Annotated in this window: 416 protein-coding genes, 4 tRNA genes, 1 other RNA gene, 8 pseudogenes and 2 riboswitches (1 of these 431 cut by a window edge); of the genes and pseudogenes, 224 read left to right on the top strand and 205 right to left on the bottom strand. The window is 61.2% G+C overall.

The genetic code is table 11. The features are described 5' to 3' along the window. The 3 genes from KVU_RS07490 to KVU_RS07480 all read left to right on the top strand — a co-directional run. A protein-coding gene (locus tag KVU_RS07490) for a hypothetical protein (RefSeq protein ID WP_013384746.1) crosses the window boundary here: on the top strand, positions 1 to 319 show its 3' portion. 1133 nt of this gene lie to the left of the window's left edge; the window shows 319 of its 1452 coding nt (coding positions 1134–1452); its start codon lies off the left edge, out of view; it ends in the stop codon at positions 317 to 319. A gap of 57 nt (positions 320 to 376) precedes the next feature. Next, positions 377 to 955: a hypothetical protein gene (locus tag KVU_RS07485; RefSeq protein WP_013384745.1), complete on the top strand. Its 579-nt coding sequence runs from the start codon at positions 377 to 379 to the stop codon at positions 953 to 955. 518 nt (positions 956 to 1473) lie between these two features. Next, entirely contained in the window at positions 1474 to 3315 is a 1842-nt protein-coding gene (locus tag KVU_RS07480; protein ID WP_162467589.1) for a DUF927 domain-containing protein, read from the top strand. 372 nt (positions 3316 to 3687) lie between these two features. Here the strand turns inward: KVU_RS07480 and KVU_RS07475 are convergent, their stop codons facing one another. The 8 genes from KVU_RS07475 to KVU_RS07440 all read right to left on the bottom strand — a co-directional run bounded on the left by KVU_RS07475 (position 3688) and on the right by KVU_RS07440 (position 12981). After that, entirely contained in the window at positions 3688 to 5112 is a 1425-nt protein-coding gene (locus tag KVU_RS07475; protein ID WP_013384742.1) for an amidohydrolase family protein, read from the bottom strand. Positions 5113 to 5140: 28 nt separating this feature from the next. Further along, the gene (locus tag KVU_RS07470; protein WP_013384741.1) at positions 5141 to 6019 is read right to left on the bottom strand and encodes an ABC transporter permease; all 879 of its coding nucleotides are present in this window, start codon (positions 6017 to 6019) and stop codon (positions 5141 to 5143) included. Next, positions 6019 to 6963 (bottom strand): ABC transporter permease, encoded by a 945-nt coding sequence (locus KVU_RS07465; RefSeq protein WP_013384740.1) that lies wholly within the window; start codon positions 6961 to 6963, stop codon positions 6019 to 6021. Before KVU_RS07465 ends, KVU_RS07470 begins: the two co-directional genes overlap by 1 nt. 71 nt (positions 6964 to 7034) lie before the next feature. Continuing rightward, entirely contained in the window at positions 7035 to 8525 is a 1491-nt protein-coding gene (locus KVU_RS07460) for an ABC transporter substrate-binding protein (protein WP_013384739.1), read from the bottom strand. 33 nt (positions 8526 to 8558) lie between these two features. After that, a complete protein-coding gene (locus KVU_RS07455) occupies positions 8559 to 9641 on the bottom strand; it encodes an ABC transporter ATP-binding protein (protein WP_013384738.1) in 1083 nt (360 codons plus the stop codon). A 10-nt stretch (positions 9642 to 9651) separates the two neighbouring features. Beyond that, positions 9652 to 10686 (bottom strand): ABC transporter ATP-binding protein, encoded by a 1035-nt coding sequence (locus KVU_RS07450; protein WP_236953067.1) that lies wholly within the window; start codon positions 10684 to 10686, stop codon positions 9652 to 9654. Positions 10687 to 10851: 165 nt separating this feature from the next. Beyond that, a complete protein-coding gene (locus KVU_RS07445; protein ID WP_013384736.1) occupies positions 10852 to 11763 on the bottom strand; it encodes an IclR family transcriptional regulator in 912 nt (303 codons plus the stop codon). A gap of 27 nt (positions 11764 to 11790) precedes the next feature. Continuing rightward, positions 11791 to 12981 carry an MFS transporter gene (locus KVU_RS07440; RefSeq protein ID WP_338033822.1) on the bottom strand — a complete coding sequence of 397 codons (1191 nt, stop codon included), beginning with the start codon at positions 12979 to 12981 and terminating at the stop codon, positions 11791 to 11793. A gap of 1001 nt (positions 12982 to 13982) precedes the next feature. On the opposite strand from KVU_RS07440, the pseudogene KVU_RS07425 reads away from it, so the two are divergent. Continuing rightward, positions 13983 to 14357: pseudogene (locus tag KVU_RS07425) on the top strand (IS5 family transposase); the annotation flags it as partial. A gap of 22 nt (positions 14358 to 14379) precedes the next feature. Here KVU_RS07425 and KVU_RS07420 read toward each other — a convergent pair. The 3 genes from KVU_RS07420 to KVU_RS07410 all read right to left on the bottom strand — a co-directional run bounded on the left by KVU_RS07420 (position 14380) and on the right by KVU_RS07410 (position 17228). After that, entirely contained in the window at positions 14380 to 14925 is a 546-nt protein-coding gene (locus KVU_RS07420; protein ID WP_257720553.1) for a sigma-70 family RNA polymerase sigma factor, read from the bottom strand. A 213-nt stretch (positions 14926 to 15138) separates the two neighbouring features. Beyond that, positions 15139 to 16065, bottom strand: coding sequence for an SDR family NAD(P)-dependent oxidoreductase (locus tag KVU_RS07415; RefSeq protein ID WP_014537842.1), 927 nt, complete (start codon positions 16063 to 16065; stop codon positions 15139 to 15141). A 269-nt stretch (positions 16066 to 16334) separates the two neighbouring features. Beyond that, entirely contained in the window at positions 16335 to 17228 is an 894-nt protein-coding gene (locus KVU_RS07410) for an SDR family oxidoreductase (RefSeq protein ID WP_013384730.1), read from the bottom strand. Between the two features lie 148 nt (positions 17229 to 17376). Between KVU_RS07410 and KVU_RS07405 the strand changes: the two genes are divergently transcribed. The 7 genes from KVU_RS07405 to treZ all read left to right on the top strand — a co-directional run bounded on the left by KVU_RS07405 (position 17377) and on the right by treZ (position 29201). Then, positions 17377 to 19164 carry a glycoside hydrolase family 15 protein gene (locus tag KVU_RS07405; RefSeq protein ID WP_013384729.1) on the top strand — a complete coding sequence of 596 codons (1788 nt, stop codon included), beginning with the start codon at positions 17377 to 17379 and terminating at the stop codon, positions 19162 to 19164. Positions 19165 to 19319: 155 nt separating this feature from the next. Beyond that, positions 19320 to 20516, top strand: coding sequence for a glucose-1-phosphate adenylyltransferase family protein (locus tag KVU_RS07400; protein WP_013384728.1), 1197 nt, complete (start codon positions 19320 to 19322; stop codon positions 20514 to 20516). A 7-nt stretch (positions 20517 to 20523) separates the two neighbouring features. Beyond that, on the top strand, positions 20524 to 22581 hold the full coding sequence (gene glgX / locus KVU_RS07395; RefSeq protein ID WP_013384727.1) for a glycogen debranching protein GlgX: 2058 nt from the start codon (positions 20524 to 20526) through the stop codon (positions 22579 to 22581). Next, a complete protein-coding gene (locus KVU_RS07390; RefSeq protein ID WP_013384726.1) occupies positions 22582 to 23451 on the top strand; it encodes an SMP-30/gluconolactonase/LRE family protein in 870 nt (289 codons plus the stop codon). Positions 23452 to 23551: 100 nt separating this feature from the next. Next, a complete protein-coding gene (glgA, locus tag KVU_RS07385; protein ID WP_013384725.1) occupies positions 23552 to 25033 on the top strand; it encodes a glycogen synthase GlgA in 1482 nt (493 codons plus the stop codon). Then, the gene (gene glgB, locus KVU_RS07380; protein WP_420812004.1) at positions 25017 to 27182 is read left to right on the top strand and encodes a 1,4-alpha-glucan branching protein GlgB; all 2166 of its coding nucleotides are present in this window, start codon (positions 25017 to 25019) and stop codon (positions 27180 to 27182) included. The genes glgA and glgB overlap by 17 nt, the downstream gene beginning before the upstream one ends. Before the next feature lie 189 nt (positions 27183 to 27371). After that, the gene (treZ, locus tag KVU_RS07375; protein ID WP_162467588.1) at positions 27372 to 29201 is read left to right on the top strand and encodes a malto-oligosyltrehalose trehalohydrolase; all 1830 of its coding nucleotides are present in this window, start codon (positions 27372 to 27374) and stop codon (positions 29199 to 29201) included. Between the two features lie 138 nt (positions 29202 to 29339). Here treZ and KVU_RS07370 read toward each other — a convergent pair. From KVU_RS07370 to KVU_RS07360, 3 genes and pseudogenes are all read right to left on the bottom strand, one after another. After that, a pseudogene (locus tag KVU_RS07370) lies at positions 29340 to 30123 on the bottom strand (IS5 family transposase); the annotation flags it as partial. Between the two features lie 61 nt (positions 30124 to 30184). After that, positions 30185 to 31138: a TIGR03885 family FMN-dependent LLM class oxidoreductase gene (locus tag KVU_RS07365; protein WP_013384722.1), complete on the bottom strand. Its 954-nt coding sequence runs from the start codon at positions 31136 to 31138 to the stop codon at positions 30185 to 30187. Further along, the gene (locus KVU_RS07360) at positions 31135 to 31890 is read right to left on the bottom strand and encodes a DUF421 domain-containing protein (RefSeq protein ID WP_013384721.1); all 756 of its coding nucleotides are present in this window, start codon (positions 31888 to 31890) and stop codon (positions 31135 to 31137) included. Before KVU_RS07360 ends, KVU_RS07365 begins: the two co-directional genes overlap by 4 nt. Before the next feature lie 605 nt (positions 31891 to 32495). Between KVU_RS07360 and KVU_RS07355 the strand changes: the two genes are divergently transcribed. Together KVU_RS07355 and KVU_RS07345 are read left to right on the top strand one after the other, a co-directional pair. After that, on the top strand, positions 32496 to 33050 hold the full coding sequence (locus KVU_RS07355; protein ID WP_060486264.1) for a DNA-3-methyladenine glycosylase: 555 nt from the start codon (positions 32496 to 32498) through the stop codon (positions 33048 to 33050). Positions 33051 to 33067: 17 nt separating this feature from the next. After that, positions 33068 to 33631: pseudogene (locus KVU_RS07345) on the top strand (DUF3363 domain-containing protein). Between the two features lie 92 nt (positions 33632 to 33723). Here KVU_RS07345 and KVU_RS07340 read toward each other — a convergent pair. Continuing rightward, a protein-coding gene (locus KVU_RS07340; RefSeq protein ID WP_148225652.1) for an IS5 family transposase occupies positions 33724 to 34481 on the bottom strand; the annotation gives its coding sequence in 2 pieces (ribosomal slippage) (positions 33724 to 34157 and positions 34157 to 34481; 759 coding nt in all). Between the two features lie 1150 nt (positions 34482 to 35631). On the opposite strand from KVU_RS07340, the gene KVU_RS16170 reads away from it, so the two are divergent. From KVU_RS16170 to nikE, 6 genes are all read left to right on the top strand, one after another. Continuing rightward, positions 35632 to 36096 (top strand): helicase, encoded by a 465-nt coding sequence (locus KVU_RS16170; protein ID WP_014537835.1) that lies wholly within the window; start codon positions 35632 to 35634, stop codon positions 36094 to 36096. 256 nt (positions 36097 to 36352) lie between these two features. Next, positions 36353 to 37948, top strand: a complete 1596-nt coding sequence (locus KVU_RS07330; RefSeq protein ID WP_013384717.1) for an ABC transporter substrate-binding protein — start codon at positions 36353 to 36355, stop codon at positions 37946 to 37948. Between the two features lie 45 nt (positions 37949 to 37993). Then, on the top strand, positions 37994 to 38959 hold the full coding sequence (locus tag KVU_RS07325) for an ABC transporter permease (protein WP_014537834.1): 966 nt from the start codon (positions 37994 to 37996) through the stop codon (positions 38957 to 38959). Beyond that, positions 38956 to 39840, top strand: a complete 885-nt coding sequence (locus KVU_RS07320) for an ABC transporter permease (RefSeq protein ID WP_014537833.1) — start codon at positions 38956 to 38958, stop codon at positions 39838 to 39840. Before KVU_RS07325 ends, KVU_RS07320 begins: the two co-directional genes overlap by 4 nt. Positions 39841 to 39843: 3 nt before the next feature. Continuing rightward, positions 39844 to 41385, top strand: coding sequence for a Sapep family Mn(2+)-dependent dipeptidase (locus tag KVU_RS07315; RefSeq protein WP_014537832.1), 1542 nt, complete (start codon positions 39844 to 39846; stop codon positions 41383 to 41385). Further along, positions 41378 to 42934: a nickel ABC transporter ATP-binding protein NikE gene (nikE, locus tag KVU_RS07310; protein ID WP_013384713.1), complete on the top strand. Its 1557-nt coding sequence runs from the start codon at positions 41378 to 41380 to the stop codon at positions 42932 to 42934. The genes KVU_RS07315 and nikE overlap by 8 nt, the downstream gene beginning before the upstream one ends. Here the strand turns inward: nikE and KVU_RS16245 are convergent. The 3 genes from KVU_RS16245 to KVU_RS07295 all read right to left on the bottom strand — a co-directional run bounded on the left by KVU_RS16245 (position 42895) and on the right by KVU_RS07295 (position 45004). Next, on the bottom strand, positions 42895 to 43176 hold the full coding sequence (locus KVU_RS16245) for a hypothetical protein (RefSeq protein WP_236953066.1): 282 nt from the start codon (positions 43174 to 43176) through the stop codon (positions 42895 to 42897). The two genes, nikE and KVU_RS16245, sit on opposite strands and share 40 nt — an antisense overlap. Before the next feature lie 78 nt (positions 43177 to 43254). Beyond that, complete coding sequence (locus tag KVU_RS07300; protein ID WP_236953065.1) at positions 43255 to 43548, bottom strand: hypothetical protein; 294 nt, start codon at positions 43546 to 43548, stop codon at positions 43255 to 43257. A gap of 40 nt (positions 43549 to 43588) precedes the next feature. Further along, a complete protein-coding gene (locus KVU_RS07295; protein ID WP_013384711.1) occupies positions 43589 to 45004 on the bottom strand; it encodes a coniferyl aldehyde dehydrogenase in 1416 nt (471 codons plus the stop codon). Positions 45005 to 45100: 96 nt separating this feature from the next. Here KVU_RS07295 and KVU_RS07290 point away from each other — a divergent pair, with 96 nt between their 5' ends. Further along, on the top strand, positions 45101 to 45703 hold the full coding sequence (locus KVU_RS07290; RefSeq protein WP_236953064.1) for a TetR/AcrR family transcriptional regulator: 603 nt from the start codon (positions 45101 to 45103) through the stop codon (positions 45701 to 45703). Here KVU_RS07290 and KVU_RS07285 read toward each other — a convergent pair whose 3' ends face one another. From KVU_RS07285 to KVU_RS07270, 5 genes and pseudogenes are all read right to left on the bottom strand, one after another. Next, positions 45704 to 46726 (bottom strand): FUSC family protein, encoded by a 1023-nt coding sequence (locus KVU_RS07285; protein WP_236953161.1) that lies wholly within the window; start codon positions 46724 to 46726, stop codon positions 45704 to 45706. A gap of 30 nt (positions 46727 to 46756) precedes the next feature. Continuing rightward, positions 46757 to 47101, bottom strand: a pseudogene (locus KVU_RS16365) (LrgB family protein); the annotation flags it as partial. A 75-nt stretch (positions 47102 to 47176) separates the two neighbouring features. Then, a pseudogene (locus tag KVU_RS07280) lies at positions 47177 to 48303 on the bottom strand (IS3 family transposase). Between the two features lie 300 nt (positions 48304 to 48603). Beyond that, positions 48604 to 49554, bottom strand: a complete 951-nt coding sequence (locus tag KVU_RS07275) for a LysR family transcriptional regulator (protein WP_013384706.1) — start codon at positions 49552 to 49554, stop codon at positions 48604 to 48606. 283 nt (positions 49555 to 49837) lie between these two features. Continuing rightward, on the bottom strand, positions 49838 to 50500 hold the full coding sequence (locus tag KVU_RS07270; protein WP_014537831.1) for an isochorismatase family protein: 663 nt from the start codon (positions 50498 to 50500) through the stop codon (positions 49838 to 49840). A 39-nt stretch (positions 50501 to 50539) separates the two neighbouring features. On the opposite strand from KVU_RS07270, the gene KVU_RS07265 reads away from it, so the two are divergent. Together KVU_RS07265 and KVU_RS07260 are read left to right on the top strand one after the other, a co-directional pair. Continuing rightward, entirely contained in the window at positions 50540 to 51388 is an 849-nt protein-coding gene (locus KVU_RS07265; protein ID WP_236953063.1) for a TetR/AcrR family transcriptional regulator, read from the top strand. Positions 51389 to 51498: 110 nt separating this feature from the next. Beyond that, positions 51499 to 53145 (top strand): GMC oxidoreductase, encoded by a 1647-nt coding sequence (locus tag KVU_RS07260; protein WP_044008054.1) that lies wholly within the window; start codon positions 51499 to 51501, stop codon positions 53143 to 53145. A 35-nt stretch (positions 53146 to 53180) separates the two neighbouring features. On the opposite strand, the gene KVU_RS07255 is transcribed toward KVU_RS07260, so the two are convergent. The 11 genes from KVU_RS07255 to KVU_RS07205 form a co-directional block, all read right to left on the bottom strand. Next, positions 53181 to 53960, bottom strand: a complete 780-nt coding sequence (locus KVU_RS07255) for a sugar phosphate isomerase/epimerase family protein (RefSeq protein ID WP_013384702.1) — start codon at positions 53958 to 53960, stop codon at positions 53181 to 53183. After that, positions 53960 to 55021, bottom strand: coding sequence for an ABC transporter ATP-binding protein (locus KVU_RS07250; RefSeq protein WP_013384701.1), 1062 nt, complete (start codon positions 55019 to 55021; stop codon positions 53960 to 53962). Before KVU_RS07250 ends, KVU_RS07255 begins: the two co-directional genes overlap by 1 nt. A 3-nt stretch (positions 55022 to 55024) precedes the next feature. Continuing rightward, positions 55025 to 55918 carry a carbohydrate ABC transporter permease gene (locus KVU_RS07245; protein WP_013384700.1) on the bottom strand — a complete coding sequence of 298 codons (894 nt, stop codon included), beginning with the start codon at positions 55916 to 55918 and terminating at the stop codon, positions 55025 to 55027. Continuing rightward, the gene (locus tag KVU_RS07240) at positions 55918 to 56808 is read right to left on the bottom strand and encodes a carbohydrate ABC transporter permease (RefSeq protein ID WP_014537830.1); all 891 of its coding nucleotides are present in this window, start codon (positions 56806 to 56808) and stop codon (positions 55918 to 55920) included. Before KVU_RS07240 ends, KVU_RS07245 begins: the two co-directional genes overlap by 1 nt. Before the next feature lie 84 nt (positions 56809 to 56892). Further along, positions 56893 to 57600: an extracellular solute-binding protein gene (locus tag KVU_RS16400; RefSeq protein ID WP_338033843.1), complete on the bottom strand. Its 708-nt coding sequence runs from the start codon at positions 57598 to 57600 to the stop codon at positions 56893 to 56895. 14 nt (positions 57601 to 57614) lie between these two features. Beyond that, positions 57615 to 58115: an extracellular solute-binding protein gene (locus KVU_RS16395; RefSeq protein ID WP_044008053.1), complete on the bottom strand. Its 501-nt coding sequence runs from the start codon at positions 58113 to 58115 to the stop codon at positions 57615 to 57617. 212 nt (positions 58116 to 58327) lie between these two features. Beyond that, a complete protein-coding gene (locus tag KVU_RS07225; RefSeq protein WP_013384696.1) occupies positions 58328 to 58534 on the bottom strand; it encodes a hypothetical protein in 207 nt (68 codons plus the stop codon). Further along, the gene (locus tag KVU_RS07220) at positions 58527 to 59984 is read right to left on the bottom strand and encodes an amidase (protein ID WP_236953062.1); all 1458 of its coding nucleotides are present in this window, start codon (positions 59982 to 59984) and stop codon (positions 58527 to 58529) included. The genes KVU_RS07225 and KVU_RS07220 overlap by 8 nt, the downstream gene beginning before the upstream one ends. After that, positions 59981 to 61429, bottom strand: a complete 1449-nt coding sequence (locus KVU_RS07215; protein WP_013384694.1) for an MFS transporter — start codon at positions 61427 to 61429, stop codon at positions 59981 to 59983. The genes KVU_RS07220 and KVU_RS07215 overlap by 4 nt, the downstream gene beginning before the upstream one ends. 14 nt (positions 61430 to 61443) lie before the next feature. After that, positions 61444 to 62391: a polysaccharide deacetylase family protein gene (locus KVU_RS07210; RefSeq protein ID WP_013384693.1), complete on the bottom strand. Its 948-nt coding sequence runs from the start codon at positions 62389 to 62391 to the stop codon at positions 61444 to 61446. Then, positions 62388 to 63263, bottom strand: coding sequence for a polysaccharide deacetylase family protein (locus KVU_RS07205; RefSeq protein WP_013384692.1), 876 nt, complete (start codon positions 63261 to 63263; stop codon positions 62388 to 62390). The genes KVU_RS07210 and KVU_RS07205 overlap by 4 nt, the downstream gene beginning before the upstream one ends. Positions 63264 to 63500: 237 nt before the next feature. Between KVU_RS07205 and KVU_RS07200 the strand changes: the two genes are divergently transcribed. Further along, positions 63501 to 64598 (top strand): GlxA family transcriptional regulator, encoded by a 1098-nt coding sequence (locus tag KVU_RS07200; RefSeq protein WP_236953061.1) that lies wholly within the window; start codon positions 63501 to 63503, stop codon positions 64596 to 64598. Between the two features lie 122 nt (positions 64599 to 64720). After that, a complete protein-coding gene (locus KVU_RS07195) occupies positions 64721 to 65614 on the top strand; it encodes an MBL fold metallo-hydrolase (RefSeq protein WP_197504066.1) in 894 nt (297 codons plus the stop codon). Positions 65615 to 65771: 157 nt separating this feature from the next. Here KVU_RS07195 and KVU_RS07190 read toward each other — a convergent pair whose 3' ends face one another. Next, entirely contained in the window at positions 65772 to 66650 is an 879-nt protein-coding gene (locus tag KVU_RS07190; protein WP_013384690.1) for a helix-turn-helix domain-containing protein, read from the bottom strand. 166 nt (positions 66651 to 66816) lie between these two features. Here KVU_RS07190 and KVU_RS07185 point away from each other — a divergent pair, with 166 nt between their 5' ends. The 6 genes from KVU_RS07185 (at position 66817) to KVU_RS07160 (ending at position 72851) form a co-directional block, all read left to right on the top strand. Then, on the top strand, positions 66817 to 68040 hold the full coding sequence (locus tag KVU_RS07185) for an amino acid ABC transporter substrate-binding protein (RefSeq protein ID WP_013384689.1): 1224 nt from the start codon (positions 66817 to 66819) through the stop codon (positions 68038 to 68040). Positions 68041 to 68139: 99 nt separating this feature from the next. Next, the gene (locus tag KVU_RS07180) at positions 68140 to 69015 is read left to right on the top strand and encodes a branched-chain amino acid ABC transporter permease (protein ID WP_013384688.1); all 876 of its coding nucleotides are present in this window, start codon (positions 68140 to 68142) and stop codon (positions 69013 to 69015) included. Then, the gene (locus KVU_RS07175; RefSeq protein ID WP_013384687.1) at positions 69012 to 69938 is read left to right on the top strand and encodes a branched-chain amino acid ABC transporter permease; all 927 of its coding nucleotides are present in this window, start codon (positions 69012 to 69014) and stop codon (positions 69936 to 69938) included. Before KVU_RS07180 ends, KVU_RS07175 begins: the two co-directional genes overlap by 4 nt. Further along, the gene (locus tag KVU_RS07170; protein WP_013384686.1) at positions 69935 to 70663 is read left to right on the top strand and encodes an ABC transporter ATP-binding protein; all 729 of its coding nucleotides are present in this window, start codon (positions 69935 to 69937) and stop codon (positions 70661 to 70663) included. The genes KVU_RS07175 and KVU_RS07170 overlap by 4 nt, the downstream gene beginning before the upstream one ends. Beyond that, positions 70656 to 71372: an ABC transporter ATP-binding protein gene (locus tag KVU_RS07165; protein WP_013384685.1), complete on the top strand. Its 717-nt coding sequence runs from the start codon at positions 70656 to 70658 to the stop codon at positions 71370 to 71372. The genes KVU_RS07170 and KVU_RS07165 overlap by 8 nt, the downstream gene beginning before the upstream one ends. Positions 71373 to 71399: 27 nt before the next feature. Further along, complete coding sequence (locus KVU_RS07160) at positions 71400 to 72851, top strand: aldehyde dehydrogenase (RefSeq protein ID WP_013384684.1); 1452 nt, start codon at positions 71400 to 71402, stop codon at positions 72849 to 72851. Positions 72852 to 73847: 996 nt separating this feature from the next. On the opposite strand, the gene cas2 is transcribed toward KVU_RS07160, so the two are convergent. From cas2 to KVU_RS07125, 7 genes are all read right to left on the bottom strand, one after another. Further along, a complete protein-coding gene (cas2, locus tag KVU_RS07155; RefSeq protein WP_013384683.1) occupies positions 73848 to 74138 on the bottom strand; it encodes a CRISPR-associated endonuclease Cas2 in 291 nt (96 codons plus the stop codon). A 4-nt stretch (positions 74139 to 74142) separates the two neighbouring features. Then, on the bottom strand, positions 74143 to 75177 hold the full coding sequence (gene cas1c, locus KVU_RS07150) for a type I-C CRISPR-associated endonuclease Cas1c (protein WP_013384682.1): 1035 nt from the start codon (positions 75175 to 75177) through the stop codon (positions 74143 to 74145). Beyond that, positions 75174 to 75818: a CRISPR-associated protein Cas4 gene (gene cas4, locus KVU_RS07145; protein ID WP_013384681.1), complete on the bottom strand. Its 645-nt coding sequence runs from the start codon at positions 75816 to 75818 to the stop codon at positions 75174 to 75176. Before cas4 ends, cas1c begins: the two co-directional genes overlap by 4 nt. A gap of 2 nt (positions 75819 to 75820) precedes the next feature. Continuing rightward, complete coding sequence (cas7c, locus tag KVU_RS07140) at positions 75821 to 76771, bottom strand: type I-C CRISPR-associated protein Cas7/Csd2 (RefSeq protein WP_013384680.1); 951 nt, start codon at positions 76769 to 76771, stop codon at positions 75821 to 75823. Continuing rightward, on the bottom strand, positions 76768 to 78537 hold the full coding sequence (gene cas8c / locus KVU_RS07135) for a type I-C CRISPR-associated protein Cas8c/Csd1 (protein ID WP_013384679.1): 1770 nt from the start codon (positions 78535 to 78537) through the stop codon (positions 76768 to 76770). Before cas8c ends, cas7c begins: the two co-directional genes overlap by 4 nt. Then, entirely contained in the window at positions 78534 to 79427 is an 894-nt protein-coding gene (cas5c, locus tag KVU_RS07130) for a type I-C CRISPR-associated protein Cas5c (RefSeq protein WP_236953060.1), read from the bottom strand. The genes cas8c and cas5c overlap by 4 nt, the downstream gene beginning before the upstream one ends. Positions 79428 to 79679: 252 nt before the next feature. Next, a complete protein-coding gene (locus KVU_RS07125; protein ID WP_013384677.1) occupies positions 79680 to 81917 on the bottom strand; it encodes a CRISPR-associated helicase/endonuclease Cas3 in 2238 nt (745 codons plus the stop codon). 410 nt (positions 81918 to 82327) lie between these two features. On the opposite strand from KVU_RS07125, the gene KVU_RS07120 reads away from it, so the two are divergent. After that, complete coding sequence (locus tag KVU_RS07120; RefSeq protein WP_013384676.1) at positions 82328 to 84067, top strand: pyrroloquinoline quinone-dependent dehydrogenase; 1740 nt, start codon at positions 82328 to 82330, stop codon at positions 84065 to 84067. Positions 84068 to 84106: 39 nt separating this feature from the next. Here KVU_RS07120 and KVU_RS07115 read toward each other — a convergent pair whose 3' ends face one another. From KVU_RS07115 to KVU_RS07095, 5 genes are all read right to left on the bottom strand, one after another. Then, positions 84107 to 85012: a LysR family transcriptional regulator gene (locus KVU_RS07115; RefSeq protein WP_013384675.1), complete on the bottom strand. Its 906-nt coding sequence runs from the start codon at positions 85010 to 85012 to the stop codon at positions 84107 to 84109. Between the two features lie 71 nt (positions 85013 to 85083). Further along, the gene (locus tag KVU_RS07110) at positions 85084 to 85752 is read right to left on the bottom strand and encodes a 4-carboxy-4-hydroxy-2-oxoadipate aldolase/oxaloacetate decarboxylase (protein WP_013384674.1); all 669 of its coding nucleotides are present in this window, start codon (positions 85750 to 85752) and stop codon (positions 85084 to 85086) included. 20 nt (positions 85753 to 85772) lie between these two features. Beyond that, on the bottom strand, positions 85773 to 87446 hold the full coding sequence (locus KVU_RS07105; protein ID WP_013384673.1) for an ABC transporter permease: 1674 nt from the start codon (positions 87444 to 87446) through the stop codon (positions 85773 to 85775). Next, a complete protein-coding gene (locus tag KVU_RS07100; RefSeq protein ID WP_014537823.1) occupies positions 87443 to 88582 on the bottom strand; it encodes an ABC transporter ATP-binding protein in 1140 nt (379 codons plus the stop codon). The genes KVU_RS07105 and KVU_RS07100 overlap by 4 nt, the downstream gene beginning before the upstream one ends. A gap of 70 nt (positions 88583 to 88652) precedes the next feature. Next, on the bottom strand, positions 88653 to 89684 hold the full coding sequence (locus tag KVU_RS07095) for an ABC transporter substrate-binding protein (protein WP_013384670.1): 1032 nt from the start codon (positions 89682 to 89684) through the stop codon (positions 88653 to 88655). Positions 89685 to 89920: 236 nt separating this feature from the next. On the opposite strand from KVU_RS07095, the gene KVU_RS07090 reads away from it, so the two are divergent. The 6 genes from KVU_RS07090 to KVU_RS07065 all read left to right on the top strand — a co-directional run bounded on the left by KVU_RS07090 (position 89921) and on the right by KVU_RS07065 (position 96007). Continuing rightward, positions 89921 to 91003 carry an ABC transporter ATP-binding protein gene (locus tag KVU_RS07090; RefSeq protein WP_013384669.1) on the top strand — a complete coding sequence of 361 codons (1083 nt, stop codon included), beginning with the start codon at positions 89921 to 89923 and terminating at the stop codon, positions 91001 to 91003. 141 nt (positions 91004 to 91144) lie between these two features. Then, entirely contained in the window at positions 91145 to 92434 is a 1290-nt protein-coding gene (locus KVU_RS07085) for an ABC transporter substrate-binding protein (protein WP_013384668.1), read from the top strand. Further along, a complete protein-coding gene (locus KVU_RS07080) occupies positions 92431 to 93369 on the top strand; it encodes a carbohydrate ABC transporter permease (protein ID WP_013384667.1) in 939 nt (312 codons plus the stop codon). The genes KVU_RS07085 and KVU_RS07080 overlap by 4 nt, the downstream gene beginning before the upstream one ends. Next, positions 93366 to 94271 carry a carbohydrate ABC transporter permease gene (locus tag KVU_RS07075; protein WP_013384666.1) on the top strand — a complete coding sequence of 302 codons (906 nt, stop codon included), beginning with the start codon at positions 93366 to 93368 and terminating at the stop codon, positions 94269 to 94271. The genes KVU_RS07080 and KVU_RS07075 overlap by 4 nt, the downstream gene beginning before the upstream one ends. A gap of 31 nt (positions 94272 to 94302) precedes the next feature. After that, positions 94303 to 95115 carry a sugar phosphate isomerase/epimerase family protein gene (locus tag KVU_RS07070; RefSeq protein WP_013384665.1) on the top strand — a complete coding sequence of 271 codons (813 nt, stop codon included), beginning with the start codon at positions 94303 to 94305 and terminating at the stop codon, positions 95113 to 95115. A gap of 85 nt (positions 95116 to 95200) precedes the next feature. Further along, positions 95201 to 96007 (top strand): sugar phosphate isomerase/epimerase family protein, encoded by an 807-nt coding sequence (locus tag KVU_RS07065; RefSeq protein WP_013384664.1) that lies wholly within the window; start codon positions 95201 to 95203, stop codon positions 96005 to 96007. 41 nt (positions 96008 to 96048) lie between these two features. Here the strand turns inward: KVU_RS07065 and KVU_RS07060 are convergent, their stop codons facing one another. From KVU_RS07060 to KVU_RS07050, 3 genes are all read right to left on the bottom strand, one after another. Beyond that, the gene (locus KVU_RS07060) at positions 96049 to 96975 is read right to left on the bottom strand and encodes a LysR substrate-binding domain-containing protein (RefSeq protein WP_013384663.1); all 927 of its coding nucleotides are present in this window, start codon (positions 96973 to 96975) and stop codon (positions 96049 to 96051) included. An 88-nt stretch (positions 96976 to 97063) separates the two neighbouring features. Beyond that, positions 97064 to 98095, bottom strand: a complete 1032-nt coding sequence (locus KVU_RS07055) for an L-idonate 5-dehydrogenase (protein WP_013384662.1) — start codon at positions 98093 to 98095, stop codon at positions 97064 to 97066. Between the two features lie 7 nt (positions 98096 to 98102). After that, entirely contained in the window at positions 98103 to 99050 is a 948-nt protein-coding gene (locus KVU_RS07050; RefSeq protein ID WP_013384661.1) for a 2-hydroxyacid dehydrogenase, read from the bottom strand. A 94-nt stretch (positions 99051 to 99144) separates the two neighbouring features. On the opposite strand from KVU_RS07050, the gene KVU_RS07045 reads away from it, so the two are divergent. Genes KVU_RS07045 through KVU_RS07035 form a run of 3 tightly spaced genes read left to right on the top strand, consistent with a single transcriptional unit; the run spans position 99145 to position 101454 of the window. Further along, positions 99145 to 99933 (top strand): SDR family oxidoreductase, encoded by a 789-nt coding sequence (locus KVU_RS07045; RefSeq protein ID WP_013384660.1) that lies wholly within the window; start codon positions 99145 to 99147, stop codon positions 99931 to 99933. Further along, entirely contained in the window at positions 99902 to 100444 is a 543-nt protein-coding gene (locus KVU_RS07040) for a gluconokinase (protein ID WP_013384659.1), read from the top strand. The genes KVU_RS07045 and KVU_RS07040 overlap by 32 nt, the downstream gene beginning before the upstream one ends. A 23-nt stretch (positions 100445 to 100467) precedes the next feature. After that, on the top strand, positions 100468 to 101454 hold the full coding sequence (locus KVU_RS07035; RefSeq protein WP_013384658.1) for a LacI family DNA-binding transcriptional regulator: 987 nt from the start codon (positions 100468 to 100470) through the stop codon (positions 101452 to 101454). Here KVU_RS07035 and KVU_RS07030 read toward each other — a convergent pair. Together KVU_RS07030 and KVU_RS07025 are read right to left on the bottom strand one after the other, a co-directional pair. After that, positions 101451 to 102659 carry an aspartate transaminase gene (locus KVU_RS07030; RefSeq protein WP_014537819.1) on the bottom strand — a complete coding sequence of 403 codons (1209 nt, stop codon included), beginning with the start codon at positions 102657 to 102659 and terminating at the stop codon, positions 101451 to 101453. The two genes, KVU_RS07035 and KVU_RS07030, sit on opposite strands and share 4 nt — an antisense overlap. A gap of 9 nt (positions 102660 to 102668) precedes the next feature. Continuing rightward, positions 102669 to 103343 (bottom strand): 4-carboxy-4-hydroxy-2-oxoadipate aldolase/oxaloacetate decarboxylase, encoded by a 675-nt coding sequence (locus KVU_RS07025; RefSeq protein WP_013384656.1) that lies wholly within the window; start codon positions 103341 to 103343, stop codon positions 102669 to 102671. Between the two features lie 191 nt (positions 103344 to 103534). Here KVU_RS07025 and KVU_RS07020 point away from each other — a divergent pair, with 191 nt between their 5' ends. The 9 genes and pseudogenes from KVU_RS07020 to KVU_RS06980 all read left to right on the top strand — a co-directional run bounded on the left by KVU_RS07020 (position 103535) and on the right by KVU_RS06980 (position 111274). Continuing rightward, positions 103535 to 103951, top strand: coding sequence for an acetyl-CoA carboxylase biotin carboxyl carrier protein (locus tag KVU_RS07020; protein WP_013384654.1), 417 nt, complete (start codon positions 103535 to 103537; stop codon positions 103949 to 103951). Then, a complete protein-coding gene (gene accC / locus KVU_RS07015; RefSeq protein ID WP_013384653.1) occupies positions 103948 to 105303 on the top strand; it encodes an acetyl-CoA carboxylase biotin carboxylase subunit in 1356 nt (451 codons plus the stop codon). Before KVU_RS07020 ends, accC (KVU_RS07015) begins: the two co-directional genes overlap by 4 nt. Further along, complete coding sequence (gene pxpB / locus KVU_RS07010; protein WP_013384652.1) at positions 105296 to 105949, top strand: 5-oxoprolinase subunit PxpB; 654 nt, start codon at positions 105296 to 105298, stop codon at positions 105947 to 105949. The genes accC (KVU_RS07015) and pxpB overlap by 8 nt, the downstream gene beginning before the upstream one ends. Next, a complete protein-coding gene (locus KVU_RS07005) occupies positions 105946 to 106908 on the top strand; it encodes a 5-oxoprolinase subunit C family protein (protein ID WP_060486263.1) in 963 nt (320 codons plus the stop codon). The genes pxpB and KVU_RS07005 overlap by 4 nt, the downstream gene beginning before the upstream one ends. Before the next feature lies 1 nt (position 106909). Further along, positions 106910 to 107290 (top strand): biotin/lipoyl attachment domain-containing protein, encoded by a 381-nt coding sequence (locus KVU_RS07000; RefSeq protein WP_013384650.1) that lies wholly within the window; start codon positions 106910 to 106912, stop codon positions 107288 to 107290. Continuing rightward, positions 107287 to 108078: a LamB/YcsF family protein gene (locus KVU_RS06995; protein WP_014537818.1), complete on the top strand. Its 792-nt coding sequence runs from the start codon at positions 107287 to 107289 to the stop codon at positions 108076 to 108078. Before KVU_RS07000 ends, KVU_RS06995 begins: the two co-directional genes overlap by 4 nt. Continuing rightward, the gene (locus tag KVU_RS06990; RefSeq protein WP_014537817.1) at positions 108079 to 108852 is read left to right on the top strand and encodes an SDR family oxidoreductase; all 774 of its coding nucleotides are present in this window, start codon (positions 108079 to 108081) and stop codon (positions 108850 to 108852) included. 57 nt (positions 108853 to 108909) lie between these two features. Next, positions 108910 to 110055 (top strand): annotated as a pseudogene (locus KVU_RS06985) (SulP family inorganic anion transporter); the annotation flags it as partial. Positions 110056 to 110455: 400 nt separating this feature from the next. Continuing rightward, positions 110456 to 111274: a peptidoglycan-binding domain-containing protein gene (locus KVU_RS06980; protein WP_013384645.1), complete on the top strand. Its 819-nt coding sequence runs from the start codon at positions 110456 to 110458 to the stop codon at positions 111272 to 111274. A gap of 66 nt (positions 111275 to 111340) precedes the next feature. On the opposite strand, the gene KVU_RS06975 is transcribed toward KVU_RS06980, so the two are convergent. After that, positions 111341 to 111775, bottom strand: a complete 435-nt coding sequence (locus KVU_RS06975; RefSeq protein WP_236953059.1) for a PRC-barrel domain-containing protein — start codon at positions 111773 to 111775, stop codon at positions 111341 to 111343. Positions 111776 to 111925: 150 nt separating this feature from the next. On the opposite strand from KVU_RS06975, the gene KVU_RS06970 reads away from it, so the two are divergent. The 3 genes from KVU_RS06970 to KVU_RS06960 are packed head-to-tail and all read left to right on the top strand — an operon-like array spanning position 111926 to position 113969. Next, positions 111926 to 112738 carry a helix-turn-helix transcriptional regulator gene (locus KVU_RS06970; RefSeq protein WP_013384643.1) on the top strand — a complete coding sequence of 271 codons (813 nt, stop codon included), beginning with the start codon at positions 111926 to 111928 and terminating at the stop codon, positions 112736 to 112738. Positions 112739 to 112768: 30 nt separating this feature from the next. Further along, positions 112769 to 113497 carry an aspartate/glutamate racemase family protein gene (locus KVU_RS06965; protein ID WP_013384642.1) on the top strand — a complete coding sequence of 243 codons (729 nt, stop codon included), beginning with the start codon at positions 112769 to 112771 and terminating at the stop codon, positions 113495 to 113497. Positions 113498 to 113507: 10 nt separating this feature from the next. Continuing rightward, positions 113508 to 113969 carry an HIT family protein gene (locus KVU_RS06960; RefSeq protein ID WP_013384641.1) on the top strand — a complete coding sequence of 154 codons (462 nt, stop codon included), beginning with the start codon at positions 113508 to 113510 and terminating at the stop codon, positions 113967 to 113969. Here the strand turns inward: KVU_RS06960 and KVU_RS06955 are convergent. Then, on the bottom strand, positions 113927 to 115264 hold the full coding sequence (locus tag KVU_RS06955) for a GH1 family beta-glucosidase (protein WP_013384640.1): 1338 nt from the start codon (positions 115262 to 115264) through the stop codon (positions 113927 to 113929). The two genes, KVU_RS06960 and KVU_RS06955, sit on opposite strands and share 43 nt — an antisense overlap. 17 nt (positions 115265 to 115281) lie before the next feature. Next, on the bottom strand, positions 115282 to 116310 hold the full coding sequence (locus tag KVU_RS06950; RefSeq protein ID WP_193365311.1) for a substrate-binding domain-containing protein: 1029 nt from the start codon (positions 116308 to 116310) through the stop codon (positions 115282 to 115284). A gap of 249 nt (positions 116311 to 116559) precedes the next feature. Between KVU_RS06950 and KVU_RS06945 the strand changes: the two genes are divergently transcribed. The 5 genes from KVU_RS06945 to KVU_RS06925 all read left to right on the top strand — a co-directional run bounded on the left by KVU_RS06945 (position 116560) and on the right by KVU_RS06925 (position 123049). Further along, positions 116560 to 117906: an ABC transporter substrate-binding protein gene (locus tag KVU_RS06945; protein ID WP_013384638.1), complete on the top strand. Its 1347-nt coding sequence runs from the start codon at positions 116560 to 116562 to the stop codon at positions 117904 to 117906. A gap of 69 nt (positions 117907 to 117975) precedes the next feature. Then, the gene (locus KVU_RS06940; protein ID WP_013384637.1) at positions 117976 to 119190 is read left to right on the top strand and encodes a carbohydrate ABC transporter permease; all 1215 of its coding nucleotides are present in this window, start codon (positions 117976 to 117978) and stop codon (positions 119188 to 119190) included. Then, positions 119190 to 120326: a carbohydrate ABC transporter permease gene (locus KVU_RS06935; RefSeq protein ID WP_013384636.1), complete on the top strand. Its 1137-nt coding sequence runs from the start codon at positions 119190 to 119192 to the stop codon at positions 120324 to 120326. The genes KVU_RS06940 and KVU_RS06935 overlap by 1 nt, the downstream gene beginning before the upstream one ends. A gap of 8 nt (positions 120327 to 120334) precedes the next feature. Further along, positions 120335 to 121954, top strand: coding sequence for an alpha-amylase family glycosyl hydrolase (locus KVU_RS06930; RefSeq protein ID WP_013384635.1), 1620 nt, complete (start codon positions 120335 to 120337; stop codon positions 121952 to 121954). 9 nt (positions 121955 to 121963) lie between these two features. Further along, on the top strand, positions 121964 to 123049 hold the full coding sequence (locus KVU_RS06925; protein ID WP_013384634.1) for an ABC transporter ATP-binding protein: 1086 nt from the start codon (positions 121964 to 121966) through the stop codon (positions 123047 to 123049). Between the two features lie 29 nt (positions 123050 to 123078). Here KVU_RS06925 and KVU_RS06920 read toward each other — a convergent pair whose 3' ends face one another. Then, positions 123079 to 125301, bottom strand: a complete 2223-nt coding sequence (locus KVU_RS06920; protein ID WP_013384633.1) for an NADP-dependent isocitrate dehydrogenase — start codon at positions 125299 to 125301, stop codon at positions 123079 to 123081. A gap of 129 nt (positions 125302 to 125430) precedes the next feature. Next, positions 125431 to 126162, bottom strand: a complete 732-nt coding sequence (locus KVU_RS06915) for a FadR/GntR family transcriptional regulator (RefSeq protein ID WP_013384632.1) — start codon at positions 126160 to 126162, stop codon at positions 125431 to 125433. 236 nt (positions 126163 to 126398) lie between these two features. On the opposite strand from KVU_RS06915, the gene KVU_RS06910 reads away from it, so the two are divergent. The 7 genes from KVU_RS06910 (at position 126399) to KVU_RS06880 (ending at position 132487) form a co-directional block, all read left to right on the top strand. Further along, positions 126399 to 127388 (top strand): ABC transporter substrate-binding protein, encoded by a 990-nt coding sequence (locus tag KVU_RS06910; protein ID WP_013384631.1) that lies wholly within the window; start codon positions 126399 to 126401, stop codon positions 127386 to 127388. Between the two features lie 77 nt (positions 127389 to 127465). After that, positions 127466 to 128257: an ABC transporter permease gene (locus KVU_RS06905; protein ID WP_236953058.1), complete on the top strand. Its 792-nt coding sequence runs from the start codon at positions 127466 to 127468 to the stop codon at positions 128255 to 128257. Beyond that, entirely contained in the window at positions 128257 to 129078 is an 822-nt protein-coding gene (locus KVU_RS06900; protein WP_013384629.1) for an ABC transporter ATP-binding protein, read from the top strand. Before KVU_RS06905 ends, KVU_RS06900 begins: the two co-directional genes overlap by 1 nt. Before the next feature lie 4 nt (positions 129079 to 129082). After that, complete coding sequence (locus KVU_RS06895; RefSeq protein WP_013384628.1) at positions 129083 to 129835, top strand: ABC transporter permease; 753 nt, start codon at positions 129083 to 129085, stop codon at positions 129833 to 129835. Continuing rightward, positions 129835 to 130542: a fumarylacetoacetate hydrolase family protein gene (locus tag KVU_RS06890; RefSeq protein WP_013384627.1), complete on the top strand. Its 708-nt coding sequence runs from the start codon at positions 129835 to 129837 to the stop codon at positions 130540 to 130542. Before KVU_RS06895 ends, KVU_RS06890 begins: the two co-directional genes overlap by 1 nt. Before the next feature lie 66 nt (positions 130543 to 130608). Continuing rightward, on the top strand, positions 130609 to 131436 hold the full coding sequence (locus KVU_RS06885; RefSeq protein ID WP_013384626.1) for a sulfite exporter TauE/SafE family protein: 828 nt from the start codon (positions 130609 to 130611) through the stop codon (positions 131434 to 131436). A 76-nt stretch (positions 131437 to 131512) separates the two neighbouring features. Next, positions 131513 to 132487 carry a KpsF/GutQ family sugar-phosphate isomerase gene (locus KVU_RS06880; protein ID WP_013384625.1) on the top strand — a complete coding sequence of 325 codons (975 nt, stop codon included), beginning with the start codon at positions 131513 to 131515 and terminating at the stop codon, positions 132485 to 132487. Here the strand turns inward: KVU_RS06880 and KVU_RS06875 are convergent. The 9 genes from KVU_RS06875 to KVU_RS06835 form a co-directional block, all read right to left on the bottom strand. After that, entirely contained in the window at positions 132484 to 132732 is a 249-nt protein-coding gene (locus tag KVU_RS06875; RefSeq protein WP_013384624.1) for a hypothetical protein, read from the bottom strand. The two genes, KVU_RS06880 and KVU_RS06875, sit on opposite strands and share 4 nt — an antisense overlap. Next, positions 132729 to 133652: a hypothetical protein gene (locus tag KVU_RS06870; RefSeq protein WP_236953057.1), complete on the bottom strand. Its 924-nt coding sequence runs from the start codon at positions 133650 to 133652 to the stop codon at positions 132729 to 132731. The genes KVU_RS06875 and KVU_RS06870 overlap by 4 nt, the downstream gene beginning before the upstream one ends. Positions 133653 to 133817: 165 nt before the next feature. Further along, positions 133818 to 135170 (bottom strand): glycosyltransferase, encoded by a 1353-nt coding sequence (locus KVU_RS06865; RefSeq protein ID WP_013384622.1) that lies wholly within the window; start codon positions 135168 to 135170, stop codon positions 133818 to 133820. After that, positions 135167 to 136492 carry a hypothetical protein gene (locus KVU_RS06860; RefSeq protein ID WP_148225660.1) on the bottom strand — a complete coding sequence of 442 codons (1326 nt, stop codon included), beginning with the start codon at positions 136490 to 136492 and terminating at the stop codon, positions 135167 to 135169. Before KVU_RS06860 ends, KVU_RS06865 begins: the two co-directional genes overlap by 4 nt. A gap of 297 nt (positions 136493 to 136789) precedes the next feature. Further along, the gene (locus KVU_RS06855; protein WP_013384620.1) at positions 136790 to 137341 is read right to left on the bottom strand and encodes a hypothetical protein; all 552 of its coding nucleotides are present in this window, start codon (positions 137339 to 137341) and stop codon (positions 136790 to 136792) included. Beyond that, entirely contained in the window at positions 137341 to 138246 is a 906-nt protein-coding gene (locus KVU_RS06850; protein WP_060486262.1) for a glycosyltransferase family 4 protein, read from the bottom strand. Before KVU_RS06850 ends, KVU_RS06855 begins: the two co-directional genes overlap by 1 nt. A gap of 72 nt (positions 138247 to 138318) precedes the next feature. Beyond that, positions 138319 to 139076, bottom strand: a protein-coding gene (locus KVU_RS06845) for an IS5 family transposase (protein WP_148225652.1) whose coding sequence is annotated in 2 segments (ribosomal slippage) — positions 138319 to 138752 and positions 138752 to 139076 — 759 coding nt in all. Because the reading frame shifts where the segments join, the coding sequence is not laid out codon by codon here. Between the two features lie 46 nt (positions 139077 to 139122). Further along, on the bottom strand, positions 139123 to 140853 hold the full coding sequence (locus KVU_RS06840) for a glycosyltransferase family A protein (protein WP_082416080.1): 1731 nt from the start codon (positions 140851 to 140853) through the stop codon (positions 139123 to 139125). Between the two features lie 17 nt (positions 140854 to 140870). Further along, complete coding sequence (locus tag KVU_RS06835) at positions 140871 to 142241, bottom strand: DUF6212 domain-containing protein (protein WP_013384618.1); 1371 nt, start codon at positions 142239 to 142241, stop codon at positions 140871 to 140873. Between the two features lie 428 nt (positions 142242 to 142669). On the opposite strand from KVU_RS06835, the gene KVU_RS06830 reads away from it, so the two are divergent. Then, positions 142670 to 143920: a glycosyltransferase gene (locus KVU_RS06830; RefSeq protein WP_014537814.1), complete on the top strand. Its 1251-nt coding sequence runs from the start codon at positions 142670 to 142672 to the stop codon at positions 143918 to 143920. On the opposite strand, the gene KVU_RS06825 is transcribed toward KVU_RS06830, so the two are convergent. Next, positions 143889 to 147854: a non-ribosomal peptide synthetase gene (locus tag KVU_RS06825; protein WP_014537813.1), complete on the bottom strand. Its 3966-nt coding sequence runs from the start codon at positions 147852 to 147854 to the stop codon at positions 143889 to 143891. The genes KVU_RS06830 and KVU_RS06825 overlap by 32 nt on opposite strands. A 433-nt stretch (positions 147855 to 148287) precedes the next feature. Between KVU_RS06825 and KVU_RS06820 the strand changes: the two genes are divergently transcribed. The 10 genes from KVU_RS06820 (at position 148288) to KVU_RS06775 (ending at position 157396) form a co-directional block, all read left to right on the top strand. Beyond that, positions 148288 to 148974 (top strand): IspD/TarI family cytidylyltransferase, encoded by a 687-nt coding sequence (locus tag KVU_RS06820; RefSeq protein ID WP_236953056.1) that lies wholly within the window; start codon positions 148288 to 148290, stop codon positions 148972 to 148974. Then, positions 148971 to 149252 carry a hypothetical protein gene (locus KVU_RS06815; protein WP_013384614.1) on the top strand — a complete coding sequence of 94 codons (282 nt, stop codon included), beginning with the start codon at positions 148971 to 148973 and terminating at the stop codon, positions 149250 to 149252. Before KVU_RS06820 ends, KVU_RS06815 begins: the two co-directional genes overlap by 4 nt. Beyond that, positions 149168 to 149689, top strand: a complete 522-nt coding sequence (locus tag KVU_RS06810) for an SDR family NAD(P)-dependent oxidoreductase (protein WP_081447065.1) — start codon at positions 149168 to 149170, stop codon at positions 149687 to 149689. The genes KVU_RS06815 and KVU_RS06810 overlap by 85 nt, the downstream gene beginning before the upstream one ends. A gap of 21 nt (positions 149690 to 149710) precedes the next feature. Beyond that, complete coding sequence (locus tag KVU_RS06805; RefSeq protein WP_013384612.1) at positions 149711 to 150847, top strand: hypothetical protein; 1137 nt, start codon at positions 149711 to 149713, stop codon at positions 150845 to 150847. Continuing rightward, positions 150840 to 152081 (top strand): hypothetical protein, encoded by a 1242-nt coding sequence (locus tag KVU_RS06800; protein WP_013384611.1) that lies wholly within the window; start codon positions 150840 to 150842, stop codon positions 152079 to 152081. The genes KVU_RS06805 and KVU_RS06800 overlap by 8 nt, the downstream gene beginning before the upstream one ends. Continuing rightward, complete coding sequence (locus KVU_RS06795) at positions 152071 to 153147, top strand: CDP-glycerol glycerophosphotransferase family protein (protein WP_014537812.1); 1077 nt, start codon at positions 152071 to 152073, stop codon at positions 153145 to 153147. The genes KVU_RS06800 and KVU_RS06795 overlap by 11 nt, the downstream gene beginning before the upstream one ends. Beyond that, the gene (locus tag KVU_RS06790; protein ID WP_013384609.1) at positions 153144 to 154232 is read left to right on the top strand and encodes a KpsE/RkpR family capsule polysaccharide export protein; all 1089 of its coding nucleotides are present in this window, start codon (positions 153144 to 153146) and stop codon (positions 154230 to 154232) included. The genes KVU_RS06795 and KVU_RS06790 overlap by 4 nt, the downstream gene beginning before the upstream one ends. Beyond that, positions 154229 to 155005 carry an ABC transporter permease gene (locus KVU_RS06785; protein WP_013384608.1) on the top strand — a complete coding sequence of 259 codons (777 nt, stop codon included), beginning with the start codon at positions 154229 to 154231 and terminating at the stop codon, positions 155003 to 155005. Before KVU_RS06790 ends, KVU_RS06785 begins: the two co-directional genes overlap by 4 nt. Beyond that, entirely contained in the window at positions 155002 to 155658 is a 657-nt protein-coding gene (locus KVU_RS06780) for an ABC transporter ATP-binding protein (protein WP_013384607.1), read from the top strand. Before KVU_RS06785 ends, KVU_RS06780 begins: the two co-directional genes overlap by 4 nt. A gap of 235 nt (positions 155659 to 155893) precedes the next feature. Continuing rightward, complete coding sequence (locus KVU_RS06775) at positions 155894 to 157396, top strand: DHA2 family efflux MFS transporter permease subunit (RefSeq protein WP_060486261.1); 1503 nt, start codon at positions 155894 to 155896, stop codon at positions 157394 to 157396. 60 nt (positions 157397 to 157456) lie between these two features. Here the strand turns inward: KVU_RS06775 and KVU_RS06770 are convergent, their stop codons facing one another. Beyond that, positions 157457 to 158821 carry a dicarboxylate/amino acid:cation symporter gene (locus tag KVU_RS06770; protein ID WP_013384606.1) on the bottom strand — a complete coding sequence of 455 codons (1365 nt, stop codon included), beginning with the start codon at positions 158819 to 158821 and terminating at the stop codon, positions 157457 to 157459. Positions 158822 to 159016: 195 nt separating this feature from the next. On the opposite strand from KVU_RS06770, the gene KVU_RS06765 reads away from it, so the two are divergent. From KVU_RS06765 to KVU_RS06735, 7 genes are all read left to right on the top strand, one after another. After that, positions 159017 to 160681, top strand: a complete 1665-nt coding sequence (locus tag KVU_RS06765) for a sensor histidine kinase (protein ID WP_013384605.1) — start codon at positions 159017 to 159019, stop codon at positions 160679 to 160681. Further along, the gene (locus tag KVU_RS06760; protein ID WP_014537810.1) at positions 160678 to 162039 is read left to right on the top strand and encodes a sigma-54-dependent transcriptional regulator; all 1362 of its coding nucleotides are present in this window, start codon (positions 160678 to 160680) and stop codon (positions 162037 to 162039) included. The genes KVU_RS06765 and KVU_RS06760 overlap by 4 nt, the downstream gene beginning before the upstream one ends. A 154-nt stretch (positions 162040 to 162193) precedes the next feature. Next, positions 162194 to 162664 carry an NUDIX hydrolase gene (locus tag KVU_RS06755; protein ID WP_013384603.1) on the top strand — a complete coding sequence of 157 codons (471 nt, stop codon included), beginning with the start codon at positions 162194 to 162196 and terminating at the stop codon, positions 162662 to 162664. A 34-nt stretch (positions 162665 to 162698) separates the two neighbouring features. Then, a complete protein-coding gene (locus KVU_RS06750) occupies positions 162699 to 164195 on the top strand; it encodes an inorganic phosphate transporter (RefSeq protein WP_013384602.1) in 1497 nt (498 codons plus the stop codon). A gap of 202 nt (positions 164196 to 164397) precedes the next feature. Continuing rightward, entirely contained in the window at positions 164398 to 165675 is a 1278-nt protein-coding gene (locus tag KVU_RS06745) for an NtaA/DmoA family FMN-dependent monooxygenase (RefSeq protein ID WP_200908998.1), read from the top strand. A gap of 9 nt (positions 165676 to 165684) precedes the next feature. Continuing rightward, positions 165685 to 167310: an asparaginase domain-containing protein gene (locus tag KVU_RS06740; protein ID WP_014537808.1), complete on the top strand. Its 1626-nt coding sequence runs from the start codon at positions 165685 to 165687 to the stop codon at positions 167308 to 167310. Positions 167311 to 167319: 9 nt separating this feature from the next. Then, a complete protein-coding gene (locus tag KVU_RS06735) occupies positions 167320 to 168489 on the top strand; it encodes an MFS transporter (RefSeq protein ID WP_014537807.1) in 1170 nt (389 codons plus the stop codon). Positions 168490 to 168509: 20 nt separating this feature from the next. Here KVU_RS06735 and KVU_RS06730 read toward each other — a convergent pair whose 3' ends face one another. The 6 genes from KVU_RS06730 to KVU_RS06705 form a co-directional block, all read right to left on the bottom strand. Continuing rightward, complete coding sequence (locus KVU_RS06730; RefSeq protein WP_013384597.1) at positions 168510 to 168803, bottom strand: hypothetical protein; 294 nt, start codon at positions 168801 to 168803, stop codon at positions 168510 to 168512. Further along, the gene (locus tag KVU_RS06725) at positions 168800 to 169888 is read right to left on the bottom strand and encodes an LLM class flavin-dependent oxidoreductase (RefSeq protein WP_013384596.1); all 1089 of its coding nucleotides are present in this window, start codon (positions 169886 to 169888) and stop codon (positions 168800 to 168802) included. The genes KVU_RS06730 and KVU_RS06725 overlap by 4 nt, the downstream gene beginning before the upstream one ends. 15 nt (positions 169889 to 169903) lie before the next feature. Further along, positions 169904 to 170758 (bottom strand): ABC transporter permease, encoded by an 855-nt coding sequence (locus KVU_RS06720; protein WP_013384595.1) that lies wholly within the window; start codon positions 170756 to 170758, stop codon positions 169904 to 169906. A gap of 8 nt (positions 170759 to 170766) precedes the next feature. Further along, entirely contained in the window at positions 170767 to 171552 is a 786-nt protein-coding gene (locus KVU_RS06715) for an ABC transporter ATP-binding protein (RefSeq protein ID WP_013384594.1), read from the bottom strand. An 11-nt stretch (positions 171553 to 171563) separates the two neighbouring features. Continuing rightward, positions 171564 to 172577 (bottom strand): ABC transporter substrate-binding protein, encoded by a 1014-nt coding sequence (locus tag KVU_RS06710; protein ID WP_236953055.1) that lies wholly within the window; start codon positions 172575 to 172577, stop codon positions 171564 to 171566. Between the two features lie 69 nt (positions 172578 to 172646). Then, a complete protein-coding gene (locus KVU_RS06705; RefSeq protein WP_013384592.1) occupies positions 172647 to 173150 on the bottom strand; it encodes a flavin reductase family protein in 504 nt (167 codons plus the stop codon). 268 nt (positions 173151 to 173418) lie between these two features. Here KVU_RS06705 and KVU_RS06700 point away from each other — a divergent pair, with 268 nt between their 5' ends. From KVU_RS06700 to KVU_RS06615, 18 genes are all read left to right on the top strand, one after another. Beyond that, positions 173419 to 174153, top strand: coding sequence for a GntR family transcriptional regulator (locus KVU_RS06700; protein WP_013384591.1), 735 nt, complete (start codon positions 173419 to 173421; stop codon positions 174151 to 174153). A gap of 195 nt (positions 174154 to 174348) precedes the next feature. Continuing rightward, positions 174349 to 175302, top strand: coding sequence for a Bug family tripartite tricarboxylate transporter substrate binding protein (locus tag KVU_RS06695; RefSeq protein ID WP_013384590.1), 954 nt, complete (start codon positions 174349 to 174351; stop codon positions 175300 to 175302). A gap of 77 nt (positions 175303 to 175379) precedes the next feature. Further along, the gene (locus tag KVU_RS06690) at positions 175380 to 175865 is read left to right on the top strand and encodes a tripartite tricarboxylate transporter TctB family protein (RefSeq protein ID WP_014537806.1); all 486 of its coding nucleotides are present in this window, start codon (positions 175380 to 175382) and stop codon (positions 175863 to 175865) included. Positions 175866 to 175868: 3 nt separating this feature from the next. Beyond that, complete coding sequence (locus KVU_RS06685; protein WP_013384588.1) at positions 175869 to 177353, top strand: tripartite tricarboxylate transporter permease; 1485 nt, start codon at positions 175869 to 175871, stop codon at positions 177351 to 177353. Between the two features lie 22 nt (positions 177354 to 177375). After that, positions 177376 to 178896, top strand: coding sequence for an MmgE/PrpD family protein (locus tag KVU_RS06680; RefSeq protein ID WP_014537805.1), 1521 nt, complete (start codon positions 177376 to 177378; stop codon positions 178894 to 178896). Positions 178897 to 178947: 51 nt separating this feature from the next. After that, positions 178948 to 179586: a GntR family transcriptional regulator gene (locus KVU_RS06675; protein ID WP_236953054.1), complete on the top strand. Its 639-nt coding sequence runs from the start codon at positions 178948 to 178950 to the stop codon at positions 179584 to 179586. A gap of 11 nt (positions 179587 to 179597) precedes the next feature. Next, positions 179598 to 180512, top strand: a complete 915-nt coding sequence (gene prpB, locus KVU_RS06670) for a methylisocitrate lyase (RefSeq protein ID WP_014537804.1) — start codon at positions 179598 to 179600, stop codon at positions 180510 to 180512. Positions 180513 to 180680: 168 nt separating this feature from the next. Continuing rightward, positions 180681 to 181385: a GntR family transcriptional regulator gene (locus KVU_RS06665; RefSeq protein ID WP_013384584.1), complete on the top strand. Its 705-nt coding sequence runs from the start codon at positions 180681 to 180683 to the stop codon at positions 181383 to 181385. Next, positions 181372 to 181884 (top strand): cupin domain-containing protein, encoded by a 513-nt coding sequence (locus tag KVU_RS06660; RefSeq protein ID WP_013384583.1) that lies wholly within the window; start codon positions 181372 to 181374, stop codon positions 181882 to 181884. The genes KVU_RS06665 and KVU_RS06660 overlap by 14 nt, the downstream gene beginning before the upstream one ends. A gap of 1 nt (position 181885) precedes the next feature. Then, positions 181886 to 182203 carry an NIPSNAP family protein gene (locus KVU_RS06655; RefSeq protein WP_013384582.1) on the top strand — a complete coding sequence of 106 codons (318 nt, stop codon included), beginning with the start codon at positions 181886 to 181888 and terminating at the stop codon, positions 182201 to 182203. Between the two features lie 9 nt (positions 182204 to 182212). Beyond that, entirely contained in the window at positions 182213 to 183157 is a 945-nt protein-coding gene (locus KVU_RS06650) for a 3-hydroxyacyl-CoA dehydrogenase NAD-binding domain-containing protein (protein ID WP_013384581.1), read from the top strand. After that, positions 183138 to 183686 carry a TRAP transporter small permease gene (locus KVU_RS06645; protein WP_013384580.1) on the top strand — a complete coding sequence of 183 codons (549 nt, stop codon included), beginning with the start codon at positions 183138 to 183140 and terminating at the stop codon, positions 183684 to 183686. Before KVU_RS06650 ends, KVU_RS06645 begins: the two co-directional genes overlap by 20 nt. A gap of 3 nt (positions 183687 to 183689) precedes the next feature. Continuing rightward, positions 183690 to 184949 (top strand): TRAP transporter large permease, encoded by a 1260-nt coding sequence (locus KVU_RS06640; protein WP_013384579.1) that lies wholly within the window; start codon positions 183690 to 183692, stop codon positions 184947 to 184949. A gap of 24 nt (positions 184950 to 184973) precedes the next feature. Continuing rightward, entirely contained in the window at positions 184974 to 185945 is a 972-nt protein-coding gene (locus KVU_RS06635) for a TRAP transporter substrate-binding protein (protein WP_013384578.1), read from the top strand. A 36-nt stretch (positions 185946 to 185981) separates the two neighbouring features. Continuing rightward, positions 185982 to 186797: an alpha/beta fold hydrolase gene (locus KVU_RS06630; protein WP_013384577.1), complete on the top strand. Its 816-nt coding sequence runs from the start codon at positions 185982 to 185984 to the stop codon at positions 186795 to 186797. Further along, positions 186794 to 187546: an SDR family NAD(P)-dependent oxidoreductase gene (locus KVU_RS06625; RefSeq protein ID WP_013384576.1), complete on the top strand. Its 753-nt coding sequence runs from the start codon at positions 186794 to 186796 to the stop codon at positions 187544 to 187546. Before KVU_RS06630 ends, KVU_RS06625 begins: the two co-directional genes overlap by 4 nt. Further along, positions 187543 to 188328, top strand: coding sequence for an aspartate dehydrogenase domain-containing protein (locus KVU_RS06620; protein ID WP_013384575.1), 786 nt, complete (start codon positions 187543 to 187545; stop codon positions 188326 to 188328). Before KVU_RS06625 ends, KVU_RS06620 begins: the two co-directional genes overlap by 4 nt. 175 nt (positions 188329 to 188503) lie before the next feature. Next, entirely contained in the window at positions 188504 to 189445 is a 942-nt protein-coding gene (locus tag KVU_RS06615) for a LysR family transcriptional regulator (RefSeq protein WP_013384574.1), read from the top strand. Here the strand turns inward: KVU_RS06615 and KVU_RS06610 are convergent. The 5 genes from KVU_RS06610 to KVU_RS06590 form a co-directional block, all read right to left on the bottom strand. Next, positions 189442 to 190677 carry a M24 family metallopeptidase gene (locus tag KVU_RS06610; protein WP_013384573.1) on the bottom strand — a complete coding sequence of 412 codons (1236 nt, stop codon included), beginning with the start codon at positions 190675 to 190677 and terminating at the stop codon, positions 189442 to 189444. The genes KVU_RS06615 and KVU_RS06610 overlap by 4 nt on opposite strands. Positions 190678 to 190739: 62 nt before the next feature. Next, positions 190740 to 192329: an ABC transporter substrate-binding protein gene (locus KVU_RS06605; RefSeq protein ID WP_013384572.1), complete on the bottom strand. Its 1590-nt coding sequence runs from the start codon at positions 192327 to 192329 to the stop codon at positions 190740 to 190742. Between the two features lie 34 nt (positions 192330 to 192363). Then, on the bottom strand, positions 192364 to 194010 hold the full coding sequence (locus KVU_RS06600) for a hydantoinase B/oxoprolinase family protein (protein WP_013384571.1): 1647 nt from the start codon (positions 194008 to 194010) through the stop codon (positions 192364 to 192366). Positions 194011 to 194019: 9 nt separating this feature from the next. Further along, positions 194020 to 195666, bottom strand: a complete 1647-nt coding sequence (locus tag KVU_RS06595; protein WP_013384570.1) for a hydantoinase B/oxoprolinase family protein — start codon at positions 195664 to 195666, stop codon at positions 194020 to 194022. Continuing rightward, positions 195663 to 197765: a hydantoinase/oxoprolinase family protein gene (locus KVU_RS06590; RefSeq protein WP_013384569.1), complete on the bottom strand. Its 2103-nt coding sequence runs from the start codon at positions 197763 to 197765 to the stop codon at positions 195663 to 195665. Before KVU_RS06590 ends, KVU_RS06595 begins: the two co-directional genes overlap by 4 nt. A gap of 340 nt (positions 197766 to 198105) precedes the next feature. On the opposite strand from KVU_RS06590, the gene KVU_RS06585 reads away from it, so the two are divergent. The 6 genes from KVU_RS06585 to KVU_RS06560 are packed head-to-tail and all read left to right on the top strand — an operon-like array spanning position 198106 to position 203733. Next, on the top strand, positions 198106 to 198726 hold the full coding sequence (locus KVU_RS06585) for a 2-hydroxychromene-2-carboxylate isomerase (RefSeq protein WP_014537802.1): 621 nt from the start codon (positions 198106 to 198108) through the stop codon (positions 198724 to 198726). Further along, positions 198723 to 199697 (top strand): ABC transporter permease, encoded by a 975-nt coding sequence (locus KVU_RS06580; RefSeq protein ID WP_013384567.1) that lies wholly within the window; start codon positions 198723 to 198725, stop codon positions 199695 to 199697. The genes KVU_RS06585 and KVU_RS06580 overlap by 4 nt, the downstream gene beginning before the upstream one ends. A 10-nt stretch (positions 199698 to 199707) precedes the next feature. Beyond that, positions 199708 to 200583: an ABC transporter permease gene (locus KVU_RS06575; RefSeq protein ID WP_013384566.1), complete on the top strand. Its 876-nt coding sequence runs from the start codon at positions 199708 to 199710 to the stop codon at positions 200581 to 200583. Further along, complete coding sequence (locus KVU_RS06570) at positions 200583 to 201593, top strand: ABC transporter ATP-binding protein (protein ID WP_013384565.1); 1011 nt, start codon at positions 200583 to 200585, stop codon at positions 201591 to 201593. Before KVU_RS06575 ends, KVU_RS06570 begins: the two co-directional genes overlap by 1 nt. Beyond that, complete coding sequence (locus tag KVU_RS06565; RefSeq protein ID WP_013384564.1) at positions 201580 to 202512, top strand: ABC transporter ATP-binding protein; 933 nt, start codon at positions 201580 to 201582, stop codon at positions 202510 to 202512. Before KVU_RS06570 ends, KVU_RS06565 begins: the two co-directional genes overlap by 14 nt. Positions 202513 to 202521: 9 nt before the next feature. Next, entirely contained in the window at positions 202522 to 203733 is a 1212-nt protein-coding gene (locus tag KVU_RS06560; protein WP_013384563.1) for a MalY/PatB family protein, read from the top strand. A 13-nt stretch (positions 203734 to 203746) separates the two neighbouring features. Here the strand turns inward: KVU_RS06560 and pepT are convergent, their stop codons facing one another. Next, positions 203747 to 204985: a peptidase T gene (gene pepT / locus KVU_RS06555; RefSeq protein ID WP_013384562.1), complete on the bottom strand. Its 1239-nt coding sequence runs from the start codon at positions 204983 to 204985 to the stop codon at positions 203747 to 203749. Positions 204986 to 205114: 129 nt separating this feature from the next. On the opposite strand from pepT, the gene glmS reads away from it, so the two are divergent. Further along, positions 205115 to 206926, top strand: a complete 1812-nt coding sequence (gene glmS, locus KVU_RS06550) for a glutamine--fructose-6-phosphate transaminase (isomerizing) (protein WP_013384561.1) — start codon at positions 205115 to 205117, stop codon at positions 206924 to 206926. Here glmS and KVU_RS06545 read toward each other — a convergent pair whose 3' ends face one another. The 7 genes from KVU_RS06545 to KVU_RS06515 are packed head-to-tail and all read right to left on the bottom strand — an operon-like array spanning position 206927 to position 211608. After that, positions 206927 to 207268, bottom strand: a complete 342-nt coding sequence (locus KVU_RS06545) for a DUF8776 family protein (RefSeq protein ID WP_013384560.1) — start codon at positions 207266 to 207268, stop codon at positions 206927 to 206929. After that, a complete protein-coding gene (locus KVU_RS06540; protein WP_013384559.1) occupies positions 207265 to 207654 on the bottom strand; it encodes a response regulator in 390 nt (129 codons plus the stop codon). The genes KVU_RS06545 and KVU_RS06540 overlap by 4 nt, the downstream gene beginning before the upstream one ends. Positions 207655 to 207670: 16 nt before the next feature. Beyond that, positions 207671 to 208495: a CheR family methyltransferase gene (locus tag KVU_RS06535; RefSeq protein ID WP_014537801.1), complete on the bottom strand. Its 825-nt coding sequence runs from the start codon at positions 208493 to 208495 to the stop codon at positions 207671 to 207673. A gap of 15 nt (positions 208496 to 208510) precedes the next feature. Continuing rightward, positions 208511 to 208975 (bottom strand): chemotaxis protein CheW, encoded by a 465-nt coding sequence (locus KVU_RS06530; RefSeq protein WP_014537800.1) that lies wholly within the window; start codon positions 208973 to 208975, stop codon positions 208511 to 208513. Between the two features lie 2 nt (positions 208976 to 208977). Further along, positions 208978 to 210987: a chemotaxis protein CheA gene (locus KVU_RS06525; protein WP_014537799.1), complete on the bottom strand. Its 2010-nt coding sequence runs from the start codon at positions 210985 to 210987 to the stop codon at positions 208978 to 208980. Between the two features lie 4 nt (positions 210988 to 210991). Further along, positions 210992 to 211357 (bottom strand): response regulator, encoded by a 366-nt coding sequence (locus KVU_RS06520; RefSeq protein WP_013384555.1) that lies wholly within the window; start codon positions 211355 to 211357, stop codon positions 210992 to 210994. Beyond that, complete coding sequence (locus tag KVU_RS06515) at positions 211354 to 211608, bottom strand: STAS domain-containing protein (protein WP_013384554.1); 255 nt, start codon at positions 211606 to 211608, stop codon at positions 211354 to 211356. The genes KVU_RS06520 and KVU_RS06515 overlap by 4 nt, the downstream gene beginning before the upstream one ends. Positions 211609 to 211828: 220 nt before the next feature. Between KVU_RS06515 and KVU_RS06510 the strand changes: the two genes are divergently transcribed. From KVU_RS06510 to KVU_RS06500, 3 genes are read left to right on the top strand one after another with little or no spacing between them, the layout of a single operon-like run. Next, positions 211829 to 212665, top strand: a complete 837-nt coding sequence (locus KVU_RS06510; protein WP_236953053.1) for a CheB methylesterase domain-containing protein — start codon at positions 211829 to 211831, stop codon at positions 212663 to 212665. Beyond that, on the top strand, positions 212662 to 213180 hold the full coding sequence (locus KVU_RS06505) for a chemotaxis protein CheD (RefSeq protein WP_013384552.1): 519 nt from the start codon (positions 212662 to 212664) through the stop codon (positions 213178 to 213180). Before KVU_RS06510 ends, KVU_RS06505 begins: the two co-directional genes overlap by 4 nt. Before the next feature lie 20 nt (positions 213181 to 213200). Continuing rightward, positions 213201 to 214706, top strand: coding sequence for a methyl-accepting chemotaxis protein (locus tag KVU_RS06500; RefSeq protein WP_014537798.1), 1506 nt, complete (start codon positions 213201 to 213203; stop codon positions 214704 to 214706). A gap of 36 nt (positions 214707 to 214742) precedes the next feature. On the opposite strand, the gene topA is transcribed toward KVU_RS06500, so the two are convergent. From topA to truA, 5 genes and pseudogenes are all read right to left on the bottom strand, one after another. After that, positions 214743 to 217394, bottom strand: coding sequence for a type I DNA topoisomerase (topA, locus tag KVU_RS06495; protein ID WP_013384550.1), 2652 nt, complete (start codon positions 217392 to 217394; stop codon positions 214743 to 214745). A 95-nt stretch (positions 217395 to 217489) separates the two neighbouring features. Then, positions 217490 to 218565 (bottom strand): annotated as a pseudogene (gene dprA, locus KVU_RS06490) (DNA-processing protein DprA). A 56-nt stretch (positions 218566 to 218621) separates the two neighbouring features. Next, entirely contained in the window at positions 218622 to 222731 is a 4110-nt protein-coding gene (locus KVU_RS06485) for a translocation/assembly module TamB domain-containing protein (protein ID WP_013384548.1), read from the bottom strand. 12 nt (positions 222732 to 222743) lie between these two features. Beyond that, positions 222744 to 224573 (bottom strand): autotransporter assembly complex protein TamA, encoded by a 1830-nt coding sequence (locus tag KVU_RS06480; RefSeq protein ID WP_013384547.1) that lies wholly within the window; start codon positions 224571 to 224573, stop codon positions 222744 to 222746. 108 nt (positions 224574 to 224681) lie between these two features. After that, entirely contained in the window at positions 224682 to 225449 is a 768-nt protein-coding gene (gene truA / locus KVU_RS06475) for a tRNA pseudouridine(38-40) synthase TruA (protein ID WP_013384546.1), read from the bottom strand. Between the two features lie 92 nt (positions 225450 to 225541). On the opposite strand from truA, the gene KVU_RS06470 reads away from it, so the two are divergent. The 3 genes from KVU_RS06470 to ileS all read left to right on the top strand — a co-directional run bounded on the left by KVU_RS06470 (position 225542) and on the right by ileS (position 231008). Further along, a complete protein-coding gene (locus tag KVU_RS06470; protein ID WP_014537795.1) occupies positions 225542 to 226930 on the top strand; it encodes a YcjX family GTP-binding protein in 1389 nt (462 codons plus the stop codon). Beyond that, positions 226927 to 227904 (top strand): YcjF family protein, encoded by a 978-nt coding sequence (locus KVU_RS06465; protein ID WP_013384544.1) that lies wholly within the window; start codon positions 226927 to 226929, stop codon positions 227902 to 227904. Before KVU_RS06470 ends, KVU_RS06465 begins: the two co-directional genes overlap by 4 nt. Before the next feature lie 194 nt (positions 227905 to 228098). Then, positions 228099 to 231008 carry an isoleucine--tRNA ligase gene (gene ileS, locus KVU_RS06460; protein ID WP_014537794.1) on the top strand — a complete coding sequence of 970 codons (2910 nt, stop codon included), beginning with the start codon at positions 228099 to 228101 and terminating at the stop codon, positions 231006 to 231008. Between the two features lie 6 nt (positions 231009 to 231014). On the opposite strand, the gene KVU_RS06455 is transcribed toward ileS, so the two are convergent. Genes KVU_RS06455 through fsa form a run of 3 tightly spaced genes read right to left on the bottom strand, consistent with a single transcriptional unit; the run spans position 231015 to position 233299 of the window. After that, entirely contained in the window at positions 231015 to 231938 is a 924-nt protein-coding gene (locus KVU_RS06455; protein ID WP_013384542.1) for a tyrosine recombinase XerC, read from the bottom strand. Then, positions 231935 to 232645 carry a DUF484 family protein gene (locus KVU_RS06450; RefSeq protein WP_013384541.1) on the bottom strand — a complete coding sequence of 237 codons (711 nt, stop codon included), beginning with the start codon at positions 232643 to 232645 and terminating at the stop codon, positions 231935 to 231937. The genes KVU_RS06455 and KVU_RS06450 overlap by 4 nt, the downstream gene beginning before the upstream one ends. After that, on the bottom strand, positions 232646 to 233299 hold the full coding sequence (gene fsa / locus KVU_RS06445) for a fructose-6-phosphate aldolase (RefSeq protein ID WP_013384540.1): 654 nt from the start codon (positions 233297 to 233299) through the stop codon (positions 232646 to 232648). Positions 233300 to 233402: 103 nt separating this feature from the next. Here fsa and KVU_RS06440 point away from each other — a divergent pair, with 103 nt between their 5' ends. Beyond that, positions 233403 to 234245, top strand: coding sequence for a hydroxypyruvate isomerase family protein (locus KVU_RS06440; protein ID WP_013384539.1), 843 nt, complete (start codon positions 233403 to 233405; stop codon positions 234243 to 234245). Between the two features lie 26 nt (positions 234246 to 234271). On the opposite strand, the gene KVU_RS06435 is transcribed toward KVU_RS06440, so the two are convergent. Next, complete coding sequence (locus tag KVU_RS06435) at positions 234272 to 235549, bottom strand: hemolysin family protein (RefSeq protein WP_014537793.1); 1278 nt, start codon at positions 235547 to 235549, stop codon at positions 234272 to 234274. A 124-nt stretch (positions 235550 to 235673) separates the two neighbouring features. Between KVU_RS06435 and dnaG the strand changes: the two genes are divergently transcribed. From dnaG to nrdR, 4 genes are all read left to right on the top strand, one after another. Beyond that, positions 235674 to 237611 carry a DNA primase gene (gene dnaG / locus KVU_RS06430; RefSeq protein WP_060486260.1) on the top strand — a complete coding sequence of 646 codons (1938 nt, stop codon included), beginning with the start codon at positions 235674 to 235676 and terminating at the stop codon, positions 237609 to 237611. A gap of 216 nt (positions 237612 to 237827) precedes the next feature. Continuing rightward, the gene (gene rpoD, locus KVU_RS06425) at positions 237828 to 239804 is read left to right on the top strand and encodes an RNA polymerase sigma factor RpoD (protein ID WP_013384536.1); all 1977 of its coding nucleotides are present in this window, start codon (positions 237828 to 237830) and stop codon (positions 239802 to 239804) included. Between the two features lie 38 nt (positions 239805 to 239842). Continuing rightward, positions 239843 to 240421 (top strand): exonuclease domain-containing protein, encoded by a 579-nt coding sequence (locus KVU_RS06420; protein WP_236953052.1) that lies wholly within the window; start codon positions 239843 to 239845, stop codon positions 240419 to 240421. 85 nt (positions 240422 to 240506) lie between these two features. Further along, positions 240507 to 240974: a transcriptional regulator NrdR gene (gene nrdR, locus KVU_RS06415; protein ID WP_013384534.1), complete on the top strand. Its 468-nt coding sequence runs from the start codon at positions 240507 to 240509 to the stop codon at positions 240972 to 240974. Here nrdR and KVU_RS06410 read toward each other — a convergent pair. The 3 genes from KVU_RS06410 to KVU_RS06400 all read right to left on the bottom strand — a co-directional run bounded on the left by KVU_RS06410 (position 240971) and on the right by KVU_RS06400 (position 245957). Further along, positions 240971 to 242917, bottom strand: a complete 1947-nt coding sequence (locus KVU_RS06410; RefSeq protein WP_014537791.1) for a capsule polysaccharide biogenesis protein — start codon at positions 242915 to 242917, stop codon at positions 240971 to 240973. The genes nrdR and KVU_RS06410 overlap by 4 nt on opposite strands. After that, the gene (locus KVU_RS06405) at positions 242914 to 244188 is read right to left on the bottom strand and encodes a capsule polysaccharide biogenesis protein (protein WP_014537790.1); all 1275 of its coding nucleotides are present in this window, start codon (positions 244186 to 244188) and stop codon (positions 242914 to 242916) included. Before KVU_RS06405 ends, KVU_RS06410 begins: the two co-directional genes overlap by 4 nt. 137 nt (positions 244189 to 244325) lie before the next feature. Continuing rightward, positions 244326 to 245957, bottom strand: a complete 1632-nt coding sequence (locus tag KVU_RS06400) for an alpha-D-glucose phosphate-specific phosphoglucomutase (protein WP_013384530.1) — start codon at positions 245955 to 245957, stop codon at positions 244326 to 244328. 207 nt (positions 245958 to 246164) lie between these two features. On the opposite strand from KVU_RS06400, the gene KVU_RS06395 reads away from it, so the two are divergent. After that, positions 246165 to 247031: a YihY/virulence factor BrkB family protein gene (locus KVU_RS06395; RefSeq protein WP_013384529.1), complete on the top strand. Its 867-nt coding sequence runs from the start codon at positions 246165 to 246167 to the stop codon at positions 247029 to 247031. 18 nt (positions 247032 to 247049) lie between these two features. Here the strand turns inward: KVU_RS06395 and KVU_RS06390 are convergent, their stop codons facing one another. Together KVU_RS06390 and KVU_RS06385 are read right to left on the bottom strand one after the other, a co-directional pair. After that, positions 247050 to 247391, bottom strand: a complete 342-nt coding sequence (locus tag KVU_RS06390) for a phage holin family protein (protein WP_013384528.1) — start codon at positions 247389 to 247391, stop codon at positions 247050 to 247052. Further along, complete coding sequence (locus KVU_RS06385) at positions 247391 to 247759, bottom strand: ElaB/YgaM/YqjD family protein (protein WP_013384527.1); 369 nt, start codon at positions 247757 to 247759, stop codon at positions 247391 to 247393. Before KVU_RS06385 ends, KVU_RS06390 begins: the two co-directional genes overlap by 1 nt. A 262-nt stretch (positions 247760 to 248021) precedes the next feature. On the opposite strand from KVU_RS06385, the gene KVU_RS06380 reads away from it, so the two are divergent. The 4 genes from KVU_RS06380 (at position 248022) to KVU_RS06365 (ending at position 250843) form a co-directional block, all read left to right on the top strand. Next, complete coding sequence (locus KVU_RS06380; protein WP_013384525.1) at positions 248022 to 248645, top strand: ATP-dependent Clp protease proteolytic subunit; 624 nt, start codon at positions 248022 to 248024, stop codon at positions 248643 to 248645. A gap of 155 nt (positions 248646 to 248800) precedes the next feature. Then, a complete protein-coding gene (gene clpX, locus KVU_RS06375; RefSeq protein ID WP_013384524.1) occupies positions 248801 to 250069 on the top strand; it encodes an ATP-dependent Clp protease ATP-binding subunit ClpX in 1269 nt (422 codons plus the stop codon). 23 nt (positions 250070 to 250092) lie between these two features. Next, positions 250093 to 250485, top strand: coding sequence for an NADH:ubiquinone oxidoreductase subunit NDUFA12 (locus tag KVU_RS06370; RefSeq protein ID WP_013384523.1), 393 nt, complete (start codon positions 250093 to 250095; stop codon positions 250483 to 250485). Continuing rightward, entirely contained in the window at positions 250478 to 250843 is a 366-nt protein-coding gene (locus tag KVU_RS06365) for a DUF2155 domain-containing protein (protein ID WP_013384522.1), read from the top strand. Before KVU_RS06370 ends, KVU_RS06365 begins: the two co-directional genes overlap by 8 nt. On the opposite strand, the gene aat is transcribed toward KVU_RS06365, so the two are convergent. The 6 genes from aat to KVU_RS06335 all read right to left on the bottom strand — a co-directional run bounded on the left by aat (position 250807) and on the right by KVU_RS06335 (position 257471). Continuing rightward, positions 250807 to 251442 carry a leucyl/phenylalanyl-tRNA--protein transferase gene (gene aat, locus KVU_RS06360; RefSeq protein WP_013384521.1) on the bottom strand — a complete coding sequence of 212 codons (636 nt, stop codon included), beginning with the start codon at positions 251440 to 251442 and terminating at the stop codon, positions 250807 to 250809. The genes KVU_RS06365 and aat overlap by 37 nt on opposite strands. Positions 251443 to 251445: 3 nt before the next feature. Continuing rightward, positions 251446 to 252792 carry an acetyl-CoA carboxylase biotin carboxylase subunit gene (accC, locus tag KVU_RS06355; RefSeq protein WP_014537788.1) on the bottom strand — a complete coding sequence of 449 codons (1347 nt, stop codon included), beginning with the start codon at positions 252790 to 252792 and terminating at the stop codon, positions 251446 to 251448. A 9-nt stretch (positions 252793 to 252801) separates the two neighbouring features. Beyond that, on the bottom strand, positions 252802 to 253287 hold the full coding sequence (gene accB, locus KVU_RS06350) for an acetyl-CoA carboxylase biotin carboxyl carrier protein (RefSeq protein WP_013384520.1): 486 nt from the start codon (positions 253285 to 253287) through the stop codon (positions 252802 to 252804). Between the two features lie 87 nt (positions 253288 to 253374). Next, positions 253375 to 255174 (bottom strand): aminopeptidase P family protein, encoded by a 1800-nt coding sequence (locus KVU_RS06345; protein ID WP_014537787.1) that lies wholly within the window; start codon positions 255172 to 255174, stop codon positions 253375 to 253377. Positions 255175 to 255182: 8 nt separating this feature from the next. After that, complete coding sequence (gene cobT, locus KVU_RS06340; RefSeq protein ID WP_013384517.1) at positions 255183 to 257051, bottom strand: cobaltochelatase subunit CobT; 1869 nt, start codon at positions 257049 to 257051, stop codon at positions 255183 to 255185. Between the two features lie 48 nt (positions 257052 to 257099). Continuing rightward, on the bottom strand, positions 257100 to 257471 hold the full coding sequence (locus KVU_RS06335; RefSeq protein ID WP_013384516.1) for a winged helix-turn-helix transcriptional regulator: 372 nt from the start codon (positions 257469 to 257471) through the stop codon (positions 257100 to 257102). A gap of 78 nt (positions 257472 to 257549) precedes the next feature. Here KVU_RS06335 and KVU_RS06330 point away from each other — a divergent pair, with 78 nt between their 5' ends. Then, entirely contained in the window at positions 257550 to 258134 is a 585-nt protein-coding gene (locus tag KVU_RS06330) for an NADPH-dependent FMN reductase (RefSeq protein ID WP_236953051.1), read from the top strand. A 55-nt stretch (positions 258135 to 258189) separates the two neighbouring features. Here the strand turns inward: KVU_RS06330 and cobS are convergent, their stop codons facing one another. Next, a complete protein-coding gene (gene cobS / locus KVU_RS06325; protein ID WP_014537786.1) occupies positions 258190 to 259164 on the bottom strand; it encodes a cobaltochelatase subunit CobS in 975 nt (324 codons plus the stop codon). 96 nt (positions 259165 to 259260) lie between these two features. After that, positions 259261 to 259896 carry a J domain-containing protein gene (locus KVU_RS06320; protein ID WP_013384513.1) on the bottom strand — a complete coding sequence of 212 codons (636 nt, stop codon included), beginning with the start codon at positions 259894 to 259896 and terminating at the stop codon, positions 259261 to 259263. Between the two features lie 92 nt (positions 259897 to 259988). Between KVU_RS06320 and KVU_RS06315 the strand changes: the two genes are divergently transcribed. Next, positions 259989 to 260243 (top strand): BolA family protein, encoded by a 255-nt coding sequence (locus KVU_RS06315; protein ID WP_013384512.1) that lies wholly within the window; start codon positions 259989 to 259991, stop codon positions 260241 to 260243. Here KVU_RS06315 and KVU_RS06310 read toward each other — a convergent pair whose 3' ends face one another. After that, entirely contained in the window at positions 260244 to 260690 is a 447-nt protein-coding gene (locus tag KVU_RS06310) for a cell division protein FtsZ (RefSeq protein ID WP_013384511.1), read from the bottom strand. Between the two features lie 26 nt (positions 260691 to 260716). Beyond that, positions 260717 to 262228, bottom strand: coding sequence for an Asp-tRNA(Asn)/Glu-tRNA(Gln) amidotransferase subunit GatB (gatB, locus tag KVU_RS06305; RefSeq protein ID WP_013384510.1), 1512 nt, complete (start codon positions 262226 to 262228; stop codon positions 260717 to 260719). 182 nt (positions 262229 to 262410) lie between these two features. On the opposite strand from gatB, the gene KVU_RS06300 reads away from it, so the two are divergent. Beyond that, positions 262411 to 263025: a lytic transglycosylase domain-containing protein gene (locus KVU_RS06300; RefSeq protein WP_013384509.1), complete on the top strand. Its 615-nt coding sequence runs from the start codon at positions 262411 to 262413 to the stop codon at positions 263023 to 263025. A gap of 57 nt (positions 263026 to 263082) precedes the next feature. On the opposite strand, the gene pepN is transcribed toward KVU_RS06300, so the two are convergent. Next, positions 263083 to 265647 carry an aminopeptidase N gene (pepN, locus tag KVU_RS06295; RefSeq protein WP_013384508.1) on the bottom strand — a complete coding sequence of 855 codons (2565 nt, stop codon included), beginning with the start codon at positions 265645 to 265647 and terminating at the stop codon, positions 263083 to 263085. A 165-nt stretch (positions 265648 to 265812) separates the two neighbouring features. On the opposite strand from pepN, the gene KVU_RS06290 reads away from it, so the two are divergent. From KVU_RS06290 to KVU_RS06265, 6 genes are all read left to right on the top strand, one after another. Then, complete coding sequence (locus tag KVU_RS06290; protein ID WP_013384507.1) at positions 265813 to 267945, top strand: malate synthase G; 2133 nt, start codon at positions 265813 to 265815, stop codon at positions 267943 to 267945. A gap of 64 nt (positions 267946 to 268009) precedes the next feature. Further along, on the top strand, positions 268010 to 268795 hold the full coding sequence (locus tag KVU_RS06285) for a gamma-glutamyl-gamma-aminobutyrate hydrolase family protein (RefSeq protein ID WP_013384506.1): 786 nt from the start codon (positions 268010 to 268012) through the stop codon (positions 268793 to 268795). Positions 268796 to 269021: 226 nt separating this feature from the next. Further along, complete coding sequence (locus KVU_RS06280) at positions 269022 to 270608, top strand: Re/Si-specific NAD(P)(+) transhydrogenase subunit alpha (protein WP_013384505.1); 1587 nt, start codon at positions 269022 to 269024, stop codon at positions 270606 to 270608. Between the two features lie 15 nt (positions 270609 to 270623). Beyond that, positions 270624 to 272048, top strand: coding sequence for an NAD(P)(+) transhydrogenase (Re/Si-specific) subunit beta (locus KVU_RS06275; protein WP_013384504.1), 1425 nt, complete (start codon positions 270624 to 270626; stop codon positions 272046 to 272048). 320 nt (positions 272049 to 272368) lie between these two features. Continuing rightward, positions 272369 to 273556, top strand: a complete 1188-nt coding sequence (locus KVU_RS06270; protein WP_013384503.1) for a type III PLP-dependent enzyme — start codon at positions 272369 to 272371, stop codon at positions 273554 to 273556. Positions 273557 to 273656: 100 nt separating this feature from the next. Further along, positions 273657 to 275006, top strand: coding sequence for an NAD(P)/FAD-dependent oxidoreductase (locus KVU_RS06265; RefSeq protein ID WP_013384502.1), 1350 nt, complete (start codon positions 273657 to 273659; stop codon positions 275004 to 275006). A gap of 10 nt (positions 275007 to 275016) precedes the next feature. Here KVU_RS06265 and KVU_RS06260 read toward each other — a convergent pair whose 3' ends face one another. The 5 genes from KVU_RS06260 to murD are packed head-to-tail and all read right to left on the bottom strand — an operon-like array spanning position 275017 to position 279791. Beyond that, the gene (locus tag KVU_RS06260; protein ID WP_013384501.1) at positions 275017 to 276069 is read right to left on the bottom strand and encodes a glycosyltransferase family 4 protein; all 1053 of its coding nucleotides are present in this window, start codon (positions 276067 to 276069) and stop codon (positions 275017 to 275019) included. Continuing rightward, positions 276066 to 277019 carry a 3-deoxy-D-manno-octulosonic acid transferase gene (locus tag KVU_RS06255; protein ID WP_014537783.1) on the bottom strand — a complete coding sequence of 318 codons (954 nt, stop codon included), beginning with the start codon at positions 277017 to 277019 and terminating at the stop codon, positions 276066 to 276068. The genes KVU_RS06260 and KVU_RS06255 overlap by 4 nt, the downstream gene beginning before the upstream one ends. A gap of 8 nt (positions 277020 to 277027) precedes the next feature. After that, positions 277028 to 277324 (bottom strand): glycosyltransferase N-terminal domain-containing protein, encoded by a 297-nt coding sequence (locus KVU_RS06250; protein ID WP_014537782.1) that lies wholly within the window; start codon positions 277322 to 277324, stop codon positions 277028 to 277030. Continuing rightward, positions 277324 to 278343, bottom strand: a complete 1020-nt coding sequence (moaA, locus tag KVU_RS06245) for a GTP 3',8-cyclase MoaA (RefSeq protein ID WP_013384499.1) — start codon at positions 278341 to 278343, stop codon at positions 277324 to 277326. The genes KVU_RS06250 and moaA overlap by 1 nt, the downstream gene beginning before the upstream one ends. Positions 278344 to 278390: 47 nt before the next feature. After that, positions 278391 to 279791, bottom strand: a complete 1401-nt coding sequence (murD, locus tag KVU_RS06240; protein WP_013384498.1) for a UDP-N-acetylmuramoyl-L-alanine--D-glutamate ligase — start codon at positions 279789 to 279791, stop codon at positions 278391 to 278393. Positions 279792 to 279961: 170 nt separating this feature from the next. Between murD and KVU_RS06235 the strand changes: the two genes are divergently transcribed. Genes KVU_RS06235 through KVU_RS06220 form a run of 4 tightly spaced genes read left to right on the top strand, consistent with a single transcriptional unit; the run spans position 279962 to position 283872 of the window. Then, positions 279962 to 281386: a circularly permuted type 2 ATP-grasp protein gene (locus KVU_RS06235; RefSeq protein WP_013384497.1), complete on the top strand. Its 1425-nt coding sequence runs from the start codon at positions 279962 to 279964 to the stop codon at positions 281384 to 281386. A 1-nt stretch (position 281387) separates the two neighbouring features. Then, complete coding sequence (locus KVU_RS06230; protein WP_013384496.1) at positions 281388 to 282329, top strand: alpha-E domain-containing protein; 942 nt, start codon at positions 281388 to 281390, stop codon at positions 282327 to 282329. Then, a complete protein-coding gene (locus tag KVU_RS06225) occupies positions 282322 to 283128 on the top strand; it encodes a transglutaminase family protein (protein ID WP_014537781.1) in 807 nt (268 codons plus the stop codon). The genes KVU_RS06230 and KVU_RS06225 overlap by 8 nt, the downstream gene beginning before the upstream one ends. A gap of 9 nt (positions 283129 to 283137) precedes the next feature. Next, a complete protein-coding gene (locus KVU_RS06220; RefSeq protein ID WP_013384494.1) occupies positions 283138 to 283872 on the top strand; it encodes a proteasome-type protease in 735 nt (244 codons plus the stop codon). Between the two features lie 58 nt (positions 283873 to 283930). On the opposite strand, the gene KVU_RS06215 is transcribed toward KVU_RS06220, so the two are convergent. Both KVU_RS06215 and KVU_RS06210 read right to left on the bottom strand, forming a co-directional pair. Further along, a complete protein-coding gene (locus KVU_RS06215) occupies positions 283931 to 284539 on the bottom strand; it encodes an outer membrane protein (RefSeq protein WP_013384493.1) in 609 nt (202 codons plus the stop codon). A gap of 208 nt (positions 284540 to 284747) precedes the next feature. Next, on the bottom strand, positions 284748 to 285767 hold the full coding sequence (locus KVU_RS06210; protein WP_013384492.1) for an LLM class flavin-dependent oxidoreductase: 1020 nt from the start codon (positions 285765 to 285767) through the stop codon (positions 284748 to 284750). A 267-nt stretch (positions 285768 to 286034) separates the two neighbouring features. Between KVU_RS06210 and KVU_RS06205 the strand changes: the two genes are divergently transcribed. Continuing rightward, positions 286035 to 286111, top strand: a tRNA-Asp gene (locus KVU_RS06205). Between the two features lie 28 nt (positions 286112 to 286139). Further along, positions 286140 to 286216, top strand: a tRNA-Asp gene (locus tag KVU_RS06200). A gap of 109 nt (positions 286217 to 286325) precedes the next feature. Here the strand turns inward: KVU_RS06200 and KVU_RS06195 are convergent. After that, entirely contained in the window at positions 286326 to 287273 is a 948-nt protein-coding gene (locus tag KVU_RS06195; RefSeq protein WP_013384491.1) for a glucokinase, read from the bottom strand. Next, positions 287270 to 288379, bottom strand: a complete 1110-nt coding sequence (locus KVU_RS06190; protein WP_013384490.1) for a Ppx/GppA phosphatase family protein — start codon at positions 288377 to 288379, stop codon at positions 287270 to 287272. The genes KVU_RS06195 and KVU_RS06190 overlap by 4 nt, the downstream gene beginning before the upstream one ends. Positions 288380 to 288557: 178 nt before the next feature. Here KVU_RS06190 and KVU_RS06185 point away from each other — a divergent pair, with 178 nt between their 5' ends. Then, positions 288558 to 289307, top strand: coding sequence for an RlmE family RNA methyltransferase (locus KVU_RS06185; protein WP_013384488.1), 750 nt, complete (start codon positions 288558 to 288560; stop codon positions 289305 to 289307). 33 nt (positions 289308 to 289340) lie between these two features. Here KVU_RS06185 and KVU_RS06180 read toward each other — a convergent pair whose 3' ends face one another. The 4 genes from KVU_RS06180 to KVU_RS06165 all read right to left on the bottom strand — a co-directional run bounded on the left by KVU_RS06180 (position 289341) and on the right by KVU_RS06165 (position 294579). Next, positions 289341 to 290981 (bottom strand): ABC transporter ATP-binding protein, encoded by a 1641-nt coding sequence (locus KVU_RS06180; RefSeq protein WP_013384487.1) that lies wholly within the window; start codon positions 290979 to 290981, stop codon positions 289341 to 289343. Continuing rightward, entirely contained in the window at positions 290978 to 291916 is a 939-nt protein-coding gene (locus KVU_RS06175) for an ABC transporter permease (protein WP_013384486.1), read from the bottom strand. Before KVU_RS06175 ends, KVU_RS06180 begins: the two co-directional genes overlap by 4 nt. A gap of 1 nt (position 291917) precedes the next feature. Beyond that, on the bottom strand, positions 291918 to 292901 hold the full coding sequence (locus tag KVU_RS06170; protein ID WP_013384485.1) for an ABC transporter permease: 984 nt from the start codon (positions 292899 to 292901) through the stop codon (positions 291918 to 291920). A 97-nt stretch (positions 292902 to 292998) separates the two neighbouring features. Further along, the gene (locus KVU_RS06165; protein ID WP_013384484.1) at positions 292999 to 294579 is read right to left on the bottom strand and encodes an ABC transporter substrate-binding protein; all 1581 of its coding nucleotides are present in this window, start codon (positions 294577 to 294579) and stop codon (positions 292999 to 293001) included. A 342-nt stretch (positions 294580 to 294921) separates the two neighbouring features. On the opposite strand from KVU_RS06165, the gene KVU_RS06160 reads away from it, so the two are divergent. From KVU_RS06160 to dusA, 3 genes are read left to right on the top strand one after another with little or no spacing between them, the layout of a single operon-like run. Continuing rightward, positions 294922 to 296214, top strand: a complete 1293-nt coding sequence (locus KVU_RS06160; RefSeq protein WP_013384483.1) for an efflux RND transporter periplasmic adaptor subunit — start codon at positions 294922 to 294924, stop codon at positions 296212 to 296214. 2 nt (positions 296215 to 296216) lie between these two features. Continuing rightward, positions 296217 to 299345 carry an efflux RND transporter permease subunit gene (locus KVU_RS06155; protein ID WP_014537777.1) on the top strand — a complete coding sequence of 1043 codons (3129 nt, stop codon included), beginning with the start codon at positions 296217 to 296219 and terminating at the stop codon, positions 299343 to 299345. Then, on the top strand, positions 299338 to 300327 hold the full coding sequence (gene dusA, locus KVU_RS06150) for a tRNA dihydrouridine(20/20a) synthase DusA (protein WP_013384482.1): 990 nt from the start codon (positions 299338 to 299340) through the stop codon (positions 300325 to 300327). Before KVU_RS06155 ends, dusA begins: the two co-directional genes overlap by 8 nt. On the opposite strand, the gene ruvX is transcribed toward dusA, so the two are convergent. After that, the gene (gene ruvX / locus KVU_RS06145) at positions 300316 to 300786 is read right to left on the bottom strand and encodes a Holliday junction resolvase RuvX (RefSeq protein WP_013384481.1); all 471 of its coding nucleotides are present in this window, start codon (positions 300784 to 300786) and stop codon (positions 300316 to 300318) included. The two genes, dusA and ruvX, sit on opposite strands and share 12 nt — an antisense overlap. After that, complete coding sequence (gene ccmI / locus KVU_RS06140) at positions 300783 to 301994, bottom strand: c-type cytochrome biogenesis protein CcmI (RefSeq protein ID WP_014537776.1); 1212 nt, start codon at positions 301992 to 301994, stop codon at positions 300783 to 300785. Before ccmI ends, ruvX begins: the two co-directional genes overlap by 4 nt. A gap of 167 nt (positions 301995 to 302161) precedes the next feature. Here ccmI and KVU_RS06135 point away from each other — a divergent pair, with 167 nt between their 5' ends. Continuing rightward, positions 302162 to 302458, top strand: coding sequence for a hypothetical protein (locus tag KVU_RS06135; RefSeq protein WP_013384479.1), 297 nt, complete (start codon positions 302162 to 302164; stop codon positions 302456 to 302458). A gap of 63 nt (positions 302459 to 302521) precedes the next feature. On the opposite strand, the gene guaA is transcribed toward KVU_RS06135, so the two are convergent. Together guaA and KVU_RS06125 are read right to left on the bottom strand one after the other, a co-directional pair. Further along, positions 302522 to 304084, bottom strand: coding sequence for a glutamine-hydrolyzing GMP synthase (gene guaA, locus KVU_RS06130; protein ID WP_193365340.1), 1563 nt, complete (start codon positions 304082 to 304084; stop codon positions 302522 to 302524). Between the two features lie 3 nt (positions 304085 to 304087). After that, positions 304088 to 304411, bottom strand: coding sequence for a DUF6477 family protein (locus KVU_RS06125; protein WP_013384477.1), 324 nt, complete (start codon positions 304409 to 304411; stop codon positions 304088 to 304090). Between the two features lie 223 nt (positions 304412 to 304634). Here KVU_RS06125 and KVU_RS06120 point away from each other — a divergent pair, with 223 nt between their 5' ends. Next, on the top strand, positions 304635 to 305708 hold the full coding sequence (locus tag KVU_RS06120) for a DUF6456 domain-containing protein (RefSeq protein ID WP_420812003.1): 1074 nt from the start codon (positions 304635 to 304637) through the stop codon (positions 305706 to 305708). On the opposite strand, the gene KVU_RS16120 is transcribed toward KVU_RS06120, so the two are convergent. Both KVU_RS16120 and hpt read right to left on the bottom strand, forming a co-directional pair. Then, positions 305709 to 305885 (bottom strand): hypothetical protein, encoded by a 177-nt coding sequence (locus tag KVU_RS16120; protein ID WP_013384475.1) that lies wholly within the window; start codon positions 305883 to 305885, stop codon positions 305709 to 305711. It lies immediately after the preceding gene. Continuing rightward, positions 305882 to 306445 (bottom strand): hypoxanthine phosphoribosyltransferase, encoded by a 564-nt coding sequence (hpt, locus tag KVU_RS06115; protein ID WP_013384474.1) that lies wholly within the window; start codon positions 306443 to 306445, stop codon positions 305882 to 305884. Before hpt ends, KVU_RS16120 begins: the two co-directional genes overlap by 4 nt. Before the next feature lie 149 nt (positions 306446 to 306594). Between hpt and KVU_RS06110 the strand changes: the two genes are divergently transcribed. Beyond that, positions 306595 to 307050: a type II toxin-antitoxin system RatA family toxin gene (locus KVU_RS06110; protein ID WP_013384473.1), complete on the top strand. Its 456-nt coding sequence runs from the start codon at positions 306595 to 306597 to the stop codon at positions 307048 to 307050. Here KVU_RS06110 and KVU_RS06105 read toward each other — a convergent pair. Then, positions 307047 to 307685 carry a thiamine phosphate synthase gene (locus KVU_RS06105; protein WP_013384472.1) on the bottom strand — a complete coding sequence of 213 codons (639 nt, stop codon included), beginning with the start codon at positions 307683 to 307685 and terminating at the stop codon, positions 307047 to 307049. The two genes, KVU_RS06110 and KVU_RS06105, sit on opposite strands and share 4 nt — an antisense overlap. A gap of 149 nt (positions 307686 to 307834) precedes the next feature. Between KVU_RS06105 and KVU_RS06100 the strand changes: the two genes are divergently transcribed. The 8 genes from KVU_RS06100 (at position 307835) to KVU_RS06065 (ending at position 315231) form a co-directional block, all read left to right on the top strand. Continuing rightward, entirely contained in the window at positions 307835 to 308572 is a 738-nt protein-coding gene (locus tag KVU_RS06100) for an RNA methyltransferase (protein ID WP_013384471.1), read from the top strand. A 14-nt stretch (positions 308573 to 308586) separates the two neighbouring features. Continuing rightward, positions 308587 to 309723 (top strand): heme A synthase, encoded by a 1137-nt coding sequence (gene ctaA / locus KVU_RS06095; protein ID WP_013384470.1) that lies wholly within the window; start codon positions 308587 to 308589, stop codon positions 309721 to 309723. Beyond that, the gene (locus KVU_RS06090) at positions 309723 to 311192 is read left to right on the top strand and encodes a carboxypeptidase M32 (protein ID WP_013384469.1); all 1470 of its coding nucleotides are present in this window, start codon (positions 309723 to 309725) and stop codon (positions 311190 to 311192) included. Before ctaA ends, KVU_RS06090 begins: the two co-directional genes overlap by 1 nt. A 147-nt stretch (positions 311193 to 311339) precedes the next feature. Then, positions 311340 to 311801 carry a 50S ribosomal protein L13 gene (rplM, locus tag KVU_RS06085; RefSeq protein WP_013384468.1) on the top strand — a complete coding sequence of 154 codons (462 nt, stop codon included), beginning with the start codon at positions 311340 to 311342 and terminating at the stop codon, positions 311799 to 311801. A gap of 2 nt (positions 311802 to 311803) precedes the next feature. Further along, positions 311804 to 312292: a 30S ribosomal protein S9 gene (gene rpsI, locus KVU_RS06080; protein ID WP_013384467.1), complete on the top strand. Its 489-nt coding sequence runs from the start codon at positions 311804 to 311806 to the stop codon at positions 312290 to 312292. Positions 312293 to 312461: 169 nt separating this feature from the next. Beyond that, entirely contained in the window at positions 312462 to 313337 is an 876-nt protein-coding gene (locus tag KVU_RS06075) for an ABC transporter permease (protein ID WP_013384466.1), read from the top strand. After that, the gene (locus tag KVU_RS06070; RefSeq protein ID WP_013384465.1) at positions 313334 to 314143 is read left to right on the top strand and encodes an ABC transporter permease; all 810 of its coding nucleotides are present in this window, start codon (positions 313334 to 313336) and stop codon (positions 314141 to 314143) included. Before KVU_RS06075 ends, KVU_RS06070 begins: the two co-directional genes overlap by 4 nt. Then, positions 314140 to 315231: an ABC transporter ATP-binding protein gene (locus KVU_RS06065; RefSeq protein WP_013384464.1), complete on the top strand. Its 1092-nt coding sequence runs from the start codon at positions 314140 to 314142 to the stop codon at positions 315229 to 315231. Before KVU_RS06070 ends, KVU_RS06065 begins: the two co-directional genes overlap by 4 nt. Here the strand turns inward: KVU_RS06065 and KVU_RS06060 are convergent. The 3 genes from KVU_RS06060 to KVU_RS06050 form a co-directional block, all read right to left on the bottom strand. Then, positions 315228 to 315806: a TetR/AcrR family transcriptional regulator gene (locus KVU_RS06060; RefSeq protein WP_013384463.1), complete on the bottom strand. Its 579-nt coding sequence runs from the start codon at positions 315804 to 315806 to the stop codon at positions 315228 to 315230. The genes KVU_RS06065 and KVU_RS06060 overlap by 4 nt on opposite strands. A 12-nt stretch (positions 315807 to 315818) precedes the next feature. Further along, entirely contained in the window at positions 315819 to 316745 is a 927-nt protein-coding gene (locus KVU_RS06055) for a homoserine O-succinyltransferase (protein ID WP_013384462.1), read from the bottom strand. Between the two features lie 103 nt (positions 316746 to 316848). Further along, entirely contained in the window at positions 316849 to 317718 is an 870-nt protein-coding gene (locus KVU_RS06050; protein WP_013384461.1) for a hypothetical protein, read from the bottom strand. Positions 317719 to 317831: 113 nt separating this feature from the next. On the opposite strand from KVU_RS06050, the gene prfA reads away from it, so the two are divergent. The 3 genes from prfA to KVU_RS06035 all read left to right on the top strand — a co-directional run bounded on the left by prfA (position 317832) and on the right by KVU_RS06035 (position 320556). Next, a complete protein-coding gene (gene prfA, locus KVU_RS06045) occupies positions 317832 to 318890 on the top strand; it encodes a peptide chain release factor 1 (RefSeq protein ID WP_013384460.1) in 1059 nt (352 codons plus the stop codon). Next, entirely contained in the window at positions 318887 to 319717 is an 831-nt protein-coding gene (gene prmC, locus KVU_RS06040; RefSeq protein WP_013384459.1) for a peptide chain release factor N(5)-glutamine methyltransferase, read from the top strand. The genes prfA and prmC overlap by 4 nt, the downstream gene beginning before the upstream one ends. A 209-nt stretch (positions 319718 to 319926) precedes the next feature. Further along, the gene (locus KVU_RS06035; protein WP_013384458.1) at positions 319927 to 320556 is read left to right on the top strand and encodes a DUF4167 domain-containing protein; all 630 of its coding nucleotides are present in this window, start codon (positions 319927 to 319929) and stop codon (positions 320554 to 320556) included. Between the two features lie 56 nt (positions 320557 to 320612). Here KVU_RS06035 and rsmA read toward each other — a convergent pair whose 3' ends face one another. Genes rsmA through lptF form a run of 6 tightly spaced genes read right to left on the bottom strand, consistent with a single transcriptional unit; the run spans position 320613 to position 328035 of the window. Beyond that, positions 320613 to 321458, bottom strand: a complete 846-nt coding sequence (gene rsmA, locus KVU_RS06030; protein WP_013384457.1) for a 16S rRNA (adenine(1518)-N(6)/adenine(1519)-N(6))-dimethyltransferase RsmA — start codon at positions 321456 to 321458, stop codon at positions 320613 to 320615. 1 nt (position 321459) lies between these two features. Continuing rightward, complete coding sequence (gene pdxA, locus KVU_RS06025; RefSeq protein WP_013384456.1) at positions 321460 to 322419, bottom strand: 4-hydroxythreonine-4-phosphate dehydrogenase PdxA; 960 nt, start codon at positions 322417 to 322419, stop codon at positions 321460 to 321462. Positions 322420 to 322421: 2 nt separating this feature from the next. After that, on the bottom strand, positions 322422 to 323645 hold the full coding sequence (locus KVU_RS06020; protein ID WP_060486259.1) for a peptidylprolyl isomerase: 1224 nt from the start codon (positions 323643 to 323645) through the stop codon (positions 322422 to 322424). Positions 323646 to 323668: 23 nt separating this feature from the next. After that, the gene (locus KVU_RS06015; RefSeq protein ID WP_013384454.1) at positions 323669 to 325804 is read right to left on the bottom strand and encodes an LPS-assembly protein LptD; all 2136 of its coding nucleotides are present in this window, start codon (positions 325802 to 325804) and stop codon (positions 323669 to 323671) included. Positions 325805 to 325807: 3 nt separating this feature from the next. Further along, positions 325808 to 326899 carry an LPS export ABC transporter permease LptG gene (gene lptG, locus KVU_RS06010; RefSeq protein ID WP_014537773.1) on the bottom strand — a complete coding sequence of 364 codons (1092 nt, stop codon included), beginning with the start codon at positions 326897 to 326899 and terminating at the stop codon, positions 325808 to 325810. Beyond that, complete coding sequence (lptF, locus tag KVU_RS06005) at positions 326896 to 328035, bottom strand: LPS export ABC transporter permease LptF (protein WP_013384452.1); 1140 nt, start codon at positions 328033 to 328035, stop codon at positions 326896 to 326898. Before lptF ends, lptG begins: the two co-directional genes overlap by 4 nt. 137 nt (positions 328036 to 328172) lie before the next feature. Here lptF and KVU_RS06000 point away from each other — a divergent pair, with 137 nt between their 5' ends. Further along, on the top strand, positions 328173 to 329648 hold the full coding sequence (locus KVU_RS06000; protein WP_013384451.1) for a leucyl aminopeptidase: 1476 nt from the start codon (positions 328173 to 328175) through the stop codon (positions 329646 to 329648). Between the two features lies 1 nt (position 329649). Next, entirely contained in the window at positions 329650 to 330108 is a 459-nt protein-coding gene (locus KVU_RS05995; RefSeq protein WP_013384450.1) for a DNA polymerase III subunit chi, read from the top strand. Here the strand turns inward: KVU_RS05995 and KVU_RS05990 are convergent. Continuing rightward, a complete protein-coding gene (locus KVU_RS05990) occupies positions 330105 to 330743 on the bottom strand; it encodes a riboflavin synthase (RefSeq protein ID WP_013384449.1) in 639 nt (212 codons plus the stop codon). The genes KVU_RS05995 and KVU_RS05990 overlap by 4 nt on opposite strands. Before the next feature lie 107 nt (positions 330744 to 330850). Then, positions 330851 to 330999, bottom strand: a riboswitch (FMN riboswitch). Between the two features lie 183 nt (positions 331000 to 331182). Between KVU_RS05990 and KVU_RS16390 the strand changes: the two are divergent. From KVU_RS16390 to KVU_RS05975, 4 genes and pseudogenes are all read left to right on the top strand, one after another. After that, positions 331183 to 331404, top strand: a pseudogene (locus tag KVU_RS16390) (questin oxidase family protein); the annotation flags it as partial. A gap of 4 nt (positions 331405 to 331408) precedes the next feature. Then, on the top strand, positions 331409 to 332206 hold the full coding sequence (locus KVU_RS05985; RefSeq protein WP_254660354.1) for a questin oxidase family protein: 798 nt from the start codon (positions 331409 to 331411) through the stop codon (positions 332204 to 332206). Continuing rightward, the gene (locus KVU_RS05980) at positions 332203 to 333384 is read left to right on the top strand and encodes an amidohydrolase (protein WP_013384447.1); all 1182 of its coding nucleotides are present in this window, start codon (positions 332203 to 332205) and stop codon (positions 333382 to 333384) included. The genes KVU_RS05985 and KVU_RS05980 overlap by 4 nt, the downstream gene beginning before the upstream one ends. Before the next feature lie 99 nt (positions 333385 to 333483). Then, on the top strand, positions 333484 to 334311 hold the full coding sequence (locus tag KVU_RS05975; RefSeq protein WP_013384446.1) for a DeoR/GlpR family DNA-binding transcription regulator: 828 nt from the start codon (positions 333484 to 333486) through the stop codon (positions 334309 to 334311). On the opposite strand, the gene KVU_RS05970 is transcribed toward KVU_RS05975, so the two are convergent. Genes KVU_RS05970 through KVU_RS05960 form a run of 3 tightly spaced genes read right to left on the bottom strand, consistent with a single transcriptional unit; the run spans position 334312 to position 338473 of the window. Beyond that, on the bottom strand, positions 334312 to 335772 hold the full coding sequence (locus KVU_RS05970) for a gamma-glutamyltransferase family protein (protein ID WP_013384445.1): 1461 nt from the start codon (positions 335770 to 335772) through the stop codon (positions 334312 to 334314). It lies immediately after the preceding gene. Beyond that, positions 335772 to 336995, bottom strand: a complete 1224-nt coding sequence (locus KVU_RS05965; protein ID WP_013384444.1) for an amidohydrolase family protein — start codon at positions 336993 to 336995, stop codon at positions 335772 to 335774. The genes KVU_RS05970 and KVU_RS05965 overlap by 1 nt, the downstream gene beginning before the upstream one ends. After that, positions 336995 to 338473, bottom strand: coding sequence for an FGGY-family carbohydrate kinase (locus KVU_RS05960; protein WP_014537771.1), 1479 nt, complete (start codon positions 338471 to 338473; stop codon positions 336995 to 336997). The genes KVU_RS05965 and KVU_RS05960 overlap by 1 nt, the downstream gene beginning before the upstream one ends. Before the next feature lie 140 nt (positions 338474 to 338613). Between KVU_RS05960 and KVU_RS05955 the strand changes: the two genes are divergently transcribed. The 5 genes from KVU_RS05955 (at position 338614) to KVU_RS05935 (ending at position 343248) form a co-directional block, all read left to right on the top strand. After that, positions 338614 to 339414, top strand: a complete 801-nt coding sequence (locus tag KVU_RS05955; RefSeq protein ID WP_013384442.1) for an SDR family NAD(P)-dependent oxidoreductase — start codon at positions 338614 to 338616, stop codon at positions 339412 to 339414. 39 nt (positions 339415 to 339453) lie between these two features. Then, positions 339454 to 340260, top strand: coding sequence for a BtpA/SgcQ family protein (locus tag KVU_RS05950; protein ID WP_013384441.1), 807 nt, complete (start codon positions 339454 to 339456; stop codon positions 340258 to 340260). A gap of 265 nt (positions 340261 to 340525) precedes the next feature. Continuing rightward, positions 340526 to 341599: an ABC transporter substrate-binding protein gene (locus KVU_RS05945; RefSeq protein ID WP_014537770.1), complete on the top strand. Its 1074-nt coding sequence runs from the start codon at positions 340526 to 340528 to the stop codon at positions 341597 to 341599. Between the two features lie 90 nt (positions 341600 to 341689). Then, positions 341690 to 342511: an ABC transporter ATP-binding protein gene (locus KVU_RS05940; protein ID WP_013384438.1), complete on the top strand. Its 822-nt coding sequence runs from the start codon at positions 341690 to 341692 to the stop codon at positions 342509 to 342511. Further along, positions 342508 to 343248: an ABC transporter permease gene (locus KVU_RS05935; protein ID WP_013384437.1), complete on the top strand. Its 741-nt coding sequence runs from the start codon at positions 342508 to 342510 to the stop codon at positions 343246 to 343248. The genes KVU_RS05940 and KVU_RS05935 overlap by 4 nt, the downstream gene beginning before the upstream one ends. A gap of 1 nt (position 343249) precedes the next feature. Here the strand turns inward: KVU_RS05935 and KVU_RS05930 are convergent, their stop codons facing one another. From KVU_RS05930 to KVU_RS05915, 4 genes are all read right to left on the bottom strand, one after another. Continuing rightward, positions 343250 to 343828, bottom strand: a complete 579-nt coding sequence (locus KVU_RS05930) for a retropepsin-like aspartic protease family protein (RefSeq protein WP_013384436.1) — start codon at positions 343826 to 343828, stop codon at positions 343250 to 343252. Continuing rightward, positions 343825 to 344460: a MarC family protein gene (locus KVU_RS05925; RefSeq protein WP_013384435.1), complete on the bottom strand. Its 636-nt coding sequence runs from the start codon at positions 344458 to 344460 to the stop codon at positions 343825 to 343827. The genes KVU_RS05930 and KVU_RS05925 overlap by 4 nt, the downstream gene beginning before the upstream one ends. A gap of 76 nt (positions 344461 to 344536) precedes the next feature. After that, a complete protein-coding gene (locus tag KVU_RS05920; RefSeq protein ID WP_014537769.1) occupies positions 344537 to 346873 on the bottom strand; it encodes a bifunctional diguanylate cyclase/phosphodiesterase in 2337 nt (778 codons plus the stop codon). 238 nt (positions 346874 to 347111) lie between these two features. After that, positions 347112 to 348965 (bottom strand): ABC-F family ATP-binding cassette domain-containing protein, encoded by a 1854-nt coding sequence (locus KVU_RS05915; protein ID WP_193365310.1) that lies wholly within the window; start codon positions 348963 to 348965, stop codon positions 347112 to 347114. A gap of 153 nt (positions 348966 to 349118) precedes the next feature. Here KVU_RS05915 and ndk point away from each other — a divergent pair, with 153 nt between their 5' ends. After that, positions 349119 to 349541: a nucleoside-diphosphate kinase gene (ndk, locus tag KVU_RS05910; RefSeq protein WP_013384432.1), complete on the top strand. Its 423-nt coding sequence runs from the start codon at positions 349119 to 349121 to the stop codon at positions 349539 to 349541. A 53-nt stretch (positions 349542 to 349594) separates the two neighbouring features. Here the strand turns inward: ndk and epmA are convergent, their stop codons facing one another. Then, on the bottom strand, positions 349595 to 350641 hold the full coding sequence (gene epmA, locus KVU_RS05905; RefSeq protein WP_014537768.1) for an EF-P lysine aminoacylase EpmA: 1047 nt from the start codon (positions 350639 to 350641) through the stop codon (positions 349595 to 349597). Between the two features lie 114 nt (positions 350642 to 350755). Here epmA and efp point away from each other — a divergent pair, with 114 nt between their 5' ends. The 9 genes from efp to KVU_RS05860 all read left to right on the top strand — a co-directional run bounded on the left by efp (position 350756) and on the right by KVU_RS05860 (position 359921). After that, on the top strand, positions 350756 to 351322 hold the full coding sequence (efp, locus tag KVU_RS05900; protein WP_013384430.1) for an elongation factor P: 567 nt from the start codon (positions 350756 to 350758) through the stop codon (positions 351320 to 351322). Positions 351323 to 351370: 48 nt separating this feature from the next. Next, the gene (locus KVU_RS05895; protein WP_044008048.1) at positions 351371 to 351994 is read left to right on the top strand and encodes a DNA-3-methyladenine glycosylase family protein; all 624 of its coding nucleotides are present in this window, start codon (positions 351371 to 351373) and stop codon (positions 351992 to 351994) included. Between the two features lie 61 nt (positions 351995 to 352055). Beyond that, on the top strand, positions 352056 to 352724 hold the full coding sequence (locus KVU_RS05890; RefSeq protein WP_013384428.1) for an alpha/beta hydrolase: 669 nt from the start codon (positions 352056 to 352058) through the stop codon (positions 352722 to 352724). A 116-nt stretch (positions 352725 to 352840) separates the two neighbouring features. Continuing rightward, a complete protein-coding gene (locus KVU_RS05885) occupies positions 352841 to 353440 on the top strand; it encodes an HNH endonuclease (protein ID WP_013384427.1) in 600 nt (199 codons plus the stop codon). 151 nt (positions 353441 to 353591) lie between these two features. Next, positions 353592 to 355040: a glucose-6-phosphate dehydrogenase gene (zwf, locus tag KVU_RS05880; RefSeq protein WP_013384426.1), complete on the top strand. Its 1449-nt coding sequence runs from the start codon at positions 353592 to 353594 to the stop codon at positions 355038 to 355040. A gap of 4 nt (positions 355041 to 355044) precedes the next feature. Further along, positions 355045 to 355716 carry a 6-phosphogluconolactonase gene (gene pgl / locus KVU_RS05875; protein WP_013384425.1) on the top strand — a complete coding sequence of 224 codons (672 nt, stop codon included), beginning with the start codon at positions 355045 to 355047 and terminating at the stop codon, positions 355714 to 355716. Beyond that, entirely contained in the window at positions 355713 to 357317 is a 1605-nt protein-coding gene (gene pgi, locus KVU_RS05870; RefSeq protein ID WP_014537766.1) for a glucose-6-phosphate isomerase, read from the top strand. Before pgl ends, pgi begins: the two co-directional genes overlap by 4 nt. Before the next feature lie 7 nt (positions 357318 to 357324). Beyond that, on the top strand, positions 357325 to 358527 hold the full coding sequence (locus KVU_RS05865; protein WP_013384424.1) for a lipase family protein: 1203 nt from the start codon (positions 357325 to 357327) through the stop codon (positions 358525 to 358527). Next, a complete protein-coding gene (locus KVU_RS05860; RefSeq protein WP_013384423.1) occupies positions 358527 to 359921 on the top strand; it encodes a cytochrome P450 in 1395 nt (464 codons plus the stop codon). The genes KVU_RS05865 and KVU_RS05860 overlap by 1 nt, the downstream gene beginning before the upstream one ends. On the opposite strand, the gene KVU_RS05855 is transcribed toward KVU_RS05860, so the two are convergent. Genes KVU_RS05855 through KVU_RS05840 form a run of 4 tightly spaced genes read right to left on the bottom strand, consistent with a single transcriptional unit; the run spans position 359866 to position 362153 of the window. Further along, the gene (locus tag KVU_RS05855) at positions 359866 to 360099 is read right to left on the bottom strand and encodes a ribbon-helix-helix domain-containing protein (protein WP_014537765.1); all 234 of its coding nucleotides are present in this window, start codon (positions 360097 to 360099) and stop codon (positions 359866 to 359868) included. The genes KVU_RS05860 and KVU_RS05855 overlap by 56 nt on opposite strands. Beyond that, positions 360092 to 360271 carry a DUF4169 family protein gene (locus tag KVU_RS05850; protein WP_013384422.1) on the bottom strand — a complete coding sequence of 60 codons (180 nt, stop codon included), beginning with the start codon at positions 360269 to 360271 and terminating at the stop codon, positions 360092 to 360094. The genes KVU_RS05855 and KVU_RS05850 overlap by 8 nt, the downstream gene beginning before the upstream one ends. Further along, complete coding sequence (gene fumC / locus KVU_RS05845; protein ID WP_060486307.1) at positions 360264 to 361658, bottom strand: class II fumarate hydratase; 1395 nt, start codon at positions 361656 to 361658, stop codon at positions 360264 to 360266. The genes KVU_RS05850 and fumC overlap by 8 nt, the downstream gene beginning before the upstream one ends. Positions 361659 to 361682: 24 nt before the next feature. Then, complete coding sequence (locus KVU_RS05840) at positions 361683 to 362153, bottom strand: SspB family protein (RefSeq protein ID WP_236953050.1); 471 nt, start codon at positions 362151 to 362153, stop codon at positions 361683 to 361685. A 96-nt stretch (positions 362154 to 362249) separates the two neighbouring features. On the opposite strand from KVU_RS05840, the gene KVU_RS05835 reads away from it, so the two are divergent. Continuing rightward, positions 362250 to 362660, top strand: a complete 411-nt coding sequence (locus KVU_RS05835) for an SDR family NAD(P)-dependent oxidoreductase (RefSeq protein WP_013384419.1) — start codon at positions 362250 to 362252, stop codon at positions 362658 to 362660. 18 nt (positions 362661 to 362678) lie between these two features. Here the strand turns inward: KVU_RS05835 and ssrA are convergent. Both ssrA and KVU_RS05825 read right to left on the bottom strand, forming a co-directional pair. Then, positions 362679 to 363028: a transfer-messenger RNA gene (gene ssrA / locus KVU_RS05830) on the bottom strand. Between the two features lie 52 nt (positions 363029 to 363080). After that, on the bottom strand, positions 363081 to 364127 hold the full coding sequence (locus KVU_RS05825; protein ID WP_013384418.1) for an ABC transporter substrate-binding protein: 1047 nt from the start codon (positions 364125 to 364127) through the stop codon (positions 363081 to 363083). 294 nt (positions 364128 to 364421) lie between these two features. Between KVU_RS05825 and KVU_RS05820 the strand changes: the two genes are divergently transcribed. The 4 genes from KVU_RS05820 to KVU_RS05805 are packed head-to-tail and all read left to right on the top strand — an operon-like array spanning position 364422 to position 369998. Further along, positions 364422 to 365630, top strand: coding sequence for an SAM-dependent methyltransferase (locus KVU_RS05820; protein ID WP_013384416.1), 1209 nt, complete (start codon positions 364422 to 364424; stop codon positions 365628 to 365630). Continuing rightward, a complete protein-coding gene (locus KVU_RS05815; protein WP_013384415.1) occupies positions 365631 to 366578 on the top strand; it encodes an NUDIX domain-containing protein in 948 nt (315 codons plus the stop codon). Between the two features lie 34 nt (positions 366579 to 366612). Beyond that, positions 366613 to 367641 carry a cysteine synthase A gene (locus KVU_RS05810; RefSeq protein ID WP_013384414.1) on the top strand — a complete coding sequence of 343 codons (1029 nt, stop codon included), beginning with the start codon at positions 366613 to 366615 and terminating at the stop codon, positions 367639 to 367641. After that, positions 367638 to 369998 (top strand): DUF3772 domain-containing protein, encoded by a 2361-nt coding sequence (locus tag KVU_RS05805; protein ID WP_014537762.1) that lies wholly within the window; start codon positions 367638 to 367640, stop codon positions 369996 to 369998. The genes KVU_RS05810 and KVU_RS05805 overlap by 4 nt, the downstream gene beginning before the upstream one ends. Here the strand turns inward: KVU_RS05805 and cysW are convergent. The 11 genes from cysW to gcvT form a co-directional block, all read right to left on the bottom strand. Further along, the gene (gene cysW / locus KVU_RS05800) at positions 369995 to 370801 is read right to left on the bottom strand and encodes a sulfate ABC transporter permease subunit CysW (protein ID WP_013384411.1); all 807 of its coding nucleotides are present in this window, start codon (positions 370799 to 370801) and stop codon (positions 369995 to 369997) included. The genes KVU_RS05805 and cysW overlap by 4 nt on opposite strands. Beyond that, positions 370798 to 371646 (bottom strand): sulfate ABC transporter permease subunit CysT, encoded by an 849-nt coding sequence (gene cysT / locus KVU_RS05795; protein ID WP_013384410.1) that lies wholly within the window; start codon positions 371644 to 371646, stop codon positions 370798 to 370800. Before cysT ends, cysW begins: the two co-directional genes overlap by 4 nt. Next, on the bottom strand, positions 371643 to 372641 hold the full coding sequence (locus tag KVU_RS05790; RefSeq protein ID WP_013384409.1) for a sulfate ABC transporter substrate-binding protein: 999 nt from the start codon (positions 372639 to 372641) through the stop codon (positions 371643 to 371645). Before KVU_RS05790 ends, cysT begins: the two co-directional genes overlap by 4 nt. Beyond that, positions 372638 to 373744 (bottom strand): sulfate/molybdate ABC transporter ATP-binding protein, encoded by a 1107-nt coding sequence (locus KVU_RS05785; RefSeq protein WP_013384408.1) that lies wholly within the window; start codon positions 373742 to 373744, stop codon positions 372638 to 372640. Before KVU_RS05785 ends, KVU_RS05790 begins: the two co-directional genes overlap by 4 nt. Positions 373745 to 373753: 9 nt before the next feature. Beyond that, positions 373754 to 374233, bottom strand: a complete 480-nt coding sequence (locus tag KVU_RS05780) for an Lrp/AsnC family transcriptional regulator (protein ID WP_013384407.1) — start codon at positions 374231 to 374233, stop codon at positions 373754 to 373756. Positions 374234 to 374426: 193 nt separating this feature from the next. Next, on the bottom strand, positions 374427 to 375524 hold the full coding sequence (locus tag KVU_RS05775; RefSeq protein ID WP_013384405.1) for a glycosyltransferase: 1098 nt from the start codon (positions 375522 to 375524) through the stop codon (positions 374427 to 374429). 37 nt (positions 375525 to 375561) lie between these two features. After that, on the bottom strand, positions 375562 to 376377 hold the full coding sequence (locus KVU_RS05770) for a UDP-2,3-diacylglucosamine diphosphatase (protein WP_013384404.1): 816 nt from the start codon (positions 376375 to 376377) through the stop codon (positions 375562 to 375564). A 181-nt stretch (positions 376378 to 376558) separates the two neighbouring features. Beyond that, a complete protein-coding gene (locus KVU_RS05765) occupies positions 376559 to 376756 on the bottom strand; it encodes a hypothetical protein (protein ID WP_013384403.1) in 198 nt (65 codons plus the stop codon). Between the two features lie 173 nt (positions 376757 to 376929). Continuing rightward, positions 376930 to 379758: an aminomethyl-transferring glycine dehydrogenase gene (gene gcvP, locus KVU_RS05760; RefSeq protein ID WP_013384402.1), complete on the bottom strand. Its 2829-nt coding sequence runs from the start codon at positions 379756 to 379758 to the stop codon at positions 376930 to 376932. A 34-nt stretch (positions 379759 to 379792) separates the two neighbouring features. Further along, positions 379793 to 380152 carry a glycine cleavage system protein GcvH gene (gcvH, locus tag KVU_RS05755; RefSeq protein ID WP_013384401.1) on the bottom strand — a complete coding sequence of 120 codons (360 nt, stop codon included), beginning with the start codon at positions 380150 to 380152 and terminating at the stop codon, positions 379793 to 379795. Between the two features lie 12 nt (positions 380153 to 380164). Then, positions 380165 to 381280, bottom strand: coding sequence for a glycine cleavage system aminomethyltransferase GcvT (gene gcvT / locus KVU_RS05750; protein WP_013384400.1), 1116 nt, complete (start codon positions 381278 to 381280; stop codon positions 380165 to 380167). A gap of 148 nt (positions 381281 to 381428) precedes the next feature. Then, a riboswitch (glycine riboswitch) is annotated at positions 381429 to 381530 on the bottom strand. Positions 381531 to 381749: 219 nt separating this feature from the next. Here gcvT and KVU_RS05745 point away from each other — a divergent pair. After that, positions 381750 to 383003, top strand: a complete 1254-nt coding sequence (locus KVU_RS05745; RefSeq protein ID WP_013384399.1) for a D-amino acid dehydrogenase — start codon at positions 381750 to 381752, stop codon at positions 383001 to 383003. Here KVU_RS05745 and KVU_RS05740 read toward each other — a convergent pair. The 6 genes from KVU_RS05740 to KVU_RS05715 all read right to left on the bottom strand — a co-directional run bounded on the left by KVU_RS05740 (position 382994) and on the right by KVU_RS05715 (position 388483). Next, entirely contained in the window at positions 382994 to 383833 is an 840-nt protein-coding gene (locus KVU_RS05740) for a sulfite exporter TauE/SafE family protein (protein WP_013384398.1), read from the bottom strand. The two genes, KVU_RS05745 and KVU_RS05740, sit on opposite strands and share 10 nt — an antisense overlap. A 3-nt stretch (positions 383834 to 383836) precedes the next feature. Then, complete coding sequence (gene nrdF / locus KVU_RS05735; RefSeq protein ID WP_013384397.1) at positions 383837 to 384790, bottom strand: class 1b ribonucleoside-diphosphate reductase subunit beta; 954 nt, start codon at positions 384788 to 384790, stop codon at positions 383837 to 383839. A gap of 9 nt (positions 384791 to 384799) precedes the next feature. After that, the gene (gene nrdE / locus KVU_RS05730) at positions 384800 to 386956 is read right to left on the bottom strand and encodes a class 1b ribonucleoside-diphosphate reductase subunit alpha (RefSeq protein WP_013384396.1); all 2157 of its coding nucleotides are present in this window, start codon (positions 386954 to 386956) and stop codon (positions 384800 to 384802) included. Then, a complete protein-coding gene (gene nrdI, locus KVU_RS05725) occupies positions 386956 to 387345 on the bottom strand; it encodes a class Ib ribonucleoside-diphosphate reductase assembly flavoprotein NrdI (RefSeq protein WP_013384395.1) in 390 nt (129 codons plus the stop codon). The genes nrdE and nrdI overlap by 1 nt, the downstream gene beginning before the upstream one ends. A 98-nt stretch (positions 387346 to 387443) precedes the next feature. Continuing rightward, on the bottom strand, positions 387444 to 387665 hold the full coding sequence (nrdH, locus tag KVU_RS05720) for a glutaredoxin-like protein NrdH (protein ID WP_013384394.1): 222 nt from the start codon (positions 387663 to 387665) through the stop codon (positions 387444 to 387446). Positions 387666 to 388126: 461 nt separating this feature from the next. After that, a complete protein-coding gene (locus KVU_RS05715; RefSeq protein ID WP_013384393.1) occupies positions 388127 to 388483 on the bottom strand; it encodes a DUF983 domain-containing protein in 357 nt (118 codons plus the stop codon). 180 nt (positions 388484 to 388663) lie between these two features. Between KVU_RS05715 and KVU_RS05710 the strand changes: the two genes are divergently transcribed. Then, positions 388664 to 389419, top strand: coding sequence for a cytochrome c biogenesis CcdA family protein (locus KVU_RS05710; protein ID WP_013384391.1), 756 nt, complete (start codon positions 388664 to 388666; stop codon positions 389417 to 389419). A 32-nt stretch (positions 389420 to 389451) separates the two neighbouring features. On the opposite strand, the gene KVU_RS05705 is transcribed toward KVU_RS05710, so the two are convergent. Then, positions 389452 to 389802 carry a RidA family protein gene (locus tag KVU_RS05705; RefSeq protein ID WP_013384390.1) on the bottom strand — a complete coding sequence of 117 codons (351 nt, stop codon included), beginning with the start codon at positions 389800 to 389802 and terminating at the stop codon, positions 389452 to 389454. 213 nt (positions 389803 to 390015) lie between these two features. On the opposite strand from KVU_RS05705, the gene KVU_RS05700 reads away from it, so the two are divergent. Continuing rightward, positions 390016 to 390636, top strand: coding sequence for a hypothetical protein (locus KVU_RS05700; RefSeq protein WP_013384389.1), 621 nt, complete (start codon positions 390016 to 390018; stop codon positions 390634 to 390636). Here the strand turns inward: KVU_RS05700 and KVU_RS05695 are convergent. From KVU_RS05695 to KVU_RS05675, 5 genes are read right to left on the bottom strand one after another with little or no spacing between them, the layout of a single operon-like run. Beyond that, the gene (locus KVU_RS05695; protein ID WP_013384388.1) at positions 390633 to 391892 is read right to left on the bottom strand and encodes a glycerate kinase type-2 family protein; all 1260 of its coding nucleotides are present in this window, start codon (positions 391890 to 391892) and stop codon (positions 390633 to 390635) included. The two genes, KVU_RS05700 and KVU_RS05695, sit on opposite strands and share 4 nt — an antisense overlap. 21 nt (positions 391893 to 391913) lie before the next feature. Next, complete coding sequence (locus KVU_RS05690; RefSeq protein WP_013384387.1) at positions 391914 to 393350, bottom strand: cryptochrome/photolyase family protein; 1437 nt, start codon at positions 393348 to 393350, stop codon at positions 391914 to 391916. Further along, a complete protein-coding gene (locus KVU_RS05685) occupies positions 393347 to 394495 on the bottom strand; it encodes a class I SAM-dependent methyltransferase (RefSeq protein WP_060486258.1) in 1149 nt (382 codons plus the stop codon). Before KVU_RS05685 ends, KVU_RS05690 begins: the two co-directional genes overlap by 4 nt. Then, complete coding sequence (locus tag KVU_RS05680; protein WP_013384384.1) at positions 394492 to 395280, bottom strand: DUF1365 domain-containing protein; 789 nt, start codon at positions 395278 to 395280, stop codon at positions 394492 to 394494. The genes KVU_RS05685 and KVU_RS05680 overlap by 4 nt, the downstream gene beginning before the upstream one ends. Beyond that, positions 395277 to 396569, bottom strand: a complete 1293-nt coding sequence (locus KVU_RS05675) for an NAD(P)/FAD-dependent oxidoreductase (protein WP_013384383.1) — start codon at positions 396567 to 396569, stop codon at positions 395277 to 395279. Before KVU_RS05675 ends, KVU_RS05680 begins: the two co-directional genes overlap by 4 nt. Positions 396570 to 396769: 200 nt before the next feature. Here KVU_RS05675 and KVU_RS05670 point away from each other — a divergent pair, with 200 nt between their 5' ends. The 3 genes from KVU_RS05670 to KVU_RS05660 are packed head-to-tail and all read left to right on the top strand — an operon-like array spanning position 396770 to position 398709. Beyond that, positions 396770 to 397342 carry a sigma-70 family RNA polymerase sigma factor gene (locus tag KVU_RS05670; RefSeq protein ID WP_013384382.1) on the top strand — a complete coding sequence of 191 codons (573 nt, stop codon included), beginning with the start codon at positions 396770 to 396772 and terminating at the stop codon, positions 397340 to 397342. Continuing rightward, a complete protein-coding gene (locus tag KVU_RS05665) occupies positions 397339 to 397980 on the top strand; it encodes a ChrR family anti-sigma-E factor (RefSeq protein WP_013384381.1) in 642 nt (213 codons plus the stop codon). The genes KVU_RS05670 and KVU_RS05665 overlap by 4 nt, the downstream gene beginning before the upstream one ends. A 3-nt stretch (positions 397981 to 397983) precedes the next feature. After that, entirely contained in the window at positions 397984 to 398709 is a 726-nt protein-coding gene (locus KVU_RS05660; protein ID WP_013384380.1) for an SDR family NAD(P)-dependent oxidoreductase, read from the top strand. Here KVU_RS05660 and KVU_RS05655 read toward each other — a convergent pair. Then, positions 398706 to 399110: a DUF2177 family protein gene (locus KVU_RS05655; protein WP_013384379.1), complete on the bottom strand. Its 405-nt coding sequence runs from the start codon at positions 399108 to 399110 to the stop codon at positions 398706 to 398708. The genes KVU_RS05660 and KVU_RS05655 overlap by 4 nt on opposite strands. A 227-nt stretch (positions 399111 to 399337) precedes the next feature. Here KVU_RS05655 and KVU_RS05650 point away from each other — a divergent pair, with 227 nt between their 5' ends. The 5 genes from KVU_RS05650 (at position 399338) to KVU_RS05630 (ending at position 404474) form a co-directional block, all read left to right on the top strand. Further along, a complete protein-coding gene (locus KVU_RS05650; RefSeq protein WP_013384378.1) occupies positions 399338 to 400354 on the top strand; it encodes an ABC transporter substrate-binding protein in 1017 nt (338 codons plus the stop codon). Between the two features lie 68 nt (positions 400355 to 400422). Further along, entirely contained in the window at positions 400423 to 401250 is an 828-nt protein-coding gene (locus tag KVU_RS05645) for an ABC transporter permease (RefSeq protein ID WP_013384377.1), read from the top strand. A 1-nt stretch (position 401251) separates the two neighbouring features. Further along, entirely contained in the window at positions 401252 to 402040 is a 789-nt protein-coding gene (locus KVU_RS05640) for an ABC transporter permease (RefSeq protein ID WP_013384376.1), read from the top strand. Beyond that, on the top strand, positions 402037 to 403110 hold the full coding sequence (locus KVU_RS05635) for an ABC transporter ATP-binding protein (protein WP_013384375.1): 1074 nt from the start codon (positions 402037 to 402039) through the stop codon (positions 403108 to 403110). The genes KVU_RS05640 and KVU_RS05635 overlap by 4 nt, the downstream gene beginning before the upstream one ends. Beyond that, on the top strand, positions 403110 to 404474 hold the full coding sequence (locus KVU_RS05630) for a M20/M25/M40 family metallo-hydrolase (RefSeq protein ID WP_013384374.1): 1365 nt from the start codon (positions 403110 to 403112) through the stop codon (positions 404472 to 404474). Before KVU_RS05635 ends, KVU_RS05630 begins: the two co-directional genes overlap by 1 nt. Here the strand turns inward: KVU_RS05630 and KVU_RS05625 are convergent. After that, entirely contained in the window at positions 404471 to 405646 is a 1176-nt protein-coding gene (locus KVU_RS05625) for an amidohydrolase (protein WP_014537756.1), read from the bottom strand. The two genes, KVU_RS05630 and KVU_RS05625, sit on opposite strands and share 4 nt — an antisense overlap. Before the next feature lie 63 nt (positions 405647 to 405709). Between KVU_RS05625 and KVU_RS05620 the strand changes: the two genes are divergently transcribed. Then, the gene (locus KVU_RS05620; protein ID WP_013384372.1) at positions 405710 to 406354 is read left to right on the top strand and encodes a phosphoribosyltransferase; all 645 of its coding nucleotides are present in this window, start codon (positions 405710 to 405712) and stop codon (positions 406352 to 406354) included. On the opposite strand, the gene KVU_RS05615 is transcribed toward KVU_RS05620, so the two are convergent. Both KVU_RS05615 and KVU_RS05610 read right to left on the bottom strand, forming a co-directional pair. Continuing rightward, positions 406347 to 408110, bottom strand: a complete 1764-nt coding sequence (locus KVU_RS05615; protein WP_013384371.1) for an adenine deaminase — start codon at positions 408108 to 408110, stop codon at positions 406347 to 406349. The genes KVU_RS05620 and KVU_RS05615 overlap by 8 nt on opposite strands. After that, the gene (locus KVU_RS05610) at positions 408107 to 409030 is read right to left on the bottom strand and encodes a nucleoside hydrolase (protein ID WP_065739351.1); all 924 of its coding nucleotides are present in this window, start codon (positions 409028 to 409030) and stop codon (positions 408107 to 408109) included. Before KVU_RS05610 ends, KVU_RS05615 begins: the two co-directional genes overlap by 4 nt. 143 nt (positions 409031 to 409173) lie before the next feature. Here KVU_RS05610 and KVU_RS05605 point away from each other — a divergent pair, with 143 nt between their 5' ends. Beyond that, positions 409174 to 410352 (top strand): NHL repeat-containing protein, encoded by a 1179-nt coding sequence (locus KVU_RS05605; RefSeq protein WP_013384369.1) that lies wholly within the window; start codon positions 409174 to 409176, stop codon positions 410350 to 410352. Between the two features lie 114 nt (positions 410353 to 410466). Here KVU_RS05605 and KVU_RS05600 read toward each other — a convergent pair whose 3' ends face one another. The 4 genes from KVU_RS05600 to KVU_RS05585 all read right to left on the bottom strand — a co-directional run bounded on the left by KVU_RS05600 (position 410467) and on the right by KVU_RS05585 (position 413880). After that, positions 410467 to 411267 carry a MetQ/NlpA family ABC transporter substrate-binding protein gene (locus KVU_RS05600; RefSeq protein WP_014537754.1) on the bottom strand — a complete coding sequence of 267 codons (801 nt, stop codon included), beginning with the start codon at positions 411265 to 411267 and terminating at the stop codon, positions 410467 to 410469. Between the two features lie 22 nt (positions 411268 to 411289). After that, positions 411290 to 411958 carry a methionine ABC transporter permease gene (locus KVU_RS05595; RefSeq protein ID WP_013384367.1) on the bottom strand — a complete coding sequence of 223 codons (669 nt, stop codon included), beginning with the start codon at positions 411956 to 411958 and terminating at the stop codon, positions 411290 to 411292. Then, on the bottom strand, positions 411951 to 412877 hold the full coding sequence (locus KVU_RS05590) for a methionine ABC transporter ATP-binding protein (RefSeq protein ID WP_236953048.1): 927 nt from the start codon (positions 412875 to 412877) through the stop codon (positions 411951 to 411953). Before KVU_RS05590 ends, KVU_RS05595 begins: the two co-directional genes overlap by 8 nt. Before the next feature lie 175 nt (positions 412878 to 413052). Continuing rightward, positions 413053 to 413880, bottom strand: a complete 828-nt coding sequence (locus KVU_RS05585) for a VOC family protein (protein ID WP_013384365.1) — start codon at positions 413878 to 413880, stop codon at positions 413053 to 413055. Positions 413881 to 414274: 394 nt separating this feature from the next. On the opposite strand from KVU_RS05585, the gene KVU_RS05580 reads away from it, so the two are divergent. The 7 genes from KVU_RS05580 to KVU_RS05550 are packed head-to-tail and all read left to right on the top strand — an operon-like array spanning position 414275 to position 421637. Then, positions 414275 to 415918 carry a TIGR04028 family ABC transporter substrate-binding protein gene (locus KVU_RS05580; protein ID WP_013384363.1) on the top strand — a complete coding sequence of 548 codons (1644 nt, stop codon included), beginning with the start codon at positions 414275 to 414277 and terminating at the stop codon, positions 415916 to 415918. A gap of 54 nt (positions 415919 to 415972) precedes the next feature. Then, a complete protein-coding gene (locus tag KVU_RS05575; protein WP_014537753.1) occupies positions 415973 to 416917 on the top strand; it encodes an ABC transporter permease in 945 nt (314 codons plus the stop codon). After that, positions 416914 to 417762 carry an ABC transporter permease gene (locus KVU_RS05570; RefSeq protein WP_014537752.1) on the top strand — a complete coding sequence of 283 codons (849 nt, stop codon included), beginning with the start codon at positions 416914 to 416916 and terminating at the stop codon, positions 417760 to 417762. Before KVU_RS05575 ends, KVU_RS05570 begins: the two co-directional genes overlap by 4 nt. Further along, on the top strand, positions 417759 to 419372 hold the full coding sequence (locus tag KVU_RS05565) for a dipeptide ABC transporter ATP-binding protein (protein ID WP_014537751.1): 1614 nt from the start codon (positions 417759 to 417761) through the stop codon (positions 419370 to 419372). The genes KVU_RS05570 and KVU_RS05565 overlap by 4 nt, the downstream gene beginning before the upstream one ends. Next, on the top strand, positions 419369 to 420397 hold the full coding sequence (locus KVU_RS05560) for a putative FMN-dependent luciferase-like monooxygenase (protein ID WP_013384360.1): 1029 nt from the start codon (positions 419369 to 419371) through the stop codon (positions 420395 to 420397). Before KVU_RS05565 ends, KVU_RS05560 begins: the two co-directional genes overlap by 4 nt. 31 nt (positions 420398 to 420428) lie before the next feature. Further along, entirely contained in the window at positions 420429 to 421025 is a 597-nt protein-coding gene (locus KVU_RS05555) for a CMD domain protein (RefSeq protein WP_013384359.1), read from the top strand. A gap of 15 nt (positions 421026 to 421040) precedes the next feature. Further along, complete coding sequence (locus tag KVU_RS05550) at positions 421041 to 421637, top strand: alkylhydroperoxidase domain protein (protein WP_013384358.1); 597 nt, start codon at positions 421041 to 421043, stop codon at positions 421635 to 421637. A 36-nt stretch (positions 421638 to 421673) separates the two neighbouring features. On the opposite strand, the gene KVU_RS05545 is transcribed toward KVU_RS05550, so the two are convergent. Beyond that, the gene (locus KVU_RS05545; protein ID WP_236953047.1) at positions 421674 to 422570 is read right to left on the bottom strand and encodes a DUF1796 family putative cysteine peptidase; all 897 of its coding nucleotides are present in this window, start codon (positions 422568 to 422570) and stop codon (positions 421674 to 421676) included. Between the two features lie 240 nt (positions 422571 to 422810). Then, the gene (locus KVU_RS05540; RefSeq protein ID WP_013384356.1) at positions 422811 to 423485 is read right to left on the bottom strand and encodes a GntR family transcriptional regulator; all 675 of its coding nucleotides are present in this window, start codon (positions 423483 to 423485) and stop codon (positions 422811 to 422813) included. A 226-nt stretch (positions 423486 to 423711) separates the two neighbouring features. On the opposite strand from KVU_RS05540, the gene KVU_RS05535 reads away from it, so the two are divergent. After that, entirely contained in the window at positions 423712 to 425130 is a 1419-nt protein-coding gene (locus KVU_RS05535; RefSeq protein ID WP_013384355.1) for an MDR family MFS transporter, read from the top strand. A gap of 37 nt (positions 425131 to 425167) precedes the next feature. Here KVU_RS05535 and KVU_RS05530 read toward each other — a convergent pair whose 3' ends face one another. Then, a complete protein-coding gene (locus KVU_RS05530) occupies positions 425168 to 426151 on the bottom strand; it encodes an ABC transporter substrate-binding protein (protein WP_013384354.1) in 984 nt (327 codons plus the stop codon). Positions 426152 to 426274: 123 nt separating this feature from the next. Here KVU_RS05530 and KVU_RS05525 point away from each other — a divergent pair, with 123 nt between their 5' ends. Further along, positions 426275 to 427450: a M20 aminoacylase family protein gene (locus KVU_RS05525; RefSeq protein WP_013384353.1), complete on the top strand. Its 1176-nt coding sequence runs from the start codon at positions 426275 to 426277 to the stop codon at positions 427448 to 427450. 58 nt (positions 427451 to 427508) lie between these two features. Here the strand turns inward: KVU_RS05525 and KVU_RS05520 are convergent, their stop codons facing one another. Further along, positions 427509 to 428276 (bottom strand): ABC transporter permease, encoded by a 768-nt coding sequence (locus tag KVU_RS05520; RefSeq protein ID WP_013384352.1) that lies wholly within the window; start codon positions 428274 to 428276, stop codon positions 427509 to 427511. Further along, positions 428273 to 429106: an ABC transporter ATP-binding protein gene (locus KVU_RS05515; RefSeq protein ID WP_013384351.1), complete on the bottom strand. Its 834-nt coding sequence runs from the start codon at positions 429104 to 429106 to the stop codon at positions 428273 to 428275. The genes KVU_RS05520 and KVU_RS05515 overlap by 4 nt, the downstream gene beginning before the upstream one ends. Before the next feature lie 202 nt (positions 429107 to 429308). Between KVU_RS05515 and KVU_RS05510 the strand changes: the two genes are divergently transcribed. Then, entirely contained in the window at positions 429309 to 430400 is a 1092-nt protein-coding gene (locus KVU_RS05510) for a hypothetical protein (protein ID WP_014537750.1), read from the top strand. A 3-nt stretch (positions 430401 to 430403) separates the two neighbouring features. Here KVU_RS05510 and KVU_RS05505 read toward each other — a convergent pair whose 3' ends face one another. From KVU_RS05505 to KVU_RS05490, 4 genes are all read right to left on the bottom strand, one after another. Next, positions 430404 to 430835: a hypothetical protein gene (locus KVU_RS05505; protein ID WP_013384350.1), complete on the bottom strand. Its 432-nt coding sequence runs from the start codon at positions 430833 to 430835 to the stop codon at positions 430404 to 430406. 144 nt (positions 430836 to 430979) lie between these two features. Continuing rightward, positions 430980 to 431054, bottom strand: a tRNA-Val gene (locus KVU_RS05500). Positions 431055 to 431096: 42 nt separating this feature from the next. Beyond that, positions 431097 to 431636: an HU family DNA-binding protein gene (locus tag KVU_RS05495; RefSeq protein WP_013384348.1), complete on the bottom strand. Its 540-nt coding sequence runs from the start codon at positions 431634 to 431636 to the stop codon at positions 431097 to 431099. Between the two features lie 149 nt (positions 431637 to 431785). Continuing rightward, on the bottom strand, positions 431786 to 433195 hold the full coding sequence (locus KVU_RS05490; protein WP_236953046.1) for a hypothetical protein: 1410 nt from the start codon (positions 433193 to 433195) through the stop codon (positions 431786 to 431788). Positions 433196 to 433434: 239 nt separating this feature from the next. Here KVU_RS05490 and frr point away from each other — a divergent pair, with 239 nt between their 5' ends. From frr to lpxB, 11 genes are all read left to right on the top strand, one after another. Then, a complete protein-coding gene (gene frr, locus KVU_RS05485; RefSeq protein WP_013384346.1) occupies positions 433435 to 433998 on the top strand; it encodes a ribosome recycling factor in 564 nt (187 codons plus the stop codon). 43 nt (positions 433999 to 434041) lie between these two features. Next, positions 434042 to 434797 (top strand): polyprenyl diphosphate synthase, encoded by a 756-nt coding sequence (uppS, locus tag KVU_RS05480; RefSeq protein WP_013384345.1) that lies wholly within the window; start codon positions 434042 to 434044, stop codon positions 434795 to 434797. Positions 434798 to 434817: 20 nt separating this feature from the next. After that, the gene (locus KVU_RS05475; protein WP_013384344.1) at positions 434818 to 435639 is read left to right on the top strand and encodes a phosphatidate cytidylyltransferase; all 822 of its coding nucleotides are present in this window, start codon (positions 434818 to 434820) and stop codon (positions 435637 to 435639) included. Then, positions 435632 to 436792 (top strand): 1-deoxy-D-xylulose-5-phosphate reductoisomerase, encoded by a 1161-nt coding sequence (gene dxr / locus KVU_RS05470; protein WP_014537748.1) that lies wholly within the window; start codon positions 435632 to 435634, stop codon positions 436790 to 436792. The genes KVU_RS05475 and dxr overlap by 8 nt, the downstream gene beginning before the upstream one ends. Positions 436793 to 436795: 3 nt before the next feature. Continuing rightward, positions 436796 to 438124, top strand: coding sequence for an RIP metalloprotease RseP (rseP, locus tag KVU_RS05465; protein ID WP_013384342.1), 1329 nt, complete (start codon positions 436796 to 436798; stop codon positions 438122 to 438124). A gap of 117 nt (positions 438125 to 438241) precedes the next feature. After that, a complete protein-coding gene (gene bamA, locus KVU_RS05460; protein ID WP_014537747.1) occupies positions 438242 to 440548 on the top strand; it encodes an outer membrane protein assembly factor BamA in 2307 nt (768 codons plus the stop codon). Between the two features lie 40 nt (positions 440549 to 440588). After that, complete coding sequence (locus KVU_RS05455) at positions 440589 to 441164, top strand: OmpH/Skp family outer membrane protein (protein WP_014537746.1); 576 nt, start codon at positions 440589 to 440591, stop codon at positions 441162 to 441164. Between the two features lie 66 nt (positions 441165 to 441230). After that, positions 441231 to 441725, top strand: a complete 495-nt coding sequence (gene fabZ, locus KVU_RS05450; RefSeq protein WP_013384339.1) for a 3-hydroxyacyl-ACP dehydratase FabZ — start codon at positions 441231 to 441233, stop codon at positions 441723 to 441725. 1 nt (position 441726) lies between these two features. Then, complete coding sequence (gene lpxA / locus KVU_RS05445; RefSeq protein WP_013384338.1) at positions 441727 to 442512, top strand: acyl-ACP--UDP-N-acetylglucosamine O-acyltransferase; 786 nt, start codon at positions 441727 to 441729, stop codon at positions 442510 to 442512. Then, positions 442509 to 443294, top strand: coding sequence for a UDP-2,3-diacylglucosamine diphosphatase LpxI domain-containing protein (gene lpxI / locus KVU_RS05440; RefSeq protein ID WP_013384337.1), 786 nt, complete (start codon positions 442509 to 442511; stop codon positions 443292 to 443294). Before lpxA ends, lpxI begins: the two co-directional genes overlap by 4 nt. Further along, positions 443294 to 444412, top strand: coding sequence for a lipid-A-disaccharide synthase (gene lpxB / locus KVU_RS05435; RefSeq protein ID WP_013384336.1), 1119 nt, complete (start codon positions 443294 to 443296; stop codon positions 444410 to 444412). Before lpxI ends, lpxB begins: the two co-directional genes overlap by 1 nt. Here lpxB and mnmA read toward each other — a convergent pair. Beyond that, positions 444409 to 445548, bottom strand: a complete 1140-nt coding sequence (gene mnmA, locus KVU_RS05430) for a tRNA 2-thiouridine(34) synthase MnmA (protein ID WP_013384335.1) — start codon at positions 445546 to 445548, stop codon at positions 444409 to 444411. The two genes, lpxB and mnmA, sit on opposite strands and share 4 nt — an antisense overlap. A 153-nt stretch (positions 445549 to 445701) precedes the next feature. Here mnmA and sciP point away from each other — a divergent pair, with 153 nt between their 5' ends. The 5 genes from sciP to KVU_RS16360 all read left to right on the top strand — a co-directional run bounded on the left by sciP (position 445702) and on the right by KVU_RS16360 (position 451424). Further along, the gene (gene sciP / locus KVU_RS05425) at positions 445702 to 445980 is read left to right on the top strand and encodes a CtrA inhibitor SciP (RefSeq protein ID WP_013384334.1); all 279 of its coding nucleotides are present in this window, start codon (positions 445702 to 445704) and stop codon (positions 445978 to 445980) included. Between the two features lie 93 nt (positions 445981 to 446073). After that, complete coding sequence (gene ctrA / locus KVU_RS05420) at positions 446074 to 446790, top strand: response regulator transcription factor CtrA (RefSeq protein WP_013384333.1); 717 nt, start codon at positions 446074 to 446076, stop codon at positions 446788 to 446790. Positions 446791 to 446874: 84 nt separating this feature from the next. Further along, positions 446875 to 449109 carry an NAD-dependent DNA ligase LigA gene (gene ligA / locus KVU_RS05415; RefSeq protein WP_014537743.1) on the top strand — a complete coding sequence of 745 codons (2235 nt, stop codon included), beginning with the start codon at positions 446875 to 446877 and terminating at the stop codon, positions 449107 to 449109. Beyond that, complete coding sequence (gene recG, locus KVU_RS05410) at positions 449102 to 451198, top strand: ATP-dependent DNA helicase RecG (protein ID WP_014537742.1); 2097 nt, start codon at positions 449102 to 449104, stop codon at positions 451196 to 451198. Before ligA ends, recG begins: the two co-directional genes overlap by 8 nt. A 103-nt stretch (positions 451199 to 451301) precedes the next feature. After that, positions 451302 to 451424: a hypothetical protein gene (locus KVU_RS16360; RefSeq protein ID WP_013384332.1), complete on the top strand. Its 123-nt coding sequence runs from the start codon at positions 451302 to 451304 to the stop codon at positions 451422 to 451424. A gap of 102 nt (positions 451425 to 451526) precedes the next feature. On the opposite strand, the gene KVU_RS05405 is transcribed toward KVU_RS16360, so the two are convergent. Continuing rightward, the gene (locus tag KVU_RS05405) at positions 451527 to 451964 is read right to left on the bottom strand and encodes an iron-sulfur cluster assembly scaffold protein (RefSeq protein WP_013384331.1); all 438 of its coding nucleotides are present in this window, start codon (positions 451962 to 451964) and stop codon (positions 451527 to 451529) included. A gap of 49 nt (positions 451965 to 452013) precedes the next feature. Here KVU_RS05405 and hisI point away from each other — a divergent pair, with 49 nt between their 5' ends. Continuing rightward, a complete protein-coding gene (gene hisI, locus KVU_RS05400; RefSeq protein WP_013384330.1) occupies positions 452014 to 452373 on the top strand; it encodes a phosphoribosyl-AMP cyclohydrolase in 360 nt (119 codons plus the stop codon). On the opposite strand, the gene gluQRS is transcribed toward hisI, so the two are convergent. The 5 genes from gluQRS to KVU_RS05375 all read right to left on the bottom strand — a co-directional run bounded on the left by gluQRS (position 452354) and on the right by KVU_RS05375 (position 458664). Further along, positions 452354 to 453205, bottom strand: a complete 852-nt coding sequence (gene gluQRS / locus KVU_RS05395) for a tRNA glutamyl-Q(34) synthetase GluQRS (protein ID WP_060486256.1) — start codon at positions 453203 to 453205, stop codon at positions 452354 to 452356. The two genes, hisI and gluQRS, sit on opposite strands and share 20 nt — an antisense overlap. After that, complete coding sequence (gene trmFO / locus KVU_RS05390) at positions 453187 to 454524, bottom strand: methylenetetrahydrofolate--tRNA-(uracil(54)-C(5))-methyltransferase (FADH(2)-oxidizing) TrmFO (RefSeq protein WP_013384328.1); 1338 nt, start codon at positions 454522 to 454524, stop codon at positions 453187 to 453189. Before trmFO ends, gluQRS begins: the two co-directional genes overlap by 19 nt. 32 nt (positions 454525 to 454556) lie before the next feature. Further along, on the bottom strand, positions 454557 to 455240 hold the full coding sequence (locus KVU_RS05385) for a hypothetical protein (RefSeq protein WP_013384327.1): 684 nt from the start codon (positions 455238 to 455240) through the stop codon (positions 454557 to 454559). 143 nt (positions 455241 to 455383) lie between these two features. After that, positions 455384 to 458119 carry a DNA gyrase subunit A gene (gene gyrA / locus KVU_RS05380; RefSeq protein WP_014537740.1) on the bottom strand — a complete coding sequence of 912 codons (2736 nt, stop codon included), beginning with the start codon at positions 458117 to 458119 and terminating at the stop codon, positions 455384 to 455386. A 77-nt stretch (positions 458120 to 458196) separates the two neighbouring features. Next, positions 458197 to 458664 (bottom strand): disulfide bond formation protein B, encoded by a 468-nt coding sequence (locus KVU_RS05375; RefSeq protein ID WP_013384324.1) that lies wholly within the window; start codon positions 458662 to 458664, stop codon positions 458197 to 458199. 138 nt (positions 458665 to 458802) lie between these two features. On the opposite strand from KVU_RS05375, the gene ypfJ reads away from it, so the two are divergent. Both ypfJ and KVU_RS05365 read left to right on the top strand, forming a co-directional pair. After that, positions 458803 to 459636, top strand: a complete 834-nt coding sequence (gene ypfJ, locus KVU_RS05370) for a KPN_02809 family neutral zinc metallopeptidase (protein ID WP_044008163.1) — start codon at positions 458803 to 458805, stop codon at positions 459634 to 459636. A 41-nt stretch (positions 459637 to 459677) separates the two neighbouring features. Beyond that, a tRNA-Val gene (locus tag KVU_RS05365) sits at positions 459678 to 459753 on the top strand. A 41-nt stretch (positions 459754 to 459794) separates the two neighbouring features. On the opposite strand, the gene KVU_RS16355 is transcribed toward KVU_RS05365, so the two are convergent. Together KVU_RS16355 and KVU_RS05355 are read right to left on the bottom strand one after the other, a co-directional pair. Further along, a complete protein-coding gene (locus KVU_RS16355) occupies positions 459795 to 460046 on the bottom strand; it encodes a tyrosine-type recombinase/integrase (RefSeq protein WP_257720546.1) in 252 nt (83 codons plus the stop codon). Between the two features lie 295 nt (positions 460047 to 460341). Then, a complete protein-coding gene (locus KVU_RS05355) occupies positions 460342 to 461139 on the bottom strand; it encodes a 3-keto-disaccharide hydrolase (RefSeq protein WP_013384321.1) in 798 nt (265 codons plus the stop codon). Positions 461140 to 461373: the final 234 nt, after the last annotated feature.

Genomic DNA, 461373 nt, shown 5'->3' with positions numbered 1-461373 from the left:
TCCCACGAACTGGGTGGCCGGCAGGACAGACGAGCAGTCGTCAGGGTCTGCTGCGCTATCGGCGCGGTATACTCTGGGTGCGGCGCTCGAGTCCGAACCTCGCTATGTCCGCCCGACCGAGCATTGGCGCACGCAAAGCGTCAACCACGAAGTGACGCTCTATGCGGTCGACGGCGCGAATGGGCGCACGCCAGTGATCTTTACGATGGCACTCCCACTTTCTGATCAGCCGTCTGCCAAAGATTCACAGGCCGCTCCAACATCACGGTCCTCCACGACACCGCCGCCTTTCGGCACGATGCCATTTGGAAACCAATGACGTTGCTGAACTACGAGGATCCCACGACGCTACACAGTATATTCGGAAGAAGAACACATGGCTTTTAAACAGAAGACCGCACGCCTGGATCAAGGCTTCGACATTCAGCCACAGGACGATGGATCAACCCGGCTGACGGTGCGGGGCTCGGGCCTCGGGGCCTTGCTGCTGTTGGCGGTGTTCGTATGGATGCTCTTGCTCTCGATGCTCATTGGATCCATGCTCCTGCCCATCATCAATCCGCAGGCGAAAGCTTGGCTGCTGCCATTCATCATCCTGCCTGTAGCGCTTACGCTCGCGTGGCAGCTATTCCGACTGCGATCTTTCGAGATGACGATCGCAAACGAGGGCATCCGGCAGGGATCGACGCTCTATCCGATGAGCGAGATCAGCGAGGTCTTCATCGACAACAGCCGTGGGGGCGACGCGGTCGTATCGGGCGTGGTTGTCGGCGGCGCATTTGCTGTGGCCTCTCAATCCGCCGTGATCGGCGCGAACCGCTGGTGGCGTCGGCGCCTCGCGGCTGTGTCGTATCGCGTCAATCTGCGCCATGGACGCAGGGTGGTGCGTCTGGCATCCGCGCTGGATGAGGACAAGGCGACGGCGCTCTTCAACTATCTGACGCGCCGGCAGTAACGAGGCACCGTGGGGCCAGGGCGCGACATTCCCCCGCGCCAAATATCTGTCGAATTGCTTTGAGTTCCTTATCAAATTCAAGTTGCGATAGAGCCATAAAACAGCCGTCCCATCATGATGTGGGACGGCTTTTCCCGTCAATTCATGTCGATAAACGCGGCACTGTCATATTCCTAAGGATAGGCTAGCTGGATCGGTTGCTGCCCTCTGCCACTGATTGGGATAGCCGGCGCCGTGGTCCGGCACCCCAGCGATGAAAATCGCCTGCGCCCGAAAATAAACCGATATCTCTCTGTGCATCGCGTTGCTTTTGCGCACTTGGACAGTTGGACAGGGGCTTGCCGGTCCAAGTGTCCAGCTGCCCAAGTCCGCGCGGGTCTTTAAGTGGGTTCGAATGTTGTGCGGGGAGGGGCAGTTTTGCTGGGTCGTGCGATTTATGTGGATAACCGAACATAGCTGACGGACTTTTGGCATCAAGCGGGTAAAATCGGCGCATCTCCCTCGAAATGGATCAGCCAATGCCCCACAGCGCACCCGCGTCCGAATTTGTATGTCTTTCCGCAAATGCCAACCGTGATCAGGGTGACTGGCAGCGCTCTGGCGCAAGCTCCTCTGAGGAAGACCTGCGTGTCGATATTACTGGGCTGCCGGAGGGCTATACCTATGATCATGCGCGCCGGGCGATCTGTATTGTTAATCGTCGCGGGGCTGAGCCCTTGTGCGGACCACTGCGGGTCGCGATAAGCTTGCGGAATCCGGCAGGGACAGCACGCGCCGTCGTCATCGAATACTTGGACATCGAGGATCGCCGCCGCACGCTGGTGATCGCGGCGGGCGATCTTGTGAGGTCGGCATCCGATGTCGCTGCGCAGCTGGCCGAGCGGGGGCTGGCAGTCATGGGGACCCCGTCGCAACTGGTGCGCCTGCTGCGGCAATGGATTCCTGCGCGTGACGGCTGGTTGGCGACCGAGGCGGGCTGGATTACCGTGCCAGGTCAACGGGCTTATCAACTGCCAAACGGAAGCATCTTGTGTGCATCCAAACAGCGGATGCCCGTGATCGGTCTGAAAGACGGGGCGCATGCCGAAAACACCGTTTCCGGCAGTCTTGAGGGCTGGCGCAACGGCGTAGCCGCGCTGGCGCGTGGCAATCCGCTCGCGATGTTTACCATCTCGGCCGCGCTCGCAGGTGCGATCCTTGAACCGCTCGGCGTGGAGGGCGGTGGCTACAATGTCCATGGCGGCACGAGCAGCGGCAAAACGACAGTGCTGATGGCCGCGCAAAGTGTATTCGGCCCGCCGGATGACATGATGCAATGGCACGCAACAGAGAGCGCGTTTGAGGCTGCCGCGCGCAGCGCAAAGGACGGGGCGATGATCGTTGATGAAATTCCGACACGAGATCGCGGCGTGACAAAGGCAATCGGGCGGGTGCTTTATATGTTGGCCAACGGCACCGGCAAAAAGCGCAGTAATATGAGGCTCGCGGATGTCCGCCCCGCTGATTGGCGCACGATGCTGCTGACAAGCGCCGAAGCAAGCCTGACCGAGATTCACGCGGCGGCTGGTTTGGATATGCCAGAGGGCCTCACGGTGCGTCTTGCCGACATTCGCGCCAAGTCGTGGGTTTATGGCGGGTTTGCGGAGATACATGGTTATGATAGCCCGGCCTCATTCTCGGATGCCCTGAAATCCATGGCGCGGCGAGATTACGGCCATGCAGGCCCTGCCTTTCTCAAACGACTCATTGCTGCAGAGCATGCAGGCGAGGGCGACAAGTTGCGGCAACTCTATGTGATGATCCTTAGTGATTTACAGCAGAAGATCAGCACGGGTCTTGATCGTCCGCTTGAAGGTCCCGAGACTCGCGTGCTGCGCAGGTTTGCGGCAGTATCGCTTGCGGGGCAAATCGCATCGCGCTGGGGTATAGTCGCGTGGACGCCGCAAGAGATGCGCAATGCCACTGCCGAGATTGCGAATCGTTGGCTGGCGCAGCGTCGCCAGCAGCTTGCCCAGCCAAGCGCCGAAGTGATTGGGCGCATCCGCGATTATCTCTCGCAGCACATGGATCGCTTCGCGGATTTGGGCGCTGGCACCTTCGACGCCGGGGTCCACGACGGTTGGTATGATGCCGAAACGATCGCCCTCTCGACCGAGGTCTTTGCCGAGATCATGCAGCCGATGGCAGCGCGCACAGCGGCGCGGGAACTGTTGGCGAAGGGCGCGCTGATCCCCGGCGGTGAGGCGCAGTCCCTGCAGCAGCGTCGATCGCCTCGGATCGATCCGAACAGAGGCAGGGAATATTGGGTTAGGAAGGCGGCCGTCGGACTAGACGCATGTTCAGGACGACAGGACAACTGATCTACTCCGGTTTTTCCGAAGGATGGTTTGGGTTATCTATTATGACCCGTCTGAATCCACTCATTTCAAGCCGCTAGTGCGAATGCCTGCGCTTGCGGTGTGCTGAATGCTGTCGGATTGCGGGGGGAATTGTGGGCGAACCTCGCTCCCCTAATGAGGAAACGATCATGGGCGGCGTTATCAACGCTCCTCTGAACCATGCCTCCCAGCATGTATGATCACCTTCATCAGCGAAGAAAGTATCATTAAGTCTTTGATTTATTAAAATATAAGGTATTTCGTGGGGTGAGTTAAGTCAGCGCGATTGCGCCGCTGAGCCCACTGGCGGGGCAGGCGGGTGTAATCACGCCGCGCCTTGGGGGCCCGCGTTGATCAGCCGGTAAAACGGTGGGTGATCAACTCGCGGCGACCCGCATTCTCTAGCACCGTCAGCGCGGTGTCGCGCAGCGCTTTGGCGGCGCTGCGGGCGCTGGGGTTCAGCAGTTTGAAATCCCATTTCTGCAGGGTGCCATTGACCCAGATCGCCTCGATATTGGCGGCATCGGCATAGCCGACGACCGCCTCGACCGGATCAAGGCCGGGGGTCAGGTTCGGCGCCAGCGCATCAACCATGACGATATCGGCCTTTTTCCCGAGTTCGAGCGAGCCGATGAAGGCCTCCATCCCCACGGATTTGGCATTGTCGATGGTCGCCCATTTCAGCGCCTCATAGGCACCGGGATTTTTGCGCGGCGGCAGCGGCATACCGCGATAGACGGCATTGGTCGCGGCTTGGCCGGGGCCTTTGGACACAGCATCGCGGGAGATATTGTGGAATAGGCGGTCGATCATCAGTGATTGGCGCATCGCCTCGAGCATCGAACCTGCCATCGCGCTTTCGGAATCGTTCCCGATCGAGGGGCGCCCGCCCAGAGCAATCACGCGCGAGACCAGCGGCGCCTTGGACCCGCCCGAGATTTCGGTCGAGGATGTCGCGGTGATCGTGCAGTCGTTGTCCAGCAGCAAGGCGATCTCGTCATCCTCCATGGAATTGGCATGCACCACATTATGCTTGCCGGTCAGGATGCCTTCCGCTTTCAGCCTGCGATAGCCGCCCTCGACCTTGCCGGGCTTTCCGGACACATGCGCCGACGACCACAGCCCCAGCTCATCCGCCAGCGCGAAATCCTGACGGCAGATCTCGACCGGCGAATAATCGGGGCCAAGGATTCCCAAGGCCAGACCCATCATGCCGCCATCGCTGCTGTGACGGGCGCGCAGGCGGCGCGCCTCGGCGGCGGGATGCGGCACTTGCGAGAAATGCACCTCGCCCTCATGCGGCAGGGTTTTCACCGTCCCGTGGATGAACAGGCTGCGGATACCGGCATCCTGCAGCCCCTCGATGGCGGCATCGGAATGGTCGGGCGTGCGGTTGCCGTGGCACCATTCAAAGACAGAGGTGACGCCACCGTTCAGCAGCGACAGCCCGCCCGCGAATTCCGATAGACGCATCTGATCGGGCGTGAAAACCGGCACGAATTCGGTCTGCATATGCAGGTGATGCTCGACCCCCGTCCAATCCATACCATAGCCGCGCAGGGCGGTTTGCCACATATGGATATGGGCGTTGATCAGGCCGGGGATGATGATTTTATCCGTTGCATCAATAACCTGTGCGTCATGGCCAGCGCCTGCGATGGCAGTCTCGCCAATGGCTTTGATCGTCTCGCCCTCGAAAAGAATGGCAGCATTGGCGAGGATGCGGTCATCCTTGTCCATGGTGACGATGGTGGCGTTGCGGATAAGGGTCTGGGACATGATCTGCTCCTGTGTCAGGCGAGGGCGGTTAGCTGCGCGGGTCAAGCGCATCGCGCAGCCCGTCGCCCAAAAGGTTGAACCCCAGCACGGTCATAAAGATCGCGATACCGGGAAAGGCGGACATCCAGGGCGCTTGCATTAGGAAGTCCTTGGCGGTGTTCAGCATCGATCCCCAAGACGGGGTCGGGGGCTGGATGCCGATGCCGAGAAACGAGAGCGAGGCCTCGGCGATGATAGCGGTGGCGACGGTGATCGTCGCCTGCACCACGATTGGGGCCAGCACATTGGGCATGATATAGCGCAGGATGATCCAGACATGCGGCAGGCCGATGGCGCGGGCGCCTTCAACGAAATCCTCGGTGCGGGCGACCAGCACCTGGCCGCGCGTCAGGCGGATAAAGATCGGCGTTGCGGCGACGCCGATGGCGATCATCGCATTGGTCAGCGACGGGCCCAGAAATGCTGCCAGTGAGATGGCGAGGATCAGCGAGGGGATCGCCAGCAGCGCCTCAGCAAAGCGCGAGATGACCATATCGGCAAAGCCGCCGAAATAGCCTGCGATCAGCCCGATCGGCACGCCAAGGATTACCGCAACCAAGACCGAGACCATCCCCGCCGCCAGCGAGGCACGCGCGCCATAGGCAATACGGGTGAACTGGTCGCGGCCCAGCTGGTCGGTGCCGAAAATATGCGCCCAAGACGGGCCTTGGCGGATCGCGGAATAATTCGGGGCGGCTGGGTCATAGGGCGTCAGCAGCGGCGCGAAAATCGCCAGCAGCACGAACAGCAGCACGACGCCGGCACCGATCAGCGCGCCGCGATTGCGCATGAAACGCTGCGCGCCGCGGCCAAGGCGTAGGCGAGGCAAAGCGGGGGCGGCGGTGGTCGGGGTGAGGGGCTGGCTCATCAGGCGTGCCTCAATTTGGGATTGATCAGAATGTAGAGGATGTCGGCCAGCAAATTCAGCAGGATAAAGCTGACAGCTGTGCACAGGACGACGCCTTGGACAACGGGATAATCGCGGGTGAAGACGCCATCGACGATCAGCTTGCCAAAGCCCGGAATGGTGAAAATCTGCTCGGTCAGCACAGCGCCGGCCATCAATTCGCCAAACAGCAGCGTGACCATGGTCACAATCGGCATCAGCGCATTGCGAAAGGCGTGTTTCAACGTGACGACGGGGCGGCGCAGCCCCTTGGCGCGGGCGGTGCGGATATAATCCGAGCGTAGCGCACCGATCATCGCGGATCGCGTATGGCGCATCAGATAGGCGGTGATCGGGGTGGAGAGCACAAAGGCGGGCATGATGACCGAGCGCAGAAACGCCCCCGGATCGTCGGTGATCGAGACGAAACCCGCCGAGGGCAGCCAGCGCAATTGCACCGAGACGACCATGATCAGGATGATGCCCAGCCAGAAATTCGGGATCGACATGCCTGTCAGGCCCACGGCATTGATTGCGGCATCCGACAGTTTTCCCTGCCGCGCGGCGGCCAGAATGCCCAGCGAAATGCCGGTGATCATGGCGATCATCATCGCCGTCGCCGTCAGTTGCAGCGTGACCGGCAGCTTTTGCACGATCAGATCGGTGACCGGAATGCCGGTGCGCAGCGAATGGCCGAAATCGCCCTGTAGCACGCCCGCCATCCAATAGCCGTATTGCACCAGCACCGGCCGGTCGAGGTGATGCTGCGCACGGATCAGGGCCAGCACTTCGGGGTCGCGCTCCTCGCCCGCGAACATCAGCGCGGGATCACCCGGCAGCAGCTTTTGCAGGCAAAAAATCAAGATCGAGACGAGGATCAGGGTCGGGATCGCCACCAAAAGGCGGCGCAGGATCAGGTTCAGCATTCACGGCTTTCCGGCGATATCCAAGGCGGATGGCTGGTCTTGGCGCTGGATCGCGCGCCAAGACCCTGACTTTATTGCGTAAAGGAGACGTCTTGCAGGCGCACGACGCCATCGGGATGCGGGATGAAGCCGGTCAAAGCCGCATCAAGCCCATAGGAATACCCCTCGGTGTAAAGGAAGACATAGGGCATTTCGGCATTCACCAGCGCCATGGCCTCGCTGTATAGCGCGGTGCGGGCCGCAACATCCGAGGTTTCTTTCGCCGCCGTCCACAGGCGGTCAACCTCGGGGCTGCAAAAGCCGGTGTCGTTCAGCGAGCCGTCGCAATAGATGAAATTGGCGAAATTGCCATCGGGGTCGACACGGCCCGCCCAACCAGCCTGGCCGACCTCGTAATTGCCTTCGGCCAGCGCCGCCTGCATGGCTGAAAACTCGGTCGCGCGCAGCGAGACATCGAAACCGGCCTCGCCTGCCATGGCCTGGATCATCTCCATCAGGCTTTGGGCCAATGTATTGTTTGCGAACAACAGTTCTACTGGCACGCGGTCATAGCCCGCCTCGGTTAGCAAGGCGCGGGCGCGTTCGACATCGCGGCCATCGGCGCGGATCTCGGGGTCATAGGCAAAGTGCATGGGGGCAAAGGGCTGGCGGTTTGGCGTCAGCACGCCGTGGCCCAGCACTTGGTTGATAATGTCGCGATCAATCGCAAGGTCAAAGGCTTGACGGACGCGCAGATCATTGGCCATTGGCGTGTCAGCGTTCAGGTTCACCTCGAGGCCGCGCCAGCCAAGGCTGGGGGCCTCGGCAAGCGCCACATTGCTGTCGCTGCGCATCGAATCCAGATCGGACGGGTCGACCCGTTCGATGATCTGCAGCGCGCCCGAGCGCAGGTTGGCAAGGCGCACGGTGGAATCGGGCACCGGCAGATAGGTCACGCTGTCGAAATGATAACGCTCGGGCTCGTAATAATCGGCAAAGCGGGTCAGGGTGATGCGGTCGTTTTGCACACGGCTGTCAAAGACATAGGGGCCGGCGCAGACAGGGTTTTGCGCAAAATCGCTGCCATTGTTGAAGGCGGTCGGCGATTTCATCATGCCGGGCTGGCCGGTCAGCTGCGACATCAGCGTGCTGTCGGGCGCTTTCAGATGCAGGATGACGGTGAGGTCATCGACCACTTCGACACTTTCGACCGAAGCGAGTTCCGTGCGGCGCAGGCTGTCGGGCAGCGTCAGCGAGCGTTCGAAATTCGCGGCGACTGCGGCGGCATTGAAAGGTGTGCCGTCATGGAAGACCACGCCTTCGCGCAGGTTAAAGGTCAGCGCGGTTTCGCTTTCGTCCAGCGACCAAGCTGTGGCAAGTTCGGGGACATAATTCAGATCGGCATCCACATCGACCAGCGTGTCGCACATGGATTGGAACACGACCTTGCCCACGAAGGTGCGCGAGCGGTCGGGGTCCAGCAGGTCGGGGTCGGACAACAGGCCGATGGAAATGGATTGCGCCTGTGCGGCGCCAGCAATCAGCGCAGCCGTCGAGGCAAAAAGAAAAGTTCTGATGGTCATGGCTCTACTTCGCTTGTCAGGATTACGGGAAAATTAGGGCGTGGTCTGGGCGTCTCGCGCCTGCAGGCTTTGCAAAATCGCCAGTCTTTGCTGCAGCTTGGGGCTATCCTCGGCGGGGGGCAGCGCGATGGGATGAGAGGTCGCGATCTCCTCCCAGAAATGGCAAGCGACCTGACGCCCGCCGTCCATTGCGGGGCTGAGGGAGGGGTCATCCGTGCGGCAGCGCGCCTGCGCAAAGGCGCAGCGGGGATGAAAGCGGCAGCCGGTCGGGATCGCGCCGGCATCGGGCAGGTCATCGGATTCCGCGCTACGCCCGCGCCGCGCCGCAGGGGTCGAGACCGGCACCGCATCCAGCAGGCTGCGGGTATAGGGGTGCAGCGGTTGGCTATAGAGATCCTCGACCGGCGCAATTTCAACGATCCGGCCCAGATACATGACGGCGACGCGGTCGCTCATATGGCGCACCACCACCAGATCATGCGCGACGATGATAAAGGTCAGGCCCATATCCTGCTTAAGCTCTTCAAGCAGGTTGATGATCTGCGCCTGCACCGAGACATCCAGCGCGCTGACAGGCTCGTCGCCGATCACCAGTTCGGGGCTGCCCGCGATAGCACGTGCAATGCCGATGCGTTGGCGCTGGCCGCCGGAAAACTCATGCGGATAGCGGTCGAGGTGATCGGGGCGCAGGCCGACCCGCGCCAGCAATTGGCGCACCCGCACGCGGCGTTCCTGAGCGGTCAGCTCGCCTTTCAGCCAAATCGGCTCGCCAATGATCTGGCCAACGGTCATGCGCGGGTTCAGCGAGGCGAAAGGGTCCTGAAAGATCAACTGCGCCTGCTCGCGAAAGCGGCGCAAAGCCTTGCCGCGCGCCTTGCGGACGTCACGGCCGTTGAACAGTACCTCGCCCTCGGTCGCCTCCAGCAGGCCCAGCACCAGACGCGACAGGGTCGATTTGCCGCAGCCGCTTTCGCCGACGATGGCCAAAGTCTCGCCGCGTTTGACGTCGAAACTGACGCCATCCACAGCGCGCACGTCGCGCTTTGGCGAAAACGGGCCGGGGCGGCTCGTGAAGACCTTGGACAGGTTTGAAACTTCGAGGATATTCTCGGTCATGGCGGGCGCCTTAGGAAGCAGCTAGCTGGAGGGCATAGGATTCAATCGGCGCGTGCCAGCAGCTGACCATGTGGCCGGGGTGGTCGATGGCACGCAGCGGCGGCAGCGTAGCGCAGGTGGCGCTGGCCAGCGGACAGCGCGGCGCGAACCGGCAACCAGCGGTCAGATTGGCCTGCGCGGGGACGGTGCCCTCAATCGTGGCCAGCTTGCCCGCGCGTTTGCCCATCGCAGGCGTCGCGCCGAATAACCCGACCGTATAAGGGTGCTGCGGATCCTCGAATATCTGCTGCACGGGGCCGGTCTCGACCACGCGGCCCGCATACATCACCGCCACGCGGTCGCCGACCTCGGCCACGACACGCAGGTCATGGGTGATCAGCACGACGGCCGTGCCGGTTTCTTGCTGCAACTGTTTCAGCAATTGCAGGATTTGCGACTGGATGGTCACATCCAGCGCGGTGGTCGGCTCGTCCGCGATCAGCAAATGCGGCTTGTTCACCAAAGCCATGGCGATCATGACGCGCTGGCGCTGGCCGCCCGACATCTGGTGCGGATAATAGCCGAACCGCTTTTCCGGCGCGGGGATGCCGACGCGGCGCATAATGGCGACAACTTCGGCGCGCATTGCACTGCCGGTCAGGCCGCGATGGCGGGTCACAGCCTCGCCGATCTGCGCCCCAATCGTATAGGCGGGGTTCAGCGAGGTCATCGGCTCTTGAAAGATCATTGCCACATCGTCGCCGCGCACATCCTCGATCGCGCGCTCGGCCATGGTGAACAGATCATTGCCGTTGAACAGCGCCTGGCCTTTGATCCGCGCCGTATCCGGCAGCAACCCCATCACGGCAAGCGAGGTGATGCTTTTGCCGCAGCCGCTCTCACCGACAAGGCACAGGGTTTCCCCCTTGCTGACCGAGAATGAGACCTCGCTGACGAGATCGGGAAGCTGCGGCCCTGCGAAAGAAATCGACAGGTCACGCACTTCGATCACGGCACTGCTGGGATTTGATGGGCTATAAGTTTTCATATTGCTGATATTTGTCATCCTAAATTTCATATAAATGAAATTCATGGATATCGCTACAGATACATGAAAAATCTATGTCAATTATTTCGGCTTTACCGACCGTTTGCACGGATAATAGCAATATTTGCACATAAAATATGCAAATATTATTATGAATAAGTCAGTAAATTTAATATTGTGAAATTATCTCAGAATCGAAGAGATTTCGCGCGCACAGAGGGCCAGCTCTTGCTGAGTTTCGCGGATACGTTCGCGGCTGCTGCTTTCGCTGGGCTGCAGGGTGCCAATCGCGCCGATGATCGCGCCAGCATTATTGCGCAAAGCGCAGGCAAGGCCAAGCACCCCGGGTTTGAACTCGCGATCCTCGACCGCAAAGCCGTGGCGGCGGATCTGGCGCAGGCTTTCGACCAGATCAATCAGCGAGACAATCGTCGTCGGGGTAAAGGGCGTCAGGCCAAAATCCGCGACGACGCGGGCGATCTCGGGTTCAGGTAGCCAGGCCAATATGGCCTTGCCAAGGGCGGTGCCGTGGCTGGCGGTTGCGATCTCGGTGGCCGAGGCATCCCAGCTGATGCCGCCGTCGAATTGGCGCAGAATGGTCAGGCTGGTGCGATCCATCGTCGCGAGCAAGACGGTGCAGCCAAGGCGTTCCGACATCGCGGCCAGATAACCTTCGGCCTCGCGCGCAAGGTCAAAGCGCGCGCCGCGCCCACTGGCGAGTTTGTGGATCGATGCGCCCAGCGAATAGGATTTGCCCTTACTGCCGCGCGTGACATAGCCGCGCTGCGTCAGCGTGCCCAAAAGGTGGTGGCAGGTCGAGACCTTGAGCCCGGCGGCGGCGGCAATATCCTGCAGACGCATCTCTTGCGGTGCATCGGCCAGAATTTCCAGCAAATCCAGTGCGCGGTCGACGGATTGGATCATCGTCGTATCCCGTGCGGGTTCAGTGGGTTGCGCGTCGGGGGCGGGCGCTATGCGGCCTTGGCTCGGCTCGGAGGCGTCGACACGGGTGCGGTCGCTGGTGATATCCTCGGGCTCCAGACGGCGCGGCGCTGCTGTCGGCACATGACTGGATAAGCGGTTAAACGAGGACACGATGCTCCACCCTATATTTCTTTACTCTCAATCGCATGACTGGCGCGGTGCAGGCAAGCCTTGACCCGCATGGGCCAGTAGGATCGACGTTGCGCCCAATGCGACACCCGCGGTGCAGACCGCCATCCAGCCCCCCAATGGCCACAGCAGCGCGCCAATCAGCGTGCCGACAAAACCGCCCGCAAAGCGGCTGCTCATGTAGATCGTGTTCAGGCGGCTGCCGGCGGCGGGTTCCATCCCCAGGATCTGCGCCATCGAAGCGACGTGACTGGTCTGCATCCCCAGATCCAGCAGCATGATCGCAGGCACCAGCCACAGCAGATGTAGGGGCGCCAGGGTCATGGTTGCAAAGCCCGCTGCCATCAGCGCGCCGCCAAGCGCGACGATGCGATGCGCGGCTATGCGGCGTTGCGGCCGTCCGGTGAACTGCGCCGCGATAACGCCAACCGCACCGATAGGCGCAAACCAACCGGCATAGATCGCAGGTGAATCAAGGCCTTGATCCGCAATCAGGAAAACCAGCCGCGACCAGAACAGGCTAAATGCGGCGAATTGCGCGGCCGCAATCAGCGACAGGCTGCGCAGCTTGGCGTGGCGCTGCACCAGCGGCCCGAGCGAGCGGATCAACGCGGCATAGCTGCCTTGATAGCTGGGCGGCAACGGCGGCAACGTGCGGCGCAGCAGGATCAGCAGTGCGATCATCGTCGCCGCTGCAATGGCATAAAGCCAGCGCCACCCCAGCGTGCCGCCCACAATACCGCCGACAAAGCGCGACAGGATGATCCCCAGCAGCAGGCCGCCTAGGATGCGCCCGACGGCAGCGCCGCGCTGATCGGGCGGTAATATCTGCACCGCGGCGGGTGGCAGGATCTGCGGCACGATCGAGCTGATCCCGATCGCCGCCGCCAGTGGCAGCAGCGCCGCCCCGCTGGTGGTCATGGAAAACGCCAACATCATGGTGGCGGCCAGCAACAGCAGTACGGTCAGCATCCGCCGTTTGTCCATCAGATCGCCCAGCGGCAGAATCAGCAGCAGCCCCAGCGCATAGCCAGCCTGCGTCAGTGCGGCCGCAATGGCGGCGAGGCTTTCGCTGATGCCCAAATCTGCTGCGATGGGCACCTGTAGCGGCTGGATATAGTAGTTATTGGCGACAATCATTCCCGCTGCAACGGCGAGAATTGTCGTCAGATGAGGCGATGTGCAGGCGCGAGAGGGCAAAAGATACTCCGAGATAGTATTCTGTATTGTGATAAGAATATGATTCGAATTTCACAACATTGAATATCGATCTAAGCGTTATGGAAAGCTGTTAGCTTGCGCTTTTCAAAAATCCCCGAAGATTGCCGGTTCGCGGTTTGATCGGCGCAAGTAAATCCTACCGATTGACCTTCTTTGCGTAAGCCACTTCGGTCTAAATCGATAAGCGCCACGCTTGATGCCAAAAGTGTGGGTCTGCGCGCACGCGGCTTACTGATTGCGGTGAACAGGTCGCCACGGCCCCTGATCTTTGTGATGTGCGGCCTGCGAGGCAGTGAAACCATCCCATGGGCGTGGCCATCAGGTTGCTGTCTGCTGATCAAGACGCTGAATGATGTGGAAAGACAAAGCCGTAAACTGCCTCGATGCGGGGTGTATCGGCCGCGTATTGATCTATGCCAAGCCGCGAAACCGTGCCGCAAGCGAATTTGATCGCCCGGCTGTCAGATTGTGCAACATCGCACCGCAATTTCGGCCCGCCGCGCCAAGGCTGGTTACAACGGCCAATCAGCCCGCGCTGTAGCCCAAGGCACGCACTGCGCTTGCCCCAAGTCCGCCGATCCCATTGCGCCGCCGAATCTGTCGGCACCAGTGACGGCGCCCGCAAAGGTCAATGCGGGCGCTGTTGCGCGGGGTTCTGATCACCCGCACGAGATGCAAGGCGCAGGTAAAGGATTATGCGCATCGCGCTGCGTTGGCTGAACATTGGCGCGATAAAAATCAAAGCAGCGGAAAGGCTAACCCTCCCGCTGCTGTACGTCTACTCTGCGGCGGTCAGTTTCTGTGCCGCCTCAAGGTCTTCGCGCAGAACCTCAACATCTTCGATCGAGACAGCTTGTGCGCTATTGCCCCAGCTGAGGTGCGGTAGATGGTGATCACCGCTGCGCCCAAATTAGTCCGCCGGATCAAGATGAACAGACGCATAATGATGCTAAGTCTGATCTGCCTCAGCAATCAACTGGCACAAGGTAGCCGATGCTCAGGGCCGCCCGATCCGCATGTTCGTCATCGCAGGACGCGTCAGCGATTACACCGGTGCAGCTGCCATGCTGCGAAGCCTGCCGCAGGCACAATGGATGCTGGCCGACCAGGGCTATAATGCTGACTGGTTCACATATGCCTTGAAAGGCAAGTGGATAAAGTCATGCATTCCCGGCCGGAAGGGCAGGACGAAATCCGTCAGGCACGATAAACGTCGCTATAAGCGCCGCAACCGTATCGAGATCATGTTCGGCAGGCTCAAAGACTGGCGGCGGGCTGCCACAAGATACAACAGGTGCCCCATTGTCTTCCTCTCGGCCATCGCCCTCGCAGCAACCGTCATCTTCTGGCTTTAAAGTTATTGAGTCTGGAGCCTAATTAAGCTTCGCCCAATTCTAGCTTGAGGGCAGCTCGACCTCTACTGATGCGGCTTTTCAGTGTTCCGATGTTGCAATCTGCAATTCGGCAAGCGTCTTCATACGTTTCACCCTGCACCGTAACAAGCAAGAGAGCCACACGATATTTCGGCCGGATACGAGAAAGTGCAGCAGCCACTTCCTTTGTTCTAATATTCCAATAGCTAAGATTTGAATTGTCTATAGGGGATGGTAAGCGATCTTCGCTCACCGCTGGACTCTCACGGCGCGTTACTCGCCATGCGGAGTAAAACCGATTTCTCATGATAGTGAATAGCCAAGCTTTCAAATTAGTGCCCGGCTGGAACTGGTGGGCTTTAGCTATCGCACGTAGGAGTGTGTCCTGCACCAAATCGTCTGCGTCGTTAGCATTGCGACAAAGTACATTTCCACGCTTTCTCAAGCTGGGAAGCAGTAACAAGATTTGATCCGTGGTTGTGAGAGAATTCCACTCTTCGAGTTCGCCGTAAAAACTGTCGGGTCGTGAGTCGGGATTGCTTAGACGCACTAAGTCGTTTGTGATTATAGTCACAGCTTTCTCCTCGCGTTGACCTTCGACGGGCGGCTATAAGTACAGCCGCCTTAAAGTCTCCTATTTTTTGGGCTTTAGAATCGTGCAGCCAACGCCAATTAAGTTGGCCGAGTGTGCGCTCACTGTGTCACGGGGTGACGAAACTTTTCAGAGAATAAATCGATTATTGCAGATGCAGCGGAAGCGCGCTCATTCCGGTGGGATGTCATGAGGTGCTTCGTCTTCCAGCCTCATACGCTTGCGAATTCCTCCATCGATGCCGCTCCCTTCATCCATTGGCTCATGCAGGCTGCCTGCGGTCGGTGGTGCCGGCCAAGCTTTCTTCACCTCTTTATCGGCAATATTTGCAGTTAGACGCTCTGTCAGATTCGGAAAGAGTTTGTGCGAGATATTGGACGCATGGGCTTTTGGTCCAACTGGCATCTCCTCTTTCGGGTCGATGCAGGCTCTTACGATGGCATCAATCACAATTTGCGGGTCATCCATAGCGGCCATGCGCGGCTCATGGCCGGTGTAATTCGCCGCGTGGATCCACCAAGGTGTGTCTACAGCCCAAGGCATAATGGTCGCAACGCGGATATTGTCCTGATTAATCAGCCGAAGTTCTTCGTTCAATGATCGGCTTAAGCTTAATACAGCTGCTTTAGAGGCCGCGTAGGACGCCTGGTAGGCGAGCGGCACTTCACTGTCGATGGATCCCACGTTGATCAAGGTGCCCCTGCCTGTCGTGAGGAACTCGCTAAGGGCGGCGTGCGCGCCGTAGATCAGCCCCTTGATGTTTACGTCGAGCACGCGGGCGTGATCCTCGACAGGGATGTCCCAGAAAAGTCCCAATGCTCCTACGCCGACGTTGTTTATCCAGACGTCAATGGCACCAAATCGCAATAGCGCCTCTTTTTTAAGGTGCTGAATGTCGTCTGGCTTACTGACGTCCGTTGTCACCGCGAGCGCATTGGGGCCAATCTGCCTGGTCAATTCAGCCAGTAAGTTGGTCCGGCGCGCGGCAAGAACAACGTTAGCGCCCCTCGAGGCAAGCGCTATTGCGGCACCCTTACCAAAGCCGCTAGACGCACCAGTAATAACTATCGTTTTTCCTACTAGCGAACGGTCGTTCATGACTATTTCCTCGTTTGAATGATGTAGAGCGGTAACGAGGTGAAAGTTCTTTTGTTCCGGAAAGGGAAAGTACGCAGGCAGCAGATCGGGGCCCGATTAAAACTTGAACTGCACCGACATCCGACTTGCGCTGCCTACGCCACGATAAGATGAGCAATTCGGACGAACGCTGGTTATCGGGACTTTGTGCGCAGCTAATTGGTCGGATGCCAGGCGAGATATAATCAAATTTACGCCTTTGGGCGCGAATGACGCAGAACTTTTCGGTTTTAAGCGATGCCCGCGCCGCCGGTGACGCCGTAAACCTCCCCGGTGATGTAGCTGCCCTCTTGGCTCGCCAGCAGGACATAGACCGGAGCGATCTCCACAGGCTGACCGGGGCGCTCGAAGGGGGTCTGGGATCCGAACTGCTCTACCTTCTCCTGCGGTTGCCCGCCCGAGGGTTGCAGCACTGTCCAGAACGGACCGGGGGCGACGACATTCGCGCGCACGCCCTTTTTCATTAGCTGTTTTGATAGCGCTTTGGTATAGGCCACGATCCCAGCTTTGGTCGTGGCATAATCAAGCAGGATGTCCGAGGGATCGTAGGCCTGCACCGAGGAGGTGGTAATGACCGACGCGCCGGGCTGTAGGTGCGGTGTCGCCGCCTGCGCGATCCAGTGCATGGCATAAAGGTTGGTTTTCATCGTGCGGTCGAAATCCTCGGACGAGATTTCCTCGACATTTTCGCGGAATTGCTGACGGGCGGCGTTGATTACTAGGATGTCTAGTCCGCCGAGGCCTACCACCGTCCGCTCCACCATCTCGCGGCACCAGCTTTCGGAGGTGAGGTCACCAGGCAGCAGCACGGCCGTGCGGCCCTCGGCGCGGATCAATTCAGCCACTTCGTCAGCGTCGCGTTGCTCGGCTTCGAGGTAGGAGATCGCGACATCCGCCCCCTCGCGTGCATAGGCGATGGCGGCGGCGCGACCAATGCCGGAATCCCCTCCCGTTATCAATGCGCGCCGACCCGTCAGCTTGCCCGAGCCAGTGTAGCTGTGCTCGCCATGGTCGGGGACAGGCTGAATTCTCGCGACTTCCCCGGGGGCAGGTTGTGGCTGCTGCGGAAACGGCGGTTTAGGATATTGGTTGCGCGGGTCCTGAGGGGTAAGGCGGTCTGTCACGGTCAACGTCTCCTTTGCTATCACCAAGTCAATCGCCTTGGGGCGTCGATGTTCCCATTCAACCGCATGGCGGCGCTAATATTTCTTGGAACGGCGGGGATAGCAGAGCGTTCGTCCTCTGCGTAAAGACATTCCGAGGATCATCCCCATGAGTACCACCCTCCGATCTAACCGCCGCGACGAGGCCGGATTCCTGCCACTGGACGGATACGGCGCGATCGGCGAAGGGCGTTCGGTCGCACTGACGGCCGAGGACGGAGGGATCGACTGGTGGTGCGTGCCGAACATGGACAGTCCGCCGTTGTTCGACCGACTACTGATCGGGTCAGACGCTCTACCGGACGGATCTCAGGCCGGCCATTTCAGCATCACGCCGACGCGACCTTTTCGCGCTATACGCAACTATCGGCCCGGCAGTAATGTGCTAGAAACGCGGTTCATCACCGACGATGCCGAAGCCATGCTGACGGAATCGCTAAACAGCGGGCCGGCGGGGCGGCTACCATGGGCGGAGCTTGCGCGGCGCATCGACGTGCTGCGCGGAACGATGGAATTTGCCGTCACACTGCGCTTCGGCCATCGCGCGGGATGCCGCAGCCCCTATATGTCGTGCGCCGGTCCGCATGTGCTGTTCCATGTTGGCGGGGTCCTCGGTGCGTTCCTATATGGCGATGCGCTGGCTATCGCCTCCCACGACGACAACTGCATCTGTGGGACACTTACAATCCCTGAGGGCGGGCAGGAAATTCTGGCCATCGTAGCGGGCGCCGACGAACCTCTGGTTATACCCGACCTGAGGGCTATCAATGCGCGGATCGACGTATCGGACCGCGAATGGCGCGACTGGTCCGCGCTGTTCGATGAGGACCGTTTCGTGATACGGCATGCGCTGGCTTTGAAGCTGCTGCTATATTCGCCCAGCGGGGCCATCGCAGCAGCAGCCACCTCGTCATTGCCCGAACGGATCGGCGGCGAAAAGAATTACGACTACCGTTTGGCATGGGTTCGCGATGCCGGATACGCCATTGCCTCGTTCCTACAGATTGGGGCTGAGGCCGAGGCGAAGGCGGCGTTGACCTGGCTGTTGCGGCAGCTGTGCCTGCACGGCGCACAGGTCTGCTTCCTGCTGGACGGCGGAACAGACGGGCAAATGCGCGAATTCGACCTGCCTGGCTATCGTGGCAGCCGACCTGTCGTGCACGGCAACCGCGCGGCGGACCAGCATCAGCACGGCATTTATGGCGACATCTTCGAAACTGTCGCCGCCTTCACGCGCGCAGGTAACATCATTGATGCGCGCAGCGCCGAGACGCTGTCGCATCTTGCCGATGAATGCGCCGACCGATGGCGGGAGAAGGATGCCGGCATTTGGGAACTGCCCGAGGAGCAGCACTACACCATGTCCAAGATCAGCTGCTGGCAGGCTCTGTCCCGCGCAGTGGAACTGGCCGATACGAGACATCTGCCCACCACCTGCCGCGACCGCTGGGACCGTGAGCGCGCACGTGTCGCCAAATGGATCGACGCGAACTGCTGGGACGAAGCGAAGCGCACTTATATCATGTATCCCGGATCGGAGAGGCTCGACGCCTCGATCGCGTTGGCAGTCCGGTTCGGCTTCGAGAGGCGGGACCGTCTTGCCCTCACTCTCGACGCCATCGACCGCGACCTTGGCACGGGCGGGCTGCATTATAGGTATGGCGGCATGGAGCAGGAAGAGGGCTGCTTTCTCGCCTGCTCGTTCTGGATGGTGGAGGCGCGGGCGCTTTTGGGGCAGACCGAGGCCGCCCGCCATGCCCTTGCTCGGCTGAAGACGATCTGCGGCGAGGGCATCCTGCCCGAGATGATCGACCCATCCGATCACAGCTGGCTCGGCAACCTGCCGCAGGGGCTTAGCCATCTTGCTGCGCTTCAGGCCGCCGTCGCGCTAAATTAAGGAATATCTACCCTGCAGCGGGCTTTGTGATTCATGCCGCGACTATCGCAGTAGGAGAGACCAAGACGCCTCTCTACCCAATTTCCCCGCCCTGAAGAATACCGCTGCCAATGCAGTAGACATAACCAGTGGGTTGTGCATGTGCAGCATAAAAAATGCTCGATGCGTTGGTGTTCACGGAACATTCGCGAGAGCCAATGATTGCACCCTTTGAGTCCATCAGAGGTCCTGAAATGTTCATTCACTTTGAAGAGCCTACGAAAACCTTCTGCATATTGCTGGCAGGAGGGAAGGGCGCTCGCCTTCACGAGCTGACAGAGAATGTGTGCAAGCCCGCGCTTCCGTTTGCGGGCGGCCATTTGATAGACTTTACGCTGGAAAATGCAGTGCGCTCGGGGGTGCGTCAGGTGTTGGTCGCTGGGCAATATCGGGCGAATAACCTGAGCGACTACCTGCAACGGGCCTGGGCGGGCCGTTTCGACCAAGGCCTTGTCTTTCGAAATGGATTTCAGTTTGCCCCAGGTGGATATGCCGGAACGGCGGATGCTGTTAGGGCAAATTTCGAGGCCGTTTTAAACAGCGGGGCGGACACGGTTTTGGTGCTGTCTGCCGATCATGTCTATCGTATGGACTATCGTCAAATGATCGAGGCGCATCGGGCTTCGGGCGCGAAGGTCACAGTAGCAGCTGATCTGGTTGATATCGATAAGGCGTCTTCATTTGGCGTTTTGGATGTCAACGCTGATGGGCGTATTAGGCATTTTCTGGAAAAGCCCAATGACCCGCCTGCGCTGTGTGCTGATCCGACGCGCGCCCTCGTAAGCATGGGCATCTATGTCTTTGATCGGGCTTGGCTGGCACAGGCACTGTGCTGTGATGATCGTCATGACTTCGGGCATGAAATTTTACCCATCGCCGTAGACGAGGGTGTCGCCCATGCCTATCGCCCAGCCGCCTACCACGGGGGCACATTCTATTGGCGTGATGTCGGCACATTGGACAGTTATTTGCAGGCGCAACTTGATTTCATCGCAGGAACATCGCGCCCGTTTTCTGCTGGACATATGGAATGTTTCTCGCCCGCAGTGCGTAGAGCGGCGATGACCGGAAGTGTTTTGCTGCCGGGAGCCACCGTGGAAGAGGGCGCCATGTTGTCACGCGCCATTGTGGCAGCGGGCGTTCGGGTGCCCTCGCAGCTGCGGGTTGGATTTGACCGCGACGAGGATCTCCATTGGTTCAGGACGACCGCCAATGGAACCGCGTTGATCACAGCCGGTATGATTGCCAATTGGCAAGCGGCTCATTCCAGCGGAAAGCCGTTGGAATATGGTGCAAATGTGGTCGGGGTTTAGATTCGAAATGATCGACGAAAAATCCGAACTTGTGTTTGACCTGCAACGCAGCTGGTCCGATCGCCTTGGTGCCGAATGTGACTGTGATGGCACAAATTTCGCACTTTTTTCCGAGAACGCGACACGGGTCGAACTGGTCCTATTCGATGCGGCGGGTGTCAACGAAATCTGGCGCGGCGACCTGCCGCAAATAGAGGGCGGCATCTGGCACGGCTATCTGCCAATGATACGGCCGGGCCAATGCTATGGTTATCGGGTTCACGGACCTTGGGCCCCGGAGGAAGGGCATCGATTCAATCCGGCAAAGCTTGTCCTGGACCCCTATGCCCGCGAGTTAAGAGGGGATTTCGTATGGGATGACGCGCTGTTCGGCCATGATGTCGCCCAGGATGATCTGGTGCGCGATGATCGCGACAACGCGCATTTCATGCCCAAAGCCGTGGTGGTCGATCCCGTGTTCGATTGGGAGGCGGAGAGTAGTCTCCGTCATCCTTGGGACGAGGTTGTCATGTATGAGGCCCATGTCCGCGGTTTGACAATGCAGCATCCGGCAGTGGATGCCGAAGATCGTGGCACATTCGTTGGGTTGTCGAGCGATGCGATTATCGCGCATCTGACCGACCTTGGTGTCACGACCGTCGAGCTACTGCCGGTGCATGGTTTTGTGCAGGACCGACATTTGATCGAGAAGGGCCTGTCCAATTATTGGGGTTACAATACGATCGCCTTCTTCGCGCCCCATCAGGGATATCTGAAGTCCGGCGAAGTGATCGAGGTGAAAACGGCAATTAAAAAGATGCATCGCGCCGGTATCGAGGTGATCCTTGATGTGGTTTACAACCATACCGCTGAGGGCAGTGAAATGGGCCCGACCCTGTCGTTTCGCGGCATCGACAATGCCAGCTATTATATGTTGGCAGAGGATCGCCGCCATTGCTATGACACGACGGGCACAGGCAATGCCCTTAACCTCGCTCACCCGATGGTATTGCGAATGGTGCTGGATTCACTGCGTTACTGGGTCGAGGTGATGCATGTCGATGGCTTTCGATTTGATCTGGCATCGACGCTGGGGCGCGGTCCGCAAGGTTTCGACCAGCGCGGCGCTTTCTTTGCAGCAATCCAGCAAGACCCAATTTTGTCAAAGGTAAAGCTGATTGCAGAGCCATGGGACATCGGCGAGGGCGGCTATCAACTGGGCGGATTTCCGTGGCCGTTTCGCGAATGGAACGACAAGTTTCGTGATGACACGCGCCGTTTTTGGAAAGGCGATGAGGGAATGCTTCCTCGCCTCTCGCAGCGCTTGCTGGGATCGCCCGTGCAGTTTGATCACACACATAGACCTGCGACAAGCGCTGTGAACTTCGTGACGGCGCATGACGGGTTCACGCTTTGGGATGTATTGTCCTATGACGGCCCCCATAACCTGGCCAATGGCGAGGATGGTAGTGACGGTCATTCGACAAATCATTCCGACAATTTCGGCCACGAGGGCCCGACCGAGGATCCGCATATCAACCAAATGCGATTGGCGCGGGCCAAGGCGATGATGGCCACGCTGATTTTGTCGCAAGGTGTGCCCATGCTGCTGGCCGGCGACGAGTTTGGCCATACGCAAGAGGGTAACAACAACGCCTATTGTCAGGACAATCCTACCACTTGGCTGGATTGGGGAGGCAAAAATGAGGCGCTGCACGCGGCGGTGCGGCATCTGCTGGCGTTTCGGCGGACTCATAAGATTGCGACATCTCAGTTTCTGCGTGGCGACAGTGGCACGCAAGTGGTGACATGGCTGCATCCTTGCGGTGAAGACATGCGCGAGGAGGACTGGCAGGACAGGGGACTGAAAGTTTGTGGGCTGCTGTGTGCGCGCGAGAGCGACCGTATCTTGACTGTCGTCAACGCTGGCGGCGAGACAGGTTTCCTCTTGCCAGCGGGCAGCTGGACATGCGTGATCGACACATCTGCTGAGAATGTCTGCTGTCAGATCCCGGCAGAAGGCACGTGGATCATCCCGCCTCAATCTGTCGTGGTTTTTCGCGAATCTGACGCAGGAGCGCAATAAGTGCATGACATTCCAACGCCCATAAGTGCAGATCGCCTGATACTGGGGGAGGGGCCGGGTTATGACGGCGACTCTGATTTGGCTTGGTGGTTTGACATCGCAAGCAAGACACTTTTTCTTTGCGACGGGACGACACAGCGGCAGCAGGCGATCACCCTGCCGCTACAGGCAAGCGCCGCAGCGATCACAAACGATGGCAGGCAGCTTTTGCTGACAGAGCGCGGCATTTTTGATCGCGATCTGTCAAATGGCAGCCTGCATGTTGTTTTGCACGCAGACTGGTCTACAGGAGGATTGCGCTCAAACGATGCACGCGTTCATCCCAGCGGGGCGTGGTGGATCAGCACGATCAGCAAGCGTGGTACAGCCGGGGCGGGCGCCATTTACCACTTTGGCAAAGGCGAATTGCGCAGGCTTTGGGCGGATATGACCACGCCAAATTCCATTTGCTTCTCGCCGGACGGGGCGACTGGCTATTTTGCCGACACCGCCGCAAAGCGCATCCTTAAGGTCGGGCTGGATCCGCTGACGGGCCTGCCAAGCGGTCATCCGCAGCTGATGATCCAATTTGATCAGGACCATCCCGACGGCGCCGTTACCGATCATAATGGTAATTTGTGGGTCGCAATCTGGGGCGGCAGCAGGATCATCTGCTTGGGGCCAGACGGCCTGCATAAAACATCGCTTTATCTGCCGGTGCCAAATGTAACCTGTCCCGCCTGGGTGGGGCCAAAACAAGACCACATGCTGATCACCACCGCCCGTGAAGGCATGACCCCCGCGCAACTGTCCCATTATCCGCAGGCAGGCGCAGTATTCCTAATGAAGCCCGGGACAATGGGCCCGCAAAATCCGCGGGTTATACTGTAAATTATGTGAGTGCGGCCGGAACAAGTTCTGCGCCGCACGGTTTCTTTTTTGACCGGAACATCGGGATCTTATCTGGAACCAATCATGCGCGATAATCGAAATGGATGACTCTTTTTTCGGCGACCGGCCGGGCGCAAGTCATCATAGGGCGCTTTCGATCACGGCTGAATTCGCACCGTTGATCAAAGTCGGTGGTTTGGCAGATGTGGCGGGGACATTGCCCAGCTATCTGGGCAAGCAAGGCTGGGACACGCGCACTCTGATGCCGCTTTATCCGCAGCTTGATGCGCTTGCGGGAAACTGGCCAATCGTGCACCGCGAAGATTTGGTGCTGTGTGGCGCGGCCGTGGTGCGTATGGGCGAGCACGCTGGCAATACATTGCTGCTGCTCGACGCCCCGCAGCTGTTTGGCGAGCTTGCTGCCCCATACGAGGCGATGACGGGCGACTGGGCCGAGGTCGCGCGAAGATTTGCCGCGCTGTCGGAGATGGGCGCATGTCTTGCCGCCGCAGGTCTGCAAGATGGCTGGCGGCCAGATGTTGTTCATGCGCATGATTGGCACGCGGCGCTGGCGACCCATCTGATAAAGCTGCGCAATATTCCAGTTGGCACCGCCCTCACGCTGCACAATGCGTCTTTTCAAGGCATTTTGACCTATGACGACGCGCATCGGATAGGGCTGCCGCAATCGTGGTTGACGAAGGAGGCCGATCACTACGGTCACACCTCGTTTTTGAAAGCAGGCATCCAGACAGCCGACGTTGTGACAACCGTTAGCCCCAATTACGCGCGCGAACTGCTTCAGCCTGAGACCGGAATGGCAATGGATGGCTATCTGCGCGCACGTGGCACCCGCTTTCGCGGCATTTTGAATGGGATCGACGTTGCCGCGCCGCGACGGCGTTCCGTGAATGCGCATCTGGCACACAAAAGGCGGATGCGGGCCGAGCTATGCGCCGAGTTCAATTTGCGCAGTGATGGACCGCTTGCGGTGATCGTCAGCCGACTGACTGCGCAGAAGGGGTTGGATATCGTTGTGGACGTCTGGAGCGCGCTGGATGAATGCGACAGCTCGCTGATCCTTGTCGGCACGGGCGACCCAGCAATAGAGGATGGTTTCAGGTCAATCAGGCGCAAACATCCCAATCGGGTGGGGTTATGTCTGGCCTATTCGTCGGAACTGGCCGCGCGCCTGTTCACAGGCGGGGATTGCATTTTGATCCCCAGCCGGTTCGAGCCATGTGGGCTGACACAGATGTATGCGATGGAGCAGGGCACGATCCCGATCGCCACGGCGGTCGGCGGTTTGGCTGATACAATTATTGACGCCACGCCCGCTGCGCTAAAGGCAAAGGCTGCAACTGGCATCCTTTTGCCGGGAGCCGAGCCACGCCATCTCAGCCGAGCACTGCATCATATGTGCGCGCTCCATGCCCAGCCCGCCGTCTGGCGGCAGATGCAGATAAACGCGATGCGGATGGACTTTTCCTGGGACGAGGCGGCGGCGGATTACGCGGCAGTGTATCGGCAAGCACGGGAATTGTATCCCTCTCGGGGTGGTGGCAGTGACTTTGCGCGCTGAGGGCGGGGGCGTCCCGCGCGACCGCGCCATCGCATTGCAACACGGCAGGGAGGCCGATCCCTTCGCTATTTTGGGGCCGCACCTGACCGCGCATGGGTGGCAAATCAGAGCGTTCATGCCCGATGCGGCGGCGGTATTCCTATGCTGCGATGATGGAAAAACGCCTATGCAGCAGCATCCTGACGCGGCGGGTCTATGGACTGCGACAATGCCGGTTGCGCCAAGCTATCGTTTTGAGGCGCATTTTTTGGATGGTGCAGTCTATGGATGGCAAGACGCTTACCGATACGGCTCACTTTTTCACGACAAATGGTCTCAATCGCCTAATGGTTTGCGTTTATGGCATTCTTTAGGCGCACATTGCGTAGAGGTATCGGGCGTCAAGGGCACATTTTTCGCGGTGTGGGCACCAAACGCAAGGCGCGTCAGCGTCGTGGGGGATTTCAATCACTGGGACGGCCGCCGCGCTCCGATGCGGCTGCAGCATGGCTGCGGTATATGGGAGATATTCCTGCCCGATGTCACTGCAGATGCCCTGTATAAATTCGAGGTGTTGGGTGCGGATGGTATAATGAGACTGAAGGCGGACCCCTATGGCCAACAGGCCGAGCGCGCGCCGGGCAATGCCTCCATCGTGACAATGAAATCCGCGTTTGCCTGGACGGATAAGGATTGGATGACGACACGCGGCAGCCGCCACTCCCCTGATGCGCCCATATCCATCTATGAAATTCATCTTGGATCATGGCGGGGGCAGGGCGGTTATGAGGGACTTTGCGTCAGTCTTTTGGATTACATTGAAGACATGGGCTTTACGCATATCGAGCTGATGCCTGTCCATGAGCATCCTTTCGCAGGGTCGTGGGGATATCAGCCCGTCGGCCTTTATGCGCCGGCGGCACGATATGGCAAACCTGACCAGCTACGCACATTCGTAAACGCTGCGCATAGCCGCGGTATAGGTGTGATCCTCGACTGGGTTCCCGCCCACTTTCCCGAAGATCCACATGGATTGGCCATGTTTGATGGAACAGCCCTCTATGAACATCAGGACTCACGCGAAGGGCGCCACCCCGATTGGGGGACGCTGATCTATAATTTTGGCCGCCGCGAAGTCAAAGATTTTCTAACTTCAAATGCACTCTATTGGCTGGAGGAGTTTCACATCGATGCTCTTCGGGTCGATGCCGTGGCCTCGATGATCTATCGTGATTACTCACGCCCAGCAGGTGAATGGATACCAAATATATATGGCGGCAATCAAAACCTGGAAGCGATCGCGTTTTTGCAGGATTTGAACACGGCAGTTTATCGCGAAGCTCCTGGAATTATGATGATTGCAGAGGAATCGACAAGTTATCCCGGTGTCACACGGCCAGTCGATCAGCAGGGCTTGGGATTTGGTTATAAGTGGAACATGGGCTGGATGAATGACATTCTGCGTTACATGTCACGCGAGTCGATCCATAAGAAATACCATCACCATGAAGCTACATTCAGCACCGTTTATGCCGGCTCGGAGCATTACATCCTGCCTTTCAGCCATGACGAGGTTGTGCATGGCAAAAAGTCGCTTTTGGCGAAGATGCCGGGCGACGCGAACCAGCAATTTGCAAATCTTCGGGCCCTTTACGCCTTTATGTGGGGACATCCCGGCAAGAAGTTATTGTTCATGGGGCAGGAATTCGCGCAAAGCCGCGAATGGAACCATGACGAAAACCTGAATTGGTGGGAGGCAGACCAGCCGCAGGGACGTGCTATGTCGTCTTTTTTGCGCGATCTGAACAGGTTATACCGCAGATATCCGGCCCTTCATGGTAGTGACCGCGACGGATTTACGTGGGTAGATGCGAATGCAGACCAGGACTCTATCTTTGTCTGGTTACGCCACGTGCCTAACGATCCCGCTCCCGTGCTGATTGCGATCAATATGACGCCTGTGGATCGCGAGGTGCAGATCGGTCTGCCACGCGCAGGAAATTGGCGCGAAATCCTCAATTCTGACGCGGCGGTCTATGGTGGGGGTAATCTTGGAAATCTTGGCGGGATTTCAGCCCTGGATATGCCTATGCAGGGGCAGCCCTATGGCGCGACGCTGACTGTGCCGGGGCTTTCGGCGATATGGCTGACGCCCGATGAGCAAAACTAGGGCGATAATTCCATTCGCTTGCAACAAGAGGGTTAAGGCCAACTTTTGCTCGCCACTGTAGTTGGTCGGAGCGTTAAATTAACTGCAAATGCATCGAAAAGGCCGGTGATGTTAAGCATCATCATTAATTTTAAATCGTTAGTTGGAACAGCACAGGACGGGAGGTGACACATTATGCAACGCAGTCGAATGGGCTATCTGGCAACCAGGGGGCGTGTGCATCACATGCCGTTCGGCGCAACGATTAGTCAAAATGGCACGTGGTTCAGATTATGGGCTCCTAAATGCGCGAATGTGCAGCTAGTACTTTCCGAGGCCGAGACAGTTCCCATGCGTACCAATGGCCAAGGCTGGCACGAGATAGAGGTGCCGGGAGTGACGGCCGGGACACTCTATCGGTTCGCGCTGCCTGATCGCAGTTTGATCGCGGATCCCGCGTCGCGCTTTCAGCCCCAAGGTTTGGACGGGCCGAGTGCGGTAATCGACCCGACATTATTTCAGTGGACAGATAAAGCCTGGGTTGGCCGTGATTGGGAGGAAGCCATCCTCTACGAACTCCATATCGGGGCATTTACCGAAAGCGGCACTTGGGCGTCGGCGATTGAAAGGTTGGATCATCTTGCCGATCTGGGCATAACAGCGATTCAGATTATGCCGGTGGCGCAATGTTATGGCCGCTTCAACTGGGGATATGACGGCGCTTCATGGTATGCGCCAATGAACAGCTATGGAAGCCCGGATGATATGCGGGCCTTTGTAGATGCTGCACATGCCCGCAGTATGATGGTCTTGCTGGACGTGGTATATAATCACTTTGGGCCGATTGGAAATGATCTCGAAAAACTCACACCGATTTTCACGGATAGGCATAATACACCTTGGGGGTGCGCGATTAATTTTGATGCTGAAGGATCGTCTTTTGCGCGTTCTTTCGTCATAGACAATGCGCTTTATTGGCTGACAGAGTTCAATCTTGACGGGCTTCGCCTTGATGCGATCCATGAATTGAAAGATGATAGTAATACACATATTCTTGAAATTTTATCTGCGCGCATACGCAGTGCATTTCCTGCTAGAAAAATTCATCTTGTTGTGGAAAACTCGGATAACGGGGCCTCATGGTTGCGGCGCGATAATGAAAGTCAGCCGGTTTTTTATACGGCGCAGTGGAATGACGATCTTCATCACGTTCTGCACACAGCCACCACCGGGGAAGCCGGTGGCTATTATGCGGACTTTCTGGACGATGACGTGGTATTTGACAAACTAGGCCGCGCACTGCGCGAAGGGTTTATCTTTCAAGGCGAATACAAGCTGCATGAGGGACGAAACAGGGGCGAACCGAGCGCGGCTTTGCCGCCGCAGGCCTTTATCAGCTATATGCAAAACCATGATCAAGTCGGAAATCGTATCCAAGGAAGCCGGATCAGTCATTTTACCAGTGCCGCAGCGGTTCATGCCTATATTGCCATTTATTTGCTATCGCCGCAGATCCCGATGATATTTATGGGTGAGGAGTTCGGGGCGACCACAGCCTTTCCATTCTTTTCAGATGTTCCGGATGACATGCGGGAATCCGTAATCGAAGGTCGGATGAGGGACATGCGCGGCAATTCGGAGGATATAGATCCGACTAAACCGGATGTCGAGGAAACCTACGATCCAACCAGTGAAGCCACATTCATGCGTGCCAAAATTGATTGGGTCGAAGCCGAGGAAAATCACGGTCAGCAGATGCTTCGTATCTATCGGACTCTTATAGATTTGCGTCAACGCGAGATTGTGCCACGGTTAAAAGCTATGGCTGGATTTAGCGCCCATGGCAAGCGCATGGGACGCAGCAGCATGTTTACAACCTGGATCATGGGCGATGGCGCGGTGCTGCGTGCCTATATCAACTTATCCCATGTATCCGAGGAGTCGACGGTCCCCCTTATAGGGCGCAAAATTTGGCAAACCGGCTGGGCAGATGGTCAAATGCTGGGGCCATGGAGCGTTTTGTGGACGATAGAGGTCTAGAATGCTTCATTGACAATGCGTCTCTATTCGAGATCATGATCCTGAAAGCAGTCTCTCATCAGGGCCTATAGTAAAACGCTTGTAGACCAAGATCATGGAGAAAGCGACGACTGCGGATATACACCTGTCACTAGGTCGTGTTGACGAATGGAGAAGCCAGAGCCTGGTGCAGGCGATGTCGACGAAGCCGAGAAAAATATCGGCGGTTTTGTCGTAATGGTTCACCAGTCGCGTGCTGTTCTTCAGCTTACTGACGCGACGCTCTACCAAGGTAGGCAGGGTATAGATGGCCATATCGACGGTCTTTCGGACCTTGGAGTTCTTTCGCATCGGTATCATCGGCACTGCATTATGGCTCCCTAAGTCTTCTCGAACTTTAGCAGAGTCATGACCCCTGTCGGCGAGTAATACGGAGGGCTGAGGCAGGTTGTCGGCTATGAATAAACCATACCCCGTGTAGCCTGAATCCTGCCTAGGCGCGATCTCGGTTCTCATCTGGAGGTCAGCGCCGTTGACGCGCATATGGATCTTCGTCGAGAAGCTGCGTCTTGAACGGCCAAGAGCCCCTTTGGAAGTCCCCCTTTTGCGTCGGCCGCATGATGGTGGGCCCTGATCACGGTGCTGTCGATCATCTGGAGCTTGTCGGGTTCGAGCTTCGCATGGTTCAAGGCTCCCTGGATGTCCTTCCAGAGCCCGGCGAGCGTCCAGCGCCGAAACTAGCGACAGACCGCCGACCATTCGCCGAACTCTTCGGGCGGATCTCGTCAGGGCTGCCCAGTCCGAGAGATCCAAAAAATGCCAAAAACAATAAGCCGATGGTCCGCAGGGTTCGGCCGTCCGGGTGTAAAACAGCCCGGTTGAAGCCCTTAAAGAATGCCCAGTCGACATCCAGCACCAGGCTGCGCGTCAAGGTCCATTCCAACGAAGAGATGATCTTGCATCGCAGCAGACAACGAAGGGGAATGCCCTTTTGTCAACACAATCTAGCGCAGTTGGGGCAGCACCGTGGCACCAAAGGTCTCAATGAATTGACGCTGGTTTCGGCCAACACAGTGTAGATGGATATAATCGCCTATTTCCGCCAACGCAGCAATTTGTGCTGCGTGTACCCCAAGATCGGCCGAGATGGAAATATGTGCGCGCAGCGCAGGCTCATCTACGAATGTGGCAAACCTATCGAAATCTTTTGGGCGGCGGATGTCACAATTTATCTCTCCGCCTGCGATGACGGGGGCCCATTGATGCCGTGCCTCGTGAAGTGCCAGAGCCTCTTCGGGTGCCCATGACAAAGCGTGCTGTATATGTATGGGTTTGCCTGCGCCACCTGACTCTCGGAATACCTTGACGACTTCGGACACATCCCTTGGGTCGCCCCCAACGGTAAGTAGGCCGTCCGCCCACTGTGCGACCTGTGCGGCGCTTTCACAACTTATTGCCGCGCCATAGATCGGCACCGGGGTTGTGGGCAGGGTGAAGAGTTGGGCCTCTATGACCGTGACGCGCCCGCGAAACGTGACCTCATTGCCTGTCAGGAGCGCGCGGATGATCGCAGCGCATTCTTTAAGTTTGGCATTTCGTTCGGCCTTTTCTGGCCAATACACGCCGGTGATCGCCTCGTTTATGGCCTCTCCACTTCCTAGGGCAAGCCAGAACCGATCAGGATACATTCGCGCAACTGTTGCAGCCGCCTGTGCAACGCTGGCTGGGTGATGGCGATAGCCGGGCGCGGTGATGAGGCCAAAGGGGATGCTGCTGATCTGCATGGCCGCCGTAATCCAGGACCATGAATAACCCGAATGGCCCTGGTTAGCACTCCAAGGGTGGAAGTGTTCAGAGGTTTTTACGCCGTCAAATCCGGCCTGTTCCGCGGCGACGGCGCATTGTAGCAGTTCTTCCGGTGGAAATTGCTCCTGCGAGGCATGGTAACCAATTTTCATCCCGCTGTCCTGTCGTGGCTTCTCTGATCCAACGGCGTATCGTGGCTATTGTTCCCGGTGCCGGTGCCGGTGCCGGACATGACTTTCGCTGCCCAAAGGGATTGTCCGCAGTCCGCACAAACGCTTCTGGCATCCTGAACACGCACCTCTACACTGCCACAGTTCGCACAACAGCAGTTTGCAAAGGGATGTCGTCGCTTTGACTGCTGTTCGACCGGCGGCACAAGAGGAAGTCCCGCGCGCATCTGGTCGGATTTGAATACCGAAACCTGTCCGGAGGGCTCAAGATAGGCGCGCCGGACCGCGCCAAGATTTTCTACGCCCCTTAACCTTAGAAGTTCCATCAGCTCTGGAGCGCTGATGGTATGGCGGGTCAGGTTGGTTGTCAGTATTTTGCCATCCTTGACGACTTCAAGCGGTTCTCCGTCGATCGCCCTCTTCACGATGTCATAGCGTCTGATGAGCAGATCAATACCCTTGTCGATAAGAACAACAACCAAGATTACCAGGAAGGCATGTAAAATCGGCACGTCCGGAAGAAAGAGCGAGTCGCCGACGGCCGAGCCAAGCGCAATCACAAGGAGGAATTCGACCAGTGAGAGCTGTGAAATGCTGCGCCCGCCGATCCAGCGCAAAAGAAGCATCGTCCATGTCCAGATTATCACAATCCGCAAGACAATTTCGGCGAAATAAAGCGGTGGTGCGTCGCCTAGAAACATACGATGTAAATCAAACGGGATCACATCTTGCATAAACCACCTCGTTTACGGGCGTCCGATCCTAGCAACACATTGATCGCTAGATTTGTTCCATGAAAGCTATTGTTCGATTTTTGGACCGCTAAGCATTCAGATAAATCCACGCTCCGATGCCACTAGCATCATCGGTGATGAACGCGACCTTACCGTGCAGCCTGCCGCTGCCCCTGTAGTGTTCTAGCCATGATCCGGTCGAGGGTCCAGTTTAAGAAACGATCCGGGCGCGGTCTGCTTCTGTTCAAGATACGGAGGAGTAGGGAATTCTGGTTCGGGCTGGTCACTCCTTGATGCAAGAAGAAAACGGGCAGCGTGGCCAATTGCTCCAGACAATGTCCCCCATGCGCCGTCCCGCTTTGGCCTGATTTCAAACGGCGGGCTTGAATTGGAACGCTGGGGTGATCCGCGTCGCGCAGCGACCGTATCTGATGGTCACCGGCCTTGTCTATAACGGCCGGCTGCGTGGGTTTCGTCTGTGCTGGATCAAACTTGGCGGGCGGGGTGACCCTCGAGCCGCGCCGCGCGGCTCTGCGCCATGAGAGCGCTGCCTGCGCGCTTTATCATCGCGATATTGCCCTGCTATACGCCTCTGCTGATTAGTGATGTCTTTGCCCGACTTTCCACCGTTTGACCCCTCTTTGGATATATGCACGCTTGCAAAGCTGTTGCTGGGCGCGACCATGACCGTACGCGGGGTCGTCGGGGGTGTGATCATCGAGACCGAAGCCTATGGTGCAACCGACCCCGCGTCGCATAGCTTTCGCGGGCCAACCCTGCGTAATGGCGCGATGTTCGGGCCAGCGGGGTACGCTTATGTATACCTCTCTTATGGAATCCAAGTCTGTTTGAATGTGGTTGGCCGACCCGGTGAAGCGGTCCTTATCCGCGCCCTGCAGCCGCAATGGGGGCTTGATCACATGCGTGCACGGCGCCCGGCAGGCCCGCTTTGCGCAGGACCGGGGCGACTGACCCAGGCGTTGGATGTCCAGCTCTCAGATAATGGCCGCCCCTTCGATGGCACCGATCTGGCGCTGACATTTGATGACAGATCGAACAAAGACATTCTTTGCGGCCCGCGCATTGGCATCACGCGGGCCAAAGATATGCCGTGGCGTTTTGGATTGGCTGGAGAGCCGGGGCTTAGTCGAAAGTTCTAGTCTCCAGCCCCCTCAGTCTGGAGGCGCTGCGCCGCGCCGGGATCACCGAGCGGATCGACGCGGATCAATGGCGCATCCCTGAAGACTTCGAGAGCCGCGCCGCCGCCTACGATGCCGGCCGAAACCGGCAGACCAGCATCCGCGTCATCTCGACTTTCAATCTGGAAAGCCAGATCGGTTCGGATGGCGCGACCTGACTCGACCGGCGGCTGGTTACACCCGACGCATCGGATCTCGCTCCGGCCGGTTTCGGGCAACAAGTGCGCGAGGCGATGGAGCAGCGCAGGGAGCATCATATCGAACAGGGGGACGCGACGCGACAGCACAACGGACGCGTCTTTTACCGGCGCAGGCTTCTCGCCACGCAGCGAGAGCGCGAAGTCGCCCGCGTCGGCACAGAGATGGCCGAGGACAAGGCGCTGCCATTTCGGGCGGCGGCGGATGGCGAGAAGATCAGCGGCAAGTTCACCGGCACCGTCCAGCTATCGAGCGGCAAGTTCGCGGTGGTCGAACAGAGCCACGAGTTCACCCTTGTCCCTTGGCGGCTGGTTAATGCTTGGGAACCTCGATTAACGTCTTAGCCTTGCTTATTCTATCGGCTATGTCTCTGACTAGAGTAGGGGCTAGAATGAACAATCTTGAAGCGATGGCTAGGCTCAGGACTCGTTCTTGCTCATAGCCAGAACATGACGGTTGCGGCGAGGATGATGGCTGAGAAGAAGGTCTCTGGACACCGGTCGTATCGGGTCGCCACGCGCCGCCAGTCCTTGAGGCGACCGAACATGATCTCGATGCGGTTGCGCCGTTTATAACGCCGCTTGTCGTATTTCACCGCCTTCTTGCGGGACTTCCGGCCTGGGATGCAGACCTTTATCCCCTTGTCTTTCAACGCATCTCTGAACCAATCGGCATCGTAACCCCGATCTCCGAGCAGCCACCCCGCCTTCGGCAGACTGCTTAGCAGTGCCGCCGCGCCAGTATAATCGCTGACCTGCCCAGCCGACATGAAAAACCCGATCGGCCGCCCCTTGGCATCAGCAACGGCATGCAGCTTTGTGTTCATGCCGCCTTTGGTGCGCCCGATCTGGCGCCCGCGCCCCCCTTTTTCACCCCAAGGCTTGATGCGGTGCGGTGTGCCTTCAAATACGTCGCGTCGATCATGATCGTCTCGTGCTCGGCGCGCTCAGTGACCAGCCCGACCAGGATCCGGGCGAAGACTCCGTTGTCGCTCCATCGCTTCCACCGGTTGTAAAGGGTCTTCGCCGGGCCGTATTCTTTCGGCGCATCGCACCACCGCAACCCATTGCGGTTGATAAATATTATGCCACTGAGGACGCGACGATCGTCCACGCGGGGCTTGCCATGGCTCTTGGGAAAGAAAGGCGCAAGGCGCGCCATCTGAGCATCGCTCAGCCAATATAGATTGCTCATCGATCAGGTCTCCTCACAGAGCCTGAATCACGCCAAAACCCCAAAATCAATGGGTCTGGAGCCTAGGCATCCGGATCCGCCGATGTGTCGTCGGACGTGATCCGGAAACACCGCGCCGGACGGCATTATCCGGTTCGGCCCCAACGGCGGCGCAGCACAGGATGCTGGTCACACGGCGCGGTCGAGAGTCGCGGCTTGCGCCGCGGTTGGCCGCGCGCCGGAGACGGGTGGGCCGATGCGGTCGGCGCGCGCGATTCCGCGGCGTCCTTCGCGCTTTCCGGATTGATCCGGGCCGCGGTTTGGGGCGGCGCGGAGATGGCATCCAGATTCCGGTTCAGGCGGCGTCAATGATCTCCTCCCCGATCCGGTCAAGTGTATCCTGCAGAATGGAAAGGCTTTCCGGGCTGTAGATCTCGGACACCACATTCATCAGGTCTGCGTATTACGGGGCAGGGACGAGGGATTCCGGATGCACGTGTTTGAGGTGGGCATGGGCGGCCTTCTCCTGGACGCAGGCCTCATGGCCGGTCGGCATGGCGACGACCCGGAGCAGCTCGACTTCGGCGGATTTAGGTAGGCCCAACTGGTGTTTGTGTCTCTTTACAGGATGCGACGAATATCCGAGTTTGAGATAGTGCCTCTTGGTCTGAAGATGACGGATCTTGAGCAAGTAGATGTAGTTTGGTTTGGCGGTCCAGCTCTGTCCGCAGCCGGCGCAGTCGCACTAGCCCCTCGAGGAGCCCGTTGTTGCGGATAGTCTCGATCCGGTCGAGGTTGTTCGCATAGGACACGCGGCTGTCTCTCGGGGGCTGGCGCAACACGTCGGGTCTGTGTGGCTATGCCGGCGGCCCGGCCATCCTGCGCGCCTCGGCGTCGTACAATGTTGATGGCACGACCCCACCACGACCATAGCCTCTCTGGGGCTGCCGACCGGATTTGCGAGCGACTGGAACATATTTGCGGTTGTCCAGGAGGCCGGGGTGGGCCCGCGTCTGCAACCGCTACGGCATGGCACGGTTGCAGCAGCTGCCCAGACCGCTGACTGCATCCTGATGGGCAATGCGGCCTATCGCATAGGGGCGCTGGAAAACGGGTACACTGGCCAAACGCAGGTGGTATCAAGGTCGAGAGCAACCGTGGTCGCGAATATATGACGATGCGGCTCGAGGAGGATCAAGCGCGGCGGCAGGTCCATACGCCAGAAGACACCGAAACGCAGCTCGCTTCAGTGAATAATGTTATCATCGACCTCGAACGCTATTGCGAGCTGGTTCCGCTTTACAGCATGCCGACGCCCAAACGAAACCTCTACGTGGAGCTGAGGAAAGCAAAGGGAAGCTTCGAGGCGGAATGGGACACTATCGACCGCGATCAGGATATGGCGATCTTCGATTTTGCGTTCGGCAGCGTCCGGACCCGGGAGAAGCTGCGGCATTGTTGCATCGGTTTGACAGGGGTTCTTCCGGATCCCAACGAATTCATGACGGACTTCAGTGTTCCAATGCGCCCATTCAGTCCATGGTATAAGGACGACTTTCGTCTGAGGTTCTGTGGCGCATGGAGACCGGGAGGAGATTGCCTTCCTCGTGTTTCTCTCTTGATAGGACCTGCCTAAGCCCACGATTGTCGCCCGGATCCGCGCGCCATATGCGTCAGCCATTTCTCATGATGTGGGGGTAGGGCAGGGGGATTCTGATGCGTGAAGACGGCTGAAACAACAGGCATATTCTACGGTGGAAGTGGGGCTTTGTTTGCGTGTCGTTTTAAGGAATGCCTAACCTGCGGCGGCGCTAAAATGGACAAATCCCTTTCATTTACTGGCAGTTGAAAACTCCATAGCCTTTCGGGGAACTCACCCTGAAGGTGCCGTAATGAGAATTCGTCAAAGATTTTCGCTGCTTCTGACCGCCGCTTTATTGGCAAGCTCGGCGCTCTCGCCCGCTGCCGCGCAACCCGCCGATACGCTGCGCTATGCGCTGTGGAGCAATCCGAACGGCACGTTCCATCCGACGCTCTATTTCACTAATTATGACCGCGATGTCCTGTTCAACGTCTATAGCCGCCTTTACACGCTGGACGAGGCGCAGAACCCGCTGCCGGATCTGGCCGAAAGCTTTACCTATCAGGATGACGGCCGCAGTCTGATCATTCATTTGCGTGACGGCGTTACATGGCATGACGGCGTGGCCTTTAGCGCCGAAGATGTCGCCTTTACCTTTCAAAGCGCGGCCGCGCCTGATTTTCCGCGCGACTATCTGCCGTTCGTGCAGCATCTGGAAGGGTTCGAGGCCTATAGCACCGGCGTCGTTGCCGATCTGCCGGGCATTACGGTGATCGACCCGCTGACGGTGAAATTCACTTTTGACGCGCCCTATGCCGCAGCCTTTGCGACCTTTGCCGACCGTCCGATTTTGGCGCGCCATATCTGGCAGCCGATCCCCATCGCACAGTGGAATGAGGCGACAAGCGCGCTGCAAAACCCCATCGGGACGGGGCCGTTTCGCTTTGTCCGCTTCGTCTCGGATCAATATGTCGAGCTGGAGCGGAACGATTCCTATTACGGCGCGCCCGCTCAGCTATCGCGGCTGATCTATGTCGTGTCCAACCAGCAAACCTCGCAAACGGCGCTGATCAACGGCGAACTCGACATCGTGCCGCTGTCGTCCTGGAACCCGCGCGATCTGCAGACCTTTACCGATGCGGGGATCACGATTGACGAACAGGTTGGCACCTCGGCGCAATATCTGACACTGGATGCAACGGATACACGCCTATCGGATGTGCGGGTGCGGCAGGCGATCATCCACGCAATCGACCGTCAGGCGCTGGTCGACCAGCTGCTGTTCGGTCATGGGATTACCTTCAACACCAACGCACATCCCGACAGCCCCTATTATCCGGATGATCTGGATCCCTATGCCTATGACCCCGACCGCGCCAAGGCGCTGTTGGCCGAGGCGGGCTGGGTCGATAGTAACGGCGATGGCATCGTTGACAGGGACGGAGAATCCTTTGATTTCGCTCTCAATTTCCCAACGGGAAACCGCACGCGCGAATTGTCGGCCCCGATCATCCAACAATATCTGCGGGCGGTGGGGATCAATGTCGAGCTGGCCTCGGCCGATTTCAACTCGACCCTGTCGATCCTGCAAGATCCCTCTGTCGCCTTTGATGGCGTGTTGATGGGCGGCACATTCCGGCCTGGGATCTATGACAACAACCACTGGTGGGAGCGGTTCCAGAACGATCGACTGGTCGACCTGTCGGATCAGTTCAACGCGACTGTCGATCCCGATGCGCAGGCGCAATTGGTCGGTGACTGGCTGCGCGAGGTGAATGCCCAAGCCATCCGTGTCTGGCTTTACATTCCCAGCATCGGTTTCGCTGTCGGCCCGCGGGTCGAGGGATACCATCCCTATCCCTATGAACCCTTTGCCGGTGTGACCAACTGGCGGGCGCGCGACTGACAAAGCGCGGGGCGGATGACCATCCGCCCCGCCGGGGAATTTTGCATGTTTCATTATATTCTGCGACGGTTGCTGATCGCCGTGCCCGTGATCTTCGGCATTTCGGTCATCGTCTTTGCGCTGGTGCATTTGCAACCGGGCGATCCCTATGTCGCCATGATAGACCCGATGACCTCGCCCGAGGAGAAACAACGCCTGCTGGCCCGTCTGGGCTATTACGACCCGATCTGGGTCAAATATCTGCGCTGGATCGGGCGGGCGGCAGTGGGTGATTTCGGCTATTCAATCCAATATGGCGCGCCGGTGACGCAGGTGATCGCCAGTCGGATCGGGAATACTGCCCTGCTGGCGGGGACGGCTTTGGGGCTGACGCTGCTGGTGTCGGTGCCGGTCGGTGTCTGGGCCGGGCTAAGACGCGACGGACGGGCGGATGTGGCGCTATCGGTCGTGTCCTTTGTCATCGTCTCGATCCCGGCGTTCTTTCTGGCCATGCTGTTGATCAAGATCTTCGCGGCTGATCTGCGGTGGCTGCCAACCGGCGGTGTTGTCACGGTCGGGGCCGGGTATCGCGGCCTTGACCATCTGCGGGACGTCGCGGTGCATCTGATCTTGCCGGCAAGCGTGCTGGCGATCGGAAATGCCGCGATCATGAGCCGCTATCTGCGTGGCGCGGTGGCCGATATCGCCGATCAGGACTTTGTCCGCACGCTGTTTGCCAAGGGGCTGACACGCCGTCAGGTGATATTTCCGCATCTGCTGCGCAACGGGGCAAAGCCGCTGATCACGATGATCAGTCTTGAAATCCCCAGCCTGTTTTCGGCTGCGCTGCTGACCGAAACGATCTTTAACTGGCCCGGCATCGGTCGCCTGAATTTCGAGGCGGTGCAGAATCGTGATTACGCCCTGTTGATGGGGATCATCCTGATGCTGGCGCTGGTGACGGTCGTCGTGAACCTGCTGGCGGATCTGCTTTATGCGCTGGTCGACCCGAGGGTGAGGTTGGGATCATGAAACGGACCCTCTGGACAGATCCCTATTTCATCATCGGCGCCGTGCTGCTGGGCAGCGTCACCTTGCTTGCGATCTTTGCGCCGCTGATTGCGCCCTATGATCCGCTGGCAATCGATATGTTCGCGATCGAGGAGCCGCCGAGTGCCACCCATCTTCTGGGAACCGATGAAGTGGGGCGCGATGTCCTCAGCCGGTTGCTGTTCGGGGCGCGCGTCTCTGTGCTGGTCGGTCTGTCGGCGGTCGCGGTGCAACTGCTGATCGGCGTCACCCTTGGCGCATTGGCGGGCTATTTCGGTGGCATCACGGATGCGATCATCATGCGGCTGACTGAAATCGTCATGTGCTTTCCCTTTTACGCCATGGCGATCACGCTGGCGGCGCTATTCGGCGCGAGTTTGATGAATGTCGTCATCATCATCGGGCTGCTGAACTGGACGGGCCTCGCGCGCTTGGTGCGAGGAGAATTCCTGTCGCTGCGCGAGCGGGAATTCGTGCAGGCCGCAAAGGCTATCGGCGTCAATGATCTGACCATCATCATCCGCCATCTGCTGCGCAATGCCTATGGGCCGGTGATGGTCTATGCGACACTGGCGGTTGCAACGGCGGTGCTGGCGGAATCTGCGCTGAGTTTCCTTGGCCTTGGGGTGCGCCCGCCGCAGGCCAGCTGGGGCAATATCCTGTCGTCTGCACAAAGCCTGCGTGTGCTGACCTATCAATGGTGGCTATGGCTACCCGCCGGCATCGCCATCGTCATACTGGTCATGGGCATCAACTTTCTGGGCGAGGCACTGTCGCGTCATCTGACACCGCGTGCCTCGGCCATTCTGGCGGTGCTGAAACCAGCCCGCCGCGCGCGTCCTTCAATTTCGGCAAAGGAATAACCTATGGAACGTCAATATCCCGCCCATCCCGTGCCCGCCGATCTGGTGCCCGCCGCGCCGACTGCGGCAGAGCTGGCGCTTTTGGCACAGTTGGACGCGTGGTTCGCCGCGCATCGCGATGAATTCATTGCCGATCTGATCGATTGGGTGACATATCCATCGGTCAGCGATGACACGCAGGCCGCGCCGGGCGCGCCTTTCGGCCCCGATGTGGCAGCGGTCTTTGAACGCGTTCTCGCCCGCGCGGCGGAACTGGGTTTCCAAACCGAGACCCACGACGGCTATGCGATTTCCGTGCTGGGCGATCCCCCCTCGGGGGCCGAGGAAATCGGCCTTGCCTCGCATCTGGACGTGGTGCCTGCGGGCGAAAATTGGACCATCGCGCCCTATGAGGCCTTTTATCGCGATGGTTTCGTGCTGGGGCGGGGGGCTTCGGATAACAAGGGGCCGGCGCTGGTGGACCTCTATCTGCTGCGCGCCTTTCGTGACCTGGGGATCAACCTGCAACATCGCCTGCGCGTGATCTATGGCGGGGCCGAGGAGGTTGGCATGGCCGATCTGGAACATTACGCCGCGCATTATCCGGTGCCGCGCCTCAGCATCATTTCGGACGGCGGTTTTCCGGTGAACTTTGCGCAAAAAGGCAATCTGATCGCGACGATTGATTTCGCGGCCGGGCCGCAGCTGCGCGGGCTAAAGGCTGGCGTTGCCGTAAATGCGGTGCCCGCAACGGCAGGATTGGTGCTGGCGGGACTGGACCCTGTAACCGTTCTGGCGGCGACAGACCGCTTGCCTGCGGATCTGCGTAGCCGCCTGAGCGTCACTGCCGCAACGGGCGGCACGCATCTGCTGGTGCGCGGGCAATCGGGTCATGCGGCCTTTCCCGAAAACACGCTGAACGCCATCACGCTGTTGGCCCGCGCCTTGGCCGATAGCGGTCTGCTGGATGATCCGGCGGATCAGGCCGCGGCGGTGTTTTTGGCGCAGGTTCTGGACACGCCCTGGGGGGACGGGACGGGCACGGCCATTGCCGATGACGAGACCGGCCGCCTGACCCAAAACGGCGGCATTATCGCGCCTTACGGCGACGGGCTGCGCCTGCATATCGATATCCGTTATCCTGTGGCGGCGGATCATGAGACGCTGCTATCGGCACTGACGCGCGCCGCATCCGGCGTTGGCGGGCAGGTGCAGACGGTGCGCCACGCCTTTCCGGTCTATATCGAGCGTGAAAGCCCCCTCGTCTCATTGCTGCAATCGACTTTTAACACATTTGCTGAAGTGGATTCGGTGCCGTTTTCGATGGGCGGCGGCACCCATGCGAGGGTGCTGCCCAATTCGATCACCTTTGGGCCGGGTTTCGGGCGTGATCGTGTGCCAGTCGTGAACGGGGTGCGCACCGACAGCCGTCCAGATTTCATCCCGCCCGAGAACGGTTTCCCGCATGGGCCGGATGAATTCGTGTCGATCGACAATCTTTGGCGCGGCTTTCGTATCTATGCCATCACGCTGATCCGTCTGGATAAATGGCTGCAGCATGGCTGATATTCTGCAGATCACCGATCTTTGCGTCGACTTTGGCGCGGCCCGCGCCGTCGATGGCCTGTCCCTTGCATTGGCGCGGGGGCAGGTGACGGCCCTCGTGGGCGAATCCGGTTCGGGCAAGTCGATGACCGCAATGGCGGTGCTGGGCCTGCTGCCCGCGAATGCGCAAGTGACCGGCACAGTCGCGTTCGAGGGGGCGGTGATCCCTGCCGCCGCTGGCCTGGGACAATGGCGCGGGCGCGGCATCAGCACGGTCTTTCAGGACCCTTCGGCAGCCCTTGATCCAGTGTTCAGCATTGGCTTTCAAATTGCCGAGGTTTTGCGCCTGCGCCACCCCGATCAAAACGCCAGGGCCCGCAAAAAAGCTGTCATTGCCCTGCTGGCCGAGGTCGGAATCCCCGATCCCGCGCGGCGCATGCATGACTTTGCGCATCAGTTTTCGGGCGGCCAGCAACAGCGGATCATGATTGCGATGGCCCTTGCAGGCCGGCCGCAGCTGCTGATCGCGGACGAGCCGACAACCGCGCTGGATGTCACCGTGCAGCGCGACATTCTGGAACTGCTGCAACGGCTGGTGCGCGATCGCGATATGACGCTGCTGCTGATCACGCATGACATGGGCGTGGTGGCAGAGATGGCCGACCGCATTCTGGTGATGAAGGATGGCCGGCTGGTCGAGGCCGGGGAGGCGCCCGCGGCGCTGCGGGCACCACAATCCGCCTATACCCGGCACCTGCTGAACGCCGCGACGGCGCATCGCCCGTCGCCCGCGCCTGTTCAGGCGCTGGTCGTGCTGGCCGTGCGCGATCTGGTGCTGGGCTATCAACGCCCGTTTCGCGCGCCCCATAGGATTGTGCGCGGCGTGTCTTTTACCATCCATCGCGGCGAGACGCTGGGCCTGATCGGCGAAAGCGGGTCGGGAAAATCCACCACCGGCCGCAGCCTTGTCGGCCTGGCCAAAGTCATCGCGGGTGCTATCGAGTTCGAGGGCATGGATCTATCGGCACTGCGCGGCCCGTCGTTGCGTGCGGCGCGGGCGCGGATCGGCTTCGTGTTCCAAAGCCCCTCTGGCGCGCTGAACCCGAAATTGACCATCGCCCAGATCATCGCCGAGCCGCTGCGGGCGCATTTGTCGCTTGACCGGGCCGAAATCGACACCCGCGTCGCGGCGCTGATCGCGCAGGTCGAATTGCCCGCAAGCTTTGCAACGCGTCACCCGCATCAACTGTCGGGCGGCCAGAAGCAGCGCGTTGCCATCGCCCGGGCCTTGGCGCTTTCGCCCAGCCTGCTGATTGCGGATGAGCCGACCTCGGCGCTGGATGTGTCGATCCGGGGGGAGATTCTGGACTTGCTCCAGCGCATTCAGCAGGAAACCGGCCTCGCCTGCCTGTTCATCAGCCACGATCTGGAGGTGGTGCGCGGCATGTGCCACCGCGTTGCGATCATGCAAGACGGCGCCATTGTCGAGGCCAATACCAACGCCGCAATCTTTGCCGCACCGCAAGATCCCTATACGCGCAGGCTGCTTGCAAGCCGATATGGGCAGTGAGCAAACCCCGCTGCCTGCTGCCCGGCTTTCAGAAAACCGAGACAGGCGAGCATTGTATAAAGGAAAAGGTCAGGGCCACGCCGACCATGATTGGCCAGATGTGGTCCCGCGATAAAGGCCATTGCGATAGTCGCGCGGAGAATATCCATATATACGTTTGAAAAAACGCAGAAATAGGCCGGATCTGGAAATCCGAAGCTGGCTGAAATCTCGGCGGTCTGCATGGCTGATGTCTCCAGCATCTGGCAGGCCTCGGCATACAGGCGGGTGTGGATGCGGGCGTTGTTTTGGCTATGGCGCCGGTCTGGCGAATGATCTGCTCAATGCGGCTTCAGCAACTGCAGGACATAGGCTCCGCCGTGGATGTAAAGAGTATGCGTCCGCGCGGCGTTCCGGCGCGGTATCAGGTGATTGGTGCTGAAGCCGTCGGGGCCGACCTCCTCGGTAATCGTGCAGAGGCGATGCAGAGCTTCCGTGGGTTTCGGCGCGACGGGGTAACGGCGCGTCAGAAGCTGCTGGCGCGTCTTTTCGACCGGGTCGGTGTGGTCGCGGAACGCAAGGCCGGCGTCCCAGACCGTCAGGCGCATCGGAACGGAGGGTCCGGCAAAATTCATCGGTATCGTCCATTGATCCGGACGGTAATGGCGGGGACCGTCAGCGCAGAATGAACCCGAACACCCTGTCGGCGAAACGGCCGAAGGGAGCGCGAAGCAGGCTGGCGGCGTTCCAGCGGCCCTGGGCATAGATGCCCTTGGCATGGCTCATGGTGCGGAAACCCTCGATGCCATGATACGCGCCCATCCCGCTCGGGCCGACGCCGCCGAAGGGCAGATCCTCCTGCCCATAGTGCATCAACGTGTTGTTGATCCCCACATTGCCCGAGGTGGTGCGGGCGAGGACCTTGCGGCGATCGGAATCGTCGGCGCCGAAGTAATAGAGGGCCAGCGGCCGAGGGCGGGCATTCACATAGGCGATGGCCTCGTCGAGATCCCGATAGGTCACGACCGGCAGCACGGGGCCGAAGATCTCCTCCTGCATGACCTCCATCTCATCGGTAGGGTCGAGGATCAGCGTGGGCGCCAGCGCGTGTGCACGCGGCTCCGCCTGCCGGCCCAGCGGCACGATACGCGCGCCCTTCGCCGCCGCATCCTCGATCAGGCCGTTGAGCCGGGCGAAGTGCCGCTTGTTGATGATCGAGGTATAGTCCGGGCTGGCTATTCCCTGCGGATAAAGCGTCGAGACGGCGCGGTCGAAGGCCGCGCGGAACGGCTCGACCTCGTCAGCATGGACCAAGACGTAATCGGGCGCGACGCAGGTCTGGCCGGCATTGGCGTATTTGCCGAAGGCGATCCCCGAGGCCGTCGCATCATCGGCATGGCCGGGGGCGATGATGACGGGCGACTTGCCGCCAAGCTCCAGCGTGACGGGAACCAGATTCTCCGCAGCGGCGCGCATCACCGCCTTGCCCACTCGTGTGCTGCCGGTGAATAGCAGGTGGTCGAACGGCAGCGCCGTGAAGGCCGCGCCCACTTCGGCATCGCCGGCGACTACGGCAACCTGATCGGGCGGGAAGAGCTTGCCCAGCATCGTCGCGATCAGCGCACTCGTCTGCGGGGTCAGTTCCGACGGCTTTATCATGGCCCGGTTTCCTGCCGCGATCGCCGTCGCAAGCGGCATCAGCGCCAGTCCGACAGGGTAGTTCCAGGGCGACACGATGCCGATGACGCCCAGCGGCTGATATTCGACACGCGCGCTGGCAAAGCGGAAAGTGAGCGCGACATGGCGCCGCTCTGGCCGCATGAAGCGGCGAAGGTTGCGCGATAGGTAGTCGATCCCCTGCACCACGGTCATGATCTCCATCATCGCGGTCTCGTGCCGCGAGCGATGGCCGAAGTCGGCGTTCACTGCGCGTTCGATCTGGTCGCGATGCGCGAGGATCGCCGCACGCAGCCCCTTCAGGTCGGCCTTGCGCGCGGCGAGCGCAGGCGGGCCTTCCTGCAGGAAGGCGGCACGCTGGGCAGCAAGGATATCGTCGAACGGGGATGAAATGGCGGCATCGGAATGGGTCATGACGGCCTCATGTTTCTGTTGTAAACATAATCGTGCTTGACATAGGGCGTAAAGTTTACGATGTCAACATAAATTGACACCGATAACATGAAGCCGATGACCGAGACACCCTCCCGCCCCTATCACCACGGCGATCTAAAACGCGCCCTGCTCGATACCGCGATGCAGATGCTGGCCGAGGCCGGCGGCTGGCAATTCACCTTGCGGGAGGTCGCGCGGCGGGCTGGCGTCAGCCACTCCGCCCCCTACAAGCATTTCTCCGACAAGGGGGAGCTGTTGGCGGGGCTTGCGCTGATCGGTTTCGACCGCCTGCGCGAAGAATTGCAGCGGGCGCAGCAGGCACTGCCCGGCGGCATCGAGGCAGAGTTCGACGCGATGGCAAAGGCCTATCTGGGCTTTGGCCAAGGCAACGCGGCGCTCTATCGGCTTATGTTCGGCCCCGAGGTCACCAGCGCGACCCGGCTGCACACGGACCCCCGCGCGCTTAGTACGTTCGAGATCGTCGTCGAGCTGCTGGAACGCGGCCAATCCGCAGGTATTTTCCGAAAACGACCGGTACAGGGTCAGGCGGCCGCCTGCTGGGCGCAAATGCATGGATTGACCCTGCTGACGCTGGATGGCCTCCTGCTGCCAGAAAAGGTCGGCGCGAATGCCGTTGAAGCTGCGCTTGAGGCCCTGTGCGAGGGGCTGTGCTGCTGATCAGGGCGGCGACTTCACGCACGTCGTTGGCAGCATTTTGTTCAGAATGTCCAACGGTGAGATCAATGGCAGCCATGCCGGGTCTGTGAGGCCGATTGTTGGCGATCCTTTGCGATAAGGCAGAATGTCGTTGCCCGCCTTGCCGCTGGCACGTGCCCCAAGCATCTGCAGGTGGCTTGCGAGGCCGGGAGGCTGCCGGCTTCCCTGGCGCAAGGCCTCATGCAGCGCGTCGCCAAGCAAAAGCGCCGCAGCACAGATACGGATCGCGTCATGTTCGCTCTGATCGGCCGCTGCCGTGACGGGACCGGCGGCCAGACGTCCGCGCAAAGACCAGCGGGCGGCATAACGCGCAGCATCGGCACCATCGCGTAGCAACACCAGGTCTTCCTGCGCCTGCATGATCAGGCCGAGCGCGGTGTCCGCCTTAGTCGGATCGGCGTTCTGCACTGCGCTGGCCGCAGTTTTGAGTGCCGTCCCAATCCGCAGCAGGAGATTGTGCATGGCACCGTCGACCTGGCGCAGTGGATCAGGCGTCAGCAGAATTTGGCTGAACAGAAGACCCACACCAGCGCCGACGAACACGTCTTGCATCCTGTGCCATCCCGCGTTCTCCGGCCCCATCGCCAACACCAGCACTGCCGAGACGCCGGCCTGGATCGGCACCACTGCGGGCAGGCCGAAGGCAGAGGCGATCAGGATTGAGCACAGCACGGCTCCCGACATGCGCAATAGTGCCAGCGCTCCGGCCCCCATCAGGCTGTCTGGGACCAGCAACGCCAGCTCGCCCATCAGAATGCCGATTGCGACACCGAGCATTATACCCACCGCCTGCCGCCCGTGATTGGGCAGGCCAGGAGCAAGGCAGACAATGGCAGTCACGATGGCGAAGACCGGATGGGTATGGCCGAATAGCCCACTGGCAAGCAGCCAAGCCAGCGCGCCGGCGACCGCGGAGGCGAGCGCATCGCGCCCAGCGGCGGCGATGCGATTGAAAGACAGGGACAGACGCGTTGTGTGTTTCATGGTACATCCAAGCAGAAGTGCTACCAGCGGGGCGGCCAGTACATTCAGAAGCCCGAGCAGTACCATGACAAGGCCGACGTAGCCCCCTCGGTCGCGGCAATTGGTACCGGCGCCATGGGTCCCCAGCCGGAACAATGGCTCGCGCGCAAGCGCTATGGCAATGCGGAATCTTGCGAGGATCACGCCGCCCAGCACTGTGTCCACAATTTCTGTGATGACCACGAAGACAGCAGTAAGGTCGGGAAACCCGCCAATCTGGTTGGAGAACCTGTGCGACGCGCGATCTCGCGGATCGGTAGCTTCTCTCGCAGAGCCATCCGGCGAATGACATTCAAAAGTCCCATGTGAATCACTCCTTGTCCCCCCGTCGCTCACCGCGTTGGGGAAGGGTCACATGGTTCAATTCTCAATGGAAATGATCAGCCCCACTTGAGTGCTCCATTTTGAAAGTTAGTGGATGACCAGCCTCTGGCCCATCGCGATGATGGCTTCCGGGGCCGGTGGTCTGTAGCCCAATGCGCTGTGTGGTCGTTTCGTGTTGTAATGCTTCCTCCACTGTTCGATCAGGATCTGTGCCTCGCGGAGGCTGTAGAAGACCTCCCCGTTCAGCATTTCATCGCGGAAACGGGCGTTGAAGCTTTCGCAGTAGCCATTCTCCCAGGGCGATCCGGGTTCAATGTAGGCCGTTTCTGCGCCGACGGCGCTGATCCAGTCCCGAACAGCGAGGGCTATGAACTCCGGGCCATTGTCGGAACGGATGAAGGCTGGCACGCCGCGCAAGATGAACAGGTCTGTCAGCGCATCGATCACGTCTGTCGAGTTCAACTTGCGCCGCACCCTGATCGTCAGGCATTCGCGGCTGAACTCATCAAGGATGTTCAGCGTCCGAAACACCTTGCCGTCATCGGTGCGGCAGTGAACAAAATCATACGACCAAACATGATCCCGGTATTGCGGCCGCAACCGGACGCAGGATCCGTCGTTCAGCCATAGTCGGCCCTTCTTCGGTTGCTTTATCGGCACCTTCAGCCCCTCTCGCCGCCATAGGCGCTCGACCCTCTTGTCGTTCACCTGCCATCCGGCATTCCGCAACAAGGCCGCAATCCGGCGATAGCCGTAGCGGCCATATTGCCTGGCCAACTCAATCATGTCGGCGACCAGGCGATCTTCGTCCGTCCGCCCTCGCGGCAGCTTGCGCTGTGTCGAGCGATGCTGGCGCAGCACTTGGCAGGCCCGACGCTCGGAAACGCCCAGCTCACTGCGGACATGGTCAATGCAGGCCCGGCGGCGAGCGTGGCTTAAAAGTTTCCCCGCGCGGCCTCCGTCAGGATCAGCTTATCCAGCGTCAGGTCAGACACCGCACGCCCGAGCAGTTCATTCTCTTATTGAAGGCGCTTCAGTTCCTTCATCTGACCCACGCCCATCCCACCGTATTGCTTGCGCCAGCGGTAATACGTCTGCTCGACAACGCCGATACGCCTGACCGCGTCAAGACGGGACAAACCTTGCCCCATCAGAACCTCAACCTGCCGCAACTTCGAGACAATCTCTTCCGCCTTCGGCCGCTTGTTTGCCATTCTTGATCCTCCGTTTCCTAAACATAACAGCGGACCAATTCACAGGGGGAGGAGCACTCTGCAAAAGCAGCTGGCGAGTAATCACGCGGATGCGCAAAGCATTTTCGATATGGTGCCAAGGCTGGGGCTGCTTTTGGAAGGGACTTTGATAGGTTGCCACGCTGCTGCAATCGGGGCGGCTTGCCGATGCCGCGGCCACCCCGAGAGATCGGCTGACGTGCGCGCGCAAAAATCGCTACCCTCTGCGCTGCGGGCCCCTCATGCGGATCAGGCCGCATATACAAAAGCGCCGCGCGCGGCTCAAACGGGCAGGCTGACGACGCGGTTTTCCATTTCTTCGCGCAGGATCGCCATAAAGGCTTTCAGCGGCGACGAGAACGGAACGCCGCGCCTGGTCAATGTGCAGGCCCAGACCTCGCGCGTGGGGACAAAGGGCAGGCAGACCACGTTTTGCAGGGCATGCGCCGATGCCGAATAGGGATCGACCATTGCGGTGCCGATGCCGCGTTCCGCAAGGTTGACGGCGGTCGCGCAATAGCGCACCTCCAGCCTTGGGTGATAGTCCGCTTGGCGCTCGGTAAAGGCCGACCGGATCAACTGCCCCAGGTTGCTGTCGCCTGCGAGGCCGATATAGGGCTGCGCGTGCAGATCCTCGGGCGAGATGGCGTGCTTTTCGCTTAGGGGGCTGCTGCGGGGCACCACGGCCACCATGCGCGTGCGGTGGATCGGGGTCACGTTCAGCGCGGTTTCGATATTGCCCTCGAACACGGCCAGCCCCAGATCCATGCGCCCCGATTGCACGGCGTCGCGCAGCTCTGTCATGCGCACGACCTCGTATTCGGTCGCAATCTCACTGTTGGTTTGCAAGATGCGCGCCAGCGCTAGCGGGGCATAGGAATAGCCCAAGGGCGGTGTCGAGATGATGCGTAGCTGCCCGGATGACCCCTTTGACAGGCCCTCGGCGCGGATTTCCAGCGCACGCATGGCGCGAAAAACTTGTCGCACATCGCTATGTAAAATAACGGCGCTATTGGTCGGGCTGAGGCGACGACCAACGCGTTCGAACAAGGTGACATTGAGCGCTTGTTCCAATTGCTTGATGCTTTGGGATACCGCGGGCTGGGTGATCTCGAGACGCTCGGCCACCGCCGCCGTGGTCCAGCCGTCCATCATCGTGGCAAAAATCTCGAGATGCCGCAGTGTGATGTTGGGCGATAGCAAGAGGCGTTGGATCGAGAATGCGTTGTTCATGATCGCCTGAGGCTAATGCTGCGGACAAAGCCGAACAAGAGGTGTCAAAAAGAATGTATATCCGCTGTCGCGTATGGGCTAGCCGTTGCAAAAGAGGAATATAGCCGCTTGAACGTGGCATTCCCCTCGTCAAGGGCGTGTCGCCGGGCCGCATTGAACAGGTCTTTGGCATTGGGCGTGTCGAAGATCGCAGATCCCTGAAACGGCCCTTTTTTACGAGGCTGCGCCAGTGAAACGGGCGCAGCCTATGGATTGCAATGCGCAATCTGAAACGTCAGGCAGGTTACAGGCGCCCGCGCAGCTCGGTCAGCACGGCGTCGATCCCCATGACGTCGCCATATTTCGCGCAGATGTCGTAAAGGCTGGCAAAATGGGGGCTTTCGTGTTTGTCGGCGACGCATTCTTCGACCACGATGGCGCGGTAACTACGCGAGAGCGCCTCGACCGCCGAGGCGCGCACGCAGCCCGAGGTCGATCCACCAGTCAGGATAACCGTGTCCACCTTTTTAAAGGTAAAGAGCGACGGCAACAGCGTCTCGGTAAAGACCGACGCCATATGCTTGCGCAGCTTGATATCACTGTCGGCAATGTTCAGGCGTGGGTCCAGTTCGGCGCGGGGGCTGCCGTCCTTGATATTTTGCAACGAGTCCGGCGTGTCCGTCCGCGTCCCCCATAGGCCAGCATCCTCGGAATGGGGCAAATACGCCACATAGGTCCAAATTACGGGGGCGCCCAGTTGGCGGCAGACATCGGTCAGGGTGTTGATGTGATCCATCTGCTGGGGATGGCCGGTGTAGGCTGTTTTGAAGCTGCCCACATCCGTATAGGCGCGCTGCAGGTCGATATTGACCAATGCAACCCGCTCGCCCAGGCCAAAGGGTTTGCGGGGCGGGTTTTGACGAATGCCCTCGTACATTTGGCGGGCCGTCTTGTCAGAGAGTTCCATGCGAGTCCAATGTATTAAACAACAGTTTCAAACAAATTTATGACTCGCGTCGCCTTTTCTGTCAACGATATCATGTATAGTGTAAACCGACCGTCGAGCAGGAAAAGCCAAAGGCAATCCGGGCGCATAATCACGAATGAGAATGAACGCATGAAAGCTGCCGAACTTCATGATGCCGCGCCGCAGGGCAGCGAAAGCACCCGCGACAGAATTATGGAAGCGACCAAGATTCTGGTTGCGCGCAAAGGGGTTAGGGCGACAACGGTCCGCGATATCTGCCATGCGACAGGGGTGAATATCGCTGCGGTCAACTATTATTTCCGCTCAAAAAGTGACCTGACGCGTCAGGCCTTGCTGGGGATTCTCGAGCCGGTGAATCGTCACCGCGAGACTTTGCTGCGCGCTGCGATCGAAGAATATGGCGCCGCGCCAGTGCCTGTTGAACGCATTATCGCCTGTCTTGCACAGCCGATGATCGACGATATCGATGAGAAAACGGGCAGTAGTCTTTTCCTTCGGGCGTTGCAGCATATGCGGGCCGAGCTTGCGACCGAGGTCAATCAGTTCGTTCACAACTCCTTTGACTCCGTCGCCCAGCTTTTTGTCAATCAGCTGGCGCGCAGCCTGCCCGAGCTTTCACGCTCGGAAGTGGCGTGGCGGTACGAGTTGTTGCGCGGGTCGGTCATCCATATTCTGGCCGACTGCGATCCCTTGGTCGGCAAGCTGCGTTTTCTGGGTGTGGGGCCCGGTTCGGCCATCCAATCGCCCGAGGATCGTGCCTATGCGCTGCAAGCGATTATTGCCTATAGTATCGGCGGCTTGACCGCGCCGCCGGCCTGGCCGAGCAGCAGCGAGTTCATCGTGCTGAAGGTAGCGCCCAATCCTTGATCGTTTTGCGGCGGCGGGTGACAGACTTGTCCGCAATAGGGCGATCACGCTTGCCCTGAATGAAACTTATGTTTCAATCTGCTGTATTGATTGACGGTGGAGCTGAAAAAATGAGTCTTGGGCAATATGATGCAATCGTGGTTGGATCGGGCCCGTCGGGGGCCTTTGCCGCGCGCACATTGACCGCGCAAGGGTTGAATGTCGTCCTGCTCGAGGCCGGGCCGCGTGTGTCGCAGGACGACCTCGATAAGCGCATCCATGTGCGCCAAACGCCGGTGAATATTATGGAACGCGCGATGGCCACATTGCGCGGTCAAGCGCGCCAGGCCAGAACCACATTCTTCAACGGTCGGCTGCGCGATTTCTATGTGAACGACCGCAAAAACCCCTATACGACGCCGTCCGACGCGCCCTTTTTATGGAGCCGCGGCCGACAAATGGGCGGTCGTTCGCATATGTTCGGCCGCGTCCTGCTGCGCTGGTCGGATGACGATTTCAAAAGCGCAAGCCTGCATGATAGCGGCGTCGACTGGCCTTTGTCCTATGCCGATATCGCGCCCTATTATGACGAGGTCGAAGCCGTCATGAACCTTTATGGTCAGACGGATAATATCCCGACGCTGCCTGATGGACGGTATGCGCATAAGGCCCGCCTGACACCCGCCGAGCAGCAGTTCAAAGCCGATGTCGAAGCGCGCTGGCCCGAGCGCAAGGTCGTGCCATGGCGCTATGTTGCCGCTGCCGCCGCGCCCGAGCGTGCCTTTCGCCCCCTGGTCGAGGCCGCAGCCAGCGGGCGGCTGACCATTCGCTATAATACGATCGTGCGGCGCGTGCTGACCAATGCGGCGGGCACACGTGCAACCGGGGTAGAGGTGGTCGACCGTCTGAGCCATCAGCCCGAGACCATCAATGCGCAGGGAGTTTTCCTTTGTGCATCGCCCATCGAGACGATCCGCGTGATGCTGAACTCTAAATCCGCCGCGCATCCGGGCGGGATTGGCAATGGCCATGATCAGGTCGGGCGCTATTTCATGGATCAGCTGCCTATGGTCGCAATGGGCGCTTATCCGAAAGGACGCGGCTCGGTCACGGCAGATGATGCGCCCGAGGATGCGTTCTACCGACCGTCTGGCGGCATTTTTATTCCGCGCTTTGCGGGCGCGGACGGACGTGCGACCAGCGATTACGATTATCAAGGCTCGGTGGGGCGCGGCCCCGCAGGGCCGGACGATCCGGCGCGCATCTCGTTTTTTGGTTTTGGCATCATGCAGCCCGATGCAGACAACCGTGTCACGCTGAACCCGCGTCGCAAAGATGCATGGGGCGTGCCTGCGGCGCATATCCGTTGTAAAATGGGCGAACAGGATCGCCAGACCCTGACGGCGCAAATCGCGACCTTGACGGAAATCATGCAGGCCGCAGGCGTGGATATCGAATTTACGGGCTCGCCGATGGGGCTGAAAGAATACGGCCGGGGTGCCTATCCTAACGAGGATCTCATCAGCCGCACGCTGTTCCGCATGTTCTTTACCAAAGCGATGATCATGGGCGCTGCGATTCACGAAACGGGCGGCGCGCGGATGGGCACGGATGAGGCGAGCTCTGTTGTGAATGCCGACAGTCAGGTCTGGGGTATTCCCAATCTCTATATCGGGGACGCCAGCGTCTTTGCCTCTAGCGGCACCACAGGCACGACATTGACGATCATGGCCCTTGCAGCCCGCGCGGGGCGGCACTTTGCGGGGCAGATGGGCTGATAGAATGAAAAAGGGGGCGAAGACGCCCCCTTTTGTTATTTTGCGATCTCGGTTTGGGCTAGGCGCTGCAGGCTGGCCATGGCGCGTGTCGCAAACCGGCGCCAGTCATTGGGCAGGTCATGTTCGACCACCATCAGACGGCTGCCCGCGGCGCAGGACAAGGGCCAGAGCCTGTCCCAGTCCATCACGCCATGCCCCAGATCGGCAAAGCCCTTTTCGTCCAGACATTCGCCGGCGGGGGCGATATCCTTGACATGCACGGCAGGAATGCGGCCGGCATATTTGTCCAACCATTCTGCCGGGTCCTGCCCCGCAACGGCGATCCAAGCCAGATCAGGCTCGAAGGCCACTTTCTCGCCCAAAAGATGCGTGATGGGAAAGCTGCCGTCGGGCAGGGGTTCCATCTCGAACTCGTGGTTGTGATAGGCAAAGGTCAGACCCCGCGCGGCCATCTCGTCCGAGATCTGTTCAAGGCGCGCGCCGATGGCTTGCCAGCCCTCGCGCGTGGTGGGCCGGTCCTCGGGCTCGATCCACGGCACAACCACAAGCCACATCCCGTATTTCTTGGCGATGCCCGCAACAAGATCGGGGCCATCGTCGAACATGCTCAGTTTGAAATGGCCGCTTTCGGCGGTCATGCCATAGTGCTGCATCAGGGCGATTTGGGCGTCGATCGCGTCGTGGTTTTCGGGCGGTGCAAAGAAGAAGGGCTGCACATCGGTGTAACCCAATGTGCCAAGCAGTGCGAACTGGGCGTCCAAATCGCCCGCGCGCGAGGAGAACAATTGGAACGAATATTGGTTCGAGGGCAGCATTAAAGACGGGCCCCCGTCTCGCCATCGAACAGCGAAATGTCGGCGATGGCGAATGCGGGATAGACGGTATCGCCTTCGGCGACGCGCGCCTCGCCGTCCAGCCGGACCGTCAGATCCGTACCCATGAATGGCACCCAGATCACGGTATCGGCGCCCATCGGCTCGACCACGCTGATTTTGCCCGCCGTGCCGGTCGCAGCAAGGTTCACCTTTTCAGGGCGAACGCCCAAGGTGACTGGCCCGGACTTTGCCGCAGCGGCAAAGGGATAGGCGCTGACATCCAGCAGCTCGCCCGTCGCCGCGCGGAAGGTCGCCCCCTCCAGCGTACCCTCGATAAAGTTCATGCGCGGCGAGCCGAGGAAGCTGGCGACGAATTTATTCGCGGGTGTGTGATAGACTTCGGCAGGGGTGCCAAGTTGCTGAATGACGCCGCCATTCATCACGGCGATACGGTCGGCCAGGGTCATCGCTTCGACCTGATCGTGCGTCACGTAGACGATGGTCGCATTCAGTTGCTTGTGCAGACGCTTGATTTCGATCCGCAGGTCGTTGCGCAGCTGGGCATCCAGGTTTGACAGCGGTTCATCGAACAAGAAGACGCCGACATCGCGCACCAATGCGCGGCCAATGGCGACGCGCTGGCGCTGACCGCCGGAAAGCTGCGCCGGGCGGCGAGCCAGCAAATGGTCCAGCTGCAAGACTTTGGCCGTGCGTGCAATGCGGGCTTCGATCTCGGACTTTGACACCCGCGCCGTTTCCAGCGCGAAGGCCAGATTCTGGCGCACAGTCATTTTTGGATAAAGCGCATAGGATTGGAACACCATGCCGATACCGCGGTCTTTGGGCTCGGCCCAAGTGACGTTCTGGCCGCCAATTTCGATGCTTCCTTCGGCAACATCATTGAAGCCGGCAATCGCATTGAGCAGCGTCGATTTCCCGCAGCCCGACGGGCCAAGCAGGACGACGAACTCGCCCCCTGCGATGTCGAGGTTCAGGTTCGAAAGCACGCGCAGGTTGGCATAGTCGATACAAAGGTTGGAGATGCGGACGGGGGCTTTCATAGGTTATCCTTTCACGGCGCCTGCCGTCACACCGCGCTCGAACCAGCGGCCGGACAGGAAATAGACAATCATGGGAACTGCGGCGGTCAAAATGGTGGCGGCCATGTTCACGTTGTAAAAACGCTCGCCCGTTTCCGAGCCACCGATGTTGTTAAGCTGCACCGTCATCGGTCGGTTTTCGGTACCGCCAAACACAAGGCCGATGATGTAATCGTTCCAGATGCCAGTCAGCTGCAAGATGACGGCAACGATCAGCATGGGACCCGACATCGGCAGCACGATCTTGCGGAAAATGCGCAGGAAGCCAGCGCCGTCGATGCGCGCGGCCGAGATCAGCTCTTGCGGCAGTGTGGCGTAATAGTTGCGGAACAGCATCGTGGTGATCGGCAGGCCAAAGATGATATGCACCAGACAGATCGAGGCAAATGTATTGTAGATCTGCAGCGCGGCCATCGCGCGCACCATCGGATACAGAAAGACCTGATAGGGGATAAACGCGCCCAGCATCAGCAATGTGAACAGCACTGTCATGCCGCGCACTTTCCAAAAGCTGAGGGTATAGCCGAAGAACGCGCCAAACAGCACCGAGACGCTGACCGATACGGCCGAGATGCGCAGGGAATTCCAAAAGCCGGCGGACACGCCCGAACAGTCGATGCCGGTGCAGGTCTCGCTCCACGCGGCCTTCCACGCGGCAAAGGTTATATCCTGCGGCCAAGCCAAGATTTGACCAAGGCGGATTTCCGGCATGGTTTTCAATGATGTGGTCAGCATGACATAGAAGGGCAGCAGGTAGAACAGTGCCATCGCGATCAGCACAGCATAGATGCCGATCCGACCAAGCGTCAGGCGCCGCGGTTTTGGCCCTTGCTGCGGGACGGCAGATACGGTGTTCATCAGTGGCCTCCTTTACGGGCGCGCACATGTTGCAGGTACATCCACGGTGCCAGCGCGGCGAGGACGGCAACCAGCATCGAGACCGAAGCCGCCGAGGCCAGCCCGATATTGTAGCGCGAGAAATAGTAATCCATGGCAAAGCGCGCGGGCACGTCGGATGCGTGGCCCGGTCCGCCATTCGTGGTTGCGACCACAAGGTCATAGGCTTTGACAACCGAAAGCGACAAAAGGAACGCAGATGTACCGATGGCGGGGGTCAGCATCGGCAGCACGACCCGCAGATAGACACGCCAAGCCGGAATGCCGTCAATGCGGCTGGCTTTCCAGATGTCTTGGTCGACACCGCGCAGCGCAGCCAAAATGATAACCATCATCAGCCCGCTGCCTTGCCACACACCGGCCAGCACCACCGCATAGATCGCGGTTTCGGGTCGGACCGTCCAGTCAAAGCGGAAGCTTTCCCACCCCATCGCCTGCACATAGGTCTGCAGGCCAAGGCCGGGGTTCATCAGCCATTGCCAAGCGAGGCCCGCAACGATGAACGACATCGCATGCGGCAGCATATAGATGGTGCGCAACAGGTTCTCGCCGCGCACCTTCTGGTCGATCAAGATGGCCATGACCAATCCGATCAACAGCGATATCCCGACAAATAGGACTCCGAAAACGGCGATGTTATTCAGCGCCGACAGCCAGCGTTCGTTCTGGAAAAGCTCGACATACTGCCGCAGGCCGACAAAGGTGTTCGAGGGCAGGATCTTGCTATTGGTCAGCGAGATCCAGACGCTCCAAAGGGCGGCCCCCATGAAGATTGACAGAACAATGAGCCACAGGATTCCATTGGATATGGCTGCGGGTGAGATCGCGTTGCGCTTTCTAGCGGGCGACATGCGGACTCCATAAAGTAGGGGCAAGAGCGGCCACGAAAAAGGTGCAAGCACGAGAGGCTTGCACCACATAATTTTAGAGAGCGATCAGTTGGGATACTGCGCGTTTGTGCTTTTCAACTGGGCGCGGAACTGCTCGGCGGTCATGCTGGGGGTGTTCCAGAAGCCGGTGATCAGATCGCGCACAGCCAAATTGCGCTCGGGCGAGTTATAGTAGGACGGCCAAGGGGTCGCCCCGCCTTCGGTGCCGACAAAGGCGACAGCTTTGGCCAAACAGCTATTCAGCGCCGAAGTGTCGACATCGGTGCGTACCGGGACCGAGCCTTTTACGCTGTTAAAATTGATCTGTCCCTCGAGCGAGATGGCGGTCGCGGCCAGCAGATCTTGCGCCTGCATCAGTTCGGCATCGCCCGAGGTCGGGAAGACCAATGCGTCCGAACCCATGACCATGACATGCGAGGCAAAGCCGATGTTGCATTCGTAATCGGTACCAGCCACCAGTCCAGCCGAGGTGAAGGCCGCATTCGCCCAGTCACCGTTCAGAATGAAGCCCGCATCGCCGTTGATCACAAGGTTCGCGGTATCTGTCCAGTTACGGCCCGGCATGCCCGGATCGGTATAGCCACGCAGACGGGCATAGGCCTCGGTTGCGGCGACGAATTCGGGGCTGTCGATCGCTGCGCCATCATGGTCGCGGATGAACTGCTGGTAAAGGGGCAGGCCGCCCGAAGCCAGCAGGACCTCGTTGAAGACGAATTCTTCAAAGAAGGCGATCCCGGTCTGGGCGAAGGGGATTTTACCCGCCGCTTTCAGTGCATCCAGCGCCGCGAAAAGCTGTCGAGGTCGGTCGGATACTCGGTGACGCCTGCCTCGGCCAGTGCTTTGTTCGAGGCAAAGACCCAGTTGACGCTTTGTACGTTCAGCGGAATGCCGTAATATTCGTCTTCGTATTTCAGGCCAGCTTGGAACACGGTCGGGATCGTCGCATCAAGGTCAAGGCCCTCGACCTCGATCGGGCGCAAAAGACCTTGTTCTGCCATCGTCAGAATCTCGCCGCCGACCGACAGGCGGAAGGCTGCCGGAGGCGTGCCGCCCACGATACGGTTCACGGCCGTTGCGGTCGCGTTGCTGGGGCCGGCGACAGGCACATCAACCCATGTGCCGCCATTGGCGGCGAACACGTCAGCCAGCGCCTGCACGGCCGCCGCTTCGGTGCCCGTCGTCCACGAATGGACGACGTCGGCCTGCTGTTGCGCAAACGCCGGCGTGGCAAGGACAGTCGTCAGAAGAAGTAGAAAGCGAGCATTCATTTGTTTGTTCCTGTTGGTGGGGATGGCTGCTTGACGCAAAGGTGTTGCAGCCGATCTTCTTGTATTAAACAGTTGTTTTAAACAAAGTTATGGAGGGGAAATTTATACTGTCAACTGGCACGCGCGTGCAGATGCAAAACTTTGGTCGGTAATCGGCACGCGGGGACGGCATTCGTATAAAAACACGGCAGTTTATGTATGCGCGACCCGAATCACAGGTCGTCACGCTTGGCCCATAGCGGCGCATCCGCCTTTTGCCCGCGCGGAACCGCGCGGCCTGCGTGCATTGCCCGCAGCATCGCCGCGCCCATCCCATCGGAAAAAGCGGCGCTGGCGAACGGCACGGGCCGGCTGTGCAATTGTATCAGAAGGGCGGCTTGGTCTGCCGCATCCTTGGGCTTGGTCTGGTCATCAGACATGGGTCGATCCTTTGCCCTCGTTTTGCAGCATGGTCTGCTCTAGCTGATGGGCGGCGCGCAAAAGCAGGTGTTCTTGGTGAAAGCCCGCCGCAAGTTGCACGGCGAGGGGCAGGCCGTCAGGCGCGGCGCCGACCGGCAAAGACAGCGCGGGATGCCCGGTGAGGGAAAACGGGCTGCCCGCCGATGCGGTGGTAAAGGCCCGCACCCGGGCATCGTCGGTAATCTGCGGCGCGGCGAAAGGCGTCATCGGCAGCAGCAACAGATCGACCGTGCCAAACAGCGCGTCGGTTGCGATGACAAGGCGGCGGCGCTCGCGCAGGGCGGCCAGATAGTCGGCCGCGCGCATATACATGCCGGTTTCCAGTTTTTCCCGCAGCGCCGCCCCCATCAGGTCGCGGTGCATCAGATAATCGCTTTCGTGGATCGAAAAGCTTTCCGACCAGTTGATCGGCGTGGCGACCTCGCGGTAACGGCTGGGCGGCAGCGGCATCTTCAGGGGCTGCACAGTGGCGCCGAGCGCCCTCAACATATCGGCGGCCTTGGCCAAGGCTCCCGATATTTCAGGCGAAGACGGCGCGTGATCGTCAAGCGCGCCAATCAGCCCGACCCTCAGGCCGGCGATGGATTGGTTGAGCCCCGCAGCGGTGCGGATGAAATCCGTTGTCAGGCTGACCGGATCAGCGGCATCATGACCCGCGATCGCATCATAGACGATCGCCGCATCTTCTACTGTCCAGGTCATCGGCCCCGGCGTGTCAAAGGACCAGCAGTTCGGCATGATACCCGCGCGGCTGATCCGCCCGAAGGTTGGTTTCAGGCCTACGATGCCGCATCCTGCCGCCGGCAGACGCACCGATCCGCCTGAATCCGTTCCGATCGAGAAAGACGCACTGCCCGCCGCGACCGCTGCGGCCGAGCCAGAGGACGAGCCGCCAGTATAATGGGCGGGGTTCCACGGATTGCGTGCTGGCGGCGTTGGCAGATCGAAACTGACGGCGCTATTGCCGGTGCCATATTCCCAGGTGTTCGCCTTGCCGATCAGGATCGCACCCGCAGCGCGCAGGCGCGCGACAATGGCGCTGTCGGCGGTCACGGGGGGCTGTGGAACGCGGGACGCCGCGGTTGTGGCAAAGCCAAGGGCGTCCATATTGTCCTTGACCGCGAACGGGACACCATCCAGCGGCCCACGCGCGGCCCCTGCCTTGCGGCGCTTATCTGAGGCCTCGGCCGCGGCAAGGGCGGCATCCGCATCATGCCGTAAATAGGCGTGGATATGGCTTTCGGTCTGTTCCAACCGGGTCAATGTCGCCTGGACAAGCGTACGGGCATCCAGCGCGCCCGCTGTCATCGCCCGTGCCGCATCGGCAAGCGATAGGTCTGTCGGGCCCGGTCCCAATTGCTGCGGGTCCGCGCGGCGACGAGGGGCGAAGTCAGACTTAACAATGTTCACGATACTTTGCCTTTTACGGGCGTGGCGCCATGGCTGGCGGCTTTTTGAGGGGGACGGCGGGCGGCTTCCGCTCCGTCGTCTGTGGCGAGACAGAAATAAAAGATCAGCGCAGAGGCTGCGGTGATGGCGCATAGGATCAGCATGGCGCACGAAATTGCCTCATGCTGCACCTCTAGGCCAAGCGCCGTCATCTGCGCGACAGCGACAGCCGCCAGCGAGATCCCAAGGGCCATCGAGAGCTGTTGCCCCACGCCGCCAAATGCCGTTGCCGCACTTTGTCTGTCTTTGGGGATATCGGCGTATAGCAATGTGTTCACGGTGTTGAACTGCAGCGAGCGGGCGACACCATAGGCCAGAACCACCACCAACAGCAGCCACATCGGCGTATTGGGCGTGAACAAGGCCATCACACCGGAAAGCAGCGCGCCCGCAAGGCCGTTCAGTACCAGCGTCCAGCGAAAGCCCAGCCGACCCAGCACGCGCGGCATGATGGGCTTTAGCACCAGCGAGCCTGCCGAGACCGCAAAGACGATGCTGCCGGCTTTCAGTGCGCTCCAGTTGAAGCCCAGTTGCAGCTGCAATTGCAGCAAAAATGGGGTCGCATTCAGCCCGATGCGCGACAGCGATCCCGCCAGAATGCCGGTGCGGAACAACCGCTCTCGCAGCAAAGACAGCTCGAGCGCAGGGCGCGCTATGCGGCGTGCATGAAGAATATAGGCCATCAGGCCAGCCACGCCCAAAACCCATAGCACCGGGGCGAATTGCGGCGGTACGATCGGATGGACGATCTGGTCGATGCTCAGTTGCAGGGCGCCCAAGACCAAGGCGCATAGCAGGAAGCCGGCGGTGTCAAAGGCGCGGCGTGCCTCTTGCTGGCTACGTGGCAGCAAGCGCAGGCAGACAAAGATCCCGATGATCCCGATAGGCAGTGAGATCAAGAAAATCCAGCGCCACGACGCATAGGTGACCAAGGCACCCCCGATCAGCGGCCCCAGCACCGGGCCGATCATGACGGGCATGGACATCCACATGATCGCGGTGCTCAGCTGTGTCTTTGGCACCGCGCGGATCAGCAGCAAGCGCCCCGTGGGGGTCATCAACCCGCCGGCGATGCCCTGGGCGATGCGGGTCGCGATCAGGCTTTGCAGGTTCTGCGCCATCGCCGAACCCAGCGACGCAAGAACAAACCCGCCCATCGCCATCAAAAACACCCGCCGCGCGCCAAAGCGGTCCGCCAGCCAACTGCTGGCGGGAATGGTCGCTGCAACCGCCATCAGATAAACCGAGACGGCCATATTGGCGCGCAGAGGGTCGACACCAAAATCGCGGGCGATCGCGGGCAATGCCGCAACGAGGATGGTCCCGTCAATCGCCTCGATCAAGAACGCGATCGAGATGACAAGCGCGATCGACAGCACTTGCCGCTCATCGTTGGATTTTTCCATGCCGATGCTGCCGTCTATTCGGCCGGGTGGGTCGGCAGCATGGCACCGCGAATATCGGCAATCGTCACGGGCCGGGTTGCGGGGTCTGCCACTAGCGTTTGCAGCAGTTTTTCAAGCGCCGCGATACGATAGGGCTGTCCCATGACCCAAGGCGAGAGGTTGATCGTCAGCAGGCGATGCTGACCTGTCTCGGTTTCGCTTTGCAACTGACGATGCGCGCGCAGAATCTGATCGTTGAAATCGGCCACGGTGTTGCCGCGCTCGATCAAAATGGCGCGATCGGACAGATCATAGGCGCCGGGCAGCGACAGAATTTGGCCGGCGGGCGTTTCGAACGGATAGGGCAGCTCGTCATTGGGCCAATCGGCCATTTCCGTGATGCCCGCCTCGACCAGCAATTGGGCGGTATGATGCGATTGCGACCACGAGGGCGAATGCCACGCCCGGGGCGACAGTTCGAAGGATTTAAAAATATCCAACGTTTCCAAGATCACGGCGCGCTCTGCCGCGATGTCCAACCCGGCGTGATGGATCGTACCTGCATCCAGGCTTGCGGCAGCAATCTCATAACCTTCGGCGATGATGTCGCGCATCAGCATCGGATAGCGCTGTGCGAGGCGGGCGTTCACAAAGGCCGTCGGCGTGATGCCCGCTGCCTTGAACGCATCCATCAGCCGATAGATGCCAATGCGATTTCCGTAATCGCGCTGGGTATAGGTTTGCGTGTCCGGATAGGGGCGGGCTGGCGCACCGATGGGCAGAAAGGGCTTTTTGGCAATATCAAGCGGGAACCACTCGACCGCCAATTGCACCCACAGGCCGATCCGCTGCTGGCCTGGCCAGCGCAGAACGGGCTGTGTCAGGCTGTTGCGCCAGTCGTAAAGGTTGTGATCCATTTTTGCATGTTGGCGCAGCGGATAATCGGTATAGCCGGGCGGAACGGGTTGCAGGTTCGCGCTCATGCGCTCTCCTCCAGACTGGCGAGCCACGTGTTCACGCGGTCGTAATGGTGGGTGTAATAGTAATCAGCAATCTCGCGCGCGGTCGGATACCAGACCTGATCGTGGCTTTTCACGTAATCCAGAAATTCGGTCAGAACCGAGATCCGATGCGGCTGTCCCAACAAAAAGGGATGCGTGGCAAAGCACATGACATTGGGATTGCCTGCGCCTTCGGCATAAAGGCGATCGAACTGCGCCTTTAGACTGTCCAGCATCGCAGTGGGGGATGCATTTTGCCAGTTCACCATCGGCACGTCATTCATTTCGATCGAATAAGGCACCGAGATCAGGCGGCCGTTGCGGACTTTCACCGGCATCGGCTGGTCGTCGTGGAAATAGTCCAACGTATAGCGCACGCCTTCCTCGGCCAGCAGATCCTGCGTCGCAAGGCTGGGCGTGATCGCGGGTGTCAGCCAGCCATCCAAAGTCTGTCCGACACGCGCCAGCGACTCGCGGCTATCGCGGATAACCTGCCGCTGCTGATCCTCGGTCATACCGTAGAAATAGCGTGTGTTGTAAACGCCGTGGCTGAACATCTCCCAGCCCAAATCATTGCATTGCGCGATAATGTCGGGGAAATGTTCAATCACCGCGACCGAAAGCGAAACCGAGCCGCGGATGCCACGGTCGGCCATCACACGGGCCATGCGTTCGAAACCGACCCGATTGCCATAATCGCGCCAGCCGTAATTCAGCACATCAGGCTGCACGCGCGCATAGGGGCTGCGGTTGGGGTTCACGGGCGGATCGAGTTCGTAATGCTCGATATTCGGCGCAACCCAAAACGCCATGCGTGCATTGCCGGGCCAGTGCAGGCGCGGGCGTCCGCGCATCGGGGCGAACCTGTATTGGCCGGTGTCCGAGCGCATCGGAGACGAAGTGTTTGTGGACTGGGGCATGGCAGATCGCGAACTGTTGATTAAAACAAGTGTTTTGTATTCGCCAACCCACGATAGCGACAAGGGTTCAGCGCTTGTTTGGGAAATAAAACGCGTCAGATGTATAAAATTCGGGCAGATTGACGCGTGGCGCTGCAAACCGCGACTCTCGGCTGTGCGTAGGGCGCCCCGATGGCACAGGCTGCCTTGACCGCCGGCTGCGAGGCTGCACAACGGCGGCCATTATTGAACGCCGCCCGGGCTAGATACTCCGCCGCAGCTGCGCCATTAGGAGGGGCTATCGGCATCGTTCGGGGTGAAATTGACATGTCTCAAAATGAGGTTCTTGAAGTCGGGTTGCTGATCTATCCCGGCGTCCAGATGGCATCGGTTCTTGGAATGACCGACCTTTTCGAGATGGCGAACCACGTCAATGGCAAGGATGCGGCAAAAACCATCCGGATCAGCCACTGGAAGACGACGGAGGATGATGGCGCGCCGGCCCGCGTCTTTGACAGCTTCCCCTTGGCTGAAAGTGAGCCTGCGGTGCTGGTCGTTCCACCCGCATTCGGGGTACCGATCACGCCCGAGGTCGCACAAGTCTATGCCCCTTGGCTCAGGCAGCGCCATGGGGGCGGAACGGCTTTGGGTTCGGTCTGCACGGGATCGTTCCTTTTGGCTGAGACGGGTTTGCTTGATGGGCGACGGATAACGACCCACTGGACTGTCGATGCATATCTGCGTGCGCGATTTCCAAAAGTTGCGCTTGATGCCGATCAGGTCATCGTCGAGGACGGCGACATTATGACCGGAGGCGGCGCCATGTCCTGGATCGACCTTGGCCTGCGGATCGTGGATCGGCTACTTGGTCCCGCCATAATGGCCGAGACAGCCAGATCGCTGTTGGTCGATCCCCCGCACCGTGAGCAGCGCTACTCCAGCACTTTTGCGCCGCGCCTGAATCACGGTGACGCTGCCATTTTGAAGGTGCAGCACTGGCTGCAGGCGACTAGCGCAAAGGAAGGCGACGTGGAGCGGCTGGCAAATGTTGCGGGCCTTGAAGGTCGGACCTTTCTGCGGCGGTTTAAGAAGGCCACCGGGCTGACCACCACTGAATATTTCCAGCGTATCCGCGTTGGCAGGGCGCAGGAGTTGTTGCAGGCGGGCAGCCAATCGATCGACCAGATTGCTTGGGACGTGGGCTATAGCGACCCCGGCGCTTTCAGGAAGGTGTTCACCCGCATCATCGGATTGTCGCCCGGCGATTACCGCAAACGCTTGCGCACATGATGGTCCCCGTTGTGGCGAGATCGCCCCGTAGTTTGTCGGTTGCGCCACCTGCCGCGTCGGTTTTTGTCAATTAAGTCATGGCGGGCTTCGAACAGTGAAGCAGCAAAAAGGTTATGACCCACATGGATAGTGACGAACCCACCGCTCTGTCGCGACGACAACTTCTTGCAGCCAGCGGCGGCGCAATTGCAGCCACCTCCTTGACAACGATCTCTCCTCTCATGGCGAATACGACGATGACAAAAAAACCGGTGCAGATCACCCAAGTCCGCAACGCGACGCTGGTGGTCGAATATGCTAACACAAAGTTCCTTATCGACCCGCTCTTCGCGGCACAGGGAGCATTCCCCGGCTTTGCCGGGTCCGCCAGTAGCCAACTCGCCAATCCGCTTGTTCCGCTTCCTATTGCGCAAGAGCAGCTGATTGCCGTGGATGCCGTGATCGTCACCCATCTTCACGAGGATCATTGGGACGCAGCCGCCAGCGCCGCGCTTCCAAAAGACATGCCGCTGTTTGCCCAGAACGAGGAAGACGCGGACAAAATCCGCAATGAAGGTTTCACCGATGTTCGGGTGCTGACCCAGCAGTCGCAATTCAATGGTATTGGTCTTTGCAAAACCGGCGGTCAGCACGGAACAGACGCGACGCTGGACGTCATTCCCCTTGGTGAAGTCTGTGGCGTTGTCTTCAGCCATCCGCAATACGCGACCCTTTATATCGCGGGCGACACGATCTGGAACGACCACGTGCAGACAGCGATCGACAGTCACCAGCCCGACGCTATCGTTCTGAACATCGGCAATGCGGTGTTCATGGGCTATGATCCCATCATCATGGGGTTGGAGGACGCCGTTGCCGTCCACCGCGCCGCGCCCAATGCCATATTGATCGCAAGCCATATGGAGGCGATCAACCATTGCATCCTGAGCCGTCAGACCCTGTACGATTATGCAAAAGCGAATGGCTTTGACACCCGCCTGCTGATCCCTGCGGATGGCGAAACTGTAAGCGTCTAACGCAAGGCCATGGTGTGCCACTGCCGAGGGTGGCCCGCCGGCCGGGTCCAGCGCTGGGCGGTATCGCCACATGAAAAGCGAAGGGTGGTCATTCGCGCAGTTTTGCGGCGGCGCGGCGTGCCTTTCAAATCATGTCGCGCGGTATTTCACGGAAGGTCTATGGCCAGGCTGCCCAGGCCTGGCCAGAGGTCACCTCGCGGTAGAGGCCGTTGCGGTAGTCCCGTGGAGAATATCCAGATATGCGTTTGAAAAAACGCGAGAAATAGGCCGGATCTGGAAATCCGAGGCTGGCTGAAATCTCGGCGATCTGCATGGCCGATGTCTCCAGCATCTGGCAGGCCTCGGCATGTAGGCGGGTGTGGATGATCGCCAGAGGCGGCTGACCTGTGTCGCGCTGCACGGTGCTGGTCAGACGATCAATGCTGACGCCCAGATAGCGGGCATAATCCGATACGCGCCAATGCGCCCGCATATGCTGATCGACCAGCCGCAAAAATTCGCTGAAAATCACGCGCGGGGCGGGGCGTGCCGCAATCGGGCGCAGATCCGATCCGCGCCACAGCAATATGGCAAGGATCGACAGGTGATGCCGGATCATCTCCTGCATACCGGCCTCGCTGCGCTGCAATTCCTCGGCCATCAATGCCATCAGCCCGATCAGCCGCGCCGCCATTTCGCGGCTGATTTTGCGGCCGAACTGGGGGCGCTGTGCAAAGCGGCGCATATCCTCGGCGATATTTCCCGCCAGATCGACCTGTAAAATCGCGCGGTCGCTGATGGCCAGCCACGCGCCCTTGCTGCCCGCATCCAGACTGAGCTGCGCCGGTGCGCCCGCCGGCACCCAGACCAGGCCGGGCGCGGCCAACAGATGGCTCTCGCCCTTGTAGGTGATACTGCCCGTGCCCGCGCTGAGGACAAAGATACGGTTGCGGCGGCCCAGCATACGCCATGCCGCGGTATCGAGTGTGGTCGCAATGACCTGCGCCGCAACCTCTTGCAGCATGTCCAGATGACTATGGGTTGGGCGCAAGGTCATGATCCCTCCAACGTAATTGCCGCAAAAGTACCAGAAACTCCGAAATTTGTATATTATGATCGTGGTTTTGATCGTGTAGCCTGCGGATCGGTGGGGCGCGTTCGAGGAGGGATGCGCCGCGACCGGTGGCTTTACGGGCAAGCCCCGTGGCTGAGGGAGGGATATCATGATCATGTTTTCGCGCAGGCTTGCCCTGCGCTCTTTTGGTGCGACCATCGCCGTCGCTGCGGCGATGACGGGCTTTTCCGCATCGGCGCAACAAACATCCATCAAGATCGGCTATGCGGTTTCGCTGACTGGCGGCAATGCCGGCGGGGCAGGGATCACAACCTTGCCCAATTATCGCCTGTGGGTCAGCGAAGTGAATGCGGCGGGCGGGCTGGAACTGCCCGACGGCACGCGCTTGCCGATTGAGGTGGTCGAATATGACGACCGATCCTCGACCGAGGAAGTGGTCCGCGCGATCGAGCGTCTGGCGACGCAGGACCAAGTGGATTTCATCCTCTCGCCCTGGGGTACGGGGTTCAACCTTGCGGTGGCGCCGCTGCTGGATCGGTTTGGCTATCCGCAACTGGCCTCGGCCTCGGTCACGGATCGTGCCGATGAATTCGCGCAGCGCTGGCCGCGCAGCTTTTGGTTGCTGGGCGGCGGCGCGGATTACGCGGGCGGATTGGCCGATGTGCTGGCGACTGCCACCGCCTCGGGCGTGATGAACGGCGATGTCGCCATTATCTCGGTTGCGGATGGGTTTGGGATCGATCTGATCAATGCCGCGCGGCCCGCTTTTGCGGCCGCCGGTCTGAATATCGTGATGGACCGCACCTATCCGCCCGGCACCACAGATTTCTCGCCGATGCTGAACGAGGCGAAATCCTCGAGCGCGACGGCCTTTGTCGCCTTTTCCTATCCGCCCGACACCTTTGCGCTGACGCAGCAGGCACAGGTCGCGGATTATAATCCGGCGGTGTTCTATCTGGGCGTCGGCGCGCCGTTCCCGACCTATCTGGGCGCAAACGGGGCGAATGCTGAGGGGGTCATGAGCCTTGGCGGTATCGACACGTCGAATGCGGCGATGATGGATTACCGCGCGCGGCACGAGGCCTTTGCCGGCCAGCCGCCCGATTCATGGGCCTCGATGATCACCTATGCCGGCCTCGAGATCTTGCAAGAGGCGATCAAGCGCGCGGGCCTTGATCGCGATGCGGTCTCGGCTGAAATCGCATCCGGCAGCTTCACCACGATCCTGGGCGAGACGCAGCTGCAGAACAATCAACTGCGTGACCTGTGGCTGACAGGTCAATGGCAGGACGGCACCTTCGTCGCCATTGAACCCACCGATCGCCCCGGTGCAAGCGCCGCGATCGTGCCAAAGCAACCCTGGGCCAACTAGGCCCGTCCCCTTCCGGCGCGTCCGGAAGGGGCACCTAATTTTGCGAGTTCGCGACGCTATGAAAATTCTGACAGACCGCGCGTGCGGCCGGGGGGCGATATGCTTTTGACCGCGCTGATTTCGGGCCTTGTGCTGGGGGGAACCTATGCGCTGGTGGCGATGGGGCTGACGCTGCAATACGGCATTTCGCGCATCATGAACCTTGCCTATGGCGAGTTCGTGATCTTCGCTGCCTTTTGCGCTTTCGTGCTGTTCACGGCTTATGGCATCAGCCCGCTGGTCGGTATGTTGCTGGTGCTGCCTGCGGCTTTTGTTGTCGGCTATGTCCTTTATGGCGTGATGATGCAGCCATTGGTCAAACGATCAGGCAAGACCGGTGCGCTGGATGTGGATGCGATCCTTGCGACCTTTGGGCTGATGTTCGTCGTTCAAGGCGTGATGCTGGTGACGTTCGGCGCGAATTACACCAGCTATAGCTATATGAATTTCGGGGTGAATATTCTGGGGGCAAGCATCGCGGCCAATCGGCTTCTGGCCTTTGTGCTGGCTGTTGTGATCGGCGGCGCGCTTTATATGGTACTTGCGCGCACGCGCTGGGGCACAGCGATCCGCGCGGTGGCGGTTGCGCCTGAAGCCGCCCCGCTGGTCGGGATCAATGTGAACCATATGGCGCGCCTTGCCTTTGCGCTGGGGATGGTGCTGGCGGCGGCGGGCGGGATCATGATCTCGATGTACCAAACGTTCAACGCCTCGATGGGGGTGGTTTTCGCGATGAAGGCGCTGATCATCGTCATTATGGGCGGGCAGGGCAACCTGCTTGGCGCGCTGGTCGCGGGGCTGATGCTGGGCCTCGTCGAGACATTCGTTGCGACCTATATCGACCCGGGCCTGACCCTTGCCGCGACCTATGCGATCTTTCTGGCCGTGCTTCTGTGGCGCCCCTCGGGCCTGTTCGGCAAAGGGGGCCGGGCATGAGCGCGCGCACCCTGACCGGCCTTGGACTGGCCGCCCTTGCGCTGGTCATGCTGGCGTGGTTGCCCAGCCAGCTTGATGCCTATGGTGTGGGGCTGCTGCTGGGGATGACAGGCTATGTCACTCTGGCGACCGCCTGGGCGCTGTTTTCGGGGCCGACGCGGTATATCTCGCTGGCCACCGTCGCGTTTTTCGGGATCGGCGCCTATACCGTCGCCGTCCTGTCCGAGGCGATGCCCTATCCGATGGTGCTGATCACCGCCGCACTGGTGGGGGGTGCTGTGGCGCTGGTCGTGGGGCTGGCAACGCTGCGCCTTGCAGGCGTCTATTTCGTGATCTTTTCCTTTGGCCTTGCCGAACTCGTCCGGCAATTGGTCACCTGGTACGAGGTGAATGTCACCGGCACGCTGGGCCGCTATATCTTTTTGCCGATCACAGCGCAGCAGATCTATTGGCAGCTTTTGGCGCTGTGTGCGCTGACCTTTCTGATCGGCTGGCTGATCGCACGCTCGCGCCTCGGTCTTGCGCTGCGGGTAATCGGGGATGATGAGGCGGTGGCGGCGCATACGGGCATCAATATCGCAGGCGCAAAACTGGCGCTGTTTGTCATCTCGGCCACGCTGATCACGCTGGTCGGCGCGATCCAGGCGCCGCGCTGGACCTATGTCGAGCCTGCGATGGTGTTCAATCCGACAACATCTTTCCTGACGGTGATCATGGCGCTGCTAGGTGGGGCGCATCGTCTGTGGGGGCCGATCTTGGGCGCGATCCCGTTGTTTTTGCTGTTCGAATGGCTTAGCGCGAATTTCCCGAACCATTATGCGATCATTCTGGGCCTATTGTTCATCACGATCGTCTTTTTGGTGCCCAAAGGCGTGCTGGCGCTGGTCGAGAGCGCCTTTGCGCGCCGCAGGAGGCTGCAATGACCGTGCTGCTGCAAGTCGATGGATTAAAGAAACAATTCGGCGGTCTGATGGCGGTGAATGATCTGTCCTTTACCGTGGCCGAGGGCGAGATTCTGGCGCTGCTGGGCCCCAATGGTTCGGGCAAGACGACGGTGATGAATCTGATCTCTGGCGCGCTGCCGGCGACGGCGGGTCGTATACAGTTGGACGGGGTGCAAATCTCGGGCCTGCCTGCGCATCGCATTGCGCGGCTGGGGGTGGCGCGGACATTTCAACTGGTGCGCATCCTGCCATCCCTGACGGTGGCCGAAAATGTCATTGCCGCGCTCGCGTTTCGCGCGCAGCCCCTATGGGGCGATGATGCGGCCCGCGCGGCAGAGGCCTTGCTGGCCGAGGTTGGCCTAGCGGGACGGGGCGGCGAATATGCGGCCGATCTGACCTATATCGATCAGAAACGGATGGAGCTGGCCCGTGCCCTTGGCGCCGCGCCAAAGTTGCTGCTGCTCGACGAATGGCTGTCCGGTCTGAACCCGACCGAGCTGCGTGTCGGCATCGCGCTGATCCTGTCGCTAAAGGCGCGGGGGATGACCATCATGCTGGTGGAACATATCATGGAAGCCGTGCGGGCGCTGTGCCCGCGCACGGTGGTGATGAACGCAGGGCGCAAGATCGCCGATGGCCCCACAAACGATGTGCTGGCTGATCCTGCCGTCGTCGCGGCCTATCTGGGGGGTGTTGATGCTTAAGATCGCAAACCTGTCCCTGCGCTATGGCCGTCATTTGGCGCTGCAGTGCGTGAATGTGGCCGTGGCACGGGGCGAGACGGTCGTGATCCTTGGCGCGAACGGGGCGGGGAAATCCTCGGCGCTAAAGGCTGTGGGCGGCATTGTGCGGCCCGATGCAGGCAGCGTGGTCACTTTGGACGATGTGCCGCTGTTGGGCGCGCCTGCGCATCAGATCGTGGATCGCGGCCTTGCGCTGGTGCCCGAGGGGAGGGGCGTGTTCGCGGATCTGACAGTGGCGGAAAACCTGCTGCTGGGGGCCAATCCCAAACGCGCCCGCGCGGGTGAGGGGGCGCGGCGGGATTTCGTCTATACCCTGTTCCCGCGCCTTGCCGAACGGCGCCGCCAAACCGTGCGCACCATGTCGGGCGGCGAGCAGCAGATGGTTGCCATTGGGCGCGCCTTGATGAGCAATCCCGATTATCTGCTGCTGGACGAGCCTAGCCTCGGCCTTGCGCCGATTGTGGTGGCAGAGTTGTTCGCGGCCCTGCGGCGCGTGAAAGAGACCGGCGTTGCCATCTTGCTGGTCGAGCAGAATGTCGCCCTGTCGCTATCGCTGGCGGATCGCGGCTATCTGATGGAGGCAGGCCGCATCGTCGGCGAAGGCACCGCCGATACACTGCGCAACGATCCCGCCGTGCAAAACGCATTTCTAGGCGGCAGCGCGGCCTGATGTATTTTCGATAAAGGAGACGATCCGATGGACCTGCTTGGCCTGCTTATCAATAATGAAACCCTGCCCGCCTCGGGCGGCAAGACCTTTACCCGCAAGAACCCGATCAGCGGAGAGGTCGCAACCGAAGCCGCCGCCGCAACCACCGATGATGCGCAGCGTGCAGCCGATGCTGCTGCGGCGGCCTTTCCCGAATGGTCGCGCTCTAGCCCCAAGACCCGGCGCACCGTGCTGCTGAAGGCGGCTGATATGCTCGAGGCGAACGGCCCGCAGTTTGTCGCCGCGATGGGGGCTGAAATCGGCGCGACGGCGGGGTGGGCGATGTTCAACGTGACCCTTGCCGCCGATATGCTGCGCGAGGCGGCCAGTCTTGTCACGCAGATCAAAGGCGAAATCATCCCCTCGAACCGCCCCGGCAGCACGGCAATGGCGGTGCGGCAGCCTGCGGGTGTTGTTCTGGCGATGGCGCCGTGGAATGCGCCGGTGATTTTGGGCGTGCGCGCGCTGGCGACACCACTCGCCTGCGGCAATACCGTCGTCATGAAAACATCCGAGCTTTGCCCCCGCACGCATCATCTGATCGTCTCTAGCCTGCTGCAGGCGGGCTTGCCTGCGGGGGTGTTGAACGCCGTATCGAACGCGCCCGAGGATGCCGCCGAAATTGTCGAGGCCCTGATCGCCCATCCCGCCGTGCGCCGTGTCAATTTCACCGGATCGACCCGTGTTGGCCGTATTATTGCTGAAAAAGCAGGGCGTTACCTAAAACCCGCGCTGCTAGAGCTGGGCGGCAAAGCGCCGTTTGTCGTGTTGGACGACGCCGATCTGGACGAGGCCGTCGCAGCGGCCGCCTTTGGCGCCTATATGAACCAGGGTCAGATTTGCATGTCGACCGAGCGCATCGTCGTGATGGAGAGCGTCGCCGACGCTTTCGTCGAAAAGCTGGCGGTCAAAGCGCGCACTCTGATCGCGGGCGACCCGCGCGAGGGGAAAACACCGCTGGGGTCAGTCGTCGATGTCAGCGCGGCTCAGCGGATCGAGCAGTTGATCAAGGACGCCACCAGCAAAGGCGCTGTTCTTGCAGCAGGTGGCCGGATTGATGGCACATTGATGGATGCCGCGCTGCTGGATCACGTCTCGCCCGCGATGCGGATCTACGGCGAGGAATCCTTTGGCCCGGTCGTCACCGTCGTGCGTGTCGGCAGTATTGATGAGGCCGTCCGCGTCGCCAATGACACCGAATACGGGCTGTCATCCGCGGTCTTTGGCGGCGATGTGAACCGAGCGCTTGCCGTCGCGCGCCGGATCGAGAGCGGCATTTGCCATGTGAACGGCCCGACCGTCCACGACGAGGCCCAGATGCCCTTTGGCGGTACAAAAGCCTCGGGCTATGGCAGGTTCGGCGGCAATTGGGGCATCCATGAATTTACCGAACTGCGTTGGATCACTGTGCAAGATGGGCATATCCATTACCCGATCTAGCGCAGCAGCCCGCAGGCAAGCAGCCTCGCCGACCCCCCCACAATTCTCGCTGTGCTTTGTGCGGTGAAGTGAAGTGGCAGATAGCCTTTCAAATGAAAGAGTGAAAATCCCCTTCCTTAAGCAGATCTTTCTATCCCCGCTCCCGTGGGGGGAGCGACCGTCCCGCCTGTCGTCTGCGCCGCGCCTGCTGGGGTTTCTATCCACGCTCCCGTGGGGGGAGCGACGTTGCGCGCCCCCGGAGGATCTGGGTCATAGCGTAGTTTCTATCCACGCTCCCGTGGGGGGAGCGACGTCCTGATAGGGTGTCGCTACGCGCCATTGGTCGCTGTTTCTATCCACGCTCCCGTGGGGGAGCGACCGCGCGCTGGATTGGAGGGACGCGAGGACGGCATCGTTTCTATCCACGCTCCCGTGGGGGGAGCGACGTTCCACGCTGCGGTGGAGTTTTACCGGAAGCAGTTTCTATCCACGCTCCCGTGGGGGGAGCGACCAGCCCGCCCTTAGAGGCGGGTTTTTTTATGGGAGTTTCTATCCACGCTCCCGTGGGGGGAGCGACAGGTGTCGCGTTTCGATACCACCATCTACAATGAGTTTCTATCCACGCTCCCGTGGGGGGAGCGACCATCATTCAGATGTGGACGCCCGCACGCCAACTGGTTCTATCCACGCTCCCGTGGGGGGAGCGACGTCATTGTAGATGCTCTCCAAGTCGGAGTGACAGTGTTTCTATCCACGCTCCCGTGGGGGGAGCGACCATCGCGGCTGGCCCACTTCGCGGTTGGATCGGGGTTTCTATCCACGCTCCCGTGGGGGGAGCGACTCCGGTGGGTATATCTTTTTGAAATGGAAAGAAAAAGATTTGGGAGAATGCGAGCGTTGTTGCTTTTTGGAGCATATTCGCTGGCCGGCTGAAGCTGCCGCTATATGTCTCTTTATAAACAGCAGGTTAGGGCGCTGCGAACAGATGGGGGTTGGCCGACACGCTTTGGGTTCGCATCATATGATCAGTGGACCGTTCAGATCCTTCGCGGGCTTGGCGCCGACGTGTTCGATCCGGCGCTCCCAGTTTGTTCCTAGGAAGTAATAGCGCAGACTGTCGGTCTTCGCATCAATAATACTCTCCAGCCTTGCGCGTAGCTTTGTCCATTGTGCGGGGTCTAGTTCAATTTCAAAGACAGAAAACTGGACTCGCTGGCCCCAGTCTTCGCAGGCGCGTGCGACCTGGCGCAGGCGTTTTTTGCCCCCATCGGATAGTGTATTGACGTCATAGGTGACAAGAACCAGCATCGTGCTAACTCCAGAACCATGGCGGATAGGCTTCGATATCGCCGCGCAGATGACGCGCCAGCATCTGGGCCTGAAGATAAGGCACAAGCCCAAACGGAGCCTTTTCATTCAGAAAGGGATGGAGGCGCTCTTCCTTCTTCCGCTCTTGCCAAGCAGTCAGCACCGTTTTGCGCGCCTCGTCCGTCAAGAGCACCGCCCCGTTATCCATTTGCCGAAAATCGCCAGCGCGCAACTGGCGCCGGTTCACCAGCGACAAGGCGAGCCGGTCGGCAAGGGGCGCGCGTAGCTCCTCCATCAGGTCAAGGGCCAATGATGGCCGACCGGGACGATCACGGTGTAAAAAGCCGACCGCAGGGTCAAGGCCAACGGCCTCGCAGGCGGATCGGCAGTCATGGGTTAAAAGAGTGTAAAGGAAAGACAAAAGTGCATTCATCGGATCTAGCGGCGGGCGGCGCGATCGGCCCGTCCAGTGCAGCGTAGCATCGGGACTGCGGATTAAGTGGTTAAATACGCCGAAATAAAGCGTGGCAGCCTCGCCCTCTGCGCCGCGCAACAGATCGATGCTGTCGTCTTTCACCTGCACGCGGCGTAAGATCATCTCGATGCGGTCGCTGGCGCGCTCGAGCGCGTCACGCACCGGAGCGGCCATCTCGTCGCCATAGTCGCGCAGGCCCCGGCGGATCACCGCCCGTTGGTTGGCGAGCTTACCCAATACGATCGAGCGCACCACATCGACGGCATCATCTGCCGTACGATATTGGGCGCGGCGTAACAGCACATTGCCAGACACCGGCCCCTCGATCCGGGCTTGGAACCGGCCAATGCGATCCATCAAAGCGATGGTGATGCCGCGCTCGGCGCAGGTGCCGATCAATGCTGGCGAGACAAAGATCGGACCAAACGTGACGACAGAGGCTACCATATGGAGGGGCACACGGGCTTTTTCGCTGCCCTCGATTTCGGCGACAAGGTTCTCGCCGTCTTTCTTCAGTGCGGCGCCTTCGGTGGTGACATAGACGGTGTTTAAAAGCTTTTTCATTCCGATATGTCCTTTAGCGACCGTGCCAGCATCTGGTCGCGCCAGGCCAGCACCGGGCGCGCATAGGTTTCGGGGCGGCAGGCCTCATGCAAGGAACAGGCACGGCAGCGGCTTTTATGCGCGGTTGGTGCGGGGGTGATGCGGCTTGCGAGTATATCGGCCAAGGATTGCGCCGCGTTTTGGGTCAGAGCGCGCAGCTCTGTATCAAACGGAACCGTAACGCGGCGCTTGGTATGCGCGTAAAACAGCGCGCCCTCGGGCACCGGCTGGCCGGTCATCTCCTCAAGACAGAGGGCCTGCGCACATAGCTGGACCTCATCGGCGCGGTGCAATTTGGGTTTGCCGCGTTTGTATTCGACCGGAAAGGCGACTTCGCCCGCTGGACCTGGGATGAATTCAACGAGATCCGCCGTGCCAATAAGATTTAGCCGCGCGGACGCCAGCGGCAATGACATAACCCGCCTTACACCGCGGGCCCGCCTTGCGCCGCCCTTATCGGCAACAGCGTGCAACACATCGCCTTCGGCCGTAAACCGGTTCGCGACCCAGAGGCGTTCAAGATGGATGAGTGCCGCCTGCCTTAGGCAATACACCGCATGTTGCAGGGCCGAGAGAGGGATTGCATCCTCCTCGGCCCCCATCGTTACAACTCGATAATGTCGACGCCCGCGGGCAGGGCCTCGCGGTCGATCTCGATCAGATAGTCACCGAATTTACGGGCAGGGGGTTGGTTGTCGAGGCGGCTGTCGCCGATGGGGCGGAACTCTCCGGCCAGATTGCGCCCGATGCGAACCCTGTCGAACAGCTCATGCGCGGGGGCATTGCCGAGTGCGTTTTCATGTTTGAATACGATCAGCTTGCGGGTCGCCATTTCGCCCCGCGCGGCCGAGCGATCATGCTCAAAGGCGTTCTTCAGGGCCTCTAGCAGCAGATCAAGATCCGCCTCAGAAAATCCAGTCCGCTCGGCGAATTTGGCCGAAACAAAGCCATGCGCGACATAGAGGCCATACGGCACGATATGTTTGCGCCCCATTGTACGATTTTCGGTGCGCTGATCGCCGTCGGAGCCTTCTTCGGCCTTTTTCTTTTCAGCTTCGTTGGTCGCAGCCATGCGAGTAATTGTGATCTCGGCCGGCAAAATGCGTTCTACCGATGTGGCGAAAGTCATTTGCACCGGTCCCTTGACCTGCCCGCAATTGATGCCCGTCGACATCACCGCGCCAAAGGTGCGCACGTCAAAGAAATTCGCGCACATCCAGTCGCGCAATTCCTTGGCTTCGGCATCGTCTTTGGGGTTTAGCTTTTTGTCAGTCTTGGCTTTTTCATCGCCAGGGCGTTTGGCGATATAGGCGGCCCGATGCTTTTCATTCAGGATCGCACCCTCCTGAACATAGATATGATGGCCGTCCTTGCCCTCATGCGCCAGCTCTACATAGTTGCGGATCTTGCGTTTTAGGCTGACATCCGAAACGAGGCCATGCCCGGTCTCTGGGTCCAGGCGGGGCTGATTTCCCGCATCAGGGTCGCCGTTGGGGTTGCCGTTGGTTACATCGAAGATCAGCACGAAATCATGGCGGCGGGATAGCGTAGTCATGCGGTGGTCTCCGGTTGGGTCTCAGTCACTGAGTCAGTTTTGGTATCGCGTTTGCGGAAAAAATCACTGCGCTGGTGATAATAGCCAAGGCCGAACAGGCCCTGTTCCGGCGCATTGAGAAAGGCCGGGATCGGGTCTTTGTCTGGCGACATCTGATCCATGATCGACATGATCAGCTGGTCAAGGTTGACCGCGCGGCCAGCATTGATTTTGCGCAATTTGGTAAAGTGGTTCTGTGCGCCGCTATCAAGGGTGGCAAACACCTTTTGCGGTGAGGCCGAGGCCGCGCCATAGAATTTGTCCTTGATCGTGGCGTTGACATTGCGGCCAAGCGCCTCGCGTTGGACTTCTTCATAGGCGGCAAAGAGGCGGCCAAGCAGATAGCCCTTGCTGTCACTAAACGTAGGATTAAGCGCCACCGGGGCCTCCTTATTGAAATTTCGGACCAGGACGGATTTTAAAACTGCCGCCCGCAGCGCATTGACCTCGCCGTCTGACCTGATCCGCATCAGCGCTGTTGCAAGCAATGTCATCGGATAGGGCGTTCGGGTTAAGATGGCGCGCGTCCATTCGCCGGCCAGATTGGGCGGGATATTCTCGCGCTTGTTCAATACCGCAAGTTCGACCAGATAGCGCCACAGAGGGGGCCAGCCATCGCGCGGTGGCGGTTCGATCTTTGTATCTTCAAGATAGGCCTGATAATTGCGGGTCAGTTGCGCAAAATCGTTCTCCCAATAGAAACGCACAGAAAGGCGCGCGGCATTAGGGGCAAGGCTTAGAACATGAAAGCGCACCCCTTGGGTCAATTGGGGTTCGACCTCGTCCAACCGTTCGCCGCGCCGAATTCGCTCTAGCTTGGCGGCGATCTTTTTGGTTTCTATACTATCGTCATCATGTGCGGCCTCGGGCGTGTCGAACATGCCTGCGAACAGCGATTCCGCCATTTCAGAAATCAAACCAGACGCGTCCGCCCAAAAGACGGTCGAGGCATCGCCAATCTGCAGACGATGCCCACTGTCTTTTTCAAGGAAGCGGTTCAATGCGGTCGTATACTGAAAGGTTGCGACCTCGGACACGGGGGCGTTGTCGCCTTGTTCGTGGCCGTAGGACGTAAACGCGTCGAGGTTGAATGACACCAAACTCGCGCCAGCGGTTTGCGCACCCCAGACGCCTTTGATCGAGGGGTGCAAACGCGCGATGGGGGCGGGGTCGCCACTGACCAGGCAAATCTGCGGATCTGACGCACCTTCTGTGCCAAGCCGCTGCCAGATCTCTTTCGCGCCAGAACGTTCGTGAATGTAGCGTTCGCGGTACTCGCTGGCGAGGGCAAAGACGATATTCTGATCGCGCATATCCTCTGGCCAGACCGGTGCAGTAAATCTGTCGGCGGTCCAAGCGTCAAGGAAACGCAGCAGTGCCAGCAGGCCCTCGTCCTGTGTCCCGGCCAGCCATTGCACATGCATTTCGCGAAACTTGGCATGCTCATCGGCCGTGCGTTTGCCTTCGCCTGCGGTTACGCCCAGAACATAGGCCGTTTTGTCCCAAAGGAAATTCGGTGCGATCCCCGCGGTGCGTTTTACCGCTTGCGGCACCAAAAGCATGGCGGGGCTACGCTTTTTATCGTCCTGACGCTTGTCTATGACATCGTGAACAGACCCATCTGCGTTCAGTACGATGCAAAAACCGATTTTCTCGGAGGAGAAGCCATACGGAGGCGCATCTGGCAGCCGTTCATAGGCGCGCGATAGCGATGAAAGCACGCTCATCGTTTGATATCCGGGCTGCCGGGGGCGGGTATTTCGACAATGCCATCGCGCAAGGTGGCGCGAAAGAACATCGAGGGACGCCCAGGCGCCATATGATCGATATCCCATAACATGAAACCCAGATCACGCGGTGTGCCAAAGCCAAGATCGCTCGTTTCCGCTTCTGGCGCACGAGAGGGGCGTGGAGCGCCATTGGTTTGGCCGGCATGCAACATTGCGCCCCAGCTATGGCCATCAGGGGACGGTATGACGGCGTCCGGTGGGACCAGTGCAAAATGCGCGACGAATTCGCGTGTGCCAAGGCTGGGCTGATTAAAGCATTGCCCCTTGGCCGCGCGGCGATTGAAAATATCGAGATGCTTGCCGACCGTATCATCTGGCCCGGCCTTTGCAGTCAGATCAAAATGCGCCTCGATCACATAGGCAGGCGCCACTAGGACATTTGACGCACGCTGTTGGCGATCTTGGTCCACCAGAATCTGTAAATCAGCCAGATCACCCCGGTTCATCGCAGCTCTTATTTTCCCCGCAGGGGCCTTATGCCCAACTTCATTGCGGCGAATGGATTGAAACCGGATAGGCTCTAGCACATGGATGCGATCCACAATCCAGCGAATAGCAGGTTTCCAATGAATAGCCTCTAGAATCCCGCGTGCGGCAGAAGGCGTAATCACATCATATGAGGCACGTTCGACCTTTAACTCGGGACGCGTAAAAAGTCCATGCGTGCCCCAAATATGCAGTCGAATGCCATAAGTCATTATTTTTCCTTTAAATAAGGTCAACTTATCTAGGAAATCGATTCTGGCAAGCGGTATTTGGCAAAAGTGATGATGGCGCCCGCAATAAATAGCGAACGCCATGCCAGTGGTGATGGTATAGTGTGCCACTCTATATTTCTATCCGAGCCCCGAATATGCGAGAGCGACAAGCCGTCAGCCTTTCATTGCTAGGTAATCTGGTTGATGATTTTGAAGGCAAAGATCAGGATCTCTGCAACAAGATCTGTGAGGCGTGTGGGTAATCTTGGGTGTGTTAGGTATCTCCTCTTGACTTCACTCGTACGCACAAGGCGGATGCGTTTTTGGAGCTGTGAATGAATTCTTAATAGAACGTTAAACTATTAAAAATTACACCAAGCCCTACCAGATGCTGTCTGCAATATAGTCAGCTCCTTCCCACCAAAGCCCGCTGTCCCTGCGATACAGGCTGGCGTCTGTCAGCACAAAGAATTGCGCGCCGCGCAGATGCTGTGCCGCAAAATCGCCCTTGCCGTTCGTGCGTAATGCCTCGCGCGATTTTTCCGGGATCTGCACTGTGTAATGTTGTAATGCACGCGCCAACGTGCCCGATGATACAGCCTCAACCTCCAGTCGGTCGATTTCCCGCTGTGCGATTGCGTCGCCGGGAATGATTACCGGCACCATGGTTGTGTCGATCATCCGATAGGCCTCGGCAATGGTGCGGAACGCAAAATCGGTGCCGCCGCGACCGACCCGCAGCTTGCCGATAATATCCGCGGCATCCAGCAGCTTTGGTCCCGCTTGCCAGTAAACATGTTCGAACCAGTCGCGCATTGCGGCAGGGTTCAGCAGGTCGTCAAAACGGCGGGCGGTGCTGCGCATGGCGTCGGCCAATGTCTTGATTGCGGCAGGCATGGGGCGATCTGACGCCGAGAAGACCGTCAAGATACTGCCCGCTAGCGGTCTGCGCCCTTCGCGGTTCACGCGTCCGGCCGCCTGAACGCAACTATCCAGCCCAGCTTCGGCGCGCCAGCCGACAGGGAAATCCAAATCCACGCCTGCCTCGATCAGGCTCGTGGCAATCAGGCGACAGGGTTGATTGGACTTCAGTTTTTCGCGAATCTCTGCGATCAGGGCCCGGCGGTCCGACGGGTATTGGCGCGTCGTCAAATGAACGAGCCCCTTGATATCCGCCTGTTCGGCGGCTTTGAAAAGCTCCAGCGCATGGGCGCGGCTGTTTACGATCACAAATCCCTGTTCTGTCCCAGCGAGGGCATCGATCAAATCCTGATCCGACATTTCACCGCCTTGTCGGATATGCGCGCGCCGCAATTGTTGCGCCAATAGTTCAGGTTGCGGTGCCAGTTCGCGATCGTCCAGCGCGAGGCCGCCTTCTTTCAACTGTCTGCTGTCAAACGCAGGTTGCGTTGCTGTGCACAGCACAACAGTGCAGCCATAATGCGTGCAAAGCGACTCGATCATGCGCAGGGTGGGTAACAACAAATGGCGCGGCAGGCATTGCGCCTCGTCCAGAATAATCACCGCGCCCGCGATATTATGCAGCTTGCGCGCACGCGAGGGACGCGCACTGAACAGGCTTTCAAACAGTTGTACATTCGTGGTGACAACGATGGGCGCCGCCCAATCCTCCATTGCAAGCTGTAATTTTTCGCGTTGGCCGGCGTCTCGTTCGTTGGCATCTATTGCGGCGTGGTGTTCCAATACGACATCGCCGAACAGATCCCGAAACGTGCCTGCTGTCTGCTCGGTCACCGAGGAGTAGGGGATGGCATAGATGATCCGTCGATGCCCATGCGCCATGGCGTGATCAAGCGCAAACCCCATGGACGCCAGCGTTTTTCCCCCACCTGTTGGAACGCTAAGCGTGAAAAGGCCGGGGCGCTGCGAGGCTTGGGCCCGGACATGGTGCAAAATATGGCGGCGGATTGGATTTACATCCCCCGTATCTGGCAAGCGGTTCATGTGGTTGTCGAACCGCTCGCGCAGATCGGGTAAAAGATCGGGCAGGCTCGGCCAATCACGCGGCCGATCATAGGCGTCAATCTTGGCGTAATAGGATTCAGTGTCGCGAAAGTCCGCATCGACCAAACATGAGAAGACCATTCTTGTCGCAAGCGATAGATTGAAGGCAGGATTAGGCCCGGCACATTTGGCGAACAGCTCGTGCGATATAGGGGCAAAATCTGGCGGCTCTTGCGCGATGAGATTTTGCGGAATGGGATTGGTTGTGCGGTTGAATGTTTCGATCCGCGCGGTCATACACGAATTCTGATCATTTAGCTTGTCCGGCAGGCCCGCGTGATGACCTAGGATCGTATAGGCGATCGCCTCGGCGGTCGGTTGATCTTTAGGCGCGGCTTGTTTTAAAGCAAGCCATCCGCCTGCCGTAGAATGGTCAACGCGGATATCTCGCCCCTGCAATACCTGATCAAATGCGGGATCATTCTTTCCGAAATCATGTAATGCGCCAGCAAGGGATGCAGCGAGCGGTAATCCGATCTTTACGCCGCGTGCGTTGGCAAGCGCGGAAACAGCGTCGTGATGATCTGACAACAACTGCCAATCGCTGCGGTCCGCATGTTTGCCCGAATGCGCATAAATTCTATTCTCGCTCACTATGATGATCCTTTATAATTAGAACTGCCAATTCTACGCCAGCTTTCATGACAGTGATGAGCTTGCCAAAATCGATTTGCGAATGGGAAGGCAGATTATGAGGCTTTATAAGGGGGTAATGGCTATTATATATGGCACGGCCGTCATTGCTATGGCGGATAAGTCGTATAATCCGCGCGCTATCACGAAATTCTTTATTCTCTAACCAAAAGGCGAAGTCGGTTGTCGGATTTTCGCATGATTGCGGCATAGACAAGACAAAGCCGTCCAGCAGCGCCCGCGGTGTCGTGGATCTTTGCAGATCATCCCTTGCCTTCGGCGGCAAAGTGTCGCAGCTTCATATTGTCCCAGCCAACGCTGTGCCGCGACTGCGGCCCGTTAGCGCGGTGAAACCCCATTGGAGGACAGTCATGAACCCCACAACGCTGCTTCGCACCAGCGCGGCCGTGCTATTGCTTACCGCGCCCGCCGCATTCGCGCAGGTAACCCCGATTACCGATGAACTGCTGGCGAACCCGCCCGCTGGTGAATGGATTAACTACGGCCGCAACCAAGAAAACTATCGCCACTCGCCCCTGACCCAGATCACTGCCGACAACGTTGGTCAGTTGCAACTGGTCTGGGCCCGCGGGATGGAGGCGGGGGCCGTACAGGTCACGCCGATGATCCATGATGGCGTGATGTATCTGGCAAACCCCGGTGATGTGATCCAGGCGCTGGATGCGCAAACAGGCGATCTGATCTGGGAACACCGCCGCCAACTGCCCGCCGTCGCCACGCTAAACGCCCAAGGCGACCGCAAGCGCGGCGTCGCCCTTTACGGCACGAGCCTCTATTTCAGCTCATGGGACAACCATCTGATCGCGCTGGATATGGAGACGGGCCAGGTCGTATTCGATGTCGAACGTGGATCGGGCGAAGACGGCTTGACCAGTAACACCACGGGGCCGATTGTCGCCAATGGCGTCATCGTCGCGGGTTCCACCTGCCAATATTCGCCCTATGGATGCTTTATCTCGGGGCACGATTCCGCGACGGGTGAGGAGCTGTGGCGCAACCACTTTATCCCGCAGCCGGGCGAAGAGGGTGACGAGACTTGGGGCAATGATTTCGAGGCGCGCTGGATGACCGGCGTCTGGGGTCAGATCACCTATGATCCCGTGACGAACCTTGTGTTCTATGGCTCGACCGGCGTGGGCCCAGCGTCCGAAACCCAGCGCGGCACGCCGGGCGGCACGCTGTATGGCACCAACACCCGCTTTGCGGTGCGTCCCGACACGGGCGAGATTGTCTGGCGTCACCAGACCCTGCCGCGCGACAACTGGGACCAAGAATGCACGTTCGAGATGATGGTCGCCAACGTCGATGTGCAACCCTCGGCCGAGATGGAGGGTCTGCGCGCCATCAACCCCAATGCGGCGACGGGCGAGCGCCGTGTGCTGACGGGTGCGCCTTGCAAGACCGGCACGATGTGGTCGTTTGATGCGGCCTCGGGCGAATTCCTGTGGGCGCGTGATACCAACTACACCAATATGATCGCCTCGATCGACGAGACCGGCCTTGTGACGGTGAACGAGGATGCGGTGCTGAAAGAGCTGGACGTTGAATATGACGTCTGCCCGACCTTCCTGGGTGGGCGCGACTGGTCGTCAGCCGCACTGAACCCGGACACCGGCATTTACTTCTTGCCGCTGAACAATGCCTGCTACGATATTATGGCCGTTGATCAAGAGTTTAGCGCGCTCGACGTCTATAACACCAGCGCGACCGCAAAACTCGCGCCGGGCTTTGAAAATATGGGCCGCATCGACGCGATTGATATCAGCACCGGGCGCACCTTGTGGTCGGCGGAGCGCCCTGCGGCGAACTACTCGCCCGTTTTGTCGACGGCAGGCGGTGTGGTGTTCAACGGCGGGACCGACCGCTATTTCCGTGCCCTCAGCCAGGAAACCGGCGAGACTTTGTGGCAGGCCCGTCTTGCGACGGTCGCGACGGGGCAGGCGATCAGCTACGAGTTGGACGGCGTGCAATATATCGCCATCGGTGCGGGCGGTCTGACCTATGGCACGCAATTGAACGCGCCGCTGGCCGAGGCAATCGATTCGACCTCGGTCGGTAATGCGATCTATGTCTTTGCACTGCCGCAGTAAAAACGAATACCAATGGCCGTGCCACGCGCGCGGCCATTTCTAGGTTCGGGCATGCCGCAAGCGGCTATAGCTGTTATCCTCGGCCACTTGGCGTAAGACGACGAAAAACGCTTCGGCCAGATTGGCGGGCACATGCTCGCCCCGGCGCAGATAGACATTCCGGGTGATTTCCGGATCGTCGATCAGACAGGCCGACAGGCTGTGGTCCAGACATTCATTGCGGATGGAATTCCACGACATGATCGATCCGGCAACGCCCGCCTTTACGGCGCTTTTGATCGTATCCTGCCCGTCAATTTCCATCACCGGGCCCAGCACCACATGCGCCGCCTTTGCAGCCTTATCCAGTTGATGCCGCAGCAGATTGGCCGCAGATGGCAGGATCAGCGGCAGGGCGGCGACATCGCGAAAACTCATGCGGTCCGCCACCGCCACATGCGAGACATAAAGCAGCGCTTCGCTGCCCAGCAACTGGGTCTGCGCGGGGGCGGTATCCTCGAGCACGACGGCCAGATCGATATTCTGCTGCCGGATCGCATCAAGGGATTCGTCATGGCGCATTTCCACAATGCGCAGCGCGATATCTGGAAGGGCCAACTGCGTGGCCTGAATAATCGCAGGCGCCAGACTTGCCCCCCACGAGGGCAACAGACCCAGTCGAACCGGCGCGCGGGTCGTCACGGGCGAGAGATGACGCAGTTCCGCCTCGGCCTCTGACAGGTTTTCCAAAATCCGGCGCGCATGACGCAGCAGCGCCTCGCCGGCAGGGGTCAGCGTCACGCCGCGGGCATGGCGCTGGAACAATTGCAGCGCGTAATGTTCCTCGATCTGGGCGATATGGCCGCTGAGAGCGGGTTGGGCGATGTTCAACTGTCGCGCGGCGGCCGCCATCGAGCCGCATTCGGCGATGACCTTGAAATAGCGCAGCCTGCGAATGTCGAGCACGGCAAATTCCTCTGGCCGCGAGGGGAAGGCGGCCAGAGGACGATAGCGAAGCTGGGCGGTAAGCGAAAGGGTCAGTCCTCCCAGACGCAACCCTTGGCGCGCATCATGTCATAGCGATCCTCGATCTCCATCCGGCCCGACAGATGCATTTCGATCAGTTTCGCCTCGGATGCCTCGCGCGCCTCGCAGGCTTTGGCCAGCGCAAAGGGCTCTTGGCGTACAACCACGACACCGTCGTCATCGGCGACGATGATATCGCCGGGGGTGATCAATTGGTTGCCCACCATCACCGGCATATTCACTGTGCCCAGCGTGTCTTTCGACGTGCCTTTGACGCAAAGCCCTAGCGAGAAGACCGGGAAATCGCCGGCCCGCAGGCCGCGCCCGTCGCGCACACCGGCGTCGATGATCAGCCCCGCGATCCCCTTGCCACGGCAGGCCGCCGCCAGCACATCACCAAAGCCGCCCTGTTCAGGGTTGTTGCCCGCACTCAGCACCAGAACATCGCCGGGTTTGGCCAGATTGATCGCTTCGAAAATCATCAGATTATCGCCGATATGGCATTGCGCGGTGATTGCGGAGCCGCAGATCTGCCAGCCGTGGCGCAGCGGTTTGATCCGGCTATCAAGCGCGCCCAGCTTGCCTTGGGCTTCATGCACGGTGGCGGGGGAATAGGGGCGGATCGCGTCGATTGCCTCGGGCGAGGGGCGGGTAAAGCTGCGGCGCACATGGGCCATCATATCTCTCCTGTAAAATGGGTTCAGCGCTTGGCGATCAGACGCCCAAGGCCGAACATGGCTGCGATGACAAAGATGTTGATGAGGCAAAGCATCATCGAAAAGGCGGCAAGGACGCCAAAGGTGCCAGCCTCCCAAATCGAGAGGATGGCAAAGCCGACGACGGGGTTGGTGATGCCCGCCAGCAGCGCTGCGGCGGACAGATCGCCCATCATATGGACGAAGACGATGGCCCAGCCGCCGATGAAACCGGGCATGGCCAGCGGCAGGATCACGCGGCGCACCATGCGGCCTTCGCTGGCGCCGTTGATGCGGGCGGCCTCGCGCAGGTCGCGGCCGATCTGGGTGATCGCGGATGTCGCCGCAATCGAGCCGGGCGAGATATACATGACCACAAAAGCAAGGATCAGGATCATCGCCGTGCCCGACAGGTAAAACGGCGCACCTGCAAAGGCGATCAAGAAGCCGACGCCAAGGATCAGGTTCGGGATCGCGGCGGATGATTTGATCGCCGTATCCAGCCCTTTGCCGAACAGGTTCTTTCGCTCGGCGGTATAGATTGCGATGACCACGGCGATGCCCATGGCGATCAGCGCGCCGATGCTGGAATAAAACAGGCTGTTACGGATCGAACTGACCGCCATGCCGTTGACGAACAACGCTTGGTTAAAGTTGTTCAGGCTGAAGATCGCGGGGTTGATGCGCGGGCTCCAGAACGGTTGCAGGGCGACCACGGCCAGTGCCGCCAGCGGCAGGATCGAGGTGCAGGCCAGATAGATCAGTGTCAGCGTGCGCGCAGGCCATTTCCAGCGCCCCATTTCCAGCTTGCCGCCGCCGGTGGCGCGGCCGCCAACGGTTGCGAACTGGCCCTTGCCGGCCCAGCGGCCCTGAACCCACCACAGAACGCCGACGAGGATCAGGATGATCACGCCGATCATCTGCGCCTCGGGCATACGGGGCGGGAATTCGCGGTTCAGCAGATAGACGATGCGGGTGGTCAGTACATCGATCTTGGCGGTGGTGCCGATGACGGCGGGGATTGAATAAATGCCGATGCTGGTGATGGTCAGCAGCAGCGCCGACGAGACCAGCGCCGGTTTGACCGAAGGCAGCGAGACCTTCCAAAAGGTGCGCCAAATACCCGCGCCGTTAATACGCGATGCTTCCTCTAGCGCGGGGTCCATGTTGCGGAAGGCGGCTGCGGCGATCAGATAGACATAGGGCACGCCGTTGATCGTATAGATAAAGATCATCCCGGCCCAGGAATAGATATTGACCTGAAAGCTCATCCAATCCGGCAAGGTGGCCAGCCAGCCGTTCAAAAAGCCAACGCGGGGGGCGGCGATGAAGACCCAGCCGATCGACATGGCGACATTGGGGATCAGCAGCGGGATGATCGGCATCAGCCCACCGACCGCGCCCATTCCGGCATCGGTGCGCTGGTTGATCCAGGCAAGGCTGCCGCCGATGGCTACAGCGAAAGCTGTGCTGATACCGACGACAATTGCCGTGTTCAGAAACACTTGGCCGAACCACGGCTGCATCACCACCGACAGGCCCTGTTGCAGGTTGCCGCCCAGCACAGTGTTCCACAGCATCCGCACCAGCGGATAAGCGATCAGCACCACCACCAGCGCCGCGCAAAAGAACGCGACGACGGAATAGGCGCTGATCTTTGGTTTTTGCAGTGCGTTCATGCCGCACCTGTCGGGACAAGACGCAGATCAGCGGGCAGGGCACAAAGCCAGGCCGTGCCCATGCGTGCAAGCTGGCTTGTCGCCTCATGCGCGCCGGTCCAGACGGTGACGGCGCTGCCATCACCCGCACGGCACACAACCTCGGTATGCGCGCCCGAGAACATCACCGCCTCGACCATCACGGGGATCGCATTGGTATCGCCGGTGGGGCGCTCGGCCGTCAGGGTCAGTTTTTCGGGGCGGGCGACAACGGTCAGCGCGGTGCCAACGGCATGGCTTGCGCCGCCGCCATGGACGCGAATGGGGCCAAGCGGGGTTTCGACACAGACATCCGTGCCGGTGCAGGTCACCGTGCCGCGCCACATATTCGCGACACCGATAAAGCGCGCGACATATTCGTTCGTCGGGCGGTCATAGACATCCCACGGGGCGCCGATGGCGGAAATCTTGCCGTTATCCAGTACCGCAACGCGCTGGCCCAGCTCCATCGCTTCGGCCTGATCGTGGGTGACATAAAGGCCCGAGAATTGCAGGCGGCGCTGCATGGATTGCAGTTCGAACCGCAACTGCGCGCGCACCTGCGCATCGACGTTCGACAGCGGCTCGTCAAACAACACCACAGAGGAATTCGTCACCAGCGCCCGCGCCAGCGCAACACGCTGCTGCTGGCCGCCGCTGATGCGGCCTGGGAATTGGCGTTCCAGCCCGCCGACCCCGACCATCGACAGGGCCTTTGACACGCGCTCGTTAATTTCGGGCGTTGCAACCTTTTGCGATTGCAGCGGAAAGGCGACGTTCTGGGCGACGGTCATATGCGGCCACAGCGCATAGGATTGGAAAACCATCGCCAGCGCGCGGCGGTCTGGCGGCTCGTAGATCCCCTTGCGCGAGGAAAAGACGACTTTGCCATCGACGATAATCTCGCCGCTATCTGGCCGTTCCAGCCCCGCGACGCAGCGCAGCAGCGTGGTCTTGCCACAGCCCGACGGCCCCAGCAGCACGACCAGCTCGTTTTGGGCGACGATCAGGTCGATATGGTCAACGGGCGTAATCACCGTGCCATTTTCGCGGCGATAACTTTTAACCAGATCCACCACCTCGATACGCGGCGGGGTAGGTGCGCAATGCGATGTCATAAAAACTCCTGCAAGTCGCCGTTGGCGCGCACAGATGGTGCGCGCCCAGGCCTTTGCTAACGATAGGGGATTACGGCGCCAGATTGACCAGTTGATAGGTCGAGGCGGCCAGATCTGCCGGGATAATATCCATGCCGACCATATGATCCGCAGGCAGCGTATTCACACAATCCGCCGAAGTGACGGGCATAGTGGGAATACCGCCCAAACGGCATTGCAGCGCCTGGCCTTCTTCGCTGAGCAGCCAGTCGATGAACAGCAGCGCGGCATTAGGGTTGCTTGCACCAACGGGGACGGCGGTCCCTTGGGCCGGGGCGTGGTTCAGACCCTCGGGCAGGGTGAGGCCGATGGGCGCGCCCTGACCGCGCAGCGCGGCGGAATGGACGGGCACCGACGGCACCATCAACTCGAACGCGCCTGCGGCAACCTGCTGTGCGCCCGACGAGGCGGTGTTCACGATCTGCGGGTTATTCGCCATCAGCCCGCTAAACCAATCCTCGCCATAAGCATTGCGCAGGCCGATCAGGAAGGACAGCTGATTGGTCGAGCCGCGCGGGTCCACGATGACGATCTGATCCTTCCAGCGCGGATCGGCAAGGCCTTCCCAACTGGCCAGATGCTGCGCGATGTCATCTTGCGAGACCGTGGTGTTATTATAGGTCACCAGTTGAATATCCGTCTGATAAACCGCGTAATTCGGATTTTCAGGCGTGATCAGCGGTGTCATTTCCCCCAGCGCTGGCACGTTTTCAGGCCCCAGCGGAATGAACAGATCAGGCCGTTCCTGCATCAGCACGGTCGAGGCCGTGGTCAGCAAATCGGCCTGCGTGATCCCTGCATCATGCTCGGACACGAAACGCGCAAAGACCTGAACCGAGGGCAGGCGGATGTAATCGACGTCGATCGCGGGGTATTTCGCCTCGAACGCGGCGAGCTTGGCCTCCATCTCGGCGTCTTGGTTCGAGGAATAGATGATCAGCCGGCCTTCGGCTGCGGCCGCGGCCTCTAGATCCGCGCGGGCATCCGCGAATGCGATGCTGGTGGTGCCGGCCAAAATGGCTGCGACGCATAGAGTACGGGTGATGGTTTTGTGCGCTTTCATGCTGCTCCTCCCAAAGCTGCGAATGTGCTGTGGGACGACTGTGTCAAAGCTGGTGGCAAGCCACAAATGCCAAAGTCCTAGAGGTGGTATAACTTTAGTGTATACCTCACTCTGGGTCATAGGCTTTGCGTATGGCATCACAATCATAAGCGCGTTGCCGAGTGCGCCCCGGTGTCTCTACACTTTGTGAAAATCGCTGGTGCGACATGCGCCGCGCATAAAAGGCGGCAGGGAACATGGCCAATCTGACATTACAATCCGTGCATAAATCCTATGGCAACCATCCGGTGATCAACGGGGTCGACCTGCAGGTCAAGCATGGCGAATTCGTTGTTTTCGTCGGCCCGTCGGGTTGCGGAAAGTCGACGCTGCTGCGGATGATCGCGGGGCTGGAGAGCATCACTGCGGGCGAGCTGCGAATCGGGGACGAGATCTGCAACGATGTCCATCCGGGCGATCGCGGCATTGCGATGGTGTTCCAGTCCTATGCGCTTTATCCGCATATGAGCGTTTACGACAATATCGGCTTCAATATGAAGGTGAACCGCACGCCCAAAGATGTGCGGGATCAGAAAATCCGCAATGCGGCCCGCATCTTGCAAATCGAACATCTGCTGACCCGCCGCCCCGCGCAGCTATCAGGCGGCCAGCGCCAGCGTGTTGCCATCGGTCGTGCCATCGTGCGCGAGCCCGAGGTCTTCTTGTTTGACGAGCCGCTGTCGAACCTTGATGCCGCCCTGCGCGTCGATATGCGGATGGAGCTGTCGAGCCTGCACCGCGAACTGGGCGCAACGATGATTTATGTCACGCATGATCAGGTCGAGGCGATGACTTTGGCCGATAAGATCGTCGTGATGGATAGCGGCACGGTGCAGCAGGTTGGCGCACCAATTGCCCTGTACCGTCGCCCGGCGAACCGGTTTGTCGCGGGCTTTATCGGCAGCCCCAAGATGAACTTTTTCGATGTGCAGATTGATGCGGTTGCGGTGGATAGCCTGACCGTATCGGGTGTGGATATCGTCCCTGTGCGCGTGCCGGCCAATACGGCAGGGCTGCAGGTCGGCGATCAGGTCACGCTTGGCATCCGGCCGCAGGATATGTCCATCGGTCAGGCGGGCGGTGTCGGTGGCACTGTTGCATTGGTTGAACGCTTGGGCAGTGAAACCATCGTCAGCGCGCATCTGTCGGCGGGCGGCAAGATGCTGGTCGCACTGGATGGCGATGCCAGTTTCCAGATCGGCCAGCGCGCCACATTCGATTTCGATCCCGCGCTGGTCGCAGTGTTTGATGCGGACGGTCAATCGCGCTTTGTCGACTAGCCGTTCCATAACGGGATGCTATCGCGCCAGATCAAACCCGTCTTTCCAATGATGATGCCAGTGCGCGCATCATGATGTTACGGGCCGCCCAACCCGCCGTGAGAGCGGGAGGGCGCCGCGCCCGTCCAACCGGAGGTGAAAATGAAATATACGACGACAATGCCGCGCGCGATTGCGCCATTGACCCTAATCGCCGCGCTGCTGTGCGGCAGCGCTGCCGTTGCTCAAGACCGACTAGAAGTCTGGTCGCGCAGCGGCCCGCAAGCCGCCGCGACCTATCAGGCCGTATTCGACGCCTTTACGGCCAAAACGGGCATTCAGGTCGAATATCTGGCGACAGTGGAATTTGAGACGCAGCTGCGTGCGCGTGCAGCCTCGCGCGATTTGCCGGATGTGCTGATCTATGACCAATCCTCGATGGCGGGCTATGCCAATGAGGGGATGATCCTGCCGGTTGACCGCGCGGCTTTGGTCGGCGCCGATGACCTCAGCGACGCATCATGGGATTCGGTGCGGATGGCGAATGGCGATTACTACGGTGTGCCCTTTAGCCAACATGCGCAGGTGACCTTTGTGCGCCGCGACTGGCGCGAGGCGCTGGGTTTCGATGTGCCGACCACGCATGAAGAGCTGATCGCCCTCGCCACGGCTTTTGCGACCGGTGATCCCGATGGCAATGGCGTCAATGGCGATACCTATGGCATGGCCGTACCGGGCACCACAGATCGCGGCTTTTTCGCGTGGTGGCTGTCGTCTTATATGATGCAGCGCGGTGGATCGTTTGTTGAGGGAGCCGAGGGGAAATACACCGTCACCGTCAATAGCGTTGAGAGCGTGGCTGCGGTGGAATGGATCCAAAGCCTGTTTTGCGGCACGCCCTCCCTCGTGCAGCCCGGTGCCTTGACCAATGCCAGCGCAACGCCGTTTTTTGCCGAAGGCCACGCCGGCATCTATCAAACCGGCCCCTATGCGATCGCGAATTTCGACAACGCGCCTGGTGCCGACAAATACGAGATCATCATCGCCCCCGCTGGCCCCGGCGGTGCAAGCACGCTGACCGAACGTACCAGCATTTATCTGGGCGCGACATCAACCATGCCCGATGCGCAAAAGGCACTTGCCGAATTTCTGATAAGCCCCGAGGGGCAGGAAATTGGCATGACCGCCCCCGGCCAGCCAGTTGTGCGCCTGCCGGTGAATACGACGCTGGATGGCGCCGCAATTTACGGTGATGATCGCTGGCGTGTGGTCGAGGCACAATTGGCCGATAGCCAACTGATGCCCTCGGACATCGACTTTACCGCCGCGCGCCTCGAGATTGCCGAAGGCTTTCAGGCGATGTTCGCGCAATGCGCCCCCGTTGGCCCCGCGCTGGACAATCTTGCGCTGGCCATCTCGGATGCGCTGGCCGATCAGGACGCGCTGCAATGAGTGATCTGACGGGCGCGACGCGCCAATCGCCCGCCCCGTCCACCCCCGCCCGCGCGCGTCGCGGGCGGCCCCAGTCGCAGTGGTGGACGGTCTGGGTCTTCCTGATGCCAGCACTGCTGCTGTTCCTGTATTTCAAATTCATCCCGATGTTCGCAGGCATCGAGATGAGCTTTCAGCAAGTGCGCCCCTTCCTTGGCAACCTATGGGTCGGCTGGGACAATTACGCCCGCGTCGTGACCGATCCCCGCTTTCACAGTGCGATCTCAAACACGATACTGCTGGGGGTCGGCCAATCGGTCGGCGCCGTGCTGGGCGGTTTGCTGCTCGCGCTGCTGCTGGAAGGGCCAAGCCGCGTGCTTTGGTTCATCCGCACCGCCGCCTTCTTGCCCGTCGTCACCGCCACAGCCGTTGTGGGCGAGATCTGGCGCATCATCTTTTTCCCCGCGCCCAACGGTTTCCTGAACAGCGTCATCGGCCTGTTTGGCATGGGGCCGCTGCGATATCTAGAGGACCCGGCCATTGCGATCTATTCGGTGATGGCGGTCGGTATCTGGCAGAATGCGCCCTATTATATGGTGATTTTCCTTGCGGGCCTCGCGGGGGTTGACCGCTCGCTGTACGAGGCGGCGGCGATTGACGGGGCAAAGCTGCGGCACCGCCTGCTGTACGTCACGCTGCCCGCGCTGCGCCCCGCGATGATGATCGTGATGGTGCTGGCTGCGGTGCGCTGTCTGCGCGTTTTTACGGATGTCTGGGTGCTGACCGGCGGCGGCCCCGCTGGCGCGACCGAGGTCTGGATGACCCGCATCTATTCCCTTGGGTTCGAGCGCAACCAGATCGGCCTTGCCGCTGCTGCCTCGATCCTGCTGCTGATCACCAGCGTCGTCCTGACCATGCTGGCGGTCTACCTGACCCGTGCAAGGCGCGTGAAATGACGATGATTTCTGAAACCAAACGCCCACGCCGCGGCAAGATCGACGGTACATTCGACACGGCCATCGGCTGGCAAAGTGGCACGGCGCAAAGCTTTTTGGCGCGTGCCTTGCCCGCCGCGCTGATCCTGTTCGTCTTTGCCGGCCCGATCATGACGATCATCGCCGGGGCTTTCGATCTGAACCCCGATCCCACCCGCCTGACGCTATGGCCGACCAACCCCAGCCTTGCCAATTTCGAAGTGGCGACCAATCGCGGCATTTGGGGCTATTTCTTTAATTCACTGCTGATCGCGGGTCTTGGCCTTGTGCTGCAGATCGTCGTTGCGGTGACGGCGGGCTATGCGCTGGCGCGCCGCAAATTTGTCGGGCAGACTGTGGTCCTTGGCATTTTCCTCGCCACGATGATGCTGCCCGAAGAGGTCGTCGCCGTGCCGCTGGCCGTTGTGCTGGGTGACCTGCCGCTGGTCGGAGTGAACCTGCGCGGCACGATCTTTGCGATCATCCTGCCGGTTGCCGCATCCGCGTTTTCGATCCTCGTGATGGCCGCCTTTATGCGCGATATCCCCGAAGAGATTATCGAGGCCGCCAAGATCGACGGCGCCAGCGAGATGCGCATTTTGGTGCAAATCATTCTGCCGATGTGCACCCCCGCGCTGGGCGTGGTCGCGATCTTTGGCTTTAACGGTATCTGGGACCAATATCTGCTGCCGATCATCGCCGCGAACCGCACCGCCGATTATACGATCACGGTCGTGCTTTCCAGCCTGCGCGCCGATGTGCAGGTGGGGCAGGGCGTATTGCTGGCGGGGGCCTTCCTTGCGCTGGTGCCCAGCCTGATCGTCTACCTGCTGCTGCAAAACTCGCTGATCCGGGGCATCACCTCGGGCGCGGTCAAGGGCTAGCGCCTGAAACTTTCAATTCAAAGGTTACGACATGATCCTTTCTTCTGTCACTGACGAGGTCTTGCCCGACCGCTCTCACGGTGCCTTCCCCCGCATTTTTGAAACAGCCGCCGCACAGGGCGTGACCAATTTCGAAATCCGCATGGTCGAGGCCAAGCGCTTTCCCATCGTCGAAAGTGAGGCGTGGGAGCGGCTTAAACATTACGGCAAAGAATATGGCATCACCTATTCGTCCGTCTCGCCCGGGCTGTTCAAAACCACTCTGAACAGCGATCTGATGCTGGCCCATGCCGGTTACCTGGCCTCTGCCAGCATGGATGTGGCCGAACGCATCGATATCAATACATTGGTCACTTTTGGCGTGCTGCGCGACCCCAGTGATGATGCAAGCAGCTTCGATCGCGTCGTCGCGCTGCTGCGCAACACGGCCGAGCTTGCCGCCGCGCGCGGCTTTACCGTGCAACTGGAAAATCTGCCGGGCACATGGGCCGATACCGCCGACAACTGCCTTGCCCTGCTGCAGGCGGTCGATCATCCCGCCTTTGGCTATATCTGGGATGTCGGCAATCTTTACGAGGCCGAACCCGTCCATTTCCGCGCAGGCTATGACAAGCTAAAGCCCTATATCCGCAACGTCCATCTGAAGGACGGCAGCTTTGTCCACGGCAAGATGGAATGGCAGCATTTCGGCACGGGCGCGACGGATATCAAAGGCCAGATCGAGGTGCTGAAAGCCGATGGCTATACCGGCACCCTGACCGTCGAGCCCAAATGCGAGCCGCAGATGGACGAAGATTTCCCGACCTCCATGCGCTACCTGCGCGGGCTTTTGGGCCTGACCTAACCCTTTTCACCCTTTCCCAACCGCCAGACGGGCTGCGCAGGCGCGCAGGCCCGCTGGTCTTTTGCATCCAAGTCATGAGGAACCCATGCAAGTCACTGCCGTCACGAACGAAGTCTACCCCGATGCGACGCCTGCGGGCCTCGATAAGATTTTCACCCGCGCGACCGAGGCTGGCGTTTCGCTGTTCGAGCTGCGCATCGTCGAGGGCAAGCGTTTCCCGTATTTCGACGCCGACGCCTATGAACGTCTGATCGCCAAGTCGAAAGCCTATGGTATCACCTATTCGGCCGCATCCCCCGGCCTGTTCAAGGCACCCCTGCGCGGCGAGATCATGGAGCTGCACCGCAACCACCTGCTGTCCATGAGCATGGATCTGGCCGATGCGATGGGCATCAACGCCCTGATCCTGTTTGGCCCCAGCCGTCGCCCCGATGACAGCGAGGGTGATTTCAACCAGATCGTCGATCTGATTGGTGCGGCTGTTGATACCGCCGCCGCGCGCGGCTTTAGCGTGCAGTTGGAAAACCTGCCGGGGTCGTGGGCCGACACCAGCGACAATTGCCTTGCGCTGCTGGATGCTGTCGGTCGCAGCAGCTTTGGCTATGTCTGGGATACCGGCAATCTTTATGAGGCCGAGCAGCAGCATTTCCGTGCAGGCTATGACAAGCTAAAGCCCTATATCCGCAATGTTCATCTGAAAGACGGCCGCATCATCGACGGCAAGATGGTCTGGCAGCGCTACGGCGAGGGCGTGACCGATGTCAAAGGTCAGGTCGAGGCACTGCGCGCCGACGGCTACACCGGGACGCTGGTGATGGAGGCCGCTTGCCAGCCGCACCATCTGGATGATTTCCCGACCTCGGTGAAATACCTGCAATCGGTTCTGGCATAAGATTTTGGCATAAGATTTAGGGCCCTGCGAAAGCGGGGCCCTTATTCGTCTACGATATTCTGGGCGATTTGGCGCAGGCGGTCGCGGACGGCGGCGGCAGGCTCGGACAGGGGCAGTTGGCCCGACACGCAAATCGCCATGTTCACCTTCATATTCGGCTTGCGGATGCGCAAGATGCGCGCATCGGGCAGGCGGCGGCGGATGGCATGGGCGGCAGAGATCGGTAGGATCGTGCTGCCCAGCCCCTCGGACACAGCGCCCGCGAGCAGCGAGATCGACTCGGTTTCGGCCACGACCTGCACCGTCAGACCCGCGCGCGCCAGCGTCGTATCAAGCACCTGCCGCACGGTATGAATGCGCCGGGGCAGCACCATCGGCAGGGTGATCGCATCTGCAAGCCGCACCTCTTTCGCAGGATCGAGGCCGCCCTCGCCCGAGGGGGTGAAGCTCTGATCATGGGTGACCAGATACAGCTCTTCGGTGCGGACAGTCTCGAACGACAGGCTGGGCAGGCCACCGGGGTCAAAAATCAGCGCAAGGTCGGTCTTGCCCGTCATCACCTGTTCACTGATGACGCCGCCGACATTTTCGTTCACATGCAGCATGATACCGGGAAAATCCCGTTTCACCTCGGCCATCAGTTGCACCGCGATTGTCGGCCCAAGGCTGAGGGGGGCGAAGGTCACCGAGACAAATCCGGTCAGCGCCTCAGACGTGCGACTGATGTCAAGCTCGGCGCGCTCCATCTGTTTGATGATCTGCTGGCAATGGGCATAAAGGATGCGGCCGGCCTCGGTCGGGACAACGCCCCGTTTTGATCGCAAAAGCAACGGCTTGCCAAAATGCGCCTCGAGCGCGGCAATCTGCTGGCTGAGGGCGGGCTGCGCGATACGCAGGATCGTGGCGGCGCGGGTGATGCTGCCGATATCGACGATGCGGGCAAAGGCATAAAGCCGTTTGATATCCATGATCCCCCCTTTGGTCATGGCTGTTATAGGCGGTATTGGGGTATCGGGGCCAGTTGGCATTTGGGGCGGTCAGCGCCGCCCCAATGCGTCAGGCAAAGGCGATCTGCGTCTTGATCGCTTGGCTACGGTCGGCGGCCAGGCGAAACGCAGCCTCGGCCTGATCCAGTGGCAAGGTGGCGGTGATCAGCGGCTTGACGTCGATCAACCCCTTGCGCATCAGATCGACGCCGATGGCGAACTCGCTGTGAAAGCGGAACGAGCCGCGCAGGTCGAGTTCCTTGGACGTCAGCATCACCATCGGCAGCGCCATATCGCCGCCCAGACCCAGTTGCATAATGATCCCGCGCGGGCGCATCGTCGCAATCGCTGGAATGACGGCGGCGGCGACGCCGGTGCATTCGTATAGCACGTCGAACGTGCCCTTGCCCGCGGCAAAACCCGTCAGGCCATCAGGGTCGGTCGCCGTATTGACCGTCACATCCGCGCCCACACGGCGCGCCATTTGCAGCGTGAAATCCGAGATATCGACGGCAACAATCTCGGCCGCGCCTGCGCGTCGGGCGGCCAGGATCGAGAGGAGGCCAATCGGGCCGCAGCCTGTCACCAGCACGCGTTTGCCGACCAGATCACCCGCGCGCCGTGTGGCATGCAGGCAGACCGCGAGCGGTTCGGCCATCGCAGCCTCGCCTGCGCTCAAGCCCTCGGCCCGCGCACATTGACTGGCATCGGCGACCAGCACTTGGCGGAACGCGCCCTGAATATGCGGGAATGGCATGGCCGAGCCGTAAAAGCGCATATTCAGACAATGATTCGGCAGCCCTTCATAACAATAGGCACAGGACCCGCAGGGGCGCGAGGGCGAGACCGCCACCAGATCGCCCACCGCAAGGCCGGCGACACCCGCGCCCAGTTCGGTGATATGGCCGGAAACCTCATGCCCCAGCACCATCGGCTCGCGCAGGCGCACCGCGCCGAAACCGCCGTGGTTGTAATAATGCAGATCCGATCCACAGATCCCGCCTGCGGCAAGGGCGATTTTCACCTGGCCCGCGCCGACGGCCTCGTCGGGGCGATCTTCAACGCGCAGGTCATGCGCGGCATGGATGACAATGGCTTTCATCATTCCCTCACACAACCGGGGTCAGCAGGGGACTGCCCGCAAAATGCGCGGTCAGATTGTCGCGCAGCAGTTGGCCCATGGCCTTGCGTGTTTCGATCGTGCCCGAGGCGTGATGCGGTTGCAGCAGGACATTGGGCAGATCGCGAAAGCGCGGATCGAAATTCGGCTCGCCCTCGAACACATCCAGCGCGGCGGAACCCAGACGGCCATCCGCCAGCGCGGCGATCAGCGCCTCCTCGTCGATATTGGAGGCGCGCGAGATGTTGATCAGCATCCCCTCGGGGCCAAGGGCCTCGATCACGTCGCGACCGACGATATGGCGCGTCGCGGCGGATGCGGCCAGTGTGACGAACAGGAAATCGACATCGCGAGCTAGCGTCACGGCATCTTCGACGAAGGTCCAATCGGGCGCATAGGATTTCGGGGCGATATCGGAATAGGAAATCTGCATGTCGAAACCGGCAAGGCGACGGGCCACTTCGAACCCGATGCGTCCAAGCCCGAGGACACCTGCGCGACGCCCGAAAACGCGGCGCTTCAGCGGATACAGCCCCTCGGCCGCCCATTTTCCGCTGCGCGCCCAAGTCTCGGCGCCGATAATGCCGCGCGACTGGGCCAGCATCATCGCAACGCCCAGATCCGCAACATCACCCGTCAGAACGTCGGGCGTATTGGTCACCTGAATGCCGCGCTCGCGGCAGGCGGCCAGATCAACCGCATCATAGCCAACGCCGTAAACCGAGATCAGCTCAAGGTTCGGGCAGGCCTCGATCAGCGCACGGCTCGCACCCAGCTCGCCGCGCGTCGCGATCGCGCGGATGCGGTCGCCAACGTTGGCCAGCATAGCGGCGCGATCATCGGCCTCGAACAGGCGGTGAACGGTAAAGGCGGCGTCAAGCGGCTCCTGATCCCATGCGGGATAGGGGCCAAGTTGCAGGATTTCAGGCTTTGTCATGGTCGTGATCCAAGAATCAGTGAAAATCGGCTTGACTGTATTTGTTATCGATAACAAAATTTGACGCAATCAGTATTTCATCACGGGGTGGCCCATGTCGGTCAGCAATTATCTAGAGGGGCTGTTCGGCCTGAACGGTCGGCGGGCGCTGGTGACGGGATCGTCACAGGGGATCGGTTTCGCACTGGCGGGCGGCCTTGCGCGGGCAGGGGCGCGCGTTGTGCTGAATGGGCGCGATCCGGCAAAGCTGGCGGATGCGGCGCAGCGCCTGCAGGGCAGCTTTCCGGGGGCGGATATCGAAACGTTGGCCTTTGATGCCACCGATCATGCCGCCGTGCGCGCCGCCGTCGATGGGTTCGAGGCCGCGCACGGCCCCATCGATATTCTGGTGAACAACGCCGGCATGCAGTACCGCAGCCCGCTCGAGGACTTTCCGGCCGACCGATTCGAGGCGTTGTTGCAAACCAATATCGCCTCGGTTTTCAACGTCGGGCAGGCGGTCGGGCGGCATATGATTGCGCGCGGAGAGGGGAAGATCGTGAATATCTGCTCGGTGCAGACCGCGCTCGCCCGGCCTGGTATTGCGCCCTATACGGCGACAAAGGGTGCGGTTGGCAATCTGACCAAAGGTATGGCGACCGATTGGGCGCGCCACGGACTGCAATGTAATGCCATCGCGCCCGGCTATTTCGACACGCCGCTGAACGCCGCGCTGGTGCAGGACGAGCTGTTCAGCCAGTGGCTGCAAAAGCGCACCCCCGCCGGACGTTGGGGTCTGGTTGAAGAATTGATCGGGGCCTGTATTTTCCTGTCATCCAATGCGTCATCTTTTGTGAATGGACATGTGCTCTATGTCGACGGCGGTATCACTGCATCTCTCTGACCCGCCGCGCATTGTGCTGATGGGCGTATCGGGTTGTGGAAAATCATCGGTTGGTGCGGCTTTGTCCGCGCTGACAGGCGTGCCCTATCAGGATGCGGATGACCTGCATCCCAGTGCGAATGTGGAAAAGATGCGCGCGGGGATTGCGCTGACGGATGACGACCGCTGGCCATGGCTGACAACCTGCGCCGAGGCGCTGGCCGGCAGCGCGGGCGGGCTCATTCTGGGCTGCTCTGCGCTGAAACGCATCTATCGCGATCATCTGCGCGGCGCGGCGGGTCGGGATCTGGCCTTTGTCCATCTGATTGGCACGCGCGAGGTGATCCTCGAGCGGATGCGCGCGCGCGTGAACCATTATATGCCGGTCAGCCTGCTGGACAGCCAGTTCGCCACGCTTGAGCCACCGGGCGAAGATGAAAACGCGATGGCGGTGTCGATTGACGTGCCGCCCGCGCAGATCGCCGCGCAGATCCGCAGCGCCTATGCGTGGCAGGGTCTGCAGGCCTCATGAAAAGCGCAAAGCGCCCTGTTCGCATGGCCGATATTGCCCGCGCGGCAGGGGTTTCGGTGATGATGGTCTCGCGCGCCTATCGTGATGGCGGTTCGGTCTCTGAGGAGAAACGTGCCCATATCCTGCGCATCGCCGAGGAAATGGGCTATGTCTTTGACGCGACTGCCGCCAACCTGCGCCTGAACCGCACGGGGTTTGTGGCGGTGACCGTGCCGTCGATCAACAACGCGAATTTTGCCGATACCGTGCGCGCGCTGGGCGACGCGCTGGCGCGCGAGGGGCTGCAAATCCTGCTGGCCAATACCGAATACGACCCTGATGCCGAGGCGCGCCTGCTGGACCAACTTTTGCGCCGCAAGCCCGAAGCATTGGTCGTCACCGGCGGCGATCATGGCGAACAGGCCCGCAAATTGTTGCAGCGCGCCGGCGTGCCGGTGGTCGAGATTTGGGATCTGCCCGCCGCCCCCATTGGCCATGCGGTCGGCTTTTCCAACAGCGATGCGATGGTGGATCTGGTCGGGCATTTTGCCCGCGCAGGCTATCGGCGTCTTGCGTTTATCGGGGGTGAGACGCCGTTCGACAGTCGTGGCCGTGATCGTCGCGCGGGGTTTATAAGGGGCGTTGCGCAACACGGGCTAGGCCCGCCGCGACTGGTCGATGCAGGCGAGGTGCCGGTTTCGATGTCGGCGGGGGCGGGGGCGCTGGCGCAGTTGTTGGCGCAATATCCCGATACGGATGCGGTGCTGTGCGTCTCTGATCTGGTGGCCTTTGGTGCCATGACCGAGGCGCAGCGGCGCGGCCTGCGCATCCCGCAGGATCTGGCCTTTGGCGGCTTTGGTAATTTCGAGATTGGCCGCGTCAGCCTGCCGCAGATCACCACGGTCGAGGTCTCGGCCGCGCAGATCGGGGCCCGCGCGGCGCGATTGGTATTGGATCTGCTGGCCGATCCGGCACGGGCGCCCGCGCGGATCGACATGCAGCCCTATGTGATTGCGCGCGGCTCGTCCTAGGTCAGTGCGGCGCAAGCGCGCGCGATGCGGTCACAGGCATCTGTGATCACCGCCATCGACGTTGCGGTCGAGATGCGGAAATAGGGCGACAGGCCATAGGCGGCCCCATGGATGCCCGCGACCCCTTCGCTTTCCAGCAGATAAATCACGAAATCGAGGTCATTCTCTATCACCTTGCCCGATGGCGTCACCTTGCCGATCAGACCTGCGCAATTGGGATAGAGGTAAAAGGCGCCGTCCGGCTTGATGCATGACAGGCCGGGGATCGCATTCAGCCTTGCATAGGCGTAATCGCAGCGCGCCCGGTACTGCACAACGGTTTCGTCGACGCTGTCTTGCGGGCCGGTCAGTGCCGCCGCCGCGGCTGCCTGACTGATGGACGAAGGGCAAGATGACATTTGCGATTGCAGCTTGTTGATCGCGCCGATCAGCGGGGCGGGGCCGACCGCATAGCCGATGCGCCAGCCCGTCATCGCATAGGATTTCGACACGCCGTTCACGATCATCGCGCGGTCTGCAAGTTCCGGCACAACTGTCAAAATGCTGGCCGCCGGAAAATCCGCATACCAGATCCGGTCATAAATCTCGTCCGATAGCACCAGCACATGCGGGTGGCGCAGCAGCACTTCGCCCAAAGCCCGCAATTCGTCGGGGGTATAGGCCACGCCGGTGGGGTTCGACGGGCTGTTCAGCACCAGCCAACGCGTGGCAGGTGTGATCGCAGCCTCGAGTGCGGCGGGGGTCAGTTTGAAACGATTGGCCTCGGCGCAGGGGACAATTACCGGCGTGCCGCCATTGGCGATGACCATATCGGGATAGCTGACCCAATAGGGTGCTGGGATGATGACCTCGTCCCCTGCCTCGACGGTGGCCATAAAGGCAAGGAACAGGATCTGCTTGCCGCCGCCGCCGACCGCGATGCGGTTATCGGCCGCGTCGATTTTTAGCCGCGAGCGGTAATCATGGCGGATCGCGCCGCGCAGGGCGGGGGTGCCGTTCACCGGCGTATATTTCGTATCGCCCGCGTGGATGGCGGCGATGGCGACATCCTTGATCGCTGCGGGGGTATCGAAATCGGGCTCGCCCACGGTCAGGTCGACAATGTCGCGTCCCTCGGCCTTCAGGTCGCGGGCGCGCTGGGCGGCGGCGGTGCTGGGCGAGATTTTGATATCCGTGACGCGGCGGGCAAGTTTAATGGCGGTCATGACTGTATCCTACAAATCGGTGGTGAGGCCCTTGGCCCGCAAAACGGCGTCGAGATTGCTGACATCGATCACGCTGCGGCCCGATTGATAGGCGGCGATATAGCCGGCCTCGGCAGCCTCGCGGGCGGCGGATTTCTGGGCGGCATCTGCGGCATCCTCGCGCCGGACAACGACCACGCCATCTGCGTCGCCCTTGACCACATCACCGGGGCGCACCAACTGCCCGCCAATGATGATATCGCCGTTGATCTGGGACAGGGTCTCTTTCACCGTGCCCTTGATGCAGACCGATAGGGAAAAAACGGGCAGGCCCAGCTTGATCAGCTCGAGCGTGTCGCGCACGCCGGTATCGGTGATGACGCCCGCGATCCCCTTGGCAAGACAGGCATTGCCCAGCACATCGCCAAAGCTGCCAGCCTCGGCATATTCGCCGGCCGAGACGACGATCACATCGCCCGGTTGGGCATAGTGGATCGCCAGTTGCAGCATGATATTGTCGCGCGGCGCGCTGACCACGGTAAAGGCCGGGCCGCAGACGGACATATTGCGGTCGATCGGTTTGATCTTGCTGGAAACCGCGCCAAGGCGGCCCTGCGCCTCGTGGATCGTGGCGGCGCCAAAGCGCGCCAGCGCCGCAACATCGGCCGGATCGGCACGGGTGATTTTGGTGATGATATGCGGCATGGCGGGTCCCTTGGGCTGCAGCGTTTCGCCCACAGATTAGGCCCCGCGCTGCGCCGCCAGATAGTCGCGACTGCATCTGATGTGATCGGCTTTCGCGATGGATGAAGGCGGCGGGTCATCTGAAACCGATCTGACATCATCATCCGCAGCAGGTGCTACGCCGACCCTGAACGAACAGGGACGCGCCGCCGATGGCAAAGAACAGGCTGGATGAAATTACCGCCATGATGGAATGGTCTGCCGGGCAGGGCCTGGCAGCGGTGACCTATGCGCAGGGTGATTTTCGGATGAAAATCAGTCGCGGGGCGCCGGTGGCTATAACAGCCACATCACCCGTGAACACAGCGCAGCGCGCAGCCGCCGCAAAACCTGCCGCGGGTGTTGCCGCGCCACTTGCGGGTATCTGCCACCTGTCCCCTGCGCCCGGCGCGCCGCCATTTGTCGCTCCCGGTGATCGCGTCGTGCCCGGACAGACGCTGTGCTTGCTCGAGGCGATGAAGGTGATGACCGCCGTCGTGGCCGAATACGCGGGGCAGGTGTCACGCATAGCGGTGACCGACGGCGCTGCCGTCACTGCTGGGGATCTGCTGATCGAGGTGACGCCATGACCACGGTACTGATCGCCAATCGCGGCGAAATTGCGCTGCGCATCTTGCGCGCAACCAAACGCCTTGGCCTGCGCAGCGTTTGTGTTTTCTCGGATGCGGATCGCGGCGCGCCCTATCTGGCGCTGGCCGATCAAGCGATCTGTATCGGCCCTGCGCCTGCCGCCAAAAGCTATCTGAACATTCCGGCACTGTTGCAGGCGGCACAGATCACTGGCGCGACGATGATCCATCCCGGCTATGGTTTTCTGGCCGAGCGCGCGGATTTCGCACAGGCTGTTGCCGAGGCTGGGCTGATATTGGTCGGCCCGCCTGCGGATGTCATGCGCATGATGGGCGACAAGGTTCTGGCGAAACGGGCCATGCTGGCTGCGGGTGTTCCATGTGTGCCCGGCCCTAGCAGCGTGCTGCCCGATGACCCCGAACAGATTGCCCAGCTTGCGGATGATATCGGCTATCCCGTGATCCTAAAGGCCGCAGGCGGTGGCGGCGGGCGCGGTATGCGCATCGTCCGCACGCCTGCCGATCTGCCCGAAGCGTTCATGCTGACCCGGCAAGAGGCGCAGCGCTTTTTCGGCAACCCCGATATTTATATGGAAAAGTTTCTACAGCGGCCACGCCATGTCGAAATCCAGGTGATCGCGGATCATTTCGGCAATGCGCTGTGGCTGGGCGAGCGCGATTGCTCGATGCAGCGGCGCCATCAGAAGGTGATCGAGGAGGCGCCTGCGCCGCATATTGATCGCGATCTGATCGCCGCGATCGGTGCCCGCTGCGCAAAGGCCTGCCAAGATATCGGCTATACCGGCGCGGGCACGTTCGAATTCCTGTATGAAGACGGCGCATTCTATTTCATCGAGATGAACACCCGCATTCAGGTCGAGCATCCGGTGACGGAACTGATTACCGGGCTGGATATCGTCGCACTACAAATCGATGTGGCGCGCGGCCTGCCGCTACCTGTGCAGCAAAGCGATCTGGTCAGCGCGGGCCATGCAATCGAATGCCGGATCAACGCCGAAGACCCCGCGACCTTTGCCCCCAGTCCCGGCCAGATTACATATCTGCACTTGCCCGGCGGCCCCGGAATCCGTGTCGACACGCATCTGGTCAGCGGTGCTGAGGTGCCTGCGCATTACGATTCGATGATCGCAAAGGTCATCGCCCATGGCGCGACGCGGGACGAGGCGCTGGCCCGCCTGCGTGCGGCCCTGGGCGAGATGCAGGTGCAGGGTGTCGCGACCAACCTGCCGTTGCAACGCGCGCTGCTGTCCGAGACCGACTTTGCAGCGGGTGGGGTCTCGATCCATCACCTCGAACATTGGCTGTCCACGCGGGAGAATGCGCATGTCTGACACCCGCATCACGCTGATCGGCAGCCGCGCCATCTTGTTCGAAGCGGATTGCCCCTTTGATCTGAACCATCAGCAGCGATTCTGGGCCATCGCGGCCGAGGCCGCCACTTGGCCCGGCGTGGTCGAGGCGGTGCCGGGTATGACCAATGTCACGCTGCTGCTGGACAAGACGCCAGCGGGGCTTGCGGCGTTGCAGCGCCCGTTGGACCAGCTTTGGGCCAGCGGTGTCAGGCGCGAGGTCGAAGGGCGGCTGCTTGACGTCGACATCACCTATGGCGGCAAGGGTGGCCCGCATTTGGCCGAGGTTGCCGCACTGACTGGTCTGTCCATTGACGCGGTGATCCGCCGTCACACTGCGCCCGATTACACCGTCTTCGCCGTCGGAAGCCACGCGGGTTATTGCTATCTGGGCGGGCTCGACCCGCGCCTTGAAACCCCGCGCCGCAAAGTGCCGCTGACACGTTTGCCGGGCGGATCGCTGTCCATGGCGGGGCTGCAAACCGGGATATCCGCCTCGGCGGGTCCTAGCGGCTGGAACACGGTCGGCAGCGCTGATGTCGCTTTTTTTGACCCCACGCGTGATCCGGCGGCACTGCTGCAGCCGGGTGACCGCATTCGATTTGGCGTTCGCGAGGTGCTGGCATGATCGAGGTTTTGTTCACCCCGCCGCTGACCAGCGTGCAGGATTTGGGGCGCGACGGCTTTTGGTATCAGGGGCTTGGCCGCGCGGGGGCAATGGATACCTTGGCCCACCGCGTTGCAAACCTGCTGCTGGGCAATGACGAGAATGCGGCGACGATTGAATGTGCGCTGACGCCTGCGAAACTGCGTTTCACGACGCGCCAGCCCTTTGCCTTGGTGGGCGCAGCTTGCGGGGCGCAATTGGACGGCGTGCCTTTGCCGCGCTGCTATGCGGGCTGGGCAGAGGCGGGCGCGGTGTTACAGCTTGGTCCGATGCAGGGCGGGGCGCATGTCTATCTGGCGCTGGCCGGCGGCGTTGATGTGCCGCAGGTCATGGGATCGCGCAGCACGCAATTGCGCGAAGGTTTTGGCGGCTTTCAGGGGCGGGCGCTGGCTGCTGGCGATCAGATCGGGGCGATCGGTGGCGCAGTTGCGCTGCCGCCGCAGGGCCTGTCGCTGGCGCTGCCGCCCTTGGGCGATGTCATCACGCTGCGCGCCCTGCCATCGAGTGAACACGATAGTTTCGAGGCCAGCTCTCTTGAGGCGTTTTGGTCTGGCGCATGGCAGGTCACCCGCGAGCGCAACCGTCAGGGCTTTCGGCTAGAGGGGCAGGCACTGACGCGACATGCAACGGGCGAGCTACGCTCGCACGGGATTGTGCCGGGGATCGTGCAGGTGCCGGGCGGCGGGCAACCCATTGTCCAGCTTGCCGATTCCGCCACGATGGGCGGCTATCCGAAAATCGCCGCTGTGATTGCGGCAGATCTGTGGCGGATCGCGCAAGCGGCCCCCGGAACGGCGTTGCGCTTTGAAAAGGTTGATCTGGCCGAGGCCGCCGCTGCCGATGCTGCGCTTTGCGAACAGATCGCCACCATCCGCCGCCAGATCATCGCCGCCACAACCCTCTATCAAAGCTGGAGTTGATATGTTCACTGCCGCACAACGGGACACCCTGCTGGACGTCATGCGCCGCACGGGCACGACTGCGATCTATTTGCGTGATGGTGATAAACGCCTGTCGCTGACGCTGGGCGGCGAAGCGCCGGCCATACACCGCCCCTCGCAAACACAAGCAGCGGTCAGCCCGGCCATTGGCCGCGTTCTGCCGCGCGGTCTGGATGACGGTTTGGCGGCGCTGCAAGTCGGCGACGCAGTGAACAAGGGCGAGGTGCTGGTCTATGTCGCGCAAGGCCTGATCCGTCACCCCGTCACGGCCCCCGTCACCGGCACGCTTGCCACATTGACCGAGGCTGCGATCGTCGGCTTTGGCGACACCATCGCGACACTGACGGAGCAGGGCGCATGATCGATATCAATGCCGATATGGGCGAGGGATTTGGCGCGTACCAGATCGCGGATGATGCGGCGCTGATGCGCTATGTCACCTCGGCCAATGTCGCCTGCGGCTATCACGCGGGCGATCCGATGATTATGGATCGCACCATCCGGCTGGCCCGCGAGCACGGCGTTGATCTGGGCGCGCATGTCAGCTTTCCCGACCTGATGGGTTTTGGCCGTCGCAAGATTGATATGCCCGCAGCAGAGATCGAGGCGCATGTCCTTTATCAGCTTGGCGCATTGGATGGGCTGGCGCGGCGGGCTGGGCACCGGATCACGCATATGAACCCCCATGGCGCGCTGGGAAATCTGGCCAGCAGCGATGCGGTGATTGCCACCGCTGTCGCCCGTGCCACGCTGGATTTTGACCCCGAGATCGCCGCGCTGGTGCTGCCCGGCAGCGCGCTCGAGCAGGCGATGACCGCGCTGGGCGGCCGCACAATCCGGCTGTTCTTGGCGGATCGCGCCTATCTGGCGAATGGTCAGCTTGCGCCGCGCGGGCAGGCAGGTGCGGTGCTGCATGATCCGGCCGAGGTCACCGCCCGCGTCCTTGATGTGCTGAAAACCCAGCGCCTGAAAACGCTGGACGGCGCCGAGATCGCGATGCCGGTCAGCGCTGTTTTGATCCATTCCGATACCGCCACCGCCGTCACGCTGGCTGGCGCGCTGCGCCAAGCGATCACGGCGGCTGGACTGACCCTAACCCCTCTCTCGCGGCAGGTGCGCCTGCCGGACAATGCTGAAAAGGACAATTAAATGGCATTCTCTGATTATAAAACCGCATTGGTCACGGGCGCGTCGGGCGGGATGGGATGGGCGATTGCCAGCCGTCTGGCGCAAAAGGGCCTCAAGGTGCATGCCTTTGCCCGCAGCGCGGAAAAGCTGGCACAACTGCAGCAAGAATGCGGCGTGGTCCCTCATGTTGTTGACGTGACCGACACCGATGCCGTCACGCGCGCTGTTTCGGATATTGAGATTGACGTGCTGGTGAACAATGCCGGCGTCTCGCGCCCCGGCAGCCTTCTGACCTCCGACGCCTTTGATATTGATGAACAGATTGATGTGAACCTGCGCGCGGGTCTGCATCTGGCACGATTGATCCTGCCGGGGATGATGGCCCGCGACCGGGGGCATATTGTCAATATCACCTCGATGGCCGGGCATTACGAGTTTGGTGGCCATATCGCCTATCACGCGACAAAGGCGGCGATGCACACCGTTTCACGTCAACTGCGCGTCGATGCCTTTGGTCGCCGCGTACGTGTGACCGAGATCAGCCCCGGTCGTACCGAAACCGATATTTTTGCCCATGTCGAAAAGATCGATCCCGCCGAGGCCAAGCGTAAGTATTTCGAAGGGTTCGAAATGCCGCAAACCTCGGATATCGCGGATGCGGTCGAATATGCGGTCGGCGCGCCGCAATATGTCAACATCGGCCTGATCGAGCTGTTGCCCACCTTGCAAGTGCCCGGTGGTTTGCGTACGGCCAAGCGCGTTGGCGATGAAGTCATTCTAACCAGCAACAAATAAGATGGCGCGGGGCTGCGCCATCGCAGCCCTTACCCCCAGCCGATCAAGGCGAGTTATATGCAAATGCTTCAGGCCTACCGCGCGCAGTGGTTCGGCAATATCCGCGCTGATGTGCTATCGGGCCTTGTGGTCGCGCTTGCACTGATCCCCGAGGCGATCGCCTTTTCCATCATCGCCGGGGTCGATCCCAAAGTCGGGCTTTATGCCAGTTTCTCGATCGCGGTGATCTCGGCCTTTGTGGGCGGGCGGCCTGCGATGATTTCGGCGGCAACCGCGGCGACGGCGGTGCTGATGGGCGCTTTGGTACGCGAACATGGTCTGCAATACCTGTTGGCGGCAACGGTGCTGGCGGGGTTGATCCAGATTGCGATGGGCGCGGCACGTTTAGGATTTGTCATGCGCTATGTCACGCCGCCGGTGATGACGGGTTTCGTGAACGCATTGGCAATCCTTATATTTTTGGCGCAATTGCCCGAGCTTGACCCCAGCAAAGTGACGCCGCTGACCTATGTGCTGGTCGCTGTTGCGCTGGGGATCATCTATCTTTTCCCGCGCCTCACGCGCGCCGTCCCCTCGCCGCTTGTGACGATCGTGGTGCTGACGGCGCTGTCCATTTTCTTTGGCTGGGACGTGCGCACTGTGGGGGATATGGGCGCGCTTCCCGATAGCCTGCCGCAGTTTTTGATCCCTGATGTGCCGCTGAACCTGCAAACGCTGTGGATCATCTTGCCTTATTCATCGGCCATTGCAGTCGTCGGCCTGCTGGAAAGCCTGATGACGCAGAACCTGATTGACGAGATCACGCAGACCAAAACCAGCCGGAACCAAGAATGTATCGGCCAAGGCATCGCCAATGCCGCCACCGGATTTATCGGTGGTATGGCCGGATGCGCGATGATTGGGCAGTCGATGATCAATGTTAAATCGGGCGGGCGCGGGCGGCTGTCGACCTTTGTCGCGGGCGCGGTGCTGCTGGTTCTGGTCGTATTTCTGGGCGATTGGGTTGCGCGCATTCCGATGCCGGCCCTGGTGGCCGTGATGATCATGGTCTCGGTCGGGACGTTTTCATGGGGATCACTGCGCGATCTGCCGCGCGGGCCGCGTGCTGCAGCCGTGGTCATGCTGGCGACGGTCATTGCCGTGGTCTGGACGCATAACCTTGCCATCGGTGTCGCGCTGGGCGTGTTGCTGTCGGCGCTGTTTGCGATGGGCCAGCATCGACCCGTCCGGTGATCGGGCGGCTGACAGCCATGCTTTCACGCAACCTCTCGAAATAACAGGAGTTGCTGCGAGGGGCTGAGGGCAGGTTGCAACCTGTTCACGGCGCGGCTCTCACTGCTGCGAGCCTCTACAGTCAAAACTTATCCACAGGCGCGCTGGCTGAACTCAGCCGATCCTGCGCGGGGTGGAAACCAAAGCCGCTTTCATGCGTTATCTCGTCATCGGTAACTGTTATAGGCGCCATGATGCGCGAATGCGTTGAAATTAAAACGCCTTGTCGATCACTCCTTGAACACCCGCACCCGGTTGCGCTGGCCCTGTGCCAGCCCATCGCGGTGGGCGGGCGCATCTGGGGGTTTACCTTTTACGAGAGGACGATGTGATGAAACATAGCTACCTTGCACTCGCTTTGTGCTCCGGCCTGGCGCTGACTGCGCCCGCTCAGGCACAGGACGTTGGAAACATCATTCAGGGCGTCGCCCAGGGCCTGATCAACCAAGAGCTGGAGCGTGCCGCCTATCAACAGGCGCAGCGCACCAATACGCTGGCCGGTTGGCAGGCGTTCTTGCAGGCCTATCCCAATGGCGCGAACCGCAGCAACGCGCAGCGCGCGCTCGAGCGGTTGGGCGGCAACGTTCAGGTGCCTGCGCCGAACCCAACCCCTGTGAACCCGACGCCGGTGACGCCGACCCCCGTGACGCCTACCGCCAACAGCGGTGTCGCAGCCGAGCAGGCTTTGGGCCTGAGCCGCGATCAGCGCCGCACCATCCAGGCGCAATTGACCGCAGCGGGTTATAACGCTGGCACGCCCGACGGGCTGTGGGGCACAACGACCCGCGATGCGATCCGTCGCTGGCAGCGCGCCAATAACGTCGAGGTCACGGGTTACGTCAACGCCCGCCAAGTGCAGCAAATCGCGGCTCAAGGCGGCAATGTCACGCCGACCCCCACGCCGAACCCCAATGTCGCCACGGATCAGCAGGAAGAACAGCTTCTGGGCCTGACCCTGGCCGAGCGGCGCGAGATCCAGACCCGTCTGACGGCGCTGGGTTATAACACGCGCGGCGCAGATGGCGTCTTTGGCCAGAACACGCGCAATGCAATTGCCGGGTTCCAGCGCGATAATAGCGCCAGCATCACCGGCTATATCACCGCCGATCAATTGCGCGCCCTGCGCAGCCAAACGCCTTCGGTGCGCTGAGGGGGAATAGGAAAGGGGCCGACCCGTCGCCGGGTCGGCCCCTTTTTTGTTGTGTTGCTACAGGCCTTAGCCTGGCACCGCGCCAAGCGTTGCGGGATTGCCCGCTTCATAGAACGGCTGCGTGCGCAGATATTCTTCGTTCGCCGTCAGAACGAGGCGGACCTCATCGGCTGAACGGAAAAGGACAAAGGCCTCAAGTGGTACGGCGACATAGCGGGCGTCATCGCCCAAGACGCTTTCCACATCCAGCACCACATGGGTCAGCGTGCCGGTGGGGGCATTTTGGGCGGGATCATTGCCGGCGATGATGTCGGTGACCTCGCCAATGACGGCGCCGGCGGCGCTATAGACGACCGTGCCCATCAGCTCGGCTTGGGTGGCCGGGGATTCCGCGGCGGTAAAGCCCTCGGGTGCGACGATAGTTGTGGCGTCCTGTGCGGCAGCCATTTGGGTCGAAGCCAGTAGTGCCGCTGCGACGGCAGCAAGAAGTTGCGGTTTCATCATACTTCTCCTTCATTGGTTTCCTATGACGAACCAACGCAGCAAACGGATTATCGTTGCATCGCGGATTTGCAGGGGGCGGAAATCCGCCAGATTGCGGCCAAGGCTGCCGCGCGATACTGTGCGGCGAGGGTTCAGGGGCGATTGCGAATGTCGGGCGTTTCAATGCGCTATTGTGCGGGCCTTGGCGGGTTTGATGCGCTGGAAAGCCGCGTTGCCCGCTTTGGGTACAGCCCGCATCGCCATGCCGAGGTTGTTATCGCTGCCTATGGCGCGGGCCATAAACGCGCGAGCTGCGGGCGCGACAGCTTTGACATTCGGCCGGGTGATCTGCTGGTGGTTGGCCCCGAAACCCTGCACAGCGGCGAGACCGGCGCGGGGCCCGGCTGGCATTACCTGTCGATTTACTTGCGCCCCGATCAGATTGCGGCGGCAACCGGCCTTGCTGTTCCAGAGGTCGAGACGCGCGTTGCGGGGCATCGCCTGCATCAGGGGATACATGCGCAGGATTGGCTGCGCGCCGCGACCTCTCATTCCTTGGCGCTAAGCGAATTGCTGGTGGCGCTATTTGCCGCCCCCGGTGATCCACCGCCTATGCGCCATGCCTCAGCGGGTCTTTTGCGGGTGCGTGATCGGCTGGCCGATGATCCGGCATCCGCGCCGACTTTGACCGATCTTGCCGCGCTGGCTGATATGTCGCCTGCGCATCTGTCGCGGCAGTTTCGTGCGATCTGGGGGCTGTCGCCGTTCCAATTCCTGACGGCCAATCGCACCCGTCTTGCGCATCAACATATCGCGGCAGGCGCGCCGCTGGCAGATGTCGCCCATACGGTGGGTTTTGCCGATCAAAGTCACCTGAACCGCTGGTTCAAGCGTATCTATGGCGTGACACCCGGCGCTTTTGCCGCCAGCCGTGCGGGTGCCGTCATTTCCGTTCAAGACCCGCGATCCGCGCGCGCATAAATCTGCGGCATAACTTGCCGGAGAGAATAGATGACACCCCGCCCTTTGCCACAAAAGACCATCGGCCTTTTGGGAGGCTCCTCGAACATCGCGACGATGGAGTATTACCGTTTTTTGAACGACGGCGTGAATGCCCGTCTTGGCGGTTGGGAGATTGCCGAGACGCTGATCGTTGGTATGAATTTCGGCAATATCGAGGCGATGGTGCGCGCCGATGATTGGGATGGCCTGTCCACCTATATGCGCACCAAGGCGCAGGCTTTGGTCGCGGGCGGTGCGGATGTGATCTTGTGCGTGTCGAACACGTTGCACAGGCCGCTAGCGGCGATTGCCCCTGATCTGCCGGTGCCGATCCTGCATATCGGCGACCCCACGGGGCAGGCGATCAAAGATGCAGGGCTGCAGCGCGTCGCGCTGTTTGGCACCCAGCCGATCATGCGGCTGGATTATATGAAACACCACTGGCGCGATAATTTTGGCCTAGAGATCGTGACCCCGACGCCGGACGAGCAGCACGAGATCGACCGCATCATCTTTGACGAGCTGGTCAAGGGCGACATCCGCGACGCCTCGCGCCAGCGCTATGTCGCGATCGCCAACCGCTTGCGCGCCGATGAGGGGGCCCAAGGGCTGATCCTCGGATGTACCGAGATTTTTCTGCTCTTGGACCAGCCCGATATTCCCGATTTCCCCATGTTCAATACCGCCCGCCTGCATTGCGACGCGGCGGTGGATCTGGCACTGCGCGATTTAAAGTAAGGCGGAAAATATGAACCTGATCGAAGAACGTGTCGCAGCGGCGCGTCTGGGGCAAAATCCCTATGTCATGACGCGCCTGCCATCGGGCTGGGTGGTGATCGGTGATGTGCAACCTTTGCCCGGCTATTGCCTGCTGCTGTCCGATCCTGTGGTGCCCAGTTTGAATGATTTGCCGCCGCCCGCGCGTGCGCAATTCATGCAAGATATGGCGCTGATCGGCGATGCGCTGCTGGCCGTCACGGAGTGCTTTCGCGTGAATTATGAGATCTGGGGCAATGCCGAGCCGGCACTGCACGCCCATATCATGCCCCGCTATCTGCACGAGCCGGACGGCAAGCGGCAGCGTCCCGCCTGCATGGGCTATTCATGGGCGGATGCGCCAAAATCCATCGACCCCGCGCAGATGCAGATTGTGCAAAGGCTGCGTGACTATTTGGCGGTCTCTGGGGCAAGCATCGCGGCCAGCGCGTGATATGACGCCTTTGGCGTGCGCTTTTGGCTGGGGTAATCGACATGCACCAGCCCAAAGCGTTTCTCATATCCCGCTGCCCATTCGTAATTATCCAGCAGCGACCAGTAAAAGAACCCTTTGACATTCGCCCCTTCAGCCATCGCGTCACGGGTGGCGGCAAGGTGGGCGAATAGGAAATCTGTGCGGGCAGGATCATCGACCGCGCCCGCGATCATCTGGTCAGCGGCGGCCATACCGTTTTCGGTGACATACATCGGCAGATTGCCGACATAATCGCGATGCAGACGCGTCAGGAAATATGTCAGCCCCTCGGGGTAGATTTCCCAGCCCATATCGGTCTTTTCCAGCGGGCCGGTGACTGTTGCGGTCGCGGGCCAGGCGTGATCCGACGCGTGGCGGTGCAGGGTGCGGGTATAATAATTCACCCCCAGCCAATCCAGGGGCTGACCGATGATCGCCATGTCGGACTGCCAGCCGTCGGGCAGATAGGGGGCAAGACCCGCCAGCGCCAGATCGGGATAGCTCTGACGGGTGATCCCCTCGATAAACCAGCGGTTATAGATCGCGTCTTGGCGTGCGGCGGCGGCGCGATCTGCGGCGCTATCCGTTGCGGGCGTCGCATGTTCAAAGTTCAGCACGATGCCAAGCGGCGCGCGGGTGTCCATCTCGCGCAGGCGCTGGACCGCCAGACCATGCGCCAGCAGGATGTGGTGCATGGCGCGCGCGGCTGCGCGGATATCGCGCAGGCCGGGGGCGTGGATGCCCAGAAAATGCGACAGCCACGCGACGCACCAGGGCTCGTTGATCGTGGCGATACTGGCGACGCGGTCGCCGATTCTATCTGTGATGACCGCCGCATAATCGGCAAAGCGCAGCGCGGTATCGCGATTGGCCCAGCCGCCCTTATCCGCCAGCGCCGACGGCAGATCCCAATGATACAGGGTCTGATAGGGCGCAAGGCCGCGCGCCAACATACCGTCCACCAGCCGGTCATAGAAATCCAATCCCTCGGGGTTCACGGTGACGCCATCGGGCATGACACGCGGCCAAGAGGTGGAAAAACGATAGGCCTTCAGCCCCGCCGCTTGCACCAGATCCAAATCCTCGGGCCAGCGATGATAGTGATCGCAGGCCACCGCCCCATCTTCGGCACGGATGACATTGCCGGGGGTGGCGGCAAACGTGTCCCAATGGCTGGGGCCTGCGCCGCCTGCGGCCGTGCCCTCGATCTGATAGGCGGCGGTCGCCGCGCCAAAGACGAAATCTGCGGGAAAGTCCTGAAGCGTGATGGGCATGGCAAAGCTCCTATTGCTTAGCGCGGAATGGGGCAGGTGGATTGGCCGATGATCAACTCCGCCTCGAGCAGGCGGCTGGGCGGCGGTGCGTCACGCGGCCCTGCGATCATCTGCAGCAGCATGGCAGCGGCCACACGGCCTGCCTCGCGCACGGATGAGCGTGTGGCGGTAAAGATCGGCACATCATCGCCGTTTTTCAGATAGGACAGGTCGTCATCATGCACGATGACCGAAATATCGCGCCCCATTTTCAATCCCTTCTCTTCGATCGCGCGGCGGATGCCGTAACCGAGGATGATGGAAGAGGCGATAAAAGCCGTGGGCGGCGTGGCGAGCGAAAGCATCGTTTTTGCCGCCGCATAACCAATGCCTTCGGTCATCTCTCCCGCAAAGAACAGATCTGGGTCCAGCGCAAGGCCGCGGGCCAGCAGCGCCTCGGTCACGCCGCGGCGGCGGCGCATGGCAAAGTCCATTTGCTCGATCCCATTGATCAGGCCGATGCGGCGATGGCCGAAATCCAGCAGGAAATTCGTGGCGCGCGCAAAGGCGCGGCGGTTGTTCACATCGACCCATGCATAGGGGGTGGTGATATCCGAGGCGCGGCCATGCACGACAAAGGGCATGTTCAGCTCTTGCAGCAGCGGTATGCGCGCATCGTTCAAATGCGGCCCGTGTACGATGACGCCGTCCACGCTGCCCTTGGATTTCAAGGTGCGATAGCTGGCGGCCTCGTCCACTCCATCGACGATTGACAGGATCATGTCGTGGTCGTGGCGGCTATAGACCTCGCCCGCGCCCGAGATGAAATCCGCGAAAACCGGGTTCATGATCTGGTGCCCGGAGGACAGCGGAATGACGTGGCCCACAGCCTTGGCCCGCCCTGTCGCCAAGCGTGATGCACGCGCATCTGGGTGATAATTCAGGCGCTTCGCCTCGGCGATGACATGATCGCGCGTGGCTTTTCGCACCTCGGGATAGCCGCCAAGGGCGCGCGACACAGTGGTCGGCGACAGGCCTAAAAGAGCTGAAAATTCTTTCAAAGTCATGGTGGCGCGATTCAAAGCGGTTTCAATTTTTATCAATCTAGCCGTAGTTTTTCCAGTGTCAAAGCGAAACCTGACTTGGGTAATGGGTGCTGACATAACTGAAAGGCATTGAAATCTGCGCTTTGCATTTGACTCAGGGTAAATGATCGGCGAACGTAACGTCAGCCAAAGCGCTTTGACTTGACCGCTTGATTAAAGATCAAACGCAGATGCCGCCCCCGGAGAGGGCGATATGGGAGGAGACCTATAATGCTGAAGAAACTGCTGTCGGGCGCGGGGGTTATGGCCCTTGTCGCAGGTGGTGCGCAGGCGCAGAACCTGCTGTTTCCCGTGGGCGAAGGCGATTTCAACTGGGAGAGTTATTCCGCCTTTGACGAGGCGGTGAATCTGGACGGGCAGGGGCTGACGATTTTTGGCCCATGGCGCGGCGAGGATCAGGTGCTGTTTGAAAGCATTCTGGCCTATTTCACCGCCGCCTCGGGGGTGAATGTCAGCTATTCCTCGTCGGAAAACTATGAACAGCAGATCGTGATTGATACGCAGGCGGGCAGTCCGCCCGATGTCGCGATCCTGCCGCAGCCCGGCCTGATTGCCGAGCTTGTCCGCCAAGGTCATGTGCTGCCGCTGGGCGACGAGGTGCAAAGCTGGCTGGGCGAGAATTACGCCGCCGGTGAAAGCTGGGTCAGCCTTGGCACCTATGACGGGCCCGATGGCACCCCCGGCCTTTATGCCTTTCCCTATAAGATCGACGTGAAATCGTTGGTCTGGTATGTGCCTGAGAACTTTGAAGATGCCGGCTACGAGGTTCCCACCTCGATGGAGGATCTCAAGGCGCTGACCGAACAGATCGTTGCCGATGGTGGCACGCCCTGGTGTATTGGTCTGGGGTCGGGCGGTGCGACGGGTTGGCCCGCCACCGACTGGGTCGAGGATCTGATGCTGCGCGTCGCGCCGCCTGAAACCTATGACGCCTGGGTCAGCCACGAGATCCCCTTCAACGATCCCGCCGTGATCGAGGCGATCGAAGAATTCGGCTGGTTCGCCAAGAATGATGCCTTTGTCGCGGGCGGGTCTGCCTCGGTCGCCTCGACCGATTTCCGCGATAGCCCGAACGGTCTCTTTACCTCGCCGCCGCAATGCTATCTGCACCATCAGGCCAGCTTTATCCCCTCGTTTTTCCCCGAAGGTACTGAACTCGGCGTCGATGCGGACTTTTTCTATATGCCTGCCTATGCCGAACGCGACCTTGGCACCCCCGTGCTGGGCGCAGGCACGCTGGTCATGCTGACACAGGAAACCGAGGCGGGGCGCGCCTTTATCGAATTCCTGCAAACCCCCATCGCGCATGAGCTGTGGATGGCGCAGTCCAGCTTCCTGACGCCGCTGAAAACGGTGAATATCGACACCTATGCCAATACCGCGCTGCGCCAACAGGGACAGATCCTGCTGGATGCGACCACCTTCCGCTTTGACGCCTCGGATCTGATGCCGGGCGCGGTGGGCGCGGGCAGCTTTTGGACGGGGATGGTCGATTTCGTGGGCGGACGTTCCGCCGCCGATGTCGCGGCCGCGATTGACGCAAGCTGGCCGCAGTAACCGGCCCGCATAACGGTCTAGGGGGCGGGGCCTTGTCCCCCGCCCTCGCGTCTTGACGCGGAGGGGAAGATGAATCCGGCATTGAACGCCGTTATCGTGATTGTGGCAGGCGTGGGCGTCTGCGTCAGCTATTTCTGGCTGGCCAATCTGGTGCTGGACAAGGTGATCTTTCCGGCGCGCGGGGCACATGCAGGCCGCAATATCACGCGCGCAAATCGCGTCCGCCCTTGGCTCTTCCTGTTTCCGGCGCTGTTCTTTGTCGGCGTCTATCTGGCCTATCCGGTATTCGCGACGCTGTGGTTGTCGCTGAACGACCGCGCAGGAAATTTTGTCGGCCTGCGAAACTATAACCGCATGTTTTCCGAGCCGAAATTTGGTGAATCCCTGCGCAATAACATGCTGTGGTTGATTGTGGTGCCCGCCGCCGCCACCGCGTTTGGCCTGCTGGCGGCGCAGCTGACCGACCGCATCCGTTGGGGCAGTATCGCAAAGTCGATCATCTTCATGCCGATGGCGATTTCCTTTGTCGGGGCCTCGGTCATCTGGAAGCTGATCTATGACGCCCGCGACGCCAGCCTGCCGCAGATCGGTTTGCTGAATGCGGTTTGGATGCAGTTCGATGGTGGCATTGGATCGGTGCTGATGCTGCAGGCCCTGCCGGTGATCGTGCTGGTGACGATGGCGCTGGCGCTGGGATTTGGTACTTGGCTGCTGATGCGAGGGTTGCGCGGCGCGCGGGTCCCGCAGGTGATTTTGCGGCTTGTGCTAGCGGTGATCGCACTGGTGCTGGCGGGGGTGGCCCTGCGTTGGGCCTGGGGTGCGGTCGTGGTTTCGCTGCCCTATGGCCGCCCGCAGCAATGGCTGCAATTGCCGTTTTGGAACAACTTTTTCCTGATGGCGGTGCTGGTCTGGATTCAGACCGGCTTTGCCATGGTGATCCTGTCCGCCGCCCTGCGCGGTGTGCCCGAAGATACGATCGAGGCCGCCGTGCTGGATGGCGCCAACCCGTTCCAGATCTTTTTCAAGATCAAGGCCCCGCAGATTATCGGCACGATTGTCGTTGTCTGGACGACGATCACCATTCTGGTGCTGAAAGTGTTCGATATCGTGCTGGCGATGACCAATGGCCAATGGGAGACGCAGGTCTTGGCCAATTACATGTATGACAAATTCTTCCGCGCTTTTGACACCGGCATGGGATCGGCGGCGGCGATGATCATCATGGCGCTGGTGACCCCCATTCTGGTCTGGAACGTCTGGAACGCCCGCAAGGAAATGCGCTGATGGATGGTATTGTCGGCAGCAAGCCCGCGCTGCGCTGGGTCACGCATATCACGGTCGCGCTGCTGGTGATCCTGTGGATCATTCCGACAGCGGGGTTGATGGTCTCTAGCTTTCGCACGGGTGATCAGATTACCTCATCGGGCTGGTGGCAGGCCTTTTCCACGCAAGAGGCCCAACAGCCCGCCATCCGCATCACCGGGGACGAGGTGCAAGAGGGGGACGCCTTCGTCATTGAGGGGCGTCTGTTCGCCAATGCCGCAACGATCAGCGCTTGGGGCACCTCATCGCGTGAGCCCGAGGCTTACGCGCCCGGCGCGACCGCAGATATCGGGGATGGCGTCACCCTGACGCTGGCCGAGGATGGCGCGTTTCGACTGACCGCGCCCAATAGCACGGCCGACATGCGCCTGCCGCGCGTGTTTACCAGCGCGGCGACAGCGCCCGAATTCACGCTGGATAACTATCGAACCGTGCTGTTTTCGCCTCTTGCGGGCCAGTCCATCGGGCAGGCGTTTTTGAATACGCTGACCGTGTCGATCCCTGCGACGGTGATCCCCATTCTGGTCGCGGCCTTTGCCGCCTATGCGTTGGCATGGATGCAATTTCCGGGGCGGGCGATGCTGGTGGCGGTGATCGTCGGACTGCTGGTGGTGCCACTGCAACTGGCCCTGATCCCGCTGCTGCAACTGCATAACGCCATCGGCATCGGCAAGGGCTATTGGGGGATTTGGCTGGCGCATACGGGCTTTGGCCTGCCGCTGGCGGTTTACCTTTTGCGCAATTACATGGTCAGCCTGCCGCGCGACATTATCGAAAACGCCCGCGTCGATGGCGCGAGCGAGTTTCAGATCTTTGTTAAAATCGTGTTGCCCCTGTCATTTCCGGCCCTTGCCAGCTTTGCCATTTTCCAGTTCCTTTGGACATGGAATGACCTGCTGGTGGCGCTGGTTTTCCTTGGCACCGGCAATGATCAGCAAGTTTTGACCGGTAATCTGGTCAATTTGATGGGCTCACGCGGGGGTGACTGGGAAATCCTGTCCGCATCGGCTTTCGTATCAATTGCAGTCCCGTTGCTGGTGTTCTTTTCGATGCAACGCTTCCTTGTCCGCGGGCTGCTGGCCGGTTCCGTTAAATAGAGAGAGATATGACCCTTTCCAAAAATTCCGATTGGTGGCGCGGCGCGGTGATCTATCAGATCTATCCGCGTAGTTTTCAGGATACGAATGGCGACGGGATCGGTGATTTGCCGGGGATTACCCAGCGCCTCGACCATATTGCGGCGCTGGGCGCCGATGCGATCTGGGTCAGCCCGTTCTTTACCTCGCCGATGAAGGATTTCGGCTATGACGTGTCGGATTATTGCGGCGTCGATCCGATGTTCGGCACGCTGCAGGATTTCGACGCCATGGTCGAGCGTGCCCATGCTTTGGGCCTGTGCGTAATGATCGACCTTGTGCTGTCGCATACTTCGGACCAGCATCCGTGGTTCAAGGAAAGCCGCCGCGATCGCCACAACCCAAAGGCCGACTGGTATGTCTGGGCCAATCCGCGCCCCGATGGCACGCCGCCCACCAACTGGCTGTCGATCTTTGGCGGCAGTGCCTGGCATTGGGATAGTCGGCGCGAGCAGTATTACCTGCACAACTTCCTGACCAGCCAGCCCGATCTGAACTTCCACAATTCGGATGTGCAGCAGGCGCTGCTGGATGCAACGACATTCTGGCTGGAACGCGGTGTCGACGGCTTTCGCCTTGATACGATCAACTTCTATTTCCACGACCAGAACCTGCGCGACAATCCTCCGCTGCCCCCGCGCGAGCGCAATGATCTGACCGCGCCAAAGGTGAACCCCTATAACCACCAGATGCATCTGTTCGATAAAAGCCGGCCAGAAAATCTGGCCTTCTTGCGCGCCTTCCGGGCCGTGCTGGAACCCTATGGTGCCGCCGCCGTGGGCGAGGTGGGCGATAGCGAGCGGGGCCTGCAGATCATGGCGGCCTATACATCGGGCGGGGATAAGGTGCAGATGTGCTATCCGTTCGAATTGCTGCAACCCAACCGGATCAGCGCCTATGATCTGCAAAGCGCCTTTGCGCTGCTGGCCAGCGAAGCACCCGACGCCTGGCCCTGCTGGAGCTATTCGAACCATGATGTGATCCGCCATATCACGCGCTGGGGCCTGAACGAGCGGGGCGTGCGCACCTATCTGATGCTGATCCTGTCGCTGCGCGGATCGGTCTGCCTTTATCAGGGCGAGGAGTTGGGCCTGCCCGAAGCCGAGCTGCAGTTCGAGGATCTGCAAGATCCCTATGGCATTGAATTCTGGCCTGAATTCAAGGGTCGCGATGGCAGTCGCACCCCGATGGTGTGGGACGGTGGCAATGGTCTTGGCGGCTTTACCAGCAGTGCCAAAAGCTGGCTGCCGGTGACTGCGCCGCATCTGGCGCTGGCGGTTGGCAACCAAAGCGGACAATCGGAAAGCCTGCTGGAATATTACCGCGCCGCGCTGCATTTCCGGCGGGATCACAAGGTGTTGGCACATGGCGCGATGAGCCCGCTCAGCGCCGCAGGTGATGTCGCAAGTTTCGCCCGCGTCGGCGATGAGGTGCTGTTTTGCGCCTTTAACCTTGGCCCGAACGAGGCAGTTTTGGACCTGCCCGAGGGGCCTTGGCATAATGTGGCGGATACTCTGGGAGGGGTGGCGCCACAATCGGGTCGGTTGACATTGGAGGCTTGGGGCTTTGCGCTGTTGCGCAGGGGGTGAGGGGTAGGAATGGCTGATCTGAAACTGACCGGGGTCGAAAAGGCCTATGGCAAGGTCAAGGTCTTGCAGGACATCAATCTGGACATCAAAACTGGCGAACTCATCGTGTTCGTCGGCCCGTCCGGCTGCGGGAAATCGACCCTGTTGCGGATGATTGCGGGGCTGGAGGGGATATCGGGCGGCGAGCTGTTGATCGATGGGCAGCGCATGAATGACGTGCCGCCCGCACAGCGCGGCATTGCGATGGTGTTCCAATCCTATGCGCTTTACCCGCATATGTCTGTGCGCGAAAACATGGCCTTTGCCCTGAAGATCGCGCACAAGCCGCAGGCCGAGATTGACGCGGCCATCGCCAATGCCGCCCGTATTTTGCAGCTCGAGCCCTATCTGGATCGTCTGCCAAAGGCGCTGTCGGGCGGCCAGCGGCAGCGGGTGGCGATCGGGCGATCCATCGTGCGCGATCCAAAGGTCTATCTGTTTGACGAGCCGCTCTCGAACCTAGATGCCGCCCTGCGGGTTGCGACGCGGATCGAGATCGCGCAGTTGAAAGAACATATGCCGGACTCGACCATGATCTATGTCACCCATGATCAGGTCGAGGCGATGACACTGGCCACGCGCATTGTCGTGCTGGCCGGCGGCGGCATCGCACAGGTCGGTGCGCCGCTGGACCTGTATGAACGCCCCGAGAATGAGTTCGTTGCGACTTTTATCGGCTCGCCCGCGATGAATCTGTCGCCCGGCGAGGTGGTGCAGACCGGGTCTGAGACAAAGGTAAAGCTGGAAAATGGCGGCATCGCCTATTCCAATGTGCCCACGCGCGACGCGGACATGGGCCTGCGGGTGAATATCGGTGTCCGCCCCGAGGATCTGACCCATGCCGCAGGCCCCGCGATTTTCAGTGGCACAGTCGAGATAACCGAGGCGTTGGGCGAGGTGACCTTGCTGTATCTGGCCCGTGATGCGGGCGGTGCGCAGGTGATTGCAAAGCTGCCCGGCATTCATGCGGAATTGCGCGGGCAGGGGGTCTCGCTGTCAGCCGATCCCGCAAAAGTGCATCTTTTTGCGGGCGGAAAATCCCTGTTGCACCGATAAAAAAAGCCCCGCATATGCGGGGCTTTTTCTTATTCCAGAATGGTGTTCAGCGTCTTCGAGGGCCGCATCACCGCATCGGTTTTCACCGGATCGGCGTGGTAATAGCCGCCTAGATCCACCGGCTTGCCGCGGTCTGCGCGCAGCTCTTGCACGATCTCTTCCTCGCCATCGATCAGCGCGCGGGCGATGGGGCGGAATTCTTCGGCCAGCGCGGCATCCGAGTTCTGTTTCGCCAAAGCATCGGCCCAATACATCGCGAAATAATAATGGCTGTCGCGGTTATCCGCCTCGCCGGGTTTGCGGCCGGGCGAGCGATCATAGTCCAGAATGCCCTGCGTCGCGGCATCGACGGCATTCCCGAGGACGCGCGCTTTTTCATTGCCGGTGGTTTCGGCCAGATATTTCAGGCTTTCGCCCAGTGCGCAGAACTCGCCCAGACTATCCCAGCGCAGGTGGTTTTCCTCGATCAACTGCTGCACGAGTTTGGGGGCCGAGCCGCCCGCGCCGGTTTCGAACATGCCGCCGCCCTGCATCAGCTTGACGATCGACAGCATCTTGGCCGATGTGCCCAGCTCCAAGATCGGGAACAGGTCGGTCAGATAGTCGCGCAGCACGTTGCCGGTGACGGCGATGCTGTCCTTGCCTTCGCGGATCGTCTCGAACGAGAGGCGGGTCGCAGCGCGCGGATCAAGGATCAGGAATTTCTTCTCGACGCCTTTTTCCTTCAGGATCGGGCGGACATAGGCCAGCAACTCGCGGTCATGGGCGCGGTTTTCGTCCAGCCAGAAAATCGCTTGGCAGCCTTCGATGCGCTGGCGGTCGATGGCCAGTTGCACCCAATCCAGAATCGGCGCTTTGCGGGTTGAGCACAGGCGCCAGATATCGCCCGCCTCGACCTGATGCGTATGCAGCACATCGCCGTTTTGCGCGATGACGCGCACGGTGCCATCCACCGGAATTTCAAAGGTGGTGGGGTGCGAGCCGTATTCTTCGGCCTTTTGCGCCATCAGGCCGATGTTCTGCACCGTGCCCGCCGTGCGCGGGTCCAGCGCGCCGGTCTCTTTGAAATATTTCACGCTTTCATCATAGACAGGCGCGTAAGAGCGGTCGGGCACAAGGCAATTGGTATCCGCCTCGGCCCCGTCCGGCCCCCAACCCTTGCCGCCCGCGCGCAGCAGCGCGGGCAGGCTGGCGTCGATGATCACGTCCGAGGGCACATGCAGGTTGGTGATGCCCTTGTCGGAATTCACCATATACATCGGCGGGCGCTGGGCGATGACAGCATCGATCGCCGCCTGAATTTCCGGGCCGTTTTCCATTTGGGCGACACGCGCGAGCACCGTGCCAAGTCCGGCATTCGCATCCGCACCCGCTGCCGCCAGTTCCTCACCATATTTTTCGAACACCGGCTTCAGCCAGGCCTTGACCGCATGGCCAAAGATGATCGGGTCCGAGACCTTCATCATCGTAGCTTTCAGGTGGATCGAGAATAAAGTGCCCTCGGCTTTGGTCTGCGCAATTTCGGCGTCAAGGAAAGCATCCAGCGCCTTTGCCGACATAAAGGTGGCATCGACAACCGTGCCTTCGGGCAGCTTCACGCCGTCCTTCAGCACGGTGACGGCGCCCGCCTTGTCGGTCAGTTCGATGCGCACCGCGCCTGCCTGCGCCGCGCTCAGCGTGACCGAGGTTTCATTAGCAAAGAAATCGCCGTGATCCATCGACGAGACGCGGGTCTTGCTGTCTTTCGACCACTTTCCCATCGAATGGGGGTGGGACATGGCGTAATTCTTGACGGCCTTTGCAGCACGGCGGTCCGAGTTGCCCTCGCGCAGGACAGGGTTCACGGCCGAGCCCTTGATCGCGTCATAGCGGGCGCGGATCTCGGCTTCTGCGGGCGTCGCGGGGGCGGTGGGGTAGTCGGGCAGATCATAGCCCTGCGCCTGCAATTCCTTCAGCGCGGCGACCAGTTGCGGCACCGAGGCCGAGATATTGGGCAGTTTGATCACATTGGCATCGGCGGTCTTTACCCAATGGCCAAGACCGGCCAGATCGTCGCTTTGACGCTGCGCAGGGGTCAGGCGTTCGGGAAAGGCGGAAATGATACGGCCAGCCAGCGAAATATCACGCGTTTCCACCGCAATACCTGCGGCTTTTGCGAACCGGCGAATGATCGGCAGCAGCGAGGCCGAAGCAAGGTCAGGCGCTTCATCCACCTTGGTATACACGATAGCGGGCATGTCCTTGTCGGCCATAGCGAGTGTTCCTTCACGTTGCGCGTTGTCGGTAGACCATTGCATACCGAAGCTAAGTCCTTTGTGCGCGAGCGCGCCGCATTTCGCAACGGTGCACGCACGCAATGGCCCGAAATTTTCGCCTTACCGTCAGAGTTTCGTCGATGCCGGCGGCGGGTCAAGCAGCTTTTGCTGCACCGCGCGCAGGTGCTGATACATCGCCTGCGCGGCACCGTCCAAGTCGCGCTGCATGATCGCGGCAACGATACGGTCATGTTCGCCAAAAGAATGGTGCGTGGCAGGCGGCTTTTGATCGCCCTGCCGCAGCATCCCCCAGACAACGGCGCGACGCACGGCGTTCAGCGCGTCGAACATTGCCAGCAGCAGGCGGTTGCCGGTCGCCTCGGCAATCACACGGTGCAACTCGTTATCGGCGGTCTCGTATTGGCGCCAGGTCTGCGCGGTATGGGTGCGGGCGATGCAAGCTTCCATCGCAGCAATATGGTCAGAGGTGGCGTTCAGCGCGGCCTCGCGCGCCAACATCGGCTCGATCAGCAGGCGCGCGCGCATCACCTCGGCGGGGTTGGTGGCGCGGTCGATGTCCGACAGGCTCAGGACATCAATGCGGCGTGCGCCGATGAATGTACCCTTGCCGACATGGCGCCATAGCTGGCCCTCGCTTTCCAATGTCGCCAAGGCCTTGCGCAACTCGCCGCGCGACAGGCCGAGGATGTCGCACATTTCTCGCTCGGGCGGCAGGCGGGTGCCGGGGGGCAGGTCGGCGCGTGTCAGCCATGCCCGCAATTGCACAAGGGGTGCCTGCTGCGATGGTGTGGTCGCCAAAGCGGCGTTTTCGGGTTGCGCAGTGATCGAACCATGCACGATCTGAAACCTTAACCAATAATAAGATTGGTTTTCAGTTAGATCATCTGGATTTCCTTGTCAATAAGGCTGTTTCTTTGCTCTAGGCAGTAAGAATGTCGCATATTGGTTCATCAATTATACGTTGACGCATAACCAATCAGGTGATTTGGTTGGGATCAATCACGATGCGAGAGGAGGAATCGCATTATGGTTTCCAGATTTCACTGTCCAATCGCTTTGGGAGGAGCAGGACGATGATGCAAGGTTTCACGATGATGCGACGGCATGTGCTGGCCGTTGCAATGGGCGGTGCGCTTGCCGGGATGCTGGCGATGCCAGCGCAGGCGCAACAGGCGATCCGGGTGGCGATGGGGGATATTGCCTCGGTCGAGACGCTGGGGCTGCTGATCGCGATGGAGCGCGCGAAAGAACGCGGCGTGCCGATGGAGCTGACGTTCTTTAACTCGGAAGATGTGGCGACGCAGGCTGTCGTTGGCGGTCAGGCCGATATCGGGGTCGGCGCACCCTATGCCTTTATCCAGAACTCGCGCGCGCCGCTGCGGATGTTCTATCGCATGAGCACGCTGCTGTTCTTTCCGGTGGTAAACACCGACCACTATACGACCTGGGCCGATCTGGACGGGCAGGAAGTCACCGTCCATTCGCGTGGCTCGGGCACCGAGGCGCTGATGCGTCTGATGGAAAGCCAGCACGGTATCACCTATTCGGCGATCAGCTATGTGCCGGGGGCCGAGGTGCGCACCGGTGCCATGCTGCAAGGCACGATCAACGCCTCGATCGTCGACTCGTCCGGTTTTCGTCTGCTCGAAGAGCAGGGCGGCGGCAAATTTGCACGTCTGCCGCTGGACGGCGTGAATGCGACCGACGAGGCCCTCTATGGCAACGAGCGTTTCCTGAACGAGCGCGAAGCCGATGTCGCGATCTTTGTTGAGGAGCTGCTGCGCACCTGGACCGATATCAACGAGAACCCTGAAATGGTGGCGGAATTGCGCACGCAATATGACCTGCTGCCCGATCTGCCCGCCGCAGGTGTTGACGACATCACGCCTTACTATGTCAGCGCGGCTGAAAACGGCGTCATGCCGCTGGGTGGCGGCACAACTGATGATGTGGCCGATGATCTCGCCTTCCTTGCAGCCGCAGGCCAGGTGCAGCCCGTCGAGGGCGATGTCGATACCACGATGTTCTGGGATTTCGACATTCTGACCGCGGCCAGAGACTGATGTAACCGGGAAGGCTACGGCCTTCCCGCGCCACAGGTTCAATAGGGAACACGCCTATGTCATCCATGGATATTGCCATGTCTTCAGGCACGCCGCGCCCCAATATCCTGTCACGGATTTGGAACGCCAGCCTGTCGTGGAAGCTGCTGTCGGTGGCCATCTTTGCCCTGATCTGGGAAATGGCCGCGCGCAGCGGATTTAACTTTGCCTTTCCGACCTTCACCGCGACCATGGCGGCGATGGCGCAGATGATCGGTGACGGATCGATGGGCCGCGCCTTTTTGCGCACGATGGAGCCGCTGGTCATCGGCCTTGCGATCTCGCTGTCGGTCGGGATTTCCGCCGGCATCGCCATGGGGCTGAAGAAAAGCTTTGAATGGTTCACCCTGCCGATGTTCATCGTCATGCAGGCGGCACCCATGGCGGCGCTGATCCCGCTGGTCACTTTCGTCTATGGCATTGGCCTTGCGTCGAAAGTCGTTGCGGTGGTGATGCTGTCGATGCCCGTCATCGCGATGAACAGCTATAAGGCGGTGCGCAACGTCTCGCCCTCGCTGGTGGCGATGTGCCATTCCTTCACCGGCTCGCGCTGGCAGCAGATCACGCGGATCATCCTGCCGGCCGCAAGCCCCATGATGTTCGCGGGCCTGCGCTTGGGCGTCGCCGAGGGGTTCTCCGGCGCGGTTCTGGCCGAGCTGCTGATTACGCCAACCGGGATCGGTGATCTGATCACCTACCACCGCTCGGTCGCGAATTTCGCCCATATGTACGCCACGATCCTTGCCATTGTTCTTTTCGCCATCATCGCTGTCAGCTCGCTGCAATGGGTTGAGGCGAAATTGTTCCGCCCCGAAAGGAGGGGAAACTGATGCAACATTCCATTCCCACATCGACCGCACCCGCCAAGGCCCGTGCACCCATCGCCATCGTCAACGATCCGATCGTTGAAGTGCGCGGTGTGACAAAGAAATACGGCACCTCGATCACGGCGCTGCAAAACATCGATATCAGCTTTGAACGTGGCCATCTGACCAGCTTGCTTGGCCCATCGGGCTGCGGCAAGACCACGCTGCTGAAGATCGTTGCGGGGCTGCTGGAGCCGACGGCGGGCGAGATCCGCGTGAACGGCAAGCCCGTCACCGGACCCGGGCGCGAGCGCGCCTTTGTCTTTCAGGACTTTGCCCTGATGCCCTGGGCCAGCGTTATTGATAACGCCGCCTTTGGCCTGAAAATGCAAGGCACCGGCAAGGCCGAGCGCGAGGAACGGGCCCGCCACTATATCAACGAGGTCGGCCTGTCGGGGTTTGAAAAGAAATACCCGCACGAGCTGTCGGGCGGGATGCGCCAGCGTGTGGGCCTTGCCCGCGCCTTGGCGGTGAATGCCGATATTCTGCTGATGGACGAGCCATTCTCGGCCGTGGATGAACAGACCCGCCGCAAGTTTCAAGAAGATCTGATGCGTCTGCGCGAGGTTGAAAACAAAACCTTCCTGTTCGTGACCCATTCGATCGAAGAGGCGGTCTATGTCTCGGATCGCATCGTCATGCTGTCGCCGCGTCCGGGCCGGATTTCCGAGATTATCGACCCCGCCATTCCCGAGGGCATTACCGCCGACGAGCTGCGCCGCGATGAGGCCTATCTGGATACCGTCGAGCGGATCTGGACCGGCATCAAGAAATACGTGGAGTAGGGTGATGGAGATCAAAGGATTTCAGATCCCCAAAATGGCATCGCTGCTGATTTGGGTGATCTTGTGGGAAATCGTCGGGCGGTTGGGGCTGGTCATGCTGTTTCCGCCCTTTACCGAAGTTCTGGCCGCGATGGGCGAGGTCGTCACCTCGCGCAGCTTTGGCGAGGCGATCCGCATCACCGCTGTCTCGTATTTTGCGGGCATCGGCCTTGCGCTGTTGATCGGTATTCCGCTGGGCTTTTTGATGGGGCTGGTGCCGACGGCGGATAAGATGCTGAACATGTGGGTGAACACCTTTTTGTCGGCGCCCCTCTCGGCGCTGGTGCCGGTGATCATGATCCTGTTCGGCCTTGGCACACCGACTGTTATCGTCACGGTGTTCATGTTCGCGGTCTGGATCATCGTCCTCGATACCCGCGCGGGGGTCATGCATATCACGCCATCGCTGATGGAAATGTCGAAAAGCTTTCAGGCGAACCGGTATGAGCGGACAAAGATGATGGTTCTGTCCGCGTTGCCCGAAATTCTGGCAGGCGTGCGTCTGGGCATGATCCGCGGCGTCAAAGGCGTTGTGATCGGGCAGCTTCTGGTGTCGATCATCGGGGTGGGGGCGCTGTTCTCGCTGTATCAACAAAACTTCCTGATGGCCCATTTCTGGGCGCTGGTGGTGATCATGTTTACCTGCGCGCTGCTGCTGGCTGAAATCGTCGCGCGCCTTGAAAAACGCGTCCAATATTACGCAGGAGTAAGAAACTAATGCCTGATAACCTTCATAAAACAGCGGATTATGTCATCGCTCCGCAACCACAGGCCACGCTTCCCATTGCAGGCAGTGACAAGGTCTTTCCGATCAATCGCGTATTCTGCATTGGCCGCAACTATGCCGCCCATGCCGTGGAAATGGGCCATGACCCCGACCGCGAGCCGCCATTCTTTTTCTTTAAAACCGCCAGCAATATCACATCGGATGGCACCTTCCCCTATCCCGAACGGACCGAGGATGTGCACCACGAGGTCGAGCTGGTCGTCGCCCTGTCCAAAGGCGGCAGCAATATCGCGGTGGAGGATGCGCTGGATCACGTCTGGGGTTACGGCATCGGCCTTGATATGACCCGCCGCGATCTGCAGGGCGAGGCGAAAAAGATGGGTCGCCCGTGGGAAGTCGGTAAAAGCTTCGAAGCCTCGGGTCCCTGCGGCCCGCTGGTGCCCGCCAGCGAGATCGGCCATCCGACCAGCGGCGCGATCTGGCTGGATGTGAACGGTCAGCGTCGCCAGACGGGTGATTTGAACCAATTGCTGTGGAAGATCCCCGAAATGATCGCCGAGCTGTCGCATTATTTCGATCTGAAAGCGGGCGATATCATTATGACCGGCACACCTTCGGGCGTGGGCGCCGTGGTCAAGGGCGATGTGATGACCGCCCATGTCGATGGGTTCAAACCCCTGACGGTGCGGGTGGTTTAAGCCGCGCCAGAGCTTGCCAAAGGCCCGCCGTTGGCGGGCCTTTTTCGATGTAAACCGGAGAATATCATGCTTCCCGAACTTTCGACCCTGCTGCCGTTGATTGCGATCTTGATCGCGGTTGGTGCTTTTGCTGGGGTCATCGCTGGCCTCTTGGGCGTCGGCGGCGGCATCGTGCTGGTGCCTGCGTTTTTCTATGTCTTTACGGCGCTGGGCTATGACGGGCCGCAGATCATGCAGGTCTGCCTTGCGACATCGCTGGCGACGATCATCTTCACCTCGATCCGTTCGGTGATGGCGCATCATAAAAAGGGCGCGGTGGATTGGGATGTGCTGAAAACCTGGGCGCCGGGGATCGTTGTGGGCGCGGTGATCGGTGTGCTGGTTGCAGCGCAACTGCGATCGGTGGCGCTGCAGGCGATTTTTGGCGTGCTGGGCATGGTGATTGGCCTTTACATGGCCTTTGGCCGTCCGGATTGGCGCATTCGCGATGAAATGCCAAAGGGGCCGGTGCGGGCGGCATTGTCATCTGTCATTGGGTTTTTGTCTGTGCTGATGGGGATTGGCGGCGGATCGTTCGGGGTTCCCGTGATGACCCTCTATGGCGTGCCAATCCACCGCGCTGTGGCGACCGCCTCGGGCTTTGGCCTGACGATCGCACTGCCCTCGGTGATCGGGTTTTTGTTGGTGCCGATTGATGCGGCGTCGCGCCCGCCGCTGACGGTCGGCGCGGTGAACCTGCCGGCGTTCATCGTCGTGATCGGTGTGACCATGTTGACGACAGGCTATGGTGTGCGCCTTGCCCATGCGATGAATCCAAAGCCGCTGAAACGGGTTTTTGCGATCTTTTTGATCCTGGTCGCGGCCAATATGTTGCGTAAAGCGCTGGGCTGGTAAGCGGGGCTACGGTTGACAATCCGCCCCGGCCGCTGGCCTATGCAAAGATCGTATGCAGCAGACAAGGGGCGGGCAAATGACAGCAGATGGCAAGATGAACGCATCCTATATTGCGACCGGCCAGCATGTCCTGCGTCTGGAGGGCGAGGCCCTGCTGACCCTTGCCGAGGCTATGCCGGATGATTTCAGCGCAGCCGTCGATCTTATCCTGGGCCTCAAGGGGCGGGTGATCGTATCGGGCATGGGCAAGTCTGGCCATGTGGGGCGCAAGATTGCGGCAACGCTGGCCTCGACCGGCACGCCCGCCTTTTTCGTGCACCCGGCCGAGGCCAGCCACGGCGATCTGGGCATGGTGACGGCACAAGACCTGTGTATCATGATCTCGAACTCGGGCGAGACCAGCGAGCTGTCGGATCTGATCGCCCATTGCGTGCGCTTTGGCGTGCCGATCATCGGCATCTCGAAACAGCCCGATAGCACGCTGATGCGCGCGGCAACACTGCGGCTGACCTTTCCCGATCTGCCCGAGGCCTGCTCCATCGGCCTCGCGCCCACGACCTCGACCACGCTGTCATTAGGTCTTGGTGATGCGCTGGCCATTTCGCTGATGGAGGCGCGCGCCTTTCAGCCCGAGAATTTCCGCACCTACCATCCCGGCGGCAAGCTGGGCGCGCGTCTGGCCACCGCGGCTCAACTGATGCACGCGGGCGACGAGGTGCCGCTGGTGCGCGAGGACACCCCGATGGCCGAGGTGATCTTGTCGATGACCTCGCACGGCTTTGGCGTGGCGGGCGTGGTGGATGCACAGGGCGCGCTATGCGGTGTCATCTCGGACGGGGATTTGCGTCGCCACATGAGCACGCTGATGGCACAGCGCGCCATTGATGTGGCGACGAAGAACCCGATCGCCATTGGCGCCGACAAGCTGGCCGTCGATATTCTGGCCACGATGAACCAGTATAAGATCAGCGCGATTTTCGTGATCGACAGCGCTCAGGCGCCCATCGGGATTGTGCACCTGCATGACTGCTTGCGTGCGGGGGTCGCCTAAAGCGTGTTCGCCGCCGGCCAGTCTGGCAGGGAAACGGCTTGCACGCCCGCGGGCACTGTCATTCCCGGATGGGCCGGAATGACCCAATTCCCAGCTGCATCCTGCAACGGTTCCGCCCAAGCCGTCGTGGGGTTGGGCAGGGTTTCACCGTCGCGCAATGCGGTCGGGGCCGCTGCGATATAGGCGGCATAGGCCGCCAAATTTGCCGCGTCGATGGCCGCGCGGGGGCCGATCCAATAGGTCATTGCAGCCTCGGGGCAGTGTTGCGGTAGGGGTGGTTGGGGTGTAGCAGCGTCTCTAAACCGTGGCGCCAATGCACATAGCCCTCGATTGTCCAGCGCAGCGTATCGCTAGGGACCTCGCCCAGCATGAGCGCCGCGGCGATATAGCCAAACCAGCTGCGATCCGTGAACCCATTGAGGCCGCGCCCCAGGCTCCAGATCACGGATGATCCCGCCAGATCGAAAGAGACCGATCCCATCGGCATGGGCAGCGGAAAGTTAGCCAGATCATCCTTGCCATTGACGCGACAGGCTGAAACGGCTGTGCTTGGCTGAAAGCCTGACGCGCCGGGTTGCACCGAAACGCGGCCACCCGAGCTTGCGATCCCGTTGCTGATGATCTGCGAATATTGTGCGCTGCCGCTGGTTTGCACGCCATCTCCATATTGCAGCAGCATCACGACCCAGACCGGCGAAAAGGCTTCGCTGGGGCGTAGGTCAAAATCGCCCAGCGCTTGGTCGAATTGCATCGCGGGCACTGTGCCGACCGTCGCGACGATAGGCTGTTTCGCGGCCACAGACTGATCCATCGACCGCTGGCCAAATCCATCGGCAATAGACACGACCCGGCCACTCGCGACGGTTGCGGCCGATGCCAACCACAAGCCGCCATTTGCTTTTTGTCCGGCTGTCAGGCCATTCACAGGTGTCCACATCTGGATCACGTTGCTATCGCCGCAGCGGATTGCTGCGCCTTCATGCGCGGCGGTCATCGTCCAGTTGGTGCCGGTCGCCCCGGCGATCGCCGCGCCGTCAGCGGTCCATTGGCCGCCGGGGGCATAGCTGTAAACGGAACCCGCATAGCCACTGCCAGACTGGATTTCCAACGCCGGTACGGGGTTTGCGGTGATGGCGGCAACACCCAGGGAAAGCGCGAGCTTCATGCCATCCCCCGCATAGGCCACATCTGTAATCCAGAGCGGGTTTGGATTGGCATCGCGGTCTCCTTTACGCCTGACACTGTCACCGGCAGGGGTAAAAGAGGGAGGTTACCAAAGCGAAAGGCCCGCGCACGTTGCACGGGCCTGTTGCAAAGCGGCTGGCCGCGTTTACTTGCGCCCGCGCCGACGGGACTGAACACGCTTTACGGTCGGAGTGGTTGTTGCACTGATTGCCGCGATCAGTTCGGCTTCAGGCTCTGGCCCTGGCGCGGTCATCGGCGGCGCGGTGATATTGCTTTGCAGCGACAGCATCCCCATCCATTCGGCATGAAAGCCAGCCATGTCCAGCGGCGGGCTGATCTTTTCCTTATAGCTTTGCAGCACATCTGCATTGCCCTGCACACGCATGATCGCGGCGGCCAGCGATGTGGCATCCCCGACCCGGAAATGCACGCCCCAACCTGCGGTCTTTTCGGCCATGCCGCCAATGTCCGATGCGATCATCGGGGTACAGGCGGCGCGGGCCTCTTGGATCACGACGGGCGAGTTTTCCCACCAGACCGACGGAATAATGATCCAGCCGTATTCCTTCATAATGTTCACGCAATCCTGCGGGCGATAGCGGCCGCGGAACCGCACGGATTCGGGGATTTCAAACTCGGGCCACATGCGCATGAAGCCGGCTTTGTCGACGCCGTGGATCTCGATCACGATGGGCGCGTCGGACAGGTCCTCTTGCTCCTCGATCAGGGCGGCGGCGCGGATCAGGATATCCAGACCCTTGGTCGGGGTCGCCTGACCAAAAAAGGCAAAGCGGCGGGACTTCAGCTCCAGCTCGGCTGTGGTTTCGGGGACATGCGTGTCGATATGGTCAAGGCCGTTCTCGATCACCGCAATACGACCGGGCGCGATGCCCCAATCCTCGAACCGAAGGCGCAGGAATTCGCTGGGCGACAACAAGGTGTCGAACAGGTCGAGCATTTCCAGCATCCGCGTCTTGCGCAGCACGAAATCGACCGGCGCACGTTCAACACAGGCGGCGCAGGCCACTTCGCTGGAGGCATAGCACAACTCGCCCGAGCGTTTCACCATCTGGCCGTGATTGGCGCAGATCGCGGTCAATTCGTGCAAGGTGCAGATGAAATGCGCATGGGGCAGCGCCTTGCGCAGACGGCGGATCGTGCCTGCGCCGATGTTCCAGAAATGGTGGAAGTGATAGATATCGCCTTTCAGCGACAGCAGAAAATCAAAGATCCAGTCTTCATCGGTGATGCGGCTTTGCTCCATCACAAACGAATCCATACCCATGCCGCGCAGGCAAAAGTCGGTCGGGCCAAAGCTGATGATCTGCTGACCCGCGCCAAAGAATTTTGCGCTATCCTCGGGGCCGATGGTCGAGCCGACGAAGTAAACCTCTTCGCCTTGTTCCTGCATATGCTCGTATTGGCGATAGGCGGCAACCTCGCCGCCGCCATAACGCAGGTTCGGGTGCGAGTGCGAGACGATGACAGTGCGGGTCATGAGGGGAGGCTTTCGGTCAAGAGCTTGCGGCTTTCGGCGTCGTATTCGTGCCAGTCACGGCCATCGATCAGCGCCTGTGTGAAGGGGCCGGATTTGCCCATGAAATAGCGGTAGACATCGACGCGCTGCACGTCGAGCATCCCCAATTCCATCAGCATTTCGGTTAGCAGGCGGATGCGCGATTCCTCGGTCAGGAAGACATGCGGAATGGCGTCGCGCTGTGCAAAAAAGGCGGCGCCTTCCATCATGACGGCAAAGGGCAGGCCATCGCGCGCGAACCGCGCAGCGTCATCAGGGCGGCTGCCCAACACGCTGCCGATCGGGTCATGCAGCAATACAATGCCGCCTGCGGCATCCGCGGCAAATAGCGGTGCAATATCGAATTGGAAAATTGACGAGCTGCGCGCAAAGACCACGCGGCCCGGCATCTCGCGCGGCGTCGCCAGCGCCAGATCCACGTCAACCAATCGCACGGCACCGTCATATTCATGGCCAATGGCGGTGATTGCGCTTTGCATAATGGGGGTCAGGCTTTGGCGCAGCAGATGCAGGGCAAAGCCGTTCGGGTGCAGGCGGGCGATGCGGCGCAATACATCGCGCAGATCGGTGTCGATCAAATCATGGTCGAGCACGACCAGCGTCTCGCCCTGGGCAGGGGCGGCTGCGACGGGCTCAAAGGCGCCGATATCCAGATAGGCGGGCAGGGTGCCGCGGCGCAGGCGCACGCGACGGGCGGTATCCTCCAGCGCCAACATGCTCATGACGATCTGACCGGCCAGCGTGGCGGCAGATGCGGGTTCGGTATTCACGATCACACCCGAGGCGCTCGGCTCGCCGGGGATCAGGAACATCAATTGTGTGCTGCCTGTCGGCGCTTGGCTGAACCGCCAAGCGCCGACATAGCCATCGCGCCCGGTGAACGTATAACGGTCACCATAGGCTGCAAGATCGGCGCGCGCCGTGCTGTTCATTTGCAGATCAACCGGCGCGACCATACCATCTGCAAAAGCCAGCGCGACCAAAGGTTCGGCTGTGGCCGCAGCGGGCAGATACCAGCCTGTCAGCATGCCTTGTCCAGCCGTGCTGACCAGACAGCGGTCAGTCGCCAGCACATAGCTAGCTGTTTCTTTGGCGAGCGGTTGTGCGTTGCGCAACCTTGCATAGATAGCGGCGCCCAAAGCGGGGTCCAGCACTGTGATCTGCGATTGCGCAAGCAATCGCAGAACTGCAAAAAACACTTCGTTTACACCAATTTCGACCAGCCGCGACAGGTCTTCGCCCAGGCGGCTGCGGTAAAGTTCAATTGAATCATCGGGTTCCACAAGCCGGAATCTAGCCCGATCCGGATCAATTCCCGGAGCCAGTTCCGACAGGTCAAAAAGCGCAACAAGTCCCATCGGGTCGTTGCTGCGCAAATCGCGCCGAATATGCCGTGTAATAATTTTAGGCTTCAAAACTTCGTTGTCGACGTGAAGTGAAATCAGCGGTGTGGCCTGTAATGTCCAACCGGTGACCGCTACGATGCGTGCATCATCCGTAAAACAAAAATCGATGTTGGTGTGCATCGAAAATAACCTATCGTAGCAGATCAACGCCTGAACGGCGCCGTTATTTCAAATTTAGATCAAAGTGACTGCAAGGCGGTCGATGATCATACGCGAAGCGGGTTGGCGGACGTGTACGATGACACGGTGCGCGGTTGCATCTTCCGACAGGTCCGCAGCGGACAGACGGCAGATTGCGATAGTGTCGGTGATACGAACTTCACGGTGGCCAACGTCGTTTGTCGTACCGTCGGTCAGGAATTCGCGGATAAAGACGTCGGCTACAACGGGTTGCTTGGCGTCAATGCCCAACTCGACATAATATTCCGACGGGATAGCGCGATTTTGCATCTTGGCTTCCAGCGTCATCCAGCCCGCGTTCGAGCAGCGCAGCTCAAGCGCATCACCGGTTTCACTGGCCGACAGTTCGGCTTGACCGCCGGGCGGCAGACAGGTGCCCAGCACTTGACCAATGTCGTTATAGCCTTGCGCCAGCTTCAGCTTGGGGCGGTCTTCCAGTTGTGCACGGGCTTCGCCGAGCAGTTCGATGCGCGATTCTTGCAAAGCAGCAAGCATGTTGGCCGCAGAGACAAAGCTGTGCTTTGCCGCGTCATAGATGGTGGTCATTATATGCTCCTAACTGGATTGCCCAGGTGTTGGTGTGACTCATGCGCTTGGGCGCGCGTCCGAGGACTAAGCCACTTTAGCAACGGTAATATGGCTGCGGCCCAATCACGATGCATGTCGGCTGCTTGTTGTGAAATTTGGGTCAGTTGATCGCGGTTTTTATCGAGTTTGATTATTTGTTCGACAAAACCGACCTCGCAGCCGATCTCATTTATTAACAGACCGTTAACGCCATCAGTTATCGCCTCGCTGACCGCGCCCACATCGGTTGCAAGCACCACAACACCGCATCTTTGGGCCTCGAGAATCGATAGCGGCAGCCCCTCGTACAGCGACGGCAGAATCATGATGTCGGCTTGCGCGAACAGGTCCGTCAGCGCGTCGCGCCCGCGCACGGCGCCCAGCATTTTGGTTTGAGCCGGGAAGGCAAACCCGCTGCTGCTTGCATCGATAACCGAGCTGCCGGCGATGCTTATCTGGATATCCGGGACTTGCTGGGCCAGCATATGGAAAATATCCGCCAACCGGTGCACGCCCTTTTGTGGATCGAGGCGGCCGAGGAACAGCACGTTCAGCGGACGATCCGCTGCCGCGGTTTGGCGGCCATTCATCACACGGGCGCTGGCCTCTGGCGCCAGCGGATAGCCCGGCGCGTTGCTGACGGTCAGCAGTTTTTCTTCAGGAACCCCTTGTCCATGCATCCAGACGCGCAAGCTGTCAGAGCAGGTCAGGATCAAATCATATGCGAATTCATAGGCCATGGCCAAATGCGGCGGGCCATAGGCGCGGCCATAGGTGCTGCGCTCCATCAAATGCTCATGATCGATCATGATGACGCCCTTGCGGCGCAGCAGATTTGCGACCTTATGCAGCGCACCCGAATGCGCATTGATCACCACATCCATCGAGGACAAGAGCCCGATCAGATCGGCCTTTTCGTGCCAATTGCCCCAGCTAGGCTCAGGACTCGTTCTTGCTCATAGCCAGAACATGACGGTTGCGGCGAGGATGATGGCTGAGAAGAAGGTCTCTGGACACCGGTCGTATCGGGTCGCCACGCGCCGCCAGTCCTTGAGGCGACCGAACATGATCTCGATGCGGTTGCGCCGTTTATAACGCCGCTTGTCGTATTTCACCGCCTTCTTGCGGGACTTCCGGCCTGGGATGCAGACCTTTATCCCCTTGTCTTTCAACGCATCTCTGAACCAATCGGCATCGTAACCCCGATCTCCGAGCAGCCACCCCGCCTTCGGCAGACTGCTTAGCAGTGCCGCCGCGCCAGTATAATCGCTGACCTGCCCAGCCGACATGAAAAACCCGATCGGCCGCCCCTTGGCATCAGCAACGGCATGCAGCTTTGTGTTCATGCCGCCTTTGGTGCGCCCGATCTGGCGCCCGCGCCCCCCTTTTTCACCCCAAGGCTTGATGCGGTGCGGTGTGCCTTCAAATACGTCGCGTCGATCATGATCGTCTCGTGCTCGGCGCGCTCAGTGACCAGCCCGACCAGGATCCGGGCGAAGACTCCGTTGTCGCTCCATCGCTTCCACCGGTTGTAAAGGGTCTTCGCCGGGCCGTATTCTTTCGGCGCATCGCACCACCGCAACCCATTGCGGTTGATAAATATTATGCCACTGAGGACGCGACGATCGTCCACGCGGGGCTTGCCATGGCTCTTGGGAAAGAAAGGCGCAAGGCGCGCCATCTGAGCATCGCTCAGCCAATATAGATTGCTCATCGATCAGGTCTCCTCACAGAGCCTGAATCACGCCAAAACCCCAAAATCAATGGGTCTGGAGCCTAGGTTCGGCGGTGCCGACGAATTCCTGACCTGTCCAATCGATGGCGCTGGAATCCGCCATCCAGTTGATCGTGCTGAACGATTTCAGCGTCCAGTCATCAGGATGGATCGGGCGGTCACTGATCACAAACAAATGGCAGCGATAGCCATTTTCCGCAAATTCGCGCGCGATCGACGCCACGACTTTTTCCACGCCGCCAAAGTCAAAAATTGGCAAGACAAAGCCGACATCCTGCGTTCCGGCCTGCTTCAACAGCGGGAAGACGACACCGCCATCCGCGGCGCGGCGCGGAATATGGACCGAGCGCGACTTATCCACTGCGCCGCCCACCTGCCGCCATTCCCATTGCATGTCGACGGCCGGTAAATAGCGGCTGCGGCTGAGGCGCAGCATAAAGCGACGCATCAGCTCTTGCGCGCTTTCGGCGACAAGGTTCAGCGGCACCATCTTTTCCAGATCAACCGACCAACCAGCGGCGTTGAACGGCGATGGCAGGTGATCAAGACGCAGCAGGTCACCGGTTTCGCTTTCATCCAGCAGGCGGCGCAGTGTGATCAGATCCAGCGCGACGCCATCGGCCAGCCGGTCATCATTGTGCGCATTGGTGGCAATGCGATGCCCGGCGTCCGAGCTCTCGAGGTAAAACAGATCGAAATCAGTGCCGGCCTCGCCGCGTGCACGGCGACGTTCGGTATTCCAGAAAAAGCTGTGCAGCATGGATGCTGCGCGCAACCGGGCCGAGACGCCATCGCGCAGAAAGACCACATAGGGCGGCGCGTGATTGGCATAAGGATCGGCAAGATGGGCCATGATCATCCGCTCAAGCTCGTCGAGCGTGATCTCTTGCGCCTGCATGGGGTCGGTTTGCAGATAGGCAATACCGGTCGAGCCCTCGATCACCGCAAAGCGCGGAAAAAGCTGCGATTCTAGCGCCAGCATCTTTGGCACGTTGAACAGCCACTGATGTTTGTTCACGATGTGCTGGCGCAGCGCCGCATCGGCATCATGGGATTCGCTGAGCATGCTGACAGGGCGTTTGCGGTACAGCTGCAGGGGCTGCGCAACAGAATGCCCTCTAAAACCCTTTTGCGCCGCGCTTAACCAAAAGTCCCAATCTTCATAGCCCTGGCGCATACCCTCGTCGAACCGCACGCCGGCGTCCAGGATGCGGCGGCGGACAAGGCTGCCCGCTTCGCACAGGTTCACCTGCGCATGAAACAGCAGATTATAATCGCGCTCGGTAATGTAATGGCCCTGTTGGCCAAAGAAATCGAAATCCGGGTAGAACCAGTCGGCACGCGGATGGTTGGCCAGCATTGCCTGCATGGTCGCGCCGGCGTCAGGGGCCAGCATATTATCCGCATCAAGCAAGAAGATCGCGTCCAGATCTGGATCGCAAGCAAGCGCATGTTCAATACCACGGTTGCGCGCTGCGCTAAGACCGCCGTTGATGTAATGACCAACCCGGATTTTATCGCCCAAAATCAACTGCCAAGCACCAAGGCTTTGCAATGTTTCCAGATAGCTGCAACCGTCATTCACCACGATCAGACGGTTGATCGTGCCCGCGTCGATTTCTTTTGCAATGGAATTGATCGCATCATCGACCAGAACCGGATGGCCTTTGATCGGCAGGACGACGTTGATCACAAACGGAGCCGTTTCGGCGCGCGCGCGTTTTGCGGGCTTTGTGCTGCGTGATATGGCGTTCATCTGACCAGACCCCTCTGTTAGCCCAAGCTGTCGCCGGTGGCAAAGCGGAAGCCGCGGAAAAAGCCCCAGCTCATATCATTGGGTACATCGCCCGCGATCGAGACGGCCAATAACAAATCGAATGTCTCGCCCAAAGGTTCGAGCGGCAGGCAATGGGCCTGGCCCCAGCTATGTGCAGGCATTCCTGTAACCCATGGGCCAAGACGTCTGTGCCACAGCCCGTCATTATCCACCGCGCCTGCGGGGGCGACGCCGATCGCAAAGTTTAGGCTGGGAGAGCGCGGATGCCCGACATTAATCAACGCCGATATATGTGTCAGGTTTGGAAATGGGATATCGCGCACGATTGCGCAGACCGCCCCTTGGCGCGACGGATGCACCATAATGACCTGTTCGCGCGACCAATAAGCAGTGGTGACGTGATCTTTCGCCGAGGTTGGCACCGAGATGAGGCTGGGGTGGGGCAGGGCGCTTGATGCGATGAAGGTTGCATCACGCGTCGTCAGGCTGGCGCGACCACTGAGCAGCGGCGCCGGGGTTGGCAAGCGTACGCCGCCCAAAGCATGCCAGACTTGAACGGCCAGCGTATGCTCATGCGGTTGCGCCGCACTGCTTGTTGCGCGAAAACGCACATCTGCGACCGGCTGTGCAAGTCCGACCTCTAACGGGTTCTCTCCGCGCCAGGTCAGAACCAATGTACAGTCGCGGCCCACGCCTTCAATCAATTCGGGCAGGACAAAGCGCAGCCAGCCGGTCTCGATGCCCATTTCGGGGCGCTGGACTTCGGCCAGATGGGTCAGGCCCGATGCATCCGTGATGGAGACCGACAGCGCCTCGATCACGGGCATGACCGTTTGCGGGAACCACAGGTCGATTGACGACAGGCTGACGGCATTTACCGGCAGGCGCTGCGTCAATGTCTCTGCTGGCATCAGGACAGCCATTGCCCCGGTCGGCTGCCACGCGAGCGCCTTGAAAAACTGCGGATTGCCGAGGTCGTAGAGCAGGCGTTCCAATTCGCGCAGGCGGATGTTCAGCTGCATCGTCTCATTGCGCAGCTGTGCCGAGGCGCGACGCGACTCGCCCAGTTGACGGCGCAGCGCTGTAAGCTCTTCTTGCATCACATGCATCAATTGGCGCGCGCCGGAAATCGGATCGGCGGGGTCCATCTCGATCACGGGGATACGGTCGAAAGAACTGCCGGCCAGCGCCTTTTTCAACGCGCCGCTATCGCCTGCCAGCGAGACCGCACCGACATAGGAATGGTTGAGGGGATAGGCAGAGGACGTCGGGGTTGCGTCAGCTTCGAACGGCTCTAGCAGCTCGCCCTCGGGTAGCAGGTTGCGCACGATGTCATAGACGCGACCATCCACTAGAAAACTACGCAAGCGCTCAACTCCCTTTAATCAATGCGGGCACCGTACTGGCTGACGCTGCCCTCAGCGCTGCCGATGTCCAACTAAACGATCAATATTGCGACCAGATGAAATAAGGTTGCCGTGTCGCGAAATCAGGGCTGCGACATCAAGCGGAAGCTGAGAGTCTTTTGCCTGAAAGTCAATCGCAGAAGCCTGCGGCATGCCTGCTTTATTGGCGATCTGTTGCCTGTGATCCCTGCGGCAACTTAATTTTTGGGCAGAGACTTGCCAGTTGCTTGCGGGATCGGCGGCAAATTACCTGCGCATGGTCAAAACATGTCGCAGGCCACGTATTTTCGCAATTATTAATTTTAATGCCGCATTAATCCGCCATTACAGGCTTGTTTCAAGGCATTGATATGTTAGCCGTTAACTATTGATACGCATGCGGAGCGCCCATGACCATTGTCATTATGACCGTTGGAACCGAGGGCGATGTCCGCCCCCATATCGCATTGGCGCAGGCGATGGTTAAGGCGGGGCTGGATGTGCGGCTTGCCGCGGATCGAGGCTTTTCTGCCGCTGTTGCTGCAGCCGGAATCGCCTTTGCGCCACTGACGGCGGATTTTGCGGGCATGATGCGCCGTAACCCGCAGGCTTTGGGGCGGGGCAAAAGCACCGCCGCCGCCCGCGTCGTCATTCGCGAGACGCGCGAGATGGCCCGCCACTGGCCCGCCGAGGCTGCCGCCGCCGCACAGGGTGCAAGCCTGCTGATCGGGTCGGGGAATATCTCGTTGGTCGCGGCCAGCCTTGCCGAAAAATACGATATTCCCTTTGTCCAGACCCAGTTGCAGCCGCTGGATTCCAGCCGCGCCTTGCCGCCGGTCTGGCTGCCGCCGCGCCGCCTGCCGGGGGCGGTGAACCTCGCCCTGCATCGCCTGCTGCGACAAACGGCGTGGCTTTTGACGCGCGGTATTGCCAATGACATGCGCCGCACACTGCAACTGCCGCCCTATCCGGTGAAAGGGCCTTGGCACAATGCCAAGGCGACGGGCGGCAAGGTGCTGTTCGGCTTTAGCCCTCATGTGGTGCCGCGCCAGCCCGAATGGGCGCCGCGTATCGCCATGCCCGGCTATTTCGTCCTGCCCCCCGCCGCAGATTTTACCCCGCCCGATGGGCTTGCCGACTTTTTGGCGGCGGGCGAGCGGCCGGTTTATATTGGCTTTGGCAGCATGCATACCGCCGCTGCGCCGGAACTGGCGGCGATCATTAAGCAAGCGGTGCGACTGATCGGACGGCGCGCGGTGGTCGGCAGCGGCTGGGCGCAGCTGGGTGATTATCTGGGGGATGACCCGCATATTTTCTGTGTCGGCAGCATCTCGCATGAATGGTTGTTTCCGCGCGTCGCAGCGGCGGTGCATCACTGCGGTGCGGGCACAGCAGCGGCTGCGGTACGTGCGGGTATTCCGACGGTGCCGGTGCCCTTCGTGGGCGATCAGTATTTCTGGGGCTGGCAATTAGGGCAGGCGGGTGTTGCAACGCCTGCGCTGGATCTGCGCAACCTGAACGCCCCCGCGCTGGCCGAGGCGATCTCGGACGCGCTGTCGCCGCAGATGCGCGATGCCGCCGCCGCGCTGGGGGAAAAGGTCCGCGCCGAAAACGGCGCGGAGGCTGCGATCACCCAGCTACGGGCGTGGGATCTGCTGTAAGCGCCTGTTCCTGCGCCACTATGCCTTGTGCGATAGTCGGGGCAACTGCGGCACGCAGCATCTCCATATGGCTGGCAGGCAGATCGCGCAGGGTCAGCTTGCCCCCGACATGGGGCTGCCACAGCGCAGGCTCGGCCCGCGAGGGGGCACTGCCGCGTTTGGCCGCGCGATAGAACAGCACATCCGCTTTGACATGGCCCGGCACCCAGCCCCGCATCAATTGCAGGTTGCGGCTGGCGACGGGTTTTAACAGGTCGATCAGCAAGGCGATATCCTCGGGACTGACGGGCAGGTCGGGGTCGTCGGCGACAAATCCCTGCACCAGCACATCCGCCATCATATCCAGCGAGGCAGGGGTGCCTGCGGGAAAGTCGATGCCCATCAGCGGGATCGCCTGTTCCATCAGCCAATTGTCGTCCTGCGCCTCGGCCAATGGGATCGGATAGCTGTCCAGCAAGGTCAGCGAGGCGACCTGATCGCCCGCCGCCTCGAGTGCGCTGGCAATCGCATGGGCGACCAGCCCGCCCATCGACCAGCCGACCAGCGTATAGGGCCCTTGGGGCTGGATGGCGCGGATACGTGCCAGATAGCGCTGCACCAGCCCCTGCATATCCAAAGGCGGCATGCCGTTTTGCATCAGGCCCGCGTCTTGCAAGCCGTAAACAGGGCGATCTGCGGGCAGATGCGGCACCAGTGTCGCGAAACCGACGGAGAGGCCCAGCACCGGGTGCAGACAAAAGACCGGACGCCCCTTGCCGGTGGCGCGCAGCGGCAGGGCGATCTCTTGCAGCATCGCCAGCGCGTCACCCTTGCCCTCCATCAGCGGCGCAAGGCTGGCGATGGTTGGCGCACCGAAAAAGGCAGGGATCGGCAGGCGGAAGCCGCGCTCGGACAAGATGAACGAGACCTGCACCGCCGCAAGGCTGTCACCGCCAAGGTCAAAGAAACTCGACTGCGTGCCGAAATTGCGATGACCCAGAACCTCGGCCCAGGCGTCGAATAGCGCGTGTTCCTCGGGCGTGGTGGGTATAGTCTGTTGGGCGGGTGCGGCGATGACCTCGGGCTCGGGCAGGGCGGCGCGGTTGAGCTTGCCCGCCGCGGTCACCGGCAGAGTATCGAGTATCATATAGCGTGTCGGCACCAATTGCTGCGGCAGCAGCCCCGCGACCGCGGCGCGGATGGCGCCCGGATCAGGCGTCAGAATGCTGTCTTCGGCCGGGATCAGATAGGCGGCTAGCAAGGTGCCCTGATCGGCCGGCCATAGTTTGACCGCCGCCTGCGCGACACCCGGAACTTGCAGTAGAGCGCCTTCGATTTCGGATAGCTCGGCGCGGACGCCGCGGATTTTGATCTGCCCGTCGTTGCGGCCCAAAATGGTGATCCGCCCGTCCGCATCGCGCCGCGCGCGGTCGCCGGTCAAATAGATCCGCGCGCCAGCGGCGGCGGTAAAGTGATCGGGCAGGAAGACCGTTTCTGTCAGATCCGGCCGCCCCAGATAACCCGTCGCAACACCCGCGCCGCCGATGGCCAACTGCCCCGGCATCCCCGGCGCAACCGCATTCAGCGCGCTATCAAGGATGTAGAACTGCGTATTCGCCAGTGGTAGACCCGCAGGGATGCTTGTGGCCTCGCAATCTGCGGCGGTCACGGCGTGGATGCTGGACCAGATCGTTGTCTCGGTCGGGCCATAGACGTTGATCAGCGCCCGGGCGTGGCTTAGCAAACGCCCGGCGAGGGGCGGTGATAGCGGCTCGCCGCCGCATAGCAGTCGCAGGCCCGCCAAGGCATCGCCCTGACCCGCCCCAAGGAACATCTGCCAAAAGGTCGGCGTCGCCTGCATCATGGTAATGCTGTGATCGGTGATCAGTTGCGCCAGTGCGCCCGGGTCGCTTTGTGCACCGCGCGGCGCCAACACCAGATGTCCACCCGCCAGCACCGGCAACAGCAGCTCAAGGATCGAGATATCAAAGGTCACCGATGTCGCCGACAGCCAGCGCTCGTCCGGGCCAAAGTCCAGCGTCTCCATCATGCTGCGCAGCAGGTTATCAAGGCTTGACCATGGCACCACGACGCCCTTCGGGCGTCCGGTGGTGCCGGATGTATAAATGACATAGGCGCTTTGCGGTGGCACTTGCGGCGCGCGCGGCTGCAGATAGGGCAGGCCGATGGCCTCGCCGCTGCGGTCAAGCCCCAGCACCGGCAGGCCCGCAGGCAGGCCATGCGGCATACGGTCATCAGTCAGCACCAGCGCAGGGGCGGCGTCTTGCAAAATTGCGGCATTACGGTCGCGCGGCCCATCTGCATCCAGCGACAGCCATGTCGCGCCCGTGACAGCCACGGCCAGCATCGCAATCAACTGGCGGCGATCACGCGGCAACATCAGCGCCACCACATCGCCCGGACATACGCCCGCCATCGCCAGCGCGCTTGCCAGCGCATTCACCTGCTGCGCCAGCGCGGCACGGCTCACCGGCCCGTGCAGATCGGTCAGCGCCAGATGCGATGGGCTGAGGCGCGCGTGACGCATCATCACTGTATGCAGCCGCTCCAGCGGACGCTCTTGCGCGGTGGCGTGCCGGTCGACTTGCAGCGCAGCAACCTCGATGGGGCGGAGCAGAGGCAGGTCGCGCATTGCTGCATCGGGCTGTGTGATCGCGGCGCGCGTGAGGGCAAAGATACGATCCAGATGCGCCTCGAGCGCCTGCTGGCTGTAAAGCGCGGGATTGGCGTAAAGGCCAAAATCCAGTCCTTGCCCGTCCTGACGGTCAAAAACAAAGATCGTCAGATCTTCCATGATCCCATTGCTGATGTTGCGGTTGCGCGCGCCATAGGGGCCAAAGCGCAGATCGTAATCAAAGGGTTCGATATTGATCGCCATGCGTGACAGGTGATCTTGGGTCTGGGTGTAACCCAGGGCGCGGCGCAGGTCTTCGTAACGGAAGCTTTGATGCTTCAGCGCGCCGCGCATCACCCGCCGCACCTGCGCCAGCATATCGGTAAAGGGCATATCCTGCGCCATGGCAAAGCGCAGCACGACCGCATTCGCCGCCATGCCCGGCACTTGCCGCATCGCGCGATCCAGCCGCCCCATCACCGGCATCCCGACGCAAAGGTCGTTCTGGTCCGTCATACGATAAATATAGCTGCCCAAAGCCGCAGTCAGGAATTGCGGCAGGCTCGCCCCATGCACCTTTGCAACCTCGGCCATTTCTGCGGTCAGATCGGCGGGGAAACAGCGGTTCGCGGCGACGAAGCCCTGCCGGGCCAATTGCATATCGCGAACGCGCGCAGTTTTGGTCGACAGCGTGACGGGCTGCGGCGGCGCGGCCAACTGATCGCGCCAATAGGCCAGATCCATCTCGCGCCGCTTGCTGGTTTTATAGGCGGCCTCAGCCATGATCAGCGTGTCAAGCGGCAGGAAGGGCGAGGGGCCCGCGTCGCGCCCCTCTAGCATCGCCGTGTAAATCGCAGCAACGCGCGCGACCAGCATCCCGCCCGATGCGCCGTCCAGCACGATGTGATGCGCGCAGTGGAACCAGACGAACCGATCATCCGCCAGTTTCAACAGCGCCGCCTGCCACAGCACATCATTCGCCAGATCACTGGGCGCGACCAGCCGCGTCATCATCCAGTCCTGCGCGGCGATGTCAGGCGCGGCGGCAGCGCTGACATCGACAAAGGGGATCTGGCCCGGATAGCTGGGCAGGATGCGCTGCACCGGCCCCTCGGGCGTCGTGCGAATCGTCAGACGGGTGGTTTCGGCCTCGGCGGTCACCTGCAAAATCGCGGCGCGAAAAACAGCCAGATCCACCGGGCCCGCGATCTCAATCGCTTCGGCGATGTTGAACGTGCCGCCTTCGGCGCGCAGCAACTCGCCCATCCATACCCCACGCTGGGCCGTTGTCAGTGGTAGATTTCTATCCGTGCTGGTCATGATGCGCTCTCCGACGTTCTGACGAAATCACAAAGTTAGAAACATTTGCCCATCGGGCCGCCCGCTGAGGTTGCCCGTTTCTTCATCGTTCGCGTTAACTTTTGCTCAACTTATGATTGAGGCAAATCCACTGATTCACAAGGCATAACTTGGGATAAAAAGTTAATTATGATGGCAATGATTGAAATTTGGGCAGGACGTTTTGCCGGGGTTTGTAAACAAGGTGTTAATTTTTATGTCGCGATAGGTTTTGTATTTCCCGTCACATTCCCGACATATTCCGCGCCTATTTCGATCATTGGTCCAATACGTCCTGTGCGGATTAGTATTTGAGAAACCAATAGAGCTTACCTCTCGATCCACGGTCGGATTGGGGGTGCCCGCTTTGACCGTGTCGACGATCAGACATTTGGACAAAGGGGGGCGTGCAGACGTGCGGTCACAGCGATTCACATTCCTATTGTTATCGGGCGGGGTCGGTACGCGGGCCTCGGCCGGGCTGCCAAAGCAGTTCCGCGCGATCTTGGGGCGACCGATGATCAGCTATGCGGTCGCGATCGCCGCTGCGCATCCGCAGATTGCACAGATCATCACCAACGCCCCCGCTGGGTTCGAAGAGATGACCCGCGATATGATCGCCCCCCACGCGGGCAATGTGCCGTTTCAGATCCTGCGATCTGGCGCGACACGCCAGCACAGCGTCGCCCTGCTGCTTGAGGCGGCCGGGACCGAGGTTGTGATCCTGCACGAGGCCGCGCGTCCCTGTATCGACGGCGCGATGATCGATCAGTTGCTGGATCACAGCGCGGAAAACGTCGGGCTTTACGGCCCCATTCCCTTTTCGATGTGCCGTATCGGCGCAGATGGCTATGTCACCGCCCCCGTGCCACGAGACGAGGTCTTCGACATCCAGTTGCCGCAAAAGTTCAACCGAGCCGATCTGCAGCGATGCCACCAGATGGCGCGGCGCGACGGGCTGGTTTTCACCGAAGATTCGCAGCTTTGCCATCACTACGGGGCCCGCGTTCAGGCGCTGCCGGGGGCGCATAAAAATATCAAGGTCACCTATCCAGAAGATTTCGGCATTGCCGGACAATTGTTGAAGGGATTCCACGCATGAAAGCGATTGTAGTTACCGGGGGCACGCGCGGTATTGGGTTCGAGATTGCCCGTCTTTTCGCGACGCGCCCCATGAATGCCGAGGCGGTGGTACTGACCGGCACTGATCCTGCGCGGCTGGCGGATGCTGCCGCTGCAATTCAGGCCGAGATTTTGGATCAGCGCATCAGCAATGTCAGCCGCGTTATCCCGTACTGTCGGATCTGTCGCGGGCGCAGGCCTATGATGCTTTCTTTGACACGCTGGCGGCGCTGGATGTCGAGGTCGAGATGCTGGTGAATAATGCGGGCTTTACCGCGCCGGGCCCGATCGAGACCGTAACGGATGATGATTTCGCCCGCACTTTGCAGGTTAACCTGATCTCGCCCGTCTTGCTGGTGCGCGAGGCGATGCGGCGCGGCCATGGCTTGCGGATCGTGGTGAATATCGCCTCAACCGCCGGGATGAACGGGCGCGCGAATTGGATTACCTATTCCGCCTCCAAAGCGGGGATGATCGCTGCCTCTGAGGCCATGCGCGAAGAGCTTGCATGCAAAGGGATCGACGTTGTCCTGCTGTCGCCCGGCCGCTGTGCCACCGATCTGCGTCGTACCTTGGCCCCGGACGAGGATCCCAGCACGATCATGCAGCCGGCCGAGGTTGCAAGCGCGCTGCATTTCCTGTGCTCGAATGCGGGGGCAGTGCTGCGCAAACAGAATTTGGTCCTGCGGCGCTAGGGTTTCGGTGGGACGCTAGGGATGGATCGCAGCTATACATCAGCCGTGTTGGTCGACAGCCCGATTGCGACCGCAGTGGCGCAGGTGTTGCCATTCTATCGGGCAGGCACATTCTGCGCTGCGCAATCCCCCCTGTTTTTGCGGCGGCAATGGGGACAGTATCTGTCGCCCCTGCGCGCGCGCGTCGCGCAGGATTGCGGCTTGCAGGTCATCGCGCGCGGCCAGGCGCTGACGTTACCGCTGCGGCGCGGCGGCGTTGCCTATTATCCCTTCAACAGTCAGGGCAATTTGAACGCCGTGAACAATCGTCAGTATCGCCATGTGCTGATCCTGCACGGGGAATCGAACAAGGCGGCGTCGGTGCGGCCGGCAGCGCGGATCTATGATTTCGTTTGTATCGCTGGACCACTTGCCCGCGCGCGCTATCGTGACGCGGGTATCTTTACCGATGCCGATCTGCGCGGTGGCCGCCTGATCGAGGTTGGCGATCTGTTTGTGCAGGATTTGTATGGCTATCGGCCGGGGCAGGCGGGTGACTATCTGCTGTATACGCCGACCTGGGAAGGCTATGGCAGTCGCCGCAATGACCATTCCTCGCTGATCGGCGGGTTTGGCCGTGCGGTTGTGCAGCAGATTATGTCCGGCGGCGCCCATCGCGGGGTGATCATCCGCCCACATCCCTATACGGGCACGCTGTCACGCGCGCATCTGATCGCGCTGCGGCGTGATGTGATGGCGCTGGCGCGGGATTTTCCTACGTTTATTGATCTGCGCGATGCCAATCCGCTGCTGCGGCTGGCGATGACCGGCCTGCGCCACTTTAACGCCCAAGGCACAGCTCCTATTTCGCTTGCCCTGTGCGATGTCAGCGGCATGGAGGCCGCCTTGCTAAAGGCCCGGATTCCGCACCGCATTTTGCTGCGCCAATTCAGCCCGCCTGCCGCTTTGGCGCAGGTCTATCGTGTCAAATCCATCGCGGTCACGGGCGCACCAGCGCCCGATCACGCCGCCCTGCAAGAGGCCGACGCCGCCCATCGCGCCCTTGTTTTCGGCCATGCCGACCCCGCCATGGCCGCACAGCCGCCCGCTATCCGCCGCGCCTTTGTCGAGGAAATGATTATGCACAGCCGCTTTTGGGAAGGGGGGCGTGATGACTGAGCTTTTGGCGATGATCTATGCGGGCTGTATCGCCGCAATCAGCCTGCGCTGGTTCCCATTCGGCCCGCCGCACCCAAGACGCTATGCACTCGCGGCCCTTACCGCAGTAATCGCAACCTTGCCTCTTTATGCCCTGGGCGGCGCGCTGCTGTTTGGGGCGAGCGCGCTGACGCTTTGTGCGTTTTACCTGGCGGCGCTGTCGCCACGACTTTGGCAATCAAAGCCGGGTGCCATCGCGCGCAACAGGATCTATTATTTGCGAATTGCCGCCCTTGCAGCATTGCCATTCTTGTTTGCCATTGGTCCGATTTGGGGCGCCTCAGCATGGTTCGGCGCGCTGCTGCTATTGACCTTGGCGATTGCAATCCGCCCAAAATCCGTACGGACGGCCCCGCCGCCCCCTGACTACGCATCGCTTGTTCAGGCGGCGCAGGGCACAGCAATCTATTTTGCTGGCAGCAAGCTAAAGCCGTCTGTCATGCAGACACGCCAAGCCCTTTTGGCGCAGGGTATTGATCCCATTATCATTTTTCGAAACCTTGCTTGCTATCGAGCCTATAAAGGGGGCGGCGCGCGCTATTACATGCGCCGCCTTGTGCAGCTTGATCCGTTTTTTGCCGCCGGGCTGGCACGGATATTCTATCCATCCGAGGATAGTTTGAACACGCATGCATTGCGCCAGAACGGCGTCACCCATCTGCGTATGCTCGCCTTTGCCGATACTTTGCGCCCGGCGCTGCCAAAGCTGATGCGCAGCTATAGCGGGATCTATAGTTTCTTTCCGCCGCCGCCGATGATCTGCACCGCGGCCACGTTGGAAAACCTCAGCGTGACGCTGCTGCCAGGCGGTCCGTTCACGCTGATGGGCGAGACAGGCGTGACTGCCCGCTTACCCGCGCCAAAAGCCACGCGTGCCATTGCGGTGGTGATCACCGCCGACGCTGGCCCGTTCATGGCGCTTTTCACTGCGGCCGAAGCGCTGCTTCATACCTTGGGCGCGCACCGGCCCGATAGGGTTGCCCTTTATATCGGCACTGGCTTTGCGCCGGGCCAAAGGGAATTGCTGCATGCTCTAGCGTTACGCATTTTGCCGGATCTGCGAATTGAGACGGCTTTTGGCATCATCAACGGGGATTTTCGCGCGATTCATCCGCTTGGCATGACCGCAACCCGCATGGCCGAGATCAGCCAAAGCCCACTCGCGTTATCACAGGCTGTTTCTGATGCTGCTTAAACATTTTCAAAAGACCGTCGCGCCGCCGGATCTGCGGCCCTATCCGCTCGCATTTCATTTCTCTGGCCCGGATTACCATGACACCGGCCATGTCGATATGTGGGCGCCCTACCTCCATCGCGCGCAGGTGCCTTGGTTTGTCATTTGCCGCGAGGAAAATCACTATGCCAGCCTGAATGCGCGCGGCATTACGGCGATTTTTGCGCCGAAGGAGGCAGATTTGCGACGCCTGGTGCCCTCGCACCTGCGTGCAGTGCTGTATGCCAATAATGGTCACCGCAACCGCGATATGATCACCGCTTTTCCCGATGCGACACATGTGCAGATGCTGCACGGCGATTCAGACAAGCCGCCCTCCTATTCCCTGTTAACCAAAAGCTTTGATCAGGTCTGGGTGGCGGGTCAGATTGCGATTGCGCGCTATGCGGCCCATGGCGTGATGATCCCGCTGGATCGATTTCGCATTATCGGCCGGCCGCAGGCGGAAAACCTGCTGCGTGGTCCGCGTAGGCGCGCGCGCGAAGCCCTGACGATTGGCTACATGCCGACCTGGCTCGGCTATTCACAAACGACGCGGTTTTCGTCGTTGGAGCTTGCGCCCCATATCATTGCCGCGCTGGGCCAGATCACGCCGCGCCCGCATATTCTGTTCAAAGCGCACCCCCTCAGCACGCAGAGCACCACCATGCACCCCATTGTGAAAGCGATCGCGGCTGCCGGCGGCGATATGATCGCACCGCACACCCCGGCTGCCGATATTTACAACCGCGCCGATGTCCTGCTGACAGATCTGTCCTCGACCATGGCCGATTATCTTTACACCGGTCGACCGCAGATTGTGACAGTGCCACAGGGCGTTGATATCGCTGACTTTCCCTCGGCGCGCGCGGCCTATCACCTCAAGGGGGCAGCAGATATCGCTGCGATTATGGCGCAGATTTCGACCGATGATCCCTTGCAGACTGCGCGCATTGCCCTGCGCGAACAATTGTATGGGGCGGGATTGGACGGGCCGCCAGATGCGCCCTTTATCGCGGCGGTGCGGGCTTTGGTTGGCGCGCCATGATGCGGTTGTGGTCGTTTCTGGGGCTGGTTGCGCTGCCTGCGCTGCTATCGGCGCTTTATTTCGGGGCCATCGCCTCGGATCGCTATGCGGCGAATGCAAGTTTTGTTGTGCGCAGTATCGAAGGCGGCGGTGGCGGCGCGGATATGCTCTCGTCCCTGACCGGCATGACCAGCGCGGGCTCGACCCGTTCGGATTCTTACGTTCTGGGACGGTTTTTACACGCGCCCGATATGCTGCGCCGCATTGATGCGGCTCTTGGCTTCGATCGCCTGTTTGCAGATCCGGCGATCGACGCGCTGCAACGCCTTGATCCCGCTGCCGCATTCGAGGATCGCCTGCGCTATTGGCGCAGACATGCGACCAGCCGGTTCGACGCGACCACATCAATCTTTGAATTCGAGGTCGAGGCCTATTCAGCCCAAGACGCCGTCGATATCGCCAATCTGGTGCTTGATGCCTCGGTCGAGGTGATCAATCGCCTGTCCGAAGAGGCGCGCAGCGCGGCCCTGCAACAAGCGACGCAGGAATTGCAGCGGGCTGAGGATCAGTTGCGCGCCGCCCGCGCGGCGCTGACCACCTTTCGCACCGCGCGCAATATTGGCGATCCGACAATCAATCTGACCCTGCAAGAACAGCGCATTTCGACGATTTCTGGCCAGATATCGAGCCTGAGGGCTGATGTCGCAAGCCTAGAGCGTAGCGCACCGCAATCCCCCGCACTGGGCGTGCGGCGCAACCAATTGGCGGGCTTGACGGATGAGCGCGACCGCTTACGCGCCGAAATTGCGGGGGCAGATGGGGCAGGGGCTTTGGCCGCGGCAGTGTTGTCGGACTACGAAGACCTGCAAATGAGCCAAGAGTTCGCCCAACAATATTACGCCTCCGCGCTGACATCCTACGAGTCTGCGCGCGCCAATGCGGATCGGCAACAACGCTATCTGGCGGTTTTCGCCGATCCCTATCCCGAAGAAATCGCGAAATACCCGTATCGCATCCTGACGCCTGCGCTGATTTTCCTTGGTCTTTCATTCGCTTGGCTGGTCGGGTTGCTTTTGACGCAGTTGATTTGGGATCACCGCCGATGACGCGCGCCGCTGCAATACAGGTGCAGGCCCATGTGCTGAACGCGCTGCTGGTGCGCGAGGCGCGGATCGGATTTGGCGGCACATGGTGGGGCTATTTGTGGGTTGTATTGCAGCCCGCCGTTGTGCTGACCGCGCTTGTGTTGATCTTTAACCTGCTGGGGCGGCATGCGCCGTTTGGGCCGTCGCTTGCGCTGTTTTTTGGCACGGGTGTGTTGATGGTCGAATTCTATAGCCGCATGTCCGCCAGTTTGACCGGCGCGCTGACCGCGAATGCCCATCTGGCGCCGTTTGCCGTGGTCAAACCGATGGATAGTGTGATGGCGCGCTGGCTGCTTGTCAGCACGGTGCATGGTGTGATCGCCATCGCCTTTTTCAGCGGCGCAATCTGGCTGAGCGGCGCCGCGCCGCCCGCCGATCTGGCGCAGATGGTGGCCGCCTATGGGATACTTGCGGCCTTTTGTCTGTTTGCGGGGCTGTGGCATGCGCTGATTTTCAGCGCATGGCGCGGTTGGCGCTTTGTCGAGCGGATGCTGGCGCGCCCGGTCTTTTTTATCTCGGGCGTATTCTACATCCCATCGCTGCTGCCCGAGGTTTTGCGCAATATCCTCTGGTTCAACCCGCTGCTGCATCTGGTCGAGATGATGCGCAGTGGCCTTTATGGTAACTATCACAGCACGATGATCAGCCTGCAATATCTGGGACTTTTGACGCTTGGCCTTGGGGCGACGGGACTTTTGGTCGAACGTATCAGCCGGGGCAAGCGTGGGCGATGATCGCGTTTCAAAAGGTCAGCCGGTGGTACGGGCCGCCGCAGGACACGGCGTTTATCTTGCAAAACACAGATGCTGTTTTCGAAACGGGCCAGCATTATGTGATCATGGCGACGGCTGGCAGCGGAAAGTCGGCGCTGCTGCGGTTGATTTCGGGTGCGGATCAGCCCAACAGCGGTCGAGTGCAGCGGGACGAGGCTGTTTCATGGCCGCTTGCGATGGCAACGATCTTTACACCGCGCCTGACGGCCCGCCAAAATCTGGGGTTTATTGCACGTTTACATGGGCTTGCGACGGATCACCTAGTTGGCAAGATCGAGGAATTTGCCACCCTCGGTCGCGCGCTGGATCGCCCGGTGGGCAGTTTCACAACGACACAGCGCCTTGCCCTGGCATTTGGCGCGTCATTCGCGGTGCCCTTTCACACGCATCTGATTGACGAGACCTATATGACGCGCAACCGCGTGCTTGGCCCAAAGGTGCAAAACGGGCTTGAAAATCTGTTTGCCAGCCGACGCGTGATCGCCGCCTCGCCCGATGCGAAATTCGCGCGCCGCTATTTCCAACGCGGTTTTCTGCTGCACCAGCGCGGCTTGCACCTCTATACAAATATCGACGCGCTGATCGCTGCATTCGAGGCCGCACGCCTGACATAAACGCGTGACCTTGCTGTGCGATATATGCCGCTCCTGCAGATTGATCGGTGCATAACTATATGTAAAAATGCATAAATCAGACGGTGCGAAACACGATGTGATCACTTTCATCGCGTCTGTTTCGCAATGCGCGCTAATGACGCAACGTCTTGAAACCATATTGACTTATTCGTGGCCTGCTGGTCTATACCCCCGTTCCGCATTGCGGTCAGACCTCCAAAATTCGAGTGCTCCCATGTCAGCCCCAGATTCTCTGGCTGGATCGCAAGATCCGGCACACGTCCCCAATGCCTTCGCGGCCGCGCCTTTGTCGCCCGAAGATAAGGCACGCAATAATATCGTGATCATTCTGCTGCTGGTTGCGACATTCGTCGTCTTCCTCAATGAAACGATCATGAGCGTCGCGCTGCCCAGCCTGATGGCTGATCTGAATATTTCCGCCAGCGCTGCGCAGTGGTTGACCTCGGCCTTCCTGCTGACCATGGCCATCGTCATCCCGACGACCGGCTTTATCATGCAGCGCCTGACGACCCGCGCCGTGTTCATCGCCGCGATGACCTGTTTCTGCATCGGCACGCTGGTTTGTGCGACCGCGCCGAACTTTCCGATCCTATTGGTCGGTCGTGTAGTGCAGGCGGTCGGCACGGCGATCATGATGCCGCTGATGATGACGACGGTGATGACCGTTGTGCCGCCAGAAAACCGTGGCCGCGTCATGGGCAATATCTCGATCGTGATCTCGGTCGCGCCGGCGCTTGGCCCGACGATTTCGGGCATTATCCTTGAATTGCTGAACTGGCGCTGGATGTTCTGGCTGGTGCTGCCGATTGGCCTTGGCGCGCTGGCGCTGGGCTATGCGCTGATGCGCAACATCGGCGAGACCCGCAAGGCGCCGCTGGATATCCTGTCGGTCATCCTGTCCGCGATCGGTTTTGGCGGTCTGGTTTACGGTCTGTCGTCGATTGGCGAGGGTGCCGCCCACGGCGTCGAGCCCGCGCTGCCGCTGTGGCTGTCGCCCAGCATCGGTGCCATCGCGCTGGTGCTGTTCGTCGCCCGCCAGTTCCAACTGCAACGCGAAGAGCGCGCGCTGCTGGATCTGCGCACCTTGGCGCATCCGGCCTATGCGGTCGCGGTTGTTGTGCTGGCGTTGACCATGCTGGGTCTGTTCGGTGCGGTCATTCTGCTGCCGATCCTGATGCAAAGCGTCATGGGCATGACCACGCTGCAATCGGGTCTGATGTTGCTGCCGGGCGGCCTGCTGATGGCGATCATGGCCCCCATCGTTGGCCGGATCTATGACAAGCAAGGCCCGCGTATTCTGGTGGTGCCCGGTTCGATCCTGACGACGGCAGCACTGTTCGTGATGACGCTGGCGGGCAGCTCGATCGTGATCTTGCTGGGCGCGCATCTGGTCCTCAGCGTGGGCCTCGCAATGCTGTTCACGCCGCTGTTCTCGTCGGGCCTTGGCGCATTGCCGCAGCGTCTTTACAGCCATGGTGCGGCGCTGGTCAGTGCGCTGCAACAGGTTGCCGGCGCGGCAGGGATCGCGGTTCTGATCTCGGTCATGACGTTGCGCGGCAGTGCACTGGCGGCGGGCGGCGCAAGCGCGCATGATGCGATCATGGGCGGTGTCCATAGCGCACTGCAACTGGCGGCGGCGCTGTCGGTGCTGGCGATCATCGGGGCGTTCTTTGTGAAAGGCACCCCCGGCGGCAGCGCTGGTCACGGCCACCACTAAGCAAAAGAAAACCCCGGGCAGAACACTCTGCCCGGGGTTTTTTCTTGTCCAAACGCCAGATCAGTCGGCGTTCTTTTCGCCAAGGTTCAGACCGGCGGGGGCGTTGATCTCGGTCACCGGGGTGGCTTTCGCGCCAAATTCGTGACCGCCCAGAACCGCATGCAGACGCTGGGTATCCAGCTGACCCTCCCAACGGCTAACAACAACGGTCGCGACCGCATTGCCGATAAAGTTGGTGATCGAGCGGCATTCCGACATGAAACGGTCAACGCCCAGGATGATCGCCATGCCCGCAATCGGAACCGAGGGCACGATCGACAGCGTTGCGGCCAGCGTGATAAAGCCCGCGCCGGTAACGCCCGCCGCACCCTTTGACGACAGCATCGCCACCAGCAGCAGCATGATCTGATCGCCCAGCGACAGGTCGATATTCGTCGCCTGCGCGATGAACAGCGCCGCCAGCGTCATGTAGATGTTGGTGCCGTCAAGGTTGAACGAATAGCCGGTCGGCACGACAAGGCCGACAACAGGGCGCGCGCAGCCCGCCTTTTCCATCTTTTCCATCAGCGAGGGCAGGGCGGATTCGGACGATGACGTGCCCAGCACCAGCAGGATCTCGGCCTTCAGATACGAGATCAGGCGGAAGATCGAAAAGCCGTTCACGGCGCAAACCGTGCCCAGAATGACGATCACAAAGACGGCGGCGGTCAGGTAGAACGTGCCAACCAGCGCGGCAAGATTGACGACCGTGCCGATGCCATAGGCGCCGATGGTAAAGGCAAAGGCACCAAAGGCACCCACGGGCGCGGCCTTCATCAGAATATCGACAATACGGAAGACGACCTGACCTGCGGCCTCTAGCAAGGTGACGACGGGTTTCGCGCGCTCGCCCACCAGAATGATGCCGACGCCGAACAAGATGGCGACGAACAGCACCTGGATGATGTTGCCCTGTGTGAATGCACCGACCATCGTATTGGGAATGATGTCCAGCAAAAATCCGGTCAACGTGCTGTCATGCGCCTGACTGGCGTAATTCGCCACGCTGCTGCCATCCAGCGTCGCGGGATCGATGTTCATGCCTGCGCCGGGGCGCACCACATTGGCAACGATCAGCCCGACGATCAGCGCAAGGGTCGAGAAGACAAGGAAATAGCCAAAGGCTTTGCCTGCAACCGAACCGACGCCGCGCAGGTCGCGCATACCGGCAAGGCCGGTAACGATGGTAATAAAGATCACCGGCGCGATGATCATCTTTACAAGTTTAATGAACCCGTCGCCCAAGGGCTTGAGCGAGGCGCCGAAGGTGGGCCAGAGATGCCCGATCAGCGCGCCCAGAACGATGGCGACGATGACTTGGAAATAAAGGTGGCGGTAAAACGGACGAGGGCCATGCCCCGCCGTGGAAGCGGTATCGCTTAGCATCTGTTCTCCTCCAACATGTGCCCGGCTAACTGTGCGGGGCAGAATAATCCGGTGGGCGGGGGGAACAAATTTTCGCCACATTTGGCTAAGTCGCTGATTAATAGGTAATCTATCTGCTGCGGCTATGTTAAAATGTGTGGTTTTACACACATGTCATTTCATGTAGTGTGGAAACCGATACACGCAGGGCGGATCATGGCAGCGCAACGGCTTTCTCATTTCTCACCGCGCGCCCTGGCCGTCGGCGCGGCGCTGGTGGTGTTTGGGGTGGCGCTATGCGCGATCGCCTATGCGCTGGAATATCGCAGCGCGATAGCGCGGCTGGACAACCGGGCCGAGGCGACTGCGCTGTCGCGGGTGCAGGCCCTCGAGAGCGTTCTGGCGACACAGCGCGCCGTGGCGGCTGTGCTCTCTGACGATGCGATGGTGGTTGGCGCGCTAGAGGCTCCGCTGCCGGCCCTGACCGATGGTGTCTCGCAAAAGCTGGACCGCTTGCGGGCCGAGACGCGCAGCACCGTGATCTATTTGCTGGATCGCAGCGGCACGGCGATTGCGGCCTCGAACTGGGATCAGCCCGATAGCTTTGTGGGCGAGCGCTATGATTTTCGCACCTATTACAGTCAGGCGATGACGGGTGGCACTGCGCTGGAATTCGCACTGGGCACGGTCAGCAATCGCCCCGGCCTCTATCTATCGCATGATGTCCAGCAGGGCGGCGCGGTCATTGGCGTGGTCGTCGTCAAAATGGAATTTGGCGCAATCGAGGCTGCTTGGGCGCGTACCGAAGATCAGACCGAGGTCCGTGATGCGGCGGGCATTGTGCTGATTGCGGGCGATACTTCGCAGCGCTTTTTGCCCAGTGGCCCGGACGGGTCGGGCGTTACGGTGATCCAACCTGTCGCGGACACGCCGGGCTGGACGCTGCGCCTGACGACGCCCGCGGGTGATGCGGTGATCGCGGGCCTGATCGCTGCAGCGGCGGCCCTTTTGGTGCAGCTTGTCGCCTTGGCAGTCTATCTGCGCGCGCGCCGTCTGCGCGATCAGCGGCACGAGGCGCAGGCAACGGCCGCCCGTTACAGCGCTGATTTGCAACGCGAAGTTGATATCCGCACCCGCGCCCTCACGAATGAGATGGCCGAGCGTCGTGCCGCTGAGGCGCGTCTTGCACGGATGCAGGCGGATCTTGTGCAGGCCAATAAGCTTGCAACCCTTGGACAAGTGACGGCGGGCCTCGCGCATGAGGTGAACCAGCCGCTGGCAACCATTCGTCTGCTGGCCGAAAGCGGTGCGGCGCTGATCGATGCCGCCCCCGGCGAGGCACGCCAGAATATGGACAGCGTTGTCCATACCGTCGATCGCATCAGCCAGATTATGACGCATCTGCGGGGCTTTGCACGCAAGGCGACGGGATTGCAGGGGCCGGTCGTGCTGCGCGATGCGATTGACGCATCGATCCAGCTGACGGCCTCGCGCAGGCGGGGCGAGGGGCCGCGCATCATCATCGCCGGTGACAGCGGTCTGGCCGTCAGGGCCGAGGCGGTGCGTTTGGAACAGATCCTGATCAACCTGATCCAGAACGCGCAGGATGCGATGGTCGGACATGCCAATCCACAGATCGAAATTGGGATCACAGCGGGCGGCACCGAAGTCACGGTCACCATTGCCGATAATGGTCCGGGCGTCACGCCCGATGTGGCCGCGCAATTGTTCACGCCCTTTGCCTCGACCAAGACGGACGGGCTGGGGCTGGGGTTGGTCATTGCGCGCGATATTGCGCGTGACCTGGGCGGGGCGCTGACCCTCGACCCCGCGATTGCCGGCCAAGGGGCCTGCTTCCGTCTCAGGCTTCGCCGCGCATGACCGACCTTTCGCTGATCCGCCTTGTCGATGACGACCCGGCCCTGCGCACCGCGCTGTCGCAAGCGCTGCGCATCGCAGGCTTTACCGTCGAGGCCTTTGACGGGGCCGAGGCTGCGCTGGCGGGCCTTGATGACAGCTATCCGGGTGTGGTGCTGTCGGATGTACGGATGCCCGGCACCGATGGTCTGGAATTGCACCGCCGCTTGCATGCGATGGACCCTGAACTGCCGGTGATCTTGCTGACGGGACATGGCGATGTCGCAATGGCGGTCGCCGCGATCCGTGCTGGCGCATGGGATTTCCTGACCAAGCCTGTCGGGACCGATGCTTTGGTGGCGGCGTTGCGGCGGGCGCTGCTGGCGCGCGGCCTCGTGCTCGAGAACCGCTATCTGCGCCATCTGCCGCGCGCCGTGGCCGAGCCGGGGGTCCTGCTGGGCACCAGCGCCGCCATCACCCAATTGCGCGAGGCGGCGCAGCGTCTGGGCGAGGCCAGCGCCGATGTCTTGATCACCGGCCCCAGCGGCGCGGGCAAAAAGGCGATGGCGCGCGCGATCCATGCGGCGGGGCCGCGGCGGGGGCGAGCCTTTGTCCATGTCGCCTGCGATAGTCTGGACGAGGCGCGGTTTGATCTAGAGTTTTTGGGTGCCGAGGCGGGGCATGCCGGAACGCCGCGCCATGCCCGCACCATTGGCCGGTTCGAACAGGCGCATCGCGGCATCTTGCTGCTGCATAATGTCGATCTGCTGCCCCTTAGCCTACAGGCGCGCATCGCCCATGTGATCGAGGCCCGCAGCTTTTATGCGCTGGGCGCGACGGTGGCACGGCCGCTTGATCTGCAAATTCTGGCGATCACCCGCGCCGATCTGGCCGCTGCGATGGCCGAGGGACGCTTTCGCGCCGATCTTTACTATCGCCTCTCGGGTGTTAGCCTCAGCATGCCACCTTTGGCCGAGCGGCGCGATGATATCCCCGCGCTGTTTCGCCATTTCCTAATTGCGGCCTGTGGGCGTCTTGGGGTCTCTGTTCCGGCCCTGACCCCGGCGGTGCAGGCGCGATTGTCGGCCCATAACTGGCCCGGCAACGCGCGCGAGCTAGAGCAGTTCGCAGCCGCGCAGGCGCTTGGACTGCCCGCCTTGCCCGCAGGTCTGATGGATGCCGCCGCCGATATGAACCTGCCTGCGCTTGTCGCGCAATATGAGGCCGGTATCTTACGTGCCGTGTTGCAGGCGACCGCTGGGAATGCGACCCTTGCGATGACGCGGCTGGGCCTTGCGCGCAAGACCTTCTACGACAAGCTGAACCGCCACGGCATCCGCCCGGATCAATTTCGCGCCGATAGTTCTGAAACGGGCAGCTAGCGGCATTTTGACGCCGAAAATCGTATAATTCTTGCCATCCTTGCAAACGTGTGCAGAAAAATCGCGCCTTGCCCTTGGCATTGCTGCCAAAAACTGGCTTGGACAACCACCGGCCCATGTGGCCCGCAACGCAAGGGGTTCGAAAGGGGATGCCATGTTCAAAATGATCTGGAGCGAATTCATCGCCCCCATGTTGCGCCGCCCGGCGCGCTATCAGGTCGCCGCCCTGTGCTGGCGCAAGGCAGGGGACGGGTTCGAAGTGCTGCTGGTCACCTCGCTGACATCGCACCGCTGGATCGTGCCCAAGGGCTGGCCAAAGAACGGACGCGACAGCGCGGCCGTGGCGTTGGAGGAGGCATGGGAAGAAGCGGGCATTGCCCCGACTGCGACCCCTGCCAAGCGGATCGGCCAATATCACTATATCAAACGGATGCGCGGCAATGTCCCTGTGCGAACCGAAGTTGACGTTTTCGCCATCGAAGTGCGCACCTTGCTGGATCAATACCCCGAGGTTGGTCGCCGCGAGCGGCGCTGGGTCGCGCCCGCCGTTGCGGCGCAGATGGTGGATGAGCCAGAGCTAAAGGCGCTGCTGCGCGCCAGCCCCTCGTTGGTCGGCCTTGGCTGATCGCTGACCAATAGATTGAATTAAAGAGTATCACTTGACCGACCGTTCCAGTCTGAACCAAGCCGAGGGCCCGACCCATGAATGGGCGGCCCTCGACCGCGATCTGAACCGTATCTCGCGCGTCGAGGACGCCACCTTTTACATCGCGCGCCCGATGGTTGGGTTTGGCCTTGCCATTGTTTTCGTGGCATTGGCGGCGCTATGGGCGGCGATTATCGTCGGGGGTGCGCCGGGCGGCGTGATGATTATCGTCGCCTCGGTCTTTGCGGCCTATCTGGCGCTGAATATCGGCGCGAATGATGTGGCCAATAATATGGGGCCAGCGGTGGGCGCGAATGCCCTGTCGATGACCGGCGCGCTGGTCATCGCCGCCGTGTGCGAGACGGCGGGCGCGCTGATCGCAGGCGCGGATGTTGTCGGCACTATCGCCAATGGCATCGTTGCGCCCAGCAGCTTTGCCAATAGCGATATTTTCGTCATTGCCATGATCTCGGCCCTGCTGTCCTCGGCGGTCTGGATCAATCTGGCGACGTTTCTGGGCGCGCCGGTTTCTACCACCCATGCGATTGTTGGCGGCGTTGTTGGGGCCGGGATCGCAGCGGCGGGTTTTGGTGCGGTGGATTGGGGCGGCATCGGTCGCATCGCCGCAAGCTGGGTCGTATCGCCCGTCCTCGGCGGAGTAATGGCGGCGGCCAGCCTTGCGCTGGTGCATCGGCTGGTGATCGACCGGGCCGATAAGATCGCTGCGGCGCGGGTCTGGGTGCCGGTGCTGATCGGCATCATGGCTTGGGCCTTTGGCGCCTATCTGGCGGTCAAGGGGCTCAAGCAGATCGTGCATGTCTCGATGGCCGGTGCGCTGTTGATCGGCGCGGCGCTGGGCGTTATCAGCTATCTGGCGTCGCGGCCCTATATTGCGCGCAAATCCATCGGCCTCGAGAACCGTAACAAATCGCTGAAAGTGCTGTTCCAACTGCCACTGGTCGTGTCAGCCGCGCTGATGAGCTTTGCGCATGGGGCCAATGACGTCTCGAATGCGATTGGGCCGCTGGCGGCGATTGTGCAGACGCTGGGGCTGAATGGCGCGGATGTCGGATCGATCCCGCTGTGGGTCATGGTCATCGGCGCGCTGGGCATCTCGCTGGGGCTGCTGCTGTTTGGGCCGAAACTGATCAGCATGGTGGGCGATCAGATCACCAAACTGAACGCGATGCGGGCCTATTGCGTGGCGCTGTCGGCCGCGGTGACGGTGATTGCGGCTTCGTGGCTGGGGCTGCCGGTCAGCTCGACCCATATCGCGATTGGCGGCATTTTCGGCGTCGGATTCTACCGCGAATGGGGCGAAGCGCGCCGCATGAGCCGCGGATTGGAAACCGAAGCCGCGCCTGCCATCGCTAATGAGGAACGCCGCCGTCGCCGCCTTGTGCGTCGCTCGCACTTCCTGACGATTGTGGCGGCTTGGATCATCACAGTGCCCGCGACGGCGCTGCTGTCGGCGCTTGGTTTCCTCGCGCTGCGCCTGCTGATGGGCTAATAGCGTAAAATTCAGGCGGATCGCTTTGGGCGCGCAGGGTTTCACCCCGCGCGCCTTTTTCATGCTTGACCGTATCTGATTTGGCAAAGTGATATCACACTATGTGATGCCATATTGCGCGGCCGCCCGCGACGGAGCCCAGATGCGAAAAATACACCTTGGATATGACCTGTCTTGGACGCACCTAGAAGGGCGCTGGCGGATGCCGGGATCGTGGTCACATGCAACCTTTCCCGATATGCGCATCTACCGCGAAATTGCGCAGATCGCCGAACGCGGCCTGTTGGATTTCCTGTTCTTTGGCGACGGGAACGGCATTCCATCGACCTATCAGGGCAAACGGGACGGGGCGGTGAAATGGGGCCTTGGCTGGCCGCGTCTGGACATGTCGCCCTATATCGCGGCGATGTCGCAACTGACGCAGCATATCGGCTTTGGCCTGACCTATTCCTCGACCTTCATGCATCCGTTCTATACGGCGCGCCTGCTGAATTCGCTCGATCACGTCACGGGCGGACGGCTTGCGTTCAATGTCATCGCCTCGTCCCGCCGCGCCGATGCCGCCAATTACGGCTTTGACGAGCTGATGGAACATGCCCGCCGCTATGAGCGGATGGAAGAATTCATGGATGTCTGCTTCAAGCTGTGGGCCTCGGTCGAGCCGGATGCGATGATCTGGGACCGCACCACGGGGCAGGTGGCCGATCCGCATAAAGTCCATGCGATCAATCACAAGGGCGAATTTTTCTCGGTCGCGGGGCCGCTCGCCTCGCCGCCCTCGCCGCAGGGGCGGCCGGTGATCGTGCAGGCGGGTGTCTCGCCGCGCGGGGTCGAGGCGGCGGCAAAGTTCACCGACATGATCTTTGCCAGCTCCCCAGGGTTGGAAAAGCAGGTCGCCCATCGCAAGCGGATCGACGATGCGCTGGTGCTGCAAGGCCGCGATCCGGCGGGCATCGGCATCATCTGGGATGTGGTCCTGATCGTGGGCGAGACCGAGGCCGAGGCCAAGCACCGCCACAAGCTGCTCGCGAACGCCCTGCCGCCCGAGGCGCTGCCCGTTTACCTCTCGCACCATTCCGGTTTCGACATGTCGAAACTGCCCGCCCAGTTCACCGTCAATGAAATCAACGCCGAGATCGTGAAATCCAACGCCTCGCCCGTGGGTTTCCTGAACATGGCGCAGATGTTCGACCCTGATCAGCAGATCTCGCGCGCTGAGTTCTTCGACGCGATGGCGGATCATGCGACGGGGGCCGATCACGCGGTGGTGGGCGATGCGACACAGATCGCAGATTATCTGGAAGAGACATTCGTCGCGACCGGCGAGCGTGGCGGTTTCATGATCGCGCATCCCACAGGCGTGCCGCGCGATCTGCTGAATGTCATCGACTTTCTTGTGCCCGAATTGCAGCGTCGGGGGCGGTATCGGACCGCGTATCGCGGCAAAACCCTGCGCGAAAACCTCAGCGACGACGAATAGGATCACGCCATGCAAAAGATGCGTATCGCCCATGTGGCAGGCCCGAATGCTACGATCACCAATGCGCCCCCGCTGGTCACATCGAACAAGGCGCGCGCCAAGGCGGGCCTGCCGCTGCTGACGGATGACGCGGGCGCGCCCTCGCGCTTTGACCCCTTACGCGCGCAGCGTCTTGCCGCACCGGTCGAGGTCTTTATCGCCGCCTATTCCGCCCATCCTATGGAGGAGGACGCCGCCGATCTGTACGCGCCGCCCGACGGCTATCTGGACGAGGCTGGTCATTTCGCGCCCGTGGCCGATGGGGCCCATACCAAACCTGTCTACCGCGTGACGCTTGATCCCGCCGACGGGCTTTACCCGTTGCCCTATATGGGTCTGCAGGCGGATGGCTCGGCCTGGGACAGCGATGGCACCTCGCCCTTCGCCCCGCGCGAGAAATCCCGCCAGCCGTTCTTTCCCGATGGCCAGCGCCTGATCGAGGAGATCGACCGGCTGGGCGTCGATTCCACCGGCATTGGCAACAATGTCTCGAACCATGCCGAAATCAGCTATTTCCGCGTGCTGCCCTCGGCTGGTTACACCAAACAGGGCGAGGTTTCTGGCAAGGATTTCTTTCCCTACCGCCCCGCGCATCTGAATTTCTCGCCGCCGCGCAGTTCGCTTGCCACCGCCACGAATGATGTGCAACGGATCATGGATAGCGCGGATGTCGATGCGATGATCTGGACCCAAGGCTCGCCCCGGATCGAGGAGACCAGCTATTGGTTCTCGCTGTTGATCGACACCGTGAAGCCGATCTGCGCCAATGCCTCGCAGCGCTATACGGGCCAGATCAGCAATGACGGGCCAAAGAATGTCGCGGATAGTGTCGAATGGCTGACTTCGGGCGTCTGGGCGGACGAGCAGGGCCGCAATATGCTGGGCGCTGTCATGGCGCAGGATCAGCGCGTCTATGCGGCGCGCGAGGTGGTCAAGGTCGATGCCCGCCCCGGCGGCTATGATGCGGCGGGTGGTCACGGCGGCATCCTTGGCGGGGCGGGCGGCGTTGCAGGTTCCGTACTGCGCTATATCCCTGCGATGAAACACACGTGGAAGTCTGATCTGCGCCTGTCGCAATTGCCAACGCATGTGCCAGGCCATGCCGGCCCCGTGCAGATCAAGGATGCGGAGGGTTGGCTGCTGCCGGATGCGATTCCAAAGGTCGCGATCACCAAGGACAGCAGCTATTCCGAGGAAGGGTTCGATAGTGACCCCGATCAAGAGGTCGATGTCATTGCCCTGATCGAGAAACTGCCCGGCTTTGCGCCTCTGTGCGGTCTGGTGTCCGAGGGGCTGAACCCCTATGGCAAGCCTGCATCCAGCGCCCGTAACGCGATTCTGCGCCGCGCGGCATTTAGCGGCTTTCCGGTGGTGAATGTCGGGCGCGGTAATACCGAAGGCTTTGCGCTGGCGGGTGGGCCGTTCATCGCGGGATCGAACCTGACGGCGGTCAAGGCGCGCATTCTTCTTATGGCGTGTATCTTGAAATTCGGTATGTTGCCCAAAGCTGCCAACCCCAAAGCGCCCACCCCGGCCGAGGTTGCAGCGGTGATGGCCGCGCTGAAACCCTTCCAGCAGGTCTTTGATACGCATTGAGAGACGGCTTTGACTGACACGACCTCTGCGCGGGATGACGTCTCGCGCAATATCTATATTGTTATGGCGGCTGGCCTTGCGGGCAGCGCTAATATCCGATCGCTCGACAGCGTGCTGCCGCAGATTTCTGGTGAAATGGGCGTCAGTCTGGGGCAGGCGGCCTATTTGGGCGCGGGTTATGCGCTGGCCTATGGCCTGTGCCAATTGCCGTTCGGGATGCTGGGCGACCGGATGAACCGGTTGTTTCTGGTCAAGGTTCTGACCTGCCTGTCGGTCGCGCTGCTGATCGTCACCGCCTTTGCCCCCAATTACCCCGCGCTGCTGGGCCTGCGGATTCTGGCGGGGGCGGCAAGCTCTGCCATTATCCCGCTGTCGATTTCCTATATCGGCGACAATGTCCCGTTCGAGCGGCGCCAGATGGTGCTGGCGATGAATATGACGGCGATCACCACCGGCATGGTGCTGGGGCAGGCCTTTGGCGGCATCGTGGCGGATGTCACCGGCTGGCGCGGTATCCCGATTTTTATCGCGCTGCTGTATTTGCCTGCGGTGGTTGGGTTCTGGGGCCAAAAGCGCAGCGGCGGTGCGGCGAAACCCAGCCCATTGCCCCTTGGCACCGCCCTTGGGCGGATCGCGAAAACGCCATTCTCGCGCGCCGTGCTGGGCGCAGTGTTTGTAGAGGGCGCGCTGATCATGGCGATGACCGCATTCTGCGCGATCATGCTGACGCTGCGTTTTAACATGCCGCTCAGCCTTGTCGGGCTGTCGATGGCGCTGGTCGCCTTTGGCGGTGTGATGAACCTGCCGGTGCTGAAATACTGGCCCGCCGGTTGGGGGATGCGCGCGCATTTCATGGCCTCGGGCCTATGCGCCGCGCTGGGCTATGGGTTGGTGGGGCTGTCGCCGTATCTGCCGCTGACGCTGGTGGGCCTGTTCCTGGCTGGCCTTGGCAGCACCGCGATGCATAACAATCTGCAGACCTTCGGCTCGCAGCTTTTGCCCGAGGCGCGCGGCACCGGCTTTTCCACCTTTGCGACGACGTTTTTCCTCGCACAATCGGCGGGAAGCCTTGTGCAGGCTTTTGTGCTGGATCACGTCGGCATCATGTGGGTGTTTCTGTGGCCATTGCCATTGATCATCGCGCTGTCACTGTGGTTTCCGCGCCTGATGCGCAAATAGAAAAGGCCCCTGCGGGGGCCTTATTCTTTGGTGAAAACCTCGCGGCTAAAACCCGCGATCAGCTTTCCCATCTCCTCGCGCTGCACCGCGAAATCGGGGCTGAGGGCGCGGGCCGCCATATCGGCATCGAATGCCGCGCGATCGGGGTACTGGCACAGCCAGCGCACCACAGGCCCGGTGCCATCCACCAGCAGATAGACATCCCCGCGCGGCAGACCCATCGCCGCGCGGACATCGCAGCCGCGTTTGCGATGGGCAAGGACGGCCTCTGCCATGCCATCGTGCGGGGTATAGCTGGTGATCTCGAGGATCATTTCGCCAGCGTATCCGACAGGCGCACGCCCTGATCCAGCAGCAGACGGCGCAGCTCGGGCACGCTCTCCGTGCCAAAGATTTTCAGATCCTCTACAAAGTCGATAAAGGTGAACTGGATCGCATCAAGGCCCGATGTCGTGATCATGCTGGCCAGCTTTGCCGCCACGGTTTTCGGCGTGCCGGTGACGGGTGTGCCGTTGCCGAACCCGATCACACGGGGGTCACGCAGGTAATCGGTGCGCACCTTATAGCTGCCGCGATTGTCCCGCTCGAACGAGGCGATCAGGTTATCCAGCGCCTCGTGGTCGCGCTCGGCGATCAGCGTGTCGAGTTTTGCGGCCGCTTCCTCATCGGTCTTGCCGAAAATCAGCATCAGGTTCGTCGCGGCTTTCAGCGGCGTGTCGCGCCCCGCGCTGGCCTCGCGCAGGCGCTGCATCACATTCGGCTCGCCGCCCACGAATTGATAGTCGGAATGTTTGACGCCAAAGGCCAGACCTTCGCCCGACAGACCCGCCGAGACGATCTGGATCGCGGGGCGCTGCACGGGTTTGGGGTCGCTGACGCAATTGGCGACCTGAAAGAAACGTCCCTCGAACGTGGTGCGGTCCTGCGACCACAGCAGCTTGATCAGCGAGATCCATTCATCGGCATATTGATAGCGATAGTCGGTATAGCCCTCGGGGACGACGCCCAACTGCTCGACTTCTTCCAGCGTATTGCCGGTCACGATATTGATGCCGAACCGGCCGCCCGAAATCCCGTCAATCGTCGCCAGAATTTTCGCCGCTACAGCGGGTTTATACAGCAGCGGATTGATCGTCGCGAAAATTTTGATCCGGCTGGTTGCCGCGGCCAGCGCAGGCGCCATCGAGATCGGCTCGATCGTTTCTTTCCAAAAATCGGTCGCGCCGCCAAAGCCCATCCATTTTCCCATGGAAAACAGATAGTCGAGGCCAAGATCCTCGGCCGTCTGCGCGATCTCTCGGTGCAGGGCGAAGCTGGGTTGATATTGCGGCGCGGCCTTTGACATCAAAAAGCCGTTGCTGCCCACGGGCATGAAAACCCCAAGTTCAACATGGCGCATCACAGAAGTCCTTTCTTAACGCTCGCGCGTCATCGCGCTTTCGTGCCAGCGGCGCAGAAGCAGTTTCGAGATGAATGAAGTCAGAATGAAGATCGCAACCCCGGTCAGCGTGATCAGCAGCAGGGCTGCAAACAGGCGGGGGATGTTCAGGCGGCGCCCGGCCTCGAGGATGCGAAACGCGAGGCCCGCTTTCGATCCGGCGGCGCCGGCCGTGAACTCAGCAACGACCGATCCGATCAGCGCAAGTCCGCCCGCGATATTCAGGCCGGCGACAAAATACGGCAGCGCGGTTGGGATTTTCAGCAGGCGTAGCTGCTGCGATTTTGACGCGCCATAAAGTTCAAACAGATCGACAAGGTTATGATCCGCGCTTTTCAGCCCCTGCACGGTATTCGACAGGATCGGAAAGAAGGCGACCAGAAAGGCACAGATCAGCAGCACCGCCTCGGTCGAGGGGGCATAGACGATCAACAGCGGCGCAATGGCGACAATCGGTGTGACCTGCAACACGACGGCATAGGGATAAAGCGCGATTTCCGCCCAGCGCGATTGCGCGAACAGCAGCGCCGTCAGCGCGCCGCCGACAATCGCCAGCAGCAGCGCGGAAAAGGTGATCAGCAGCGTGATTTGCAGCGCATCCCACAGGATCGGCCAGTCGGTGACAAAGGTGGTGACCACATCCCACGGGCGCGGCAGGATATAGGGCGGGATATTATTCACCCGCACGGTCGTATCCCATGCGATCAAAAAGACGATCAGTGTTGCCAGCGGCACCAGCACTTCCATCACGCCGCGCATCCGCAGCAGCATCATGATCGCCGCGCCAAGGCTGGGGGTTTCCACCGGAGCGGTTTCGCTTTTATCAGTCATGGCTGGCCTCAATGTGCGGCAATGGCCTGCGCGTCCATCGTCTCATGCAAAGCATGCGAGAGGTCGCGGGCGACGGCGGTAAAGACGGGATCTGTGCGCAAATCGGGGCTGCGCGGATGGGGCAGCGGCACCGGCGCGTCTGCGATGACGCGGCCGGGGCGAGGCGCCATGACCACGACGCGCGACGACATATAGGTCGCCTCGAACACGGAATGGGTGACGAACATCACGGTCCAGCCATGGGTTTCCCACAGCCGCAGGATGTCGTCGTTCAACTTTTGACGGGTGATTTCGTCCAGCGCGGCAAATGGCTCGTCCATCAGCAGCAGCTTTGGCCGCGTGACCAGGGCGCGCGCGATGGACACGCGCATCTTCATCCCGCCCGACAATTCGCGCGGATAGGCGGTGCGGAATTTCGACAGGCCCACCATATCCAGCGCCTCGTCGATACGCGGCTGGGCCAGCTTTTTCGACATGCCCTCAAGGCGCAGCGGCAGCCAGACATTGTCGGTCACACTGGCCCAAGGCATCAGCGTTGGTTCCTGAAAGACAAAGCTGACGGGGTGGCTCTCGCCCTTTTGCTTGACGGGCTTGACGATCTGGCCGGAGCTGGGTTGCCCCAGCCCCGCGACCAGCCGCAGCGCGGTGGATTTGCCGCAACCCGATGGCCCCAGCAGGCTGACAAATTCGCCCGCCTGAATATCCAACGACATGCCCGTCAGCGCGAGCGTGCCATTCCCGTAACGCTTTTCCACATTGCGCAGCGATACCAGCGGGGCCATCGGATCAGTCATATCAACCCTCGTTATTGTGCAGCGGCGTCGGGAAACAGATCGGCACCGACGTTCTTGCAGACGAAATCGGTGGTGAAGGACGAAGCGTAATCGACATCCGCCGTCATCACGCCCGCCGCGACCATTTCGTTGAAAAACGTCTCGATCCGGCCGCCGTCCATACAGCCAAGGCCGCCCGCGATCGCCGCGTCCCACATGACCATATCAAGGGCCAGCATTTGCTGGCGCGAGAATGCGATCTGCTCGTCTGTCATCTCGGGGTTATCTTGCTGGATCAGCGCGTTACCGGCGCTGGGATCGCCGTACATGTAGTTGTACCAGCCGATGATCGAGGCATCGACGAAACGCTGCACCAGATCGGGATCGCTGTCGATCAGCGGTTGCAGGGCGACGATCTCATCGGCGTAGCCACCAAAGCCGTAATCGGCCAGCAGAAAGACAGCGGGCGCCCAGCCGGTGCGGTTCTGGATGTCGAACGGCTCGGACGTGACATAGGATTGCATGCCCGAATCCGGATCGGCGATGAAAACGGCGGGGTTATAGGTATAGGGCGCGTATTGCGCGTCGCTGAACCCTTCGTATTTACCCTTCATCCATTGGAAGAAAGTGTCAAAGCCGCTGCCCCCCAGATACAGGGTCGGCAGGCCGGCCAGATCGCCAAGATCGTCAAATCCCTTGTCCGGATGCGCCAGCAGTGCCTGCGGGTCCTTTTGCATAAAGGCCGCGACCGAGACGACCGGAATGCCGCGCGCCACCGCGTCAAGGTTCGACAGGGTCGAGCTTTGCATGAACTGGATTTGCCCTGCGGCCAGGCGCTGCATCATCGGGGTTTGCGGCCCGCCCATGACGATATCAACATCCAGACCAAAGGATTCGTAAGTGCCATCGGCCAGCGCCTGATAAAAACCGCCTTGCTCGGCCTGCGCCAGCCAGCCGGTGCCAAAACTGACAGAGGTCAGCTCTTGCGCATGGGCGGCGCCTGCGCAGGTCGTGGCCAACAGCGCGCCACGCAATAAAGTCGTCATCTTCATTCTGCTTGTTCCCTTGTTGGACCGTTTTTGCCGTCATTCTGACCGGACAGCTTGCGGATGGGTTTAGGCGAGGGGGGTGAACCCGCCTGCGCCGCCTTGGAAATAAACAAGTGGCTCCGCGCCTTGGGCGGCGGCGCGGGTGGCGATCACCGCACCGATGATCAGGCTATGGGTGGCCGCGTCGATGACCTGCGCGATCTTGCAATCCAGCGCGGCAATCGCCTCCATCTGCACTGGCGCACCTGTCACCAACTGCCCCCAGCCCGCGCCAGCAAAGCGCAGATGCCGCTGATCCGGGCTAGAGAACAGCCCCACCAGATCGGCCTGTTCCCGCGCCAGAAAACTGACGGCAAAAAGGCCAGAGGCCAGCAGCGGCCCATGCATCGACGCGCTTTTATTGACGCAGATCAGCAGTTGCGGCGGCGCGGCCGACAGGGAATTGACCGCCGTCGCGGCCATGCCATGGGGCGCGCCATCAACCCCGCGCGTCGTGACCAGCGAGACGCCACTGGCCAGCCCGCGCATCGCGCCGCGAAAATCAACAGGAGGGTTGGTCATGTCATTCATCGAACATCCGAGGCCTTGCGAATCGTGGTCACTGCCCAAGGGTCAATCCGCTGTGCGATTGCCCTTTGCGTCATTTTGTGATTTCAAATTGAGATCACGATATTAAATTTCACTTGCAGCCCCGCCTCAGTCTGATTTCGGCTAATAAATGTGCGAAAAATGAGGGGGCGGCACAGAATTTGGCCCCGACTTGCTGCGGTGGGCTGTTATAAGACCAGACCAATGGGGGCGGCAGCGGGGCAGCGCTGTTCAGTGATAGCGAGGATGCATGAGCAACGACGACAATCAGGACACCGGCGCAAAGAAATCACAGACCATGCAGGCGGTGGTGCTGAACCGGTTGCGTGACGGGTTGATCGAAGGCGCGCTGATCCCGGGGCAAGTCATCAGCATCCGCAAATTCGCCGCGATGTTCGGCACCAGCCCGATGCCGGTGCGCGATGCGCTGTCGCAATTGGTGGCGGCGAATGCGCTGCAGGAACTGCCCAACCGTTCGGTCTGTGTGCCGGTGCTGTCGCGCGAGCGGATCGAAGAGCTGTTCGCCGTCCGTGCCATGCTGGAATGTCGCGCCGCCCGTCAGGCCTGCGCGCGTGCGACACCTGAACTGGTCGCCACCTTGCGCGAGTTGCACAGCCATGTCGATGGCATCGCGATGAAACAATCCGCGACCAAACATGCCGTGCTGCGCCGCAACCGCAAGTTCCACTTCACGCTGTATGCGGGCGCGCAAAGCGAGATCCTGATGCCGCTGATTGAATCCCTGTGGCTGCAATGCGGCCCGACGCTGTTCATGACACTCGAGACCGCGAATGCGACGCGTGCCCATGATGCGCATCTGCAAATCATTAACGGCATGGCTGCGCGCGACCCCGATATGGTCGCATCCGCGCTAGAGCGCGAGATCCGCGAGACGGGCGAGACGCTTCTGGCAGGCTATGACGACCTTATGTCCTTTGGCCCGTTGTCTTTTGCGATGAAGGCCGAAGATCCGTTGCGCCTGTAAAACACTCCGATTTTGCGAAAGCCTCAATCAAATCCTGCTGTTAGGACGCGGGATGCTGTGTTGCGTCGAAAAATTGCAATTCTGTCGACACAATTTCGATTGACGGCACATATGGGAATGTAATTCACTCACATCATGTCATTCTGCCGACAGAGTTGGGAGGCTCTGGGTAGCGTGGCTTTGGGGAGGAAAACCATGTTCATCAAGAAAGTCATCGCGCTTGGCGCGACAACGGTTATGCTTGCCTCTGCGGCAAGTGCAGATGTTTCGGTGATGATCCCGGCGGGGCCGGGGGGCGGCTGGGATGGCACGGGGCGTCAGGCCTTTAACGCCATGAATGCCGCTGGCATCTATACCGAGGGCGTGAATTTTACCAATACCGGCGGCGCAGGCGGCACAATCGGCCTCGCTGCGTTCCAAAACAGCGAGGCGGGCAAGGCGGATGCGCTGGCAGTCTTTGGCGCGATCACCGTAGGGTCGATCATGCTGAACAGCTCGCCCATTGATCTGTCGACCTATACGCCCATCGCGCGGCTGACGGCGGAATATCTGGTGATCGCGGTCGATGCGAATTCGCCGATCCAGACGCTGGACGAGTTGGTCGCGGCGATGCGTGAAAACACGGGTGCAACGCCGGTCGGCGGCGGATCGGCGGGCGGTGTGGACCATATAGCGTTGGCGCTGCTGGCGCAGGCGGCCGAGGTGCCGGTGGCTGATCTGAACTATATCCCGCAGACCTCGGGCGCGGAAACCGTGACGGCGATTGTGAACGGCACGCTGCAAGCGGGGATTTCGGGCATTTCCGAATTCGCTCCGTTCCAAGAACAGGGCCGTATCCGCATCCTTGGCATCACATCGAATGAACGCCACGCCAGCCTGCCGGATGTTCCGACCTTTGCCGAGGCGGGCTATGCGGTCGAGATTGCCAACTGGCGCGGTATTCTGGGCGCGCCCGGCATGCCCGCTGACAATGCCGCCGAATGGGTCGCGCGGTTCGACCAACTGTCCGAGACGCCGGAATGGGCGCAAGTGCTGGAGACCCAAGGCTGGGATTCCTTCTATCTGTCGGGCCCCGCATTCGGTGAATTCATCGGTGCCGAGAACGAGCGGATTGGCGAGATCCTGAAGGGCGCTGGTCTGATCCAGTAACGTCACGGCTCTGCAGCGGTGGTGCGTGATCGCCCGCCGCTGCCCCATCTCCACGCGACATCCCGAAAGGGGACATTATGCTACGCTATCACGCAGCACGCCCTTACTGGCTTGCGGCAGGGGTTATCGGCTTGGGCGCTGTCTGCATCTGGGGCGCGACCTATCTGCCGGGGGCAAGCCGTTATGCCGGCATCGGGCCGGGGGCTTTCGCGACCATCGTCGGCACCGTTCTGGTTTTCCTCGGCGGTATCCTCGCCGTTCAGATCGCGCGCGGCGCAACGTTCGAGGCGCAATCGACCGAGAATGCGCAGGGCGATACGCCCGTGAATTATAAAGCGCTGGGCCTGGCGCTGCTGGCCGCTGCTGTGCCGATTCTGACGATCAAGGCGCTGGGCCTGCCGCTGACGGCAATGATCAGCTTTACGCTGGTCTCGCGCGCTTTTGGGTCAAAAATCCTGCTATGGGATCTGCTGACCGGGGCAATTCTGGGCAGCCTCTCGTGGGTTTTGTTCAACGCACTTGGCCTGCAACTGGGCGGCTTCCTGCCCGTCGCGGGGGTATAAAATATGGATAGCCTTCAACAACTTATCTATGGCTTTGGTGTTGCGCTGCAACCGATGAACCTGATGTGGGCGCTGATCGGATCGATCCTGGGCACGGCGATTGGCGTGCTGCCGGGGATCGGCCCAGCGCTGACCATCGCGCTGTTGCTGCCCGTCACCATTTCCATCGCGCCGACGGCGGCGTTCATCATGTTCGCGGGCGTGCTTTACGGGGCGATGTATGGTGGATCGACCACCTCGATCTTGATCAATACGCCGGGCGAAGCGGGGTCGATGATGACCGCGCTGGAGGGGAACAAGATGGCGCGTGACGGGCGCGGCGCATCGGCGCTGGCCACTGCCGCCATCGGGTCGTTCGTTGCGGGCACGATTGCGACGATCGCGCTGACGTTCGTCGCGCCTTCGGTCGCGGAACTTGCGTTCATCTTGCGGCCTGCGGATTATTTCGCGCTGATGGTAGTGTCGTTCTGTTCCGTCGCGGTGGTGCTGGGCGCATCGCGCGTACGGGGGTTCATCTCGCTGTTCATCGGCCTTGCGCTGGGCGTTGTGGGCATCGACCAAATGACGGGTCAGCCCCGCCTGACCTTTGGCGTCGCCGAAATGCTGGACGGGATCGAGCTGACCGTCGTGCTGGTCGCGCTGTTTGCGGTGGGCGAGATCCTTTTCGTCGCCTCGCGCTATGACAAAACCCGCGAGCGGCCGATGAAAGTCGGTGGCAAATGGTTCACGCGCGAGGATTTTTCCCGCTCGTGGAAGCCTTGGCTGCGCGGCACGGTAATCGGCTTTCCCATCGGCACGCTGCCTGCGGGGGGCTCTGAAATCCCGACCATGCTAAGTTACACGCTGGAACGAAAGCTGGCGAAAAAGCCCGAGGAATTCGGCCATGGCGCGATCGAGGGTGTCGCCGGCCCCGAGGCTGCGAATAACGCCGCTGCCGCCGGTATCCTTGTGCCGCTGCTGACGTTGGGCCTGCCGACCTCGGCCACTGCTGCGATCTTATTGGCGGCGTTCCAGAACTATGGGCTGCAACCGGGGCCGAACCTGTTCAATTCGAACCCGGAATTGGTCTGGGGGCTGATCGCATCGCTTTATATCGGCAATGCCATGCTGCTGGTGCTGAACCTGCCGCTGGTTGGGATCTGGGTCAAACTGCTGTCGATCCCAAAGCCGCAGCTTTACGCTGGCATCCTAATCTTTGCGCTAATCGGGATTTGGGGCGTCTCGGGATCGGTCGTCGATCTGATGCTGATGGTTGCGATTGGTCTGATGGGCTATGTCATGCGCGTCTATGATTTTCCCATCGCGCCGGTGCTGATCGGCCTGATCTTGGGGCCGATGGCCGAAAACCAGCTGCGCGTCGCGCTGGCCTCGCGCCAAGGCAATCCGATGGTGCTGCTGGAAACCCCGACCTCCGTTGTTCTGCTGCTGGTAGCATTGGCAACCTTCCTTGTGCCGCTGGTGCTGCGTCGCCTGCGTGCATCCGCCTAATCCTTTGATGAGAGTATTGAAAATGAAGACCTATGAGGTGAGGGTGCATCCCTCTGCCGCGCAGCTTCCCCGCGACGAGCAACTGGCTTGGCATATCGCAAGTTTCGCCGCCAACCCCGGCGCGCTGGACGCGGATGTGCTAGAGATGATCGCCTGTCGGATCGTGGATAATGCCTCGGTCGCGCTGGCGGCGATCAACCGCCGGCCCGTGGCCTCGGCGCGGGCGATGGCGCTGGGCCATCCACGCAAAGGCGGCGCGACGCTGTACGGCCTGCCCAGCACGCAAAGGTTCGATGCGGAATGGGCCGCTTGGGCGAATGCAACGGCAGTGCGAGAGCTGGATTATCACGACACATTCCTTGCCGCCGAATATTCGCATCCTGCAGATGCGATCTCGCCCCTGATCGCGGTGGCGCAACAGATGGGTGTCACGGGTGCTGACCTCGCACGCGGGATCGCCGTGCATTACGAGGTTCACGTCGCGCTGGTCAAAGCGATCTCGCTGCATAAATACAAAAAGGACCACGCGGGCCATCTGGCGCCTGCGACCACCGCGGGCATCGGCGCCATGCTGGGTCTGCCCGCCGAGGTGATCTATCAGGCCGTCGGGCAGGCGGTGCATCTGGCCTTTTCTACCCGCCAAAGCCGCAAGGGCGAGATTTCCAGCTGGAAAGCCTATGTCCCCGGCTTTACCGGCAAGCTGGCCGTCGAATGTATCGACCGCGCCATGCGGGGCGAGGGTTCGCCCTCGCCGATCTATGAGGGCGAGGATTCCGTGATCGCCTGGATGCTGGGCGGCAAAAATGACGTCTATCATGTCAGCCTGCCGCTGCCGGGCGACTCTCCGCGCGCGATTTTGGAAACCTATACCAAGGCGCATTCGGCCGAATATCAGGCGCAGGCGCTGATCGACCTTGCGATCGAGATGGGCCACCAGATCCCTGACCTTGATCAGGTGGCAAGCATTCTGCTCGAGACCTCGCATCACACGCATTACGTCATCGGCACCGGCGCGGCGGACCCGCAAAAGTCCGACCCCGAAGCCAGCCGCGAGACGCTGGACCATTCGATCATGTATATTCTGGCCGTCGCGCTAGAGGATGGCGATTGGCACCATGTGGACAGCTATACGCGCGCGCGGGCGCGGGCGGCGGACAAGCGCGGCTTGTGGCACAAGATCACCACCGTCGAACACCCGGATTGGACCGCGCGCTATCACGAGGAAGACCCAGATAAGCGACAGTTCGGTGGCCGCATCATCATCACGCTTAAAGACGGCACCGTGATCGAGGGCGCGCGCGGCGTGGCTGATGCCCATCCCAACGGCAAAGCGCCTTGGGGCTGGGACGCCTATGTCGGCAAGCTGAACACGCTGGTCGGGCAGGAATTGGGCAGCGCGGGCGTTCAGCGTTTTACCGATGCCGCGTATCGGCTGGCCAGCCTTGCGGCCGCCGAGATCGACCTGTTAATCCCCGCCTTGCCCGCAGGCACGGTGGAACCCAGCACCATCACGGGCGAGGGGATTTTCGATCGCGGGCTGTGATCAATGGCGGGCCCTGCGCATTGCGTGCGGGGCCATAGGATGGGCGACCAGATGACCAAGGAACAGGACGACAGCCTTGTCGACCGCGTATATAGCCGCCTTCTTGGCGAGATTTTGAACGGAACATTGGCCCCCGGGGCCAAGCTGTCCGAGCCAAAGATCGCCGCGACCGAGGATGTCAGCCGCGCCCCCGTGCGTGAGGCGATCCGCCGTCTGGAAGAGCGCGGTCTGGTTACCCATCGCCTGCGCCAAGGCGTTCGCGTCATTGTGCCTGACGAGACGATGCGCGCCAATCTGATGGCCGTGCGCGGCGCGCTCGAGGGGTTGGCCGCGCGCCAAGCCGCTGAAAACGCGACGGATAGCGAGCGCGCCAGCCTTGCCGTCATGCTGGATGCGCATCGCGACAAGCTCGAGCGCGAGGGGCCGGTCGATTACTGGCAGTCCAATGTGAACACCGACTTTCACCACCGCGTGGCGACCTTGTCGCGCAATAGCCATCTGATCGACCTGATCAACGACCGTTTCTGGCCCCTGTTCCAACTGGTGCGCCGCGCGCGCCGCGACGAGCCGGGGCGTATTCGCCGCTCGTATGTCGAGCATCGCCGCATCGCCAACGCCATCATCGACCGCGATGGCGATGTGGCCGAACTGCTGATGCGCCGCCATATCGAAGCGGCCTTTATCACCTGAGGGAAACCGCCATGACCTATCTTGTTGCCGCAGACCTGCCCCGTGAAACCGCAGGGAGCCGCTTTCGCGCGCTGCTGAACAGCCCTGGTATTTTGCGTCTGCCCGGCGCCCATAACGGACAGGCGGCGCTGCAGGCCAAGGCGGCGGGGTTCGAGGGGCTCTATCTGTCGGGCGCGGCGATGACGGCCAGTATGGGGTTGCCCGACCTTGGCATCATCACCGTGGATGAGGTCGCATTTTTCATCCGTCAGATCGCCCGGGCGACCGGTCTGCCGCTGCTGGTCGATGGTGACACTGGCTATGGCGAGGCGTTGAACGTCATGCATATGGTGCGCGTCTTTGAAGAGGCGGGCGCGGGTGCCGTTCATCTGGAAGACCAGCTTTTGCCCAAGAAATGCGGCCATCTGAACGACAAGAAACTGGCCAGTGCCTATGATATGGCCGCCAAAGTCGCCGCAGCCGCCCGCGCGCGCCGCGATCTGGTGATTGTGGCCCGCACCGACGCCGCAGCCAGCGAGGGGATCGAGGGCACCATTGCGCGCGCGAAACTTTATACCGAGGCAGGCGCGGACGCGATCTTCCCCGAGGCGCTGACATCCATCGAGATGTTCCGCGCGGTGCGCGCCGCATTGCCCGGCGTAAAGCTTTTGGCAAATATGACCGAATTCGGCCGCACGCCGGCGCTTACAGCGCAGGAATTTCAGGATCTGGGCTATGATATGGTGATCTGGCCGGTGTCCTCGCTGCGCGTTGCGAACAAAGCGCAGCATAAGCTGTATCAGGTGCTGGCCCGCGATGGTGCGACCACAGCCATGCTGCCCGAGATGCAGACCCGCGCCGAGCTGTATCATCTGATCGGCCTGAATGATTTCGAGGCGCTGGATAGCTCGATCGCTCTCAGCATCCCGCCCGCGCCGGTGGGCTGATCCTAATTTGACCATGGATTTGCCTAAATAATAGGCGAAGCCATGGTCATTTCTGTCGTCGGCACTGTATTTTCTTGTCAGGACCAGTCTTGGCATAAAGTGTATATAGTTATGACGACAACAGATTCGACAGATAAGCATACAGCCCGAAACGCGCGTAGTGGGAATATGGTGGATATCATCCACCGTCATCTGCGCCGCATGGTTGTGGAATTCGACCTTCGCCCCGGCGAGCGGTTGAACGAGCAGGTGCTATGCGCCCAGCTTGAAATCGGGCGCACGCCGCTGCGCGAGGCGATCAACCGTCTTGTCGCCGAAAAGCTGGTGGTTGCGCGCCCGAACAAGGGCTTTTACGTGCGCGATGTGAACCCCGAGGAAATCGCGCATCTGTTCGAAGTGCGCGAAGTTCTGGAAGGAGCGATTGCGCGGCTGGTGGTCGCGCGTGCCAGCGACGCCGAATTGATCGACCTGCAAGGGTTTTGGCAGAATGTGCTGGAAAACTATGCCCATGCCGAACCCGAGGATCTGCTGGCGCAGGATATCATCTTTCACGAACGCCTTGCCCGCCTGACGCAGAACGACGAATTCGCCCGTCTTGTCGCCGATATCAACGACCGCGTCTATCTGGTGCGCTGGGCAGTGCTGCAGGGTGATGCGCGCAAAAATACATTTGACGAACATGCGCAGATCATCAGCGCCTTGATCGCGCGTGATGCGGATCGGGCGGCCAGCCTGATGCAGCAACATGTCGGCAAACGCACCGGCGCCCTACGCCGCGCGATCGCGGACGGGCTGCTGCATGTGATCTCAAAATCCTCGGCCGAGCTGCGGGTGATTGATCTTTCAGAAGGAAATGACAGTGACGACGACTGAAACGCCGCCCGCCGGCGGGGCGCTGGTGCGCCAATTGGCCGATGCGGCCAGCTATTGGCAGCCGGTGCCCGCCAATGGTTATGTCACCTGCATTATGACAGATGCCGATGTCGGGGCCGAAACCCCCTTTGGCGTCGGGATGCAGACCATCGCGCCCGGCGGCTGCTTTGTGCGCCCCCATGCGCATGACAAGAACGAGGAAGTGATCCATTTCGTCTCGGGCACCGGCCGGATCGAACTGGATGACGGGGCCGAAGTGCATCGCGGCACCCCCGGCACCACCGTCTATATCGGCAAGAACCGTCGCCATTCGTTTGTGAATGATGGCGATCAGCCGCTGACGTTTTTCTGGCTGTTGATGCCTGCGGGCCTCGAGCCGTTTTTTGCCGCTATCGGTCGCCCGCGCGCGGCAGGAGAGCCTGCGCCCGCGCCATTCCCGCGCCCCGAAAATGTCGCCCAGATCGAGGCGCAGACCGTATTCGCACCCCCAAAGGCCTGACATGCGCATTATCGAAGAACGCCACTATCGGATCAAACCCGGTCTCGCAGCGCAGTTTGCCGCGATCTATCACGAATTCGGCCTGCCGATCCAACGCGAGTATCTGCAAGATTTCATTGGCTATTTCCTGACCGAAGTGGGCGAATTGAACGGTGTTGTCGCGATCTGGGGTTTCGACAGCATGGATACGCGGCTGCAGCAGCGCGACCGGATGATGCAAGATCCCCGCTGGCAGGACTATTTGCAGCGCGTGCTGCATCTGATCGACCATCAGCAAACGCGGCTGATGCGGCCGACCAGCTTTTCCCCCATTCAATAGGCGCGCATTATGATCGGGATCGTCGGTTGCGGCATTATTGGGGCGTCTTGGGCAGCGGTGCATCTGGCGCATGGTCAAGATGTGCTGGCCTATGACGCTGGGCTGGACATAGAGGTGCTAGAGGCGCGCATTCTTGGCATCTTGCATGACAGTGGCCTGACTGCGCAGGGAAAGCTGCGCGTGGCCAGCAGCCTGTCGGATTTCGCCACTGATGTCAGCTATGTGCAGGAATCTATCGCCGAGGATCTGGCTGTCAAACAGGCGCTGTTCGCCCAGCTGGATGCCATCTGCCCGATGAATGTGATCCTTGCCTCGTCGTCGTCGGCGCTGCCTGCCAGCGTGATCGGCGCGGGGCTTTCGGGGCAGGGGCGGATTATCATCGCCCATCCCGCCGCGCCGCCCCATGCCATGCCCGCCGTCGAGGTCGTGCCATCGCCCGCAACTTTGCCACAGGTCACCGACCGCACCTGGGCGCTGATGCAGGCCGTCGGCCAAAAGCCGGTGCTGGTGCAGCGCGAAGTGCCGGGGTTCGCGATGAACCGGATGCAAGCCGTGCTGCTGTTCGCGATGCTCGACATGATCGCCGAGGGGATCGTAACGCCCGAAGGGGCCGATACGATCATCCGTGAAAGCTTTGGCCAACGCTGGGCGCTGATGGGTCCACTCGAGGGGGTGCACCTGAACGCGCCGGGCGGCATCGCCGACTATTTTACCCGCTACAAGCCAATGTTTGCAGGCTTTTGCGGCCCCGATCAATCTATCGACGACCTGCTCAATCCGCAGGTTTTAGCCGCGCTGGACGCCTATGGCCAAAGCACCTGTGGTCTGGATCACATCCCGGACCGCCAGGCATGGCGCAACCGCAATCTGATTGAACTGAAAGCCTGGCGCAAAGACCGGGCCTGGACAAATCCCCCAACACAGAGGAACGCCGATGCTGGGACGCTTGGCTGATATCTTTATCCGGGTGATGGATGGCGTGAACCGCCTGACGCTGTGGCTAATGGCCGGGCTGATGGCGCTGATGACCGCTGCAATCACCATTCAAGTGCTGGTGCGTTTCACCGCCAAGATGCAGGGCATTCGCATGTCTGCGCCTTGGACCGAGGAACTGGCCCGCTATGCGATGATCTGGATCGTCTTTCTTGGCCTTGGTCTGGGATTTCGCCACCGCATGTTGATCGCCCTGACCTTTGTCGTCGAAAAGCTGAACCTGCGCTGGGGTCAGGTGCTGCAATATATCGCGCTGGCCATCAGCTTTGCGTTTTTGCTGGTGCTGTTTGATCTGGGCATGGGCGCGGTTGGCTTTGGCGCGATGGAAAAATCGCCGGTGCTGAAGATCCCCAAGACCTGGGTCTATTGGTCGATGCCCGTGGGGGCCGTGCTTGCGTGCCTGAACATTATCACATTGGTGCTGGTCACGCTGCGCAGTGGGGGCGATATCCGCCGCCCCGACAGCGACCTGCAGATGACCGAGGATTGATCCATGGCCATGCTTTTCGTCTATCTCGTCATGCTGTTCTTTGCTGCCGTTCCGATTGCGCTGGCATTGGGGATCGCGCCGCTGCCTGCGCTGATGGCGCGCAATATCCCGCTGCAAATGGTGCCGCAGGCGATTTTTGAATCGCTCGACAGCTTTGCCCTGATCGCACTGCCGTTCTTTATTCTGGCGGGCAAGCTGATGGACAAGGCCTCGATCGCCGACAGGCTGGTCGAGCTTGCACATGCGATGGTGAACTGGTTCCGGGGCGGCCTGGGTGGCGCATCCGTGCTGGCGACGATGTTGTTCTCGACCGTTTCGGGCTCGTCCTCGGCAACGGCGGCGGCGGTTGGCGGCATCGTCATTCCGAAAATGGGGAAATCGGGCTATCCGCGCCCCTTTGCGGCCGCCGTGGTCGCATCCGCGGCCGAGCTGGGGATCATCCTGCCGCCCTCTGGCGCGATGATCATCTATGGCGTCGTCACCGGGGCCTCGATCAAGGATATGTTCCTGGCGGGGATCATTCCTGGCCTGATGATCGGTTTTTCGCTGTTCGTGCTGACGGCGTTTATCTCGTCGCGCAAAAAATATGGCACGGCAGAACGCCTGAGCATCGCCGAATGGGCCGCGAATGTGTGGCAGGCCTATAAGCGCGCCTTCCTGTCGCTGTTCATGCCCGTGATCATTCTGGGCGGCATTTATACCGGACTGTTTACGGCCACGGAATCGGCCGTTGTCGCGGTGATCTTTGCGCTGGTTTTGGGCATGTTCGTCTATCGCACGATCAAAATCCGTGATCTGCCGGGCATCTTTTGGTCATCGGCCATATCCGCCGCCGTTGTGCTGTCGATCGTCGGCTTTGCCTCGGTTCTGGCGGCGGCCCTGTCGCTGTATCAGGTGCCGCAAAAGACGGCTGCGCTGATCTTTTCGATCTCGCGCGATCCCTATGTGGTACTGCTGTTGGTCAACGTGCTGCTGCTGGTCATCGGCATGTTCCTCGAGGCCTATGCCGCGATCATCATCCTCGCGCCGGTGCTGGCGCCCGCGATGCTGCTGCTGGGGATCGACCCCATCCACTTTGGCATCATCATGATCGTCAACCTTGCGATTGGCATGGTGACGCCGCCGGTGGGGGTCAACCTTTTCATTACCTGTTCAATCGCCCGTATCTCGCTTGAACAGATCCTACGGCCCTTGGTCGCCTTCGTCGCGGTGCTGTTGGTGAACCTGATGCTGATCACCTATGTGCCGCTGCTTCTAAAATAAAATAAGTCAAAACAGGGAACGACAATGCATAAGACACTTGCTTTCACCGCCGCGCTGCTGGCCAGCACGATTGCGGCCCGCGCCGAAACCGTCATCAATGTGGCGCATGTGCTGGGCGATACCTCGTCCTACCAAGTCACCGCCGAACGCCTTGCCGAACTGGTGGCCGAGCGTTCGAACGGCGAGATGAAGATTGAAATCTTTGGAAGCTCCGCCCTGGGCGGCGAGCTGCGTCTGGCGCAGGGCCTGCGTTCGGGCACGGTGGATATCGCCTTCGTCTCGACCGCCTCGCTGGAAGGGATCATCCCCGAGACCAAGATCTTCGCGCTGCCCTATTTGTTCGACAGCAAGCAAAGCACCTACGACATCCTCGCCTCGGATCTGGGCACCGAGCTGCTGGCGACCTTTGCCAATTACGACATCATCGGTCTGGGCTGGGGCGCGATCTATGAACGCTCGATGCCGTCGATGCGCCCGGTTGAAACGCTGGCGGATCTGGATGGGATGAAAATCCGCACCATCCAATCCACCGGCTATGTCGCCGCCTATGAGGCTCTGGGCATGCAGCCGACGCCGCTGGCCTATGGCGAGCTGTTCCTCGCGCTCGAGGCGGGCATCGTTGATGCGGCTGAACTGGCACCCGATCAAACCGTGGGCGACGGGTTTGCGCAGGCGATTGGTCATTACGCGCTGACCCGTGTGCATATGCTGCCCGCACCGCTGCTGGGCGCACCGGCGCTGATGAACCGCCTGACCGATGCAGAAACCGAGATCCTGATGGGCGCCATCCCCGAGGCGCTGCAAGCCGGTATCGACGCCCATAACGCGGCGACGGACGCCGCGCTGGAAACCATGCGCGCGAACGGCATTGTTGTGACCGAGCCTGACCTTGCCCCCTTCCGCGAGGCGGCGCGCACCGCTTGGCCGGTGATCGTCGCGGAACTGCCCGGCGGCGAGGAGACCCTTGCGAAATGGCAAGCCGCCATCGCTGAATAAGCCCCTTGCGCCCGCAGTCCTATGGCTGTGGGCGCTATGACAGAAGATCACATGCCGCGTGAATTCATCAGCAAAAACGGTGCGATCAGCATCGTCCACGACGAGGGGCAGGGGCCGCTTGTGGTACTTGTCTCGGGCCTTGGCGGCACGGCCGCCTTTTGGCAGCCAGTGCGGCAGGCGCTGGCGAGGCGTTATCGCGTCATCAGTTTCGACCAGCCCGGTTGCGGCGACGCGCCTGTCTGGGGCGGTGTGCCCAGCGTGAGCGGCCTTGCACAGATGCTGGCAGAGATACTGGACGGGGCCGTGCCCGCGATCATGATCGGTCATTCCACCGGCGGCGCCATCGTGCAGGATTACCTGTCGCAAGCGCTTGGCCCTTTGCCGGATGCGGCGGTGCTCAGCGGCACTTGGGCACAGCCCTGTCCCTATATGAAGGCGCTGTTCGCGCTGCGATTGCGCAGCCTAAAGACGGATTACAGCGGTGATGTCGCGCAATATCGTGCGATGACGCGGCTGCTGGGCGCGGCGCCGGCTGATATTCTCAGCGATGACTTTGCCGCGCTTCCGCCGCAAGTCGACCACGATTTTGCGCGCACTCAAGCGCTGCGGATGCAGGCGCTGCTGGCCTTTCAGGGTGGCGCGCTGCCCGATCTGCCTTTGCTGATCTTGGGTGCGGCAGATGACCGGATCATTCCGGCTTATCACCAGCAGGCGCTGGCCGCCGCCAATCCCCGGGCCCATTTGGCGGTGCTGCCCGAAGGCGGCCATTTCTTTCCCCAGTCACGATCCGACTGGTTCATCCGCGCGCTGGACGATGGGCTGGCCGCATCAAGGCAAAAGAGCAAGCAATGAACCTCACCACCAAAACCGTTCTGATCACCGGCGCGAAACAGGGGATCGGGGCCGCGATCCTGCGCCAGGCCGTTGCAGCCGGCGCACATGTCCATGCCGTCGACCGTGATCGAAACGCCATGCAGGCCGCAGTCGCGGATCTGGACAATGTCACCTGTTGGCAGGGCGATGTGACCAATGCGGCCGAGATTGCCGCTATATTCCAGCAGATTGGCGCGGTTGATGGTCTGGTGAACTGCGCCGGTATTGTCGCCCAAGGCAGCCTTACGGTGTCCAGCGAAGATGATTTGCGCCGCACGCTAGAGGTCAACGTGATCGGCGCGGCCAGCATGGCACGCCATGCCGTCGCGCTGGCATTGGACGCGGGCCGCAAACTGTCGATCGTGAATATCGCATCGGTGATCTCGTCGCTGCGGGCCGGAAAGTCCCGCTTTGCCTATGGCACGTCAAAGGCTGCGGTGATTGGCATGACGAAATCCATCGCGATGGATTACGTGCGCGATGGCATCCGCTGCAATGCGATCTGTCCCGGCACCATCGACACCCCCTCAATGCGCGAGCGTATCGCCAGCGTCGCCCCTGATTTCGGCGGTCTCGACGCCGCCATGGCAGCCTTTAACAACCGCCAGCCCATCGGCCATATGGGATCGGCGGAGGAAATCGCTGCGCTGGCCTGTTTCCTGCTGTCGGATCAAACCAGTTTCATGACAGGTTCGATCATCACCGCGGATGGAGGATACGGCCTATGATCAGGGTCACGGTTTTGGGCCTGGGTGCGGCCGGTCTGCCGGTCGCGCTTGCGCTGCAGGCGGGGCAGGTGCCCGGTATGATGCTGCATTCGGTTGCGGCCTCGACCATCGGCCGCGCGCAGGCCAAACTGCCAGACGTGTCGGCGCATCTGGCACAAGACATTGATGCAATGGGGGATTTGGTGGTCGAATGCCTGCCGCCTGCCGCATTCGCCGCCGTGGTTGGCCCCATCGTGCAATCAGGCCGCGATGTTCTGGTGGCCAGTGTTGGCGGCCTGCTGAACGCGCCCGAGGTTGCGGCCTATGCCGGGCAGGGCCGCATCTTCTTGCCCAGCGGCGCGCTGGGCGGTTTGGACGGCGTGCGCGCGATCGCCGCCAGCGGAAATGCGCAGATGCGTTTAGCCAGCGAAAAGCCAGTCGCGGGATTCGAGCAATCCGCATATCTGACCGCCAAAGGGATCGTGCTGGCGGATCTGACCACGCGCACCTGCCTGTTTTCCGGCCCCGCGCGTGAAGGCGTCCGGCTGTTTCCAAAGAATGTAAATGTCGTGGCCGCGCTTTCCTTGGCCGGGATCGGGGCGGATGACACGCAGCTCGAGCTGTGGGCAGATCCCGATGCCACCACCAATCAGCACAAGGTGACCGCGATTGGCCCCGCCGCCCATTTCGAGGCATTGACCATCAATCTGCCTGATCCGCAGAACCCTCGCACCAGCGCGCTGACCGGGTTTTCGCTGATCGCCGCCCTACGCAATATCGCAGCGCCCATTCGCTTTGCATAAGTTTCTTATGCGAAAATCTATCCATAATACGAACGAAATTCGTGCAACCATGGTGAAACCTGCCTTGAACAATGCAGGGGTGTAAAAAGCGCCCCTGCGTCATGTGACCACACTTTCATTTACGCTAGGTTAACGCAGTATCATGGTTACGCCAGTTTCATATTTGGGTAGCCCCGTGAACCAGCCTCTTCGCCTTTTGCAGCCCGATATCACCGACCTCGAGCGGATCCATCTGATCGCCGCTTTCGTGGCCGTCGCCGAGGCCATGAGCTTTGCCCGCGCGTCCGAGATTGTAAACGTCTCGGCCTCGACCCTCAGCCGCAAGGTCGCGCGGCTCGAGGATATGCTGGGCACGCGGTTACTGGAACGCACGACGCGGCGGGTGGTGTTCACCGATCTGGGCGCCATCTATTTCCGTCACTGCCGCGAGGTGCTGGACCGGCTGAAAGAGGCGGATGATGTCATCGCCTCCTATCATTCCGAGCCGCAGGGCTTGCTCCGGGTCTCGTTCCCGGTCGCCTTTGGCCGCCTCGCGCTGCCCGGCATCATCGCTGATTTCATCGCGACCTATCCCAAGGTGAAGGTCGAGGCGAATTATACCGACCGTTTTGTCGACCTGCTCGACGAGGGCTATAACGCCGTCGTGCGCATCGGATCGCTGCCTGACAGCAGCCTTGTTGCGCGTAAAATCGGCACCAATCGCAAGCAGCTCGTTGCCTCGCCCGAATATATCGCGCGCTATGGCCGCCCGCAAAACCCGGCAGAACTGGCCGCCCATCACTGCCTGTGTTTCTCGCGCTATGTGCGGGGCGGCACCACCTGGCAGTTCAAACGCGGCGAGCAGATCGACACGGTCCATGTCAGTGGCGATTTCCGCTCGGACTCGTCCGAAGCGATCTATGAGGCCGCCTGCCACGGCGCGGGTATCGGCATTATCGCCAATTATATCTGCGGCGAAGCGGTCGAGCGTGGCGATCTGGTGCCCTTGCTGCCCGAATGGACGGTTTGGCCCGAGACCAGCTTTTACGTCTGCTATGCCTCGAACAAACACCTGCTGCCCAAAACCCGCGCCTTTTCAGATTTTCTGGTGCAGCGCCTGCGCAACACGCTGCGCTAACCCAGTTGGGTGAGCGCGCGCGGCAGTTTGTTCATCACCTCGATACCGGTCTCGGTGACCAATAGCTGATCTTCGATCATCATGGCGCCGGTCCCATGCAGATACATCGGCACCTCAAAGGCCAAGACCATGCCGGGCAGGATTTCCTCGGGGTTTCTGGCGGAAAAGAACGGCCATTCCTCCATACAGGCGGCGCCGATAGAGTGGCCGAAATGGCCGCGGCAATAGCTTTCGGGCAGGCCTGCCTTTTTCACCGCATCCAGCACCGTGCGATGGACATCGCCGAATGTCGCACCGGGGCGGATGGCCGTGATGCCGGCCTCGAACACATCCTCGATCGCGGCAAAGATCGTTCGCACCATGGGGCTAGGCGCACCCATGACATAGCTGCGCGTGCCATCGGACAGGTAGTTTTCGACCGCGACGCCCATATCCGCTTTGATCAGATGGCCGTTTTCCAGCACGGGATCGCGGATGATCAGGTTCGGGCCAACCGCGATCCCGGCGCGGTCGCCGCTGATTTTAAACCCATGTGCGCTGGCTGCGCGCGCCGCGCCGTCGCGCCACAGCCGGTCCAGCTCGGACCTGGCCATGCCGATCTGGGCGTGATCGGCCATATGCAAAAGGCCCGCCTCAGAGGCGAGGTTCGCATTGCGCAGGCAGGCGATCTCATGCGCCGTCTTCACGCTGCGAATGCGGTCGAGCAAAGCAGATCCGTCGACCCAGGTGACACGGGGCAGGGCTGCCTTCAGCCGCGCCAGATCGTTCGCGGGGATAAAGGCCATGTCGATGCCGACGCGCGCATTCGCCAGCCCGCGCGTGGTCAGCAGATCGCCGATCAGCGCATTCACCAGATCGCGGTCAAACGTCTCGGGCCGCGCGCCGCCCAGACCCTGTGCCTTATAGGCCCGCGCCAGACTATCAAGTGGGGCGGGGTGGTCACCGTCCGAGATATCGACGTAATCGATCCATGTCGGATGGGTGATCAGTTCAATCGCGCCTTGGGCCGAGGGGCCGAAATGCAATTGGTGGTCGGACAGGATCGCCGCGATGGATGCGCCCGGATCACATGGCACCAGCGCCGCACAGGCCCCCGCCCGCCGAAAAGCCGTCGCCACACCCCCGTCCAGCCCCGTTGCATAGCGAAAAGATTCAGGTTCAAACAGCAACAGGGCATCCAGCCCCGCCTCGGACATGAACCAAGAGGCGCGAGCGCGGTCGATGTAACTCATGAGACTTCCTTTGACTTCAAGAGAGTGGGGCCGCCCGTTGATCTGGGCGGCCCTTTGCGGCGTCAGGCGATATACATCCGGGCCATCGAGCCCTCGAACCCTTCGGCATTGGTGGAATGGTCGCGCAGACGCTTGTTCGAGATGGTCTGCCAGGCGGCCTGCACCAGCGGAAAGCTTGGGACATCCTCCATCACCTTGCGCTGCACATTGTGCCATAGCGCGATCCGCTCGGCGGTGTCATTGGACAGCGCCGCAGCTTCCAGCCAGGCGTCGACTTCGGCGTTCTGGTATCCCGTGCCATTCGAGAAGGCGACGCCCTTGATGATATTCTTTGACCAATACAGGCGCTGCACCCCGACCTGTGGGTCGAACAGGTTCGAGATCGAGGCAAGATGCAGTTGATAGGCCTGATCGCCATAAACGCGGCTGATCAGCGTGCCCATGTCCTGACCGCGCAATTCGATCGCAATGCCGGCGCGGCTCAGTGCGGCGCGCAGGAATTCACCCAGCAGACGCTGGTCATCGCCGACATATTCCATCGTAAAGCTGACGCCACCCGGGTGGCCCGCCTCGGCCAGCAGCGCCTTGGCGCGGTCGATATCCACGGCATAGGGGTTCCCCTCGGCCAGGTGGAAATCCTTGTGATAGGGCACGACGGGCGAGGCCGAGGGCGTTGCGTAATTAAAGAATACCACGCGGTTGATCATCTCGCGGTCGATGCAATGGGCGATGGCTTGACGGATGCGGATGTCGGCCAGCAGCGGGTCACGCAGGTTCGCCTCGACGATGATGATGTTCGGCGGGTCATAGGCATAGCCCTGTTCGGTAAAATCGACGACGCCGGTGGCTTGCAATTGTTCGATGTCGCGGAACGGGATCGGGGTGCGATAGCCAATGTCGATATCGCCGGTTTCAAAGGCGATGGTGCGCGCGGCGGCATCAGGGATGAAACGCGCCACAAGGCGGTCGACTTTGGGCAGTTCGGGGTTCCAATAGGCGGTGTTCTTGTCCCACAGCACATGCGAGCCGCGCACCCATTCGCGGAACACGAAGGGTCCGGTGCCGATCGGCGCGGTGTTGTTCGGATGCGTCAGGACATTCTCGCCCTCGGCATACAGGTGGCTGGGAACGATGGGCGTTTCCATCGACGAAAAGGCGCGCAGCAGAAAGCTGGTCGGGTTCGCCAGATGCAGGATGACGGTGTGGTCGTCCGGCGTCTCGACCTCGGTGATCTGCGCAAAGGTCGAGCGGTTGCGCGAATGGAATTCCTTTGAGGTCAGGATGGTGAATTTCACGTCTTCGGATGTGAAATCCTCGCCATCATGCCATTTCACGCCCTCGCGCAGTTTGAACGTATAGGTCAGCCCGTCTTCGGACACGTCCCATTCGGTCGCCAGCAGCGGCGTCGGGTTCATGTCGTGGTCGAATTCCAGCAGCCCTTCGGACACATGCGCCGACCAGATCAGGCTGGATGTGTTGACAAAGGACAAAAGCGCCGGGGCCTCGTTTGGTGCCATCATCGTGACCACGGTGCCCTCTTGTGCAAAGGCGACCGAGGGGATGAGGCCGCCGGTCAGCAGCCCCGCTGTGGCGGGCGCAGCCGCAAGTCCTGCAAGGACCGCGCGCCGCGATAGTTTGGTGGAATGGGTCATGGATAACTCCCTGGGATGCGGCCTCTGCGGGCCGTTAAATGGTGTAGTTATAGGTGTCGCGCGCGGCTTCGGGCGTGATGTAGCCGTTTTCGAGGTCGGCCTTGATCAGTGCGGGCGCGCGGGTCTTGGGGTCGCCAGATCCGCCGCCGCCGGGCAGATGAAAGACGGCGCGGGTGCCAGCGGGAACGGGGTGGCGGCCCTTTTTATTCAGGCTTTCGCCGCTGGTCAGGCTGACATTGCCCGCCGTGCCATCTTGGCCGCCATTCGCGCCGCGGGCGGGGAATTTGATCCGCTCGAACGCGTTGCCGGCCAGAAAGGTCTCGGGGATGGTGTTCGCCATTTCAATAACTTGGCCAAGGCCGCCGCGGAATTTCCCGGCGCCGCCCGAATCCGGCTTTAGCTCTTTGCGCCAGACGACGACGGTGGACATGCTCTCGAAAATCTCGACCGGTCCGCCGCGCACGCCCGATGGGAAGCCGGTCGCCGACATGCCATCGCGATAGGGCAGTGCGCCCATGCCGCCGGTGGTCACAAGGCCGACCATGAAATTCTTGCCAAATTCCGCAGGGCTGTTCCAAGGCCCCAGCGCGCTCATATTCCACAGCACGCCTGCGCCCTCGGCCGGGATGCGATCGGGCAGGGCTTGGCGCAGGCAGTTGAACACCAGATCAGGCAGCATCAACCCCATCAGGTGACGCGATACGACTGCCGCAGGCTTTACCGCATTAAGGACGCAGCCCTCGGGTGCGGTAATGAAGCGCGGCGCAAGGCTGCCGGCATTATTCGGGATCGCGCCAAACAGCGACACGCCCAAAGCATAGCTGGTATAGGCCAGCGTATAGCACATCGGCACGTTGAAGTTATGTTTGGTCATCGGGGCCGAGCCCGCATAGTCGATATGGATGCCGTCATCGGCAATCGTCAGGCTGGCTTTCAGCGTGACCGGCTCGGACATGCCATCCAGCGTGATTTCCGACGCCCAGGTGCCACGGGGCAGCTCGCGCACTTTGGTCAACACCGCCTGTTCGGAGGTGTCGATGATATGATCGGCGACCTCGTCCAGCGCGCTTAGATCGAACTCGGCCATCATATCGACCAGACGGGCGCAGCCCACCGCGTTGCAGTTGATCAGCGAATAGACATCGCCGACGGTTTCCACCGGCTGGCGGGTATTTGCGCGGATGACGGCCATCAGGCTGTCGTTCACCTTGCCTGCGCTGACGATTTTCAGGATCGGCAGATACAGCCCCTCCATGAAAACATCGGTCGAGGAGGACCAGTCGTTCAGCCCCCCGATATCCATCAAGTGGCTGTTACAGGCCAGAAAGCCGATCAGCTTGCCATTGTGGAAACAGGGTGTCGTGAGCGAAAAGTCGTTGAGGTGGCCGGTGCCCATCCACGGGTCGTTGTGGATGAAAACATCGCCCTCGACCATCGTATGGGCCGGATAGGCGTTGATCACATGCCCAACCGCCAGCGCCATCGAGTTGATGTGACCGGGCGTTCCGGTCACGGCCTGCGCCAACATCCTGCCCTTGGCATCGAACACGCCAGCGGCCAGATCGCCGGATTCGCGCACGATGGTCGAAAACGCGGTACGCTGGCAGACCTGCGCCTGTTCCTCGACCACCGCCAGCAGGCGGTTCCACATGATTTGTTTGTCAATCAGACTGATAGCCATGTGGCGTTCCTATCCTTGCAGTCCATAGATATCGCGCGCGGCATCGGCCGAGATCAGGCCGCATTCCAGATCCCGCGCCACAGCGGCGCGGTCGCGTTTAGCGGGATCGCCCGTGCCGCCGCCGCCCGATGATTTCAGGGTCAGACGCTCGCCCGCCGGAATGGCGAATGTGTCCTTGCCACCAGGGCGCAGGCCGGTCGTCAGCTCAAGACTGCCCGCGCCGCCTGCCATGCCGCCAAAGGCACCCTTGGCAGGGTTCTTGATCCGCTCATATCCGGCAAAGAAGTCAAAGGGTTCGGGGATGGAATTCTCCATCTCGATCCATTGGCCAAGGCCGCCGCGATATTCGCCCGCGCCGCCCGAATCCGGCAGGAATTCTTTGCGCCAGATCACAAGGGTCGACATGCTTTCAAACACCTCGACCGGACCGCCCCGCACGCCCGAGGGGAAGCCGGTCGCGGACATGCCATCGCGAAAGGGCAGCGCGCCCATGCCGCCCGTCGTCATGATCTGCACGCGGTAGCGGTTCCAGATCTGGGCCGGGCTGCTCCAGGGGCCCATGACGTTGATGCCCCACAGCCCGCAGGTGCTTTCAGCGGGGATGCGGTCGGGGATCGCTTGGCGCAGGCAATTATAGACCACATCGGGCAGCATCAGCCCGACCTGGCTTCGCGCAAAGACCGCTGCGGGTTTCAGCGCGTTCAGGATGCTGCCTGCGGGCGCGGTGACATGGCGGGGCGCAAGGCTGCCGGCGTTGTTCGGGATATCGCCGAACAGCGCGACGCCCAAAGCATAGCTGGTATAGGCCAGCGTATAGCACAAAGGCACGTTAAAGTTGCGTTTCACCATCCCGGCCGAGCCTGCGTAATCCACATGTACGCCGTCATCGTCGATGGTCAGCGCCGCCTTGATCAGCACTTCATCGTCCATGCCGTCCAGCATGAGGGTGCCGTGCCACGTCCCCTTGGGCAGTTCGCGGATCTTGGCCATCACCGCCTCGCGCGAGGTGTCGATGACATGGTCGGCCAGCTCGTCCAGCGCGTCGATCTGGAATTCCGCCATCATATCGACCAGACGCTCGCAGCCGATGGCGTTACAGTTGATCAGCGAATAGACATCGCCCACAGTCTCGACCGGCTGGCGGGTATTGGCGCGGATGACGGCCATCAGGCTTTCGTCGATCTCGCCCGCATCGGCGATCTTCAGGATCGGCAGATAAAGCCCCTCCATGAACACATCGGTCGAGGCGGTGCGGTCGGGCAGGCCGCCGATATCCATGATATGGCTGTTGCACGCAAGGAATCCGACCAGTTTGCCCTGATAGAAACAGGGCGTGGTGATCGAGATATCGTTGAGGTGCCCCGTGCCCATCCACGGATCGTTGTGGATATAGACATCGCCCTCGCGCATCACCTCTTGCGGATAGGCGGCGATGACATGGCCGACCGCCAGCGCCATCGAATTGATGTGACCGGGCGTTCCCGTCACCGCCTGCGCCAGCATCCGGCCTTGCGCGTCGAACACGCCAGCGGCCAGATCGCCGGATTCGCGCACGATGGTCGAAAACGCGGTGCGCTGGCAGACCTGCGCCTGTTCCTCGACCACCGCCAGCAGGCGGTTCCACATGATCTGTTTGTCGATCAGGTTCAGGCTCATGCGGCGACCTCTTTCTTATCCATGACGATGGAACCCGCCGCGTCGATCCAGGCGTCGAAACTGCCGGTAACAAAGGTGGTGGTCTCATCCTCGACAATCAGGCAGGGGCCAGCGACGCGGTCGCCTGCACCCAGATCGTTGCGGTGATAACGATAGATTTCGATGCTCTGCTCGGCGCGGCCGTCAAAGAACATGGTCGTCTCGCCTGACACGCTGCGGCCCGTAAACGGCACGGGCGAGATCGTTGCGGGCAGCACCGGCGCAGTGGAACACGAGACCGACCAGGCCATAATCTCGATTGCCGCAGCGGGGATCGATCGGTTGAACATCTCCTCATAGGTCGCTTCATAGGTCTTGCGGAAACCCGCGATATCTTCCTCTGTGATGTCGCGGACGGGCAGAACGACCGGAATTTCATGGCCTTGGCCGACATAACGCATGAATGCGATGCGGGTCTCGATGATCGCCTCATCGGCGGCGGCGGGGCCGACCCATTCCATAATCTCGGCCGACATCTCGTTCAGCATCTTGGTCGCGCTGGCCGCATCGAAGGTATCAAGGCGCATGTAGTTCGAGCGCACGATCTCGTAGCTGAAGGGCGCGGCGAGGAAGCCGACCGCCGATCCCACGCCGGCGTTTGCGGGAATGATGACGCGCGGCGCGCCGATCTTTTCGGCCACGCGTGCCACATGCAGCGGCGCAGCCCCGCCAGATGCGATGATCGTATGATCGGCGGCCACGACGCCGCGCTCGACCGTATGCGAACGCGCCGCGCTGGCCATATTCTCGCAGACCATTTCATAGACCGCATAGGCGGACATTTCAGGGGTCAGGCCGATCTTGTCGCCGACATGTTCCGCCAGCGCCGCTTTTGACAGATCGTCGCGCAAGGTCATCGAGCCGCCGGCAAAGCCAATCGGGTTGATCAGACCGATGGTCACATCCGCATCCGTCACCGCAGGACGGGTGCCGCCCAGACCATAACAGGCCGGGCCGGGGACAGAGGAGGCGCTTTCGGGGCCGACATTCACGCGGTTCAGTGCATCGACATGCGCCAGCGATCCGCCACCCGCGCCAATTTCGACCAGTTCGATCACCGGAATGCGCAGGGGTAGCCCTGAGCCTTTCAGGAAGCGGGCAGCACGATCGACCTCGAAAATGCGCGAGGATTCCGAGGCGTAGTCCTCGATCAGGCTGATTTTCGCCGTGGTGCCGCCCATATCAAACGCGATGACGCGTTTCTCGCCCAGTTTCGCGGCGATCTGGCTGGCGAAAATCGCGCCACCAGCGGGGCCGGATTCCACCAGGCGCACCGGAAAAGCGCGGGCGGTATCGACCGACGATAGCCCGCCGCCCGAGGTGATCAGCGACAGGATGCCGGTAAAGCCCAGTTCCGCCAGACGCTTGACCATGCGCTGCAGATAGCTGTCCATCAGCGGCTGCACATAGGCATTTGCGACGGTGGTCGAGGTGCGCTCGTATTCGCGGATCTCGGGGCAGACCTCGCACGACAGCGAGACGTAAAGTTCGGGGTAGGCGGCGTTCAGAATTTCACGCACGCGCTTTTCATGGGCGGGGTTCATGAACGAATGCAGCAGGGCGACGGCGACGGATGTCACCTCCAGCGCCTTCAGCTCGGCGGCGATGCCCTGAAGCTGTGCCTCGTCCAGCGCCAGCAGTTCATTGCCGCGGGCATCAATACGCTCGCGCACGGTAAAGCGCAGCGGGCGGGCGACGAGGGGTTTGGGTTTCACCAGCGCCAACTCGTATTGATCATAGCGGCTTTCGGTTCCGATTTCCAAAATATCGCGAAAACCGTCGGTGCCGATCAGCGCCGTCTTTGCGCCGCGCCGCTCGATAATCGAGTTGGTGGCAAGGGTGGTGCCGTGGACAAAGGCCGTGACCTGATCCAGCGACCGGCTGGCGATCCCCATGATTTTCTCGATGCCGTTCAGCACGCCTTCCTCGGGCGCGGCGGGGGTGGTCAGCACCTTGGTCGTCCAGCGCGTCGCGCCTTCCTCCAGCACGATATCGGTGAATGTGCCGCCAACATCGGCGGACAGGCGAAGGGAATAGGGCATGACTTTGGGCGCGCTCACAGGGCGATCCTTTACTGCGTCTGGATGAACAAGTGACCGACAGCTTGCGCGAAATTCGCAGCAGAGGGCCGATTTCCTGATGCAGCTTGGCACGCGAATTCGTGCAGACAAAGCGCCAATCCCGCAAGGAACTATTGCGCCACGGCAGCAATCCGGGGCCGATCGGCGCTTGGCATTTTGGGAAACGGGGTGCTAGCCTTTTGGTAAGCTGCATGTGGTGCAGCAAGGCGCGTAATCCGTGCCGCAGCAAGTAAACGAAAATGACCGGGGCTGCAAGCCTGCATCGTCTGCCTGATGGGCTGGCAATGGAAGAGTCATGCCTTTTAACAGGGAGTGGGTCATGCCCAACGCCGTCGAACGGGCGAAAGTCCAGTATTTCTATTCCTTGGCCTCACCCTGGGCCTATCTGGGGGCGCAGCGTCTGATCGATCTTTGCGCGGACAAAGGCGTTGTGATCGAGGCTTTTCCGATTGCCACATTCAAGGACAATGGCTGGATCCCCTTGATGGAAAAGCCAGCCAATCGTCAGGCCTATGTCGCGCTTGATCTGAAACGCTGGGTGTCACGGCTTGGCCTGCCGATGGTGACCCAAGGCCGCCCGGCCGGGATGGCAGGTCTGGGCGATGCACTGCCAATGATCTATGCGGCGCAGCTTGCAGGCGTGGATGCGCTGGCCTTGGCCGTCGCGCTGCAAAAGGCCTATTGGGAGGAGTGCATCGACGTGGGCCTGCCGGGCCCCCGCGCCGCGGTTGCCACAGCCGCAGGTTTCGACGGCGCGGCCCTATCGGCGATGGAGGACACCCCCGAGGTCGCCGCGCAGCGCGAGGCGATGTTCGATGCGGCCCGCGCGGCAGGCGTCTTTGGCTCGCCCACCTATGTCTTCAACGGTGAATTGTTCTGGGGGCAAGACCGCCTCGACTTTCTGGCCGAGGCCATGGCGGCAAAGGGGGAGGCGGCATGAACGGATTCACCCGCACCGTCATGCGCACGGTGCTGCAGGCGATTCCGACGATCCTTGGGATCATCGTGATTTCCTTTTTGCTGCTCTATCTGATGCCGGGGGATGCGGTTGACGCGATTGCGGGCATGTCAGGATCGGCCAGCCAAGAAACGATGGACGCGCTGCGCGACACCTATGGTCTGAACGACAGCTTTATCGTGCAGTTCTTTCGCTACCTCGGGGGCGTGCTGACGCTGAACTTCGGCACCTCGATCAGCTATTCGGCGCCGGTGCTGGACGTGATTATGGAGCGTCTGCCCTCGACCATGATCCTGATGCTGACAGCATTCGTCATCGCGCTGACGGTCGGCATTATGGTCGGCTGGGCGATGGCGGTTTTCGCCGGAAAGTGGCCGGATCGTCTGCTGACCTCGACCTCGCTGCTGCTGTATTCGGCACCGAACTTTTGGGTCGGGCTGATGATCATCGTGATCTTTTCGGCGCGTCTGCAATGGTTCCCCTCGGGCGGAGCCGAAACCATCGGCGCGGCGCTGACGGGTTGGGGCTGGTTCCTTGACCGGCTGAAACACCTTGTGCTGCCGTCTTGTGCGCTGGCGGCGTTCTTTGTCGCGATCTATGCCCGCCTGACGCGCGCCGCGATGCTGGAAGTGCTGCGCCAGGATTACATCCGCACCGCTGCCGCCAAGGGTCTGCATCCGATGCTGATCCAATTCCGCCACGGGCTGCGCAACGCGCTGATCCCTGTGACCACCGTCGCCGGTATGCATCTGGGCAATATGCTGGGCGGCGCTGTCGTCGTCGAGACGGTGTTCAACTGGCCCGGCATCGGTCGCCTGACCATGAGCGCGATTGCCGCGCGCGACACCCAAGTTTTGCTGGGCATTCTGCTGCTGACCTCGGTCGTGGTGATCATCGTCAATGTGATCATCGACTGGCTGACCACGCTGCTTGACCCGCGTATCCGTAGCTAAGGGGAAGATTATGACCGACGCTTCCACCACCCGTGCGCCCGCACGCCCCCGCAGACCGCTGCGCATTCCACGCTCGATGCGCGACCCGCTGTTCGTGCTGGCCGTGATCGTCTTTGGCCTCGTGCTGCTGATGGCGGCGCTGGCAAATTTCATCGCGCCGACGAACCCGCTGGATATGATGAACATGCCGCTGCTGTGGCCGTTCGAGGATAGCCTGTCGCCGCTGGGCACTGACCAACTGGGCCGTGATCTGTTTTCCGGCATTATCCACGGCAGCCGCGCCACATTGATGGTCGGCTTTGCCTCGGCCTTTTTCGGGCTGCTGATCGGTACGACGGTTGGATCGGTTGCGGGCTATTTCGGCGGCTGGGTTGATATCGTGCTGATGCGCATCACCGAGATTTTCCAGATCATGCCGACGATGTTGCTGGTCATCATCATCCTGGCCATTGCGAACCCGTCCATTCCGCTGATCGCGATATCGATCGGCCTTGCGTCCTGGCCAATGATCGCGCGTCTGGCGCGGGCCGAGTTCAAATCCCTGCGCGAGGCGGATTTCGTCATGGCCTCGAAATCCATGGGCTACCCGACCGGCCGCATCATCTTGCGGGAAATCCTGCCCAACGCCGCCCCGACGCTGATCGTTGGCGCATCGGTGCTGGTTGCAAACGGCATCTTGCTGGAAAGCGCGGTGTCCTTCCTGAACCTTGGCGATCCGAACGTGGTCAGCTGGGGCAGCCTGATCGGCAATGGCCGCACGCAGATCCGCACCGAATGGTATCTGTCGGCGCTGCCCGGCCTTGCCACGGTGCTGACGGTTCTGTCGCTGAACATCATCGGTGACCGCCTGACCGATATCCTCAACCCCCGTTCGGAGGTCCGCTGATGTCCCCCACCAAGACCCCCGTGCTGGAACTGCTGAACCTGAAGGTGGGCTTCCCCTCGGTCGATATTGTCAAAGGCATCAACCTGCAGATCCACGAGGGCGAAAAGGTCGCGCTGGTCGGCGAATCCGGTTGCGGCAAGTCGCTGACCGCCTTTTCCATCCTGCGCCTTCTGCCGCAAGGCGCGGCGATCAAGGACGGGCAGGTGATCTTTGACGGGCTGGATCTGGCGACCTTGCCCGCGTGGCAACTGCGCCGCATCCGCGGCAAGGGCATCGCGCTGATCCTGCAAGAGCCGATGACCTCGCTGAACCCCGTGCTGCCCATCGGCCTGCAAGTGGCCGAGAACATCCGTAGCCACGAAAAGATATCCAGAAAAGCCGCCGATGAACGCGTGCTGGATCTGCTGGATCTGGTGGGGATCGCCAATCCGCGCGAGCGGGCCAAGATGTATCCGCATAACTTTTCGGGCGGGATGCGCCAGCGGGTCATGATCGCCATGGCCATCGCCTGCAACCCGCGCCTGCTGATCGCGGACGAGCCGACCACCGCCCTCGATGTGACCATTCAGGCCCAAGTCATGGATCTGCTCGAGGATCTTTGCTCGAAACTGTCGATGGCCATGCTGCTGATCACGCATGACCTTGGCGCTGTGGCGCAATGGGCCGACCGCGTGGCGGTGATGTATTCGGGCCGGATTGCCGAACAGGCCCCGATCAAACCGTTCTTTACCGGCCCGCGTCACCCCTATTCGCAAGGCCTGATCAATTCCTCGGTCGAGGAGGGCTGGCACTATACCCAGCGCCGCCTGACCGAGATCAAAGGCACCGTCCATTCCGCGCTGGGCGAGCAGGGCTGCGCCTTTGCCCCGCGTTGTCCCTATGCGGCGCCTGAATGCCGCCTGACCCCACCCGAATTGCAGGATGTCGCCCCCGATTGGCGCGCGGCCTGCTACCGCCTTGATGCCGCAGGCCGCGACCTGCTGACAGGAGCTGCGCATGTCTCTGCTTGAAGTCGAAAATCTGCGCACGGCCTATAAGGTCAAGGGCAAGATGTTCTATGCTGTGGATGATGTGTCATTCAGCGTAGCGCCCAATGAGACGGTGGGTCTGGTGGGCGAATCCGGCTGCGGTAAATCCACGCTGGGCAAGACCATCATGCGCCTGATCGACCCGGCGGATGGCAAGATCAAACTGGCCGGTACCGATATCGCCAAACTGCCCGAAAACCAGCTGCGGCCGATGCGCAAAAAGGTGCAGATGGTCTTTCAAGACCCGTTCGCCAGCCTGAACCCGCGTCAAACCGTCTGGAGCATGTTGGATACGCCGCTGAAGGTCCACGGCGTCAGTGATGCGGGCGCGCGGGCGCGCGCGATCAACGAAATCGCCGAGACGATCGGCTTTTCGACGGCGGCGCTGCACCGCTTTCCGCATGAGTTTTCGGGCGGCCAGCGGCAGCGTGTCGGCATTGCCCGCGCGCTGATCCTGCGCCCGGATCTGGTGGTTTGCGATGAGCCTGTCTCGGCCCTCGACCTGTCGATCCAGGCGCAGATCCTGAACCTGCTGGTCGATCTGAAGCGCGACTTTGGTCTGGCCTTTTTGTTCATCAGCCATGATCTTTCGGTGGTGCGGTATTTTTCCGACCGGGTGCTGGTCATGTATCTGGGCAAGATCGTCGAGGCCGCGGATCAGGAAACGCTGTGGAAAACGCCGCGCCACCCCTATACGCGCGCGCTGCTGGCCTCGGTGCCGTCCACGGACCCCAGCAAGAAAATCACCACGAAAATCGCGGGCGAAATCGGGCGCGGCATCCCCGAAATTGGCTGCCGTTTCCGCGCCCGCTGCCCCGTCGCGGTCGAGCGCTGCGGCTTTGATGCCCCCGCGCTGCGTAAAATGGCTGATGGCGCTGAAGTTGCCTGCCATCTGGCCTAAGGAATTGAAATGGATACGCAAATGACGATGACCGCCGCCGCCTTCGAGGCTGATTTCGCCTATGATCGCCCCGCGCTTTTGGCCCGCCGTAATGCAAAATGGCGGCAATATGACCCTGATGTCATTCCCGCCTTTGTCGCCGATATGGATTTTCGCGTGGCCCCCGCCATTCAGGCCGCGATCCGCGCATCGGTCGATGCCGAGGATTATGGCTATCCGATGCGTGACGGCAAAAAGGCGGATCGCGCCGTGCTCGAGGCCTTTGCCCACCGGATGAAGGGGCTCTATGGCTGGGAGGCGCAGGCCGACCTTAGCATGGCGATCGCCGATCTGGTTCAGGCGACCTTTGCCTCCGTTATGGCCTTCACCCAGCCCGGCGATGGCGTCATCGTGCAGGTGCCGAACTATCCGCCCTTTCGCGCCGCCGTGAACGACACCGGCCGCAGTTTCGTGCCGATGCCGATGAAACCCGAGGGCGACGGCTATGTCTTTGATCTGGATCAGCTTGCCGCGACGATGCCGCCCAGCACGCGGATGCTGATCCTGTGCAATCCGCAAAACCCCACCGGCCGCGTATTCAGCCGGGCCGAGTTGCAGGCCGTGCTGGCCTTCGCGCAAAAGCATGATCTGCTGGTGCTGTCGGACGAGATCCATTCGGATCTGATCTATGCGGGCAACACGCATCTGCCGTTCGCCGCGCTGGGCCCTGCCGCCGAGGCGCGTACGATCACGCTGAATTCCGCCACCAAAAGCTTTAACATCCCCGGCCTGCGCACCGCCGTGATCAATTTCGGCACCGAAGCCCTGAAAGCCCGGTTCGAGCGGCATTTCCCCGCGCGCGTGGTCGGTTCGGTCAACTCGCTGGGGATCGACGCAACTGTCGCGGCGTGGCAGGATAGCAGCGATTGGCTCTGCGGTCTGATCGCGCATCTAAGCGCGATGCGCGATCATGTGTATACACGGATCACGCGTGATATCCCCATGATCCGTATGAAGAAACCCGAGGCAACCTATCTGACGTGGCTTGATTGCAGCGATCTGGGCCTGTCGGGCACCGCGTTTGATTTCTTCCACACGCATGCCCGTATCGGCTTTTCGCCTGGCGAGAATTTCCTGCCCGGCGCCGAACGTCTGGTGCGGCTGAACTTTGCGACCTCGCGCGTGATCATCGACGAAATGATCGACCGCATGGCCGAGGCGGTCCAGCGCAATACCCGTTAAGCTTGGGCCGGGGTTACGCCCCGGCCTTTGCAGCCTCCTCGACCAGCGCAAGGCAGAACCGCGTCCCCAGCGCCATATCCTGCACCGAGACCCATTCCAGCGGCCCATGGATATTTTGCATACCTGTGAACAGGTTAGGGGTCGGCACGCCCATCTCTGTCAGGCGCGAGCCATCGGTGCCACCGCGGATCGGCACCGAAATCGGCGTGACGCCCAGGCTGCGGCTGGCCTTGCGCGCCAGTTCTACCGGGGTCATGTCTTTTTCCAGCCAGTAGCGCATATTGCGGTATTGGGCGCGGAAATTGCAGGTGATCGCGGCGCGCGGCTCGGTCGCGGCGACGGCATTGCAGACCTGCTGCACGATGTTGCGCTTGGCCGCGAGGCCGTCCAGCTCGAAATCGCGCAGGATCAGGTTGATCTTCATCTCGGACGAGCCGCCGGTCATCTCGGTCGCATGGATAAAGCCCGCGCGGTCGTCCGTTGTCTCGGGCGTCATCACGGCTTGCGGCAGGGTTGCAATGATTTTCGATGCAAGGTGGATCGCGTTGACCAGCTTATCCTTGGCCAGACCGGGGTGGATCGAGACGCCCTTGACGATGATCTCGGCCGCGTCCGCCGAAAAGCTTTCATACTCAATCTCGCCAATCGCGCCGCCATCGAATGTATAGGCGAAATCGGCAGCCAGATCAGCGGGCAGGCGGGCATCTACGCCGCGGCCGATTTCCTCGTCGGGGGTAAAGGCGATGCGGATCGGGCCATGTTTGACACCGGGATTGGTCAACAGGTGACGCGCGGCGGTCATAATGATCGCAACGCCCGCCTTGTCATCCGCCCCCAGCAGGGTCGTGCCCGAAGCTGTGATGATATCATCGCCAACCTTTTCAGCCAGATAGGGATATTCTTTGGGCGACAGTACCAGATCGGCATTGTCAGGATAAGTGATATCACCGCCGTTATATCCGCGCAGGACGCGAGGCTTTACGCCCACCGCATTGAACTGCGGTGCGGTGTCCACATGCGCCAATAGGCCGATGGTCGGTGCGTCGGTATTGCCGGGGATCGTGGCCAGCACGGTGCCGTAATCCGTCAGTTGCACGTCAGACGCGCCAATGGTGATCAACTCGTCGCGCAGCAAGGACAGCAGGTTCAACTGGATCGCGGTGCTGGGCTGGCTGGGGCTATCTGCGTCGCTTTGGCTGTCGATGGCGGCATAACGGATCAAGCGCTCTTCAACTTCGGTCTCAAAGCTCATGCTGTTCCCTTTCTGAAAGGCGATTCACTATTTCAAAAGGGGCGACTTTCGGCCTGCGAAGTCAAGCCTGCCCTTGGCGGCATGCGGCCTGCCAATTACAAGCCCAAAGCAACCCGTTAGGAGCGTGATATGTGTGGAATCGTTGGCGTTTTGGGGCAGCATGAGGTTGCCCCCGTTCTGGTCGAGGCGCTGAAGCGACTGGAATATCGCGGCTATGATTCCGCCGGGATTGCAACAGTGACCGATGGGCGGATCACACGGCGACGCGCGGTGGGCAAGCTGGCCAACCTGTCGGATCTGTTGGTGCACCAGCCCCTGCGCGGGCAGGTCGGCATCGGTCACACGCGCTGGGCCACCCATGGTGCCGCGACCGAGGCAAACGCCCACCCCCATACCGGCCATGGCGTCGCGGTGGTCCACAACGGGATTATCGAAAACTATCGCAGCCTTAGCGAGGGGCTGGCGGAGCAGGGTTTGGTGCCGCAATCTCAGACCGATACCGAGATTGTCGCGCTGCTGATCGGCGCGCAGCTTGCGGCCGGTCTAGCGCCCGCCGATGCGGTTGCGGCGGTCTTGCCGCAGTTGCACGGGGCCTTTGCGCTGTGCATGATCTTTGACGGCTATGATGATCTGATGATCTGCGCCCGTCGCGGCAGCCCGCTGGTCATCGGCCATGGCGAGGGCGAGATGTTCGTCGGTTCAGATGCGATCGCGCTGGCACCGCTGACCGACCGCCTGACCTATCTGGACGAGGGGGATTGGGCGGTGCTGACACGCGCTGGCGCCGTCATTCATGATGCCGATGGCGTGGTCGTCACGCGGGTGCAGCAGCGTGTCGCGCTGGATCAGGCACGGATCGACAAGGCGGGCTATCGCCATTTTATGGCCAAGGAAATTGCCGAACAGCCGGTGGTGTTTGACGCGGCGCTGTCGCATTATCTGGGTGCGGATGGGCTGCCGCAGCTGCCGCTGGATTTCAGCGGTTTTGACCGGATCGTTTTGGTCGCCTGTGGCACGGCCAGCTATGCCTGCCATATCGCGAAATATTGGTTCGAGCAGATCGCCCGCATTCCCGCCGAGATCGATGTCGCATCCGAGTTCCGCTATCGCGCGCCGGTGCTGTCCCCGCGCAGCCTCGCGATTTTTGTCAGCCAATCGGGTGAGACCGCCGACACGCTGGCGGCGCTGCGCCATGTGCGCGGGCAGGTGGCGCAGGTCGCGGCAGTGGTGAATGTGCCGACCTCGTCCATCGCGCGCGAGGCGGATATCGCGCTGCCGATCTTTGCAGGTGTCGAAGTGGGGGTCGCCTCGACCAAGGCGTTTACCTGCCAACTCTCGGTGCTTGCGGCGATGGCGCTGCAGGCGGCGCTGCAACGGGGGGCACAAAGCGCGGATGAGATCGCGGCGCTGGCTGCTGATCTGCGGCTGGTGCCGGGGCTGATCAATGCAAGCCTGACGGGACTTGAGGCTATTGCACCGATCGCACGGCAACTGGCCCAAGCGCGCGATGTATTGTTTCTGGGGCGCGGCGCGATGTATCCATTGGCGCTAGAGGCCGCGCTTAAATTGAAAGAAATCAGCTATATTCATGCCGAAGCTTATGCATCAGGTGAACTAAAGCATGGGCCGATCGCCCTGATTGATGCCGATGTGCCGGTGGTCGTCATGGCCCCGCGCGACGCGCTGTTCGACAAGACCGTCTCGAATATGCAAGAGGTCATGGCCCGCCATGGCAAGGTGCTGCTGATCAGCGATGCCGAGGGAATTGCCGAGGCCGGTGCCGGCGTTTGGCACAGCTTGGCCATGCCCAGCGTCGCGCCAGTCTGGGCCCCCATTCTATATGCGATACCGGCGCAATTGCTGGCCTATCACACGGCCATCGCCAAGGGTACGGATGTGGATCAGCCCCGCAATCTGGCGAAATCTGTGACGGTGGAATAATCAGTCCAGCCACAAATCGCATTCGCTTTTGGCGGGCATAGCGGGCCGGGCGGTTCCTGAAAGCCGCGCCGCCTGCGCCCGCATCGTCAGGTTCTGCACCGCGCTGACAGCATCGCAGGCCCCGTCCTTGCCCGTGGTCGCGGCCAGATCGCGCAAAAAGCTGGCCAGCCCGCTGGCCGTCTGCCGGATCAGGTCAGCGGCATGGATGTCGCTGTCATATTCCGGCCCAAGCTGCGCCAAAAGCTGCCCGATATCGGCATCTAGCGCGCGCAGGTCACGGGCCAGACCGTCCGCCTCGATCGCGGCACGGCGCAGGACGGGGGCGATGTCTTCACGGTTCATTGCAGTTTTCCTGTGACGGCCTCGATGCAGTGCAGCAAAGCCTCTTTGGTGAAAGGCTTGGCGATGAAATTATTCATGCCCGCCGCACGGCCGCGGTCGATCAGCTCTTTACTGGCGGTGCCGGTGATCAGGATGAACCCGATCCGCTGGGTCGAGCGGTTGGCCCGCAGTCCCTCAAGCAGCTCTAACCCATCCATACCGGGCATATTATAATCCGAAATCACCAGATGTACCGGCGCGGCCACAAGGCGGCGCAGGGCCTTTTCGCCATTCGCCTCATATTGGACCTTGGTGATACCGGCCCAATCCAGCGCCTGTTCGATCAGCGCCCGGCTGACGGTCATATCGTCGACCACCATGACATGAAGACTTGATTTCAATGGCATAGACTGTCCTTTTCAATCAATGGGCGGCTGCTGTGCGCCGATATTGCGTCGCGCCGCTGATCTGGAAATGTGGGGCGGCGGGGCCGTCGACCCGTTCGGAATGACCGATGAACAAGGTGCCGCCCGGCGTGATGCCGTCGGCAAAGCGCTGCCACAGGCTGCGCCGCATCTCGCTGTCGAAATAGATCACGACATTCCGGCAAAAAATGACATCAAACCCGCCTTTGAAGGGCCAGGGTTGGTGCAGGTTCAGCGTACCAAACCGCATGATCGCCGATATCACGGGCTTTACCTGAAAGCCGGTGGTGGTTTCATCGAAATATTTGCGCAGCCGGGGCGCGCCGATGGGGGTGATCGCATCGCGCGTGTATACACCACCTTCGGCCGCGGCGACCACCTGCGGGTCGATATCCGTCGCAAGGATCAGCAGATCGTGGCGCGCAGCCTCGGGAAAGGCATCCAGCACGGTCATGGCGATGGAATAGGGCTCCTCGCCGGTCGAGCAGGCCGCCGACCACAGCCGGACGCGGCCACCTGCACGGGCGCGGGCCATCAGCGGGGGCAACACGTCGCGGGCAAGCGCGGTGAAGTGATGCTCCTCGCGGAAAAAGGCGGTCACATTCGTGGTGATCGCCGATAGCAAATTTTGCCGCTCGGCCAGGCCGCTGTCGCTATCTAAATACCGGCAATAGGCGGCGAAATCCGCGATATTCAGCGCGCGCAGGCGTTTGGTCAGCCGCGCCACCAGCAGGCCTTGCTTCGCTGCGGACAGGACGATGCCAGTATCATTGTGGACGATTTTCGCCAGCTTGCCGAATTGATCGGGGCTCATTACGGGCATTGTGCCAATCATCGCCTAGACCCCCGCTGTGCGCGGCAGCAGCTGCGCCAGGTCAATCTTGCGTAAAATGCGGCCATCATCGAATGTCGCCATGCCGGACAGAAACTCGCGCGAGGGGTCCGACGCGATATCGGGTACAGCGCGCATCTGCGCCTCGTCCAGCGTCACGATATCGGACACGAGTTCCGCCAGCAGGCCGACGACGCGCCCCTCATACAGCACGATGATGATGACGTGGCGATCTGAGGGGGCGGTGGGCCCAAAGCCAAGACGCGCGGCCAGATCAACCACCGCGACAACCGCGCCGCGCAGATTGATCACGCCTTTGATGTAATCGGGCGCGTGGGGCAGCAGCGTTGCAGGCGCCCAGCCGCGAATTTCGCGCACAAGGCCGATGTCGATACAGAAATCTTGATCCGCCAGTTTAAAGGCGACCACATCACTTTTACCGGCAGAATTAGGGGCAATAGAGGTAATCATGCTCAAGCGCTCGCGGCTAGGGTGCGGGTGCGGTCGCTGGCGGCGGCCAAGACGACCTCTTCGGGGTCTATAATCAGGGCGATTTTGCCATCGCCCAAGATGGTCGCGGCTGAGACACCGGCGACGCGGCCATAGTTTTCCTCGATGCTTTTGATGACGACCTGGCGCTGGTCAATAATGCCATCGACATGCAGCGCGGCGCGCTTGTGGGTGTCGGTTTCCACAATGATCAGTACGCCCTGTGTCAGCGGACGGGCGGGTTCAGGGTGGCCAAATTCGGCGCCTAAACTGATAATCGGGATCAGGTCGCCACGGTTTGAAATCATCCGACCGCTTTGCCCCAAATGGTGCAGCTCGGCTGCAGTCGGGCGCAGGGTTTCTTGTACAGATGTAATCGGCAGCACCATTGTCTGGGCGCCAAGCTGCACCAGCATCCCCTCGAGCACCGCGAGGGTCAGCGGCAAGGTGATCGCGAAAGTGGTGCCGTGCCCCTCGGTCGAGGTGATCATCACGCGTCCCCCCAGCGCCATAATTTCGCGCCGTACAACGTCAAGCCCGACCCCGCGCCCTGATATCGCCGAGACCTCGGCCTTTGACGAAAAACCCGGCAGGAACAGCAGCTGATCGATCTCGGTCGGGGTAAGCTGGGTGCCGGGGCTGATCAGGCCGCGATCCTCGGCGATTTGGCGTACCCGCACGCGGTCAATGCCGCCGCCATCATCCGCCACCTCGATCTGCACCCGGCCCGAGCGATGCGCGGCGGACAGGGTGATCGTGCCCTGCGGCGGCTTTCCGCGCCGCTGCCGCGTCACCTCATCCTCAAGCCCGTGATCGACGGCGTTGCGGATCATGTGGGTCAGCGGGTCCATCAGACGTTCGATCATGGTCTTGTCCACCTCGGTCTGCTCGCCAAGGGTGATCAGTTGCACGGGTTTTCCGGTGGCATCTGCCGCCTCGCGCAGGATGCGGTGCATGCGTTGAAACACCAGTTTCAGGGGCTGGGCGCGGATCGCCATAACGCTTTCCTGAATATCGCCCGCCAATTGCCGGATCGCATCCAATCCCGCCGTGACGTCCAGATCCTGCGCAAGGCCCGCAGTTTGGATGACGCGAGAGAGCATGGCCTCCTTGATGACCAACTCGCCGATCATATTCATCAGCCGGTCGACCCGTTCTAGGCTGACGCGAATGGTTGCGCTGGCTTCGGGCGCGGGCTTCGCTGTCTCGGGCTGTGATGGTGCGATGGCCAGCGGCTCTAGCGCGATACTGATGGGGGCGAATGCGGTGTCGCCTTGCAGGGGGGTGATCTGCAGTGCCGCGCAATCTTCAACAAATTCAAAGACCGTATCGATATCGGCGCGGGCGATATCGCCCGTCAGAGTGACCTGCCAGCACAGCTTTGGTTGATCAGCGCTCCAGTCCGATAGCGGGGGCAGATCATCCTGAATCACCAGCGTATTTGTGTGCCCCAAACGCCTCAGCGCTGTCAGCAGTGCGTATGGATCGTTTCCCGACCGGTAAAAGGCTGCGTCCGGCGTGAAACGGATCAGATAGCCGCTTGGCATATCTTCGAAGGGTGCCAGATCCAGCGTGATCGGCACGAAACCTGTCTGATCCGCCGCGGGTTTCGTGCCGATCAGCAGGTCGAGCTCGGCCAAAAGTGCGGCGATCCGCGCCGCGTCATGCGGGGCGTCATGCTGCGCGGCGGTGATCAGGTCGCTCAGACAATCGGCCGAGCGGTGCATCACCGGCAGTACCTGTCCATCGGCCGCGCGTTGATCGCTGCGGATCAGATCCAGCGCCGTTTCGAACCTATGCGCGAATGTGACCAAGGTGCTCAGGCCAAAGGCCGCTGCGCCGCCCTTGATCGAATGCACGGCGCGAAAAACGGCGTGCACCGTTTCCTTATCATGGCCGGGAGCCTCCATCTGGCGCAGCCCGGCGGCGAGGCTGTCCATCAGCTCGTCACATTCGACAAAGAAAAGACTGCGTAATTCGTCCATATCCGCCATGGCCTTAGCGTCCCAGCACGCGGTGAATGACGGCGATCAGCCTGTCATCCTCGAATGGTTTCACCAGCCAGCCCGTAGCCCCTGCGCTGCGGGCGCGGGCCTTTAGATCGTCGCCGCTTTCAGTGGTCAGCACCAGAATCGGAACATCGGCATGGGATTTGCTGGCCCGCACAGCCTCGATCACGCCAAAGCCGTCCATGCGTGGCATATTCACATCGGTGATGATCAGCGCAGGGTCGGCATCCATCAATGTGCCCACACCCTCGACCCCGTCGGCGGCCAAATAGACCTCGAACCCCGCGCCGCGCAGGGCGCGTGCCACAAGGCTGCGAATGGTGGGCGAATCGTCAATCGCCAGAATGCGGGTCATTGCAGCACCTCGGCCCCCAGCAGCGCCAGCGCGGCAATGCCGGCGGGCGTCCAATTGATGATCTGCAAATCCTGCCCGTCGACCTGCCATTGCCGCTGCGCCGCCAGCAGCACTTCGGCGCCCAATCCGCCAATCCGAGTGACGGCCCCGGCATCCAACTGCACGGGGCCGCCGCGATGCTGCAAAATGTGGTCGGCCAGCGCCCGCGCGGCCGAGCGGTCAATGGTTTCCGGCAAAGCGATGAGTGTCACGCGAACTTGTCCCTTCGGGCTGCGGTGGCATGTCCCCGAATCGCTAGCAGTCAGCGTTTAACAATCCGTTGCTGCGACCTGCCGGGCGCGCAGAGCCTTTTTTAACGATTTGCCGCCAGCCTTTGGGCATTGCATGAGGAGTGCCCCATTGGCCGAGCCGGTTTTGTTGATCGTTGATTTTGATGGATTGCGTCGCCACCATCTTGTCCGGACCTGTCTGTTGGCGCGCCCGGATCTGCGGGTGATCGGCGCCAAAAGCGAGGCTGAGGCGCGGCTGCTTTTGCAGGCGTATCGTCCCAATTGGGTGGCGGTTGCCGCCGATGTGCAAGGGCGGGACGCCCTTGTACAGCAGGTGATCGCAGCCGAGCTTGTGATCTATGGCCCAGATGTAACCACCGCGCAGCTTTTGTCCGCCGTTCCAAAGGGGCCGACGCCTGTGCTGCAATCGGCGCGATCGCTTATCCTTATCGGCGCATCCACCGGGGGCATCGCCGCGCTCGAGCAAGTCCTGCGGACCTTTCCGCCCGATTGTCCGCCGGTTTTGATCGTCCAGCACATCCGCGATGGCTTTGTCGAAGGGTTGGTCCGGCGGCTCGATCAACTGCTGCAACCAAAGGTGCATCTCGCGCAAGAGGGGCAGGTGCTGCACCATGGCGCGATCCATATCGCGGCGCGCTCTGATCGGCATCTGGGGGTCAGCTATCATGGGGGAATGTTACGCAGCCGCTTGATCGTCGGCGATCCGGTTGCGGGGCACAGACCTGCGGTGGACCTGCTGTTTCGCGACGGCGCAAATATTGCGCAACATATTGATATTAGTGCGGCTTTGCTGACAGGGATGGGGGCAGATGGCGCTGATGGCATGTGTGCCTTGCACGCGGCGGGCGCCCATACGATCGCGCAAGATCGCGAGACATCTGTTGTCTGGGGTATGCCGCGCATGGCGATTGAACGCGGCGGTGTGCAACAGGTGTTGCCGCTGGCCCGCATCGGCCCCGCGCTATTGCGTCCCGCCACAGGGCCAACTGCCATAAGCGTGCGGGGCAGCTACGCATGACACTGGTGCAAAACAAAACCATCCATGTCGTGCAGGGCGATTGTGCGATTTCCGATGATCCGATGATGATGGTGACCACGGTGCTGGGGTCTTGCGTCTCGGCCTGTCTGTTCGATGTTCAGCGCGGCATTGGCGGGATGAACCACTTCTTGCTGCCCGACGCCGGCCGCTCCTCCGGTGATAACCGCTATGCGGCAGCCGCGATGGAGGTTCTGGTGAACAGCTTATTGCGGCGCGGCGCGCAGCGCGGAAGCCTGCAGGCCAAGCTGTTTGGCGGCGCGCGGATGCTGGCGGGCCTGTCCGATATCGGTCAGCGCAATGCCGAGGCCGCGCGTCAGTTTTTGCAGGCCGAAGGGGTGCCGGTGATCGGCGCGGATCTGGGCGGCGATTGTGCGCGTCGCATCCGGTTTTGGCCTGCGAGCGGGCGGGCGCAGGTGCTGCATTTGCGCGGCGACGCGCCACCCCTAGACGAAACGCCCAGCCGGCCGCGGGCTGGCGCGATTGAGCTATTCTGATCTTCAAGTGAGAGAATGCGATGAAAAACATAAAGATAGCACCTTTGATCGCGCTGGGCTTTGCTGCAATTTTGACGATCATGGCAGGCGTTGCGGTGCTGAACTGGCTGCATCTGCGCGCGCTCGCCGCTGCGATAGATGACGCGCGTGGCGCCCATCTGATCACAGCAACGATCACCGAGATCATGTGGGGCGCGGTGATTTCCATCGCGATCGGCATCGCGATTGCAACCGCGCTATCGTTCGGCCTATCGCGGCAGTTGCGCGCGCTTTTGGGACAAACCACGCGGCTCGCGGCAGGTGACCTGCGGGTTGAAATTGCGGCAACCACGGGCCGCAGCGAGCTTGGTCAGATGAGCCGGGCGCTTGCCATTTTCAAGGAAAATGCGTTGCAACATCAGCGCGATGAGGCAAGGCGTCGCTTTACCGAACAAGAAAACACCGCAAGGATCGAGGATAATGCCCGCATACAGTCACATGTGGTGCGAGAGATCGGCGCGGGCCTGTCGCGATTGGCCGCAGGCCAGCTTGCGCAGCCCATTCCCAGTCCAGCCGACAACCCGTTTCCTGCCGCCTATGAAGATCTGCGTGCCGCCTATAATCGCGTTCTCGAGATCCTAAATGGCACAATGCAGCGCATTGGCGATGTCGCGCAGCAGGTGCGTGGTGGCTCTGAAGAGATCACAGCCGCCGCCCAGGATCTGGCGCGGCGCGCTGAAACCCAGGCTGCAACGCTCGAGCAATCTGCCGCGGCGCTCAATCAGCTGACGGAAAGCGTCCGGTCGACCGCGATTTTTGCCCGTGCCGCCGAAAAGGCCAGCCACGCGAATCATGCGATCGCCGAAACCGGCGCAAGCGTCGTACAAGAGGCCGTGCAGGCGATGCGCGCGATTGAAAAATCATCCGCGCAGATCACGCGGATTATTGGAGTCATTGACGATATTGCGTTTCAGACCAACCTGTTGGCGCTGAACGCTGGTGTCGAGGCGGCCCGTGCGGGCGAGGCCGGGCGCGGCTTTGCCGTCGTCGCATCCGAGGTGCGCAGCCTCGCGCAGCGCGCCTCCAGTTCGGCGCGCGAGATCAAATCCCTGATTTCGCAAAGTGCGGGGCAGGTGCAATCGGGCGCGGCTCTCGTCAATCGCACCGGCGACAGCCTGACGCAGATTCTGGCAAAAGCGGGCGAGGTCTCTAGCCAAATCAGCAGCATCGCCTCTGCTGCGGATGAACAATCCGCTGGGCTGGCCGAGGTGAATGCCGGCGTGCATCAACTGGATCAGGTCACCCAGCAAAACGCTGCAGTGGCCGAACAGTCAAGCGCCGCGGCGCATACGCTGCATAGCCGCGCGGATGATTTGCTGCGCGAGCTGTCGATTTTTCGGATGACAACGCCGCCCGCTGTGGCGCAGATCAGGCCGCAAGGCGGCCCGCCGGTGGCGTTCACGCCGTCAAAGGTAAAACCGGTGGCGTTCACACCACCAAAATCAAAATTGCGCGGTGATTTGGCAGGAAAGTTCGTCGAATTTTAAACAAAAGCCCCGGATCTTTCGATCCGGGGCCTGATGTTAGGCTTCATCCTCGACCACGTCCGGCGCGGCTTTGGCTGTTTTGCGTTTCGGCTTTGCCGGATCGGCGCTTGCGGCCTTGGCCTTGGTCGTCTTTGCTTTTGGCGCGGCTTTCGCTTTTGTGGTCGCGGCCTTGGCCGTTGCGGCCTTTTTGGCGGGCTTTTTCGCAGGTTTCTTGCCCGCTTTTGCCGTGATCAGCTCCAACGCTTGCTCGATGGTCAGGGCCTCGGGCTCGATATCTTTGGGAATGGTCGCGTTGACCTTCTCCCATTTCACATAGGGGCCATAGCGACCTGGCATCACAGTAATCGCGCCGCCATCAGGATGATCGCCCAGCTCTTTCAAGGGCTTGGCCACTGCCGTACGCCCGCGACCACCCGCCAGCTTTTGCGCCAGCAGCTCGACCGCGTGGTTCATGCCGATCTCGAACACCTCATCGATGCTTTTCAGATTGGCATAGGTCGAGCCATGTTTGATGAACGGGCCAAAGCGCCCCAGACCCGCCTCGATCAGCACGCCATCCTCGGGGTGCGGACCCACCGGACGGGGCAGGTTCAGCAGGGAAACGGCGCGTTCCAACGTGACCTCGTCCGGGGACCAGGTTTTCGGCAGGCTGGCACGGGGCGGCTTTGGCACCTCCTCGGTCGCCTCGCCGCGCTGGACATAGGGGCCAAAACGGCCGTCACGCAGCGTGATCGGATCGCCTTCGTCATGGCCCAGCAGACGACCATCGGGGCCGATCGCGCCCTCGGCCAGCTCGGGCGGGCCAAACGGGCGGGTAAAGCGGCATTCGGGATAGTTCGAACAGCCGATAAACGCGCCGCCCGAACGTGCAGTGCGCATGGACAGATGCCCATTGCCGCAATTGGGGCAGGCGCGCGGGTCCGACCCGTCCGGCTTTGGCGGGAACATGATCGGCGAGAGGACTTCGTTCAGCTTTTCAAGCACATCGGTGATGCGCAGCTCGGACGTCTCGTTCAGCGCCGCGGAAAAGTCGCGCCAGAACTGTCGCAACACATCCTTGTAATCGGCATCCCCGGCCGAGACCTTGTCCAGCTGATCCTCGAGCCCGGCGGTAAAGTCATATTCGACATAACGCGGGAAGTAATTTTCAAGGAAAGCGGTAACCAGGCGGCCTTTATCCTGCGGAATCAGGCGGTTCTTATCCTTTTGGACATAGCCGCGATCCTGAATCGTGGTCACGATCGAGGCATAGGTCGAGGGGCGGCCAATGCCCAGCTCTTCCATGCGCTTCACCAGTGTCGCCTCGGTATAGCGGGGCGGCGGCTGGGTGAAATGCTGATCGGGGGTCACGGCCAGCTTTTTCAGCGCCTCGCCCTGCATCATCTGGGGCAGGCGGCCTTCGTCCTCGTCGGTACTGTCGTCGCGGCCCTCTTCATAGATGGCAAGAAAGCCGTCAAACAGCACGACTTGGCCCGTTGCACGCAGACCAACTTGACCATCCGCCGCGCCGATATCGACCGTCGTGCGTTCCAGTCGCGCCGCGGCCATTTGGCTGGCAATCGTGCGTTTATAGATCAGATCATAGAGTTTGCGCTGATCGGCATCCACGATCTTTTGCTGCTCTACGCCGCGCGTCATATCGGTCGGGCGGATACATTCGTGGGCTTCTTGGGCGTTCTTGGCCTTGTTTTTGTACATGCGCGGGCTGGCGGGCAGGTAATCGGCACCGAATTTATCACGGATCGCATCGCGCGCAGCCATCACGGCCTCGGGTGCCATGTCGATCCCATCGGTTCGCATATAGGTGATCAGCCCGGCCTCATACAGGCGCTGCGCGGCAGACATGGTGGCCTTGGCGCCCATGCCGAATTTACGACTGGCCTCTTGCTGCAGCGTCGAGGTCATGAACGGTGCCGAGGGATGGCGCTGCGCGGGTTTCGCCTCGACCCCTTGCACCGATAGCGCGCGCGAGGTGACCGCCTGTACGGCCATCTCGGCGGCAACCTGATTGCCGAGGTCGAATTTATCTAGCTTTTTGCCGCCCAGCGTCACCAGACGCGCGGTAAAGATCTGGCCGCGCGGTGTCTCGATCTCGGCGGCGACGGTCCAATATTCCTGCGCGCGGAAAGCCTCAATCTCGACCTCGCGGTCGACGATGACCCGCAGGCAGACCGATTGCACACGGCCGGCCGATTTCGCGCCGGGCAGTTTGCGCCACAGGACGGGCGACAGTTTGAATCCCACCAAATAGTCCAGCGCGCGGCGGGCCAAATAAGCCTCGACCAGCGGCGCATCGACCTGACGGGGGTTTTGCATCGCCTCGGTGACGGCGGATTTGGTGATGGCGTTGAACACGACGCGGCTGACCGGTGTGTCCTTTTTAATCGCTTTGCGATCGGTCAGCGCCTCGACCAGATGCCATGAAATCGCCTCGCCCTCTCTGTCCGGGTCGGTGGCGAGGATCAGGTTCGGGTCGGCCTTCAACGCATCGGCAATCGCTTTGATATGCTTTTTGCTGTTGGCATCGACCTCCCATGTCATGGCGAAGTCTTCGTCGGTATCGACCGAGCCATCCTTGGGCGGCAAATCGCGCACATGGCCGTACGAGGCCAGTACCTGATAATCAGACCCGAGATATTTGTTGATCGTCTTTGCCTTTGCAGGGGATTCAACAACGACAACGGGCATGATTAACCTTCTCAGTTTACAGCAGAAGCACATCCCCCGCTTGTGGCATTTTGCGCTTTGGCGCAAGGGGGCGCATCGCTTTCCTCACCCGATAGTTAGGCGCGCTGCCGCCCAAGCGCAACTAGCCCGCTGCTTGGACGATGAATTGCACCGTCAAGTTCAAGGTCAATCAGGGCCAATGACAGGCTACGTGCATCAATTCCCAGCGTGTCGCGCAGCACATGTTCCGGCACCGGGCTGGCGCTGATTTGGGCAAGAATTCTGGCACTGGGATCGGCAAGCGACAACGGCGCAGACAGCGCCAGCGCGGCCTGCGGCGGCGGGGCATCTATGGATAGCGCCTCGCGCACATCATGCGCATCGCGCACCAGCAGCGCCCCGTCGCGCAGCAACAGGTTGCAGCCGCCTGCGCGCGCGTCCAGCGGATGGCCCGGCACCGCCATCACATCGCGCCCCTGATCCAGCGCGTCGCGCGCGGTCAGCAGGCTGCCCGATTTCACGGCAGCCTCGACCACCACCACCGCGCGCGACAGGCCCGAGACGATACGGTTGCGCGCGGGAAAGTGGCGCGCCTGTGCCTCCGCCCCCGGTGGCAGTTCCGACAGCAGCAGTCCCTGCGCCGCAATCTCGCGCGCCAGCGCGGTATTCTCATTCGGATAACTGCGGTCGATGCCGGTGCCCAGCACCGCAATCGTGCCGGTGGACAGCGCCGCACGATGGGCCGCCGCGTCGATGCCGCGCGCAAGGCCCGATACAACGGCCAGCCCGGCGGCGCCCAGATCACCCGCCAGTTGCGCCGCCATTCTGATGCCCAGTGATGAGGCATTACGCGCCCCGATCAGCGCAACAGCAGGCTTTCGCAGCAGCGCTATATCCCCCAGCGCCCATAGAACGGGCGGGGCGTCAGGGATGCCGCGTAAATGCAATGGATAGTCGGGGTCATTGCCCAAGATCAGCCGCGCGCCCGCCCGTGCGCCGGCCCGCAGTTCCGCCCGCGCGACCCCAACGGGACAGATCGCGTAATCGGTAACCCCGCCGCCGCCGCCATTTCAGGCAGGGCCGCCAGTGCGGCGCCTGCGCTGCCATGCGTGCGCAGCAGCCGCCAAAACGTCGCCGCGCCAACCCGGCGCGAGCGGTAGAGTTGCAGCCATTCAACCGGATCATCCGCCATCTTTCGCCCCCTTTGGGCTAGGGTGGCGAGAGATGGTTAAGGATGGGTAAAGCCGATTAGTAATCCCGTTCGTAGAAAATGCCGAGGCCGGTATCGCCGCCGCTGCTGGCGCTGCCTTTCACGGTGACCTCGTCGGTCAGCTCTAGGTTCAGGTTGATCGTGGTTTCATTCGATCCGACCGTTACGTCGGTATAAATGTTGTCCGACAGATACTTACCGGCGCGCACGGCGGCATTGCCTTCGTCGTCTTGGGTAAAGTCCAGATCATCCAGACCCGCACCTGCGCGCAGATCCTCGACAATACCGCCGCCGCCGACGCCCATCAGCGTGCCGACCGCTGCGGCCAGTTGCACCGCTTGGAATGCGGAGAGCGAGGAGAGGTCGCGGCCAAACAGCAGTTGGGCGATCACCTCGTCCTGCGGCAATTGCGGCGAAGACGAGAAGGTCACGGTCGGCTCGGAGATCGAGCCCTCGACCGTTACATCGACCACCGTGCCACTGCTGGTCTGGGTCTGCGCAACAAGGCGTAGGACGGGGTTGAAGTCCCCCTCAAGTGTCACCGAACCTTCAGTTAGATCAAAGCGTTGTTGCAGGATCGACAGACGGCCACGCACCAGCGAGAATTGGCCCGATGGGATGATATTCGCCGTGGTGCCGGTCACGCGCAGCTCGCCGCCGAGTTCCGCATCCAGGCCGCGGCCACGGATGAAAATGCGCCCCGGCGCCCGCACCGTGACATCCAGCGGATAGGCGGCCCCGCCGCCACCGCCGCCACTGCTGGCGCCCGCCTCGCCGCCCGAAAGCGACAGGCCCGCACGCTCTAGCGTTTGGCGTACAGCGGCCATCGCACCGATATGCTGCACCTCTGGCAGGCTTCCCAGCGCGCCCACGGAAGACGAGGGCACCTGCACCTCGGTCGGGCCAAGGTCGATCAGCCCGGCGATCGTCGCGCCGCCCGCCAGTGGGCCGCGCATGGTGATCCGCCCCGAGGCCGATGTGCTATACAGCAGCGGGTCGCGCCGTGATACGCCCTGCAGATCCAACACCAGATCGCCGTTATAGGGCGCGGCCAGCGTCACTGGCCCGGTCAGGACAAAGCGGCCGCCGTCATCGACACCCGCGCTCATATCAATCTGCGTCCGCCCGCCCGAGAGGGTGATGGTGCCGCCGATATCATTCAGCGACTGCGAGGCCGCAGGCACCGCAAGGCGACCGTTCGACAAACGCACCTGACCCGAGACATTTTCCAGCGCGGGCGCGCCGTTCACCGCCAGATCAAAGGCGGCGCGGCCATCAAGGCGCATCGGATCAATAAAACCGTTTGCAAAGCTCAGCGGTGCGTCGCCGCGCAGTTGCAGGTTCACCGGGCCAGAGGGCGTCACCGATCCGGTCAGCGTCGCGGTGGTATTGCCCGGACCTTGGGCGCTGGTGTTGATCACCCACTGGCCGGCCTCGTTCAGCGCGGCAGTGCCAGTGGCTGTCACAGGGCCCGAGAATTCCGGGGTGAACAGGCCGATATTTGCAAGGCGTGCATCGAAATTTGCGGTGCCAGCGCTGCCTGCGCCCGACAGATTGCCGGTGATCGTAAAGTTCGGAAAGGCGACGTTCACGCCGCTCAGCTCCAGCCCGCCCTGATCGCCGCGCACAGCCCGCCCGCTGATCGTACCGGTGCCGCGCAATAGGTTCGCGACGGCAGGAATGCCCGGATCAACATCGACCGCCTGTGCCGACAGGTTCAGATCGAACCCGGCGGCGGAGGCCAGCGCGCGGCCCGAAATCGTCGCGGATGCGCCACCGCGCAAGCTCTGCCCCGCAAGGCCCGAAAACGGCGCAAGATCGGGGACATTTGCACGGATATCACCTTCGAATGCCGGATCGCTCATCAGATTGGTGATCGTGCCTGCAAGCGTAGCGCTGGTGACGGGCAGGTTCACCGCGATGTCTTGCAGTGCGACGGTATTGATGTCCGAGCGCAGGATGCGGCCCGTCAGCGTGCCGCTGCCGACCAACAGCGGATCGATCTGGGGATTGCCGATGGCAACGCTGTTGGTGCCGATATCCAGCATCAGATCGGCGCGGCTGCCATCGGTCGTCGCCGTGCCCTGCACGCTGATCCGTCCGCCACCCGATACAGTTTGCCCGAACCGCGCGGCATAGGGCGCAACATCCGACAGATCCGCCGTCAGGTTGATCTGCACCGTATCGCTATTGGCGGGCAAGGCGCCGGTAAAGGTCAGATTACCGCCCGGCACTGATCCGCTGGCGCGGGCATTCACGGCCCCATCCGCCGTGCGCATACCGGACAGGTTCACCAGTGCGGGGCCGGTGATGCCGTCGATCACAAGGCCAAGATCGTTCAGACGCGCCTCGACCGAGGCGCTGCTGGCACCTGATGTGACATTGGCCTGACCGGTCGCCGACAATTGCGGGCCGGTAATCTCGAGGCGCGGAATGCGGGTGCCAGCGGTGTCGCGCGCGGCCTCGATCAACAGCTGCGACTGACCTGCCAGCAGGGGGTCAATCTCGGCAATGCCGGTGCGCAGATCTGTGGTCGTGCCGGTGATGGTGACATTGGTCGCAAGATCAGCGGCAACATAACGCGCGTCAATCGTCAAATCCGCGCCGCCACCCAGGTCAAGGCCCGCAAGCGCGGCAAAGCGGCTCAGATCCTCGGCCTGCAACGACAGTTGCGCATCGGCAACCAGGCTTTCGCGCAGATCAACTTCGCCCGTCAGATCGGCAGTGATGCCGGGGCCGTTGACGCTAAAGCTTTCGATCCGGAAGGGCTGATCCGCCGCGCCGATCAGCGCAAGGCGACCCGAAATCGTGTCACCCAGCGCCTCGTTCAGCGCGGGGTCATTCGTTTGCACGCCGCTGGCGGCATAATCCAGATCGGCGGTAAAGCTGGTGCCGCCGCCTGCTGGATCGATGACGCCGCCGCCGGTCAGGATGATGGCGGGAATGCGCGCGGTGGGGGTATCAAGGTCGGTGACGCTGACATCTGCCGTCCAACGATCGCCCGTTGCCGCGTCAAAGCTGATATCCAGATCTGCACGTCCCAAGGTGACGCCTTCGCCTGCAGGCAGCACGACGGGGCCATCCACATCCGCGATAATCCCGCGCAGGGCAAAGCTGCTGGGCCAGCCGGTGGCGTCAATCTCGGCATTGCCTTGCAGGTCGAACGCGCGGGTCTTGATCGCAAGCTGCGGCAGTGAGAAGCCACCCGCCGCAAGACGCGTGCCCTGCGCAGAAATGGTCGACTGCTGACCAAAGAAATCATGATAATCAGCCGGCAGCAGCGCGGTCATATCGCCCGTGATATCCAGCGCGAATTGCTGGCCGACCTCAGATCCGTCCTCGGCAGTGACGGTCTGCACGCCGCCAGTGCCGCTGATGCGTTCGACCCCCGCCGTCGCAAGGGTCAGATCGGCACTGTAATTATCGATCGGGCCGGTGCCCGCCAGTTGCAGATCCACCGAAGGCGCGCCCGGCAGATTCGCCAGATCGGCCAGAATGCCGCCCTCGGGCTCTTGCAGATGCAGGTTCATCATCAACTGGCGCGTGGCATTGGAATAGCTGCCCGACAGTTGCAAGGACCCCTGACGCGTTTCCAGCAGATAGGCGTCGATACGGACATCGCCCGCGCCGCCTGACAGCGATGCATCGCCCGTCAGGCTGGCGATAATCTCCTCGCCCAGAAAGCTGTCGCCCAGTTCGATCCGTTCAAGGTTCAGGCTGCCAACCTCGACCGAGACGGGCAGATCGGGCAGCGAAAACGGCGCGGCCTCGGGCGAGGGGGCGGCGCCGGGGTCGTTGTTCACCGGTGCGCGCAGCACGGCGACACGCGCCGCGCCCAGTTCGTTCACCGCAAGGCGGCCCTGAAACAGCGCGCCGCGGTTCCAGTCCATGACCAGATCCTCGGCGATCAGCCAGACGCCATCGTCATCGGCGATGGTGATCCGTTCGATCGTTGCGCGCGAGGACAGCAGGCCGCGAAAGCCGTCAATCTGCACATTGCGGCCCGCACCCGACAGGCTGTTTTCGATCAGCCCGGCCAGAAATCCCGGATCGCGGTCTTGTTCTGCGGTCTGCGCGTAAAGGCCGCTGGTCAGCGCCAGCACGGCGGATGTGCCCAGGAACGCGGCGATAAGGTGATGTCTTTTCATAGTTTTATCCCCTTAGAACGCCTGACCGATACCGATATAAACCTGCACGGATTTTGCAAAATCATCGCCATTTGCGGGCGTGCCGACATCCAGCCGGATCGGGCCGATGGGTGTATTATAGCGAATGCCAATCCCGGTACCCGCATGCCATGGATCGCCATCCTCGGGCAGCGCATCTGCGCCGATCATTGCGGCATCGTAAAAGCCGACAAGGCTGAGGCTATCGGTCATGTCAAAGCGCGCCTCTAGCTGCGCGCCGACAAAGCTGGCGCCGCCAACCTCGTAATCCACGCCGCCGCGCGAGACGGGAATCCCCAGCGAGCGATAGCTTTGACCGCGCACCGTGCCGCCGCCGCCCGACCAGAACAGGAAGTCGGCGGGCGTATCCAGCAGATCCGGCCCGACGACCGAGCCGAACTGCCCGCGCGCCGCGACCGTAAAGCGGTCGCCAAAGCCGTGGTAATAGCGTGCATCGCCGTAAACGCGCACGCCACTGTCGATATCATCCAGACCGACAAAGGGGGTGATATCGAGATTAAGATACCAGCCTGAACGCGCGTTCAGCGCATTGTCGCGATTGTCCAGCGTGCCGGTGATCGGCAGCGTGATCAGCGAATAGCGGCGGGTTTCAAAGGCATTTTCCTCGCGCGCGGTCAGATAGCCGATACCGCCCGTGACCGAGAGGTTGTCAAAAATATAGCGGGTCACCAGCGCGCTGGTGGTGAACTGATCCAGCAGATATTCCGCCTCGTCCTCGCGCTTGATTTCCGCATTCAGGGTCAGCTCGTTGTTGTGGTTGAAGAAACCGGGGCGGCGAAAAGTGACACCTAGGTTGTAATCCGGCCCGCCGTCACTGCCATTGATACCGCTGATCCCGGCGTCAAAGCGCAGGTTCTCGGCCCCTTTCAGCAGGTTGCGATGCATCCAATAGGTCGACAGCGCCAAACCGTCATCGGACGAGATTTCCGCGCCAAAGCCCAGACGACGCGGCGGTGCCTCGTTCAGGGTCAGGGTAATCGGTTGGGTGTCGCCGGGGCCGATCTGTTCGGCTTCGGTGATCGATACCGATTGGAACGCCCCAGTGCGGCGCAGGCGGGTGGCCACCCGATCAAGCTCGTCGGGCGAGAAGACCGCCCCTTCGGGATAGCCCGCGATGCGCAAAATCCGGTCGGTGCGGACGCGGTTGTTACCGGCGACCGTCAGATTGCCAAAGGTCAGCCGCGGGCCCGGGCGCATGGTAACACTGGCGTCCAGACGGCTTTGATCGTGGATTGCAGTGATCTGCTGCCCCGCAACCCCGGCGCGGGCGTGACCGGCCTCGCGCCAGGCGGTTTGCGCGCGGCCAGCGGCATCGCGGACAAGGCCCGAGCGCGCAGGCTCGCCCGCGGCGAAACCTGTGGGCAGTTCGGTGCCTTCGGCCAGCGGGCCAATCGCGGCTTGACCAAAGCGGAACAGCGGTCCGGGCGTCACATCAATCGCGATGGTGTTGATCTGGCGCGGCGCATCCAACGGCGCGATGGTCGAGGCCTCGCGCCCGTCCACCCGAATCGAAATACTGCCACCATAATAGCCCTGCGCGTAAAGCGCGGTCAGGATGCGGCGGTAATCGGCTCGCGCGGCAGCAACATAATCTTGTGGCGCGCTGGCCGCTTCGGGGTCGTCGTCCTGCGTCAGCGACAGGCTAAGCGAGGCGCCGCGCACGGCGTTGGTCAGCCCCTCATCCTCGCCCGCAACCGTCACATCGACCTGTTGAGCGACGGCCATCGTCAATGCAAAGGGCGCGGCCAGCAAAGACAGCGCAAGAACCGAGGTCGAGAGGCGGAATGGACGGTTTACGGGCACGGGCGGCTCCTCTCTCGGGCATTTGTAAACGTGTTACCATATGCTCTTGTGGGATGTCTGCCCGTTTTGCCGCATTTGTGGCGGAAAATTGCCCGTGAAATTATCGCGTCAGATGAAAGGGTTTATCGGATATTCGACGCCAGCCAGATAAAGCCCCTGCGGCGGGCAAACAGGGCCGCAAGCCGCACGGTCACGCGCGGCAAGAACCTCGGCCACTTTTTCAGGGGGCCAAGCGCCCGCGCCAACCCGTTCCAACGTGCCAACGATGGATCGCACCTGATTGTGCAGGAACGACCGCGCCCGCAGGAAAAAGCGAAATTCGGTGCCGTCGTGGCGGGGGATTTCGGTGATCGAAATCTCGTCAATCGTCTTTACGGGGCTTTTGGCCTGACAGATCGAGGAGCGGAAGGTGGTGAAATCGTGCAGCCCGATCAGATGGGCCGCGCCCGCGCGCATCAGATCCGCGTCCAATGCGTGACCCACGCGCCAGAACTGCCCGTTCTCTACGGTCAAAGGCGCGCGGCGGGACAGCAGGCGAAAGATATAGCGCCGCTCATATGCGCTGAAACGGGCGTGCCAGTCGTCCGCGACACGCGCCGCGCGCAAGATAGCGACGGGGGCAGGGCGCAGGTGATGGTTCAGCGCCTCGGACAGGCGGAACGGGTCCCAGTCCTTGTCCATATCGCAATGCGCGACTTGGCCGGTGCCATGCACGCCCGTATCGGTGCGCCCAGCGGCGGCGATAGTGTGGTCGCGCGGCTCAAGTTTTGCCAGCGCAGCCTCGATCGCGCCTTGGACCGAGGGCAGCTCGCTCTGGCGTTGCCAGCCCGAAAACGGGCGGCCATCATATTCAACGAGTAAAGCATAACGTGGCATGGCCCGCCGATATGCCCCGCGCGGCGAAAAATCAATCCTGTGAAACGCCGGGCAAGCTGACTATGTCTAACAGTGACGGATAGGAGGCTGATATGGCGTCAGGATTTGGCAGCGGTTTCATGCGGCAACTGGGGGTGCCGCTGGGTGATCGTGTCATTCGCCTGGGGGTCACGGGCCTGTCGCGCGCGGGCAAGACGGTGTTCATCACATCGCTGGTGTCGAACCTGCTGGATCGGGGCCGCATGCCGCAGCTGATGGCCGCCGCCGAGGGGCGCATCCGCACCGCCTATCTGCAACCGCAGCCCGACGATACCGTGCCGCGCTTTACCTATGAAGACCATTACATGGCGCTGACCGCCCCCGCGCCCTATTGGCCCGAGGGCACCCGCCGCGTCAGTGAGTTGCGCCTGTCGCTGAAAGTGCGCCCGCGCGGGTTTTTGGCAGGCATCACCGGCGAGCAGACCGTGCATCTGGATATCATCGATTATCCCGGTGAATGGCTGCTGGATCTGGGGCTGCTGGAAAAAACCTATGCCGATTGGTCGGCGACGGCGCTGGCGCGTGCAGGCAACCGCGATCAGGCGGCGGATTATCTGGCCGCCGTCGCGCAGATCGATCCCAGCGCAAAGCTGGATGAGGGGGTCTTGCGCCATCTGGCGCAGCTTTATGCGACCTACCTGAACGCCGCACGCGATGCGGGCTATTCCGATTGCACGCCGGGGCGATTCTTGCTGCCAGGCGAGTTAGAGGGCTCGCCCGTCCTAACCTTTGCACCGCTGCCTGCGGGGGATTATCCACGCGGATCGCTGGGGGCCGAGGCGCGCCGCCGCTATGACGCCTATGTCGCGCAGGTGGTGAAGCCCTTCTTTCGCGATCACTTTGCCCGCCTTGATCGGCAGATCGTGCTGATGGATGTGCTGGGCGCGATCCATGCCGGTCCCCGCGCGCTGGAAGACTTGCGCCTTGCGATGGCAGATATTCTGGGGGCCTTCAAACCGGGGCGAAACGCGTTCCTTGGCAGCCTGTTCGGGGGGCGGCGCGTGGAAAAGATCCTGTTCGCCGCCACCAAGGCCGACCATCTGCACCACAGCCAACACGCCCGCCTGACCGCCATCACCGACAGCCTGCTGCGCGAGGCGCGCGACCGCGCGGCCTTCGCGGGTGCCGCAACATCCGCCCTGTCCATCGCCGCGCTGCGCACCACGGTCGAGGAGGAGGTGACCCATGACGGCCGCCCCCTTGGCGTTGTGCGCGGCAAGCTGCTGGATACCGGCCGCCAAGCCGCCTTTTATCCCGGTGATCTGCCCGATGAGCCCGCGCGCCTGCTGTCGCCCGCGCGCGGCGGCGATGCGACATGGCTCGACGCCGATTATGGCATTATGAATTTCGCCCCCGCCGCGCTGTCGCTGCGCCCCGGCGATGGCCTGCCGCATATCCGCCTTGACCGCGCGGCCGAGTTTTTGATCGGAGATCTGCTATGAAAGGCCCGATCCTGTTCGAGCGCGAGGGCGACCTGAACGTCGACCCCGGCGCTGCGCCCGTCATCGACGACGGTGTGTTGCAGTCGACGACAGTGCAGCGCATGGCGGCGCTTGCCGGGCGGCCATCTAGCCTTGCCAAATGGTTCTGGTCATCAGCGCTGGCGCTGATCGGGTTCATCGCATCGCTGGCCGCGTGGGATTATGCAGTGGGCCTGCTGGCGCGTGCGCCGGTGCTTGGCGCGATCGCCGCGGTGTTGCTGGGGCTGTTCGTGCTGGCGCTGCTGGCACTGGCTGGACGGGAGCTGCGCGCGATCTTGCGCCTTGGTCGGATCGACGCCATCCAATCCGCCGCCTCCAGTGCGCTTGCGGGCGAGGATCTGGCCGCCGCCCGCGCCGTTGGGGCCAAGCTGCGCGGCCTTTACGGCAGTCGCGCGGAACTCTCGGCGGGTCTTGCCCGCTTTGAGCAGCGCGAGGCCGAGGTGCTGGACGCCAGCGCCGTGCTGGCGCTGGCCGAGGCGGAAGTGCTGACCCCGCTTGATGCCGCCGCCGAAGCCGAGGTGCAATCCGCCGCCCGCACCGTCGCAACCGTCACCGCCGTGGTGCCGCTGGCGCTGGCCGATCTGATTTCCGCCCTGACTGCGAACCTGCGCATGATCCGACGGATTGCCGAGATTTATGGCGGACGCGCGGGCGCGCTGGGGTCGTGGCGGCTGCTGCGCATGGTGCTGGCGCATCTGGTTGCAACGGGCGCGGTGGCGGTCGGCGATGATATGATCGACTCGGTCGTGGGCGGCGGGCTTGCCAGCAAGCTCTCGCGCCGCGTGGGCGAGGGGGTGATCAACGGCGCGCTGACGGCGCGTGTTGGCGTCGCGGCAATCGAGGTTTGCCGCCCCGTGCCCTTTCTCACTCGCCCGCGTCCCGCTGTGCGGGCGCTGCTGCGCGGCGCGCTGGCTGGCCTGTTCAATCGTGGCTGATCGGCCCTTGCCGCACACCGCCGCGCAACCTATAAGCGCGGTCAAGATGAGCCAGATCAGCACACCATCAGGGGCACGTGCCCCGATTGCGCGAATTATCCGCCCGGCGCCTTGAGCTGTCAGGGCGTCGGGCAAAGGTGTCTGGGTGATCCGCACCGCTCTCCCTTTTTTCTGCATTCCCAGGAACGCCCAAAATGTGCGCCGATACGCCTGACTACAAAGACAGCCTGAACCTTCCGAAAACCGACTTCCCGATGCGCGCAGGGCTGCCCCAGCGCGAGCCGGGCTGGCTGGCCCGTTGGGAAGAGATCGGCATCTATGACCGCCTGCGCGAAAAGCCCGGCCGCACGCCCTTTGTGCTGCATGACGGCCCTCCCTATGCGAACGGCCATCTGCACATTGGCCATGCGCTGAACAAGACCATCAAGGATATGATCGTGCGCAGCCATCAGATGATGGGCTTTGACGCGCGCTATGTCCCCGGTTGGGACTGTCACGGCCTGCCGATCGAATGGAAGATCGAAGAGCAGTATCGCGCCAAGGGTCTGAACAAAGACGAAATCGACATCGTCGCCTTCCGTCAGGAATGCCGCGCCTTTGCTGCGGGCTGGGTTGATATCCAGCGCGAGGAATTCAAGCGTCTGGGCGTCACCGGCAATTGGGCCGACCCCTATCTGACGATGGATTATCACGCCGAAGCCGTCATCGCCGACGAGTTTATGAAGCTGCTGATGAACGGCACGCTTTACCAAGGCTCGAAACCCGTGATGTGGTCGCCGGTCGAGAAAACCGCGCTGGCCGAGGCCGAGGTCGAATATCACGACCACACCAGCCATACGATCTGGGTCAAGTTCCAGCCGATTGCGGGGCTAGAGGGCGCTGTCGTCATCTGGACCACGACGCCCTGGACCATTCCGCAAAACCGCGCCGTGGCTTATGGCGAGGGGATTGCCTACGGCCTTTACGAGGTTGTCGCCGCCGATGAAAAGGCGCTGGCGCAGGTCGGTGAAAAGCTGATCCTTGCCCAGTCGCTGGCCGACAGCGTCGCAACGGCGGCCAAGGCCGAGCTGAAGCTGATCCGCGATGTCGCCGCCAGCGAATTTGCGGGCGTCCAGCTGGCCCACCCGTTCCGCGGGATCGAGGGCGGCGCGGGCGAGTGGGACTTTGACGTTCCCATGCTGCCGGGCGATCACGTGACCGATGATGCGGGCACCGGCTTTGTCCACACAGCCCCCAGCCACGGCGACGAAGACTATCAGCTTGGTCTGAAATTTGGCATTCCGATGACCTATAACGTCATGGAAGATAGCTCTTATCGTGCCGATCTGCCGGTGTTTGGCGCCAATGCCCGCGCGGATCAGGAAAAACCCGTGCTGCGCGTCATCGACCCCGATGGCAAAGAAGGCGGCGCCAATGTCGAGGTGCTGCGCACCCTTGCACGCGTCGGCGGTCTGATCGCCAAGGGCAAGCTGAAACACAGCTATCCGCATTCGTGGCGCTCGAAAGCGCGGGTGATCTATCGCAACACGCCGCAATGGTTTGCGGCGATCGACCGCGCGATGGATGACGGCATGGGCACCTATGGCGATACGATCCGCCAACGCGCCCTGACCTCGATCGAGGAACTGGTGGCCTTTACCCCCGCGACGGGCCGCAACCGTCTGCATGCGATGATCCAGAACCGCCCCGACTGGGTGCTGTCGCGCCAACGCGCCTGGGGCGTGCCGCTGACCTGTTTCGTCAAGGTGGACGCCAAGCCCACCGACGCCGATTTCCTACTGCGCAACGATACGCTGAACGCCCGTATCAAGGACGCGTTCGAGGTGGATGGTGCCGATGTCTGGTATCAAGACGGCTTCAAGGCCCAGATGCTGGAGGGGATCGCCAACCCCGATGACTATCGCCAGATCTTTGACGTGCTGGATGTGTGGTTCGACTCCGGCTCGACCCATGCCTTCGTGCTGCGTGACCGCGCTGACGGTGTGCCGGATCAGATCGCGGATGTTTACCTTGAGGGTACCGACCAGCATCGCGGTTGGTTCCATTCCTCGCTGCTGCAGGGGTCGGCCACGATCGGGCGCGCGCCTTACAAGAACGTCGTGACGCATGGCTTTACGCTGGACGAGAAGGGCATGAAAATGTCCAAATCTTTGGGCAATACCATCGTGCCACAGGCGGTGATCGACCAATATGGCGCGGATATCCTGCGCCTGTGGGTCGCGCAGGCCGATTATATGAGCGATCAGCGCATCGGGCCGGAAATCCTGAAGGGCACCGCCGACAGCTATCGCCGCCTGCGCAACACCATGCGCTATATCCTGGGTGCGCTGGACGGCTACACCGATGCCGAGGCTGTCGCCCCCGCAGATATGCCGGCGCTTGAGCGTTGGGTGCTGCACCGTCTGGCCGAACTCGACCAGCAGGTGCGTGCGGGCTATGCCGCGTTCGACTTCCAGACCGTGTTCCAGGCGGTGTTCAACTTTGCCACCGTCGATCTGTCGGCCTATTACTTCGACATCCGCAAAGACGCGCTGTATTGCGACGGCGCGACCCTGACACGCCGCGCGGCGCGCACGGTGATGGATGCGCTGTTCCAGCGCCTGACCACATGGCTTGCGCCGGTGCTGGTCTTTACGATGGAAGAGGTTTGGCTGGAACGCTTCCCCGAGGGCTCGGTCCATCTTGTCGATTTCCCGGCAACGCCCGGCGATTGGCTGGACGAGGCGCTGGCCGCGAAATGGGCGACCATCCGTCAGGTGCGCCGCACCGTGACCGGCGCGCTCGAGATCGAGCGTCAGGCAAAAACCATTGGCGCCAGCCTCGAGGCCGCGCCCGAGGTCTATGTAACGCCCGAGACCGCCGCCCTGATCGGTGATCTGGACTTTGCGGATATCTGCATCACATCGGATATCGCGATCAAAACCAGCGCTGCGCCTGAAGGCGCGTTCCGCATCGCGGATGTGGCGGATACGGCGGTGGTCTTTGCCATGGCTGCGGGCGAGAAATGTGGCCGCTGCTGGAAGATCCTGCCCGATGTCGGCACGCATAGCCACCCGGGTACCTGTGCGCGCTGCGATGCGGCCCTCAGCGAAAAAGGCCTGTAAGTCGGGCTATTCAGACCGCGCCCTTGGATGGGCGCGGTCGTAGATCTGCATCAGATGGGCGGCATCGACCGCCGTATAGGCCTGTGTCGTCGACAAAGACGCATGGCCCAGCAATTCCTGAATGGACCGCAAATCGCCGCCCGCCGCCAGCAGATGCGTGGCAAAGGAATGGCGCAGCGCATGGGGTGTCGCGCTGGCGGGCAAGCCCAGTTGCAGGCGCACCTGTTCAATCATCTTTTGAATGATACGCGGGCTGAGAGCCCCGCCACGCACACCGCGAAACAGCGGTGCGCCAGCAACGGGCGCATAAGGCGTGCGGCGGACGTAATCCTTGACCGCTGCGGCGGCGATGGGCAGCACCGGCACCAGCCGCTGCTTGCCGCCCTTGCCGGTCATGCGCAGCACATCGGGCAGGGGGTAATCCTCGCCCGTCAGCGACAGCGCCTCGGATATCCGCAGGCCCGATCCGTAAAGCAGCGTGATCACCGCCAGATCGCGTGCTGCGACCCAAGGCTCGTTCGACTGCACCTCAACCCGATCCATCAGGCGGCGGGCGTCATCGACCTCGAGCGGGCGGGGCAGGTTGCGTTGGAATTTGGGCGCGCGGGCGGCAAGGACGGCGGTCGGCTCGAACCCCTCGCGCGCGGCAAGCCATGTATAGAACCCTTTGACCGCCGACAGCGCCCGCGCCAGCGAGCGAGAGGACAGCCCCGTGCCGCGCATCTGCGCCATCCAGGCGCGCATATCGGCGACCTCGATCTGCGCAATCGCGGCAAAGCCCTGCGGGCCGCCGTGGTGCAGTGTCATAAAGGTCAGGAATGTGCTGACATCGTGGCGATAGGCCACCAATGTCGCGCCTGCTTTTCCCTCGATCGCGCCCGAATGCACCAGCCAGCGGTCCAGCGCATCCGCAAGCGCTGCGGAAATCATGTCAGCCAGCGGCGCATGCTGCGTTCAAAAACGCTGCCAAAGAAATGCAAAAGCTCGGTGCCGTGCTGCGGGTCGAAATGGTGCGGGTCCTCGGACCCCAATAGCACGAGGCCGGGACGGCGGCCCTCGCCAAGATCAAGGCGCAAGCAGGCTTCGGATTGGATATGGTTGGCCTTGTCACCATAAAGCGCGTCAATGCCATAGGCGATCTGGCGCAAGGTGACGGGGCGGGGCGAATGGGAACGCCCCTCGGTCAGGTAGTGATCGACAAAACCGGGGCCAGCGGCCACCAACGCGGGCGCGATACGACCGACGATCGCCCCTTCGGCGCCATCAGCCCCCTCTAGCACCAGCTGCACATTATCCAGACGCAGATGTCCGGGCAGATCATGCGCCAGAAAATGCAGGAAAGCGTTGAAATCCAAAGGCTCCAGCAGGGCGAGGGCCGCCCTGTGGATCATGTTCGTGCCCGCCAGATTTTCATAGGCGGCGGCAATGACGGAACGATGGGCGTCCTCTAGCCGGTCAAGCCTCTCTTCCAGACGCTCCATGGCGATGCCGCGCAGGTCGATGACATTCTGGCCCATGGCCTTGTCATTGGCCGCCACCAGCGCGCGCATAATGTCCTGATCTTCCAGCAATTGCGCCGGATCAGCCAGAATGCGCGCCCGCGTCTGGGCGTCAAGCGAAGAGAGGTCTTGCGACATTCAGAGGATGCTCTGCCCCGTTTTTGCCCAATCGGCGTTAAATTGTGCGAGTCCGCTGTCGGTCAGCATATGCTTTGCCAGCGCCTTGATCACGCTTGGCGGTGCGGTCATCACATCTGCGCCGATTTTCGCGCATTCGGCGACATGGTTCACCGTGCGGATCGAGGCCGCAAGGATCTGGGTTTTGAAATCGTAGTTGTCGTAAATGGTGCGGATGTCTTCGATCAGGTCAAGCCCGTCAAAGCTCTGATCATCCAGACGGCCGATAAAGGGCGAGATGAACGTCGCGCCCGCCTTTGCGGCCAGCAGCGCCTGATTGGCCGAGAAGCACAGCGTCACGTTGACCATGTAACCTTCGTCCGACAGCACTTTACAGGCTTTCAGACCGTCCCAGGTCAGCGGCACTTTTACGGCGATATTGGGTGCGATCTCGACCAGTTTGCGGCCTTCGGCGATCATATCCTCGGCTTTCGAGGCGACGACTTCGGCCGAAACAGGGCCCGAAACCAGTTCGCAAATCTCGCGGGTGACTTCCAGGATGTTGCGACCCGATTTGAGGATCAACGAGGGGTTGGTGGTCACACCATCAACCATCCCAAGGTCGTTCAGCTCGCGGATCTCTTCAATAACGGCGGTATCGACGAAGAATTTCATTGCTCTCTTCCTGACAAGAACGTCACTTTACGCGTCATTTACCTGATACCATGCCATGCTGGAACCCCTGAATGCATTGGACAGTTGACTTAACGATTGTTAGATGGCCTACCCGTTCGATATTTTCATATATATTGATGCATACATGCCCAAGTTCGCTGCAAATTTAACACTGCTGTTTCCCGAGCTGACCTTTATGGATCGGTTCGCCGCCGCTGCTGATGCTGGTTTTACTGGGATTGAAGTTCTATTTCCATACGATCATTCAGCCGTAGATGTCCTAAGCCGGTTGCGGCGTCATAAGCTCGACTTTGTGTCGATGAACGCGCCGCCGCCCAATTATACGGGACGACCCCGTGGTTTCGCTGCCGTTGTTGGGGGCGAGCTGAATTTCCGGCGCGATTTCCAACGCGCCATTCGCGTCGCCAATGCCATGGGCGCGCAAAACGTACAGATCATGGCTGGTGCGGGAACCGGTGCCGAAGCGCATACAACCATGGTCGAAAATCTGCGATGGGCCAGTGCCGAATTGGCCGGCAGCGCGATAAAGTTAACGATCGAGCCAAAATCCACCCGCGATGTGACCGGCTATTTCCTAAGCGACCTTGGTCAAGCGATTGATCTGATCGCCGAAGTCGATGCCCCAAATCTGGGCCTGCAATTTGATACCTATCACATTGCGGCAATTGCGGGCGATGTGATTGCGGCGTGGAATCGCTGCCGCCATCTTGTCAGCCATGTTCAGATCGCATCCTATCCCGAGCGGGCCGAGCCTGACATGGGCGAGATGTCGTTGTGGGACTTTTTCAACCAGATCGACGCCGACGGCTATGACGGTTGGGTCAGCGCGGAATATGCGCCGCGCGGCACGACGGAACAGGGGCTGGGCTGGTTGCGTGGGCAGATGCCAAATACAGCATCGCGTGGCGGGCGCGCCTTAGCCTAAGGCCACACGCGCCCATCTATCTGTCGTTACGCGCGCGGCAGCTCGCGCACCAAAACCTTGTCGATCCGGCGCCCATCAAGGTCGACCACTTCAAAGTTCCAGCCGCCCGCCTGCACCTGATCGCCCAGTTGCGGCATATGGTGCAGGTGGTTCAGCACCAGGCCAGCCACGGTTTCATAATCGCCAGCCAGCTCGCGCGGGATACCGATGCGGTCGCAAAATTCATCTGCGGGCATCCAGCCAGCCACCAGATAGCCACCTTCTTCGCGTGCGACAAAGGCGGGCTCCTCGGCCAGGGATTCCTGGAAGGTGCCGGTGATCGCCTCAAGGATATCACCCGTGGTGATCAGCCCTTCAAAGCTGCCATATTCGTCGTAAACCAGGGCCATGTGATTGGCCGATTTGCGCAGGATCTCGATCACGCTGATCGCATCGGCGCTTTCATAGACCACGGGCACTTCGCGCAGCAGCGCGCGCAGATCCAGCGGCTGGCCCGCGGCAATCGCGCTGATCACATCGGTCACGTAAAGCACGCCCAGCACTTCGTCGCCTTCGCGCACGGGAATGCGGGGACGCCCGATGCGCTGCAGGTCGGCGATCACATCCTCGGTGGTGCTATCCACGTCGATAAAGGCCACTTCGTGGCGCGGGGTCATCAGTCCGCGTGCATTGCGGTCGGCCAGACGCATGACGCCGGACAGCATTTCACGCTCTTCAATCTCGATCACGCCTTGGTCGCGCGCCTCAGAGAGGATGACGCGCACCTCTTCTTCGGTGACGGCCTGATCTTGCTGGCCCGACTGGCCCAGCAGACGCAGAACCGTGGTGCCCGAGATATCAAGAAACCATACAATGGGGGCGGCCACGCGCGAGATCATCTTCATCGCCGGGGCGACGCGCATGGCGACAGCCTCGGGGTTGCGCAGGGCGATCTGCTTTGGCACCAGCTCGCCTACGATCAGCGACAGATAGGTGATCGAAATCACGACGACAGCCACGCCCAGCACATCGGCGAGGTTCTGGGCCATGCCCATGCTGGCCAGCCAGCCGGTCAGGCGCAGACCCAGCGTCGCGCCCGAAAATGCGCCCGACAGGACGCCAACTGCGGTGATGCCGATTTGAACGGTGGAAAGGAAGCGGCCGGGGTTTTCGGCCAGATCCAGCGCGGTGGCCGCACCGGATTTACCAGCCTCGGCGAGGCTTTTCAGCTTTGCGCGGCGCGAGGACACGACCGCAAGCTCGGACATGGCCAGCGCGCCGTTGATAAAGGTCAGCGCGACCACGATGAATATTTCTGTTAACACGGGGTCCTGTCTGACCTTGTGGAGGATGGATTGAGACTAGGGGATGGCCCCCGCCTTTGCAATGCCGCAGAGGCAGGGCTTCACCACACTTTACACTGGCCCTTTGGACACCGATATTAGCGCTATGAGTCTTCCTGCAGGTTTCCTTGATGAGCTGCGCGGCCGCCTGTCGCTGGCACAGGTTGTCGGGCGCAAAGTGGTCTGGGATCGACGTAAGTCGAATCCGGGCAAGGGAGACATGTGGGCGCCATGTCCCTTCCATCAGGAAAAATCGGCCAGCTTTCACGTTGATGATCGCAAGGGCTATTATTATTGCTTTGGCTGTCACGCCAAAGGCGATGCGATCTCTTTCGTGCGCGAGACCGAGAACGTCGGCTTTACCGAGGCGATCGAGATCCTTGCCCGCGAAGCCGGAATGCAGGTGCCCGCGCGCGATCCGCAGTCGCAGCAGCGCGCTGATCGGCGCACGCAGCTCTCTGATGTGATGGAGCAGGTCGTCCAGTTCTACCGCCTGCAACTGAAAACCCAAAGCGGCGAGGGCGCGCGCGCCTATTTGCAAAAACGTGGCCTGTCCCCTGCGGCATGGGATCGGTGGGATCTGGGCTATGCGCCGCGCGCAGGGTTGTTTCATCACCTGCGCGACAAGGGCGTGGCGCTGGATCTGATGGTTGATAGCGGTATGGTCGTCGTGCCCGATGATGGGCGCGAGCCGTTCGACCGTTTCCGTGACCGTATCATTTTTCCCATCCGCGACGCGCGGGGGCGGGCGATCAGTCTGGGCGGGCGGGCGATGGACCCGGCTGCGCCCGCGAAATACCTGAACGGGCCGGAAACGCCGCTGTTCGACAAGGGCCGCAACCTGTTCAACATGGGCCCCGCGCGTGAGGCGGCAGGCAAGGGCAAGCCGTTGATCGTGGCCGAGGGCTATATGGATGTCATCGCCCTGTCCGAGGCGGGCTTTGGCGCGGCTGTTGCGCCCCTTGGCACCGCCGTGACGGCGGATCAGTTGGCGCTGATGTGGCGCATTACCGACGAGCCACTGATCGCGCTGGATGGCGACACCGCCGGGATGCGCGCGGCGATGCGGGTGGTTGATCTGGCGCTGCCGCTGCTGGTTGCGGGCAAGGGCTTGCGTTTCGCGCTCCTGCCAGAGGGGCAGGACCCTGACGACCTGATCAAAGCGCGCGGCGCGCCTGCCATGCAGGCCGTGATAGACGCGGCCATGCCGATGGTGCGCCTGATGTGGCAGCGCGAGACCGAAGGCAAAGTCATCGACAGCCCCGAGCGGCGCGCCGCGCTGGATAAGCAACTGCGCGCGCTGATTATGACGATCACGGATGCCTCGATCCGCAAACATTACGGCGATGAGGTGAACCGCCTGCGGCAGTCGCTGTATGGCCCCGTGGCCGAGGCAAAGCCCGGCAAGCTGCAATGGCGTCCGGGCAAAAAGGCGACGGCCCCCAGCGGGCCGACGGCGGCGGCGCGGGCCTCGATGCTGGCAGGCTCAAGCGATCAAGAGCGTTTGCGCGTGGCGGTGATCCTGGCGACGCTGCTGTCTTGCCCCGAAATCCTGCCCGAGTTCGAACTCGAACTCGAACGGATGGCCTGTCACGATCCCGATCATCGCGATCTGCGGGCGGCAATATTGCGAAATGCGCATCAACCTGACCTGCGCGCCGCGATTGAGGACAGTTTGGGCCATATGCCCCTTGAAAGACTGTTCGCGGAACGCCATGTCGCTATTTCACCCGCTGTGCGCCGTGCAGGCGATGCCGAAGTGGCCCGTCTGTGCCTTGCTGAAGAGCTGGCCAAGCTGAATGCCCGTCGCGGCCATGCGCGTGAGATTGAAGAAGCGCTGGAAGACTGGGAGGATCTGCCCGGCGAAACCGTCACCTACCGTCTGGGCGAGGCCGCCAAGGCGCTCGATCGCGCCGGTCGCGGTGATGATGACGATAAAGCCGTTTATGATATCAGCCCGAACGGGGCACGGCTAAAGCGCGAGGAACGCGATGCGTTCGATGCTTTGCTGGCCCAGATCGGGCGCGGAAAGGGCCAACCCTAGCCGCGCGCAACGCCCGCGCCGCCTATCGGTCGCGCAACATGAACCGGGTGTTTGATAGATTGGGGGCGAATCGGTTGCGAATCACCGGACTTCAGGATTGATTCGGCCGAAGATGCGTGATTCGCCCATGAGAGGCTGGTTAATCCCCAGCCGGAACGATAAAGGCGCAAAACGGGCACCACCCGATTTGCGTTCACTGCCTGCAAGGGAGCCATCATGGCTGTGAAAGACTCTGACGACGTCAAAGACAACGAACAGGACAGCGATATCTCGTTTGATATGTCGCAAGCTGCCGTCAAACGGATGATCGCTGACGCGCGTGAGCGTGGCTATATCACCTATGACCAGTTGAATTCCGTCCTGCCGCCCGATCAGGTCTCGTCCGACCAGATCGAGGATGTGATGTCGATGCTGTCGGAGATGGGCATTCAGGTCACCGACGAGGAGGAGACCGAGGAAGTCGCCGATGACGGCACCTCGCGCGAGGTTGCGACCGTTGGCGCCCGCGAGCTGACCCTTGCCGGCCCTGAGGTCGAAAAAACCGACCGTACCGATGACCCTGTGCGGATGTATCTGCGCGAGATGGGCTCGGTCGAATTGCTGTCGCGCGAAGGCGAGATCGCGATCGCCAAGCGGATCGAGGCTGGCCGCAATACGATGATCGCGGGCCTGTGCGAAAGCCCGCTGACCTTTAACGCGATCACCATCTGGCGCGACGAGCTGATGGACGAGGCCGTGCTGCTGCGCGATGTCATCGACCTCGAGGCGACCTTTGGCAATCAAATGGGCGAGGATGACGATGCGCCCGTGGTTGATGCCGCAGGTGGCAGCGAGCCGAAAATGCGCGAGCGCGGCGCCGAGCTGGATGCCGATGGCAATCCCATCAGCCGCGATGACGATGATGAGGATGATGACCAGAACAGCATGAGCCTTGCGGCCATGGAAGCGACCTTGCGTCCGCGTGTTCTGGAAGCCCTTGATACCATTGCTGAACAGGCGATGGCATTGGAAGAGCTGCAAGAGGCGCGGATGCGCGCCAAGATGGAAGAGGGGGCCGATTTTTCGGTCGCCGAGGAAGGCCAGTATCAGGTTCTGCGCCAAAAGATCGTCGAGGTCGTGAACTCGCTGCATCTGCACAGCAACCGGATCGACGCGCTGATCGACCAGCTTTACGGCATCAACCGCCGTATCATGTCGATCGACAGTTCGATGGTGAAACTGGCGGACCAGGCGCGGATCAACCGCAAGGAATTCATCGACGAATATCGCGGCTCGGAACTTGATCCGTCCTGGCTAGAGCGTATGGGCCAAAAGCCCGGTCGCGGCTGGGCCATGCTGATCGAGCGTTCGCGCGAAAAGGTCGAGGAATTGCGCGCTGAAATGGCGCAGGTCGGCCAATATGTCGGCGTCGATATCAACGAATTCCGCCGCATCGTGCAGCAGGTTCAAAAGGGCGAGAAAGAAGCCCGTCAGGCCAAAAAAGAAATGGTCGAGGCGAACCTGCGTCTGGTGATCTCGATCGCCAAGAAATACACGAACCGCGGTTTGCAATTCCTTGATCTTATTCAGGAAGGCAATATCGGCCTAATGAAGGCCGTCGATAAGTTCGAATACCGTCGCGGCTATAAATTCTCGACCTATGCGACATGGTGGATCCGTCAGGCGATCACGCGTTCGATCGCCGATCAGGCGCGCACCATCCGTATCCCGGTGCATATGATCGAGACGATCAATAAACTGGTCCGCACCAGCCGTCAGATGCTGCATGAAATCGGCCGCGAGCCGACGCCCGAAGAGCTGGCGGAAAAGCTGCAGATGCCGCTGGAAAAAGTCCGCAAGGTGATGAAGATCGCCAAAGAGCCGATCAGCCTCGAAACCCCGATCGGGGACGAGGAAGACAGCCAGCTGGGCGATTTCATCGAGGACAAGAACGCGATCCTGCCGCTGGATTCCGCCATTCAGGAGAACCTGAAGGAAACCACGACCCGCGTTCTGGCCAGCCTGACCCCGCGCGAGGAACGCGTTCTGCGGATGCGTTTTGGCATCGGCATGAACACCGACCACACGTTGGAAGAGGTCGGCCAGCAGTTCAGCGTGACGCGCGAACGTATCCGCCAGATCGAGGCAAAGGCGCTGCGCAAGTTGAAACACCCCAGCCGCTCGCGCAAGCTGCGCAGCTTCTTGGATCAATAAGGTGACGGGCGCGGGTGATCTCCCCGCGCCCTTTTCGCATGAATATTTTCCCCTCCGGCCCTTTCCGTTTTCTGGCGCTCGACGTCGAGACCGCCAATTACCGTGCGCATTCGATCTGCCAGATCGGTATTGCAGCCGTGCGGCCCGATAATACCATTGAAACATGGACGACGTTGATCGACCCCGAGGATGACTTCGTCGCTAACAATATCGCCATTCACGGCATCCGCCCCGAAGCGGTCGTGGGCGCGCCGCGTTTTGCGCAGGCGTTTCGCCAGCTCTCGCCGGTATTGTCGCGCCATCTGATTTTTCAACACAGCAGTTTTGATAGCCGCTGCTTTGCCGCCGCTGCCGAACGCGCTTATCTGGACCCGCCGGAATGGACCTGGTCCGATAGTGTCACACTTGCGCGGCGGGTTTGGCCCGAGCTGAAGGGCGCGGGCGGCGGGCATGGCCTTGGTAATCTCAAGAAAGCACTGGGCCTGCAATTTCGCCATCACGACGCAGGCGAAGACGCGCGCGCCGCCGCCGAGGTTGTCCTGCGGGCCGAGGCGCATACGGGTCTTGATTTCACTGCATTAATTAAGCCGCCGCGCCGCCTTTCTGCCGTGCGGTAAGGGGCAGGTTCCCTCTATCCAAGCGGGGTTTGCCTGCTATAGTCGCGCCTGTGGATAAGTCGCCGGACGAGAGGTCATAGACAGGATGCGCTGCCCGTTTTGCGGAAACGTCGATACACAGGTCAAGGATTCACGCCCGGCCGAAGATCATGTCGCCATTCGCCGTCGCCGCTTTTGCGCCGCCTGTGCGGGCCGCTTTACCACCTATGAACGCGTGCAATTGCGCGATCTGACCGTGCTGAAATCCAATGGTCGGCGCGAGGATTTTGACCGCACCAAGCTAGAGCGGTCGGTGAAAATCGCGCTGCAAAAACGGGTGTCGGACGCCGAACGTGTCGATCAGATGATTTCGGGCATCGTGCGGCGGCTGGAAAGCATGGGGGATGCCGAGGTGTCGTCCAAACAGATCGGCGAGATTGTGATGGAGACCTTAGCGCGTCTCGATACCGTCGCCTATGTGCGCTTTGCCAGTGTATACAGAAACTTTCAGGCTGTTGATGATTTCGACAAATTCATGGCCGAACTGCGCCCTGACACGAAAAAGGAAGACTAACGCCAGATCCAGGCAAAGCTGGCCAGTGCGCCTTGCACTTTGGCCAGTAGCCGGTTGAAGGGGCTGCGTTTTTGCGGCGCGCCCGATTGCAGCCATGCCGCGATAGCCTCGGGCGGGCAGGGCAGACCGGATTTGGGGTGAAAATAGCGCGGATAGGCGATCAGGACGGCATGGGCGAGTGTCGCAAGATCGGGTCGCGCGCTGCGCCGCGCGGGCACGCTGCCCAGATCCTGTGTCAGCCCCCAGCCCGCATAAAATGGCGCGCCATAACAGGTCACAGCCTTGCCGCGCAGCAAAGCCTCGAACCCGAGGGTCGAGGTCATCGTCCAGACCTCATCCGCTGCGCTGATCGCCACTGCCGCATCGACGCCGCGCAAGATCACATCCGCATCGGGATCGGCGACCGCGCCGGGACGCAGTCCCGCCTCGACATCGGGATGTGGTTTCCACAGGATCACGGCATCTGGATTTGCGGCGCGCACCGCACGCAGCAGACCCGCGTTCGTGCGGATATCACCCGCGCCAAGGCGGATCGAGGCATCGTCCTCGACCTGTCCGGGCACCAGAATGCGCCGCCCAGGCGGCAGATCGGGCAGCGCGCTATTGCCAAGGTTGTATTTGCTGATGCCGCTCGCGTTCAGCGTGGCAATCAGCGCAGTCGCGCGGGCATGATCATCGGGCGTGATCGCAGCCTCGATCAGTGTTTCCAACCGCGAGGGCCGGGTAGGGTCGTAGTAAATTCCCAGATCATCCAGCACCAATGACGCTGGCGGAACCAGCTCGGCGCCGAGGCCGCGCGAACGTAAAAACCCATCTTCGACCCGCACGGCATCGCCCATTTCAGGTTGATAGCGATTGGCCCAGACCATAACGCGGCGGGCGCCCGCAGGCGGTTTGAACCGTATGCCGCGATAGCGACCGAAAGCGCGTTGCAGCGGCCCGCGTTTCCACAGCCGCATCCCCAGCGCAAGCCAGCCCATGCGGTCCTCGCGCCAGGCGCGGCGCTGCGCCTCTAGATTATCGATGACGGTTTCGATCTCGCACAATTGGTCGGTATGGGGATCATACCATTTGGGGAACTGGATCATCGCAGCGGTGAAAAGCTGCGTCACGGACAGCGCCCGCCCGCGCCGCGGCGGCGGGCTGCGGTCGTCGCTAAGGCCCCAACCCGCGTAAAAGGGCTGTCCAAAGACGGCCGGGCGCCGGCCGTTCAAGATCGCCTCGAACCCCAGTTGTGACGAGAGCGTATAGACCTGCGCAGCCCCCGAAAGCAGCATCTGCGGCGGATAGGGCGCGTCGATGAACGCCTCGCCGCGCAGCAGGTCATCGGCGCGGAAATGGCCGCCGCGCTGACCGGCGGTGGTTTCGGGGTGGCTGCGGATCAGGATGCGCGCGCCCGGATTTTCATCGCGCGCGGCCTGCAACATCGCCAAAAACGCCGCGCGATCGCCGCCGCTGGCGCGCACCGACGCATCGCCCGCCGTTTGATCCACGATCAGCACATAGCCGGGCGCGGGGGGCGGCAGGTCATCCAGCGTTGCGTTGTATTTCGAGAGTTGCAGCCGGTTCAATCGCGCGATCAGACGGGCAGCGCGCGCCTCCTCGTCCGCGGTCAGGGTCACGGTGCTCAGCAGGTTTTCCAGCGTCGACGGCTGGCTGGGGTCGTAATAAAGGCCCAGCGGGTCAATCAGCAAGCCCTGCGGCGGCTCGCCCGCGCGACCTGTCAGAACGGATCGTAAAAACGCATCTTCGACAGTGATCAGCGGGGCGCTGCTGCGGCGGGCGACCCAGCGGCCGCGTGCGCTGACCGGGCGCTGGCCCCAGACCACGACGCCATCTGTGCCACTTGGCCAGCCGAGCCGCAGGTCATAGCCCGCAAGCTGCATGATCCGCCGCACCCGAGGTTGACGCAAAAAACCCAGATTAAAGTAGCGCAGCCTCATTTCACGAGGCGCAAGCTGGCCTCACCAATCCGCGACAGGCTGGCCTCGTAGGGGTCGGTGTCGGCCAGCACTTGGTCCACAACGCGGCGCATCAACTGATGGCGGGCGCGGCGGGAATAGAAACCGCCGGGCACCTGGCTGGTTTCCAGCAAAAACGCCCGGTAGTCACGATAGGCCCGGCCATCAGGGCGCTGCGGATTGCCAAAGAAATCGACGATATCCTGCTGCGACACCAAACCCGGCTTGTCATAGATCGCCGTGCCGAACAGTTTCAGCGGCAGCCCTCGCCACAGGGCCTGTTGCCCAGCGGTCGAGTTCACCGTCACAGCGGTTTTCGCGTGATCCAGCAGCCCGCCCAGCTTGCCGCCGCTGACGTAATGGATGCGTCCTGCCAACCCATATTGATCCGACAGCTTTTTCAGGATTGCCGCATAGGGGCGACGGCCCATCTCTAACGGATGGGCTTTGAAAACAATATGGTGGTGACGCGGTGCGCCTTTGGCAAAACCTTGCAGCACGACGTCCAGAAACTCTTCCATCTTGCGAAAGGGCGAGTGCATCTGAAAACTGGAATCATGCTCGAGTTGCATCAGGACAAGGTGATAGGGGAAGCCGCCCTCTTTAACACGACGTGTTTTGATATGGCGGTCCACCGCAATGATCGGGGTCGTCACCATGCGCCTTGTATAGAAATAAGCTTCTTGCAGGGGGGATAGCTCGCGGTGGCGCTGAAAATGGGGATAGCGACGGCTGCCGACGGACAAATACCAGTGATAAAGCGCGCCATAGAACACATGCTCGCGCATGTCGCCCCAGTGAGCGGGGGCCTCGGTCACTTCGTTTTCGCGACGGGCGAGCGCGCCCTGCATCTGCGCCAGTGAAATATCCATCAGGCGCGAATGGCCATTCGATCCATCACGTTCGTAGGTGGCCCACCATGGCCGCAGGTAACCCTCCTCGAACACATGCAAGCGCAGGCCCAGCTCTTTGGCGCAGGTGACCGCTTCGGCATGGATGGGACGGGTGTCGCCATAGAGCACGATATCGGTGATGCCGCGATCGGCGATCAGCTCGCGCAGCCGCGCGGGCCATGCCTCGATCTTGTCGGTGAAGGGGATGTAATTGGTCTTATTGCGCCAAAACGCCTCGTCCCCAGCGTTGAATCCGACGCGGCAAACCGAGGCACCGGCGCTTTCCAGCATCCGTCCCATGGCGGCAAAAAAGGGGCCGTGCGGGCCTTGCAGAAATAAGAAACAACGCATCCATGCCATCCACTAACATTTCGTGTCAGGACAAGATCACTCTAATCCTTGCCGCCACACCGAGCAATGGCGCAAGAAAACGGGCTTGCCAATGCGTGACTTGCGGTCGAACCGGCGGCGCATTGCGCGCCGCCGGCATGTTTTGTTTAGCTGATCACATCAGGCGCGTCGCGCCCGGTCAGCGCGGCGATCTGGGTGACTTCGCCAGCCGCCGCAATGACGCGGGCAAGGGCGGCTTGCGGATCTTCGGCCTGACGCTGCAGGTTCGGCTCGGGCTGTTCCAGATAGAGGCGCAGCGTCGCGCCAACAGTTCCGGTGCCGGACAGGCGCAGCACCGCGCGGGCACCATCGTTAAAGAAGACACGCAGGCCCTGTTGGGCACTATGGGATTGGTCAACCGGATCGTCATAGTTGAATTCATCCGCACGCTCGACCTTCAGCCCGCCAAAGGTCTGGCCGGGCAGATCCGCCAGACGATCGCGCAGGCCGTTGAACACGGCATTCGCGCGCTCGGTCTCGATATTCTCGTAATCGTGGCGGGTGTAGTAGTCGCGGCCATAGGTTGCCCAGTGGTCCTGCATCAGCGCGGTGACCGATTTGCCGCTGACCGCCAGAATGTTCAGCCACAGCAGTACGGCCCAAAGGCCGTCTTTCTCGCGGACGTGGTTCGATCCGGTACCGGCGCTTTCCTCGCCGCAGATCGAGACCATGTCGCTGTCCAGCAGGTTGCCAAAGAACTTCCAGCCCGTTGGCGTCTCAAAGCTGCATACGCCTTTGGCCACAGCGACGCGATCCGCCGCCGCCGAGGTCGGCATCGACCGCGCGATCCCCTTCAGCCCGTCCTTATAGGCCGGGGCCAGATGCATTTGCGCCGCCAGCAGGGCAAGGCTGTCCGAGGGCGAGACGTATAGCCCGCGCCCCATGATCATATTGCGGTCGCCGTCGCCGTCACTGGCTGCGCCAAAATCAGGCGCATCGGGGGCGGACATGATGGCGACCAGTTCCGACGCCCAGATCGGGTTCGGATCGGGGTGCCCGCCGCCAAAGTCCGGCAGCGGCGTGTCATTGATGACGCTATCGCCCGTAGCGCCCAGGCGGTTCACGAAAATCTCGCGCGCATAGGGGCCGGTGGCGGCATGCATGGCGTCGAATTTGATGCGGAAACCGCTGGCGAACAGGCTGCGGATCGCGTTGAAATCAAACAGCGTTTCCATCAGCGCGGCGTAATCGGTGACGGGGTCGATCACCTCGACCACCATCCCGTCCAGCATATAGGTGCCGTCCGTATCCAGTGCGGGCGCCGGTTGATCCGAGATCAGATATTGGCTGATCGTTTTGCTGGCTTCATAGATCGCATCGGTGATGCTTTCGGCAGCCGGGCCGCCATTGGCCGAATTGAACTTTAGTCCGAAATCGCCATCCTCGCCGCCAGGGTTATGGCTGGCCGACAGGATCAAGCCGCCATCCGCGCCGTTTTTACGGATCAGATGCGAGGCGGCGGGTGTCGATAGCAGCGCATTGCGCCCTACGATCACATGTTTCGCGCCGTTTGCCGCTGCCATACGCAAAATGGTGGCAGATGCGGTGTCGTTGAAAAAGCGCCCGTCGCCGCCCAGGACCAATGTTTTGCCCTGAACGCCGCCGATTCCGTCAAAAATAGCCTGGACGTAATTTTCCAGATAATGCGGCTGCATAAAGACCGTGGTCTGTTTGCGCAGGCCGCTGGTGCCCGGTTTTTGGCCGGTAATAGGAGAAGTAATCTGTGTGGTGATTGCCAATTTCGGCGTTCCGTCGATGCCCACAGGCCTAGCCCGCAGTGGGTTGCAATTACAAAACTAACTTGCTGTTTTGCGTGGTGCTTTGTCAATGATTTGCCCGATCTGCCCGGGCGTTCTGGGCGCCTCGGCGCCAACAGGGGTTGAAATCTGTGCCTTTTGCGCCGACTGAAGGAAGAGCAGCCGTCTAATAACCCCGGGGGACCCCGCGTGAACCAGCTTGCGAAACTTGTGCCAGCACCCATCCGCTATGCCTATATCTTTATATGGGACGTGTGGAATCGCGGCGCGGCCGAGCGTGTGGGCCTGATCGCGGCCGGGGTGGCCTTTTGGGGGGTCTTTGGCCTTTTTCCGGCGCTGACGGCGCTGATCGCGCTATTTGGTCTGCTGGCAGATCCGATGGTCGTGCAGAACCAGTTGATTTTGGCGCATGATTTTCTGCCGCCCGGTGCCTATGAATTGGTCGCCGATCAGGTGACTCGCCTGGTCGAGCCCGGTCCGCGCACGCTGGGCTGGGCGACCATCGTATCGACCGGCGTTGCCCTATGGTCGGCGCGCGCCGGCGTCGGCGCGCTGGCCGAGGGGCTGAACGCTGTCCAAGGCACCGGATCGCGCAATGGCTTTGTCCATATCATGGTGGCGATGCTGATGACGATTGCCATGGTCGGCATCACAATGGTTGGACTGCTGGTGACGATCCTGGTGCCGATCATCGTGCTGATCTTTCAACCACCGGGCAATGTCGCGACACTGCTGGAATTCATGCGTTGGGTTGTCATGCTGACTTCGGTGCTGATCGCGCTGGGGCTGCTGTATCGGTATGGCCCGTCGCGGCGGCGCGGCCTCAGATTCAGCTGGATCACGCCGGGATCGGTGATCGTCTTGGTTCTGTGGCTGGGGGTCAGCTACCTGTTCTCGCTCTATGTCGGGAACTTTGGCAATTATAACGAGGTCTACGGCTCGATCGGGGCGGTGATTGCGCTGATGATGTGGCTGTATATCAGCGCATTTCTGGTGCTGCTGGGGGGCGCGCTCAATGCAGAGATCGCAGCGCGGCGCGGCGCGGCCGTGATCTAACACGCCCGCGCCACATTTTTATTCGTCGCGATCCCGGTCAGCATGGCGGCCATTGCCGGCCGTGAACCCTGACAGAAATGCCGAAATAATCGCCATCGTCGGATCGACAGCCGGTGCCGGGGGCGGGGCAGGCTCTGCTGGTTTGTCATTACTGGACATCAGCAAGAACACGCCGCCACCGATCACCCAGACCGCCGCCAGAACCAGCGCCGCGACCAGCGGGCTTGCCATATCTGCAATCGCGATCCAACCCGCGACCGTCAAAAAGGCAAGGCCCACCAGAATGCTGATGACCGCTAAAAAGGCCAGCAAGCTGCGCCGGGTCACGGCCTCGATACGGGCCTCCAGCTTTGAAAACATCAGCGGCGGTTCATCAGAACGCCCAGCAGGAAGCCAAGCCCGGCGGCAAGGCCAACCGCTGTCGCGGGTTGACGGCTGATGAATTCACCGGCTTGCTCATAGCCGCGCTGCGCGCCGTCTTTGATACGCTCAGCCTGAATATGGGCCTGATCCTCAACGTCGGAGGCAATATCCTTGGCGCGGGTGCGGGCGGTTTTCACCGCATCTTGTGCCCGATCGCTCAGACGGCTGGCAGCATCTTTACCAGCTTCTGCGAAATTCTCGGTGATGCGGCCCATTTCCGTCTTCAGTGCAGCAATCTGTTCTTGCAGATCAGAGATGGTTTTCTCGGCTTGCTTTTCTGCGGTTGTCTTTTCAGTGGTCGCCATTTTAATGCTCCTTTTTCTGAACGTGGACGGGGGATTAGCGTCCCGCGCCCTGCGCAAATAACGTCGCTTATGATTACGATATGGGGGGTATTTGCGCCGTTGCAACAGGGGCATCACAAAAGCGCGATGGATTTTGCCGCGCCATCGGCGGAGATCAGCCATTTGGCGCCAAGGCTTGAAGCTGCCCGCTTGCGCCACTACAAATTGATTCAAGACATCACCAAGGGGCCCGCCACGCCCCTCTAGTTAGAAAGCAGGGCAGATGCGCGATCCCGTTGAAACCTACATGAACCTTGTCCCGATGGTGGTCGAGCAGACCAGCCGGGGTGAACGCGCCTACGACATCTTTTCGCGCTTGCTGAAAGAGCGGATCATTTTCGTCAGCGGTGTTGTCGAAGATGGTATGAGCCAGCTGATCGTGGCGCAGCTGCTGCACCTTGAGGCTGAAAACCCCAAGAAAGAAATCTCGATGTATATCAACAGCCCCGGCGGTGTTGTGACATCTGGTCTGTCGATTTACGATACGATGCAATATATTCGCCCCAAAGTATCGACACTGGTCATCGGGCAGGCGGCCTCGATGGGGTCGCTTTTGTTGGCCGCAGGCGAGGCCGGTATGCGTTATTCGCTGCCCAACAGCCGTGTCATGGTGCACCAGCCCTCGGGCGGGTTCCAAGGGCAGGTGACCGATATCATGATCCACGCCCGCGAAAGCGAAAAGCTGAAGCGCCGCCTGAACGAGATTTACGTCAAGCACACCGGCCAAAGCTATGAGGCGGTCGAGGCTGCACTTGAGCGCGACAATTTCAAATCCGCCGAAGAGGCCAAAGAGTTCGGCCTGATCGACGAGATTTTGGAAAAGCGCGGCGAGACGCCTGAAAAATAAGTGACTGGCTGGGCGGCGTGGTGCCGCCCGGTCATCATGCCCCAAGGAAAGGACGGGGCGTGTAGAATTTGGCATTGTAGACGGGAGAGGCCTGTCCTACGTTTCATAAGCGGGTCACATTCCCGCCCAAACGTGGCGAGGGCCAGAGGAGCAAGATGGCGAGCACATCCGGCAGCGACAGCAAAAATACCCTCTATTGCAGCTTTTGCGGCAAGAGCCAGCACGAGGTGCGCAAGCTGATCGCGGGCCCAACCGTTTTCATTTGTGACGAATGTGTCGAGCTGTGCATGGACATCATTCGCGAGGAAACGAAGTCCGGCTCGCTGAAAGTAAAAGATGGCGTGCCCACGCCGCGCGAGATCTGCGCGGTTTTGGATGATTACGTCATTGGTCAGGTGCATGCAAAGCGCGTTTTGTCCGTCGCCGTGCATAACCATTACAAGCGCCTGAACCACGCCGCGAAATCGAATAACGAGATCGAGCTGGCAAAGTCGAACATCCTGCTGATCGGGCCGACAGGCTCGGGCAAGACGCTGCTGGCGCAGACGCTGGCGCGCATTTTGGATGTGCCCTTTACCATGGCCGATGCCACCACGCTGACCGAGGCGGGTTATGTCGGTGAGGATGTCGAAAACATCATCCTGAAATTGCTGCAGGCCAGCGAATATAACGTCGAGCGTGCGCAGCGCGGCATTGTCTATATCGACGAAGTCGACAAGATCACGCGCAAATCCGACAACCCTTCGATCACGCGCGACGTCTCGGGCGAGGGTGTGCAGCAAGCGCTGCTGAAGATCATGGAAGGCACGGTTGCCAGCGTTCCGCCCCAAGGGGGCCGCAAACATCCGCAGCAAGAATTCCTGCAAGTCGACACGACCAACATCCTGTTCATCTGTGGCGGCGCCTTTGCTGGTCTCGAGCGGATCATCGCGCAGCGTTCCAAGGGCCAAGGCATGGGCTTTAACGCCAATGTCCGCGAAGTGGACGAGCGCGGCGTGGGCGAGCTGTTCATGGAACTCGAGCCTGAGGATCTGCTGAAATTCGGCCTGATCCCCGAGTTTGTCGGCCGTCTGCCTGTGATCGCAACGCTGACCGATCTGGACGTCGATGCGCTGATCCAGATCCTGACCGAGCCGAAAAACGCGCTGGTCAAACAATACCAGCGCCTGTTCGATATCGAAGCTGTGAAGCTGACCTTTACCGAAGATGCGCTAAAGGCCATTGCCTCCAAAGCGATCGAGCGTAAGACTGGCGCACGCGGCCTTCGCTCGATCATGGAGGGCATCTTGCTCGACACGATGTTCGAGCTGCCCGGCCTCGAGACTGTTTCGGAAGTTGTCGTCAACGAAGATGCTGTTTTGCACGGTGCCAAGCCCCTGCAAATCCATGCGGAAGAAAAGAAACCGGCCGCCTCGGCAAGCTGAGGCGGTGCGGGATAGGGGGAAAGATGGGCATACTGAAAACTGTATCGCGTCTGTTCACCTGGTGGGATGGACGCACACTGGGCACGCAACTGTTTACTTGGCGCCGCGGCGTCAAAGTGGGCGCGGACGGGCAGGGTAACTTCTATTACACCGACCGCGCGGGCGAGCGTCGTTGGGTCGTCTACACGGGCGAGAATGACGCAAGCCGCATCCCCCCCGCCTGGCACGGCTGGCTGCATCACAGCACCAATGAAATCCCCAGCGCCGAACTTGCGGGTCTGCCCACCGTGGCGAACCCGACCGGCACTGATGGGATTTATCTGCCCGCAGGATCTATCCTGCGCAAAGCCCCCGTCCAGCGCCAAGATTACGAGGCCTGGGACCCCGAGGGTGCGAATAAGGTTCAAGGTGCGTAAACTTACATCTGTTATTCTGGCGGCCTGCTTGCTGCCAGTCGCCGCCGCTGCACAAGAGGCTGCGACATCCGCCCCCGGCGGCACTGTGCGCGTGCTGGACAAGCTCAATGGCTCGGTCACTGATCTCGAGCTGACCAATGGCCAAAGCGCCACGGTGGGCCGTCTGGTGGTGACCCTCGGCGAATGCCGTTTCCCCACCGATAACCCGATGGGCGATGCGTTTCAGATGATCACCCTGCAATTCGAGGGTAATCTCGAGCCGGTCTTTATGGGGTGGATGATCGCCTCATCCCCTGCCGTCAGCGCCTTTGACAATGCGCGTTACGACGTCTGGCCGTTAAGCTGTATCACATCATAAGCCGTGGGCGCAGGCCCCACCGCGAATTCCACGCATTGCGCCGTCGCGGCTTGCAGGCGCAGGCGATAACTGTGGCGCGGCAGTTCATACCCCCCAAGCGACGCCAGATGCGGCGTCAGGAATTGTGTATCAAATAGGGTGAACCCGCTGCGGCGCAGGCGATCAATCAGATAGGCCAGCGCGACCTTGGACGCGTCGGTTGCGCGCGAGAACATGCTTTCCCCAAAAAACGCCCCGCCGATCGCGACGCCGTAACAGCCCCCGACCAGCGTATCGCCTTGCCAAACCTCGACCGAATGGGCGTGGCCGATATCGCGCAGGCCTTTATACAGGCGAAAGATCTCGGGGTTGATCCAGGTCTCAGAACGATCCGCGCAGCCCTCCATCACCAGGTCAAAGGCCGTATCGAAGGTGACATGGTAAAGGCCGCTGCGCATACGGCGGGCGAGGCTGCGCGAGATATGCAGGCCGCCAATGGGCAAAAGCCCCCGCATGTCGGGGTCGACCCAGAACAGCTCTGGGTCTTCCCGCAAATGCGACATCGGGAATATCCCGAACCGATAGGCCGCCAGAACGTCGACAGGTGTTAAGGCGGCCATGTCTTAGCTTGCGTAGGCTTTCAGCCAGTTTTCCAGCCAGTGGATATTGTAATCCCCAGCCTTGATCTGCGGATCATTCAGCAGCGCGGTGAACAGCGGGGTGGTGGTGTCCACGCCATCGATGATCATCTCGCCCAAGGCGCGTTGCAGGCGGGCCAGAGCCTCGTCGCGGTCGCGGCCATGCACGATCAGCTTGGCGATCAGGCTGTCATAATAGGGCGGCACGGAATAGCCGGTATAAATCGCCGAATCCATCCGTACACCCAGACCGCCGGGCGCGTGATAGGCCGTAATCTTGCCCGGGCAGGGCGTGAAGGCGGGCACTTTTTCCGCGTTGATCCGGACTTCGATCGCATGGCCGTTAATCTGCAGATCGTCCTGTTCGAACGACAGGGGCAGGCCCGAAGCAACGCGGATTTGCTCGCGCACCAGATCGACGCCAAAGATGGCCTCGGTCACCGGGTGCTCCACCTGCAGGCGCGTGTTCATTTCGATGAAATAGAACTCGCCCTTCTCATAAAGGAATTCGATGGTGCCCGCGCCCGTATACCCGATCTTGGCGACAGCATCGGCACAGGTCTTACCGATACGGGCGCGCTCCTCGGCGGTGATGACGGGGCCGGGGGCCTCTTCCAGCACCTTTTGGTGACGGCGCTGCAGCGAGCAGTCACGCTCGCCCAGATGCACAGCCTTGCCCTTGCCGTCGCCAAACACCTGAATTTCGATGTGGCGGGGCGTGGTCAGGTATTTCTCGATATAGACTTCGTCATTGCCAAAGGCGGCTTTCGCCTCGGAACGCGCGGTCTGGAAGGCACGATCAATCTCGGTCGCGTCCTGCGCCACTTTCATGCCGCGACCGCCGCCACCGGCGGTGGCTTTGATGATGACCGGATAGCCGATCTCGGCCGCGACACGGCGCGCATCCTCGACCGTCGGCACGCCGCCGTCCGAGCCGGGCACGCAGGGCACGCCCAGCGCCTTCATCGTATCCTTGGCGGTGATCTTGTCGCCCATGATACGGATGTGTTCCGCGCGCGGGCCAATGAACGTCAGGCCGTGGTCTTCGACGACCTGCACGAAATTCGCATTCTCGGACAAAAAGCCATAGCCGGGATGGATCGCCTGTGCGCCGCTGATCTCGCAGGCGGCGATGATTGCCGGGAACGACAGATAGCTTTGCGACGAGGACGGCGGGCCGATGCAGATCGCCTCATCCGCCATGCGCACATGCATGGCATCGGAATCGGCGGTCGAATGGACAGCCACTGTGGCGATGCCCATCTCGCGCGCGGCGCGGATCACGCGCAGGGCAATCTCGCCCCGGTTGGCGATAAGGATCTTATCGAACATAGCGCCGCCTTACTCGATGATGACCAAAGGCGCGCCGTATTCGACGGGCTGGCCATCTTGCACCAGAATTTTAGTGATCTTGCCGGCGCGCGGCGCGGGGATCTGGTTCATGGTCTTCATCGCTTCGATGATCAGCAGCGTATCGCCTTCTTTCACGGTCGATCCGACGCTGACAAAGGCCGCGACGCCCGGTTCCGGCTGCAAATAGGCGGTGCCGACCATCGGCGATTTCACTGTGCCTGGATGGCTGGCCGGATCGGCTGCGGGGGCGGCGACAGCAACAGCGGCGGGCGCTGCGGCGACAGGGGCGGCCATGACCTGGGTCGGCGCGGCCTGAACGATGGTTTGGGTCTGGCGGCTGACACGGACGTTGAGGGTGCTATCCTCACCGTATTCGCGCATGACCTCCAGCTCGGTCAGATCGTTCTCGCGCAGCAGCTCGGCCAGAGCACGGATGAAGGTGACGTCGCTATCGTGAGAGGTCTTATCGCTCATATCTTCCTCATGTTCCCGTCTTGGGGTCTGCGGGTTAAATTTGGGGCTGTATATGCCATACAGCGGCTAGATTAAAGCTTTATGCCATCACAGTGGCGCGCAGGCCTGTGTTAACCATTTCGCGGTATCGCCCGCGACGCGCGGCCCGATATCGTGCAAGACCTTGACGTGATAGGCGTCGATCCATGCGGCCTCGTCCGGGGACAGCATGGCGGTGATGATCAGACGGCGGTCGAACGGTACAAAGGTCAGTGTCTCGAACGCCAGCATATCGCGATCATCCGCCCCGGCAAGCACCGGCGCTTTCACCGTCACGATCAGGTTTTCAAGGCGAATCCCGTAAGAGCCGGGGCGATAATAGCCCGGCTCATTCGACAAGATCATGCCTTCGCGCAGGGCAATATCCGAGATGCGCGACAGGCGCTGCGGCCCCTCATGCACCGACAGATAGGCGCCCACACCGTGGCCGGTCCCATGGTCGAAATCGCGGCCAGCCATCCAAAGTGGGAAACGCGCGAGCGCATCCAGATGCATCCCAGCGACGCCGCGCGGAAAGCGGGCACGGCTGATGGCGATCAGCCCTTGCAGCACGCGGGTGTAGTTTTCGGCGGAATCATCGGGCGCATTGCCGATGACAACCGTGCGGGTGATGTCGGTCGTGCCATCCGCATATTGCGCACCCGAATCAACCAGCAGCAGCTCGTTCATCTTGACGGGGCGGTTGCTGTTTTCATCGACGCGGTAATGCATGATGGCGCCATTGGGGCCAGCGCCTGCAATCGTGTCAAAGCTGATCTCTTTCAGCGCATTGCTGGCGCTGCGGAACTGTTCCAGCCGTTCGGTCACGCTGATCTCGGTCAGGCCGCCTTTGGGCGCTTCGGCATCAACCCAGGCCAGAAAGTTCACCACGGCCGCAGCGTCGCGGATATGTGCGGCGCGCATCCCCTCGATCTCGACCGGGTTTTTACAGGCTTTGGGCAACAGGCAGGGGTCCATCGCGGCGATAATCTCGGCACCGGCGGCAGTCAGCGTACTGGCGACGATATCGGGCGCGGATTTCGGGTCGATCTGGATGCGACCTTCAAGGTCGGCCAGCGCGGGCAGGAAAGCCGCTTGTTCGGCAATCGCGATATCGGCCCCCAGATGGTCGCGGATGTCATCGACCTTGCCGGTGCGCGCGAACAGCGTCGCGCCGCCGCCTGCGTTCAGGATCAAAAACGCCTGCGGCACAGGATTATGCACCACGTCATTGCCGCGGATATTCAGCAGCCAAGCGATGGAATCGGGCAGGGTGATCACGACAGCATCGACCTTGCGCTTTTGCAGATCGGCGGCAAGCGCTGCGCGCTTTTCGCCATGCGGCACGCCTGCAAATTCGATCGGATGGGCAAAGAACGGCGCATCAGGCGCGGCGGGGCGGTCGTCCCAGATCGCATCCACCAGATTTTCCAGCGGATGCATCTCGATCCCCAGCGGGGTAAAGTGATTGCGCAGCCCCTCGACCTCGGACGCCGTATGCAGCCACGGATCATAGGCCAGCACCTGACCGGCATTCAGCCGCTCGCCCAGCCAATCGGCCAGTTGCACTTCGGGCCAGTGGACGGGGGTGAAAACATCGGCGACCTGATTGCGCACCTGCAGGCGATAGCGGCCGTCGATGAAGACACCCGCCTCGGTCGCGGTGACGGCGGCAAAGCCCGCCGATCCGGTAAAGCCCGTCAGCCATCCAAGGCGCGCATCGCAAGGCGCGACATATTCGCCCTGCCACGCATCGGCGCGCGGCACCAGAAAGGCATCAACCTGCTTGGCCTGCATCTGGGCGCGCAGAGCGGCCAAGCGCGGCGGGCCCTGTTCGGGACGCGAGGCTACGGTAAAGCTTTGAAACATGGGTCTTCCTATCTGCGATTGGCCATCGCGCGGGCCCGCTTGCGCGGGTCCGCCTCAAAAAGTGCGGCCAATTGTTCCGTCATCGCGCCCGCCAACTGGTCGACGTCTGTAATCGTCACCGCATGTTGGTAATAGCGCGTTACATCATGGCCGATCCCGATGGCGATCAGTTCGACCTGTTTGCGTTTTTCGATCATCGCGATCACGTCGCGCAGATGTTTTTCGAGGAAGGTCGAGGGGTTCGCCGACAGCGTCGAATCGTCCACCGGCGCGCCGTCCGAGATCACCATCATAATCTTGCGCGCTTCGGGGCGGGCGCCGAGACGACGATGCGCCCATTCCAGCGCCTCGCCGTCGATGTTTTCTTTCAGCAGCCCCTCTTTCATCATCAGGCCAAGGTTCGCCTTGGCGCGGCGCCACGGGGCGTCGGCGGCCTTGTAAATGATGTGGCGCAGATCGTTCAGGCGGCCCGGCAATTGCGGGCGACCCTCGGCCAGCCAGGCTTCGCGCGATTGGCCGCCCTTCCAGGCGCGGGTGGTAAAGCCGAGGATCTCGACCTTGACGCCCGACCGCTCGAGCGTGCGGGCCAGCACATCGGCGCAGATCGCCGCGATGGAGATCGGCCGCCCGCGCATCGAGCCCGAGTTGTCCAGCACCAGCGTCACGCAGGTGTCGCGGAATTCGGTGTCTTTTTCGACCTTGAAGGACAAGGGCAGGGTCGGGTTCGCCACCACGCGCGCAAGGCGGGCGGCGTCCAAGATGCCTTCCTCGCGGTCGAACTGCCAACTGCGGTTCTGCTGCGCCATCAGACGGCGTTGCAGCTTGTTCGCAAGGCGGCTGACCGCACCTTTGAGCGGGTCGAGCTGCTGGTCCAGATAGGCGCGCAGACGCTCCAGCTCGGCCGCTTCGGCCAGCTCTTCGGCGGAAACGATCTCGTCATAGGCGGTCGTATAGACCTTATAGGTCGGATCGGCGTCGGAATAGGGCGCGGGGGCGGGCGGCTCGGGCGGGGTGTCGGCGTCCGACATCTCCTGCTCTTCGACATCCTCGGCATCGTCTTCTTGATCGGTCGAGACCTGCGCCTCGCTTTGATCTTGCTGTTCGTCCTGCGCACGTTCGGGCGAGCTGTCCTGGTCTTCTTGCTCGTCCTCCTCGTTGCCGGGGGATTCGGGCGACTGCTCTTCGACCTCGTCGGAGGCATCATCCTCGGCATCGGGGTCTTCGGCGTCGGGGTCATCGCCCAGCTGATCGGCATAACCCAGATCACCGATCACCTGACGGGCAAAGCGGGCAAAGGCCTGTTGGTCGTCCAGCAGCGCATCGATCTGATCCAGACGATTGCCGCATTGATTCTCGATAAAGCCGCGCCACAGATCCAGCACATTGCTGGCACCCTCGGGCAGCGGGCGGCCGGTGGCAAGCTGGCGCACCAGATAACCGGCGGCCACGGCGAGGGGCGCCTCTTGCTGGCTGCGGATCTGGGCATAGCCTTTGCGCTGCGCCTCGTTGGCGATACGGGCGTCGATGTTATCGGCGGTGCCAGGCATGAAGCGGGCACCCAGCGCCTCGACCCGCGCCGATTCCATCGCATCATAAAGCTCGCGCGCCAGAGCGCCTTGGGGGGCATAGCGGGCGGCCACGCCCGCGTCGTGATAGCGGTGGCGCAGCGCCAGACCGTCAGCCGTGCCGCGTGCAAGCAGCACCTCATCCTTGGTCAGGCGGCGACTGACCTGCGGCAGGCGCATCGCATCGCCAGACAGCCCCGGTGGGTCCAGCGAGAAGCTGACCGACAGATCGGGATCGTCAGCCATGACGCGTGTCGCCTCGGCCAAGGCTTTCTTGAACGGATCTGCGGGGTTGTCAGTCGGATGTGTCATACCATTGGTAAAGCACCACGCGCGCGCATGGGCAAGAGGCTGGCGCGCTTACGCGTGGTTGCGCATGTCAAAACGATTGCGCGATGCATCCATTGTATCCGCATTGCGCATCGCCCATTCCGCTAGCGCATTCACCGGCGCCTGCATATCGCGTCCCAGCGGCGTCAGACTGTATTCCACCTGCGGGGGCGTCGTGGGGGTCACATCGCGGATAATGATGCCATCACGTTCCAGTGTTTTCAGCGTGCTGGACAACATTTTTTGCGAAATATCGCCGATGTCCCGGCGCAGCGCGTTAAAGCGTTTGGGGCCGTCACCCAGTTCGCGCACGATCAAAAGCGTCCATTTATTGGCGATCCGGCCCAGCATTTCACTGACCCTAAGGCAGCCACTGGTTTCGTCATGGTAATCTGGTTGCATAATCGTGCCTTCTTGCGCGCGTCACAGTGTTCGCTTTTATGGTAACCAATCGAAACTGACAAACCAATGGAAACCGCCATGTCCCTCCCGAAAATTGCCATCATCATCGGTCAAACCCGCGAATCGCGCTTTGCCGACAAGCCCGCCCAGTGGATCCTGGAACAAGCGCAAGCCCGCGACGATTTCGAAGCCGAGCTGGTTGACCTGCGCGATTTCGACCTGCCGCTGTTCAACGAAGTGGCCTCGAACGCATGGGTTCCCTCGTCGGACGCACACGCTGTCGCATGGCAAAAGAAAATCGCTGAATTCGACGGCTATCTGTTCGTGACGGCCGAATACAACCGCTCGATCACCGGCGCGCTGAAGAACGCTCTGGACCAAGCTTACGTTGAATGGGCCCGCAAGCCTGCCGCCGTCTTTGGTTACGGCTCGCTGGGCGCTGCCCGCGCCGCCGAGCACCTGCGCAACATCGCGGTCGAACTGCAAATGGTTCCCGTCCGTAACGGTATCCATCTGGGCGGCACCGAATTCTTCAAAGTGCACCCGCTGGGCGGCCAAAACGCCGACATGTCGGAAGTTGCACCCGTGCTGGCCGGTTCGGTCACCGCAACCTTTGACGATCTGGTCTGGTGGGCAAACGCCACCAAAGCTGCCAAAGCCTAATTTTCCGGGCCATAAGCCCAAAGAAAAACCCCGCCGTTTGGCGGGGTTTTTTTGTTTACTTGATCGCGTTCGACACGGCGCTTTCGGGAAGCTCTTCGGCAAAACAGCGCTGATAGAATTCGGCAACGGTCTGACGCTCGAGCTCGTCACATTTGTTCAAGAAGGTCAGGCGGAACGCATAACCGATCGAGCGGAAGATCTCGGCATTTTGCGCCCAGGCCAGCACGGTGCGCGGGCTCATGACGGTCGACAATTCGCCATTGATGAACGCCTTGCGCGTCAGGTCGGCCAGCGCAACCATCTGGCTGATATGCTTGCGGCCCTCCGCCGTGTTGTAATGCGGGTTCTTGGCCAAGACGATGGCGGTTTCGGCATCGTGGCTGAGGTAGTTCAGCGTAGCGACCAGCGACCAACGGTCCATCTGCGCTTGGTTGATCTGCTGCGTGCCGTGGTAGAGGCCGGTGGTATCGCCAAGGCCCACGGTGTTCGCGGTCGCAAAAATGCGGAAATAGGGATGCGGGTCGATGATCGCGTTTTGATCGAGCAGCGTCAGCTTGCCGTCGGTTTCCAAAATGCGCTGGATCACGAACATCACATCGGGGCGACCCGCGTCATATTCGTCGAATACGATGGCGACATTGTTGCGCAGGGCCCAAGGCAGGATGCCCTCTTGGAACTCGGTCACCTGCACGCCGTCTTTCAGCTTGATCGCATCCTTGCCGATCAAGTCGATCCGGCTGATGTGGCTATCCAGGTTCACACGCACGGTCGGCCAGTTCAGGCGGGCGGCCACCTGTTCGATATGGGTCGATTTACCCGTACCGTGATAGCCCTGCACCATGACGCGGCGGTTATAGGCAAAGCCGGCCAGAATGGCCAAAGTGGTGTCGGGGTCGAACTTATAGGTTGGATCGATGGCGGGCACGCGGTCGGTTGCTTCGGCAAAAGCCTTTACACGCATATCGGTGTCGATGCCGAAAACCTCACGGACCGAGACTTCCTCGGTCGGTTTGACACTATTCGTCGCCATGATCTTCCCCAGTAATTTATCCCTGAACTAGTGGATGATCCACGCGCCATGTGCAAGCCGGTCAGGGCGGCTTGCCTGCGCTTTCAGCAAACGCGCCTATTCGTCGCGGAAGCTGCGGCTGTCTTTCACCTGCTCCCAGGCCCAAACGACCTGCTGCAGTTGTTCCTCTTGGCTGCGATCACCGCCGTTCATATCGGGGTGCAGCAGTTTGATCAGCGCCTTATAGGCTTTGCGAATCTCGGGCTTGGTGGCGTTTTCGCTGACTTCCAGCACTTCGATGGCGCGGCGCTCGGTCGGGGGCAGGCGGCGGCGGCCGCCCTCGGGGCCGGCGCGGCCATGGTTGCGGGTGGCGTTGTCGCCCAGCACCTGATGGGCATCCTCGACACCGAGGCGCGCCCAGGCGCGTTGTTCATCGGTGCGCTTGCCAAAGGGTTTGGTCGGGCCCCAGGCCTTTTCCTTGTCGATCTGGTCTTGCAGCTCGGTCTCGGGGACGCCTTCGAAGAAGTTCCACTTCAGGTTATATTCGCGGACGTGGTCTTTGCAGAACCACCAAAAGTCATCCAGCGTATCGGGCGATTTGGGCGCACGGAATTGGCCGTGTGCCTCGCAGCCCGGCTTGTCGCAATTGCGGGTCGATGTTTCGACCGCGCCTGTCATCCCGCGTCTGGTGCGCGGATTTTTCTTTTTGGCGGACGATACTGAAATATCAAAACCAAAGGGGTCGTTTTTCATGGTGCCTGCCTTTCCGACGCTGCGTGCCTTCCCGACTCGAGGGCGAGAGTTTAAATGAAGCGGCAGAGAATTGAAGAGGATCGGGAAAAAATATGACAATGGCTGAGAAAATCCGCCACCGCCTGGAAGAGGCCTTTGCGCCCTCGCATTTGCAGGTCACCGACGACAGCGAACGCCATCGCGGTCACGCCGGTTACCAAGATGGCGGCGAGTCGCATTGGATTGTGGATATGAAGGCCGAAACACTGGCTGACATGTCGCGCATTCAACGCCATCGGGCGGTTCATACCGCCCTTGGCGCCGATGTTATGGGCAAAATTCACGCCCTGTCACTCAATCTCGACTGATCAATCGGCCTTGAGCGGCGGCAGTTTCGGCCCGCCGCTCAGGCGCGGTTCCTCGGTCTTGCTGGCAACCATCGCAGGGGCCGCCGCAGGTTCCGCCGGGGCAACGCGCGGCACTGCAGGTGGGGCTGCGGGTGCTGCTGCGGCCTTGACGGCGGGGACGGGCGGCGCGGCTGCGACAATTGGCGCAGGCGCCACGGCGACCGGCGTTGCAGCTTCCGCAACAGCGCGGCGAAAGACCAGAATCGTTTGATAGACCGTCGTGTGGCCCGTCAGCCCGCGCCGTTCTTCGCAAGGCAGGCTGTCGGCACGCTGATATTCCCAGCCATCCACCGCCATCTCGTTCATCAGCCCCTCGATGGTGCGGGTGAAGCGATCTTCGGTGGTCTTTGCGCCGCGATACTTTTCAGCGCGGCGCGGAGCAGGGATCACGCGGTATTCAAAGCTCATTCTGGTTCCTCCTTGGCGGGCGTGTGTTAGAGGCCCAGTTTCTTGGCAACGATATCGTTCACCGCAGCAGGGTTTGCCTTGCCGCCCGTGGATTTCATCACCTGCCCAACAAACCACCCTGCCAATTTGGGGTTAGCCTTGGCTTTTTCAACCTGCGCGGGGTTCGCCGCGATCACGTCGTCGACAGCGGTTTCAATCGCGCCAAAGTCGGTGACCTGCCGCATACCGCGCGATTCCACGATCTCGGCGGGGTCGCCGCCTTCGGTATAGATGATCTCGAACAGGTCTTTACCGATCTTGCCCGAGATATCACCCGATGCGATCAGCGCCACGATGCCACCCAGCTGCGCGGGTGAGACCGGGCTGTCACCGATCTCGCGGCTGTCTTTTTTCAGACGACCGAACAGCTCGTTGATGACCCAGTTCGCCGACAGCTTGCCATCACGGCCCTGCGCGACTTCCTCGAAATAGGCGGCATTCTCGGCCTCGGCGGTCAGGACGCTGGCGTCATATTCCGTCAGGCCGAAATCAGCCATAAAGCGGGCTTTTTTGGCGTCGGGCAGCTCGGGCAGGTGGGCGGCGATATCATCGACCCAGGCCTGTTCGATCTCGAGGGGCAGCAGGTCGGGATCGGGGAAGTAGCGGTAATCATGCGCCTCTTCCTTGGAACGCATCGAACGCGTCTCGCCCTTTTCGGGATCGTAAAGACGGGTCTCTTGGTCGATCGTGCCGCCGTCTTCCAAAATGGCGATCTGGCGACGCGCCTCGTATTCGATGCCTTGTTGGATAAAGCGCATCGAGTTCATGTTCTTCAGCTCGCAGCGCGTGCCAAGATAGCTAAAATCGCCGGTCTCTGCGAATTTCTCATAGGCTCCGGGGCGGCAGACCGAGACGTTCACATCCGCGCGCAGGTTGCCGTTTTGCATATTGCCATCACAGGTGCCTAAGTAACGCATGATCTGGCGCAGCTTGCCGACATAGGCCGCAGCCTCCTCGGGGCCACGAATATCGGGGCGGCTGACGATTTCCATCAGCGCAACGCCGGTGCGGTTCAGATCGACAAAGGACATATGCGGGTCCATGTCGTGGATCGACTTGCCCGCGTCCTGTTCCAAGTGGATACGTTCAATCCGCACGCGGCGCGCCACGCCTGCGCCCATCTCGACCAGCACTTCGCCTTCGCCCACGATAGGATGGTAAAGCTGCGAGATTTGATAGCCTTGCGGCAGGTCGGGATAGAAATAGTTCTTGCGGTCAAAGGCCGAGCGCAGGTTGATCGCGGCTTTCAGGCCAAGGCCGGTACGAACGGCCTGCGCGATACACTCCTCGTTGATGACCGGCAGCATCCCGGGCATGCCGGCGTCCACAAAGGCGACATGGCTGTTGGGTTCGGCGCCAAAACCCGTCGACGCCCCCGAGAACAGCTTGGCATTGGTCGCGACCTGGGCATGTACCTCTAGGCCGATCACCAATTCCCAGTCGTATTTTGCCCCGGCGATTACCTTGGGCTTGGGGGACGTGTAAGTCAGGTCCAGCATCGTCACTTTCCTCTGGTTTCGGATGTTCTCTAAGCTTTGCGGCGGCGCGCTTCAAGTCTTGGGTGCGCGGCGGGCGCTCAAGCGCGCTTTGGCGAAATCTCGCCGAGCCTTATTTTATTGGGTGGACAGATGGAACCGCTGCCGCAATTCTCCGCCGGACGAAACAGCGTGAGCTTTGACAATTGTCGCGTAAAACCCTGCCGATCCGCAAATGGCTGACATCTGCCCTTGCTTTGACTGCCATTTTGCCGCTTGCGGCTTGTGTATCTACCACGGAACCCGTGCCGGCCGCGCTGCCGATCATGCAATGGGATCATCGGGCCGAGGCCACCCAGTGGACCGAGGCGACCATGGAAGCCCTGCGTAACGAAGGCGCGCCGCTTCTGTCTGAAATTCCTCAAGATATCTCGACTTGGTGCCCCGGCTATGCCACCGCATCCGAGGATGACCGCGCCGCCTTTTGGGCTGGCCTCTTCTCGGCGTTGGCGCGTCACGAAAGCACGTGGAACCCGGCGGCCGTCGGTGGCGGCGGTCGTTGGTTCGGTCTGGTGCAGATCGCGCCTGCAACCGCGCGCGGCCATGGCTGCGACGCCAGCAGCGGCTCGGCCCTGCAAGATGGCACAGCGAATTTGGAATGCGCGGTGCGCATCGCCACCAGCGCTGTGATGCGCGATGGCGTGGTTGCAACCGGGCGCGGGGGCCTTGCTGCCGACTGGGGGCCGTTCACGAATTCCGAAAAACGCGCGCAGATGGCGCGTTGGGTGTCCTCGCAATCCTATTGCGCCGCACCTGCCTAATTATCAGGCATCAGCATTCGTTAAAAAGGCCGGGCGCTTTGCCCGGCCTTTTTTGTTTTAGGCCAGCATCCGCCCGACCATTTCCGACATCTCGCGCGAGATCCCCGGCGCTTTGGCAATTCGTTCGATCTGGGCGCGCATCAGCGCTTGGCGGCCGGTGTCATAGCGACGCCAGCCATCAAAAGCGGCTGAGATGCGCGACGCCGTCCAGGGGTTCACCGAATCCAGGCGGATCAGCCAATCCGCGACAAAGCGATAGACCGAGCCATCCGCCTGATGGAAGCCCGCCGGATTGGCACTGATCGTCGCCAGAACCGAACGGAAGCGGTTCGGGTTCTGCCAGTCGAATGTATCGAGCGCGGTCAAACGGTTCAGCATGTTCAGCAAGCGGCGGGGGGCGGCCTCGGTCACTTGCAGCGCGAACCATTTGTCGATGACCAACTTGTCATCGGCCCAATGGGTGGCGAACGCTGCCAGTTGCGAATTGCCGCGCCCGATCGACAGCAGGCTGGCCAGCGCACCAAGGGTTAGCGTCATATTGTCCGCCTTGGCATATTGCGCCTCGGCAGCTTGGCCATGGTCGGTGCGCGAGATCAGCGCAAGCGTCGCATTCGCCAGCGCGCGTTTGCCAGCTTGATCCGCTTCGGGCGAATAGGGCGCATCCACCTGCATTGCGGCGTAAACACCGGGTAGCACCGCCTCTAGATGCTCGGCCAGATGATTTTTCAGCGCCTCATGCGCAGCATGGATCGCGTCGGGGTCAGGGATCTGGCCCGCCAGTGCAAGGTTCTGCGCGGTGTCCTCCTCGGACGGCAGCGACAGGATCAGCGCGCGCAGCGCGGGGTACAGCGCCTCGTTCATCAGCATCGCCTGCATCGCGTTCAGATAGGTGCTTGATGGCGGCGCATTATCAATCACCATCGCCGCCAAGGTGCGCCGCGCCAACTGTTGCCCCGCATCCCAGCGGTTGAAACTGTCGGTGTCATGCGCCAGCAGCAGGGCCAGTTCTTCGGAAGTGTTTTCTTGGCGCAGGATTACCGGCGCGGAAAAGCCGCGCAGCAGCGAAGCGATGGGGGCATCGTCAAAGCCGCTAAAGGTGAAACACTGCTCGGGCTGATTGAATTCCAGCACTTGCGTTGCCAGAATCTCGCGGCCCTCGCTGTCCAAAAGGCCGATCGCAACCGGGATCACCAGCGGAAGTTTGTCCGGCTGTCCGGGCGTCGGCGGCGTGTGCTGGCGCAGGGTCAGCTTCAAGATACCATCGGCGTATTCCTTGACGACCGAGACCTGCGGCGTGCCCGCCTGCTGATACCAGCGTTTGAACTGCGTCAGATCGCGGCCTGTGGCGTCTTGGAACACCTGCAGCCAATCCTCGATCGTGGCGGCTTGGCCGTCGAGGCGGTCAAAATACAGATCCAGCGCCTCGCCATAAGCGACGGGGCCAACCAGCCGATGCAGCATGCGGATGACCTCGGCACCCTTTTCATAGATGGTGCCGGTATAGAAGTTGCTGATCTCGACAAAGCTTTCAGGCCGCACGTTATGGGCGAGGGGGCCGCCATCTTCGCGGAACTGCCGGGTGTGCAGCTTGATCACATCGCGGATGCGCTTGACCGCGTGGCCATGCAGATCGCCGGTGAATTGCTGATCGCGGAACACGGTCAGCCCTTCTTTCAGCGACAGCTGGAACCAGTCGCGGCAGGTGATGCGGTTGCCGGTCCAGTTATGGAAATATTCATGGGCGATCACGCCCTCGACCCGCTGGAAATCCATATCGGTTGCGGTCGCCGGGCTGGCCAGCACGGCGGCGGTGTTAAAGATGTTCAGACCTTTGTTTTCCATCGCGCCGGAATTAAAGTCGGACACGGCAACGATATTGAACACATCAAGGTCATATTCGCGCCCGTACGCCTGCTCGTCCCATAGCATCGAGCGCTGCAGCGCGCCCAGGGCAAAGCTGGCCTTGTCGGCATCCGCCGCGCGCGTCCAGACAGCCAGCGAGACATCCTTGCCCGACATCGTGGTAAAGGCACCGCGTTCGGCCACCAGATCGCCCGCGACCAGCGCGAACAGATAGCTGGGTTTGGGCCATGGATCATGCCAGACCGCATAGCCCGCGCCGCGCTCGACCGGGTTGCCGTTCGACAGCAGGATCGGCAGATCGCTCTCGATGCGCACATCAAAGGGGGCCATCACATCGGGGCGGTCGGGATAATAGGTGATGCGGCGAAAGCCCTCGGGCTCGCACTGGGTGCAATACATGCCGTTCGACATATAAAGACCGTCAAGCGCGGTATTTTCGATCGGGGCGATCTCGACTTCGGATTCCCAGACGAACGGCGCGTCGGGAACGCTTGCGGTCAGGCCGCCATCGACCAGCACGGGCTGCACGGGCGTGCCATCGATGCTGGCGCGGATCAGTTTCAGCTTTTCGCCATGCAGGAAAAAGTCGCGGCTGTGGGCTGCGGGGTTCGGCGCAAACTGAATGCGGGCAATCACGCGGGTCGCTTTGGGGGCGAGGCGGAAGGTCAGCTCGACATGGCGCACCAGATAGGCGGGCGGCGTATAATCGGCCAAATAGATCTTCTGCGGCTGCGGGATTGTCGCGTGGGTCGGTTGCATCCATGCCTCCTTGTCCGGCCGAAAGGCGGCCAGCTTCGCCGCAAGCACTAGGCGCGTTGCCGCCATCCGACAAGCCGTTATTGCGGTAACAGTCGGTTTGTTTTACCGCTTAGATAAACCTTATCGCAAAAGCGAATTTGGCAGCGTTTTCCGTGGGGAGTGGGAATGATGCAAAGCTATGTGACACGCGCCGAGATCTCGGTCGCAGATCAATTGGCGCAGTTTATCGAGGACGATGTCCTGCCCGGCACGGGTGTGACGCCCGAGGGGTTCTGGGCGGGCCTGTCGGTGCTGGTGAATGACTATGGTGCCGAGAATGCCGCCCTGTTGGAGGCGCGGGCGCATCTGCAAAGCCAGATCGACGATTGGCACATCGCTTATCGTGGCAAGCCGCATGACGCGGACGCCTATCAGGATTTCCTGCGCGAGATTGGTTATATCGTGCCCGAGGGGCCGGATTTCACCATTGAAACGCCGCAGACTGACCCGGAATTCGCAACGCTGGCGGGGCCGCAATTGGTGGTGCCGATCACCAATGCGCGCTTTGCGCTGAACGCTGTGAATGCGCGCTGGGGCTCGCTTTATGATGCGCTGTACGGCACCGATGCTTTGGGTGATCTGCCGCCCGCAGGCGGTGTTGATGCGGCGCGCGCGGCCAAGGTTATCGGTTGGGTGCGCAGCCATTTGGATAAGGTGCTGCCGCTGGCGGGCGGTAGCTGGCATCAGGCGGGTGCCTTGGCTGTGACGGATGGCGCCTTTGGCGCGGGCGGTCTGCCACTGCGCGATCCTGCGCAGTTCACTGGCTATTCCGGCGGCACTTTCTTGTTCAATTCCAACGGCCTTGGCATCGAAATTCAGGTAAACCCTGAAGATCAGAACGCCATGGATGACCCCTCTGCCATCGCCGATGTGCGGGTCGAGGCGGCGCTGACGGCTATCATGGACTGCGAGGATTCCGTCGCCACCGTCGATGCCGCCGACAAAGTGCTGGCCTATCGCAACTGGCTGGGTCTGATGCGCGGCGATCTGTCCGAGACCTTCGAAAAGGGCGGGCGCAAGATCACCCGTCGCATCAGTGCCGATCGCATTTTAAACGCGCCCGATGGTCAGCCCCTGACGGTGCGCCAGCGCAGCCTGATGCTTGTGCGCAATGTCGGACATCTGACGACGAACCCGTTTGTGCGCGACAAGAATGGCGCCGATGCGTTCGAGGGGCTGGTCGATGCCGCCGTCACCGTGTTGATTGCGAAGCACGATCTGGCCCGCGGCACTGCGCAAAATTCGGTCACCGGCTCGGTCTATGTGGTGAAGCCGAAAATGCACGGGCCGGCCGAGGTCGCCTTTGCCACCCGCGTCTTTGATTATGTCGAGGATATGCTGGCCCTGCCGCGCGAGACGGTGAAACTGGGGATCATGGACGAGGAGCGTCGCACCTCGGTTAATCTCAAGGAATGTATACGCGCCGCCAAACGCCGCGTTGCCTTCATCAATACCGGCTTTCTGGATCGCACCGGCGACGAGATTCATACCTCGATGGAGGCGGGCCCGATGCTGCCCAAGGGCGAGATGAAATCGCAGCCCTGGATTCAATCCTATGAGATGCGCAACGTCGATATCGGCCTGGCCTGCGGGCTGCGCGGCCGCGCGCAGATCGGCAAGGGCATGTGGGCGATGCCCGATCGCATGGGCGAGATGCTGGCGCAAAAGATCGGCCATCCGCAGGCGGGCGCGAATTGCGCCTGGGTGCCGTCGCCCACTGCGGCGGTCTTGCACGCGCTGCATTATCATCTGGTCGATGTCGCCGCCCGTCAGGCGGAAATCGCCGCAGGCGGCCCGCGCGGCACGCTGACGGATCTGCTGACCATCCCGACCGCCGTGGGGCGCAATTTCACGCCCACAGATATCGCGCGCGAGTTGGACAATAACGCGCAGGGCATTCTGGGCTATGTGGTGCGCTGGATCGATCAGGGGATTGGCTGCTCGAAAGTGCCTGATATCCATGATGTTGGTTTGATGGAGGATCGCGCCACTTGCCGCATCTCGGCGCAGGCTTTGGCGAATTGGCTGCATCACGGCGTCCTCACGCAGGATCAGGTGATGGAGGCCTTTCGCCGCATGGCCGCTGTGGTTGATCGCCAGAATGCGGGTGATGCGGATTACGTGCCAATGGCGCCTGATTTTGGCGGCCTCGCGTTCCAAGCTGCCTGCGATCTGGTCTTTTTGGGGCGCGAACTGCCTGCAGGTTATACCGAACCCGTGCTGCACCGCCGCCGTTTGCAGCGAAAAACCCAGTTGTGACTTGCCGATGACAAAAGGCTGCGTAACACTGAGCGAAACACAGGCAAAAGGTTAAATCTCGCCCATGTCACGCCAGCCGCGTCGTCCCGTTATTGGTATTATTGCAAACAACCATGTGCTGAACGAGCGTTTCCCCGTCATGGCGGCCGGGCAGATGGAGGCTTTGGCCGTGGCGCAGATTATCGGCGGCATTCCTTTGCTGGTGCCGCCGAACCCTGCGATGATCACGGTCGAGGATCTGCTGGACACGTTTGACGGCTTCATCCTGACCGGCGGTCGCCCCAATGTGCACCCCGAGGAATATGGCGAAGAGCCGACCGATGCGCATGGCGATTTTGATCGCAACCGCGATGCGGTGGTGCTGCCGCTGATCCGGGCCTGCGTGCAGCGTGGGCAGCCGTTCTTGGGCATTTGCCGCGGTTTTCAAGAGGTGAATGTGGCAATGGGCGGCTCGCTCTACCCCGAGATTCGCGATCTGCCGGGGCGGATGAATCACCGGATGCCCCCCGAAGGCACGTTGGAAGAACGCTATGCGCTGCGCCACCGCGTGACGCTGGCCAAAGGCGGACGGTTCGCCGATGTTTTCGGGGCCGAAGAGGTCATGACGAACACGCTGCATGGACAGGGGATCAAAACGCCGGGCCCGCGCGTCCGTGTTGACGGCCTGGCCGATGATGGCACGCCCGAGGCAATTTATGTCGCTGACGCGCCCGGATTTACCATGTCTGTGCAATGGCACCCTGAATGGCGCGCCGCGCAGGACCCGGTCTCGCATGCGCTGTTTTCGGCCTTTGGTGCGGCAACCAAGGATTGGGTGCAAAACACGGGGGCGGTAGCGATACCAGCCTGAAACTAGGCGCCTATACCCGGCGAATCTCGATCAATGCTGCAAGGGCGTAAATTTCTGCGCGCTTGCCATTGTGCACCCCCGCAATTTGGGTCATCAATTCTTTCCTGAAGGTGAAACTATCACGTCGTGCAACTTTCTTGCGAAAGGCTGACCTTTCGTGGAATTTGCTGTGGCCAACGTGCGGCAGTTGCAGGCGCGACGTGTGGAATGAAGGGGGAGTAGGCCCGTGAAAATCGGTGCGCCAAAGGAAATCTATGAGGGCGAAGCCCGGGTCGCCCTGACTCCGGCTTCCGCGAAAGAATTACAGAAACTGGGCCATAGCTGCCTGGTTGAAAGCGGTGCTGGCCTTGGTGCTGGTTTCAGCGATGCGCTTTACGCTGCTGCGGGTGTTACGGTTGTCGCGGACGCGGCTGCCCTATGGGCCGAGGCGGATGTGGTCGTCAAAGTTCGCCAGCCGCTGGCGACCGAGACGGCGCTGCTGCGCCCCGGCCAGACGCTGATCAGCTTTTTCAACCCCGCCGGCAATGCCGAAGGGCTGGAAGCGGCCAAGGACGCGGGCGCGACCGTCATCGCCATGGAAATGGTGCCGCGCATCTCGCGCGCGCAAAAGATGGATGCGCTGTCGTCGATGGCGAACCTTGCCGGCTATCGCGCCGTCATTGAAGCCGCCAATAACTTCCCGCGCTTTTTCACCGGACAGGTGACCGCTGCTGGTAAAGTGCCGCCCGCCAAAGTGCTGGTCGTCGGTGCAGGCGTTGCAGGTCTCGCCGCCATCGGTGCCGCAACCTCGCTGGGCGCAATCGTTTACGCGTTCGACGTGCGTCCTGAAGTCGCCGAACAGATCGAGTCGATGGGTGCAGAGTTCGTCTTCCTCGATTTCGCGGATAACCAAGACGGCGCCGAGACGGGTGGCTATGCCAAACCCTCCAGCCCCGAATTCGCCGCCAAGCAGCTGGAAAAATTCCGCGCGCTTGCCCCCGATATGGATATCGTGATCACCACCGCGCTGATCCCGAACCGCCCCGCGCCCAAACTGTGGACGGCGGATATGGTCGCTGCGATGAAGCCCGGCTCGGTCGTCGTCGACCTTGCGGCGGAACGCGGCGGTAACTGCGATCTGACCGTGGCGGACCAAAAAATCGTCACGGACAACGGCGTGACCATCGTTGGCTATACCGACTTCCCCTCGCGCATGGCATCGCAGGCGTCCAGCCTTTATGCGAACAATATCCGTCACATGCTGGCCGATCTGACGCCGGGCAAAGACGGCGTGATCGTCCAGAACATGGAAGATGACGTGATCCGCTCGTCCACCGCGACGCATGCTGGCGCGATCACCTTCCCGCCGCCGCCCCTGAAGGTGCAGGCGATTGCGGCTGCAAAGCCCTCGGCCAAGGCCAAAGAGCTTACGCCCGAGGAAAAGCGCGCCGCTGAAACCGCTGCCTTTAAAACCGCGACCCGCAACCAGATCGGTCTGCTCGTGATCGGCACCGTGCTGCTGCTGGCGGTAGGTTCGGTCGCGCCCGAAAGCTTTATGGCGCATTTCGTCGTCTTTGTTCTGGCCTGTTTCGTTGGCTTCCAGGTGATCTGGAATGTCAGCCACAGCCTGCACACGCCGCTGATGGCCGTGACCAATGCGGTGTCGGGGATCATCATCCTTGGCTCGCTGCTGCAAATCGGTGCGGGCGGTCAGGTGTCGGGCGGTTGGCTGATCGTCATTCTGTCGGCCGTGTCGATCCTCGTTGCCTCGATCAATATCGTGGGCGGTTTCCTTGTCACGCGGCGGATGCTCGCCATGTTCCAGAAGTCTTAAGGAAGGGCAGGGAAAATGTCTTACGCTCTTGTTTCTGCGGCCTATATTGCATCGGCCGTGCTATTCATCCTGTGCCTCGGCGGCCTGTCGGGCCAAGAAAGCGCCAAGCGCGCTGTCTGGTATGGTATCGCGGGCATGGCGCTGGCGGTGCTGGCGACCCTGATGGGCGATTCCGTCGGCTTCTATTGGCTGGTGGGTCTGGCGATCATCGTCGGCGGTGTCACCGGCTGGTGGCTGGCCAAATCGGTCGAGATGACCGCGATGCCGCAACTGGTGGCGGCCCTGCATAGCTTTGTGGGTCTGGCCGCCGTGTTCATCGGCATCAACACCCATATCGTCATGGTTGGCGTGGTTGGCGTCGATTACAGCGCGCTTACCGGCTTTGCCGCACTGGTCGCCCATAAAACCCCGGTCGAGCTGTCGATCCTGCGGGCCGAGACCTTTATCGGTGTCTTTATCGGCGCGATCACCTTTACCGGCTCGATCATCGCCTTTGGCAAACTGTCGGGCAAAATCACCGGCAAGGCAGAAAAGCTGCCGGGCGGTCACTGGCTGAACGCGGGCGCTGCGGCTTTGTCGCTGATCTTGCTGATTGCCTATCTGAACGGTGCGGGCGCCTGGGCGCTGCTGCTGATGACGGTGCTGGCGCTGTTCATCGGTTACCACCTGATCATGGGCATTGGCGGCGCGGATATGCCGGTCGTGGTGTCGATGCTGAACAGCTATTCCGGCTGGGCGGCCTCGGCCATCGGTTTCAGCCTTGGCAACGATCTGCTGATCGTCACGGGTGCGCTGGTTGGCTCGTCGGGTGCGATCCTGTCCTATATCATGTGTAAGGCGATGAACCGTTCCTTCGTCTCGGTCATCTTGGGCGGCTTTGGCGGCGCCAAGGGTCCCGCGATGGAAGTGACGGGCGAACAGATCGCCATCGATTCGGACGGCGTTGCTGCCGCGCTGAACGATGCCGACAGCGTCATCATCGTGCCCGGTTACGGCATGGCCGTGGCGCAGGCGCAGCAATCGGTGTCCGAGCTGACCCGCAAGCTGCGCGCCGCTGGCAAAGAGGTGCGTTTCGCGATCCACCCCGTTGCGGGTCGCCTGCCGGGCCATATGAACGTGCTGCTGGCCGAGGCCAAAGTGCCTTATGACATCGTTATGGAAATGGATGAAATCAACGACGATTTCCCCTCGACCGACGTTGTGATCGTCATCGGCTCGAACGACATCGTGAACCCCGCCGCGCAAGAAGATCCGAACAGCCCCATCGCGGGTATGCCGGTTCTGGAAGTGTGGAAGGCCAAGCAGGTGTTCGTGTCAAAGCGCGGCCAAGGCACTGGCTATTCGGGCATCGAAAACCCGCTGTTCTACAAGGACAACACCCGCATGTTCTATGGCGATGCGAAAAAGTCGCTGGACGAGCTGCTGCCCAAAATCAGCTGATCTATAGGCTGACCTGATCCCACCCCGCGCAAGCCACGGTTTGCGCGGGGTTTTTTATTGCGAAAGCCGCTGCGACAAAGCGCTGTGCAAGCCCCTAGGAACACGGGACTTTCGGCGATTTTTTGCGAGGGTAATTTTTTACAAAAACAGGTCTTGCAATGAATCACTTTTTGCCCCAAATGCCCGTTTAAGACGCCAACGCACGCGCCTCTGGCCGCAAGCAGTCACGCAGACCGTGTTTATGCAGCGACGGTAACGTCTCCTTTGAAACTGGGTGGTCCGCCCTTTCTTGACGGGCCAGAGTCTTGTTGGAGATGCAAATGACTGCTTTTGTCGCTGGCGCCGCTGCGCCGGCCTTTGTTCGTCCTGTCAATCACTCGGGCCTTTCGCGTCTGGAAGATTTCTGCGCTAAAGCGGATTTCGACAAGCCGACGTTGGTCCTCGATATCGACCGCGTGGAAGAGCAGTATCGCGCCCTGAAGGCTGGCCTTGGCCATGCCGACATCCATTATGCTGTGAAAGCCAACCCCCACCGCGACGTGCTGGAGCGTCTGGTGCACCTTGGCTCGCATTTCGACTGCGCCTCGCGCGGCGAGATTGAAATGTGCCTGGCGCTGGGCGCCCGTCCCGAGACGATCTCCTACGGCAACACGATCAAGCGCGCCCGCGACATCGCGTTTGCCGCCTCGGTCGGTGTGACGCTGTTCGCTGTCGATGCCGAAGAAGAGCTGGTGAAGATCGCTGAAAACGCGCCGGGCGCGCAGGTCTATGTGCGCCTGATCGTCGAGGCGAGCCAAGCCGATTGGCCGCTGTCGCGCAAATTCGGCTGCGATGGCGAGATGGCCCTGAACCTGCTGGACCGTGCCGTCGAGCTGGGCCTCGAGCCGCTGGGCTTCTCGTTCCACGTCGGCTCGCAAACCCGCCGTGCGGATTTCTGGATCCCCGCGCTGGATGCTTTTGCTGGCATCTGGGACGAGGCCCGCGCACGCGGTCACAACCTGTCGCTGCTGAACATCGGCGGCGGTTTCCCGGCCTTTTACGGCGAGGAAATCCAAGGCCCGACCCGTTACGCCGCAAGCGTGATGGAACTGGTCACCGCGCGTTTCGGTCATGTCGAGCGTGTGATGGCCGAGCCGGGCCGCGGCATGGTGGCCGAGGCTGGCATGATCGTCGCCGAAGTCGTCCTGACCAGCCGCAAGTCCGAGCGTGACATGCACCGCTGGGTTTACCTGTCGATCGGCCGTTTCTCGGGCCTTGCGGAAACCGAAGGCGAGGCGATCCGCTATCAATTCGTCACGCCCCACGATGGCGAGGCGATGGGCCCTTGCATCGTGGCAGGCCCCAGCTGCGATTCGGCCGACGTTTTGTATGAAAAGCGTCCGATGAACCTGCCGCTGGCGCTGAAATCGGGCGACAAGGTCCTGATCCGCAACACGGGTGCCTATACCTCGACCTATTCGTCGGTGTGTTTCAATGGCTTCCCTCCGCTGGATGTGGTTGCCATCTAATCGGCCAAGATCAGGGCGCGGGGACAATCCCGCGCCTTTTTTGTTGTGGAACAGGGCAGTGTAGGGTTACGCAAGGCGGATCAATGATCCGAGGCTTGTTATGACCGATCGTGCCTTCCCAGTGACCGAAGCCGTCCCCGTAGTGCATGACGCAGCCCTGCCGCAATCTGTCGATGTGGCAGTGGTGGGTGGTGGCATTATCGGCCTGATGACGGCATTGTTCATCGCCGAGGCGGGGCATTCGGTCGTTGTGCTGGAAAAGGGCCGTGTTGCGGGCGAGCAATCCTCGCGCAACTGGGGCTGGATCCGCAATCAGGGCCGCGACGCGGGCGAGATCCCGATCATGGCCGAATCGCATCAGATCTGGCAGCAGATCGCCCCGACATTGGATATCGACATCGGCCTGCGCCAGCAGGGAACGCTTTATGTCGCGCGCGGCACCCAAGCCTTGGCGCGATACGAGCATTGGCTGCGCCATGCGCGTGCGTGGAAATTGGACAGTCGCATCCTGACCGCCGCCGAGGTTTCGGACCTCACACCCGGTGCTGCGCCTGCGGGCGTCGGTGGCCTTTATACCCCCAGCGATATGAAGGCCGAGCCGCATCTGGCCGTGCCCGCGCTGGCGCGCGCGGCGGCAGCAAAGGGTGTCCAGATCGTCGAGAATTGCGCGGTGCGTGCCCTGGATATCGCAGGCGGGCGCATCGCAGGCGTTGTAACCGAGCGAGGCCGCATCGCCGCACCCGAGGTTGTCGTAGCGGGCGGGGCATGGTCCGCCATGCTGCTGCGCCGCGCGGGCGTCCATATTCCGCAGCTGGCGGTGCGATCATCGGTGGCGCGCACTTCGGCCTTTGACGCGCCACTGCCGCAGGTCTCGAACGGCAAATTCGCCTATCGCAGTCGATTGGATGGCGGTGTGACGCTGGCGCCATCGGATGTGCATGATTTTTACATCGGGCCGCAGGCCTTCCGCAATTTCGCCGCCTATGTGCCGCAACTGCGCCGCGATTTCCGCTCGACCCGTATCCTGCCATGGGGGCCAGAGGGCTATCCCGACGGCTGGCGCACGGCGCGCAACTGGACCGCAGACGAGGTCAGCCCGTTCGAGCGGATGCGTGTCCTGAACCCTGCGCCGAACATGGATTTCCTGAACCGCGCGCTTGCATCCCTGAATGCCGCTTTCCCGCAGGCTGCACCGATCCGGATCGCGCAGGCTTGGGCCGGGATGATCGACACGATGCCGGACGTGGTGCCGGTGATCGACCGCGCGCTGGCAGTGCCCGGCCTCACGATCGCGACCGGCATGTGCGGCCACGGCTTTGGCATCGGGCCGGGTGTGGGGCGCGTGACCGCGGATCTGGTGCTGAACAATACGCCGCGTCACGATCTGTCACGGTTCCGTCTGTCGCGCTTTTCGGACGGCTCGCGCGTCGATTTCGGCTCAGCTCTTTAGACTCAGGGCTTTAACGCGCCAGCAGGCGGCGATAGAGGGCGATCAGCTTGTCCGCCTCGCCCTCGATCCGGAAATGATCCAGCACATGCGGGCGGCAGGCGCTGGCCCAATGCGCAACGCGATCCGGCGCGGCAAGGGCGGCGGCGATCTCAGCCGTCATCTCGGCGATATCACCGGGGGTCACAAGGCGGCCGGTGACATCGGGCAGGATCAACTCCTCGAACGCGCCGACGCGGGTGGCAATGACCGGCACGCCGCAGGCCATGGATTCCAGCGGTGTCAGACCAAAGCCCTCCCACCGTTGCGGCGCGATATACAGATCCAGCGCTTGGAACCACAGCGGCATGTCCAGCGGGGTGACCTCGGGCAGGAAATGGATGCGGGCCGTCAGGCCCGCTTGCGCGACCTTGGCCTTTTGCGCCGCAACAAAATCTTTGTGCTGATCGGTGATGCCGCCCATGACGATGCCATGTGCGCCCTCGTGATCGGGCAGGGTGCTGATCATCGCATCGACAAAGACATCGACGCCCTTTTGCGCCCGCACGCGGCCATAGCAGCCAATCAGGCGCCCCTCGGGCAGCCCAAGGCGCGCGCGCAGGGCGGCGCGATCGGTGGGGGGCGCGAAGGTTTCGGTGTCAATGCCGTGGTAGATCACCGTCGCGGGCCGCTGCAAATAGCTGGCCGAACGGGTCGAGGTGGCCACCACCTCATCCATCTGCCGGATCAGCCAGCGCGTAAAGCCGGTATGTTCGCGCTGCGAGGCGGAGGTGAACACCAGCGCCAGACGCTTGCCCAGCAGGTATTTTAGCGCAAGACCCGCCAGCATCTCGTTATTGCGGCGGGCGTGCCATACGCGACGGCCCGAGGGGCCCGAACGCGGCATCGTGACCAGATCGCGCAGCGGAATTTGCGGGATGCCCGGCGGGATCGCGGGGCCGGTGGCCGCAATCGCGATCTGCCGCGCCTGCAGCGGTACCAGCCGCATAATGGTCGATGTGACGCCCGACACCCGTTTTTTCAGATTGGGCGCGATCACATCGACTTTTGCGGCGGGCAGGGTCATGATTTTACTCGTGCTATCAGTTTTTGCACCAATGCGTCGCGCAAGGCCGCCTGCTGGCGGACAAGGGTCGCACCCGCCTGCGCCATGCTATCGCGCGTGGCGTCATCATAAAGCAGGTCGGCGATGGCGTCGACCAGCGCATTGGGGTCGACCATACGCGTCGCGCCCGCCGCTGTCAGCGCGGCAAAATCGGGCGCGGCATTCACGACAAAAGGCCCGCTGACAAAGGCGGCGCCAAGGCGCGCAGGCTCCCACGGGTTATGGCCGCCGATGCCATCCACCAGCGATCCGCCCAGCAGCGTCAGGCGTGCCAAGCGGAACCATAGCCCCATTTCGCCAAATGTATCCGCCAGATAGACCTGCGTCTGCGCATCCGGCAATGCGCCGGTGCTGCGCCGCGACAGGTGCAAATCGGTCAGACGCATGATCTCGTCCGCGCGGTCGGGGTGGCGTGGACACAGGATCAGCAACAGGTCGGGGTGATCGTCCAGCAAATCGCGGTGGGCGGCGAGGATCAATTCCTCCTCGCCCTTATGGGTCGAGGCGGCGCACCAGACGGGCCGTGTGCCAATCGCGGCGTGCAGTGCGGCCAACGCAGTCGCATCGGCCGGCAGCGGCGCGGCGGCGGATTTCAGGTTTTCACCGCGCAGCATTTCGGCCTCGGGCGCCAGGGTCAGCAGCACGTCATGGCTGGCATCATCCTGACTATGGATCAGCCCAAAGCTGCCGAACACTTTTCGGGCACTGCGCGGCAGGCGCTGCCACAGGCGCAGGGAACTGCCGGACAGGCGCGCGTTCACCAGAGCGCTCGGAGTATCGGCGCGGCGAAGCGCCGCCAGCGTATTGGGCCAAATCTCGCTTTCGGCCAGAATCGCAAGGTTCGGTCGCCAATGGGTCAGGAAACGCGCGACGGCATCCGGGGTATCGAGTGGGGCGAACTGGTGGATCAAGCCCTCGGTCAGGCGGGGGGGATGACCTTGGCCGCGCCGACGGTGCCGGTGGTCAGCAGGCATTGCAGCGCGGGGTCAGCCGCCCGCAGCGCCGCCGCCAGATCGAGCAATGTCAGCCCCTCACCAACCGAGGCACCGTGCAGCCAGATCAACCGGCCCGCGGGACGCGTCAGCGAGGCGTGACCCATGCGTTCAGGGATGCGCGCCGTAAATCCGGCCTCAGCCATGGCGGCCTCGATCTTTGGCAGCCGGCGGGCGATCAGCCGCGGCGCAAGCCAGCGGTAAAGCTGCAACGGCAGAGTCATCAGCCGCCGGTATGGCTCATGTGGCGGCTGATCTTGCCTGCCACTTCGCCGCGCGCATAGTCGAAATCATGCCCTTTGGGCTTTTGCCCGATGGCGGTGCGGATGGCGCGTTCCAGCGCCATGGGCACATCGCTGCGCAGGGCGTCGCGCAGATCCATACTGCCTTCTTGACCCAAACATGTGTGGATCGTGCCGGTGCAGGTGATGCGCACGCGGTTGCAGCTTTCGCAAAAGTTATGCGTCATCGGTTGGATGAACCCGATGCGTTGGCCCGTCTCGACCAGGCGCGCGTAACGGGCGGGGCCGCCGGTGTTCAGGGGCAGGTCCTCAAGCGTGTAATGTTGGGCAAGGCGCGCCTTCAGGTCGGTCAGTGGCCAATATTGGTCAAGGCGATCCTCGTTGCCGATATCACCCATCGGCATCACCTCGATAAAGGTCAGGTCGAGGTCGCGCTGGTGGCACCATTCGACCAGCGACAGCAGCTCGTCCTCATTGCCGCTTTTCAGCGCGACCGCGTTGATCTTGACGCGCATTCCGGCGTTTTGCGCCGCATCAATCCCGCGCAGCACCTGATCCAGGCGCCCCCAACGGGTGATTTCAGCGAATTTCTGTGGATCAAGCGTATCGAGCGAGACGTTCAGGCGCTTGACGCCCGTCGCGGCCAGTTCGCCTGCGTGCTTTTCCAACTGGCTGCCATTGGTCGTCACGCAAATCTCGTCCAGCGCGCCGCTGTCCAAATGCCGCGACATGGCGCGGAAGAATTGCATGATATCGCGCCGCACCAAAGGCTCGCCGCCGGTGATCCGCAATTTGCGAATACCCATATCGATGAAAGCCGTGGACAGACGGTCCAGCTCGTCCAGCGACAGCAGGTCGCGTTTGGGCAGGAAGGTCATGTTTTCCGACATGCAATAAACGCAGCGGAAATCGCACCGGTCGGTTACCGACAGGCGCAGATAACTGATCTGCCTGGCGAAAGGGTCGATCAGCGGCGTATGACGCAGGTCCAGCGTATCCATGCTAGATGTGCTAAACCTGCGCCCGTCATCGCGCAAGGGTCTCGCGATCACGAAGTGATGTTTTGAACATATCGGATGAAGTCTTCGCCGCGCCGCTCGAAGCTGTCGTATTGGTCGAAACTGGCGGCGGCAGGGGCCAGCAGCACGATATCGCCGGGTTCGGCATCGGCAAAGGCCTGCGCCACGGCTTGGCCCATGGTGGTGCAGATCTCGGCCTCGACCCCGGTCAGTTGCAGCGCGAAATGCGGCGCGTCGCGGCCGATGACATAGGCCTTTTTCACCGATCCGACATGCGGCAACAGCCCGCCCAGCCCGCCTTCCTTTTCCAACCCGCCGCAGATCCAGCGGATGTTCTGAAAGGCCTGCAGCGCTTTGGCGGCGCTGTCGACATTGGTGGCTTTCGAATCGTTCACAAAGATCACGCCGTCTTTTTCGCCGATGCGCTGGCTGCGGTGGGGCAGGCCGGGATAGGAATGCAGCGCGGCCTCGATCGCCTTTGGCCCAAGGCCAAGGCTGCGCGCGACGGCATAGGCGTTGCAGGCGTTCTGGTGGTTATGCGCACCGGGCAGGCCCACAACCTGTCGCAAGTCGATCGAGGCGATCTGCCGCCCCTTGCGCCATTCGGTCAGAAAGCCCTTGCGCGCAAAGACCGACCACGCCGCGCTTTCCAGCTTTTGCCCCGAGGATGTAAAGATCACGCGGTCATCGCCCGGCCCCTCGATCAACTGGTTCGCAAGGTAGCGGCCCTCGTTTTCATCGACGCCAATCACCGCGCGGTCAGGGCCGCCTTCGGCAAACAGGCGGCGCTTGGCGGCGAAATAGCCGCCCATACCGGCGTGCCGATCCAGATGGTCGGGCGACATATTCGTCAGCACCGCGATATCGGGCGTCAGCGCGCGCGCAAGGTCGGTCTGATAGGAGGACAGCTCTAGCACCACCACCTCGCCATCGCGGGCGGGCGGCAGATCAAGGACGCCGCGCCCGATATTCCCGGCAAGCTGCGCCGGGCGGCCGCATTCTTCCAGAATATGGTGCAGCAGCGCCGAGGTCGTGGATTTGCCGTTCGATCCGGTCACCGTGACCACGCGCGGGCGGATGTCGAAATCATCCCATTCGCGATCGGCATAGGACCGAAAGAACAGCCCGATATCATTATCCACCGGCACAAAGGCCGCCCATGCGGCGGCGATCACCGGATGCGGTTTGGGATAAAGATGCGCGATGCCGGGCGAGGTGACCAGCAGCCGCACGCCATCCCAGGCGTCGGCGCGGGTCAGATCCTGCACAAGAAAACCGTCAGCTTCGGCGGCCTCGCGCGCGGGGGCGCCATCGTCCCAGACGATCACTTCGGCGCCGCCCGCCAGCAGCGCCTTGGCCGTCGCGCGGCCTGAACGCCCCAGACCCAGAACGGCAACCTTGTGCCCCTCATACCCTTTGACGGCGATCATGGCCTGCTCTCCTTGCACTAGCTTTGGCGACAGATAGGCCCAGCCATAGTGCGGTTGCAAGTGTCGCGTGAAAGGCTGGTTTTGCCTGATTTTTAATCATATGATCAGATCAGGGCTATGGTCTATCATCTGCCCATTGCGGGATGGATTGGCCGGATTAAGGTTAAGCTATGAACACGCGTCCGACCTTTGATGAAATGTGGGGCACCAGCCGGGAGCTGCGAACCCTCTATGCAACCTTCCAGCAATGGTTTGAGGGCGAAAGCCTTGCCCGACTGCGCAAGAAGCAGCGCGAGGCCGAGGACGTCTTTCGACTGACTGGGATTACCTTCAACGTCTATGGCCAGCAGGAGGCCGCCGAACGCCTGATCCCGTTCGATATTATTCCACGTATTATTTCAGGGCGCGAATGGACCCGTCTGTCGCGCGGCATTGAACAGCGCGTGCGTGCGATCAATGCGTTTTTGCACGATATCTATCACCGCCAAGAGATCGTCCGCGCTGGCCGTCTGCCGGCCGAGATGATCGCGAAAAACGCCGCCTTCTTGCCGCAGATGATCGGCGTGAAACCGGCAGGCGGCGTCTATACCCATATCGTTGGCGTCGACCTTGTGCGCACCGGCGAGGATGAGTTTTACGTCCTCGAAGACAATGCGCGCACGCCATCGGGGGTCAGCTATATGCTGGAGAACCGCGAGACGATGCTGCATATGTTCCCCGAATTGTTCACCAAACACCGCGTGCAGTCCGTTTCGAACTATCCCAAGAACCTGCACCGCTCGCTTGCCGCATCGGCGCCTGCGGCCTGTGATGGAAACCCGGTTGTCGCTGTGCTGACGCCGGGTATTTTTAATTCGGCCTATTACGAACACAGCTTTCTGGCGGACAAAATGGGGGTCGAGCTGGTCGAGGGGCATGACCTGCGCGTGATCGACGGCCGTGTCGCGATGCGCACGACCCAAGGGTATAAGGCGATTGATGTCCTCTATCGCCGTGTCGACGATGAATATCTGGACCCGCTGAACTTTAACCCCGATTCTGCACTGGGCGTGCCGGGGATCATGGATGTCTATCGCGCGGGCGGGATCACCATCGCCAATGCGCCGGGGACGGGGATCGCGGATGACAAGGCGATCTATTCCTATATGCCTGATATCGTTCAGTTCTATACGGGCGAAAAGCCGATCTTGCAGAATGTGCCGACCTGGCGCTGTTCGGACCCGCAATCGCTGACCTATGTGCTGGAAAACCTTGCCGATCTGGTGGTGAAAGAGGTGCATGGTTCGGGCGGCTACGGGATGCTGGTCGGGCCGACCGCCAGCAAAAAGGAAATCGCGGCGTTCCGCGACAAGCTAAAGGCAAAGCCCAGCAATTACATCGCGCAGCCGACGCTTGCCCTCTCCTCTGTGCCGATCTTTACCAATGCCGGCCTTGCGCCGCGCCATGTGGATCTGCGGCCCTATGTGCTGGTTTCGCCCGAGGGGGTCAAAATCACCCCCGGCGGGCTGACACGGGTCGCGCTAAAGAAAGGCAGCCTTGTGGTCAATTCCTCGCAAGGTGGGGGCACCAAGGACACTTGGGTGCTGGAGGACTGATATGCTGGGAAAAACGGCCGGTGGCCTTTATTGGATGTTCCGCTATCTGGAACGGTCGGAAAATACCGCGCGGATGATCGCGGCGGGAATGCGTCTGGCGCTGACCAGCCCGGACGGGGACGAAGAATGGTCGTCTATCTTGCAATCTGCCACGATGGATTGGGGCTATCAGCAGAAATACGGCACCAGCATCACCCGCGCGACAGCGGTCGACTGGATGCTGCGCGACCGCGAGAATCCCTCCTCGGTCATCAACGTGGTCGAGGGCGCGCGCAACAACGCCCGCCTTGTGCGCACGGCACTGACCCGCGAAGTGTGGGAGGCGGTGAACCAGACCTGGATGCTGCTGCGTGATCTGCTGAAAAGCCACGTGAAAGAAAGCGATCTGCCGTATGTTCTGCAGGTGATCCGCCAGCAATCCGCCTATGTGCGGGGGGCGGTCTCGGGCACGATGCTGCGCAATGACATCCACAACTTTATCCGCCTTGGCACGTTTATTGAACGCGCTGACAACACGGCGCGGATCATCGACGTGAAATATTTCGTCCTGCTGCCCAATGCGTCGGCGGTGGGCAGTACGCTGGATAATGTGCAATGGGACAGCATTTTGCGCATCCTGTCGGGCGAGGGCGGGTATCGGCTGACCTATGGCCAAGACCCCCGTCCGCGCGAGATTGCGCAGTTCCTGATCCTCGACCGCCGGATGCCGCGCAGCCTTGCCTATTGCGGTGCGGTGCTGGCGTCGAACATGCAGCATCTGGCGCGCGACTATGACCAACGCGTGCACAGCCACGCGCTGATCGAGGCGCTTAGCGTCACCCATCTGTCGCGCGGCGTCGATGAGATCTTTGAATTCGGCCTGCACGAATTCTTGCAGGATTTCATGGGGTTCATCGCCGAAATCAGCGCCCAGATCGAAGTGGATTACCGGTTTTATGAGTGAGATGATGCGCCTCAATATCCGCCATGTGACCTCCTATGATTACGATGGGCCAGTGCCATACGGGCTATTGCAATTGCGGATGACACCGCGCCCCGGCGCGACGCAAAACGTGATCGCGTGGAAAACCACTGTGGCGGGCGGCAAGATGCAGCTGGCGTTTGACGATCAACACAGCAATCGGGTCGAGCTTTTGGCCTTTGACCCGGGCACGACCGCGTTGCAGATCATCAGCGAAGGCGTGGTCGAGGTGCGTGATGCGGCTGGGGTCACCGGTCTGCATCAGGGCTATGCGCCGTTGTGGTTATTTGAGCGCCCGACGCCGCGCACCCAATCTGGAGCCAAGGTGCGCGCATTGGTGGCAAGCATCAGCAAGGGCCTGCCATCGCTCGAGGCGATGCATGTGCTGATGGCCGCGGTCAGTGATGCGGTGCGCTATAAAATTGGCGAGACAGACAGCGGCACCACCGCCGAAGAGGCGCTGACCCTTGGCCAAGGTGTGTGCCAGGACCACGCGCATGTCTTTATCTCCGCCGCGCGGCTGATGGGATATCCGGCGCGCTATGTCTCGGGGTATCTCTCCTCTGACGGAGATTCGGATGCCGCCCACGCCTGGGCCGAGGCCTATTTGCCCGACCTTGGCTGGGTGGGATTTGACGCGGCCAACAGCATTTGCCCTGATGCGCGCTATGTGCGGGTTGCAACGGGGCTGGACTACGCCGAGGCTGCCCCTGTATCAGGCACAAGGCACGGCCCCGCCGAGGAGCGTCTTTCCGTCAACGTCGTCGTGCAGCAACAATAGGGGCATTGCATGACATATTGCTGCGCGTTGCGCATGGCAGACGGTCTGATCTTTATGGCCGATACACGCACCAATGCGGGTCTGGATAATATCTCGACCTATCGCAAGCTGTTTACCTGGAGCAACGAGAACGCCCATGTGACCTTGATGACGGCGGGCAATTTGGCCACGACGCAGGCCGTCGTCAGCCTGCTTGAGGAGCGCACCAAAGCCCCCGGCGAGCGATCGCCCGCGCTGCTGGAATTACCGTCGATGTTTCAGGTGGCGCAGTTGGTCGGGCAGACTCTGCGCGATGTGATCGGCAATTACGCCGAAGGCGGCCCGCGCGCCGATTCGATGTATAATGCATCGATCATTGTGGGCGGCCAGGTCAGGGGCGGCGATCCACGCCTGTTCATGATCTACCCCGAGGGTAATTTCATCGAAGCCGGGGCCGACACGCCTTTCTTGCAGATTGGCGAGACGAAATATGGTCGCCCGATTCTGGTGCGCGCCTTTGATCCCGGCATGAGCTATGAGGCGGCGGTGAAATTGCTGCTGGTCAGCTTTGATTCGACGCTAAAGGCGAACCTGTCTGTCGGCCTGCCGTTTGATGCGTTGATCTATCGCCGCGACGGCTTTGATGCGGGCCATGCGTGGCGGATCACGCAAGATGACAGCTATTATCAGATGATCTCGAATTCTTGGGGCGAGGCGCTGCGCGGTGCGTTCCAAAGCCTGCCGGACCCCGAGCTGGGTCGCTAGTATAAAAGTCGGCAGATATAAAAAAGGGGCACCAAATGGTGCCCCTTCTTGCTTCTGATTAGAAGCGGTAGTTGACGCCCAGCTTGACGCCTTGGCCTTCAACCGAAACGCCTTGGACGTCGTCGAAGTCGGCGAAGCTGTATTCAGCAAAGCCCGAGATGTTCTGGGTGAACAGCTTTTCAACGCCGACGCCATAGGTTGCGCCTTCGAGGTCGTACGAAGTGCCAGCGACTTCAGCGTCCGACCAGGTGTAGCCAGCCGAAACGTAGGGCAGCCAGGTGTCCAGTGCGTAACCAGCACGTGCGAATACAGCTGCGCTGTCTTTACGCTCTGCGGTTGCACCGAAAACGTCGCCGTCTTCGTTGTTGTAGGCGTATTCAGCGCCCAGACCCAGAACCCACGAACCGAACTGCCAGTCGTAACCGCCGCGCAGGGCAACGCCAACGCCGTCGATCGATTCGCTGGTGCCGCCGACCGAACCTTCGGTCTCGCCGTAGGTCAGGGCTGCACCGGCATAGGCGCCAGCCCAGGTGGTGACGGGAGCAGGTGCTGCGATCACAACAGGTGCTGCAACCGGGGCCTCAATGGTCGGTGCTGCCAGGCCGCCAGCTTGGGCGAAGGTTGCCGAAGCAACAAGAGCGGTGGTCGCTACGATAAGGTTTTTCATTTTCTTCTCCTCGTTTAACGCGGGTACTGCTGCCGCGTGGTAACGTGCGGACCGTTTTTGGTCCCCGCGCCGTACCTGCTGATAGCTGCGGCCTAACGCGCTGACTTTCAAGCGGTCGGGGGTCACATAATTGTCAGGAAACGGTTAACTTTTGTAATCCGGCGGAGTTTGGCCGCCATGCCGTCGGGGCATCGGCGGCCTTTAGCCGTTAGCGCCAATTCAGCGCTGGCGCCACTTGCGAAATGATCGATTCCAGCAGGTGAGCGTTGTATTCCACGCCCAACTGGTTTGGGATCGTCAAAAGCAGCGTATCTGCCTCGGCAATGCCCTCGTCTTCGGCCAGCTCTTTCGCCAGTTGATCCGGTTCAGCGGCATAGGATCGGCCAAAGATCGAACGGGTGTCGTTAATAAATCCGATCTGATCGCGGCTTTCACCATCGCGCCCGAAATAGGCCCGGTCCTGATCATTGGTGATAGCGAAAATGCTGCGGCTGACCGAGACGCGGGGCGTGCCTGCGTGACCGGCCTCTTTCCATGCATCGCGATAGAGGCGAATCTGCTCGGCCTGCTGGACATGGAACGGCTTGCCGTTCTCGTCATCCTTCAGGGTCGAGCTTTGCAGGTTCATCCCCAGCTGCCCGGCCCAGACCGCCGTCGCGTTCGAGCCCGCGCCCCACCAGATGCGCTCACGTAGGCCGGCCGAAAACGGCTCGAGCCGCAAGAGGCCCGGCGGGTTCGGGAACATCGGGCGCGGATTCGGCTGGGCAAAGCCCTTGCCCTCTATCGCGTCCAGAAACACCTGCGCGTGGCGACGGCCCATATCTGCATCGGTCTCGCCCTCGGCAGGGGCAAAGCCGAAATAGCGCCAGCCATCAATCACCTGTTCGGGCGAGCCGCGGCTGATGCCCAGTTGCAGGCGGCCACCCGCGATCAGGTCCGCAGCTCCCGCATCCTCGGCCATATAAAGGGGGTTCTCATAGCGCATGTCGATCACGCCGGTGCCGATCTCGATTCGGCTGGTGCGCGCGCCCACAGCGGCCAGCAGCGGGAAGGGCGAGGCCAGTTGGCGCGCAAAATGGTGCACGCGGTAATAGGCGCCATCGACGCCAACCTTTTCGGCCTCGACCGCCAGTTCAATGGATTGGCGCAGCACATCGGCGGCGCTGCGGGTTTTGGAATAGGGGGCATCCGACCAGTGGCCGAACGACAGGAAGCCGATTTTCTTCATAATACCCTCCGGGGCGCGGTTTTGCTTTAACGTTAAGGTCATGCATCTGCGCGGGTTTTTAAAGAGGGTGCTGCCCTGCGGGGGCGCACAGTGGATGTGCAGGCCGAGGCAGTGTCGCGTACCTGTCATCACCTGACCTTAGGTGACGGTCAAAGGATGCGATAAATCACGCTTTACGTAGCGCACATCGCCGCTTGCGCGCTTGACGGCCCCGATGCCGATGCGTAGAAGGCCCATACCGGTTCACAAGCCGGTTAGCAGCGAAGCGCGGTTGTAGCTCAGTCGGTTAGAGTACCGGCCTGTCACGCCGGGGGTCGCGGGTTCGAGCCCCGTCAACCGCGCCACTGCTGATCTTTGTGAATGGAACGATGCGCGGTTGTAGCTCAGTTGGTTAGAGTACCGGCCTGTCACGCCGGGGGTCGCGGGTTCGAGCCCCGTCAACCGCGCCATCATTCACCCAAGGTGATGAAAAATAACCGCTTCGGCGGTTATTTTCATTTTTAAACCCTGCATATTATCGCCCTGATGCAAGCGCCCCGAAGGGCGCTTGGGGACGCGTTAGTTCTGCGCGACGCGCAAGGCGCAGCCTTCGAGGGCGGCGAAATCGTCGCCGATCACCGAAAGCGCGAAATCTTGCATGATGGCGCTGATCTTGCCCTTGGCGGCAAAGGCGTCGTGAAAGACCGTTTGCAGATGCGGCTGGCGCAGCCAGGGCGTCAGGGCCTGCCCAAAGCCGCCGGTCAGATAGATACCGCCGCGCGGCAGGAAGATCAGCGCAAGGTCACCCACAACCCCGCCCAGCAGCTCGATCGCGACTTCCAGCGTCTTCAGGGCCTTTGCCTCGCCATCCTCACAGCGCGCGAGCAGCGCGGGGGGCGTGGCTTTCTCGCCGTGCAGCGCGGCGTGGATATGGGCGAATCCGGTGCCAGATAGCGCGTCCTCGACCTGTGCTTGGCCCAGGTTCGCCAAAAGCCAGTCGACAACCTTGCGGCCGTCCGCCGTATGGGCGGGCAGCGAGGCATGGCCCGCCTCGGCCGCAGGAACCAACACGCCCGATTCAATCGGCAGCACAAAGGCGGCGTTATAGCCGGTGCCAAGGCCGACGACCAAACGCGGCGCGCGGATGTCGCGTTCGGCAGACAGCACCGGCGTCAGTTGGTCGGGCGCAAGGGCGGGCAGCGCATAGCCCTGTGCCTGCAAGTCATTGATTAAAATGCAGCGATTCGCCGATGTGCGGGTGGCAATCTCGGGCGCATGGATGGTCCAGGCCAAGTTTGTCATCCGGCCCGTATCACCGCTGATCGGCCCGGCCAGCGCGAAACAGGCGCTGTGGGGTTTGGTATCGGGGCAGCATTCCGCCAGATATTCATCCAGAATATCATTCAGCTGCCGGCCTTCGTTCTGAAAACGGCGCACCGTATCATGCAGCACAACGCCCGCCGCCGATAGCGCGAGGCGCGTGTTCGTTCCACCGATATCCGCAACAAGAGAGAGTTCAGTCGTCATTTGGGCTCCAGAATCAGGCCGTCAGCACTCATCTGCGCGTAAAGCAGACCTTCGCGCAGGCCGCGATCGGCGACCGACAGACGCTCTGTCGGCCACAGACGCAGCAGGGTTTGTAAAATAGCGGCCCCTGACATGATCAGCGCGTGGCGATCCCGTCCAATACGCGGGTCGGTTCGGCGCCCCTCGGGGCCGAGGCTTAGGTAATCGCGGATCACCGCATCAATCTGGCTGGATGTCATTTGCAATCCGTCAACCTTGGTGCGGTCATAACGCTTTAATCCGAGGTGGCTGGCCGCCACCGTGGTCACAGTGCCCGAAGTGCCGATGATCTGGAAGCCCTCTTGCGGCTGCGCTTGCGAAGATGGTGCAAAAGCAGACAGGTGCTCTTCGAAATACCAGCTCATCAGCGCGAAACGGGCGGCGTCATCCTCGACATCCTGAAACTGCTCGCGCAGCGTGGCAACGCCCAAGGGGACGGAAATCCAGTCCACGACTTTGGCATGAGGTTTGTTCGGATCAGCGGGGCGAAAGCCCGCATGCAACCGCATGATCGCGCGCGAGCGTTCGCGTTCGGGCACCGCTGTCAGATCCAACCAGACAAGCTCGGTCGAGCCGCCGCCGATATCCACCACCAGCACCTGTTCGGCCTTTGGCGAGACCAAAGGCGCGCAAGAGATGACGGCAAGGCGGGCCTCTTCCTCGGGCGTGATGATATCCAGTTGCAGGCCGGTTTCGCGCCGCACCTGCGCAATGAACGCGCGTCCATTGCTGGCGCGGCGGCAGGCCTCGGTCGCGACAAGGCGCATGTGTTTCACGCCGTGCCGCACCAGCTTTTGCTTGCAGATATGCAAAGCCGCAATCGTGCGCTGCATGGCAGGGCGCGAAAGTTTGCCGCTGCTTTCCAGACCCTGACCCAATTGGACGGATTTGGAGAAGCTATCAACAACCTGCAGTTGATTGCCATGGGGTTGAGCAATCAACATGCGACAGCTATTCGTGCCCAGATCCAATGCGGCATAAAGCCTGGATCGGGCATGGTTCTTCTGCGCGGGCGACTCGACCGCCTTCGGGAACGCGCCCGCGCGTTGGGGACGCCTGGGCGGCATGATCCCGCCCTCCTTTATCAAGTTAAGACAGAAGTTAAGAAGACTGTGACCCTTTCGCAAGGTGGAAGGCGCGATCAGCATGGGAAATCACGCATAGCCCTTGGGTCAACTGCTTGCGTTCCATGGCCGACAGGGGATAAAAGCCGTGACTTCGCAGCATTGCCTATAGGATTGACCCATGACCAAACCCCCATCAAAGACAGGCGGCACCTCTGGCCGGGGGCAGCGCGACCTGACGGTCAAGGTCAAGACGGCCAAAGGGCGTAAACTGTCCTCGACCAAATGGTTGGAACGGCAGCTGAACGACCCCTATGTGGTGCGCGCGCGCGCCGAAGGCTATCGTGGTCGCGCCGCCTATAAGATCATGGAATTGGACGATAAATTCGGATTCCTGAAACCGGGCGCCCGCGTGGTTGACCTTGGCTGTGCGCCAGGTGGCTGGTTGCAGGTTGCGGTGCCGCGCATCAACGCGCTGGGCGAGCGCGCTGGCAAGCCGGTCGGGCGTATTCTGGGCCTCGATCTGCAAGTGGTCGATCCCGTGCCGGGGGCCGAGGTGCATGTGCTGGACTTTCTGGCCGACGATGCCGATCTGCAGGTCAAAGAATGGCTGGGCGGGCAGGCGGATGTGGTGATGTCCGACATGGCCGCATCCGCATCCGGCCACAAACAGACCGATCACCTGCGTATTATCGCCCTGTGCGAGGCTGCGGCCTATCTGGCCTTTGACGTGTTAACGCCGGGTGGCACATTCGTGTGCAAGGTGCTGGCGGGCGGTGCCGAGGGCGAGCTGCAAAAGATCCTGAAGCAGAAATTTACCAAGGTCGAGAACGTGAAGCCGCCATCGTCGCGGTCGGATAGTTCGGAAAAATTCGTGGTAGCGACAGGCTATCGCGGGCGCACCGAAGACGTCGCCGAGACCGAAGAATAGTAAAAAGGCCGGCGATTGCGCCGGCCTTTTCCTTTATGCGACTGCGTCGAGGTCAGGGACCGCGTCCAGCAGCATCTTTGTGTAATCCGCCTGCGGATTGTCAAAGATCTGATCGACCGGCCCGCTTTCGACCAGCACGCCGCGATGCAGCACACCGACGTCCAGCGCCATCTGACGGATCACCGCAAGGTTGTGGCTGATCAGCAGATAGGTCAGGCCATGTTCCTCTTGCAGGCGCGCCATCAGATCCAGCACCTGCGCCTGTACCGAGACGTCCAGCGCGGATGTCGGCTCGTCGCAGACGATGAAGGCCGGTTGGCTCGATAGGGCGCGTGCGATGGCGATGCGCTGGCGTTGCCCGCCCGAGAATTCATGCGGGAACTTGTCCATCACCGCCGGATCAAGGCGCACCTCACGCAAAAGCTCTGCCACGCGGTCGGTCATCTCGGACCCACCTTTGGACAGGCCAAGGGCGCGCAGTGGTTCTGCAATGATATCCTTGACCCGCCAGCGTGGGTTCAGGCTGGCATAGGGATCTTGGAAGATCATCTGCACGTTGCGACGGCGCTGTTCGGCCCCCTCGCGGTCGGCCCAGACATCTTGACCGCCCACCAGCACACGGCCAGCGGTCGGACGGATCAGCCCCGCGATCATCCGCGCGCAGGTGGATTTACCCGAGCCGGATTCGCCCACAAGGCCATAGGTCTTGCCGCGCGGGATGCTAAAGCTGACCTTGTCCACGGCACGGAACGTCGTCGCGCCCTTGCCAAACAGCCGCGCGATGACGCCGCCGCCTGCGTTGAAATCACAAACCAGATCCTCGACCGCGACATGGGTGTCGGGGCGGGGGGCAGCGATTTCAGCCGCAGCGGCAACAGCACCGCGGCTGATCGTCGGGATCGAGGCGATCAGCTTTTTGGTGTAATCCGCCTGCGGATTGCGGATGATCTGACCGACAGGGCCGGTTTCAACCACTTGGCCAAGGTTCATCACCATCACGCGGTCGGCGATCTGGGCGATCACGCCCATATCATGCGTGATCAGCATGATGGCCGTGCCGCGCCGCGCACATAGATCCTTCAGCACCTGAATGATCTGCTTTTGCACCGACACATCAAGGGCCGAGGTCGGCTCGTCCGCGATGACCAGCTCCGGCTCGGCCGCGATGGCAAGGGCAATCACCACACGCTGGCGCATTCCGCCCGAAAACTGGTGCGGATAGGCGTCAATGCGGCTGGCGGCATCGGGGATGCCAGCCTCGGACAAAAGGCTGACCGCCCGCTCGCGCGCCTTATCGACCGACAGATCCATATGCTGGCGGATCGTCTCGATCAGCTGGTCGCCAATGGTGAACAGCGGGTTCAGCGAGGTCAGCGGGTCTTGGGTGACAAGGCCGATGCGCTTGCCGCGCAGCTTGGCCATCTCTTCCTCGGGCAGCTGGTCGATGCGCTGACCGGTCAGATAGACTTCGCCACTGGTGATCTGGCCCGGAGGCTCGATCAGTTTGATGACGGCGGAACCGGTCATGGATTTACCAGCCCCGGATTCGCCGACAACGCCCAGCACTTCGCCCGCCGCGATTTCGAAACTGACCCCCCGCAGCACATGGGACGTGCCACGGCGCAGCGGGAAGTCAACGACAAGGTTATCAACCTTCAGAACAGGAGGGGTCATTTACGCAGCCTCGGGTTCAGGGCGTCACGCAGCCAGTCACCAAGCAGGTTAACCGACAGCGCCAGCAGGATCAGTGTGAGAGCGGGGAAGGCAAGGATCCACCATTCGCCCGAGAACAAGAAGCGTTGGCCGATACGGATCAATGTGCCAAGGCTGGGCTGGGTTGGCGGCACACCGACGCCCAGGAAGGACAGGGTCGCTTCCTCGATAATCGCCAGCGCAAGGCTGATGGTGCCGATAACCAGCACGGGGCCCATCACGTTCGGCAGCACATGGCGCAGGATGATCGCAATCGGATTGCGTCCCAGCAGGCGTGCCGCGTTCACATAGTCCTTTTGGCTCTCCACCATGGTCGAGCCGCGCACCGTCCGCGCGAATTGCGCCCAGTTTGACAGACCGATCGCAAGGATCAGCACCCAGACGGCCATCGCATTGCGTTGGTTCGCAGGCAGGATGCCTTGTGCGACGCCAAAGATCAGCAGCGCGATCAGAATGGCCGGAAACGACAGTTGCACGTCAGCGATACGCATGATGATCGTATCCACCAGACCGCCGCGATAGCCCGCGATCAGCCCCAGCGAGATGCCGATCAGCATCGCAAGGCCGGTCGCCATAAAGCCGACAAACAGCGACACGCGCGAGCCATAGAAGATCGTCGACAGCATATCGCGGCCCTGATCATCCGTCCCCAGCAGATAGGTATTGCCGGAAAAGCTGTCGCCGCCCGGGGGGGTAAAGCCATCCATCAGATTGTTCGACTGCGGAATGAACGGCGTATAGGGCGAGATCAGCGGCGCGAACACCGCCATACCGATCAGCGCAAAGGCAACAATTGCCGCAACGATGACGACGGGGGACGAACGAAACGACCACCAGATATCGCTGTTAAAGATCCGCTGCAGGCGGGTTGGGTTTTGGGATTGGGTGTCGCTCATATCAGGCCCCCGCACGCGCGCCGATACGCAGGCGCGGATCGACAAGATAGTAAAGGATATCAACAACAAGGTTGATCATGACGAAGACCAGCGCGATGAACATCAGATAGGCGGCCATCACCGGCACATCGACAACCTGCACCGAATTGATGAACAGCGAGCCGACACCCGGCCATTGGAACACGGTCTCGGTCACGACGGCAAAGGCGATGATCGAGCCCAGTTGCAGACCGGTGATCGTGATCACGGGCACCAGCGTGTTTTTCAGCGCATGGCGAAAGTTGATCGCGCGTTCGGGCAGGCCGCGGGCGCGGGCGAAACGGATGTAATCTTGGCGCAGCACCTCTAGCATTTCTGATCGCACCAGCCGCATGATCAGCGTCATCTGGAACAGCGACAGCGTGATCGCAGGCAGGATCAGCGACCTCAGGCCCGATTGGGTAAAGAAACCGCTGCGCCACCATGGGGCGATCTGCACTGTTTCGCCGCGTCCAAAGGATGGCAGCCACTGCAATTCAACCGCAAAGATATAGATCAGCCCGATACCGATCAGGAAGGTCGGCAGCGACACCCCCACCAGCGACAGCGACATGATCAGCCCCGCGCCAAAGGATTTACGCCGCAAAGCGGTGAAAATGCCAAGGCCGACGCCGATAAACAGCGCCAGGATCACCGAAACCAGCGCCAGTTCCAACGTGGCGGGCAGGCGGTCAAAGATCAGCTGTGTGACGGGCAGTTGCAGGCGATAGGAAATACCGAAATTGCCTTGGACGGCATTGGTAATGAATGTCCAGAACTGGACATAGAACGGGTCATTGAGGCCAAGCTCTTGGCGCATACGTTCCATGTCTTCAAGACGTGTGTCCTGTCCGACCATGGACGCAATGGGGTCACCGACATAGCGGAAGATAAGAAACGCAATAAGCGCAACCGCCAGCATGACCACCACCGACTGCGCAAGGCGGCGCAGAATGAATACCAGCATGTGGTGTAACTTTCTTGATCAAAGAGCCCGCGCAGCTTTCGCCGGCAGGCCGTTTGGGCCCACCTGATCACAGGCAGGCCCAGCGGTTTCGTTCCGATCAGTCCGAAATCGTAACAGTGTTCAGCAGCGGCTGGTTTTCCGGGTGAACCGCAACTTCCAGATTGCCGCGCGTGGCATAGGCCAGAACCTGATTGTGGATCGGCAGGACCATACGCTCGGCCTGGATGATCTCCCAGATCGCGGCGATGGTTGCGTTACGCACATCAAGGTCGACTTCCGTGCCCAGCGATTCGATCATCGCATCCACTTCGGGGTTCGAATAGAGGCCGCCGTTATAGGCGCCGTACGAACCCTCTTTCGAGTGGATCAGGTCGTTGAAGTTATAGGCCGAGTCAAAGGTCGGTACACCCCAGCCCAGCATATAGAAGTCGGTCTCGTTCGCGGTGATCAGCGGCGAGTGCTGCGCAACGGGGCGCGAGGCCAGCGTCACTTGGATGCCGATCTGCCCCAGGAAGTTCACCAGCGCCTGCGAAATCGCTTCGTCATTGACATAGCGGTTGTTCGGCGTGTCCAGCGTGACGGTGAAGCCATCGGGATAGCCAGCCTCGGCCATCAGCTCACGCGCGCGGGCGACGTCCGTTGCGGGATAGGCGTCCAGTTCTTCGGTCCAGCCGTTTACGAAGGGCGGCACGACGATACCGGTCGGCACCGATTGGCCACGCATCACAACGCGTTGGATCGCATCGCGGTCAACGGCGAGGTGGATCGCTTCGCGCACCAGCGGGTTCTGGAACGGGTTCACATCGGTGACATTCGACGACCGCAGCGGTGCATCATCCATACGATAGGCGAAATAGATGCTGCGGTTTTCTGCGCCGGTGGTGACGGTGATGCCGTCAGTCGACTGCAGACGCTCGATATCCTGCACGGGGACGTCTTGGACAAAGTCAACTTCGCCCGACAGCAGCGCTGCGATGCGGGTTGCGTTCTCGGTGATGGGCAGGAAGACGATCTCGGTCACAGCGGGCGCATCCGCCCAGTGGCCTTCGAATACGGTCAGGCGCGAACGCACGTCAGGCTCGCGCTCGGCCAGGATATAGGGGCCGGTGCCGTTGGTGTTACGCACGGCATAATTGTCCTCGCCGGCAGCGTAATCCTGCACTTCGGTGACGTTGTTTTCTTCGGACCATTCCTTATCCATGATAAAGGTGTTGGTCAGGTTGTTCGGGTACAGCGGCGAGGGGCCATTCATATGCACTTCGACGGTCAGATCGTCGACAGCGACGACGCTGGCCACGTCAGCATGCAGCTGGCGCATGTTCGACTTTTCCGAACGGGCGCGGTCCAGCGAGAAGACGACGTCTTCGGCGGTGAACGGGTTGCCGTTGTGGAAGGTCACGCCTTCGCGCAGGGTAAAGACCCATACGTTCGGCTCGCCCTCTTTCGTGGCCCATTCGGTCGCCAGACGCGGCGACAGCGAGCCATCGACTTCGCGGTTCACCAGCGTTTCATAGATGTGATGCGCAAAGTTGTGCGTGACGCCCTGGTTTTGCGAATGGGGGTCGAGGGTCAGGGCATCGCTGGAGCGTGCCCAGCGGACTGTTTCTGCCGATGCGCCAGTGACCAGCATTGTGCTGGCCAGCAGTGCGGCCGTGATGCGCAGAAAGGTCTTTGACATAATAAGTCTCCGATCTTGGTGTGTATCTTCCTCCCCGTTCCCGGCAGCAGGACTTTGGCTGTTCAAAACAATTACAGGCCATGACGTACGGGTTGGTCGGGTAAGACAAAATTGCATATCTGGGGGTGTTGACTCAACTGTCATGCACGAATTGGGCACATATTTTTTGCAGGAGGTAAAAATTTTTGCGCGCTTTTGGTATCAAAGCCCTGATTTGTTGCACGAAACATATGTTAAGATTGGTAAGACATCGCATTTTTACCCAGCTTCCCCTTTAACTAAGGGGCCTGCGTCATTATCGATTGGCACCAAAGCGCATCCGCACATTGAATGAGGTCACTTATGGCTCACTCCGAAGGCAACGAATCGCTCGAAACGCCGAAAGCTGCAGCAACGCCTGTGGTTTCAGACGGGAAAGCGGTGCCTGATACGGCAAAACCGGAATGGGCCATGTCGCGCCGCGAGGCCGAGAACGCGCGCCGTCTGCGCGAAGGCAAGAAGCCAAAGCGTCGCATCCTGCCGTGGGTGCTGCTGGGGGTCGCGGTGATTGGCATTGGTGCCTATGTCATTAACCAACAGATGGAAGCGCAGCGTGTTGCAGCCGAGGCCGCCGCGAATCCGCCGCCCGCGCCCGAGGTGCCGCGCAAGCTGATCAACAGCGCCGAAAGCACCGTGGTTGCGCCGCGTTTGCTGCAACGTCAGGTGCGCGTCACCGGCGCGCTGAACCCGGTCAGCAGCGTGACTTTTTCTGCCGAGGCCAGCGGTGTCGTGGAAAGCGTCGCTGTCCGCGTCGGCGACCGCGTGCGCGCGGGCGATGTGTTGGTGCAGGTCAATGTCGAGGCGCTGACCCTTCAGTTGAACCTTGCCCGCTCCAACGCCGAGGCGACCCGCGTTCAACTGGGTCTGGCCGAGTCGCAGCTCGCGCGCGTGACGGAATTGGTGGGGCGGGGCGCATCGACCAGCTCGGCGCTGGACGAATCGCGCACCAATGTCGAGGCGACGCGCGCCAGCCTGTCCGCGATGCAAGACCAGATCCGTTCGGCCGAATTGAACCTGTCCAAGGCGACGCTGACCGCGCCCTTTGACGGCATCGTCGCCACGCGCGAGGCCGAGCCGGGCGCCTTCGTCTCGGTCGGAACGCCCTTGCTGACCTTGGTCGACATGTCGCGGATGGAGATGCTGGCCAATGCGGCGGTGGTTGATAGCGTCGAGCTGGCCCCTGATCAGCAGGTTGCAGTGACCGTCGATGGTATCACCGGCCGCACGTTCGAGGGCGAGGTTGAACGGATCAGCCCCGTCGCCACCACCGGCAGCCGCACCATTCCCGTCAGCATTATGATCGACAACACCGACGGCACATTGCGCGGCGGTATGTTCGGGATCGGTCAGGTCGTGACCCAAGAGGCACCGGACGCCATCGCCATTCCCGCCGCGGCGATCCGCACCGACAGCGGCACCTCTTTCGTATTGGTCGTGGTCAATGACACGGTCGAGCGGCGCGACATCACCACCGGCCCGCGCTGGGCAGGCGAACTTGTGCAAGTGACCGAAGGTTTGGCGGCAGGTGATCGCGTGATTACGCTGCCATTGTCGAACCTCGCGGTCGGTGACCTTGTCACCATAGCCGAGGGCTGATCATGTTTCTGACCCGTGTCAGCGTAAGCCAACCCGTTTTCGCAGCGATGGTGATGGTCGGGATCATGGTGCTGGGGATTTTCTCGTTCAACCGCCTCGCGGTCGAGCAATTCCCCGACATCGACTTTCCCGTTGTCGCCGCCGTTGTGACCTATCAAGGCGCATCCCCCGAGGCGGTCGAGACGGATATTATCAAGCCCATTGAGGAGACGGTGAATACCATCTCGGGGATTGATACGATCCAGTCCATCGCGCAGCCCTCGCGCGCGATGGTCATCATGCAATTCGACCTCGAGGTGAACAGCGCCGATGCTGTCCAGGACGTGCGCGAAAAGCTAAACCAAATCGCCGCAAGCTTCCCCGATGCGGCCAATGATCCGGTGATCTTGCGGTTTGACCCGGCGGCTATGCCGTTGATTTCGCTTGCGATCAGCTCGGATTCCATGGCGAGCGAGGATCTGACCCAATTGGCCGACGATGTCATCGTGCCGCGCCTGTCGATGATTTCGGGCGTCGGTAGCGCCTCGGTCGTGGGGGGCTTGGATCGTCAGGTGAACATCTTGCTCGATCCCGACCGCATGAATGCCTTTGGCGTCACCGCCAGCGAGATTATTCAGGCTGTCGGCGCCGAAAACGTTGATATTTCGGCAGGTGAATTCGACGATGGGATCGAAGTGCAATCAGTGCAGATCGAGGGCCGGATCGAGAACCAGGACGATTTCGCACAGATCATCGTTGCGCGCCGGGGCGGCCAGCCCGTGCATCTGGGCGATGTGGCGCATATCGAACTTGGCACTGCGCAGGTGACATCGCTGGCGATGCTGAACGGTCAATCTGCGCTGGCTATTGATGTGGTCAAACAACAAGGGGCGAATACGGTCGGCGTTGCCGAAGATATTCGCCACGCCGTTGCCGAACTGACCAATGGCCAACTGCCGGAGGGCGTCCAGATCGACGTGGTGGTCGATGGCTCGACCGCGGTCGAGGAAAGCTATCACACCGTTTTGAACATGATCATCGAAGGGGCGGCGCTTGCGACGCTGATCGTGTTCCTGTTCCTGAATTCATGGCGCTCGACAGTGATTACCGGGCTGACGCTGCCGATCTCGCTGATCGGCACGATGACCGTGCTGCTGATGCTGGGCTTTACCCTGAACGTGATGACGCTGATGGCGCTGTCGCTGGCGGTGGGCCTGCTGATCGACGATGCGATCGTGGTGCGTGAAAACATCATGCGCCACCTGCATATGGGCAAAACCCACGTGCAGGCGGCGCTGGATGGTACCAACGAGATCGGCCTTGCCGTGTTGGCCACCACTTTGTCCATTGTTGCCGTGTTCCTGCCTGTTGCCTTTATGGAAGGCATCATGGGCCGGTTCTTCTTGCAATTTGGCGTCACGGTTGCGGTGGCTGTGTCGATCTCGATGTTCGTCGCGTTCACGCTTGACCCGATGCTCTCCTCGATCTGGTATGACCCGGCGGCGGATAAGACGGCGAAAAAAGGGCCGATCTGGAAGCTGATCAACCATTTCGACGTATTTTTCGAGCATCTGTCCCATGGCTATCGGCGTGTGCTGCGCTGGTCGCTGCGGCACCGGTTCACGACGCTGTTCATTGCACTGTTGGCCTTGGTCGGGGCTTTTGCGCTGATCCCGCGTGTGGGCGGGGAATTCGCGCCCGCCGGTGACAGCAGCGAGTTTACCGTCACCTTGGAGACGCCCGCAGGCTCGTCGCTGGATTACACCGCGCTTAAGGTGCAGCAAGCGACCGATATCCTGAACACCTTTCCAGAGGTGATCCGCACCTATGCAACGGTCGCGTCGGGATCGTCGGTTGATGGCACCACGACCGCCACCATCACTGTCGCAATGGTCCCCAGCCTCGAGCGGACGATCACCCCGACCGAGATCACCATCCCCGTTCGTCAGGCGCTGACTGCGCTGCCGGGGGTCGAGGTCAAAGTTGCTGCCGCAGGTGGAATGGGCATGACCTCGGCGCCGATCCAGATCCGGGTGCAGGGCGAATCGCTCAACGTTCTGGGCGAGCTGAGCGATGATCTGGTTGGCCGACTGCGGGGCATCACCGGCCTTGCCGATGTGACCTCTAGCATGTCGGTGGCACAGCCCGTGCTGGGCGTGCGGATCAACCGCGATGCAGCCAGTGATCTGGGGCTGTCCTTGGGCAGTATCGGCAACATGCTGCAGCCGATGATGGCGGGCACTGATGTCGGCGATTGGACGGATGATGCCGATAACAGCTTTACCGTCTATATCCGCCTGCCCAGCGAGATCCGCTCCGATGCGGCAGAGCTGGGCAAGCTGCCGGTTGGCGTTGGCAGCGATGGCACGCTGATCCAACTGGCACAGGTCGCCGATATCGTACAATCCGTCGGCGCGTCCGAGATCAACCGATACAACCAGATGCGCACCGTTCTGGTCGAGGCCAATATCGAAGGCGTCGACTTCACCACGGCCATGGCCGCGACCCAATCCGCGATTGATGCGCTGGATCTGCCCCCCGGTTATCGCGCCGGAATGGGCGGCGAGGCCGAGGATCTGGGCGAGGCCGCAGGCTCGGCCGCGCAGGCGCTGCTGCTGGCCGTGATCGCGATCTATCTGGTACTGGCCTCGCAGTTCGGCAGCCTGACACAGCCCTTTGCGATCATGATGGCCCTGCCGCTGTCGCTGATCGGGGTGGTGGTTGGGCTGCTGGTCGGTGGATCGACGCTGAACATCTATTCGGCGATCGGTTTCATCATGCTGATGGGTCTGGTGGTAAAGAACGCGATTCTATTGGTGGACAATGCCAACCAGCATGTGCGCGGCGGAATGAACCTGTATGATTCCCTGATCGAAGCCGGCTTTACCCGTTTCCGCCCGATCATCATGACGACGCTGGCGATGATTTTCGGCATGTTGCCGATGGCGCTGAACCTGCATGGCGGCTCGGGCACCAACGCGCCGATGGCCCATGCGGTGATCGGGGGGCTGATCTCTTCGACCATCCTGACGCTGGTTGTGGTGCCTGTTGTGTTGACCTTTATCGACACATTTGGCAAACGCGTGCGCCGCTTCTTCCCAAGCGCACCCGACCATGGCCACAGCGAGGCAACAGGACAGGCGCATGACTGATTTGAACAAAGCGGCGCGGCTCTCCGTCGCGCCGATGATCGACTGGACCGATAGCAATTGCCGGATCTTTCACCGGCAGTTCAGCCGCAATGCGCTGCTGTATACAGAGATGGTGACCGCCCCCGCCGTGATCCATGGCCCGCGCGCGCGGCTGTTGGGCTATCGCGATGCCGAACATCCCGTCGCGCTGCAACTGGGCGGTGCCGATCCCGCACAACTGCGCGAGGCGGTGCGGATCGCGGCGGATTGGAATTATGACGAGATCAACCTGAACTGCGGCTGCCCCTCGGACCGCGTGCAATCGGGCGCCTTTGGTGCGGTGCTGATGCGTCAGCCTGATCTGGTCGCCGAAATCCTGTCCGAGATGATCGCGGCGAGCCCGGTCGAAGTGACGCTGAAATGTCGCATTGGCGTGGATGACCAAGAACCGTCCGACATCCTGCCCGCGTTCCTTGAAAAGGTCGCCGCCTCAGGCGTGCGGCGCGTCATCATCCATGCGCGCAAGGCCTGGCTGCAAGGCCTGTCGCCCAAGGAAAATCGCGATATCCCGCCGCTGGATTACGATCTGGTCTTTGCGATGAAAGCGGCCTTTCCCGATTTGCACATCAGCCTGAATGGCGGTGTGAAATCGCTGGCCGAGGCGCAGGCGCTGTTGGATCGCGGCCTTGATGGCGTGATGATCGGCCGCGCGGCCTATCACGAGCCCGCTGACATCCTGGGCCAAGCCGATCCGCTGATCTGGGGCGAGGGGCACGCGATCAGCGCCGAAGAAGCCGTCCATGCCATGTTCCCCGTGATCGAGGATCACCTGCGCGCAGGCGGCCGGTTGCATCAGATCACCCGCCACATGCTGGGTGCCTTTGCGGGCCGCCCGGGCGCGCGTCAATGGCGGCGTATTCTGTCAGAGGAAGCGAACCGCGACGGCGCGGGGCTGCATACGGTGGAAAAGGCCCTCGCGGCGATGGACCAGCTAGCGGCGTAGGTGCCGCAGACGGTCCAGCACGCCTTGTAGAATAAAGCCCGCCGCGACATGGTCGATCACCTCGTCGCGGCGTTTGCGCGATGTATCCGCCTCGAGCAAGGCGCGTTCGGCGGCGACGGTCGACAGACGTTCATCCCAATAGACGATGGGCAGATCGGTCAGGCGCGACAGGTTGCGGGCAAAGGCGCGGGTGGATTGGGCGCGCGGCCCCTCGGACCCGTCCATATTCAGCGGCAGGCCCAGCACAATCCCGGCGATATTGCGCGCGGCGATGATTTTCAGCAATGCCTCGGCATCAAGCGAGAATTTCTTACGCTTGATCGTCTCCAGCGGGCTGGCGACCGACAGCATCAGATCGGACACGGCAACACCAATCGTCACAGTGCCCAGATCCAACCCGCAGACCGCGCGCATAGGCGGCAGGGCTGCGGCGAAATCCTCGACGCTTTCGCAGATCACGGTAGCGGCGTGACCGGCGCGGTACCGGCCTCCTCGACCAAGGCCAGCGCTTCGGGGTCGGCGGCAAAGGTGGTGCGGGCTTCGGCCACGATCAGCGCGGCGCGTTGATGCTCGCCGAGGGTGCGCAGGGCGCGCACCATTTGCGCCCATTCGCCCGCCGAGCCACCGGTATCCGCCAGACGCTGGCCCAGCTGATCCACCATGTTCTGGATCGCCACGCGCTGTTCAGCGGGCGACATCGCCATGATCTGTTCGGCGGTCGCATTCAGCAGCGCTGGCGGGGTATAGCGGATGCCCGCCAGTTCGGCGATCAGCGTCAACTGGTCATGCATCTGCGTGGTGAACATGCTGCTTTGGGGCGAGTTTTCAATGTAATCGCGCCATGCGGCAAAGGTCAGATCGGGGCGGCCGACATCGGCATCGACCAGACCTTGGTAGAACACCGCGCCGGGGGCCGCAGGATCGCGCGCCAGCGTATCAGCGATCAGATCGCGCGCCTCGGCGGAAATACGGCCATTCGCGGCCGATACCATCGCCTCGATCAGGGCAAGGCGGTCGTCGGTCTCGGCAGTCTCGCCTTTGACCGCGATGATCTGCTGCAGCGCGCTGACGGCACCGGCGTAATCCCCCAGACGATAGTTGAACAGCGCCAGAATCTGCCAGTTCTCGATCGAGGTCGGGTTCGCCTCGGCCGCCTCGCGCAGGCTTTGTTGCAGCGCGGCATAATTCGCGGGGGCATCGGCAGGCGCGGTAAAGGCGGGGGTGTCAGCCTCGAGGCTCGCTTGCGCGGGCAAGGTGGCGCGGGTTTCCTCGGCATCGCTCAGGCGGTTCTCAAACGGCAGATCGGCGCGACCTGGTTGGCCAAGTACCATGTAAAGCGCGGCGGTGCCGCCAAACAGGACAACCGCAGTGACAGCCGCAATCGCGATGCTGGCGGCGCGGGGCGCGGTGCCGGTTGGGCCGCGGCGGGTGCCGTCAGCGGTCAGGATGCGCCGCGAGATTTCCGTGCGGGCGCGCTCGGCCTCCTCGGGCAGCAAGGTGCCGCGCGCCAGGTCACGGTCAATCTCGGACAATTGCTGGCGATAGATCGTTATATCTTCCGAGGCCTGTTCAGTTTCCGCATCGACGGGCAAACGGCGCAACAGCGGCGCAATCATCCCAAGGGCGATGATCAGCACCAAAACCAGCGCGACGATCCAGAAAGTCATCTTGGCCTCCTATATGACAGGGCTGGCCCCTCCTTAACGGGGGAAGGGCGTGGTTGAAAGGGCAGACGGAAGTTTGCCGGTTCAACCCCGCTCACAATCGTTCGATTGACAGGCGCGGGGCGGGGGTCAAGACTGGCGCTACTTTACTGTAATGACGGAGGTTTAAGATGACCGATCCCATGCAGAACCCCCCGCCGCCGCGCAATGCAGGCTGGGGATCTATCATTCTGATCGTCGCCGCAATCGCCATCGTTCTGGCGCTGCTCTATTCGATCTTTATGCCCAGTGGCCCAACTGACACCACGCCGGCAGAGCCGCCGGCGGCCGTCACACCTGCGCCTGAAGCGACGCCTGCGCCCATGCCCGAGCCGACGCCGACACCCGCGCCGGAACCCGTGCCCGCGCCGACACCCACACCTACGCCGGCGCCCACACCTGCGCCGACAACACCCGCAACACCATAAGCGGGCATGACAAAGGAAAAGGCCGCGCAACGATCTGTTGCGCGGCCTTTTTATGTCAAAGGGTTATTCCCACTCGATCGTGCCGGGCGGCTTTGACGTGATATCATAGGTCACGCGGTTGATGCCCGGCACTTCATTGATGATCCGTGTTGCGGTTTCACCAAGGAATTCATGGGTATAGGGGTAGTAATCCGCCGTCATCCCATCGACCGAAGTCACCGCGCGCAGGGCGCAGGCAAAGTCATAGGTGCGGCCATCGCCCATCACGCCGACGGTGCGCACGGGCAGGATCGCGACAAAGGCTTGCCAGATCTCGTCATACAGACCGTGCTTGCGGATCTGGTCGATATAGACGGCATCGGCGTTGCGCAGAATGTCCAGCTTTTCGCGGGTCACTTCACCGGGGCAGCGAATCGCAAGGCCGGGGCCGGGGAAGGGGTGGCGACGGATGAACTGCTCGGGCAGGCCCAGCTCGCGGCCCAAGGCGCGCACTTCGTCCTTGAACAGCTCGCGCAGTGGCTCGACCAGTTTCAGGCCCATCTTTTCGGGCAGACCGCCCACATTGTGGTGCGATTTGATCGTCACCGAAGGTCCGCCCGAGAAGCTGACCGATTCGATCACATCCGGATACAGCGTGCCTTGCGCCAGGAATTCGGCGCCGTCGATCTCTTTGGCGTATTTGTCAAAGACGTCGATGAACAGCTTGCCGATGGTCTTACGCTTGACTTCCGGGTCGGTCACGCCTTCCAGCGCGCCCAGGAACATCTCGCTTTCGTCCGCTGCAATCAGGTTCAGATTGTAGTTTTCGCGGAACATCCGCGTCACTTCGATCGCTTCGTCCTTGCGCAGCAAGCCATGGTCCACAAAGACGCAGGTCAGCTGATCGCCAATCGCCTCGTTGATCAAGATCGCGGTGACCGAGCTGTCAACGCCGCCCGACAGGGCGCAGATGACTTGCTTGTCGCCAACCTGATCGCGGATCTGCTGGATCGCTTGCTCGCGGTAGCCAGCCATCGTCCAGTCGCCAGTGAAACCGGCCAGACGGATGAAATTCTCATACAGCTTCGCGCCCTTGGGGGTGTGGTGCACCTCGGGGTGGAACTGTACGGCAAAGAAGTTGCGCTCGGTATCGGCAGTGATCGCGAAAGGCGCATTCGGCGAGGTGCCGTAAACCTTGAACCCCGGCGCGATGGCCGAGACATGGTCGCCGTGGCTCATCCAGACCTGTTCATTGCCAGCGGCGAACCAGCCGTCCAGAATGTTCAGCGCATCGGCGGCGGGCGTCACAAAGGCGCGGCCGAATTCTGCCGTGCCGTGACCGCGTTCCACCTTGCCGCCCAGTTGGGTCATCATGGTCTGCTGACCATAACAGATGCCAAGGACGGGAACACCAAAGTCCCACAGGGCTTCGGGGGCGCGGGGGCTGCCCTCGCGCGTCACGCTATCGGGGCCGCCCGACAGGATCACGGCTTTGGGGGCGAAATCCCGCAGAAAAGCGTCGGTGACATTCTGATAGGGATGAATTTCGCAGTAGACATTCAGCTCGCGCAGGCGGCGCGCGATCAGCTGCGTCACCTGGCTGCCAAAGTCGATGATGAGGAGGCGATCATGATGTGTCATGGGCAGGCTTTAGGCTGCATCAGCGGGCCTTTCAAGGGGGTTTTGCGCCGTTATGCGGGCCGTAGCGTCGCAGATATGGGCCTCGGCCAGCAGCGCGGCCAGCAGCGCGATATGTTCGGGGATGGAATAGGTGGCGCTGCCGGTCAGGCGGGTGGCGTTGACCTCGGCCTCGGTCTCGATCAGCGCCTCCAGCGCGTGGCCGGGCGCGGGCAGGCGCAGCAGATGCAACAGCCGCGGTAGCATGACCGTGCGGTTGTAGTCCTCTAGGGCGAATCGGGCGGCGTTTACCAATAGGCGCGGGCGGCGCAGGTCAGTCAGGGCAGGGTGGGTCATGGCGGCTCCGGGCAAAGATGCGATGAGGCCAGATTGCCACGGCGCAGGGGCCGTTGCGGCAACGCACCGCGCAACGTCCGATTGCGAAACGCCCGTTTAGAAATTTGAAATAATTATGTGAACCTGTGTCTTGCATTAACCAATAGGTAAGGGTTTCGCCTATTGGTTGTGTGCAAGGCCTGCAATGAACAGGTTTCGCAACGCCGGACGAAAGGGTTTCGCGATGGGCAGTAACGATCAGCACCAAGGTGCGCAGGCCGTCCATGTGGATGACGACAGCAACTGGCCGAAATGGCTGCCCGCCGCCGCGCGTCACTATCTGGCCCATACCGAAGACGGCAAACCGATCCGCGAGATTGCCCGCGATGTGCAGGTGCACCCCTCGACCATTCTGCGCCAGATCCGCAAGCTTGAGATGGAGCGGGACGACCCCTTGGTCGATACCGCCCTGCGCGCGTTGTCACGCGACCCGCAGCGCGTCGCGGATGGCAGCCTGACCCGCAAGTTGCAGGCAAAGCCCACCGAGACCCGCGCCAAACGCGCCGAGGATAGTTTTCACGATGCCGAGGCGATGCGCATTTTGAACCGCATGGCCGAGGCAGGCGTGACGCTGGCGCTGGCGGTCGATATGGAAAAGGGCATTCTGGTGCGCGACACCGCCCGCGTTGCGGTTGTCGGTCGCGCTGTCGCCGAACGGCTGGTGCTGCGCAATTGGATTACCTGCGAGACACCGAATGCCCGCATTGCACGCTATCGCATCTCGGCGACCGGCAAGGCGCATCTGCGCGATGTGAAAGAGGCGGGCCGCGCCCCGCTGCCCGCGCTGGACGAGGGTGAGCCGCGCCTGAGCCACTTTCGCAGCACCATGGGCCTTAGCCCATTGCTTGCCCTGGGAAGGCGTCGGGATGGTGACGGAAAGCCCTATCTTTCCAAAGAATTGGTAAGCATAGGTGAGAGATTGCGTGAAGATTTCGAACTGGCCAATATGGCCGCATCCGGCGCGCAGGATTGGTCGCGTTTTCTGACCGGAGCGATTGATGTGCGCGGCTCTGTCGGCGATGGGCCGATTGCCATTATCGACGCCCGCCGCCGCCTGATCGGCGCGCTGCAGGCCATGGGTCCCGGCCTTGGCGAGGTGGCGCTGGCCTGCTGCTGTCATCTGGAAGGGCTTGAGCAGATCGAGCGCCGCAATGGCTGGGCGGCAAGGTCAGGCAAGGTGGTGCTGAAGATCGCGCTGGAACGCCTGTCCACGCATTATCACAACAGTTTCGGGCAATATGCGCCCAAAGTCGGCTGATTAGCGGATCGGCGGCAGGCGCATGCTCTGCGGCCGGAAATCCGCGCCAAAATACCAACTGACCAGCGCAATCGCAAAGCAGATCGCGACGACGATGCCGACGAATCGCACTTGCTTTGCGCTGGGCGGATTTTGCTGCCAGCGCTTCATGCGCATCAGCCAGTGGATAGGGTTCATGCGTCCTCGCCCGAAGTCTGGTCCGTAAAGCGGACTTTACCGATATAGGGCAGGTTACGATTGCGCTGCGCGAAATCAATCCCGTAACCGACGACAAATTCGTCAGGGATCGAAAACCCGATCCAATCGGCCGCAAAGTCTGCCTCGCGGCGCGAGGGCTTATCCAGCAGCGCGATGGTGCGCAGGCGGCGGGGTTTGCGCTCGTTCAGGATGCGGGTGACGTAATGCAGCGTGTGGCCGGTATCGACGATATCCTCGACCAACAGCACATCGCGCCCCTCGATCTTGCCGCGCAAGTCCTTGAGAATGCGCACCTCGCGCGAGCTTTCCATCGCGTCGCCGTAGGAGGATGCCTCAATGAAATCGACCTCGATCGGCAGGTCAATTTCGCGCACCAGATCCGCGATAAAGACAAAGGACCCGCGCAACAGGCCCACGACCACCAGCTTATCCGTATCGGCAAATTCGGCGCCGATGATACGGGCCAGTTCCTCGATACGGGCGGCAATCGCCTTGGCCGAGATCATCTGATCAATGACATAGGGCTTGGGCGCGGTCATATGGCGTTCCTTTTGGCGCTTGCGTCGTTTTCGCGGGCTTATTGCGCCCCAAGGGGTGGTTTGGCAAGAGAGGCAAGGCCGCAGGGGTTGCAACTCGTCCCGCTTTCCCGCAGACCGATTGAAAATCAGCCAATTTCGAGCCTGCCGTCATGACCACCCATCACGAGACCCGCCAATTGCCCTATTCGGGCCAACAGGTTTACGATCTGGTGGCGGATGTGACGGGCTATGCCCAGTTTCTGCCTTGGGTCGCAGGTGCGCGGGTGCGCTCGGTCACGGATCGCGGCGACCATCAGGAAATGCTGGCGGATCTGATCGTCTCGTTCAAACTGTTCCGCGAAAAGTTCGGCAGCCGCGTGTTGCTGTATCCGGATCAGCTGAGGATCGACACCAGCTATATCGACGGGCCGTTCAGCCATATGGAAAGCCGTTGGCAGTTTCGTGACACCGATAGCGGTTGCGAAGTCAGCTTTGACGTCGATTTCGCCTTTCGCAACAAGCTGCTGCAAAGCGCGGCGGGCCTGTTTTTCCACGAGGCGATGCGGCAGATCGTGCAGGCGTTTGAACGCCGTGCCGCAGATCTCTACGGCACGGCTAAAACTTAGCCGCGCGTGGCGGCGACCAGACGCTGATAGGTCGCGACAGGATCTTCGGTCGCCCAGATTTCCTCGCCAAAGCCAAAGAAATCGCTATAGGGCGCAAGCTGGCGGATCAATTCTTCGTCCAGACCCCCTTCGGTCACGGCGGGCACTTCGATCATCTCGCTCCACCACTGGAACAGATCCAGCGTCGCGCGCTCGCCGGTGCCCAGCAGGCTTTGCCCGACGGGGCCAAAGCTGACGTAATCCGCGCCCATATCGCCAGCGGTCATGCCGTCATGGCGCGAGGTGCCGCAATAGGTGCCGACAATCGCGTCTTCGCCCAGATCGCGGCGCATTTTATGGACCGAGCGCGAGCCGTCCGTCAGATGCACACCATCAAGGCCCAGACGCTCGACCAGCAGGGCGTGGTTCTCGATCACCAATGCGATGTCGCGATCATGGGTGATTTGGCGCAGGCTGTCGGCGGCGCGTTGGATCACATCCTCGTCACGGGTCGCCAGCGAAAGACGCACGCAGGATGTCTCGACCGCATCAAGGCAGCGCGCCATCAGATCGGGAAAGACATCCAGATCAAAGGTCGGGGGCGAGATCAGATAGATCTGGGGCAGGTCGTCGGCTGCCGTCGTGGTGTCGGTCATGGCGTTCTCATCAACAAAAGTTGCGTCCTGCTATAGCCTGCAAACGGGCGCGAGGCCAGTGCCGCAACATGTTGTCTGCTTGTCTTGTGGGGGCGGGGGGGCTAAGGGCATCCGCGATAACCAGCCTTGGAACCAGCCTTGGAAGATCCATGCCAACTGCAACGCCCCAGCCCGCCTTTGTCCTGATCCAGCCCCAGATGGGGGAAAACATCGGCGCCGCAGCGCGGGCGATGTGGAACTTTGGCCTCGACCGGATGCGGGTCATTGCCCCGCGCGACGGCTGGCCCAATGAAAAGGCGGTGGCCATGGCCTCGGGCGCGGGACGCCTGCTGGACGAGGCGCAGCTTTATGCGACCACCGCCGAGGCGATTGCCGATTGCACCTTTGTCTATGCGACCACCGCCCGCCCGCGCGGCCTGACCAAGCCCGTCATGTCGCCCGAAGCCGCGCTGCGCGATGCCCATGCGCGCATCGCCCGCGGCGAAAAGGTCGCGATCATGTTCGGGCCGGAGCGCGCCGGGATGGAAAACGACGATATCGCCCGCGCGAATGTGATCATCACGGTGCCGGTGAACCCTGAATTCCCCTCGCTGAACCTTGCGCAATGCGTGCTGCTGACCGCCTATGAATGGCGCCGCGCCGCAGATGCCGTGGTGGACGAGCGGATCGAGATGGCCGGGGCGGAATGGGCCAATAACGCCGATATCGAGGCGCTGGCCACCCATTTCGAAGAGCGCCTTGACGAGGCAGGCTTTTTCTTTCCCGAACATAAAGCCCAAAGTATGAAACTGAACCTGCGTAATCTGTGGAGCAGGATGCCCCTGACGCGCGCCGATACGGCGACGCTGCATGGTATCTTGCGCCAATTGCTGCGCAATCGCGGTTAAAGCTGGAGGAAACGATGGCGACCACCCCCCGCAAGCTCTTCGAAGAGGTCTCGACCGAGACAAAGTCCACCCCCAAGCCCGGCGGGATCGACGGCGGCCGCCGTCCGGCCCGCGGTGCGATCCGCATCTGGCTGGCGGTGATGTTCTTTATGGTGATGGCGATGGTTGTCATCGGCGGCCTGACCCGTTTGACGGATTCTGGCCTGTCGATCACCGAATGGCGTCCGCTGACCGGCGCGCTGCCGCCTCTGACGCAGGCCGCATGGCTGGCCGAGTTCGAAAAATATCAGCAAATCCCGCAGTTCCATCTACTGAACGCCAATATGACCGTCGATGAATTCAAATTCATCTTTTGGTGGGAATGGGGTCACCGCCAGTTGGGGCGTTTCCTTGGGCTGTTCTGGGCGATTGGTTTCATCGGTTTTTGGGCCACCAAACGTATCCCGCCCGCATGGACGGGCCGTCTGTTCAGCATTGGTGTGCTGATCGGTATTCAGGGCGCTGTCGGCTGGTGGATGGTGCATTCGGGTCTGCAGGACGGTATGGTTGCTGTGGCCTCTTACCGTCTGGCGACACATCTTGGCCTTGCCTTTATTACCTTGGGCGTCATGTGGTGGTTCTTCCTGCTGCTGGATCGCACCGGCGCTGACCTGCGGGTTGCGGGCCGCGCGCAAGAGCGCTCGCTATTCACCCTGGCGAATGTGATGATGGGCCTGACCATTGCGCAGATCCTGCTGGGCGCGCTAGTCGCGGGCATCGACGCGGGTCGGTCCTTTCCGACATGGCCGCTGATGGGCGATAGTTTCTTCCCGCCCGAGCCGTTCTCGCTGGTGCCGAGCTGGCGGAATTTCTTTGAAAACGAAGGCACTGTGCAGTTCATGCACCGTGGCACCGCCTATTTGCTGTTCCTGTTCGGCGTGTATACATGGTGGCGCACGCGCCGCTCGCCGCATCAACGGACGCGCTTTGCCAGCAATGTCGTGCTGGCGCTGATGGTGGTGCAGATGGCGCTGGGCATTGTGACCGTGCTGCATGCCTCGCCCTTGGAATTGGCGATCACGCACCAATTCGGCGCGGTCGCGCTGTGGATGGCGGTGATCTACCTGCGTTATCTGGCGCGGTTCCCCTATGCCGATAAACTGCGGGGCTGATGATGTCTTATGATGCGTTACTGACCTATCTTCGCACGACCGAGGCGCTGGGGCAGGTGGCTGGCCGCCTTGGCTGGGATCAGGAAACGGTGATGCCCGAGGGCGCCGCCGATCAGCGCGCCGAGGAAATCGCCGCGCTGGAGGAAGTGATCCACGCCCGCCGCACCGCGCCCGCCTTTGCCGATCTGCTGGCGGGCGCGAACCCCGTGGATGATGTGCAACGCGCCATGGTGGCGCGGGCGCAGCGCGGCTTTGACCGCTCGAGCCGCATTCCCGCCGAGCTTGCGGCCGAGGCGGCCCGCGTCAATGCGATCTCGCAGCACCGCTGGATCGCGGCGCGCAAGGCTGGCGATCTGGCAGGCTTCCTGCCGACGCTGCAGCAGGTCGTTGCGCTGCAAGTCGCGCAGGCACAGGCGCTGGCCGATGGCGGCGATGCCTATGACGCGCTGCTGGACGGCTATGAGCCGGGTATGAGCGCCGCGCGCCTGACCGCGATTTTCAGCGCTCTGCGCCCCGGTCTGGTGGACCTGCGCGCCGCCATCGCGGAAAAACCGCCTGCGCCGCATTTGAACGGCCATTTCGATGAGGCGCAGCAGATGGCCCTGTCGCAGGAGTTGGCGCTGGCCTTTGGCTATGACCTGTCGCGCGGGCGGATCGACAAGGCGGTGCATCCGTTCTCGTCCGGTTCGGGCGCGGATGTGCGGATCACCACCCGCACCGATGCCGCCGATCCGTTCAACTGTTTCTATTCGACCATTCACGAGGTCGGCCACGCGACATACGAGCAGAACATCCGCGCCGATTTTGCCCTGACGCCGCTGGGCGAGGGTGTTTCGATGGGCGTGCATGAAAGCCAAAGCCGGATCTATGAAAACCAACTGGCGCGCAGCCCTGCCTTTGCCGGTTGGCTGTTTGGCCAGATGCGGGACATGTTCGGCGATTTCGGCATCAGCGATGCGGGCACTTTCGCCCGCGCCGTGAACCGCGTCGCACCCGGCTTTATCCGCACTGAGGCGGATGAGGTGCATTACAATCTGCATATCATGATGCGCTTTGACCTCGAGCGCGCGCTGATCGCCGGTGATCTGGCTGTTGCCGATCTGGAAGAGGCATGGAACACACGTTTCGCCGCCGATTTCGGCCTGACGGTGCCAAATCCGGTGATGGGCGTGTTGCAGGATGTGCATTGGCCCGCAGGTCTGTTCGGTTATTTCCCGACCTATGCGCTGGGCAATATCTATGCGGGCTGCCTGCATCAGGCTTTGCGCGCCGATCTGCCGGATCTGGATGATGCGCTGGCGGCGGGCAATCCTGCGCCTGCGCTGGACTGGCTGCGCGGCAAGGTGCAGCAGCATGGCGGCCTTTATGCGCCTGCCGATCTGATCACCCGCGCGGCTGGCTTTGCCCCAACGGAAGCGCCGCTGCTGGCCTACTTGCAGCAAAAATTCGGCGCGCTTTACGGGATTTAATGGGGTAAAATAATACCGTTTTTATAAAGCACTGATATTTAACGATTTTATTAAATATCGGTGCCTTGACGGCCCCGGAAATCCGCCTATAAGCCACGCATACCAATCAGGGGCGCCGCAGGGCGTCCACGTATTCTGGATAAGACAATGAAAACCTTTACCGCTACTCCGGCGGATATCGAGAAAAAGTGGGTCGTGATCGACGCTGAAGGCGTTGTTCTGGGCCGTCTTGCCTCGATTATCGCCATGCGTCTGCGCGGCAAGCACAAGCCGTCGTTCACCCCCCACATGGACATGGGTGACAATGTCATCGTCATCAACGCTGAAAAAGTGCAGGTGACCGGCGACAAGCGCGAAAAGCCCAACTACTGGCACACCGGCCACCCGGGCGGCATCAAGTCGCGCACCACGGGCGAGATCCTCGAGGGTAAATACCCCGAGCGCGTCATCATGCAGGCTGTCAAGCGCATGCTGCCGGGCAACCGCCTGAGCCGCGTTCAGCTGACCCACCTGCGCGTTTTTGCGGGCACCGCCCACACCCATGAAGCACAGAACCCCGAGGTTCTGGACGTCGCTTCGTGGAACAAAAAGAACACGAGGACCGCGTAATCATGGCCGATCAGATCAAATCGCTGGATCAGCTGGCCGTTGCTGCTGGTGAAGCTGCAACTGTCGTCGCCGTCGCTGCCCCCCGCGAACCCGTTCGCGACGCGCTGGGCCGTTCCTATGCAACCGGCAAGCGTAAAGACGCTGTCGCTCGCGTTTGGATCAAACCCGGTTCGGGCAAAGTGACCGTCAACGGTCGCGAGCTGCCGGTTTATTTCGCACGCCCCGTGCTGCAAATGATCCTGCGTCAGCCGTTCCAAGTGGCCGGCGTTGTCGACCAGTTCGACGTTGTCGCAACCGTTGTTGGCGGTGGTCTTTCGGGCCAAGCCGGTGCTGTCAAGCACGGCATCTCGAAGGCGCTGCAACTGTTCGACCCCAGCCTGCGTCCCGCGCTGAAAGCCGCTGGCTTCCTGACCCGCGACAGCCGCGTCGTCGAGCGTAAGAAATACGGTAAGGCGAAAGCCCGTCGTAGCTTCCAGTTCTCGAAGCGCTAATTTTTCGGCTTTTGCCGCACCATTGGGGCGTGCCTTTTGGCGCGCCCTTTTGCATTTTTCGCTCCCATAAGTAAGCGGGGCCGAAAATCAGTTGCCAAGGCGCTGATCAATGGCCAACCATGGGACTGACACGGCATGAGACTGGCACGGCAAGGGAAAAGCTGAGACGATGGCAACAGGTATGCTAAGTGATCCGGGCGCCCGCAAAGGGCTGCTGCTTGTTTCACCGCCCTTTCTATTCGCGCTGGTCATGCTGGCGATCCCGCTGGGCGCTGTCGTGCTGCTCAGCTTTTGGAGCCGTCAGGGCTTTACGCTAGACACGACCTTTACCCTTGCGAATTATCAAGAGGCGGTCGGTCATCCGCTGTACCGTTTGCTGCTCGGGCGTTCGCTGCTGGTGTCGGGCCTGGTGACATTGGTCACGGTGCTGCTGGCCTATCCAATTGCCTATTTCGTCTCGTTCAAGGTGGACCCCAGCCGCAAAGCCCTGTGGCTGCTGCTGATTACCATCCCGTTCTGGACATCCTATCTGATCCGCGTCGTGCTGTGGAAAGTGATCCTTGGCTATAACGGTGTCATCAACTCGGCCCTGATGTGGGTCGGCGTCATCGACGAGCCGTTGCAGGCGATCAACTATAATATGGGGGCGGTGGTGATCACGCTGGCCCATTCCTATGCGCCGTTTGCGATCCTGCCGATCTTCGTTGCGCTGGAAAAGATCGACCGCTCGTTCCTCGAGGCGTCGCTTGACCTCGGCGAGAATAAATTCATGACCTTCATCCGCGTGACACTGCCGCTGTCTATGACAGGGATCGTGGCCTCGGTGCTGATCGTCTTTATCCCGACCGTCGGCGATTTCGTCACGCCCGAACTGCTGGGCGGGCCGGGGGGCAAGCTGATGGCCAATATGATCCAAAGCATGTTCCTTGGGATCAACAAGCCGACCTTGGGGGCGGCGCTTGCGGTGATCTCGATGGTCTCGGTGGGGGTTGTGAGTCTGATCTTTGTGCTGCTGTGCAGTCGCTGGCTGGGAGGGCGACAATGAAATCCTGGGGCCTGCGCGGCTATGCCGTCCTTTACCTAATCTTTCTTTACGCGCCGATCGCGCTGCTGCCGGTGTTCGCCTTTAACTCTGGCACGATCATTGCCTTTCCGCTGCAAGGGTTTTCGACCCGCTGGTTCGAATCCCTGTGGGGCAATCGCGTATTGATCGAGGCGGTCAAGAATTCGCTGTTCGTCGCGATGATGAGCGCGATTTTCGCGACGATCCTTGGCATGGCGGCCGCGCGCGCCGGCACGCTTTACCGCTTTCCCTTCAAGGCCGGGATCATGGGGTTGATCATGGCGCCGCTGGTCATGCCCGAGATTATCATGGCCGTGGCGCTGCTGGTGATCGCGGTGCAACTGTTGGGGCTGACGCTGAACGCATGGATTTTGATCGCGGCGCATACGCTGATCACCATGCCCTTTACCATGGCAATCCTGAACGGCGCGTTTTCGAACATCGATCCCGCGCTGGAAGAGGCTGCGCTGGATCTGGGCGAGACAGAATGGTCGGCCTTTGTGCGTGTGACGCTGCCGCTGATCACGCCGGGGATCGTCTCTTCGCTGCTGATTTCGTTCACGATCAGCCTGGACGAATATATTATCGCATCCTTCCTGACAGGCTCTAGCCCGACGATGCCGGTCTATATCTGGGGTCTGACGCGCAATATCAACCAATTGCCGGTGGTGATGCCGCTGGGCACGATTTTGGTGGCGCTGTCGATCCTGTTGCTTGTTATTGCTGAATTTTTCCGTCGCCGCGGTCTTGCGCGGGCAGGGGTTAAGAACACCGGAGGCTTCCTGTGAAAGAAGAATTGATTACCCTGCGCGGCATTCACAAATGGTATGGTGATTACCACGCCCTGCGCGGCATTGACCTCAATATCGGCAAGGGCGAATTCTTTTCGCTGCTGGGGCCGTCGGGCTGTGGCAAGACCACCTTGCTGCGCACCATTGCCGGGTTCGAACAGATCGGCGATGGCGTCATGCTGATCGACGGCAAGGACATGCGCAACGTCCCCGCCAATGAACGCCCGACGAATATGGTGTTCCAGTCCTATGCGATCTTTCCGCATCTGTCGGTTGAGGAAAACGTCGCCTTTGGCCTGCGCAAAGACCCCCGCAGCAAGACCGAGAAGGCCGCCGCTGTGGCCGAGGCGTTGCAGATGGTCGGCCTTGCCGGTTTCGGCAAACGCGCCGCCAATGCGCTATCGGGCGGTCAGCGGCAACGCGTGGCGCTGGCGCGGGCGCTGATCCTGAAGCCGAAAGTGCTGCTGCTCGATGAGCCGCTATCGGCGCTGGACAAGAACATGCGCGAGCATATGCAGGTCGAGCTGATCAAGCTGCAGCGTCAGGTTGGCATCACCTTTATTCTGGTCACCCACGACCAAGAAGAGGCGCTGGTCATGTCCGATCGCATCGCCGTCATGTTCGAGGGTAATATCGGGCAGTTGGCAGATCCGGAAACGCTGTATCGCCGCCCGATCAGCAAGCGCGTGGCCTCGTTCATCGGTAAGATGAACTTCTTTGATGCCAAGGTGTTGGAAGTGACAGATACCGCCGTGCAGGTGGATGTCACGGGTCTTGGCCTTAGCACCGTTGCGCGCGAACAGGCGCCCGGCGGCGCCGAGATCGGCCAGACCACCATCGGCATCCGGCCCGAGACGCTGGCGATCTTGTATGAGGGCGAACAGACCGACCGCCGCATCGTCGAAGGCACCGTCGACGAGGTCGTCTATTACGGCGATATGACCTATTACGACGTGCGTATCGCGGGCGTTGAAAAACCGCTGACCATCTCGATGAAGAACCTGATCAGCCGCCCTGTGCTGAACGTGGGCGAGAAAACCCGTGTGGCGTGGGACGAACGCTCGCTGGTGGTGCTGAAGGATTAGGCCCTGATCCCGCGCAGATAGATCTGCAGGGCGCTGTCCAGCATCTTTTCGGTGTTGGCTGCGCCCTTTGGGCCGCGGGCAAACAGCTCGACCATGCCGTGGCACAGCGCCAGCATATGGGCGGTCACCATCTTGCCATCGATATCGCTACCCTCCAGCAGGCGCTGGGTGGCGCGGGTCATCACCGCTTGGGTGCCGGCGCCCGCGCTGTCGAGATCAGCATTCACCCCCGGATGCAGGCCGCTTTCAAACATGGCGATGTAATGGCCCGGATGGCTGCGAGCGAAATCCAGAAAGACCCGCCCAGCGGCGCGCAGGATCACGTCAGGGGCGGCGTCCTCGACAATGATCGCGGCCATGTTCTGCGCCAAAATCTGGTGGCCCTGAATGGCGGCGGCGATCAGCAGGTCATCGCGGCCTGCAAAATGGCGATAGATGGCGGCGGGGGTGACACCCGCCTGACGGGCGGCCTCGGAGAGGGTAAAGCCGGTTGGGCCCTTTTCCTCGATCAGCGCCAGCGCCGCATTCAGCAGCGCTGGCCGTAGGTTGCCGTGGTGATAGCCGCTTTTCGCCACACTGCCCCCCCTTTAAGGCCGCGTCAGTTCCGCCAGATTATAGGGCGTGCCCTGATAGATGTCATTGATCCAGTTGCCATAGATCAGATGGGCCGCGCCGCGCCACAGGTTTTTCGGCACCTGCGCCGGGTCGTTCTGCGGATAGTAATTCTGCGGCACATTGATCGGCGTGCCATTGGCCACGTCGCGATCATATTCCTGTTTCAGCGTGTCATTGTCGTATTCGAAATGGTTGAACACATACAGCCGACGCTGCGCCGCTTCCTCGAGCAGGCAGGGCCCGGTCTCGGGCGAGGAGATCAGCACGTCGAGCCCCTCGGCGGCGCGGATCTCATCCTCGCGCAGCTCTGTCCAGCGCGAGACGGGCACATAGACCTCGTCCGACAGCCCGCGCAGGATATGCGAGGCCGAGCGCGCCACCGGATGCGCGAAACAACCGAACGCCTTATGCGGCAGATCATGCTTTTGCACGCCGTGGAAATGATAGGCCATCGCCATCGCGCCCCAGCAGACGCCAAAGGTCGAATAGACATTGTCACGCGTCCAGTCGAACACGCGGCGCAGTTCCTCCCAATAGGTCACATCCTCATAGGGCAGATGTTCGATCGGCGCGCCGGTGATGATCAGCCCGTCAAACTTCTCGCCGCTCGCCTCGATATCGGAAAAGGGACGGTAAAATTCTTCCATATGCTCGGCGGCGGTGTTCTTGGTCTGATGCTCGCTCATACGGATCAGCGATAGCTCGATCTGCAAAGGCGTCGCGCCGATTAGCCGGGCGAACTGGTTTTCGGTCTGGATCTTTTTCGGCATCAGGTTCAGCAGGCCGATGCGCAAGGGGCGGATATCCTGCCGGCCTGCGCGGTCATCCGACATTACCATCACGCCTTCGCGCGAAAGAACGTCGTATGCGGGCAGGTTTTCTGGCAGTTTAATGGGCATATCTTTGGACCTTATGGAGTGGCGGCTGATGTAAGCCGATGGGGGAACGGCGGCAAGGGGCAGCGGTGTGCGCTGCTGCACAGGCCCCCGCACAGACTGGTGTTCAGCCCCGCATTCGCCCGTCCAAGGTCGCAGCGATCAGATCATCGAAATCGGCGGCGCTGCGCACATCTGCGATCTGCTGCGCCGTCACCGTCACGCCCCAATGACGCGCCATCGCCGCATAAAGCGGCTGGCGATGCGCCAGCGCCTTGGCATAGGTCCAGCGGATGAAATCGTCGGGGTTCACCTTATCCGCCGCAAGATCCTTCTCGACCAGGTAATCCGCCCAGGCCCGCGCCAGGAACGCCGGTTGATAAGCCATTGGTTTTGGCGCGCGATCAAAGCGGCGGATGAGTTCAGCAGTATGATCCTCGGTCCCTTTGATCCAGATCATCAGCGTGCTGGCAGACAGCGCTTTCAGGATGGGGTCGTCAGGGTTTTCGGGATCGACCCATTCGCAAATCGACCCGCCGGTGTCGCAGATGAAATGCGGATAGCCATAGATGCTTTCCGCCCGTTCGATAAAGCTGGTGGTATCCAGCAGGGCGGCTTCCTCGGCGCGGCGGAACAGGTCTTGGCGGCGCTGGTATTCGGGAAACGGCAGACCGCCCTCGGCCACGTCACCGGGTTTGCCTAGCCACATCGAGACGGGCTTTAGGTTCGCAAAGGTGATGTTCGATGCGATATAGATCGAATCGCTCATCAACAATTCGCGCAAATAGGGGTTCTTCATCGCCTCGCGTTTAGCGTTATCGGCGATGTCCTCGCCCAGATATCGCGTGCCAATGCGGTAATCGATGGAATAGTGAAACCAGTCGCCCTGATCGCGCAGGATCTGGCTGACATGGGTTTTTCCAAGGCCGGACATGCCGAAAAACAGCACGCGCTTTTGCGGCGCATCGCGCCAGCTTTGGGCGGAATCGTAAATCATGGCTGCTCCCTTGGCCTTACGGCACAGATGTGACGGTGCGGGGCGGGCGCGTCAAGTGCGCGCGGGGCGCGCGCCCGCTTGACCCGCCCGTTGCCTGCGGGCATTGAAGCGCCATGATACCCGCTGAAAAACTCGCTCAACTGACCGATCGCTTCCAGTTTCTGGAGGCCAAGATGCAATCCGGCCTGTCGGGCGCGGAAATCGCCGCCCTTGGCCGCGAATATTCCGAGCTAAAGCCCGTGGTCGACACGCTCGCGCGTTACCAAGCGCTGGAGGCGGACCTTGCCAGTGCCGAGGAATGGCTGGCCGATCCCGATATGCGGGCCTTTGCCGAGGAAGAGCTGCCGCGTCTGCGCACCGCCTTTGCCGAAGCCGAGATCGAGATGCAAAAGGCGCTGTTGCCGCGCGATGCCGCAGACGGTCGCCCCGCGATGCTGGAAATCCGTCCGGGCACCGGCGGGGATGAGGCATCCCTGTTCGCCGCCGACCTGCTGCGCATGTATCAGCGCTATTCCGAAAGCAAGGGCTGGCGGTTCGAGATTATCGAAGAGGCCGAAACCGAGCTGGGCGGCATCAAAGAAGTCGTCGTCCGGATCGAGGGCGAGGGCGTCTTCGCCCGTATGAAATACGAATCCGGTGTGCACCGCGTGCAGCGCGTGCCCGAGACCGAAAGCGGCGGGCGCATTCATACCTCTGCCGCGACGGTCGCCGTCCTGCCCGAGGCCGAGGCCGTGGATATCGAGATCAACCCCGGCGATATCCGTATCGACACGATGCGCGCATCGGGCGCGGGTGGCCAGCATGTGAATACCACCGATTCCGCCGTGCGGATCACCCACTTGCCGACCGGCATTATCGTTACCAGCTCGCAAAAATCGCAGCATCGCAACCGCGAGTTGGCGATGGATGTGCTGCGTGCCCGCCTGTACGATATGGAACGCAGCCGCGTCGATGGCGCGCGCTCGGCCGATCGCAAAGCACAGGTCGGATCGGGCGACCGCAGTGAGCGCATCCGCACCTATAATTTCCCGCAGGGGCGCATGACCGATCACCGCATCAATATGACGCTGTACCGGCTGGATCAGATCCTGCAGGGCGATCTGGATGAGATCGTCGATGCGCTGGTTGCCGATGCGCAGGCAACGCTGCTGGCGGAAATGGCTGAATTGTGATCACCGGCAATGCGCTGATCCGCGAGGCGATTGCCGCGTTGAATGCGGCGGGCGTCGATGGCGCGGCCCGCGATGCGCGTCTGCTGCTGGCCCATGCTTTGGGGGTCGCACCAGACCGTCTGACGCTGGTGCTGCCTGATGTGGTGAATGCGGCGCAGGCGGACGCCTTTCACGCCGCCATCGCACAGCGCGCTAAACGCCAGCCGGTGGCGCAGATCATTGGCCAGCGCATGTTCTATGGTCGCAATTTTCTGGTCACGCCTGACACGCTCGATCCGCGCCCCGAGACCGAGGTTCTGATCGCCGCCGCTTTGGCGCAACCTTTTACCCGTGTTTTAGATATTGGGACAGGAACGGGCTGTATCCTGCTGACTTTGCTTGCAGAAAATCAGCAGGCGGTGGGGCAGGGCGTTGATCTATCGCCCGCGGCATTGGATGTTGCACAGCGCAATGCGGTGGCGCTGGGGCTGGATACGCGCGCTGAATTTAGCCTGTCCGATTGGGGCATGGCGGCAACTGGGCGCTTTGATCTGATCGTTTCGAACCCGCCTTATATCGCGCTGGATGAAATGGCGGGCCTGTCGCCCGAGGTCACCGGTTGGGAGCCTGCGATGGCGCTGACGGACGGCGGTGACGGGCTGGCGGCCTATCGCGCCATTTTGGCGGATGCGCCGCGCCTGTTGTCCGACGCCGGCCGCGTGATCGTTGAATTCGGCCCGACACAGGCCGATGCGATCCGTGCCATCGGTGATGCGGCGGGCTTTACCTCCGCCCAGTTGCATCACGATCTGGATGGCCGTGACCGTTGCCTCGTCTTTTCGCAATAGATGCGGAAAATCGAAGTTTTCACGTCGTTTTTGCTTGCTATCACGGCATAATAGCCTTACCTAGCACCCAGCGTCGAGGAAAGCAGAAACGACTTCCCACGCCAAACGCCCGCTTTAACGGATCTTTCATATGGTCGCCTCAATCTGGTGATCTGGGGTCGGGCGGGGTGCATTTGCAATTAGCAATCAATAGGCTGGATTAAAGCCCTATGAGATCTTCTAAATCACGCTCGCGCGGGAATAAGAATCGCAATAACCGTCCCTTTGGTGGCAATATCATCAACCGTGTGTTCGATAGCTCGGGCCCGGACGGAAAAGTGCGCGGAACGCCGCAGCAGATTATCGAAAAATACAACCAACTTCACCGCGATGCCCAATTGTCGGGCGACCGGGTGAATGCTGAAAACTTTGCGCAACATGCCGAGCATTACACACGTATGCTGGCCGAGGCGCAGCGCGAGGTTGATCGGGCCCGCGAGGAGGCTGAACAGGCCAACCGCGACCGTCAGGCCGAGCGTGACCGCGAGCGTGCCTCGCGGCAGCGTCAGGGTGGCGACGCCCCGCAAGAGGCAGGCGAGCCTGCAGAATTTGCGATTGTCGATCTGGGTGATGATGAAATCGCCATGACAAACGCCAACGAGGCGCAACCCGAGGCAGAGCCCTATGTCGCGCCCGTGACCCAAGAGCCTGTTGCCGCAGTCAGCGAAGAGGCGGCCGAGCCTGCCGCCCCGCGCCGCCGCCCGCGCCCGCCGCGCAACAATGACGGCGAGGCAAAGCCACGTGCCCCGCGCCGTCCGCGCAAGGCAGAAGACGCGCCAGCCTCAGAAACTGCAGAATAAAAAGAACCGGCCCTTGGGCCGGTTCTTTTATGCCGAGGTCTTTTATGTCTGCGCGGCTATGTCTGCGCGGCGATCGCCCGCGCAAGGGCGCAGAAATGTTCCAGATCGATCTGCTCGGCCCGTTCTGTTGGTTTGATATCAACCGAGGTCAGGATATCCTCGATATCGGGCGCGAGGCCGCGCAGCGAGGCGCGCAGCATCTTGCGGCGCTGACCAAAGGCGGCGGCGGTGACGCGCTCCAGCACTTTCAGATCGGCGGGGAAACGCGGCGCGGGCAGCGCGGTCAGATGCACCACGGCGGACGAGACCTTGGGCGGCGGGGTAAAGGCCTGCGGCGGCAGATCCAGCACGATCCGTGCATCGGCGCGCCATTGCGACAGGATCGCAAGGCGGCCGTAATGGTTGCTGCCGGGCTTTGCGGTGATCCGCTCGGCCACTTCGCGCTGGAACATCAGCGTCAGGCTTTGCCAAAACGGCGGCCATTGGGGCGGCGTCAGCCAGCGGATCAGCAGCTCGGTGCCGATATTATAGGGCAGGTTGGCGGCGACGCGAATGGGCGGCGTCAGATGCGCCAGCGGGTCGACCTGCAGCGCGTCGCCCTGAATATAGCTGAAACGGCCCGGATAAGCGTCGGCGATTTCCTCCAGCGCGGGGATGCAGCGCTCGTCCTTTTCAATCGACAGCACGCGGCGCGCGCCCTCGGCCAGCAGGCCGCGGGTCAGCCCGCCGGGGCCGGGGCCGATTTCCAGCACATCCGAGCCTGACAGATCACCGGCCTGACGCGCGATCTTGGCGGTCAGGTTCAGATCCAGCAGAAAATTCTGCCCCAGCGCCTTTTTGGCGGACAGCCCATGCGTGGCGATCACCTCGCGCAGGGGGGGCAGGTTATCAATCGCAGCCATATTAAACCTTTCGGGCCGCAGCCATCTGTCCCGCCATCCGCAACGCTGCAATCATCGAGGCGGGATCAGCGATTCCCTTGCCCGCAATATCAAAGGCCGTGCCATGGTCGGGCGAGGTGCGGATAAACGGCAGGCCCAGCGTGACATTCACGCCGCCTGCAAAATCCAATGTTTTGATCGGGATCAGCGCCTGATCGTGATACATGCAGACCGCGACATCGTAATGCTGGCGCGCGCCCGCGTGGAACATTGTATCGGCGGGCAAGGGGCCGATCAGATCCAGCCCCTCGGCGCGCAACTGATCCAGCACGGGGCGGATCAAGGTGATCTCCTCGCGCCCCATCAGCCCGTCCTCGCCCGCATGGGGGTTAAGACCGGCCACGGCGATGCGCGGCGCATTCAGGCCAAAGTCGCGCTGTAGGCCCGCATGGGTCAGGCGCAAAGTCTCGGCCAGCAGATCTGGCGTCAGGCGTGCAGGCACATCGGCGACCGCGATATGGATGGTAACCGGCACGACACGCAGCGCATCGCAGGCCAGCATCATCACCACGCGATCTACGCCGCCAAGCGCCGCTAGAAATTCGGTATGGCCCGGATAGGCAAAACCCGCGCCATGAACCAGCGCGGCCTTGTGGATGGGGGCGGTGCAGATGCCGTCGATCTGGCCGGCCATTGCCAGCGCAGCGCCGGTTTCAATGGCGTGAATGACGCCAGCCGCCAAACGCGGATCAGCAATGCCCGGCGTCGGCGCGGGGCCGTAATCTTGCGCCAGCACGGGCAGGCTATCCGCAGGCAGCGACCCGCGCGGATCATCAATCACCGTATAGGACGTGCCAATCGGCAGATGGCGCGGATCACCGATCCACACCATCCGCATCTTATCCCGCAGCGCGGCCCAGGCTTTGACGGCAATTTCGGGGCCGATGCCGGCAGGCTCGCCGCAGGTGATGGCGATCGTCATGGTTAACGGATCACCGCATTCGCGCGCAGCTCGGCGATGATACGGTCGCCGCGGCTTTCCAGACGCTCGCCGCGCACCAGATTGCTGGCCAGCTCGCGCGTCAGCCCTTGGGGCGGCGTGATATTGCGGGCGCAAAGCATGGTGATCGTCGCGCCATTTGCGGTGGGCGTTGCAATGATATTGCCGGGGTTCATCGTGCTGATGACGGGCGCAACCTCGGCCGGCACCTGCGCCGGCGCGACGCTTTGGCGGGTCAGGGTGACATCGGCATTTTGCAGATTATGGGTGTAGAGATCATCGCAGGTCGCGACGGTCGGCAAGATCCGCTCTGCCGCAGCGACCGAGGGCACCTGCATCACAGCATATTCGACCGAGGCAACCGAGGCGTTCGCAATACGCCCCTCGCGCAGGCCGCGCACTTGCAGCAAGGCGACGCCGCCTTCGATCCCCAGCGGCGCGGTGACCTGGCCCGGCGACATCGCCGACAGCACATTTTGCAGCCCCGGCGGGAAGTTGGCCAGCGGCACCCAATCCATCTGGCCACCGTTGGCGCGGCTGTTGGTCACCGAATATTCACGCGCAGCGTCCGAAAAGGCCGCCGTGCTGGTCAGTTGCGAGAATTGCTGTGCAAGCTGTTGGATCTGCTGCTCTTGCCCGGGCACCAGCGGCATGATCAGCTCGGACAGCAGGATCTCCATTCCTTGCGATGCGGTGGCGGCGCGGGCGATATACGCGTCGATATCGGCCTCGGTCACGGTGATCGTACTGTTAAAGCGGGCACGCACATAATCGCGCCACAGCACACTGACGCGCAGATAGTCGCGCAGCGCTGCCCCATCGATGCCGAGCTGCCCCATATTCGCCAGCAATTGCGCAGGCGTGAGATTGGCGCGGCCCGCAAATTCCGCCAAGGCCATGTCATATTGCTCGTCCGTCAGCGCAATCGTGTAGCGGGCCAGTTCCTCTTGGCGCAGCGCATCGTCGATCAGGCTTTCGCGGGCATTTTGCTGCGCATCGCCCGGCGTGTTAAAGAACTGCAACAGCAGCGCGCGCTGGTTCACCTCATATTGGGTGATGGCGCGATCATTCACGGTAACTGCGGACGAGAACAGCCCCTGTGCCGCGGTGCCATGCGGCAGCAGCGCCAGGGTGCAGGCGCCAAGCAGCGCCGCGCGCAGCCAGTTTTTCGCTGTCACGTTGAAAGATGTGCCGGGCATTTGCATCATTGGCCTTCTCCTGCCGGGTTCGCTCATATTCCGCAAGCCGTGCTGGCCCTGCGTGTCCCGCCTACCGAAAAGCCGGCCAAACTGACAGAAAGGCCGACCGAGGTCGAGGGCTCGAGATACAATGTCGATGTGTAGCGACGCTCGACCGAAAGGTCTACCATCACGCATTCATTTTGCCAGCCGATATCAAAGCCGACGCGCATCATATCGGCGGCGGCGATATCATAGCGGATGCTAGAGGCCAGCGACCAAGTATCATCCAGTTTCAGGCTGCTATCAAAGGTCAGCTCGGAAATTGTCGTCTCGCGCGCTTCGGTCAGGTCGGCGGGAAGATGGATGTAACCTGCTGAAAGTCCAAGGGTATCGCGGTTCCAATTCACCCGCATCTCGGATTTGCCAAAGCCCGACAGATCGTCCTCCAGCAAGGTGCGCGCATCCATGCTAAGGCCGCCCGGCAGCACCAGTTCCGCCTCGAGCAAGATATCATTGGATTTGTCGGTCATGCCGCTGGTCGGGGCAAGGCCATCGGCTTCTTCTTGCCGCAGGATCTGGCCGATGGTCAGCGCACCGGACCAGCCGCTGGGATCGAACATCGCATAGCGCAGACCATAGCCCAGCCGGGCACCGGGTTCGACTGCGTCATCGCCGGGTAGCCGGCTGAGGGCAAAGATATTGGCGCTGTCCATTTCAGCGATCAGCGAATCTTCGTTCGGGGCGGCCGGGCCGTAACCTTCCGACCAGCCGACCGAGATGATCGGCTCTAGATACTGCGTGCGGCCAGCGTTATCCGCGCGGATCAACGGCCAAGACAATGTCGCCGCAATAGCAGGCTGCATACGCAGCAGGATGTCGTCATAGGTCGGGTCATCATTGATCCCATAGGCCAGCACCGTATTGGCCGCATCAAACCGCAACCGCGCCCCGCCGTCCAAGGTCAGTGTCTTGTTCCATTCACCAAAGACATAAAGACGGTTCACATCGCGCCCCAGCTGCCCGGTGTAATCGCCCGTGCGCCATAGGCCGCGATAATCAATGCCATAGGTCAGGTTGCCACCGATGACACTGGGTGTGGTATCATGCTCCCAGCGGGCAAAGGCCACATAGGGGGGCAGCGCGTCATTGGTTTCGCTGTCGCGCAAGCTGCGATAGCCCCAAAAGCCGAAATTCGATTTTGTGTCTTCTTCGATCCGGCTGATCTCGACCCCCGATTGCAGCCGGTCGGTATAGGAATAGCCGTAATGGCTCATCACGGCGCTGTCCGATACATCCTGCCAGCGGAAATACAGCGTTGTATTCTCGCTAAGGCGGAAGTTGCCGGTTGCGTCAATGTAATGGCGGGTGGTGCCTTCGATCAACTGGTCGCTGCCGACCATCGCATTCACATTGATATCGCCAAAGGTCAGCGCTTGGCGATATTGGCCCAGCATTGCGGTGCCGCGCGCGGCAAAATAGGGCGTCAGCGTCAGGTCGCGCGATGTGCCGATAGGGATGTAATAGGGCAGCATAATGCCAAACCCCATCTCGGAGGTTGACCATGTCCGCGGGGCCAGCAGCCCTTGGGCACGGGTCACATCCGCGGCGGGCACGCGCAAGACGGGTAGCCATGCAAGCGGCACGCCCTTGATCAAAAAGGTGGCGTTTTCGAACCAGATCTGCTGCGCCACATCATCATGGACAACACGACCCGCGCGGATCTGCCACAAAGGCGTGCTATCGCCGCAGACCTGGCACGAGGTTGCCGCAACGCGCGTCAGCTGAGTGATGCCCTGGCCGTTTTGTTCAATTTCGCTGGCGGCCAGTTGCAATTGCTGGTTCAGCACCATGCGCGCGCCTTCCAGCAGGCCCGCGCGCAGGCGCTGGTCCAGCTGCCCCGCCTCGGCCGTGATCGCAGTGCCGTCGGGCTGCTGGATCAGGATCGGGCCGGTCAGTGAAAGCTGCTCGTTCTCGCGATCATAGATCACGGTCGCGGCGGATAGCGCCGTGCCGTCGTAAAAGACTTGCACATGGCCTTCGGCGATCAGGCGGCCAGCATCGTCCACACGGATGCTATCAGCCAACAGCGTCGGCACATCTTGCGCCTGCGCGCCACCAACGGCGGTGCAGACCGCAAGCGTTGCGGCTGCAAGAAATCCGCGTGGCGGGTTCAATTTCCGCGCCATAGTTCAGCCGTCCTCCAGATGCAGCAATAGTCCAACCCCCAGAGCAATTGCAGCCAAAGGCGTCACCCAAGCGGCCAGCAGTGGCGTCAACTGGCCGTTCTCACCCAGGATCTGCGCGAGATTGCGAATGAAATACAGCGAAAAGCTGATCAGAACAGCAAAAAGCACCATCATGCCGGTACGTCCGCCGCGCTGGTGGCGCAGCGTAAAGACGGCGGCGATCAGCATCATCGCAACCAGAAAGGCGGGCAGTGCAAGCTCTGATTGCAAATGCACGATCTGCCGCTGAGCGGTGAAGCCCGCATCCTCCATCCGTTTGATAAAGGCGGGCAGCTCCCATACCGAAATGCTGGCGGGGTTGCCGAAACTGTTGCGGATTTCATCCGGGCTGAGGTTCGAGGGCACCGCAAGGGTCGCGTGGATGGTGGCGCTGGCTTCGGGGTTTTGGCCGGTGTTCAGGGGCCAGACCTTTGCATTTTGCATCTGCCAGTGATCGCCAGAAAGGGTGGCCGCAGCCGCATCAATGCGCCGCGCCGGAATGCCGTCGTTGGTATAAGAGAGCATTGTGACGCCGCGCAGCGTTGTGCCATCAGGGTCCGAGGCGGCGGCACGGATCACGCTTTGGCCATCCTCATCGCCTTGGCGCAGCCAGATCGCATCGCCACCAATCTGCAAAATGCGGCTGCTGCCGGTAATCGTCGCGATGCGATTGTCATATTCGCGACTGGTCGAGGCGACGATCGGGTTGAACGCCATCACGGCCAGCAGACCCATCAGCATGACGATCAGCACGGGCGCGATCAACGCGATCAGAGCCGAGCGTCCCGCCGCCCGGGTTACCACCATTTCGGACGACCGCGCCAACCCCAAAAACAGTACCAGCGCCGAGATGATGACGATCAGCGGCAGCACTTGATACAGCGTTGCCGGTACATTCAGCAAGGTCAGTGCAAGGATGCCGGGGAAATCGCTTTGACCGCCAAAGCGGCGCAATTGCTCGATCAATTCGATCATCACCAGCATCAGGAAAAAGCCAGCGGCGGTCCCTAAGAAAGCCTTGAAATAGCGCAGGGCAAAATAGCGGTGCAGGATCATGCCGGTCGTCCCCGCCAAAAGGTCAGCAGCGCGCTGATGCGCCGTGACAGCAGGGGTCTTGCGGCCAAAAACAACAGCAGTCCCGTTATACCAAGGCCGAAGACGGCCGGCAGATATAGCGTCCACCATAGGCCAGCATCACGGCGGATCGCGCCTGTCGCTGTCGATTCAATCATTTTCACCAAAATGACCAGTCCCACCGCCGCTGCGATCTGCCGCGAGAGGCCAAAACGACTAAATCCGCCGATCAACAGTGTTGCAAAGCCCAAAAGCGGCCCGATCAGGCCCAGCAAAGGCTCGCTCAGACGATCATGGATTTCGGTGCGGATGTTATCGGCGCCAAACAGCAGGGTCATCTCGTCCCGTGCCAGCAGCAATTGCAGCGTTGTCGCATTGCGCAGGCTGAGGGCCGCCGGATCAACACTGGGCAGGATCGAGCTGAGATCATAGGCGAAATCCGAAAAGGTGGTGAAGCTCATCCGTTCGGTTTGATGCGACAGGTTCTGTATGCTGCCATCCACCATCACCAGTTGCGGCGCGCGTTCGGTGCGCACGATATAGGCGCGGGACGCGGTATAAATCGTATCGGCAAGGCTGGCGCGGCTATCTGACAGGAAGACATCCTGCAGCTCGCCCTCGGGCGTGATGCTGCGGATATATAAAGTTACACCCGCGATCGGGGTCATGAACTCGCCCGCGCGCAGGATACGGGCGGTGGCGGTCTGGGTCACTTCGGCCTGGCGGATATTCAGGCGCTGGTTCGAGAGTGGCACCAGCACATGCGCCAGTATCTGGACCATGACGACCGCGATCAAGCCAAAGACCATAACGGCCCGCATCACGCGCGCGGGTGAAAATCCGGTCGATTGCACCACGACCAATTCTGATTCGCCGCTGAGGCGATTTGCGACGTAAACGCTTGCGACAAAGGCAGAAAGGGGCAGCACCAATTTGATGATCGCAGGCAGCGACAGTGCGGTGAATTCCACGAATACCCACATGCCCTGACCGTCCGAGATCAACTGGTCAAACAGCGCGACCGCGCGATTGACCCAATAGACCATGATCAGCACCAACGAGAAAAAGCCGAACAGCGTCATTAGCTGCGACAGAAGATATCTGTCGAAACGTCCCAATGGCCTTCTCCTGTTCGCAATCCTTGAAGCAGAGATAGCGGATCGGCGGGGGCGATTGAACTGATATCTGGTTTTTATCGGCCCAAGGCGATACCTCTGTGGCGATAAGATGCTGCCGAGCGAAGGAAAGGCCCCAGATGACCACGCCATTGCCGATCGACTTTCGTGATTCGTCCAATATCGAATTGGCCAATCTGGGCCAGAATCTGGCGCTGATTGTCGATCCGGCGGGCAAGTTGGACCAGCAGTTGCGCAAGCTGGATGTGGCGATGCGCAAATCGCTGACCCGGCTGTTGGAAAGCGAAGCCTGGCTGTCGGCGCGGCCGGGCGGCGTTTTGACGCTGGGCTTTCCTGTCGGGATCACCGCGACGCAGCTTTTGGTTGTCAGCCTGCCGACCCGTCCCAGCGTGGACGAGGCGCGTGCCGCTGGGGCCGCTTTGGCCGCCCATGCCGGCCCCGGCGGTCTGTCGATCTTTGCCGGTCATCATACCCGCGTCGAGGAAGTCGCCCATGCGCTGGCGCTGCGTTCCTATGCGTTCAGCGATCACAAATCCAAAACGCCCGCGCCGCGCGGCCAGGTCGTGTTCTATCTGCGCCACCCCGAGGTTGTCGCCCGCGCCGCCGCGCCCCTTGCCGCGCTGGCAGAGGGCGTGTTCTTTACCCGCGATCTGGTGAACGAGCCTGCAAACATCCTGACCACCACCGAATTCGCCAAGCGGATCGCCGATATGGCCGATATCGGCCTGAAGATCGAAATTCTGGACGAGGACGCGCTGCGCGATCTTGGCATGAACCTGTTGCTGGCCGTTGGACAGGGCAGCACCAGCCCGACCAAAGTCGCCATCATGCATTGGGAGGGCGCCACCGATACCGAGCAGCCGCCCCTTGCGCTGATTGGCAAGGGGGTCATTTTCGACACCGGCGGCATCAGCCTGAAGAATCCCGGCGGGATGGAGCGGATGACCATGGATATGGGCGGCGCAGGCCTTGTCTGCGGCGTCATGCGCACGCTGGCCCTGCGCCGCGCGCGCGCGAATGTGGTGGGGGTCGTCGGCCTTGTGGAAAACATGCCCGCCGGCAACGCCTATCGTCCTGGCGATGTATTCGCCTCGATGAAGGGGGATACGGTCGAGATCATCTCGACCGATGCCGAGGGGCGCCTGCTGCTGGCCGATGTGATGTGGTATGCGCAAAAACGGTTCAAGCCGACCCATATGATCGATTTTGCGACCCTGACCGGCAATATCATCGCCGCTTTGGGCAGCGAATATGCGGGGCTGTTCAGCAATGACGAGACGCTGACCGCTTGGATGACCGCCGCAGGGCGCGCCGAATCCGAAGGGATCTGGCCGATGCCGATGAGCCCCGCTTTTGATGAATCGCTCAAATCGCTGGTGGCGGATGTAAAGAACAAAGGCGCCGTTGAAGGCGGTGCCATTATCGCCGCACGCTTCTTGTCACGCTTTGTTGCCGATGGGACAGCTTGGGCGCATGTTGATATTGCGGGCGTCACATCGCTAAAGGGGCAGTCGCGCCTTGCGCCTGCAGGCGCGACGGGCTGGGGCGTTGGCCTGATCAATCGCCTGATCCACGACCATTTCGAGACGCATTAACTTGGCCGAAATCCAGTTCTTTCAATTGTTTGACGGGCCTGTGGCGGCAACGCTGCCAGTGCTGCTGAACCGGTCGCTGGAACGCGGCTGGCGGGTGATCCTGCGCGGCACCGATCCCGCGCGGATGGCAGCGCTGGATGTGGATCTGTGGCGGCGCGATGATGACGGCTTTCTGCCGCACGGTCTTGCAGGCGGGCCGCATGATGCGCTGCAGCCGGTGCTGCTGACCACAGGCGACGGCCTGCCGGACGGCGACTGTCTGATCTGCGTCGATATGGCGACGGCCACCCCGGCTGAATGTGCCAGCCTTGAACGCGTTGTGCTGATTTTCGACGGCCACGACCCTCAGGCGCTGGACCATGCGCGCGGCGAATGGAAAGCGCTGACGGGGCAGGGCGTCCCCGCCAGCTATTTCGCCCAAGAGGACGGCCGCTGGGTGAAAAAGGCCGAGCGCGCCTAGACCAGCCCTTTGCCCTTCAGCAGGCGGGTCAGAGTGCGCTCCATCACCTCGACCATGATCATGGTCTGATGCTCGACCTCGATATTCAGGTGATCGCCGGGCCGGTAGGCGGCAAAGGTGGTCGAGCGGATGGTTTCGGGGATGAGATAAACGGTAAAGATCGTATCCTCGCCATCCTCGATCTGATCCGCAACGGTCAGGCTGCAGCCGTTGATCGCCAAAAACCCGCGCACAAAGATATACTTGGCCCATTCGGGTCCAACGCGGAAACTGATGCGGGCTTTGGGGCCCTCCAGTTCGATCTCGACAATCTCGGCAGTGGTTGAGACGTGACCCGAAACCACATGCCCGCCATTTTCGTCATTAGGCTTCATCGAGCGTTCGACATTCAGCGCAATGCCCGCGTCGATCTTGGTCAGATTCGTCCGCTCGAGCGTGGTCAGCATCGCATCGAATGTGGCGAAATCTGCACCGATACTGGTGACCGACAGGCAGACACCTTCGATCGCCACGCTCGCACCGATTTTCAGCTCGTCCATCATCGCCGGGGTCATCCCCAGCGCGAATGTCAGAACCTCGTTGCCGCGCGTCGCGCGCAAAACGGGGGCGGTATTTTGGACAATGCCGGTAAACATTAAAATGCCCCCGGACGTTTGGACGTATTCAACATGGCACGCTCCTTCATCGGCGTTAAAGCGCGCTCCGAGGGGAATAGGCCATGGCACGCCAGCAGGCGCGTTGCAGCCGTCTTCTTTCATCCGGACTATGACCGTCGGTTCTGGCATCTGACCAGATCTGCTGACCTTGCTTGCGCAAGCGCTCGCGGACTTATGCGGGGTTTCCGCCGCATCTACCGCCGGTGAGGAGTCGCACCTCGCCCCGAAGACACGGTCACCATACATCCTGCGCTTGCGGCGTCAATTGGTGCGGCGGCACCGGCGCCTGCGGCAGATATGACGAAACGGCAACGCCCCGTGCTTGATTTAGCGGCGGGACTGCGTGACGACAGGCTTTCGCTGCGCTGCGCGATCATCGACAGTTGAACGATAGACGCGTTTGATCCGAGGTGACGTCATGACCGCCCTTTTGCCCCATGGGCCCGCCTTTATCCGCGCGCAGAGGGATTCCTTTGAATTTCCATATCTTTTGGCAAACCACGCCCCGATGGTGCTCGAGGCGATGCGCCAGATGGGGGCATCAAATGCGCGGATTGCCGATTGGTATGCGGCCTATGTCGCCAGTAAAAACGTGCCCCCGCAGGCCCCGCCGCAAGGCACGCTAAACGCCGACACCTGGCGCGGTGCGCTGGGCGATCGCGCGCGCGAGGCGGACCTGCGCGATTTTTTTCACCGCCGAGGCCGCGCGTCTTGGGCCGGACGGCGCGATCCGCCTGTACCTGCCCGAAATGGCGCAGGGCATGGCAGGCAGTGCGATTCACCCGCTGATGCGCATGGCTTACGGCGTCATTGGCGGCAATACGGCAGAGATAGGCCACGCGCTGGGCTATTGGGCCGCGACCTATCTGCACGTGCCGCTGGATCACAGCGCGACCGCCCGTACGCATGATCCGCTGGATGTGATCACGGGTGTATACACGCTGCCCGGCGCGGATAGCTATCAGGTCGAGGTTGACCTGCTGTGGCACAATATCCGCGCGGTTTGCGGCTTGCCGGGCTTTGCTAGCCTCGCTGGCAGCCTTGATATGGTGCCCGATACGCCGCGACAAATGGCGGCTGCGGCCCTTGCGCTTTATGCGCAGACGATGGATTTTTCAGCGCTGCACGCGGTCACCGGCCTCCACTGGTTGCGCACGATCGCGCCGCATCTGGATGATCCGATGCCACTCTATCCGGTGCTTTGGGCGATCATCGCATCGCTGATCCCCAAAATCGGCTTTCCGACCTTGCCGACAGCCGAGGCGTTAGAGGTGATGCGCCAGACCCCCGCGCCTGACTGGCCCGCGATTTTCGCAGCCGCTTGCGCTTCGGATGACGAGCATGACATCAGCCTGACCTTTTCAGCCTATCAGGAACAGCAGATCTGGGGCGATCCGCTGTATCAGGTGGTCGCAGCCCGTCGCGTGGGGTTGATCACATGAGCGACCTGTTCATCCATAATCTGCGCCTGCCAGCGGCCAGCGCCATTTTGATCACGGGCGGCAAAATCGCCGCGATGGGCGCGGATGTCACCGCGCCCGAGGGCACGCCCCGCTTTGACGCGGGCGGGCGCCTTGCACTGCCCGCGCTGGTCGATGCGCATATTCATTTGGATAAGACACTGATCGGGCTGCCGTTTATCCCGCATATCCCCGGCAGCAGCGTGGCCGAGCGCATCGCGGCCGAGCGACACCTGCGCCGCACGATTGATCTGCCGGTGCGTGTCCGGGGCGGGAAATTGCTGGAACGGCTTGCCAGTCTTGGCACCGTTGCCGTGCGTAGCCATATCGACATTGATACCGAAGCGGGCCTTGCCAATGTCGAACAGGTGCTGGCCTTGCGCGAAAGCCACGGTCATTTGGTCGACATCCAGACTGTTGCCTTTCCGCAGTCGGGCATCCTGCGCGATCCGGGCACGGCGGCACTGATGGATGCGGCGATTGCGGCAGGTGTCGATCTGGTCGGCGGCCTTGATCCTGCGGGTATTGATGGCGACGTTGCTGGCCATTTGGACGTGGTTTTTGGTATCGCCGAAAAATACGGTATCGGCGTCGATATTCACCTGCATGATGCGGCAGAACTGGGCGCATTCGAACTAGAGCAGATCGCTTTGCGCACCCTCGCGCTGGGTCTGCAAGGCCGCGTGAACGTCAGTCATGCCTTTAGCCTTGGCGCGCTGGAGCCTGCGCGGTTTGCACAGCTCGCCGATGTACTGGCGCGCGCAGAGGTGTCGATCATGACCTCGGCCCCTGGCCCGGTGCCGATGCCGCCGATCAAAGCGTTGCGTGCCGCCGGTGTGCGGGTTTTTGCGGCGAATGATAATATCCGCGACGCGTGGTCGCCCTTCGGCAATGGCGATCTGGTCGAGCGGGCAGGCATTCTTTGCGACCGTCAGGATATGCGCGCGGATGATGATCTGGCGCTGGCCTATGATCTGGTGAGCGCGGTGCCTGCGGCGGTCATGGGGCGAGGGGATGCTGCGCTTGCTGTTGGAAACGCGGGAAATATCGTGCTGACGCGCGCGGCATCTGTGGCCGAGGCGGTGGCAGATCGCGCGCCTGCGCGGGTCGTGATCAAAGCCGGGCGGGTGATTGCGATAGACGGCGAATTACAGGGCTGATCCGCAACGTCGGGCTTGCGCTGAGGGTGGGTAAAATCATACAAAAACGAACGTGTTCGCACGTCGTTTTGCCGCACCCAGCAGTAAAGGCCGCGCCGTATGATGCCCGATGATTGGCAAGCAAACCCTCAGCGTCAAAAACTGCCCGGACAGGCCCGGCTTGCCGCGATTCTGGAACGGCTCTATGCGGGCGGTTCGGTCTCGGTCGTGGATTTGGCCAAGGAATTCAACGTCTCGGACATGACCGTGCGCCGCGATCTGGCCGAGCTTGAGGCGGATGGCTATCTGGAGCGTGTGCACGGCGGCGCCGTGCCGAGCGCCCGCGCGCCATCCTCGCTTCTTGACGATATCGAGCCTGAATATGAGGCCCGTTTTGCCCGCAATCGCAGCGCGAAAGAGCTGATCGCGCAAGAGGCCGCGCGCATTTTGACACAATACCGCACGATTGCGCTGGATGTGGGGACCTCGGTCTATCTGGTGGCGCAGATGATGGACAAATCGCCGCGCAAACGGATGTTCACCAATTCGCTGCGCGTCGCGCAGCTGTTGTCACAGGCGCAGGCCGAGGTCTATTTGCCCGGCGGCCTTGTCCGTAATGATGAAATGTCGGTCACTGGCCCGACCGCCGTTGCGCAGTTTTCGCAGTTGTTTTTTGACGTCGCGGTGCTGGGCATTTCCGGTGTCACAACCGAAGGCCTGTTCGATTATTCGATTGAGGACAGCGAGTTAAAGCGTGTCTATGTGACGCAATCCGCCGTGCGGATCGTGCTGTGCGATGCGTCGAAATTCCAGCGCATGTCGCTGACGCGGATTTGCGATCTGAGCGATATCACCATTCTCATCACCGATGCCGCGCCGCCTGCCGATCTGGCCGAGGCGCTGGCGGATGCCGGCGTTGATGTGCGGATCGTCGGGCAGGCGGATTGATCACACCCGCCCGCGCGGGTCATGCGCGCCGGTGACCGCCGCCTCGATCCGGATCATACCGGCCTGACCTGCCAATTGACTAAGCGCCGGGATCGGGCTGATCTGATGCCCCAGTGCGGCCAGCGCATCCTCTTGCCCTGTCGGCTCGAGTTTCAGCGTATCGCGCCCGTCTGAGAATGTCCGACCCAGCAGAAAACGCGGCACCGATAGCGCGGCCGCGGGGGGCAGGCCTTGGTCAATGGCGGCCTGCAGGATCACTGCGAGCGTTTGCGGTTGCCCGTCCGCCCCTTGGGTGCCGTAAAGCAGCCACGGCTTGCCGTCCCGTGTCGCGATGCCGGGGTTCAGCGTGTGGAAGGGGCGGCGGCGCGGAGCAAGGCGGTTGGGGCCAGCGTTCAAACTGAATCCCGCGCCGCGATTGTGCCAGATCATCCCCGTTTGCGGCAAAACGCAGCCGCTGCCCCAATCGAAATAGGTGCTTTGCAGCGCGGATACGCAACCGCCCTGCGCGTCGCGCGCGGCGAAATAGACAGTATCGGCGCTGTTCCATTCATGCGGCCAAGGCATGGCGCGCACAGGGTCGATGTTGGCGGCAAGGCGCGTCAGATGGGCCTCCGACAGCCAATCCGCCACCTGCGCCTGATCATCCAGCGCGGGGCGATCAAGAAAGGCGCATTTTACCGCTTCGACCATCAGGTGATAGGTTGCTGGGGTCTTCAGGCGCTCCAAGATCCCCATAATTTGCAGCGTCGTCACGCCCTGTGTCGGCGGCGGCGGCGCATAAAGCTGGGCGCCGCGATAGGGCAGTGATAGCGGTGCCTCGACCGCCGCGCGGGTGGTGGCAAGGTCGTCGGCGGTGGCGGCGACGCCCAGGCTTTGCAGATCATCCAGAATGCGGCGTGACAGGGGGCCAGTGTGAAAGCTGGACAGGCCATGGTCGATCAGCGCTTGCAGACTGGTGGCCAGATCGGGCTGCAGCAGCAGATCGCCCGCTTTTGCCCCGGCATAGGGCGTAAAGCCGGGCCAGTCCTGCATCTCATCCGCACGCATCCCGCGCCAGAAATCCTGCGAGGGCGTCACCCGAATGCCATCGCGCGCCGCTTGCTGCGCCGGGCCAAGCAGCATCCCAAGGTCGGGCGTCACGCCAAAGATTTGCAAAGCAGCATCCCAGGTCGCGGTGGCCGCCGCGGTGGTCAGGATCGACTGCGGCCCGCGTGTCGAGATCTGTGTGACGCCAGACGTGAAATCAAAGGCTTGCCCGATGCCGTTGATCGCCTGCACATGGCCCGCGCCGTCCGACACCAGCCAAACCGCATCGCCGCCAATGCCGCAAAAATGGGGCATGGCGACGGACAGATAGGCCCCGATCGCAACCGCAGCCTCGGCGGCAGATGCACCGCGTTCCAGTAGATCATTGCCGATCGCCGTGGCAATCGGGTGGGGGCTGACGGCACAGGTCTGCATCAAAAGCCTCGGGTCAGGGGGGGCTGCGGCGCCCATAGGCGGATGCGCCCGCCTTTGACGATGCCCATAACGGGCCTGTTCGCGCGAATGGTGTCGGACCGGCTTTGTGCCGCGATCAGGATGAAATCGGCAGGCGCGCCCACCGCAAGACTGACCGGGCCGCCCCGCACGATATGGGCGGGGTTCTCGCAGATCATCTGGAACACATGCTCCATCTGCGCATCCGAGGAAAGCTGGTCGAGATTGGCGTAATAGCCACCCATGCGGATCAGACTGGCATCACCAAAGGGCGTAAAGGGATTTTGGACATTATTGCTGGCCAGCGCGACCATGACGCCTTCGCTGGCAATATCGGCCGCGGGTGCGATGCCGCGCGGGCGCAGCGGGTCCGTGCGATCACCGTTCAAAAAGCTGTCCGTGCTGGGCAGAACCACCAGCGCAATGCCCGCTTCAACCATCGCCTGCGCCAGTTCCGCGCGGCGCGTTGGCGTGAACGCGGCAAATTTGGTCGCATGGCCGACTGTCACCCGTCCGCGCCAGTCACGGGCCGTGGTCTGGGCGATGATCTCGGGCAGGATGGTGCCTGCGGGATCTAGGTTGAAGTCGATGTGAAAATCGACGTCTGCATTAAATTCCGCCGCAAGATCAAAGATCAAGCTGACATGCGCCACGGGGTCCGGGTCGGTGTAGGGGCAGCCGCCAACGACATCGCCGCCCAAGGCCATCGCCTCGCGCATCAATGTATAGGTCTCCATTTCCTGCGTCAGCCCGTCTTGGGCAAAGACGCAAAGCTGCAGGTCGATCATATCGGCCCAGTCTGATTGCAGGCGTTTGAGGGCGTGAAAGCTGCGCAGACCGGCGCGCGGGTCAACCTCGACAAAACTGCGCATACTTTGGGTGCCGGCGCGCACGGCCATCTCCAGCACTTTTTCGGCACGGGCGTAGACGTCATCCTCGGTAAAGGCGGATTTGGCGGCGGCGGTCAGGCGCACGGCCTCGGGCAGGTTGCCTTCGCAAATCACGCAGCGGTCGAGGATCAGGGCCTTGTCCAGATGCACATGCGCATCGACAAAGCCGGGTGTATACATCGCCCCGGCGGCGTCATAGCGCTCGGTGTCCGCAGGCATCGCGCTATCTGTGCCAATGGCCGCGATCACGCCATTTTCGATATGCAAAGAAAAGGGCAGATCGCCATTTTGGATATTGTCGATCACAAAGGACATCAGACCCCCCTCAGGTTGCGATAAAGCGCGCGAAATGCGGCATATCCTTGATCATAGACCGCTTTATTATCTGCGCGCGGCGTAATCAGCGGTTGGGCGGTGGTGAAGGTGGAGATCCCCGCCCAATCTGCCGCGCCAGTGCCGACCGCCGCGACCCAAGCAGCCCCAAGGCAGGTGCCGGGATGGCCCGTCAGGCGTTGCAGCGGCTGTTGCAGCACATCCGCCGTGATCTGCATCCAGATATCGCTGTTTGCACCGCCATCCGACACAAAGAACCGCTGCGGACGGTATCCGATATCGGTAAAAGTCTCGATATGGTGGCGGATCGCATAGGCATAGGATTCCAGCAGCGCGCGCCAGATATGGCCAAGGTCATGCGACAGCGTCAGCCCAACCAGCGCGCCAGTTGCATCTGGATCATGCAGCGGCGTCTTTTCCCCCAGCAGATAGGGCAGGAATGTCAGTCCCATCGCACCCGCTGGCCGCTCCGCCGCCATCCTGTCCAAGGCTTTATGGCGTGATCCATCCACCGGCGCGACGCCGCCCGCAAAGGTGTTGACGAACCAGTTCAACACCGAGCCGCCCGTCGACATGCAGCCGTTCGGCATCCACAGGCCGGGCACAAGGTGATAATCCAGAAACAGCCGCGCATCGGGCAGGGCCTGATCGGTTGCGGTTAGAATATCGACAGCGCCCCCGAATTTCAGCAGCACATCGCCATCGGCCACCACCCCGGCCCCAAGGGCAGAGGCGATCATATCCGCCGCGCCGCCCATCACCGGCGTGCCCGCGACAAGCCCGGTCGCGGCGGCGGCCTCTGGCGTGACATGGCCAATAATCTCGGTCGCCGCGACAAGACGTGGCAGCAGGCGCGCGGGCAGGCCGGTCATTTCCGCCTGCGCGGGGTCGATCTGATCGGTGGCGACATTGATGACGCCCGCCTCGAGCGCCCAATTCTGTTCTATGACGCGCTGACCGGTCAGGCAGAAGTTGATGTAATCATACGATCCCATCACGGTGGTCGCGCGGGCGATGACATCGGGTTCATGTTTGGTCAGCCAGCGGATCTTGGCGCCGACCAACTGCTGGTTCACGCCATTGCCCGCGGCTCGCAAAAACGCGGTCTCATCAATTGCGGCGCGCATCTCATCGACCTCTGCGCCGCAGCGGCCATCGCTTTGCTGGATCGCGCGGCGAAGGACGGTGCCATCACTGTCCAGCAGAATCGTCGCAGGTAACATGCCACCTGTGCCAATGCCTGCAATCTCCTCGGCCCGGCAGCCGCTCTCGGCCAGCAGGCGCGGGATCAGCGCGCAGGTGTTGCGCCACCATTGCTGCGGGTCTTCCTCGGCCCAGCCGGGATGATCGGTGTAAAGCGTCACGGGCAGCGCCGCGCTGGCCAGCACATGACCCTGCGTATCGATCAAAATCCCGATGGTCGATGTCGTCCCAATATCGAGACCCAGAAAGACAGGCATGGCGGCTCGTGGTTCAGTTTGTTCATATTGAAGCAAATCAGAACGAGATCATTCGCGCAATAGAACATTTGCAAACATTTTTCTTGAGCTTGCATCCGAAACATGGTTGCAATCGCCTGTAGGTGCAAAGTGGTGAATTGATGAGCGCGCAGGATCTGGCAGAACAACAACATCCGGGATTGGCAGGGAAATCTGCATTCATAACGGGCGCTGCAACGGGAATCGGCTGGGCCATCGCGCGGGCGCTCGCTGCCCAAAATGTGCGCGTTGTGATCGCTGATCTAAACATCGCGGCGGCAGAGCAGGCGGCATCCGCGCTGGGCGCTGGGCACCATGCGGTGCAAATCGATGTACGCGAGAGGAATTCAGTGCAATCCGCATTTGATGCGGCGCTGGCGCTGATGGGCGGCATCGATATTTGTATCGCCAATGCGGGCGTCTCGACCATGCGACCGGCGGTCGATCTGACTGATCGGGATTGGGATTTCAATATGGATGTGAATGCGCGCGGCGTCTTCCTGACCAATCAGATCGCGACCCGGCATTTCATCAGTGAAAACAAAGGCGTGATCGTCAACACCGCCTCGCTTGCGGCAAAGGTCGGTGCGCCGCTGCTGGCGCATTATTCGGCCAGCAAGTTCGCGGTGGTGGGGTGGACGCAGGGCCTCGCGCGCGAGCTTGCGCCCAAGGGCATCCGCGTCAATGCGGTCTGCCCCGGCTTTGTCCGCACCGGTATGCAGGAACGCGAATTGGTTTGGGAGGCCGAGCTGCGCGGTATGAGCACCGCCGAAGTTCAGGCGGATTACATTGCGCAGACCCCTTTAGGCCGGATTGAAACCCCCGAGGATGTCGCCGGTGTGGTGGTTTTCCTTTGTTCGGACGCCGCGCGTTTCATGACCGGCCAGGCGATCAACGTCACCGGCGGCGTCTATATGACTTGATACCCCCGCAATGACAGGGGATTTTTACGGAGAATATGAATGACGAAATTCGCGCAGTTGTTTCCGGGGATCAAACCGGTCATCGCGATGGTGCACCTGAATCCCATGCCCGGAACGCCGCTTTATGATGCGGATGCGGGGATCGAGGGGATTTACCGGGCCGCGCTGCAAGACCTGACGGCGCTGCAGGATGCCGATGTCGATGCGGTGATGTTCGGCAATGAAAACGACCGTCCCTATGAGCTGCAGGTCGATGTTGCAACGACCGCCGCGATGGCTTTTGTCATTGGCCGCCTGCGCGATCAGATTAAAAAACCATTTGGTGTCAACGTGCTGTGGGACCCTGATGCGACGATTGCGCTGGCCGCCGCCACCGGCGCGTCCTTTGTGCGCGAGATTTTCACCGGCACCTATGCCTCGGATATGGGGCCGTGGACGCCCAATGCGGGACGCGCGATGCGCTATGCGCGCCGGTTGGACCGCAAGGATCTGGTGATCCTGAACAATGTTTCCGCCGAATTCGCTCATTCGCTAGACGGGCGTCCGCTGGCCGATCGGGCACGCTCAGCGGTGTTTTCGTCGATCCCTGATGCGGTGCTGGTGTCGGGCGCAATCACGGGCGAGGCGGCAAAGATGCAGGATCTGGAGAGTGTGAAAAAGGCGCTGCCGGACGTGCCGGTGATGGCCAATACCGGCGTAAAACATGCTACCGTCAAAGATGTGCTGGCCATTGCGGATGGCTGTATTGTCGGCTCGTCGCTGAAGGTCGAGGGGCACACCTGGAACGCCGTTGATCCGCAGCGCGCGAAAGATTTTATGGCCATCGTCAAAGCAACGCGCATTTAAGCTGCAAAAAGCATCACTTGCGCAGCCGGGCATTGGATGATGTCCGGCTTTTGTGTTTTTACTGCGCAAAACGCACGCCGTAATGTTCGAATGCGGCGGAATATGTTTGATTTTGGTCTGCAGCGCATTGTGCTTTCATCACTTTATTGCCGCGCCCGCGCGCGCGGGTTAACCTGTTCCCGACGCTTCCGGGCAGATCGCACAGCAGGTGCATAGGCCGGGACGGCATGTTGGACTATTGTCGTCACACCCAAAGGGACCCCAGATGAAACCCGCCCTCTTTTCGCTGCCGCAGACCAGCGTGCTTGCCATCACACTCGCTGGGGCAGGGCTGCTGCCGTTGGCGGCGACGGCCCAAGATATCAGCCCCGACCGCTGCGCCGCGAACCAAGCGCCGGGCGAAGTGATCTTTCTGACATCCTTTGGCTATGCGGCCTCGCATGGTATTCTGGATGTGCTGGCCGCGCAAAAACTGGGCCTGTTCGAGGCGCTGTGCATCGATCTGACGATGCAGCCGGGCGGTGCAAATATCCAACTGATCTCGGCCAATACCGCGCAGTTGGGCGGCGTGGGTGGTGCCTCGGATACGATGTTGGGGATTGATAACGGCGCCGATATCATCGGCATTGCGACCTATGGCAATGTCGGCGCGATCGAGCTGTTGACCATGGCCGACAGCGGCATTGAAAGCCTTGCGGATTTCGCTGGTAAAACAGTTGGTTACAAAGGCGCCATCCCGCCGCAATTCTCGGCCATGTTTCAGGACAATGGCGTGAACCCCGAGGATATCAATTGGGTTTCGGTCGGCTATGATCCGATCATTCTGCCCAATAGTCAGGTGCAGGGTCTTGCCGCCTATAAATCGAACGAGCCCTATGATCTGGCGCGGCAGGGTTTTGCGGTGACCGAATGGAATCCCGATGCCTTTGGCATCCATTCGACCTTTAACACCCAGATCGCGAACGCCACCTTTGCCGCCGCCAACCCGACCGTGATCGAGGATTTCTTGCGCGCCTCATTCAAGGCCTATGAATGGATGCGCGAAGATCAGGCGCATCTTGATCAGGCCCTCGCTTGGGCGGCCGAATTATCGACCGCTGGCTATGACATTGATATGTCGCGTATTCGTTTCAACGCCGAGGCTGCGATCATCGCCGAAAGCCAGCCCGACGGTTGGGGTTTCGGCCAGCAAAGCGTCGCGCAATGGCAGCCCGAGGCGGATATGCTGCAACGCTTTGGCATTGTGCGCGCGGCGCCCGATATCAGCCGCGCCATGACAACCGCCTATATTGATGCGATCTATGATGACGCGGGCGCGCTGATCTGGCCCGCGCCCTAAAGCTGGTCATTGACAGAGGCTGATGGTTAGACGATCTGCCCGTGGTATGGGCAGATCGGCGCCAAGTGTATTTTTTGGAAAGACCCTCACATGCATGACGGCGTCAGCGCTGACAGCGGCCAGAAAATCGCGATCCATAACCTCAGCAAGACCTATACGCGTGGGGATCAGACCGTGCGCGCGTTGTCGGATGTGAATCTGTCGTTCAGCGAGGGGACATTTGTCACCCTGTTCGGGCCATCGGGTTGCGGCAAGACCACGCTTTTGCGCATCCTGGCTGGGCTAGAGACGCATGACAGCGGCGATGTCAGCCTGTTCGGCGAGACGCCGCAGCAGGCGACGCGGGCCAAGAATATTGCCTGGGTGCCGCAAAGCGCGGCGCTGCTGCCATGGCTGTCGATCCGCGCCAATGTGAAATTGTCGCAGATGGTGAACCGTGCGGCAGATCATTTGGCGGGGGTGCGTAAACGTCTGCCCGAGGATGCCGATCAGGTGCTGGCCGATCTTGGCCTTGCCGATTTTGCGGATGCGCGGCCCGCGCAACTGTCGGGCGGAATGCGCCAGCGCGCCGCGATCGCCCGCGGCTTTGTGCAGGGCGCGCCGCTGATGTTGATGGACGAGCCCTTTTCCGCCCTGGACGAGCTGACCCGCGATGCCGTGCGCCTGCGGCTGCTGGATGTCTGGGAAAGAAAGCGTAAAACCGTCATTTTCGTGACACATTCCGCGCTCGAGGCTGTGTTGCTATCGGACAAAGTTGTGGTTATGACCCCGCGTCCGGGGCGTGTTCATGCGGTGGTCGACATTGACCTGCCGCGCCCGCGCGGGCGCGCGGTGCTGGATAGCCCTGAATTCGCCGCCAAGGTGCGCGAAGTGCAGCATATCCTGCGTCAAGGTTGGGAGGCGGATGAATGATCAGCCGCGACGTGATCTACCGCATTATCGCGCCTCTGCTGGTCTTTGGGGCGCTCTATCTGGGGTGGGAGTGGGTGGCGCAGAACCTGCGGTCAATCCTGCCGCCGTTTGGCGATATCACGGCGGAATTCGCCCGCAGGCCCTTGTTCTACGCTGTAAACCTATGGGCGACACTGTCGAATGCTTTGATCGGATTCGCCTTTGGCGCGGGCGCTGCGGTGATATTGTCGGTGCTGATGGTCTATTTTGGCTTTTTGCGGATGGCGATCATTCCGGTGGCGCTGTTGCTGAATGTGACGCCGGTGGTCGCAATTTCGCCTGCCTTGATCGTCGCTTTTGGCTTTAACGCGATCCCGCATATAATCGTCGCTAGCATCGCCGCATTTTTCCCGATGTTGATCAATGCGATGGCGGGCCTGAGCGCGATTGACCGCGAGGCGCATGACCTGTTCCGCGCCCTGTCGGCAAGCCGCACCGAGATTTTCCTGCGCCTGCGCCTGCCCAGCAGCCTTGGCCATCTGTTCGCGGGGGCAAAGCTATCGATCATCTCGGCCATGGTCGGCTCGGTCGTGTCAGAGTTCATGGGCACGTCGAAGGGTCTGGGCGCGACGATTGTGCTGGCGACGAACTTCCTGAACCTGTCGCAGATGTGGGCCGCGATTTTCATCTCGGCGCTGACATCGCTGGTGCTGGTTGGGATCGTCACCTTGATCGAGCGTTTGGTGATCCGCTGGTAGGTCAGGGCGTCAGCAAAAGCTGACCGTTCGCAATCTCGATCCGTTGGAAATGGCGCAGATAGCCCATGCCCAGCAGGGATTGGTTCAACTCACCCTCGTTCACGACAGCCGATTGATTGCGCTGGATAAAATCGCCCAATACCACACGATCTAAACGCACGGGTGCAAGGCGCACGGTGCCATTCGCGGTCTGCGCGCGCCCGGTATAGACGAGGCGGTCAACCTCGATCCCGACACGCTGGGCATCATCGGCGCTGAGAACCATATCGGTCGCGCCAGTGTCGACCACGAATTTCACAGGCGTATCATTGACTTGCAGCACCAGCTGATAATGGCCGCTGTTATCCGCAGGCACGGATATCACACCGCCTTCTAGCTGGGTTTGGCGCGGTATGACTGTGGCGGAAATCACCGGCCAAAGACCGATGACCGCAATCGTGCCCAGAAAGATCAGCCCCCAGATCGCGGCATATTGCGTCAATTGCCCAAGGCGTTGGCGCGATCCCATGAACAGTGATCCGCCGACCGCCAAAACGATCAGCAACAGCGCGCTCAGGCGAACAAGATCATCGCCGGTCATCCTGCCGCTCCGGTCAGGCCGGCGGAAATGATGCCGTCGATGATGAATTGCACCGCGAGCGCTGCCAGAAACATGCCCAAGAGGCGGGTCATCACGCTGAGGCCGGTCGTGCCCAGAAAGCGACCAATGCGCGGCGCCGCAAGGAAGGTCACAAAAACGATGGCGATATTAATCAGCGCAACCGCAACCACCGTCGCAAGGCCAAGCGGGCCGGAGGCGGTTGATGCCAGCAGGATCAGCGTTGTGATCAGCCCCGGCCCGACGATCAGCGGAATGCCAAGCGGAAAGACCGAAGGATCGTGGCCGGGGTCCAGCGCATCCTCGGCACTGGTGCGGCGGCGGGTTTGGCGGCGTTCAAACAGCATGTCCAGCGCGGTGATGAACAACAAGATGCCGCCCGCGATGCGAAACGCCGGGATCGAGATGCCGATAAAGTCCAGCACAGCCTGACCCAGAAACAGAAAGAACATCATCAGCCCTGCGCTGACGATACAGGCGCGGATTGCCACGGTGCGGCGCTGTTTCGGCGTCATGCCATGGGTCAGGGCCAGAAAAAGCGGCACCAATCCGGGCGGATCGATCATCACGAAAATCGTGGTGAAGGCGGTGATCGTGGCGGCTGTTGTTAGCATTATGACCGTCGCGGTTTTACCAAAGCTGGGGCGAGGTTAACCGCAGCTTTGGTAAAATGCACCATGGTGCATGGGGTTAAACGGCGGAAACCTGCAAATCCGTAAAGGCAGGGGCAATGGCGGGGCGCCCGAACAGATAGCCCTGCACCTGGACGCAGCCTTCGGAGGCGACGAATTGCAATTGTTCCTCGGTCTCGACACCTTCGGCGACGACGGGCAGGTTCATCGAATGGCCAAGCCCCACGATCGCCCGCATGATGGCCCGCGACGACGAATCGCTGTCAATCGTGGCGATAAAGCTGCGGTCGATCTTGATCTTGTCAAAGGCATAGCTTTTCAGATTGGACAGGGACGAGAAACCCGTGCCGAAATCATCCATAACAATAGAGACGCCAATTTCGCGCAATTCGTCCAAGGTGCGCACGACATTCTCGCTATCGCGCATGACGACGCTTTCGGTGATCTCCAACTCGAGCCGGTGGGCGGGCAGGCCACTGATCTGCAGCGCGTTGCGCACCGTGTCGACAAGGCTGGGGATCCAGAATTGCACGGCCGAGACATTCACCGCGATGCTCAGCTGGTTCGGCCAGCCCGCAGCCTCAGTGCAGGCCTCGGTCAGGACCCATTCCCCAATCGGGATAATGGCACCGGTTTCTTCGGCCAATGGAATAAAGCGATCGGGTGGCACGGCGCCCAGACGTGGGTGGTCCCAGCGCAGCAGTGCCTCATATCCGGTGGTTTGGCGGGTGCGGGCGTTGACCAGCGGCTGATAGGCCAGCCAGAATTCACCGCGCGCAATCGCATGGCCAAGATCATGTTCCAGCTCGCGACGCTGCTGCTGTTCATTATCCATATCAACATCATACGAGCAGATATTGCCGCGCCCGATAGCTTTTGCGCGATAAAGCGCAAGGTCGGCGGCGTGATGCAGGCTGGACGGATCGGCTGCATCGTCGGGAAAGACGGCTATGCCAATACTGGTGCCGACCGTGCGCAACTTTTTCGCCTCGGTCTGGTCGCGGGCGAACATGGCGATGATCCGTTCCGCCAGCGCGACCGCACCTTGGGGTTGGATCGCCCCGGTTTGGATGATCAGGAATTCATCGCCGCCAAGGCGCGCAACAAGATCGGTGGCCCGCACCGCGGCGCGCAGATAATCTGAGACCTGACACAGCACGCGGTCACCTTCTTGGTGGCCAAAGATGTCGTTCACGGCTTTGAACCGGTCCAGATCCAGCGCCAGCACGGCCACTTGCTCGCCATTCAGCGCCGCAATCTCCATCGCCTGCGCCATCGCCTGCATGGCGGTCGCGCGGTTCGGCAGGCTGGTCAGCGAGTCGTGTTTCGCCAGATGTGTAATGCGGCGCTGGCTTTCCTTGATCCGCGTCAAATCGCGTACAGATATAACCTGACAATCCCGGCCACGATATTCGATCACATGCGCCGCAATTTCGACCGGGCGATTCTCGCCATCGGCCTGTTGCAGCAGCCCCTCGGTCGCCGCTTTTGAAAGAGTTGCCAGCGGCGAGCCATCCTGCACAGACAGCAGGCTTGTCACGTCGCGGCCCATAACAGCCTCGCGCGCGGCGCCGACCAGCAACAAAAAGCGGTCATTGGCGTCGATAATGCGCCCATCGCGCAAGATCGCAATCCCATCCAGCGAGGCATCAGCCAAGCCGCGCAAGTCATTGAGATACCGGTCAATAAACGAGGTTCCCAGCGCGATCAACGCCAGCATGATGGACGCCGATACGGTCATGGCCGCGATCAGCGTGCGGCCGACGCCTTCCTCGACCGCTGGCCGTGCCGGGTCGGGCACCAGTTGGGTCGCGGACATTGCGGTGAAATGCATCGCGCCCACGGCCAGCAGCGACAGGACAATTGCCATGACGACACCGCTGCGGCCAGCTATGCGGTCAAAAGCCGCAAAGGCGAGGATCGCCAGGACGCTAGCAGTCAACTGCCCGCCGATCACAAGGCCCCAGTTATAGTGGATTTGGGCCGCGACCTGCATGGCAGCCATGCCGGTGAAATGCATTCCCGCGATTGCAAAGGCGATCAGCGATCCGGTAACAACCGATTTTCCCGGCATTTTCAGCCAAAAATGCGCCTGTAGCGCGACCCAGAACAGCACAATCGCAACAGCGATCGATAGTAACGTCAATGGGATTTGAAAGGTGACGGTCATCCCGCCATCATAGGCGAGCATGGCCACGAAATGGGTGCCCCAAACGGCGACACCGGCGCTAATCGCGGCAATTGCAATCCATTGGCGCTGGCGCCGCTGGTTGCTTTCCTGTGCGCGGCGCATCAGCAAGAACAGGCTTGCCCCGCCAATCGACCAAATCGACAATGCCAGAGCGACCATTGTCGGATCATGCATTCCGGTGATGCATTCAAGTACGTAGAACATGCTGACGACCGCTATCCAGTGTTGAATGCCTGACTTCACCATGAAGGCGGTTGATTAATTGTTACCAGTTAAAGCAACATTGCGCCGCCGCTCATGCTAGAGCGTAGTTTTGTACAAGAAAAACCATCGAATTTACGAAAAATTATAAACAACTGTGACGTGTAATTTGAATAGCGCAATGAAAATCTGCGCAAAACGACCCGTTTTGCGCAGTAAATGCAAAAGTAACACGCTGTTATCAAGCGCGGCTGCGTGCGGCCTCTAACTTTTCACTGGCGGCCATCCACAAATCTTCGGCGCGGGCCAATGCGTCCATGACTTCGGCGTATTTACGATTCCAAACAGCAAGGTCGCCTTTGCGATCATCTTCGTAAAGTTCGGGGTCAGCCAGCTTTTTGGCCAGCTTGTCGCGCATGTCATTGATCTTGGTCAGACGATCCTCGCATTTGCGCAGCTCGGTTTGCAGACCCGAGATCTCTTCGCGCGTGGCTTTCTTGACCTTGGGGGCCTCGGCCTTGGGTGCGGCAGGCTTTTCGCCCTCCAGCAGCAGGCGACGATAGGCGTCCAGATCCTCGTCATAGGGGCGCACCGCGCCACCTTTGACCAGCCACAACCTATCAGCGACCATCGACAGCAGGTGCATGTCGTGGCTGACCAGAATAACAGCGCCGGAATAGGCGGTCAGCGCCTCGACCAAAGCCTCGCGGCTTTCGATATCAAGGTGGTTGGTCGGCTCATCGAGGATCAGCAGATGCGGCGCGTCAATCGTCGCCAGCAACAGCGACAGACGTGCCTTTTGGCCGCCCGACAGCTTGCCGACCAGCGTTTCGGCCTGATCGGCCATCAGGCCAAAGCCAGCCAAACGCGCGCGCAGACGGGATTGGTGCTCGCCAGGGCGGACGCGCTGCAAGTGTTGGATCGGTGTCTCGTCGATGAACAGCTCATCCACCTGATGCTGCGCAAAGAAACCGATGCGCAGTTTATTCGAGCGGGCGATCTTGCCGCCAATCGCGGGCAGGCGGTCGGACAGCAGTTTCGACAGGGTGGACTTGCCCTCGCCATTGCGGCCCAGCAGCGCGATGCGGTCATCTTGGTCGATGCGCAGGTTCAGGTTGCGCAGCACGATGTGATCGCCATAGCCGACCGAAACGCCCTCGGTCGCGATGATCGGGGGCGACAGCTCCTCGGGTTCGGGAAAGCTGAAGACTGTGGCGGCGGCTTCCTCGGGCGAGCGGATCGTCTCCATCTTCTCCAGCAGCTTGATGCGGCTTTGGGCCTGTTTGGCCTTAGACGCCTTGGCGCGGAAACGGTCGACGAATTTTTGCAAATGGGCGCGGCGGGCGTCCTGCTTTTTGGCGGCGGCTGTTTGCACGGCGCGCTGCTCGGCGCGCTGACGCACGAATTGATCGTAGGGGCCGCTCCAATAGGTCAGCTTGCGCTCGTCCAGATGCAGGATGCCGTTGACCGAGCGGTTCAGCAATTCGCGGTCGTGCGAGACGATCAGCACGGTATGGGGATATTTCACCAGATAGGCTTCGAGCCAGAGCGCCCCCTCGAGGTCGAGGTAGTTGGTCGGCTCATCCAGCAGCAAAAGGTCAGGGGCCGAGAACAGCACCCCCGCCAGCGCGACGCGCATCCGCCAGCCGCCCGAAAACGCCGAGCAGGGCATCCGCTGTTCTTCATCGGTAAAGCCAAGGCCGCGCAGAATGTTGCTGGCCCGCGCCTCGGCCGACCAAGCGTCGATATCGGCAAGACGGGTCTGGATCTCGCCAATGCGGTGCGGATCGGTGGCGGTTTCGGATTCGGCCATCAGATCCGCGCGTTCGGTATCTGCGGCGATCACCGTATCCAGCAAGGATACCTCATTGCCCGGCACTTCTTGGCTGACGCCGCCGATACGGGCGCCTTTGGGGATCTCGATCAAACCGCTATCCAGCGTCAGCTCGCCCTTGATCAGCTTGAACAGCGTGGTTTTGCCCGCGCCGTTGCGTCCGACCAGACCAACTTTATGGCCGGTCGGGATCACTGCGGATGTGCTTTCGAACAGGGGACGCCCTTCGACGAAGTAGGAAATGTCAGAAATCTTCAACATAAGTGCGGCCCCTTTGATACAGCGGCGGGTTTGCATCATGCGCGCTTGCGGGTCAATTGCCGCAAGTGGCTTTTCAGCCGATAAATCGCGTGATAGGGCACGCGCAATCGCAACCCGGGGCCTTTCCTCCCCAAAGCCCGAAGAGATGTGAAAATGGCTATTCAACGCACTTTCTCGATCATCAAGCCCGATGCAACCCGCCGCAACCTGACTGGCAAAATCAATGCCAAGTTCGAAGAAGCTGGTCTGCGCATCGTCGCGCAAAAGCGTATTCACCTGACCAAAGCCCAAGCTGGCCAGTTCTACATCGTGCACGCTGCACGTCCCTTCTATGACGAGCTGTGCGAGTTCATGGCTTCGGGCCCGATCATTGCCCAAGTTCTGGAAGGCGAGAACGCTGTTGTGCGCAACCGCGAAATCATGGGCGCGACCAACCCCAAAGACGCAGCAGCCGGCACCATCCGCGCTGAATTCGCTGAATCGGTTGGCGAGAACTCGGTCCACGGTTCGGACGCCCCCGAAGCTGCTGCTGAAGAAATCGCTTTCTTCTTCGCAGGCCTCGAAATCGTCGGCTAATTTTTAGCCCGATTGCAGACAATAACCCGCGCTGTTTCGCAGCGCGGGTTTTTTTATTCGACGGGCGTCCAGATCACATCATCGATGCGCGGCGCGCCTGTGGCCAACATGACCAGCCGGTCGAAGCCCAGCGCGATACCGGCGGTGGGGGGCATCAGGGGCAGGGCCGCCAGCAGGCTTTCGTCGATCGGGTAACGCTCGGCATAGATGCGTTCTTTTTCATCCATCTCGGCTGTAAAGCGGCGGCGCTGCTCGTCCGCGTCGGTCAATTCGCCAAAGCCATTCGCCAGCTCGACGCCGCAGGTATAGACCTCGAACCGTTCCGAGAGGCGTGCATCACCTGGCAGGCGGCGGGCGAGGGCAGCCTCGGCGGCGGGATATTGGTCGAGGATGGTGATGCGGCCATGGCCCAGATGTGGCTCGACCCGTGCCACCAGCACGCGCGACAGCATGTCCGACCATGTGTCGTCAGCACAATGGCTGATCCCCGCCTGATCCAGCGCGCGGGCAAGGGCGGCGGCATCGGTGCTGCCATCGGGTTGGATGCTTTGCAGCAGGTCGATCCCGGCGTAACGCTGGAAGGCATCTGCAACCGACAGCCGTTCGGGCGCGGCGTATGGATCACAAGCCACGTCATTATAATAAAGCTGCGCCGCGCCGGTAATCTGGGCCGCGCGGGCGATCATGGCGCAGGTGTCATCCATCAACTGGGTATAATCCGCGCCCGCGCGGTACCATTCCAGCATGGTGAATTCGGGACTGTGCAGGCGGCCGCGCTCGCGGTTGCGCCAGACGTGGGCAAAGGCGTAGATCGCCACCTCGCCCGCCGCCAGCAGCTTTTTCATCGCAAATTCCGGCGAGGTATGCAGATACATCTGCCGCGGCGCGCCGTCATTGCCGATGGCGGTGGTGGCAAAGCCGTGCAGATGCGCCTCGTTCGAAGGCGTCACCTGCAGACCTGCGGGGTCAACCTCGATAAAATCCTGCGCATCCAGCATCTCGCGCAGCGCGCGCTGGATGCGGTTGCGCGCCAGCAACAAGGTGCGACGTTCGGCATGGCGGTGGGGCGCCCACCAGTGATCGGCTGGATTTGTCATCATTCTGCCTTGCGGGCCGGTATTGCGGGCTAGAAATTCAGGTGAAACCGCGCTAGCAGCACGGCAAAGCTGCCGCCTAACTAGGGCGCGGCGGAACCGATCACAAGGATGAACCCCGTGAAAGTCATCGCCTCTAGCGTCCGCAAGGGCAACGTTCTGGAAATCGACGGCAAGCTTTACGCTGTGCTGACCGCGCAAAACTTCCACCCCGGCAAAGGCACGCCCGTCACCCAGGTCGACATGCGCCGCATTTCGGATGGTGTGAAAGTCTCGGAGCGTTGGAAAACCACCGAGACGCTGGAACGCGCCCATGTCGAGGATGTCGAATACGACTTCCTGTATGAGGACGGCGAAGGCTTCCATTTCATGGAGCCGAACAGCTATGAGCAGATCACCGTCGATGGCGACGTGATCGGCGATCAAAAGCCCTTCTTGAAGGATGGCGTGCGCGTTTTCCTGAAGATCTATCAGGACACCGCCGTCGCGATCGAGCTGCCGCAGCGCGTCACCGTCGAGATCACCGAGACCGAGCCGGTCGTCAAAGGCCAGACCGCATCCTCGTCCTACAAGCCCGCGATGACCGATATCGGTCTACGCGTGATGGTGCCGCCGCATATTTCCGCCGGCACGCGCATCGTGATCCTGACCGAGGACAATTCCTACGTCGAGCGCGCCAAAGACTGATCCTCTTTTGTTCTTTTCTGTTTCGCCGTGATGTGCCATATTGCACCCATGGCGGAACAGGTTCTTGATGTTGATTTGCTGCTGGAAGGCAGCGACTGGTTGGCGCAGCGCGAGCCGCGCTTTGCCCATGCCCTGACGATCATCGGCCCGCTCGAGCTGCGGCGCGATGTCGAGGGCTTTCCCCGGCTTTTATCCGCAATTGTCAGCCAGCAGGTCTCGACCGCATCGGCGCGTGCAATCTGGGCGCGGGTCGAGGGGGCGGGGCTGCATCTGCCCCAAAGCATCCTTGCCGCAACTGATGACGAGATGCGCGCCGTCGGACTCAGCCGTCCCAAGGTGAAATACGCGCGGGCACTGGCGGCCAGCGGGATTGATTTTGAGGCGCTGCCGCATCTGACTGACACAGAAGTGATTGACCGGCTTGTCGCCGTCTCGGGCATCGGGCGCTGGACGGCCGAGATTTACGCCATGTTCTCGCTGGGGCGTGTCGATGTGCTGCCTGCCGCCGATTTGGCGCTGCAAGAGGCCGCACGCGACCTGTTCGGGCTGGAAAGCCGCCCTACAGAAAAAGCATTCCGTGCGCTGGCCGCGCCGTGGCAACCCTGGCGCTCGGTCGCCTCGACGCTGCTATGGCGTTGGTATCGCGAGGTGAAGGGTCGCGCGGGCGTCTGATCACTCTGGCCATATCGGGGGGCAGCGACTAGGCTGGCCGCGACATTTTCAGGAGTGACCCATGACACGCGCCCTCAATGCCCTTCGCCAAGAACCCGCCAGTGGCGAGACCCGCTCGGCGGTGATTTTCCTGCATGGCTTTGGGGCGAATGGCGAAGACCTGATCTCGCTTGCGAATCTGCTGGCCGATCATATGCCCGATACCTTGTTCATTTCCCCCGATGCGCCCGAGGAATGCGCCGGTCGCCCCGGCGGGTTCCAATGGTTCCCGATCCCTTGGGTCGACGGCGCGAGCCAAGAGGAGGTCGAGGAATCGGTGACCCATTCGCTGGCCGATCTGCAGGCCTTTATCGATGGCGTCATGGTGGACGAGGATCTGCTGCCCGAGCAGGTCGTGCTGTTTGGTTTCTCGCAAGGGGCGATGATGGCGCTGCAAGCTGCGCCGCGCCGCGAAGAAGCGATCGCGGGCGTTGTCGCCATTGCGGGCCGGATGCTGCGCCCGACCACTCTCGCCGAAGAAGCCGAAGTCTATCCCGCGACCCTGCTGATCCACGGCGATCAGGACAATGTGGTGCCGCCCGAAAATATGCCGACCGCCGTGCAGGTTATGCAAGAGGCCGGTTTCAAAGAAATCTTTGCCCATATCCAAAAGGGCGCGGGCCATACGATTGCGCAAGACGGGTTGCAGGTCGCGCTGGCGTTCATGCGGGATCGGTTGGGCTACGCCTGACCGAATCCCCTTTCCGCTGCGTTAATTCCCGCATATGGTGGTCGCAAGCGGCCGCTTCGCAAAAGCTGGTGCGGCCCAATCCAGATGACAGGCGCAGATGCGCCGCCGGAGGGCCTATGCAGGATCTGTCCCATCACGATGATTTCCGCACCCATTTCGTGCGTGAGGAGGCGGATCTGCGCCGCCATCCCGCGCTGGTGCTGAACGCCGATTACAGGCCGCTGTCCTATTACCCGCTGTCGCTGTGGCCGTGGCAGGAAGCTGTGAAGGCGGCGGTGATGGAGCGAATATCGATCGTTGCCGAATATGACACGGTCATCCATTCGCCCAGTAGGTCGATCAGGATACCATCGGTCGTCGTGCTGAAAGATTATGTAAAACCCAGAAAGCGCGTGGCCTTCACGCGCTTTAATCTTTTTTTGCGCGATGGGTTCTGCTGCCAATATTGCGGCGCGACCAAGGATCTGACCTTTGACCATGTCGTGCCGCGGATGCGGGGCGGCAAAACCAGTTGGACCAATGTCGTTGCTGCCTGCCAATCGTGCAACCTGCACAAGGGTTCGCGCAGCTTGCGCCAAGCGGGCATGCAGTTGATGCGCCCCGCGCGCGAGCCGACGACATCCGAGCTGCAAGGCGTCGGGCGCAGGTTCAAGCCGCGTGCGCTGCATGTCACCTGGCAGGATTATTTGTACTGGGACAGTGAGTTGGAGGCGTAAGCCGCCGAAAGTCTGACAAATATTTGCGTATCGCAAGACGAGGGTTTGAGCCTGCCAAAAGCCGGTGCTAAGGTGAAATCTGGACCCGCTGCCGCTAGGGCGTGCAGGGGTAATATGTTCGGCCTAGCCGACTTTCTTGCGGAGGCATCTCATGGCATCTCGTGTCATCCCGGTCGCTCCTTTTGATCTTGTTGTGTTCGGAGGGACGGGCGATCTCGCAAAGCGCAAGATCATCCCGGCATTGTTTCGTCGTTTCGTCGCCGGCCAATTCGAAGAGGACGCGCGTATCATCGGCGCCGCCCGCGCCGCGCTGTCTGGCGCGGAATATCGCACTCTGGCCGAAGAGGCTCTGAAAGAATTCTCGGCAGAATATGTCGAAAATTCAAAGGAAGTAGCCGCCTTTCTTCACATGCTGGATTATGTCTCGATTGACGCGACAGGCGATGGCGGCTGGGAAGAGTTAAAGGCGAAAACCAGCACTGACCGCGTGCAGGCTTTCTATTTCTCGGTCGCGCCCAGCCTGTTCGGTGCCTTGGCCGAACGTCTGCATTCCTATCAGATCGCGGGCCCCGAGGCGCGCGTCGTTGTCGAGAAACCCTTTGGCCGCGATCAGGAAACGGCCAAGGCGCTGAACGCGACACTGGCGGAATATTTCGACGAGACTCAGATCTATCGGATCGACCACTACCTTGGCAAAGAGACAGTGCAGAACCTGATGGCGCTGCGCTTTGGCAATATGATGTTCGAGCCGTTGTGGAATAACCACTATATCGACCATATTCAGATTACTGTTGCTGAAACCGTGGGCGTTGGTGGGCGCGGGGCCTATTACGACAAATCGGGTGCGATGCGCGACATGGTGCAGAACCACCTGATGCAGCTTTTGTGCCTGATCGCGATGGAGCCTCCGGCGATTTACGACGCCGATGCGGTGCGCGATGAAAAGCTGAAGGTGATCCGCGCGCTGCAACCGGTGGCGCCGCATCACATCGTGCGCGGCCAGTACGAGGCGACGGATACCGCTCCCAGCTATCGTGATGACGCGGAAAACCCACGCTCGTTCACCGAAAGCTTTATCGCCATGCGCTGCGAGATTGCGAACTGGCGTTGGGCGGGCGTGCCGTTCTATTTGCGCACGGGTAAAAAGCTGCGGGCGCGTTCGTCGGAAATCGCGGTTGTCTTCAAGGCTTTGGGCCATTCGATTTTCGAGGGCGATACCGGCCCGCACCGCAATATCCTGTCCATTCGCCTGCAGCCCAATGAGGGCATCGACATGACCGTCACGGTCAAGGAACCCGGCCCCGGCGGGATGCGTCTGATCGACGTGCCGCTGGATCTGACCTTTGCCGAGGCGATGGCCGGGACCGATTCCCCCGAGGCCTATGAGCGGCTGATCATGGATGTGATCCGTGGCAACCAGACCCTGTTCATGCGCGGCGACGAGGTTGAGGCCGCATGGCGCTGGACCGACCCGCTGATCAATGGCTGGGAGGCGCGCAATGATGTGCCCAAACAATATGTGCCCGGCTCGTCCGGCCCGGAAGATGCGCTGATGCTGCTGCATCGCGATGGGCGTCGCTGGCGCGATATAAAGGCGTAAGACGATGGAATTTATAGAATATCCCGATTCCGACATTATGATGATCACGCTGGCCAACCAGATTGCTGGCGAGTTGCGTCAGGCCCTGACAGGGGGCGAGCGTGCCAGCCTTGCCGTCCCCGGCGGCACGACGCCCGGGCCGGTGTTTGACAGCCTGTGTGCCGCGGATCTCGATTGGGGCCGTGTCGATGTCATGCTGACGGACGAGCGCTGGGTGCCCGAGGGCAACCCCCGTTCTAATACCCGTCTGGTGAAATCGCGCCTGCTGACCGGCCGCGCCCATGATGCGCGCTATATCCCGCTTTATGCCGAAACGCCCGAGCCCGAGGAATCGCTCGACGCCCTGTCACAAGGCATCGCGGCCAGCCTGCCGCTGACCGTCTGCCTGCTGGGCATGGGCGAGGATATGCACACCGCGTCCCTGTTCCCCGGCGCCGATCGTCTGGCCGAGGGCTTGTCGGGCAGCGATATCTTGTTGCCCATGCGCGCGCCCGGTGCGCCCGAAGTGCGCATGACGCTGACCGCAAATGTGCTAAACGGCGCGCTGCATCGCCATATTCTGATCATTGGCGCAGGCAAGCGTGATGCGTATGAACGCGCGCGCCTCTTGACCGCCGAACATGCACCCGTCGCCGCAGTTTTGCGCGGCGCGACAATTCATTGGGCAGAAAAATGATTGATTTTAATGCATTAAAGACCCGTGCTGCGGCGGCGAAACCGATTGTCGCGCAGCTGGAAGATAGCAAGCGCGTGCCCGATTTTTCGATCATGCAAGACGGGCTGTTGTTCGATTATTCGAAAACCACCATTGACCGCGACAGCCGCGATCTGCTGCTGGGCCTCTTGGAAACCGCAGGCGTCGCGGCCAAGCGTGATGCGATGTTCGGCGGCACTGCGATCAATGAAACCGAGGGACGCGCGGTGCTGCATACGGCGCTGCGCAATCTGAACGCGGGGCCGATTGTGGTCGATGGCGAAGATATCATGCCCTCGATCCTCGAGACTTTGGCCGCAATGGAGGCCTTTGCCGCCGATGTGCGCACCGGTGCCTATCAGGGGCAGGGCGGCACGATCACGGATGTGATCAATATCGGCATCGGCGGCTCGGATCTGGGGCCGGTGATGGCGGTGCGGGCGCTGTCGCCCTATCACGACGGGCCGCGCTGCCATTTTGTCAGCAATATCGACCCCGGTGATGTCGCCGAAGTCCTGAAAAATTGCGACCCGATCCGGACGCTTGTCATTGTCGCCTCGAAAACTTTCACGACGATCGAGACGATGACCAACGCCCGCACCGTCCGCGACTGGATGGCGAAATCGGTCAGCGATCCGGCGGCGCAATTCGCGGCGATCTCGTCCGACCTTGATAAGACAGCGGAATTTGGCATTGCGGCCGAGCGTGTGTTCGGTTTCGGCAATTACGTCGGTGGCCGCTATTCTGTCTGGGGGCCGATTGGCCTGTCGGTGATGCTGGCGGTTGGCGCTGCGCATTTCCGCGACTTTCTGGCGGGCGGCGCGGCGATGGATCAGCATTTCCGCGATGCGCCGTGGCAGGAAAACTTGCCCGCGATGCTGGCGCTGGTTGGCCTGTGGCACAGCCACGCCTGCGATTACGCCACCCGCGCCGTGCTGCCCTATGACAACCGCCTTGGCCGGTTGCCCGCGTATTTTCAACAGCTTGAGATGGAAAGCAACGGCAAGGGCGTCTCGATGGATGGCGCGCCGCTGCCGTTCCACAGCGGCGCTGTCGTCTGGGGCGAGCCTGGCACCAATGGCCAGCACGCCTTTTACCAGCTGATCCACCAGGGCACCCGCGTGATCCCTTGCGAATTCATGATCGCCGCCCGCGCGCATGAACCTGACCTGCAATATCAGCAGGAACTGCTGATCGCCAACTGCCTCGCCCAGTCCAAGGCGTTGATGGAAGGCCGCGGCATGGATGTCGCGCGCAAGATCGCCGCCTCCAAGGGGTTCACCGGCGATGAATGCGAGCGTCAGGCCAGCCACCGCGTGTTCCAAGGCAATCGTCCCTCGGTGACGCTGGCCTATGAGATGATGACGCCCTTCGTGCTGGGTCAGATCATCGCGCTTTATGAACATCGCGTCTTTGTCGAAGGGGTGGTGCTGGGCATCAACTCGTTCGATCAATGGGGGGTCGAGCTGGGCAAGGAACTTGCAACGGGGCTAGAGCCTGTCGTGACGGGTCGCCAGTCCACGGATGGGCAGGATGCCTCGACCACCGCGCTGGTCGATTTCCTGCGCGGCAAAGGGGCCTGACCCCCTGATGCCCGAGGTCAAGCGGCGCAAGGTGTTCTATATCGCCGGGTTCGACCCGGTGCCGCCGCGCCGCTACCGCGAGTTCTATCGCCGTGAGGGGGCAGAACAGGCCGCGATTTCGGGCTATCACTTTACCATGCACCCGCGCCGCAAAGATGGCGCGGGCTTTGGTTGGCAGGCCGCGCTGAGCGTGGATGGCGAGACCACCGAGGCCGATTTCACCTTTCTGCCCTGGGACGATATCGTGCGGGCCGAGATGAAAAACAGCATTGCCGCCACCTATGGCCAGATGGCGCGGACGCTGTGGATCTATCTGTCGACAGGCGCGCTCTATCGCATGGTGCGTCTGCGCCGGAACGCCGCGCTGCCGCTGCTTTTCCCTATAGTGATCTTGATCTTGCAGGCTTTTGTTGCAGTGCTGGCGGGCGGGGCACTGGGGGCGCTGGCGGGATGGACGGCGTCGCTGCTGCTTGGCGTATGGGGAATGGGCATCGGTATCATTGCTGCTATCGCCGCCGCCATTGCCGTCTTGCAGTGGTTCAAGGCGCGTGATGGCAAGATTATGGCCTATTACCTGATGCATGATTACGCCTTTGCCACGCGCTGGCGCGGCGCCTATGCCCCCGCGATGGCGGCGCGCATCCGCGATTTCGCCGCCCAGATCCGCGCGGCGACAGGTTATGACGAAGTGCTGGTCGTCGGCCATTCCTCGGGCACCCAAATTGCGATCTCGACCATGGCCGAGGTACTGCGCGCAGGCCCGCCGGATGTGCCGCTAGCGCTGCTGACCCTTGGGCATGTGGTGCCGATGATGTCATTCTTGCCAGATGGGCAGCAGTTGCGCGCGGATCTGGCCTATATGGGCGGGCAGGATCGGGTGTTTTGGCTGGATGTGACCGCCCCCGGCGATGCCTGCTGTTTCGCGCTGTGTGATCCCGTGGCAGTGACGGGCGTTGCGCCGCAGCCGCAAACCGGGCCGCTGGTGCTGTCGGCTGCGTTCACGCAGACTTTGTCGTCCGAAAAACAGGCGGCGCTAAAGGGGAAGTGGTTTCGGCTGCATTTTCAGTATCTGCATGCCTTTGACCGCCCCGGCGATTACGATTATTTCTTGATCACCGCAGGGCCGCAGCGTCTTGCCAGCCGCTATCGAGGACGGGACAGCTCGGCCTCGCGCATCGCCAAAGTGTGGTCAGCATACCGGGATTACTGATGAAGCCACCCAAGCCCGAGGCGAGAGAGGGCAAAGTCTCGATTTGGCGTTACCTGCGCCTGTTCCGCCAGGACATCCTCTCTGCGCAAAGCGGCAAGCTCTATCGCGCCTGGATGGCAGAGATGAAAACGCCGTTCTTTCATTCCTTTATGATCAACGACCCTGCGCTGACGAAAACGGTCCTGCGCGAGCGTCCGGATGATTTCCCCAAGTCGGGCCGCATCGCGGCGGGGTTGATCCCGCTGCTGGGCAAGGATTCGGTGTTCCTGACCAACGGGGCGCAGTGGAAGCAACAGCGCCGCATCATCGACCCTGCGTTCGAAGGCGGGCGTTTGCGTCACATTTTCCCCGTAATCTGGGATGCCGCCGAATCCGCCACGCATCGTCTGCAAGAGGCTGTGGGGGATGAGGCGACCGAGATCGACATGCACGCCAGCCACGCCGCCGCCGATGTGATCTTTCGCACGCTGTTCTCCATTCCGATTGAAAGCGACACCGCGCGCGAGGTGTTTGACGCCTTTCGCGAACACCAGCGCAGCCGTCCGGTGGCGAACCTTGGGGCCTTCGTGAAACTGCCCGCTTGGGTGCCACAGTTTCCATCCTTTCACACCCGCCGCACCGCGCGGCAGATCCGGCGCCTGATCACCGCGATTGTCGAGGAACGCCGGGCCCAGATCGCCGCAGGCACCGCGCCCGATGATCTGGCGACCAAGATTATGACGACGCCCGATCCCGAAACCGGCACGCTGTTCACACCCGCAGAGATGGTCGATCAGGTCGCGATTTTCTTCCTTGCGGGGCACGAGACCAGCGCCTCGGCCCTTGCGTGGTCGCTGTATCTGGTCGCGCTTTATCCCGAATGGCAGGAACAGGCCGCATCCGAGGCGGCAGGCATGGCGCCAGCATTCTCGGCCCTGTCAAAGCTCAGAATCAACCGCGATATCTTCCGCGAAACCCTGCGCCTCTATCCGCCCGTCCCGATGATGGTGCGCGAAGCCACCCAGCGTGAGGATTTCCGCGGCCGCACCGTGCCCGAAGGCGCGCAGATCGTGCTGTCGCCATGGCACCTGCACCGGCATGAACGCTTTTGGGACACGCCCGATGATTTCGACCCCGGCCGTTGGTCCCGCCCCGAGGCGCGCCTCTCGGCCCGCGATGCCTATATGCCATTTTCCGAAGGGCCGCGCGTCTGTGTTGGCGCGGGATTTGCGATGCTGGAAGGGACGCTGATCCTTGCCATGCTGCTGCGCGATTACCGGTTCGAGCTGGTCGCGGGCCGCGATCCGGTGCCCGTGGCCTATATGACCGTGCGCGCGAAAGACGGGATCTGGCTGAAAGTCACGCGCCGCGCGGCAATTGCGCCTGCAGATCCGCCAGCACAAACAGACGGATAGCGGTCGCAAGGCCGATATCGCCGCGCGCATCATCAACCTCGGCCACCAGCGCATTCAGCGCCATCTCGCGCTGTGCGGCAATCGCGCGGAACGCCTCCCAAAAGGGCGGTTCAACCGCGATCGAGGTGCGGTGGCCGTGCAATGTGACGGAATGTTTGGCGGGACGCAAATCAGTCATTGTCGCGCCTCACCGCATCCAGCGCGGCTTTCGCCTTGGCTGCCTGCTGGTCTTCCAGCGCGCGCTGCGCCTTGGTGCGGCCAAATTTCGCCGCGTTCTCATCTGCCCGCGCCTTATCTTCGGCGCGGGTGCGGGCCTTGCGGGCCTTGTTGAGGTTCACAACCTCAGTCATGTGGCCCGATCATGTCTTCGGGACGCACGATGCGGTCGAATGTCTCGCCATCGACAAAGCCAAGCGCGATCGCTTCTTCGCGCAGCGTCGTGCCGTTCTTATGCGCGGTCTTTGCGACCTTGGTCGCGTTGTCATAGCCGATGGTCGGGGCCAGCGCTGTCACCAGCATCAGGCTTTCTTTCATCAACTTGTCGATCCGCGCCACATTGGCCTGCGTGCCGACGACCATATTATCGGTAAAACTGCTGGCGGCATTGCCCAAAAGCTGCATCGATTGCAGCACGTTATAGGACATCATCGGGTTATAGACGTTCAGTTCAAAATGCCCTTGGCTGCCGGCAAAACCGACGGCGGCATCATTGCCCATGACATGGGCACAGACCATGGTCAGCGCCTCGGCCTGCGTCGGGTTCACCTTGCCGGGCATGATGGACGATCCGGGCTCGTTCTCGGGCAGGATCAACTCGCCAAGGCCCGAGCGCGGGCCGGACCCCAACAGGCGCAGGTCGTTTGCGATCTTGAACAGGCTGGCCGCCACGGTCTTTAGCGCGCCGCTGAACATCACCATCGCATCATGCGCGGCCAAAGCCTCGAATTTATTCGGGGCGGTGACAAAGGGCAGGCCGGTGATGGCCGCAATCTCGACGGCGACGGCCTTGTCATAGCCCTTGCGGGTGTTCAGGCCTGTGCCAACGGCGGTGCCGCCTTGGGCCAACTCGTAAATATCGGGCAGGGACATTTTGATGCGGGCGATGCCCTTGTCCACCTGGGTCGCGTAGCCGCTGAATTCCTGGCCCAAAGTCAGCGGGGTCGCATCCTGCGTATGGGTGCGGCCGATCTTGATGATCGCCTTGAACTCATCCGATTTGGCCCATAGCGCCGCCGACAGCTTTTCTAACCCTGGCAGCAGCACATCGCGTGCCAGCATACCGATGGCGACATGCATTGCGGTCGGGAAAGTGTCGTTGGACGACTGGCCCATATTCACATGGTCATTGGGGTGGACGGGCTTTTTCGATCCCATCACGCCGCCCAGAACCTCGATCGCGCGGTTCGAGATGACTTCGTTCGCGTTCATATTCGACTGCGTGCCCGAACCCGTCTGCCACACGACCAGCGGGAAGTTATCGTCGAACTTGCCGTCGATCACCTCTTGCGCGGCATTCTTGATCGCCTCGGCCAGATCGGCGGCCAGATCGCCCTGTGCGGCGTTCACGGTGGCAGCCGCCTTTTTCACCACACCCAGCGCGCGGACGATCGGGATCGGCTGCTTTTCCCAGCCAATCGGGAAATTGATGATCGAGCGCTGCGTCTGCGCCCCCCAATATTTATCGGCAGGAACGTCCAGCGGACCGAAGCTGTCGGTCTCGGTGCGGGTGGCAGTCATCATCAATGTCCTGAATTCTAGGGATTAACGGCGGAATTTGTCGAGGCTGACAATCTCGGCTTGCGGGCGGGGGGTGTCATCAGGCTCGACCATCTCGGCCATCGGGGCCTCGCCGTCCTCATCCTCGTCGTCCTCATCCTCGTCCTGTGCCTCAAAGCGCAGGCCGAATTCGACCGACGGATCAACAAAGGTGCGGATCGCGTCATAGGGGACATAGATCGGTTCGGGGTTGTCGCCGAAATTCAGCACGACCGAGAACCCTTCGTCGGTGACGTTCAGATCCTGGAACCAGTGCTGCAAAACCACCGTCATTTCATGCGGATAGCGATCAAACAGCCAATCAGCCAGTTCGACATCGGGATGGTTCGTGTCGAAGGTGATAAAGAAATGGTGCTCGCCCGGCAGACCCGTTTGGGCGATATCGCCCAGAATCTCCTGAATCAAGCCGCGCATGGCGCGATGCATCAACTTTCCATAGTCGATCGAGCGGGCCACATCTTCCTCCACCGTAGAATGCAGGCCTAGAATAGACCGATTTGCCGGGGGGATGAAAGAGGGAAAGGGACCTGTTCATTTGCGCCCATTCACCTGTTGATCGCCGCACAGAACCAAGGGTGTGCGGGCACCGATAGCGTGGTGAACACAGCCTCGAACGGCGGGCTGCTGGGCGCGCCGGGGATGAGCGCCTATGCCGCCTCGAAACATGCGGTGATCGGTCTGAATAAGACCGCGGCGCTGGAAGCCGCGCCTTATGGCGTGCGCGTCAATGCGGTTGCCCCCTCGGGTGTCGACACCCGAATGATGCGCAGCATCGAAACCAACGCCGCCAAGGGCCACGAGGACGAGGCTCGCAAGAATTTCGAGGCCGCCGTGCCGCTGAAACGCTATGCGACCGCGGATGAGATCGCGGATCTGATGGTGTTCCTTGCCTCGGACAAAGCCAGCTTCATCACCGGCGCTTACTACCGTATCGACGGCGGCGGCGCTGCAATGTCGGCCTGATAGCCAAAGGGCGGGGAAAGTGCAGGTTTCTGTTGCCAGGTACCTGCGAACCCCGCCTTACGCGGCTAAGCGCAAGGACTTAGTTTCGGCGACTCGAACTGCTTAAGCAGCCAGAGCCATTGCCGGAGCACGGTTGTTATTGGCAACTGTACAAAACGGACCGATAACGGTGGTACCTCACCGAGCCAAAGCTAACATCTTTAGACGTTCGTCGATCCTGTTTCGACCCCCTGATCCCCCAATAAAGGAATATGGTGGAGTCGCCGGGTACCGCCCCCGGGTCCGATCCGCTTATTACATGCGCGTTTATGTCCATAGTCCCGAAGGACAATTGCTAGATAAGGCGGCGCATCGGCAGGTTCAAGTGAAAAGGGCGGCAGGTTGCCCCGCCGCCCTTTGGTCACATTGGAAAGGTGCGGTTTAGAAACCGGCTTTGATCATCTCGAACGTTTCGGCGTGCAGGGCGCGCTGTTCAACCGTCATCGGCAGCTGTGCCAGGATCGGCGCGTCGATCTCGCCAATGCCGCCTGCGGTCAGCTCCTCTTCGGTGATGCCTTCCATGCCGACGGTGTTCGACTGCGCGAAACCGGCGCCCACCAGATAGCTGGTCGAGGCGGGCGAGAGGAATGCGTTCAGATAATCATAGGCTTTGTCCTCGGAACCCGGGCCGTTGGCCATGTTCAGGTAACCGCACAGCCACAGGCTGGAACCCTCGACAGGTTCGCGCTGAAAGCCGATCGGGCGGCCTTCGGCGACCATGGTCGGGAAGGTCTCGTTCCACGCCCAGGAGACCAGAATCTCGCCCGAAGCCATCAGCTGTGCCAGCTCGGACGGGTCAACCCAATAGGTGCGCAGATTCGGGTGGGCTTCGCGCAGCCAGTTCGATGCGGCCTCGAACTGCTCGGGCGTTGCATTGGTCCAATCGGTGACCCCGGTCGCCAGATAGGCCAGCGCATAGGCGTCATCGACATTGTCCGGGATCGTCATGCGGCCCGCATAGGCGGGGTTGTGGAAGACGCTGAGCGAGGCGACATCCTCTTCGGGCACTTGTTCGGGGTTATAGGCGATAGCCGAGGTGCCAAAATCGGTCGGCAGGAAGAACAGATCGCCATCTGCCTGCATATTGGTGCCCAGAAGGTCGGCGTTCAGGCTGCCGAACGCCTCGATCCGCGAGGTGTCCCACGGCTCGATCAGATGGGCGGCGCCTTCGGTGAACAGCGGCACGGTGCCGGCGCAGATATGGGTGACATCGGTTTGGAAACCCGCATTCAGGCGCTGGAACGCCTCTTCCTCATCGCCAAAGAACGCAAAGGTCGGCGCAACGCCATATTTGTCAATATAGGGCTGGTGAAAACCCGGAGCCTCGAACGCCGGGTAATCAAATACCAGCAGTTCGGGGTCCTGCGCATGGGCGGCGGTGGCAAGTGCGACCAGCGAGGCTGCGCCGAGGATCTTAGCAAGTCTCATTATCATCTCCGTAAATGACGGGGTGAGGAAGTTGCAATCAGCCTATCGCCCGACCGGCCCGCCGCGCAAGATTGCAATTCCCCCGATGACTTCGGGGCGCGTGCAGATTTCGCTAAATGTGCCTAATTTATCAGCGGTTTCCTGCGTGTGCAGCACCCGTAAAACCTGCCTCGGTGAAATTAACCTGCTGCGGATTGCCACAGCGGGCGTGACATTGGCGGCTCGGCGGATAATCTGCACCTGATAAGCTAGGATAGACCCCGAGGGGCCGACGAGGTTGAGGGAGTAGTTAGAATGATCCTGACAGAGACGACGGGTCAGCCGAACCTGCCGCGCTATTTCACGCATGTATTCAATATCGCTAAGAAATTGCAGCGCGGCCGGCTGGACTTTGTATTGCCGGATGGACGTGTTTTCCGCGCCGAGGCAGGCGCGCCGGGCTATGTTGCGCAGGTCGATGTGCATGACCCCGAGGTTTTCGCCCGCCTGCTGCGCGAAGGCGATTTGGGCTTTTCCGAGGCCTATATGGACGGGCAGTGGTCTTCGCCCGATTTGCTGGCGTTCTTTGACCTGATCAATGATGATTTCGAGATCGTCTTTGACAGTTTCCGCGGCCTGCCGATCATTCAGTTCCTCGAGAAGGTGCGCTTTTGGCTGCATTCGAACAGCCGCCGCGGCTCGCGTAAGAATATCGCGCATCACTACGATCTGGGGAATGATTTCTACAGCCTGTGGCTGGATGACACGATGACCTATTCATCGGCGATCTATGAGGACCCGCAAGAAAGCCTTGAGGTGGCGCAGACCCGTAAATATCAGTCAATGGTTGATCTGATCGGCGCGCAGCCGGGCGATCATGTGCTGGAGATCGGTTGCGGCTGGGGCGGCTTTGCCGAATATGCGGCGAAAGAGCGGGGTCTGCGCGTCACCTGCCTGACCATCAGCCAAGAGCAGTTCAAATTCGCAACCGCCCGTATGGCGCGCCAAGGGCTGTCGGATCGGGTCACGATCAAGCTGCAGGATTATCGCGACGAGACCGGCACCTATGACGGTATCGCCAGTATCGAGATGATCGAAGCGGTCGGCGAGAAGTTCTGGCCCACCTATTTTGGCAAGATCCGTGACTGCCTGAAACCCGGCAAAGTCGCGACCGTGCAGGCGATCACCATTCGCGATGACCGCTTTCAGGATTACCGCAGCCGGATCGACTTTATTCAGCGCTATATCTTTCCGGGCGGCATGCTGCCCAGCCACGCGGTGATGCAAGATCAGATCGCGCTTGCGGATATGGAATATGGTGGCGCAAGGCCCTTTGGCGAAAGCTATTCGCTGACGCTGCGCCGCTGGTATGAGCGCTTCAACGCGGTCTGGCCGCAGGTCAATGCTCTCGGCTTTGATGAGCGGTTCAAACGGATGTGGGATTTTTATCTGACAAGCTGCGCCGGCGTGTTCCACGGCGGCGGCTGCGATGTCATGCAAGTGTCGATGGTAAAGCCGAAATAAATGCAACGATTTGAACTGACTGGCCTTTGGGCCGACCCGCAGTTGGCCGGTGCCTTTGGTCAGGTGGAAGATGGCGTGTTGAGTGCCGATGCGGATGGGTCGGCGCGCCTTGTGGCCTTTGTCACGCTGATTGGCGGAAGGGTTGAGGGGGGTGTCGTGACCGGCACGCCTCCTGTCAGGGTCGATGCGCTGCTGTTGGCATTGGCCGAACTTGGGCCGCTGCCCTGGCCCGATACCCTGCGCCGCACCATGCCGCGTGTTCTGGCACGGGCGACCAGTTTTCTGGATGCGGCGCAGCAAACGCGACCGCTGACCATCACCCGCGCGCCTGCTGATGATTATCAATGGGAAGATGTTGGCCCGCTTTTGGGTGTTTACCACCGTCTGGCGCAGGTTGGCATGGATTACACCCGCTTTGACGGCACGCGCTCTGATCGCCAGTTGCGCGATGTGCTGGTGGTGGGTGATGCCGCCCTAATGTTACCCTATGACGCGCAGCGTGACCGCGTGCTGCTGGTCGAGCAGATCCGCCCCGGCCTGATCCGTCGCGGCGATCCGCAGCCGTGGATTTTGGAACCCGTCGCGGGCCTTGTCGACGCGGGCGAGAGCGCCGAGGCCACCGCCTTGCGCGAATTGCACGAGGAGGCGGGGCTGGACAATGTCACCCTATTGCCGACGGGCGGTTATTACCCCTCGCCGGGCGGTAGCAGCGAATATTTCCATGGCTTTATCGCCCTGACCGATCTGCCCGACAGCCATCCGGCCTTTGGCGGTTTGCTGGAGGAGGCCGAGGATCTGCGCCTGCATATCATCCCCTTTGATCAGGCCATGGCCGCGATGGACAGCGGCGAGATCAATGCCGGCCCGCTGCAATTGTTGTTGCTGCAACTTGCGCGAAAGCGCGACGCGCTGCGCCGTGACTTGATTTCCACAGCCGCACAGCCGTAAAGCTGAATGACGCGATAAGAATAAAGGGCATCCCATGACCACGCGCCGCGACCTTGCCGAAACGGTCGGCAATACGCCATTGATCAAACTCCGCGCGGCGTCAGAGGCGACCGGATGCACCATTTTGGGCAAGGCCGAGTTTATGAACCCCGGCCAATCGGTGAAAGACCGCGCGGCCTTGTTCATCATTCGCGACGTGATTGCGCGCGGCACCTTGAGCCCCGGTGGCACGATTGTCGAAGGGACGGCGGGCAATACCGGCATTGGCCTTGCGCTGGTCGGCGCCTCGATGGGGTTTCGCACTGTCATCGTCATGCCCGAAACGCAAAGCCAAGAGAAAAAGGACATGATCCGCTTGGCTGGCGCGCAGCTGGTGCTGGTGCCCGCCGCGCCCTATTCCAACCCGAACAATTACGTGCGCTATTCGCAGCGGCTGGCCGAAAGCCTTGCCGCAACGGACCCGCGCGGGGTGATATGGGCCAATCAATTCGATAATATCGCCAACCGTCAGGCGCATTTTGACACCACCGCGCCCGAGATTTGGGAGCAGACCGGCGGCAAGGTAGATGGCTTCGTCGCGGCTGTCGGGTCGGGCGGCACGCTCGCGGGTACCGGCCTTGCGCTGCAACCAAAGGGCGTCAAGATTGCGCTGGCCGATCCCGATGGCTCGGCCCTTTATAACTGGTATCAAAATGGCGCGCTGAAATCGGCGGGCAATTCGATCACCGAAGGGATCGGGCAGGGCCGGATCACCGGCAATCTCGAGGGGTTCACCCCCGATTTCGCCTATAATATCCCCGATACCGAAGCCCTGCCGCTGATCTTTGATCTGCTGCAGCACGAGGGCCTGTGTGTCGGCGGCTCGACCGGGGTGAATATCGGCGGCGCGATCCGTTTGGCGCGGGAACTGGGGCCGGGCCATACGATCGTGACAATTCTGGCCGATGGCGGCACGCGCTATCAGTCAAAGCTGTTCAACCCCGATTTCCTGCGTGCCAAAGATCTGCCGGTGCCGGTGTGGATGCAGGCCGAAGGCGCGCCCCTGCCGGATGTCAGCGCATGATGCTGCGCCACCTGATCGCGGGCTTTGCCCTGCTGCTGGCCAGCGGCGCGGCTTTGGCGCAAGAGGCGCCTGTCGCCGTTCCCGAGGAGACTGCGACAGATGTCGCAACCGAGGTTGCGCCTGATCTCGACCCCCGTATCGTCTACGGCATTATGAGCGGCATCGACTATTCCGCTTGGGCCGATCGCGCCGCGCGGGTCGAGGCATTGGTCGCGCTGCCCTCGCCATCAAGCTTTGCCTTGGACCGCGCCCGCACCGATCTGGTGGCTTGGCGCGATATTTTTTCGCCGCAGCGCAGCCAGAATGTGGCGCGGATCGCCACGGTTCAGGCACAGATTACCGCGCTGGGCGATACGGCAACCGCTGCGCCTGCGATTGTCGCCCGCGCGACCGAGCTGACGGCGCAACTCTCGGCGCTGCAGGCGCCTGCGCGTCTGGCGGATGAGGCCTTTGCACAGGCTGATGGCCTGATCGCCGAGATCGACCGCTTGCTGCGCGAGCGCCAGAATGCGGCGCTGATGGTGCGCGCCCTCTCGCCGCTGTCACCCAGTGTTTTGTCGCAAACATATGCGGAATTCACCAGTCGTATAAGTGGCTTGGGTGCCGAAGTTTATGCATCGGTTCAAAATCAGAATCGCCTTGCGACCTTTGCGGATCGTGCCGGGCTGGTGATTTTGATGCTGCTTGGCAGCCTTGTGATGATCTTTGGTATCGGCCCCTTCACCCGCCGCCTGCGCGTGGCGCTGGGCCAGCGGTTTCCCGATGCCGATAGCGTCACGGGCTATCTGATGGCACTGTGCCGCGCCGTGGTGCAATTGCTGGGCGTGCTGCTGCTGACCAATGCGCTGAAGGAAAGCGGGCTGTTCGGCTATCGCGCCTCGATCTTGATCAATGCGCTGCCGGGGGCTGGCGGCGTGATCATCATGATGAACTGGGTTGGCGGTCGCTTTTTCACGCAGGCCCGCGCCAACCCGCCGCCGTTCGATTTCTCGCCCGAGGTGCGTCAAAAGGGCAAGCATCTCACGTGGGAGCTGGGCTGGATGATGGCCGGCGGCTTGATGCTGCTCGAGCTGGTCAGCACCAGCGAAACGCCCGAGGCTGTGCGCAACGCCTTTAGCCTGCCGGTCGTGCTGATGGTCGCCTTTACGCTGTTCCGCTTTGGCCGTCTGATCGCGCGCGCGGCCCAAAGCGAGACAGCTACTGCCGCGGACACGACGGCCGCTAATCCGATCTGGTCCTTTGCGCTGCGGATTGTCGGGCAAGGTGCGATGGCGCTGGCGGTGCTTGCACCTGCGATCATGTTGATCGGCTTTGGGCAGGGGGCGGAATGGCTGCTGTACCCGGCGGTGATGACGCTTGTGCTGCTGGCCGCGCTGGTCGCGCTGCAATGGTTCGTCTTTGACGTGTTTGCCCTGATCATGCATTCGCGCGATGTGGCGCAAAGCTCGCTTTGGCCGGTGCTGGTTGCCATCGCGCTGATGGTTCTGTCGCTGCCGGTGTTGGCGCTGATCTGGGGCGCGCGCGTCGATGATCTGGGCGAGCTGGCTGCGCAATTGGCCGAAGGGTTCGATATTGGCGGCTTGCAATTGTCGCCCATGGCCGTGCTGACCTTTATCATCGTCTTTGGCATCGGCCTGATGCTGACGCGGCTGGTGCAGGCGGTGATGGCGGGCACGGTTCTGCCGCGCACGCGGCTGGATCGTGGCGGGCAAACCGCGCTGGTGTCGGGTATCCGCTATCTGGGTCTGACGGCGGCGGCTTTGGCGGCGTTCAGCATGGCGGGGTTGAACCTTTCTAGCCTTGCTGTTGTCGCGGGTGCGCTCTCGGTTGGTATCGGTTTTGGTATGCAGAATATCGTGCAGAACTTTGTCTCGGGCATCATCTTGCTGGCGGGCCGCGCGATCCGGCAGGGCGATTGGATCGAGGTTGGCGGCGTCTCGGGTTATGTGCGCGAGATTTCGGTGCGCTCGACCCGGATCGAGACTTTTGACCGCAGTGATGTCATCGTGCCCAACGCCAGCCTTGTCGCGGGCCAAGTGGTGAACTGGACGCGCGGCAATGCCGTGGGCCGGATCACCGTTGCCGCCACCACCGCCTATGGCACCGATCCGGTGCAGGTGATGGAGATCCTGCGTGCCGCCGCTGAATCGCATCCGATGGTACTGCTATCGCCAAAGCCGACCGTTCTGATGACCGGATTTGCCGCAGACACCATGAATTTCGAGGTGAAGGCGCTGGTGCGTGATATCAACGCCGGTGGCTCGGTGCGATCCGATATCACGGTCGAGGTCGCGCGCCGCTTTAACGCGGCAGGGATCCAAAGCCGCAATGGCCTTGCGCCCCTGCCGGTTGCCTAGATGTGAGGCTGGCGGCGCGATTCCAGCGCCGCCTTTACCACCAGCGCGATCAGCGCGATGATGGTCAGGGTCGATGCGGCGGCAAAGGCGCCGGTGGTGTTCAGATCGTTGAACAGCAGCTCGACATGCAGCGGTAATGTATTGGTCTGGCCGCGAATACTGCCCGAGACGACGGATACGCCGCCAAACTCGCCCACCGCGCGCGCCGTGCACAGCACCGCGCCATAGAGCAGCGCCCAGCGGATATTGGGCAGCGTGACACGGCGAAACACCTGCCAGCCCGATGCGCCCAGCGTGACAGCCGCTTGCTCTTGCTCTGACCCCTGCGCCTGCATCAGCGGCAGCACTTCGCGCGCCACAAAGGGCGAGGTCACGAACATCGTCACCAGCACGATACCGGGTAGGGCGAACATCACCTGTAGATTATGTTCCAGCAGCCACGGCCCCAGCAGGCCCGAACGGCCATAAAGGAACAGATAGGCAATCCCCGCGATAATGGGCGAGATCGAAAACGGTATCTCGATCACCGTCATCAGCACGCCGCGCCCCGGAAAGCGGAATTTTGCAATCGCCCAAGCGGCCGCAATGCCAAAGGCGATATTCAGCGGCACGGTAATCACGGCGACAGTTGCGGTCAGGCCAATCGCATGCAGCGTCATCGGATGCATGATATTGGCTGCATAGACCTGCCAGCCATCCGCCAGCGCGCGGCTGAAAATATAGACCAAGGGTGCGACGACCAGCAGCGCGGTCAGAACAAAGGCGGTGGCGATCAGCCAAATTGCGGTGCGGTTCGGTTTCATCGTGTCGCCTCGCGATAGCGCGATGCCCAAGCCTGTAGCAGGTTCGACACCACCAGCAGCACCAATGCAATGACCAGCAGCGCCAGCGCGATCACCGCCGCGCCATTGTAATCGTATTCGGCAAGGCGGATGAACGCCAGCAGCGAGGCGATCTCGGTCTTCATCGGGATATTGCCCGCGATAAAGACCACCGCGCCGAATTCGCCCAGCGATCGCGCAAACGAGACCGTCGCGCCGGCCAGCCATGCGGGCAGGATCGCGGGCAGAATGATGCGGCGAAAGACGGTAAAGGGGCTGGCACCCAGCGTCACCGCCGCCTGTTCAAGGCCGGGGTCCAGATCCTCTAGCACCGGCTGCACCGTGCGCACCACGAAAGGGATCGAGGTAAAGGTCATCGCGATAATGATGCCCCACAGTGTATACACGACCTGGATGCCCATCGCATCCAACAACCCGCCGAACCAGCCATTGGCGGAAAACAGCGCTGTCAGTGACAGGCCAGCGACCGCCGTCGGCAGGGCAAAGGGCACATCCATCAGCGCATCCAAAATGCGCTTGCCGGGAAACTCATAGCGCACCAGCACCCAAGCCATCAGCAGGCCGTAAAGCGCGTTGATCACCGTCGCCACACTCGCGGCAATCAGCGTGATCTTGAACGCGGCCAGCGTGCGCGGCGATGTCATAATCGTCCAGAACCGGTCTGGCCCGATCGACGCGCCTTTCAGCACCAGTGCCACCACCGGCAGCATCACAATCAGCGCGACATAAAGCAGCGTTGTGCCGAGGCTGAGCGACAGCCCCGGCAACACGTTCTTACGCCGGATCGGTTTGGCGTGGGCGATCATCTGTTGACGAAGACCTGATCCAGAATCGCGCCTTCGGCCAGATGCTCGGCGTTGATATTGGCCCAGCCACCAAAGACCTCGTCCACGGTTTGCAGATTGACGGCCGGAAGGCTGTCGGCAAAAGCCGCAGCCACATCCGCATCATTCACGCGGTAATGGTATTCTGCGGCGATCTGCTGCGCTTCGGGCGAATACAGCCACTCGAGATAGGCATTCGCCACCTCGGTCGAGCCATTGCGGGTCGCATTCTCGCTGACCAGCGCGACCGGAAAGGCGGCGAACAGGCTGCTGGAGGGCGTTACGCGGACAAAGCCCTGATCGGCATAGCTTTCGGCGATGCCGGCGGTCTCGGCCTCGAATGTCACCAGCACATCGCCGATGCCGCGCTCGGCAAAGGTTTGGGTCGCGGCGCGGCCGCCAGTGTCAAAGACGGGCACATTGGCCAGAATCTGGCCGACAAAGGTCTGCGCCGCCGCCTGATCACCACCATTGCTGCCCAACGCATAGGCATAGGCGGCAAGATAGGTATAGCGCGCATTGCCGCTGGTCTTGGGGTTGGGGAACACAGGTTCGACGCCCTCGCGCGCCAGATCATCCCAATCCTCGATCCCCTTGGGGTTGCCCTCGCGGACAAGGAAGGCGGGCAGCGAATACCAGGGCGAGGCGCCATTCGGGAGCGCGTCGCGCCAATTGGCATCGACAAGACCGCCATTCGCCAGCACGTCGATATCGGTCTCTTGGTTAAAGGTCACGACATCGGCGGGCAGACCCTCCAGAATGGCACGCGCCTGTGCCGAGGAGCCGCCATGCGACTGGTCGATGGTCACGGTGCGGCCCGTGGTTTCCTGCCAATGCGCGGCAAAGGCGGGGTTCAGCGCCTCGAACAGCTCGCGTGCGACGTCATAGCTGACGTTCAGCAGGCGGTCTTGGGCAAAGGCGGGGGCGGTGCCCAGCACAGCTGTCAGGGCCGTGGCGAGTAGAAGATGCGTTTTCATAGATGGCTCTCCTTGCGGGGGATGGGCTGCGCGGCGCTGGCTGTTGCGCTGCGGTGATGGGCGGTGGTTGCGAAAATCGTGCCGGCGGCGATGCGCAGGCGGGACGGCGCGCCGGGGACCAACCCCTCGGGCGCGTCGCGGCGGGGCAGGTCGGCCTCGACCTCGCCCAGGGTTGGATGGGTCAGCAGCAGGCGCAATTGCGCGCCGGTGCTGCTGCGGCGTGTAACCCGCCATGCGCCAGCGGGGTCAGGCTGCGGCGTGATATCTTGGGGGCGGGCGAACAATGTCGCCGCGCCATCGGGAAGCGGGCGGCGGGTCAGCGCGGTCAGATCCAACCCATCGGCGGTCGGGCGGCCCGCCTGCAGATGCACCGGCAGTTCCACTGTCGCGCCCATAAAGCGCGCCACAAAGGGCGAGGCCGGATGATCATGGATTTGATCCGCCGTGCCGATCTGTTCGATCTGGCCATCGCCCATGACGACGACACGGTCGGCCAGCTCGAACGCTTCTTCCTGATCGTGGGTCACAAAAATCGTGGTCGATCCGGTGGCCTCATGCACATCACGCAGCCAGCGGCGCAGGTCGCGGCGGATGGCGGCATCCAGCGCGCCGAACGGCTCGTCCAGCAGCAGCACGTTGGGCGTGATCGCCAGCGCGCGGCCCAGTGCAACACGTTGCTTTTGCCCGCCCGAAAGCTGGGTCGGAAAGCGGTCGGCCAGATGCGGGATTTGCAGGAATTGCAGCAGCTCATCCACTTTGGCGCGGATCACATCCTTGCCGGGTCGCGCGGCGCGCGGGCCGACGGTTAGACCAAAGGCCAGATTGTCGCGCACCTTCATATGCGGAAACAACGCGTAATGCTGAAAGACAAAGCCGATGCGGCGATCTTTGGCGGCAAGCTGCAGCCAATCAATGCCGTCGACGTGCAAGCCGCCCGCATCGGGCCATTCCAGCCCGGCGATGATTTTCAGCAGCGTCGTCTTGCCCGAACCCGACGGGCCCAAAAGGGCGACCAGCTCGCCCTTTTCGACCTTTAGATCAATGCCGCGCAGCACATTCGTCTGGCCAAAGCGTTTCGCAAGCTGGGTGATTTCAATGGACATGGCGCTGCCTTATGGGGTCGTGATGTCGATCGGCCACACGGTCGTGGCCTTGATCCGCTCCATCGAAAATTTCGAGGTCACATTGCGGCAGGGCAGAGTCTCGGTCAGTTTGACGTAAAAGGCGTCAAACGCGGCCATGTCGGGCACAGCGACTTTCAGCAGGTAATCGACATCACCGGCCATGCGATGCGCCTCGATAATCTCGGGGAAATCTTTCACCACGCGGGTCAGCGCGCCGCGCCATTCGGCGGTATGTTCGGTGGCCTCGATCTCGACAAAGACGCTCAGGCCAAGGCCGATGGAATTGGGATCGACCACCGCGACGCGGCCGGTGATCACGCCTGCCGTTTCCAGCTTGCGCACACGTTTCCAGCAGGGCGTTTGCGACAGGTTCACCCGATCTGCAAGTTCTGCAATCGGTAATGTCGCGTCGCGCATCAGCTCATGAATGATCTTGCGGTCAATCCGATCGAGCGTCTGTTTTACCATGGTCAAGCCTTCCGTCATCGCGTTGCGGAAGGTGAAATCCGCCGATGGCGAAATATCGACCCGAACTGTCGTCTATTTCAAGCGAAAAGAATGGGCGATTTTTGCGGCCTAAAGGGAATATGGTTCTACTTTTTGCGGGTCACCGTAAAACGCCCGCCCTAAATCAATGGGGCGGGCGTAGGTTTGTAGAAGATTATCCCTGATTCGGGCCTTCGCGGGACAGCCGAATGATATGGCCATTCCATTCATAGGTGCGTTTCAACAATCCGATTACCCAGATGACCGGCAGCAGCAGATCACGCACCGGCAGGCAGGCCACCTGCACCGCGTTCAGATGCCAGCCGCACCGGCGGATCATCACGATCTCGATCAGATACCACAGCGCGGCAAAGGCCAGCGCCCACCAGCCAAAAGCGATGGCAGCGGCGACAAAGGGCAGAAACGCGCCGGAAAAGATCTCGGCCAGATATTGTGTCGAAAAGGAATTCCAGCGCAGCTGCGCCCAGCGTTCCTGACGGCCCCAAATGCCGCGCAGCTTGCGCTTGCCGACGATCTGGCTGACCGGCGGCAGCATCAGCACGACACGCATCCCCTGACGGCGAATGACTTTGGTCGAGGCCGCGTCCTCGGCATATTCCACCGTCAGTGCGTTCAGGCCCATATTGCCCAGTTGTTCCTTGCGCAGATACAGCAGCTTGCCTTGGGCAAAACCGTAACCCAGCGCATCCGCGAACAATTGCCAGCGCAGTTGGTGCGAATTGAGGAAGGCCGTTTCCAGCTCGGCCGCCAGCCCCTCGGGCGCGACGGCAAGCGGGGGCGAGGTGACAAGGCCCACATCCTGTTGCTGGCGCAGCCCTTCGGCGACCATCAATGTGTCGGGCGACAGGCGGACATTGCTGTCAACCATCAGCACCTTTTCGTATTTCGCCGCGGCCCAGCCCTTTTGCAGATTGTCGATCTTGGGGTTAAAGCTGGCTTCGTCCAGACCGACGAGCAGCTTGGCATCCTGATCAGGATGCGCCGCAAGCGCGGCCTGCACCAGCGGGATCGCCGGATCATGCGGGTCCGAGATGCAGAAGATCACCTCATGCGGACAACCTTCCAGCGTAAAGCTGGAGGCGATCGTGTCCTCGATCCCCGGATGCAGCCCAGATACAGGGCGCAAAACGGTGATGCCATCGGGTGCGATGCCAGCGGGGACGCGTTTGTTCGCGTGGCGCGCCGTGACAGCGCAGGTGACGCCCTGGGCGATAAGGCTGCCGATGGCGTAGGCGGCTAGTATTGTATACATGTGGTGCTATGTCGTCTTTGAACAGGCGGCAATGGGATCAGGCAACGCGGTTGTCGGCAAGCTGCAACATATTCGAGCGATTCCAGTAGATCACTTCGAATTCGCCGCTCTCGTGTTCCACAAGGGCGGTGCATCCGTCAACCCAGTCACCGGTGTTCAGATAATGGACATCGCCCATCATATGGTTTGCAGCGGCGTGGATATGGCCGCAGATGACACCATCAGTGCCGCTGCGCTGCGCCTCGACCGAGAGGGTGTCTTCAAAGTGGCCAATAAAATTCACGGCTTTTTTCACTTTGCTTTTCGCAACAGCCGATAGCGACCAATAGGACAGGCCCATGCGGCGGCGCACAAAGTTGATGATCGAATTCAGCCCCATCGCCCAAGTGTAGGCCCAGTCACCGACATGGGCGAGCCATTTGGCCTTGGTGATGACGGCATCGAATTGGTCGCCATGGATAACCAGATAGCGTTTGCCATCGGCGGTGACGTGGATCACGCGGTCGATAATCTCGATCCCGCCAAAGTGGACACCGGGGTAGTCACGCAGGAATTCATCATGGTTGCCGGGCAGATAGATGATGCGCGTACCGTTATCAGCCTTGCGCAGCAGGGTGCGGACAACCTCGTTATGGCTTTGCGGCCAATACCAGGATTTCTTCAGACGCCAGCCATCGACGATATCGCCGACCAGATAGATGGTCGGGGCGTCATAGGCCTCTAGAAATTCCAGCACCATCTTGGCCTGCGCGCCGCGCGATCCAAGATGCAGGTCCGACAAGAACAGTGTGCGCATGGTTTTGGGCGTTTGTGCGGCGTTATCCGCGCCAGAGAGGGGGGTCGTGCTTCTCATCAAACCGCCTGTGGCTGTTGCAATCATCGTCATATTGCCAAGGCGTATACGCGCAAATCCTGCCTTTGCCTATTGCTCGGGTGCAAATTGTTACCAGCGCCGCAGCGAAAAGCGGGCACCTGCCCATGAAAACAGGGCCTTATCCATCGGATAGGCCCCGTTTCCTGCCGCTATGGCCGCGTTAAATGCTGGCCAGATCGCGGAAAATCACGCGCGGTGGATAGCTGTCATCCACCGATGCCGCGCCCATTTGCGACGGCGATTGATCATAGGATTGGATTTGACCGCGGGTTGCGGTGTCGGGGCGAGACGACGCTTGGCTTTGCCCCGGCGATACCTGTTGCAGTTGAACGCCCTGCTGTGGCACCGAATCAGACATTTTGCACCTGAATTGCATTGCTGCGAACCGGATAACCCGGAACTGATGGCTGGGCAGCTATACCTGTGCCCGATACCAATCAAGAGATATGTGCTGAAAATTTAGTCTATTTTATGTGATGTCGCGGGCCGTTGCTGGCCCGCCACATTGTTAGCGTATGACAGTGATCTGCCTTAATCGACATAGCTTTCCAAGGGTGGGCAGATGCAGATCAGGTTGCGGTCGCCATGCACGTTGTCGACGCGGCCCACCGGCGGCCAATATTTGTCAACGCGGAAGGCGCCGGGCGGGAAGCAACCCTGCGCACGGGGATATTTGCGTGTCCAGTCGGCAACCAGATCTTCGACCGTATGGGGCGCAAAACGCAGCGGGCTTTCCTCGGCACTGATGACGCCATCTTCGACATCGCGGATTTCTTCGCGGATGGCTTTCAGTGCGGTGACAAAGCGGTCGATCTCGGCCTTGGTTTCGGACTCGGTCGGCTCGACCATCAGCGTGCCGGTGACGGGCCAGCTCATGGTTGGGGCGTGGAAGCCGTTGTCGATCAGACGTTTGGCGATATCCTCGACGGTGACGCCGAATTCGGCAAAGGGGCGGGTGTCGATGATGCATTCATGCGCCACGCGGCCACGGTTGCCTTTGAACAGGATCGGGTAATCGCCGCGCAGGCTGTCGGCGATGTAATTCGCGTTCAGGATCGCGACGCGCGTCGCCTGCGTCAGCCCTTCGCCGCCCATCATCAGGCAGTAAGCCCATGAAATCAGCAAGATCGAGGCCGAACCGCTATAGGCCGCCGAAACCGCACCCTCGCCGCCATCCGCCGGATCGCCGGGCAGATAGGGGGCCAGATGCGCCTTGACGCCAATCGGGCCCATGCCGGGGCCACCGCCGCCGTGGGGAATGGCAAAGGTCTTGTGCAGGTTCAGGTGGCTGACATCGCCGCCAATCTCGCCCGGTTTCACAAGGCCGACCATCGCGTTCATATTCGCGCCGTCGATATAGACCTGACCGCCAAACGCATGGGTGATATCGCAGATCTCGCGTACGGTTTCCTCGAACACGCCGTGGGTCGAGGGGTAGGTGATCATGCAGGCGGCAAGGTTGTCGCCATGCTGCGTGGCCTTGGCGCGGAAATCCTCGACATCAACATCGCCATTGGGCGAGGATTTCACCACAACTACCCGCATACCGGCCATTTGCGCCGATGCGGGGTTCGTGCCATGCGCCGACATCGGGATCAGGCAAACGTCGCGGTGACCCTGACCATTGGCGCGGTGGAACGCCGAAATCGTCAAAAGACCCGCATATTCGCCCTGTGCACCCGAATTCGGCTGCATGGAAAACGCGTCATAGCCGGTGATCTGGCACAGCTTTTGCTGCAGATCGCTGATCGCCAAATGATAGCCAGCGGCCTGATCAATCGGCGCATAGGGGTGCAGTTGGTTGAATTCGGGCCAGGTGATGGGCATCATCTCGGCGGCGGCGTTCAGCTTCATCGTGCAGGACCCCAGCGGGATCATCGCACGGTCCAGCGCCAGATCGCGGTCGGACAGGCGACGCATATAGCGCATCATTTCCGACTCGGCCCGGTTCATATGGAACACGGGATGCGTGAGGTAAGCCGTATCGCGCAGCAGCGTTTCGGGGAAGCCAAGGGCAAAGCCCTCGGGTGCGGCGTCGGTGATGCCAAAGGCTGCCAGCGTGCGGGCAATGACATCGGCATTCGTTGTTTCGTCGACACTGATCCCGACGCGGTCGCGGCCCACTTTGCGCAGGTTGATGCCACGCTGCTCGGCGGCGGCCAGAATGCCCGCTTGGCCGACGCCAACCTTGACGGTGATCGTGTCAAAGAACGCGTCGGGGGCAACCTCGGCCCCGGCGGCTTTCAAGGCGGTGGCAAGGCGGGTGGCATTGCCGTGGACGCGTTCAGCGATGGCGCGCAGGCCAACGGGGCCGTGGAACACCGCATAGAACGAGGCCATCACCGCCAGCAGCGCCTGCGCCGTGCAGACGTTCGAGGTCGCTTTTTCGCGGCGGATATGCTGCTCGCGCGTTTGCAGCGACAACCGGTAAGCGCGGTTGCCACGCGCGTCGATCGACACACCCACGATCCGCCCCGGCATCGACCGTTTCAGATCATCGCGGCAGGACATGAAGGCGGCATGCGGGCCGCCATAGCCCATCGGCACGCCAAAGCGCTGCGACGAGCCGACGGCAATATCGGCGCCCATCGCGCCCGGCTCTTTCAGCAGGGTCAGCGCCAAAAGGTCGGTTGCAACGACGGCAATCGCCTTGGCCGCATGCAGCGCGCTGATCGCATCGGTGAAATCGGTCAGATGGCCATAGGTGCCGGGATATTGAAAGATCGCACCAAAAACCGCAGTGGGATCAAGGTTTTCGGGCGCATCCTCGATAATCTCGATGCCAAGGGGCAGGGCGCGGGTGCGGATGACGGCAATGGTCTGTGGGTGGCAGTTGCGATCCACGAAAAAGGCGCGCGCCTTGGATTTCGCGCTGCGCTCGGCCATGGTCATCGCCTCGGCGGCGGCGGTGGCCTCGTCCAAAAGGCTCGCGTTCGCCACCGGCAGGCCGGTCAGATCGGCCACCATGGTCTGATAATTCAACAACGCCTCAAGCCGGCCTTGGGCGATTTCGGGCTGATAGGGCGTATAGGCCGTATACCACGCCGGATTTTCCAGAATATTGCGCTGGATCGCGGGGGGCGTGACGGTGCCGTAATAGCCCTGACCGATCAGCGAGGTCAGGACGCGGTTCTTGCCTGCAACCTCGCGCATCCGCGCCAGCAGATCGTGTTCGGAAAGCGGCGCCCAGTCCAGCGTGTCTTTTTGACGGATGCTGGCAGGGATCGTCTCGTCGATCAGCGTGTCCAGCGACTGGGTGCCGACAACGCGCAGCATTTCGGCCATTTCATTCGGAGAGGGCCCGATATGACGGCGGTTTGCAAAGTCATAGGGATCGTAAGTGGTCGGCGTATAGGACATTGAAAACCCTGTCAGAAATGCTGCGCTTTGCCGTTTAGGCGATGTGGTCGTTGTATTCGTCTTCGCTCATCAGACCATCGAGGGCGGCCAGATCGTCGATTTTGATCTTGAAAAACCAGCCAGCGCCCAACGGGTCTTCGCTGACCAGCGCGGGGTTATCGATGAGTGCCGCATTCACTTCGACAATCTCGCCGTTCAGCGGCGCGAGGATTTCGGATGCGGCTTTCACGCTTTCGATCACGGCAACCTCGTCACCGGTTGCGACAACGGTCTCAACCTCGGGCAGTTCGACGAAAACGACATCGCCCAGTTGCTCGGCAGCAAAGGCGGTGATGCCGACGGTGATGATTTCGCCATCAGCGCGCAGCCATTCGTGTTCTTCGGTATATTTCATCGCAGGATTTCCTTAGCGTTTGTAACGGTTGGGCTGGAAAGGCAGGGCGGTCACGGTGGCGGGGGCGGCGCGTCCGCGCAGCTCGGCCGTAAGCGGGGTGCCTTCCGCGGCATGGGGGGTGGGAACATAGCCCATTGCAATCGGCCGCTCGCCCGAGGGGGAAAACCCGCCCGAGGTGATCTGGCCGATCACGGCACCATCCTCGACCAGCGGCACGCCTTCGCGCAAGGGGGCGCGACCTTCGGGCAGCAGGCCGACGCGCAGACGGGCGGGACCATGTTCTAATTCGTGCAAAATACGGGCGGCACCGGGGAAACCGCCCGCGCGTGCGCCGCCGGTGCGGCGCGATTTCTGGATGGCCCAGGTCAGGCCAGCCTCGACGGGCGAGGTGGTGGTGTCGATGTCATGGCCGTAAAGGCACATGCCCGCTTCCAGACGCAGGCTGTCGCGCGCGCCAAGGCCGATGGGCAGCACGCGCGGATCGGCCAGCAGCTTGCGGGCAAAGGCGTCGGCCAGATCCTCGGGCAGAGAAATCTCATAGCCGTCCTCGCCGGTATAGCCCGAGCGCGAGATCCACAGATCGCCAAAAATCGCCACATCCATAAAGCGCATGGCGGCGGTGCCGGGGACGATGGCCTCCAGCACAGCCTCGGCCTCGGGGCCTTGTAGGGCCAACAGGGCGCGGTCGGTGACGGGGATGACATCGGCCACATCCGACAGATGCGCGGTCAGATGGGCGATATCGGTCTCTTTGCAGGCAGCGTTGACGACGACGTAGTAATGATCACCGCGGTTGGCGAACATCAGATCGTCCAAAATACCGCCCGCCGCATTGGTCAGCAGGCCATAGCGTTGGCGACCGGGCTGCAGGGCCAGCACATCGACCGGCATCAGTGCCTCGAACGCCAGCGCGACGGTGGCCATATCGCCCTTGGGCTGCAGCAGCACCTGACCCATATGGCTGACATCGAACAGACCGGCATGGCTGCGGGTGTGCAGATGTTCCTTCATCACGCCAGCGGGGAAGTTGATCGGCATCCGATAGCCGGCGAAAGGGCACATTTTCGCGCCACATTCTTGATGCAAGGCATCCAGCGGCAGCAGCCGCAGCGTATTCAAGTCGGCCATTGCCCACCCCTATTTAAACGGCTGGCGCATAGCCAAGCACAGCAGCAGGTCAACGCCTGCCTGTCGTGCCCCCTCTGTCTTTACCCTTTGCAGGGCGCCTGAGATCGTTATCCCTTCGGCGGGCCAGATGGCCACTCTCCAGAGTCCGTTGTCAGGATGGTCCCGTTTGCCTGAGAGTTTACCGGGGCGGTTGCTCCTTCGGCACCAGCGTTTGCCAAATGACTGCGCTAGCTTCTCCCGATCCTGACGAGGGGCAGTTAGCAAAGCAGATGCGATTCTGACAAGAGCTTTCGTGCAAGCGAAAGATCATTCGCATAAGGTTTAATCAGTTCGAAGAATCTTCGAACATATTGCAATAAATACGATGATTATACGTCTGACCCGGACGGCGCAGCGCAACTTTGCGAACCTCTCCCATCTTTGCGCATTAAAGTTGATCCATCGTAATTTTGTCTACAGCAGGGCGCCTATGAAAGTAATTATCTTGGGGTCGGGTGTGATTGGCGTCACAACCGCATGGTATCTGGCGCAAGATGGCCATGAGGTGACGGTGATCGACCGCCAAGGCGGCCCGGCGCTAGAGACCAGCTTTGCCAATGCGGGCGAGATTTCTCCCGGTTATTCCACGCCTTGGGCCGCGCCTGGCATTCCGCTAAAGGCGATCAAATGGATGTTCAGCAAGCATCCTCCGCTGATCATCAACCCCATGCCCGAGCCGCGCAAGATCCGCTGGATGTGGCAGATGCTGATGAATTGCACCACCTCTGCCTATGCGCTGAACAAGGGGCGCATGATGCGCCTTGCTGAATATTCGCGCGATTGCCTGATTGCTTTGCGCGCCGAGACCGGCATCCAATATGAGGCCCGCCAGCAAGGCACGCTGGAGGTATTCCGCAACCAGAAAACCATCGACGCGCTGCAAAAAGACATCGACGTGCTGCGCGCCGAAGGCGTGCCGTTCGAGTTGCTGGACCCCGCTGGCTGCACCCTGCGCGAGCCGGGCCTTGCCGCGTCGCAAGACAAAATCGTCGGCGGGTTGTTCCTGCCGGGTGACGAGACCGGCGATTGCTATCTGTTCACCAATGCGCTGGCCGCGATGGCCGAGGCTGCGGGCGTCACCTTTATGAATGGCGTCACCATCAATCGGTTGATGACCGAGGGCGGCAAAATCTCGGCCGTGGATACCAGTGCGGGACTGCTGAGTGCCGATGCCTATGTTGTGGCGATGGGTAGCTATTCGCCCTTTATTCTCAAACCCTTGGGTCTGGATCTGCCGGTCTATCCGATGAAGGGCTATTCGATCACCGCGCCGATCGCCAACAGTGCGCGCGCGCCTGAATCGACCGTCATGGATGAGGCGCATAAAATCGCGATCACCCGTCTGGGTGACCGTATCCGCGTCGGCGGCATGGCCGAGATCAACGGCTTTGACCGCAGCTTGCCGTCAAAGCGCCGTGCCGCGCTGGAACATTCGCTGACCGATCTGTTTGGCAATGCGGGCGATCTGGAAAAGGCGACGTTCTGGACGGGCTTCCGGCCGATGACGCCCGATGGCACGCCCGTGGTCGGCCCGACCAATGTGCCGAACCTGTTCCTTAACACCGGCCATGGCACGCTGGGCTGGACGATGTCGGCAGGCTCGGGTCGGGTGCTGGCGGATATCATTTCGGGCCGCGCGCCGGCTATTCAGGCGGATGATCTGGCGATCGGGCGTTACCGCTGAAACATCAGCTCGAATATGAATCGGCCTGAGACTGTCAGCAGGAACAGGCCGAAACAGACCTCTAGCGTGCGGCGCGGCAGCGTATGGGCCAGCCATACGCCGATGGGCGTGACCAGCACCGTCGTCGGCACCGTCAGCACCAGCGCAAGGGTCGAGACATAACCCAGCGCATCGGGCGGCAGGCCGGGCTTGCCCCAGCCCGCGATGACATAGCCAATCGCGCCGGGCAGGGCGATCAACGTGCCGACCCCCGCCGCGGTCGAGATCGCGCGGCGAATGTCGATGCCGTAAAGCGTCAGCACCAGATTGGTGATCGTGCCGCCGCCAATCCCCATCAGCGATGACAAAAGACCGATAATCAGCCCATAAATCCGAATGGCAAACCGACCGGGCAGGCTGTCGGCGATCTGCCAGCGCGCGCCACCGCTCAGCAATTTCAAGGCATTAACCGAGGCCACGATCACGAAAACGATCTGGAACACGGCCGCATTGGCATAGCGTGCGATCACAGCACCGATGGCGACGCCCAAGATCACAGGCACGGCCCAGATGCGGATCAATTCCATATCCAGCGTGCCGCGCAGGTAATGCCCACGCGCCGAGGTAAAGGATGTCGGCACAATAATCGCGAGCGACGTGCCTACCGCCAGCGGCATGCACACTGCGGGATCGACGCCGATCAGGCGAAAAATCTCATACAGCACCGGCACTGAAATCGCGCCGCCGCCGATGCCAAATAGCCCCGCCATAAGGCCAGAAAGCGCGCCGGCAATCACCAGCGCGCCTATCATGGGGATCAATGCGTCAAGGCCAAGTGCCCCAAACAGCATGGACTAGAAGGTCCAGTCATCGTCCTGCGTCGGCACGGTGCGTCCGATCACATAGGACGATCCCGAACCCGAGAAGAAGTCGTGGTTTTCATTGGCATCGGGGGCCAATGCTGCCAGAACCGCCGGGTTGAAATTCGTGATCTCATCCGGGAAGATCGGGTCAAAACCAAGGTTCATCAGTGACTTGTTCGCATTGTAATGCAGGAACTGCTTTACGTCCTCGGTCAGGCCGATGCCGTCATACAGATCGGCGGCATAGCTGCATTCGATCTCATAGAGTTGCAGCAGCAGGTCATAGGCAAAGCCCTTCAGCTCTTCCTTTTCTGCCTCGGGCAGCAGTGCATAGCCCAGCTGGAATTTGTAGCCGATGTAATAGCCGTGAACGGCCTCGTCCTTGATGATCAGACGGATCAGGTCAGCCGTATTGGTCAAGCGCGCGCGCGAGGCCCAGTGCAGCGGCAGGTAGAAACCCGAATAGAACATAAAGCTTTCAAGAAAGACCGAGGCGATCTTTTTCTTTAGCGGCTGGGTGTCATCGGTATAGCAGGCCTCGATCAGCTTGGCCTTGCGCTGCAGGTCTTTGTTCAACTCGGCCCAGCGGAAGGCTTCGTCAATCTCGACCGTCGTGCAAAGCGTCGAAAAGATCGACGAATAGGACCGCGCGTGCACGGCCTCCATAAAGCAGATATTGGCGAAAACCGCCTCTTCATGCGGGGTCAGGGCGTCCTTCATCAGGGCGGGCGCGCCGGCCTTGCTTTGGATCGTGTCCAGCAGCGTCAGGCCCGTGAAAACACGGATCGTCAGCTGCTTTTCAGCCTCCGTAAAGCTTGACCACGATTGAATGTCATTCGACAGCGGCACCTTTTCAGGCAACCAGAAGTTCGAGGTCAGGCGGTTCCAGATCTCCAGATCGCGGTCATCCGCGATCCGGTTCCAGTTGATGGCGTGAAATGTCACTGTTTGGCCTTACAGTTGGCAGGAGACGCAAGCCGTCACTTCGGTGCCCGCAAGGGCAGCTTGGCGCAGGCGGATGTAATAGATCGTCTTGATCCCTTTCTTCCAGGCGTAGATTTGCGCCTTGTTGATATCGCGTGTGGTGGCGGTATCGGGGAAGAACAGGGTCAGCGACAGACCTTGGTCGACGTGACGCGTCGCCTCGGCGTAAAGGTCGATGATCGCCTCGGGGCCGATTTCATAGGCATCACGGTAATATTCCGCATTCTCGTTGGTCAGATAGGGCGCGGGATAGTAAACGCGGCCGATCTTGCCCTCTTTGCGGATTTCCACCTTTGCCGCGACCGGGTGGATCGAGGCGGTGGCATGGTTGATATAGCTGATCGAGCCGGTCGGCGGGATCGCTTGCAGGTTGCGGTTGAACAGGCCGTCTTTCATGACCCGCTCTTTCAGCGCGCCCCAATCGGCCACGCTGGGCAGGGCGACGCCGAATTTTTCCAGCACTTCGCGCACCTTATCCGAAGTCGGCGCAAAGCTTTCCTCTAGATACATGTCAAAGAAGCTGCCGTCGGCATAGCGCGACTTTTCAAAACCGTCGAAGGTCTCGTTCCGCTCGACCGCGATCTTGTTCGAGGCGTTGATCGCATGGAAGGCGACCGCCGCGAAATAGGCACGGGTGAAATCAAGCGCCTCGGGGCTGTCGTAATGGATACGCTCACGCGCCAGAAAGCCATGCAGGTTCATTTGGCCAAGGCCAATGGCATGCGAGCGGTCATTGCCCGCACGCACCGACGGCACCGAGTCGATCGCGCTCATTTCCGACACAGCGGTCAGGGCGCGGATCGCGGTTTCAACCGCGACACCGATATCGCCATTGTCGATGACCTTCGCCACGTTCAGCGAGCCAAGGTTGCACGAGATGTCCGAGCCGATATCCGCAAAGGTCAGGTCTTCGTTCAGCACCGAGGGGCTGTTGACCTGCAGAATTTCCGAACACAGGTTCGACATATTGATCCGGCCGTCGATCGGGTTGGCGCGGTTCGCCGTGTCTTCGAACAAGATATAGGGATAGCCGCTTTCGAACTGGACTTCGGCCAACGTCTGGAAGAACTGACGTGCCTTCATCTTGGTCTTGTGAATGCGCGGATCGTCCACGAAATCGTAGTAATGTTCCGAGATCGAGATATCGCCAAAGGCCTTGCCCGTCACCTTTTCAACATCATGGGGCGAGAACATATACATATCGGCGTTGTTCTTCGCGAGCTCGAAGGTGATGTCGGGGATCACGACGCCCAGCGACAGCGTTTTGATCCGGATCTTTTCATCCGCATTCTCGCGCTTGGTATCAAGGAAGCGCATGATATCGGGGTGGTGGGCGTGCAGATAGACCGCACCCGCGCCTTGGCGCGCGCCCAGCTGGTTGGCATAACTAAAGCTGTCTTCCAGCAGTTTCATCACCGGAATGACGCCCGACGACTGGTTCGCGATGCCTTTGATCGGGGCGCCAGCCTCGCGCAGGTTCGATAGCAGCAGGGCAACGCCGCCGCCACGCTTGGACAGTTGCAGCGCCGAGTTGATGCCGCGACCGATGGATTCCATATTGTCTTCGAAACGCAGCAGGAAACACGAGACCAACTCGCCGCGCGACTTTTTACCTGCGTTCAGGAAGGTCGGGGTGGCGGGTTGGAAACGGCCGGTCAGCACTTCGTCGACGATGCGGCGGGCCAGCACTTCGTTGCCGCGTGCCAAAGCCAGCGCAACCATGACGACGCGATCTTCGAAACGCTCAAGATAGCGGTTCCCGTCGCGCGTTTTCAGCGTGTAGCTGGTGTAATATTTGAACGCGCCAAGGAAGGTCGAGAAGCGGAATTTATGCGCCCAAGCCTGCGCCCAGATCGATTCCTTGAAGGGCGTGGAATATTGCTCCAGCACCTCAGCCTCGTAATAGCCCTCATCGACAAGGTAATCGAGCTTTTCAGCAAGGCTATGGAAGAACACGGTATTTTGGTTCACGTGGCGCAGGAAATATTCGCGCGCCGCATGGCGGTCCGCCTCGAACGAGACGCGGCCATTGGCGTCGGGCAGGTTCAGCACGGCGTTCAGAGCGTGATAGTCCAAACCGCTCCAGACCGAGGGGATCGTATGGTGTTTGGGTTCTTGGTCGAGCATCACAGCCTCGCTAATATATCGTTGATGGCGCGAACATCGGCTGCGGTGCCGGCAAGTTCAGCCATGTGAAGGACAGGGACGCCGCATTTTTGGGCCACGATCCGTGCGGCCTGACAAAACAGCGTCCCGAAATTTCGGTTCCCAGTGCCAACGACCCCGCGCAAATATTTGCGATTCTCGGGATCGTTCAGAAAGTGAATCACCCTTTTGGGCACGATGCCGCGCCCATTCCCATCACCATAGGTTGGCACCATTAAAACAAATGGGCCATCCGGCACCGGCAGGGGATCGTCCTGCCGGATGGGAATACGTATCACGGGCCGATCCAGTTTCTCGGCCAGTTTCAGCGTATTTCCCGTGCCCGAGGAATAGAAGTAAATCGGTATCATCGTGGCGCCGAAAACTTGGAGAGGGGGAAGGCCCCCTCACATGACGGGTTGTCGGCTAGGGGTGGGCGTCTTGGACTGCGCGATCTGTTTGCCTGCGATCAGGCGAGGGCCGCAATCCGGTCGGGGCGAAAGCCAGACCAATGCTGGTCATCAGCCACAACGACGGGAAGCTGGCGGTAACCCAGGGCTTCGACGGCCGCAAACGCATTGGCGTCAACAGTGACATCAACCATCTCGAACGAGATGTCACGGGCGTCCATTGCGCGTGCCGTTGCGGTGCATTGCACGCAGCCGGGCTTGGAATAGATCATGATCGACATGCCTCGTGTCCCTTTGTTTTGGGGCGTTCTATCCGGTGCGGCCCGAACGGATTTCGGGTCACCGGATGAATGCCATGACTGTCTTAATATCGGTATGGTGTCGGCTGACTTCAACTGAAGGACAGTGACGGTGGCGGCAAGGGGCGACCTAGCGTCATGTCTGTTGGTAGTGTGCGTTCATCATTTCGTCTCAACATATTGCGTTTGGTGCGCGCCAAGGTCAACGGAAAATTGTCAGCGGTCTGCGAGAATGTGGCACTTATTTGCCTTCATGCAATTGGTCGAAAATTAACCTTCGAAGGTCCGCATGAGACGGCGGCAGAACACTGCCCTACAAGCACCCTAATTCACGTATAATTTTCTATCACGCAGGGCCAGACGAAGATGACCCCCCTGACGCCGCGTGAAATTTCAGTGCGTTCGCTATGATGAAAAATAGCGCATCTGCTGCGGCATGGGGTCTAGTGCCGGTGCGCCCATTCCAGTCCCAGCCAGCCGCCCTTCACCAGACGCAACAGAATCAAGGTCAGCACCAGAATCGAGCCCGAGACTGTGACGGCAAGCGTTAACGGATCGGGCAAATAGATAAAGCCCAGCCACAGGGCGGGAATCAGCAAAAGGCCGACGATGGACATAGTGAAGAACGCCGGACCATCAGCGGTGCGCAGCTGCGAGAAATCTTCGCCGCAGGCCCCGCAGGCGGGGGCGGTGGCCAGATAACCGGCAAAGATCTTGCCTTCGCCGCATTTGGGGCAGCGGCCCAAGGTGCCACGGGTGATTGCTTGACCGGTGTTTCGCGTCAAAATCTGATCCGGCATCGCAGCGTCTCCTTTAGGCCCGCTGAATGCGAGCGGTCGCCACCTTATAAAAGCCTTGCCCCAAAGCCTCAAGCGCTGCGCTATGATGCAGTTGTGAAGGTGCGCCGCGCCGCCAAGGGATGACCTTTTGCCGATAACGCGCTAGAGCGGTCAGAACATACAATAAATCTTGGGCTTTCCATGTTAGACGCGGCCACTTTCCTTGATGCGGGTTTCATGTTGGCAGCGGCGATTGCCTTGCTGGCGGGGGCGCTGTCATTCCTCAGCCCCTGCGTGCTGCCGATCGTGCCGCCCTACCTGGCCTATATGGGCGGGGTGTCCGTCAATGACATGAGCGAGGATAAAGCCGCCCGCCGCGCGGTGATGCTGTCGGCGCTATTTTTTGTCATGGGCCTGTCGACCGTCTTTTTGCTGCTGGGCTTTGCCTTTTCCGCGATGGGGCGGGTGTTCTTGCAATATCAGGATGTGACGCTGCTGGTTGCGGGCATCGTCATCATGTTTTTTGGCCTGCATTTCATGAACATCTTGCGCATTCCTTTCCTCGCGCGTGAGGCGCGGCTGGATGCGGGGGATCGCGGCGGCTCGGCCTTGGGGGCCTATGTGCTGGGGCTGGCCTTCGCCTTTGGCTGGACGCCCTGCCTTGGGCCGATTCTGGGGGCGATTCTGGGGCTTGCGGCCTCGGGCGCGGATATGGGGCGCGGCACGCTGATGCTGGCGTTTTATGCGGCGGGCCTGGGCATTCCGTTCCTGCTGGTCGCGGCGTTCTTCCCCAAGCTGAAGGGCCCGATGGCTTTCCTGCGCCGCCATATGGAACGGGTCGAGCGTATTTCCGGCCTGATGCTGTGGACGGTCGGCCTTTTGATGATCACCGGCCAATTCACCGCCTTTAGCTGGTGGCTGCTGGAAACATTCCCGGCCATGGCGGTGATTGGGTAAGCGCGCGCGGGCGTCCCGCGCACGCCTGCATCTTACACCGCAGCGGTGACGATGATCTCGACTTTGTAATCGGGTGTGGCCAGTGCGGCTTCGCCGGTATAGCGGGCAGGCGTATTGCCGGCCGAAACCCAAGTGTCCCAAACCGCGTTCATGGCCGCGAAATCGGCATTGATATCGGCCAGCCAGATTTGCGCGGTCAAAAGGCGGGTCTTGTCGGTGCCAGCCAGCGCCAGCAGGCGGTCGATCTCGGCCAGAACTTCGGTGGTTTGGGTGGTGATATCGGCGCCGGGCGCCTCGCATTGACCGGCCAGATAGGCGACGCCGTTATAGACGACGGCGGCGCTCATGCGGGGGCCGGTTTCGATGCGCTTGATCTCGGACATAGGAACTTCCTGTTTGGACTGTTGATACCCGGGGGCGGGCGTGCATTTGTTGCACCCCCGGCGCAGGGGTGCAAGCCCGCGCAAGGGGCAAAACCCTCGGCGATGCTAACCGATTTTTAAGCGATCCCGGCGCAAGCTTTCTTCACGATATGATCCGCGGCGCTGGATGATCCCGCTGCGGCCTGACAGGGGGCAAGGATGCGGGCTGGACGGATGGCTGTAGCGATCATGCTGATCGGATTTTGGGCGGGCATCGCGGGTGCACAGCAAACCGATGGGGCGCTGGGGGTCGAGGCGGGTGTCTCCTCGCTTGGCGCCTATGTCGCGCCCACCATGAGCCTCAGCGATCAGACGCGTTTGCGGCTGCCGATATATGGCGGCGCGCTATCGGGGGATTTTGACGCCGATGGCACGACAGTGCTGGGGGATCTGCGCAGTCGCCAGATGGGTTTGGTGGCGGATTATGATGTCTACCACGGGTTGTATCTGTCCGCCGGGCTGCTGATTGGTGGGTATCGCCTGTCAGGACAAGCCGATCACATCAACGCCGATGGCCGCGATATTGCGGGGCATTTTCTGATCGAGGTCAAACAGCAACATCAGCTCGCCCCGGTGGTGGCACTGGGCTATCGCTATGGCTTTGGCGGCGGTGTCAGCTTTCGGGCGGAACTTGGGGCCAAGATCGTCAAACATACACTGCAAGTGAACGGGCTAGAGCCGCTATCCCCCGTTGATCGCAGCGATGCCGAGGCCGAGATTGCAAGGCTGAACGACGATTTGCAGGATTACCCCGCAATCCCTTATTTGACGCTGGCCTTTGGGATCGTCTTTTAGGGCAGAATTAGCAAAGCCCTGAAATCATTCACATTCGTAAGTGTAGGGCCGGTGCGGATCAAATCGCCGGTGGCGTCAAAGATGCTATAGCTATCATGCTGTGCAAGGCTGGTCTTTGGGTCCAACCCCAGCGCGGCAGCCTTTTGCAGGACATCGGGGCAGATGATTGCGCCTGCGGCATCTTCGGTACCATCAATGCCATCCGTATCTGCGGCAAGCGCATAGATATTTGCGGCGCCGTCCAGCGCGATAGCGCAAGACAGCAAAAATTCCGTGTTGCGACCACCGCGACCGGCATGGTCACGGACCGTGACAGTCGTCTCGCCGCCAGAGAGCAAAACGACAGGGGCTGCAGCGGGCGTGCCATGGCGCGCCGCGGCACGGGCAATCCCGGCCATGACAATGCCGACAGTCGCCGCTTCGCCCTCTAGGGCGTCGCCCAGTAAAAGGGGGGTGATACCGGCCGCGCGGGCAACCTCGGCCGCCGCCTCCAGCGCCATTTGCGGCGTTGCAATCAGGCGGTAATCATAATCAAAATGCGGCTTTTCCGGTGGCGCGCCCAGCAAGATGTCTCGCGCCGCGGCGGGCAAATCCGGGCCAAGGCGTTGCACCAGCGGGGAAAGATCCTCGGCCGCGCTGGGGTCGGGAACGGTCGGCCCCGAGGCAATCGCGGCCGGATCATCACCCGGCACATCGGAAATCGCCAAAGTCACCAGCCGGGCGCCTGCACCAACAGCCTGCGCCAAACCGCCGCCTTTGACCTGCGACAGGCGACGGCGGATTTTATTCATATCCTCGATCGCAAGCCCACTGCGCAGCAACAGGCGGTTCACGGTGATTTTGTCCGCGAGGGTCAGATCAGGGTGGGGCAGCGTCATCAAGGCCGAGCCGCCGCCCGATATCAGTGCCAGGACCAGATCGCCATCGCCCGCGCGTGCCGCAACCTCCATCACCTCACGCGTGGCGGCGGCACCGGCGGCGTCAGGGACGGGATGGGCCGCTTCGCGTACAGTTACATGCGTGGTCGGCACGCTATGGCCGTATCGCGTGATCACAACGCCCGACAGATCCACATCGGGCCAAGCGACTTCGACCGCGCGGGCCATGGCTGCCGCTGATTTTCCCGCCCCAACCACAATACAGCGCCCTTGCGGTCTATCGGGCAAGAACTGCGCCAAAGCCCGCCCCGGATCTGCCGCTGCAACCGCTGCCATGAACATATCGTGCAGCAAAGTGCGGGCGGCATCAGGGGTCATATTCAACCTGCAGCGAATGGGTTACGCCGCCCTTTCTGAGCGAAACCAGTTATAGGCGTCAAGCGCCGCCTCGCGCCCGCCGCGCAGGCGCTCGTCGCTGGCATCCTCGCGCCAATGTCGGGCGACATGCCAATCGGTCGGCAGGCTATCGTGATAGGCGATCGCCTCGGGGGCGGCAGAGCCATCAAACCCGGCCAACCATTTGCGCCGATAAATCCCTTTTTTATCAAATTCTTCCGCCTGTTTTACCGGATTGAAAATCCGGAAATAGGGCGAGGCATCGGGGCCGCATCCCGCCACCCATTGCCAGTTCATCGCATTGGCGGCGGGGTCCCAATCGGTCAGGCTATCGGCAAAATGCTGTAGCCCCAAACGCCAGTCGGTCATCATATGTTTCGTCAGCCAGCTTGCGACGACCATGCGGACGCGATTATGCATCCGCCCCGTCACCCGCATTTCGCGCAGGCCTGCATCCACCAGCGAAATGCCGGTCGCGGCCTGCTCCCAGCGCGACAAGGCGGATGTGCGCTGTTGCCACGGGAATTCTGACCATTCCTGCCGCCAAGGCTGTGTCGGCAAATCAGGGTTGGCGATCAGCAAATGCCAGGAAAACTCGCGCCAGATCACTTCGGACAGGAATTTCGTGATCCCGGGGGCAAGGGCGGGTTCGGCTGCTGCGCGCAACGAGGCAATCGCCCAGATCCGGCGCGGGCTGATTTCGCCCAGTGCCAGATGTTCGGACAGGTTGGATGTGGCGGGTTGATCGGGGTGATCGCGCCCCGCCGGATAAACCGCCGCTTGGTCAAGGAAGGTGTCAAGCCGCGCCTCGGCCTGCTGCGCGCCGGCGGGCAGGGCAAATTTTGCCAGCAAGGCGCGGCCACGATGCATATCTGGTGCCAGATCAAGCGTCTCGATCGCCAGGCCCTGATGGTCGTCGGCGCAAGGCGTAATCCGTGCAGGCGCATCGCGACCCGGCCGATCCGCGCCATGTTGGCGCAAAGCCCGCGCAAAGGGTGTATACACGCGATAGGGCGTGCCCGCCCCGCTGCGCAACATGGCCGGATGGGCCAGCAGATGGCCGCCGTGCAATTCCAATCCGGCCCCAAGGGGGGCCAGGGCCGCGCGCAATCTGTCTTGCACAGCCCGCATCCCTGCTGTCGGCCAGTCCGATTGGTGAATGCGCTGCGCCCCCGTGTTTTGGACCAGCGCAGGCAAAATGCGGTCGGGCTCGCCGCGCAGCACCAACACGCCGCGCCCGCCGGTGCGTTTGCGCAGGGCCGCATCAAAGGCGCGCAGGGCCTGTTCCAACCGCCAGCGACTGGCGGCGCCTTGGCTCATCAACAGATCATCAACGCAGAACACGGCCAGCAGCGGGCCATCCGTGCAGGCAGCGGCCAGTGCCGGATTATCCGCGAAACGAAAGTCGCGGCTTAGCCAGAATAGCCCCGGCGCGGTCATGATTGCGCCTCTGCGGTATGGGACAGTTCAAATTGCACGACATCCATACGGGCAGCGGCAAAGGCGGCGGCGCATCCCTCGAGGTAGAATTGCCAGCCGCGCAAAAACCGAGAGCTATAACCAAGCTGTTGCAAGCGTTCGGTTTTATCCTGTAACTGCGCCCGCCACATCCGGCAGGTCAGCGCGTAATCGGCCCCAAAGTCATGCTGCGCCCGCAGGCTGAGACCCGCGCCGGCTGCATCGCGCATGATGGTCGCATTGCACGGCAGCACGCCCCCTGACATCAGATGCTGTCGAACAAGGTCGGCCCGGCTGCGGTGCATGGAAAACTCTGCATCAGGCACCGTCACCGACTGCACAATCGCACGGCCACCGGGGGCGAGGTTGGCCTTGATCAGGCTAAAGAATGCGGGCCAGTCGCGTTCCGGCAGCGTCTCTAGCGCCTCGATCGCGACGATATTGTTGAAGGCGCCATAGCTTTGCGGGTGACGAACCGCGCGGGCGAGAGGTTGCAGCGCAACCTGTGCCCGGCCATCCAGACGCGCATCGGCATAGCCCTTTTGCGCGGCATTTCCGGCCAATGTCGTCACGTGATAGCCGCTGCCGGCTGCGGCCTCGGCAAAGGAGCCCCACTGACCGCTGATGTCCAGCAGGCGCTTTCCAGGGGACAGGCGGCTGATAATACGTGCGTTTTTGCGCGCCTGAGCCGCGGCCAGATCATCCCCTTCGGCAAAAAGCGCGCCCGACAGCGACATGCCGGGGTCCAGCCAAAGCTGGAAAAACTCGTTTCCTGCCCAGCCGGGCGCGCGTGTCGCACGCCGCAGCACGCGGCCCGCAAGGCGTCCGCGCAGCGCGGAAAAGGGGCCGGGGGCGCTCCAATCCGGGGCGGCGTTGCGCAGCATCAGCGCCAGCACGTTTTCCAAGGACGAGCCATGCCACTGACCGTTGATCCAAGCCTCGCCCAGACCCACATTGCCGCGCGCGGCAAGGCGCGCCAGCACCGACCAGTCGCGGATTTCGATATCCGCCTCGGGCCCGGTCGAGCCGAATTGATACTGCTGCCCCTCGGGTGTGCGCAGATGCAGGCGGCCATGCTCCAACCCTTCGAGCGCGACCAGATGGCGGGTGCGGGTAATTTGGGTCATTGGCTGATCTCATGCGTCGGAGGAGGGGGAAGTTTGCGCCATTTCGCGCCTTTCAGGCGCAGGCGGATCGCGTGCCAGAGGATGAGGAACGACACGCGCAGCGCGCCGCCCGGCCGGGCGAGGGCGGATTGCAGGATCACGCGGGCCGTCAACGGCTGGAACCTGCCCGTCAGCCCCGCATCCAGACCGTTCTCACCGTCGATCTGCTGGATGCGGATCGCCACACGGTCGGGTTTTAGACTGAAATTAAAGAAATACTGCCCGCGCACGTCTTGGAAGGGCGAGACATAGAATATCTTTTCCGCCGTGATCTGCGTGTTGGCCGTCATCGGCGCGAATTGGTCCAGATGGCACAGATAGCTGTGGCGCTGGCCAAAGGTATTATTCACCTCGGCAATGACCGCGACCAGCGTATCGTCCTGCAGCACCATCCAAAAGCTGACCGGGTTGAACCCATAGCCCAGGAATCGCGGCTGGGTCATAAAGGCCAGCACCATATCGGGGGTGCGGGTCAGGCCAGAATCGGTGAGCTTTTCCCAGGCCCAAGCTGCGCCTGTGCCCGTGCCGCGCACGCCGCCATGATCGCTGTCGTAAAACGAAAACAGGTTAAAGCGGTTGCGGCTGAAAAAGGCAGGGGGCTGGTGTGTCACTTCGGGTGCGAACAGCAGGTAATCGACCCGATAGCGGAAGGCGTGATGCAAGCCGCCGCGCCGGGCATGGCCGACATGGGCGCGCATATGCAGCAGCGCCCCATCGGCCAGTCGCGCGGCAAGCGTGGCTGTCATAATGTGACCCCATGCGGCGCAAGGCGGCGCGCCACGCGCATGGCGCTGGCACAGCCATCCTCGTGAAAGCCGTTGCGCAGCCATGCGCCCGTGAACCATGTGTGGTTCTGGCCTTGCAGCGCCGCAATCTCGGACTGCGCAGCAAGGGCGGCGGTGTCAAAGACGGGATGGCGGAACACAGCCTCGTCGTAGATCTCTGCCTCGGGGATCGGTGTTTCGGGGTTCAGCGTGACGAACATCGGATCATCCTGCGGCAGGCCTTGCAGGCGGTTCATCCAATAGCTGATGCTGACCTGACGTTCCGCGTCCATGGCGCGATCGGTACGGTAAACCCATGCGCTCCAGCAGCTTTTGCGCTTGGGCATGACGCCGGTATGGCGATGCAGTACGGCACGATTGGGCTGGAACTGGATCGCACCTAGCGCGCGGCGCTCGGCCTCGGTCGGGGCGGTGAGCAGCGCCAGCGCCTGATCGGCGTGGCAGGCAAAGATCACCTGATCGAATTCCATCGCGCCATCGCCATGGGTCGAAAAGGTGACGCCGTTTGCGCCGCGCGTCACGGCGCGAATGGGCGTATTTTGCCGCAGCACCACGCCCGCGGTTTGCAGTGCGGCCGTCAGGCGACTGACATAGGCGATGCTGCCGCCATCCACCGTCCACCACTGATGCTGCCCACCCGCAGATAACAGTGCGTGATTGCGCAAGAACCGCAGCAAAGCCTCGGCCGGGAAATCGCCGATCTGGCCGCGCGGTGTCGACCAGATCGCACCGCATAGCGCATAAAGGTAATGGGCGCGGAACCGATCACCCAGCTGCATGATGTCAATCAGGCCCGCGATGCTCAGGCCAGGATTTGCGGTGATCACCGCCTCGGCCCGTGCGTTAAAGCGCAGGATATCGAACAGCATCCCATAAAAGCGCGGATCGGCCATATTGCGGCGCTGGCCAAAGATGCTGGCCAGCGTATCCATCGCAAATTCAACGCGCCCGCCGTCCAGCGAGACGGCAAAGCTCATATTGCTTTTCTTGACCGGCACATCCAGCGCGTTGAAAAGGGCGGTCAGATGCGGGTAATTGGCATAGTTAAAGACGATAAATCCGGTATCCACCGCCACATCGCCGCGCTTGCCCGCCATCACCGTGCGGGCATGACCGCCAAGACGATCCTCCGCCTCGAATACGGTCACGTGATGATGGCGCGACAGGAAATAGGCCGATGACAGACCAGAGATCCCACCGCCGATAACGGCAATCCGTTGCGGGGCACCTTTGCTTGCATCAAACGGCATGGTGGGTCCTATCTTGCTATTTGATGTTTATACGTCACGCCGTGCCGCTTGGATCAGAAGAAATCTTTGCCTTTTTTGATCCGCCTGCGCGGCGGGGGCGTAGACAGTGTATGACGTTACAGCTCGCCATGGACATTATTGTCTTACAGCCGCACGATATGGACTTGCTCCCCGCGCGATCGCGGGGGATCATCGCCCCCATGACCGATCTTGCGACTGCGCAAACGCCTCCCTATTCGACGCTGACGGCCGCACTGCTTGCCGTGCGTGATCAGCGTGACCGTGCAGCCTTTGGCCTGCTGTTCGACCATTTCGCGCCGCGGCTAAAGGCGATGTTGCTGCGCGGCGGGCTGCGCGATGGCAGCGCCGATGATGTCGTCCAAGATGTGATGCTGAACGTCTGGCACAAGGCGGCGCAATTTGACCCCGCCCGGGCCGAGGCGTCGGCCTGGATCTATCGCATCGCCCGCAACCGGCAGATTGACCTGTCGCGGCGCAAACCGCTGCCGCTGCCCGAGTTGCTGGTGGTGACCGAAACCCGCACCGATGACGCGACATTTGCCCTGTCGCTGCGCGAAGAGGCCGCTTTGCTGCATGATGCGCTGGCGCAACTGCCGCCCGAACAGCAAGGCGCGATCCGCCAAGCCTATGTCGACGACCTTCCCCATAGCCAGATCAGTGCGATCTCTGGTCTGCCGCTTGGTACGATCAAATCGCGGATCCGACTTGCGCTTGAGCGCCTGCGCCACGAGTTGCGAGATCTAAAGCCATGACCGCGATTACGCATCATATCTCTGACGCCTTGCTGCGTGATTATGCCGATGGCCGCCTGTCCCATGCGTTCAGCGTGGCGATTGCGGCGCATATTTCCCTTTGCGACGAATGCCGCGCGCAAATCGAGGCTACCGATATGCTGGGCGGCGCCGTGCTGGACGGCTTGGATCAGGCGCCGGTCGGGGCTGATCTGCGCGCGCGGATGATGGATGCGCTGGACTTGCCACCGCCCGTTGGACGGCTAGAGCAGATCCGCAGTTCCGGTATTTTCCCCGAACCCGTCATGCGCGAGCTGGGTGGCAACCCTCCCAAATGGAGCATGCTGGGCGGCGGCATCCGCCAGCAGATCCTGTCGGCGGACGAGGGCGGCTCGCTTAGGCTTTTGTATATTCCACCGGGCGCTGCGGTGCCGGAACACGGCCACGGCGGGCTCGAGCTGACGCTGGTGTTGCAGGGCAGTTTCTCGGATGTGCTGGGCCGGTTCGGGCGCGGCGATGTCGAGGTGGCGCATGACGACGTCGATCACCAGCCGATTGCCGATCCGGGGCAGCCTTGCATCTGCCTTGCTGCAACGGATGCGCCTTTGCGGTTTTTCTCATTCCTTCCAAGGCTTTTGCAGCCGCTGTTTAGGATCTAGATCATGTCATTCTTTGCCGGAAAGCGGATTTGGGTTATCGGCGCCAGCGCCGGCATTGGCGAGGCGATGGCGCGCGCGCTGCAAGCCCAAGGCGCGCAGTTGATCCTGTCCGCACGCAGCGCAGATGTGCTGCGGCAGAATTTCCCTGATGCGCAAGTGCTGCCGCTTGATCTGCTTGATCCGGCGAGTCTGCCCGCCGCCTGCGCGCAAGTGACCGCGCCGCTCGATGCAGTGATTTGCACCGCCGCGCTTTATGATCCCGCGCCTGTGGCGCAGCTTGACCCCGATCGCACGGCGGATCTGGTGCGCGTCAATGTGCTGGGCACGCTGGATGTGGCGCGGCTATGTCCGCCACTGCTGCGCGATGGCGGTCAGTTGGTGCTGTTCGGATCGGTCGCTGGTTATCTGGGGCTGCCGAACGGCCAAGCCTATTCCATGACCAAAGCGGCCGTGAACAATCTGGCCGAAACGTTGCGCGTCGAACTTGCCCCCCGCGTTGATGTGCGGCTGGTCTGTCCCGGTTTTGTCGCCACGCGCATGACGGCCCGCAACGACTTTCCAATGCCTGGCATCATCACGCCCGAAAAAGCCGCCCAGCTGACGCTGCGCGGCCTGCAATCGAAAGCGTTCGAGATTCATTTCCCCAAACACATCACCTTTGCGCTGAAAGCGCTGGCGATGATGCCGTATTTCATCGCCTTTGCCGTCACGCGCCGGATGAAGCTTTAGGCCAGCTTGCCGCTGAACACCGCAACACCGACCCAAGCCGAAAATCCGGTCAGCAGCGTGCCCCAAGTCAGATCGACCGCGACCTGATGCCAGTGCCAGTCCTGCAGCGTCGCGTAATTGGTGAATTCATAGGTGCCATAGGCCAGCAGACCCAGGATCAATCCGCTGATCAATGCCTGCATCGGCGCGCCTGCACGCAGCGCGGGCAGGGACACCAGATAGATCACGCCCGCCACATAGCCCAAATAGAACAGCGCCGCGGGCACCACGCGCAGCGGATCGGCGAACAGATGGCCGATATGGCGCGCAAACAGCGGCTGGATCATCCGGGTAATGCCGATCGCATCAAGGCCCAGAAAGACCACTGCCGTCACAAGGTATAGCCCAATCACCTGTCCCATATCCGCCTCCGCTGCTGGGTTGGTTTTGCTTGTATTACGGCGCGGGCGGCAGGCTGGATCACAGTCTATGTCACCAGACGCCTAAAAATTGATCGTCATATGCCGATCTGCCCATTCTCCTGCCTTCGCATTCGCGTTACAAAGGTAAATCAGTTGCGTTGTCCCAAAGCCGCGACTATCGCGTGGCCAGTCTGTTTTGCCAGTCCCCTTTGCAGGAGTTGTCCCTGATGAAATCCCTTACCAGCCTTTCGGCCATTGCGATTGCGCTCAGCGCGGGCATGGCCCAAGCCCAGACCCTGACCATCTCGTGGTGGGGCTATAACGGCGACAAGCTTGACGCGAATATCATCCAGCCGTTCAAGGAAATCTGCGGCTGCGACATCGTGTTCGAGACCGGCAACAACGCGGACCGTCTGGGCAAACTGGCTGCCCGCGGCGGCGCAGGCATCGACGTGATCTATCTGGCGGATTCGTTCTCGCAAACCGGGATCGAGCAGGGCCTGTTCCAAGAGATCGACGCCAGCCGTCTGCCGAACCTGGAAAACATCTACGATCTGGCCCGTAATCCCCAAGGTCCCTACGGCCCGGCTTACACCATCGGCCGCGTCGGCGTCGTCTATGATTCGGCCCGTACCGAGCCGCTGACCTCGTGGAACGATCTGTGGCGTGCCGATCTGGCGTCGTCGGTGACGCTGCCGGGGATCACCACTACCGCTGGCCCGATGGTCGTCATGCTGGCTGGCCAACATGCAGGCGTTGACGCTTTTGCGGATGCCGACGGCGCATTCGCCGCGATCGAGACGCTGAAGGCGAACTCGGCTAAGAACTACAACACCGGTTCGGAAATGGTGAACCTGATCTCGACCGGCGAAGCGTCGGTCGCAGTTGCACAGGACTTTACCTTTGCCTCGCTGCAAGCCGCTGTTCCGACGATGGTTTGGGCTGATCTGGCTGAGGGCGATATTGCCACGCTGAACACCGTCAACATCCCCGTTGGCGCAGAAAACACCGATCTGGCCTACCAGTTCATCGACTTCATCCTGTCGCAGGAAGTGCAACAGATCAACGCCGAGCAGGGCGTCGATGCGCCCGTCAACACCGGTGTTACGCTGACCGACGAACAGGCCGCGGCCTGGACTTACGGCGCGGATGCGATTGCATCGCTGAACCGTGTGGATTATGCGCAGATGAACGCCGCTAAAGGCGACTGGATCGAACGCTGGAACGAAATCTTCGGCATGTAAGACGCCGAAAATTATGATACGACGTGGGTGCCCCTTTGGGGCACCCTTTCATTTAGGAAGGACCACGAATGTCCAATCGCCTTCGCGCTTGGCTGCTCAGTGTGCCGGCATTGCTGCTGGTGTTGCTGTTCCTTGGCTGGCCAGTTCTGGCCACGCTGGGGACATCATTTGAACATGCCACGAATTTCTTCGGCAATTATGTTCAATTCTTCAATTCGAACCTGCGGCGCACCGTTCTGATGCGCACGTTCGAGATTGCGGCAATTACCACGGTAATCTCGGTTGTTATCGGCTTTGCGACCGCTTGGGTCGTGGCGCGCGCGCCTGCAAAGCTGAAAAGCCTGATGATCATCGCGGCTGTTTTCCCGCTGCTGACCGGCGTTGTTGTGCGATCCTTCGCATGGCTGGTGCTGCTGGGGCGCAACGGGATCGTGAACAACACGCTGATGAACACCGGTATCATCAACGAGCCTTTGACGATGCTTTATACCAAAGGCGCGGTCATCTCGGCGATGGTCTATCTGTTCGTGCCGCTGATGATCCTGACGCTGGTTGGCGTATTGGAAAGCATTCCCAAGGACTTGACCGAGGCTTCTGCCTCGCTGGGTGCAAAGCCCGGCGCGACTTTCCGTCAAGTGATCCTGCCGATGGCCGTGCCCGGCCTGATCGTGGGCGCGGTGCTGGTCTTTACCGGCGCCTTCACCTCTTATGCCACGCCACAGCTTTTGGGGGGCGAGCGTCAGATGATGATGGGCACCTTCTTGCAACAGCGCGCGATGGTGATGTTCGACTGGGTCGGCGCCTCGACGATTGCGGCCATTATGGTCGTCATCACGCTGATTACTGTTCTGGCGATGTCGCGACTGGCGCGTCGTCTCAATCCGGTGGCCGCTTGATATGACACAAAAAGTCCATCCGCTTCTGATCGCTTTCACGGTGATCGTGTTTATCTTCCTGCTCGCGCCGCTGATCATCATCCTTGGCGCGGCGGTGTCGGATACGACCTATCTGACCTTCCCGCCGCAGGGGTTCACGCTGCATTGGTTCCAGAACGCCTTTGATATCTCTGCCTTCCGGCGCACGGCGATCACCTCGTTCACGCTGGCGATCGTCGGCACCGGTATCTCGATGTTGATCGGTATTCCGGCGGCCTATGCGCTGGCGCGTTACCGTGTGCAGATCCCGAAATTCCTTGGCAATATCTATGTGCTGCCGATCCTCATCCCCGAGATCGTGCTGGGCTTTTCGCTGATGAAATCGGTCGCCATCGGGGCAAATGTGCCGCTGATGACCGTGCTGGTGCTGGCCCATGCGCTGATCGTGCTGCCCTATTGCGTGCGCGTCGTCGGCGCCTCGCTGAACAGTTTCGACTTTTCGATCGAAGAAGCAGCCGTCAGCCTTGGTAGCCCGCGCTGGAAATCCTTTTTCACCGTCGTTCTCCCTAACATTCGCGCGGGAATCATTGCAGGTTTCATTCTGGCGTTCATCACGTCGCTGAATGATGTCTCTGTCTCGATCTTCCTGACGGGGCCTGGCGTGTCGACGCTGCCGATCCAATTGCTTGCGCATATGGAACAGTTCTTCGACCCGACCATTGCTTCGGTTTCCGTATTGTTGATGTTCGTCACCGTCATTGTCATGGCACTTGTCGAACGCACCCTTGGCCTGACATTCCTGACAAAATGACCGTATCCCTGACCCTAGACCGCATCTCCGCCCACTACGGCACCACCAAGGTGCTGGAGGATCTGTCCCTGCACGTCAAAGAGGGCGAGCTTGTCTCGCTGCTTGGCGCCTCGGGCTGTGGCAAAACGACAACCCTGCGCCTTGTGGCTGGTTTCCTGGAACCCAGCGGCGGCACGATCAAACTGGGCGAGCGTGACCTGACGCGTCTGCCGGCCCATGCGCGCGATATCGGGCTGGTGTTCCAGACCTATGCCCTGTTCCCGCACCTCTCGGTGCGCGACAACGTCGCCTTTGGCCTGAAACAGCGCGGCATCCCCGCGGCCGAGCGTAAGCGCCGCGCCGATGAGATGGTCGAGCTGGTGGGCCTGACCGGCTTTGCCGACCGTTACCCCGCGAATCTGTCGGGCGGTCAGCGTCAGCGTGTTGCGCTGGCGCGCGCGCTGGTCATCCAGCCGCCGCTGCTGATGTTCGATGAGCCGCTGTCGAACCTTGATGCGAAACTGCGCGTCGATATGCGGGTCGAAATCCGCCGCCTGCAGCAGGCGAATGGCACCACCGCCCTCTATGTGACGCATGATCAGGAAGAGGCCTTCTCGATCTCGGATCGCGTCGCGATCATGAACAAGGGCCAGATCATGCAGCTGGATGCACCCGAAGTGCTGTATTCCAAGCCTGCAAACGCCTTTGTCGCGAAATTCGTAGGCTTTGAAAACCTGCTGAAGATGACCGTCGTGTCCGAAGACAGCACTGTCGTCCGTGCCGAGGCGGAAGGCGGTATGATCGTTGACCTGCCCAAAGCCCGCTTTGCGGTGCCCGGCAAGCAGTTCATTCTGGCCACGCGTCCCGAAGGTCTGATCGCCACGCCCGCCGTGGGCCAGCCCATTGGCACCGGCCTGCCGGTCACGCTGGGTCTGCGCACCTATTTGGGCCGCGCCTATCAATACCAATGCGCAACGCCCGCCGGTCAGATCACCGCGAATGGCCCGCTGGCCGCGCCGTATGAGCTTGGCACCGCCGCCATTTTGGTGCCTGACGCCGATCAATGCTGCCTGCTGCCGGTCGAAGGCTGATGTCGGCAGAGGTTCTGGCGCATATCGACGCCACTTTGGATCAGCGGCTGCAGTCGCTGTTCCAACTGATCCGGATACCGTCGGTTTCGACCGATCCGGCCTATGCGGATGATGTGGCGCGCTGCGCTGCATGGCTGGTGAACACGCTGCGCGAGATGGGGGCCGAGGCCTCTGTCCGCGAAACCGCCGGTCATCCGATGGTCGTGGGTCATCTGCCGGGCCCTGCGGATGCGCCGCATGTGCTGTTCTATGGCCATTACGACGTACAGCCCGCCGATCCGCTGGATCTGTGGAACAGCGACCCGTTTGAACCTGTTCTGGTCAAATCGGGGGACGAGACCCATATCGTCGCGCGCGGCGCATCGGACGACAAAGGCGCGCTGATGACCTTTGTCGAGGCTTGCCGCGCCTATATCGAGGTCAAAGGCGCCTTGCCCTTGCGCGTCTCGTTCCTGTTCGAGGGCGAGGAGGAAAGCGGCTCGCCCTCGCTGGCGGGTTTCTTGGAAAGCGCCAAGGACGAGCTGGACTGCGATCTGATCCTTGTTTGCGACACCGATATGTGGGGCAGCGACACGCCTGCGATCACCACCAGCCTGCGCGGCCTTGTCGGGCAGGAGTTGACGGTGACAGCGGGCGACCGCGATCTGCATTCGGGCATGTTCGGCAATGCGGCGACGGTTCTGGCCCAAGCGCTGGCCAGCCTGCGTGCGCCTGATGGTTCGGTCACCATCGCCGGTTTCTATGACGATGTGCAAATGCCGCCCGATGATCGCCGCGCCCAGTGGGCCGCGCTGCCGTTTGACGCGACGGCGTTCCTTGGCGGTGTCGGCCGTTCGGTGCCGGCGGGCGAGGCGGATTATTCCGTCATCGAACAGATCTGGGCCCGCCCGACCTGCGAAGTGAACGGTATCTGGGGCGGTTATACCGAACCCGGCTTCAAGACCGTGATCCCCGCAAAGGCACATGCCAAAGTCTCGTTCCGCTTGGCGGCGGGGCAGGACCCGGTGAAAATCCGCGACGCGTTCCAAGCGCATATCCGCGCCCAGATGCCGGGCGATTGCACGGTGGAATTCACCGATCACGGCCTGTCACCTGCTTGGGCGGCGTCTGCGGATAACCCTTACCTTGCGCCTGCGCTGGACGGCCTTGCGCAGGAATGGGGCAGATCCACCACTTGCGGCACCGGCGGCACCATTCCGATCATTGGTGCGCTGAACGGCATCCTGGGTGTCGATGCGCTGCTGGTGGGCTTTGCCCGCTTTGATAACCGCATCCATTCGCCGAATGAAAAGTATGACTTGTCGAGCTTTCACAAAGGGATGCGGTCCTGGGTTAATGTGATGGATAAGCTGGGACAGGTCTAACGCAGCTCTTCCTCGACCACGGCACACCACCATGCGACGCCTGCCGGAATGCAGGCGTCGTTAAAGTCATAATTGGTGCCGTGATGCTGGCCGCCCGGCCGCATTGGCCCCATGCCCAAATGCACATAGCAGCCCGGCACGCGCATCCCGAATTCCGAAAAATCATCGCCCGCCATCACCGGATCAATCGCGGTGATCACCGCATCCTCGCCCAGTGCGCGGGTAATGGCGCGGCGGGCGACCTCGGTCGGGGCGGCTTCGTTCACCACGGCAGAAATCCCGCGCGTATAACGGACATCCACCGCGATCCCGAGGCTGGCGGCAATGCCCTGCGCATGGCGAGCGATCGCCTCTTCCAGATAGGTCCGGACGCCCTCGTCATAGCTGCGGGCGGTGCCGCCGATGGTGGCCTCGGCGGGAACGACGTTCAGCGCTTCGAAATCGCCCGCCTGCATGGCGCAGGCGCTGATGACGGCGGTTTTCAGCGGGTTCACCTCTTGCGCGACGATATTGTGGACCTGCGCCAGAAACAGCCCCGCCGCCGTCATCGCGCTGCGCCCGTTATGCGGCTTTGCGCCATGCGTGCCGATGCCGCGGAAGGTGACCCACCAGCGGTCCGAGCTGGCAAGCTGCGGGCCTTCAACCGCCGCGATATGGCCCAGCGGCATATCGACCGCATTATGAAGGCCGTAAGCCGCATCGACCGGAAAGCGGTCAAAGAACCCGTCGCGCACCATCGCCGCGCCGCCGCCGCGGCCTTCCTCGGCGGGTTGAAAGACGAAATGGACGGTGCCGGAAAAGTCGCGCTGCGCCATTGCCTCGGCCGCGCCCAGCAGCATGACCGTATGGCCGTCATGGCCGCAAGCATGCATCTTGCCGGGGCTTTGGCTGGCATAGGGCAGGCCGGTCACTTCCGTCATCGCCAGCGCATCCATATCGGCGCGCAGCAAGATCGCGCGATTGCCGGTACCCTTGCGCAGGGTGCCGACGACGCCAGTGCCGCCCAAACCGCGCGTGACCTCTAGCCCCGCAGCCTCCAGCCTGCGCGCGACGATATTCGACGTGCGATGCTCTTCGAACCCCAGCTCGGGGTGGGTATGCAGATCGCGGCGCAGCGCGGTCAGATCGGCATGGGTATCGGGTGAAATCATCTGGGGTTTAAGGGCTGTCATGGTATGGGCCTTTCCTTTCCTTGCATGTTAATGAGGGCCAACCCGAGTGCAAGGAGAGCGCGGATGCGCATTGATGTCTGGCAGCAGCTTTACACCGATTTGACGGGCGGCGTGCAGGCCGATCAGGAAACTTTCGCGGTGCCCTTGGGGCAGCAGCAGATCCTGTTGCCGATCCGCACTTTGCCTGATGGGCGCGGGGTTGCCTCGCTTATCCTGAACCAAGCCTCGTTCGCGGTGCTGGATGCGCTGGCGGATGCGGTCGCCGCGCAGCTTGCCCCCTTGCAGCCCGATGTGGTGGTCGCCGTCCCGACGTTGGGCCTGCCTTTGGCCGAGGCTGTCGCGCGGCGTTTGGGTCATAACCGTCTGGTCCCTTTGGGATATTCGCGCAAATTCTGGTATGACGAGGCGCTATCGCTGCCGCTGTCCTCCATCACGACGCCGGGCGGCGGCAAAAGGATCTATATCGACCCGCGTATGGTGCCGCTGCTGGCAGGTCGGCGCGTGGTGGTGGTGGATGATGTGCTGTCATCGGGCGCATCCATCGCGACGGTGCTGCAATTGCTGCAGATCGCGGGCGTGCGGCCCCTCGCGGTCGGGGCGGCGATGTTGCAGGGCGAGGCGTGGCGCGCCCGTCTTGATCTGCCGGTGATGGGGGCGTTCAGCACCCCCATCTTGCAGCAAACGCCCGCTGGCTGGCAGGTTACCTGACGGTTTTGCGGATATCGCCTGTAGTGCCGTCGCAAATGCCCATATCGGTGACATGCGGGCCGGGGTTGCAGGCGAGCGACGCCCCCACGAGCGCCTTGAATGTGCGCAGGGGCGGCAGCCAATCGGCCACCTGATCCGCCGCATCGCGCAGGGCCGCAAGGGCCGCGCCGACATCGGCGGTCTCTGTATCCGACAGCAGCCCGCAGACCGGCAGCGGCAACAGGCCGATGACCTTGCCGCCTTTGGCCACGGCCATACCGCCACCGCAGGCGATCAGCGCATTGGCCGCCGCCGCCATATCGACGGGATCGGCGCCAAAGACGTTCAGATTGTGGCTGTCATGCGCGATAGTCGTCGCAATCGCGCCCGTCCAGCTGCCCCATTCTTGCAACAGGCCCACCATGGGCGTGGGGTCCGCCAACCCGTGACGATGGACAACGGCCATGCGCAGCAGATCGGCGGGCACTTGAACAATGCCCTCCTCGACCTGCAGCGTGGCCTCGCCCCAGGCGGTAAAGCGCGGCTTGACCACGGTATTGACCTGCACCTGATCGCCAGCCGCGCGAATCTCGAAATCATCGGCGGTCAGCGGGGCAAGCTTCACCGTATCGGCAAAGGGCAGGGCAGCAGCGGGGTGTTCCGCGCGCAGCGCCACGCCGTCCCGCGCCACGATCCGGCCCGACGCCAGCACCACGCTGGCGCGGAAATCGCTAAGATCCCTGAATACCGCGATATCGGCGCGGCGACCGGGGGCGATGGCGCCCAGATCGGCACGCCCAAGGCGCATGGCCGCGTTCAGCGTCGCGGCGCGTAGTGCATCTACGGGTGCCATGCCATAGCCCACAAGGCGGCGCAGCACGTCATTCATGCCGCCCTTTTCCGCCAGATCATCGGGGAACACGTCATCCGTGCAGATCGTCAGTGTCTGCGGCAGATGCGGCAGCGTTTTCAGCACGGCAATGACGTCGGGCAGCACATAATCATGCGAGCCGCGCAGCTCGATCGTCAGGCCCGCGCGGATCTTTTGTAGGAAATCCACCGCGCCGGTGATCTCGTGATCGGATGAAATGCCAGCGGCGACAAAGCCTTGCAGCTCGGCATCCACCAGCCCGCGCCCATGGCCGCAGACCAGCTTGCCCGAGGCGAGCCCCGCATCAACAATCCCGCGCATCTTTGATGCCCGCGTCAGCACGCCGCGCATATCCATGACCTCGGCCACACCATAGATATCGGGATTGGCCAGCATCTGCTGCATTTCAGGCGGATCAAAGGTCGCGCCCGCACGCTCGATCCCCGGGGCGGATGGCACGCAGCTGGGCGCAAGGGTCAGCACCCGCAGATCAAGCCCGCGCGCCGCAGCGATCGCCCAATCGACGCCCGCAAGGCCCGCGACATTGCCGACTTCATGGGGGTCCCATACGACAGTGGTGGTGCCCTGCGGCACAACCGTCTGCGCATAGCGGCGCGGCGTGACCATCGAGCTTTCGATATGCATATGCGTGTCGATCAGGCCGGGGGCGATGAATTGCCCCGCCAAATCCACGACTTCGGTGGCGTCACCCCGCAGGCCGGGGGCGTGCACCGAGGCGATCAGCCCGCCGATGATGCCGATGTCCGCCGCATAAATCTCGGAGGTCGCGACATTGACCAATTGGCCGCCGACGAGCAGCAGGTCGAACGGCGCGCGGCCAAGCGCGGCGTCAACCGCGCGGTCGCGCAGGGCGGCATCGTTCAAATCTTGGGGTTCGCGGATCATGCTGCACCTTTTGCCATAGCGATCAGTGCGGCGTGGAAACGCGCGCGGATCTGATCGGCACGCGGGTTCACCGCCACGTGCATATTGGGGGTCGATTTATGGGCGCGCCACTCGATCACGGTCATGCCGCGCGTATGGGTGCCGTCTTCTTCGGCGTGCATCTGCACATGTTGCAGATCGCATAGGGTGGGATCGAGGATCAGCGCCGCCGCGACCGGATCATACAGCGCCATAGGTCGCGTGCCATTGGCAGCAATGCGGATATAGCCCTCGTAAATATCGGCCAGCAGTTGTGCGGCCTCGCCGGGGATCGCGCGCAAATCGGTCAGATCGTCCAGCGTCACGCAGACCTCGCGGCAGCATTCCAGGCCCACCATCACCAGATCGACACCGCCTTGCAGGGTCACATTGATCGCCTCGGGATCGACAGCGGCGTTGAATTCGGCCACCGCGCTGTGGTTGCCGCGCGCAAAGGCACCGCCCATCCAGATGACGCGCAGGCCGCGCGCCAGATCGGGATAGCGCTGTACCAGATGGGCGATATTCGTCAGCGGCCCAAGGGCCAGAACCTCGCGCCCGCCCGCTGCGATCCAATCGGCCAGCGCCGCAATCGCGTCCGTGCCAATGTCGCGGGTCTTTGGCGCGGGCAGGCGGCGACCGGCGGTTGGCATGCCGTCATCGCCCAGCACATAAGAGGCGGTATGCAGCGGCCCTTTCAGCGGTGCATCCGCGCCCGCATGGATCGGCATGGTCCAGCCGTATACATCCGCGCTGGCGCAAGCATTGGCGACGCCGCGATCCAGTTCCACATTTCCCGCCACAATCGACAGCGCGTCGACCTGCACGCCCTCGGCCAGACACAGTCCAATCGCGGCGAGGTCGTCAAACCCCATATCGGTGTCGATCCAAATGTGTTGCATGGCGGGGTCCTTTGCTGCGGCGAATAAAGCCAGCCTATAGGCCCCTTGGCGCATCGGCACAATTCCGCGTGGGTGGAAAAGCGGGGCCATGTTGTCCCACCGCTTGCGGCGGGCTAAACCTGCGCAAGGATGAGGGAAAGTGAATGCGCAAGTTGAAATGCACCAGTTGCGGCGGACGCCTGTCGCTGCAAACCAACGCAGATGGCCATGTGATTGGTCAGTGCAGCCATTGCGGCGGCGAATATGTGGTTGATGCAAAAAGCAAACAGCATGTGATCTTGGAACATCGCTTTCCCGATGGGCAGCCCGCGCGGGCGACCCGCCCGACGCGGCGCGCGGTGGTGGGCCTTGGTCTTGCCGCTGGCGGGATCATCGGATTTGGGGCGGCGCTGCAATTCCTAATGGGCGCCAGTCGTCCTGCGGCGGATGATCACCTGCGCGGCACCGCGGTCTTTAATGTCGGCGGTGAGGGCGCGGCCCCCGGCCAGTTCCGATCAGATGCGCAGAGCGTGATGGTTGATTCGCAAGACCGCGCCGTCGTTATGGATAGCGAAGAACGGTTCTATATTTTCGCCCCGGACGGCGCATTTTTGACCCATTTTCCGATGCCGGTGCAGGGCCGTTTGATGGCGGTGCTGGCGGCGGGCGATATTATCGTGAATGCGCAGAACCGCTTTCATCGCCTCGATCTCATGAATGGCCAGATCCTCGAGACGGTGGACGAGCCAAAGCGTGATTTCTGGGTGGCCAGCAGCGGATCTTGCCCGACGCCCGACGGCGGCTTTGCGACCTATACGATGGAAGATGCCGCCCGCGATAGCGCCACCTCAAGCCTGCCCGGCCCGGACGAGCTGCTGATCTTTGGCCGCGATATGAAACTGCGCCGTCGCCTGACGGGGCTGATGGCGCAGGCGCTGGCCGCCGATCCGATGATTGCGGATGCGCCGCGGGCCTCTAGCATCGTGATCGATGCAGCGGGCAGCATCTTTATCGACATCACCGCTGCGGGTGATCTGGACCCGCGCTGCGGCATTTTTGAGTTCAACGCGAACGGTGTTTTCCAGCGCCGTATCGCGATCGAACAGGCCTATTGGGGCCAGATTGCCGGCGCGCCTGATGGCAGCTTGTGGTATGCTGATCCGTGGATGTCCGCGCTGCAACAGGTCCATGCCGGCGGCGTGCGCAAGATTTATGCGCCCACAGCCGCGGGGCGCGAGATGCAGCTGGGTCAGCCCAATGCGATTGCCTTTTACAACAATGGCGATCTAGCGGTTCTGGGTATGTACAATCGCCTGATCCGCATGGTGCCGCCGCCGCTCTAGGCGGATGCGCTGTGCCGCGTAAATCTTTGGCGTCCCAACGGTCCCTATGCGCGCTGCGCCAGAGCAAAGGCAGCGGGACTTGAAAGGCCCGGGGGGTGCCCCCGGGCCGCTTGATTATTGCAGCTCGACCGGAATGACCGCGCCTTTGTAGTTTTCATTGATAAAGGTGCGGATCGCATCCGAATGCAGCACCTCGACCAGCGCCTGGATATCGGGGCGGGTCTCATCGCCCGCACGGACGGTGATGATGTTGGCATAGGGGTTGTCGGTTGCGCTCTCGACCGCGATGGGATCTGCGACCGGATCAAGGCCCGCGCCCAGCGCGTAATTCGCGTTGATCGTGACGGCATCGGCCTCGTCATTGAAATAGACCTGCGGCAGCAGGGCGGCTTCGATATCGGGCAGGAAAGTCAGGTTCTTTGGGTTGTCCACGATGTCCGAGATACGGATATCGACGGGGGCCACGCCCTCGCGCAAGCCTACGACGCCTTCGCGCTGAAAGATCGACAGGATGCGGCCTTCCTCGGCCACGGAATCGCGCAAGATGACGCGGCCGCCTTCGGGCAGGTCCTGCAGGCTTTCAAAGCGGCGCGAATAGATGCCGATCGGCTCGATATGCACATCGCCCGCGTTGACGAAGTCGAAATCGGGGTTCTCGGCCAGAACCGAGGTCAGATAGGGGACGTGCTGGAAATAGTTGGCGTCGATATCGCCGCCTGCCAGCGCGGTGTTCGGCAAGATGTAGTCCTGGAAAATGATGATTTCCAGATCAATGCCTTGTTCGGCCAGAATGGGCTTTGCCTGTTCCAGAATTTCGGCATGGGGCACGGGCGAGGCACCAATGCGCAACGTGTCGGCGCTAGCGGCCATGGCGATGGTCGAGAGGGCGGTGGCGGTCAGGATGGTCTTCAACATGGGGCTTCTCCGTTTGTTGAAACTACCGCTTGTCGATACGCCGCGTGGTGCGGTCGCCGACAAGCTGGATGGCGAAAACGATGATCAGGATCACGCCGGTGGCGGCAAAGGTGACCTGTTGGTTGTTGCGCTGGAACCCTTCGAGATAGGCGTAATGGCCGAGGCCCCCCGCACCGATCACGCCCGCCATCGCGGTATAGCTGACCAGCGCGATCAGCGTGACCGTCAGGCCCGAAATCAGCGCCGGGGCGCTTTCGGGGATCAGGACGCGCAAAAGGATGGTGGGCAGGCCGCCGCCCATGGCACGGGTCGCCTCGATCACGCCGCGATCCACCTCGCGAAAGGCGATCTCGACAAGGCGGGCATAGAATGGCGCGGTGCCAAAGATCAGCGCGGGCAGCGCGGCATTGGTGCCAAGGATCGTGCCGACCACGGTTTTGGTGAACGGGATCAGCAGCACCAGCAGGATGATGAACGGAATGGCGCGGGCAATATTCACCACGACCGAAATGACGCCATAGATCACGCGGTTGGCCCATAATTGTCCGGGCGAGGTCAGGAACAGCAGCGCGCCAAGGATCAGACCCAGCAGCATCGTCGCCACGCCCGCGAAGGCGGTCATGTACAATGTGTCGAGTGTGGCTTGCCACAGGCGGGCGGGATCGACGCGGGGAAGGAGGGTTTCAAACATCATGTACCTCGATACCGGCGGCGTTCAGATCAGTGACAAAGGCAGCAATCTGTTCAGGCGCGGCATCCACGCTGATGACCAATTCGCCCAAGGGGCCATCGGCCAGTTTATTCGTGCGTCCGCCGTGGATGGTGACGGGCAGGCCATGCTTTTGGATGGCGGCGGCCAGCAACGGCTCGGATGCCACAGCGCCGCGATAGACCAGCACCAAGCGGTTCGGCGCGTCTGCGCTGTCATCGGGCAGGGTACGCAGCAGGCTGCGCGTGACGGCACTTTGCGGATTGGCGAAGATGTCGGATACAGCGCCAGCCTCGACAATGCGGCCGTTTTCCATCACCGCGACATGGTTGCAGATCCGGCGCACCACATGCATCTCATGCGTGATCAGCGCGATGGTCAGGCCGAAATCGCGGTTGATCTGAGCCAGTAGGTCCAGGATCTGGTCGGTCGTCTCTGGGTCCAGCGCCGAGGTTGCCTCGTCGCACAGCAGCACATCAGGGTTATTGGCCAGTGCACGGGCGATACCGACGCGCTGCTTTTGCCCGCCCGACAGTTGCGACGGATAGGCAACTGCGCGCCCCTCAAGGCCGACAAGGCGGATCAACTCTGCTGTGCGGGCCTCGATCTGGGCGCGAGGGGTGCCGGCGATCTGCATCGCAAGACGGATGTTTCCCGCGACCGTGCGCGACCACAGCAGATTGAAGTGCTGAAAGATGATGCCGATCTTGGGCCGCACCGCGCGTAAGGCCCGCTCTGGCGCGGCCGAGATCAGCGTGTCTGCAACGGTGACGGTGCCCTGATCCGGATGCTCGAGCCCGTTCATCAAGCGCAGCAGGGTGGATTTGCCAGCGCCGCTATAGCCGATAATCCCATAGATATCGCCCTGCGCCACGTGCAGCGACACATCGTCAAGTGCCACCACAGGCCCGTCCCTGCGTGCGAAAGCCTTGGATACGTGCGAGATAGAGATCATCGAGCGCCTTTCTTTTCCGCGTGTTTTTACACAAACTGCTATAGATAGCGGCGTTTTATTAACAAGTCACGCGGAGAAGATTTCGGTTCTGCGCCGTGGGGTAAGGCAGAAGATCCTTGTTTTACGGGCGCTGCGTGAACAGCAGGGCCACATTGCCGGTCTGATCGGGCGAGACGGCAAAGCCCTCGTCCGTGTCGGTGACGATCAGGCCGTTTTGCGCCAAAAGCTTACGTGCCTTGGCCAGATCCTGCACTGCCAGCACCAGTCCGAACAGCGATGGCGCGGGCGGCGCGTCGACGATGGCAGTTTTAAAGCGGTCTTGCAGGGCGGCGGCCTGTTGAAAGCGGATCTTGGCGCCGCCCACGCGCAGGGCATCCGCGCTATCCAGTTCGGTGCCGGGGATCAGCGCCAGTGGATCACGCTGCGCCGGATCGCCCAGCACGACGACCTCTAGAACATCGGTGACGCCATTGGGGTGCGTCTGGTCATCGGCGCGCCAGACCAGATCGGGCGTATTATGCTGGCAAAAGAACAGCCGCCCGCCCGCCAGGCCCGCGCCTTCATAGGTAAAGGTGCGAAAGCTGGCATCGCGGCGCGCAATGGCCACGGGACGCGAGAAATCCCGCGTCTCACTGACCGCGCCGCCCGCATCGCGCAATCTGCTGTGCAGGCGCGTGGCATCAGCGGCGCGCAGTGCGACACCCGTCAACCCATCGCCAAAGGACAGCAAATCTGTGCGTGCCGTCCCGTTTCCCTGTCCCAGCAGTTCTAGGTAGGTGTCGCTAAAGATCGCCAGATGATTGGCCGATCCCAGCGTGTGATAGCCGCGTGGCGTCAGGTTGAAGCCAAGGCGCGTGAACAAATGCTGCAGATCATCAAGATCGCGGGTGGTTGTCACGACAACATGGTCAAGGGGGATCTGGTCAAGGGGCATGGCGTCCTCATGCATGAATGGCGCCTGTATCATCCGCGCGCTGCACGGATCGGTAAATGGAAGGAACCCTGTTTTCGCGCCGCCCGCTTTAGCGGTTGGTCTTCGATTTTCGCGCCAAAGACGCGTGAATTTTCTACTGCGATGTGAATCCCGCCAAAACAGCATGGTTTGGAGAATAAAATTCCACGATCAGCCGGAATTCTTGCCCTGATAGGGACAGATATTTTGATTCTGCTGCGGGTCTGTGGGGCGAAATAAGGTGCTTGGGAAGAATATATGCGTGCCGCAGGGTCAAAGGGGAACGCGGCTGCTGTTGCCCCAGAAAGAATAAACGATCCATATTATCGACTTTTAGCAGCGCGAGAGTAGCGTTGAGGGCAATTCATCCCTTCAGCTCTTGGAGCCCACGATGTCCCTCAAGACCCTTTCCCTGACCCGGCGCACCTTTGGCTGGATCGCCACCAGCCTGCTGCTGTCCAGCACGGCCAGCATTGCCTTTGGCCAAGAGGCGGGCACATTTGGCGGCACGCTGACCTATCTGGAACAACAGCCCCATACCGTCCTTTACCCCCCTGCGGGCGGCTTTTACCCCAATGGCGGCATTCTGAACCAGATCACCGATAAGCTGACCTACCAGAACCCCGAAACGCTGGTGATCGAGCCGTGGATCGCCGAAAGCTGGGAAATCAACGATACCTATACCGAATTCACCTTTCACCTGCGGGACGGGGTGACTTTCTCGGACGGAACGCCGGTTGATGCGGCGGCGGTTGCACGCAACTATGATGTTTACGGGCTTGGCGATCCGACCCGCCGCTTCCCGATTTCCGAGGTGCTGAACAACTACCAAAGCTCTGAGGTGATCGACCCGCTGACCGTGCGCTTTCATTTCAGCGCCCCCAGCGCCGGTTTCCTGCAAGGCACGTCGGTGATCGGTTCGGGCCTGGTGTCGCTGGCGACGCTGGATCGCGCCTTTGACGCGCTGGGCGATGCGACGCTGATCATCGGTTCGGGCCCGTTTGTGGTGGAAAGTCAGACGACCGGCACCGAACTGGTGCTGAAAGTGCGCGAGGATTACAATTGGGGCCCCGCGCTGCATCCGCATCAGGGCCGCGCCTATCTGGACGAGATCCGTTATATCATCGTGCCCGAAGACGGTGTCCGTATCGGCGCACTGCTGTCGGGGCAGGCCGATTTCGTGCGCCAGATCCAGGCATACGACGAAGGCCAAGTCACAGCCCGCGGCTATCAGCTTTATGCGCCCTCGACCCGCGGCGTGAACAACCAGCTGACCTTCCGTCCCGATAATGATCTGGTATCCGATATCAACGTGCGCCGCGCGCTGACGCTGGCCACCGACCGGCGCGAGATTGTCGACACGCTTTATTCGGCGAATTACCCGCTGGCGACATCGGTGATCGCCTCTACCGCACAGGGCTATATCGACCTGTCGGATCAGCTGGAATATAATCAGGAAGAAGCTATCGCCCTGCTTGAGGCCGCAGGCTGGCATCTGAACGCCAATGGCCGCCGCGAAAAAGACGGTGTGGTATTTGAACTGACTGCCTATGAATCGCTGCCGCAGCCGCAAAACCGCGCGGCGCTGCAATTGATCTCGCAGCAGTGGGATCGCATCGGCATCACGCTGAACGTGCTCGCTGGCGATGCAGGGACGGCTGTGCAGGACAATCTTGATCCGCAGCGCACCGGCGTTGGCCCCGCGATGGTCGGGCGCGCCGATCCCGATGTGATCAAAAGCCAGTATTACCCGCGCAACCGCAATGCGCTGCTGCAAACCGGCGGTGTCAGCGACAAGGTGCGCAATTTCCACGATGACCAGTTGAACGGTCTGCTCGAGGCGATTGCCGCCGAGACCGACCCCGATCAACGCCTGTCGCTGGTGGCGGATGTGCAGCGCTATATCCTTGATCAATCCTATACGATCCCGATTTTCGAGGAACCGCAGGTCTTCGGCGGTGCGCCCTATGTCCATGGCGTCGGCTTTGAGGCGGTTGGCCGCCCCAGCTTTTACGCGACCTATATTCAACGCTAAGGCCTTGCCGCGCTCGGCGAAAATCCCGGCGCGGCCCGCTTTCAGGAGGGTTCCATGACAGGATATCTTGTGCAAAGGATCGGGCAGGCGGTGGCGGTCCTTTGGGCTGCCTTTACCGTTGCGTTCATCCTGCTGCAGATGATGCCGGGCGATGCGGTGCTGATCCGCTTTTTGGGCAGCGATTTTGGCCTCAGCCCCGAACAGATCGCGCAGTTGCGTGTGGTTTACGGCGCCGATGCGCCGGTCTGGCAGCAATATCTGGCGACGCTTGGCAATGCTTTGTTTGGCAACTTCGGCTTTTCCGTGGTCTCGGGCACGCCTGTCAGTCAGGAAATCTTGACCAACCTGCCACCGACGTTACGCCTTGCGGGGATCAGCTTTGCCGTGGCGGTGCTGCTGGCGCTGGGCACGGCGCTGCTGGCGACATTGCCGCGCTTTCACTGGTTGCGTGACCTGTTCCAGGCGCTGCCGGGGCTGATGATCTCGGTGCCGGTGTTCTGGCTGGCGATTGTGCTGATCCAGATTTTCTCGTTCAAGCTGGGCTGGGTGTCGGTCATCAATCCCGGCCCGGTCGAGCGGATGATCCTGCCGATCATTGCCATCGCTGTACCGATCTCGGCCCCGCTCGCGCAGATCCTGATCCGCAATATTGATCAGGTGTCGACCAGTGGTTTCGTGCCTGTCGCACGGGCCAAGGGGGCCTCGCGCAGCTTTGCCATTCTACGCCATGTGATCCCGAATGCCTTGCTGCCCACCTTGACCATCGCGGGCGTGCTCTTTGGCGAATTGGTCGCGGGCGCGGTGGTGACGGAAACCGTCTTTGGCCTGAACGGGCTGGGCCGTCTGGCCGAACGCTCGGTCCGGTTCCAAGATGCGGCGGTGCTGCAAGCGGTGGTGCTGATCGCAGCGGCTGGCTTTGTCATCGTGAACCTGATCGTCGATCTTCTATATCCCATTTTGGACCCACGCCTGCGCGCTGGGCGGAGGCTGCCCGCATGACATTGGAAACGATTAACCTTCGGGTTGCTGGGCGCGGTCCGCGTGATCTGCGCTTGCCGCATCTGGGCCTTGCGCTGGCGGTGCTCGTGCTGGCTGTCGCCGTCGCTTGGGCGCTGTTTCCTGGCCTTTTCACCGGCTTTTCCGGCACGCAGGGCATTCCGGGCAATCAGCTTAAGGCGCCGAATGCCACCCATTGGCTGGGCACGGACGAGCTGGGCCGCGATGTGCTGGCGCGGATCATTTATGGCGCGCGCCAAACGCTGGTCGGCGCCTTTATCGCCGTCTCGGTCGGGTTGATCGTGGGCGGCGCGCTGGGCCTGCTGGCGGGGGCGATTGGGGCATGGGCCGATGATCTGCTGATGCGCATCGTGGATGTGATGCTGTCGATCCCCTCGCTGCTGCTCGCGTTGTCGTTCATCATCATCCTTGGCTTTGGCAATATTCAGGTCGCGATTGCGGTGGGGATCACCTCGATCGCCGCCTTTGCACGGCTGATGCGGGCCGAGGTCGTCTCGGTGCGCCGCGCCGATTATGTCGAGGCGGCGTTCGGATCGGGCGGACGTTTTCTGGCGGTGTTGTGGCGCCATGTGCTGCCGAATGCGCTGACCTCGGTGCTGGCGCTGGCGGCGCTGCAATTTGGATCAGCGATTTTGCAGATCTCGACCCTTGGGTTTTTGGGCTATGGCGCGCCGCCACCCACGCCCGAATGGGGCCTGCTGATCGCCGAGGGGCGCAATTACATGATGACCGCCTGGTGGCTGACGATCATGCCCGGCCTTGCGGTGATTATCGTGGTGCTATCGGCCAACCGCCTTGGCCTTGCCATTCAAAGGAGCCGTCGATGAACGTGCAAGTGAACCCAGCTTTGCTGGAGATTGACGGCCTCAAAGTCGCCTATGGTGGCAAGCAAACCCTGCATGGCGTCAGCCTGACGGTGAAAGCCGGCGAGGTTGTTGCGCTGGTCGGTGAAAGCGGTTCGGGCAAATCCACCACCGCGCAATCGGTGATCGGCCTGCTGCCCGAAAGCGGCCGCATCACCGAAGGCGCGATCCGCCTGAACGGCGAGGAGATAAGCCGCTGGTCGGACAAGCGCCTCGATAGCCTGCGCGGCAAGCAGATCGCGCTGATCCCCCAAGATCCCGGCGGCTCGCTGAACCCGGTGCGCACCATCGGCGCACAACTGGAAGAGGTCTTTCGCCTGCATGGCTGGCGCGACAAAGGCGCCATCCGCGCCGAGGCGCTGGCGCTGCTGGATCGCGTCGGCCTGTCAAACCCCGCGCTGCGCTTTAACCAATACCCGCACGAGCTGTCGGGCGGCATGAAACAGCGTGTGCTGACCGCGATTGCGGTCGCGCTGAAACCCGCGCTGATCATCGCGGACGAGCCGACCTCGGCCCTCGATGTGACGGTGCAGCGGCGGATTCTGGATCTGATCGACAGTTTGCGGCGCGAAAACGGCACAGCGGTGCTGTTCGTCACCCATGATCTGGCCGTTGCGGCGGAACGTGCCGACCGTATCGTCGTCATGCAAAAGGGCCGGATCGAAGAGGCGGGCGAGACCCGCGCCGTGCTGGATGCACCCGCGCGCGATTACACACGTCGCTTGCTGTCTGATGCGCCATCGCTGGCAGCACCTGTACTGCGCGTCCAGCGCGATTTGACCGACCTTGCAATTCAAGTCACGGATCTGATTCAGGATTTCGCCGTGCCGGGGCAAAAGGCGTTTCGCGCTGTTGATCGCGTCAGTTTTCAGGTGGCGCGCGGCACCACCCATGCTTTGGTCGGGGAAAGCGGCTCGGGCAAGACGACCACCGCCCGCGCTGTCACGGGGCTGACGCCGCCTGTTGCGGGGCGGATTGTGGTGGACGGCATTGATGTCACCCGTTTGCAGGGCGAGGCTTTGCGTCAATTCCGCCGCAAAGTGCAGCTTGTCTATCAAAATCCGTTCCAATCGCTCGACCCGCGGCAAAGCGTACGCAGCATCGTTGAAGAGCCGCTGTGGAACTATGACAAGCTGGCGAAAGCCGAACGCCAGCGCCGCGTCGCCGCGATCCTCGAGCGGGTGGCGATCAGCCCCGACCTGTTCGACCGCCGCCCCGGCGCGCTGTCGGGCGGTCAGCGTCAGCGCGTCGCCATTGCCCGTGCGTTGGTTTTGCAGCCCGAAATTCTGGTGTTGGACGAGGCGGTTTCGGCGCTGGATGTGACGGTGCAGGCGCAAATCCTGCGGCTGCTGGATGATCTGCAGCGCGACCTTGGCCTGACCTATCTGTTCGTGTCGCACGATCTGGCGGTGGTGCGGGCGATTTCGGACACGGTGTCGGTTTTGCAGGCCGGGCGGCAGGTCGAAAGCGGGCAGGTGGCGCAGGTCTTTGACAGGCCCGCCCATGATTACACAAAGGCCCTGATCGCAGCCATCCCCGGCGCACGGGCCCTAGAGCAAGGACGAGGGGCATGACCCAGACCAAAAACATCGGCTTTTTCACCCGCGTTCTGGATGATCTTCCCGCCGCCGCCCGTTATGCCGCGGCAATCGAACAGATCAAGACGGCGGAAAGCTTTGGCATCCATACGGCGTGGATCGCGCAGCACCATTTCGATCCGCAGGAGGGCGGTCTGCCGTCGCCCTTCGTGTTGCTCGCCGCCGCTGCGGCGCAAACATCAAGCATTCGACTGGGCACGGGCGTGATCACGCTGCCGCTGGAAAGCGCCCTGCGCGTCGCCGAAGATGCGGGCGTGCTGGATAAGTTGTCGGGCGGGCGGGTCGAGTTGGGTCTGGGCACTGGGGGTACCCCGGCGACATTCGAAGCCTTTGGTGTGTCGTTGGCCGATAAAGCGGCCATTTATGCCGCGCAGCTAGACACGCTGCGCAAGGCCTTTGCGGGCGGGCAGATCACCGAAAGTCGGCGGCTCTATCCCGCAGTTGATGATCTGGGGCAGCGGATCTGGCAGGCCACATTCTCGGTCGAAGGGGGGCGGCGCGCGGGTCTGGCCGGTGACGGCCTGCTGCTATCGCGCACCCAGCCGCGCCCGAAAGACCGCCCCGATCTGCCCCTGCATGAGGTGCAGCGACCCATTGTCGAGGCTTACCTCGCCGCGCTGCCACAGGGTGTCCCGCCCCGCATCCTCGCCTCGCGCAGTATTTTCGTGGCCGATAGCCGTCATGAGGCGATCAGCCTGGCGCAAACGGGCCTCAGCCGGGTGGCCGCGCATTTTCGTAAAACCGGTCATACCCTGCCCAGCGACGATATCCACGATCTGATCCGCCGCCTTGATACACATGTGGGGACGGTTGATGATGTTGCGGCATCGCTGGCAGAGGATTCCGTGCTGGAATTCGCGACCGAGGTCGCCGCGCAGGTGCATTCGGTCGACCCACCGCCGGAATACACGCTGCGCTCCATCGAACTTTACGCAACCGGCGTTGCGCCTGCCCTGGGGTGGGTGTCGCCCGCACCCGTGCGTGCGGTTGCCGGACATTGATGCCCCGAAATTGAACAAGGAAGGACAACATATGACTGATATTATTGACACTTTGGCGGGTATCCCGCCGGGCGGGGCGCTGGATCAGGCCCGCCGCGCGCGTCTGCAATCGCGCGAGAATGCGCAGCTTAGCTATGATCTGCTGCTGCACCCGCAGGAGGCGGGCGATCTGCCGCTCGAGACCCGCCGCGCCGTCGCGCTGTTTGTCGCGGCGCTGCATGGCGATACCGGTATTCAGGCCCATTACCGCGCCCTGCTGGTCGAGGTTGCACCCGATCTGGTGCCGGTGATCGAGGGGCTTTCTGTCCAAGGCAAGGGCGTCGGGCCATTCGGCCATTATCCCGCAGGACCGCTTTCTGCCGAGAATAGCGAAGGCGTCAGCTTTACCGCCACTGGCGTCGCGCCGCCCTTGGCCGCCGCGCTGAACCATGCGCATTTCCTGACACTGCATCCGCGCGATGCCTCGCCCGAAAAGCTGCAAACTCTGCTTGATGCGGGTTGGACGACGCCGGCCATTGTCACGCTATCGCAGCTTGTCGCGTTCTTGGCCTTCCAATTGCGGGTTATTGGCGGCCTGCGTCTGGCGCAAGCGGTCAGCCCCGCCGCGCAACCCGCGACAACCCATTGATCAAAGGGCGATAAAATGACCGATACCATCATCACCTATCCCGATAATGTCGAACCCGTCGCCTTTACCCGCGACGAATTGGACTGGCTGCCCTGGCTGCATCCCGTGGCCGAGGACGCGCTGACCGATCGCCACTACACTGGCCTGATCGACCGCAGCCGCGCGAAATCGCCCTATTTCCGCCTGCTTGCCCATGATCCCGAGGTACTGGGCGCGCGCACTTTGGCCGACAAGGATATCTTTTATAACGCCAAAGACGGCCTGCCGCGCGCCGAGCGCGAGCTTGCCGCCGCCGCCGTCTCGCGTTTCAACGGCTGCATTTTCTGCGCCTCGGTTCACGCGCGCTTTGCCGCGACCTATTCCAAGCGGCCTGCCGATGTCGACCAACTGCTGGATCAAGGCGTGGGCACTGCAATCGACCCGCGCTGGGATCTGGTGATCCAGACCGCCACCACGCTGACCCGCACGCCAAGCGATCTGCAAGAGGTTGATATTTCATCGCTATATGAGGCGGGCCTGTCCGACCTTGAGGTGGTCGACCTGATCCAATCGGCTGCCTTCTTCAACTGGGCCAACCGCCTGATGCTGTCGCTGGGCGAGCCGACCGCGTAATTCGAGTGGCCCCGCCTGCAGGGCGGGGCCATCGCCTCAGGCGGCAATCCGATCCATAACAGCGCGCAACTGGCGCACCACCTCGCGTTCGAAGCTCAGGCCCGCATCGCTACGGTTGTTCACATGCCAGACGTATTTTTCATGCGGATAGGCATGTTCGACAACGTGAATGCCACTCTCGCCGATAACTTTCGGTGCACAAATATGCTGGGCACCATGTTCGCGTGTCGACACGCAGATCAATGCGAGGTTCCGAGCCGCAGATTTGTCGCGGATAAATTGCAGTAGTTCCGCGGTCTTATGCCACTTTTCATCATCAGCCTTGTGAATGCGTACAATGTAGCAGACCTTACCGTCGTCCTCAAAATCAGCCCGAAAACGCTCAACACGTGGTGTTATTACATTGCGCAGCTTTTCAAAGTCATTTTCTGCATATTCCGGACCCACTTCGTGATTGAACACTGAGCGATATCTCGTGTTCATACAGTATTTCATATTTCCAATGTATTTCAGATTGGAAGGATCCATATAGCCGTCAAAGTCGTTTTGCAGAATGGACAAAAGCGCTGCGGGTGGATGAACCGCCAGATCGAAGGGACCAGATTTTGCGCCTAGCGCAGCAGATTTCTTGAAACCCCATCGCGTCGCAAGTGAGCGCACAAAGCAATCTTCGCCCAGAGAGATATATTTCCAGTCTGCGTGATGTTTGAAATTGTCGTGCCGAATTTTGGCTTCGTCGATCATGCGCGAAAAGGCTTGATCCAACAGTGACACACTGCGCTCGCGCATTGAGTAAAGCTCATACATATCTGTACGAGAAAGGGCCAATCCCTTGTGGGAATTGAGACTCGACCACTGGCCAATCAATCTGCGCAGTTGCTCTTCGGCCGTGTTCGCGTTGAACTTTTCGTTTACTATAGAATCTAGATCCATATTAAAGCCCAAACTTTACAATGATTTAAAAAGAATAGCCGCGACCACTTAGTGAAAAAGCTAAATGGCTGTTTATTGCTGGCAGCGTATCTTGGATAAATCTAATGCGCGATGCGCGACGCAGCCTAGATCCGAGGCTTGTATTTATGACTGCGCAAGGGCGATTTTAAATATGCGATGTAAAAATAGGCGACCTTTAATGTGTAAATGATCTAACTGGGTCAAAGATTTTACGATATCTTATTCGCTCAGCTGCTCGATCAGCGCGGTTTTCACGCGTTCGATGTGTTGGATCATCGTCTGGCGGGCGTGTTCCGCGTCGCCGCTGGCGACCGCATCGAGCAGGGTGAAATTCTCGGTATCGGAAAACTTCTGCGCTGTGGGCGAGCGGTAGGCGTTAAACACATGCGTCCGGCGGCGTAGGTCACCGATCATTTCGGCCAGCAGTGGATTGCCCGAGGCGGTGGCAATCGCGCCGTGCAATTTGTTATCCACCTCCCACACTTGGGCGAGCGTGGGCTGCGCGATGGCGGCAAGGCCTGTCAGCGCCGCGCGCAAATCTGCAATCTGCGCCTCAGTCAGCTTCCCAGCCGCGAGGCGCGCGGCTTCGGCCTCTAGCAGTTTGCGCACATTGAGCAGATTGACGAAATTCTCGGTCGAAAAGGGGCTGACGATCACGCCGCGATTGGCCTGTTTATAGACCAGCCGCTCGGCCTCGAGCCGCCCAAGGGCCTCGCGGACGGGGGTGCGCGAGGCATTAAGGAAGCTCGCCATGCGCCGCTCGACAATGACATCGCCGGGGCGCAACTCGCCGCTGACCAGCAGATCGATCAGCTTTTGGTAAACCTGTTCAGAGATATTGGGGCCTTCGTCCCATGTCTGACGTTCGCCGATTTGCGATGCTTCGCTTGCCACCAAAACCTCCGGGTTCAACCTGTGGGTGATCATAGTCGCTAAAGCGGGGCAGGGAAAGTAGGCAACCGGACGCCTGCGCGTCACAGTGCTGTCGTCAAGGCCTTGGAAATGGCTGGAGATATGATTATTCCGATGGTATACCGTTGGAACGCATAGCTCTGGCGCGATAGGGAACGCTCCGATGTCGCCCGCGTGGCCAAAACGATAAAAATAACAAAGTGACGAGATGAAAACGACGGATCACGCGCCTGCCAAAGTTGACCGAAAATCCCATTTTTTGATCATTTCAACCCTGATCGCCATGTTCATGTCGGCGCTGGAACAGACGATCACCGGTCCCGCGATGGGCAATATCGCGGCCGAGCTGGGCGGCGGCACGCTGCTGACCTGGGTACCGACGGCCTATCTGATGGCGGCGACCTGCTCTGCCTCGATTTTGGGCGCGCTGGCGGATATCAAGGGGCGGCGCTTTGCCATCAATCTGTCGGTCGGCACTTTTGTCGTCGGATCGGTGATGGCGGCGATGTCGAGCAGCCTGACGATGCTGGTCGTTTCGCGCGTGGTGCAGGGGATCGGCGCAGGCGGTTTGACCGCGCTGCCGCATGTGGTGATTGCCGACCGCATCCCGATGCGCCAACGCCCGATCTACAGTGCCTATACCTCGACGATCTATGCGATTGCTGCTGTCATGGGGCCGATCGCGGGCGGCGTGCTGTCGCAATATTTCCACTGGAGCGCGATTTTCTGGATCAACCTGCCGCTGGGCGTGCTTTGCCTGATCGGTGTCGCGGTTTTTTACACGAAAGAGGGGGCGACGACGCCGCGTCCGGTCGATGCTCTGGGCGCGGGGCTGATGGTCGGTGCGGCACTGTCCAGCGTCATGGCGCTGAACACGCTGACATCCGGCCAGCCGGGCGGGCTGATCTGGTTGGCGGTGGCGCTGGTGTTCTGGGCCGGTTTTGCGCTGCGTATGGTGCGCGCAGCCTATCCGCTGCTGCCGTTTCCGGTGCTGACCAATCCGACGATCCTGCTGTGCGGCGTGGGCCTTTTGTGCTGCACCGGCGCGAATGTGGCTTTGTCGGTCTATTTGCCGCTCTATTACCAACAAAGCTTTGGCCTGACGGCCAGCCAGGGCGGCTTTGCGGTGATCGGCTTTTTGATCGGCGTGACCGCTGGGGCCTATATCCCGCCGCGTTTCCTGCGCAATAACCCGTATTACAAGCCGGTCGTGGTCAGCTCGACCGCCGTCGCGCTGGCGGGGACTGTGCTGCTGTGCCTGACACTGGCGCAAGCGCATAATTTCGTGCTGCTGGAAATGGTTAGCATCCTGCTGGGCATGGGGATCGGGGCGTCCTATCCGATCTTTACGCTAGCGGCGCAGAATGCGGCGGGGGCGAGGCGCGTGGGCGCCGCTTTGGGCCTTTTGGGCTTTGCCCGCGCGATGGGCGGCACGATTGGCGTGGCTGTGGCAGGGGCGGTGGCGCTGGCCTCGGGCCTCGTTTACGCCCACGAAGGCGTCGATGGCCCGATGGGCGAGGCGACATGGGTCATCGCACTGGTGCCCGCAGGACTGATCGCGGTGGCGTTCATCGCCATGCTGTTGCTGCCGCCAAAGGCGCTAGAGGGCTATGGCGCGAAACGATAAAAAGGGGCCCCGCCGCGATTGCGACGGGGCCTTTTCATTATTGCGAAACGGGGGTGTAAACCACATCCGCAGGCGTAAGCGCGGTATTCGCCAGATCATGCACGCGGCCGGTGGCGGCGATGTTGTTGGCGACGCGGTCCATATCCCAGTTAAAGCCATTGGCGGCGAACACCGGGTTATTAAAGGCGAAATCCAGCGCGAAGGGGACGGCATCGACCTGGGTGTCGCGGATCATGCCCTCGACATGTTTGGTGACAGCGTCGATGGTCGCCTCGGGGTTCTCACGCGCGGTATTATAGCTGCACTGCACCGCCGCCGAAAAACGCGCCACCAGATCGGGGTTTTCCGCGATCAGCGCATCCGAGGTAAAGACCGAGGCGTTATAGATGTTCAGCGCATCGCCATAGTAAATCGCGCGCACGCCCTGGCCGGTAGCCTGGCCGATGGTGTTCAGTTGCACGACCGAGGTGACATAGCTGGCGAGCGCGTCGATCTGGCCGCGGAACAGCATGCCGTTCAGGGCCGAGCCGTCAGCGGTGATATGTTCGACCTTTGTCAGATCCGCGCCTGCGGCCTCCATGCCCAGCGGCAGATATTCAATCGCAGCATTGCCGACCGACGTGCCGATCGAGCGGCCTTCCAGATCGTTCAGCGACTGGATCGGGCTGTTTTCCAGCACGGCGATGCCAACAGGCGACTGCTGCACGATCGGCAGAATCGCTTTTACAGGTGCGCCGCTGTTGGCGATGGTACCGACGATGACGCCAAGGTCGGTGACCGAGAAATCGGCCACGCGGGTTGCCACTTTTGTCACCGCATCCGCTGCGCCATAACCGCGCGAAATTGTCACATCAATGCCTTGGTCGGTAAAGCATCCTGCTTCCAGACCCATGTAATAAGCGGCGGAAATCCCGCCCGGAGTCCAGTCCAGCTGGAAGTTTACAGCGTCATTTGCCGCGGCCGCCGATGCGGTCGAGACCGCAGCCGCAATCAGGGCGAGGGTAGAGCAGGATTTTGCCACGAAGAGGTTCCTTTTACGTATAGGGCAGGTGTTTACATTAGGCATACCATTAGAATACCGTCTAGTGAGATGTTACAAAACGCGTAAAATAACGCGTTCTCGCACTGCAAGGAGTTAAAAGATATGCAGATGGATAAGGTGCTGGCGGCGCTGCGCGCCCAGCAAGATGAGATGGTCGCGATCCGCCATGACCTGCATATGTATCCCGAGACCTGCTATGAAGAGGTGCGGACCTCGCAGATCGTTGCGGACAAGCTGACCGAATGGGGCATCACCTTTGAACGCAACATCGCTGTCACCGGCATTGTGGCGACGATCAAAGGGAACAAGCCCGGCAACCGCGCCATCGGCCTGCGCGCCGATATGGACGCGCTGAACATTGTCGAGACCAGCACCTTTGCCCATGTCTCGAAAATTCCGGGCAAGATGCATGGCTGTGGCCACGACGGTCACACGACGATGCTGCTGAATGCCGCGCGCTATCTGCAGAACAACCCCGATTTCGCGGGCACGGTATATTGTTTCTTCCAGCCCGCCGAAGAGGGCGGTGCCGGCGCGCTGAAGATGATCGAAGAGGGGCTGTTCGACCGCTTCCCCTGCGACGCCGTCTATTCGCTGCACAACAAGCCGGGCATCGAGATCGGCAAATTCGTCACCCGCAACGGCCCGCAACTGGCCTGCTCGGATAGCTGGACAGTGACGTTCAAAGGTACCGGCGGCCATGGCGGTGCGCCCGAAAAGTCGACCGATACGACCGTGCCGCTGGCGCATTTCATTCTGGGCATTCAGGGCATCATTTCGCGCAACGTACCGGCGCTGGATTCGGCGGTGCTCAGCATCGGGTCGATTAATGGCGGCCTCAGCTTTAACGTCATGCCGTCCGAGATTGTCGTGACCGGCACCACGCGCTGCCACCGCCCCGAGATCCGCGACCTGCTGGAAACCCGTCTGCGCGAGATTGCCGAACTCTCGGCCGCGATGAGCCGCTGCACCGTGGATGTGAACTATGATCGCGGCTACCCGCCCTTGATCAACACCCGTCTGGAAACCGACAAAGCCGTGGCGGCCGCCAGCGCGCTGGTGGGGGCCGATAATGTCGATGGCGACAACCCCCCGATCAATGCGGCAGACGATTTCGCCTATATGCTGCGCGAGCGCCCGGGCTGTAACGTCATGATGGGAAATGGTTTTACCGCCAATAACCACATGCCGAACTATGATTTCAACGACGACGCGATCCCTTACGGGTCGGCCTATTGGGTGTCGATCGTGGATCAGGAACTGAACGCCGAGGCCTGAACGCAAAACGCCCCGCCAGATCGGCGGGGCGTTCTTTTATCCGGCGTTGCCGTGACGCTTAGTCGTTCGACTTGCCGCGAATGGACCAGCCAAAGAATGTGCGGTGAATGACATTCACCAGCTCGTACAGGATCACGCTGATCAGCGCGAGCATCACGACACAGGCCATCGCCGTCGGGATCGCAAACTGCGCGGTGGACGAGGTGACAAGGAAACCAAGCCCCCGGTTCGCATTGACGAATTCCGCCACAACCGCACCGATGACCGCAACCGTCACACCCACGCGGAGGCCCCCAAAGATGAACGAGACGGCATGGGGCAGGCGCACCGTGATCACCGCGCGCAGGGGCGAGGCACCGGCCACGCGGGCCAAATCCATCATCTCGTCCGGCGTATCCATAATGCCGGTCGCCGTCGCGACCATGATCGGGAAGAACGCAGTCAGCGTCACGATGATCAGCCGGGTGGTCTCATCCGGCCCGAAAATCACCACCAGAATGGGCGCGATGGCGACGGTCGGAAAGGCGTTCAGGAAAACGATCAGCGGATAGATCGCCTCGGATGTCAGACGGTTCACCGATACAGCGACGCCCAGCGGAATGCCGACCAGACAGGACAGCAAAAAGCCCATCAGAATGGTTTTCAGCGTGGCGAATGTATTGCTGAAAATCCCCGTGCCCAGACGCGCGCCGCCGAAATAGATATCGATGGGCGAGGGCAGCAGATAGACCGGGATTTTCAGCGCCCAGCACGCCAACTGCCAGACAGTCAGCAACAGGATCAGCGCGATGATGGGCAGGATGATACGGCGCTGCGTCGGCGTCATTTGCTGTCTCCTTTGGCGCGGTCGCCGTAGATGCCTTCGCGGATGCGCAGCGCATATTCGCCAAAACGCGCATGGGTCGGGGTTTCATGGGTGCGCGGCTTTTCAATATCGATGCTCAGCAGGTCCTTCATCCGGCCGGGGCGGGCGGACATGACGGCGACGCGGTCGGATAGCAGCACGGCCTCGTTGATCGAATGGGTGACGACAAGAATGGTTTTTTGCGTCTGCGCGTGGATTTTCAACAGATCCAGCTGCAGATCCTCGCGCGTGAGGGCATCGAGGGCACCAAACGGTTCATCCATCAGAAGCAGCTTCGGGTCAAGGATCAGGCTGCGCGCGATCGAGGCGCGCTGCTGCATCCCGCCCGACAGCTCGTTCGGCATACGCTCGGCCATATCGGCAAGGCCGACCATCTCCAGCAGCTCTTGCGCGCGGGCTTTGTCAGCGGGGGTGACGCGGTTGTTCAACACGCGCACGGGGTAGAGCACATTGCCCATGATCGTCAGCCACGGCAGCAAGGTCGGGCGTTGGAACACGATGGCGATGCCGGCAAAGCCCTTTTTCGCATGGGCCTCGCCAAAGGTGATGCTGCCGGTGGTCGGCTTTTGCAGGCCCGCCAGCATCCGCAAGATTGTCGATTTGCCGCATCCTGACGGCCCAACCAGCGAGATGATCTCGCCCTTTTTGATGCCAAGGCTGAAATCCTGCAACGCCACGACCGGGCCGCCTTTCAGCGTCTCGAACGTCATGCCGACATGCGAGAGTTCGATTAAGTTTCCGGCCGACAAGCCTGCCGCAGGGGCGGGGCTGATGTCCTCGTGTCGTTCCATTCTTGTCCCTGTTCGTATTTTATCGAATAGGTATACCATTAGTGCGCCAATGTCGAAAAGAGCAAAAATGCCGCATCGCACGGGCTATGTTTTTGACCGTTCGGCAGAAAATTTCCTATTAAGACGCTTGCAAATCAACGCACTGGAGAAGGTAACGCGGCTGTGAAAAGTCAGTGCAGCATTAACTATTTTCGGGTCTCTCATGGCTTTCACGAAACTTGAACTGCCCCAACGTGCGCTGTCCATCACCCCCAATGCTATCGTCCCGCCGCGCGGCGTGATCTTTGGGACGGTGGTGTTCATGGCGATTTTCGGGTTCTTCGCCTGGCTGTATACACCGAACCTTGTGCGCGATTGGATGATCAGCCAGGACCCGGTGGTTATTCAGGACGCGCGCGTCAGCAACGGCGAATGCACCACGCGGCAGGGCGTCTTTGTCAGCTGCAGCGCGGATGTGACCTATGGCGCGCGCGAAAATCCCTATAACCGTCACATCGAATTGGCTTTTTTGGACCTTCATAGCGGCGATTATCAGGTCGATGTGGTGGTGAACCGCAACGATCCGGGTATGGCGACATTGTCGCTGGGCCTCGATATGCTGTGGAGCCGCACCGCCACGCTGGCGGTCATCCTGTTCTTGCTGTTGGGGGCGCCGATTATCGGCGGCGGCAATATCCTGCGCGCGCGCAAAGCGCAGCGTGCCAGCACGACGCCCGCACGGCTGGACCTTGTGCCGCTGCATATTGCCAATACGCAGACAAGGCGTGGCGTCACAGTGGTTAATTATCACGCGCTGCTGCCGAACGGCAAACAAGGCCCGCAAGGCACCGCAACCTTCGCCGCGGGCGAGGCGCCACTGACCCAATTTGACGACAAGGGCAAGCTGATCGGTGTCGGCGTCAGGCATCCCGATAGCCCGCTGCCCGCGCTGCTGGACGAGGGGCTTGCCCGCATCTCGCTGACCGAGCGTGAGCGCCGCGAGGCGCTTGCGCAATTGGCTGTCACGGCCGAGGCTGCGCCCGCTGCCGCGCCTGCGAATAAACGGATGCCCGCGCCGCTGCGTGTGATCCTTGGCGTGGTCGTGATGCTGGTGGTGATGGCTGTTGCCGCCGGTGGCTATTGGCTGTGGTATGTTACCAGCAGTAATAACCGCTTTGACGCATTAGGCATGGAAATCAATGCGATACTGCCAGATCCGTTGAATGCCTGGGGCTGTGATCAGCTACAGCAGCGGTTTATGAAAGAGCGCGCGCCCTTTGGCTGCACGGCGGCTGATCACACAAGCTGGAAATAGGCGCTAAAGACCGGCGGCGTCGTGAATGACGGTGCCGGTAAAGCTGCAGGCGGCGCCGTGGTAATAGCCGCAGCCGCCCAGCTCTTCCAGCTGCACAGTATATTCCCCGTCAAAACTCAGGCTGATCTCGCACAGCTTCGCATTGCTGAGCGAAATGGGCGAGGCGGGGTCATAGCCCTCATTCTCTACCTGCAACAGCGCCTGATTGTCGGTGATCGTGATCGGGCCGCTGATGCCGCCACCGCAGCCGGGCTGATTGCCTACCATCGCCACGGTGGTCGACAGGTCCAGGTCATAGCTGTCAGGGCCGGTGCTGCTCAGCGAAAGCTGCAGCGACTGTCCGGTCTCGCTGGTATAAAGCCCCTGATAGTCTTGGGCGTGTGCTAGGGCGGGTATCAAAAGCAGCGAAAGTGTCAGCAGGTGGATCTTGCGCATCGTGATTCCAATGAAAGTTTCACGGCGATCTTAGGGCGAAAGCCTGCCGCAGATGCGATAGGAATGCTGCGCGGGATGCGTATCGGCAATAAACGGCTAAACAGGCCAAAGAAACCCTAGAACTGCCATTCAATTGCGGAAAACTGGTGGGTGATAAGAGATTCGAACTCCTGACATCTTCGATGTGAACGAAGCGCTCTACCACTGAGCTAATCACCCTTGGGCGGCTGATTATCCGCCCTGCGCATAAGGCGCAACAGTTTATTTTGGCTCTTTCTCGGGGGTTGGGATAAGACGTAGGGTCAGCACTGGCCCCTTTTCGCGTTCTTTGCGGGCTTTGACCGCGACTTTGCCAAGTGGGGCAAGAACCAGCTCTTTATCTTCCGCCAGCGCTTCGGCCATCGCGGCAAGGGCGGCTTCCATCACCTTGCGCACAGTGCCTACGGGCAGGCTCACTTCGGCGGCGACTTGGCTCACCAGATCGGCCTTGCGCAGCTGGTTCTTTGCGGCCTTAGGCTCGGCGGCGGCGCTGTCTTTCACCTCGACCTCGTCGTCGGCATCCTCATCATCATCCTCGGGCACCTCGTCAAACTCAGGCTCGGAGGCGGCGGCAGAAGCCTCGGCGGCCGCGCGCACGCTGCCGGGCACCACTTCCTCGAGGAAGATGCCCGAGCGGGTCATCACGGTTACAAATTTCACGCCGCGGGCCTGCGCCGAAGGCGGCAATTTTGCCTTTGGCTGGGCAACGGGCGCAAAGGTTACCTCGTCATCGACGGGTCTGATCTGGTCAATTTGTGACATGGTGTCTTCCTTGGCCCTGTTGCTGATATTTTTTCCGGTCGGGTTCTGGGACTTACCTTTGGGCATAGCGGTCACCTTTGGTCGACTGATGTGCGTAGTGTGACGCGACTAACGCAATGGATCAAGAGATTGAAGTCATCCAAATTTACTTATTCGAAGATATAGATCGCGCAGACTATAACCATAGCGCCAGTTAGGCAGAAAATCGTAAACCAACCGTTAATTCTAAAGCTGACATCGGTGGTGCTGCGCCCGATGCAGCGGCCGGTAATCAGCGACATCGCCGAGATGGGCGAGATTGCAATCGCCATGCCCCAAGCGAACATCAGCGCGATGCCCAGCGACAGGGGATGGTTCTGCCCGATCACGCTGCCGCCAATAATTTGCGCGACCATCACGAATGAAATCGTATGGGGGATATAGAAAATCGCCAGCAGCGGCACCAGCAGCAGCCCCGCCAGCACGAAGACCAAGGGTGGCACCACGCCGGCGGTAAAGATCACCTCTAGCCCCAGGCTTTGCAGCAGCAGCGCGACGGGGGTGCTGATCAGCGTCGCGGTCAGGAAAATCGTCGCTTCGGACGCGGTCGCGGCCGAGGCTTCGCCCATCGCCTTGGCCGGGTTGCGCACCGCAGCGCTGCGGGTTGCAGGCTCGACCAGCGGCCACAAAAACGCCATCGCGGGCAGGATGATGCAGGCGGCGACGAGGAAGCTGATATGCAGCAATGTATGCAGCAGCAGCGTCGCGCCGATCAGTGCGGCAACCGCGACAAGCAGCCCGATCAGCGCACGGGCCGAGCCGCCTGCGCTGGTCGGGGCAGCAACGGGCCGCCCCTCGATCAGGCGCCCGACCCATAGGCTGCCAAGCGCCACGACCAGTGTCGCGATCACCGCCGCTGCTAAAAATACCCCCGGTGACAGGGCCGAGATCGACGCCAGCACCACCGCAAAGCCGATGCCGATCGGGTTCCAAAGCGTCGCGAACAATGTGCCGCGCAGGGCGGCGATGGTGATGCTATCGGCAGCGCGGCTGTCGCTGCCGCTGCGGGCGGCATGGTCGCGGGCGATATCCGACAGCAGGCTGATCGTGCCGATATTGAACAGGATGGTCAGAAACTGTGCGCCAAATGTGACCGCCGCCGTGCGCATCTGCGCGGGAAAGGCGAACAGATAGGCCGCCGCATCCGCCACCAGTTTTGACGCGCGCACCGGGCCGCGCACCAGACCAAGCGTGGTCAGAAAGGCTGAAAACGCAGTGCCTTGTTGCAGGGCATTGCGCAGGCTGGGCATTTGCGCTGGCGCAAAGATCCACAGCGAGATCGCCGCAATCAGCGCAAGTCCGACGAAAACCTGCGCCGCGCGGCGCACATGCGGCAGGCGCAACAGCGCCAGCGTGATCGCCGCGACCGAGGCCAGATCATTCAGCGGCCGCAGCGAAGGCAGATATTGCCCACCAATCTGCCCGATCAGCAGGCTGATCAGCATCAGCAGCGCAACGGCACCGCATAAACGTTCATAAGCTGAAGGCGGTGCGTCGAAAACGGGAACGGGGCGTGACATGGGGGACTGCAGGGGATGAATGCGGGAACTGCAGCACCTATCTACCCGAAGCGCGCCCGGCACAAGGCACCGTATCGTGGGGCGCAGCGGGAAAACGGATCGAAAAACAGGCGGATTGATGCGGTATTCGGGGTGTTGCGCCTATACAAGACCCGCGCCTTGCGGCTATAGCGGGTTGACCGCCGCGCGGGGCCTTGTGCGGCCCCATCTGCCGCCCGCACTAACAGACGAGAACGACAATGGCTGACGAGTTTGAACTAGATACCGACGATCTGACCCGCCGCATGGACGGCGCGATTGCTGCGCTGCGCACGGAATTCGCCTCGCTGCGCACGGGCCGCGCCTCGGGCTCGATGCTCGAGCCGATCGTGGTCGATGCCTATGGTCAGACCACGCCGATCAACCAGCTGGGCACGATCAACGTCCCCGAGCCGCGCATGGTCACGATCAACGTCTGGGACAAGGGCATGGTCAGCAAGGTTGAAAAGGCCATCCGCGACAGCGGCCTTGGCATCAACCCGCAGACCAACGGCACCATCATCATGCTGCCGATCCCCGAGCTGAACGAAGAACGCCGCCGCGAGCTGACCAAAGTCGCCGCAGGCTATGCCGAACACGCCCGCGTCGCCGTGCGCAACCTGCGCCGCGACGGGATGGACAAGATCAAAAAGGCGAAATCCGACGGCCTGTCCGAGGATGACGTCAAGTTCTGGGAATCCGAAGTGCAAGAGCTGACCGACAAGTTCATCAAGCTTGTCGATCAGACGCTGGACACCAAACAAGCCGAGATCATGCAGGTCTAAGCCTCCCCACCGGGGCGTTTGGGACAGCAAGCAAGGAGCCATTATGGCGCGCGACGAAAAGGCGGGTTCGACCGCCGGTGTGCAGGCAGGCGCGGGTGTTGTGCCGCAGCATGTTGCCATCATCATGGATGGCAACGGCCGCTGGGCCAAACTGCGCGGTCGTCCGCGCCTATTCGGCCACCGCGCCGGCGCGCGCCGTGTGCGCGATATCGTGCAGGCTTGCCCGCAGCTTGGCGTGAAATATCTTACGATCTTCGCCTTTTCGACCGAGAATTGGAAACGCACCCAGACCGAGGTTGCGGGCCTGATGGGCATGTTCAAGCGCTACATTATGAACGAAGCGAAAACCCTTCATAATGCTGGTGTTTGTGTGCGTTTTATCGGTGATCGCCTGCGTCTAGAGCCCAGCCTACAGCGCCTGATGAATGATTTGGAGGCGCTGACCGCTGGCAATGATACGGTCCACCTGACCATCGCCATCAATTATGGTGGCCGTGACGAGGTGACCCGCGCGGTGCAGCGTATGGCGGTCGAGGTTGCGGATGGTCGTCTGCATCCGCAGGACGTGACCTCGGACACGCTGACCGCCTTTCTTGATACGCATGTGCTGCCCGATCCTGATCTGGTCATTCGCACCAGCGGCGAGGCGCGGATCTCGAATTTCCTGCTGTGGCAATCGGCCTATGCGGAATATGAATTCATTGATACGCTCTGGCCCGATTTTACCCCCGACGAATTCGCCCGCGTGATCGGCCGTTTCGCCGCGCGTGACCGCCGGTTCGGCGGCGTGCGCGCCTGATCTGCCACAGGAGTGTCCCTATGGTTCAGCGCCCATCCGGCCAGTGGAATGACTTAAGACAGCGGGTTCTTTCCGCCGCAGTGATGGTCGCTTGCGCCGCAGTGGCGATCTGGGTCGGTGGGCCGCTGCTGCTGCTCGGTGTGGCCGCGCTTGCGGGTGTGGCGATGTGGGAGCTGTGGCTGATGGCGCAGCCCGGGCGCCAGAATACCGGCCTGCGGCTGGCGATCGGTACCGCACTGCTGGTTGGCGCGCTGGGGTGGTCATTCGGCCATCTGCGCCCGTTTGAAGAGCTGTTGTTCATAATCGCCCCCGGCGTTTTGGCTGCCATCGCAACCCGTCCCGTCGAAGGCGGGCTGCCGCGCCGCGTGATCGTGATCTATGCCACGCTGATCGTCTTTGTGTCATGGGGCTTGGTCGCGCTGCGCGCGGATGGCGTGAACGAGCTGCTGTTTCTGATCTCGGTCGTCGTGGTCTCGGACAGTCTGGGCTATTTTTGCGGCCGCATGATCGGCGGGCCAAAATTCTGGCCACGCATCAGCCCCAGCAAAACATGGTCGGGCACGATTGGCGGATGGGTCGGCGCGGCGGTAGTCGGGCTGGTGTTCTCGCCCTGGCTTGGGCTGGCGGTGATCCCGATTGCTGTGATCTTGGCCTTTGCCGCGCAGATCGGTGATATGGTCGAAAGCGCGATCAAGCGTCGTACGGGCGTCAAAGACAGTTCGGACCTGATCCCCGGACACGGTGGCGTGCTGGACCGGATTGACGGGATGATCGCGGTCGTCGCGCTGTATCTGATTATCCGTCTGGCCATCTCGCTGATGCAGGGACAAGGATTTGCGTAAGGTTTCTATTTTCGGCGCGACGGGGTCGGTGGGGCAAAGCACGCTGGATCTGATTGCGCGTGCGCCGGGCGACTATGCGGTCGAGGTGCTGACCGGCGGTCGCAATATCGCGCAACTTGCGGATGATGCTGTAAAATTCCACGCAAAACTTGCGATCACCTGCGAAGATGATTTGCTGCCTGACCTGCGCGCGGCGCTGGCGGGCACTGGCGTCGATGTTGCCGCAGGCGCCGCCGCCATTGCCGAGGCTGCAACCCGTCCCGTCGATTGGGCAATGTCTGCGATTGTCGGTGTTGCGGGGCTGGTGCCGGGGCTGAACATTATCGGGCAGGGCGCGACACTCGGCCTTGCGAATAAAGAAACATTGGTTGCCGCAGGCCCCTTGGTGGTGGCGCGGGCGGCCGCGCATCATGCCACGATCATCCCCGTCGATAGCGAACATAGCGCCATCTTTCAGGCGCTGCACGGCGAGGATCTGGCCGCGGTCGAGCGTGTCATCATCACCGCATCGGGCGGCGCATTTCGTGATGCGACGCTGGCCGAGATGGCACAAGCCACCCCCGAACAGGCGGCAACCCATCCCAATTGGGCTATGGGGCAGCGGATCACGATCGATTCCGCCTCGATGTTCAACAAAGCGCTGGAAATGATCGAGGCGCGCGAATTCTTTGGCCTTAGCCCCGATCAGATCGAGGTTGTCGTCCATCCCGAAAGCCTGATCCACGCTTTGGTCGGCTTTCAGGATGGCGCGCTGATGGCCCATGTCGGCCCGCCCGATATGCGTCACGCCATTGGTTATGCCCTGCACTGGCCCGCGCGTAAAACGCTGCCGGTTGAGCGGCTTGATCTGGTGAAAATTGGCCAGATGACGTTTCGCGCGGCTGACCCAGACCGCTATCCTGCGCTGCGCCTTGCGCGGCAGGTGATGGCGCAGGGCGGCTATGCCGGTGCTGTGTTCAACGCCGCCAAGGAACGCGCGCTTGACCGCTTTCTCAATCGTGATCTGGCTTTTCTGGACATGGCCGCTGCGGTGGAACATGTGCTGGATCAGATGGATCGTGCAGGGCTTTTGGCGGGCGATAGTCTATCGCTTGATCAGGTCTTGGCCATGGACGCCGAGGCGCGCGCCCGCGTCGATGGATATAAAGGATAGATGATGGATATGGCCGCAATGTTCCCACAGTTTGGCAATCTGCCGGTGACTGTTCTGGGCTTTTTGCTGGCGCTGACGATTATCGTCGGCATCCATGAATACGGCCATTACATCGTCGGTCGCTGGAGCGGTATCCACGCCGAGGTGTTTTCCATCGGTTTTGGCCCCGTGCTGTGGTCGCGTGTCGATAAACATGGCACGCGCTGGCAGATCGCGGCGCTGCCTCTGGGTGGCTATGTGCGGTTTTTGGGCGACGCGAATGCGGCCTCGGTGGGCGGGGATGGTGTCAGCCATCCAAACCCGCGCCGCACGATGACCTGGGCGCCGCTTTGGGCACGCATCGCCACTGTTCTGGCCGGTCCAGTATTCAATTTCATCCTAAGTATCGTGATTTACACCGCGATCTTTATGTATAGCGGCACCATGACAACGCCGCCGACTATCGCGAGCCTGCAGCCGTTGCCGCCCGCGATGGGCGTCACACTGCAGCCGGGCGATGCGATTATCTCGATCGCGGGTCAGCCGGTGGACGAGGGCGTGTCCGTCGCAAATCTGTCGGTTGAAAACCCGCTGCCCTATGTGGTCGAGCGGGACGGACGCCAGATCGACGCGATGGGGCCTTATCCGCAATTGCCGATCGTCGGATCGCTGATGCCGAACCTTGCCGCGCATCAGGCCGGCTTGCAGATCGGCGATGTGGTGATGGCGGTGGATGGCGCACCTGTTGCCGCGATCGGCGATGTTATCTCGCGGGTCAGCGCCTCGATGGGCGCGCCGGTGACCTTTACCATCTGGCGCGCGGGCCAGACGTTTGATCGCGAATTGCTGCCCCGTATGATCGACCTGCCGCTGCCCGAAGGCGGCTATGCGCGCGACTGGAAAGTCGGCTTCAGCTCGACCTTGCCCTATACGTTCCAGACCGAGCCGATGGGCGTCTTGCCCGCCATCGCCCGCGCGGGCGATACCGTCTGGTATCTGGTGACCCGCACTCTCGAGGCGCTTGGCAGCATGATCACGGGTGTGATCTCGGCCGAGGATAATCTGCAAGGCATGGTCGGCATGGCGCAGTCCACCGGCATGGTGGTCGAGCAAGGGCTGCTGGAATATGCCGCGTGGATCGCGCTGCTATCCGCGTCCATTGGCCTTTTGAACCTGCTGCCGGTGCCGATGCTGGACGGCGGCCATCTGGTTTTTTACCTGTGGGAGGCCGTCACCCGCCGCCGTGTGCCCGACCGTGTGGCCTGGGCTTTGATGCTGATTGGTCTGGCCATGGTGATCACGCTGATGGTCTTTGCCCTCAGCCTTGATATCCGCCGCCTCATTTCGTGGTAGAATAGGCAGAGTGTTGCCGTATATCTTGTATCCAAAGTTAAACGTCATTTTGACAAGCGCCGCGCCAGCGGTTACGCCAAAGCAGACCATAACGGCGCCAAAAATGCCGCCGGCCGAATGAAGGGACGCCGCATATCGCGTATGCAAGTGAAATTCAAGCGAAATGTGGCACTTGTGGCCCTATTGGCCGCGCTGCAAGCCGTGCCCTCAGTCGCACAGCAAAGTTTTGTGTTTAATACGATCACGGTGCAGGGCAACCAGCGGATTGAAACTGGCACGATCCTGACGCAACTGGGGATCCAGCGCGGGCAGGCGGTCTCGGCCGCTGATCTGAACGATGCGATCCAGGCCGTGCGTGCCAGCGGATTGTTCGAAAACGTCGATGCTGATCTGCAAGGCGGCACGCTGGTGCTGCGTGTGCAGGAATATCCGACGATCAACCGCATCAGTTTCGAGGGCAACAGCCGCATTTCGGCCGAGCAACTGGCCACGCTTGTCAGCTCGACCGAGCGGCGCGTGTTCAACCCGACCCAAGCAACCGAAGATGCCAATCGCATCATTCAGGCCTATGCGAACGAGGGCCGCATCAACGCCAGCGTCACCCCCAGCTTTATCAACCGCACCGACAACCGCGTCGATCTGGTGTTTGAAATCGTCGAAGGCGCCGTGACTGAGATCGAGCGGATTTCCTTTGTCGGCAACAGTGCCTTTGGTGATGGGCGTCTGCGCCGCGTGCTGGATACGAAAGAGGCGGGGCTGCTGCGCGCCATCGTGGGCCGCGACACCTATTCGCCCGACCGCATCAACGTCGACCGTCGCCTGCTGACCGACTTCTATCAGTCGCGCGGCTATGCCGATTTCCGCGTCCAGAACGTCGATGTGGCGCTGACCGCCGCGCGCGACGCCTATGTCGTGACGTTCAACGTCGAGGAAGGCCCCCGCTATCGCATGGGCAATGTGACCCTTTCCTCGACCTTGCCAGAGGCAGATGGCGCAGCCTTTGGAAATATCCTGCGCGTCAGCCAAGGTGATGTCTATTCGCCGACCTCGATCGATGCCGATGTGCAGCGGATCGAGAATCAGGCGCTGCGCCTTGGTCTGAACTTTGTCCGCGTGAACCCGATCATCACGCGCGATCCCGCATCGCTGCGCCTGAACCTTGAATACCGCCTCGAGCGCGGCGAGCGTCTGTTCATCGAACGCATTGATATCGAAGGCAACACGACCACGCTGGACCGCGTTGTACGCTCGCAATTCCGCACGGTCGAAGGCGACCCCTTTAACCCGCGCGCGATCCGTGAAAGCGCCGCCCGTATCCGTGCGCTTGGCTTCTTCTCGGATGCGCAGGTTAACACCCGTCAGGGCAGCGCGCCCGACCAGGTGGTGATCGACGTCGATGTGGTCGAGCAGCCGACAGGGTCGGCATCCTTCGGGGTCAACTTCGGCTCGGACGATGGCGCAGCGCTGGTGGCATCTTATCAAGAGCAGAACTTCCTTGGCCGTGGCCAGTCGCTGGGCCTGACCCTGTCGACCGGCGAGACCAACCAAGTGCTGTCGTTCTCGTTCGCCGAGCCGATGCTGTTCGGCCGTGATCTGCGCGGCGGCATTGACCTTAGCTATCGCCGTACCGAAAGCGACTACGCCCTTTATAACACGTCGAATTTCCGCTTTAGCCCCTCGCTGCAATTCCCGATCAGCGAACGCGGCCGCATCGGTGTGAACTATGCGCTGACCTATACGGATATCTTCAACGTCGACGATGACGCCAGCGAGCTGATCAAGGAAGAGGCGGCGCTTGGTGAGCAGTGGTCCAACTCGGTCGGCTATAGCTATACGTGGGATTCGCGTCGTAACGGCGTCGACGAGCGGACATCTTTCGGCTTCCGCTTTAGCCAGGACTTTGGCTTTGGCGATACCACCTATATTCGCAGTGCTGCGCTGGCAACGGCGCAAACCCGCGTCTTTAGCGACGAAGTTCTGCTGCGTGCGACCTTGGAAGGTGGCTATCTGCACTATTCCGACGGCGAAAGCCGCGTAACGGACCGCTATTTCATGGGCAGCCGTGTGATGCGTGGCTTCCGCTCGGGCGGGATTGGTCCGCGTGACGAGAATAGCGATGATCCCTTGGGCGGTAACGCCTTTGCCGTCCTGCGTCTTGAGGCTGAATTCCCGCTGGGTCTGCCCGAGGAATATGGCATCTCGGGCGGGGCCTTTTTGGACTACGGCTCGCTTTGGGATGTCGGCAAGCAGGTCGATGGTGTCACGATTATCTCGGACGACGCCATCGCGCGCGCCGTGGCCGGGGTCTCGCTGTTCTGGACCACACCGCTGGGGCCGCTGCGGTTCAACTTCTCGACTCCGATCACGGTCGAGGATTACGACAATACGCGCGGCTTTGAACTGACCGTCTCGACGGCGTTCTGATCGGGCGATGCGGGGTCTGCTGCGCATAGGGATATTGGGTATGGCGGCGGTCAGTGTCGCCATGCCCGCCATGGCGCAGCCCCTGAACCCACAAACCGCACCGCAGCAGGTCGAGCCGCAATTGCGCAGCCCGATCCTGACGCTGGATACCGAACGGCTTTATGCGGAATCGCTGTTCGGGCAGGATGTGCGGATCGAATATGATCGGCAAGGCGAGGCGCTGGCCGCCCAAAACCGCCAGATCGAGGCGGATCTGACCGCCGAGGAGCAGAGCCTGACCGAGGCTCGCGCCGCGATGGAGCCGACGGATTTTCGTGCCGCCGCCGATGCGTTCGACGCCAAGGTGCAGCAAATCCGTATCGAGCAGGACGCCAAGCAAGAAGACCTGCAAGATATTCTGACCCGCGGGCGCGAGCAGTTTTTGGTCTTGGTCACCCAGGATCTGATCGGATTGATGGCCGAAACCGGCGCGGCGGTGATCCTAGATCGACGCAGTGTTTTCCTGTCGGCGGGTGTGGTCGATGTGACGGATGAGGCGATTGAACGGGTGAATGACGGCTATCGCGCGCGCCGTGACGCTGCGCAGGGCGCGAACGCCCCGGCGTCCGGTAACTAGCCAATCCCTTGCCCGCAGGGGCAGGAGTTGTTAGTCAGGGCGAAATTTTTGGTTCGGAGCCAGATCATGAGCGATACTTCAACCCTGACCCCGGTGGATGCAGAAAAGACCCTGCTGACCGCCGATATTCAAGTGATCCAGTCGATCTTGCCGCATCGCTACCCGTTCCTGCTGGTCGATCGGGTGATTGATATTGATGGCACGACCTCGGCCGTTGGGATCAAAAACGTCTCGATGAACGAGCCGCATTTTCAGGGGCATTTCCCCGGCAACCCGATCATGCCGGGCGTCACCATTGTCGAGGCCATGGCCCAGACCGCGACCGTGATGGTCGGCGCCGCGCTTGGCAAGACCGACAATAGCATCATGGTGTATTTCATGGGCATTGATGAGTGCAAGTTCCGCCGCAAAGTGGTGCCCGGTGACCAATTGCGGATGAAGGTCACGACGCTGCGCGGCAAGCCCGGCGGCAAAGTCTGGCGCTTTCGCGGCGAGGCAACCGTCGATGGCGAGCTGGCCTGCGAATGCGAATTCACCGCAATGACCGAGGCAAAGGCCTGATATGACCGAGATCCACCCCTCCGCCGTTGTTGAAGAGGGCGCTGTCATTGGCGCGGGCTGCAAGATCGGCCCCTTTTGCCATGTCGGCCCCGAGGTTGTTCTGGCGGCTGGGGTGCATCTGCAAAGCCATGTCTATGTCACGGGCGATACGCATATTGGCGAGGGCACGGTGGTGTTTCCCTTTGCCTCGCTGGGCACTGATCCGCAGGATCTGAAATTCGCGGGCGAGAAAACCCGCCTGCGCATTGGCGCGCGTAACCGTATCCGCGAACATGTCACCATGAGCACCGGCACCGCCGGCGGTGGCGGTGTGACCACAGTCGGCAATGATGGTCTGTTCATGGCAGGCTGCCATGTGGCGCATGATTGCGTTGTGGGGGATCGCGTGGTCATCGTGAACCAATCGGCTTTGGCCGGGCACTGCCAGATCGGCGATGATGTGATCGTGGGCGGCCTCAGCGGTATTCACCAATGGGTGCGCATCGGAAATGGCGCGATTATCGGCGCTTTGTCGATGGTGACGCGCGACGTCATCCCTTATGGTTTGGTCGCCGGTCCGCGTGCAGAACTTGAGGGTCTGAACCTTGTGGGCCTCAAACGTCATGGCGTTTCTAAGGCTGATATCAATGCCTTGCGCCACGCTTTTGAAGCTTTGCGTGATGGTGATGGCGCGTTTCGCGACCGTGTGCAGGCCATCGGCGCGGGCAATGACAGCGAATATGTGCAAAAGATCGTCGCCTTTGTCATGGGCGATACCGACCGTCAGTTCCTGACGCCTGCGCCATGATCGCGCTGATTGGCGGCACAGGCGCATTGCCGCCCGCGCTCGCTGCCGCGCTGCAGGCGGCGGATCGGCCATTCCTGCTGTGCGAGATGGCGGGCTTTCCCTTTGACGACATGGCCGACCTGCCGCGCCATACGTTCCGCGTCGAACAGATCGGGACTCTGCTGGCCGATCTGCGCGCCAAAGGCGTGACCGAGGTCTGTCTTGCGGGTGCCATCCGTCGCCCCGCCTTTGACCCCGCCGCGATTGATGCTGCAACCGCACCGATCCTTGCACGCCTTGCGCCCGCAATGGCGCAGGGGGATGACGCGCTGCTGCGCGCGGTGGTCGGCGTGTTCGAAGGCGCGGGCTTTATCGTGCGCGGCGCGCATGATCTGGCACCGGCGCTGCTGCCAAAGGCGGGCGTCTTGGGCCGGGTGCAGCTGCGGCCCGATGGCGATGCGACCCGTGCGGCTGCCGTCCATGACGCGCTGGCCGCCAGCGATGTCGGGCAGGCTTTGGTCGTCCGGCGCGGCCAAGTGCTGGCGATCGAGGCCAGCTTTGGCACCGATTTCATGCTGGATACGATGGAGGGTCGCGCAGGCGGCGCGCTGTTTTACAAAGCGCCAAAAGCGGGCCAGGACCTGCGTATCGACCTGCCTGTCGTTGGCCCCGATACCGTGGCGCGCGCGGCCAAGGCGGGCATCGCCTGTATCGCGATTGCGGCGGGCGGTGTGATGATCCTTGACCAGACCGCGACCATTGCGGCTGCCGATGCGGCTGGCATCAGCCTCTGGGTGCGCTGATGCGGGTGTTCATCATCGCAGGCGAGGTTTCGGGCGATATGCTGGGCGGCGCGGTAATGGTCGGCCTTCGCAGCCTGCGCCCCGATATTGAATTCGCCGGGATCGGCGGTGCGCAGATGCAGGCGCAGGGGCTGCAAAGCCAGTTTCCCATGAGCGAGCTGTCCGTCATGGGCATCGCCGAGGTGCTGCCAAAGTATTTTCACCTGAAACGCCGTATCCGCGAGGCCGCCGCCGCCGCCATCGCCTTTCAGCCCGATATCCTGCTGACCATCGACAGCCCCGATTTCTCTTTGCGTGTGGCAAAGATCGTGCGTGCCGCCGCGCCGCAGATCCGCAATGTGCATTATGTCGCGCCCTCGGTCTGGGCGTGGCGGCCAAAGCGCGCGCAAAAGATGGCCAAGGTCATCGACCATGTGCTGGCGCTGCTGCCGTTCGAGCCGCCCTATATGACCGCCGCGGGGATGGATTGCGATTTCGTCGGCCATCCCATTGCGACGCTGCAGATCGCTCCCCCGCGCGAGACGCCCGCAGGCCCGCTGGTTTTAGTGCTGCCCGGATCGCGCCGCGGCGAAGTTGAACGCCTGTCCGAGCGTTTCGGTGCCGCGATTGCCTTGTTCGCGGCGGATCATCCGGATGCGCGTTTCATCCTGCCGATGGCCGCGCCAGTGGCCGATCTGGTGCGCGAAAAGGTGGCAAGCTGGCCTGTGCAGCCGGAACTGGTGCTGGAGGCGGGAGCGAAGGCGCAGGCATTTCGCGATGCGGATCTGGCACTTGCGGCGTCCGGCACGGTGTCACTGGAACTTGCGGCGAACGCCACGCCGATGGTCATCGCCTATGATATGGGCTGGATCAGCCGCAAGCTGATAGGCGCGCTGATGCGGATCGACACGGTGACGCTGGTGAACCTTGTCAGCGACACGCGCGCTGTTCCCGAATTCATCGGTGACAATTGCCGTCCCGCACCCATTTCCCGCGCCATGTCGCAGGTCTTGGCCGCGCCGCAAGCGCAACTTGATGCGATGCGCGTGACGATGGAGCGTCTGGGGCGCGGCGGCGAGGCACCAGGCCTGCGCGCCGCCAAAGCCATTTTGCAAGGATTGGAAAAGGCGCGCGGTTAAACCCCGCGCCAAATCCAACCGCCACCCAAGACGCGGCTGCCTTCGGTCTCGTAAAACACGCAAGCTTGCCCGATCGAGACACCTTCCTCGGGGGTCAGCAGCTCGACCTCGGCCGTGGTGGCCGAGAGGGGGCGCAGGATCGCCTCGGCAGGTGGGCGGGACGAGCGGACGCGGACGCGGATATGACGCTCGGCCATATCGGTGAATGCACCATCGCCCAGCCAGTTCACTTCGCGCAAAGGCACGCGGCGGGTGGCCAGCGCCGATTTCGGGCCGACGATGACGCGGCGCGTATCGACATCCAGACGCACCACATAGACGGGCTCACCCAAACCGCCGACGCCCAAGCCGCGACGCTGACCCACGGTGTAATGGATGACGCCTGGATGCTGGCCCAGCACTTTGCCGTTCATATCGACGATCTCGCCAGGCTGCGCCGCATCGGGGCGCAGCTTTTCGATGACCGCCGCGTAATTGCCATCGGGCACAAAGCAGATGTCTTGGCTATCGGGCTTATCCGCGACGCCAAGGCCGAATTCGGCCGCGAGGGCGCGGGTTTCGGCCTTGGACTTTAGGTGCCCTAGCGGAAATCGTAGATAAGCCAATTGCTCGGGCGTGGTCGAGAACAGGAAATAGCTTTGGTCGCGATTGGGATCGGCCGCCGAATGCAATTCGGGCGCGTAATCCCCCATTTTGCGTTGGATATAATGGCCGGTCGCCATGCAATCCGCGTCCAGATCCTTTGCCGTTTGCAGCAGGTCCTTGAATTTCACGCGCTCATTGCAGCGAATGCAGGGCACAGGTGTTGCGCCCGCCAGATAGCTATCGGCGAATTCGTCAATCACCGCCTCGCGGAAGGTGTTTTCATAGTCGAGGACGTAATGCGGAAAGCCCATTTCCTCGGCGACGCGGCGCGCGTCGTGAATGTCGCGGCCCGCACAGCAGGCGCCCTTTTTGGCCAAAGCTGCGCCATGATCGTAAAGCTGCAGCGTCACGCCAACGACATCATATCCCTCACGTTTAAGCTGGGCCGCCACGACAGAGCTATCGACGCCGCCTGACATGGCGACGACGACACGGGTTTCCGCGACGGGCTTAGCAATTCCCAGCGAATTGAGCGCGGGATCAAGGGGCATGGCAAAGGTCCTGAGTGATGGTGGGGGCGCAATACCCCAAGATATCGCGATAAAATATAGGAAAATGCGATGAATCTACAAGGGCAGGTTTCATGCCGCGTTAATCCAGCGCGCCCCAGAACAAGCGAAATATCCGGCTTGATGGGGAAAGTCATGTATTTGCATAAGGTTGATGGCCCGCGTCTGGTGACATTGCCTGACGGAACAGTGATGACGCGCGCCGATTTGCCGCCGGCGAACACACGCCGTTGGGTCGCTTCGCGCAAAGCGGCGGTGATTCACGCGATAAGGGGTGGACTGATTTCGCGCGAACAGGCAATGGAGCGCTATGCGTTATCCAGCGACGAATTGTGTGAATGGGAAAAAGCTGTTGAGAATTTTGGCACTGCTGCCCTGCGTGCGACAGCTTTGAAAAAATATAGACAGCTTTAAGTTGTAACATTTGTCATTTCCACGCGTTGCGGTAACAATGGATTAACCAATTCGAAGCTAGCGTCGCCTCATTGGAACAGGTGGAGAACTTAAATGCGCATCCTTCTTGTAGAAGATGATCCGACTACGTCGCGCAGCATCGAGATGATGCTGACTCATGCCAATTTGAATGTTTATGCGACCGATCTGGGCGAAGAAGGCATCGACCTGGCCAAGCTGTATGATTACGATTTGATCCTGCTTGACCTGAATTTGCCCGATATGACCGGTCATGATGTGCTGCGCCAATTGCGTCTTGCGCGCGTGGATACGCCGATTTTGATTCTGTCCGGCTCGGACGATACAGACAGCAAATTGAAGGGCTTCGGCTTTGGCGCCGATGATTATATGACCAAGCCGTTCCAGCGCGAGGAACTGGTGGCGCGTATTCACGCGATCATCCGCCGCTCGAAGGGGCATGCGCAGTCGGTCATCAACACCGGCCGGATCGCCGTCAATCTGGACACCAAGACCGTCGATGTCGAAGGCGCGCCTGTGCATCTGACCGGCAAAGAATATCAGATGCTGGAACTGCTTAGCCTGCGCAAGGGCACCACGCTGACGAAAGAGATGTTCTTGAACCATCTTTACGGCGGCATGGACGAGCCCGAGCTGAAGATTATCGACGTGTTCATCTGTAAGTTGCGCAAGAAGCTTTCAGTCGCAACGGGCGGCGATAACCATATCGAAACCGTTTGGGGCCGTGGCTATGTGCTGCGCGATCCCGAGGGGCGTGCCGCTCATCCGGAACGGATGGCCGTCGGGGCCTGACGTCACCTCCGGCTGTTCCACTGGACGCAGCGGCTTTGCCAGATTATTTGTTGGCAAACCGCTGCTAAGCCAAGGGAATAGGCCATGTCGACATCCAATATGACGCCCGAGGCACAGGCCCAGCTTCTGCTGGATCAGCCGGTTGAACAGGTTGAACATGCGGATGCCGCGGCTGTTTTGGACCAGCTTGCGGCGCTTTTGTCCGATGCGAACACCGCCTATCACCAGAATGACGCGCCCGATTTGACGGATGCGACCTATGATGCGCTCAAGCGTTATAATACCGCACTCGAGGGAAAGTTCAGCGATCTAAAGCGTGCCGATAGCGCCAGCGATCAGGTCGGCGCCGCGCCTGCCGATGGCTTTTCAAAGATCCGTCATCGCGTGCGGATGCTCAGCCTCGAGAATGGTTTTACGCTCGAGGATATCGCCGAATTCAACAGCCGTGTCCGCCGCTTTTTGAACATCGCAGATGATACACCGCTCGCCTTTACGGCCGAGCCGAAGATCGACGGCCTGTCACTGTCCTTGCGCTATGAAGGCGGTACGCTGGTCTATGCGGCGACGCGCGGCGATGGTGAGATGGGCGAGAATGTCACCGCGAATGCCCGTACCATTGCCGATATCCCGCATCACATCGCAGATGCACCCGCGGTGCTGGAAGTGCGCGGCGAGGTCTATATGGCCGAGGCGGATTTCCAACAGTTGAACGCACGGATGGAGGCGGCGGGCAGCAAAACATTCGCCAATCCCCGCAACGCGGCTGCCGGATCTTTGCGGCAACTTGATGCGAATATTACGAAAACCCGCCGTTTGCATTTCTTTGCCTATGCGTGGGGTGAGCTTAGCGAACCGCTGGCGGCGACTCAATTCGGCGCGGTCGAACGTCTGGGTGCGATGGGGTTCAGCATCAACGCCCGTATGCGCCGCTGCACCACATTGGACGAGATGATTGCCGTTTACGACAGTATCGGGGCCGAGCGCGCCGTGCTGGGCTATGACATTGACGGCGTGGTGTATAAGGTCGACGACCTCGCGCTGCAAGAACGGCTTGGGTTCCGTTCGACCACGCCGCGATGGGCCCTGGCGCATAAGTTTCCGGCGGAACTGGCCTGGACGCAGCTGATCGGCATCGACATTCAGGTCGGTCGCACGGGGGCGCTGTCGCCCGTGGCAAAGCTGCATCCTGTGACGGTGGGCGGCGTCGTGGTGCAGTCGGCGACGCTGCACAACGCCGATTACATCGCCGCGCTTGGCCGCGACGGCCAGCCGATCCGCGAGGGTAAAGATTTTCGTATCGGCGATTGGGTCGAGGTGTATCGCGCGGGCGATGTGATCCCAAAGCTGCGCGATGTTGACCTGTCGCGCCGTGCGCCCGATGCGTTGCCATTTGTTTTTCCGACTGAATGCCCCGAATGTGGCTCGCCGGTGGTGCGCGAGGAGGGGGACGCGGTGCATCGCTGCACCGGCGGCCTTGCGTGCCCGGCGCAGGCAGTTGAAAAACTGAAACATTTTGTCAGCCGCGCGGCCTTTGATATCGAAGGTCTGGGCGCGAAGCAGATCGAGATGTTCTTTCACGACCGCGATCTGGCGATCCGCGAACCTGCCGATATTTTCACACTGGCCGCCCGCGACGGCGCGAACCTGACCAAGCTGAAGAACCGCGATGGCTTTGGTGAACGCAGCGCCAGTAAACTGTTTCAAGCCATTAAAGATAAACGCAAGATCCCGCTGCAAAAGCTGCTATTCGCCCTTGGTATCCGTCATTTGGGCGAGACGGGCGCCGCGCTGATCGCGGCGCATTATGGCAGTTGGGCCAACCTTCATACAAAACTCAGCACGCCGTTTGATCCGCATATTCTGGATGATCTGACGACGTCCAAGGCGAATAACGACCGCGTTTGGGCGCCGTTTCCCGAGGCTTACGCCGTCTGGCAGGATCTGACCTCGGTCGATGGGGTCGGGGGCACGCTGGCAGGCTCGCTGATGTCGGCGTTCAACAATCCGATCGAGCGTGCGATTTTTGACCGACTTGCGGCCGAGCTCTCCATCGAAGACGCCGCGCCGCCTGCGGTGGGTGACAGCCCTGTGGCGGGGAAAACCATCGTCTTCACCGGCACGCTAGAGAAAATGACGCGGGCCGAGGCCAAGGCGACAGCGGAATCCCTTGGCGCGAAGGTCGCGGGATCGGTCAGCGCCAAGACCGATTTTCTCGTCGCGGGCCCCGGCGCCGGCAGCAAGCTAAAGCAGGCGACCGCTTTGGGCATCACCAGCCTGACCGAGGACGAATGGCTGAGTCTGATCGGTCGCAATGACTGATCGCACGCCTCTGCGCCCCGAAGTGCTTTGGCCGCTGTTTGCCTCGGTCGAAAAGCTGGATGGGATTGGGCCAAAGACGGCGGTTGCGATGGCCCCCGCGATTGAAAAGGTGCGCGATCTGCTGTTTACGCTGCCGCAATCGGTCGTCGACCGCCGTTTGCGCGATGATCTGGCGGGGGTGCAGTTGCCCGGCGTCATCACCTTGCGCGTGACCGTGCTGTCGCATCAGCCGCCCAATGCCAAGGGCCGTCCGTATCGTGTGATGACGCGGGCGGGTGACGATCTGGTCACGCTGGTGTTTTTCCACGCGCGCGGTGACTATCTGGAAAAGCAACTGCCGGTCGGCAGCCAGCGCATCGTCTCGGGCAAGGCCGAAAGCTTTGATAATGGCGCGCAGATGGTTCATCCCGATCATATGCTTGGGGTGGATGACGCGGGGCAATTGCCTGATTTTGAACCGGTTTATCCGCTGCATGGCGGCGTCAGCCAAAAGGTGATGGCACGGGCCGCAACCTCGGCGTTGGCGCGGGTGCCACAGGTGGTGGAATGGATCGACCCCGCGCTTGTGCATCGCGAAGGCTGGCCTGATTGGTCGGATAGTCTGCATCGCGCGCATCACCCGCAAGGCTATAGCGATATCGACCCGCACAGCCCTGCGCGGCAGCGGCTGGCCTATGATGAGCTGTTCGCCCATCAGTTGACGCTGGCTATGGCGCGCGCGCGGCGGCGCAAGCAGGCGGGTGTGGCGACGTCGGGCGATAATCGCCTGTGGTCGTGCGTGCTGGCGGCGCTGCCCTATCAGCCAACCGGCGCGCAGACCCGTGCGCTGGCCGAGATCCGCGCCGATATGGCCCAACCGTTGCGCATGAACCGCTTGCTGCAAGGCGATGTGGGCGCGGGCAAAACGCTGGTCGCGCTGGGTGCGATGTTGACTGTGGTCGAGGCGGGCGGGCAAGCGGCGATGATGGCCCCGACCGAGATCCTTGCGCGCCAGCATTACCAAAGCCTTGCGCCGCTGGCTGAGGCTGTCGGCGTGCGCGTCGCCTTGCTGACCGGCCGCGACAAAGGGCGCGCACGGCAGGCCTTGCTGGACGATCTGGCGGCGGGGCAGATCGATATTTTGCTGGGCACCCACGCATTGTTCCAGCCTGATGTGGTGTTCCATGATCTGCGTCTTGCCATTGTGGACGAGCAGCACCGCTTTGGCGTCGCGCAACGGCTAGAGCTGTCGTCCAAGGGCGCGGCGGATGTGCTGGTGATGACAGCCACGCCGATCCCGCGCTCGCTGGCGCTGGCGCAATATGGCGATATGGATCTGTCGGTGCTGGATGAAAAGCCGGCAGGGCGGCAGCCAGTGCAGACCGCGCTGGTCGATAACCGCCGCTTGGATGAGGTCATAGGTCATCTCCAGCGCGCGCTGGCCGCCGGGCAACAGGCCTATTGGGTCTGTCCGCTGGTGGATGAAAGCGAGGTCAGCGACCTGACCGCGACCGAGGCGCGCTTTGCCCAATTGCGTGCCCGCCTTGGTGACGGGGTGGTCGGCATGGTGCATGGCCAGATGCCGCCCGCCGACAAAGATCGCGCCATGGCCGCGTTCGAGGCAGGCGAGACCCGCCTGCTGGTCGCGACCACGGTGATTGAGGTCGGGGTGAACGTGCCCAATGCCTCGATCATGGTGATCGAGCGCGCCGAGGCTTTCGGCCTTGCGCAGTTGCACCAGTTGCGTGGCCGCGTCGGGCGGGGCAGCGCGAAATCCAGTTGCCTTCTGCTGTATCAGGCCCCTTTGTCCGACAGTGGTCGCCGCCGCCTGGATATCATGCGCGAAACCGAAGACGGCTTTCGGATCGCCGAGGAGGATATGGCGATCCGCGGTGCGGGCGATGTCATTGGCACGGCGCAATCGGGCCTGCCGCGTTTCCGAATCGCTGATCTGGAACGGCAGCCGAAACTGATGCAAATCGCGCAAAGCGACGCCCGCAACCTGCTTAATAGCGACCCGAATCTGACCAGTCCGCGCGGGCAGGCGGCGCGTGTGCTGCTGTGGCTGATGGAACGTGACGTAGCGTTCCGTTTGATTTCAGTCGGTTAGGCGTGAATCTCATTTTGTTCTTTTCGTTCTTAATATGTTCTTTACTTGAGGGGTGAAATTTGGAACAAATAGGAAACGATTTTTGCAGAACTTGGGGGTTCCAATGGCCGCATATGTCAAATCCGTTATCCTATACTCGCCGCGCGCCCTGATTGCAGACACGCTGGGCGTGATCTGCATCGGGATCATCTTTGTCGGCGCGCTTTTTTTGCCCGCGATGTTCTAGTTTTGTTTCCGCTATCCGGCTCGGTTTCAGATTGCCGCTGAAACAAAGTCTCCCGTCCCAGGCCGGATCAACTGCCGCCGCGCGGCACGCGTGGCGGCATTTTTAGGCGTCAAACGCCGCAAGTGTCGCATCAAAGACCAGCAGCATCGCACCGTGGCGTTCGCGCAAACTGGCGGCGGGGCGCAGGATATCAAACGCGGGATAGGGCGCGCCTTGCGTCAGCATCGCCTGCATATGTGCGCGCATGGCGGCCACATCTATGCGCGAAAGGCCGATCACCCGATCGGCGAACAGGCTGGCACTGGCTTGTCCCAGGGCGCAGGCCTGCACGTGCTGGGCGAAATCTGTGATACGTCCGTCCGCAAGATTCATCGTCACAAAGATCCGCGATCCGCAGATCGGCGCGCGCGCGCTGGCGCTGGCCATCGCAGCGGGCAATTGCCCAAGGCGCGGAATATCCGCCGCAGCGGTCAGCACTGCGGTTGAATAGATCTGAGCGAGCGAGATTTCGGACATGCTTTGCGCTTTACCGGCTTTCATGCGATAGGTCCTTGCTAGCTGACGCGCTGGACAAAGCCAAGGAACGGATATGCCCTTTGATCCATCACAATTGAATTACAACGCCGACGGCCTGATCCCCGTCATCGCGCAGGAACAGGCGACGGGCGAGGTTTTGATGCTGGCCTGGATGAATGCCGCCGCTGTCACACGCACGCTCGAGACCGGGAAGGTGACCTATTGGTCGCGCTCGCGTCAGGATTTCTGGATCAAGGGCGAGACCTCGGGCCATACGCAGCAATTGATTGAGCTGCGCTATGATTGCGACAGTGATGCGCTGCTGGCGGTGGTGCATCAGCATGGGCCCGCCTGTCATACCAACCGCCGTAGCTGTTTTTACACCGCCATTCGCGGTGATGACCTGGTCGAGATTATGCAGCCGATGGCGTAATGCCGATCATGGCAAAAACCTGCGCCGGGGTTGCGCCCTCGGCGCGATAGGCCGCAATCGCGCGGGCATCGTCGCGTTTCGCAAGGCGTTTGCCGCTTTCGTCGCGGATCAGGTCGTGATGGTGATAGGCGGGCGTCGGCAGATCCAGTAGGTGCTGCAGCAGCACATGGATCGCCGTCGCATCGAACAGATCGGCGCCGCGCGTCACCAGCGTGATCTCCTGCTCCGCGTCATCCACCACCACCGACAGATGATAGCTGGTGCCCATGCCGCGCCGCGACAGGATGATATCGCCGACACCTGTGATGTAATCCTGCACCGATGTATACACATGGCGATCTTGTTCGACGAAACAGGTCGCGATGGCCGCGCGTTCCATATCCAGCCGCAACGGCAGGTCCATGGGCATTGCAGCGGGGCGCGGCTTGTGGCGACAGGTGCCGGGATAGATCAGCCCGTCGGGGCCAAAATGCGGCACGCCTTCTTGCGGAGCGCTGGCCGCCGCCTCGATATCGCGGCGATTGCAGGTGCAGGGATAAAGCAGGCCGTTATCCCAAAGCTGCTGCAGCGCGGCACGATAAGCAGGGGCGCGATCCGATTGACGCATCACCGCGCCGTCCCAGTGCAGACCCAGCCAGTTCAGATCATCGTAGATCGCGTCTTCCCATGCCCGGCGGGCGCGGCTGTGGTCGATATCCTCGATCCGCAGCAGGAATTCCCCGCCCGCCGCCCGCGCCAAGTGATGCGCGACGGCCGCTGCATAGGCATGGCCCAGATGCAACGGCCCCGTGGGCGATGGCGCGAAGCGGGTTCTTATGCCTGTTCCAGCCATGCCAGCCAATCGGCCTTTGCGCGGTCGGTATAGGCCTTGTACCGCGTCGCGCGACCGCGACGGCCGCCTTTGGCGTCAATCGGGGGGAACAGGCCAAAGTTCACATTCATCGGCTGGAAGCTTTTGGCATCCGCGCCGCCAGTAATATGGGTGACCAGCGCGCCCATGGCGGTGGTTTGCGGCACCGGTGCCAGCTCGCGCCCCTGCATCTCGGCCACCGCCAGACGCGCGGCCAAAAGGCCCATGGCCGAGGATTCAACATAGCCCTCGACACCCGTAATTTGACCTGCAAAGCGGATATTCGGACGCGATTTCAGGCGCATTTGCCCGTCCAGCAGCGTCGGCGAATTGATAAACGTATTGCGGTGAATGCCGCCCAGTCGGGCAAAGCTGGCATCGTGCAAACCGGGGATCATTTTGAAAACATTGGTTTGCGCGCCGTATTTCATCTTGGTCTGGAAACCTACGATATTATACAGCGTCCCCAGCGCATTATCCTGACGCAGTTGCACCACCGCATAGGCTTTCTCGGTCGGGTTATGCGCATTGGTCAGCCCGACGGGCTTCATCGGCCCGTGGCGCAGCGTCTCGCGCCCGCGTTCGGCCATTACCTCGATCGGCAGGCAGCCGTCGAAATAGCCGGCGGTTTCGCCCTCGTGGAAGATGGTTTTGTCGGCTTCGAGCAGCGCGTCGATAAAGGCTTCATACTGCTCGCGCGTCATCGGGCAGTTGATATAGGCGGTGCGCTCGGCCTCGGTCTCGCCCTTGTCATAGCGCGACTGCTTCCACGCGACCGACATGTCGATGCTTTCGGCATAGACGATGGGCGCGATGGCGTCGAAAAAGGCAAGGCTGTCGGCACCGGTTTCAGCGCGGATCGCCTCGGCCAGCTTGCCAGAGGTCAGCGGGCCGGTCGCGATGATCCACTGGCCCTGATCGGGCAGCTCGGTCACTTCCTCGCCGCTGACCTCGATCAAGGGATGCGCGCGCAGGCGGTCGGTGATGTCTTGCGAAAAGGGATCGCGGTCAACGGCCAATGCGCCGCCTGCGGGCAGGCGGTGGCGACCGGCGGTTTCCATGATCAGGCCATTGGCCCGACGCATTTCCCAATGCAGCAATCCGACGGCGTTTTGTTCGTCATCGTCCGAGCGGAACGAGTTCGAGCAGACCATCTCGGCCAGATTGCCGGTGCGGTGGGCGAATGTACCCACGCTGGGGCGCATTTCGTGAATAACGACGCGAATGCCTGCATTGGCCGCCTGCCAGGCTGCCTCTGATCCGGCCATTCCGCCGCCGACGATATGAAGAATCTTATCCATGGCCCTGCTGATCGCAGGGCCATGGGCAATCGTCAATAGCCGCGGAAAATGTCGGCGATGCCGCGACGGCTAAAGCTGGTGCCGGGCGTATAGCCAAGGGCCACGCGCGCACCGACGGTCAGATAGTTTTCGCTGCCGTCATCGTTGGAAATACGGCCGATTTCGCCATAGGCGACGGGCCCTTGGGCAAAGCGATATTTACCGCCAAAGCCGACGCGGGCCAGATCATCGTCGTCACGCGTGCCATAGGCCGCGATACCGGTCACAGCGATCTCTGGGCTGATGCTGAAATCACCGTCAAATCCGAACATTTTGATGTCGCGGTCACCCTCGGCATAGCCCAGAAAGCCCTGCAGCGAGGCACCGGCCATGTTGAACTTGCCCTCAACGCCGTAAACGGTGCTGTCGCTGGAATCAAAGCTGTCAAAGCCGACGAAAACGCCGCCCATTATGTCATAGCCCGTGTCATAGATGCCGTGGACGGTAAAGTTGCGCGCATTGGAATCAATCGCGCGATAGCCGTTGAACGAGAAATCACCCGCCACGCTAAAGGGCCCAGCGACCTGGAATTCCATCGCGCCGGTATAAGAGGTCGCGCCAAAAACGTCGCTGCCGGTGGTGTAGCTGAGTTCAGCAGACAGCTCGGCGCCGGTAAATTGTTGTGCGAATGCGGGAAGGGGCGCGGCCAGAGCCAGCGCGAGTGCGATCTTTTTCATGATGACTGCCCGATTGTGGTTTTTATTTTGCCGCTACAATGCGGAACGGGGCACAGGCATGCAAGCCTTGATTGCGCGGGGTGCAGATATGGCAAGGGGCCGCGCATTGGCGGCCCCTTGCATATTTGGCTGAACTGGTGCGATCACTCTTCGGTGATCGCATCGTCTTCATCGCCGCCAGCCTCGGCAATGCGGGCGACCGAGACGACATGCTCATCCGTGCCGGTGTTGAACACCCGCACACCGCCCGCGCCGCGCGAGCGGAACGAGATACCTTTGACCGGCACACGGATCGACTGTCCGGTCGAGGTCACCAGCATGACCTGATCGTCCATCTCGACCGGGAAGGCCGCGACCAGATCGCCGCCGCGCATCGCAGCATCCATGGCGCGTACGCCCATGCCGCCGCGTCCGCGCACCGGGTAATCGTGGCTCGAGGACAGCTTGCCCGCACCCGAACGCGTGATGGTCAGGATCAGGTTCTCGAAGGCGGACATTTCGGCATAGCGCTCTTGGGTGATCGCCCCGGCTTCGACCTCGTCCTCGTCGGTCTCGGCCTCCTCTAGCACGCCCTCGATCGCACGGCGCATTTTCAGATAGGCGGCACGCTCGGCCGGATCGGCCTCGAAATGCTTGATGATGTCCATCGACACCACGCGATCGTCGCCTTGCAGGCGGATGCCGCGCACGCCGGTTGAATCGCGGCCCTTGAACACGCGCACATCGGTCGTCTGGAAGCGGATCGCGCGGCCAGAATTGGTGACCAGCAGCACGTCGTCATCCTCGGACGCGATTTTCACATCGACCAGGCTGACACCCTCGGGCAGTTTCATCGCGATCTTGCCGTTGCGCATCACATTGGTGAAGTCCGACAGCGCGTTACGGCGCACATCACCGTCCGAGGTCGCAAAGACGGCTTGCAGCTCGTCCCATTCGCTATCGGGGCGGTCGACGGGCATGATGGCGGCGATGGTGACGCCCTGCGGGATCGGCAGAATGTTCACAATCGCCTTGCCGCGCGCGGTGCGTGCTGCCAGCGGCAGGCGCCAGCATTTCAGCTTATAGACCATGCCGTCGGTCGTGAAGAACAGCAGTTGAGTGTGGGTATTGGCGACGAACAGCGCCGTAACCACATCCTCGTCCTTGGTCTGCATGGACGACAGGCCCTTGCCACCGCGTTTTTGCGACCGGAATTCGGCCAAAGCGGTGCGCTTGATATAGCCGCCCGAGGTCACGGTCACGACCATGTCTTCGCGCTCGATCAGGTCTTCGTCGTCCAGATCACCGGCCCAATCCGCAATCTCGGTGCGGCGCGGCACGGCGAATTGGTCGCGCACTTCGGTCAGCTCACCCTCGATAATCGCAAGGATGCGCTCGCGCGAGGACAGGATGTCCAGATAGTCGCGGATTTTCGCGGCCAGTTCCTGCAGCTCGTCGGTGACTTCCTTGACGCCGATCTGGGTCAGGCGTTGCAGGCGCAGCTCCAAAATGGCGCGGGCTTGCAGATCCGACAGGTTGTATGTGCCGTCGTCGTTCATCGTATGCGACGGATCGTCGATCAGCTTGATATATTCCGCGATATCCATCGCGGGCCAGCGGCGCGTCATCAGCTTTTCGCGCGCCTCGGCGGCATCGGCAGAGGCGCGGATCGTTGCCACAACCTCATCCACGTTCGAGACAGCAACCGCCAGACCGCACAGGATATGGCTGCGCTCGCGTGCTTTGCGCAGCTCGAACGCGGTGCGGCGGGCGACGACTTCTTCGCGGAAGTCGATGAAACATTGCAAAAAGCGATAAAGCGTCAGCGTCTCGGGGCGTCCGCCGTTTAGCGCCAGCATATTCGCCCCGAACGAGATCTGCATCGGGCTAAAGCGATAGAGCTGGTTCAACACGACATCTGCGGTCGCATCGCGCTTCAGCTCGATCACGACGCGCACGCCATTGCGGTCGGATTCGTCCTGAATATGGGCGATCCCCTCGATCCGTTTGTCGCGCACCGCTTCGGCGATCTTGTCGATCATATTCGACTTGTTCACCTGATAGGGCACGTCATCGACGATGATCGCGTAACGGTCTTTGCGGATTTCCTCGACATGGCTGCGCGCGCGCATCAGGATCGAGCCGCGACCCTCAAGATAGGCTTTGCGCGCGCCCGAACGGCCCAGGATCATGCCACCCGTCGGAAAATCCGGGGCAGGCACGTATTGCATCAGATCTTCGGATGTCAGGTCGGGGTTCTTGATCAGCGCAATCGTCGCATCAATCACTTCGCCAAGGTTATGCGGCGGAATATTCGTCGCCATACCCACCGCGATACCGCCTGCGCCGTTCACCAGCATATTGGGGAAGCGCGCGGGCAGGACGGTCGGCTCTTTGTCCTTGCCGTCATAGTTGTCTTGGAAATCGACGGTGTCTTTGTCGATATCGGCCAGCATAAAGGACGCGACCTTCGCAAGGCGCGCCTCGGTATAGCGCATCGCGGCAGGGCTATCGCCATCCATCGAGCCGAAGTTGCCCTGACCCTCGATCAGTTGCAGCGACATCGAGAAATCTTGCGCCATCCGGGCCAAAGCATCGTAGATCGAGCTATCGCCATGCGGGTGGTATTTACCCATCGTGTCACCGACCGCACGGGCCGATTTGCGGAAGGCTTTGTCGTGGGTATTCCCCGACTCGTTCATTGCAAACAGGATCCGCCGGTGCACCGGTTTCAGCCCGTCACGCAGATCAGGAATGGCACGCGAGACGATCACGCTCATGGCATAATCGAGATAGGCGGTGCGCATTTCTTGGGCGATCGAGATGGTCGGACCGGCGTGGATCGGGCGCTCGGGCGTCTTTTCCGCGTCGGTCTCGGGAAGGTCGGGGGTATCGCTCACGTCGGGTGCCTGCTGCCGTTATTATCGTCTGACAGCTATAGCACCTTGGCGTGTGGTTTCGCAATGAAGGAAGCCCCTTAGCGGCCTTTGATTGCAGCGCGCAGCCAGATCATTGCGATGAACAGCGAAATAATCGCGTTCCAGCCCGCCATCGAGATCCCCATGAACGCCCAAGAGACTTGGTCGCACATAATAATGCGTGGCCCGTCCATCGACAAAAGGTCGCCGCCGCTGAGGCCGCCCAGACCCGAGCCGGTGCAGCTTTGGGGGCCCGGCCACCATTTCAGCTCGACCCCGGCGTGGAAAAAGCCGATGCCCGAGGTGGTCAGCGCCGCCAGCGCCCCAAGGCCAGCGAAAACCCGCTTTGCGGTTGTCTGCGGCAACAGCAGGGCGATGATGCCGATGACGATCGCGGTATAATGCGGCCAACGTTGCCAGTGGCACATCGCACAGGGTGCGTAACCGATCGATTGGAAGAACAAAGCGCCTGCAATCAGCGCGACCGAACCGGTCGTCGCGATCAGGATAAGGCGGTTAAGGGTCATGAGAGCCTCGGGATGATGTGCCGCAAGATGCGCGCTATGTCGCCACGAACAACGCATAAAATCAAATGGCAATAGCTCTATGTGTATTATCACGCAGGCGTGGTTATGATGGGGTTAGGGAATCTGGAGGGCAAAGCCATGAAATGGCAGGGTCGTCGTCAAAGCCGTAATGTGCAAGACCGCCGCCGCAGCGGTGGCGGCGCTGTCATCGGCGGTGGCAGTATTGGTGTGTTGGCCATTGTGGTGGTCGGCTATTTTCTGGGGATCGATCTGACCCCGCTGTTGCAAGATCAGGGCGGCACCAGCAGCCAGCCGCGCGATCTCTCCGCGCAAGAGGAGGCGGCAGGCGATTTCGCCGCCGTGACCCTCGCCGATACCGAGGAGGTCTGGGCGCAGATTTTCCAAGACCAGCTTGGCACCGCCTATCAGCCCGCGACGATGGTGCTGTTTTCGCGCGCAAGCCAAAGCGCCTGCGGCGGTGCCAGTGCCGCGACTGGCCCGTTCTATTGCCCGACCGACCAGAGCATTTACCTTGATACCGATTTCTTCAACGTGCTGGCGCAGCAGTTGGGGGCGACGGGCGATTTCGCGGCGGCCTATGTCATCGCGCATGAGGTCGGCCACCATGTGCAGGACCTGCTGGGCGTGCTGGACCAGACCAATGCCGCCCGCGCGCAAATGGGGCAGGCGGATGCGAATGCAGTTTCGGTGATGGTCGAGCTGCAGGCCGACTGCTTTGCCGGTATCTGGGCCGCCCATGCTGAAACCAGTCTTGGCACCATCGAAGTGGGCGATGTGGCCGAGGCGATGAATGCCGCCGCGCGCATTGGCGATGACGTGCTGCAAGGCGCCGCAGGGCAGGCCGTGCGCCCCGACAGCTTTACCCACGGCAGCGCCGCCGCCCGCCAGCAGTGGTTTACCACAGGTTATGAGGCCGGGACGCTAGAAAGCTGTAATACTTTTGCAAACTAGCCTTGCGAGCGGCCGATCTATCCGCTAGATCGGCCCTCGGCGGGCGGTTAGCTCAGTTGGTAGAGCGCTTCGTTTACACCGAAGATGTCGGGGGTTCGAGTCCCTCACCGCCCACCATTTTCAATGACTTGCGTGATATTTGCGAAGATATCGACAGTTCATTGAACCTTATGTACTCCACCAAAGTTCAGAATACCCGCTGCAACACGCAGGTGATCTGGCGCAAATCTGCCATACACGCGCTTGGTGATGATCGTGTTCGAGTGGCCGAAATATTGGCTCACCTTGCTCATGGGAATGCCTCCGGCAACCATGTGCACGGCCGCTGTATGTCGCAGGACATGGGGCGATACATCGGTAAGACCGGCGCAGCCGACCATCACTGAAAATCCCTTATTGATCGAATTCACACCGCCGCGAGATCATGCGATGACAAAGGCCGAAAGCGCTGCCTTTTCGTGGAAACCAGGGCCGCGCACGACAAGCCGTTGATGGAAGTCACTGCGCGACCCTTTCGTGACCCTTTGGCATCAATGCGCAGGTCGATCTGAGCGCGAGCGAGGTCCACGCGATCCCAGGTAATAGCCCCGACGCGCGTTGCGGTGGTTACACCCGCTTCACATGTGGCTCGGCCTCCGCCGATAGACAAATAAAGACCGGCATCGGATGCCGGTCCCTTAGGTAAAACGCGGTAAATACATTCTGCTAGAGCGGTCGTAGCCAGATGTTGCGGTATGATACGTCCGCATTGTGGTCCTGCAGCAGGATCGGGCCGCAGTCATGCGGCGAATAGGTCGGATAACCAATGTATTCGGTGACGCCAGCCAGTTCGGCATGGTTTTGCACCAGAACGCCGTTATGGAACACAGTCATATAGGCAGGCTTTCGCAGGCGGCCGTCCTCGGCAAAGATCGGGGATTCGAATACGATATCATAGGTCTGCCATTCACCCGGCCCGCGCGAGGCGTTCACAAGGGGCGGGTGCTGCTTGTAGATCGACGCTGCTTGGCCATTAACGTAGGTCAAGTTGTCGACGCTATCGAGCACTTGCACTTCATATTGTCGGTGGAACATGATGCCGCTGTTGCCGCGGTCCTGGCCATCAAAGCCTTCGATCTCTGCAGGGGTCCGCCATTCGATGTGAAGCTGAACATCGCAAAAACTATCGGCAGTCACGATGTCTCCTGATCCAACGGAGACAATGCCGTCGCTGACCGGCCAGTTCGCTGGCCCACCGTCTTCAGCCGCCATAATCCAGCTATCCATCGAGGTGCCGTCGAACAGAACGATTGCATCAGAGGGCGGAGCATCCTCGGGTGTCGCAACCGTTCGCGGCACAGGTTCCCAGATTTCACTCACATGTGCCTGCACGCGCGATGGCACCTCACTGAGCGCCTCGGCAGAGGCTTCTGGTGACTGGGCGGGTTGTTGCGCGAAAGCGCCACCGGTGAGAAGCGCGACAGCAGATGTGGCGGCGGCCGCGTAAGTCAGAATTTTGATCATCAAAACATGTTCCTCCCATGATTCGACGTAAGGTTAACACCGCAGGGTGAAGGCGGAGGAACGCTAAGTGTTGGCGCTAACTGTAGCAGCAGAATGTCGCCAGTTCGACCTGCTTAGGAGATATCAAGCGAAGGTTAATGTGATCAAAATCTACGATGATTTGTTTTGAGTGATGCCAAACATTAGATCTCCCTTTCGCCACCGCATCAAAGAGCGGTCCGCGAGAAAATTATG

Source organism: Ketogulonicigenium vulgare WSH-001 (assembly GCF_000223375.1).
Lineage (GTDB): Bacteria > Pseudomonadota > Alphaproteobacteria > Rhodobacterales > Rhodobacteraceae > Ketogulonicigenium > Ketogulonicigenium vulgare.
The sequence above is the reverse complement of the archived record's forward strand: the minus strand, read 5'-3'. Positions and strand labels throughout refer to the sequence as shown.

Coding starts and splice junctions, on each gene's coding strand:
- KVU_RS07485 (WP_013384745.1), top strand. CDS start 377: ATGGCTTTTAAACAGAAGACCGCACGCCTGGATCAAGGCTTCGACATT.
- KVU_RS07480 (WP_162467589.1), top strand. CDS start 1,474: ATGCCCCACAGCGCACCCGCGTCCGAATTTGTATGTCTTTCCGCAAAT.
- KVU_RS07475 (WP_013384742.1), bottom strand. CDS start 5,112: ATGTCCCAGACCCTTATCCGCAACGCCACCATCGTCACCATGGACAAG.
- KVU_RS07470 (WP_013384741.1), bottom strand. CDS start 6,019: ATGAGCCAGCCCCTCACCCCGACCACCGCCGCCCCCGCTTTGCCTCGC.
- KVU_RS07465 (WP_013384740.1), bottom strand. CDS start 6,963: ATGCTGAACCTGATCCTGCGCCGCCTTTTGGTGGCGATCCCGACCCTG.
- KVU_RS07460 (WP_013384739.1), bottom strand. CDS start 8,525: ATGACCATCAGAACTTTTCTTTTTGCCTCGACGGCTGCGCTGATTGCT.
- KVU_RS07455 (WP_013384738.1), bottom strand. CDS start 9,641: ATGACCGAGAATATCCTCGAAGTTTCAAACCTGTCCAAGGTCTTCACG.
- KVU_RS07450 (WP_236953067.1), bottom strand. CDS start 10,686: ATGACAAATATCAGCAATATGAAAACTTATAGCCCATCAAATCCCAGC.
- KVU_RS07415 (WP_014537842.1), bottom strand. CDS start 16,065: ATGAACGACCGTTCGCTAGTAGGAAAAACGATAGTTATTACTGGTGCG.
- KVU_RS07405 (WP_013384729.1), top strand. CDS start 17,377: ATGAGTACCACCCTCCGATCTAACCGCCGCGACGAGGCCGGATTCCTG.
- KVU_RS07400 (WP_013384728.1), top strand. CDS start 19,320: ATGCTCGATGCGTTGGTGTTCACGGAACATTCGCGAGAGCCAATGATT.
- glgX (WP_013384727.1), top strand. CDS start 20,524: ATGATCGACGAAAAATCCGAACTTGTGTTTGACCTGCAACGCAGCTGG.
- glgA (WP_013384725.1), top strand. CDS start 23,552: ATGGATGACTCTTTTTTCGGCGACCGGCCGGGCGCAAGTCATCATAGG.
- treZ (WP_162467588.1), top strand. CDS start 27,372: ATGGGCTATCTGGCAACCAGGGGGCGTGTGCATCACATGCCGTTCGGC.
- KVU_RS07365 (WP_013384722.1), bottom strand. CDS start 31,138: ATGAAAATTGGTTACCATGCCTCGCAGGAGCAATTTCCACCGGAAGAA.
- KVU_RS07360 (WP_013384721.1), bottom strand. CDS start 31,890: ATGCAAGATGTGATCCCGTTTGATTTACATCGTATGTTTCTAGGCGAC.
- KVU_RS07355 (WP_060486264.1), top strand. CDS start 32,496: ATGTCTTTGCCCGACTTTCCACCGTTTGACCCCTCTTTGGATATATGC.
- KVU_RS16170 (WP_014537835.1), top strand. CDS start 35,632: ATGACGATGCGGCTCGAGGAGGATCAAGCGCGGCGGCAGGTCCATACG.
- KVU_RS07330 (WP_013384717.1), top strand. CDS start 36,353: ATGAGAATTCGTCAAAGATTTTCGCTGCTTCTGACCGCCGCTTTATTG.
- KVU_RS07325 (WP_014537834.1), top strand. CDS start 37,994: ATGTTTCATTATATTCTGCGACGGTTGCTGATCGCCGTGCCCGTGATC.
- KVU_RS07320 (WP_014537833.1), top strand. CDS start 38,956: ATGAAACGGACCCTCTGGACAGATCCCTATTTCATCATCGGCGCCGTG.
- KVU_RS07315 (WP_014537832.1), top strand. CDS start 39,844: ATGGAACGTCAATATCCCGCCCATCCCGTGCCCGCCGATCTGGTGCCC.
- nikE (WP_013384713.1), top strand. CDS start 41,378: ATGGCTGATATTCTGCAGATCACCGATCTTTGCGTCGACTTTGGCGCG.
- KVU_RS16245 (WP_236953066.1), bottom strand. CDS start 43,176: ATGCTGGAGACATCAGCCATGCAGACCGCCGAGATTTCAGCCAGCTTC.
- KVU_RS07300 (WP_236953065.1), bottom strand. CDS start 43,548: ATGAATTTTGCCGGACCCTCCGTTCCGATGCGCCTGACGGTCTGGGAC.
- KVU_RS07295 (WP_013384711.1), bottom strand. CDS start 45,004: ATGACCCATTCCGATGCCGCCATTTCATCCCCGTTCGACGATATCCTT.
- KVU_RS07290 (WP_236953064.1), top strand. CDS start 45,101: ATGACCGAGACACCCTCCCGCCCCTATCACCACGGCGATCTAAAACGC.
- KVU_RS07285 (WP_236953161.1), bottom strand. CDS start 46,726: ATGAAACACACAACGCGTCTGTCCCTGTCTTTCAATCGCATCGCCGCC.
- KVU_RS07275 (WP_013384706.1), bottom strand. CDS start 49,554: ATGAACAACGCATTCTCGATCCAACGCCTCTTGCTATCGCCCAACATC.
- KVU_RS07270 (WP_014537831.1), bottom strand. CDS start 50,500: ATGGAACTCTCTGACAAGACGGCCCGCCAAATGTACGAGGGCATTCGT.
- KVU_RS07265 (WP_236953063.1), top strand. CDS start 50,540: ATGACTCGCGTCGCCTTTTCTGTCAACGATATCATGTATAGTGTAAAC.
- KVU_RS07260 (WP_044008054.1), top strand. CDS start 51,499: ATGAGTCTTGGGCAATATGATGCAATCGTGGTTGGATCGGGCCCGTCG.
- KVU_RS07255 (WP_013384702.1), bottom strand. CDS start 53,960: ATGCTGCCCTCGAACCAATATTCGTTCCAATTGTTCTCCTCGCGCGCG.
- KVU_RS07250 (WP_013384701.1), bottom strand. CDS start 55,021: ATGAAAGCCCCCGTCCGCATCTCCAACCTTTGTATCGACTATGCCAAC.
- KVU_RS07245 (WP_013384700.1), bottom strand. CDS start 55,918: ATGAACACCGTATCTGCCGTCCCGCAGCAAGGGCCAAAACCGCGGCGC.
- KVU_RS07240 (WP_014537830.1), bottom strand. CDS start 56,808: ATGTCGCCCGCTAGAAAGCGCAACGCGATCTCACCCGCAGCCATATCC.
- KVU_RS16395 (WP_044008053.1), bottom strand. CDS start 58,115: ATGAATGCTCGCTTTCTACTTCTTCTGACGACTGTCCTTGCCACGCCG.
- KVU_RS07225 (WP_013384696.1), bottom strand. CDS start 58,534: ATGTCTGATGACCAGACCAAGCCCAAGGATGCGGCAGACCAAGCCGCC.
- KVU_RS07215 (WP_013384694.1), bottom strand. CDS start 61,429: ATGGAAAAATCCAACGATGAGCGGCAAGTGCTGTCGATCGCGCTTGTC.
- KVU_RS07210 (WP_013384693.1), bottom strand. CDS start 62,391: ATGAGCGCGAACCTGCAACCCGTTCCGCCCGGCTATACCGATTATCCG.
- KVU_RS07205 (WP_013384692.1), bottom strand. CDS start 63,263: ATGCGCGGACGCCCGCGCCTGCACTGGCCCGGCAATGCACGCATGGCG.
- KVU_RS07200 (WP_236953061.1), top strand. CDS start 63,501: ATGGCACAGGCTGCCTTGACCGCCGGCTGCGAGGCTGCACAACGGCGG.
- KVU_RS07195 (WP_197504066.1), top strand. CDS start 64,721: ATGGATAGTGACGAACCCACCGCTCTGTCGCGACGACAACTTCTTGCA.
- KVU_RS07190 (WP_013384690.1), bottom strand. CDS start 66,650: ATGACCTTGCGCCCAACCCATAGTCATCTGGACATGCTGCAAGAGGTT.
- KVU_RS07185 (WP_013384689.1), top strand. CDS start 66,817: ATGATCATGTTTTCGCGCAGGCTTGCCCTGCGCTCTTTTGGTGCGACC.
- KVU_RS07180 (WP_013384688.1), top strand. CDS start 68,140: ATGCTTTTGACCGCGCTGATTTCGGGCCTTGTGCTGGGGGGAACCTAT.
- KVU_RS07175 (WP_013384687.1), top strand. CDS start 69,012: ATGAGCGCGCGCACCCTGACCGGCCTTGGACTGGCCGCCCTTGCGCTG.
- KVU_RS07170 (WP_013384686.1), top strand. CDS start 69,935: ATGACCGTGCTGCTGCAAGTCGATGGATTAAAGAAACAATTCGGCGGT.
- KVU_RS07165 (WP_013384685.1), top strand. CDS start 70,656: ATGCTTAAGATCGCAAACCTGTCCCTGCGCTATGGCCGTCATTTGGCG.
- KVU_RS07160 (WP_013384684.1), top strand. CDS start 71,400: ATGGACCTGCTTGGCCTGCTTATCAATAATGAAACCCTGCCCGCCTCG.
- cas2 (WP_013384683.1), bottom strand. CDS start 74,138: ATGCTGGTTCTTGTCACCTATGACGTCAATACACTATCCGATGGGGGC.
- cas1c (WP_013384682.1), bottom strand. CDS start 75,177: ATGAAAAAGCTTTTAAACACCGTCTATGTCACCACCGAAGGCGCCGCA.
- cas4 (WP_013384681.1), bottom strand. CDS start 75,818: ATGGGGGCCGAGGAGGATGCAATCCCTCTCTCGGCCCTGCAACATGCG.
- cas7c (WP_013384680.1), bottom strand. CDS start 76,771: ATGACTACGCTATCCCGCCGCCATGATTTCGTGCTGATCTTCGATGTA.
- cas8c (WP_013384679.1), bottom strand. CDS start 78,537: ATGAGCGTGCTTTCATCGCTATCGCGCGCCTATGAACGGCTGCCAGAT.
- KVU_RS07120 (WP_013384676.1), top strand. CDS start 82,328: ATGAACCCCACAACGCTGCTTCGCACCAGCGCGGCCGTGCTATTGCTT.
- KVU_RS07110 (WP_013384674.1), bottom strand. CDS start 85,752: ATGATGGCCCATGTGCGCCGCAGCTTTACCCGCCCCTCGCCCGAGGCA.
- KVU_RS07105 (WP_013384673.1), bottom strand. CDS start 87,446: ATGAACGCACTGCAAAAACCAAAGATCAGCGCCTATTCCGTCGTCGCG.
- KVU_RS07100 (WP_014537823.1), bottom strand. CDS start 88,582: ATGACATCGCATTGCGCACCTACCCCGCCGCGTATCGAGGTGGTGGAT.
- KVU_RS07095 (WP_013384670.1), bottom strand. CDS start 89,684: ATGAAAGCGCACAAAACCATCACCCGTACTCTATGCGTCGCAGCCATT.
- KVU_RS07090 (WP_013384669.1), top strand. CDS start 89,921: ATGGCCAATCTGACATTACAATCCGTGCATAAATCCTATGGCAACCAT.
- KVU_RS07085 (WP_013384668.1), top strand. CDS start 91,145: ATGAAATATACGACGACAATGCCGCGCGCGATTGCGCCATTGACCCTA.
- KVU_RS07080 (WP_013384667.1), top strand. CDS start 92,431: ATGAGTGATCTGACGGGCGCGACGCGCCAATCGCCCGCCCCGTCCACC.
- KVU_RS07075 (WP_013384666.1), top strand. CDS start 93,366: ATGACGATGATTTCTGAAACCAAACGCCCACGCCGCGGCAAGATCGAC.
- KVU_RS07070 (WP_013384665.1), top strand. CDS start 94,303: ATGATCCTTTCTTCTGTCACTGACGAGGTCTTGCCCGACCGCTCTCAC.
- KVU_RS07065 (WP_013384664.1), top strand. CDS start 95,201: ATGCAAGTCACTGCCGTCACGAACGAAGTCTACCCCGATGCGACGCCT.
- KVU_RS07060 (WP_013384663.1), bottom strand. CDS start 96,975: ATGGATATCAAACGGCTTTATGCCTTTGCCCGCATCGTCGATATCGGC.
- KVU_RS07055 (WP_013384662.1), bottom strand. CDS start 98,095: ATGAAAGCCATTGTCATCCATGCCGCGCATGACCTGCGCGTTGAAGAT.
- KVU_RS07050 (WP_013384661.1), bottom strand. CDS start 99,050: ATGACAAAGCCTGAAATCCTGCAACTTGGCCCCTATCCCGCATGGGAT.
- KVU_RS07045 (WP_013384660.1), top strand. CDS start 99,145: ATGTCGGTCAGCAATTATCTAGAGGGGCTGTTCGGCCTGAACGGTCGG.
- KVU_RS07040 (WP_013384659.1), top strand. CDS start 99,902: ATGTCGACGGCGGTATCACTGCATCTCTCTGACCCGCCGCGCATTGTG.
- KVU_RS07035 (WP_013384658.1), top strand. CDS start 100,468: ATGGCCGATATTGCCCGCGCGGCAGGGGTTTCGGTGATGATGGTCTCG.
- KVU_RS07030 (WP_014537819.1), bottom strand. CDS start 102,659: ATGACCGCCATTAAACTTGCCCGCCGCGTCACGGATATCAAAATCTCG.
- KVU_RS07025 (WP_013384656.1), bottom strand. CDS start 103,343: ATGCCGCATATCATCACCAAAATCACCCGTGCCGATCCGGCCGATGTT.
- KVU_RS07020 (WP_013384654.1), top strand. CDS start 103,535: ATGGCAAAGAACAGGCTGGATGAAATTACCGCCATGATGGAATGGTCT.
- accC (WP_013384653.1), top strand. CDS start 103,948: ATGACCACGGTACTGATCGCCAATCGCGGCGAAATTGCGCTGCGCATC.
- pxpB (WP_013384652.1), top strand. CDS start 105,296: ATGTCTGACACCCGCATCACGCTGATCGGCAGCCGCGCCATCTTGTTC.
- KVU_RS07005 (WP_060486263.1), top strand. CDS start 105,946: ATGATCGAGGTTTTGTTCACCCCGCCGCTGACCAGCGTGCAGGATTTG.
- KVU_RS07000 (WP_013384650.1), top strand. CDS start 106,910: ATGTTCACTGCCGCACAACGGGACACCCTGCTGGACGTCATGCGCCGC.
- KVU_RS06995 (WP_014537818.1), top strand. CDS start 107,287: ATGATCGATATCAATGCCGATATGGGCGAGGGATTTGGCGCGTACCAG.
- KVU_RS06990 (WP_014537817.1), top strand. CDS start 108,079: ATGGCATTCTCTGATTATAAAACCGCATTGGTCACGGGCGCGTCGGGC.
- KVU_RS06980 (WP_013384645.1), top strand. CDS start 110,456: ATGAAACATAGCTACCTTGCACTCGCTTTGTGCTCCGGCCTGGCGCTG.
- KVU_RS06975 (WP_236953059.1), bottom strand. CDS start 111,775: ATGAAACCGCAACTTCTTGCTGCCGTCGCAGCGGCACTACTGGCTTCG.
- KVU_RS06970 (WP_013384643.1), top strand. CDS start 111,926: ATGTCGGGCGTTTCAATGCGCTATTGTGCGGGCCTTGGCGGGTTTGAT.
- KVU_RS06965 (WP_013384642.1), top strand. CDS start 112,769: ATGACACCCCGCCCTTTGCCACAAAAGACCATCGGCCTTTTGGGAGGC.
- KVU_RS06960 (WP_013384641.1), top strand. CDS start 113,508: ATGAACCTGATCGAAGAACGTGTCGCAGCGGCGCGTCTGGGGCAAAAT.
- KVU_RS06955 (WP_013384640.1), bottom strand. CDS start 115,264: ATGCCCATCACGCTTCAGGACTTTCCCGCAGATTTCGTCTTTGGCGCG.
- KVU_RS06950 (WP_193365311.1), bottom strand. CDS start 116,310: ATGACTTTGAAAGAATTTTCAGCTCTTTTAGGCCTGTCGCCGACCACT.
- KVU_RS06945 (WP_013384638.1), top strand. CDS start 116,560: ATGCTGAAGAAACTGCTGTCGGGCGCGGGGGTTATGGCCCTTGTCGCA.
- KVU_RS06940 (WP_013384637.1), top strand. CDS start 117,976: ATGAATCCGGCATTGAACGCCGTTATCGTGATTGTGGCAGGCGTGGGC.
- KVU_RS06935 (WP_013384636.1), top strand. CDS start 119,190: ATGGATGGTATTGTCGGCAGCAAGCCCGCGCTGCGCTGGGTCACGCAT.
- KVU_RS06930 (WP_013384635.1), top strand. CDS start 120,335: ATGACCCTTTCCAAAAATTCCGATTGGTGGCGCGGCGCGGTGATCTAT.
- KVU_RS06925 (WP_013384634.1), top strand. CDS start 121,964: ATGGCTGATCTGAAACTGACCGGGGTCGAAAAGGCCTATGGCAAGGTC.
- KVU_RS06920 (WP_013384633.1), bottom strand. CDS start 125,301: ATGGCCGACAAGGACATGCCCGCTATCGTGTATACCAAGGTGGATGAA.
- KVU_RS06910 (WP_013384631.1), top strand. CDS start 126,399: ATGATGCAAGGTTTCACGATGATGCGACGGCATGTGCTGGCCGTTGCA.
- KVU_RS06905 (WP_236953058.1), top strand. CDS start 127,466: ATGTCTTCAGGCACGCCGCGCCCCAATATCCTGTCACGGATTTGGAAC.
- KVU_RS06900 (WP_013384629.1), top strand. CDS start 128,257: ATGCAACATTCCATTCCCACATCGACCGCACCCGCCAAGGCCCGTGCA.
- KVU_RS06895 (WP_013384628.1), top strand. CDS start 129,083: ATGGAGATCAAAGGATTTCAGATCCCCAAAATGGCATCGCTGCTGATT.
- KVU_RS06890 (WP_013384627.1), top strand. CDS start 129,835: ATGCCTGATAACCTTCATAAAACAGCGGATTATGTCATCGCTCCGCAA.
- KVU_RS06885 (WP_013384626.1), top strand. CDS start 130,609: ATGCTTCCCGAACTTTCGACCCTGCTGCCGTTGATTGCGATCTTGATC.
- KVU_RS06880 (WP_013384625.1), top strand. CDS start 131,513: ATGACAGCAGATGGCAAGATGAACGCATCCTATATTGCGACCGGCCAG.
- KVU_RS06875 (WP_013384624.1), bottom strand. CDS start 132,732: ATGACCTATTGGATCGGCCCCCGCGCGGCCATCGACGCGGCAAATTTG.
- KVU_RS06870 (WP_236953057.1), bottom strand. CDS start 133,652: ATGAAGCTCGCGCTTTCCCTGGGTGTTGCCGCCATCACCGCAAACCCC.
- KVU_RS06865 (WP_013384622.1), bottom strand. CDS start 135,170: ATGACCCGCACTGTCATCGTCTCGCACTCGCACCCGAACCTGCGTTAT.
- KVU_RS06855 (WP_013384620.1), bottom strand. CDS start 137,341: ATGACCACCATCTATGACGCGGCAAAGCACAGCTTTGTCTCTGCGGCC.
- KVU_RS06850 (WP_060486262.1), bottom strand. CDS start 138,246: ATGGATGTGGTGATCAATGCGCATTCGGGTGCGCTGCATAAGGTCGCA.
- KVU_RS06840 (WP_082416080.1), bottom strand. CDS start 140,853: ATGAACGCCATATCACGCAGCACAAAGCCCGCAAAACGCGCGCGCGCC.
- KVU_RS06830 (WP_014537814.1), top strand. CDS start 142,670: ATGACCATTGTCATTATGACCGTTGGAACCGAGGGCGATGTCCGCCCC.
- KVU_RS06825 (WP_014537813.1), bottom strand. CDS start 147,854: ATGACCAGCACGGATAGAAATCTACCACTGACAACGGCCCAGCGTGGG.
- KVU_RS06815 (WP_013384614.1), top strand. CDS start 148,971: ATGAAAGCGATTGTAGTTACCGGGGGCACGCGCGGTATTGGGTTCGAG.
- KVU_RS06805 (WP_013384612.1), top strand. CDS start 149,711: ATGGATCGCAGCTATACATCAGCCGTGTTGGTCGACAGCCCGATTGCG.
- KVU_RS06800 (WP_013384611.1), top strand. CDS start 150,840: ATGACTGAGCTTTTGGCGATGATCTATGCGGGCTGTATCGCCGCAATC.
- KVU_RS06795 (WP_014537812.1), top strand. CDS start 152,071: ATGCTGCTTAAACATTTTCAAAAGACCGTCGCGCCGCCGGATCTGCGG.
- KVU_RS06790 (WP_013384609.1), top strand. CDS start 153,144: ATGATGCGGTTGTGGTCGTTTCTGGGGCTGGTTGCGCTGCCTGCGCTG.
- KVU_RS06785 (WP_013384608.1), top strand. CDS start 154,229: ATGACGCGCGCCGCTGCAATACAGGTGCAGGCCCATGTGCTGAACGCG.
- KVU_RS06780 (WP_013384607.1), top strand. CDS start 155,002: ATGATCGCGTTTCAAAAGGTCAGCCGGTGGTACGGGCCGCCGCAGGAC.
- KVU_RS06775 (WP_060486261.1), top strand. CDS start 155,894: ATGTCAGCCCCAGATTCTCTGGCTGGATCGCAAGATCCGGCACACGTC.
- KVU_RS06770 (WP_013384606.1), bottom strand. CDS start 158,821: ATGCTAAGCGATACCGCTTCCACGGCGGGGCATGGCCCTCGTCCGTTT.
- KVU_RS06765 (WP_013384605.1), top strand. CDS start 159,017: ATGGCAGCGCAACGGCTTTCTCATTTCTCACCGCGCGCCCTGGCCGTC.
- KVU_RS06760 (WP_014537810.1), top strand. CDS start 160,678: ATGACCGACCTTTCGCTGATCCGCCTTGTCGATGACGACCCGGCCCTG.
- KVU_RS06755 (WP_013384603.1), top strand. CDS start 162,194: ATGTTCAAAATGATCTGGAGCGAATTCATCGCCCCCATGTTGCGCCGC.
- KVU_RS06745 (WP_200908998.1), top strand. CDS start 164,398: ATGCCGGGATCGTGGTCACATGCAACCTTTCCCGATATGCGCATCTAC.
- KVU_RS06740 (WP_014537808.1), top strand. CDS start 165,685: ATGCAAAAGATGCGTATCGCCCATGTGGCAGGCCCGAATGCTACGATC.
- KVU_RS06730 (WP_013384597.1), bottom strand. CDS start 168,803: ATGATCCTCGAGATCACCAGCTATACCCCGCACGATGGCATGGCAGAG.
- KVU_RS06725 (WP_013384596.1), bottom strand. CDS start 169,888: ATGCGCCATGTTGAACTTGGGGTTTTCATGCCCGTGGGCAGCAACGGC.
- KVU_RS06720 (WP_013384595.1), bottom strand. CDS start 170,758: ATGACTGATAAAAGCGAAACCGCTCCGGTGGAAACCCCCAGCCTTGGC.
- KVU_RS06715 (WP_013384594.1), bottom strand. CDS start 171,552: ATGACTGATCCGATGGCCCCGCTGGTATCGCTGCGCAATGTGGAAAAG.
- KVU_RS06710 (WP_236953055.1), bottom strand. CDS start 172,577: ATGACGACTTTATTGCGTGGCGCGCTGTTGGCCACGACCTGCGCAGGC.
- KVU_RS06705 (WP_013384592.1), bottom strand. CDS start 173,150: ATGAATGACATGACCAACCCTCCTGTTGATTTTCGCGGCGCGATGCGC.
- KVU_RS06700 (WP_013384591.1), top strand. CDS start 173,419: ATGAGCAACGACGACAATCAGGACACCGGCGCAAAGAAATCACAGACC.
- KVU_RS06695 (WP_013384590.1), top strand. CDS start 174,349: ATGTTCATCAAGAAAGTCATCGCGCTTGGCGCGACAACGGTTATGCTT.
- KVU_RS06690 (WP_014537806.1), top strand. CDS start 175,380: ATGCTACGCTATCACGCAGCACGCCCTTACTGGCTTGCGGCAGGGGTT.
- KVU_RS06685 (WP_013384588.1), top strand. CDS start 175,869: ATGGATAGCCTTCAACAACTTATCTATGGCTTTGGTGTTGCGCTGCAA.
- KVU_RS06680 (WP_014537805.1), top strand. CDS start 177,376: ATGAAGACCTATGAGGTGAGGGTGCATCCCTCTGCCGCGCAGCTTCCC.
- KVU_RS06675 (WP_236953054.1), top strand. CDS start 178,948: ATGACCAAGGAACAGGACGACAGCCTTGTCGACCGCGTATATAGCCGC.
- prpB (WP_014537804.1), top strand. CDS start 179,598: ATGACCTATCTTGTTGCCGCAGACCTGCCCCGTGAAACCGCAGGGAGC.
- KVU_RS06665 (WP_013384584.1), top strand. CDS start 180,681: ATGGTGGATATCATCCACCGTCATCTGCGCCGCATGGTTGTGGAATTC.
- KVU_RS06655 (WP_013384582.1), top strand. CDS start 181,886: ATGCGCATTATCGAAGAACGCCACTATCGGATCAAACCCGGTCTCGCA.
- KVU_RS06650 (WP_013384581.1), top strand. CDS start 182,213: ATGATCGGGATCGTCGGTTGCGGCATTATTGGGGCGTCTTGGGCAGCG.
- KVU_RS06645 (WP_013384580.1), top strand. CDS start 183,138: ATGCTGGGACGCTTGGCTGATATCTTTATCCGGGTGATGGATGGCGTG.
- KVU_RS06640 (WP_013384579.1), top strand. CDS start 183,690: ATGGCCATGCTTTTCGTCTATCTCGTCATGCTGTTCTTTGCTGCCGTT.
- KVU_RS06635 (WP_013384578.1), top strand. CDS start 184,974: ATGCATAAGACACTTGCTTTCACCGCCGCGCTGCTGGCCAGCACGATT.
- KVU_RS06630 (WP_013384577.1), top strand. CDS start 185,982: ATGACAGAAGATCACATGCCGCGTGAATTCATCAGCAAAAACGGTGCG.
- KVU_RS06625 (WP_013384576.1), top strand. CDS start 186,794: ATGAACCTCACCACCAAAACCGTTCTGATCACCGGCGCGAAACAGGGG.
- KVU_RS06620 (WP_013384575.1), top strand. CDS start 187,543: ATGATCAGGGTCACGGTTTTGGGCCTGGGTGCGGCCGGTCTGCCGGTC.
- KVU_RS06610 (WP_013384573.1), bottom strand. CDS start 190,677: ATGAGTTACATCGACCGCGCTCGCGCCTCTTGGTTCATGTCCGAGGCG.
- KVU_RS06605 (WP_013384572.1), bottom strand. CDS start 192,329: ATGACCCATTCCACCAAACTATCGCGGCGCGCGGTCCTTGCAGGACTT.
- KVU_RS06600 (WP_013384571.1), bottom strand. CDS start 194,010: ATGGCTATCAGTCTGATTGACAAACAAATCATGTGGAACCGCCTGCTG.
- KVU_RS06595 (WP_013384570.1), bottom strand. CDS start 195,666: ATGAGCCTGAACCTGATCGACAAACAGATCATGTGGAACCGCCTGCTG.
- KVU_RS06585 (WP_014537802.1), top strand. CDS start 198,106: ATGCCCAACGCCGTCGAACGGGCGAAAGTCCAGTATTTCTATTCCTTG.
- KVU_RS06580 (WP_013384567.1), top strand. CDS start 198,723: ATGAACGGATTCACCCGCACCGTCATGCGCACGGTGCTGCAGGCGATT.
- KVU_RS06575 (WP_013384566.1), top strand. CDS start 199,708: ATGACCGACGCTTCCACCACCCGTGCGCCCGCACGCCCCCGCAGACCG.
- KVU_RS06570 (WP_013384565.1), top strand. CDS start 200,583: ATGTCCCCCACCAAGACCCCCGTGCTGGAACTGCTGAACCTGAAGGTG.
- KVU_RS06565 (WP_013384564.1), top strand. CDS start 201,580: ATGTCTCTGCTTGAAGTCGAAAATCTGCGCACGGCCTATAAGGTCAAG.
- KVU_RS06560 (WP_013384563.1), top strand. CDS start 202,522: ATGGATACGCAAATGACGATGACCGCCGCCGCCTTCGAGGCTGATTTC.
- pepT (WP_013384562.1), bottom strand. CDS start 204,985: ATGAGCTTTGAGACCGAAGTTGAAGAGCGCTTGATCCGTTATGCCGCC.
- glmS (WP_013384561.1), top strand. CDS start 205,115: ATGTGTGGAATCGTTGGCGTTTTGGGGCAGCATGAGGTTGCCCCCGTT.
- KVU_RS06545 (WP_013384560.1), bottom strand. CDS start 207,268: ATGAACCGTGAAGACATCGCCCCCGTCCTGCGCCGTGCCGCGATCGAG.
- KVU_RS06540 (WP_013384559.1), bottom strand. CDS start 207,654: ATGCCATTGAAATCAAGTCTTCATGTCATGGTGGTCGACGATATGACC.
- KVU_RS06535 (WP_014537801.1), bottom strand. CDS start 208,495: ATGCCCGTAATGAGCCCCGATCAATTCGGCAAGCTGGCGAAAATCGTC.
- KVU_RS06530 (WP_014537800.1), bottom strand. CDS start 208,975: ATGATTACCTCTATTGCCCCTAATTCTGCCGGTAAAAGTGATGTGGTC.
- KVU_RS06525 (WP_014537799.1), bottom strand. CDS start 210,987: ATGGCGGATATGGACGAATTACGCAGTCTTTTCTTTGTCGAATGTGAC.
- KVU_RS06520 (WP_013384555.1), bottom strand. CDS start 211,357: ATGACCCGCATTCTGGCGATTGACGATTCGCCCACCATTCGCAGCCTT.
- KVU_RS06505 (WP_013384552.1), top strand. CDS start 212,662: ATGACACTGGTGCAAAACAAAACCATCCATGTCGTGCAGGGCGATTGT.
- KVU_RS06500 (WP_014537798.1), top strand. CDS start 213,201: ATGAAAAACATAAAGATAGCACCTTTGATCGCGCTGGGCTTTGCTGCA.
- topA (WP_013384550.1), bottom strand. CDS start 217,394: ATGCCCGTTGTCGTTGTTGAATCCCCTGCAAAGGCAAAGACGATCAAC.
- KVU_RS06485 (WP_013384548.1), bottom strand. CDS start 222,731: ATGAAAAGACATCACCTTATCGCCGCGTTCCTGGGCACATCCGCCGTG.
- truA (WP_013384546.1), bottom strand. CDS start 225,449: ATGCCACGTTATGCTTTACTCGTTGAATATGATGGCCGCCCGTTTTCG.
- KVU_RS06470 (WP_014537795.1), top strand. CDS start 225,542: ATGGCGTCAGGATTTGGCAGCGGTTTCATGCGGCAACTGGGGGTGCCG.
- KVU_RS06465 (WP_013384544.1), top strand. CDS start 226,927: ATGAAAGGCCCGATCCTGTTCGAGCGCGAGGGCGACCTGAACGTCGAC.
- ileS (WP_014537794.1), top strand. CDS start 228,099: ATGTGCGCCGATACGCCTGACTACAAAGACAGCCTGAACCTTCCGAAA.
- KVU_RS06455 (WP_013384542.1), bottom strand. CDS start 231,938: ATGATTTCCGCAGCGCTTGCGGATGCGCTGGACCGCTGGCTGGTGCAT.
- KVU_RS06450 (WP_013384541.1), bottom strand. CDS start 232,645: ATGTCGCAAGACCTCTCTTCGCTTGACGCCCAGACGCGGGCGCGCATT.
- fsa (WP_013384540.1), bottom strand. CDS start 233,299: ATGAAATTCTTCGTCGATACCGCCGTTATTGAAGAGATCCGCGAGCTG.
- KVU_RS06440 (WP_013384539.1), top strand. CDS start 233,403: ATGGCCTACCCGTTCGATATTTTCATATATATTGATGCATACATGCCC.
- dnaG (WP_060486260.1), top strand. CDS start 235,674: ATGAGTCTTCCTGCAGGTTTCCTTGATGAGCTGCGCGGCCGCCTGTCG.
- rpoD (WP_013384536.1), top strand. CDS start 237,828: ATGGCTGTGAAAGACTCTGACGACGTCAAAGACAACGAACAGGACAGC.
- KVU_RS06420 (WP_236953052.1), top strand. CDS start 239,843: ATGAATATTTTCCCCTCCGGCCCTTTCCGTTTTCTGGCGCTCGACGTC.
- nrdR (WP_013384534.1), top strand. CDS start 240,507: ATGCGCTGCCCGTTTTGCGGAAACGTCGATACACAGGTCAAGGATTCA.
- KVU_RS06410 (WP_014537791.1), bottom strand. CDS start 242,917: ATGAGGCTGCGCTACTTTAATCTGGGTTTTTTGCGTCAACCTCGGGTG.
- KVU_RS06405 (WP_014537790.1), bottom strand. CDS start 244,188: ATGGCATGGATGCGTTGTTTCTTATTTCTGCAAGGCCCGCACGGCCCC.
- KVU_RS06390 (WP_013384528.1), bottom strand. CDS start 247,391: ATGTTTTCAAAGCTGGAGGCCCGTATCGAGGCCGTGACCCGGCGCAGC.
- KVU_RS06385 (WP_013384527.1), bottom strand. CDS start 247,759: ATGGCGACCACTGAAAAGACAACCGCAGAAAAGCAAGCCGAGAAAACC.
- KVU_RS06380 (WP_013384525.1), top strand. CDS start 248,022: ATGCGCGATCCCGTTGAAACCTACATGAACCTTGTCCCGATGGTGGTC.
- clpX (WP_013384524.1), top strand. CDS start 248,801: ATGGCGAGCACATCCGGCAGCGACAGCAAAAATACCCTCTATTGCAGC.
- KVU_RS06370 (WP_013384523.1), top strand. CDS start 250,093: ATGGGCATACTGAAAACTGTATCGCGTCTGTTCACCTGGTGGGATGGA.
- aat (WP_013384521.1), bottom strand. CDS start 251,442: ATGGCCGCCTTAACACCTGTCGACGTTCTGGCGGCCTATCGGTTCGGG.
- accC (WP_014537788.1), bottom strand. CDS start 252,792: ATGTTCGATAAGATCCTTATCGCCAACCGGGGCGAGATTGCCCTGCGC.
- accB (WP_013384520.1), bottom strand. CDS start 253,287: ATGAGCGATAAGACCTCTCACGATAGCGACGTCACCTTCATCCGTGCT.
- KVU_RS06345 (WP_014537787.1), bottom strand. CDS start 255,174: ATGTTTCAAAGCTTTACCGTAGCCTCGCGTCCCGAACAGGGCCCGCCG.
- cobT (WP_013384517.1), bottom strand. CDS start 257,051: ATGACACATCCGACTGACAACCCCGCAGATCCGTTCAAGAAAGCCTTG.
- KVU_RS06335 (WP_013384516.1), bottom strand. CDS start 257,471: ATGCAACCAGATTACCATGACGAAACCAGTGGCTGCCTTAGGGTCAGT.
- KVU_RS06330 (WP_236953051.1), top strand. CDS start 257,550: ATGTCCCTCCCGAAAATTGCCATCATCATCGGTCAAACCCGCGAATCG.
- cobS (WP_014537786.1), bottom strand. CDS start 259,164: ATGGCGACGAATAGTGTCAAACCGACCGAGGAAGTCTCGGTCCGTGAG.
- KVU_RS06320 (WP_013384513.1), bottom strand. CDS start 259,896: ATGAAAAACGACCCCTTTGGTTTTGATATTTCAGTATCGTCCGCCAAA.
- KVU_RS06315 (WP_013384512.1), top strand. CDS start 259,989: ATGACAATGGCTGAGAAAATCCGCCACCGCCTGGAAGAGGCCTTTGCG.
- KVU_RS06310 (WP_013384511.1), bottom strand. CDS start 260,690: ATGAGCTTTGAATACCGCGTGATCCCTGCTCCGCGCCGCGCTGAAAAG.
- gatB (WP_013384510.1), bottom strand. CDS start 262,228: ATGCTGGACCTGACTTACACGTCCCCCAAGCCCAAGGTAATCGCCGGG.
- pepN (WP_013384508.1), bottom strand. CDS start 265,647: ATGCAACCGACCCACGCGACAATCCCGCAGCCGCAGAAGATCTATTTG.
- KVU_RS06290 (WP_013384507.1), top strand. CDS start 265,813: ATGATGCAAAGCTATGTGACACGCGCCGAGATCTCGGTCGCAGATCAA.
- KVU_RS06285 (WP_013384506.1), top strand. CDS start 268,010: ATGTCACGCCAGCCGCGTCGTCCCGTTATTGGTATTATTGCAAACAAC.
- KVU_RS06275 (WP_013384504.1), top strand. CDS start 270,624: ATGTCTTACGCTCTTGTTTCTGCGGCCTATATTGCATCGGCCGTGCTA.
- KVU_RS06270 (WP_013384503.1), top strand. CDS start 272,369: ATGACTGCTTTTGTCGCTGGCGCCGCTGCGCCGGCCTTTGTTCGTCCT.
- KVU_RS06265 (WP_013384502.1), top strand. CDS start 273,657: ATGACCGATCGTGCCTTCCCAGTGACCGAAGCCGTCCCCGTAGTGCAT.
- KVU_RS06260 (WP_013384501.1), bottom strand. CDS start 276,069: ATGACCCTGCCCGCCGCAAAAGTCGATGTGATCGCGCCCAATCTGAAA.
- KVU_RS06250 (WP_014537782.1), bottom strand. CDS start 277,324: ATGACTCTGCCGTTGCAGCTTTACCGCTGGCTTGCGCCGCGGCTGATC.
- moaA (WP_013384499.1), bottom strand. CDS start 278,343: ATGGATACGCTGGACCTGCGTCATACGCCGCTGATCGACCCTTTCGCC.
- murD (WP_013384498.1), bottom strand. CDS start 279,791: ATGATCGCCGTCAAAGGGTATGAGGGGCACAAGGTTGCCGTTCTGGGT.
- KVU_RS06235 (WP_013384497.1), top strand. CDS start 279,962: ATGAACACGCGTCCGACCTTTGATGAAATGTGGGGCACCAGCCGGGAG.
- KVU_RS06230 (WP_013384496.1), top strand. CDS start 281,388: ATGCTGGGAAAAACGGCCGGTGGCCTTTATTGGATGTTCCGCTATCTG.
- KVU_RS06225 (WP_014537781.1), top strand. CDS start 282,322: ATGAGTGAGATGATGCGCCTCAATATCCGCCATGTGACCTCCTATGAT.
- KVU_RS06220 (WP_013384494.1), top strand. CDS start 283,138: ATGACATATTGCTGCGCGTTGCGCATGGCAGACGGTCTGATCTTTATG.
- KVU_RS06215 (WP_013384493.1), bottom strand. CDS start 284,539: ATGAAAAACCTTATCGTAGCGACCACCGCTCTTGTTGCTTCGGCAACC.
- KVU_RS06210 (WP_013384492.1), bottom strand. CDS start 285,767: ATGAAGAAAATCGGCTTCCTGTCGTTCGGCCACTGGTCGGATGCCCCC.
- KVU_RS06195 (WP_013384491.1), bottom strand. CDS start 287,273: ATGACGACTGAACTCTCTCTTGTTGCGGATATCGGTGGAACGAACACG.
- KVU_RS06190 (WP_013384490.1), bottom strand. CDS start 288,379: ATGCCGCCCAGGCGTCCCCAACGCGCGGGCGCGTTCCCGAAGGCGGTC.
- KVU_RS06185 (WP_013384488.1), top strand. CDS start 288,558: ATGACCAAACCCCCATCAAAGACAGGCGGCACCTCTGGCCGGGGGCAG.
- KVU_RS06180 (WP_013384487.1), bottom strand. CDS start 290,981: ATGACCCCTCCTGTTCTGAAGGTTGATAACCTTGTCGTTGACTTCCCG.
- KVU_RS06175 (WP_013384486.1), bottom strand. CDS start 291,916: ATGAGCGACACCCAATCCCAAAACCCAACCCGCCTGCAGCGGATCTTT.
- KVU_RS06170 (WP_013384485.1), bottom strand. CDS start 292,901: ATGCTGGTATTCATTCTGCGCCGCCTTGCGCAGTCGGTGGTGGTCATG.
- KVU_RS06165 (WP_013384484.1), bottom strand. CDS start 294,579: ATGTCAAAGACCTTTCTGCGCATCACGGCCGCACTGCTGGCCAGCACA.
- KVU_RS06160 (WP_013384483.1), top strand. CDS start 294,922: ATGGCTCACTCCGAAGGCAACGAATCGCTCGAAACGCCGAAAGCTGCA.
- KVU_RS06155 (WP_014537777.1), top strand. CDS start 296,217: ATGTTTCTGACCCGTGTCAGCGTAAGCCAACCCGTTTTCGCAGCGATG.
- dusA (WP_013384482.1), top strand. CDS start 299,338: ATGACTGATTTGAACAAAGCGGCGCGGCTCTCCGTCGCGCCGATGATC.
- ccmI (WP_014537776.1), bottom strand. CDS start 301,994: ATGACTTTCTGGATCGTCGCGCTGGTTTTGGTGCTGATCATCGCCCTT.
- KVU_RS06135 (WP_013384479.1), top strand. CDS start 302,162: ATGACCGATCCCATGCAGAACCCCCCGCCGCCGCGCAATGCAGGCTGG.
- KVU_RS06125 (WP_013384477.1), bottom strand. CDS start 304,411: ATGACCCACCCTGCCCTGACTGACCTGCGCCGCCCGCGCCTATTGGTA.
- KVU_RS06120 (WP_420812003.1), top strand. CDS start 304,635: ATGGGCAGTAACGATCAGCACCAAGGTGCGCAGGCCGTCCATGTGGAT.
- KVU_RS16120 (WP_013384475.1), bottom strand. CDS start 305,885: ATGAACCCTATCCACTGGCTGATGCGCATGAAGCGCTGGCAGCAAAAT.
- hpt (WP_013384474.1), bottom strand. CDS start 306,445: ATGACCGCGCCCAAGCCCTATGTCATTGATCAGATGATCTCGGCCAAG.
- KVU_RS06110 (WP_013384473.1), top strand. CDS start 306,595: ATGACCACCCATCACGAGACCCGCCAATTGCCCTATTCGGGCCAACAG.
- KVU_RS06105 (WP_013384472.1), bottom strand. CDS start 307,685: ATGACCGACACCACGACGGCAGCCGACGACCTGCCCCAGATCTATCTG.
- KVU_RS06100 (WP_013384471.1), top strand. CDS start 307,835: ATGCCAACTGCAACGCCCCAGCCCGCCTTTGTCCTGATCCAGCCCCAG.
- ctaA (WP_013384470.1), top strand. CDS start 308,587: ATGGCGACCACCCCCCGCAAGCTCTTCGAAGAGGTCTCGACCGAGACA.
- KVU_RS06090 (WP_013384469.1), top strand. CDS start 309,723: ATGATGTCTTATGATGCGTTACTGACCTATCTTCGCACGACCGAGGCG.
- rplM (WP_013384468.1), top strand. CDS start 311,340: ATGAAAACCTTTACCGCTACTCCGGCGGATATCGAGAAAAAGTGGGTC.
- rpsI (WP_013384467.1), top strand. CDS start 311,804: ATGGCCGATCAGATCAAATCGCTGGATCAGCTGGCCGTTGCTGCTGGT.
- KVU_RS06075 (WP_013384466.1), top strand. CDS start 312,462: ATGGCAACAGGTATGCTAAGTGATCCGGGCGCCCGCAAAGGGCTGCTG.
- KVU_RS06070 (WP_013384465.1), top strand. CDS start 313,334: ATGAAATCCTGGGGCCTGCGCGGCTATGCCGTCCTTTACCTAATCTTT.
- KVU_RS06055 (WP_013384462.1), bottom strand. CDS start 316,745: ATGCCCATTAAACTGCCAGAAAACCTGCCCGCATACGACGTTCTTTCG.
- KVU_RS06050 (WP_013384461.1), bottom strand. CDS start 317,718: ATGATTTACGATTCCGCCCAAAGCTGGCGCGATGCGCCGCAAAAGCGC.
- prfA (WP_013384460.1), top strand. CDS start 317,832: ATGATACCCGCTGAAAAACTCGCTCAACTGACCGATCGCTTCCAGTTT.
- KVU_RS06035 (WP_013384458.1), top strand. CDS start 319,927: ATGAGATCTTCTAAATCACGCTCGCGCGGGAATAAGAATCGCAATAAC.
- rsmA (WP_013384457.1), bottom strand. CDS start 321,458: ATGGCTGCGATTGATAACCTGCCCCCCCTGCGCGAGGTGATCGCCACG.
- pdxA (WP_013384456.1), bottom strand. CDS start 322,419: ATGACGATCGCCATCACCTGCGGCGAGCCTGCCGGCATCGGCCCCGAA.
- KVU_RS06020 (WP_060486259.1), bottom strand. CDS start 323,645: ATGATGCAAATGCCCGGCACATCTTTCAACGTGACAGCGAAAAACTGG.
- KVU_RS06015 (WP_013384454.1), bottom strand. CDS start 325,804: ATGGCGCGGAAATTGAACCCGCCACGCGGATTTCTTGCAGCCGCAACG.
- lptG (WP_014537773.1), bottom strand. CDS start 326,899: ATGATCCTGCACCGCTATTTTGCCCTGCGCTATTTCAAGGCTTTCTTA.
- KVU_RS06000 (WP_013384451.1), top strand. CDS start 328,173: ATGACCACGCCATTGCCGATCGACTTTCGTGATTCGTCCAATATCGAA.
- KVU_RS05990 (WP_013384449.1), bottom strand. CDS start 330,743: ATGTTTACCGGCATTGTCCAAAATACCGCCCCCGTTTTGCGCGCGACG.
- KVU_RS05980 (WP_013384447.1), top strand. CDS start 332,203: ATGAGCGACCTGTTCATCCATAATCTGCGCCTGCCAGCGGCCAGCGCC.
- KVU_RS05975 (WP_013384446.1), top strand. CDS start 333,484: ATGATGCCCGATGATTGGCAAGCAAACCCTCAGCGTCAAAAACTGCCC.
- KVU_RS05970 (WP_013384445.1), bottom strand. CDS start 335,772: ATGCAGACCTGTGCCGTCAGCCCCCACCCGATTGCCACGGCGATCGGC.
- KVU_RS05965 (WP_013384444.1), bottom strand. CDS start 336,995: ATGTCCTTTGTGATCGACAATATCCAAAATGGCGATCTGCCCTTTTCT.
- KVU_RS05960 (WP_014537771.1), bottom strand. CDS start 338,473: ATGCCTGTCTTTCTGGGTCTCGATATTGGGACGACATCGACCATCGGG.
- KVU_RS05955 (WP_013384442.1), top strand. CDS start 338,614: ATGAGCGCGCAGGATCTGGCAGAACAACAACATCCGGGATTGGCAGGG.
- KVU_RS05950 (WP_013384441.1), top strand. CDS start 339,454: ATGACGAAATTCGCGCAGTTGTTTCCGGGGATCAAACCGGTCATCGCG.
- KVU_RS05945 (WP_014537770.1), top strand. CDS start 340,526: ATGAAACCCGCCCTCTTTTCGCTGCCGCAGACCAGCGTGCTTGCCATC.
- KVU_RS05940 (WP_013384438.1), top strand. CDS start 341,690: ATGCATGACGGCGTCAGCGCTGACAGCGGCCAGAAAATCGCGATCCAT.
- KVU_RS05935 (WP_013384437.1), top strand. CDS start 342,508: ATGATCAGCCGCGACGTGATCTACCGCATTATCGCGCCTCTGCTGGTC.
- KVU_RS05930 (WP_013384436.1), bottom strand. CDS start 343,828: ATGACCGGCGATGATCTTGTTCGCCTGAGCGCGCTGTTGCTGATCGTT.
- KVU_RS05925 (WP_013384435.1), bottom strand. CDS start 344,460: ATGCTAACAACAGCCGCCACGATCACCGCCTTCACCACGATTTTCGTG.
- KVU_RS05920 (WP_014537769.1), bottom strand. CDS start 346,873: ATGTTCTACGTACTTGAATGCATCACCGGAATGCATGATCCGACAATG.
- KVU_RS05915 (WP_193365310.1), bottom strand. CDS start 348,965: ATGTTGAAGATTTCTGACATTTCCTACTTCGTCGAAGGGCGTCCCCTG.
- ndk (WP_013384432.1), top strand. CDS start 349,119: ATGGCTATTCAACGCACTTTCTCGATCATCAAGCCCGATGCAACCCGC.
- epmA (WP_014537768.1), bottom strand. CDS start 350,641: ATGATGACAAATCCAGCCGATCACTGGTGGGCGCCCCACCGCCATGCC.
- KVU_RS05895 (WP_044008048.1), top strand. CDS start 351,371: ATGGCGGAACAGGTTCTTGATGTTGATTTGCTGCTGGAAGGCAGCGAC.
- KVU_RS05890 (WP_013384428.1), top strand. CDS start 352,056: ATGACACGCGCCCTCAATGCCCTTCGCCAAGAACCCGCCAGTGGCGAG.
- KVU_RS05885 (WP_013384427.1), top strand. CDS start 352,841: ATGCAGGATCTGTCCCATCACGATGATTTCCGCACCCATTTCGTGCGT.
- zwf (WP_013384426.1), top strand. CDS start 353,592: ATGGCATCTCGTGTCATCCCGGTCGCTCCTTTTGATCTTGTTGTGTTC.
- pgl (WP_013384425.1), top strand. CDS start 355,045: ATGGAATTTATAGAATATCCCGATTCCGACATTATGATGATCACGCTG.
- pgi (WP_014537766.1), top strand. CDS start 355,713: ATGATTGATTTTAATGCATTAAAGACCCGTGCTGCGGCGGCGAAACCG.
- KVU_RS05865 (WP_013384424.1), top strand. CDS start 357,325: ATGCCCGAGGTCAAGCGGCGCAAGGTGTTCTATATCGCCGGGTTCGAC.
- KVU_RS05860 (WP_013384423.1), top strand. CDS start 358,527: ATGAAGCCACCCAAGCCCGAGGCGAGAGAGGGCAAAGTCTCGATTTGG.
- KVU_RS05855 (WP_014537765.1), bottom strand. CDS start 360,099: ATGACTGATTTGCGTCCCGCCAAACATTCCGTCACATTGCACGGCCAC.
- KVU_RS05850 (WP_013384422.1), bottom strand. CDS start 360,271: ATGACTGAGGTTGTGAACCTCAACAAGGCCCGCAAGGCCCGCACCCGC.
- fumC (WP_060486307.1), bottom strand. CDS start 361,658: ATGACTGCCACCCGCACCGAGACCGACAGCTTCGGTCCGCTGGACGTT.
- KVU_RS05825 (WP_013384418.1), bottom strand. CDS start 364,127: ATGAGACTTGCTAAGATCCTCGGCGCAGCCTCGCTGGTCGCACTTGCC.
- KVU_RS05820 (WP_013384416.1), top strand. CDS start 364,422: ATGATCCTGACAGAGACGACGGGTCAGCCGAACCTGCCGCGCTATTTC.
- KVU_RS05815 (WP_013384415.1), top strand. CDS start 365,631: ATGCAACGATTTGAACTGACTGGCCTTTGGGCCGACCCGCAGTTGGCC.
- KVU_RS05810 (WP_013384414.1), top strand. CDS start 366,613: ATGACCACGCGCCGCGACCTTGCCGAAACGGTCGGCAATACGCCATTG.
- KVU_RS05805 (WP_014537762.1), top strand. CDS start 367,638: ATGATGCTGCGCCACCTGATCGCGGGCTTTGCCCTGCTGCTGGCCAGC.
- cysW (WP_013384411.1), bottom strand. CDS start 370,801: ATGAAACCGAACCGCACCGCAATTTGGCTGATCGCCACCGCCTTTGTT.
- cysT (WP_013384410.1), bottom strand. CDS start 371,646: ATGATCGCCCACGCCAAACCGATCCGGCGTAAGAACGTGTTGCCGGGG.
- KVU_RS05790 (WP_013384409.1), bottom strand. CDS start 372,641: ATGAAAACGCATCTTCTACTCGCCACGGCCCTGACAGCTGTGCTGGGC.
- KVU_RS05785 (WP_013384408.1), bottom strand. CDS start 373,744: ATGTCCATTGAAATCACCCAGCTTGCGAAACGCTTTGGCCAGACGAAT.
- KVU_RS05780 (WP_013384407.1), bottom strand. CDS start 374,233: ATGGTAAAACAGACGCTCGATCGGATTGACCGCAAGATCATTCATGAG.
- KVU_RS05775 (WP_013384405.1), bottom strand. CDS start 375,524: ATGTATACAATACTAGCCGCCTACGCCATCGGCAGCCTTATCGCCCAG.
- KVU_RS05770 (WP_013384404.1), bottom strand. CDS start 376,377: ATGAGAAGCACGACCCCCCTCTCTGGCGCGGATAACGCCGCACAAACG.
- KVU_RS05765 (WP_013384403.1), bottom strand. CDS start 376,756: ATGTCTGATTCGGTGCCACAGCAGGGCGTTCAACTGCAACAGGTATCG.
- gcvP (WP_013384402.1), bottom strand. CDS start 379,758: ATGTCCTATACGCCGACCACTTACGATCCCTATGACTTTGCAAACCGC.
- gcvH (WP_013384401.1), bottom strand. CDS start 380,152: ATGAAATATACCGAAGAACACGAATGGCTGCGCGCTGATGGCGAAATC.
- gcvT (WP_013384400.1), bottom strand. CDS start 381,280: ATGGCCGACTTGAATACGCTGCGGCTGCTGCCGCTGGATGCCTTGCAT.
- KVU_RS05745 (WP_013384399.1), top strand. CDS start 381,750: ATGAAAGTAATTATCTTGGGGTCGGGTGTGATTGGCGTCACAACCGCA.
- KVU_RS05740 (WP_013384398.1), bottom strand. CDS start 383,833: ATGCTGTTTGGGGCACTTGGCCTTGACGCATTGATCCCCATGATAGGC.
- nrdE (WP_013384396.1), bottom strand. CDS start 386,956: ATGCTCGACCAAGAACCCAAACACCATACGATCCCCTCGGTCTGGAGC.
- nrdI (WP_013384395.1), bottom strand. CDS start 387,345: ATGATACCGATTTACTTCTATTCCTCGGGCACGGGAAATACGCTGAAA.
- nrdH (WP_013384394.1), bottom strand. CDS start 387,665: ATGTCGATCATGATCTATTCCAAGCCCGGCTGCGTGCAATGCACCGCA.
- KVU_RS05715 (WP_013384393.1), bottom strand. CDS start 388,483: ATGCCGGATCAGATTTTGACGCGAAACACCGGTCAAGCAATCACCCGT.
- KVU_RS05710 (WP_013384391.1), top strand. CDS start 388,664: ATGTTAGACGCGGCCACTTTCCTTGATGCGGGTTTCATGTTGGCAGCG.
- KVU_RS05705 (WP_013384390.1), bottom strand. CDS start 389,802: ATGTCCGAGATCAAGCGCATCGAAACCGGCCCCCGCATGAGCGCCGCC.
- KVU_RS05700 (WP_013384389.1), top strand. CDS start 390,016: ATGGCTGTAGCGATCATGCTGATCGGATTTTGGGCGGGCATCGCGGGT.
- KVU_RS05695 (WP_013384388.1), bottom strand. CDS start 391,892: ATGACCCCTGATGCCGCCCGCACTTTGCTGCACGATATGTTCATGGCA.
- KVU_RS05690 (WP_013384387.1), bottom strand. CDS start 393,350: ATGACCGCGCCGGGGCTATTCTGGCTAAGCCGCGACTTTCGTTTCGCG.
- KVU_RS05685 (WP_060486258.1), bottom strand. CDS start 394,495: ATGACCCAAATTACCCGCACCCGCCATCTGGTCGCGCTCGAAGGGTTG.
- KVU_RS05680 (WP_013384384.1), bottom strand. CDS start 395,280: ATGACAGCCACGCTTGCCGCGCGACTGGCCGATGGGGCGCTGCTGCAT.
- KVU_RS05675 (WP_013384383.1), bottom strand. CDS start 396,569: ATGCCGTTTGATGCAAGCAAAGGTGCCCCGCAACGGATTGCCGTTATC.
- KVU_RS05670 (WP_013384382.1), top strand. CDS start 396,770: ATGACCGATCTTGCGACTGCGCAAACGCCTCCCTATTCGACGCTGACG.
- KVU_RS05665 (WP_013384381.1), top strand. CDS start 397,339: ATGACCGCGATTACGCATCATATCTCTGACGCCTTGCTGCGTGATTAT.
- KVU_RS05660 (WP_013384380.1), top strand. CDS start 397,984: ATGTCATTCTTTGCCGGAAAGCGGATTTGGGTTATCGGCGCCAGCGCC.
- KVU_RS05655 (WP_013384379.1), bottom strand. CDS start 399,110: ATGGGACAGGTGATTGGGCTATACCTTGTGACGGCAGTGGTCTTTCTG.
- KVU_RS05650 (WP_013384378.1), top strand. CDS start 399,338: ATGAAATCCCTTACCAGCCTTTCGGCCATTGCGATTGCGCTCAGCGCG.
- KVU_RS05645 (WP_013384377.1), top strand. CDS start 400,423: ATGTCCAATCGCCTTCGCGCTTGGCTGCTCAGTGTGCCGGCATTGCTG.
- KVU_RS05640 (WP_013384376.1), top strand. CDS start 401,252: ATGACACAAAAAGTCCATCCGCTTCTGATCGCTTTCACGGTGATCGTG.
- KVU_RS05635 (WP_013384375.1), top strand. CDS start 402,037: ATGACCGTATCCCTGACCCTAGACCGCATCTCCGCCCACTACGGCACC.
- KVU_RS05630 (WP_013384374.1), top strand. CDS start 403,110: ATGTCGGCAGAGGTTCTGGCGCATATCGACGCCACTTTGGATCAGCGG.
- KVU_RS05625 (WP_014537756.1), bottom strand. CDS start 405,646: ATGACAGCCCTTAAACCCCAGATGATTTCACCCGATACCCATGCCGAT.
- KVU_RS05620 (WP_013384372.1), top strand. CDS start 405,710: ATGCGCATTGATGTCTGGCAGCAGCTTTACACCGATTTGACGGGCGGC.
- KVU_RS05615 (WP_013384371.1), bottom strand. CDS start 408,110: ATGATCCGCGAACCCCAAGATTTGAACGATGCCGCCCTGCGCGACCGC.
- KVU_RS05610 (WP_065739351.1), bottom strand. CDS start 409,030: ATGCAACACATTTGGATCGACACCGATATGGGGTTTGACGACCTCGCC.
- KVU_RS05605 (WP_013384369.1), top strand. CDS start 409,174: ATGCGCAAGTTGAAATGCACCAGTTGCGGCGGACGCCTGTCGCTGCAA.
- KVU_RS05600 (WP_014537754.1), bottom strand. CDS start 411,267: ATGTTGAAGACCATCCTGACCGCCACCGCCCTCTCGACCATCGCCATG.
- KVU_RS05595 (WP_013384367.1), bottom strand. CDS start 411,958: ATGTTTGAAACCCTCCTTCCCCGCGTCGATCCCGCCCGCCTGTGGCAA.
- KVU_RS05585 (WP_013384365.1), bottom strand. CDS start 413,880: ATGCATGAGGACGCCATGCCCCTTGACCAGATCCCCCTTGACCATGTT.
- KVU_RS05580 (WP_013384363.1), top strand. CDS start 414,275: ATGTCCCTCAAGACCCTTTCCCTGACCCGGCGCACCTTTGGCTGGATC.
- KVU_RS05575 (WP_014537753.1), top strand. CDS start 415,973: ATGACAGGATATCTTGTGCAAAGGATCGGGCAGGCGGTGGCGGTCCTT.
- KVU_RS05570 (WP_014537752.1), top strand. CDS start 416,914: ATGACATTGGAAACGATTAACCTTCGGGTTGCTGGGCGCGGTCCGCGT.
- KVU_RS05565 (WP_014537751.1), top strand. CDS start 417,759: ATGAACGTGCAAGTGAACCCAGCTTTGCTGGAGATTGACGGCCTCAAA.
- KVU_RS05560 (WP_013384360.1), top strand. CDS start 419,369: ATGACCCAGACCAAAAACATCGGCTTTTTCACCCGCGTTCTGGATGAT.
- KVU_RS05555 (WP_013384359.1), top strand. CDS start 420,429: ATGACTGATATTATTGACACTTTGGCGGGTATCCCGCCGGGCGGGGCG.
- KVU_RS05550 (WP_013384358.1), top strand. CDS start 421,041: ATGACCGATACCATCATCACCTATCCCGATAATGTCGAACCCGTCGCC.
- KVU_RS05545 (WP_236953047.1), bottom strand. CDS start 422,570: ATGGATCTAGATTCTATAGTAAACGAAAAGTTCAACGCGAACACGGCC.
- KVU_RS05535 (WP_013384355.1), top strand. CDS start 423,712: ATGAAAACGACGGATCACGCGCCTGCCAAAGTTGACCGAAAATCCCAT.
- KVU_RS05525 (WP_013384353.1), top strand. CDS start 426,275: ATGCAGATGGATAAGGTGCTGGCGGCGCTGCGCGCCCAGCAAGATGAG.
- KVU_RS05520 (WP_013384352.1), bottom strand. CDS start 428,276: ATGACGCCGACGCAGCGCCGTATCATCCTGCCCATCATCGCGCTGATC.
- KVU_RS05515 (WP_013384351.1), bottom strand. CDS start 429,106: ATGGAACGACACGAGGACATCAGCCCCGCCCCTGCGGCAGGCTTGTCG.
- KVU_RS05510 (WP_014537750.1), top strand. CDS start 429,309: ATGGCTTTCACGAAACTTGAACTGCCCCAACGTGCGCTGTCCATCACC.
- KVU_RS05505 (WP_013384350.1), bottom strand. CDS start 430,835: ATGCGCAAGATCCACCTGCTGACACTTTCGCTGCTTTTGATACCCGCC.
- KVU_RS05495 (WP_013384348.1), bottom strand. CDS start 431,636: ATGTCACAAATTGACCAGATCAGACCCGTCGATGACGAGGTAACCTTT.
- KVU_RS05490 (WP_236953046.1), bottom strand. CDS start 433,195: ATGTCACGCCCCGTTCCCGTTTTCGACGCACCGCCTTCAGCTTATGAA.
- frr (WP_013384346.1), top strand. CDS start 433,435: ATGGCTGACGAGTTTGAACTAGATACCGACGATCTGACCCGCCGCATG.
- uppS (WP_013384345.1), top strand. CDS start 434,042: ATGGCGCGCGACGAAAAGGCGGGTTCGACCGCCGGTGTGCAGGCAGGC.
- KVU_RS05475 (WP_013384344.1), top strand. CDS start 434,818: ATGGTTCAGCGCCCATCCGGCCAGTGGAATGACTTAAGACAGCGGGTT.
- rseP (WP_013384342.1), top strand. CDS start 436,796: ATGGATATGGCCGCAATGTTCCCACAGTTTGGCAATCTGCCGGTGACT.
- bamA (WP_014537747.1), top strand. CDS start 438,242: ATGAAGGGACGCCGCATATCGCGTATGCAAGTGAAATTCAAGCGAAAT.
- KVU_RS05455 (WP_014537746.1), top strand. CDS start 440,589: ATGGCGGCGGTCAGTGTCGCCATGCCCGCCATGGCGCAGCCCCTGAAC.
- fabZ (WP_013384339.1), top strand. CDS start 441,231: ATGAGCGATACTTCAACCCTGACCCCGGTGGATGCAGAAAAGACCCTG.
- lpxA (WP_013384338.1), top strand. CDS start 441,727: ATGACCGAGATCCACCCCTCCGCCGTTGTTGAAGAGGGCGCTGTCATT.
- lpxI (WP_013384337.1), top strand. CDS start 442,509: ATGATCGCGCTGATTGGCGGCACAGGCGCATTGCCGCCCGCGCTCGCT.
- lpxB (WP_013384336.1), top strand. CDS start 443,294: ATGCGGGTGTTCATCATCGCAGGCGAGGTTTCGGGCGATATGCTGGGC.
- mnmA (WP_013384335.1), bottom strand. CDS start 445,548: ATGCCCCTTGATCCCGCGCTCAATTCGCTGGGAATTGCTAAGCCCGTC.
- sciP (WP_013384334.1), top strand. CDS start 445,702: ATGTATTTGCATAAGGTTGATGGCCCGCGTCTGGTGACATTGCCTGAC.
- ctrA (WP_013384333.1), top strand. CDS start 446,074: ATGCGCATCCTTCTTGTAGAAGATGATCCGACTACGTCGCGCAGCATC.
- ligA (WP_014537743.1), top strand. CDS start 446,875: ATGTCGACATCCAATATGACGCCCGAGGCACAGGCCCAGCTTCTGCTG.
- recG (WP_014537742.1), top strand. CDS start 449,102: ATGACTGATCGCACGCCTCTGCGCCCCGAAGTGCTTTGGCCGCTGTTT.
- KVU_RS16360 (WP_013384332.1), top strand. CDS start 451,302: ATGGCCGCATATGTCAAATCCGTTATCCTATACTCGCCGCGCGCCCTG.
- KVU_RS05405 (WP_013384331.1), bottom strand. CDS start 451,964: ATGAAAGCCGGTAAAGCGCAAAGCATGTCCGAAATCTCGCTCGCTCAG.
- hisI (WP_013384330.1), top strand. CDS start 452,014: ATGCCCTTTGATCCATCACAATTGAATTACAACGCCGACGGCCTGATC.
- gluQRS (WP_060486256.1), bottom strand. CDS start 453,205: ATGGCTGGAACAGGCATAAGAACCCGCTTCGCGCCATCGCCCACGGGG.
- trmFO (WP_013384328.1), bottom strand. CDS start 454,524: ATGGATAAGATTCTTCATATCGTCGGCGGCGGAATGGCCGGATCAGAG.
- KVU_RS05385 (WP_013384327.1), bottom strand. CDS start 455,240: ATGAAAAAGATCGCACTCGCGCTGGCTCTGGCCGCGCCCCTTCCCGCA.
- KVU_RS05375 (WP_013384324.1), bottom strand. CDS start 458,664: ATGACCCTTAACCGCCTTATCCTGATCGCGACGACCGGTTCGGTCGCG.
- ypfJ (WP_044008163.1), top strand. CDS start 458,803: ATGAAATGGCAGGGTCGTCGTCAAAGCCGTAATGTGCAAGACCGCCGC.
- KVU_RS05355 (WP_013384321.1), bottom strand. CDS start 461,139: ATGATCAAAATTCTGACTTACGCGGCCGCCGCCACATCTGCTGTCGCG.